The organism is Metabacillus litoralis, assembly GCF_003667825.1.
Classification (GTDB): Bacteria; Bacillota; Bacilli; order Bacillales; family Bacillaceae; genus Metabacillus; species Metabacillus litoralis_B.
This window is the reverse complement of the sequence record NZ_CP033043.1, coordinates 4,645,514-5,106,886: the sequence shown is the minus strand read 5'-3', so window position 1 is coordinate 5,106,886 and position 461,373 is coordinate 4,645,514. Positions and strand designations below refer to the sequence as shown.

At 36.2% G+C, this 461,373-nt stretch carries 436 protein-coding genes, 43 tRNA genes, 6 rRNA genes, 2 pseudogenes, 3 riboswitches and 1 other annotated feature (1 of these 491 running past the window's edge); of the genes and pseudogenes, 157 read left to right on the top strand and 330 right to left on the bottom strand.

Features of this window, described 5'->3' with window-relative positions:
* The 6 genes from D9842_RS25015 to D9842_RS24990 all read right to left on the bottom strand — a co-directional run.
* On the bottom strand, positions 1-421 hold the beginning of the coding sequence (locus tag D9842_RS25015) for a sugar ABC transporter ATP-binding protein (RefSeq protein WP_121664791.1). It extends 1,079 nt beyond the left edge of the window; 421 of the gene's 1,500 nt are visible here — the first part of the coding sequence; its start codon is at positions 419-421; its stop codon lies beyond the left edge, outside the window.
* A gap of 72 nt (positions 422-493) precedes the next feature.
* On the bottom strand, positions 494-1,660 hold the full coding sequence (locus tag D9842_RS25010) for a substrate-binding domain-containing protein (protein WP_121664790.1): 1,167 nt from the start codon (positions 1,658-1,660) through the stop codon (positions 494-496).
* Between the two features lie 284 nt (positions 1,661-1,944).
* Positions 1,945-2,958, bottom strand: a complete 1,014-nt coding sequence (locus D9842_RS25005) for a LacI family DNA-binding transcriptional regulator (RefSeq protein WP_098795781.1) — start codon at positions 2,956-2,958, stop codon at positions 1,945-1,947.
* A 261-nt stretch (positions 2,959-3,219) separates the two neighbouring features.
* Positions 3,220-4,605 (bottom strand): ABC transporter substrate-binding protein, encoded by a 1,386-nt coding sequence (locus D9842_RS25000; RefSeq protein WP_121664789.1) that lies wholly within the window; start codon positions 4,603-4,605, stop codon positions 3,220-3,222.
* Positions 4,606-4,628: 23 nt separating this feature from the next.
* The gene (locus D9842_RS24995; RefSeq protein WP_121664788.1) at positions 4,629-6,317 is read right to left on the bottom strand and encodes a cache domain-containing sensor histidine kinase; all 1,689 of its coding nucleotides are present in this window, start codon (positions 6,315-6,317) and stop codon (positions 4,629-4,631) included.
* Positions 6,314-7,864 (bottom strand): response regulator, encoded by a 1,551-nt coding sequence (locus D9842_RS24990; RefSeq protein WP_162987560.1) that lies wholly within the window; start codon positions 7,862-7,864, stop codon positions 6,314-6,316. Before D9842_RS24990 ends, D9842_RS24995 begins: the two co-directional genes overlap by 4 nt.
* Positions 7,865-8,297: 433 nt before the next feature.
* Between D9842_RS24990 and D9842_RS24985 the strand changes: the two genes are divergently transcribed.
* Positions 8,298-8,786, top strand: coding sequence for a CBO0543 family protein (locus D9842_RS24985; RefSeq protein ID WP_176550990.1), 489 nt, complete (start codon positions 8,298-8,300; stop codon positions 8,784-8,786).
* 450 nt (positions 8,787-9,236) lie between these two features.
* Here D9842_RS24985 and D9842_RS24980 read toward each other — a convergent pair whose 3' ends face one another.
* The 4 genes from D9842_RS24980 to D9842_RS24965 form a co-directional block, all read right to left on the bottom strand.
* Positions 9,237-11,054 carry a hypothetical protein gene (locus tag D9842_RS24980; RefSeq protein WP_162987559.1) on the bottom strand — a complete coding sequence of 606 codons (1,818 nt, stop codon included), beginning with the start codon at positions 11,052-11,054 and terminating at the stop codon, positions 9,237-9,239.
* Between the two features lie 22 nt (positions 11,055-11,076).
* Positions 11,077-13,050 (bottom strand): AAA family ATPase, encoded by a 1,974-nt coding sequence (locus D9842_RS24975; protein ID WP_121664785.1) that lies wholly within the window; start codon positions 13,048-13,050, stop codon positions 11,077-11,079.
* A complete protein-coding gene (locus tag D9842_RS24970; protein ID WP_121664784.1) occupies positions 13,051-13,716 on the bottom strand; it encodes a hypothetical protein in 666 nt (221 codons plus the stop codon).
* Positions 13,717-13,808: 92 nt separating this feature from the next.
* Positions 13,809-14,525, bottom strand: a complete 717-nt coding sequence (locus D9842_RS24965; RefSeq protein WP_121664783.1) for a S24 family peptidase — start codon at positions 14,523-14,525, stop codon at positions 13,809-13,811.
* Between the two features lie 338 nt (positions 14,526-14,863).
* On the opposite strand from D9842_RS24965, the gene D9842_RS24960 reads away from it, so the two are divergent.
* From D9842_RS24960 to D9842_RS24945, 4 genes are read left to right on the top strand one after another with little or no spacing between them, the layout of a single operon-like run.
* Entirely contained in the window at positions 14,864-15,931 is a 1,068-nt protein-coding gene (locus D9842_RS24960; RefSeq protein ID WP_121664782.1) for a replication initiation factor, read from the top strand.
* A 13-nt stretch (positions 15,932-15,944) separates the two neighbouring features.
* Positions 15,945-16,133, top strand: coding sequence for a helix-turn-helix domain-containing protein (locus tag D9842_RS24955; protein WP_121664781.1), 189 nt, complete (start codon positions 15,945-15,947; stop codon positions 16,131-16,133).
* 3 nt (positions 16,134-16,136) lie between these two features.
* Complete coding sequence (locus D9842_RS24950; protein WP_121664780.1) at positions 16,137-17,246, top strand: tyrosine-type recombinase/integrase; 1,110 nt, start codon at positions 16,137-16,139, stop codon at positions 17,244-17,246.
* A gap of 20 nt (positions 17,247-17,266) precedes the next feature.
* Complete coding sequence (locus tag D9842_RS24945) at positions 17,267-17,638, top strand: hypothetical protein (protein ID WP_121664779.1); 372 nt, start codon at positions 17,267-17,269, stop codon at positions 17,636-17,638.
* A gap of 132 nt (positions 17,639-17,770) precedes the next feature.
* Here D9842_RS24945 and D9842_RS24940 read toward each other — a convergent pair whose 3' ends face one another.
* The 4 genes from D9842_RS24940 to ftsZ form a co-directional block, all read right to left on the bottom strand.
* The gene (locus tag D9842_RS24940) at positions 17,771-18,040 is read right to left on the bottom strand and encodes a hypothetical protein (RefSeq protein WP_121664778.1); all 270 of its coding nucleotides are present in this window, start codon (positions 18,038-18,040) and stop codon (positions 17,771-17,773) included.
* Between the two features lie 307 nt (positions 18,041-18,347).
* A tRNA-Val gene (locus D9842_RS24935) sits at positions 18,348-18,419 on the bottom strand.
* 201 nt (positions 18,420-18,620) lie between these two features.
* Positions 18,621-19,628 (bottom strand): TAXI family TRAP transporter solute-binding subunit, encoded by a 1,008-nt coding sequence (locus D9842_RS24930; RefSeq protein ID WP_121664777.1) that lies wholly within the window; start codon positions 19,626-19,628, stop codon positions 18,621-18,623.
* A 201-nt stretch (positions 19,629-19,829) separates the two neighbouring features.
* Positions 19,830-20,987 (bottom strand): cell division protein FtsZ, encoded by a 1,158-nt coding sequence (gene ftsZ / locus D9842_RS24925; RefSeq protein ID WP_121664776.1) that lies wholly within the window; start codon positions 20,985-20,987, stop codon positions 19,830-19,832.
* 212 nt (positions 20,988-21,199) lie between these two features.
* On the opposite strand from ftsZ, the gene D9842_RS24920 reads away from it, so the two are divergent.
* The 5 genes from D9842_RS24920 to D9842_RS24900 are packed head-to-tail and all read left to right on the top strand — an operon-like array spanning position 21,200 to position 23,522.
* Complete coding sequence (locus D9842_RS24920; protein WP_121664775.1) at positions 21,200-21,445, top strand: spore gernimation protein GerQ; 246 nt, start codon at positions 21,200-21,202, stop codon at positions 21,443-21,445.
* 16 nt (positions 21,446-21,461) lie between these two features.
* Entirely contained in the window at positions 21,462-21,830 is a 369-nt protein-coding gene (locus D9842_RS24915; RefSeq protein WP_121664774.1) for a spore coat protein, read from the top strand.
* A 17-nt stretch (positions 21,831-21,847) separates the two neighbouring features.
* Entirely contained in the window at positions 21,848-22,984 is a 1,137-nt protein-coding gene (locus tag D9842_RS24910; protein WP_121664773.1) for a zinc-dependent alcohol dehydrogenase, read from the top strand.
* A 19-nt stretch (positions 22,985-23,003) separates the two neighbouring features.
* Positions 23,004-23,204, top strand: a complete 201-nt coding sequence (locus D9842_RS24905) for a hypothetical protein (RefSeq protein ID WP_121664772.1) — start codon at positions 23,004-23,006, stop codon at positions 23,202-23,204.
* A gap of 18 nt (positions 23,205-23,222) precedes the next feature.
* Positions 23,223-23,522 carry a spore coat protein gene (locus tag D9842_RS24900; RefSeq protein ID WP_121664771.1) on the top strand — a complete coding sequence of 100 codons (300 nt, stop codon included), beginning with the start codon at positions 23,223-23,225 and terminating at the stop codon, positions 23,520-23,522.
* A 24-nt stretch (positions 23,523-23,546) separates the two neighbouring features.
* On the opposite strand, the gene D9842_RS24895 is transcribed toward D9842_RS24900, so the two are convergent.
* From D9842_RS24895 to D9842_RS24860, 8 genes are all read right to left on the bottom strand, one after another.
* The gene (locus D9842_RS24895; RefSeq protein WP_121664770.1) at positions 23,547-24,527 is read right to left on the bottom strand and encodes a nuclease-related domain-containing protein; all 981 of its coding nucleotides are present in this window, start codon (positions 24,525-24,527) and stop codon (positions 23,547-23,549) included.
* A 238-nt stretch (positions 24,528-24,765) separates the two neighbouring features.
* On the bottom strand, positions 24,766-25,950 hold the full coding sequence (gene metC, locus D9842_RS24890; RefSeq protein ID WP_121664769.1) for a cystathionine beta-lyase: 1,185 nt from the start codon (positions 25,948-25,950) through the stop codon (positions 24,766-24,768).
* Positions 25,937-27,061, bottom strand: coding sequence for a methionine biosynthesis PLP-dependent protein (locus D9842_RS24885; protein ID WP_121664768.1), 1,125 nt, complete (start codon positions 27,059-27,061; stop codon positions 25,937-25,939). The genes metC and D9842_RS24885 overlap by 14 nt, the downstream gene beginning before the upstream one ends.
* A 379-nt stretch (positions 27,062-27,440) precedes the next feature.
* A riboswitch (SAM riboswitch) is annotated at positions 27,441-27,527 on the bottom strand.
* A gap of 69 nt (positions 27,528-27,596) precedes the next feature.
* Positions 27,597-28,169, bottom strand: coding sequence for an SCO family protein (locus D9842_RS24880; protein ID WP_257535944.1), 573 nt, complete (start codon positions 28,167-28,169; stop codon positions 27,597-27,599).
* A 9-nt stretch (positions 28,170-28,178) separates the two neighbouring features.
* Positions 28,179-29,183, bottom strand: a complete 1,005-nt coding sequence (locus tag D9842_RS24875) for an aliphatic sulfonate ABC transporter substrate-binding protein (protein ID WP_121664766.1) — start codon at positions 29,181-29,183, stop codon at positions 28,179-28,181.
* Between the two features lie 106 nt (positions 29,184-29,289).
* Positions 29,290-30,045, bottom strand: coding sequence for an ABC transporter permease (locus tag D9842_RS24870; protein WP_121664765.1), 756 nt, complete (start codon positions 30,043-30,045; stop codon positions 29,290-29,292).
* Positions 30,029-30,817 (bottom strand): ABC transporter ATP-binding protein, encoded by a 789-nt coding sequence (locus D9842_RS24865; RefSeq protein ID WP_121664764.1) that lies wholly within the window; start codon positions 30,815-30,817, stop codon positions 30,029-30,031. The genes D9842_RS24870 and D9842_RS24865 overlap by 17 nt, the downstream gene beginning before the upstream one ends.
* Before the next feature lie 145 nt (positions 30,818-30,962).
* A complete protein-coding gene (locus D9842_RS24860) occupies positions 30,963-31,229 on the bottom strand; it encodes a hypothetical protein (RefSeq protein WP_121664763.1) in 267 nt (88 codons plus the stop codon).
* Positions 31,230-31,401: 172 nt separating this feature from the next.
* On the opposite strand from D9842_RS24860, the gene D9842_RS24855 reads away from it, so the two are divergent.
* The 3 genes from D9842_RS24855 (at position 31,402) to D9842_RS24845 (ending at position 33,143) form a co-directional block, all read left to right on the top strand.
* The gene (locus D9842_RS24855; protein ID WP_121664762.1) at positions 31,402-32,127 is read left to right on the top strand and encodes an alpha/beta hydrolase; all 726 of its coding nucleotides are present in this window, start codon (positions 31,402-31,404) and stop codon (positions 32,125-32,127) included.
* A 71-nt stretch (positions 32,128-32,198) separates the two neighbouring features.
* The gene (locus D9842_RS24850) at positions 32,199-32,717 is read left to right on the top strand and encodes a YjcG family protein (RefSeq protein WP_121664761.1); all 519 of its coding nucleotides are present in this window, start codon (positions 32,199-32,201) and stop codon (positions 32,715-32,717) included.
* Complete coding sequence (locus D9842_RS24845; protein WP_121664760.1) at positions 32,718-33,143, top strand: GNAT family N-acetyltransferase; 426 nt, start codon at positions 32,718-32,720, stop codon at positions 33,141-33,143.
* 574 nt (positions 33,144-33,717) lie between these two features.
* On the opposite strand, the gene D9842_RS24840 is transcribed toward D9842_RS24845, so the two are convergent.
* A complete protein-coding gene (locus D9842_RS24840; RefSeq protein ID WP_306821495.1) occupies positions 33,718-34,674 on the bottom strand; it encodes a DUF3231 family protein in 957 nt (318 codons plus the stop codon).
* A 214-nt stretch (positions 34,675-34,888) separates the two neighbouring features.
* On the opposite strand from D9842_RS24840, the gene D9842_RS24835 reads away from it, so the two are divergent.
* Positions 34,889-35,563: a YetF domain-containing protein gene (locus D9842_RS24835; protein ID WP_121664759.1), complete on the top strand. Its 675-nt coding sequence runs from the start codon at positions 34,889-34,891 to the stop codon at positions 35,561-35,563.
* Positions 35,564-35,580: 17 nt separating this feature from the next.
* Here the strand turns inward: D9842_RS24835 and D9842_RS24830 are convergent, their stop codons facing one another.
* Together D9842_RS24830 and D9842_RS24825 are read right to left on the bottom strand one after the other, a co-directional pair.
* On the bottom strand, positions 35,581-36,492 hold the full coding sequence (locus tag D9842_RS24830; protein WP_121664758.1) for an MBL fold metallo-hydrolase: 912 nt from the start codon (positions 36,490-36,492) through the stop codon (positions 35,581-35,583).
* 22 nt (positions 36,493-36,514) lie between these two features.
* Positions 36,515-36,757 carry a hypothetical protein gene (locus D9842_RS24825; RefSeq protein WP_121664757.1) on the bottom strand — a complete coding sequence of 81 codons (243 nt, stop codon included), beginning with the start codon at positions 36,755-36,757 and terminating at the stop codon, positions 36,515-36,517.
* Between the two features lie 179 nt (positions 36,758-36,936).
* On the opposite strand from D9842_RS24825, the gene D9842_RS24820 reads away from it, so the two are divergent.
* Positions 36,937-39,210, top strand: a complete 2,274-nt coding sequence (locus D9842_RS24820) for a UvrD-helicase domain-containing protein (protein WP_121664756.1) — start codon at positions 36,937-36,939, stop codon at positions 39,208-39,210.
* A 646-nt stretch (positions 39,211-39,856) separates the two neighbouring features.
* Here D9842_RS24820 and D9842_RS24815 read toward each other — a convergent pair.
* From D9842_RS24815 to D9842_RS24795, 6 genes are all read right to left on the bottom strand, one after another.
* Positions 39,857-40,111 carry a sporulation-specific transcription regulator SpoVIF gene (locus D9842_RS24815; protein WP_098799451.1) on the bottom strand — a complete coding sequence of 85 codons (255 nt, stop codon included), beginning with the start codon at positions 40,109-40,111 and terminating at the stop codon, positions 39,857-39,859.
* Positions 40,112-40,306: 195 nt separating this feature from the next.
* Positions 40,307-40,426: a YjcZ family sporulation protein gene (locus D9842_RS24810; RefSeq protein WP_121664755.1), complete on the bottom strand. Its 120-nt coding sequence runs from the start codon at positions 40,424-40,426 to the stop codon at positions 40,307-40,309.
* Positions 40,427-40,516: 90 nt separating this feature from the next.
* On the bottom strand, positions 40,517-40,726 hold the full coding sequence (locus D9842_RS24805) for a hypothetical protein (RefSeq protein WP_121664754.1): 210 nt from the start codon (positions 40,724-40,726) through the stop codon (positions 40,517-40,519).
* Complete coding sequence (locus D9842_RS24800; RefSeq protein ID WP_121664753.1) at positions 40,701-41,429, bottom strand: DUF421 domain-containing protein; 729 nt, start codon at positions 41,427-41,429, stop codon at positions 40,701-40,703. Before D9842_RS24800 ends, D9842_RS24805 begins: the two co-directional genes overlap by 26 nt.
* A 139-nt stretch (positions 41,430-41,568) precedes the next feature.
* Positions 41,569-41,694 carry a hypothetical protein gene (locus D9842_RS26455; RefSeq protein ID WP_255301696.1) on the bottom strand — a complete coding sequence of 42 codons (126 nt, stop codon included), beginning with the start codon at positions 41,692-41,694 and terminating at the stop codon, positions 41,569-41,571.
* A 190-nt stretch (positions 41,695-41,884) separates the two neighbouring features.
* Positions 41,885-42,235 (bottom strand): DUF1360 domain-containing protein, encoded by a 351-nt coding sequence (locus tag D9842_RS24795; RefSeq protein WP_121664752.1) that lies wholly within the window; start codon positions 42,233-42,235, stop codon positions 41,885-41,887.
* 336 nt (positions 42,236-42,571) lie between these two features.
* On the opposite strand from D9842_RS24795, the gene D9842_RS24790 reads away from it, so the two are divergent.
* From D9842_RS24790 to D9842_RS24780, 3 genes are all read left to right on the top strand, one after another.
* A complete protein-coding gene (locus D9842_RS24790) occupies positions 42,572-42,988 on the top strand; it encodes a spore coat protein (RefSeq protein ID WP_121664751.1) in 417 nt (138 codons plus the stop codon).
* Positions 42,989-43,064: 76 nt separating this feature from the next.
* On the top strand, positions 43,065-43,346 hold the full coding sequence (locus tag D9842_RS24785; RefSeq protein WP_121664750.1) for a hypothetical protein: 282 nt from the start codon (positions 43,065-43,067) through the stop codon (positions 43,344-43,346).
* Positions 43,347-43,439: 93 nt separating this feature from the next.
* A complete protein-coding gene (locus tag D9842_RS24780) occupies positions 43,440-43,928 on the top strand; it encodes a spore coat protein (RefSeq protein ID WP_121664749.1) in 489 nt (162 codons plus the stop codon).
* A gap of 33 nt (positions 43,929-43,961) precedes the next feature.
* On the opposite strand, the gene D9842_RS26450 is transcribed toward D9842_RS24780, so the two are convergent.
* Positions 43,962-44,096 carry a hypothetical protein gene (locus D9842_RS26450; RefSeq protein WP_257535943.1) on the bottom strand — a complete coding sequence of 45 codons (135 nt, stop codon included), beginning with the start codon at positions 44,094-44,096 and terminating at the stop codon, positions 43,962-43,964.
* Positions 44,097-44,215: 119 nt separating this feature from the next.
* Here D9842_RS26450 and D9842_RS24775 point away from each other — a divergent pair, with 119 nt between their 5' ends.
* Together D9842_RS24775 and D9842_RS24770 are read left to right on the top strand one after the other, a co-directional pair.
* On the top strand, positions 44,216-44,701 hold the full coding sequence (locus tag D9842_RS24775) for a CotY/CotZ family spore coat protein (RefSeq protein WP_121664748.1): 486 nt from the start codon (positions 44,216-44,218) through the stop codon (positions 44,699-44,701).
* 140 nt (positions 44,702-44,841) lie between these two features.
* Entirely contained in the window at positions 44,842-45,243 is a 402-nt protein-coding gene (locus D9842_RS24770) for a CotY/CotZ family spore coat protein (protein ID WP_121664747.1), read from the top strand.
* Positions 45,244-46,570: 1,327 nt separating this feature from the next.
* On the opposite strand, the gene D9842_RS24760 is transcribed toward D9842_RS24770, so the two are convergent.
* Positions 46,571-47,071: a CotO family spore coat protein gene (locus D9842_RS24760; RefSeq protein WP_121664745.1), complete on the bottom strand. Its 501-nt coding sequence runs from the start codon at positions 47,069-47,071 to the stop codon at positions 46,571-46,573.
* Between the two features lie 280 nt (positions 47,072-47,351).
* Between D9842_RS24760 and D9842_RS24755 the strand changes: the two genes are divergently transcribed.
* On the top strand, positions 47,352-48,314 hold the full coding sequence (locus D9842_RS24755) for an EAL domain-containing protein (RefSeq protein WP_121664744.1): 963 nt from the start codon (positions 47,352-47,354) through the stop codon (positions 48,312-48,314).
* Positions 48,315-48,354: 40 nt separating this feature from the next.
* Here D9842_RS24755 and fabI read toward each other — a convergent pair whose 3' ends face one another.
* The 10 genes from fabI to mgtE all read right to left on the bottom strand — a co-directional run bounded on the left by fabI (position 48,355) and on the right by mgtE (position 58,154).
* Positions 48,355-49,125 carry an enoyl-ACP reductase FabI gene (fabI, locus tag D9842_RS24750; RefSeq protein ID WP_121664743.1) on the bottom strand — a complete coding sequence of 257 codons (771 nt, stop codon included), beginning with the start codon at positions 49,123-49,125 and terminating at the stop codon, positions 48,355-48,357.
* 103 nt (positions 49,126-49,228) lie between these two features.
* Positions 49,229-49,867: a thiamine phosphate synthase gene (thiE, locus tag D9842_RS24745; protein ID WP_121664742.1), complete on the bottom strand. Its 639-nt coding sequence runs from the start codon at positions 49,865-49,867 to the stop codon at positions 49,229-49,231.
* 129 nt (positions 49,868-49,996) lie between these two features.
* Complete coding sequence (gene thiD / locus D9842_RS24740) at positions 49,997-50,809, bottom strand: bifunctional hydroxymethylpyrimidine kinase/phosphomethylpyrimidine kinase (RefSeq protein WP_121664741.1); 813 nt, start codon at positions 50,807-50,809, stop codon at positions 49,997-49,999.
* 15 nt (positions 50,810-50,824) lie between these two features.
* The gene (locus D9842_RS24735) at positions 50,825-51,841 is read right to left on the bottom strand and encodes a thiazole biosynthesis adenylyltransferase ThiF (protein ID WP_121664740.1); all 1,017 of its coding nucleotides are present in this window, start codon (positions 51,839-51,841) and stop codon (positions 50,825-50,827) included.
* On the bottom strand, positions 51,841-52,608 hold the full coding sequence (locus tag D9842_RS24730; protein ID WP_121664739.1) for a thiazole synthase: 768 nt from the start codon (positions 52,606-52,608) through the stop codon (positions 51,841-51,843). The genes D9842_RS24735 and D9842_RS24730 overlap by 1 nt, the downstream gene beginning before the upstream one ends.
* Before the next feature lie 4 nt (positions 52,609-52,612).
* Entirely contained in the window at positions 52,613-52,816 is a 204-nt protein-coding gene (thiS, locus tag D9842_RS24725) for a sulfur carrier protein ThiS (RefSeq protein ID WP_121664738.1), read from the bottom strand.
* 4 nt (positions 52,817-52,820) lie between these two features.
* Positions 52,821-53,939, bottom strand: a complete 1,119-nt coding sequence (gene thiO, locus D9842_RS24720; protein WP_121664737.1) for a glycine oxidase ThiO — start codon at positions 53,937-53,939, stop codon at positions 52,821-52,823.
* Positions 53,923-54,531: a thiamine phosphate synthase gene (locus D9842_RS24715; RefSeq protein WP_121664736.1), complete on the bottom strand. Its 609-nt coding sequence runs from the start codon at positions 54,529-54,531 to the stop codon at positions 53,923-53,925. The genes thiO and D9842_RS24715 overlap by 17 nt, the downstream gene beginning before the upstream one ends.
* Positions 54,532-54,618: 87 nt before the next feature.
* Positions 54,619-54,727: riboswitch (TPP riboswitch) on the bottom strand.
* An 85-nt stretch (positions 54,728-54,812) separates the two neighbouring features.
* On the bottom strand, positions 54,813-56,660 hold the full coding sequence (locus D9842_RS24710; RefSeq protein WP_121664735.1) for a monovalent cation:proton antiporter family protein: 1,848 nt from the start codon (positions 56,658-56,660) through the stop codon (positions 54,813-54,815).
* Positions 56,661-56,786: 126 nt separating this feature from the next.
* Positions 56,787-58,154: a magnesium transporter gene (gene mgtE, locus D9842_RS24705; RefSeq protein ID WP_121664734.1), complete on the bottom strand. Its 1,368-nt coding sequence runs from the start codon at positions 58,152-58,154 to the stop codon at positions 56,787-56,789.
* Positions 58,155-58,514: 360 nt separating this feature from the next.
* Between mgtE and D9842_RS24700 the strand changes: the two genes are divergently transcribed.
* The 3 genes from D9842_RS24700 (at position 58,515) to D9842_RS24690 (ending at position 61,230) form a co-directional block, all read left to right on the top strand.
* The gene (locus D9842_RS24700; RefSeq protein WP_121664733.1) at positions 58,515-59,690 is read left to right on the top strand and encodes an FtsW/RodA/SpoVE family cell cycle protein; all 1,176 of its coding nucleotides are present in this window, start codon (positions 58,515-58,517) and stop codon (positions 59,688-59,690) included.
* A 62-nt stretch (positions 59,691-59,752) separates the two neighbouring features.
* The gene (gene prpE, locus D9842_RS24695) at positions 59,753-60,487 is read left to right on the top strand and encodes a bis(5'-nucleosyl)-tetraphosphatase PrpE (protein ID WP_121664732.1); all 735 of its coding nucleotides are present in this window, start codon (positions 59,753-59,755) and stop codon (positions 60,485-60,487) included.
* A gap of 251 nt (positions 60,488-60,738) precedes the next feature.
* Positions 60,739-61,230, top strand: coding sequence for a CBO0543 family protein (locus tag D9842_RS24690; RefSeq protein ID WP_098798682.1), 492 nt, complete (start codon positions 60,739-60,741; stop codon positions 61,228-61,230).
* A 359-nt stretch (positions 61,231-61,589) separates the two neighbouring features.
* On the opposite strand, the gene D9842_RS24685 is transcribed toward D9842_RS24690, so the two are convergent.
* The 4 genes from D9842_RS24685 to D9842_RS24670 form a co-directional block, all read right to left on the bottom strand.
* The gene (locus D9842_RS24685) at positions 61,590-62,501 is read right to left on the bottom strand and encodes an RluA family pseudouridine synthase (protein WP_121664731.1); all 912 of its coding nucleotides are present in this window, start codon (positions 62,499-62,501) and stop codon (positions 61,590-61,592) included.
* Positions 62,501-63,304 (bottom strand): NAD kinase, encoded by an 804-nt coding sequence (locus D9842_RS24680; RefSeq protein WP_098798684.1) that lies wholly within the window; start codon positions 63,302-63,304, stop codon positions 62,501-62,503. Before D9842_RS24680 ends, D9842_RS24685 begins: the two co-directional genes overlap by 1 nt.
* Positions 63,305-63,349: 45 nt before the next feature.
* Entirely contained in the window at positions 63,350-63,979 is a 630-nt protein-coding gene (locus D9842_RS24675) for a GTP diphosphokinase (RefSeq protein ID WP_098798685.1), read from the bottom strand.
* A 115-nt stretch (positions 63,980-64,094) separates the two neighbouring features.
* The gene (locus tag D9842_RS24670) at positions 64,095-64,472 is read right to left on the bottom strand and encodes a UPF0738 family protein (RefSeq protein ID WP_098798686.1); all 378 of its coding nucleotides are present in this window, start codon (positions 64,470-64,472) and stop codon (positions 64,095-64,097) included.
* Between the two features lie 150 nt (positions 64,473-64,622).
* Here D9842_RS24670 and D9842_RS24665 point away from each other — a divergent pair, with 150 nt between their 5' ends.
* The 4 genes from D9842_RS24665 (at position 64,623) to D9842_RS24650 (ending at position 67,425) form a co-directional block, all read left to right on the top strand.
* Positions 64,623-65,207, top strand: a complete 585-nt coding sequence (locus tag D9842_RS24665) for a CYTH domain-containing protein (RefSeq protein WP_121664730.1) — start codon at positions 64,623-64,625, stop codon at positions 65,205-65,207.
* Positions 65,208-65,218: 11 nt separating this feature from the next.
* Positions 65,219-65,848 (top strand): lytic transglycosylase domain-containing protein, encoded by a 630-nt coding sequence (locus D9842_RS24660; RefSeq protein WP_373995134.1) that lies wholly within the window; start codon positions 65,219-65,221, stop codon positions 65,846-65,848.
* 304 nt (positions 65,849-66,152) lie between these two features.
* Entirely contained in the window at positions 66,153-66,563 is a 411-nt protein-coding gene (locus D9842_RS24655) for a globin domain-containing protein (RefSeq protein WP_098798688.1), read from the top strand.
* The gene (locus D9842_RS24650) at positions 66,550-67,425 is read left to right on the top strand and encodes a ClpXP adapter SpxH family protein (RefSeq protein ID WP_098798689.1); all 876 of its coding nucleotides are present in this window, start codon (positions 66,550-66,552) and stop codon (positions 67,423-67,425) included. The genes D9842_RS24655 and D9842_RS24650 overlap by 14 nt, the downstream gene beginning before the upstream one ends.
* A 120-nt stretch (positions 67,426-67,545) precedes the next feature.
* Here the strand turns inward: D9842_RS24650 and D9842_RS24645 are convergent, their stop codons facing one another.
* The gene (locus D9842_RS24645; RefSeq protein WP_121664729.1) at positions 67,546-67,983 is read right to left on the bottom strand and encodes an NUDIX domain-containing protein; all 438 of its coding nucleotides are present in this window, start codon (positions 67,981-67,983) and stop codon (positions 67,546-67,548) included.
* Between the two features lie 1,047 nt (positions 67,984-69,030).
* On the opposite strand from D9842_RS24645, the gene D9842_RS26100 reads away from it, so the two are divergent.
* On the top strand, positions 69,031-69,162 hold the full coding sequence (locus D9842_RS26100; protein ID WP_232273862.1) for a hypothetical protein: 132 nt from the start codon (positions 69,031-69,033) through the stop codon (positions 69,160-69,162).
* 52 nt (positions 69,163-69,214) lie between these two features.
* Here the strand turns inward: D9842_RS26100 and pepF are convergent, their stop codons facing one another.
* From pepF to mecA, 5 genes are all read right to left on the bottom strand, one after another.
* On the bottom strand, positions 69,215-71,041 hold the full coding sequence (gene pepF / locus D9842_RS24640) for an oligoendopeptidase F (protein ID WP_121665177.1): 1,827 nt from the start codon (positions 71,039-71,041) through the stop codon (positions 69,215-69,217).
* 140 nt (positions 71,042-71,181) lie between these two features.
* Positions 71,182-71,355, bottom strand: coding sequence for a hypothetical protein (locus tag D9842_RS24635; protein ID WP_162987558.1), 174 nt, complete (start codon positions 71,353-71,355; stop codon positions 71,182-71,184).
* 62 nt (positions 71,356-71,417) lie between these two features.
* Positions 71,418-72,611, bottom strand: coding sequence for a competence protein CoiA (locus D9842_RS24630; protein ID WP_162987557.1), 1,194 nt, complete (start codon positions 72,609-72,611; stop codon positions 71,418-71,420).
* 124 nt (positions 72,612-72,735) lie between these two features.
* A complete protein-coding gene (cls, locus tag D9842_RS24625) occupies positions 72,736-74,247 on the bottom strand; it encodes a cardiolipin synthase (protein ID WP_121664727.1) in 1,512 nt (503 codons plus the stop codon).
* Positions 74,248-74,441: 194 nt separating this feature from the next.
* On the bottom strand, positions 74,442-75,113 hold the full coding sequence (mecA, locus tag D9842_RS24620) for an adaptor protein MecA (protein ID WP_098798695.1): 672 nt from the start codon (positions 75,111-75,113) through the stop codon (positions 74,442-74,444).
* Between the two features lie 551 nt (positions 75,114-75,664).
* Here mecA and D9842_RS24615 point away from each other — a divergent pair.
* Positions 75,665-76,345, top strand: a complete 681-nt coding sequence (locus tag D9842_RS24615) for a TerC family protein (protein WP_121664726.1) — start codon at positions 75,665-75,667, stop codon at positions 76,343-76,345.
* A 64-nt stretch (positions 76,346-76,409) separates the two neighbouring features.
* Here D9842_RS24615 and spxA read toward each other — a convergent pair whose 3' ends face one another.
* The 7 genes from spxA to D9842_RS24580 all read right to left on the bottom strand — a co-directional run bounded on the left by spxA (position 76,410) and on the right by D9842_RS24580 (position 83,829).
* A complete protein-coding gene (spxA, locus tag D9842_RS24610; protein WP_098798697.1) occupies positions 76,410-76,805 on the bottom strand; it encodes a transcriptional regulator SpxA in 396 nt (131 codons plus the stop codon).
* Between the two features lie 249 nt (positions 76,806-77,054).
* Positions 77,055-77,630: a GNAT family N-acetyltransferase gene (locus tag D9842_RS24605; RefSeq protein ID WP_098798698.1), complete on the bottom strand. Its 576-nt coding sequence runs from the start codon at positions 77,628-77,630 to the stop codon at positions 77,055-77,057.
* 345 nt (positions 77,631-77,975) lie between these two features.
* Positions 77,976-78,917: an ABC transporter ATP-binding protein gene (locus D9842_RS24600; protein WP_098798699.1), complete on the bottom strand. Its 942-nt coding sequence runs from the start codon at positions 78,915-78,917 to the stop codon at positions 77,976-77,978.
* On the bottom strand, positions 78,918-79,961 hold the full coding sequence (locus tag D9842_RS24595) for an ABC transporter ATP-binding protein (RefSeq protein WP_098798700.1): 1,044 nt from the start codon (positions 79,959-79,961) through the stop codon (positions 78,918-78,920).
* A gap of 18 nt (positions 79,962-79,979) precedes the next feature.
* Positions 79,980-81,011, bottom strand: coding sequence for an oligopeptide ABC transporter permease (gene opp3C / locus D9842_RS24590; protein WP_098798701.1), 1,032 nt, complete (start codon positions 81,009-81,011; stop codon positions 79,980-79,982).
* A complete protein-coding gene (gene opp3b, locus D9842_RS24585) occupies positions 81,011-81,940 on the bottom strand; it encodes an oligopeptide ABC transporter permease (RefSeq protein WP_098798702.1) in 930 nt (309 codons plus the stop codon). Before opp3b ends, opp3C begins: the two co-directional genes overlap by 1 nt.
* Before the next feature lie 200 nt (positions 81,941-82,140).
* Positions 82,141-83,829 (bottom strand): peptide ABC transporter substrate-binding protein, encoded by a 1,689-nt coding sequence (locus D9842_RS24580; protein ID WP_098798703.1) that lies wholly within the window; start codon positions 83,827-83,829, stop codon positions 82,141-82,143.
* Positions 83,830-84,231: 402 nt separating this feature from the next.
* Here D9842_RS24580 and D9842_RS24575 point away from each other — a divergent pair, with 402 nt between their 5' ends.
* Together D9842_RS24575 and trpS are read left to right on the top strand one after the other, a co-directional pair.
* On the top strand, positions 84,232-84,591 hold the full coding sequence (locus D9842_RS24575) for a DUF3899 domain-containing protein (RefSeq protein ID WP_098798704.1): 360 nt from the start codon (positions 84,232-84,234) through the stop codon (positions 84,589-84,591).
* A gap of 46 nt (positions 84,592-84,637) precedes the next feature.
* Positions 84,638-84,841: a binding site (T-box leader), on the top strand.
* 86 nt (positions 84,842-84,927) lie between these two features.
* Positions 84,928-85,917, top strand: a complete 990-nt coding sequence (trpS, locus tag D9842_RS24570; protein ID WP_121664725.1) for a tryptophan--tRNA ligase — start codon at positions 84,928-84,930, stop codon at positions 85,915-85,917.
* Positions 85,918-85,992: 75 nt separating this feature from the next.
* On the opposite strand, the gene D9842_RS24565 is transcribed toward trpS, so the two are convergent.
* From D9842_RS24565 to D9842_RS24550, 4 genes are all read right to left on the bottom strand, one after another.
* A complete protein-coding gene (locus tag D9842_RS24565; RefSeq protein ID WP_098798706.1) occupies positions 85,993-86,745 on the bottom strand; it encodes a YjbA family protein in 753 nt (250 codons plus the stop codon).
* Between the two features lie 170 nt (positions 86,746-86,915).
* The gene (locus D9842_RS24560; RefSeq protein ID WP_121664724.1) at positions 86,916-87,683 is read right to left on the bottom strand and encodes a DUF2268 domain-containing putative Zn-dependent protease; all 768 of its coding nucleotides are present in this window, start codon (positions 87,681-87,683) and stop codon (positions 86,916-86,918) included.
* Positions 87,684-87,806: 123 nt separating this feature from the next.
* Complete coding sequence (gene fabF / locus D9842_RS24555) at positions 87,807-89,048, bottom strand: beta-ketoacyl-ACP synthase II (protein ID WP_121664723.1); 1,242 nt, start codon at positions 89,046-89,048, stop codon at positions 87,807-87,809.
* Positions 89,049-89,153: 105 nt separating this feature from the next.
* On the bottom strand, positions 89,154-90,086 hold the full coding sequence (locus tag D9842_RS24550) for a beta-ketoacyl-ACP synthase III (RefSeq protein WP_121664722.1): 933 nt from the start codon (positions 90,084-90,086) through the stop codon (positions 89,154-89,156).
* Positions 90,087-90,302: 216 nt separating this feature from the next.
* Here D9842_RS24550 and D9842_RS24545 point away from each other — a divergent pair, with 216 nt between their 5' ends.
* Positions 90,303-90,614 carry a hypothetical protein gene (locus tag D9842_RS24545; protein ID WP_121664721.1) on the top strand — a complete coding sequence of 104 codons (312 nt, stop codon included), beginning with the start codon at positions 90,303-90,305 and terminating at the stop codon, positions 90,612-90,614.
* Positions 90,615-90,649: 35 nt separating this feature from the next.
* Here the strand turns inward: D9842_RS24545 and D9842_RS24540 are convergent, their stop codons facing one another.
* The 4 genes from D9842_RS24540 to D9842_RS24525 all read right to left on the bottom strand — a co-directional run bounded on the left by D9842_RS24540 (position 90,650) and on the right by D9842_RS24525 (position 93,577).
* The gene (locus tag D9842_RS24540; protein ID WP_098798711.1) at positions 90,650-90,832 is read right to left on the bottom strand and encodes a ComZ family protein; all 183 of its coding nucleotides are present in this window, start codon (positions 90,830-90,832) and stop codon (positions 90,650-90,652) included.
* A gap of 69 nt (positions 90,833-90,901) precedes the next feature.
* Positions 90,902-91,855 (bottom strand): BMP family ABC transporter substrate-binding protein, encoded by a 954-nt coding sequence (locus D9842_RS24535; protein ID WP_121664720.1) that lies wholly within the window; start codon positions 91,853-91,855, stop codon positions 90,902-90,904.
* Positions 91,856-91,927: 72 nt separating this feature from the next.
* A complete protein-coding gene (locus tag D9842_RS24530) occupies positions 91,928-92,719 on the bottom strand; it encodes an NAD(P)-dependent oxidoreductase (protein WP_121664719.1) in 792 nt (263 codons plus the stop codon).
* A gap of 123 nt (positions 92,720-92,842) precedes the next feature.
* Positions 92,843-93,577, bottom strand: a complete 735-nt coding sequence (locus D9842_RS24525; RefSeq protein ID WP_121664718.1) for a hypothetical protein — start codon at positions 93,575-93,577, stop codon at positions 92,843-92,845.
* Positions 93,578-93,835: 258 nt separating this feature from the next.
* Between D9842_RS24525 and D9842_RS24520 the strand changes: the two genes are divergently transcribed.
* Complete coding sequence (locus D9842_RS24520) at positions 93,836-94,027, top strand: DUF2929 family protein (RefSeq protein WP_121664717.1); 192 nt, start codon at positions 93,836-93,838, stop codon at positions 94,025-94,027.
* A 69-nt stretch (positions 94,028-94,096) separates the two neighbouring features.
* Here D9842_RS24520 and D9842_RS24515 read toward each other — a convergent pair whose 3' ends face one another.
* A complete protein-coding gene (locus D9842_RS24515) occupies positions 94,097-94,276 on the bottom strand; it encodes a YjzC family protein (RefSeq protein ID WP_098798716.1) in 180 nt (59 codons plus the stop codon).
* 138 nt (positions 94,277-94,414) lie between these two features.
* Here D9842_RS24515 and D9842_RS24510 point away from each other — a divergent pair, with 138 nt between their 5' ends.
* Entirely contained in the window at positions 94,415-95,224 is an 810-nt protein-coding gene (locus D9842_RS24510; protein WP_121664716.1) for an undecaprenyl-diphosphate phosphatase, read from the top strand.
* Positions 95,225-95,796: 572 nt separating this feature from the next.
* Here the strand turns inward: D9842_RS24510 and D9842_RS24500 are convergent.
* The 10 genes from D9842_RS24500 to D9842_RS24455 form a co-directional block, all read right to left on the bottom strand.
* The gene (locus tag D9842_RS24500; protein ID WP_121664714.1) at positions 95,797-96,060 is read right to left on the bottom strand and encodes a hypothetical protein; all 264 of its coding nucleotides are present in this window, start codon (positions 96,058-96,060) and stop codon (positions 95,797-95,799) included.
* Between the two features lie 611 nt (positions 96,061-96,671).
* Positions 96,672-97,610, bottom strand: coding sequence for an ornithine carbamoyltransferase (argF, locus tag D9842_RS24495; RefSeq protein WP_121664713.1), 939 nt, complete (start codon positions 97,608-97,610; stop codon positions 96,672-96,674).
* A gap of 33 nt (positions 97,611-97,643) precedes the next feature.
* Positions 97,644-100,733, bottom strand: a complete 3,090-nt coding sequence (locus D9842_RS24490; protein WP_121664712.1) for a carbamoyl-phosphate synthase (glutamine-hydrolyzing) large subunit — start codon at positions 100,731-100,733, stop codon at positions 97,644-97,646.
* Positions 100,726-101,796 (bottom strand): carbamoyl phosphate synthase small subunit, encoded by a 1,071-nt coding sequence (locus D9842_RS24485; RefSeq protein WP_121664711.1) that lies wholly within the window; start codon positions 101,794-101,796, stop codon positions 100,726-100,728. The genes D9842_RS24490 and D9842_RS24485 overlap by 8 nt, the downstream gene beginning before the upstream one ends.
* A gap of 118 nt (positions 101,797-101,914) precedes the next feature.
* The gene (locus tag D9842_RS24480) at positions 101,915-103,075 is read right to left on the bottom strand and encodes an acetylornithine transaminase (protein WP_121664710.1); all 1,161 of its coding nucleotides are present in this window, start codon (positions 103,073-103,075) and stop codon (positions 101,915-101,917) included.
* Complete coding sequence (gene argB, locus D9842_RS24475) at positions 103,072-103,854, bottom strand: acetylglutamate kinase (RefSeq protein WP_121664709.1); 783 nt, start codon at positions 103,852-103,854, stop codon at positions 103,072-103,074. The genes D9842_RS24480 and argB overlap by 4 nt, the downstream gene beginning before the upstream one ends.
* A gap of 11 nt (positions 103,855-103,865) precedes the next feature.
* A complete protein-coding gene (gene argJ / locus D9842_RS24470; protein WP_306821494.1) occupies positions 103,866-105,098 on the bottom strand; it encodes a bifunctional ornithine acetyltransferase/N-acetylglutamate synthase in 1,233 nt (410 codons plus the stop codon).
* A gap of 59 nt (positions 105,099-105,157) precedes the next feature.
* On the bottom strand, positions 105,158-106,195 hold the full coding sequence (gene argC, locus D9842_RS24465; protein ID WP_121664708.1) for an N-acetyl-gamma-glutamyl-phosphate reductase: 1,038 nt from the start codon (positions 106,193-106,195) through the stop codon (positions 105,158-105,160).
* Between the two features lie 253 nt (positions 106,196-106,448).
* Positions 106,449-106,757 carry a metal-sulfur cluster assembly factor gene (locus D9842_RS24460; protein WP_098797882.1) on the bottom strand — a complete coding sequence of 103 codons (309 nt, stop codon included), beginning with the start codon at positions 106,755-106,757 and terminating at the stop codon, positions 106,449-106,451.
* Positions 106,758-106,964: 207 nt separating this feature from the next.
* Entirely contained in the window at positions 106,965-107,732 is a 768-nt protein-coding gene (locus D9842_RS24455; protein ID WP_121664707.1) for a prolyl oligopeptidase family serine peptidase, read from the bottom strand.
* A gap of 167 nt (positions 107,733-107,899) precedes the next feature.
* On the opposite strand from D9842_RS24455, the gene D9842_RS24450 reads away from it, so the two are divergent.
* The 3 genes from D9842_RS24450 (at position 107,900) to D9842_RS24445 (ending at position 109,206) form a co-directional block, all read left to right on the top strand.
* Positions 107,900-108,712, top strand: a complete 813-nt coding sequence (locus tag D9842_RS24450; protein ID WP_121664706.1) for a Cof-type HAD-IIB family hydrolase — start codon at positions 107,900-107,902, stop codon at positions 108,710-108,712.
* Between the two features lie 149 nt (positions 108,713-108,861).
* Complete coding sequence (locus D9842_RS26095; protein WP_162987556.1) at positions 108,862-109,011, top strand: hypothetical protein; 150 nt, start codon at positions 108,862-108,864, stop codon at positions 109,009-109,011.
* Positions 109,012-109,206, top strand: a complete 195-nt coding sequence (locus D9842_RS24445; protein ID WP_121664705.1) for a DUF3813 domain-containing protein — start codon at positions 109,012-109,014, stop codon at positions 109,204-109,206. It begins immediately after the preceding gene.
* 15 nt (positions 109,207-109,221) lie between these two features.
* On the opposite strand, the gene D9842_RS24440 is transcribed toward D9842_RS24445, so the two are convergent.
* Entirely contained in the window at positions 109,222-109,704 is a 483-nt protein-coding gene (locus D9842_RS24440; RefSeq protein ID WP_162987555.1) for a BsuPI-related putative proteinase inhibitor, read from the bottom strand.
* A 4-nt stretch (positions 109,705-109,708) separates the two neighbouring features.
* Positions 109,709-110,551, bottom strand: a complete 843-nt coding sequence (locus D9842_RS24435) for a YitT family protein (RefSeq protein ID WP_121664703.1) — start codon at positions 110,549-110,551, stop codon at positions 109,709-109,711.
* A gap of 146 nt (positions 110,552-110,697) precedes the next feature.
* On the opposite strand from D9842_RS24435, the gene D9842_RS24430 reads away from it, so the two are divergent.
* Entirely contained in the window at positions 110,698-111,555 is an 858-nt protein-coding gene (locus D9842_RS24430) for a DegV family protein (protein ID WP_121664702.1), read from the top strand.
* 61 nt (positions 111,556-111,616) lie between these two features.
* Positions 111,617-111,748, top strand: a complete 132-nt coding sequence (locus D9842_RS24425; RefSeq protein ID WP_098797889.1) for a DUF3941 domain-containing protein — start codon at positions 111,617-111,619, stop codon at positions 111,746-111,748.
* Positions 111,749-112,031: 283 nt separating this feature from the next.
* Here the strand turns inward: D9842_RS24425 and D9842_RS24420 are convergent, their stop codons facing one another.
* The 3 genes from D9842_RS24420 to D9842_RS24410 all read right to left on the bottom strand — a co-directional run bounded on the left by D9842_RS24420 (position 112,032) and on the right by D9842_RS24410 (position 115,665).
* The gene (locus tag D9842_RS24420; protein ID WP_121664701.1) at positions 112,032-113,684 is read right to left on the bottom strand and encodes a methyl-accepting chemotaxis protein; all 1,653 of its coding nucleotides are present in this window, start codon (positions 113,682-113,684) and stop codon (positions 112,032-112,034) included.
* A gap of 9 nt (positions 113,685-113,693) precedes the next feature.
* A complete protein-coding gene (locus D9842_RS24415) occupies positions 113,694-114,662 on the bottom strand; it encodes a BMP family lipoprotein (protein ID WP_162987554.1) in 969 nt (322 codons plus the stop codon).
* Positions 114,663-114,804: 142 nt separating this feature from the next.
* Positions 114,805-115,665, bottom strand: a complete 861-nt coding sequence (locus D9842_RS24410; RefSeq protein ID WP_121664700.1) for a CvfB family protein — start codon at positions 115,663-115,665, stop codon at positions 114,805-114,807.
* A 181-nt stretch (positions 115,666-115,846) separates the two neighbouring features.
* On the opposite strand from D9842_RS24410, the gene D9842_RS24405 reads away from it, so the two are divergent.
* From D9842_RS24405 to D9842_RS24390, 4 genes are all read left to right on the top strand, one after another.
* Positions 115,847-116,338, top strand: coding sequence for a YajQ family cyclic di-GMP-binding protein (locus D9842_RS24405; RefSeq protein ID WP_121664699.1), 492 nt, complete (start codon positions 115,847-115,849; stop codon positions 116,336-116,338).
* Positions 116,339-117,246: 908 nt separating this feature from the next.
* Positions 117,247-119,100 (top strand): bifunctional homocysteine S-methyltransferase/methylenetetrahydrofolate reductase, encoded by a 1,854-nt coding sequence (locus tag D9842_RS24400; protein ID WP_121664698.1) that lies wholly within the window; start codon positions 117,247-117,249, stop codon positions 119,098-119,100.
* Entirely contained in the window at positions 119,093-122,515 is a 3,423-nt protein-coding gene (metH, locus tag D9842_RS24395; protein WP_121664697.1) for a methionine synthase, read from the top strand. Before D9842_RS24400 ends, metH begins: the two co-directional genes overlap by 8 nt.
* 656 nt (positions 122,516-123,171) lie before the next feature.
* Positions 123,172-123,798: an FMN-dependent NADH-azoreductase gene (locus tag D9842_RS24390; protein WP_121664696.1), complete on the top strand. Its 627-nt coding sequence runs from the start codon at positions 123,172-123,174 to the stop codon at positions 123,796-123,798.
* A 278-nt stretch (positions 123,799-124,076) separates the two neighbouring features.
* Here D9842_RS24390 and D9842_RS24385 read toward each other — a convergent pair whose 3' ends face one another.
* Positions 124,077-125,078, bottom strand: a complete 1,002-nt coding sequence (locus D9842_RS24385) for a DUF3231 family protein (RefSeq protein WP_121664695.1) — start codon at positions 125,076-125,078, stop codon at positions 124,077-124,079.
* A gap of 152 nt (positions 125,079-125,230) precedes the next feature.
* Between D9842_RS24385 and D9842_RS24380 the strand changes: the two genes are divergently transcribed.
* Both D9842_RS24380 and D9842_RS24375 read left to right on the top strand, forming a co-directional pair.
* Entirely contained in the window at positions 125,231-125,656 is a 426-nt protein-coding gene (locus D9842_RS24380; protein WP_121664694.1) for a MarR family winged helix-turn-helix transcriptional regulator, read from the top strand.
* Positions 125,657-125,796: 140 nt separating this feature from the next.
* Positions 125,797-126,669, top strand: a complete 873-nt coding sequence (locus tag D9842_RS24375) for an SDR family oxidoreductase (protein WP_121664693.1) — start codon at positions 125,797-125,799, stop codon at positions 126,667-126,669.
* A 547-nt stretch (positions 126,670-127,216) separates the two neighbouring features.
* Here D9842_RS24375 and D9842_RS24370 read toward each other — a convergent pair.
* Both D9842_RS24370 and D9842_RS24365 read right to left on the bottom strand, forming a co-directional pair.
* A complete protein-coding gene (locus D9842_RS24370; RefSeq protein WP_121661125.1) occupies positions 127,217-128,440 on the bottom strand; it encodes an IS110 family RNA-guided transposase in 1,224 nt (407 codons plus the stop codon).
* 323 nt (positions 128,441-128,763) lie between these two features.
* On the bottom strand, positions 128,764-130,104 hold the full coding sequence (locus D9842_RS24365) for an alpha-amylase family glycosyl hydrolase (protein ID WP_121664692.1): 1,341 nt from the start codon (positions 130,102-130,104) through the stop codon (positions 128,764-128,766).
* A gap of 170 nt (positions 130,105-130,274) precedes the next feature.
* Between D9842_RS24365 and D9842_RS24360 the strand changes: the two genes are divergently transcribed.
* Positions 130,275-132,026 carry an alpha-glycosidase gene (locus D9842_RS24360; protein WP_121664691.1) on the top strand — a complete coding sequence of 584 codons (1,752 nt, stop codon included), beginning with the start codon at positions 130,275-130,277 and terminating at the stop codon, positions 132,024-132,026.
* A 30-nt stretch (positions 132,027-132,056) separates the two neighbouring features.
* On the opposite strand, the gene D9842_RS24355 is transcribed toward D9842_RS24360, so the two are convergent.
* Positions 132,057-132,917, bottom strand: a complete 861-nt coding sequence (locus D9842_RS24355) for a helix-turn-helix transcriptional regulator (protein ID WP_121664690.1) — start codon at positions 132,915-132,917, stop codon at positions 132,057-132,059.
* 120 nt (positions 132,918-133,037) lie between these two features.
* On the opposite strand from D9842_RS24355, the gene D9842_RS24350 reads away from it, so the two are divergent.
* Entirely contained in the window at positions 133,038-134,396 is a 1,359-nt protein-coding gene (locus D9842_RS24350) for an MATE family efflux transporter (RefSeq protein WP_121664689.1), read from the top strand.
* An 804-nt stretch (positions 134,397-135,200) separates the two neighbouring features.
* On the opposite strand, the gene D9842_RS24345 is transcribed toward D9842_RS24350, so the two are convergent.
* Together D9842_RS24345 and asnB are read right to left on the bottom strand one after the other, a co-directional pair.
* Entirely contained in the window at positions 135,201-136,769 is a 1,569-nt protein-coding gene (locus tag D9842_RS24345; RefSeq protein ID WP_121664688.1) for a histidine kinase N-terminal 7TM domain-containing diguanylate cyclase, read from the bottom strand.
* Positions 136,770-136,975: 206 nt separating this feature from the next.
* On the bottom strand, positions 136,976-138,826 hold the full coding sequence (gene asnB / locus D9842_RS24340) for an asparagine synthase (glutamine-hydrolyzing) (RefSeq protein WP_121664687.1): 1,851 nt from the start codon (positions 138,824-138,826) through the stop codon (positions 136,976-136,978).
* A 211-nt stretch (positions 138,827-139,037) separates the two neighbouring features.
* Between asnB and D9842_RS24335 the strand changes: the two genes are divergently transcribed.
* Complete coding sequence (locus D9842_RS24335) at positions 139,038-139,598, top strand: DUF2777 family protein (protein WP_162987553.1); 561 nt, start codon at positions 139,038-139,040, stop codon at positions 139,596-139,598.
* Between the two features lie 796 nt (positions 139,599-140,394).
* Here the strand turns inward: D9842_RS24335 and D9842_RS24330 are convergent.
* The 3 genes from D9842_RS24330 to D9842_RS24320 form a co-directional block, all read right to left on the bottom strand.
* Positions 140,395-140,754 (bottom strand): YisL family protein, encoded by a 360-nt coding sequence (locus D9842_RS24330; protein WP_121664685.1) that lies wholly within the window; start codon positions 140,752-140,754, stop codon positions 140,395-140,397.
* A gap of 166 nt (positions 140,755-140,920) precedes the next feature.
* Positions 140,921-141,823, bottom strand: a complete 903-nt coding sequence (locus D9842_RS24325) for a fumarylacetoacetate hydrolase family protein (protein ID WP_121664684.1) — start codon at positions 141,821-141,823, stop codon at positions 140,921-140,923.
* A gap of 23 nt (positions 141,824-141,846) precedes the next feature.
* Positions 141,847-142,614, bottom strand: coding sequence for a TatD family hydrolase (locus D9842_RS24320; RefSeq protein ID WP_121664683.1), 768 nt, complete (start codon positions 142,612-142,614; stop codon positions 141,847-141,849).
* 227 nt (positions 142,615-142,841) lie between these two features.
* Between D9842_RS24320 and D9842_RS24315 the strand changes: the two genes are divergently transcribed.
* The 7 genes from D9842_RS24315 (at position 142,842) to D9842_RS24285 (ending at position 145,303) form a co-directional block, all read left to right on the top strand.
* A complete protein-coding gene (locus D9842_RS24315) occupies positions 142,842-143,024 on the top strand; it encodes an aspartyl-phosphate phosphatase Spo0E family protein (protein WP_121664682.1) in 183 nt (60 codons plus the stop codon).
* Between the two features lie 170 nt (positions 143,025-143,194).
* Entirely contained in the window at positions 143,195-143,416 is a 222-nt protein-coding gene (locus tag D9842_RS24310) for a spore germination protein (protein ID WP_121664681.1), read from the top strand.
* An 83-nt stretch (positions 143,417-143,499) separates the two neighbouring features.
* Entirely contained in the window at positions 143,500-143,739 is a 240-nt protein-coding gene (locus D9842_RS24305) for a spore germination protein GerPB (protein ID WP_121664680.1), read from the top strand.
* Positions 143,740-143,825: 86 nt separating this feature from the next.
* Positions 143,826-144,428, top strand: a complete 603-nt coding sequence (gene gerPC / locus D9842_RS24300) for a spore germination protein GerPC (RefSeq protein ID WP_121664679.1) — start codon at positions 143,826-143,828, stop codon at positions 144,426-144,428.
* Positions 144,429-144,442: 14 nt separating this feature from the next.
* On the top strand, positions 144,443-144,619 hold the full coding sequence (locus D9842_RS24295) for a spore gernimation protein GerPD (RefSeq protein WP_121664678.1): 177 nt from the start codon (positions 144,443-144,445) through the stop codon (positions 144,617-144,619).
* Complete coding sequence (locus D9842_RS24290; protein WP_121664677.1) at positions 144,616-144,981, top strand: spore germination protein GerPE; 366 nt, start codon at positions 144,616-144,618, stop codon at positions 144,979-144,981. Before D9842_RS24295 ends, D9842_RS24290 begins: the two co-directional genes overlap by 4 nt.
* 103 nt (positions 144,982-145,084) lie before the next feature.
* Entirely contained in the window at positions 145,085-145,303 is a 219-nt protein-coding gene (locus tag D9842_RS24285) for a spore germination protein (RefSeq protein ID WP_121664676.1), read from the top strand.
* Between the two features lie 41 nt (positions 145,304-145,344).
* On the opposite strand, the gene D9842_RS24280 is transcribed toward D9842_RS24285, so the two are convergent.
* The 6 genes from D9842_RS24280 to addB all read right to left on the bottom strand — a co-directional run bounded on the left by D9842_RS24280 (position 145,345) and on the right by addB (position 158,254).
* A complete protein-coding gene (locus tag D9842_RS24280; RefSeq protein ID WP_121664675.1) occupies positions 145,345-145,824 on the bottom strand; it encodes a hypothetical protein in 480 nt (159 codons plus the stop codon).
* Positions 145,825-145,976: 152 nt separating this feature from the next.
* The gene (locus D9842_RS24275) at positions 145,977-146,285 is read right to left on the bottom strand and encodes an HNH endonuclease (protein WP_121664674.1); all 309 of its coding nucleotides are present in this window, start codon (positions 146,283-146,285) and stop codon (positions 145,977-145,979) included.
* A 99-nt stretch (positions 146,286-146,384) separates the two neighbouring features.
* On the bottom strand, positions 146,385-149,786 hold the full coding sequence (locus tag D9842_RS24270; protein WP_121664673.1) for an AAA family ATPase: 3,402 nt from the start codon (positions 149,784-149,786) through the stop codon (positions 146,385-146,387).
* Positions 149,783-150,964, bottom strand: a complete 1,182-nt coding sequence (locus D9842_RS24265; protein WP_121664672.1) for an exonuclease SbcCD subunit D — start codon at positions 150,962-150,964, stop codon at positions 149,783-149,785. The genes D9842_RS24270 and D9842_RS24265 overlap by 4 nt, the downstream gene beginning before the upstream one ends.
* A 77-nt stretch (positions 150,965-151,041) precedes the next feature.
* Positions 151,042-154,770, bottom strand: coding sequence for a helicase-exonuclease AddAB subunit AddA (addA, locus tag D9842_RS24260; protein ID WP_121664671.1), 3,729 nt, complete (start codon positions 154,768-154,770; stop codon positions 151,042-151,044).
* Positions 154,763-158,254: a helicase-exonuclease AddAB subunit AddB gene (gene addB / locus D9842_RS24255; protein WP_121664670.1), complete on the bottom strand. Its 3,492-nt coding sequence runs from the start codon at positions 158,252-158,254 to the stop codon at positions 154,763-154,765. Before addB ends, addA begins: the two co-directional genes overlap by 8 nt.
* A gap of 243 nt (positions 158,255-158,497) precedes the next feature.
* On the opposite strand from addB, the gene D9842_RS24250 reads away from it, so the two are divergent.
* Positions 158,498-159,637: an MFS transporter gene (locus D9842_RS24250; RefSeq protein ID WP_121664669.1), complete on the top strand. Its 1,140-nt coding sequence runs from the start codon at positions 158,498-158,500 to the stop codon at positions 159,635-159,637.
* 23 nt (positions 159,638-159,660) lie between these two features.
* Here the strand turns inward: D9842_RS24250 and D9842_RS24245 are convergent, their stop codons facing one another.
* The 3 genes from D9842_RS24245 to D9842_RS24230 form a co-directional block, all read right to left on the bottom strand.
* Positions 159,661-160,833, bottom strand: a complete 1,173-nt coding sequence (locus tag D9842_RS24245) for a thiolase family protein (protein ID WP_121664668.1) — start codon at positions 160,831-160,833, stop codon at positions 159,661-159,663.
* A gap of 683 nt (positions 160,834-161,516) precedes the next feature.
* A complete protein-coding gene (gene lepB, locus D9842_RS24235) occupies positions 161,517-162,020 on the bottom strand; it encodes a signal peptidase I (RefSeq protein WP_098794852.1) in 504 nt (167 codons plus the stop codon).
* A gap of 15 nt (positions 162,021-162,035) precedes the next feature.
* Entirely contained in the window at positions 162,036-162,653 is a 618-nt protein-coding gene (locus D9842_RS24230) for a TVP38/TMEM64 family protein (RefSeq protein WP_121664666.1), read from the bottom strand.
* A 158-nt stretch (positions 162,654-162,811) separates the two neighbouring features.
* Here D9842_RS24230 and D9842_RS24225 point away from each other — a divergent pair, with 158 nt between their 5' ends.
* Positions 162,812-163,198, top strand: a complete 387-nt coding sequence (locus D9842_RS24225) for a YhjD family protein (RefSeq protein WP_121664665.1) — start codon at positions 162,812-162,814, stop codon at positions 163,196-163,198.
* Between the two features lie 383 nt (positions 163,199-163,581).
* Here D9842_RS24225 and D9842_RS24215 read toward each other — a convergent pair whose 3' ends face one another.
* Positions 163,582-164,154, bottom strand: coding sequence for a competence protein ComK (locus tag D9842_RS24215; protein ID WP_121664663.1), 573 nt, complete (start codon positions 164,152-164,154; stop codon positions 163,582-163,584).
* A gap of 130 nt (positions 164,155-164,284) precedes the next feature.
* Positions 164,285-164,410, bottom strand: a complete 126-nt coding sequence (locus tag D9842_RS26445; protein ID WP_257535942.1) for a hypothetical protein — start codon at positions 164,408-164,410, stop codon at positions 164,285-164,287.
* Positions 164,411-164,563: 153 nt separating this feature from the next.
* Between D9842_RS26445 and D9842_RS24210 the strand changes: the two genes are divergently transcribed.
* Complete coding sequence (locus D9842_RS24210; protein WP_121664662.1) at positions 164,564-164,797, top strand: IDEAL domain-containing protein; 234 nt, start codon at positions 164,564-164,566, stop codon at positions 164,795-164,797.
* 89 nt (positions 164,798-164,886) lie between these two features.
* Here the strand turns inward: D9842_RS24210 and aceA are convergent, their stop codons facing one another.
* The 6 genes from aceA to D9842_RS24180 form a co-directional block, all read right to left on the bottom strand.
* Positions 164,887-166,170, bottom strand: a complete 1,284-nt coding sequence (gene aceA, locus D9842_RS24205) for an isocitrate lyase (protein ID WP_121664661.1) — start codon at positions 166,168-166,170, stop codon at positions 164,887-164,889.
* Positions 166,171-166,234: 64 nt separating this feature from the next.
* Complete coding sequence (gene aceB / locus D9842_RS24200; RefSeq protein ID WP_121664660.1) at positions 166,235-167,824, bottom strand: malate synthase A; 1,590 nt, start codon at positions 167,822-167,824, stop codon at positions 166,235-166,237.
* 430 nt (positions 167,825-168,254) lie between these two features.
* Entirely contained in the window at positions 168,255-169,514 is a 1,260-nt protein-coding gene (locus D9842_RS24195) for a M48 family metallopeptidase (RefSeq protein ID WP_121664659.1), read from the bottom strand.
* 103 nt (positions 169,515-169,617) lie between these two features.
* The gene (locus tag D9842_RS24190; protein ID WP_098794861.1) at positions 169,618-169,926 is read right to left on the bottom strand and encodes an AzlD domain-containing protein; all 309 of its coding nucleotides are present in this window, start codon (positions 169,924-169,926) and stop codon (positions 169,618-169,620) included.
* Complete coding sequence (locus D9842_RS24185) at positions 169,919-170,644, bottom strand: AzlC family ABC transporter permease (protein WP_121664658.1); 726 nt, start codon at positions 170,642-170,644, stop codon at positions 169,919-169,921. Before D9842_RS24185 ends, D9842_RS24190 begins: the two co-directional genes overlap by 8 nt.
* Positions 170,645-170,676: 32 nt before the next feature.
* Positions 170,677-171,228: a helix-turn-helix domain-containing protein gene (locus D9842_RS24180; RefSeq protein ID WP_098794863.1), complete on the bottom strand. Its 552-nt coding sequence runs from the start codon at positions 171,226-171,228 to the stop codon at positions 170,677-170,679.
* Between the two features lie 153 nt (positions 171,229-171,381).
* On the opposite strand from D9842_RS24180, the gene D9842_RS24175 reads away from it, so the two are divergent.
* Together D9842_RS24175 and D9842_RS24170 are read left to right on the top strand one after the other, a co-directional pair.
* Positions 171,382-172,131, top strand: coding sequence for an SIS domain-containing protein (locus tag D9842_RS24175; protein ID WP_121664657.1), 750 nt, complete (start codon positions 171,382-171,384; stop codon positions 172,129-172,131).
* Between the two features lie 127 nt (positions 172,132-172,258).
* A protein-coding gene (locus tag D9842_RS24170; RefSeq protein ID WP_373995084.1) for an IS3 family transposase occupies positions 172,259-173,589 on the top strand; the annotation gives its coding sequence in 2 pieces (ribosomal slippage) (positions 172,259-172,640 and positions 172,640-173,589; 1,332 coding nt in all).
* Between the two features lie 57 nt (positions 173,590-173,646).
* Here the strand turns inward: D9842_RS24170 and D9842_RS24165 are convergent.
* Together D9842_RS24165 and nagE are read right to left on the bottom strand one after the other, a co-directional pair.
* Positions 173,647-174,372 carry a GntR family transcriptional regulator gene (locus D9842_RS24165; protein ID WP_121664656.1) on the bottom strand — a complete coding sequence of 242 codons (726 nt, stop codon included), beginning with the start codon at positions 174,370-174,372 and terminating at the stop codon, positions 173,647-173,649.
* Between the two features lie 240 nt (positions 174,373-174,612).
* Entirely contained in the window at positions 174,613-176,058 is a 1,446-nt protein-coding gene (gene nagE, locus D9842_RS24160; RefSeq protein WP_121664655.1) for an N-acetylglucosamine-specific PTS transporter subunit IIBC, read from the bottom strand.
* 266 nt (positions 176,059-176,324) lie between these two features.
* Here nagE and nagA point away from each other — a divergent pair, with 266 nt between their 5' ends.
* The 3 genes from nagA (at position 176,325) to D9842_RS24145 (ending at position 179,815) form a co-directional block, all read left to right on the top strand.
* The gene (gene nagA, locus D9842_RS24155) at positions 176,325-177,539 is read left to right on the top strand and encodes an N-acetylglucosamine-6-phosphate deacetylase (RefSeq protein ID WP_121664654.1); all 1,215 of its coding nucleotides are present in this window, start codon (positions 176,325-176,327) and stop codon (positions 177,537-177,539) included.
* A 61-nt stretch (positions 177,540-177,600) separates the two neighbouring features.
* The gene (gene nagB / locus D9842_RS24150; protein ID WP_121664653.1) at positions 177,601-178,344 is read left to right on the top strand and encodes a glucosamine-6-phosphate deaminase; all 744 of its coding nucleotides are present in this window, start codon (positions 177,601-177,603) and stop codon (positions 178,342-178,344) included.
* 140 nt (positions 178,345-178,484) lie between these two features.
* Positions 178,485-179,815 (top strand): IS3 family transposase gene (locus tag D9842_RS24145; RefSeq protein WP_373995084.1). Its coding sequence is split into 2 segments (ribosomal slippage): positions 178,485-178,866 and positions 178,866-179,815, totalling 1,332 coding nucleotides; the frame shifts between segments, so codons are not numbered across the junction.
* Between the two features lie 75 nt (positions 179,816-179,890).
* Here the strand turns inward: D9842_RS24145 and D9842_RS24140 are convergent.
* The 5 genes from D9842_RS24140 to D9842_RS24120 all read right to left on the bottom strand — a co-directional run bounded on the left by D9842_RS24140 (position 179,891) and on the right by D9842_RS24120 (position 185,554).
* Positions 179,891-180,685 carry an ABC transporter ATP-binding protein gene (locus tag D9842_RS24140; RefSeq protein ID WP_121664652.1) on the bottom strand — a complete coding sequence of 265 codons (795 nt, stop codon included), beginning with the start codon at positions 180,683-180,685 and terminating at the stop codon, positions 179,891-179,893.
* A complete protein-coding gene (locus D9842_RS24135) occupies positions 180,660-181,655 on the bottom strand; it encodes an ABC transporter permease (RefSeq protein WP_121664651.1) in 996 nt (331 codons plus the stop codon). The genes D9842_RS24140 and D9842_RS24135 overlap by 26 nt, the downstream gene beginning before the upstream one ends.
* Positions 181,656-181,667: 12 nt before the next feature.
* Complete coding sequence (locus D9842_RS24130) at positions 181,668-182,684, bottom strand: ABC transporter substrate-binding protein (RefSeq protein ID WP_121664650.1); 1,017 nt, start codon at positions 182,682-182,684, stop codon at positions 181,668-181,670.
* Between the two features lie 228 nt (positions 182,685-182,912).
* Positions 182,913-184,469 (bottom strand): fatty acid--CoA ligase family protein, encoded by a 1,557-nt coding sequence (locus D9842_RS24125; RefSeq protein ID WP_121664649.1) that lies wholly within the window; start codon positions 184,467-184,469, stop codon positions 182,913-182,915.
* A gap of 347 nt (positions 184,470-184,816) precedes the next feature.
* Entirely contained in the window at positions 184,817-185,554 is a 738-nt protein-coding gene (locus D9842_RS24120) for an MBL fold metallo-hydrolase (RefSeq protein ID WP_121664648.1), read from the bottom strand.
* A 230-nt stretch (positions 185,555-185,784) separates the two neighbouring features.
* Here D9842_RS24120 and yhfH point away from each other — a divergent pair, with 230 nt between their 5' ends.
* On the top strand, positions 185,785-185,919 hold the full coding sequence (yhfH, locus tag D9842_RS24115) for a protein YhfH (RefSeq protein WP_098794870.1): 135 nt from the start codon (positions 185,785-185,787) through the stop codon (positions 185,917-185,919).
* Positions 185,920-186,672: 753 nt separating this feature from the next.
* Here yhfH and D9842_RS24110 read toward each other — a convergent pair.
* From D9842_RS24110 to D9842_RS24070, 9 genes are all read right to left on the bottom strand, one after another.
* Positions 186,673-187,689 carry a LacI family DNA-binding transcriptional regulator gene (locus tag D9842_RS24110; protein ID WP_121664647.1) on the bottom strand — a complete coding sequence of 339 codons (1,017 nt, stop codon included), beginning with the start codon at positions 187,687-187,689 and terminating at the stop codon, positions 186,673-186,675.
* A gap of 414 nt (positions 187,690-188,103) precedes the next feature.
* A complete protein-coding gene (gene amt, locus D9842_RS24105) occupies positions 188,104-190,389 on the bottom strand; it encodes an ammonium transporter (RefSeq protein WP_121664646.1) in 2,286 nt (761 codons plus the stop codon).
* 175 nt (positions 190,390-190,564) lie between these two features.
* Positions 190,565-192,793 carry a YhgE/Pip domain-containing protein gene (locus D9842_RS24100; protein WP_162987552.1) on the bottom strand — a complete coding sequence of 743 codons (2,229 nt, stop codon included), beginning with the start codon at positions 192,791-192,793 and terminating at the stop codon, positions 190,565-190,567.
* A gap of 75 nt (positions 192,794-192,868) precedes the next feature.
* Positions 192,869-193,441 (bottom strand): TetR/AcrR family transcriptional regulator, encoded by a 573-nt coding sequence (locus tag D9842_RS24095; RefSeq protein ID WP_121664644.1) that lies wholly within the window; start codon positions 193,439-193,441, stop codon positions 192,869-192,871.
* A 92-nt stretch (positions 193,442-193,533) separates the two neighbouring features.
* On the bottom strand, positions 193,534-194,154 hold the full coding sequence (locus D9842_RS24090; protein WP_121664643.1) for a hypothetical protein: 621 nt from the start codon (positions 194,152-194,154) through the stop codon (positions 193,534-193,536).
* 788 nt (positions 194,155-194,942) lie between these two features.
* Complete coding sequence (locus D9842_RS24085) at positions 194,943-196,415, bottom strand: amidase (RefSeq protein WP_121664642.1); 1,473 nt, start codon at positions 196,413-196,415, stop codon at positions 194,943-194,945.
* 135 nt (positions 196,416-196,550) lie between these two features.
* On the bottom strand, positions 196,551-197,486 hold the full coding sequence (hemH, locus tag D9842_RS24080; RefSeq protein WP_121664641.1) for a ferrochelatase: 936 nt from the start codon (positions 197,484-197,486) through the stop codon (positions 196,551-196,553).
* Positions 197,487-197,524: 38 nt separating this feature from the next.
* A complete protein-coding gene (gene hemE / locus D9842_RS24075) occupies positions 197,525-198,577 on the bottom strand; it encodes a uroporphyrinogen decarboxylase (protein WP_121664640.1) in 1,053 nt (350 codons plus the stop codon).
* Between the two features lie 187 nt (positions 198,578-198,764).
* Positions 198,765-200,909, bottom strand: coding sequence for a transglycosylase domain-containing protein (locus D9842_RS24070; protein ID WP_121664639.1), 2,145 nt, complete (start codon positions 200,907-200,909; stop codon positions 198,765-198,767).
* A 128-nt stretch (positions 200,910-201,037) separates the two neighbouring features.
* Between D9842_RS24070 and D9842_RS24065 the strand changes: the two genes are divergently transcribed.
* Complete coding sequence (locus D9842_RS24065) at positions 201,038-201,547, top strand: antibiotic biosynthesis monooxygenase family protein (protein ID WP_121664638.1); 510 nt, start codon at positions 201,038-201,040, stop codon at positions 201,545-201,547.
* Between the two features lie 312 nt (positions 201,548-201,859).
* Positions 201,860-203,182: a hypothetical protein gene (locus tag D9842_RS24060; RefSeq protein WP_257535940.1), complete on the top strand. Its 1,323-nt coding sequence runs from the start codon at positions 201,860-201,862 to the stop codon at positions 203,180-203,182.
* A 70-nt stretch (positions 203,183-203,252) separates the two neighbouring features.
* On the opposite strand, the gene D9842_RS24055 is transcribed toward D9842_RS24060, so the two are convergent.
* Positions 203,253-204,236 carry an aldo/keto reductase gene (locus D9842_RS24055; protein ID WP_121664637.1) on the bottom strand — a complete coding sequence of 328 codons (984 nt, stop codon included), beginning with the start codon at positions 204,234-204,236 and terminating at the stop codon, positions 203,253-203,255.
* 156 nt (positions 204,237-204,392) lie between these two features.
* On the opposite strand from D9842_RS24055, the gene D9842_RS24050 reads away from it, so the two are divergent.
* Entirely contained in the window at positions 204,393-204,956 is a 564-nt protein-coding gene (locus D9842_RS24050) for a DUF3231 family protein (protein ID WP_306821493.1), read from the top strand.
* A gap of 57 nt (positions 204,957-205,013) precedes the next feature.
* On the opposite strand, the gene D9842_RS24045 is transcribed toward D9842_RS24050, so the two are convergent.
* Positions 205,014-205,658, bottom strand: coding sequence for a phosphatase PAP2 family protein (locus D9842_RS24045; RefSeq protein WP_121664635.1), 645 nt, complete (start codon positions 205,656-205,658; stop codon positions 205,014-205,016).
* A 178-nt stretch (positions 205,659-205,836) separates the two neighbouring features.
* Here D9842_RS24045 and D9842_RS24040 point away from each other — a divergent pair, with 178 nt between their 5' ends.
* On the top strand, positions 205,837-207,042 hold the full coding sequence (locus tag D9842_RS24040) for a M20 family metallopeptidase (protein ID WP_121664634.1): 1,206 nt from the start codon (positions 205,837-205,839) through the stop codon (positions 207,040-207,042).
* Positions 207,043-207,854: 812 nt separating this feature from the next.
* On the opposite strand, the gene D9842_RS24035 is transcribed toward D9842_RS24040, so the two are convergent.
* Genes D9842_RS24035 through D9842_RS24025 form a run of 3 tightly spaced genes read right to left on the bottom strand, consistent with a single transcriptional unit; the run spans position 207,855 to position 210,518 of the window.
* A complete protein-coding gene (locus tag D9842_RS24035) occupies positions 207,855-208,556 on the bottom strand; it encodes an EcsC family protein (RefSeq protein WP_121664633.1) in 702 nt (233 codons plus the stop codon).
* Between the two features lie 2 nt (positions 208,557-208,558).
* On the bottom strand, positions 208,559-209,785 hold the full coding sequence (locus tag D9842_RS24030) for an ABC transporter permease (RefSeq protein ID WP_121664632.1): 1,227 nt from the start codon (positions 209,783-209,785) through the stop codon (positions 208,559-208,561).
* Complete coding sequence (locus D9842_RS24025) at positions 209,772-210,518, bottom strand: ABC transporter ATP-binding protein (RefSeq protein ID WP_098795302.1); 747 nt, start codon at positions 210,516-210,518, stop codon at positions 209,772-209,774. The genes D9842_RS24030 and D9842_RS24025 overlap by 14 nt, the downstream gene beginning before the upstream one ends.
* A 920-nt stretch (positions 210,519-211,438) precedes the next feature.
* Between D9842_RS24025 and D9842_RS24020 the strand changes: the two genes are divergently transcribed.
* Positions 211,439-211,861 carry an HIT family protein gene (locus D9842_RS24020; protein WP_121664631.1) on the top strand — a complete coding sequence of 141 codons (423 nt, stop codon included), beginning with the start codon at positions 211,439-211,441 and terminating at the stop codon, positions 211,859-211,861.
* A 27-nt stretch (positions 211,862-211,888) separates the two neighbouring features.
* On the opposite strand, the gene D9842_RS24015 is transcribed toward D9842_RS24020, so the two are convergent.
* Entirely contained in the window at positions 211,889-213,415 is a 1,527-nt protein-coding gene (locus D9842_RS24015; protein WP_121664630.1) for a sensor domain-containing diguanylate cyclase, read from the bottom strand.
* A gap of 276 nt (positions 213,416-213,691) precedes the next feature.
* On the opposite strand from D9842_RS24015, the gene serC reads away from it, so the two are divergent.
* Both serC and D9842_RS24005 read left to right on the top strand, forming a co-directional pair.
* A complete protein-coding gene (gene serC, locus D9842_RS24010; protein WP_121664629.1) occupies positions 213,692-214,771 on the top strand; it encodes a 3-phosphoserine/phosphohydroxythreonine transaminase in 1,080 nt (359 codons plus the stop codon).
* A 181-nt stretch (positions 214,772-214,952) separates the two neighbouring features.
* The gene (locus tag D9842_RS24005; RefSeq protein WP_121664628.1) at positions 214,953-215,477 is read left to right on the top strand and encodes a tryptophan transporter; all 525 of its coding nucleotides are present in this window, start codon (positions 214,953-214,955) and stop codon (positions 215,475-215,477) included.
* 96 nt (positions 215,478-215,573) lie between these two features.
* Here D9842_RS24005 and D9842_RS24000 read toward each other — a convergent pair whose 3' ends face one another.
* The gene (locus tag D9842_RS24000) at positions 215,574-215,768 is read right to left on the bottom strand and encodes a membrane protein YhzF (RefSeq protein ID WP_121664627.1); all 195 of its coding nucleotides are present in this window, start codon (positions 215,766-215,768) and stop codon (positions 215,574-215,576) included.
* A 288-nt stretch (positions 215,769-216,056) separates the two neighbouring features.
* Here D9842_RS24000 and D9842_RS23995 point away from each other — a divergent pair, with 288 nt between their 5' ends.
* Both D9842_RS23995 and D9842_RS23990 read left to right on the top strand, forming a co-directional pair.
* Entirely contained in the window at positions 216,057-216,410 is a 354-nt protein-coding gene (locus D9842_RS23995) for a YtxH domain-containing protein (protein WP_162987551.1), read from the top strand.
* Between the two features lie 210 nt (positions 216,411-216,620).
* Positions 216,621-217,205, top strand: a complete 585-nt coding sequence (locus D9842_RS23990) for an HTH-type transcriptional regulator Hpr (RefSeq protein WP_121664625.1) — start codon at positions 216,621-216,623, stop codon at positions 217,203-217,205.
* A 10-nt stretch (positions 217,206-217,215) separates the two neighbouring features.
* On the opposite strand, the gene D9842_RS23985 is transcribed toward D9842_RS23990, so the two are convergent.
* Positions 217,216-217,545: a DUF1878 family protein gene (locus D9842_RS23985; RefSeq protein ID WP_121664624.1), complete on the bottom strand. Its 330-nt coding sequence runs from the start codon at positions 217,543-217,545 to the stop codon at positions 217,216-217,218.
* A 237-nt stretch (positions 217,546-217,782) separates the two neighbouring features.
* Between D9842_RS23985 and D9842_RS23980 the strand changes: the two genes are divergently transcribed.
* Both D9842_RS23980 and D9842_RS23975 read left to right on the top strand, forming a co-directional pair.
* The gene (locus D9842_RS23980) at positions 217,783-218,322 is read left to right on the top strand and encodes a DUF3267 domain-containing protein (RefSeq protein WP_121664623.1); all 540 of its coding nucleotides are present in this window, start codon (positions 217,783-217,785) and stop codon (positions 218,320-218,322) included.
* Between the two features lie 220 nt (positions 218,323-218,542).
* Positions 218,543-218,722, top strand: a complete 180-nt coding sequence (locus tag D9842_RS23975; RefSeq protein WP_098795292.1) for a hypothetical protein — start codon at positions 218,543-218,545, stop codon at positions 218,720-218,722.
* 206 nt (positions 218,723-218,928) lie between these two features.
* Here D9842_RS23975 and D9842_RS23970 read toward each other — a convergent pair whose 3' ends face one another.
* The 5 genes from D9842_RS23970 to D9842_RS23950 form a co-directional block, all read right to left on the bottom strand.
* A complete protein-coding gene (locus D9842_RS23970) occupies positions 218,929-219,012 on the bottom strand; it encodes a YjcZ family sporulation protein (protein ID WP_098795291.1) in 84 nt (27 codons plus the stop codon).
* A 53-nt stretch (positions 219,013-219,065) separates the two neighbouring features.
* Complete coding sequence (locus D9842_RS23965; protein WP_098795290.1) at positions 219,066-219,149, bottom strand: YjcZ family sporulation protein; 84 nt, start codon at positions 219,147-219,149, stop codon at positions 219,066-219,068.
* A 117-nt stretch (positions 219,150-219,266) separates the two neighbouring features.
* A complete protein-coding gene (locus D9842_RS23960) occupies positions 219,267-219,350 on the bottom strand; it encodes a YjcZ family sporulation protein (protein WP_121664622.1) in 84 nt (27 codons plus the stop codon).
* Between the two features lie 123 nt (positions 219,351-219,473).
* Entirely contained in the window at positions 219,474-219,557 is an 84-nt protein-coding gene (locus D9842_RS23955; protein ID WP_098795289.1) for a YjcZ family sporulation protein, read from the bottom strand.
* A 103-nt stretch (positions 219,558-219,660) separates the two neighbouring features.
* Positions 219,661-219,744 (bottom strand): YjcZ family sporulation protein, encoded by an 84-nt coding sequence (locus tag D9842_RS23950; RefSeq protein WP_098795287.1) that lies wholly within the window; start codon positions 219,742-219,744, stop codon positions 219,661-219,663.
* 350 nt (positions 219,745-220,094) lie between these two features.
* On the opposite strand from D9842_RS23950, the gene D9842_RS23945 reads away from it, so the two are divergent.
* Positions 220,095-220,976, top strand: a complete 882-nt coding sequence (locus tag D9842_RS23945; protein ID WP_121664621.1) for a peptidylprolyl isomerase — start codon at positions 220,095-220,097, stop codon at positions 220,974-220,976.
* A gap of 61 nt (positions 220,977-221,037) precedes the next feature.
* On the opposite strand, the gene D9842_RS23940 is transcribed toward D9842_RS23945, so the two are convergent.
* From D9842_RS23940 to D9842_RS23925, 4 genes are all read right to left on the bottom strand, one after another.
* On the bottom strand, positions 221,038-221,256 hold the full coding sequence (locus D9842_RS23940) for a sporulation YhaL family protein (protein ID WP_121664620.1): 219 nt from the start codon (positions 221,254-221,256) through the stop codon (positions 221,038-221,040).
* An 86-nt stretch (positions 221,257-221,342) separates the two neighbouring features.
* Positions 221,343-222,287 (bottom strand): 3'-5' exoribonuclease YhaM, encoded by a 945-nt coding sequence (gene yhaM, locus D9842_RS23935; protein WP_121664619.1) that lies wholly within the window; start codon positions 222,285-222,287, stop codon positions 221,343-221,345.
* Between the two features lie 165 nt (positions 222,288-222,452).
* Positions 222,453-225,440, bottom strand: coding sequence for an ATP-binding protein (locus D9842_RS23930; RefSeq protein WP_162987550.1), 2,988 nt, complete (start codon positions 225,438-225,440; stop codon positions 222,453-222,455).
* A gap of 10 nt (positions 225,441-225,450) precedes the next feature.
* Positions 225,451-226,689 (bottom strand): metallophosphoesterase family protein, encoded by a 1,239-nt coding sequence (locus D9842_RS23925; RefSeq protein ID WP_121664617.1) that lies wholly within the window; start codon positions 226,687-226,689, stop codon positions 225,451-225,453.
* Between the two features lie 354 nt (positions 226,690-227,043).
* On the opposite strand from D9842_RS23925, the gene D9842_RS23920 reads away from it, so the two are divergent.
* Positions 227,044-227,229 carry a YhzD family protein gene (locus D9842_RS23920; RefSeq protein WP_121664616.1) on the top strand — a complete coding sequence of 62 codons (186 nt, stop codon included), beginning with the start codon at positions 227,044-227,046 and terminating at the stop codon, positions 227,227-227,229.
* A gap of 293 nt (positions 227,230-227,522) precedes the next feature.
* On the opposite strand, the gene D9842_RS23915 is transcribed toward D9842_RS23920, so the two are convergent.
* The 3 genes from D9842_RS23915 to D9842_RS23905 form a co-directional block, all read right to left on the bottom strand.
* A complete protein-coding gene (locus D9842_RS23915; protein WP_121664615.1) occupies positions 227,523-228,299 on the bottom strand; it encodes an enoyl-CoA hydratase in 777 nt (258 codons plus the stop codon).
* Positions 228,300-228,820: 521 nt separating this feature from the next.
* Positions 228,821-230,317 carry a coproporphyrinogen III oxidase gene (locus tag D9842_RS23910; protein WP_121664614.1) on the bottom strand — a complete coding sequence of 499 codons (1,497 nt, stop codon included), beginning with the start codon at positions 230,315-230,317 and terminating at the stop codon, positions 228,821-228,823.
* A gap of 167 nt (positions 230,318-230,484) precedes the next feature.
* Positions 230,485-230,949, bottom strand: a complete 465-nt coding sequence (locus D9842_RS23905) for an STAS domain-containing protein (protein WP_121664613.1) — start codon at positions 230,947-230,949, stop codon at positions 230,485-230,487.
* 202 nt (positions 230,950-231,151) lie between these two features.
* On the opposite strand from D9842_RS23905, the gene D9842_RS23900 reads away from it, so the two are divergent.
* Positions 231,152-231,466, top strand: coding sequence for a hypothetical protein (locus tag D9842_RS23900; protein WP_121664612.1), 315 nt, complete (start codon positions 231,152-231,154; stop codon positions 231,464-231,466).
* Between the two features lie 48 nt (positions 231,467-231,514).
* Here D9842_RS23900 and D9842_RS23895 read toward each other — a convergent pair whose 3' ends face one another.
* Positions 231,515-232,357: a phosphatidate cytidylyltransferase gene (locus D9842_RS23895; protein ID WP_121665173.1), complete on the bottom strand. Its 843-nt coding sequence runs from the start codon at positions 232,355-232,357 to the stop codon at positions 231,515-231,517.
* Positions 232,358-232,508: 151 nt separating this feature from the next.
* Between D9842_RS23895 and D9842_RS23890 the strand changes: the two genes are divergently transcribed.
* On the top strand, positions 232,509-233,063 hold the full coding sequence (locus D9842_RS23890) for a C40 family peptidase (RefSeq protein ID WP_121664611.1): 555 nt from the start codon (positions 232,509-232,511) through the stop codon (positions 233,061-233,063).
* Between the two features lie 36 nt (positions 233,064-233,099).
* Here the strand turns inward: D9842_RS23890 and D9842_RS23885 are convergent, their stop codons facing one another.
* The 3 genes from D9842_RS23885 to D9842_RS23875 all read right to left on the bottom strand — a co-directional run bounded on the left by D9842_RS23885 (position 233,100) and on the right by D9842_RS23875 (position 235,739).
* Positions 233,100-233,972: a Cof-type HAD-IIB family hydrolase gene (locus D9842_RS23885; RefSeq protein WP_121664610.1), complete on the bottom strand. Its 873-nt coding sequence runs from the start codon at positions 233,970-233,972 to the stop codon at positions 233,100-233,102.
* A 192-nt stretch (positions 233,973-234,164) separates the two neighbouring features.
* Positions 234,165-234,512, bottom strand: a complete 348-nt coding sequence (locus tag D9842_RS23880; protein ID WP_098795274.1) for a YlbF/YmcA family competence regulator — start codon at positions 234,510-234,512, stop codon at positions 234,165-234,167.
* Between the two features lie 90 nt (positions 234,513-234,602).
* Positions 234,603-235,739: a DUF445 domain-containing protein gene (locus tag D9842_RS23875; RefSeq protein ID WP_162987549.1), complete on the bottom strand. Its 1,137-nt coding sequence runs from the start codon at positions 235,737-235,739 to the stop codon at positions 234,603-234,605.
* Between the two features lie 119 nt (positions 235,740-235,858).
* Between D9842_RS23875 and D9842_RS23870 the strand changes: the two genes are divergently transcribed.
* The 8 genes from D9842_RS23870 to D9842_RS23835 all read left to right on the top strand — a co-directional run bounded on the left by D9842_RS23870 (position 235,859) and on the right by D9842_RS23835 (position 243,583).
* The gene (locus D9842_RS23870) at positions 235,859-237,214 is read left to right on the top strand and encodes a YheC/YheD family endospore coat-associated protein (RefSeq protein ID WP_162987548.1); all 1,356 of its coding nucleotides are present in this window, start codon (positions 235,859-235,861) and stop codon (positions 237,212-237,214) included.
* Between the two features lie 47 nt (positions 237,215-237,261).
* On the top strand, positions 237,262-238,359 hold the full coding sequence (locus tag D9842_RS23865; protein ID WP_121664607.1) for a YheC/YheD family endospore coat-associated protein: 1,098 nt from the start codon (positions 237,262-237,264) through the stop codon (positions 238,357-238,359).
* Positions 238,352-239,725: a YheC/YheD family endospore coat-associated protein gene (locus D9842_RS23860; protein WP_121664606.1), complete on the top strand. Its 1,374-nt coding sequence runs from the start codon at positions 238,352-238,354 to the stop codon at positions 239,723-239,725. The genes D9842_RS23865 and D9842_RS23860 overlap by 8 nt, the downstream gene beginning before the upstream one ends.
* Complete coding sequence (locus D9842_RS23855) at positions 239,712-240,755, top strand: YheC/YheD family endospore coat-associated protein (RefSeq protein ID WP_121664605.1); 1,044 nt, start codon at positions 239,712-239,714, stop codon at positions 240,753-240,755. The genes D9842_RS23860 and D9842_RS23855 overlap by 14 nt, the downstream gene beginning before the upstream one ends.
* 64 nt (positions 240,756-240,819) lie before the next feature.
* Positions 240,820-241,029, top strand: a complete 210-nt coding sequence (locus tag D9842_RS23850; RefSeq protein ID WP_121664604.1) for a YheE family protein — start codon at positions 240,820-240,822, stop codon at positions 241,027-241,029.
* Between the two features lie 58 nt (positions 241,030-241,087).
* The gene (locus D9842_RS23845; RefSeq protein ID WP_098795267.1) at positions 241,088-241,279 is read left to right on the top strand and encodes a hypothetical protein; all 192 of its coding nucleotides are present in this window, start codon (positions 241,088-241,090) and stop codon (positions 241,277-241,279) included.
* A 163-nt stretch (positions 241,280-241,442) separates the two neighbouring features.
* A complete protein-coding gene (locus tag D9842_RS23840; protein WP_162987547.1) occupies positions 241,443-242,342 on the top strand; it encodes a PucR family transcriptional regulator in 900 nt (299 codons plus the stop codon).
* A 128-nt stretch (positions 242,343-242,470) separates the two neighbouring features.
* Positions 242,471-243,583: an ABC transporter ATP-binding protein gene (locus tag D9842_RS23835; protein WP_121664602.1), complete on the top strand. Its 1,113-nt coding sequence runs from the start codon at positions 242,471-242,473 to the stop codon at positions 243,581-243,583.
* A 45-nt stretch (positions 243,584-243,628) separates the two neighbouring features.
* Here the strand turns inward: D9842_RS23835 and D9842_RS23830 are convergent, their stop codons facing one another.
* Positions 243,629-243,871 carry a hypothetical protein gene (locus D9842_RS23830; protein WP_121664601.1) on the bottom strand — a complete coding sequence of 81 codons (243 nt, stop codon included), beginning with the start codon at positions 243,869-243,871 and terminating at the stop codon, positions 243,629-243,631.
* 397 nt (positions 243,872-244,268) lie between these two features.
* Here D9842_RS23830 and D9842_RS23825 point away from each other — a divergent pair, with 397 nt between their 5' ends.
* From D9842_RS23825 to D9842_RS23820, 3 genes are all read left to right on the top strand, one after another.
* Positions 244,269-244,487: an alpha/beta-type small acid-soluble spore protein gene (locus D9842_RS23825; RefSeq protein ID WP_121664600.1), complete on the top strand. Its 219-nt coding sequence runs from the start codon at positions 244,269-244,271 to the stop codon at positions 244,485-244,487.
* 166 nt (positions 244,488-244,653) lie between these two features.
* Positions 244,654-244,776: a hypothetical protein gene (locus D9842_RS26440; RefSeq protein ID WP_257535939.1), complete on the top strand. Its 123-nt coding sequence runs from the start codon at positions 244,654-244,656 to the stop codon at positions 244,774-244,776.
* A 104-nt stretch (positions 244,777-244,880) separates the two neighbouring features.
* Positions 244,881-245,501, top strand: a complete 621-nt coding sequence (locus D9842_RS23820; protein ID WP_121664599.1) for an NAD(P)-dependent oxidoreductase — start codon at positions 244,881-244,883, stop codon at positions 245,499-245,501.
* 1,775 nt (positions 245,502-247,276) lie between these two features.
* Here D9842_RS23820 and D9842_RS23815 read toward each other — a convergent pair.
* Both D9842_RS23815 and D9842_RS23810 read right to left on the bottom strand, forming a co-directional pair.
* On the bottom strand, positions 247,277-247,594 hold the full coding sequence (locus D9842_RS23815; RefSeq protein WP_098795261.1) for a YbjQ family protein: 318 nt from the start codon (positions 247,592-247,594) through the stop codon (positions 247,277-247,279).
* A complete protein-coding gene (locus D9842_RS23810) occupies positions 247,575-247,778 on the bottom strand; it encodes a hypothetical protein (protein WP_121664598.1) in 204 nt (67 codons plus the stop codon). The genes D9842_RS23815 and D9842_RS23810 overlap by 20 nt, the downstream gene beginning before the upstream one ends.
* A 219-nt stretch (positions 247,779-247,997) precedes the next feature.
* On the opposite strand from D9842_RS23810, the gene D9842_RS23805 reads away from it, so the two are divergent.
* The 7 genes from D9842_RS23805 (at position 247,998) to sda (ending at position 256,241) form a co-directional block, all read left to right on the top strand.
* Positions 247,998-248,315 carry a hypothetical protein gene (locus D9842_RS23805; RefSeq protein ID WP_121664597.1) on the top strand — a complete coding sequence of 106 codons (318 nt, stop codon included), beginning with the start codon at positions 247,998-248,000 and terminating at the stop codon, positions 248,313-248,315.
* A gap of 161 nt (positions 248,316-248,476) precedes the next feature.
* Positions 248,477-249,001 carry a universal stress protein gene (locus D9842_RS23800; protein WP_162987546.1) on the top strand — a complete coding sequence of 175 codons (525 nt, stop codon included), beginning with the start codon at positions 248,477-248,479 and terminating at the stop codon, positions 248,999-249,001.
* Positions 249,002-249,133: 132 nt separating this feature from the next.
* Positions 249,134-250,444: a globin-coupled sensor protein gene (locus D9842_RS23795; protein ID WP_162987545.1), complete on the top strand. Its 1,311-nt coding sequence runs from the start codon at positions 249,134-249,136 to the stop codon at positions 250,442-250,444.
* Between the two features lie 202 nt (positions 250,445-250,646).
* The gene (gene nhaC / locus D9842_RS23790) at positions 250,647-252,014 is read left to right on the top strand and encodes a Na+/H+ antiporter NhaC (RefSeq protein ID WP_121664594.1); all 1,368 of its coding nucleotides are present in this window, start codon (positions 250,647-250,649) and stop codon (positions 252,012-252,014) included.
* A 177-nt stretch (positions 252,015-252,191) separates the two neighbouring features.
* Positions 252,192-252,371, top strand: a riboswitch (cobalamin riboswitch).
* Between the two features lie 127 nt (positions 252,372-252,498).
* The gene (locus D9842_RS23785) at positions 252,499-254,790 is read left to right on the top strand and encodes a ribonucleoside-diphosphate reductase subunit alpha (protein ID WP_121664593.1); all 2,292 of its coding nucleotides are present in this window, start codon (positions 252,499-252,501) and stop codon (positions 254,788-254,790) included.
* A gap of 63 nt (positions 254,791-254,853) precedes the next feature.
* On the top strand, positions 254,854-255,900 hold the full coding sequence (locus D9842_RS23780) for a ribonucleotide-diphosphate reductase subunit beta (RefSeq protein ID WP_121664592.1): 1,047 nt from the start codon (positions 254,854-254,856) through the stop codon (positions 255,898-255,900).
* Positions 255,901-256,076: 176 nt separating this feature from the next.
* Entirely contained in the window at positions 256,077-256,241 is a 165-nt protein-coding gene (gene sda, locus D9842_RS23775; protein WP_121664591.1) for a sporulation histidine kinase inhibitor Sda, read from the top strand.
* A gap of 102 nt (positions 256,242-256,343) precedes the next feature.
* Here sda and D9842_RS23770 read toward each other — a convergent pair whose 3' ends face one another.
* The 5 genes and pseudogenes from D9842_RS23770 to D9842_RS23750 form a co-directional block, all read right to left on the bottom strand.
* Complete coding sequence (locus D9842_RS23770) at positions 256,344-257,012, bottom strand: HAD family hydrolase (RefSeq protein WP_121664590.1); 669 nt, start codon at positions 257,010-257,012, stop codon at positions 256,344-256,346.
* Between the two features lie 100 nt (positions 257,013-257,112).
* The gene (locus D9842_RS23765; protein WP_121664589.1) at positions 257,113-257,274 is read right to left on the bottom strand and encodes a transcriptional regulator SplA domain-containing protein; all 162 of its coding nucleotides are present in this window, start codon (positions 257,272-257,274) and stop codon (positions 257,113-257,115) included.
* An 87-nt stretch (positions 257,275-257,361) separates the two neighbouring features.
* Positions 257,362-258,990: pseudogene (locus tag D9842_RS23760) on the bottom strand (MDR family MFS transporter).
* A gap of 198 nt (positions 258,991-259,188) precedes the next feature.
* Entirely contained in the window at positions 259,189-259,785 is a 597-nt protein-coding gene (locus D9842_RS23755) for an undecaprenyl phosphate transporter UptA (protein WP_121664588.1), read from the bottom strand.
* Positions 259,786-259,916: 131 nt separating this feature from the next.
* Positions 259,917-260,813 carry a YitT family protein gene (locus D9842_RS23750; RefSeq protein WP_121664587.1) on the bottom strand — a complete coding sequence of 299 codons (897 nt, stop codon included), beginning with the start codon at positions 260,811-260,813 and terminating at the stop codon, positions 259,917-259,919.
* Positions 260,814-261,076: 263 nt separating this feature from the next.
* On the opposite strand from D9842_RS23750, the gene D9842_RS23745 reads away from it, so the two are divergent.
* Both D9842_RS23745 and D9842_RS23740 read left to right on the top strand, forming a co-directional pair.
* Entirely contained in the window at positions 261,077-261,727 is a 651-nt protein-coding gene (locus D9842_RS23745) for a cobalamin B12-binding domain-containing protein (RefSeq protein ID WP_121664586.1), read from the top strand.
* 5 nt (positions 261,728-261,732) lie between these two features.
* Positions 261,733-262,476 carry an STAS domain-containing protein gene (locus tag D9842_RS23740; protein WP_162987544.1) on the top strand — a complete coding sequence of 248 codons (744 nt, stop codon included), beginning with the start codon at positions 261,733-261,735 and terminating at the stop codon, positions 262,474-262,476.
* 130 nt (positions 262,477-262,606) lie between these two features.
* Here the strand turns inward: D9842_RS23740 and D9842_RS23735 are convergent, their stop codons facing one another.
* The 6 genes from D9842_RS23735 to D9842_RS23715 all read right to left on the bottom strand — a co-directional run bounded on the left by D9842_RS23735 (position 262,607) and on the right by D9842_RS23715 (position 267,639).
* On the bottom strand, positions 262,607-263,251 hold the full coding sequence (locus tag D9842_RS23735) for a class F sortase (RefSeq protein ID WP_121664584.1): 645 nt from the start codon (positions 263,249-263,251) through the stop codon (positions 262,607-262,609).
* Between the two features lie 66 nt (positions 263,252-263,317).
* Positions 263,318-264,676: a copper amine oxidase gene (locus tag D9842_RS23730; RefSeq protein WP_121664583.1), complete on the bottom strand. Its 1,359-nt coding sequence runs from the start codon at positions 264,674-264,676 to the stop codon at positions 263,318-263,320.
* Between the two features lie 225 nt (positions 264,677-264,901).
* A complete protein-coding gene (locus D9842_RS23725) occupies positions 264,902-265,843 on the bottom strand; it encodes a hypothetical protein (RefSeq protein ID WP_162987543.1) in 942 nt (313 codons plus the stop codon).
* 276 nt (positions 265,844-266,119) lie between these two features.
* Positions 266,120-266,248, bottom strand: a complete 129-nt coding sequence (locus tag D9842_RS26435) for a hypothetical protein (protein ID WP_257535938.1) — start codon at positions 266,246-266,248, stop codon at positions 266,120-266,122.
* A 99-nt stretch (positions 266,249-266,347) separates the two neighbouring features.
* The gene (locus tag D9842_RS23720; protein WP_121665172.1) at positions 266,348-267,082 is read right to left on the bottom strand and encodes an anti-sigma factor; all 735 of its coding nucleotides are present in this window, start codon (positions 267,080-267,082) and stop codon (positions 266,348-266,350) included.
* Entirely contained in the window at positions 267,079-267,639 is a 561-nt protein-coding gene (locus tag D9842_RS23715) for an RNA polymerase sigma factor (RefSeq protein ID WP_121664581.1), read from the bottom strand. The genes D9842_RS23720 and D9842_RS23715 overlap by 4 nt, the downstream gene beginning before the upstream one ends.
* 202 nt (positions 267,640-267,841) lie before the next feature.
* On the opposite strand from D9842_RS23715, the gene D9842_RS23710 reads away from it, so the two are divergent.
* The gene (locus D9842_RS23710) at positions 267,842-269,533 is read left to right on the top strand and encodes a catalase (RefSeq protein WP_121664580.1); all 1,692 of its coding nucleotides are present in this window, start codon (positions 267,842-267,844) and stop codon (positions 269,531-269,533) included.
* Positions 269,534-269,585: 52 nt separating this feature from the next.
* Here the strand turns inward: D9842_RS23710 and D9842_RS23705 are convergent, their stop codons facing one another.
* Complete coding sequence (locus D9842_RS23705) at positions 269,586-270,569, bottom strand: Gfo/Idh/MocA family protein (protein ID WP_121664579.1); 984 nt, start codon at positions 270,567-270,569, stop codon at positions 269,586-269,588.
* A gap of 207 nt (positions 270,570-270,776) precedes the next feature.
* Here D9842_RS23705 and D9842_RS23700 point away from each other — a divergent pair, with 207 nt between their 5' ends.
* Positions 270,777-271,634: a Cof-type HAD-IIB family hydrolase gene (locus D9842_RS23700; protein ID WP_121664578.1), complete on the top strand. Its 858-nt coding sequence runs from the start codon at positions 270,777-270,779 to the stop codon at positions 271,632-271,634.
* 54 nt (positions 271,635-271,688) lie between these two features.
* On the opposite strand, the gene D9842_RS23695 is transcribed toward D9842_RS23700, so the two are convergent.
* Both D9842_RS23695 and D9842_RS23690 read right to left on the bottom strand, forming a co-directional pair.
* Positions 271,689-272,198 carry a hypothetical protein gene (locus D9842_RS23695; RefSeq protein WP_121664577.1) on the bottom strand — a complete coding sequence of 170 codons (510 nt, stop codon included), beginning with the start codon at positions 272,196-272,198 and terminating at the stop codon, positions 271,689-271,691.
* 74 nt (positions 272,199-272,272) lie between these two features.
* Positions 272,273-272,758 (bottom strand): PCYCGC motif-containing (lipo)protein, encoded by a 486-nt coding sequence (locus D9842_RS23690; RefSeq protein WP_121664576.1) that lies wholly within the window; start codon positions 272,756-272,758, stop codon positions 272,273-272,275.
* A gap of 328 nt (positions 272,759-273,086) precedes the next feature.
* Between D9842_RS23690 and D9842_RS23685 the strand changes: the two genes are divergently transcribed.
* A complete protein-coding gene (locus D9842_RS23685; RefSeq protein ID WP_121664575.1) occupies positions 273,087-273,410 on the top strand; it encodes an ArsR/SmtB family transcription factor in 324 nt (107 codons plus the stop codon).
* 271 nt (positions 273,411-273,681) lie between these two features.
* The gene (locus tag D9842_RS23680; protein ID WP_121664574.1) at positions 273,682-274,077 is read left to right on the top strand and encodes an ArsI/CadI family heavy metal resistance metalloenzyme; all 396 of its coding nucleotides are present in this window, start codon (positions 273,682-273,684) and stop codon (positions 274,075-274,077) included.
* 48 nt (positions 274,078-274,125) lie between these two features.
* Here the strand turns inward: D9842_RS23680 and arsC are convergent, their stop codons facing one another.
* From arsC to hmpA, 14 genes are all read right to left on the bottom strand, one after another.
* Complete coding sequence (arsC, locus tag D9842_RS23675) at positions 274,126-274,545, bottom strand: arsenate reductase (thioredoxin) (protein ID WP_121664573.1); 420 nt, start codon at positions 274,543-274,545, stop codon at positions 274,126-274,128.
* Between the two features lie 24 nt (positions 274,546-274,569).
* On the bottom strand, positions 274,570-275,868 hold the full coding sequence (locus D9842_RS23670; RefSeq protein ID WP_121664572.1) for an arsenic transporter: 1,299 nt from the start codon (positions 275,866-275,868) through the stop codon (positions 274,570-274,572).
* A gap of 14 nt (positions 275,869-275,882) precedes the next feature.
* Entirely contained in the window at positions 275,883-276,227 is a 345-nt protein-coding gene (locus D9842_RS23665; protein WP_121664571.1) for an ArsR/SmtB family transcription factor, read from the bottom strand.
* Positions 276,228-276,361: 134 nt separating this feature from the next.
* A complete protein-coding gene (locus tag D9842_RS23660) occupies positions 276,362-277,138 on the bottom strand; it encodes a sulfite exporter TauE/SafE family protein (protein WP_121664570.1) in 777 nt (258 codons plus the stop codon).
* Between the two features lie 69 nt (positions 277,139-277,207).
* On the bottom strand, positions 277,208-278,335 hold the full coding sequence (locus D9842_RS23655) for an MBL fold metallo-hydrolase (RefSeq protein WP_121664569.1): 1,128 nt from the start codon (positions 278,333-278,335) through the stop codon (positions 277,208-277,210).
* A 273-nt stretch (positions 278,336-278,608) separates the two neighbouring features.
* A complete protein-coding gene (locus D9842_RS23650; RefSeq protein WP_121664568.1) occupies positions 278,609-279,184 on the bottom strand; it encodes a sulfurtransferase TusA family protein in 576 nt (191 codons plus the stop codon).
* 50 nt (positions 279,185-279,234) lie between these two features.
* Entirely contained in the window at positions 279,235-279,531 is a 297-nt protein-coding gene (locus D9842_RS23645) for a rhodanese-like domain-containing protein (protein ID WP_121664567.1), read from the bottom strand.
* A 15-nt stretch (positions 279,532-279,546) separates the two neighbouring features.
* Complete coding sequence (locus D9842_RS23640; RefSeq protein ID WP_121664566.1) at positions 279,547-279,909, bottom strand: rhodanese-like domain-containing protein; 363 nt, start codon at positions 279,907-279,909, stop codon at positions 279,547-279,549.
* A gap of 45 nt (positions 279,910-279,954) precedes the next feature.
* The gene (locus D9842_RS23635; protein WP_121664565.1) at positions 279,955-280,434 is read right to left on the bottom strand and encodes a DsrE/DsrF/DrsH-like family protein; all 480 of its coding nucleotides are present in this window, start codon (positions 280,432-280,434) and stop codon (positions 279,955-279,957) included.
* A gap of 50 nt (positions 280,435-280,484) precedes the next feature.
* Complete coding sequence (locus D9842_RS23630; protein ID WP_121664564.1) at positions 280,485-280,712, bottom strand: sulfurtransferase TusA family protein; 228 nt, start codon at positions 280,710-280,712, stop codon at positions 280,485-280,487.
* 81 nt (positions 280,713-280,793) lie between these two features.
* Positions 280,794-281,057 carry a metal-sensitive transcriptional regulator gene (locus tag D9842_RS23625; protein ID WP_121664563.1) on the bottom strand — a complete coding sequence of 88 codons (264 nt, stop codon included), beginning with the start codon at positions 281,055-281,057 and terminating at the stop codon, positions 280,794-280,796.
* A gap of 362 nt (positions 281,058-281,419) precedes the next feature.
* Positions 281,420-282,400, bottom strand: a complete 981-nt coding sequence (locus D9842_RS23620; RefSeq protein ID WP_121664562.1) for a stage II sporulation protein P — start codon at positions 282,398-282,400, stop codon at positions 281,420-281,422.
* A 169-nt stretch (positions 282,401-282,569) separates the two neighbouring features.
* The gene (locus tag D9842_RS23615; protein ID WP_121664561.1) at positions 282,570-283,988 is read right to left on the bottom strand and encodes a SpoVR family protein; all 1,419 of its coding nucleotides are present in this window, start codon (positions 283,986-283,988) and stop codon (positions 282,570-282,572) included.
* Between the two features lie 82 nt (positions 283,989-284,070).
* Positions 284,071-285,291, bottom strand: coding sequence for an NO-inducible flavohemoprotein (gene hmpA / locus D9842_RS23610; RefSeq protein WP_121664560.1), 1,221 nt, complete (start codon positions 285,289-285,291; stop codon positions 284,071-284,073).
* Positions 285,292-285,492: 201 nt separating this feature from the next.
* On the opposite strand from hmpA, the gene D9842_RS23605 reads away from it, so the two are divergent.
* A complete protein-coding gene (locus D9842_RS23605) occupies positions 285,493-285,933 on the top strand; it encodes an RrF2 family transcriptional regulator (protein ID WP_121664559.1) in 441 nt (146 codons plus the stop codon).
* A 14-nt stretch (positions 285,934-285,947) separates the two neighbouring features.
* Here the strand turns inward: D9842_RS23605 and D9842_RS23600 are convergent, their stop codons facing one another.
* Together D9842_RS23600 and D9842_RS23595 are read right to left on the bottom strand one after the other, a co-directional pair.
* On the bottom strand, positions 285,948-286,298 hold the full coding sequence (locus tag D9842_RS23600; protein WP_162987542.1) for a DUF3889 domain-containing protein: 351 nt from the start codon (positions 286,296-286,298) through the stop codon (positions 285,948-285,950).
* A 60-nt stretch (positions 286,299-286,358) separates the two neighbouring features.
* Positions 286,359-287,336, bottom strand: coding sequence for a M14 family metallopeptidase (locus tag D9842_RS23595; protein ID WP_162987541.1), 978 nt, complete (start codon positions 287,334-287,336; stop codon positions 286,359-286,361).
* Positions 287,337-287,497: 161 nt separating this feature from the next.
* Between D9842_RS23595 and D9842_RS23590 the strand changes: the two genes are divergently transcribed.
* Entirely contained in the window at positions 287,498-287,734 is a 237-nt protein-coding gene (locus D9842_RS23590; protein ID WP_121664556.1) for a YhdB family protein, read from the top strand.
* 58 nt (positions 287,735-287,792) lie between these two features.
* Here D9842_RS23590 and D9842_RS23585 read toward each other — a convergent pair whose 3' ends face one another.
* The 6 genes from D9842_RS23585 to D9842_RS23560 all read right to left on the bottom strand — a co-directional run bounded on the left by D9842_RS23585 (position 287,793) and on the right by D9842_RS23560 (position 294,404).
* Complete coding sequence (locus D9842_RS23585; RefSeq protein ID WP_121664555.1) at positions 287,793-288,314, bottom strand: NADPH-dependent FMN reductase; 522 nt, start codon at positions 288,312-288,314, stop codon at positions 287,793-287,795.
* Positions 288,315-288,320: 6 nt separating this feature from the next.
* Positions 288,321-288,968 (bottom strand): response regulator, encoded by a 648-nt coding sequence (locus tag D9842_RS23580; protein WP_121664554.1) that lies wholly within the window; start codon positions 288,966-288,968, stop codon positions 288,321-288,323.
* A 13-nt stretch (positions 288,969-288,981) separates the two neighbouring features.
* Positions 288,982-290,106, bottom strand: coding sequence for a GAF domain-containing sensor histidine kinase (locus D9842_RS23575; protein ID WP_121664553.1), 1,125 nt, complete (start codon positions 290,104-290,106; stop codon positions 288,982-288,984).
* Between the two features lie 145 nt (positions 290,107-290,251).
* A complete protein-coding gene (locus tag D9842_RS23570) occupies positions 290,252-291,997 on the bottom strand; it encodes a phospho-sugar mutase (RefSeq protein ID WP_121664552.1) in 1,746 nt (581 codons plus the stop codon).
* A 298-nt stretch (positions 291,998-292,295) separates the two neighbouring features.
* Entirely contained in the window at positions 292,296-293,834 is a 1,539-nt protein-coding gene (locus D9842_RS23565) for a bifunctional GNAT family N-acetyltransferase/carbon-nitrogen hydrolase family protein (protein ID WP_121664551.1), read from the bottom strand.
* A gap of 165 nt (positions 293,835-293,999) precedes the next feature.
* The gene (locus D9842_RS23560; protein ID WP_373995133.1) at positions 294,000-294,404 is read right to left on the bottom strand and encodes a CBS domain-containing protein; all 405 of its coding nucleotides are present in this window, start codon (positions 294,402-294,404) and stop codon (positions 294,000-294,002) included.
* 256 nt (positions 294,405-294,660) lie between these two features.
* On the opposite strand from D9842_RS23560, the gene D9842_RS23555 reads away from it, so the two are divergent.
* Entirely contained in the window at positions 294,661-295,092 is a 432-nt protein-coding gene (locus D9842_RS23555; protein ID WP_121664549.1) for a disulfide oxidoreductase, read from the top strand.
* A gap of 1 nt (position 295,093) precedes the next feature.
* Positions 295,094-295,564 carry a thioredoxin family protein gene (locus tag D9842_RS23550; protein ID WP_121664548.1) on the top strand — a complete coding sequence of 157 codons (471 nt, stop codon included), beginning with the start codon at positions 295,094-295,096 and terminating at the stop codon, positions 295,562-295,564.
* 58 nt (positions 295,565-295,622) lie between these two features.
* Here the strand turns inward: D9842_RS23550 and D9842_RS23545 are convergent, their stop codons facing one another.
* Positions 295,623-296,027 carry a DUF5365 family protein gene (locus tag D9842_RS23545; protein WP_121664547.1) on the bottom strand — a complete coding sequence of 135 codons (405 nt, stop codon included), beginning with the start codon at positions 296,025-296,027 and terminating at the stop codon, positions 295,623-295,625.
* Between the two features lie 168 nt (positions 296,028-296,195).
* Here D9842_RS23545 and D9842_RS23540 point away from each other — a divergent pair, with 168 nt between their 5' ends.
* The 4 genes from D9842_RS23540 to tatC all read left to right on the top strand — a co-directional run bounded on the left by D9842_RS23540 (position 296,196) and on the right by tatC (position 299,774).
* Positions 296,196-297,095: an RluA family pseudouridine synthase gene (locus D9842_RS23540; protein ID WP_121664546.1), complete on the top strand. Its 900-nt coding sequence runs from the start codon at positions 296,196-296,198 to the stop codon at positions 297,093-297,095.
* A gap of 178 nt (positions 297,096-297,273) precedes the next feature.
* Positions 297,274-298,707, top strand: coding sequence for an alkaline phosphatase PhoX (locus D9842_RS23535; protein WP_232273652.1), 1,434 nt, complete (start codon positions 297,274-297,276; stop codon positions 298,705-298,707).
* Between the two features lie 20 nt (positions 298,708-298,727).
* Positions 298,728-298,958, top strand: coding sequence for a twin-arginine translocase TatA/TatE family subunit (tatA, locus tag D9842_RS23530; protein WP_121664544.1), 231 nt, complete (start codon positions 298,728-298,730; stop codon positions 298,956-298,958).
* 99 nt (positions 298,959-299,057) lie between these two features.
* Positions 299,058-299,774 carry a twin-arginine translocase subunit TatC gene (tatC, locus tag D9842_RS23525; protein WP_285842869.1) on the top strand — a complete coding sequence of 239 codons (717 nt, stop codon included), beginning with the start codon at positions 299,058-299,060 and terminating at the stop codon, positions 299,772-299,774.
* Between the two features lie 60 nt (positions 299,775-299,834).
* On the opposite strand, the gene D9842_RS23520 is transcribed toward tatC, so the two are convergent.
* From D9842_RS23520 to D9842_RS23495, 6 genes are all read right to left on the bottom strand, one after another.
* Complete coding sequence (locus D9842_RS23520) at positions 299,835-300,416, bottom strand: class D sortase (RefSeq protein ID WP_373995132.1); 582 nt, start codon at positions 300,414-300,416, stop codon at positions 299,835-299,837.
* Between the two features lie 93 nt (positions 300,417-300,509).
* Positions 300,510-301,091: an NAD(P)H-dependent oxidoreductase gene (locus D9842_RS23515; RefSeq protein WP_162987540.1), complete on the bottom strand. Its 582-nt coding sequence runs from the start codon at positions 301,089-301,091 to the stop codon at positions 300,510-300,512.
* 137 nt (positions 301,092-301,228) lie between these two features.
* Complete coding sequence (locus D9842_RS23510; protein WP_121664540.1) at positions 301,229-302,275, bottom strand: siderophore ABC transporter substrate-binding protein; 1,047 nt, start codon at positions 302,273-302,275, stop codon at positions 301,229-301,231.
* 216 nt (positions 302,276-302,491) lie between these two features.
* Entirely contained in the window at positions 302,492-303,259 is a 768-nt protein-coding gene (locus tag D9842_RS23505) for an iron ABC transporter ATP-binding protein (RefSeq protein WP_121664539.1), read from the bottom strand.
* On the bottom strand, positions 303,256-304,209 hold the full coding sequence (locus tag D9842_RS23500) for an iron chelate uptake ABC transporter family permease subunit (protein WP_121664538.1): 954 nt from the start codon (positions 304,207-304,209) through the stop codon (positions 303,256-303,258). Before D9842_RS23500 ends, D9842_RS23505 begins: the two co-directional genes overlap by 4 nt.
* The gene (locus tag D9842_RS23495) at positions 304,199-305,152 is read right to left on the bottom strand and encodes an ABC transporter permease (protein ID WP_121664537.1); all 954 of its coding nucleotides are present in this window, start codon (positions 305,150-305,152) and stop codon (positions 304,199-304,201) included. The genes D9842_RS23500 and D9842_RS23495 overlap by 11 nt, the downstream gene beginning before the upstream one ends.
* Before the next feature lie 533 nt (positions 305,153-305,685).
* Here D9842_RS23495 and D9842_RS23490 point away from each other — a divergent pair.
* Positions 305,686-306,342 (top strand): cobalamin B12-binding domain-containing protein, encoded by a 657-nt coding sequence (locus tag D9842_RS23490; RefSeq protein ID WP_162987539.1) that lies wholly within the window; start codon positions 305,686-305,688, stop codon positions 306,340-306,342.
* A 24-nt stretch (positions 306,343-306,366) separates the two neighbouring features.
* Complete coding sequence (locus tag D9842_RS23485; RefSeq protein ID WP_121664535.1) at positions 306,367-306,996, top strand: hypothetical protein; 630 nt, start codon at positions 306,367-306,369, stop codon at positions 306,994-306,996.
* On the opposite strand, the gene D9842_RS23480 is transcribed toward D9842_RS23485, so the two are convergent.
* Complete coding sequence (locus D9842_RS23480) at positions 306,979-310,551, bottom strand: CheR family methyltransferase (RefSeq protein ID WP_121664534.1); 3,573 nt, start codon at positions 310,549-310,551, stop codon at positions 306,979-306,981. The genes D9842_RS23485 and D9842_RS23480 overlap by 18 nt on opposite strands.
* A 295-nt stretch (positions 310,552-310,846) precedes the next feature.
* Here D9842_RS23480 and D9842_RS23475 point away from each other — a divergent pair, with 295 nt between their 5' ends.
* Both D9842_RS23475 and D9842_RS23470 read left to right on the top strand, forming a co-directional pair.
* A complete protein-coding gene (locus D9842_RS23475; RefSeq protein WP_121664533.1) occupies positions 310,847-311,152 on the top strand; it encodes a 4a-hydroxytetrahydrobiopterin dehydratase in 306 nt (101 codons plus the stop codon).
* 84 nt (positions 311,153-311,236) lie between these two features.
* Positions 311,237-311,860 (top strand): hypothetical protein, encoded by a 624-nt coding sequence (locus tag D9842_RS23470; RefSeq protein WP_121664532.1) that lies wholly within the window; start codon positions 311,237-311,239, stop codon positions 311,858-311,860.
* A gap of 31 nt (positions 311,861-311,891) precedes the next feature.
* On the opposite strand, the gene D9842_RS23465 is transcribed toward D9842_RS23470, so the two are convergent.
* The 17 genes from D9842_RS23465 to queG all read right to left on the bottom strand — a co-directional run bounded on the left by D9842_RS23465 (position 311,892) and on the right by queG (position 334,193).
* Positions 311,892-313,916 carry an ATP-binding protein gene (locus D9842_RS23465; RefSeq protein ID WP_121664531.1) on the bottom strand — a complete coding sequence of 675 codons (2,025 nt, stop codon included), beginning with the start codon at positions 313,914-313,916 and terminating at the stop codon, positions 311,892-311,894.
* A 315-nt stretch (positions 313,917-314,231) separates the two neighbouring features.
* Positions 314,232-315,332, bottom strand: coding sequence for a hypothetical protein (locus D9842_RS23460; RefSeq protein ID WP_121664530.1), 1,101 nt, complete (start codon positions 315,330-315,332; stop codon positions 314,232-314,234).
* Positions 315,333-315,519: 187 nt separating this feature from the next.
* Entirely contained in the window at positions 315,520-315,909 is a 390-nt protein-coding gene (locus D9842_RS23455; protein ID WP_121664529.1) for a ribbon-helix-helix domain-containing protein, read from the bottom strand.
* A gap of 91 nt (positions 315,910-316,000) precedes the next feature.
* Entirely contained in the window at positions 316,001-317,209 is a 1,209-nt protein-coding gene (locus tag D9842_RS23450) for a multidrug effflux MFS transporter (protein ID WP_121664528.1), read from the bottom strand.
* Positions 317,210-317,338: 129 nt separating this feature from the next.
* A complete protein-coding gene (locus D9842_RS23445) occupies positions 317,339-318,817 on the bottom strand; it encodes a glycoside hydrolase family 32 protein (protein WP_121664527.1) in 1,479 nt (492 codons plus the stop codon).
* Between the two features lie 15 nt (positions 318,818-318,832).
* A complete protein-coding gene (gene pgmB / locus D9842_RS23440) occupies positions 318,833-319,507 on the bottom strand; it encodes a beta-phosphoglucomutase (RefSeq protein ID WP_162987585.1) in 675 nt (224 codons plus the stop codon).
* Positions 319,508-319,509: 2 nt separating this feature from the next.
* On the bottom strand, positions 319,510-321,789 hold the full coding sequence (locus tag D9842_RS23435; RefSeq protein WP_121664525.1) for a glycoside hydrolase family 65 protein: 2,280 nt from the start codon (positions 321,787-321,789) through the stop codon (positions 319,510-319,512).
* A gap of 93 nt (positions 321,790-321,882) precedes the next feature.
* A complete protein-coding gene (locus tag D9842_RS23430) occupies positions 321,883-322,965 on the bottom strand; it encodes a carbohydrate ABC transporter permease (RefSeq protein WP_121664524.1) in 1,083 nt (360 codons plus the stop codon).
* Position 322,966: 1 nt separating this feature from the next.
* Positions 322,967-324,046, bottom strand: a complete 1,080-nt coding sequence (locus D9842_RS23425) for a carbohydrate ABC transporter permease (protein ID WP_098798189.1) — start codon at positions 324,044-324,046, stop codon at positions 322,967-322,969.
* 182 nt (positions 324,047-324,228) lie between these two features.
* A complete protein-coding gene (locus D9842_RS23420; protein ID WP_251403704.1) occupies positions 324,229-325,611 on the bottom strand; it encodes an ABC transporter substrate-binding protein in 1,383 nt (460 codons plus the stop codon).
* Positions 325,612-325,866: 255 nt separating this feature from the next.
* Positions 325,867-327,195 (bottom strand): hemolysin family protein, encoded by a 1,329-nt coding sequence (locus D9842_RS23415; protein WP_121665170.1) that lies wholly within the window; start codon positions 327,193-327,195, stop codon positions 325,867-325,869.
* Between the two features lie 126 nt (positions 327,196-327,321).
* The gene (yhbH, locus tag D9842_RS23410) at positions 327,322-328,491 is read right to left on the bottom strand and encodes a sporulation protein YhbH (protein WP_121664523.1); all 1,170 of its coding nucleotides are present in this window, start codon (positions 328,489-328,491) and stop codon (positions 327,322-327,324) included.
* Positions 328,492-328,805: 314 nt separating this feature from the next.
* Positions 328,806-328,958, bottom strand: a complete 153-nt coding sequence (locus D9842_RS26090) for a hypothetical protein (RefSeq protein ID WP_162987538.1) — start codon at positions 328,956-328,958, stop codon at positions 328,806-328,808.
* Positions 328,959-329,083: 125 nt separating this feature from the next.
* Complete coding sequence (locus tag D9842_RS23405; RefSeq protein WP_121664522.1) at positions 329,084-330,979, bottom strand: PrkA family serine protein kinase; 1,896 nt, start codon at positions 330,977-330,979, stop codon at positions 329,084-329,086.
* A 423-nt stretch (positions 330,980-331,402) separates the two neighbouring features.
* Positions 331,403-331,900: a tRNA (uridine(34)/cytosine(34)/5-carboxymethylaminomethyluridine(34)-2'-O)-methyltransferase TrmL gene (trmL, locus tag D9842_RS23400; protein WP_098798201.1), complete on the bottom strand. Its 498-nt coding sequence runs from the start codon at positions 331,898-331,900 to the stop codon at positions 331,403-331,405.
* A gap of 56 nt (positions 331,901-331,956) precedes the next feature.
* Entirely contained in the window at positions 331,957-332,862 is a 906-nt protein-coding gene (locus D9842_RS23395; RefSeq protein ID WP_257535937.1) for an amidase domain-containing protein, read from the bottom strand.
* 191 nt (positions 332,863-333,053) lie between these two features.
* On the bottom strand, positions 333,054-334,193 hold the full coding sequence (queG, locus tag D9842_RS23390; protein WP_121664521.1) for a tRNA epoxyqueuosine(34) reductase QueG: 1,140 nt from the start codon (positions 334,191-334,193) through the stop codon (positions 333,054-333,056).
* A 94-nt stretch (positions 334,194-334,287) separates the two neighbouring features.
* Between queG and D9842_RS23385 the strand changes: the two genes are divergently transcribed.
* On the top strand, positions 334,288-334,953 hold the full coding sequence (locus tag D9842_RS23385) for a B3/B4 domain-containing protein (RefSeq protein WP_121664520.1): 666 nt from the start codon (positions 334,288-334,290) through the stop codon (positions 334,951-334,953).
* Between the two features lie 122 nt (positions 334,954-335,075).
* Here the strand turns inward: D9842_RS23385 and D9842_RS23380 are convergent.
* Positions 335,076-335,149: transfer RNA gene (locus tag D9842_RS23380), tRNA-Gly, on the bottom strand.
* Positions 335,150-335,466: 317 nt separating this feature from the next.
* Between D9842_RS23380 and D9842_RS23375 the strand changes: the two genes are divergently transcribed.
* Positions 335,467-335,829, top strand: a complete 363-nt coding sequence (locus tag D9842_RS23375; RefSeq protein WP_180320406.1) for a hypothetical protein — start codon at positions 335,467-335,469, stop codon at positions 335,827-335,829.
* A gap of 51 nt (positions 335,830-335,880) precedes the next feature.
* Here D9842_RS23375 and D9842_RS23370 read toward each other — a convergent pair whose 3' ends face one another.
* A complete protein-coding gene (locus D9842_RS23370) occupies positions 335,881-336,153 on the bottom strand; it encodes a hypothetical protein (RefSeq protein WP_121664519.1) in 273 nt (90 codons plus the stop codon).
* Between the two features lie 187 nt (positions 336,154-336,340).
* Between D9842_RS23370 and D9842_RS23365 the strand changes: the two genes are divergently transcribed.
* From D9842_RS23365 to D9842_RS23355, 3 genes are all read left to right on the top strand, one after another.
* A complete protein-coding gene (locus D9842_RS23365) occupies positions 336,341-337,582 on the top strand; it encodes a two-component system sensor histidine kinase NtrB (RefSeq protein WP_121664518.1) in 1,242 nt (413 codons plus the stop codon).
* A 148-nt stretch (positions 337,583-337,730) separates the two neighbouring features.
* Positions 337,731-338,639 (top strand): TetR/AcrR family transcriptional regulator, encoded by a 909-nt coding sequence (locus D9842_RS23360; RefSeq protein ID WP_162987537.1) that lies wholly within the window; start codon positions 337,731-337,733, stop codon positions 338,637-338,639.
* Positions 338,627-340,234, top strand: coding sequence for an MDR family MFS transporter (locus tag D9842_RS23355; protein WP_121664516.1), 1,608 nt, complete (start codon positions 338,627-338,629; stop codon positions 340,232-340,234). The genes D9842_RS23360 and D9842_RS23355 overlap by 13 nt, the downstream gene beginning before the upstream one ends.
* A 78-nt stretch (positions 340,235-340,312) precedes the next feature.
* Here D9842_RS23355 and D9842_RS23350 read toward each other — a convergent pair whose 3' ends face one another.
* From D9842_RS23350 to D9842_RS23290, 12 genes are all read right to left on the bottom strand, one after another.
* Entirely contained in the window at positions 340,313-341,149 is an 837-nt protein-coding gene (locus D9842_RS23350; protein WP_121664515.1) for an STAS domain-containing protein, read from the bottom strand.
* A gap of 186 nt (positions 341,150-341,335) precedes the next feature.
* Complete coding sequence (locus D9842_RS23345) at positions 341,336-342,004, bottom strand: hypothetical protein (protein WP_121664514.1); 669 nt, start codon at positions 342,002-342,004, stop codon at positions 341,336-341,338.
* 291 nt (positions 342,005-342,295) lie between these two features.
* Entirely contained in the window at positions 342,296-343,192 is an 897-nt protein-coding gene (locus D9842_RS23335; protein ID WP_121664512.1) for a carbohydrate ABC transporter permease, read from the bottom strand.
* A gap of 18 nt (positions 343,193-343,210) precedes the next feature.
* The gene (locus D9842_RS23330; protein WP_121664511.1) at positions 343,211-344,086 is read right to left on the bottom strand and encodes a carbohydrate ABC transporter permease; all 876 of its coding nucleotides are present in this window, start codon (positions 344,084-344,086) and stop codon (positions 343,211-343,213) included.
* A 126-nt stretch (positions 344,087-344,212) separates the two neighbouring features.
* The gene (locus D9842_RS23325; protein WP_121665168.1) at positions 344,213-345,508 is read right to left on the bottom strand and encodes an extracellular solute-binding protein; all 1,296 of its coding nucleotides are present in this window, start codon (positions 345,506-345,508) and stop codon (positions 344,213-344,215) included.
* A 136-nt stretch (positions 345,509-345,644) separates the two neighbouring features.
* The gene (locus D9842_RS23320; protein ID WP_121665167.1) at positions 345,645-346,430 is read right to left on the bottom strand and encodes a response regulator transcription factor; all 786 of its coding nucleotides are present in this window, start codon (positions 346,428-346,430) and stop codon (positions 345,645-345,647) included.
* Complete coding sequence (locus D9842_RS23315; RefSeq protein WP_121664510.1) at positions 346,430-348,187, bottom strand: sensor histidine kinase; 1,758 nt, start codon at positions 348,185-348,187, stop codon at positions 346,430-346,432. The genes D9842_RS23320 and D9842_RS23315 overlap by 1 nt, the downstream gene beginning before the upstream one ends.
* A gap of 219 nt (positions 348,188-348,406) precedes the next feature.
* Positions 348,407-349,009 (bottom strand): polysaccharide deacetylase family protein, encoded by a 603-nt coding sequence (locus D9842_RS23310; RefSeq protein ID WP_121665166.1) that lies wholly within the window; start codon positions 349,007-349,009, stop codon positions 348,407-348,409.
* A gap of 57 nt (positions 349,010-349,066) precedes the next feature.
* Complete coding sequence (locus D9842_RS23305; protein ID WP_121664509.1) at positions 349,067-349,723, bottom strand: SGNH/GDSL hydrolase family protein; 657 nt, start codon at positions 349,721-349,723, stop codon at positions 349,067-349,069.
* 184 nt (positions 349,724-349,907) lie between these two features.
* On the bottom strand, positions 349,908-351,407 hold the full coding sequence (gene xylB / locus D9842_RS23300; RefSeq protein ID WP_121664508.1) for a xylulokinase: 1,500 nt from the start codon (positions 351,405-351,407) through the stop codon (positions 349,908-349,910).
* Positions 351,408-351,554: 147 nt separating this feature from the next.
* On the bottom strand, positions 351,555-352,886 hold the full coding sequence (gene xylA, locus D9842_RS23295) for a xylose isomerase (RefSeq protein WP_121664507.1): 1,332 nt from the start codon (positions 352,884-352,886) through the stop codon (positions 351,555-351,557).
* Between the two features lie 234 nt (positions 352,887-353,120).
* Positions 353,121-355,271, bottom strand: coding sequence for a glycoside hydrolase family 52 protein (locus tag D9842_RS23290; RefSeq protein WP_121664506.1), 2,151 nt, complete (start codon positions 355,269-355,271; stop codon positions 353,121-353,123).
* A 209-nt stretch (positions 355,272-355,480) separates the two neighbouring features.
* Here D9842_RS23290 and D9842_RS23285 point away from each other — a divergent pair, with 209 nt between their 5' ends.
* Positions 355,481-356,632 carry an ROK family protein gene (locus D9842_RS23285; protein WP_121664505.1) on the top strand — a complete coding sequence of 384 codons (1,152 nt, stop codon included), beginning with the start codon at positions 355,481-355,483 and terminating at the stop codon, positions 356,630-356,632.
* 115 nt (positions 356,633-356,747) lie between these two features.
* The gene (locus D9842_RS23280) at positions 356,748-357,011 is read left to right on the top strand and encodes a YrhK family protein (protein WP_121664504.1); all 264 of its coding nucleotides are present in this window, start codon (positions 356,748-356,750) and stop codon (positions 357,009-357,011) included.
* A gap of 437 nt (positions 357,012-357,448) precedes the next feature.
* Here the strand turns inward: D9842_RS23280 and D9842_RS23275 are convergent, their stop codons facing one another.
* Genes D9842_RS23275 through D9842_RS23265 form a run of 3 tightly spaced genes read right to left on the bottom strand, consistent with a single transcriptional unit; the run spans position 357,449 to position 361,042 of the window.
* Positions 357,449-359,296, bottom strand: coding sequence for a DUF3732 domain-containing protein (locus D9842_RS23275; protein WP_121664503.1), 1,848 nt, complete (start codon positions 359,294-359,296; stop codon positions 357,449-357,451).
* Complete coding sequence (locus tag D9842_RS23270) at positions 359,293-359,751, bottom strand: three component ABC system middle component (protein WP_121664502.1); 459 nt, start codon at positions 359,749-359,751, stop codon at positions 359,293-359,295. Before D9842_RS23270 ends, D9842_RS23275 begins: the two co-directional genes overlap by 4 nt.
* Positions 359,744-361,042, bottom strand: coding sequence for a hypothetical protein (locus D9842_RS23265; protein WP_121664501.1), 1,299 nt, complete (start codon positions 361,040-361,042; stop codon positions 359,744-359,746). Before D9842_RS23265 ends, D9842_RS23270 begins: the two co-directional genes overlap by 8 nt.
* Positions 361,043-361,560: 518 nt before the next feature.
* On the opposite strand from D9842_RS23265, the gene D9842_RS23260 reads away from it, so the two are divergent.
* On the top strand, positions 361,561-362,202 hold the full coding sequence (locus D9842_RS23260) for a recombinase family protein (RefSeq protein ID WP_121664500.1): 642 nt from the start codon (positions 361,561-361,563) through the stop codon (positions 362,200-362,202).
* Between the two features lie 198 nt (positions 362,203-362,400).
* Here the strand turns inward: D9842_RS23260 and D9842_RS23255 are convergent, their stop codons facing one another.
* On the bottom strand, positions 362,401-363,339 hold the full coding sequence (locus D9842_RS23255) for a hypothetical protein (protein WP_121664499.1): 939 nt from the start codon (positions 363,337-363,339) through the stop codon (positions 362,401-362,403).
* A gap of 94 nt (positions 363,340-363,433) precedes the next feature.
* A complete protein-coding gene (locus D9842_RS23250) occupies positions 363,434-364,117 on the bottom strand; it encodes a hypothetical protein (protein WP_162987536.1) in 684 nt (227 codons plus the stop codon).
* A gap of 474 nt (positions 364,118-364,591) precedes the next feature.
* On the opposite strand from D9842_RS23250, the gene D9842_RS23245 reads away from it, so the two are divergent.
* A complete protein-coding gene (locus tag D9842_RS23245) occupies positions 364,592-365,191 on the top strand; it encodes a hypothetical protein (RefSeq protein WP_121664497.1) in 600 nt (199 codons plus the stop codon).
* Positions 365,192-365,257: 66 nt separating this feature from the next.
* Here the strand turns inward: D9842_RS23245 and D9842_RS23240 are convergent, their stop codons facing one another.
* The 21 genes from D9842_RS23240 to D9842_RS23140 form a co-directional block, all read right to left on the bottom strand.
* Positions 365,258-366,211, bottom strand: coding sequence for a tyrosine-type recombinase/integrase (locus D9842_RS23240; RefSeq protein ID WP_162987535.1), 954 nt, complete (start codon positions 366,209-366,211; stop codon positions 365,258-365,260).
* A gap of 162 nt (positions 366,212-366,373) precedes the next feature.
* Positions 366,374-366,455: transfer RNA gene (locus D9842_RS23235), tRNA-Leu, on the bottom strand.
* Between the two features lie 22 nt (positions 366,456-366,477).
* Positions 366,478-366,566, bottom strand: a tRNA-Leu gene (locus D9842_RS23230).
* A gap of 16 nt (positions 366,567-366,582) precedes the next feature.
* A tRNA-Cys gene (locus D9842_RS23225) sits at positions 366,583-366,656 on the bottom strand.
* Positions 366,657-366,671: 15 nt separating this feature from the next.
* Positions 366,672-366,743: transfer RNA gene (locus D9842_RS23220), tRNA-Gly, on the bottom strand.
* Positions 366,744-366,802: 59 nt separating this feature from the next.
* Positions 366,803-366,877 (bottom strand) — tRNA-Gln (locus D9842_RS23215).
* Positions 366,878-367,005: 128 nt separating this feature from the next.
* Positions 367,006-367,081: transfer RNA gene (locus D9842_RS23210), tRNA-His, on the bottom strand.
* A gap of 17 nt (positions 367,082-367,098) precedes the next feature.
* Positions 367,099-367,172, bottom strand: a tRNA-Trp gene (locus D9842_RS23205).
* A 5-nt stretch (positions 367,173-367,177) separates the two neighbouring features.
* Positions 367,178-367,261, bottom strand: a tRNA-Tyr gene (locus D9842_RS23200).
* 11 nt (positions 367,262-367,272) lie between these two features.
* Positions 367,273-367,345: transfer RNA gene (locus D9842_RS23195), tRNA-Thr, on the bottom strand.
* A 175-nt stretch (positions 367,346-367,520) separates the two neighbouring features.
* A tRNA-Phe gene (locus D9842_RS23190) sits at positions 367,521-367,593 on the bottom strand.
* Between the two features lie 171 nt (positions 367,594-367,764).
* A tRNA-Asp gene (locus D9842_RS23185) sits at positions 367,765-367,841 on the bottom strand.
* 4 nt (positions 367,842-367,845) lie between these two features.
* Positions 367,846-367,922, bottom strand: a tRNA-Met gene (locus D9842_RS23180).
* A gap of 10 nt (positions 367,923-367,932) precedes the next feature.
* Positions 367,933-368,008, bottom strand: a tRNA-Val gene (locus D9842_RS23175).
* A 63-nt stretch (positions 368,009-368,071) separates the two neighbouring features.
* Positions 368,072-368,146 (bottom strand) — tRNA-Glu (locus D9842_RS23170).
* Positions 368,147-368,164: 18 nt separating this feature from the next.
* Positions 368,165-368,256, bottom strand: a tRNA-Ser gene (locus D9842_RS23165).
* A 4-nt stretch (positions 368,257-368,260) separates the two neighbouring features.
* Positions 368,261-368,335 (bottom strand) — tRNA-Asn (locus D9842_RS23160).
* Positions 368,336-368,345: 10 nt separating this feature from the next.
* Positions 368,346-368,461: ribosomal RNA gene (gene rrf, locus D9842_RS23155) — 5S ribosomal RNA — on the bottom strand.
* Between the two features lie 119 nt (positions 368,462-368,580).
* A 23S ribosomal RNA gene (locus D9842_RS23150) occupies positions 368,581-371,509 on the bottom strand.
* Between the two features lie 236 nt (positions 371,510-371,745).
* Positions 371,746-373,295: ribosomal RNA gene (locus tag D9842_RS23145) — 16S ribosomal RNA — on the bottom strand.
* Together the 16S, 23S and 5S rRNA genes with 16 tRNA genes alongside form the textbook arrangement of a ribosomal RNA operon.
* A gap of 268 nt (positions 373,296-373,563) precedes the next feature.
* Positions 373,564-374,436, bottom strand: coding sequence for a nucleotidyltransferase-like protein (locus D9842_RS23140; protein ID WP_121664495.1), 873 nt, complete (start codon positions 374,434-374,436; stop codon positions 373,564-373,566).
* A gap of 254 nt (positions 374,437-374,690) precedes the next feature.
* Here D9842_RS23140 and D9842_RS23135 point away from each other — a divergent pair, with 254 nt between their 5' ends.
* Positions 374,691-375,047, top strand: a complete 357-nt coding sequence (locus tag D9842_RS23135; RefSeq protein WP_121664494.1) for a YgzB family protein — start codon at positions 374,691-374,693, stop codon at positions 375,045-375,047.
* 632 nt (positions 375,048-375,679) lie between these two features.
* Here D9842_RS23135 and perR read toward each other — a convergent pair.
* The 8 genes from perR to D9842_RS23095 all read right to left on the bottom strand — a co-directional run bounded on the left by perR (position 375,680) and on the right by D9842_RS23095 (position 382,241).
* Positions 375,680-376,117 carry a peroxide-responsive transcriptional repressor PerR gene (gene perR / locus D9842_RS23130; protein ID WP_098798599.1) on the bottom strand — a complete coding sequence of 146 codons (438 nt, stop codon included), beginning with the start codon at positions 376,115-376,117 and terminating at the stop codon, positions 375,680-375,682.
* 137 nt (positions 376,118-376,254) lie between these two features.
* The gene (locus tag D9842_RS23125) at positions 376,255-377,208 is read right to left on the bottom strand and encodes a D-2-hydroxyacid dehydrogenase (RefSeq protein ID WP_121664493.1); all 954 of its coding nucleotides are present in this window, start codon (positions 377,206-377,208) and stop codon (positions 376,255-376,257) included.
* Positions 377,209-377,403: 195 nt separating this feature from the next.
* Positions 377,404-378,513: an aminopeptidase gene (locus tag D9842_RS23120; RefSeq protein ID WP_121664492.1), complete on the bottom strand. Its 1,110-nt coding sequence runs from the start codon at positions 378,511-378,513 to the stop codon at positions 377,404-377,406.
* A 69-nt stretch (positions 378,514-378,582) separates the two neighbouring features.
* Complete coding sequence (gene bcp, locus D9842_RS23115; RefSeq protein WP_121664491.1) at positions 378,583-379,053, bottom strand: thioredoxin-dependent thiol peroxidase; 471 nt, start codon at positions 379,051-379,053, stop codon at positions 378,583-378,585.
* Between the two features lie 68 nt (positions 379,054-379,121).
* A complete protein-coding gene (locus tag D9842_RS23110; RefSeq protein ID WP_121664490.1) occupies positions 379,122-379,520 on the bottom strand; it encodes a potassium channel family protein in 399 nt (132 codons plus the stop codon).
* A 113-nt stretch (positions 379,521-379,633) separates the two neighbouring features.
* Positions 379,634-380,419, bottom strand: coding sequence for an ABC transporter permease (locus tag D9842_RS23105; RefSeq protein ID WP_121664489.1), 786 nt, complete (start codon positions 380,417-380,419; stop codon positions 379,634-379,636).
* A 4-nt stretch (positions 380,420-380,423) separates the two neighbouring features.
* Positions 380,424-381,215: an ABC transporter permease gene (locus D9842_RS23100; protein ID WP_121664488.1), complete on the bottom strand. Its 792-nt coding sequence runs from the start codon at positions 381,213-381,215 to the stop codon at positions 380,424-380,426.
* Between the two features lie 9 nt (positions 381,216-381,224).
* Complete coding sequence (locus tag D9842_RS23095; RefSeq protein ID WP_121664487.1) at positions 381,225-382,241, bottom strand: ABC transporter ATP-binding protein; 1,017 nt, start codon at positions 382,239-382,241, stop codon at positions 381,225-381,227.
* A gap of 165 nt (positions 382,242-382,406) precedes the next feature.
* On the opposite strand from D9842_RS23095, the gene D9842_RS23090 reads away from it, so the two are divergent.
* Together D9842_RS23090 and D9842_RS23085 are read left to right on the top strand one after the other, a co-directional pair.
* On the top strand, positions 382,407-383,696 hold the full coding sequence (locus tag D9842_RS23090) for a glutamate-1-semialdehyde 2,1-aminomutase (protein ID WP_121664486.1): 1,290 nt from the start codon (positions 382,407-382,409) through the stop codon (positions 383,694-383,696).
* A gap of 180 nt (positions 383,697-383,876) precedes the next feature.
* Entirely contained in the window at positions 383,877-384,944 is a 1,068-nt protein-coding gene (locus D9842_RS23085; RefSeq protein ID WP_121664485.1) for an aromatic acid exporter family protein, read from the top strand.
* Between the two features lie 75 nt (positions 384,945-385,019).
* On the opposite strand, the gene D9842_RS23080 is transcribed toward D9842_RS23085, so the two are convergent.
* From D9842_RS23080 to fabL, 5 genes are all read right to left on the bottom strand, one after another.
* Entirely contained in the window at positions 385,020-386,762 is a 1,743-nt protein-coding gene (locus D9842_RS23080) for an ABC transporter ATP-binding protein (protein ID WP_121664484.1), read from the bottom strand.
* A 161-nt stretch (positions 386,763-386,923) separates the two neighbouring features.
* Positions 386,924-387,454 (bottom strand): nucleoside tri-diphosphate phosphatase, encoded by a 531-nt coding sequence (gene ntdP / locus D9842_RS23075; protein WP_121664483.1) that lies wholly within the window; start codon positions 387,452-387,454, stop codon positions 386,924-386,926.
* 891 nt (positions 387,455-388,345) lie between these two features.
* Complete coding sequence (locus tag D9842_RS23070) at positions 388,346-388,600, bottom strand: YgaB family protein (protein WP_098798587.1); 255 nt, start codon at positions 388,598-388,600, stop codon at positions 388,346-388,348.
* A 213-nt stretch (positions 388,601-388,813) separates the two neighbouring features.
* A complete protein-coding gene (locus D9842_RS23065) occupies positions 388,814-389,014 on the bottom strand; it encodes a gamma-type small acid-soluble spore protein (protein WP_121664482.1) in 201 nt (66 codons plus the stop codon).
* Positions 389,015-389,135: 121 nt separating this feature from the next.
* Positions 389,136-389,891: an enoyl-[acyl-carrier-protein] reductase FabL gene (gene fabL, locus D9842_RS23060; protein WP_121664481.1), complete on the bottom strand. Its 756-nt coding sequence runs from the start codon at positions 389,889-389,891 to the stop codon at positions 389,136-389,138.
* A gap of 128 nt (positions 389,892-390,019) precedes the next feature.
* Between fabL and D9842_RS23055 the strand changes: the two genes are divergently transcribed.
* Complete coding sequence (locus D9842_RS23055) at positions 390,020-390,244, top strand: hypothetical protein (RefSeq protein ID WP_098798584.1); 225 nt, start codon at positions 390,020-390,022, stop codon at positions 390,242-390,244.
* A gap of 16 nt (positions 390,245-390,260) precedes the next feature.
* On the opposite strand, the gene mutY is transcribed toward D9842_RS23055, so the two are convergent.
* Positions 390,261-391,361: an A/G-specific adenine glycosylase gene (gene mutY / locus D9842_RS23050; RefSeq protein WP_121664480.1), complete on the bottom strand. Its 1,101-nt coding sequence runs from the start codon at positions 391,359-391,361 to the stop codon at positions 390,261-390,263.
* A 237-nt stretch (positions 391,362-391,598) separates the two neighbouring features.
* On the opposite strand from mutY, the gene D9842_RS23045 reads away from it, so the two are divergent.
* Complete coding sequence (locus D9842_RS23045; RefSeq protein WP_121664479.1) at positions 391,599-392,579, top strand: metal-dependent hydrolase; 981 nt, start codon at positions 391,599-391,601, stop codon at positions 392,577-392,579.
* 52 nt (positions 392,580-392,631) lie between these two features.
* Here the strand turns inward: D9842_RS23045 and D9842_RS23040 are convergent, their stop codons facing one another.
* Complete coding sequence (locus tag D9842_RS23040) at positions 392,632-392,901, bottom strand: YfhJ family protein (protein ID WP_121664478.1); 270 nt, start codon at positions 392,899-392,901, stop codon at positions 392,632-392,634.
* 107 nt (positions 392,902-393,008) lie between these two features.
* Between D9842_RS23040 and D9842_RS23035 the strand changes: the two genes are divergently transcribed.
* On the top strand, positions 393,009-393,173 hold the full coding sequence (locus D9842_RS23035) for a small, acid-soluble spore protein K (protein WP_121664477.1): 165 nt from the start codon (positions 393,009-393,011) through the stop codon (positions 393,171-393,173).
* 52 nt (positions 393,174-393,225) lie between these two features.
* On the opposite strand, the gene D9842_RS23030 is transcribed toward D9842_RS23035, so the two are convergent.
* Together D9842_RS23030 and recX are read right to left on the bottom strand one after the other, a co-directional pair.
* On the bottom strand, positions 393,226-393,543 hold the full coding sequence (locus D9842_RS23030) for a YfhH family protein (RefSeq protein WP_121664476.1): 318 nt from the start codon (positions 393,541-393,543) through the stop codon (positions 393,226-393,228).
* A 21-nt stretch (positions 393,544-393,564) separates the two neighbouring features.
* Positions 393,565-394,362, bottom strand: coding sequence for a recombination regulator RecX (recX, locus tag D9842_RS23025; RefSeq protein ID WP_121664475.1), 798 nt, complete (start codon positions 394,360-394,362; stop codon positions 393,565-393,567).
* Between the two features lie 116 nt (positions 394,363-394,478).
* On the opposite strand from recX, the gene D9842_RS23020 reads away from it, so the two are divergent.
* From D9842_RS23020 to D9842_RS26425, 7 genes and pseudogenes are all read left to right on the top strand, one after another.
* The gene (locus tag D9842_RS23020) at positions 394,479-395,381 is read left to right on the top strand and encodes a TIGR01777 family oxidoreductase (RefSeq protein ID WP_121664474.1); all 903 of its coding nucleotides are present in this window, start codon (positions 394,479-394,481) and stop codon (positions 395,379-395,381) included.
* A 67-nt stretch (positions 395,382-395,448) separates the two neighbouring features.
* Positions 395,449-396,576, top strand: a complete 1,128-nt coding sequence (locus tag D9842_RS23015; protein WP_121664473.1) for an amidohydrolase — start codon at positions 395,449-395,451, stop codon at positions 396,574-396,576.
* A 535-nt stretch (positions 396,577-397,111) separates the two neighbouring features.
* Positions 397,112-397,669, top strand: a complete 558-nt coding sequence (locus tag D9842_RS23010; RefSeq protein WP_121664472.1) for a GNAT family N-acetyltransferase — start codon at positions 397,112-397,114, stop codon at positions 397,667-397,669.
* 122 nt (positions 397,670-397,791) lie between these two features.
* Positions 397,792-397,920, top strand: coding sequence for a YfhE family protein (locus tag D9842_RS23005; RefSeq protein WP_098798575.1), 129 nt, complete (start codon positions 397,792-397,794; stop codon positions 397,918-397,920).
* 76 nt (positions 397,921-397,996) lie between these two features.
* Entirely contained in the window at positions 397,997-398,191 is a 195-nt protein-coding gene (locus tag D9842_RS23000; RefSeq protein WP_121664471.1) for a YfhD family protein, read from the top strand.
* Positions 398,192-398,470: 279 nt separating this feature from the next.
* Positions 398,471-398,992 (top strand): annotated as a pseudogene (locus tag D9842_RS26430) (peptidoglycan recognition protein family protein); the annotation flags it as partial.
* A gap of 78 nt (positions 398,993-399,070) precedes the next feature.
* Entirely contained in the window at positions 399,071-399,529 is a 459-nt protein-coding gene (locus D9842_RS26425; RefSeq protein ID WP_373995131.1) for a peptidoglycan-binding domain-containing protein, read from the top strand.
* A gap of 198 nt (positions 399,530-399,727) precedes the next feature.
* Here D9842_RS26425 and D9842_RS22990 read toward each other — a convergent pair whose 3' ends face one another.
* On the bottom strand, positions 399,728-400,861 hold the full coding sequence (locus tag D9842_RS22990; protein WP_121664469.1) for a DEAD/DEAH box helicase: 1,134 nt from the start codon (positions 400,859-400,861) through the stop codon (positions 399,728-399,730).
* Between the two features lie 656 nt (positions 400,862-401,517).
* Between D9842_RS22990 and D9842_RS22985 the strand changes: the two genes are divergently transcribed.
* Positions 401,518-401,715 carry a hypothetical protein gene (locus D9842_RS22985; protein WP_098798571.1) on the top strand — a complete coding sequence of 66 codons (198 nt, stop codon included), beginning with the start codon at positions 401,518-401,520 and terminating at the stop codon, positions 401,713-401,715.
* Positions 401,716-401,780: 65 nt separating this feature from the next.
* Here the strand turns inward: D9842_RS22985 and D9842_RS22980 are convergent, their stop codons facing one another.
* The 6 genes from D9842_RS22980 to D9842_RS22955 form a co-directional block, all read right to left on the bottom strand.
* Complete coding sequence (locus D9842_RS22980; protein WP_121664468.1) at positions 401,781-402,974, bottom strand: class I SAM-dependent rRNA methyltransferase; 1,194 nt, start codon at positions 402,972-402,974, stop codon at positions 401,781-401,783.
* Positions 402,975-403,081: 107 nt separating this feature from the next.
* Positions 403,082-404,050 (bottom strand): sugar phosphate isomerase/epimerase family protein, encoded by a 969-nt coding sequence (locus tag D9842_RS22975; protein WP_121664467.1) that lies wholly within the window; start codon positions 404,048-404,050, stop codon positions 403,082-403,084.
* Positions 404,051-404,126: 76 nt separating this feature from the next.
* Positions 404,127-405,140: a Gfo/Idh/MocA family protein gene (locus D9842_RS22970; RefSeq protein ID WP_373995082.1), complete on the bottom strand. Its 1,014-nt coding sequence runs from the start codon at positions 405,138-405,140 to the stop codon at positions 404,127-404,129.
* Between the two features lie 5 nt (positions 405,141-405,145).
* A complete protein-coding gene (locus D9842_RS22965) occupies positions 405,146-406,177 on the bottom strand; it encodes a Gfo/Idh/MocA family protein (RefSeq protein WP_121664465.1) in 1,032 nt (343 codons plus the stop codon).
* A gap of 49 nt (positions 406,178-406,226) precedes the next feature.
* Positions 406,227-406,949: a ThuA domain-containing protein gene (locus D9842_RS22960; protein WP_121664464.1), complete on the bottom strand. Its 723-nt coding sequence runs from the start codon at positions 406,947-406,949 to the stop codon at positions 406,227-406,229.
* Positions 406,950-407,141: 192 nt separating this feature from the next.
* Positions 407,142-408,176, bottom strand: coding sequence for a LacI family DNA-binding transcriptional regulator (locus D9842_RS22955; RefSeq protein WP_121664463.1), 1,035 nt, complete (start codon positions 408,174-408,176; stop codon positions 407,142-407,144).
* A 424-nt stretch (positions 408,177-408,600) separates the two neighbouring features.
* On the opposite strand from D9842_RS22955, the gene D9842_RS22950 reads away from it, so the two are divergent.
* Positions 408,601-408,774 carry an asparagine synthase gene (locus D9842_RS22950; protein WP_098798565.1) on the top strand — a complete coding sequence of 58 codons (174 nt, stop codon included), beginning with the start codon at positions 408,601-408,603 and terminating at the stop codon, positions 408,772-408,774.
* Between the two features lie 35 nt (positions 408,775-408,809).
* Here D9842_RS22950 and D9842_RS22945 read toward each other — a convergent pair whose 3' ends face one another.
* From D9842_RS22945 to D9842_RS22935, 3 genes are all read right to left on the bottom strand, one after another.
* Positions 408,810-409,928: an NAD(P)/FAD-dependent oxidoreductase gene (locus D9842_RS22945; protein ID WP_121664462.1), complete on the bottom strand. Its 1,119-nt coding sequence runs from the start codon at positions 409,926-409,928 to the stop codon at positions 408,810-408,812.
* A gap of 289 nt (positions 409,929-410,217) precedes the next feature.
* A complete protein-coding gene (locus D9842_RS22940) occupies positions 410,218-411,219 on the bottom strand; it encodes an NAD(P)/FAD-dependent oxidoreductase (protein WP_121664461.1) in 1,002 nt (333 codons plus the stop codon).
* A gap of 17 nt (positions 411,220-411,236) precedes the next feature.
* On the bottom strand, positions 411,237-412,559 hold the full coding sequence (locus D9842_RS22935; protein WP_121664460.1) for a cytochrome P450: 1,323 nt from the start codon (positions 412,557-412,559) through the stop codon (positions 411,237-411,239).
* A gap of 156 nt (positions 412,560-412,715) precedes the next feature.
* Here D9842_RS22935 and D9842_RS22930 point away from each other — a divergent pair, with 156 nt between their 5' ends.
* Both D9842_RS22930 and D9842_RS26700 read left to right on the top strand, forming a co-directional pair.
* Positions 412,716-413,234 (top strand): Hsp20/alpha crystallin family protein, encoded by a 519-nt coding sequence (locus D9842_RS22930; protein WP_162987534.1) that lies wholly within the window; start codon positions 412,716-412,718, stop codon positions 413,232-413,234.
* 17 nt (positions 413,235-413,251) lie between these two features.
* Positions 413,252-413,563, top strand: a complete 312-nt coding sequence (locus D9842_RS26700) for a spore germination protein (RefSeq protein WP_121664458.1) — start codon at positions 413,252-413,254, stop codon at positions 413,561-413,563.
* 125 nt (positions 413,564-413,688) lie between these two features.
* Here D9842_RS26700 and D9842_RS22920 read toward each other — a convergent pair whose 3' ends face one another.
* Complete coding sequence (locus tag D9842_RS22920; protein WP_121664457.1) at positions 413,689-413,955, bottom strand: spore germination protein; 267 nt, start codon at positions 413,953-413,955, stop codon at positions 413,689-413,691.
* A gap of 15 nt (positions 413,956-413,970) precedes the next feature.
* A complete protein-coding gene (locus D9842_RS22915) occupies positions 413,971-414,336 on the bottom strand; it encodes an Hsp20/alpha crystallin family protein (protein ID WP_162987533.1) in 366 nt (121 codons plus the stop codon).
* 77 nt (positions 414,337-414,413) lie between these two features.
* Here D9842_RS22915 and D9842_RS22910 point away from each other — a divergent pair, with 77 nt between their 5' ends.
* A complete protein-coding gene (locus D9842_RS22910; RefSeq protein WP_121664455.1) occupies positions 414,414-415,454 on the top strand; it encodes a hypothetical protein in 1,041 nt (346 codons plus the stop codon).
* 78 nt (positions 415,455-415,532) lie between these two features.
* Here D9842_RS22910 and D9842_RS22905 read toward each other — a convergent pair.
* The 29 genes from D9842_RS22905 to D9842_RS22765 all read right to left on the bottom strand — a co-directional run bounded on the left by D9842_RS22905 (position 415,533) and on the right by D9842_RS22765 (position 430,045).
* Positions 415,533-415,606 (bottom strand) — tRNA-Arg (locus tag D9842_RS22905).
* A gap of 18 nt (positions 415,607-415,624) precedes the next feature.
* Positions 415,625-415,715 (bottom strand) — tRNA-Ser (locus D9842_RS22900).
* Positions 415,716-415,727: 12 nt separating this feature from the next.
* Positions 415,728-415,802: transfer RNA gene (locus D9842_RS22895), tRNA-Asn, on the bottom strand.
* Positions 415,803-415,820: 18 nt separating this feature from the next.
* A tRNA-Ile gene (locus D9842_RS22890) sits at positions 415,821-415,897 on the bottom strand.
* Positions 415,898-415,905: 8 nt separating this feature from the next.
* Positions 415,906-415,979, bottom strand: a tRNA-Gly gene (locus D9842_RS22885).
* A 14-nt stretch (positions 415,980-415,993) separates the two neighbouring features.
* A tRNA-Cys gene (locus D9842_RS22880) sits at positions 415,994-416,067 on the bottom strand.
* Between the two features lie 12 nt (positions 416,068-416,079).
* Positions 416,080-416,154: transfer RNA gene (locus tag D9842_RS22875), tRNA-Gln, on the bottom strand.
* Positions 416,155-416,426: 272 nt separating this feature from the next.
* Positions 416,427-416,502: transfer RNA gene (locus tag D9842_RS22870), tRNA-His, on the bottom strand.
* Positions 416,503-416,516: 14 nt separating this feature from the next.
* Positions 416,517-416,600, bottom strand: a tRNA-Tyr gene (locus tag D9842_RS22865).
* Positions 416,601-416,618: 18 nt separating this feature from the next.
* A tRNA-Phe gene (locus tag D9842_RS22860) sits at positions 416,619-416,694 on the bottom strand.
* Positions 416,695-417,071: 377 nt separating this feature from the next.
* Positions 417,072-417,148, bottom strand: a tRNA-Asp gene (locus tag D9842_RS22855).
* 55 nt (positions 417,149-417,203) lie between these two features.
* Positions 417,204-417,280: transfer RNA gene (locus tag D9842_RS22850), tRNA-Met, on the bottom strand.
* A 30-nt stretch (positions 417,281-417,310) separates the two neighbouring features.
* Positions 417,311-417,403: transfer RNA gene (locus D9842_RS22845), tRNA-Ser, on the bottom strand.
* Between the two features lie 8 nt (positions 417,404-417,411).
* Positions 417,412-417,485 (bottom strand) — tRNA-Ile (locus D9842_RS22840).
* A 42-nt stretch (positions 417,486-417,527) separates the two neighbouring features.
* Positions 417,528-417,601: transfer RNA gene (locus tag D9842_RS22835), tRNA-Met, on the bottom strand.
* A gap of 149 nt (positions 417,602-417,750) precedes the next feature.
* Positions 417,751-417,823 (bottom strand) — tRNA-Ala (locus D9842_RS22830).
* Positions 417,824-417,840: 17 nt separating this feature from the next.
* Positions 417,841-417,917, bottom strand: a tRNA-Pro gene (locus D9842_RS22825).
* Between the two features lie 97 nt (positions 417,918-418,014).
* Positions 418,015-418,091: transfer RNA gene (locus tag D9842_RS22820), tRNA-Arg, on the bottom strand.
* A 62-nt stretch (positions 418,092-418,153) separates the two neighbouring features.
* Positions 418,154-418,242 (bottom strand) — tRNA-Leu (locus tag D9842_RS22815).
* 8 nt (positions 418,243-418,250) lie between these two features.
* Positions 418,251-418,325: transfer RNA gene (locus D9842_RS22810), tRNA-Gly, on the bottom strand.
* A 24-nt stretch (positions 418,326-418,349) separates the two neighbouring features.
* Positions 418,350-418,435: transfer RNA gene (locus D9842_RS22805), tRNA-Leu, on the bottom strand.
* A gap of 13 nt (positions 418,436-418,448) precedes the next feature.
* Positions 418,449-418,524 (bottom strand) — tRNA-Lys (locus tag D9842_RS22800).
* A gap of 180 nt (positions 418,525-418,704) precedes the next feature.
* Positions 418,705-418,780 (bottom strand) — tRNA-Thr (locus tag D9842_RS22795).
* Positions 418,781-418,962: 182 nt separating this feature from the next.
* A tRNA-Val gene (locus D9842_RS22790) sits at positions 418,963-419,038 on the bottom strand.
* Between the two features lie 63 nt (positions 419,039-419,101).
* Positions 419,102-419,176, bottom strand: a tRNA-Glu gene (locus D9842_RS22785).
* Between the two features lie 33 nt (positions 419,177-419,209).
* Positions 419,210-419,325 (bottom strand): 5S ribosomal RNA (gene rrf, locus D9842_RS22780).
* A gap of 207 nt (positions 419,326-419,532) precedes the next feature.
* Positions 419,533-422,461: ribosomal RNA gene (locus D9842_RS22775) — 23S ribosomal RNA — on the bottom strand.
* Positions 422,462-422,786: 325 nt separating this feature from the next.
* A 16S ribosomal RNA gene (locus tag D9842_RS22770) occupies positions 422,787-424,335 on the bottom strand.
* 526 nt (positions 424,336-424,861) lie between these two features.
* Positions 424,862-430,045: an ATP-binding sensor histidine kinase gene (locus tag D9842_RS22765; protein WP_162987532.1), complete on the bottom strand. Its 5,184-nt coding sequence runs from the start codon at positions 430,043-430,045 to the stop codon at positions 424,862-424,864.
* Between the two features lie 116 nt (positions 430,046-430,161).
* On the opposite strand from D9842_RS22765, the gene D9842_RS22760 reads away from it, so the two are divergent.
* Complete coding sequence (locus D9842_RS22760; protein ID WP_121664453.1) at positions 430,162-430,296, top strand: anti-repressor SinI family protein; 135 nt, start codon at positions 430,162-430,164, stop codon at positions 430,294-430,296.
* Position 430,297: 1 nt separating this feature from the next.
* Here D9842_RS22760 and D9842_RS22755 read toward each other — a convergent pair whose 3' ends face one another.
* The 8 genes from D9842_RS22755 to D9842_RS22720 all read right to left on the bottom strand — a co-directional run bounded on the left by D9842_RS22755 (position 430,298) and on the right by D9842_RS22720 (position 442,264).
* Positions 430,298-431,014 carry a response regulator transcription factor gene (locus D9842_RS22755; protein ID WP_121664452.1) on the bottom strand — a complete coding sequence of 239 codons (717 nt, stop codon included), beginning with the start codon at positions 431,012-431,014 and terminating at the stop codon, positions 430,298-430,300.
* A 304-nt stretch (positions 431,015-431,318) separates the two neighbouring features.
* Positions 431,319-433,394: a hypothetical protein gene (locus D9842_RS22750; protein WP_121664451.1), complete on the bottom strand. Its 2,076-nt coding sequence runs from the start codon at positions 433,392-433,394 to the stop codon at positions 431,319-431,321.
* 402 nt (positions 433,395-433,796) lie between these two features.
* Entirely contained in the window at positions 433,797-435,191 is a 1,395-nt protein-coding gene (gene rlmD / locus D9842_RS22745; protein WP_121665165.1) for a 23S rRNA (uracil(1939)-C(5))-methyltransferase RlmD, read from the bottom strand.
* A 16-nt stretch (positions 435,192-435,207) separates the two neighbouring features.
* Complete coding sequence (locus D9842_RS22740; protein WP_121664450.1) at positions 435,208-436,074, bottom strand: DNA-3-methyladenine glycosylase family protein; 867 nt, start codon at positions 436,072-436,074, stop codon at positions 435,208-435,210.
* Positions 436,075-436,161: 87 nt separating this feature from the next.
* A complete protein-coding gene (gene pdaA, locus D9842_RS22735; protein ID WP_257536077.1) occupies positions 436,162-436,911 on the bottom strand; it encodes a delta-lactam-biosynthetic de-N-acetylase in 750 nt (249 codons plus the stop codon).
* A 162-nt stretch (positions 436,912-437,073) separates the two neighbouring features.
* A complete protein-coding gene (locus D9842_RS22730; RefSeq protein ID WP_121664448.1) occupies positions 437,074-440,115 on the bottom strand; it encodes an efflux RND transporter permease subunit in 3,042 nt (1,013 codons plus the stop codon).
* A 227-nt stretch (positions 440,116-440,342) separates the two neighbouring features.
* Complete coding sequence (locus D9842_RS22725) at positions 440,343-441,881, bottom strand: fumarate hydratase (protein ID WP_121664447.1); 1,539 nt, start codon at positions 441,879-441,881, stop codon at positions 440,343-440,345.
* A 194-nt stretch (positions 441,882-442,075) separates the two neighbouring features.
* Complete coding sequence (locus tag D9842_RS22720) at positions 442,076-442,264, bottom strand: SE1561 family protein (protein ID WP_098799272.1); 189 nt, start codon at positions 442,262-442,264, stop codon at positions 442,076-442,078.
* A 153-nt stretch (positions 442,265-442,417) separates the two neighbouring features.
* On the opposite strand from D9842_RS22720, the gene yfkAB reads away from it, so the two are divergent.
* Together yfkAB and D9842_RS22710 are read left to right on the top strand one after the other, a co-directional pair.
* Positions 442,418-443,539 carry a radical SAM/CxCxxxxC motif protein YfkAB gene (gene yfkAB / locus D9842_RS22715; RefSeq protein WP_121664446.1) on the top strand — a complete coding sequence of 374 codons (1,122 nt, stop codon included), beginning with the start codon at positions 442,418-442,420 and terminating at the stop codon, positions 443,537-443,539.
* A 9-nt stretch (positions 443,540-443,548) separates the two neighbouring features.
* Entirely contained in the window at positions 443,549-444,397 is an 849-nt protein-coding gene (locus D9842_RS22710; RefSeq protein ID WP_121664445.1) for a mechanosensitive ion channel family protein, read from the top strand.
* A 27-nt stretch (positions 444,398-444,424) separates the two neighbouring features.
* On the opposite strand, the gene D9842_RS22705 is transcribed toward D9842_RS22710, so the two are convergent.
* Positions 444,425-445,219, bottom strand: a complete 795-nt coding sequence (locus tag D9842_RS22705; protein WP_121664444.1) for a YfkD famly protein — start codon at positions 445,217-445,219, stop codon at positions 444,425-444,427.
* 112 nt (positions 445,220-445,331) lie between these two features.
* Positions 445,332-445,937 (bottom strand): YczE/YyaS/YitT family protein, encoded by a 606-nt coding sequence (locus tag D9842_RS22700; protein WP_121664443.1) that lies wholly within the window; start codon positions 445,935-445,937, stop codon positions 445,332-445,334.
* A gap of 390 nt (positions 445,938-446,327) precedes the next feature.
* Between D9842_RS22700 and D9842_RS22695 the strand changes: the two genes are divergently transcribed.
* Positions 446,328-446,747 carry a pyridoxamine 5'-phosphate oxidase family protein gene (locus D9842_RS22695; protein ID WP_121664442.1) on the top strand — a complete coding sequence of 140 codons (420 nt, stop codon included), beginning with the start codon at positions 446,328-446,330 and terminating at the stop codon, positions 446,745-446,747.
* Positions 446,748-446,785: 38 nt separating this feature from the next.
* Here the strand turns inward: D9842_RS22695 and D9842_RS22690 are convergent, their stop codons facing one another.
* A complete protein-coding gene (locus tag D9842_RS22690) occupies positions 446,786-447,169 on the bottom strand; it encodes an OsmC family protein (protein WP_121664441.1) in 384 nt (127 codons plus the stop codon).
* 149 nt (positions 447,170-447,318) lie between these two features.
* Between D9842_RS22690 and D9842_RS22685 the strand changes: the two genes are divergently transcribed.
* Together D9842_RS22685 and D9842_RS22680 are read left to right on the top strand one after the other, a co-directional pair.
* Positions 447,319-448,515 (top strand): MFS transporter, encoded by a 1,197-nt coding sequence (locus D9842_RS22685; protein ID WP_121664440.1) that lies wholly within the window; start codon positions 447,319-447,321, stop codon positions 448,513-448,515.
* Positions 448,516-448,666: 151 nt separating this feature from the next.
* On the top strand, positions 448,667-448,813 hold the full coding sequence (locus tag D9842_RS22680; RefSeq protein ID WP_121665164.1) for a BH0509 family protein: 147 nt from the start codon (positions 448,667-448,669) through the stop codon (positions 448,811-448,813).
* A 409-nt stretch (positions 448,814-449,222) separates the two neighbouring features.
* On the opposite strand, the gene D9842_RS22675 is transcribed toward D9842_RS22680, so the two are convergent.
* Genes D9842_RS22675 through D9842_RS22665 form a run of 3 tightly spaced genes read right to left on the bottom strand, consistent with a single transcriptional unit; the run spans position 449,223 to position 450,878 of the window.
* The gene (locus D9842_RS22675; RefSeq protein ID WP_121664439.1) at positions 449,223-450,047 is read right to left on the bottom strand and encodes a YihY/virulence factor BrkB family protein; all 825 of its coding nucleotides are present in this window, start codon (positions 450,045-450,047) and stop codon (positions 449,223-449,225) included.
* Positions 450,048-450,056: 9 nt separating this feature from the next.
* Positions 450,057-450,389: a YtxH domain-containing protein gene (locus D9842_RS22670; protein WP_121664438.1), complete on the bottom strand. Its 333-nt coding sequence runs from the start codon at positions 450,387-450,389 to the stop codon at positions 450,057-450,059.
* Between the two features lie 18 nt (positions 450,390-450,407).
* Positions 450,408-450,878 carry a low molecular weight protein-tyrosine-phosphatase gene (locus tag D9842_RS22665; protein ID WP_121664437.1) on the bottom strand — a complete coding sequence of 157 codons (471 nt, stop codon included), beginning with the start codon at positions 450,876-450,878 and terminating at the stop codon, positions 450,408-450,410.
* A 201-nt stretch (positions 450,879-451,079) separates the two neighbouring features.
* Here D9842_RS22665 and D9842_RS22660 point away from each other — a divergent pair, with 201 nt between their 5' ends.
* Both D9842_RS22660 and D9842_RS26085 read left to right on the top strand, forming a co-directional pair.
* Positions 451,080-451,307: a DUF1128 domain-containing protein gene (locus D9842_RS22660; protein ID WP_098799261.1), complete on the top strand. Its 228-nt coding sequence runs from the start codon at positions 451,080-451,082 to the stop codon at positions 451,305-451,307.
* Between the two features lie 58 nt (positions 451,308-451,365).
* Positions 451,366-451,521 carry a hypothetical protein gene (locus D9842_RS26085; protein WP_162987531.1) on the top strand — a complete coding sequence of 52 codons (156 nt, stop codon included), beginning with the start codon at positions 451,366-451,368 and terminating at the stop codon, positions 451,519-451,521.
* Positions 451,522-451,578: 57 nt separating this feature from the next.
* On the opposite strand, the gene D9842_RS22655 is transcribed toward D9842_RS26085, so the two are convergent.
* Positions 451,579-452,094 carry a type 1 glutamine amidotransferase domain-containing protein gene (locus D9842_RS22655; RefSeq protein ID WP_121664436.1) on the bottom strand — a complete coding sequence of 172 codons (516 nt, stop codon included), beginning with the start codon at positions 452,092-452,094 and terminating at the stop codon, positions 451,579-451,581.
* Positions 452,095-452,229: 135 nt separating this feature from the next.
* On the opposite strand from D9842_RS22655, the gene D9842_RS22650 reads away from it, so the two are divergent.
* The 6 genes from D9842_RS22650 (at position 452,230) to D9842_RS22625 (ending at position 458,958) form a co-directional block, all read left to right on the top strand.
* Positions 452,230-452,724, top strand: a complete 495-nt coding sequence (locus D9842_RS22650) for a GNAT family N-acetyltransferase (protein ID WP_121664435.1) — start codon at positions 452,230-452,232, stop codon at positions 452,722-452,724.
* 685 nt (positions 452,725-453,409) lie between these two features.
* Entirely contained in the window at positions 453,410-455,209 is a 1,800-nt protein-coding gene (locus tag D9842_RS22645; RefSeq protein WP_121664434.1) for an ABC transporter substrate-binding protein, read from the top strand.
* A 95-nt stretch (positions 455,210-455,304) separates the two neighbouring features.
* Complete coding sequence (locus D9842_RS22640; protein ID WP_121664433.1) at positions 455,305-456,315, top strand: ABC transporter permease; 1,011 nt, start codon at positions 455,305-455,307, stop codon at positions 456,313-456,315.
* 1 nt (position 456,316) lies between these two features.
* Positions 456,317-457,153 carry an ABC transporter permease gene (locus tag D9842_RS22635; protein ID WP_121664432.1) on the top strand — a complete coding sequence of 279 codons (837 nt, stop codon included), beginning with the start codon at positions 456,317-456,319 and terminating at the stop codon, positions 457,151-457,153.
* A 4-nt stretch (positions 457,154-457,157) separates the two neighbouring features.
* Positions 457,158-458,165, top strand: a complete 1,008-nt coding sequence (locus D9842_RS22630) for an ABC transporter ATP-binding protein (RefSeq protein ID WP_121664431.1) — start codon at positions 457,158-457,160, stop codon at positions 458,163-458,165.
* Entirely contained in the window at positions 458,155-458,958 is an 804-nt protein-coding gene (locus D9842_RS22625; RefSeq protein ID WP_121664430.1) for an ABC transporter ATP-binding protein, read from the top strand. Before D9842_RS22630 ends, D9842_RS22625 begins: the two co-directional genes overlap by 11 nt.
* Before the next feature lie 14 nt (positions 458,959-458,972).
* Here the strand turns inward: D9842_RS22625 and D9842_RS22620 are convergent, their stop codons facing one another.
* The 3 genes from D9842_RS22620 to D9842_RS22610 form a co-directional block, all read right to left on the bottom strand.
* The gene (locus tag D9842_RS22620; RefSeq protein WP_121664429.1) at positions 458,973-459,905 is read right to left on the bottom strand and encodes an alpha/beta hydrolase; all 933 of its coding nucleotides are present in this window, start codon (positions 459,903-459,905) and stop codon (positions 458,973-458,975) included.
* A 166-nt stretch (positions 459,906-460,071) separates the two neighbouring features.
* A complete protein-coding gene (locus D9842_RS22615; RefSeq protein ID WP_121664428.1) occupies positions 460,072-460,749 on the bottom strand; it encodes a hypothetical protein in 678 nt (225 codons plus the stop codon).
* A 93-nt stretch (positions 460,750-460,842) separates the two neighbouring features.
* Positions 460,843-461,217, bottom strand: a complete 375-nt coding sequence (locus D9842_RS22610) for a DnaJ family domain-containing protein (protein WP_121664427.1) — start codon at positions 461,215-461,217, stop codon at positions 460,843-460,845.
* Positions 461,218-461,373: the final 156 nt, after the last annotated feature.

The following is a 461,373-nucleotide window of genomic DNA, read 5'->3' as shown; positions in this document are numbered from 1 at the left end:
GAACCACATCAGATGGTCTGATATCAACCCCAAGTTCCTTTAATAGAACCTCTGTTTTCTTTTCACATTCTTTATCATTTAAAAGCCCAAATGATGTCTTATCTTCTCTCGTTAAAAAGATATTTTGGGCAACTGTAAGGGTTGGTACTAAGCTAAACTCTTGGAAGATCATTGAGATCTTATTTACCTTTGCGTCATCAAAGCTTTTAATACTTACAGGTTTTCCTTCAATTAAAATGTCTCCACTATCTGCTGTATAAACGCCAGTAAGAATTTTCATTAATGTTGATTTTCCGGCACCATTCCCACCCATTAAGGCGTGTACTTCTCCTTTTTTCACCGAAAAGTTAACCTGGTCTAGAACCGTAATACCATTAAACGCTTTATTTATATTCTTCATTTCAAGAATAGGTTGATCCATTTTTTGTTCACCTTCCTTTGGTTATAGAGGCTATAAGAAATTGATAGCCTCTATAAACTTGTTACTAGTCTCTTATTTCAATGCATCTTTAACAGTTGAAGGAGCTTCAACCCCATAAATTAATTTCCAAGAATCAAGAACATTTTCTTTTGTTACTTCAATAGCAGGAGAAGCAACATAAGGAGGAGCTTCTTTACCTAATATCGCATATCCTGAAAGAATGCCCTGTGCTACACCTTGATCATAAGGTAATTGAGCACCTAGTCCTTGAACGATTCCATCAGATGCGATTGAAATCGCTACATTTGTACCTAAATCAACTGTTGTCACAACTAAGTCATCTCTTCCGGCGGTACGAGCTGCCGCCATTACACCTTCTGCCGGTACATCCCAAGGAGCGAAAATACCATCAATGTCTGGGTTTCTTGTCAGCATTGCTGAAGCAACTTCTTCTCCTTTATTCGGGTCTGTAATTCCACCTTGTGCTACGATTTCAATGTCAGGATATTTCTCTTTGATTGTTGCTTCAAATGCATCTGAGCGGTTTTTGGTTACGAAGAAGTTCACATCGTGATAAACGATACCTACTTTCCCTTTGCCACCAATTTTTTCTGCCATAATGTCCGCTGCTAGAGCACCGTTTCCATAGTTGTCACCGGAAACAATACTGATATAATCCTTACCTGCTTCAAGACCTTCTGCTGCTCCATCCATGAATACTAGCTTAACGCCTTGTTCTACTGCTTTTTTATAAGCTGGTGCAGTTGATACTGCGTCAACCGGAACCGAAATCATAATATCTGGTTTTTTTGCTAAAACCGTTTCAATGTCGTTTACCTGTTTCTCAGCCTTAAATTGTGCATCTGTAACAGCTACAACTTCAATTCCCATTTTTTTAAATGTATCTTGCATCGCTCCAACTGCCGCATTCATATAATCTGTACCTGAATAGTGCATAACAATGGCTGCTTTATAATTTCCATCCTTAATTTTTTGAAGCTCTTCTTCAGTTAACTGTAAAGACTTTGCAGAAACTGCTTGTTCTCCATTTGGTCCTTTATCTAGAACTTCTATATCTGGAATCTCAGGGTTTATTGTTAGTGGCCCTGATTCAGAGAGGTAATTTTCATTTTTTTCTGTGCTTCCTTCTGTTGTCTGTGCTTCTTCCTTATTTCCACATCCAATTATTACGCTAAAAACGAGTAGCATTAATACGGAAATTAATAGATTCTTTTTCATTTCATAACCCCCATGTTTTTCATGTAGTTTAGTCTTTTGTATGGTACAACTAACGTTTACAACCACCTCCTTTAAAGTTCAATTGGCAGGAATTTGTAATCGTTTACAAATCAACTCCAATACAAAGCTATAAATTATCGCTTTCTTAACTTTTAGAGAAAATGAATGAAAATCTAATTTCTTTATTTTGTAATCCATTACATTTTCTTTATTAAAATAAACTTTTCATCCCTGTTTACTAGGTTTAAAAGTTATGAGTGAACTGATAGTTGTAACCGATTACATTAATCTTGTAATGATTTATTGATTTTTGAGCATGATTCTCTTATGACAAGACTGTCATCTAAAATATATTGATTTTTCTCGATTCTCTTTTTATCCATTAGCATAATTAATAGTTCCATCGCTTTAGACCCTATTTCAAAAGCTGGTTGTGAGATTGTGGTCAAAGCAGGCTCGAAAATAGAAGAAAAATGAATATCATCGAATCCAATAACCGAGATGTCTTCAGGTACTCTAAGGTTCATTGTTCTTATGGCTCTAATGGCACCCAAAGCCATTTCATCATTCGCTGCAAATACTCCGGTTGGGATTCTATTGAGCGCTAAAAACTTCTTCATTAGATTAAATCCGCTTTCATAATTAAATTGGCCTTCTTGTACTAGTACTGGATCTATTGATAAGCTATACCTTGCCATCGCCTGGTAAAAACCCTTTAATCGATCCTGTCCTAATACACTATCAAGTGGCCCAGAAATAGTTCCTATTCTTCGGTGTCCTAACTGAATTAAATATTCTGTTGCTTTTCTAGCACTGCTAACATTGTCGATTGAAATGGTTGGAATAGAAGAGCCTTCAATATATTCACAGGCAAGTACTACAGGAAATTCATTTGCCATTTCTTCGACAAGCTCTGCTTTCATCTTTGCTGTTAATAAGATCATTCCGTCTGCTTTTTTTTGACGGAGCATATCTAAATACCGACTTTCCTGTTCACTATCATTCCCAGCATCACCAAGTAAAACTTGATATCCATTAGCTGATGCAAGATTTTCTATTCCTCGTAGAACCTTCGAAAAGAAAGGATTAGATATATCCGGGATCACAACAATCACTGTTTTAGTTTCTGAAGTCCTTAGCTGACGTGCTAAAACATTTGGATGATAGTTTAATTCTTTAATGGCTCTTAATACTTTGTTAATTGTTTCCTCTCTTACAGTATCAGGCTTACTTATGACTCTAGAGACTGTAGCAGTGGAAACATTTGCCTTCTTTGCAACATCTACGATTCTAACCATCTAAGACTCTCTTTTCTATGAACTTATTAATGTAAAATTGTAATCGCAATCATTTTCGTTTAGATAAAATGTATTGCTTGTTTATTTCTTAGTTTTATCTTACCGGTTATTGAAAATCGAAAAAACATGGTTAATTTAATTTTTCACCATGCATTTTTAGTGTAGATGTAGAGATGAGTGATTACGCTTTCTCTGTTGGAAATTATAGGTTTTCAACAACAAAAAAACCTCAGAAATCTGAGGATCGAGGAAAATTTTAAATTATCTCAACAAATTATTTACAGCTTCATCAGCCTTCATTAATGCTTCTTCAACTGACATTTTCCCTAGCTGGGCATCGTGTAAATAACCGGTTACAACACTTTCCCATTGTTCTTCCTGTGGGAAAAATGGACGAGCTTTTGCTGTCTTCATTGCTTCATTTACTGCTTCGTATCGGCGAAATTTGTTAACATCAGTTCCCTCAACTTTCAACTGCTTAAGAGTTGGGACTAAATAGGAAGAGAGTCGGACTGGATCTCCCCCGCCCATCTGAGCTTGTCTAACATCATTTTGTTTACTTTCTAACCAAACCATAAATTTAAACGCTTCTTCAGGATACTTTGACGTTCTAGGAATAACAATTGACCAGCCAGCAAGGTGTGGGACAGATGATTTCATTGCAGGTGTTTGGACAAATTCCCATTGACCAACAGTATTAGAATATGCCCGATCGTCTACCTTATCAGCGGCCCAAGACCAGTGTATAGCCATTGCAACATTTCCTTCTGCAGCATCAGCTGATACTTCTGAAAAGGTATAATCATTTATACCTGGAGGAGAGAATTGCAGTAGGTCAATCCACGTCTTTGTCGCCTCTATGACTTCTGGAGTTGATAATGATGATGTCATCTTATTCCAATCAATAACATCTCCGCCGTTAGAGTAGACAAATGTTAACCATGTATGCACATTGCCGAATCCTTCACTAGCTTGTCCAGCCCAGCCATAAATTTTTTTCCCGTTCACCATTTTCCCATTAAAAAATTTAGCCATATCACGAAATTGCTGCATTTTTTTGGGCGGAGATAAGTCATACCCGTATATGGCTTTAAACTCTGATTTCAGTTTTTCATGCTCAAATAAATCAGATCGGTACCAAAGGATATGAGGGTGTATCGTCTGTGGCAATCCATATATATTGCCGCCCTCACCATATCCACCGTTTTCTCCATTCCATTGTGTAAGAGCTAGTGCTCTAGGCAAAAAACCTTCGGTATCTACTTTGTTTTTTTCTATATAGGTTTCTAAGGGTAGTAAGCTATTTGTAGAGACAAGTTCAGGCACCCAGTTGTAATCAACATTAAAAAGGTCATAATTAGCATTACCAGCGATCGAAAGAGCTAATTTTTGAAAAATCATGTCACGTCCTACTAACTCAATATTGACAGATACTCCTGTTTCGTTCTCATATTCTTCCGCTAACTTTTGGGTTACCTCTCCCCATGTCGTATTAAGAAAAACACCATTTAAGGATATCTGTTCTTTCACTTCGACTTCTTTATTTTCTTCTTTAGCCTCTTCTCGCTTTCTTAATTGTTGACTGCAAGCCGTTAAAATAATAGAACTCACAATAATAAAAATCAAGAGAGTATAGTGCTTAGTCAATTATCTCCCCCCCTTTTAGCTCATTATTCTTCCTCATGAACCGGATGCCGCACGATCACTCTAAAGCCTTCATGATGATCTTCATCAACTATTATTCCATACTCAGTTCCAAAATGAAGTTGAAGTCGTTTATGAACATTTTTCAACCCAATTCCATGATGCACATGATTTGAATTTCTTTCTTTATCCACTAGGTTACTATTCAGCCCTGGACCATTATCTTCAATAATAAAGATAATATCCTGTTCAATGCGTTTAACGGTTAACAGAATTTTCCCCTTACCTTCTGGCAAGTTACTAATTCCATGCTTGATGCAATTTTCTACGATTGGTTGAAGGATTAGCTTAATGACCTCTAATTTCAAAATCGTTGGATCTACCTGAACAAATACTTTAAATAAACGATTACTTCTGAGCTTTTCTATGTCTAAATAATTCTTAGCATGCTCAATTTCTCTTTCAACCGTTGTCCACTCGTTATTATTATTTAAACTGAATCGAAGTAAGTTGGCTAATTTCGTTACCATTAAAGCGATATTTTTTTCATCTACCTTTTCTGCTCTCCACTTAATCGCATCTAATGTATTATAAAAAAAATGTGGATTTATTTGATGATTTAATGTCTGAAGCTCAAATTTTCGCTTGTCTGATTCCATCTTTTTTGTTTGTTCAATAAGTTCAGACATTCCTGTAATCATTTGGTTAAACCCACCAACTAGTTGCCCAATCTCATCTTTTTTAGACCTGTCCATATGGAAATGCTTTAATACTCCACTTCGAACTTTTTCCATATGTGTGACGAGTGCTTTAATTGGTATCGTAAAATTACGAACAATAATAGCAAGATAGATCGTAACAACCACTATACTGATTATGACAATCCACATAGTAAAATTTTTTATTTGTTCAATATTGCCTGTCACTTCTTTGTTTGGCAGAGCAGTAATTAAATTCCATCCCTGATCATTTAATTGAGTTTCAGCTGTATTCCAATCCCCTTCTGGTATAAATTTTTCATTATAAAGCAAAGAGTTTTCACTTGAAATAATGTTCTTATCTTGATCAACAATCATTGTTTTGTAGTTTTTAAAAGAAGAAGGGAAGGATAATTCCTCTCGTACAAGTGAATCAGGAATCTTAAGAACAATAACACCTAGTGGTTCGTAATAATAGGATGAACGAACCGCTCTTATATAAGTTAAAACTGGCTTCTTTGAAGTTTCATCCCAATAATGGTACCAAACCCCTTTTTCTTTCAAATTAAAGGCTTTTAACATCAATTCAGTGCTTGGCTTAAAATCACTCCCATTAATTAGCTCCAAATAATTCGGGTAATATTTCATTTGTTTTGGAAAGACATATACTCCGTACGTCCCTTTTAATTGGGCAATAAGTTGACTGATCCGATTGATAAAAGCCTTTTCTTCTTCATAAGATGTTGGCGGATGACTTTGCAAGAGCTTTTGTAACTGTATAGATGTCACCATTTTTTCTGATTCATTTTCTGCATCTTTTAATAAACGATTAACCTGCTTTTTATTCAATTCTAAATTGTCTTGAAGAAGCTGAGAGGTAACCTTTTCTAACTGAGACTTAGATCGATCATATGATAAATAACCTAATAATGCTAATGGAATAATAATGGATAAGGTAATAAAGACAAACATTTTGTTAAATAAATTATCTTCTATTCTTACCTTTCTAACTTTCATTTTCCGTACCTATACTCTTTGGGTGTTTGACTTGTTCTTTTTTTAAAAATAGTACCGAAATGCTGTAAATTTTGATAACCTACAGCTTCCGCTATCTCATACACTTTCATGCTTGTTTCTCTTAGAAGTGTTTTCGCTTTTTTAATCCGCGTCTCTGTTAAAAAATCCATATATGTTTGTCCAGTTTCTTTTTTAAACAACTGACTTAGCCAGACTGGATGTAAGGATAGCTCGTCTGCGATCATTTGTAAGCTCAAATCCTCCATGTAACTAGAATGAATTATTTGAATGGCTCTTTCAATGATTGAATTGGTAGCATGTGTTGAAACCTCATGACTAACACTCGTTAAATACTCAGATAAGACCTTTTCATATTCTTCTAATGTAGTGCATTCATCCACCTTTTCCCATACACTCATTGGAATTGCTTTAAGCTCCTTTGAGGTTTGTTCACTTATACTTGCAAGGATTTGTGACAAGTAGTTTAATGTTTTTCGCGTGATATCGTCTCTTGATTCAAGTCCATCGAGTAATATGACCTGTTGAAAGAAAATCTTTACCACCTGACGAATGCTTTCTTCATCCTTATTTATAACTAATGATGCTAAATGGTTAGCAGTGGTAAGGTCTGTAGACATCAGATGATCAGATTTTAAATAATCCTCGCGATTTGTTAGAGAACTTATTTGAAATTCTTTTAGTGTAGAGCTGTAAGCTGCATGCATTTCCTCAAATGATGATACCTTTGTGCTAATGCCTATTGCTAACTCGATTTTTTGATATTCTTTTACCTTATTGTGAATAGACCTAGCCATTTCCTCGGTATCGTCAATAGTGGTTAATAATACCCATCGATTTTTAGGATCTTTAAAAAGGAGTGAGTGCATTTGATCTCGGATCACATCCTGCATAATATTTCCTATAACAAAAGTCTTTAATTGATTTTCTTCTGTAAAAGGTTTCCCGTCAGGATAGCCCTTTACATCAAAAATAAGGAGTGAAAAGGATTTATTCGCTAACCAATCAATATCCCATAAACACAGTCTATGATAGAGATGTTCTTCAAGAGGTGTTCTTATTAAACAAAACTCGACTAAATAGTTGTCCCTCATGGAACGTGTTCCAATCTCTGCAAATGATTTCTGCTGCTCAGTATAGTGAAGTTGTTCTTTTTCCTCTTTTATCATTGAAAGAGTCCTGTTTACCTTTTCTGTAAACTCCTTTGTACTATATGGTTTCAATAAATAATCAACTGCACCGAACCGTATACTTCTCCTCGCATAATCAAAATCATCGAAACCGCTTACAACTATAACCTTTGGTTGGTACTCACTAGTTACAACTTCTTCAACTAAATCAAGACCAGATATACCAGGAAGCATAATATCAGTAATAATTAATTCAGGATAGTATTTAAAGATTACCTCTCTTGCATCTTCCGCATTATTTGAGGTATGCACTTCTACTTCAACATTATATAGAGAATCAATAGCCATTTTCATACCTATTAAGGAATCTGGCTCATCTTCAATTAATAATAACCTCAATCTTTTACCCTCCATTCAGTGGGAAATTATAATTATATTAACCAGAACAAGTTTTAGTGGTCAATTAAAATATAAATATGTTCTAGAATTGATGAATTTATGGGGAAATTTGGATGAAACAATTCATTGATTTAGATAAGAGTAACACAGGGGGTTAGTCCTTATTAGAGAAGAACCAAGGCTTATATAAAAAGCCTTGGTTTCCTACAGAATACTAGATGGTCAGGAACAGATGTAAGTATAATACCTGAGATCCACTTAAAAAACTGGCGTCACTTCAACATAAGCTCCCAATAGATTAAGTGAAACGGTTCACAATATAATTGATCAGAATAGAGCCTTGTTTATACATTACGGACTTATCTAATTTTGCAATGTCCTTTGTATAACCCCCTGCATGAAGGATAACCTATCTTTGTGGAGGTGCTAGACAATGGGTCAAAAATTTGAAATAAATCTTATAAAATTCCTTTATTTTTTTGGTATTAGCTCTTTTATATATTTAATAAAAAAACCACTTGCAAAGGACTGGCTCCTTACTTTCTTTATAAAAAGTTACTATGCATCATTGGTCGATAATCTGGTTGTAAATAAAGGCTATGTTCAATATCCGACCCGATTTCCAAAACAAGTTAAAACAAGTGTGTTGTTCGATTACTTACTTTTCCCAATTACTTGTGTCTTTTATAATCAACATACTAAAGATTCTCGCCTTATTAAGTGCCTTATAAAAGTTCTGTTTTTCAGTGTACCAATGACTATTGCCGAGCTATGGCTAGAAAAAAATACACAACTTGTTAAATATAAAAATGGATGGAACTGGAAAACCACTTTTTATTCTCTCTCATTTTCCTTTTTAATGGTTAGATTTACAATGTCTGTTATAAGAAGAATTTTCAATAATAAGTACGAGTTATCATAGATGGGCATTTGATGTTAATGTATAGTATTTATTAACTTTTTGGTGTAGGAAAGATTGCAATTGCTTAAATTTGGCGAAGATTTCATTGCTACTATTTTATTTCCCACTGATTACTCATCATTTTTCACTACACATATATTGTCTACTACTCGCGAAATAAGGTATAGCATTGAATAACATTCCTAATCTTTAATTTTCATAGGGGTTCTCTACTTAGGAAAAAAACAAAGAAGCTCCACCCTTTAAACCAAGGAACTGAAGCTCACATCTGATGATCCGAGAGGGATTCGAACCCCCGACCCCTACCCTGTCAAGGTAGTTAAGTTAATTACCTCTAGAAGTTTATTGTAATCTCTATAGATTATTTTTCTAATTTCTTAAAGAAATTATTCCAAACTGTTATTAGATGTTTCCTATGGTTATTTTTAATTAGTGACCATGTTGTGACCATTAGCGATAAGTTGACTTATCACTTGGTAATGGCTTATTTCCGGGAATAATAACAACTACAATATTATCTGGATACTTGTTTTTTAATGTATATAGAGGTTCTAAATGATCTAAATAAACTAACTCTCTAACGTCATTTACAGGTTTTGTTTTTTTATTTAAATCTAAAAGAACAAAGATACCTAATTGATCATACGAGTATATATAGGAGTTTAGTTGTTCAAGATACTTGTCTCTCACTTTTTCATCTGTTATTTTCTGTTTAGTTTTCTTTAATTCTATAGGAAAGGTAACATTATTAAGCTGAATTACTATGTCTATCCGTCCACCATCTGAGAAATTATTAATTTCTTCTAATGCACTATAAGCAATATTTGATCTCTGAAAATGATCGTAGAGACTGCTTTGTAAATCTCTTTCTGATGCATCTGCTCCCTTTCCTTTATGATCTTTTGTATAAAGGAAATTATAATTCTCGGACCTTTCAGATCTGACTGTTAATATTAAATATCTTATTAACTCTTCCATCACTCTACCAAAAGCCACTATTTTCTCTTGTGGATAATTAGGTGTATTTTTTACTACTTCTCTCATAATTTCAGTATAGATCTCTTCACCCGTGGGAAATCCAGTGACAAAATCAATATTCTTATCATAAAGTAAATTAGTATATTCTCCTATACATTCCAATATATCATCAATACTATTTATATCTCTAGACGTAGAAAATTGTTTAACTAAATCTACTACATCAACACCCTCGACAATACTGCTTATTTTAATACATGTTCTCATAATCTGGTCTTGATCTTCTTTTTTTTTATCATTTTGCATCATTAAATTTTTTACATATCTAAGAAATATTGTTAGTTCACTATCATCAATAAACTGATCTAATAATATATTTATCTTTTTCTCATAGTAGTATAAATTTTTAATATAGAATGTTTTTAAGATGTTTTCAGATATATTATCTTTAAAATTAGTTAGTAAATTATGTTGTTGATTATTAGTTGAGATTGATATGTTTATTAGCTCATTATGATATAGAGATAGTTTATTAAATTCATCAAAATAACTTATCCAATTTTCACCATCATTTATTTTGTCTATTATTAATTTTAGATTCATTAACACGCTATGAATTTTATACTCTAATACCACTAAACTTTTGTCAAAATGAAAAGCTTCTCGAATAAAAGAAATATCTAATAATTTTCTATATGATGTTTCTACTTGTTGATTTTCTTTTTTTATCAGGGATACTATAAAACTTGTAATATACTTAAAATATTCTGCATCTGTTCTATTTTCTATTAAAGATTGTGAATAAGTGAAATACTTCTGACTTTCTTCTATTAATTGCAAGTAGTCCAAAATATTATTATCAAAATTAGTTTTCAAGAATTTAATGAGACCTAGTTGAAAATAAGCTTCAGAGGAAATCTCAGCATTTGAACTATCTCTATACGTCTTAATTACATCTAAAATATCTTCATCATTATCATAAAAGACAGTTAAGTATTTTAAGGCTGTTGTATTCACAAAAGGGTTTTTTTCGCATGTTTCAATATCAAGTAGCATATCTACAGTAGAAGTCTTTCTCACTTTATTAATTAATGTTAAAAAAGATAGAGTTTCTATACATTTAATTAAAACAAAGCCATTTTGCTCTTCTTCTAATACTGATCTAAAAAAAATCTTCAATTGTTTTTCAGATGTTTTTGCAACATTCTCTTTGTCGGTAAACCAATCTTCCATAAAAGAAATCTTTTCATATTCTTCCATACCTGAAAAATCTTCATATGTTATTAACATTTTAATATCACCCTTAAAGAGGTTAAAATACAAATTCCTCATTGCCTCTTTTTAATACCTTCTGGGACGCACTCGCATCAACTAACTCTTCTAAAGCAGTACCAATTATTATTTGTAATTTGTCTGAGTAGCTCTCTTCTATTTCCTTAAATATACTAGCAAGACTTATCAAGTCTTTACTAATAACCTCTTCTTTACCAGGAGAATCAATAATTAATAATCTAGGATGCCTACCCATTCCATAATTAATATCTAATAACATTAAACCAAGGTAAAATGCTATTTTTGCACGCAGCTGCTCACCTTCTGTTAGTTCACTAAATTTATTTAATTCACCATTCTGTAAAAACTGAATATCTAAATTTTTACTAATCACTACATCAGTTACATTAGTTAATCCGAATTTATTTATTTGGCTTAGTATTAATTCCTCTAGACTTTTTAATATTTCTTTACTTAGTTCCAGTCTATGACTGTTTAAATACTTAATTGCATGTTCAAGTACTTTTATTTTTTCATCGAGATTTTGTGAATCATCTTTATTAGCAAAAGAATTCATTTTTATCTGATATTCAATCTCAACTTTTTGTTGAATTAAGTTAGACAAAGTATCTATATCATCATTTAAAAAATCTACAGTTTCTATGTTACTCTCAATTTTTTGTATTTCAATTAAATATTGCTCAGATATTTGTTGTTTATCATCAATTCTACCTATTAATAATTCTATAGCTGTTGCTAGAGTTTCAGCTTCTTTCTTAAGTTCGTTTATTTTTATATCAATGATCTCTTTTTGCTCTGGAGATGCGTCCTCTAATTCATGCTCACATAACATACATTTGTGATCTGATTTTTCAACTTCTTTTTTATTAGATTGTATTGTGTGTTCGCATCTAGGACACATTTTTATTTCTAAATTACTAAAAAAAGCTCCAAATTCCCTTTCTTCTTCAAGCCTTATAAGTCTCCTATTAGTTTGATTCAGCTGTTTTTCTAGTTCTTCTTTTTCATTTATTGCCTTCTGCAATTCGTCATTTACAGTTTTGAGGTCATTTGATAAGCTATTATACTTTTCTATATCTAAGCTTTTTCTAAAAGTTTTCTTTTTATCTTCCTGTAACTTACTAATGTCCTCTTCTATACTTTCCAACTCTTCAATAAGTTCTTCCACATTTATCTGATCGTTATTTTGCTTCATTAAATAGTCTTGTTTATTTTGAGAATTTGCTAGGTGATCTTTTTTCTGAGTTAAATAATTAATAGCATAAGTTAGCCTAAGACCTAGTAACATTTCAAGAATCTTTTTCCCTTGAGAACCAAAATCTGAATTCAAAAAAAGTACATTGTAATCTTTTGATTCCAAGTATATTGATTTATAGTATGTTTTCCAACTAGTTTGATTTTCAATTAAGTCTATTGTGTCCTTATTTCCACTTGTCCATTTAAGACTATAATATGAGAATTGATTATAAATGAATTCTTGCATAAATTCTTTAAAATCTTTATCAGTTTTTGTTTCAAAAATAATTGATATTCTTTCGATATTCTCTCCAGCTGCTAAAATCTCATTTATTGATTTTCTATATAGTACACCCTGAGTTCTTTTTCCAGATAAATCAATATAAGTTGTATATGTAGTTTCTCCAATATTAAACTCAAGAGACACTTCATTTAGCCACTTTAATACATCTTTTTTGATAGACTCCTTGTCTCCAGTTAATCCGAACTTTATTATTTTAAATAGTGAAGACTTCCCTTTTCCGTTTTCTGCAAATATGACATTTACTCCACTATAAAAGTCTTTACTAAACTCAATAATCTCTCCCGTATTTTTCTCACCTTTAATAATTAGCTTGTTTATTCTAAGTCTGTTATTCTGTGAGATTGGACTATCTTTGTCAATGTCATCTATAAATAATAAATCTTCAATTTCACTCTTTGAAAAAGTATTGTACTCTTTGTAAATATCACTTATCATATTACTAAAACTAAACACTTATATTTCCTCCCCAAAAATACTATAGTACTTATTTTTTACATTTTCTTGTACTCCCTTTATATATTCATTAATCGGGGTTAATCGATACTCCTCATGTGTGTATTGCCTAACTTTCAATTCCGTGCCTGTTAAATTCCCAAAATATTTTTTTATTAATTTACACCTTTCTCCATACCACTTAGTTTTGTCAATATGCTTTAATATTTGGTTCTCAATTTTTGCTATTCCATTTTGAGTTAAATAGTAAATTTTATCATATTCTCTTCCTGCTGCATTTTTTTTACTTTTATATACAATAAAATCTGTCGATACAAGAAATGCAATAATGTGATCTATTTCTTCATATGCTCCAAAAAAATACCTCAACATATCATCTCTTCTAATTTCTGGTTCATTATTATCAAAAATACTTTTTATTTCTTCTTTAATCTCTTCTTTATTAATTCTAGATTCATCTTCCTCTAATAATTCTAACAATTCAAATGATAAATAATCCGGATACCTTATTAAAAAGTCAATCTTTTGAATCCGAACTTCACTTCTAAATACTTTTTTATATTGATCCTCTACCTCTTCTGAATCTGCATCAATTTCTTCTGAAAAAAAATAAAGGATTAAAAGAATCCTTAATTTATCTCTATATGTTCTATCAATCCGGTTCAATCTGACCCCTCCTAAATTTATTCCCATTACTAATTTACCATAAAATACCTTTATAACAAGAAAAAACCCGCAATTAGCGAGTTCAAATATCATTAAAGTTCAATAGTTATTTTTTCAACCTTACCAATTATGTTTATTATATTATCGTTGAGAAATTCTGATTTATAAGATTTATTAATACTATACAAGAATTTATTTTCTTCAATAAAAAATATCCTTCTGACTAGAAAGTCACCATTTTTTTCAATAACAATAATATCATCATTAATAATTTCATTATCTTTTCTTATATGTAGTATTGATCCCTTGGGAATCAGTGGTTCCATAGAGGTATCATTCATCTTTAATGTAGTGTTAATTACTTGTTGATTACTCAATGCATCGACATCTGTTACTAACGTTGTGTTTCTTAACTGCTCAATAGATTGTGTTAAGATTTCATAGTTTGAGAATTGATCTAATTGCATTTGTAAAATATGAATCATTTCACTAGGAAACTGCTTTTCAAATGTGATTTTTATTGTTGTTCTAAATAAGGTTATTAATTCATTTAAAAAGTCTTTAATATATTCTGGAGCCTTTTCTAGATATGATTCAAATAAAAAAGAATCTACTTCGTCTTCATATCCACATGATTTTGCTAAAGCAATATTTACTTCGTCTGAAGCAGGTGGTTGTTTTCCACTCTTTAATTTACTTATATACGAAGGATTAACTTTAACCCCATATGTTACACATTTCTCTGCTATTTCTTTTAAGGTCAGCGTACTTTCTTCTACCATCATATTTAACATATCGTAGTAATTCAATCTATCACCCCTCTTTATAGTATTATGCTACTGATTTTTTAGTCAACGAAAAATAAAGTGACTAATCAATCATTTTTTATTGACAATAAAATCAACTTAAATTATTATTATTTTTAACAACACATTGACTTTTTATTCATCTATTAATGATTTTTTAGTAAATGAATATTGTGTAACTAAATTGATTAAGCTCGGAAGGCGAACAGGGCATTATTGACCTGTTTCGCAGAGCGGTAATTATTGCAAATTTAGTTTCAACAAATATATGAGTAATGAATACCAGCAACCATATAACATGCTGGGTTCTAATTACAAAACTCAAATAAGGAGGTAATGCTTTGATCATAAAAGGGATTGATACTGTTGAATTTGGAGTAGAGATTTTAGATTATTTTATATCTGCAAAAAACACTCTTGATATTCTTTCATCTTTAAAAGGTAAAGCACAGGAAGAAGGAAAAGAATATGAAGTTAACTTAAATGGACTTAATCTAAAAGTTCATAGAAATGGGATACCTTTTTATTCGTTTACATTATCATGTAACGATTTCCTAATTTATTTCATGGATAAAGAAGTTAAAAATACCTGCCCTATTAAGGTACGTTTTTTATCTACATATCTTTGGTCAGTTGGATTTAATACTGCCGTAAATGAATTTTTAAGTTGGGTTAAAGGGTTAGATTTTAATGTAGTAACTACTAAACTATCAAGAATTGATATTTGTGTAGATAGTGATGAACTCTTTTTCGAAGAGATTGATTTGCCTAGAATGATCACTAGAGCTAGAGGAAAAGTAAAACATTACGTTAACGATCAATTTTACAACGGAAGAGATTTTAGTGGTTTTACAATCGGTCGTGGAGATCCTATGTTGGCTAGAATTTATAACAAATCGCTTGAAATAAAGAAATCTCAAAAAAATTGGTTTTATGACCTTTGGAAAGAGAAACAATGGAATAGTTCTGATGTTTGGAGAGTTGAATTTCAAATCAGAAGGAAATGTCTAAAAGAATTTAATATTAATTCAATCGAGGAATTTTCTAAAAAGGAAAATAACATTTGGTCTTATCTAACTTCTCAATGGTTAACAATGAAGGTACCTAACAAAGATAAAAATCAGAGTAGATGGTCTTTAGATCCACGATGGAATATTATCCAAAAGGCTGACTTAAATCAAATCTACTCTCCAGCAATAAGACAGAAGATCAAAGTCGGTAACACTGATCAATTATTAGATCAAATTGCTGGATTACTCATTTCAGTTGGTACATTAAATGACCACGACAATCTTGATATTACTGCGGAAATAGCGAAAAGATGGACTGAGATGAAATTAATTAATAAAAACACAAATTTTAACGAAGAGAAAATTGAGCGAAGTAAAAGATTCATTTCAATAAAATAAAATGGAGGATATTATGAATGCTTTTGAACATTACCCACCTGTATTAGATGTTACACACATTCAAGAAATTTTAGGAATTGGTAGAAGACAAGCATACGAACTCGTTAATTCAGGTGACTTTCATATAGTACGTATTGGAAGAAGAATTAAGATTTTAAAAACAGTTTTTATTCAATGGCTTGAAGGTGAAATGGAGGAATAATAATTGGCTGGCTCTGTCAAAAAAGATGGAAACACATGGTACTACGTTTTAGAACTCGGAAAAGTTAATGGCAAGAGGAAACAAAAGAAAAAAAGAGGCTTCAAAACAAAAAAAGAAGCTCAAATTGCATTAGTGCAAGCAGAGCACGAACTATTTAACAGTGGTAGAATATTAGAACCTTCCCTAATGTTATATAAGGATTATTTACAAAGTTGGTTAGATGATAAGAAGGTTCAAATAAAAGAGTCAACTTTTTATACTTATAGTTGGTTAATAAATCGATATATTGTTCCACATCTAGGAAATATTGAAATTTCTAAAATAAAACCTATAGATATCCAAAAGTTTCCTAATGAGCTAATCAATAATAATTTAATCTCTAGGGAGAATGTGCAAAAAACTCATTCATTAATAAACACCTCACTAAAGAAAGCCATGAAATGGGACTTAATAAAGCAAAACCCCGCCACTTTAGTAGATAGACCAAAATCTTTCAAAAATGAATTAAAGGTTTGGAGTATTGAAGAGATTAAACTTTTTTTAGAAGTATCTAAGAGTAGTAGATACTATATTGCATTCTTACTAGCTATTACAACAGGTATGCGGCAAGGGGAAATATTAGGGCTAAGATGGAAAGATATTGATTTTCTGAACAATACCCTCTCCGTAAGACAAACATTAAATCATAAGGGAACTAAAATAACTCCTGGTGCAAAAACAAAGTCTGGAGTTAGAAACATATCACTACCAATAGAAACAATTAATAGCCTAAAATCCCATAAAATGCTTATAGAATCAGAGCGAGAAAACTCTAGTATTCTCTATCAAGATAATGACTTAGTTGTATGTACTAATATTGGGACTCCTTGTATTCCAAGAAATTTAATGAGAACTTTTTATAATTACATTGAGTATGCAAATATAACAAAAATAAGGTTTCATGATATTAGACATACCCATGCTACAATTCTTTTAAAGCAAGGAATTAATCCAAAAGTAGTTGCTGAAAGATTAGGACATTCAAACATTAGAATTACATTAGACACATATAGTCATGTTTTACCAACAATGCAAAGTGAGACTGCAAACAAAATTAATGAATTATTATTTTAAAAAGAAAAGGATGATATTAAGTGAGTAATATTTTAGAAGAGCTATTAGATAAAAATTTAAAAATTAATGTTATACAAGAAGACGATTTAAGGTTAATAATTCAAGATCACGAACAAGAAAATGACTGTTGGGAGTCAAACCTTAAGGTTTTAAAGACAGTACTTAATGACCTTTCATCAGGATACATTGAAAAAATTACTGATGATCCAGCTATTACAGAAAAGATTGCTTTACTATTATTAGAATTTGTAGGACAGTATATAAAAGATATTAATTATATGCATGATTTCTCCAAACAATCAAATTTTGATGTTATAAACTTATTTATGGATGTTTACAAAAATAACAGCATTCATCCTGAGTACAAGACATTTTTAAGTAAATACAAATAATGCATAATCACTCTATAAAATAATCTAGAACGTAGTTCTAGATTATTTTATAGAGTCCAGCAAGCGAAGCGCGGTAGCAAAGATTAATTTAGTCATAAAGAATTAAAATTATTAAGGTAATTCTCTTATTAATTAAAAGGTATCTCTTAAAATTACATTATCTATAAAGTCAATTGTACGTGTAATTCCTGTTGCCTTTCCTTTATGCTTCCATGTAATAGTAATTGATGCTGAAGATTGATCATCCTCTAAAGTGAAGCCCTCTACATTTGACTCTAATAACTCTTCAAGTTCGTCATTTTCCATACTCTTAAAACCTGAAAGTCCTCTATTACTTGCTAGTTTTTTCATCTCTTGTTTGACTTCGTGTAATAATTTTGTTCTCATTTTTTCGATATCCACGTTGTTCCACCTCATATATCAATATTAGGATTTAATAATATCCAATATTTTGTATAACATCAACAATAAGACTTCTCATTATTTTCAATCTCTTGATGTTCTGTTATGATCTTCTAGTTTAAATAAACTTGATAGCTTTAGCCTATATTTTGAATAAACCTTAACTCTCTTCACGATTGAGAACAATGTTAATGAAGTGACCATTATGTGCCCAAAACTCTATACTTCTCAAGTTATAGTTTATTAATTAAAATAAAAAAACGCTAGAAACAGTGTCATTACTGCATCTAGCGTTTTCTATCTTCGATGATCCGAGAGGGATTCGAACCCCCGACCCCTACCCTGTCAAGGTAGTGTTCTCCCACTGAACTATCGGATCGTTATATAGTTGTATAATAGCTCTTAAAGCTACATATTCTATTATATTCTGAAGAAGTATCTAAGTCAATACATCTTGTACCACTTCACTATTCGACTTATTTCCCAGAAAATATTTGAATGCTGTCAAATGGGGCAATATTCCCTACATTCTTGCCCCATTTAGACATCATTCTTATCTTATTTCCCTACTAAGCTTTTCTTATTGAAGGCCCTTTTCTTCAAAATACTTAGCTGCACCTGGGTGGAATTCTAAATTTCCCACACCTTCAAGTGCAGATTCCGGTGTAATGAACTCACCTTTTGCATGTGTGATTGAATCTGTATTTTCAAATAATGCTTTTGTCATTTCATAGACTAATTCTTCGTCTAGATCTTTTGTTACGACAAGCATCGCTTTTACTGCTACAGTGTTTACATCTTCTGCAATCTTATATGTTCCAGCTGAAATTGTATCCTTTGAGTAGTATGGATATTGATCCATTAGCTCTTGAACTTTATCGTCTGCAATTGGAACTATTACAATGTCTTCTTGAGCTGATAGGGCTTCAACTGCTCCAGTTGGTGTTCCAGCAGTAATAAACGCAGCATCGATTGTTCCTGCTTGGATACCGTCTGTTGACTCATCAAATGATAGATTTTGTGGTTTAATATCTTCAGTTGTTAATCCATGAACCTCTAAAACTTGCATGGCGTTAATATAAGCACCTGATCCAGGAGCACCAACGGAAACAGCTTTCCCCTTAAGGTCTTCCACTGATTGGATTCCGCTATCTTTCGTTGTGACTAGTTGAATTGTTTCTGGATACAGTGATCCAATTGCTTGAATAGTATCAATTGCATTTCCATCAAACATTTCTTTTCCTTCAAGTGCGTATGCCGCGATATCTGTTTGTGTAAATGCTAGTTCAGCCTCACCAGCTCTTAATGTTTCCATGTTTTCAGCAGATGCACCTGAAGTTTGAGGTGTGATGTTTGCGTTTGTATTGTCTGTAATGATCTTACCAATTTGCCCGCCTAGCGGATAATATGTACCACCCGTTCCGCCAGTAAGTAAGCTTAAATCTTGTTTTTCTTCTGAGGTGTTTTCTGTTGTTTCTTCATTTTCTTCACTCGAGCTTTCTGATTCAGCTCCACCGCCACATGCAGCGATTACCATCATAAAAGCAAGCATCATGACAAACAACAAGCTATTACGCATTTTTTTCATGTTTGTTCCCCCTTTTGTAAAATTGTGTAAAGCGTTAGCTCACTTTTATATATGAGGAAACATTTGGGTACATGCATGAAAAATACGAAAGGTTTATTAAGGTCCATTTTGACAATAAAAAGAGATCGGGCACTTTATATAGTTCCCAACCTCTTTCCACTTAATAAACCTACATTTAAAGTTTGTTATATCTATGTAATTTTATCTGCGTTTTTGCCTATTTCTTAAAAACGTTGGGATATCTAGTGAATCTTCTTGTTGTTCATTATGGCGGCTAAAATCTTGAACAGGTTCTTCACGGTAACTAACCTCCCTTTGTATACGCTGGTTTTCAAATTGATATGTATTTTCTACCCTTTCTCTTTTCGGCTGTGAATTCGTTTGGATTACTGGTGGTGTTTCCTCTTGCTCAATAAAACCAGTTGCAATGACCGTTACGATAATTTCATCCTTTAATTGGTCATTAATCACTGAACCAAAAATCATATTCAGATCCTCATGAGAAGCATTAGATACCATATCAGCTGCTTCTTGGACTTCAAAGAGACTTAGATTTCTCCCTCCAGTAATGTTCATAATCACACCTTGAGCACCATTAATTGAGGTTTCAAGCAACGGGCTATTGATTGCCTTCTGAGCCGCCATAGCAGCCCTGTCTTCCCCCTTCGCAATCCCAATGCCCATTAACGCTGTTCCTTTATGGGACATAACTGTTTTCACGTCAGCAAAGTCCAGATTAATTAAACCTGGTATAGCTATTAAATCAGAAATTCCCTGTACCCCCTGGCGAAGAACACTATCTGCTTCACGGAAAGCATCCATTATATTTGTTTTTTTATCCACAATCTCCAATAAGCGATCATTTGGAATGATAATTAATGTATCTACTGATTCCTTCATTGCTTCGATACCGCTTGTAGCATTTTTGGAACGCTTTGAGCCTTCAAATTTAAAAGGGCGAGTAACAACACCAATGGTTAGAGCACCAAGATTACGGGCAATTTCCGCTATCGCAGGTGCAGCACCTGTTCCGGTTCCACCACCCATACCAGCTGTAACGAAGACCATGTCTGCTCCTTGTAACACTTCTTTAAGCTGCTCTTTACTTTCTTCCACTGCTTTTCGACCGATTTCAGGATTTGCTCCTGCTCCTAAACCTCTTGTTAATGATGCACCGATTTGCATCCGAATTTCAGCCTTTGATTGATTCAGAGCCTGCGCATCTGTGTTTGCTGCAATAAATTCAACACCTTCAACTCCATCCTCTATCATTCGGTTAACCGCATTGTTACCACCGCCGCCAACACCGATCACTTTTATTTTAGCGAATTGATCTATATTCATATCAAAATCCAACATCATCTTTCCTCCTTAAACATCCATAGGTCTTACTTCAACAATGACGTACATAGTACCTCCTTATATGATTCGAAGTTTTCCAACTTTTTCTGTATGTTCCCTAATTGAGAATTCAGATAGAAGACTCAATAATAGTCATTTTTTACAAATTATTAATAACTATAATTCGGGGAAAATACTGAAGCATATCAATATGGGGAGGTTAACAAATTATGGATTCGCAAAAATTGGCAGCTCATGAATCTATAGACTTACATGAGATGATAAACTTCAAAACTCTATGCGTGGCTAAATCAAAGCTTATGCAGGGCCTCGTTTTTGATCAAGATCTTAGAGAACTAATGCAAAAAGATGTTGATCAATCGATTCAGGCATTAACTGAGTTACAAGCAATTTATCAACGTGCTCCTTTTGAAGCACCAGTACCAGAAAGCCGTCCAACACCAATAATAAATTGAAAGGAAGGTAGTAGCATTGAATAATGATCATTTAGATCCAATTAATTCGTTACATGTTCCTGAATTAGCAGATACCACGTTTGCCATGGATTTTCTCATGCGAGCAAAAGAAGCGGTACGAAATACAGCTACGGCATTAACCGAAACTGCGTCACCTGATTTAAGAAATATGCTGCGTAAGCAATTAATGCAGAGCATTGCCATGCATCAAGAAATTACAGAGCTTATGGTCGAGAAAAAATGGTTCCATCCTCATGATTTAAAAGAACAATATCAATTAGATCAGCTATCGGCAAAAAACACCATCATGGTTGGAAACATGAACCTATTCCCTGTTGAATCAAATCGAAAAGGGATGTTTGATCGTACACCTGATGAACATTAACATTGGAGGTTAGTTGAATGAAGGCCGTAACCTATCAAGGCATCAAAAACGTTGAAGTAAAAGAAGTAGAAGATCCAAAAATCCAAAAGCCAGATGACATGATTGTCAAGGTAACAAGCACAGCCATCTGTGGATCTGATTTGCATTTAATCCATGGAATGATACCAAATATGCCGGAAAACTATGTAATCGGCCATGAGCCAATGGGTATCGTAGAAGAGGTGGGCCCTGAAGTTACGAAAGTAAAAAAGGGAGATCGTGTGATCATTCCTTTTAATATTGCATGTGGTGAATGTCAATATTGTAAAAGCAATCTTGAGAGTCAGTGTGATAACTCAAATGATAATGGAGATATGGGTGCTTACTTTGGCTATTCAGGTAACACAGGTGGCTATCCAGGAGGACAAGCTGAATACTTAAGAGTTCCGTTTGCCAATTTTACTCACTTTAAAATACCTGAAAGCTGTGAAGAACCCGATGAGAAATTAAGTGTCATTTCTGATGCCATGTCAACAGGCTATTGGAGTGTTGAAAATGCGGGCGTCAAGGATGGCGATACCGTCATTGTTTTGGGCTGTGGCCCTGTTGGCCTTTTTGCACAAAAATTTTGTTGGTTAAAAGGAGCAAAGCGAGTAATTGCCGTTGACTATATTCCCTATCGCTTAGAGCATGCAAAAAGAACAAACAAAGTGGAAACTGTTAATTTTGAAGAACATGAAAATGTAGGAAGTTACCTAAAGGAAATCACAAAAGGTGGAGCAGATGTTGTCATTGACGCTGTTGGTATGGACGGAAAAATGACAGACATGGAATTCCTAGCTACAGGATTAAGACTTCAAGGTGGAGCAATGAGTGCACTTGTAATGGCTGCTCAAGCTGTTCGAAAATGCGGAACCATCCAAATTACAGGCGTTTATGGTGGACGCTACAATGGTTTTCCATTAGGAGATATTATGCAACGTAACGTAAACATCCGCTCTGGACAAGCCCCAATGATTCACTTAATGCCATACATGTTTGAACTCGTTTCCACTGGCAAAGTTGATCCCGGTGATGTTGTCAGTCATGTACTACCACTAAGTGAAGCCAAACGTGGTTATGAAATTTTTGACACAAAAACGGATAATTGTATCAAAGTTGTATTAAAACCATAACAACAGGAGGAGAGCAGTCATGGACTACGCATTACACGAAGTTCTTGAAGTTCAAGAAATGGCGGCATTCAAAACAACCTGCTTAACAAAGTCAAAAACAATGAGAGCACTAGTATCCGACAAAGAACTAAAAGACATCATGCAGCAAGATATTACAGTGTCAACCCGTCAGTTAGAGGAATATTCCTCCATCCTATCAAAAGCAAAGCCAAAGTATTAGTTAGGAGATGAACTATACATGAATACAATCATTGAAAGTATAACTGGGATGAAAGCCTTAACAGACCAAGTTGTTGCAATGGACTTATTAATTTCTGCTAAAAGTGGAGTAAGAAACTATGCAATGGCCCTCACTGAATCAGGCACTCCGGAAATAAAACATACCCTTACTCGCCATTTAGAGGAAGCACTTGATATGCATGAAAGAATCTCGAATTATATGATGGAAAAAGGCTGGTATCATGCATTCGATACCAATGAACAAATACAGTTGAATTTAAAGAATATGGAGACGGCGATGAAATTACCTACTCTTTAGTTTTTTAATAAGGAGCTGTTTTGATTAATAAAACAGTTCCTTTCTTGAGTTCAAGTGATAAACTCTCCCTTTATTTTTGCCAGTATGTGTGAGATTTAGAGAGGTGAGTAGCTTTGTGCCCACATAAATAGAGGGTACTTGTAAAAAGTCTCTTAATTGGCTATTTGTAATCTGTTGGTCAATCAATAAAGAATAGTCCTTTAAAGCTTCGATGTGAGCGTCTTTGGAAATATGTGTACATGATGGACATATCCATTTTCCCCGTTTTATGTTCATGGGTAGGCTCGTGCAGTTTGGACAAATAACGCCTTTTAACACTTCATTTTCGGATATTTTATACTGTGAGAGAATGTTGATGGAAGGCTCTGTGTGACATTCTGAGATAAGTTGACCTAATTTAGAGAGCTGTTTTTGTGTAAGAATATTTTTTTCATATGTCTTTTCGAGTTTAGACACTATTTGAGGAAGCTTCGCACTGTGGATAATCTTATGATAAATCTCATCATTTTGATGAGAAGTCTCTAAAATTGTACGAGGAGAACTAATAATGACAAGTGGAATAATGGGTATGTTTTTATATTTGTTTTGGATGAGCCACTTTTTAAGTTGGTGATACTGTCGATTTACCTGCATGATCGGATCAGGAAACGCTTCTCTTTTATCTCCTTGAGTTCTAATTAGCTGGTTGAAGTTGCGATCAAAAAATAAGGTACCAGTTATATTCTTCACTTCTAAAATGAGAAGAAATCTTCTTGAAAGAATAAGTATGTCTATTTGAAAAAAGTGATCACCGATCTTGAGCCTTACATCATGTAAAATATGATACATCCCTTCCGTAAGAAAGCTTAAAAAGTAGTCTATACTTTGTTCACCTTTAAAGCCTGCTGTTTTTTTGGCAAGCTCCTCCTTTATTTGTGGGTGTTGCGGATGGTTTTGCTTCAATCTCCTTTGTAATGCTTCTAAACTTAATATTGAGACAGGATATTTACGTGGTTTTATAATCATTTCTCCACTCCTTTCGTTTAGTATCTAATTCGCCGCTGTCCTCTACTCTTCCTTTAAGCACTTATTTGACGATTTTGGTATTTTATTTGAAGATTTCTGCCTTTTATTTGCTATTTTGAGATTTTATTTGCTAATTTCATCATTTTATTTGATGAAAAGAACAAAATAATAGATTTTCGACAAAAACCGACACGCACCCCACAAAAAAACTGACTCCACATAGAGTCAGCTCTCAAATTTACACATTCACATTCTTTTTTGCACCAGCAGGCACCTTCTCCAAAGCTGCAGCAAAGTCTTTTATCAAATCCTCAACCTTCTCAAGTCCAACACTTAATCTCAACAATCCATCTGAAATGCCACGCTTTTCACGCTCTTGTGGAGGCATTGCTGCATGTGACATTTTCGCAGGATACGATAAGATCGATTCCACTGCACCTAAGCTAACCGCAAACACTGGAAGCTCCACATTTTCAACCAATGTCTTAACCGCCGCTGCGTCAGCTAATTTAAAGGACAACACCGCTCCTGGCCCATCAGCTTGATAGTTTTGAGTTTCATGACCTGGGTGGTAGCTCAAGCCTGGGTAATACACCTCTTCTACCTTCGGATGCTCCGCTAAAAATTCAGCTATTTTCAAAGCAGATGCTTGAGACTGCTGTAAGCGTACATGCAATGTCTTTAAACCACGAAGAACTAACCACGCGTCCTGCACACCAAGAACGGCACCAAATGCATTTTGCAATTTATACAAGCGGTCTCCCAGCTCAGGATCCTTCACAACAGCAAGACCTGCAAGCACATCACTATGCCCCGCTAAAAACTTCGTTGCACTGTGTAATACCACATCCACGCCTAACTCCAAAGGTCGCTGCAACTCAGGTGTTAAAAATGTATTATCTAAGAAGGTTAAGCAGTTATTTGCCTTCGCCAGATTCACAATCCCCTTAATATCCGTTACTTTTAACAACGGATTCGAAGGTGTTTCCATATAAATCACCTTCGTATTCGGACGAATCTCAGAGGCAACTTGATGAAGATCTGTCATATCTACAAATGTATGCTCAATCCCAAATCGAGTTAAAACATCTGTAATAATTCGGAAAGTCCCACCATACACGTCCTCTGTTACAAGTACATGATCTCCTTGTGATAACAATAAGAACGCAGTTGAAATAGCTGCCATACCAGAAGAGAAAGCCAATCCACGTGATCCACCTTCTAGCTCCGCAATCGCACTTTCCAACGCCTCACGCGTAGGATTTCCTGAGCGTGCATAATCATATTTCCCAAATTCATCAATATCAAATTGATGAAAAGTAGAGGAATGATGAATCGGCACACTTACCGATCCTGTGCCGCGATCAACCTTTGACTCGTTATGAAGTAGCTTTGTTTGAAATGACCAATCATGATTGCTCAACTGCTTCCGCTCCTTTCATTGCATGAAATGCTTGTGTTAAATCTTCAATAATATCTTCTGCATGCTCAACACCTACTGAAAAACGTAGCAGCTTGTTACAGACACCATTTGCGATTCGAATCTCTTCAGGAATATCCATATGTGTTTGCGTAGCTGGATACGTAATGAAGCTTTCGATTCCACCTAGACTTTCTGCAAAAGTAATTGTTTTCAGGTTTTTCAGGAACGGATTTACCCATGCTTCATCTTGTAAACGGAATGAAAGCATTCCACCCTTACCAGGATACAGTACATCAAGTACAGCTTCATGCTCTTCTAAAAATGCCGCTACCTTTTGAGCATTTTCTTGATGCTGTCTCATACGAAGGGATAAAGTTTTCATCCCTCTCATTAATAACCAAGAATCAAATGGGGATAAAACTGCACCGATTGCGTTTTGATGTTGGAAGAATTCATCACTTAATTCCTGACCTTTCGTTACAACCAAGCCTGCAAGAACATCGTTGTGCCCTCCTAAGTATTTCGTTGCACTATGGATCACAATATCCGCTCCGTCTAAGATTGGCGTTTGAAGAAGTGGTGTATAGAAAGTGTTATCAACAATCACGAGTATGTTATGCTTTTTCGCAACTGCTACTAGCTCTTTAATGTCCGCTTCCTGCATTAATGGATTTGTTGGCGTTTCAATGAATAGCGCTTTTGTTTTTTCATTGATCAATTTCTCTGTTTCAGCTGGATTTGTGAAATCATCATATTGAAATGATAATCCATATTTTCTCCATTCTCTTTCAAAGAGGCGGTATGTTCCACCGTAAAGGTCAGAAGAAACGATCAGTTCGTCTCCGCTTTGGAAGAGGGCCATAATTGTTTGAATCGCGGCCATTCCTGAGCTGAAGGCAAAGCCACGGTCGCCATGCTCAAGGTCTGCGATTGCTTTTTCGACTAAAAGTCTTGTAGGATTTCCTGTACGGATATAATCAAATCCAGTAGATTCTCCAATTCCTGCATGACGATAGGCTGTTGATAAATAAATTGGCGGGTTAACTGTACCTGTAACATTTTCACTGCGGTTTCCGATTTGTGCTAATTTCGTTTCAATTCTTTTGCTCATGTCTGTCACTCCTAAGATTTAAATTTAACAATATGTACATGAGAGAAAGCGTACATGTTTTAAAAAAAGCAAAATAAAAAGTCTTCCTCGTTAAGAAGAAGACTGTGTCGTTAAGTGCGCTTCTTCTTATCTCTCAAGCATAAAGCTGGTGTGGCTTGCTGGATTTAGCACCTTGGCACTCGCAGAAGTCTTGGTATGGTGTTGTTAATAAGTAAACTCATAATTAGTGTTGTATAGTTTTTTCACAGCACGCAAGTGCTTGCGGCTTGCTCTGCAAACCTCGACAGAAAATGAAAAATGCCTGTTACAAACAAGAGCACTTTGTTCCATTCATTTTTCATTTCCTGTCGGTGCTGTGAAAAACTTACTTAGAGTTTATCTATCATCAATCCACCAGATCTTCACTCGTTATGAACCGGTTGCTGAGGCTTCATAGGGCCAGTCCCTCTGCCTCTCTTGATAAGAAATATATGAAATTTTTAAAATGTTTAACTTTTTATTACTGTACCTTATTCAAGTGGAGAATGCAATAGAATTATTGTAATAGTTTGATATCTTCGATTATTTTTTCAAATGGTACGTTAGATACTCCATCGTATTGTTCTAGAATTTGACTGCCTTTCATGAGAAAAATTGAAGTACTGTGTACATATTGAGTTGAGCCTTCGAGCTTTGCAGCGGGTGCTAAGAAACTTATATTAGTAAAAGATTCAATGTCCGCTTGGTCATAGCCTGTTAAAAAGTTCCAAGTTTTATAATCCGCACCAAATTGATCTCCAAACTTTTTTAATACTTCTGGTGTATCATGTTCAGGGTCAATGCTGAATGAAACTAATTCTGCTTCTATTTTTTCATCTTGTAGCTGCTCTTGAAGTGTCGCAATGTGAGCAGTCATTGGTGAGCAAACAGTATCACAATTTGTAAAAATAAATGTCGCTACCCAAACCTTCTCTTCGTAGTCAGACATCTTTACAGCTTCTCCGTTTTGATTTACGGCTTCTAGTGGCTCTATAGTTCCATTTAATGAAAAATGCTCTTCTAGGTTGATAGACTGAGAACAGCCTACCAACGCTAAAAAAGCAATAACAATTGAGAGTATATTTTTCACGATAGATTCCTACTTCGTTAAGAATGAAGTGTCAATTAGATCACCGAATTCTGGTTTTTCTTTTAGGAATTTTAATTCATATGAAGAGTTTGCAAATTCTTGAACAACATCTGCGTTTACTTCTGTTGTGTATGTTACACGCTCCCACGCGCTATCAACGATCGCTGGGTCTAATTCTTGATCTGTGATGTCTTTGATTGCTTTAATCGCGATATCACGTGCTTCTTCGGGATTTTCGTTAATAAAGTTAACGCCTTGCTCATGCGCTTTAACGATATTAGCTACAAGTTCTTTATTTTCTTCAATTAGCTTTCCACTTGTTACTAACACTGTATTAGGTAATGTTGTACCGTATGAAATTTCATCAGTATCAACAATGATTTTCGCACCATCATTTACTAATTGTGATGCCCATGGCTCTGGAACAGCAGCTAAATCTACTTTACCTGATTCGAACATGGCTCCGTATTGAGCTGGGTTTCCTGTTACATGTTTAAGAGTTCCACCGATACGCGCTGATGTAATTCCTAAATCTTTAAGAAATGTTTCCATTTGAACATCATGTGTGCACCCTACACCAGGTGTGATGAACGTTTTACCTGAAACATCCTCAACTGATTGAACGCCACTTTTTGCTGATGCAACAACGACTGTTCCACCTGAAGATGCGCCTGCAATAATTTTCACGTCTGCTCCATTTGCATAGTTGTTCATTACTGGACCTGGTCCTACTAGTCCTGCTTGTATTTCACCCGTTTTTAAAGCCGTCATAAATGCTGCTCCGTCTGGGAACGTTTTGTATGTTACTTTTACGTTTTCTCCAAGAGCTTCTTCATAATACCCTTTTTCTCTAGAAATCATAGCTGGTACGTGATCAATGTTTGGGAAATATCCAATCACAACCTCTTCTGTGCTGCCGCTACCACTTGTATTTGATGATTCACCAGTTCCACAAGCTGCAAGGACACCTACTAATAAAATCGAAATAAGTGCAAATAAAAGTCCTTTTCTCATGATGTAACCTCCAATTAAAATTATGATTATTTGTTAAAAATAATATTTTTACGCTTGAAGCTAGAATCCAATTGGCGACACACCAATTGACTTATTAAAAAGTACCTTAATTATCTAAACCCCATTTTTTCATAACGTTTTTCTCAATACGTTGGAAAAAGAGTAAATCTACAATAACACCAATGACCATTATCATGATCATAATGGCGAGAACTAAGCTCATATCACCAAAATCTGATGCGAACTTTAACTTATACCCAAGACCTGGACCTGTACTTAGTAATTCACCGGCCATTAATGCTCTCCATGCAAATGCCCAAGCAAGTCTTGTTCCTGTTACAACATAAGGGATAGATGCTGGAATCATGACCTTCCAGAACAGGCTCAAGCCTTTATAATCCATCGTTTGTGCTGCTTTTATATAAAGCGGTGGCACATTTTTAATCCCTGTTCTCATGTTAATCGTCATCACAAGTGTTGCACCTAAAACGACGATAAACGTAACAGCTGCTTCATTTAACCCGAACCACATGATCGCCAAAGGTAACCAAACAATACTTGGTACAGACTGTAAAGCGATAATTAATGAACCTAATGTTTCATCAAGTGTTTTGGATTTAGCTAAAGCTACTCCTAAAATAAGTCCTAAGATTAATGCAATTACTAATCCAATCGCAAGTCTTTTGAAGCTTGCGACTAAGTCATAGACAAGTGTTAAATCTAAAAAGCCTGTATACAATGAATTGAAAACATCTGTAGGGGCAGGGAATATTGCAACGGAAACATCAAGAAGTTTTACCGTAGCCTGCCATACAGTTAAAAGAATGACGTAAAAAAGGATTCGTTTAACGACTGGCTGCATATTTCTGCTCCTTTTCTATTACTTTATCTATTTCTGTTTTTAATAAATTCTTAATTCGTTCTTCGTAAGCTAATAGCTCCTCTCGCGCTTGTTCACGTGGACGAGGAAAGTCAAGCTCAATAATATCAACAATTCGGCCTGGCTGTGTTCCCATGACGACAATTCTGTCAGAAAGCTTTAATGCTTCATGAATGCTATGTGTAACGAAAAGAATGGTTTTTTTCGTTTCTAAAAATACATCTTCCAAGACTTCATGAAGTCTTGAGCGTGTTTGTTCATCAAGTGCACCGAATGGCTCATCCATTAATAATAGAGCTGGATCCATTGCTAATGCTCTCGCTATGGAGACACGCTGCTGCATCCCACCTGAAAGCTCATGTGGTGAATGCTTTGCATAAGGACTTAATTGTACAAGAGATAAAAATTTATGAGCCCTTTCTTGTGCTTCTTTCTTGGAAAGCTCCTTGCGAAGAGGAAACATCACATTTTCTTCTACCGTTAACCATGGAAATAATGCAGCCTGTTGGAATACCATGCCGCGTTCTTTACCAGGCCCTTTTAGTTTTTTCCCTTGCAGAACAAGCTCACCAGAAGTTGCCTGTGTTAAGCCTGCAACGATGGAAAGCAAAGTTGATTTTCCACATCCTGAAGGACCAAGGATCGAAACAAATTCTCCTTCTTTCACTTGTAAATCTATATTCGTCAAAACCGTTTCTTCTTTTTTATCACGGTTTTTGAATTGTTTATTAACATTATTTATGGATAAAAACACTGATATCACCTACTTTTTTAATTCATATCTGTTTTATCGGATTTACTTATTATAGTAGGTTTAGGAAATAAGTCAATGGAAAAATTAGTATTTCCCTGATTTTCACCAAAATAAAAGACCGACATGTAAGTCAGCCTTGTTTAAGTTATTTCTTCTTTTCATCATAATAATTAACAGCATACATAGAACCTTCAGCTACCATCGTATTATCTTCAATATCATGTGGATCCGGATGTCCAGTTTTCTCCATAACCTGTTTGTCTTTATTCATCGAATTAATGGCTTTATTTTTCATCATTTGCATGGAAGAGATGAATTTGTTCTTTCTTTTTTCTTCCTTTAATAAATAAGATGTAACCCCTATTGTAGATAGTGCAACACCGGATAAAACCACTTTGCTTGATTTTTTCATTTGTGATTCTCCTCTCACTTTTATTAATAGGTCTTACTTGGAAAATACCCTTGTCCGACATTTTTAAACATTTTTTTCTCAGGAAACATAATAATTATGCTTTTTTAAGGATGAATGAATCGTTGCGTGTTAAAATAAAAGGGGTTTCATACTTGTTTTAGGAGGGGTAATCATGAGTAAGCAAACAGGTATTATTAAGGAGCACTCCTTTTATTCAGAAGCACTTCAGGAAGAACTAACATTGCTCATTTATCTTCCAGAGAATTATTCTCCATTATATAAGTATAGTTTATTGATTGCACAAGATGGTCAGGATTACTTTAAACTCGGTCGTGTTGGTAGACAGGTCGAGGCTCTAGTTAAAGATGAAGAAATAGAAGATGTGATCGTTATTGGCATTCCTTATAAAGATGTTCATGACAGAAAAGAAAAATACCATCCGAATGGTAGTAAGTTTAGGCAGTATGTACGTTTTCTTGCGCATGAATTAGTACCATATCTCGATTCGGAATTTCCAACATACCAAATCGGCTTCGGTCGTGCGTTAATTGGTGATTCTTTAGGAGCAACCGTTTCCTTATTAACAGGCTTATCGTATCCTAACACTTTTGGAAAGCTCATTCTCCAATCACCTCTTGTAAATGAAGATGTCATGAATGCTGTTGAAGAATTTGATTCTTCCTCAAAACCTATGATTTATCATCAAATTGGCAAGAAAGAAACAGAGGTACGAACTACTGATGGTATCATTCAAGACTTTCTTACACCAAATCGACAGCTGTCCCAATTGATGTCTGAAAAGGGTTTTTCATATACGTATGAAGAGTTTGATGGGGATCATACTTGGAAGTATTGGCAGCCAGCTTTAACACCTATACTCAAACTTATGTTTGAATAACATCGTACATATGTTTATTTTTAAAAATTTGCTATACTAAAACTATAATGAACTGTTTAGGAGGGAATATCATGAAATACGGAATCGCCCTTTTTCCATCAAAAAAATTGCAGGACTTAGTGAATTCTTATCGTAAACGATACGATACTCACTACGCATTAGTGCCACCACATGTTACATTAAAAACGGCTTTCGAAGCAGAAGACGAAGAAATAAAGGTTATTGCGAAGGAACTTCGTAAAGTAGCTGACGCAAGTGAACCAATCAAAATTTCAATTAAAAAGGTTAGCTCTTTTGCACCTGTAAACAACGTGATTTATTTAAAAGTAGATCCAACTGATGAGCTTCAAGCTCTTCATGAAAATTTACATACAGGTTCATTAAGCAGTCAGCCTGAATATGCTTTTGTCCCTCATATTACACTCGGACAAAATCTTTCAGATGATGAACATTCAGATGTTCTTGGCAGCATTAAAATGCTAGATATTCACCACGAGGAAGTTATTGACCGCTTCCACCTTTTATATCAACTAGAGAACGGCTCTTGGACTGTTTATGAAACATTTTTACTTGGAAAGGAAAGCAAATAATTGGAAATAAAACAAGTAGCAACAAGAGATGAACTAGAAGATGCATTCACAGTAAGAAAAATTGTGTTCGTAGATGAACAAAACGTCCCTGAAGAAGAGGAAATTGATCAATATGAAGATGAAGCAACACATGTTGTTTTATATGATGATCAAGAAAAACCAGCAGGTGCAGGTCGAGTACGCGTACTTGATGGTATAGGTAAAATTGAAAGAATTTGTGTGCTATCAACAACTCGTGGAACTGGTGCAGGTCGTAAAATTGTATCTAAATTAGAAAAGATTGCGTCAGAGCAGGGAGTTACTAAATTCAAGCTGAACGCGCAAACACATGCGATACCTTTTTATGAAAAATTAGGCTATAAGGTTGTATCAGATGAATTTATGGATGCAGGCATTCCTCATGTAACAATGATTAAACAGCAATAAGAAGACCCACAGAGAATGTCCTCTGTGGGGACGGTTTTGAAGTACCAAATTAGAAATAACCGTACATTCGAACTTAATAGTACAAATGCTTGGAACATTGTGTCTCCAAGCACTTTTCACATTATTTTGCACCTGTAGTTGTGTTTTCACTAAACATGATAAATAAACGTAAAAATTCCGTTTAAATTGTAAAATACCAACATTCCTCACAAAATAAGGGGAGTTTTTCCGCTTATATCAGCTTTTTAAGCACCTACTATCTAACTTAACCGGAATTTCTCCGCCTATCTATTCCTATACCTCCACAAAAAATCAAACAATGAATAGCATCATCAGAGTCTTTACTTTCAGTACATCAATCTCTAATTAATTTAGCAAACAAACTCGCACACTGACACTAACTTTTATCATCCTGTTGAAAGGAATGTGAATAACGATACATTTATGCAGATAAGCAACAAAAAAGATGCAGCCCAAATCAATTGCGAATTGGGCTGCTAATTTGTTTTCTAATTAAGCTTTTGTACTCGAAAACCGAATACTTAAGAATTTCTCTGTAGGTTAAATCAGAAGTTTACATTCCTTCTTTCTTCACCAATTTCTCCCGATCCTTTAACCCAGGTGGTTGTTCCAACCAGTTATTTTTGATCATAATATCTGCTCCACTTTTCGCAAATTGAGCAACTTCAACAGAAAGTCTTTCATAATTTACAGCTAAATCTGTTCTTAGACTTGCCGCTGCGGCAGCAGCATAATTCCCTGTTCCTGCTGCACTAAGTAGAGACATATGAAACATCATAATTTTATCTGAGTATGTTTGGGTTGTGGAATAGCTTACACATACATCAGGAGAGCCAGGTGCAATCAAGTCACTTTCATCTAATGCCTCTGTAAAAAGCATCACATGCTTTTTGGAGATTTCGCTCCCTCTTAGCATAAATTCTTGTATTTCTTTGTTTTGGGAGGTTTGACCAAAGCTCAAGCATAGCTTAGCTCCAATAGAGTTCGTTTGAATATTCATATATAAATGAGATATTTCAATAGCGTTTAAAGGTCGTTTATCGGTAAATGGATTTAACCCGCCTAAATATTTTTTTGTATCCACATAGTCTGTTTCTTCCGGAACGCCAATATAAGGGGCTCTTACAAAGAATCCTTTAGAAACAGCTATTTCGAGAGTAGAGTTATATAATGTCGCTGTTTCATTTATTGCATTCGTAAAGAATTCTCTTACATCCAGTCGAACACTCATTGATAAGAAACCACCGTAAGCGAGCATCCCCACTTTGGCCATATGATTTACATATGTTAAACAAAACGTATCAGAATACAAACGAGGTGCGCTAGTATTAACATCATCCTCTGTAAAGCCATTCGGTATGGCAAATTGTTCTTGTTGAAATAGTTCCTTTAAAAAGTGGACATTTTTAACAGCCATATTATAAGCCAGCTCTACACCTGCTTTTATGTCGGGATCTTCTATGTACTGAAGCATATGTGATAACATCGTTGCCACCATTGTGTCATTCATTAATAGGATGTCCAAAGAGAAGCAATCTCTGTTGAGGTAAGCTGAGTTGAATCGTGAGACATCTGTGTACCCCCTTAAATAGAGAAAATATTATCCAATAGTGTTAACAAAAACTCACCATTTTATTTAAATCCCACACTATCTCATCGATTTTGCATAAAAACGACATGTACGATTATCCTAATCATATGGATCGTGAACGGGGGTATCTAGCATGGAGTTTGGACAAATTACAATTGAATTAGTTTTTGGCTTTATTGCACTTTTCATCATTACAAAAATATTAGGTAAAACACAAATTACCCAAATTACAACGTTTGACTTTATCTCTGCACTTGTACTTGGTGAACTTGTTGGAAATGCCATTTTTGATGATGAAGTTGGAATCTCACGAGTAATTTATGCAGTAGCTGTATGGGGATTATTAATCTTTATTTTGGAGCTAATTACGCAAAAGTGGAGTAAATCGCGTGGACTTCTTGAAGGAAAGCCGACGATTATTATTCAAGAAGGTAAAATATTAAGAGAAAGCTTAAAAAAATGTAAGCTTGATATTAACCAGCTACAACATTTGATTCGAGCAAAAGGCGTTTTCTCAATAAGAGAGCTAGAATATGCTGTTCTAGAAACAGATGGTACGGTCAGTATTCTAAAAAAAGCAGAATATGAAAACCCAACGAAACCTGATCTCCAAGTGAATCTGAAAAAAGTATATATCCCAATTACAATCATAAGTGATGGGAAAGTGATTAAACAAAATTTAGTTGAAGCAGGCTTTAATTACAACTGGCTGGAGCAACAGTTAAAGCAGCAAAATATACTTAGAACAGAAGAAGTTTTATATGCTGAGTGGCTCGAGGGTTCTGGTTTACATGTTCAATCCTTCTAAAAAAAAACTCCCATTAGTTAGTGGGAGCTTTTCTTGTTCTCTCGTATCATTAGCCGGTGAGTATTAATTAGGAGTTCAGCCGTATTTTCTTGTACAAGCATGGTAACGTAAGCTGTCACTGCTGTACGAAACAGCATCCATGAAGGAACATTTAGATCTCCTATATCCCACATTGTACAAATCTCGGCTACTAGTTCATCATGATAAATACCAGCATCATGCTCGTGTATGACACTCTTTATGGAATTCATTAACTTAAGATGATAAGAAATGTTCGCATCGACTGTTTTGACAAAATCCTCTTCAAACAAACCATGTCCAGGAACAGCCCCAACACAATCTATTTTTTTAAGTTTGTGAAGAGAGTCCAAAGTATCTTTTGCATCAATAATGAATGGAATTTTATGTTTATGCAACTGCTCTACTGCAAAATAAGCATCAGCAGCATATAGGACTTTATCAATAAGTAGGCCATGTTGATTGATGCTGTGCCCTGGCAAGGAATAGCATTGAAAAAAAGTGTCGCCAAAAGGATAGGTTGCTTGCTCAATTTCTTCATCAACCCTTATTGGTTTACCTTCTAAAAATTTATTTCTCATTTCAGGCAATGGCTTATTTCCTTGAAAAAGATAGAGTGGTTCAATAATTGGATGTCTAAGCATAGCCGCTTCGAGTTTCGGTGCGTACGTATAAACGTCTACAATGGATTGTAAATGCTCTGCCCCACCGTAGTGGTCAGCATGAGCATGTGTAACAAATAAATGAGTTACAGGTAAATTGTCACCCTGTAATTTTTTTAATACTTTTTTCATCGTTTGTTTGTCAATACCAGCATCAATTAGTAAGCCGTTTTCTCCATTACGTACATACCCAATATTCACTGCGCCTTGAAAATAGTAGCAACTATTGTTAAGTTGAATAAAATTCATTTTTTACCTCTTAAACGTTTTTTTACACATATTCGTTAAAGAGCTTACCTTTTCCTGTAAATGATGAGGAATATTTATTTTTCTTCAATTTTTCTTCTAAGATATCTGCAAATTTATGCTGCTGTTGTGAATTTTCTTCTTCATTGTTTCGATTCAACTTAATGGCAGAAATTGGTAAGATTTGCGAATAATGTTGTTGTACAGAGATTGATCGATTTGCGTATTGTGTGTATGTATCTTGCTGAATTGGTAAAATATAACCCATCTTTGTCACCTCTCCCTTACATAAATTCCCTTATTTTTGTTAAGTTAAACCATGTATTTTTACCTTTTCGTTCGGTTGTCATTCTGTTAAGATAGACTTTGTCGCTTATGAAAGTTTGTTTTTTATTATTTTATAAATACATACGCTTTAGCATCCTATTTTATGGGAGGAGGGTCACTATGAATTCTGCAAAGTTGAAAGATGTTACAATCTCCTTGCTTCAATTACCTCGAGAAGATTATCAACGAATCTATGAGTCTTGTTTAAAAGAAGAGGTCACCTGTCAATGTTGTGGGCAGCCTGTTCGATTTTATCTAGGAATAAGCAAATCTCCATATTTTTATCATTCCAATCAAACACGAAATGAAACTTGTCAGCAGCAGTTTCAAGAGTATTACCCAGATCAGCCTGTTCAGGTAAAAGAGCCTGAACTATTATATGAAGAAAAAAACGGATTCCGCATACCAAAATCCCGAAGTGTTGCAACAGTTGAAAAGCCACAGGTAATCAAGTGGCTTCAGCCTAAATACATTAAAGGAAGAACACCGTTTACATTAAAAGTGAAAACACCTTCATCAATAGTAGGTATACCTCTTGATATTGAACAAAAGGAAGCTGTGACAACAATTGAAGGACCACTGCTTATTTTAGCTGGTGCTGGTAGTGGTAAAACCCGAGTTCTTACCACAAGAGCTCTTTATATGATTGAAGAAAAAAAGATCCAACCAACTTCGATCATGCTTGTTACGTTTACAGCAAAAGCCGCACGAGAAATGCATGAGCGTCTCGCCGCTTCTTCATCACTACATGTTAGTCAGTTAAATCAGCTCGTGATTGGTACTTTTCATAGCATATTCTACAAAATCCTACTTCATCACAATCGCGATAAGTGGAACGGCCAAAATCTTTTAAAATGGGATTGGCAAAAAGAAGTTTATTTAAAAAATTCGTGTAGAGAGCTAGGTATTGATGAGAAGGATTTTCCATTCGACCAAGCCATTCAACAAATTGGTTTTTGGAAAAACACAATGAAGTCAGTGAATGATATTCACCCAGCAGATGAATGGGAACAAACAGCATTAACTCTTTATCGGGCATATGAGGATCAAAAGCTACAACGAGGTCAATTTGATTTTGATGACATGCTTGTTCATTGCTATCAACTTCTAAAGGAAAATCCCGATATTCTTAAAGCTTATCAAAATCGTTTTCAGTATTTTCTTATTGATGAGTTTCAAGATATTAATCCTATTCAATATAAGCTCATTCAACTCCTCTCAAACCACACAAGAAATTTATGTGGAGTTGGCGATGATGATCAAACGATTTATAGTTTTAGAGGAAGTCAGCCTTCTTTTATTTTAGACTTCAAGCAGGAATATCCTGATGCCAAAGTGATTCACCTATCCTCTAACTACCGATCAGATCACGAGATCGTATCAACAGCCAATGAGGTTATTTCAAAAAATAAACATCGCTTAAGTAAGAGCATGATTGCTCAGTATCAATCAGAGCACTTACCTGTTACCTTTTTTCCATATGATGAGGAAGAAGAGGCAACGATGATTCTGCAAGATATGAAGGAAAAAATTGAAGAGGGTGCAGCTCCTGATGAATTTGCTGTTTTATACCGAACTCATACCGGTGGACGAGCTGTGTTTGAACGCTTCGTGCAATCAAGCATTCCTTTTACGATGGAAAATGGACAGTCTTCTTTTTATGAAAGAAAAATGGTTCGTAGTATGCTTTCCTATTTGCGATTAAGTATGAATGCAGATGATTCAACAGCGATTGCCGAACTTATTCGAGCACTATTTTTAAAGCAATCCGTTGTGAACGATGTAAAGGCTTTGAGCATTTTACATGATTGCTCCCTTGTTGAAGCATTGTTGCACGTGAATGGTTTGCCGAACTTTCAAAAATCAAAGCTTAACAAGATCATCCCAAGAATCAGCTCTCTAAAAAATGAGAAGCCGGTGACAGCACTAACTATTATCGAAAAGGAACTGGGCTTTACTGATTATCTTAAAAAGCAAGGAAACGAAGGAAATACGATGGAAAAAGGCTCAGATGACTTGAATGACCTAAAAGTTGTCGCAAAGAAATTTTTAACCATCCCAGATTTTCTTCAACATATTGATCACATGACCGTAACTCAGCAAGCTTTGAAAGGAAATAAAGACAATTCCGGAGTTCAACTGATGACGATTCACCGCTCCAAAGGCTTGGAATTTAAATATGTGTACGTATTAGGCGTTGTGGATGGAGCACTACCACATGACTTCGCCCTTGAATCTGCCAGAAAAGAAAAATATGAATTTCTCGAAGAAGAAAGACGCTTACTATATGTCGCGATGACAAGAGCAAAAGAACACCTATACCTATCTGTTCCATCCTATCGCCGAGGACGAAAAGCCGCACCTTCGCGGTTTATTAAAGGGTTGCTAAAATAGATATATTTTTGAAATAGTGCGATGAGCGACAATTTGATCGCTTTTGACTTTGGGAATGTCGTTCATTGGCGCTATGAACGACATTTCACCTGCTTTCTTACTCTGGTTTGTCGTTCATCAACGCTATGAACGACATTTCACTCTCTTTTTCGCTTTGATTTGTCGTTCATCTACCTTATGAACGACATTCCACTTGCTTTCTCACTTTGGTTTGTCGTTCATCAGCCTTATGAACGACATTTCAATTACTTTCTCACTCTGGTTTGTCGTTCATCAGCCTTATGAACGACATTTCAATTGCTTTCTCACTCTGGAATGTCGTTCATCTACCTTATGAACGACATTTCAATTGCTTTCTCACTCTGGTTTGTCGTTCATCAGCCTTATGAACGACATTTCAATTGCTTTCTCACTCTGGTTTGTCGTTCATCAGCCTTATGAACGACATTTCAATTGCTTTCTCACTCTGGAATGTCGTTCATCTACCTTATGAACGACATTCCACTTGCTTTTTCCCTTTCGTTTGTCGTTCAAGTCTACTTATTCCCTTCAACTTGTCCTTCATACCACAAATAATAAAGAAAAGCAGTCCATAATTATTCGGACTGCTTTTCACTGTAACTATGAATCTCCAAACCTAGTTATGTTATTTTTTATTCATCATTTTGGCAATTGTGTTAAAGTCTAGCTTTTCTTTACCATTTACGATGGAATTAACAATTTTATCTTCCATTTCTTTATTTACTGGTTTATTTGCTATTCTAGATACTTGTTGGATGACACCGCGAACTGTTTTTTCGTCTTTAAAGTTTGCACCTTGTAAAGAGTTAGCTAAAGAAAAGATATCATTCATGTTTACGCCAGTTTTGCCTTCAAGGTTTTTAAAGAATTTGCTATCCATTTTCCCGCCTCCTTAATTCATGATATATACTATGGACTTAATTTAAAAATGTGATTAAATTTCAAATTTCTTTTGGGCTACTGTGATTTTTCCAACAGTGTCCTCACCATGACCCGTCACCGAAAAAAACACACCCAAAAATGACAAAAGTACGAGCAAGAGTGCTCATACTTTTATCCTTACATCTTTTTAAGATTAGTTGTAATAAGAAGCACCAACAATAATTAAAAGGATGAACAATACAACGATTAATACGAAAGTGCTACCACCACCGTAGCTGCCACCGCCGTATCCGTAACCATAGCCGTAACCCATGCGCTAAGCACCTCCTTTACCTAACTTCTCTACATCATATGTAAAGGAAGTACTTTTGGTTGGACTAATATACATAATTGAAAAGTTTAATTATTTCGCCCCTGCTTTTCCGCTCATCCATTTTTCCATCTGAGATGCAACCATTTCCATCTTTTGCTCAAATTCATCAGCTGTATTATCTAAATTAGTTAATTGCTGATCAACGTTATCATATCTATTGTCTTCATTCCTCTGAATAGAATCATGCTTTCTTAATTTTGATTCCATCCACCGTTCAAAGAGTTGTTCCATAATCTCCATTTTTCTCTCCTTCCTTCTCAAGATGGTCATCAAAATAATCAACATATAATTGACCATCTGAGCCAATTTGTCCAAGAAAAATATTTGCTACCTGACTATTTTGGGATTGTAGTTTTGATTTGAGCCAAGCAATGCTATAACCAGCAGAATAAATGGTTTCTGGTAAGAACTTTCCATCCATGATAACCGTAAGAGGTTTTACCACCTCTGGTCCCTTTCCGAAAAAATCCTCCCATTTTGTTGGTTGTTTTTCTTTTTTCAGTAGCACACTTAATTGTCCACTTGTTTCCAAAACAGCAAACTCTACATCTGAGACTTGAAAAATATCTTTTTTCCTGAGTTGTTCAAGTAAGTCATCCGTACTATATTTTTCTCTCTTCATATTTTTCTCTAAGATCTTTCCATCTTGTATAAAAGTGGTTGCCTGCCCCTCCACTATGTCTCTAAATTTCTTACTTCTAAGTGATAAAGTAGAAATAATAATAGGAAATAAAGCCCAAATTAATATTGATATAAGTCCGTTTACCACATTTAATTCAACATCCATCGTAATGGTTCCAGCAATATCACCAACTGTTATGCCAACAATGTATTCAAAAAACGATAACGCTGATAGCTGCTTTTTCCCGAGTAATTTTGTAATGAAAAATAGACCTAAAATAATGAGTATTGATCGTATAATGACCTCTGTCCAGCTTGGCATGTTGTTTTGCTCCTCGTTTAGTCTTATAAGCCTCATTATTATGCATTTAAAACTGTAAAAATATGTAATATAAAAGGAGTACTCGAAAAATCAAGTACTCCCTTGTTATAAAACTGAAAAAGAAGCTGAATCGGAACAGTTAGACGCGTTTCTTTTTCTTTCCGCAACCGCAGCCACTTTTTTTAACTTTTTTTGGTTTGGAAACAGATACAGATTGGTTGGAATTAGTTGGTCTTCCGGAAGGATTCAAGTTAGCCTTTTTCATGTTATATCCCACCTTCCTATAAAAAATTCTTTATCTTAGGAGCACACCTTCAATATTCATTAGCTGATTGAAAAATGATTACAGCTTGTTAAGGAGGATTATTCGTAAAATAGAGTATATCTTCCTGAAATTTTTCAGCTTCTATATCTCATTTTATGTGTTAATTTCTATTTGTTTCTAAGGGTATTGCCTAATCTATAATTCTACTGACAATTGATTCAATAATTCCGGCTACTCCAGCAATGGCTAAAATCATTAGGAGTGGCTCTGCCCCTTGAGGCCAAACCCACCATATTCCGTATAAAAATGCCGTACACCATACACCTGTACACCAATAACAGCTCAAAAGCTCGCCAATCCATGCCCGTATTCCTGATCCTTTTATTTCAATATAAACCTCATATTCCCCATCATCATTCATCTCTTCAACTTCTCGATGGAAAGGATTACGAATAAAAGCAGTAATTTTGTCAAACACAATTAATCTAGTTAGTCGAAAAGCTGCAAAAGCCAGGATGATGAATTGTAGCCAGGTTGTCATTTCCCCCCACCTCTCAAACAATAATCTTTATAAATTATGAAAGTATTTTTCTTTTATGTATGTGTACAAGTTACCCATCGATTTTTTTCTGACACGAGATTTGTCCGTTGATGAATTTAACGACTCAATATATTTGTCCATCAGCTTTTATCTAAAAAATGGGTTCAAACCTGTATGTTTGACTCATACAAAAGGCAGTGCATCTGCATTATATACAATTAAAAGGAAATCACGGCTTAACACACGATTTATGATCCTTCCCTCGGCGTCCTTATCGTTACGGTTAAAGGTCGTGGTTTCCTTTTAACCTCTTATTGATGAAAGGAGTGAGTTTTAATGACAACTAGATGGTCTGCATTAGATGACTGCAAATGCAAACACGAAGATGCAACACAAGATGCTGTTCAAGTGAACGAAACCATTCAAGCTTCAGAAGAATATATTTTCATTAAAGACTCTTGCAATATTGAAGTGACTTCAACTGATACTCAGGTTGCTGTTTCATTACAAGCAGCAATTCAAGTAGCTATTGCCTTGGTAATCAATTTAACAATTGCTGATAGCGACCGCGCAGAGCAAGTAACTCAGCAATTGCTTCAAAGCTCTGTTATTAAGCAAGCAAACAAACAAAAACTCATTATCGAAAACTCTCGCGATGTAAAAATCACAACAACTGATACAGATGTTGCAATTTCTCTCCAGGTTCTTATTCAAATTTTACTAGCATTGCTAGTACAAATTGACATCCTTTAATCAATCTGAATGAGGAAGAATTGTTTTGGGCATAGGGAAAGGTCCCTTAACCAATACGAAATTGGAGGTGAACACATTGTCTAACGAAAAATTAAACCTACAGGATATTTCTTCTTCTATGATGCAGCTATTTGTTCAAGATGTTTTTAATAAGAACAATATTTCAGAAGAAAACAAAAAAACGTTATCTGAAGATCAAAAAGAAAAGCTAAGAAAAGTAGTAGCAGATCTTCAAGCACAAGTAGACGAATTTGTGAAAAATTCCAAAGAAAAGAAAGAGGAAAAGCCTGCAGCAGAAGAAGCACCGAAAAACACAACACTACGTGAAATGATGAAAAATAGAAAAAAAGACAAATAAACTAAAAATGGGTAAAAACACCAAGATGTTTGTCTTATACAAAAATGAATTCTAGACATTTAATAATAGTAAATCGAAAGGAGGAATTAGAAAATGCAAGCAAAACCATATGAATGGGTAGCATTAGACCGTCATTCTTGTCATCCAACAGACTGTTATTCTAACAACGAGGTGGCTGGGGCTCAAACTGGTAACTTTTTTGATGACGATGCAACAGTTTCACAAAACGCTGCACAAGTTAGCGAAACAGAACAAATTTCTTCTGAAACAATCATTGTAAGAGATTCTTGTGATATTGATATTACTTCAACAGACACTCAAGTAGCTGTTTCTTTACAAGTTGCACTTCAAGTTGCAATCGCATTAGTTATTAACTTAACAATCGCTGACAGCGCTCGTGCAGAGCAAGTAACACAACAATTAATCCAACAAGCTGATATGAAACAATTAAACAAACAAAAATTAGTCATTGAAAATTCTAAAGATGTAAAAGTTAAAACAACTGACACAGACGTAGCAATTTCTCTACAAGTTCTATTACAAATCTTAATCGCATTAGTTGTGAACATCGACATTTTCTAATGAACTAAGAAGCAGGGGACACCCCTGCTTTTTTTATGTGACATGCCATTTCTGGTCTAATCCGTATGTCTTTTCTTTTTTCCCTTTACCTAATAGCCAGACTTTATTTTCTTCTATTATATATCTTGCTCTGTTGCCAAATGCAGACAAACCATACATACCATTCACCTAAATTCTTTCCCAATGAATTCATCTCAAACTAGACGATTACCCACACCAACTAGTCATTACCCACATAGTCTGTTAAGGACTAAAGTCAATAAATAAAATTAAGGAGATGACTATTAATGGGTTGCAAAGATAAAAGAGACAGAGATAACAATTGCGTATGTGATGCGGTAGAACAAATTTTAGCTGAACAAGAAGCAGTAGAAGAAATCACTTGCCCTACAAGCTGCTACAGCAATTTACTAGGCCCTGTCGCTGGTCCACAAAGAGATACAATTCCTTTCATCCTTTATGGAAAAAAAGGTGAACTCTTTAAAGCATTCGGTAATGTTGGTGGATTCACTGGAGACATGACTTGTTTCCAAACAATCTTCTTCCGCGTTGAAAGTGTAGAAGATTGCTGTGCAACATTATCATTACTTCGCCCAGTAGACGTTGATGGCAATACGCTTAGCGTATGTAATCCTTGTGACGAAGACTTCTTCGGTCTTGAAAAAACTGATTTCTGTATCGAAGTAGACCTTGATTGCTTCTGTGCAATTCAATGCCTATCACCAGAATTAGTTGACCGTGTTGCTGAAGACAGAAAAAAATACCACAAATAAATGTAGATAGATAGACTGCTGTTTTATCAGCAGTCTTTTCTTTTTTATGTCCCTACTACATAAATAGGCGCTTTCCCTAGAACGTTCTTGTACCTATTTTCTTATACTATCAATAAGAACGAATAACAGGAGGGAAGATAATGAAAGATCATTGTGTATGTGATGCAGTTGAAAATATCTTAAATCAACAAAAAGCCGTTGAGGACGAAAAATGCCCTACAAGCTGTTATAGCAATCTTCTAAACCCTGTCAAAACGCTTGGAGATACAATTCCTTTTCTTCTTTTAAATGAAAAGGGTCAGCCATTTCAAGCCTTTGGTAACGTCGGCGAAAATTGCTTTGAAACGAATTTCTTCCGTGTAGAAGGTATTCACGATTGCTGTGCAACACTAAGACTCTTACTTCCACTTGATTGCCATGGCCACCTTGCAAAAGAAATTTGTGACGTGAAAGAATTAGTGAAAACTAGAAACTGCGTAGAGGTCGACCTTTCTTGCTTCTGTGCGATTCAATGTTTATCACCTCGCTTAATTGCTGGATAAGACTTTTTCATTCATAAAAAGTTTGCTCTTATTGAGACATAGTTTGGCTCGAAGCCTGAAGCTATGTCTCTTTTGTTGTTGTATGAGGTAGGAGACCCTGCTCCGGTGCCTGATTCTTGTCTTGATTTACTTTGACTTTGTATTGAGACAGAAGATCTTCTCTGTACATGTTTTATGTCTCGATTCTCTTTGTATCGGGACATAAACTCTTCTCTGTACTTGTTTTATGTCCAGATTCTCCTTGTATCGGGACAGGAACTCTTCTCGGTACCTGGTTTCTGTCCCGATTCTCCTTGTATCGAGACAGTAACTCTTCTCGGTACTCGTTTTATGTCTCGATTCTCCTTGTATCGGGACATAAGCTCTTCTCGGTACTCGTTTTATGTCCCGATTCTCCTTGTATCGGGACAGAAACTCTTCTTTGTACACGTTTTATGTCTCGATTCTCCTTGTATCGGGACAGAAGATCTTCTCGGTACTCGTTTTCTGTCTCGATTCTCCTTGTATCGGGACAGGAACTCTTCTCGGTACTCGTTTTCTGTCTCGATTCTCCTTGTATCGAGACAGAAACTCTTCTCACAACTCGTTTTCTGTCTCGATTCTCCTTGTATCGGGACAGGAACTCTTCTCGGTACTCGTTTTCTGTCTCGATTCTCCTTGTATCGGGACAGAAGATCTTCTCGGTACACGTTTTATGTCTCGATTCTCCTTGTATCGGGACAGTAACTCTTCTACCAACACGTTTTCTGTCCCGATTCTCCTTGTATCCAGACATAAACCCTTCTCGGTACTCGTTTTATGTCCAGATTCTCCTTGTATCCAGACATAAACTCTTCTACCAACACGTTTTCTGTCCCGATTCTCCTTGTATCGAGACATAAACTCTTCCCTGTACACGTTTTATGTCTCGATTCTCCTTGTATCGGGACATAAGCTCTTCTCGGTACTCGTTTTATGTCCAGATTCTCCTTGTATCGGGACAGTAACTCTTCTCGGTACTCGTTTTATGTCTCAATTCTCCTTGTATCGAGACATAAACCCTTCTCTGTACTCGTTTTTATGTCCCGATTTCTCCTTGTATCCAGACATAAACTCTTCTACCAACACATTTTCTGTCCCGATTCTCCTTATCCAGACAGTAACTCTTCTACCAACACGTTTCTGTCCCAATTCTCCTCGTATCCAGACCTAAACTCTTCTCCCAACACGGTTTCTGTCTCAATTCCCCTTCGTATCCAGACCTAACACCTCTATCCTAAACCACCCTGTCCAAATTCAACCCAAAGAAAAAGCTAGACACATCAGTGCCTAACTTTTTTAAGTACAATTAAAATCCTAATAAGTTAATCGCTTTAATCTCAGCAAGCTCCAAGTCGATTGGTTTTGCATGTGTTAGTGAACGGATCGTAACAATATTGTCTTCTTCTGACATAATAACGCCGCGGTATGTTTCCTCAGCTGTTTCAATCTGACATAGTGTTCTTGGCATATTTTTTGGTAAGTTTGTGAAGAACTCTACTTTTTCAGCAATATTCATTTGTGTGATTGGCTTTCTTTGTTTTCGATATTGTTTGACCGTTGTTTCTTCCTCAGGTTGTTCTTTTTCCTCAACAACCGCAACAGCTGTTTCTGGTTGTTTTTCTTCTGTTACCTCCTCTTCTTCCTCCACTACTGTTAGCTTTTGAGCTTTTATTTCTTTTGGTTGATCTGCTTTTTGTTGTTTTGATTTTTTTACAACAAATGATTGCATATTTACATCTATATCTTGATGTTCGGGTGAAACGATATACATAAGGGGCTTCATTTTGTAATTTTGTTTATTTGACACTCATATCCCTCCTATAAAACGTATGTCTACACATTCAACATGTTATGCTTGCGAACTGGGTAATGTGCCTATTTCTTTGAGGTTGTGATAAGATGATGAAAATTTATTTAAAAGAAGCCTATTTCCATACAATTTTCATGCCAAGAAATACGTCCCTCTCCAAAATAATGTAATTTTTACAATAGATTTACATCTCCTTAACAATAAACTGTTATTGTCGAATTACGTAGGAAAAGTAGATATCAGATCGTCTTAGTACGACCTTTAAAGGAGAAGTAGTATGAACAATATCAGTCAAGAAACGCCCGATCAAGCTAAACAATTAAAGAATCACTTTCTTGAGATCCTTGATCAGCGGCAGCTTACTGTTCATTTCCAACCAATTGTTCATTTTCATAGTAATACGATTTATGGATTCGAAGCTTTATCACGTGGACCAGTTTCTAGTCCTTTTTATTGCCCGGATGCTTTATTTCCCTATGCAGAAGAAGAGGGTTTATTATATTCATTAGAAAAATTAGCAAGAGAACGTGCATTTGAGTTAAGTAAGGATGCCATTACCAATCAAAAGTTGTTTATTAACTTAAATTCGCAGGTTATTTATGATAAAGAATTCAACGCAGGTCATACGATATCGGTACTAAAGCATTATGGTATTGAACCAAAGAATGTTGTGTTTGAAATTACCGAAAGAAATGCCATTAACGATTTTAAGGCGTTTCGAAATGCTTTAAATCACTATCGTGAGCAGGGATTTAAGATTGCTATTGATGATGCGGGGGCAGGCTACTCTTCGCTTCAATCCATTTCAGAATTGATGCCAGATTATATAAAAGTAGACCGTTCTCTTATAAGCGGTGTGGACCATAATGAGGTCAAATCAAACATTCTTGAAGCATTTGTAACCTTTGCCAAGAAAATGAATAGTCAAATTATCGGAGAGGGGATTGAAACTGAGGCTGAATTACAACGAGTCATGAATCTTGGCATCCAATTTGGTCAAGGATTCTTTCTTGCAAAGCCAGATCATCCTTTTCCACAAATCAATCCTTTTGCTAAAGAATGCATTGAATTGGCTAATCCTTATAAAAATAGAAAATCTGTTATTGTTGATGTTGGAGATGAAATTATTCTTGTTAAAAACGGAAGTATTCTCAAACGTCAACCTGCACGAACCTTATTACATGAAGACAACTTTCAAGAAAAACATGCTTCAAATTCGATACAATGTTATAAAAATTAATAATAAGAAGGCGACTCAACAATTGAGCCGCCCTTTTTAATTAAGCTAAAATATGATATCCGGAATCAACGTGTAGGTTTTCACCAGTCATTCCTCTTGATAAGTCACTGAATAAGAATAGTGCTGTATCTCCCACTTCTTCTGGTGTTGTTGTACGACGAAGTGGTGAACGTTCTTCAATGTCTTTTAAAATTGAGTTGAAGTCACTAATTCCTTTTGCAGAAAGTGTACGTATTGGTCCAGCTGAGATTGAGTTAACACGAATCCCATCTTTTCCTAGGTCGCTTGCTAAATATCTAACACTTGCTTCAAGTGAAGCTTTTGCTACACCCATAACGTTATAGTTTGGTAGTACTCTTTCTCCACCTAGGTATGTTAATGTTACAATGCTTCCGCCTTCTGTTAAAAGACCTCTTGCCTCTTTAGCCACAGCTGTTAATGAATAAGAGCTGATGTTTTGCGATAGTAAGAATCCTTCGCGAGTAGTGTTTAAATACTCACCTTGAAGCTCTTCTTTGTTTGCAAATGCGATACAATGAGCAATACCGTGAATCACACCAACTTGCTCTTTAATTGTTGCAAAACAAGTTTTGATTTCTTCATCGTTTGTAATATCACAAGGTATTACAAGGGATTCGCCTTCTAATGAGTCAGCAAGGTCACGAACGGACTTCTCTAGACGTTCACCTGCATATGTAAAAATTAATCTTGCTCCAGCATTATGTAAAGAACGGGCAATTCCCCATGCAATACTACGTTTATTTGCTACTCCCATTACGACGATATTACGGCCTTTAAGTGATAAATCCATGTACATCCTCCTTAAATTAATACAAGTTATTAGTACCTGGTTATAATTATAGCATTGATATTAAATAAGTGCTATTTCATAATTTCCATTGTTAAGACTTTTTCTATTGTATCGAACAAAATGCTTGTGTGGCATCTTTTGGTGACTTCGCCTGGCTGATCGCACTGATGATAGCCACTCCATTTGCACCTGAATGGTAGACCTCACTGGCATTCTCTAATGTTATCCCACCGATTCCTACAATCGGCAAATGAATAAAGCCTGCTTCTCTTATTTGCGTAATAAGGGATGGCCCTACTACATCATGTGCATCTTGCTTTGTTTTCGTTGAGAACATTGGGCCAACTCCGATATAATCGGCTCCATCAGCTACTGCCTTTTTTGCCTCCTGAATGGAATGCGTTGAAATTCCAATCCATTTGGTAGCTCCTACTCTTTTTCTTGTATAAAAAGGATCACTATCATCTTGTCCAATATGAATTCCATCTGCGTTAAGCTCTAATGCTAAGTCAATATCATCATTCACAATAAATGGAATTCTATTCCTTTCACATAGCATTTTTAATTTTTTTCCTAAATAAACTTGTTCTTCACCTGCTAAAGCTCCTTTGCCCTTCTCTCTATATTGAAACATCGTAATGCCACCCTTTATGGCCTCAGACAATGTTTTTTCTGGATCAAAGGTAAAGCAATTCACAGATCCCATTACAAAATATATTTTTAGTGCTTGAGATACGTTCATATTGTATGCCCCTTTTTGATGGTGCCTGGCACCACCCGAATTTTGTCGAATAAACCCAAAAGGACTGACTCGAGCCATAACAGTTGCTACCTGTCATGGCTCATCTGTGAGTCAGTCCATAGTCTTCATTTATACGGTTGTTATGTTGTTTTTCTTAAAAGCCCAATGATTGGTTGGGCCGTGTCCTCCACCAATCCCTAATTGATCTTCAATTGCAGCTTGAATAAAGGCTTTTGCCGTTGAAACAGCTTCACGTACACTTTTACCTTTACTAATTTCAGCCGTGATCGCAGCAGCGAATGTACAGCCGGTACCATGTGTATGCTTTGTTTCTTTTCGTATACCTTCGAACGTATCAAAACCCTGACCATCATATAACAGGTCTATAACCACTTCACCGTTAGGGTCGTGACCACCTTTAATCGTGACAAACGTTGCACCAAGATCATAAAGCTTTTTAGCAGCATCTTTTTTTTGCTCAAACGTTTCAATTTTCATACCTGTTAACACTTCTGCTTCAGGTATATTTGGGGTAATCACTTTAGCTAACGGCAATAAAGCGGTAATTAAAGCCTCTACAGCTTCTTCTTGTAATAATGATTGCCCGCCTTTTGCGACCATAACAGGATCAACAATGATATTTTCCCAGTTATAATGCCGAATTCTCTCCGCAACAAGCTGAATCATTTCAGCATTAAAAAGCATGCCTGTTTTAATCGCATTTGGTGCTAAATCTTCTGCAACAGAATCAATTTGAGTTTTTAATGCTTCTATTGATAAAGGATAAACTCCTTGGACACCAATTGTATTTTGAGCTGTAACAGCAGTGATTGCTGTCATGCCAAACACTCCAAGCTCTTGAAATGTTTTTAAATCTGCTTGGATGCCTGCTCCTCCTCCAGAGTCCGATCCCGCAATTGTTAAAGCACGAGATACTGTCATTTTATATCCTCCTTGCTACCCGATGTAGCGGTGATAAATCTTCTTCGCTTCAGAAATATCCTTCGTTCCGTGGATAAGGGCACGACCATCCTTAAATAGGACGATTCTGTGTTCACCAAACGTAAATGACATAAGAAATGGATTTTCTAAAAAAGCATCTGCAATCGGCTTTATTCGCTCCGCAATTTGTTCAAAAGAAAATTGCTTACCTGAACTTGGTCTAATTTGCACAGTATCTCTACCGCATAGAACAGCAGCCTTTGTTTCCATTTCAGCCGTTAAGTAAGGAAAAACTGGATCAGTACCACAAGTTGGGCATGCATCATTTTTCAGTCGATCCATATTAATTGAAGAATATTGGTTTTTCCATAAATCAAATGATACAAGCTTACCTCGCATGTTTTCCATATCTCCTACGAGAATTTTAAGTGCTTCTGCTGTTTGATGTGAAGCAACCATACTTACAATTGGTGAGATCACCCCGACTGTGTCACATGTCATTCCATCAAACGGGATATGCTTTAATAAGCAATGTAAACACGGTGTTTCACTAGGAATAATGGTGAACGATAAACCATAGCTTCCCACGCAGCCACCGTAAATCCATGGAATATTATTTTTTATTGAAAGATCATTAATCAATAATCTTGTTTCAAAATTATCCGTCGCATCTATGATCACATCTACACCTTCAGCAAATTCCTCAATATTTGCAGAGGTAACATCTTCTACATACGATAAAACTTCTACTTCTGAATTTATCTTTTCAAGATGCTGCTTTGCTGCAACAGCTTTAGGAATGCGATTGATCGCATCATCTTCTATATAAAGCTGCTGTCTTTGCAAATTGCTCCATTCAACATAATCCCGGTCAACAATTGTTAATGTTCCAATGCCCGCACGTGCAATCATTTCAGCGCTAGCCGTACCTAAAGCACCTGCTCCAACAATCAATACATGTTTTTTTCGTATGTTATCTTGACCCTTTTCTCCAATTGGAGTAAATAGCATTTGTCTAGAATAGCGTTCCATTAAGTCGTAATCATTCCTTCTGTTGGACTACTTGCAATAGCATAGTCTTTTTTAGCTATTCTACCAGCTTCATACCCTAGTCTTCCAGCTTCAATCGCTAACTTCATCGCAACAGCCATTTTCACAGGATCTTTAGCAGCCGACACAGCTGTATTTAATAGAACACCATCTGCACCAAGCTCCATTGCTAATGCCGCATCCGCTGGTGAACCAATTCCCGCGTCAATAATGACGGGCACTTTAGATTGCTCAATAATAAATGATAGATTAAGAGGATTTAGAAGTCCCTGACCAGAGCCAATTGGAGATGCTCCCGGCATAATAGCATGAACACCTAACTCTTCTAATCTTCTAGCAAGCACAACATCATCTGATGTGTATGGTAAAACGATAAAGCCCTCTTCTAAAAGCATTTCACTTGCTTTTAACGTTTCAACTGGGTCTGGTAATAATGAACGATCACAGCCAATAACCTCAACCTTAATCATGTCACATAAGCCTGATGCTTTTGCTAGTTTCGCAATTCTTACTGCTTCTTCAGCTGTTTTAGCTCCTGCTGTATTTGGTAGCAGTGTATATTTTGAAACATCTAATTGCTCTAAAAAATTAGGTTGTGATTCTTCGAAAATATTCATTCGGCGCACCGCAAACGTTAAGATCTCCGCTTCTGATTGGGCAACTGCTTCCTTTTGAATGTCAAATGAAGGGTATTTTCCTGTACCTAATAATAATCTTGATTGAAATGTTTTATCTGCAATTTTTAACATAAAATCATCCTCCTCCTACAAAATGAACTAACTCAATTTCATCACCATTTGAAATGATTGTGTTTTCATATTGATCTTTTAAAACAATCTCGCGGTTATGCTCAACAATAACAAGACGATCTTCCAGCTTGTAAAACGCCAGTAGATGCTGAATTGTTTTAACTTCTTGATTTAATTCAACCTGTTCACCATTTAATTTAATGCTCATGAAATCACCTCGTTGTTTGAGTAAGCTTTCTCGTTAAAGAAAAAGCATGAATATACTCTTCGTTTTGTTTTCTTTTTAAAATAAGATCTCTGACCATTGTTCCTGTTTTAGGAGCAAGCAGAATTCCATTTCGGTAATGTCCTGTTGCAAAGTAGATGTTCTCATCCTCAGGATGCTGTCCAATATATGGCTTTCCATCATCAGATTGTGGCCTTAACCCAGCCCAAGTATCGAGCAGCTTAGCGGATGTAATACTTGGCATCATCGGCGTCACTTTTTCAATCAGTGACTGAATTCCTCCAAGTGATGGTGTTGTACTCCAATCATCCTCAATCATTGTGGCTCCTACAACAAACCTTCCATCACCCTTTGGAACGATATAACAATGGTCATAGAAAAGAGTCTTTTCGAGATCTAAATGATCCCCTTGAACGGAAAGACATTCACCCTTAACCGGCCTCATATTGACCTCAAGTCCTAATTGTTTAAAAAAGTGTCCACTCCATACTCCATTTGCGATAACTACTTTGCTACAAAGATAATCCCCTTGTGGTGTTGATAACGTATACTGATTTGTAGCTGTTTTCTTAATAGAATGAACGGGTGTATTTTCTTTAAATGTAGCTCCTAGTAAGCTAGCAGATTTCGTGAAAGCCGCACATACATGTGTAGGAGAAACGTGGCCATCTTCAGGAATATAAAGCGCTCCTACGATCGAATCAGACACATGTGGTTCACCTTGTAAAACTGTTTCTTTCGTGTGCCATTCTAAAGTTTGATAGTCTTCTACAGCTTTCTTCAAAACTCTCGCTTCATTTTCTGTCATTGCTAGCTTATACATGCCTTTATCAACTAGTTGAATATTAATCTGTGATAATTCTGACAGCTCATCACGTAAGATGTGATAGTGTCTTTGACTTTCCTTCGCAAACTGAAAAAAAGCATCATTATTTTCCAATTCGGAATTTGCCCCAAGCATTCCAGCAGCTGCACATGTTGCACCTGTACCACCTTTATGGCTATCTAATACAAGAACGGAGATTCCCTCTTTTGCAAGCTGATAGGCAATTGACTGCCCAATTATACCGCCGCCAACAATTCCAACATCATATTGTTTTTGCATGGTAACCCCCCTCTTTTAAATTGGTTAAAGCTGCAATTGGATCACTGCTCGCTATAACATAGGACATAACAGCAACACCATGAACACTTACGTTTTTAAGCAACTTAATTGTGCTAGGAGTAATGCCTCCTATCGCAATAACTGGAATTGTCATGTGCTCACAAATTTCAGCTAATTGTTCTACACCTCTTGGAGGTAATGCTGCTTTTGAATTTGTTTCAAAGATGTGACCAAATAACAAGTAATCAGCCCCCGCTTCTTCACATCGTAAAGCTTCTTCTAGCGAATGGACAGACCGTCCAATTCTTACGTGCGAATCAAAAGCTCTTACTACCTCAACAGGAAGGCCGTGACCTGGTAAATGAACATTAGGAATATTATGTAATAAAGCAACATCAAGTCGATCATTGATCACAAGTTTTTCCTTCGGTACACCCCGCTGAAGCAAATTTGACACAAGTAACATGATGTCTGAAGCCGTTTTCTGTTTTTCCCGGATATGAATATAATCCACATCTTGATGGAGCATCGTAAGTTTCACTGTTAATTCATTTACCGTTTGCTTGCCATCTGTAATGACATGAAATTCCACTTTTTTCACCTTGATTCTTAAATAGTAAAGTTTTATAGGACGCAAAAAACCACTTTCCTATAGGAAAGTGGTTTACATACACAAAAAACCATGATGTATCCACTTCCCTACGCTGGTATCATCCAGATCAGGTTATAAGGGTCTTAAAGTCACACTTTAATCTCAGCCTCTATTTAAGGCTCCCCTAGCGGTTGTTTCTCTCGTATTTACTTATTTCTATCATACCAAATGTTTGGAAACTTTCAAGAGTAAGATACCCTGATGTTTTTTAATTGATAAAATTATATTAATTCCAACTCATGTTTAAGTTCATTTACATATTCTCTAGAACCCGTCACAATTAGACGATCTCCTAATTTCAGGTCTGTATCTCCATGTGGGACAATCGAATCTTTGCCTCTGAAAATACGGACAAAAATAATGTCTCCTGTAAACGGAAAGTTTCGTAGCAGGATGTTATCGTATTTTGCATTATTTAAGTTAATTTGATATAGAGTTGTTTCCTGATTTGTTAAGATTCTCATAACACTTGGTGCTTCAATTAAAGCACGAAGCATCGTTTTTGTTGAAAGAAGTGTAGAGAAAATATCAATACCCTCATCCTTTAATTGACTTGCTAAATCAGGTGATGCCACACTAGCAATCACTCGATCAACTTGCTCTTTTTTTGCAAATAAGGCAATATCGGCATTTCGTTGTTCATCACCAGTAGCTACAACGATTAAGTCTACATCAAATGCGTTTCGATCTTTTAATGTTTCAACCTGAAAATCATCAATTTCTCTAATCTCAAACAATGATTCAGAGATTTGTTTATCAATTTTATCTTGTTGAATATGATAAACCGTTGTTTCATAAAGATCTTGGTTTAGCTCTCTTGTAACAGGCAGTGACATTTGATTGGCACCAATAAAGGCAACCTTGATTTTGGTTGATTTTCCTTCGCTTTTTGGAAAAAGCTTTTTAAAGAAAATCGGAGTTACGATACTCGTAATTACTGCAACTAAAATAAGCGCACCTGACATTTCAGCTGTGATAATCTCCATTCTTTCCCCAATCGTTGCAGCAGCAATGACAAGAGAAAGCGTAGATGTTAAGAGAAAACCAGCTGCAAGTGTTGTTTTGCCATCGTACCATCTTTTCAAATAATAAACAGGTAAAATCTTAGAAATCAGAAGTGCGATAAATAATAATGGAATAAGCAGGAAGATTTTTGGATCTTTAAACAAAGCCCAAATATCTAATTCAACTCCAACCATTACAAAGAAAATCGGAATAAGAAATCCATATCCGAAAGAATCAAGCTTTTGAACCATTTCTTTGTTAGGAGATAATAGCGAAACTAGCACACCTGCTAAAAAGGCTCCTAAAATATTTTCGGCACCAATTGTTTCGGAAATCGCCACTAATAAAATAATTAACGTAAAAACAGCTCGTGTCCCAATTTGAATCGTCCCTTTTGACATTGTTTCGATGAATGAACGATTCATAAATGTTTTTCCTAAGAAATAGAGCCCAACACCAGCTCCAAATAGAACTAATAACAACCATGTATTGTTGTCTCCACCACCATAAATGGAAGCAAAAACAGCAAGAAGCACCATTGTGACTAAGTCGGCGATAACAGCCACAAGTAAAATAATTTGACCAATATTCGACTTCATAATTCCTGCATCTTTTAATGTAGGCACTACTACTCCTAGAGAAATAGTCGAAATAATTAAGGTCATTAAAAACGCGTTGTCCATTAACCCGATCCATACAAAGATGTAGGATAATAATAAGGATAGAGCAAAAATCCCAACAAATATGATGAGTGATACGAAAAACGCATTAGGTGCATCTTTACCAGAAGGAAGCTTTTCCTTTTTCTTTCCTCCCGCAAAAGCTGTAAAGTCTATTTCAAGACCACTAAGAAACATTAAGAAAATAAATCCAAGCATTGATAATGTCTCAAGCCACATATCCTGGTGGACAACATCAAAACCACTTTTTCCAATAATTAACCCAACGATAATTTCGGCTACGACGACTGGCATAAAGTTTAGCTTTAATCGATGTAGTAAAATAGGGGTTAGAAATGCTGCGAGAATAACAATAACTAATGAAGTTACAGATGCTCCATGCATCGTATCCCTCCTTTATCTTAAATTCATTAACATTAAAAGGTAAAATATCTAGTGAAGAATGTATATCTTCTATCATATAAAACCTAGAACATAACTTGTAACAATATGCTCTAAGCTGGAATCTAGTTAAATTAAATATTGCATAAACAAAGTCGCCATACCAAAATAAATTAAAATACTAATAATATCATTTATAGTTGTAATAAAAGGACCAGATGCAACAGCCGGATCCACCTTCAATTTATGCATAATTAATGGAATAAAGGCACCAGAAATCGTCGCTACAGTTAGTGTAGCCAATATTGAGATCCCTACTAGTGCACCTAGAAATAAGTCACCTTGCCATACAAAAACAACAACAGTCACAACAACACCACAAATTGCCCCTGTTATTAAACCTGTACCTGCCTCCCGAACAATCATCTTACTAAGATTTTGATCTTCAGTATCACCGAGTGAAATTCTTCTAACAGCAACGGCTAAAGCCTGTGTTCCTGTGTTTCCTGCCATACCGGCAATTAAAGGGATAAACACGGCTAAAATGGCAACCTTCTCTAATGTTGCTTCAAATCGACCAATTAAACTTGCTGTAAACATTCCAAGAAATAATAATATAATTAACCACGGCAACCTTTTTTTGGCAGCCGAAAACGGCCCTCTATCAGTGGAGTCAACGTCAGATACCGCAGCAAGCTTCGAATAGTCATCACTTGCTTCTTCTTCAATAACATCGACGATATCATCAACAGTGATAATTCCTAGCAGATGTCCTTGAAAATCAACGACTGGGAGCGCAAGGAAGTTATAGTCTTTCATTTTTCTTGCAACTTCTTCTTGATCTTCCGCGACACTTACCGAGTAAACACGTTCATTCATAATGTCTGAAATCATCGTGTCAGGTTCACTAATAATTAAATCTCTTAACGAAATAACACCAGCAAGCTTTTCATCTTCATTCACAACAAATACATAATAAATAGTTTCAGCGTTTGGAGCTTCTTTTTTTAATATTTGCATGGCAGAATGAACCGTTTGATGAGCATGAATGGAGATATACTCCGTTGTCATGATACTTCCGGCTGTATATTCTTCGTAATGAAGCAACTCTCGTATTTCTTCAGCTGCTTCATCATCCATAATTGTTAAATAACTTGCAACCTGATCCTTATCAAGCTCATTTAAAACGTCAACGGCATCATCTGCATACATCTGTGCAAGCATTTGGGCAGCAAACGTAGGATCCATTTCTGATAAGTATGTTTGATAAAGGCCATCTTCATCTTCAATATTTTCAAAGACCGCTGCCATTTCTTCCGGAGAAAGAAAATGATAAACAGTCTGGCGATCTTCTGGGTCAAGCTTAATAAAAAAGCTGGCCTGGTCGTAAGGGTGCTGCTCTAAAAACACGGAACGAAAATCATCCATATTTTTCTGAGTAAGTGCTGAAAGCAGCGTTCCTTCTTCAAGCTCAACTTGTTCTCTTTCTTCTGACAAAGTCTGTTCCTCCTCTCTTTGTCATATATATTAAGGAAATAAATAAAATTTCGACATATACTTAAGTATTTCTACATATTGCGATTCACATTATAATAACTATAATATTCTATATGCATTTATTGAAGCAATAAGATGAACATTATTTACAAAAATAAAACATTTCCTTTTAGAGACTTTTTTTCCATTAAACGCGTTATATTCTGGAGCGGAAATCAACTTTCATCTAAAATGTAAACCTAAGAAAACAACCATTATAAAATGGATCCTTTGCAAATCGTTCACAATCCATTAAGATGGTTAATGATACAATGACTATATAGAAAATTTCAAGTTTAAAGATTTAGAAAGGGATCGACTATGACAAACGAAAAATCCCCACAACAACAAATAGATTACACATTAATTTTTATCATGTTTTTATTAGCTATCGTGAGTACATTCGCGATAAACAGTGCTGAATCCACCCTTCCAGAAACACTAAAGGGCATAAACTTTTCAATGAAACAGATTCAATGGTATATTATCGGATCATTCGCTGTTGTTGTTACGATGCTGATTGATTATGACCGATTTAAGCAGCTAGCCTGGTATTTATACGGCTTTGGTTTACTCCTTTTACTAGGTCTTGAAGTTTTACCACAGGGTATTGTTCAAACAATTAAAGGAGCAACAAGCTGGTATAGAATTGGTCCATTAGGAAATTTTCAGCCTTCGGAATTAATGAAAATTATTATTATCATTGTCTTGAGTAAGATTATTACAGATCATCGTGAAAAATACCCTAAAAATACACTAGCAGATGATTTTCTCTTAATTGGAAAGATTGCTGCGGCTGCGGCTCCGCCTGTCCTTCTTTTAATAAGACAGCCGGATATGGGGATGACCATGGTGTTCTGTGCGATTATCGGATCGCTTATTCTGATCTCAGGGATTCAATGGCGAATTATTGTTACAGCAGCTTCTACTTTTTTAATCGGTGCCGGAACATTTATTTTCATCTTTATTAAATATCCTGATTTTTTCTTAAAGTATATTTTACGCGGAGAAGAATATCAGCTAGATCGATTTTACGGCTGGCTTAATCCTTGGGAATATTCTGGTGAGCAAGGATTTCAGCTTGTTAAATCATTGTTAGCTATTGGATCGGGTGAATTACGTGGAAAAGGCTATCAAAATCTAGAAGTTTATTTACCTGAGGCACATACTGACTTTATCTTTGCGATTATTTCAGAGCAATTTGGATTTATTGGCGGTAGTATTGTTGTTTCATTGTTTTTCTTACTTATTTATCGCATGATTCATATCTCTCTAGAAAGCAATGATCCGTTTGGCAGCTTCTTATGCACAGGTGTCATTGGTATGATTACATTTCAGGTTTTCCAAAATGTAGGCATGACGATTGGGCTACTCCCAATTACAGGTCTGCCATTGCCATTTGTTAGCTATGGAGGAAGCTCTCTTGCCACTTATATGGTTGCTATCGGAATTGTTCTAAATGTCCGTTCACGAACAAGAAAATACATGTTTGACTAATCGAAGTGGTACCCTTATAAATAGGGTACTTTTTTTTACACTTTGACAAAGAGGCGATACATATGAAAATTGATGTTATTGGCGATATTCATGGATGTTTTCGTGAATTTGAGGAGCTAACAAAAAAAATGGGCTATGACTGGACAACTGGAATTCCCATTCATCCTAATGATAGAAAGCTTGCATTTGTTGGGGATTTGACCGATCGCGGGCCTGAATCTATAAAAGTAATTGAGATTGTCTACCAGCTTGTTCAAAAAGAAGGCGCACATTATTCTCCTGGCAATCACTGCAATAAGCTGTACCGCTACTTTCTTGGAAACAAAGTTCAAATTACTCACGGTCTTGAAACAACAGTAGCAGAATACGAGGAATTACCACCTAAAAAGAAAGCTGAAGTGAAAAATCAGTTTAAGTTTCTATATGAAGCAGCACCTCTTTATCAAATTCTTGATAACGGAAAGCTAATTGTTACTCACGCTGGAATTAGGGAAGATTATATCGGAAAAAGTTCAAATGCCGTTAAAACCTTTGTTTTATATGGAGATATTACTGGTAAAAAGAACCCTGATGGAACACCTGAACGTCGTGATTGGGCTCAACATTACCAAGGAAAGGCAATGATTGTTTATGGTCATACTCCTATTAAAGAGCCTAAACGAGCCAATCGAACGATTAATATTGACACTGGAGCGGTGTTTGGTAACAAGCTTACAGCATATCGTTACCCGGAAGATGAAGTGATCTCTGTTGAATCAAGCCTTCCTTATGATGAGTCACGGTTTCGGGAAAAGTAAAACGGATGAATGGCACAAAATTTTAATACCTATTTTTTATAGAAAAAAAGCTTCATCAATTAAGGGAAGTAATCCGATACTGTTGATAAAACCTAAAATATCAGTTGAATGATCATATAGCATGACAAATAACATATGTAAAACGCTTGGGTGTAATACCCAAGCGTTCTGTTTTTGATATCGTCTTGTTCAACTAAAACATATCATAAACGATTTGAAAAAGGGAAAGATGATAAATGGAGGTGTAAACATTGAGTAAAGAAAGGAATATCCCATACTATCTATTAAACAACAGCACTATAATTGGGTTAGTTCTATTACCCTTTGCCATCGTAAAACGTTCATTTAAAGATTGGGTAATTGTTTATCTAGTAAGCATTATAGGTAATTACTTTGCTGATAGTTATTTGGTATCAAAAGGGTATATAAAATACAAAAATAAGCTTTTTAAAAATGTTAAAATCCATTTACCTTTTGACTATATTCATTATCCCTTGTTGTTACTTTACTACAACCAATGGACACTTAACAGCAGACCAATTGGTATTTTTTTAAAAGCAATCATATTAATAACCCCTCAAATCATCTTAGAAACTTTAGCCGAAAGAAAAACAAAATTAATAAGATGGAAAAAAGGGTGGAGTTGGTATCACTCATTTCTAAGCATGATATTAAAACTGTTACTCTGCAGAAGTATCATTGCAATTATTAGAATAATAAACAAAGGGAAGATTTCTGTTTAATAAATAGAGAACCACTTTATTTTCTCCTTTGTTTTTTCAAACATGGACAAGGACAACCTATTCCCCTTCTCTCACTAACCTGCCGTTAGTTCAAGAACATTCCTTCATAAGCTCTAAAATTAATTTAACATAAAATCACAATGACAAAACTGATACAATAAAAATTCAACGTTGCAAATGGCAAAGCTATTAGCAAGTGACAACAGCTATTGTCGCGTTATATCGGTTGTGATTTTGTGTATGCAAATTCGAGTGTGTATATCTTATATCGTTGTTATATAGGTAAAAACGACTACAGACCAAATCTACGCGATTTGGTCTGTTAACTATTTTATGCTTCTTTCAACCGAAAAACGGACCTACTTACGCTTAAGATGAATCCTTTTCGCTAATTTCTCCATATCTTCCGGAAGTTTCGCTTGAAAACAAAGATCTTTTTCTAACAAGGGATGCCAAAATGATAGCTCTGAGCTATGTAAGGCTTGCCTATTAATATCTAGTTGATTTCCACCGTATAACGTGTCTCCACATAAGGGATGTCCTATTGATGAAAGGTGAACCCGAATTTGATGAGTTCTCCCCGTTTCTAACACTAACTTTACATGTGTTCTATCTTTGTAGGAGCGAAGCACTTGAAAATGTGTGACAGCACTCTGGCCATCGTCACATACCTCTCTCTCAATAATACTGTCTTTTTTTCGTCCAATAGGACTTGATATCGTTCCTTTTTGCTCCTCCATCACCCCATGCACAAAAGCTTCATACGAACGATGAATACTTTTACTTTTTTGCATATCTGAAAACAACGAATGAGCAAAACGATGCTTCGCAATTAACATCAACCCAGAGGTATCCTTATCCAAACGATTTACGATATGAATGGTGGAAGGAATATGATGCTCCTCATAATAATGAATTAATCCATTTGCTAATGTTCCCCTTACATGATCTCTCGATGGAATTGATGGTACAAAAGGAGGTTTATTAATAACCAAACAATGCGAATCTTCATATACGATGCTAAAGGGAACTTGATCTGCCACAAGTCCTGCCCCCTTTTCTTCCTTTGGAAAAATCACGGTTAAAAGATCATCTTTTTTTAACTGATATCGAACTGTAACATGACGATCATTCACGAGGATCTCTCCGCCATGAAATTTTATATCCGTTAAAGCTCGCTTTGATATTTTTTTCTCTTTCACAAAATCTAAAACGAGCTTCCCATCATCTTTTGATGTTATTTTCCACTCTAATTGAAATGTTGACTCCATTAACGATCTGTATCTCCAACAAAAGAATCACGAACTCTTTTCCAGAAAGGAAATGGCTTAAAGCGGGCAAAACGTACGTTTTCATTTGCCACACGACATTGAATTGATTTCACATCTTTATGTAACAGAGTAAGATGATCGATTGTAATTTGAAAGTCAACATCATTAACAGGTTTCAGCATACATGTATGATGTTCAGGCAAAATTAACGGCGAACCGATTGTACGGAAAACACGATTGTTGATAGAAGCCATTTCCGCCAACTGAATGGCACGTAAAGAAGGATGTAAAATTGCCCCACCTAATGCTTTATTGTAGGCTGTACTGCCTGATGGTGTAGAAATGCATAAGCCATCACCACGGAATGTTTCAAACATTTGCCCTTTAATCTCAACGTTCATGACAAGTGTTCCTTCAATACTTTTCACTGTACATTCATTAAGCGCTAGATACCTAGCCTCTCTTCCCCCGTCATTATGACGAATAATAACCTCTAAAATCGGGTATTCAACAATTTGATACGGCGTTTTAGCAATAGCAATCACAAGCTTTTCAATTTCTTCTGGAACCCAATCAGCATAAAACCCAAGATGCCCTGTATGCACCCCAATAAAGGCAGTTTTGTCTAATCTGCTTCGATAGCGATGAAAGGCGTATAAAAGGGTACCATCACCACCTACAGAAATAACAATATCCGGCTGATCTTCATCGTAATCCAGTTGAAAATCCAATAAGTAGGTTTTCATTTTTTGCATGATTGAATTAGAAACCGGATCTCCCTTGGATGATATGGCAAATTTCATAAAAATTACCCCTTTATCGTTTAAATTTAAAATCTCTGTTCGATTTTATTTTTTGTCCGTCTTTCGTGAGAAAATAGCTTGGGCTTCTTGGATTTCCCCTCTAATTTGGGACATCTCCTCATCAAGTGAATATGCTGCTTCTGCTGCCCTTTTTAATCTTACTTTAATATTATCAGGAATATTTCCGCTATATTTATAATTTAATGAGTGTTCAATTGTCGCCCAAAAATTCATTGATAATGTTCTAATTTGGATTTCAACAAGTAATTTCTTTTCCCCAGATATTGTTTGTACCGGGTATTTTGCAACAAGGTGATAAGAACGATATCCACTATCTTTTTGTGAGGTAATATAATCTCGTTCCTCAATGATCTCCAAATCATTTCTGCTTTTTAACATATTTACAACAAAACGAATATCATCAACAAATTGACACATCATTCGAATTCCCGCGATATCTTGTAGACCTTCCTCTATGTTCTCAAGGCTAATGTTTTTCCGCTTCGCTTTATCTAAAATACTGGCAATCGGCTTCACGCGACCAGTTACAAATTCAATTGGTGAATGTGAATGTTCAAGTTCATATTGCGAGCGTATTCCTCGTAATTTCACCTTTAATTCCTCAACTGCTTGGTTATAAGGAGCCAAAAATGACTTCCATTGTTCACCTTCCATATGCATCCCCCTAACACGACCACCTGTTGCTGTTCCAATAGACATGTTCATATCCATTAAAGAACTAAGTTATTGAAATAAAGCCTAAGAGCCTCACCAACGTGTAAACGCTAGACTATGCTAAAGCAAAAATCTCAACAACTTTGTTTTCCATTTCTTCACCATAGTTTGCATTATCTTTGATGTTCTCTAACAAATAACTTAATTCATCTATAAGGTTAACTAGCTCAATCTGCTCATTGCTTAATTTTAGTTCTATCTTTATCTCTTTATCCAATGCTTCCTTTAAGTGTGGCCAAATACTGTCAGGTAAACTAGCATAGACAAATTCATCACCAGACTCTAATATGTAAATAAACGCTAGATGATCCGAATCAACAAGCATTTGTCCTTTCGCTTCTACATCCTGTAGTGAAGTTGGAGTTTCTGTTGCTTCTAATATAAGTATGTTGTTTTCTAATGTTGCTTTATTTAATTCGATTCTAGTATTCATAACTATCTCCTTCCATTACAATCCAAGATTATTTTACCATATTAAAAAGTCACTTGATAACATTGCGGTCTATTTAAATTCAAGAGATAATAGAAAGAGATCGTTTTTTGTCTTACGCTAAACTATTTGATAAGAGAGGTCTATCCTAAAATGTCACAAGAAATTGAAATAGAATTTAAGAATCTTCTAACAAAAGATGAATATTACAAAATAAAAGAAACATTTAAAATAGAGGAACATGATTTTTTCGAGCAAGAAAATCATTATTTTGATACACCTGAATTTTCGTTAAAAGCACTCGGAGTAGCTTTGCGAATAAGAAGAAAGCAAAATAAATTTGTTATGACTTTAAAAGAACCTGCTACAGTTGGCTTACTCGAAACACATCAAACATTATCAGACGAAATGGCTGATAGCATGATGAAAACTGGTGAACTCGTAAATGGCGAAGTTGTTGATCGTCTGCTTCAATTAGACATAGATGTTAACAAAATAACTTATTTTGGTTCTTTATCAACACGCCGTGCAGAAATAAATTTTCAAAATGGTTTAATAGTTTTAGATCACAGCCGATATTTAACAGTAGAGGATTATGAGCTTGAATATGAAGCAAAAGATGAAGAAATCGGAAAAAAGGTCTTCCATCAACTTCTGCATGACCTTAACATTCCAATTAGACTAACAAAAAATAAGATTCGCCGTTTTTATGAACAAAAATATAGTGAGATGGGGTAAGAATCTTGGATATTAAAGCAAGATATTATAAAACAATGCTTGAACTACAGGCATTGCAAAATTTCAATACAACACCAACCCAAACAAAAGATTCAACCTTTGATACAACTTTTCAGGATTTATTAAAATCTTTTATTAATCCCTCAACTTCAAGTGCAACACCAAATAATTCATCTGTTTTAGCAGATTTGCCTAGAATGATCTTAAACTCACCAGTTGTAACAAAAACAACTTCTGTTAAGGAAACATCAGGGCCGATTGCATCTGGCTCTATCGACGAGATTATTCGCCAGGCTGCCACCAAGTACGGAGTAGATGAGAAATTAATTCGTGCGGTTATCAAGCAGGAATCCGGATTTAATCCTACTGCCAAAAGCTACGCTGGTGCAATGGGACTTATGCAATTAATGCCGGCTACTGCCCGCTCTCTTGGTGTAAATGATCCTTACGATGCGGCGCAAAACGTTGAAGGTGGAACAAAATATTTAAAACAGATGCTATCGAGATATAACGGAGATGTAAAACTTGCACTAGCTGCCTATAACGCAGGACCTGGGAACGTTGATAAGTATGGCGGTATACCTCCTTTTAAAGAAACACAAAATTATGTTCGTAAAATCACTTCTACTTTTCATGTATAATGTTTAAAAGAGGCTCTGTTGAGTCTCTTTTTTGTTTTTAGAACTGTTCTAGACCCCTTTAAATAAACACATACAATAACTCCAATAACATACAATAATGGTAAATATCCCATTATGAGAGCGGTTTGTTTGAGATATATAGAAGTGCTTGTTAAAATGAATTTACATAACGCAAGCTGAAATAGTCATATTATCCTAATAGCTGTGACATTCTTTACTATCTAAATATTCTTCTATTCATTTTCCAAAAACAAACTTTGCGTTTATTACAATAACATTAGCAATTTGAAAAGGAGATATCAACGTGACGAATCAAAATCTAACACCCTATGAGGCGATAGGAGCAGAAACTCTTTCGCAGCTTGTTGATGCCTTTTATGGACACGTACAAAAACATCCGTTATTGTCTCCCATTTTTCCAGATGATTTAACTGAAACAGCACGAAAGCAAAAGCAATTTCTCACACAGTACTTAGGTGGCCCTCAAGAATACACCGAGGAACATGGCCATCCGATGCTCAGAGCAAGACATCTTCCTTTTGAAATCACACCTTCAAGAGCAAAAGCATGGATTGCTTGTATGGAGAAAGCAATGAAGGAAGTTCAACTCGAGGGGGAAGTAAAGGACTTTCTATTGCATCGCTTAAAACTTACTGCTGAACATATGGTGAACTCACCGGACAGTAAAGAGGGACATCTTGATGGGACATCATGAGAATAAAAACATCTCCCTCTTTTTCTCACATTGTAGCGGTCACCCTGATAAGCCATTGGAAATTTATATGTTTGTTGACCCTTTATGCCCTGAATGCTGGGCATTGGAACCAATCATAAAAAAGTTACAAATAGAATACGGACGCCTTTTCACGCTAAAATATATTATTAGTGGCCGTCTTGCAACACTAAACGTTTCAAAAAGAAAAAAACCTGAAAAGCTTGCACAGGCTTGGGAAAAAACAGGCAGTCGTACAGGAATGTCATGTGATGGAAATGTGTGGCTGAAAAATCCATTATCAAGTCCATACACAGCTTCACTAGCGATAAAATCAGCTGAACTTCAAGGACGAAAAGCAGGTCTTAAATTTATGAGGAAGCTGCAGGAAGTACTATTTATTGAAAGTCAAAATGTCTCAGATGAAGAAATTTTAATTGGAATCGCAAAAGATGTCGGACTTGACGTCAATGAATTCAGAAAAGATCTTCATTCAGAAAGCTCAGCAAAGGCTTTGCAATGTGACTTGAAAATCACTTCTGAAATGGATGTCCAGGAAATCCCTACACTTGCTTTTTTCAGTGAAGAGGTAGAAAGAGAAGGCTTAAAAATAACAGGCATTTATACGTATGATTTATATGTTCAAGTCTTAAAAGAAATGGTGGGCGATGATATTAAGCCTTCACACACCCCTCCATTAGAAGCATTCCTAGCTCACTACCAATTTGTTGCCACTGCTGAAATAGCATCGGTATATAATATGACAATAGCTGATGTTGAAAAAACATTAAAAAAATTAGTTCTATCTCAAACTGTTGAAAAGGTACAAGCAAAACACGGTACTTTCTGGAGATATATAGGGTAATAAAAAGGAATGGTATGACGCCATTCCTTTTCTTTGCGTCTGTTGTTGATGGAGCTGAACTTTTACAGGGGCAAACAATTGGTGAAATGACGCTTCTGCGTAAGAGAATTGAGCCCGGGATTATCTAATGAATGCAGCCTCCTGTTTTTCCAGAGCATCTATTAACCAGTTAGGGTGCATATTTAGTAATCCGTTTGGCAAATTAGAAGGTGGAAAGAACTTTATTTCTAAGGATTCTGACTCGTTTACTTCAAGCTCACCACCAGATATAGCCGCTGAAAAATAGGTGGTGATAAAATGAACCACTCGCCCATCTGGATAGTGAAAAACCTGTGAAGCTGGATCAGAATAAACGCCAATGAGCTTATCAACTTCAATATGTAAGCCTGTTTCCTCAAGTACTTCGCGTTTCGCAGCAGCCTCCACCGTCTCACCAGGCTCTACATGACCCGAAGGAATTCCCCATAACCCAACATCTCGTCGTTTTTGCAAAAGCACTCGACCTTTTTCGTCAAAAATAATCACAGCAACTGCAGGATGTATACTTGTTACTTCCATTGTTACGAGCTCCCTTCTCTCTTAAAACCTGATTTGATTTGATACTACTAGAATAGCAGAGTTATATGAGAGCTGGCGAGGGTGAAATGAGGGGGAGGGTGTGCAAGGAGGCCGTTACTTTATAAGGAGAATGCTCATATTTTTATGTATTTCATGGATTTGTTTACGATATAGGGTTTATTTCTATTAAAATATAGAAGGTAAAGAGTGATTTCCCTCTAATTAGTTGATTGTTTTGGGTCTTAACCGCAATTTTAGTAGGTTTATCCGCGGGTCTTGAGGTCTTATCTTCGGTTTTGAATGGTTTATCTCCTATTTTGAGTGGTTTATCTTCGATTCTTGAACCTTTATCTTCGATTTTGGACGGTTTATCTTCGATTCTTAGACTTTTATCTTCGATTGTGAATGTTATCTCCGATTCTTGAACCTTATCTTCGATTTTGAACGGTTTATCTCCGATTTTTAGACTTTTATCTTCGATTGCGAATGTTATCTCCGATTCTTGAACCTTTATCTTCGATTTTGAACGGTTTATCTCCGATTCCTGAACCTTTATCTTCGATTTTAAACGGTTTATCTTCGATTCTTGAATTTATCTACGATTTTAAACGGTTTATCTTCGATTCCTGAACCTTTATCTTCGATTTCAAACAGTTTATCTCCGATTCTTATTTTCGAGGCAAAATAAAAAGACCCCATACAAAGTAAAGGGTCTTCTTTTTATGTCTTAACGACAACAAAGGGGATGGGAGAAATTTTTCACGGTCAAACAAAGGGGTAAATGTTTGTTTGTGATTAATTTCACATCTATAATATATCAAAATATGTCGACTATTGACAAGTGCGATACTTCTTTTTCACAAAAATGTCACAAAACCTATTATCTTAGAATAATTTCTACTTATATTGTTTTGTGCTTAAAAAGAACTCGTCTCAACTTAATGGATAATGTAGAAGATAAAAACATATACAATAATAAATAGAAAATAGACAAGGAGGATATATGTGAAGCTAAGATGGATTGTATTGCTCACAGTGCTTACGATTATGTTATTCTTCATTAATGTATTAGGGTTCATGAATCTTGTCCCTCTTTATATCACATCTCCATTATTATTGATCTCAATTTTTGTTACACTTTATTTTATTAATCATAGGAAAACGTTTAGAGGCTTTTAATGGAAAAAGGAATGTGCACATAAATGGCACATTCCTTTTTCATGTAGCTTATTTATTGTTTAACCTTAGCCAATAGCTCTTCCATTTCATTTAATTTCTCTTCAAACACTTTACATGCTTCTTCAATTGGTGCTGAAGATGTCATATCAACACCGGCTTTCTTTAAAACTTCAATTGGGTAATCTGAGCTTCCTGCTTTTAGGAATTCTAAGTAACGATCAACTGCAGGTTGACCTTCTTCTAAAATCTGGTTACTTAGAGCTGTTGCAGCACTGTAGCCTGTAGCATATTGATACACATAATAATTGTAGTAGAAATGTGGAATTCTAGCCCACTCTAAGCCGATTTCTTCATCTACAACAATGTCATCACCAAAATACTTTTTGTTCAGATCATAATAAGTTTTAGTTAGTAATTCAGGTGTTAACGACTCACCTTCTTGTGCCTTTTGATGAATAATATGCTCAAACTCAGCAAACATTGTTTGACGGAAAACAGTTCCTCTAAATCCTTCAAGGAAGTGGTTTAGTAAGTACAAACGTTTTTTCTCATCATCAATTGTATTTAGAAGGTAGTGATTTAATAAAGCTTCATTAGCCGTTGATGCAACCTCCGCTACGAAAATGGAGTAATTTCCATATGGATATGGTTGCTCTTTGCGCGTATAGTAACTGTGAACAGAGTGTCCAAACTCATGCGCAAGTGTAAATAAATTATTTACATTGTCCTGCCAATTCATGAGGATGTATGGATTTGTTCCATATGCTCCTGATGAGTAGGCACCGCTTCTTTTTCCTTTATTTTCATGAACATCAACCCAGCGGTTTTCAAAGCCTTCTTCTAAAATCGAGATATATTCATCACCAAGTGGCTGAAGTCCTTTTAGAATATAATCTTTTGCTTCATCATAGGTAACGTCCATTTTGACGTCCTTAATAAGAGGTGTATAAAGATCATACATATGAACTTCATCAAGGTTTAGTACCTCTTTACGAAGCTTCACATAGCGCTGAAGAAGATCTAAATGATCATGAATGGTACTAACTAGGTTTTCATAAACAGATTCAGGTATGTTATCACTGCTTAATGCAGCTTGTCTTGCAGATTCATAATTTCTTACCTTTGCACTGAAATTATCTTTCTTAACGGTTCCACTTAATGTACTAGCAAATGTATTCTTAAAATCACCATACGTTTTATATACGGCTTTAAATGCCTCTTCACGTACTCTACGGTCTTCGCTTTCTAAAAAGCGGATATAGCGGCCATGAGTAATTTCAACCTCTTCTCCGTTTTCATCTTTAATTGTCGGGAATGTTAAATCGGCATTGTTCAGCATTCCGAATGTATTACTTGCAGCGCCTAAGACATCTGATGCTTCTGCTAATAGCTCTTCTTTTTCAGCAGAAAGAACATGTGGACGTTGGCGATTGATTTCATCAAGAGCATGTTCATACAGCTTCAGTTCTTCTTTTTCTTCTAAAAATTGCTTTATCTTCTCTTCATCAATTGAAAGAATTTCAGGAACAATGTAAGAGCTTAAACTAGAAGCCTGTGTATATAAGCTTTTTGCACGATCATCTAGTGCCTGGTATTTGGAGTTTGTTGTGTCCTGGTCGTATCTCATATGTGCGTATGTATAAAGCTTTCCTAAACGCTCCATTACACCATCTTGATAAGAAAGTGCTTCATAGAGTGTATTGGCACTTTCACTTAGTTTTCCTTTGAATTCAGCCAACTTAGGTAAAGCTGCTTGTATTTCTTTGTACTCTTTTTCCCAAGCTTCATCTGTTTCAAAAATGTCCTCAAGTCTCCACGTGTCTTCTGTTTTTATTTCATTTCTAGAAGGTAATTTTTTCACTGCCGCTTGTTCTGACATACCATTTCCCCCTTTTAAATTAATGGCGTATGCGGAGCTTGTATTCATTGAGCTCATGAGTGTTAATGCCGTCATAATTGATAGCATTTTTTTCTTGTTCATACCCATCCCTCCCGAAGTTTTTTCTCCGCATGAGCCAATTAAAAATCTTTCCCAATATAATCGAAAGGATTTTCAGATGGATATGTTTGATTGTTACTACCTCTATCTTCACCCTGTGTAGCTTCTTTTGTCAAATAGTAAGCAGCTGCACCTACTCCAAGCATAGATGCCATAAATAAAACTGGATTACGTTTACGCTTTTTATTAAACATATGATCACCTCTTGTTGTTAATATCTCCCTTTTAATGTGTTCAAAAAAATAATTGCTATACATCATCCTCGTTTTAGCTCTTTCATTAACTCTTCATCCTGGTTTAGTAATTCATCAATAGTTGTTACCCAATTAGTTGTCTGCTGTTTTATATATATATGGTGTTCTACCTTAGTGATAAAAGATAACTCTGAGAGCTTTTCAAGGTATTCATAAATAACTTGGGAATAGTGTACATTTATTTGTGGCAGAACCCGAACCGAGAGTAATCGATCTTTTACCTTTTTTTTGGTTCTTTCATAAATATAATGAAAAGTAAAGGTAGAGTTTAAAGGTACTTCATCAATAAACGTCATCACCCATCCTTGCCATACAAAGACAGGTGATTCTATTAAGTAGTTGAATTTAAGGGGTAGAAATGCGTGTGATGGAAGATAAAGAAGAGAAGTGTGCTTTGTTTGATATAGGAATTGATTTAGAGTACTGGCTTGCTTCGTAGTAAATGGAAAAGGCTTTAAGCGAAAAGTTCTAACTTTATGAAACCAATTTTCATAAAAATTTATGGGACAAAACTGCGGTTTTATTAACTGCGTAAACGATATTGTTTCTTTAGGAATAATTGACTGGTTGGCAAAAACAACTTGAGAAGAAAATGGGATGATAGTTCTTATAATGATAAACGCTTTTATATTAGAACAATAGGCATAGATCATAAGTGAGCCATCTTCCATTTTACTTGTAAAACGCCATTGAAACTGTGAGAGTTGAAATGATCTTTCTCCTGTTCTTTTGAGTAACTTCCCACCTAGAATCCAGAGAAAAGGAATGTTTGCTTTTTTATACATAACAGATCTCTTTTGAAGTATGTTTAAGTCAATTGGTGAGCATTGATATTCTATTGCTAGGGTTTGTTGATGATCGTTGATTAAAAGGTCTGGACGCTGCTTAATATCCGTTATAAAAGGTTCTAGTTCCACATGTATAACATTTTCATCTATTTGAAGCCAATCATATAACTCAAGCTTTCCTCTCATATGATACTGACTTTCAGGTCCTCCCTTACTAGACGGACAGTCAGAGTGCTTTTTATGAGCAAAGTGTGCTGATATGATTGAACCAATTTTTAAATCTAATTCGTTCTGACATTGAGGGCAAATAAAAGTGCTGTTTTCTCTTATCTTTCTTAACCTTTCAATTGTCCACTTTTTCTCTGCTACATTAAGTTGATTACCTCTCTGATCATTCGCTACAAACAAAAGCTTCCTCTCCTTTTTCTTTTTATTATCCACATAAAGAGAAATAGGACAAATCGTGAAAATTAAATTTTAGATCATAAAAAAAAGAAAAAGCGCTGACCAATTAGGCAGCACTTCTTTCTAACTATAATAATGGCGACATAAGGCGTGCCGCTGATTCAAAAAGCTTTATAGCAAAAGACCGCTTCGCAAACTCTTCCATAATGATTTCTCTCGATTGATCAATATCATTCATATAGGCATCTACAAGTTTTTGTGTACTTCCAGTTCTATATAGAAATGCATTTACCTCGAAATTCAGGTGAAAGCTTCTCATGTCCATGTTCGCTGTTCCAATGGATGCAAGTTCATAGTCAACAATAACAATTTTACTGTGTAAAAATCCTTTTTTATACTCGTATACTTTAACACCTGCATCTAGTAGCTCTGGGAAATAAGATCTTGAAGCATGGTAAACAATCTTTTTATCGGGACGTTCAGGTACTAGCAGTCTTACGTCAATTCCGCTCAGTGCAGCCACCTTTAAAGCGGTTAGAATATCTTCATCGGGAATAAAATATGGAGATGCGATCCAGATTGACTCTTTGGCAGAAATAATCATCGAGAAGAATAAATTTTTAATAACATCCCACTTATTATCAGGACCACCGGCAATTAACTGAACTCCACCCGTTTCTTCCAAATCATCAGAGTTAGAGCTTAAGTAAGATTGAAACAACAGCTTTTTGTCTGTCATATAATACCAATCCTGCAAAAAGATCATTTGTAGAGTTCGAACAGCTTCACCCTTAATTAAAAGGTGGGTGTCACGCCAATATCCAAAGTAAGTATCCTTACCTAAGTATTCATCGCCAACATTTAAACCACCGACAAAACCCACTTCCCCATCTATAACAATAATTTTTCGATGGTTACGAAAATTAATTTTATTATTCAAAAAAGGAATCCGAACAGGCAGAAAAGGAACCATTTCAATCCCAGCTTTCCCCATACTTCTAATGTATTCCTTGGAAAGCTTCCAACTTCCAACCGCATCATATAAAAACCTAACTTCAACACCCTCTCGAGCTTTTTCAATTAAAAGGTTTTTCAATTCATTTCCGACCTGATCATGACGGACAATATAATACTCAAGATGAATATGATGCTTGGCTTTTTTCAACTCACGAAAGATATGATCAAATGTTTCAATACCATCTGTTAAAGCCTTTGTTTTTGTAGCAAATGATATAGGACTATGTCCTAAACGATGGGCTAGTTTAAACAATAATTGCTGATGATTACCCATTCGATTGATTTTATCTTGATATGAATGATGGTTACCCTCAATTTCTAAAAATGCTTTTTCATCCAACAGCGCTTTTTTATCAAATAGACGTCTTTTCCTTATATTTCTTCCAAAAAATAAATAAAAGAAAAATCCAACTAATGGAAAACCACCTAAAACAACCAACCATGTAATAGTATGAGACGGATGTCTATTTTCAAGGAAGATCACAACACATATAAAGATAATTGAGAGTGTAAAAAGAACACTTACAGAACCAACAATCCAATCTCCCCAAAGACTTTTCGTTATTAAGATAATGGAAGCAATTAATGTGACAAATAATAGTATTCTGAATGTAAACTTCATTAGCTTCACCTGACTTATTTTTAGTCTTACTTCCCTTCATTCAAAAAAACGAAACATTGAGTCATCCTTTTGTCTTCACATGTCTCACTATTTTGTTACTTCAGCCTTGTTTTTACCCAAGAAAAGAACATATTTTTTACAATGAATAAAAAAAACCGATTTACATGAAATCGGTCTCTCCCAACTTTGATCTATTATGAAAAATGTTTTCTTATCACATTTAATGCATAGTCTTTTGCAATTAAGTTACCATATTCCTCAAGTCGATGAATGGTTACTCTTGATTCTTGTCCATATTCAAGTAGAATACTTAATGTATTCTCAATTTCCTCATCACTCACTTCGTCTTCAAACTCAACAAATAAATAGTAATTTTGGTCGAGTGAGAATAAGTGATTCGTCATTCCTGAAAGAGATGAATACTTAGACAAAGAAATAATATTTTCTAAATCATTAAACTTTAAGACAAACTGAAGCTGTTGTTCCAATTCTTCAATTTGATCTTCCTGTGAATCATTCGACTTATTAAAATGATGATCTAACAATGATTCTATATTTTCATCCACCGGGATTTCTTTAAGTTTATCGTCAGAAATAGGAAGCTCTAGCTTTTGTCCGTCTTTAGACACTTGAGCTTTCGTTACGATTACCTCAAGCCCTTTATCTAGTGCTTGAACTTGGATCCAAAGTGGACCTTCAACCATAAATTCTTCTTCTTCATGAACTTCATCCATCATTTCCCAGAAAAGTTCCTCACTTCGATCACGGTTATACCAGATTTCATCGCGATCAAAACCACGCTCTTCTATATCTAAATATGAGATATAAAACTTTACAGTATTCTCGTTTATACGTTCAATCTCCATTACTCAACCTTCCCTTCTATATAAGATGTTGAAGGGACAACCCCCCTCAGGGTAGTTGTACTTTACTACACTTTACCCAAATTTTCAACTATTTAACCGTGGGTAAAAGGAAAGTGTAAATATCCTCCAAAAAAAGCTAGAAAATCTTCACACTAGTGCTTTAGAACCTTCAATTATGAAAGAATCTTGTACTCCTATTTTATGATAAAAAGTACTTAAATGAAATAAAAAAACTCCGAATTTTCAAAAACAGTTATTTTACCTATATGATTCTACAAGCATATCTTATGAATGTTTTCATATAATTGTACGAGCATTAGAAAAGCGAAAGGCGCTAAGTTTTCGGCGACAAGCATAAGGGGAATAGGAATGGAAGGTGTTCTCTGCCTTCAATTCCTATTTGACTTATGACCTCGAGGCAGTCAAAAACGCAACGTCAATCGCAATGACTGCTCTTGCACGTCCTGTGCTTCGACGATGGCGCCTGAAGCTAGACACCAAAAAAAATTACAAACTTCTATACTTTTTCTGCTGAAAAGAGGGTATTAACTATGGAACAAGATTTTCTTTTATCACTTCTCATGATCATAGGCATCGATCTAGTACTTGGTGCTGACAACGCTGTAGTCATTGCTTTAGCCTGTCGTAACTTACCCGTTTTGCAACGAAATAAAGCAATCATTTTAGGAACCATGCTCGCAATTGTATTTCGAATTTTCATTACTTTAATAGCTGTTTATTTGTTGAAAATACCTTTTTTACAACTGGTTGGCGGGGTTTTCCTACTTTATATTGCCTACAATTTGATTGCAGGTAAAGAAGATGACACAAGCAAAATCAAAAGTCATCCGTCACTATGGAGAGCCATCAAAACAATCGTTATTGCTGATTTATTAATGGGATTTGATAATGTTTTAGCAGTTGCTGGAGCAGCACAGGGTCATATGTTACTAGTAGCAATGGGGTTATTTATTTCAATACCTATTATTATTTGGGGAAGTAAAATAATCCTCGTCCTATTAACAAAGTATCCATTCCTTGTTTATATTGGTGGCGGTCTGCTTGCCTTTACTTCAGGGAAAATGATTGTAGAAGAACCGAAACTACAGGGAATCTTCTATTCACACCCAATGCTTGAAATGAGCATACCTTATATGACAGCCTCATTTATTATATTAGCAGGTGTTCTGTACCACCAAATGATCAACTTTCAGACTGCTCGCAGGGATTAACAAAGATTCACTAAATAATATAACAAACAAAGAGGCAAATGATTTGCCTCTTCAGTTTTCATATTTAATTAACTAAGCGCTGTGCTTCTTGTAGTTGATATGTGCGAACACGGCGTGGAAGAAAACGACGGATTTCATCTTCATTATATCCAACTTGTAATCTCTTCTCATCGATTATAATCGGACGGCGAAGAAGTCCTGGATTTTCTTGAATTAAATTATATAAATCTTGTAAAGGCATAGTTTCTAAGTTGATATTTAGCTTTTGAAAGATTTTAGAACGAGTAGAAATAATTTCATCCGTTCCATCCTCTGTCATTCTTAAAATTTCTTTAATTTCTTGAATGCTTAAAGGCTCAGAAAAAATATTTCTTTCAACATATGCAATTTCGTGCTCTTCTAACCATGCTTTTGCTTTTCTACATGAAGTACAACTAGGTGATGTATACAATGTAACCATGAACATTCACTCCTCTAAATATAGAATGAGTTAAAACTAAAACGTCTATATAATTAAAATTACTTTAAATAAGAATTACTAAATTGATTATACTATAAAAAAGTAAGTATGGATATAGATATTACGTTAAAAGTATGACAAAACGATTACAATCCTTAAAAAAGCTAGGAAAACTCTTGATATGTAGTGACTTAATATGGATAAGTTGTAATTATATCCATCCATATAAGTCAGAAAACCCATTCTCAATTAACTTAACTCATCGAAAATGTTATGTTTATTTTCCTCATCCATTGATAATACTTCATGAACAGGTTGATAAGATTCACCATATAATTCTTTATCTTTAAATGTATGAATAAGTTTATATGTTCTTTGCATTGCCTGAAATATTGTTTCCTCTGATTCATCATTTGGAGCCCAGTAAAGAATCTCTAATTTATTTACTTCATTTGTTGCAAGAGATCTTCTTTCATATCCGATTGTATTAGCATGTTTAAACCCTTGTCTTTGATAAAACTTAAGCCTTTTTGCTGTATCGGTATCTTCATAATTCACCGGTTCAACTTCGAGGATAATTGGTTTGTTTTTTTTCTTTAATTTATCAATTAGTTTGCTGCCTAGACCTTCTCCTCTTGCATCTTTTGATACAAATAGGTAATCAATGAAGATAAAATCATCTAGCTCAGCATACATCAAGACATGCTTTTTTCCTTCATCTTTATGGTAAATGTCACCTTTTTCTTCTAGTAAGGCCTCTATGTGATCTTTAGACTTCATCTCTTCGATGGGAAAATACTGATTTAACTTTTCATACCAGTTCATTTTTCTGCTCCTATCACCATTTAATAAATTCTCCCATAATTATCTATACCCTTCTTTTTTTTTATTAAACATATAAATAGTAGAACCTAACCTTCTGTACCCCTTTGTTAGTGTATGCATTTATGTAGATTTCGAATATAGGAAAAAATTTTTTAGCGAATGATTGGTTGATTTGTACTTATTGAAGATTAAAGGACCAGCAAATCAATTCCATGTGGTTTAATTCAAGGACAAACCTTCATATAAACAAAAAGAGACCATCAAACAGTCTACAATTTGATGGTCTTTTCATGTTACATTATTGTGCCCTAGATAACGTATCCTACCTAGGCAGTCTCTCGATTATTATTTAGTACCATTTTCTTTTTGGTATTTTTCAAATTCAGCTTTTGAACACATAACAAAGTGTCCTGGCTTTACTTCTCTGAATTCAACTTCTTCGTCAGGTTTATAATTGTGCTGACTTGGGTCATAGGTTTTTCTCACACGAGTGCGTTCATAATCTGGATCCGGTAGAGGGATTGCAGATAATAAAGACTGTGTGTAAGGATGAATTGGGTTATTATATAGCTCATCAGCTGTTGCTAGCTCAACTAGTCTACCGAAATACATAACCCCAATACGGTCGCTTATATATTTAACCATTGATAAATCATGGGCAATAAATAAGTATGTTAATCCTTTATCCTTTTGAAGCTTTTTCATTAAGTTTACAACCTGAGCTTGAATAGATACGTCCAAAGCAGAGATCGGCTCATCGGCAATGATGAAATCAGGATCAACTGCTAGAGCGCGAGCAATTCCGATACGCTGACGTTGTCCACCACTGAATTCATGTGGATAACGGTTAGCATGCTCACGGTTTAAACCAACCGTTTCTAAAAGCTCGTAAACCTTTTCCATACGCTCTTTTTTCGTTTTAGCAAGACCATGAATGTCAATTCCTTCAGCAATAACATCAGAAACTTTCATACGTGGATTTAACGATGCATATGGATCTTGGAAAATCATCTGCATTTTACGGTTAAAAGCTTTTAATTCTTCTTTTGATTTCTTTCCATGAACGTTGACGCCATCATAAAGAACCTCTCCACCAGTCGCATCGTACAATCGAATAATTGTACGACCTGTTGTAGATTTTCCACAACCGGATTCCCCTACAAGACCAAGTGTTTCTCCTTTATAAATATCAAAAGAGATATTATCAACAGCCTTTACTTCATTCGGCTTATCAACATTAAAATATTGCTTCAAATTCTTAATTTCAAGTAATTTCTTTTCTGCCATTTATTTTCCCTCCTTGTTTCCAGGGAACTGACGTCTACGGCGTTGAACAGCTATAGGTGGCTCAACTTTAGGCGCATCTGGGTGCAACAACCATGTTGCAGCATAATGTGTAGGTGATACTTGATACATCGGTGGCTGTTGTTCTAAATCAATTTGCATAGCATATTCATTACGAGCAGCAAATGCATCACCAACAGGTGGATTTAAAAGGTCAGGTGGTGTACCTGGGATTGCATATAATTCTGCGTCTTCTGAATCAAGACTTGGCATTGAACTGATAAGTCCCCATGTGTATGGATGCTGTGGATTATAAAATACTTCATCCACTGTCCCAATCTCCACAATTTTTCCTCCATACATTACAGCCACTCGGTCAGCAACATTTGCTACTACACCAAGGTCATGAGTGATGAAAACTATGGACGTATCAATTTTCTTTTGAAGATCCTTCATTAATTCAAGTATTTGTGCTTGAATTGTAACATCTAGAGCAGTTGTCGGCTCATCGGCAATCAAAACCTTTGGATTACAAGCTAGAGCAATTGCAATTACTACCCTTTGTCTCATACCACCTGAAAATTGGTGAGGATATTGGTTGAAACGCTCTTCTGGTTGCGGAATTCCTACTAAACGTAATAAATCTATTGCACGTTCTCTTGCTGCCGATTTACTTAGGTTTTGGTGCTTTGTAATCGGCTCCACAATTTGTTTTCCAACCTTCATTGTTGGATTTAACGATGTCATTGGATCTTGAAAGATCATTGAAATATCTTTACCACGAATTTTTTGCATTGCTTTATTAGGAAGCTTTGCTAAATCTTTTCCATCAAATAAAATTTCACCTTTTTTAATTTCTGAATTAGATTCAGGTAAAAGGCGCATAATTGATTTTGTTGTAACTGATTTTCCTGATCCGGATTCACCAACGATTGCAAGAGTTTCCCCTTTGAATAGGTCAAAGTTTACACCTCGAATCGCCTGAACCTCTCCTCCAAATGTGTGGAAGGAAATGTGTAGATCCTTCACTTCTAATATTTTTTCCATGAACTATTCACCTACCTTTTAGTCGCGCATTTTTGGATCTAATGCATCACGTAGTCCGTCAGCAATCATGTTGAAACATACCATAATTAAACTGATGACAATCGCTGGGAACAACATTTGATAAGGATATAAACGTAATGTTCTAAAACCAGAATCAATTAATGTTCCTAAAGATGCTAAAGGATCTTGTAATCCCAATCCAATAAAGCTTAAGAATGCTTCAAAAAAGATTGCACTTGGAATCGTAAACATTGTATTGATAATAATGACTCCCACTAAGTTAGGAAGTAAATGTTTTAAAATGATTTTTGAATGACCGGCACCTAATGTACGTGATGCTAAAACGAACTCTTGGTTCTTAAACTTAAGAACTTGACCACGAACAACCCTCGCCATACCTACCCAACCTGTAATGGTCAAGGCAATTGTAATCGATACTATACCTGGTTCGAGCACTATGATCATCAAGATAACAACAACGAGGTTCGGAATACCTACTAATATCTCAATTATACGTTGCATAACAGTATCAACTTTGCCGCCAAAGTAACCCGAAATGGCACCATAAGCGACACCAATAATCATATCAATCACTGCAGCTAATACAGCAATATATAATGATACTTGAGTACCCTTCCAAACACGCGTGAAAATATCACGCCCAAGGCTATCTGTTCCAAACCAATAATATTCTTCTGTTGCATTCTTTAATTCATATGCGTTGTATTCTTCGCCATTCTTTTTTGTAAGTGTACCATCAAAAGGAAGCCAGCTAATATCTTCTAGGCCTTGTACTCTTGGTGGTAAGTTTGCATGTGTTGCAGTTTGAGTACTGTAATCATAATCATTTAAGAAAGGTCCAACTAAAGAAAGAATAGTTAACAAGATAAGTACAACCAAGCTTATAATAGCGGCAGTATTTTTTCTTACACGTAACCATGCATCCTGCCAATAAGTCAAACTGGGCTTTGAAATTTCTTCACTAGCTGAAGCATCAATATTAGCGGGTTGAAACAATTCTTTTGAAATTTCTTTTTCATGCTGTGACATTACTTCTTACCTCCCGCTAAACGAATTCGTGGATCAATTAGACCGTACAATAAGTCAACAACTAAGATAACGACAATAAACAATGCAGCGAATAAAATGGTTGTTCCCATAATAACTGGGTAGTCATTAACGTTAACTGATTTAACAAATTGTTCCCCTAATCCAGGAATACCAAAGATTTGTTCAATTACTAATGATCCTGTCATTAAACTTACTGTTAATGGCCCTAATACTGTAATAACAGGAATTAACGCATTACGTAAACCATGTTTAAAGGCAACCTCGAAAGCGGAAGCTCCTTTTGCTTTAGCAAGGGTAATATAATCAGAACCTAAAACCTCAATCATTTCTGTTCTCATGAAACGAGCAGCAATTGAAATCGGGAACATGGATAAAGCAATCGTAGGTAGAACTGTATATTCTGGCCCACGCCAGAAAGCTACAGGAAACCACCCTAATTTAACTCCGATATAATATTGAAGTAAACCAGCAAATACGAAAGAAGGAATCGACTTACCTATAACGGCTATAAATGTAGCGCTATAATCAACCCATGTATTTTGGCGGAGCGCCCCAATTACTCCAAGAATAATACCAATAATTGTTCCAAATAGCATAGCCTGGAAACCTAATAAAGCAGATGGTCCAATACGATCCATTAAAATATCTGTTACATTGGCATTATTGAATTGGAAAGATACACCTAAATCACCTTTTGCTAAATTTGCCATATACGTTAAGTACTGTACCGGCACAGGCTCATCCAATCCATACTTGTCTTTCATGATTGTTAACTGTGCTTCTGATAACTTACCTGCATTAGTAAAGGGAGTACCAGGGATTAATTTCATGAGGAAAAAAGTAAATGTGGCAATTAAAATCAGGGTAACGAGCATATAAAATACACGCTGGGAAATATACTTAACCATCAATAAGCACCTCCTAAGAAAACTAAATTTTCAACATTTTTCGACAATTCTTATACAGGGAAAAAGAGAGTATATCACCTATACTCTCTTCAACCCGTTAAATTATACCGACTTTAGGCCTTTTCGTAAACTATAAGACACCGACTCCCCAGGTGGTATTTTCACCCATTAAGAAAGAAGTATAGTATTACTGGATAAAATTATTTAATTTTAACCCACTTATAGCTGTACTCAGGACCAATAAAGTGATATGTGAAGCCTTCTACTTTATCTGCTACAAGAACGTTTGATGAACGTTGGTAAACCGGTGCAAGTGCTGCATCTTCTTCAAGAAGAATTTTCTCTGCTTGTTGAAGTGCTTCAAAGCGCTTAGCAGGCTCAGTAGCATAAGTGTATTGAGCATCTTCTAACAATTTGTCATATTGCTCGTTAGAATACGCCATTTTGTTGTTTCCACCTTCAGTGATCCATAAATCAGAGAAAGAAATCGCATCTTGATAGTCTGGACCCCATCCAGCAAATTGTAAATCATAATCCATTTTCACGTCACGGTCTAAACGTACGCTGAATGGAACAGATTGAACATCAACAGTTAAACCTGGAAGGTTTTTCTCTAATTGATCTTTAATATAAGCATCTGTTTTCTTAGAAGTTTCAGTGTCTCCACCAAGGTATACTAATTCAACAGAGTCAGTACCAAGTTCTTTTAAACCTTGCTCCCAAAGCTTTTTAGCTTCTTCAACATTGTAAGTTAAAAGATCGCCATTTGCTTCACGGAAATCTTCACCAGTGTCAGGGTGGTTAACGAAACCAGCTGGAACTGCATAGTTTGCAGGTACAGAACCGTTATTTAAAATGCTTGTTGCTAAATCTTCTTTGTTAAACGCAGTTGCAATCGCACGACGAATGTTTTCGTTTGCTAATGCTTCATTTTGTTGATTCATTTTGATCCAGAAGATTGTTGGCTCTAACCATTTAACAAGGTTAGGGTCACCTTCATATTGTGGTACGATATCTGATGCTAATTTACCAGTGATATCTGCTTCGCCAGTTTCGTAAGCGTTAGCAGAAGCTTGTGGATCTTTTAATACGTTGTATTGAATTGTTTCTAAAGATACTGTTTCAGCATCCCAATACTCAGTATTTTTTTCCATTGTCCATTCTGTAGCAGTTGTTCCACCCCAGTTTGTCATAACAAATGGACCATTATAAACTAATGTATCTTGAGAAGTTGCATATTTATCGCCTTGCTCCTCAACAAACTTTCTGTTTTGAGGATAGAAAGTACCAAATGCCATTAAAGATTCGAAATATGGTACTGGTTTTTCTAGAGTAATTTCAAGAGTTTTTTCGTCAATAGCTTTAACACCTAAAGTGTTAAGATCTACTTCTTTACCTGCCGCAGCAGCTTCAGTAATTTCTTTTGCTCCTTTGATTTTTCCTTCCATCATGTAAGGACCATAAGGAGAAGCAGTTGCTGGGTCAATCGCACGTTGCCATGCAAATACGAAGTCATCTGCCGTAACAGCATCTCCGTTTGACCATTTAGCATCTTTTAATTTAACAGTGTAAACAAGTCCATCTTCACTTACTTCAGGCTCACCATCAGCCATACCAGGAACAGGATTTTGATCTTGGTCTAAACGGTATAACCCTTCCATAGTATTAGCTAAAGCTGTAAAACTCGCAGAGTCTTGTGCCATAACGCTATCCATAGATGGAATTTCAGATGTTTCTAAAACCTTTAGTTCTTGCGCTACTGTTTCTTCAGCCGTATCTTTGTCGCCTTCAGTCTCAGTAGTTGTGTCACCACCGCCGTTACATGCTGCTAAGAACATGCTAAGTACTAGCGATAATGCTAAAAGTAGAAAAAATTTCGACTTTTTCACAAATTTGACCTCCCTTTTTTTAATACAAGTTTGCTTTACAGAGATTATTATACAAGTATTCAAACAATTGTGCATTTACTTTTTTAATAAAATTTACAGAAATGCAATAATAGTAAAGAAAATCGAATAAAAAATAGGTACATATACCTATGTATTTCACAAGAATTTTCTTAATCTTTTTAACATTTTTTGTAACAACACTTTAACGCGTTGACTTGTAAAGGGTTACATTATCTCACACACTTTTTTGGAGAATGTGTAAATTTTTTAATTTAACTTTTAACATTTTTCATGAAAATTTCTACTAATACTTTGTCTACTATAATAATTTCTCGACTTTTTCCCTTCCCCCTTTCTTCTGATATAATAATCGTTATGAAATTGTAGAAAAGAGTGAAGAACATGCCCGATAAAAAATCGTTTACGCTTGTTATTGTGTCTTTAATTTTGTCAATCTTACTATCGTTTTTTATTTACCAGAAATTGACGTTGCTTTCATTTATTAATATTTCTTTTTTCTTTGGAGCTGGCTTGCTTTTTATTGCCTTCTTAACACTTACTGTTAAAGGGGGATTCTTTGATGGAATAACATATGGATTTAGAAGAATGTTTGTATCAAAAGGAAAAGAATTATCAAAGCAAGAGGTAGATGAAATGACTCCTGTTTCGGAGCTGCTCACATTTAACCACTCCCCGTTTTTAATTAGTGGGATTATCGTAACTGTGATTATGACCCTAGCAACAATCCTTTATTATTTATAGAAACCATTTGCAAAGAAGAAAATCTTTACTTATAATAAGAAAAAAATAATTGGCTTTGAAAAAGAGTAGTACATATTAGGAGCATTTAAAGAGAGCCTGTGGCTGGTGGAAACAGGTAATGACCGATATGGAATGGACTTTTGAGCTTCTGTACAGAAAGTTAGTACGTACAGACGTTTTCTGCGTTAAAGATTAAGTGATTTCTACTATAGAAATAAGTAGGGTGGCACCGCGGTCCATCGTCCCTATCAATGGGACGAGTGGGCCTTTTTGTATGTTCCAAAAGAAGTGTGGCCAGCTTATCAAATACATGTTCACTATTTAGGAGGAAAACAAATGAAAACAATTTTTTCAGGAATTCAGCCTAGCGGCTCAGTAACGTTAGGAAATTACATTGGGGCATTACGACAATTTGTTGATTTACAGGATGAATACAATTGTTATTTTTGTATAGTCGATCAACATGCAATTACTGTTCCTCAGGATCGATTAGCTCTTCGTAAAAACATTCGTAGTCTCGCAGCCCTTTACCTTGCTGTTGGGCTTGACCCAGAAAAAGTAACATTATTTATTCAATCAGAGGTTCCTGCCCATGCCCAAGCTGGATGGATGTTACAATGTGTTGCCTATATCGGCGAACTTGAAAGAATGACTCAATTCAAGGACAAATCTCATGGGAAAGAAGCAGTTGTTGCTGGATTGCTCACATATCCACCACTAATGGCAGGAGATATTCTTTTATATAATACAGACCTAGTCCCAGTTGGTGAGGATCAAAAGCAGCATCTGGAATTAACAAGAGATATAGCGGAGCGCTTTAATAAGAAATACAACGATATTTTCACCGTTCCGGAAGTTCGTATTCCAAAAGTAGGTGCCCGTGTAATGTCACTCGCTGATCCTACAAAAAAAATGAGTAAATCAGATCCGAATCAAAAAGCATTTATTACTTTATTAGACGACCCAAAACAAATTGAGAAAAAGATTAAAAGTGCAGTAACTGATTCAGAAGGTATCGTTAAATATGATAAAGAAAATAAACCAGGTATTTCTAACTTACTATCGATTTATTCCATCTTTACGAATGAATCAATTGAAGAAATTGAAGCTCGTTATGAAGGAAAAGGATACGGAGACTTTAAAGCGGATGTTGCAAATGTAGTAGTTAATACACTTGCACCTATTCAGGAAAAATACCATCAATTAATGGAATCAGAAGAATTAGATCAAATATTAGACAGAGGTGCGGAAAAGGCAAATGCCGTTGCAAGCAAAATGATTAAGAAAATGGAGAATGCAATGGGACTTGGTCGTAAGCGAAAATAAACATAAATGAAAAAACGATGTGTAAATGTTTTGGTGACATTCTCACATCGTTTTTTTATATGTAGCTCGTCCACTTTAATTAACTTTTGATTCATGTTCCATATCCCAGAGCTTCTCAAAGAAAGGTTGTCCTTTAATTAATCGCTCACATAACTGGATATGCTTTGGAGACCATCCATGTATCGTTTCTTCATATAATTGTCTCCATACTTCATCAAACTCTCGTTGCTGGATATCCTCATATTTAGTTGGATTCCATTCAGTATACCAATACTTTACCTCTGCGGCATTTTTAGTTGCTTGTAACTGATCAAGTGCCATAAATAATAATTGCTTTAATTGGCGCTCTTTTCTTGTTAACCCTCTCATATGTTGAGGTGCCAACGATAAAATATGATATTCTTTTTCATCTTCTTCACTTAACATTTCAATTGAATACTCTTCAGGCTCAATATCCTTTACCATTTCAAATACTAGTTGCTCCTGTCTTGGAATGATTCGGCTTTTACGAATAGGAATTGTATAACCAATTGTGTCAACTGCAAGAATACCAATTCCATCTGTAACAACAAAACAATAATCCAACTGTATTCTTTCATGATTTTTACGAATATAAGCCTTTTGGAAAATATCTTTTAGTAGACCAGGTGGTAACTCCGCTAAGTTGTTTTCTATGTAGTCAAAAAGTAAGGAATTAACCTTTAATAGGGGAACCTGATCAAGAAGTTCAACACTGTCATCCTTTCTCCATTCATGAAAATGACAGACGTTGTACCCGTTCTCTTCACCTTCAAACCAATTTACCCAAACATCATGAAGAAATAACATTTTTTGACCCCTCACTTCAGTACCATTTGTCAAACAGTATAGGCAAATTTTAGATAAATTATTCCAATCATTGAAGAATATGCTTGAATTTATTATGCAAGGTTGTCCTACTTAAAATATATGTTGTGAATTGTAAGAGAATGTTACTTTTCACAACATTAAAGGGTTTTTTATTCAATAAAATCCTCGGCTTCAATCCCTAAAAGTGCTTTTGTCGCCTTGTTCGTTTTCTCCATATAATTTTTCACTAGATGATAACCTACTGCATACCCTAGCATTTTGGGATAAAAACCAGTTCCAAACATAAGCTGTGTAAACTTTTGATCTTGCCGAGTCGTTTTTTTCTGGGGCAAAATTATTCTTTCTAAGAAACGGTCACATTGATCAGGATGATAAAGCTTCGTCCATTCTGCTACCGCCTCTTCACCGAGTTTTTCACGAACGGCATTTTCTGCTAATCCTTCCATTATCATTGTATCTATAATCGTAAAATCCTTTTCAGGTTTTGTAATAGCTGCCAAACGACAAACATGATGATATTCATGAGTTAGCAATGACTTTATATCTTCTTTTTTCACATCTTGTGATAGAAATAAAAATAACTTATCATGAAAAGCTAATCCAGATCGGCCTCTATACTCCATCTCTATTTTCCTGTTATGAACATCAACTGGAAACACAAAAATAGGGACACTAGGTCCGTTCCATTCACTTTTTAACTTCTTTTTTTCATCATTGATGTAATGTAATAGTCGTTTATCCTTTATAACATCAATCCAATCCTGGCTAGCTGGAGATCTTTTATACATACCAAAAGAATGGAGATAGTTTGAAATGTCCCGTGCATTCATTTTAGAGAAGTAAGGTGTTAGTTTCTCACAAATTTCATATTGGTTTGGGGTTGTTTCTAGCCACTCTGTAGTATTAATAACACTCATTTTGTTTCATCACTCCTTCCCTCTTTAGTTTATGAATTGAAGGAAGGACTGTTCTTACTTTTGGAGATTACGGGGATATCAATATGCAAAAAGCCAAATCAAATTTGATTTGGCTTTTTTATGTTATGCTTGATATTTTTTAAAGATAATCGTAGCATTGTGGCCACCGAAACCTAATGAGTTGCTCAATGCTGTATTGATTTCTTGTTTACGTGCTTCGTTTGGAACATAGTCCAGGTCACAATCAGGATCTGGAGTTTGTAAATTGATTGTTGGTGGTAGAATTCCTTCTTTAATAGCGAGAATACTAAAAATAGCTTCTACACCACCAGCAGCACCTAATAGGTGTCCAGTCATTGACTTAGTTGAACTGATTGCAAGCTTATTCGCGTGTTCACCGAATACTTCCTTAATAGCTAATGTTTCAAACTTATCATTATAAGGAGTACTTGTACCATGTGCATTAATATAATCAATTTCATTTGCGTTTAGGCCACTGCGTTCAATTGCCATTTTCATTGCTCTTGAACCACCTTCACCGTTTGGAGCAGGTGCTGTAATATGATAAGCATCACCCGTTGCGCCATACCCAACAATTTCAGCATAAATAGTTGCACCACGTGCTAGCGCATGCTCTAATTCTTCAAGAACAATAATCCCAGCACCTTCCCCCATAACAAAGCCATCGCGATCTTTATCAAATGGACGGCTTGCTGTTTTAGGATCTGGATTAGTAGATAATGCCTTGTTCGCAGTAAAGCCTGCAAATGACATTTCAGTTAAAGGAGCCTCTGCCCCACCAGTGATCATCACATCCGCTTCTCCACGCTCGATAACACGGTAAGCATCTCCAATAGAATTTGTTCCGGTTGCACAAGCTGTTACTGTACAAGAGTTAAATCCTTTGGCACCTAATGCGATTGAAACCTGACCTGTAGCCATATCAGGTATTAGCATCGGTACGAAAAATGGACTAACACGTCTTGGTCCCTTTTCTAATAACGTTCTATATTGCTGTTCAAATGTTTCCATTCCGCCAATACCAGAACCAATCCAAACTCCAACACGTGGAGCGATTTCGTCTGTTATTTCTAAATTCGCATCCTTTACAGCCATAAATGATGCTGCAACAGCATATTGTGTGAAACGATCCATTTTACGAGCATCTTTTTTATCCATAAATTGCTCAACATCAAAATCCTTCAATTCTGCAGCAACTTTAGCCGGATATGGTTCAGAATCAATTCTTGTTATCGGACCAACTCCTGATACTCCATTGATCGCATTTTGCCACGATGTTTGCACATCATTCCCAATTGGAGTTAAAGCTCCTAACCCAGTTACCACTACTCGCTTTTTTTCCATAATGATGACACCTCACCTTTGAGAGAATTTATTTATTTAATCGTTTCTATTGTTGTTCGACATATTTCGGGGAGTGACAGGCACTCCAACACCCGTCCCGGGCACCTACTTACCCCAACGAAGAGCAATTGCTCCCCATGTTAGTCCGCCGCCGAAGCCTACCATAACAATTAGGTCTCCGTCTTTAATCTTTCCTGCTTCTAGTTCTTCTACTAGAGAAATAGGGATAGATGCAGCAGAAGTGTTGCCATATTTGTTAACTGTTTTAGACATTTTTTCTTCAGGTAACTCAAGACGTTCACGAGCTGCTTCCATGATACGGATATTTGCTTGGTGTGGGATTAAGAAATCAACATCTTCTTTTGTTAATCCTGCTTTTTCCAAAACGTTAACACTAGACTCGCCCATTTGCCTTACAGCAAACTTAAACACTTCACGGCCATTCATGATGATATATTCATCTTGATATAAGTGCTTTCCACCTGTTCCATCAGCCCCAAGCTCAAAGGATAATATCCCTTTTCCTTCACTAACAGGTCCAATGACAGCCGCTCCAGCTCCATCCCCGAAAAGTACCGCAGTATTACGATCATCCCAATCTGTAATTTTCGAAAGCTTCTCAACACCTACAACTAACACATGCTTATAAGCTCCGGATTCAATAAACTGTTTAGCTGTAACCATTCCATACATAAAACCAGCACATGCTGCACTAATATCCATTGCCGCAGCTTTAGTTGCACCTAATGATTCCTGTAGCATACATGCTACAGATGGAAAGGGCTGATCTGGTGTTACTGTCGCAACCAAAATTAAATCTAAATCTTCAGCTGCAATACCAGCATCCTTTAATGCTTTCTCTGCAGCAAATTTAGCCATATGAGAAGTATCAACTGAATCATCAGCAATGCGACGTTCCTCGATTCCCGTTCTCGTTCTTATCCATTCATCTGATGTATCCATGATTTTCTCTAAATCAGCATTTGTAACAACTTTTTCAGGTGTGTATCGTCCGATACCAATAATCCCTGCGTTCATTTGTGCAGCCCCTTTATCTTTTAATAAATAGTAAAAAAGTGAATTTATTTTATTTAAATTTATATCAAATGTTATGACTTGGTACTAATTTTATCTCATTCAAAAATTTTTTTCAATATGAATGTTTTGGTTCACGAGTCTAGAACCCGTCTTGATCACATTCATAAAATATTACTATCTGGACCCTGACACTAAACTTTCTAAGGAGGTGTTAAGATGGAATATAATGAAACATTTTCTGAAGAAACCTCTCATGATTTAGATGATCAAATAACCAAAACCGATGAAAACAAAGAGAAGAACACCGTTTCAACAGATAAATTTACTCAACTTATGTTCGGAAATAGAGTTCCAAAAAGACTTCAACATTCCTTGCATCAAGAAGAAGAACAAGAAAACAAAAAAGAAGATGTAAACTATTTTACTTTAATGGGGCAAATCGATGATATTATGGTTTCTCTTGAGAACCTTAAACCAGTTTTAAAGGAATTATCCCCTATTATGGATTTTTTTAAAAAGAAGAAATGATTTTCTAAACAAGAAAAAGCTGCCAATGGCAGCTTTTATTGTGCATCCTTCTTTCCTAATTCGTACGCTTCTCCCATAACCTTCGTAAATAACTCAAGCATAGGTTGAATTGTTTCCATCGATAAGTCAATCCCTGAACCTTCTAATTTTTGCTTAGCTTCAGGTAAATATTTCATTGCAATCTGCATAAATTCCATCGTTTTTGGATGCTGTTCCATTCTTACTCACTCCTTCTTATTCTCTAGTATTATCATATAATGCATGATCTTGTATGTATAGAAACATGCTTACAATTGATTAGGTAAGAGCCCACTTTCCTTGTATTCCTCAATAGATTCTTGAAGATCTGTTTGAAAGTTTTTTTCCACTAAGGGGCTAAATTTCCCCAGTGAAATAACACCATCTTGGAAATCATAAAATAATTCTCCACTTTCTAGTTCTCCGCTATCAAAACTTTTTGCAACAAGCTCATATAAGACATCCACATGTTGAACTGTACTTGTGAGAACTGTTCCTTTCCCTAAATCAGATTGATCGGATACAAATCCAATTGCATACAAGCCCTCTTCCTTTAGACGCTCAATGACGGAAATATTATAACCATCTCCTGCAACATAAACAATGTCTACTCCTTCAGCAATCATTGCATCCAACAGGGTCATAGCTGTCGTGACATCATTCCAATCTTGTACATATTGAATATCAACATTTACATTTTCATTTTGGAAATATGCCCCTTCAAAAAAACCATCAATTTCAGGCTGCCATTCAAATGCGGCTAATACACCAACCTTATCATTATTCGTCATTTCACCAGCAACCATTCCTCCAAAAAAGCCCATTGCATGTGATTCAAAGTTTAAGCTTGTGACATTTTCTCCAGAAGCTTCCCCATTGAATAGAACGAAATGAATATCAGGATAATCTTTACAAATGGTATTGAAAAAAGCAGCATATTCACTACCATGACCAAAAATCAGATTAACATCCTTTTCTTGAAATTCGTCAATAGCAGAACGAATACTAAATTCATCATTCATTCCTTCTTTATAAAAAACATCCACGCCTAGTTCAGACTGAATCTTCAGCAGCCCCTTGTACCCTTTTGTTCCCCATACTTTATCATCTATTGTATCGGGTACAAGTAAACCTACTTTCTCCAGTTTTCCTGAAGCTACGGGTTGTCCACAACCAAAAAGTGAAAAAAGAAGGATAAGGACTAAACCAAACTTTATGTACATGGCAACCCCTCCCTTATTTCTAGTTTACTGCCTTTATTTTATATCTTCCATATTTAATTGTACAATAACATTCTACTTCAGTTTATAAATATCTTGAAATCTTATAATAGTATCAAGCTGTTTCTCTAGACCTTTTTCAATTGACGTAGAAGAATGTAAAACTTGTTTCTCAAATACTTCATCCACCTCTGAAAAGGTTGCATTCATTTTTAACTCAACTGAAAAGGAGTTAGTTTCATCATTCAGTTCACTTAGAAAGGAATACATCTTTCCCAATTCAAGTTCATCCATATAGGCCCAAACTGCATTTGTTGCATCTTCTATATACATAATGGGCTCCTCAATATTTAAGGACGTTTGTTTATTGTCTATATAAGCTAACAAGTGCTGATGAATTTTTTCTTCCGGAGGCTGAAAGGGACCATAAAGACTTGGAAAAAACAAAACAGAATAATGATCAAGCTGCTCAGACAGGTAGCTTAGCCCTGTTTCAATGAAAGGGTTTCTATCTTTATTAGGATGAATAACATTTGACCCTATAAGAAGAAATTGAGTTTTATGTTTCTTAGCTAATTGTATGGCTTTTTTAAATTCTTCCTCTTTAAGATCCTTTTCTTCCATGTCAAAGCAAAACATTATAACATCAGCTTGATTTTCTTCTGTTAAATGACGAGAAGAGAACTTCGCTTGAAAATAAGCGTTTCTTCCAATTAACATAAGTCGTTCGTTTAGTAAGTTTTTTTGATCATCTCTATTTGGTTCAGTGAATATTCCTGTTACTTCTACCCCTTCTTCAAGAAACTTTTCAATCAGTGAAAAACCAATATAAGAATGTGCTCCAAATACCATAACAGAATTAACCATAACATGACCTCCTTAGTAGGCGTTATAACCAAAATATGCGAGAGAACCGGTTACTAGTACTTTAAATCTGTTTAAGATGCCTTGCTAAAAAAAGCGCCTCTTAAAGACGCTTTAAATATTTCATCATAAGATCCTCTCATTTTCTTTGTAAAATCGAATAATTGATTGATTTGTTCGATAAGGATTATCACCTAAATGGTAAATTAACTGAATTGGAGAACCGGCCTCTTTCCTTAATTCTTCAAACCGTTTACTATGATGATGATGAACATAAGTACTGCTATTCATTCTTTGCCAAATCCTTACTGGAACTTGTGAATTTATAGTCGTAAGATTTGGTAAATCAAGTCTAGGAACCTTCTTCTGGTCAGTCTCATAGGCTTCAGCAATTTCTTTTATTAATCTTTTATAAAAAAACTTATGCTCTTTTTCATTTTTTAAATGGGCTTGGAGGTCAAGGCAAGGATTCATCATGGCTACAGAGCGAATCTTATCTGGTATTTCATTCATTAATTGCAATCCAGTTAACGCACCCATACCATCGACTAACAGATGGATACGTTGATTTAAAATTTCTTTCTTCATTACAAGATGATAAAGCTGTTTCGCCATAGTAACTGACCTAGGACTTCCCCAATGATTACCAAATAAATTAGAGTGAAAAAGGGTATATCCCTTGTTCATCAACTCGGATATTAATTGATTACGCCCATAATGCTGATGCCAAAAGCTCGATGTTCCATCAACAAAATCTGATCGATCACCGATGATAAATATTCCAAACCCATTCGGCTTTGTTGGTAAATGGATTACATTCCATTCCGTTTCAATTTGAAAAAAACGCTCCGTTATACTCATCACTTGCCCACCACCTTTCTCTTTTGTGACTTTTCTTCTTTATAATGTATGTCTTAACACACAAAAAGAATGGGACTGTATCACTATTCGTGTAAATATAGACGAATCCAACCTATTCAACCGTTTTATAAATAATTTGTTTTATTATTTCATGCAGGATTTGTAGAGTTTATGAACAATTAAAAAAGGTTCTTTTATTATTGAAAGATATTGTGATAATATATAGTAAGAATTCGTCTGGAAATAGAGGTGAACGATATGCGTTTCTTTTGGACATTTTTTTGGACTTTTTTATTAATACATATGGCGTCATATGTAGTTAACTCTATGACAGGTGGTCATTATGATTTTATGGTTTCAACGACACTTGCTGTGATTGCAACCGTTGTCATCTTTATCATTGCGGAATTAATTCCTAGCGAGCCAGTTCCAAACCACGACCATCATTAAATGATTCGACTAAAAGACAAAAAACCCTACTTAAAAGTAGGGTTTTTTGTTTCATTGAAAGCTAAATCATTAAGGCTTTCTTTTATATGTCCACTGACGATTATGGTTGGCTGTTTCTGGGAAACGATCTCCCGCTTTTAATTTAATTTGACCAGGGTTTTTTACGTTGTCCCCTGATTCACCTATTTCTACATACATTCCATTATTAGGTGCTTTTTGACCAGCTCTAAAACGATGTTGTTGGCCCATTTTAACTCCTCCTCCCTTGCTTACTCATAGTATCTCCACTAGGACCAATTTCATGAGTTCAGAAAAGTTCTTTACAGGATTCCAAACCTGTAGTTAAATGGTAAAGGATTGTAAATCTCATGAACGGAGGATGTTAAATTGGATCTATTTTTAATCATAAAATACTTCTTATTAGGAGTATTTCAAGGGTTTACGGAACCAATCCCCATTTCTTCAAGTGGACATTTAGTCTTTGCCCAGCATTTTCTTGGCCTTGAAATTGAAGGATTATCATTTGAATTGTTAGTTAACGCAGCTTCTTTAATAGCTGTTTTAATGATATACCGTGAAGATCTAGTAAGATTAACAGTAAATGGGTTAAAATACATATCAACAAAAGACAAGCATAGCAAAAATGACTTTCAATTTATCATTTATCTTGTTATCGCAACGATTCCAGCAGGAGTCATTGGTCTCCTATTTGATGATGTAATCTCAAAACACCTAAAACACATTCAAGTAACAGCTATTACCCTGATTATCACAGGAATTGCATTATGGACAATCCGTAACCTACGCGGGAGAAAAAATGATGGAGATCTTACTCTTAAAGATGCTCTTATTGTAGGCTTTGCTCAAGCAGTTGCGCTAATTCCTGGAATTAGTCGATCTGGCGCTACAATTGTTGCAGCCATGGCTTTGGGTATGAAGCAGGAAACAGCTCTAAAGTTTTCTTTCTTACTTTTTATCCCCGTTAGCTTTGGGGGGATGATTTTAAGTATCACGGATTTAATGGATGATCCAAATTTAGACACATTACTTATCCCTTATATTATCGCGTTTATTGCAGCGCTTGTAACTTCATATTTCTCACTGAAATGGTTCATGAATATTATGGCTAAAGGCAATTTAAAGTACTTTTCTTTTTATTGCTTTGTGGTTGGGATTGCGGTTTTGTTGTTTGCATAGAGGGATTAAAAAGCGTGAAGGGCGACCTTGCGCTTTTTTTTGTTTGTGTTTGATTATAGGAGTTAAGTTAAAGTAGTACCGAACCCGGACAAGGCGGCAGTCGGCTCATGCTGGGATAGTTTTGCTTCTGAGGCCAGATTCTTGCTGGATCGAGACTCTTTTCTTCTCCTTCTCCCTTTTTTTGTCCCGATTCTCGCAGTATCGAGACTTATTTCTCTGATCCAACCCTTTTTCTGTCCCGATTCTCGTAGTATCGAGACTTATTTCTCTGATCCAACCCTTTTTCTGTCCCGATTCTCGCAGTATCGAGACTCTTTTCTTCTCCTTCTCCCTTTTTTTGTCCCGATTCTCGTAGTATCGAGACTTATTTCTCTGATCCAACCCTTTTTCTGTCCCGATTCTCGCAGTATCGAGACTCTTTTCTTCTCCTTCTCCCTTTTTTTGTCCCGATTCTCGTAGTATCGAGACTTATTTCTCTGATCCAACCCTTTATCTGTCCCGATTCTTGCAGTATCGAGACTTATTTCTCTACTCCAACCCTTTTTCTGTCCCGATTCTCGCAGTATCGAGACTTATTTCTCTGATCCAACCCTTTTTCTGTCTCGATTCTCGTAGTATCGAGACTTATTTCTCTGATCCAACCTTTTATCTGTCCCGATTCTTGCAGTATCTAGACTTATTTCTCTAATCCAACCCATTTTCTGTCCCAATTCTCGCAGTATCGAGACTCTTTTCTTCTCCTTCTCCCTTTTTTTGTCCCGATTCTCGTAGTATCGAGACTTATTTCTCTGATCCAACCTTTTATCTGTCCCGATTCTTGCAGTATCGAGACTCACTTCTCTGCTCCATCCCTTTTTCTGTCCCGATTCTCGCAGTATCGAGACTTATTTCTCTGCTCCATCCCTTTATCTGTCCCAATTCTTGCAGTATCGAGACTTATTTCTCTGATCCAACCCTTTTTCTGTCCCGATTCACGCAGTATCGAGACTCATTTCCCCTCTCAATCCCTTTTTCTGTCCCGATTCTCACAGTATCGAGACTCACTTCTCTGCTCCATCCCTTTATCTGTCCCGATTCTCGCAGTATCGAGACTCACTTCTCTGCTCCATCCCTTTTTCTGTCCCGATTCTCACAGTATCGAGACTCATTTCTCTTCTCCATCCCTTTTTCTGTCCCGATTCCCGCACTATCGAGACTCATTTCTTCTCCTACTCCCTTCTTCTGTCCAGATTCCCACAGTATCGAGACTCATCCTTCCTCTCAATCCCTTCTCATGTCTTAATTCGCCCATTATCAAAACACCTTTCTCTGATCTCACCATCTTCCCCTACTCCTTTAAAAAGCTAACCACCAACCAAGTAGTAGTACCCCTCAACATCTACGCTCCCAAATCCCCCAAAAAAGGCGTGTTAACCAAAACCAGTTAACACGCCTTCTTATATAAGTACTATCCTAACAATTTCACTAGCAACGCCTTTTGAACATGCAGACGGTTTTCTGCTTGCTCGAATACAGCTGAATGCTCGCCGTCGATAATGGATGCTGTTACTTCTTCTTCGCGATGTGCTGGTAAGCAGTGCAGGAAGTTGTAGTCATTCTTTGCATGCTTTACTAGTTCATCGTTTACTTGGAAGTCTTTAAATGCAACAAGACGTTCTTGTTGTTCACTTTCTTGCCCCATGCTCGCCCATACATCTGTATAGATGATATCGGCATCTTTGACCGCTTCAATCGGGTCATTTGTGATTGTAATTTTTGCACCTGTCTCAGTGGCAAGCTCCTGAGCTTTTTCCACAACAGCTTGGTTTGGTTCATATCCTTTTGGACAACCTAAGGAAAAGTCCATTCCCACTTTGGCAGCAGCAATCATAAGAGAATGTGCAACATTGTTTCCATCACCTAAGTAAGCTGTTTTGACGCCAACAAATTTCTCTTTCAGGCGGTAAATTGTCTTTAAATCAGCAAGTGCCTGGCAAGGATGGAAAAGATCTGTTAAACCATTGATTACTGGAATGCTTGCGTGCTTAGCTAATTCTTCGATCTTATCATGACCAAATGTACGAATCATGATGGCATCTACATATCCAGAAAGTACTTTTGCTGTGTCTGATACAGGCTCTCCTCTTCCTAGTTGAAGGTCTTGGCTGCTTAAGAATAAAGCATGGCCTCCTAATTGAAGCATTCCTGTTTCAAATGACACACGAGTTCTAGTTGACGATTTTTCAAAAATCATCGCTAGTGTTTTACCTTGTAACACTGGCTGAAGCGGATTTTCTTCTAACTTAAAAGCATCTTCAATTAAGTCTAGAATCTCCTGCTGGCTATAATCAAGTAATGTTAAAAAGTCTCTTTTTTGTATCGTCTTTTCTTTAAGCTTTAAACTCACGCTTGCCCACTTCCTTTCATCTCTATTTAATATTTATACATTCTTTATTAACGGCTTGGTGAGTTGTTGAATAGAAGATACGTCCTCATCCAATGCTGAGAGGCTATCTATACACGCATAATACGTAGCAAGGTTTGTAAATAAGATCATGCCTTTTTCTAATGCTTGCTGACGTTCTAGCTTTGCTTCTTCACTATCAACAAGGGATACAAAAATCCCTTTTTCTCCCTCAACCCATGTTTGATAATCACTTGTTACAACGTTAAGACCTGCTTCTTTTGCGGTCTTGAGCGCCTCTTCATTCTTTATATCAAAATAAACACTTGTTACATTTTCTAGCTCTTTTTTGAAAATTTTACGGTAAATACTCTTTAATTCTTTGCCCACACACATTCCTTCACCAGTTGCCTTCATTTCCGGCCCTAATGTGATATCTACATCATGAAGAGCATGACTTGAGAAGACTGGGTACTTAACAGCTACCATATTGGATTGTTCTGATGGTTGAATTTGCAGCTCTTTTAATTTTTTCCCACACAATAAATGCGTTGCATGCTTAATTACTGGAATACCTGTTACTTTACTAATAACCGGTGCGGTTCTACTTGCACGCGGGTTTACCTCAAGCACATAAATATCTTCACCATTTACTAAAAATTGGATATTCATAATGCCACGATAGTTAAGCTTTTTCACTAGGGCATTAGCATAATCAGCAATTACCTGTTTATTTTTATCCGTTAAATTTTGAGAAGGTAAAATCGCTAAGCTGTCACCTGAATGAACACCTGCTGGCTCAACATGCTCAATATAAGTTGGAATAAAAGCTTCTTCACCATCAGAAATTAAGTCAATTTCTCCTTCTAGACCCTGAACAAATTGATCAATCAATACGGGATAAATCATATTAGTATTTTCCGAAAGAAGCTTAGCAAGGGTTGCTTCGTTATGAACCACAACCATTCCTTTTCCACCAATTACATAAGAAGGTCTTAATAAAAGTGGGAAGCCGATCTCATTAGCACCCTTTAATGCTTCTTCTGCATTGTTTGCTGTTAAACCAGCAGCATGTGGAATGGATAGGTTATCTAATATTTGATAAAACTTATCACGATCCTCTAGCCAATCAAGAGTTTCCGTGTCTGTACCTAATAACTGAACTCCTGCCGTTTCTAACTGTTCCGCAAGGTTAATCGCTGTTTGACCACCATATTGTACAATAACAGAATCGATACCTTCTGAATCCACAATGTTTAATACGTGCTCAAGAGTTATTGGTTCAAAGTACAGACGATCAGCTGTTTCAAAATCTGTACTCACTGTTTCTGGGTTATTATTGATCATGATTGCTTCATAACCTAATTGCTTTAGAGCCTTAATTCCATGTACAGCACTATAATCAAATTCGATTCCTTGACCGATACGAATTGGACCGGAGCCGATAATTAAGATTTTTTTCTTATCTGACAGTTCAGGCTGTTCGTTTTCTCCAAAATAAGTGGAGTAAAAATAGTTCGTACGTGCTTCAAATTCCGCTGCACATGTATCTACATATTTATAAGAAGCCTTCACTCCTGCGTCAAGACGAAGCTTGCGAACATTTGCTTCAGGAGCATTTAAGAGAGAGGCGATTGTACGGTCTGAGAAACCTTTTTCCTTTACTTCAGCTATTAAATCAGCTTCTAGTGTTTCAAGAGACTTTCCTCTAAGCTGATTCTCAAGCTCAACAATCTTCTTAAAGCAAGAAAGGAAATAAAGATCCATTTCCGTCATTTCATGAATTGCCTCAATTGTTATTCCTCTTCTAATTAGTTCCATTACAGCAAAGAATCTACGATCATCGGTCTTTTTCATTAACGTAATGATTTCGTCTGTCGATAACGTCACTAACTCCGGTAGATGTGTTCCAATGTTATCTAATTCTAATGAATCACACGCTTTTTGAAGAGCAGCTTCTAGATTACGTTCAATAGACATAACCTCGCCGGTTGCTTTCATCTTTGTACCAAGCTTACGGTCCGCTTTATTAAATTTATCAAACGGCCATCTTGGGAATTTTACAACAACATAATCAAGTGCTGGTTCAAAGCTTGCATATGTGCTCATTGTTAATGGATTTTTTAATTCTTCAAGTGTGTAACCAACTGCAAGCTTTGCAGCGATTTTCGCAATTGGATAACCAGTAGCCTTCGATGCTAGAGCAGATGATCTGCTGACCCGTGGATTAACTTCAATCACATAGTATTGCTTGCTTTTTGGGTCTAAAGCTAATTGAATGTTACATCCACCGACCACACCTAGTGCTGAAACGATCTTAACTGCTGCGCTTCTTAGCATATGGTAATCCTGATCTGTTAACGTTTGAGATGGCGCAACAACAATTGAGTCCCCTGTATGAACACCAACTGGGTCAATATTTTCCATATTACATACAGAAATACATGTACCTTTATGATCTCGTATCATTTCATACTCTACTTCTTTAAAGCCTGCAATGCTTTTTTCAATTAAGCATTGTGTAATAGGGCTTGCATGTAACCCGCTTTTTACAAGCTTCTTAAATTCTTCTAGATTCGAAGCAATTCCGCCACCTTTTCCTCCAAGTGTATAAGCTGGACGAATGATGATTGGGAAGCCGATTTTTTCAGAAAACTCAAGAGCTTCACCAAGAGTTGTGACAATTGAGCTCTCAGGTATTGGCTCGTTTAAATCGTACATTAACTGACGAAATTCGTTACGATCTTCACCTTTGCGGATTGATTCTATTGAAGTACCTAGTAATTGCACTCCGTATTTTTCAAGAACACCAGCTTCGTGAAGCTCCATCGCTAAGTTCAGTCCTGTTTGACCACCTAGTGAAGCTAGCAAGCCATCGGGTTTTTCTTTATTAATAATGTTTGTTAGACTTTCAACTGTTAGAGGCTCAAAGTACAGAACATCTGAGAATTCCTCATCTGTCATAATTGTTGCCGGATTGTTATTAACAAGGACAACTTGATAGCCTTCTTCCTTTAACGCTAAGCATCCTTGTGTTCCTGCATAATCAAATTCTGCCGCCTGACCGATCACAATTGGGCCAGAACCGATTACGATGATTTTCTTTATTGATTGGTTTTTAGACATAAAGTATATCTCCTTTTGCAGCAGCGACTAAATCTAAAAATTCATCAAAAATCCATTCACTATCTGAAGGTCCTGGATGTGCCTCTGGATGAAATTGTGCTGTAATAATTGGTAAGTTCTTGTGTGATAATCCTTCGATTGAATCATCATTAATATGATAAAAACGCATATCTAACTCTGTTTCTTTTAAGCTATCTTTCATCACAACATAGCTGTGATTTTGCGAGGTCATAAACACTTTGTTTGTTTTCACATCATATACTGGCTGGTTAGCTCCTCTATGTCCAAACAGAAGCTTTTTCGTTTTTGCACCAAATGACAGGGCAATTAACTGATGACCTAAGCAAATACCTAATGTTGGGTGCGCAGCAACGACTTTCTTAATTTGTGAAAAATAGTTTGCTAGTTGCTCTGGATCTCCTGGTCCATTTGATAAAAGGACTCCGTCAGGTTTAAGATCAGCAACTTTGTCGATCATTTTAAAAGGAACGGTTGTTACTTTACAACCTCTATTTAAAAGGGCTGTTAAAATTGATTTTTTAAAGCCGAAATCAACTAAAGCAATATGTTTTTCACCTTCACCATAAGTTTCAAGCTGATCGGATACAACCTCAAAAACTCCATCTTCGAAGATTGCACAAGGCTGTTCTTCTTGGTTTAAGGTTGTTGAGATCGTAGCCGCCATTGATCCATGATTTCTAATTTTCTTCACAACAGCACGTGTGTCAACGTGGTGAATGATTGGAATATTCCATTTTTCTAGATACTCCTTAAAGCTGTATTGCGCTTCATAGTGTGAATAATTTGTCGTATTTTCATAGATAACTACCGCCTTTACTTGCGGCTTTTTACTTTCATCATCACTTATGTTAATCCCGTAATTTCCAATAAGAGGATACGTAAATACAACAATTTGATTTTTATAGGAAGGATCTGTTAATACTTCCTGATAACCCGTCATTCCTGTAAAAAATACAATTTCACCGTTAATGTCCTCCGAGGAGCCATGTTCAAGTGTCCCGTTATACACTGATCCATCCTCTAAATGGAGATATCCTTTCATCTGTTTACACCTCGTTTGTCTATAGTTCTCTACTAGTGGAAACGCCCACCTATTAGCGTGTGGATAATTATTAAATATACAGTATTTTTATTCAATTACTAGCAAAAAAAATACTGTCTTATTGCGCACCTACGGATTGCTCGACTGAAGAAAACACACTTGCTATTGTTTCAATCGCTGTATCAATCTCCTCATACGACACTGTTAATGGAGGAAGTAATCGGACCACATTTGGTCCAGCTGGCAAAACAAGTAATTGCTTTTCTCTAAGCTGATTAATAATCTCTCCAACTTGTTCCTTACATTCTATTCCTAGTAATAAGCCTTTACCGCGAATTTCTTTCACTAGGGAATGAGCTCCTATTACAGTATTCAACTTGCCAAGCAGATAGTTACTTTTTTCTTCCACTTCTTTAAGAAAATTTTCTTCAAAGATTTTGGTAATTGTAGCTTTTGCAGCTGCCATGGCAATTGGATTACCACCAAAAGTAGAACCGTGGCTTCCCGCTTGAAAGGTATCAATCAAAGACTGCTTTCCGATCATTGCTCCGACCGGTAAGCCACTGCCGAGCCCTTTTGCAGAAGTGATAATATCAGGTGAAATTCCATAATGTTGATAACCAAATGGTTTTCCTGTACGACCAATACCAGTTTGAACTTCATCAATGATTAATAATGCTCCGATACGGTTGCACGTTTCCGTTACTTTTTGAAGAAATTCTTGCTGTGCTGGAACAACTCCACCTTCACCTTGAACCACTTCTAGCATAATTGCTGCTACATCGTCTTCAAGCTCATCTAACGCATTAGAATTGTTGTATGGTAAATATTGAAATGTTTCAAGCAAGGGTCCAAATCCTTGTTGAATTTTTTCCTGACCTGTTGCTGACATTGTTGCGAAAGTTCTGCCATGAAACGATTGTAAAAAGGTTACAATCTTTGTTTTCCCAGTGTGCTTGCGTGCTAGTTTGATTGCAGCTTCGTTTGCTTCTGCCCCACTGTTACAGAAAAAAACAGCATCTCCTTCAGTTGAGTTAACTAAGAGCTTGGCTACTTCCTCTTGAATTGGCTGATGAAATAAATTTGACATATGCCAATACTTTGTTAACTGCTCCTCGACCGCAGCCGTCACATCCTCATTTGCATGCCCTAAGTTACAAACAGCAATACCGGAGATAAAATCTAAGTACTTTTTATCATTCTCATCAGTAACCCATGAGCCCTTTGCTTCTTTAATCGTTACATCCCATCTTGCGTACGTAGGGAATAAATAACTCATGATTTCAAAACCTCCCCTTCACTTACAATTTTTGTTCCTTTAAATATACCGCTCTCAACAAAGGCCTCGCTTCCACTTACAATCATAACCTCCTGACAAATGTCAGATAAAGTGGCTACAGCTGACTCAACCTTTGGAATCATTCCCCCTGTAATGACCTCTTTTTCGATCAGTTCGGAGATTTCTTCAGGTGTAATGGTTTCAATCACCTGCTTGTTTTGATCCATAATTCCTGGTACATCCGTTACAAATAAAAACTTTTCAGCTCCTACACCATTTGCAATAGCTGCTGCAGCTAAATCGGCATTCACATTTAGAGTCTCGTTTGTCACAGTGCGTGCCAGTGGCGCAACAACCGGTATATATCCATGATCCATTAATAAAGATACAGCTGACGTCTGAACTGAGGTTACTTTTCCTACCAATCCCAGATTCTCTTTATCCAAATATTCCGCTTGTAAAAGTCCACCATCAGTACCTGATACTCCGATCGAGTTGAACCCTTTTTGCTGAAGAAGATTTGTCAGATGTTTATTAATTTTACCAGCTAGCACCATTTCAGCAATTTCTAATACATCCTCTGTTGTTTTTCGTTGTCCGTTATAGAACTCAGTTTCTATTTCCAGAGCCTTTAGCATCTTTGTAATATCTGGACCTCCACCATGGACAATCATGACCCGCCAGTTTGATGAAACCAAATCTTTTAAACTTTGAAAGAATGTTTCTGATAATTGATGAACGGTACTACCACCACATTTTAATACGACTGTTTTTGACATAACGATCTCCCTTATGTTCTATAGCTTGCGTTAATTTTCACGTAATCATATGTTAAATCACAGCCCCAGGCTTTACCGGCTTCAGCTCCAACTCCCAGGTTAACTGTTATTTTCACTGAATCTTGTTTTAAGTAACTTGAAGCAGCCTCTTCGGAAAACGATTGTGGACTATTGTTCGTGAACAAGCATAAATCTCCTAGGAAAATATCAATCTTTTCCGGTTCCACTTGTGCCTCACTATATCCAACTGCACAAATAATTCTTCCCCAGTTCGCATCAGCCCCGTAAACCGCTGTTTTAACTAAGCTTGAACCAACGATTTTTTTTGCAACAACATTTGCTTCTTGCTTCGTCTTAGCACCCGTTACTTCCACTTCAATCAGCTTTGTTGCTCCTTCACCATCTTTAGCGATCTGCTTTGCCAGCTCTTCACTTACTAATTGAAATGCTGCTTTAAAGTCATCCCACTGTGGATGATTTGGATTTAGCGCATTATTTTCTGCCTTGCCATTTGCCATAACTAATACCATATCGTTTGTTGATGTATCACCATCAACAGTAATTTGATTATATGTTTTATCAGTTACTTCGCTTAAAAGCGCTTGAAGAGTTGAAGAATCAATATTCGCATCAGTTGTAACGAATGAAAGCATTGTTGCCATATTTGGATGAATCATCCCTGATCCTTTAGCGGCTCCCCCAATTGTTACTGTTTTCCCATCAATTTCTACTTCGTAGCAAGAGTTTTTCATAACCAAATCTGTTGTTAAGATCGCTGTTTGAAATGCCTCTGATGCTTCTTGGTTACATTGAGGATTTAACTCCTGAATACCGGCACGAATTTTATCCATCTTCAAAAATTCACCAATAACACCTGTTGAAGCAACTGCAACATAATGAGGTTGAATAGTAAACAGGCTTGCACAGCGCTCTCTCATTTCATATGCATCTTTTAACCCTTGTTCACCAGTACATGCATTAGCGTTTGCGCTATTAACAATAATCGCTTGTAATAAGTTTTCTTTTGCTACACTTTCTTGTGTTACCTTTAACGGTGCAGCTTGGAAATGACTTTGAGTGTATACAGCCGCGCAGCTCGCCGGTACCTCACTATAAATAACACCTAAATCATTTTTCGAATAACGTAACCCGACGTGAACACCGTCAGCTGAGAAACCCTTTGCTGAAACGATTGACCCGTTTTCAATTTTTTTAATGCTAGATGTTTCTTTTGCTTGTAGCACGTTTATTTCCTCCCCGGTTGTCATGATGAACAAATTTTCTTCATCACTTACAAATAGTCTTATGGATATATAGGTGCAAAATACAAGCCCGTTGCTTCTTCATAGCCGTTCATTAGGTTGAAGTTTTGTACCGCCTGACCTGCTGCACCCTTCATTAAGTTGTCAATTACCGCAACAATCGTTACTCTTCCTGTTCGTTCATCTACTTTTAGGCCGATGTCACAAAAATTCGAGCCATAAACCTCCTTTGTTGAAGGAAACTCACCTTGTTTACGAACACGCACAAATGGTGATGCAGCATAAAAGTCTTTATATAAATCTAATAAACTTTCTGTTGTATACGACTCTTGTAAACTAGCATAAATTGTCGCCATAATTCCTCTTGTCATTGGAATGAGGTGTGTATTAAATGAGATAGCCGTTATCCCATCGTTTAATGCAAAAAGCGCTTGCTCCACCTCAGGTATATGTTGATGTTCATGAACTTTATAAATTTTTATATTTTCATTTGTTTCAGAAAAATGAGTAGCTTGTGAGATATTTCGACCCGCTCCAGAAACTCCTGTTTTCGCGTCCACAATAATCGATTGTTCATGAATAATCCTGTTCTTTACAACTGGTGCTAAGCCCAATATCGTAGCTGTTGGAAAACATCCTGGATTTGCAAGCAGTGTTGCCTTCTTAATTTCTTCTTTATTTAATTCAGATAAGCCGTAAACTGTCTTTTCAAGTACCTCATCTTCTACACAAGGTCTTTTATACCAATGTTCATACTCATTACGGTCCTTTAACCTCAAATCACCGGACAAATCAATAATCTTTACATCTGAGTCAAGAAATTGTGGAGATAAATTCCTTGAAACCCCAGGAGGTGTTGCTAAAAATAATACATGTATATTCTTTTTGATGTCTTCCACATCAATATTATTTAATATGTGATCGCTCAAATCATGTAGATGTGGAAATGTGTTACTGTATGGAACATCCATTTCTGAAGATGAATAAAGGATACATTCTTCTACATGTGGATGATTGGATAATATACGATATAATTCGACTCCACCGTATCCTGTGGCCCCGATAATTCCGACTTTCACCAAATCACACCCTCTAGTAAGTTCGTTTTCTAAATTATTTCTCAATTATAAGTTTGTATAAAAATAAAATCAAGTGTATAAATAATATTTTTTTAAATTTTAAAACTAATTCTTATGCATATTGAGATTGTGTCAGTTTATGTTGGAAATGACATCATTTATATATATACATCAATATGCATAAACGAAACGAAAAAAGTGTATAAAAAAACATCAATCTAACTCATATGAGTAAATTGATGTTTTCTTATGTTTATTGAATTCCTAGAGCAATTTTAGCAATTCTGGACATTTTATCTTTTGTCCATGGTGGATTCCAAACAATATTTACTTCTGTGCTCTTAACTTCTGGGATATCATCAAGTGCAATTTTGATTTGTTCAACAATCGTTCCTGCTAATGGGCAGCCCATTGAGGTAAGTGTCATTGTTACGATTGTTTTCCCCTCTTCATCCATTTCAATGTCATAAACAAGTCCAAGGTTGACAATATCAACACCTAGCTCTGGATCGACAACTGTTTCTAACGCGCCATAAATATTTTCTTTTAGTGATTCATCCATCTCGGTTAGCACTCCTTTTAAGATCGTGGTACTTAGAGTATAGTAAAAGCTAAAGTAGAAAGAAAGGATTCTGCTTTCTTTCTGTGTAAGTAAAATTTATATTGTAGGAAGTAATCGAATATTGGCACTTTCAAATTTGTTCGTTCCATTTCGCTCCACTATAAAGATAAACCTACTTTTAAAAAGCAACTACCTTTTCATATTCACCTATAAATACCTCTCAAACCATTCAACTAATGCTAATGTACCTTCTCGGGATACTTTGTGGTCAGCTAATGGGTCAGCAATAAACCTTAGCTTTTCTGGTTCTTTTTCATACATTGGTATGATTTCTTTGTAAAATTGATAGGTTGGTGCAAATGGAACAACATTATCTCGTTCACCATGCCAAAAGAGCAGTGGTCGATTTTGAAGCTTTTCTTTTTGTAGGCTCAAGTCAAATGGCTGTAAGTGTGTTAGTTGTTCCTCTATTTCCTCATTTGACAGTGGAACCTCTACTCCGCTTTGTTGTAAAGAATACAGCTGCCCTTTTAGAAGGGCTGTATAACATGGGCTTCCCATTAGACTAACCGCTGCTTTTATCCATTCATATTGAGTGAGAGCCCCTAAGGTTGTAATTCCCCCCATAGAGGTACCTGCAAGTCCAATACGCTCTGAATCAATTAGCTGCTTTTGTTCAAAGTATTCTTTTATCATGTTCACTTCTTTTATTTCATTCAATACAATCTTCCAAAAATTCAAGCTTAATTCTTTTGTGTCATAATTCTCGCTTCTCTCTCCATGGTATAAAGCCTCAGGTAAGATAACTCTCATGCCTTTTTCAGCTAAATAGTAAGCATAGTGGAGGTTGTTTTCTTTGGCACTTGTAAAACCATGCACAAAAATTACGAAAGGTGTTTTTGTGCCCTGTAAGGATTGCTTTACGATGTGAAGTGCTGGAATGTTTTCTATATGTAATTTTTCAACAATAATCAATGATTATGCGCCTCCTGAGTAATTTTCCCACTTTGTTAGTGTAACATGTAGACATTAAAGTTGGAAAAAAGATACACTGTTATTAAATAGGTGTACCCTATAAAGTAGCAATTGTGCCTACATAAACCGGTGATCACCTAAAAAACATATATGATAAAGGAGACTGTATGGAAACGAAACCTTTTTTAATTGCTTTAGACTTAGATGGGACTCTTTTAAAAGACGATAAAACAATATCACCTTACTCTAAGGAAATAATAAACAAAGCAAAAGCAGCAGGCCATATTGTCTGCATCGCAACAGGTAGACCATTTCGATCAAGCTCCATATATTACGAAGAATTAGATCTCGATACACCAATAGTCAATTTTAACGGTGCATATGTTCATCATCCAAAGGACGATAGCTGGGGAACCTATCATACAACTTTAGATCTCAAAGTTGTAAAGGAAATCATTGATGTTGCTGAAGAGCATCACTTACATAATGTTTTAGCTGAAATTATAGATGATGTGTATTTTCATTATCATGATGAAAAAATGATCGATGTTTTTAGCATGGGAAATCCAGATATTAAAATCGGTGATTTACGTCAAAATTTAGGGAATGATGTCACGAGTATTCTTATTCATGCAGCTGAAGAAGATGTTGAAAAAATTAGAAATTACTTATCAGATGTTCATGCTGAGGTTGTTGATCATCGCCGATGGGCAGCACCGTGGCATGTTATTGAAATTATTCGAGCAGGAATGAATAAGGCAATTGGTTTGGAAAGAATTTCTTCTTATTATAATATCCCCTCTGAACGCATTATTGCTTTCGGAGATGAAGATAATGATTTAGAAATGCTTACATACGCAGGACAAGGTGTAGCTATGGGAAATGCCATCACAAGGCTTAAAGATGTTGCCAACAAGGAAACCAAAACGAATGAAGAAGACGGAGTTGCCCATTATTTAAAGAACACACTTGGCTTATAATCCTTTAAACAGGTATTTTTTATGCATTTTGTAACAACAGTCTTATGTAATCTAGATAGTAATTGCCATTAATATAATCAACTTTTTCGCACACAATAATGATGACGCACCGAACGAGAGCGTCATCATTATAAAGGGGGGCTTTTTCAATGGGTAAACGTAACAAATCAAAACGTTTTGTTCAACAAGGCAAAGATATCGTTACTAAGCACGATGAGAGGTTCCCTTACCACTCAACACTATCTGAATCAGAAGCATATAAAAGTAAATCAGATGATACTCCACTTGGAGGGATATAAGTGACAAATCCATTATTTCAGCAAGCTCGTGAAGCAGTTGCCTATGCAAACTCTATATCCTCGGGTTCTGAGCAGGGAGATCAACAGGAAGCAGTTATGAAGGCAAAAAATGCCTTATCTTCTGCCTTTGCAAACTGTACAGATGCTGAACGAGCTCAACTTCGAGAGTTACAACAAACACTTACTAGCATGTAACAAAGCAAAGCGAACCTATTTTGGTTCGCTTTCTTCTTTACTAATTTGAAAACTCACTTCTTTTTTTAACTCTACTGTATGCGGAGCTAAAATGGTGATTTCTGCCTTATATTCTCCTGGTGAGAGTGACGAGTATTCCCATATTTCTTCCCACTCCATCCTTTCACCTGATTTAATTAAGGCCGTTTCAATTGCTTGTGTAAACATTTTACCTTTTGAATAACGATATACTTCTTCCCCCTTTTTATTTGTCAAAACGATTTCATATTTTTGACTTGTAGGAAATTCAATTTTCTTCATTTCATTGGTATTGTTTACTAGCGTAATAATAAGTTTTATTGCTTGTTTCTCTTGATATATGGAGACATTCAAATCCAGTTCTCCATTCTTCACTTCTTTTACCTCTGTTTCAGGCACAATGCTTTCTGCTTCACTTCTATCTTCTAAAGAACAACCCGTTAAGAAGAAGATCACCAAAAGGAAAAATCCTATCCTCATTTCATTACTCCTTTCTAAAAAAGCCAAAGATACCTGCCGTTTGAACAATGTTTGTAAATGCTTGTGGATCTTCTTCTTTAATAATTTTTTCGAGGTCATATAACTCATATCTTGTGATAACAATAAGTAACATATCCTTCGTTTCATTCGTAAACGCACCTTTAGCAGGAATCATTGTTATTCCCCGAACTAGCTTTGAATGTATCGCTTTTTTTAATACATCCGCTTTTTTCGTAATGACCATAGCTGTTAATTTCTCATGTCTTGTATGAATAGCATCAATAACGCGCGTGGAAACATAGAGTGAAACTAATGTGTATAATGCTTTTTCCCAACCAAAAAGTAATCCAGCCGCAAGGATGATGATGCTATTAAACAGAAAAAAATAGGTTCCAACAGGCTTGTCCTTCATTCGGGATAGTACCATCGCAATAATATCTAATCCACCTGTTGAGGCACCGTATTTCAACGTAATCCCAACTCCAATGGCCATAATAACACCACCAAAAACAGCATTTAATAATATATCCTCTGAAAAAGAATATAAGGGCACAAGCTCTAAAAAAAATGTTGTTGCAGCTACACTAAAAAAACTATATAGCGTAAAGGATTTCCCTACTTTTAACCACCCTAGAATGGCTACAGGTATGTTTAAAAGTAAAAGCAGTATTCCTGTTGAGATAAAAAATGGAGTGTAATCTTCCAATACCCTCGATATCAGCATAGCAATACCTGTAAAACCACTTGAATAAACATTTGCAGGTATTAAAAAAAAATTTAAACCGATTGCATTTAATAATGCACCGAGAATGACCACTATGATTTTCATGGTTTCTGTTTTCAACATTCAATTTTTTCCTCCTGTCGTTCAAGCTCTTTAGTCTAGTTTTTCCCATCTTCATAAGAATTGAACACAAAGATTGTATTTTAACTCCGGAGTGATAAACTAAAATTAACGTAAAGAACTTATTATAAGTTAAATGAGGTGTTAAAATGAATGTTCACATTTTAGCTGACAGTGCATCTGATTTGCCAATTGAATATTTTCAGGAAAATTCAATTACTTTTCTTCCTTTAAGTGTTGAACTAAATGGGAAGCAACTGGAGGATCAAAGAGAAATAAAACCTAAACAAATTTATGAAGAAATGCGGCAAGGTACCGTAGTTAAAACATCTCAAATTACTCCATCTTTATTTAAGGATGTTTTTACTGAGCTTGCTAAAAAGGGGACACCTAGTTTATATGTTGCGTTTTCATCCGAACTCTCAGGTACATACCAAACAGCCATGATGATGCGAAATGAAGTGTTAGAAGAGTACCCCGATTTTAAATTGACAATTATTGATTCAAAATGCGCATCTCTCGGCTGTGGTCTTGCCGTTAAGTTTGCTGTTGAGCTTGCAAAGAATGGAAAAACGTTGGAAGAAATTGAAAACGCTGTAAAAACCTATTGTCAAAAGGTTGAGCATATCTTCACCGTTGACAATCTAGAATACTTAGCCCGCGGCGGACGAATTAGCAAAGCTTCAGCATTTGTTGGCGGTTTATTAAATATTAAGCCATTACTTCATGTTGAAGATGGGAAGCTTATCCCTCTTGAGAAAATACGTGGACGTAAAAAAGTATTTAAACGAATAATTGAAATCATGAAAGAACGTGGAGTAAATCTCCAAAATCAAACAATCGCGATAAGTCACGGTGATGATGAGGAGTCCGCAAATGAAATGAAAGCACTGATTCAAGAAGAATTTCAACCTAAGGATATTTATATAAACTATGTAGGTGCTGTTATTGGTGCCCATTCAGGACCAGGGACACTAGCGATTTTCTTTTTAAATGATGAGCTTTAACACATACTCGCAATAGCATGTGGGAATGATAAGCTTACACTCGTTTGAAAGGAGCATCATCATGCCACACACTAGTGATAATGATAAAAAAGCAAAAGACAATAACGCAAAACGTCATGAAAAAAATATGATGCGTGAAAAAAACCGTCAAAAAGGCGAACGCCAATACTCTAAAAAAACAGATCATTTGTAAGTAATAAATGATTTGTAAAAGGTGTTTCGCTGTGAAATATTTGCTAAATTACAACTTGTGAATTCTTTTTAAAAAAAATAGTGAAATGGAGCGGAAGACACTTGACTCCTGCGGGAAGTGAGGAAAGGCTGAGACCCCGCAGGCAAAGCCGAGGAGGCTCAGCTTCCTCCCCGGGGAATCTTGTGTCTGGAGCGCAATGGAACGAACCTGTTCTTACCTTTCCTATATAAAAATATACTATACCAAAGCAAAATGCCCCTCACAATATGTGAGGGGCTCTTCCTTATTTCAACTTAAATTTACCAATCGTTTCATTTAAATCATCCGTTAATTCTCTCATTGTAACAACTTTACTTACAATTTTCTCAAACGCTGACAATTGTTCAGTTGTTGACGCGGAAATTTCCTCATTACCTGCTGCCGTTTCCTCAACAACTGCACTAATGCTCTCTACACTATTAAGAACTTTTTCCCCAAATTGTTTCGAAGAATTCATTCCCTCAACTAATGACGTCAAACGTATCATCATTTCATCCACTCGAACACCGATGTTATCAAAAGCCTCTGTTGTCGTATCCATTGAGCTCTTTTGTTCTTCAGCAATGGTCACACCCGCTTGAACAAATTGAGTAATTTCAGAAATGCCTTCTTTTATTTTTGTAACCATCTCAAAAATATGCTTTGTAGAGTTTGTAGATTCCTCTGCAAGCTTTCTCACCTCATCCGCCACAACAGCAAATCCTTTTCCAGCCTCACCTGCTCGTGCTGCCTCTATGGCAGCATTTAAAGCTAGTAAATTAGTTTGATCTGCGATACCTGAAACTGTTTTCGCCATATCTTCAATTTGAGCTGCATAAATCGTAAACGTTTTTGTGGCTTCATCAATTTTTTGAGTTGTATTTTGATTTTTAATCATTAATGAACGCTGAGTTTCAATGGCTTCTTGACCAGACGTAATTGCTGAAACAGCCTCGCTCCCAAAGGTAACAGATTCTTCAGATTTAGTCACGTTACCCTTAAACCCATTATCCATCTGTTCAATTAAAGAAACAGCATCTTGCAAATCATTTGAAATAGACTGAGTACCAATTGACATCTCATTTGTGGAAACTGCCACTTGATTTGTAATAGCAGCTAATCCCTTATTTTCTGTTTCTAAATCTTTAGCAAAGCCTTCAACATCCTTACTCACTGTTTCAACAGAAACTAGTAAGCTTCTTAACTGATCAACCATTTGCTCAAAAGATGTATTTAAAGCACCAAGCTCATCTTTGCCTTTGTACGTAATCGACTCTATAACAAGGTTTCCAGCTGCAATTTCCTCCGCATTCTTTGATAATGCCCTTAACGGACGGGTAATTGAATTTGTCATTCTAAGCGCAATGAACAAGCTGAGTACCACTAGAATGATACTTCCGATTACTGCTGAAACAATTACAAAGGAAATTTGTTTTTGTAGATTTTGTTGTAAAATAGCATATTGCTCATTTGCATATTCATTTAGTAGATGTATGTCATTTAAGATTCCATCTAAACGAACTGATTGACGTTTTGCTTCAGGACCAATCTTATCCTCAAGTGCCGTATTTGCTTCTACTTTCCACTGCTCATACTTAGTTATCGCCTTTTCCAATGTTTCTACACTATTACTGTGAGTGATCCCCTTTTTTAATTCAGCTAGTAATTTGTCACTTTCTGCTATACTAAGCAACACTTCTTCTTTTTGAGCGTCTGTTGCTGTAACCGAAAAATTATTTAACCCTTGCTTTGATGTGTTCAACTTACCTTGTAATTCTTCTATGTTTAATAAATTGGGTACTTCATCTTGAGTAGATGATTGAATAGACAGCATATTATAAATGATAAAAGCAATCATAAACAACGCTAATAGTAGTACACTGATTGAATTAATTAATAGCTTTTTCTTTATTGTCATGTTATCCTCCTAACTGCCACTTGTGAGCTTTTCTTTCCACTCATCAATCGTTTGTTGTTGTTCTTCACTGAATGGTACGACTCTAAGTGGAGCCAAATCGATTCCATTATCTTTAATTCCTAACTCAATATGGCCTTCAGAAATTTTCCCGTCTTTTATTAACTGCTCTGCTAATTGATACATAGCTGTATCAACCTTTTTCAGCATCGATGTGACAACAGCTTTCTCAGCATAAAAATATTGATCCGTGTCTACACCGATGGCCAATACTTTATTTGCCTGGGCCTCCTTTAACATACCAACACCAGTAAAACCAGCTGCCGCATATAAAACATCCACATCTTTTTGAATCATATCACGTGCAATCTGCGCTCCAAGCTGGTCGTTACCGAAGTCTCCTGCATATTTAACTTCCACAGTAATTGAAGGATTTACAGATTTTGCTCCCTCAATAAAGCCATCTTCAAACTTATTAATTAGTGGGACATCATCTCCACCAATAAAACCTAATTTATTTGATTTTGTAGCTAAAGCTGCAACTACACCTGTTAGAAAGCTTCCTTCATCTTCTTTAAATGTAATAGATGTTACATTTTCAAGTTCAGAAACTGCATCAATTAAAATAAAGTGTTGATCAGGATATTTTTTAGCCACCTTCTCTAGGTCGGTTTGCACCATAAAACCTAAACCAACAATAATATCGTGATCTTCTTCAACTAATTCTGTTAAACCTTTTTCATACGTTTCTGATTCTTTAAGTTCTCTATAATCAAATAAAATTCCAAGCTCGTCTCTTGCTTTTGTTAATCCATTAAATGCCGAGTCACTAAAAGATTGATCTCCTAGTCCGACGTCAGACAACATAATACCAATTTTCACCTTGTCATCAACTGAGCTCGCGGTCTCTTGCTGCGAACAACCAGCGGTGATGATCACAAAAACTAAAGCAAACAAGGCTGTTACATTCTTGATGAACATGTTAAAACCTCACTTTATCAATTTTATATCCATTACTTATATCGACAAATCCCGTCATTTTTCCACCCTATTTAGGTATTTTTCTATAAAAAAAGCTTTCACTCTTTTTCATTTAAGAGTGAAAGCTTTTTTAGCTCGATTATTAATTATTTTCTTCTTCTTTAAAGTAAGTCCAGCCATCCTTTTGATAAACTCGATTATTTTTCATTAATAATCCTAAAGCTCGTTTAAATGCTCCCTTACTAAGATTAAAACGTTCTTTTATATCATCAGGATCACTTTTATCTGTAAAAGGCATAGCACCGTTTCTATCCTGCATATATGCATAGATTCTTTCCGCATCACTGCCTTGTGCTTCATGTTTTCGTGGTAATAAAGAAACATTGATTGTTCCATCTTCTTTTACATCAATGACCCTGCCGGTGACTGTCTCGCCTAATCTTGGCTCAACTTCACGTTGGGAGGAATGAATAAACCCTTTGTATCCTTCTTCTGTAAGAATGAACGATCCGGCAACGATCATTCGGTAAACTGTTCCTGTTACTTCCTTGTTGAATAAAGCTCGATCTGCATTCTTAAAGAATGGCTCAACAATTTCTTCTGTTGCTAGTCGTACAAAAAATCGGCCGTTTTTCGAAACCTTTAACGTACAATAAAGCTTGTCCCCTACATTTGGCCACACTTCACGTAAATATGGAAGATGATCTTTAGCTACTAATGCATCCTTGCTTAGCCCAATATCCACAAAAGCGCCCATATCCTCAACGATGTCCACCACTTCAACCCAGCCATATGTATCTTGGGTAATGAACGGCTTTTTCATTGTTGCGTAAAGGCGATCTTGTGCGTCAACACCAAAGAAAACCTCCACCTTTTCTCCTTCTTCAACTTCTCCGATCACTTCATTATTATGTAAAAGAACACGGTCTTTCCCATCTGTTAAAAAGTATCCGTAATCCACCTGCTCATCTATTGTTAGTGTTGCAAAAGTTCCTGGGATCATAAATAATATGTCCTGCCTTTCATCTTATGTTTTATACATTTCCGTATATATTGTAAGTAGATCCGCGGGTAGCCCCGAAGAGTCTCCTCGACAATTGATTCACACTTTTTAGGTAAAAGTTGTGATCATTGTTTTATTTTACTATAATCAACCTATATTATATACGCAATGGAGGATAATTATGGCGAAAGATAGTTCATTTGATATTGTATCAAAAGTTGAGTTTCCAGAAGTTACAAATGCAATCAATATCGCAATGAAAGAAATTGCAACAAGATATGACTTTAAAGGTAGCAAAAGCAATATCAGTCTAGAAAAAGAAGAGCTTGTTTTAGTTTCAGACGATGAATACAAACTAGAGCAGTTAAAAGATGTTCTTCTATCTAAGCTGATTAAGAGAAACGTACCGATTAAAAACATTTCTTATAAAAAGGTTGAAAATGCTTCTGGTGGCACTGTTCGTCAAAAAGCTGAATTGGTTTCAGGAATTGATAAAGATAACGCAAAGAAAATTAATACCATTATTAAAAACACTGGTCTTAAAGTAAAATCTCAAATTCAAGACGACCAAATCCGTGTAACCGGAAAAAGCCGTGATGAGCTTCAGCAAATTATTGCAGCAATCAAAGGTGCTGATTTACCAATTGATGTTCAATTCATCAACTACCGCTAATTAACCGCATAGTTACATATTATAAGTCAGGCCACCAACAACAGCCTGACTTTTCTACTATTATACGCATATTCCCACGATCTCATCATATGCTCTAACTGTCATCGTCTGGAAACACTCACCAAAACTTCCATCTAAAAAAAGCATCACAGACTATTAATTTTAGACAAATCATCATTTTACTATTGATATTTTTCGCAATATTAGATAAATTAGTTGTAATCCTTTTAATACGTTAAAGTTATTAAGAAAAGCGCAAGCGCCTCGTTCAGCTCCGACAAGCATAAGACGATTTAGAATAGAAGGCGCTCTTTGCCTTATATTCTAAATTGGCTTATGACCTCGAGGGGCTAGGCGCTGGAGCTAGATCACTAATATACACTCTTACCTCTTAAGAAAAACGTAACACTTAAGAAAATTTCATATCTTATCAAGAGAAGCTGAGGGACTGGCCCGATGAAGCTTCAGCAACCGGTCCATAACGAGTGAAGTCTGGTTTACTTGATTGACTAAATTTAGAACATAACCCTAAGTCATTTTCTTTTAGCACAGAAAAATAAATAAAAATGACTCGAATAAAGCGCTTTTGTTTGTTCGAAGCATTTTTATTTATTTTTCCAAGGCTTGCCAAGCAAGCCGCTGCAAGCGAAAGCTTGCCGTGCTAAAAGAAAACATCCAACACAAAGTTATAGCTTCTAATCTATGATAGTCTCTATCAAAAACCGTCAATCAAATTCTAAAACCACCCACCAAGACTTCTGCGAGTGCCAAGGTGCTAATTCCAGCAAGCATATTCAACATGCTTGGAAGATAAGGGAAGCTTATTATTATACAGCCTTCTCAACAAGAAGGCTTTTTTTATTAGTATAAATATGATCAATACTCAACTAGATCGGGGGCTCTTATTTATGAATTTTTTAGAAGATTTAAAAAGTAAAATTTTAGTTGCTGACGGTGCAATGGGAACAATGCTTTACTCTCACGGAGTAGATCGCTGCTTTGAAGAATTAAACCTTTCTAAGCCTGAAGATGTGCTTGCTGTACACCAAGCCTATATTGAGGCAGGCGCTAACCTCATCCAAACGAATACATATGGGGCAAACGATATCAAATTGTCTCGTTACGGGTTAGAGGACGACATTAGACAAATCAATAAAAAAGCGATAGAAATTGCAAAAAAAGCTGCAAAAGAGTCAACCTATGTTTTTGGAACAATCGGAGGAATCCGTACCTTTAAAAAGAGTGCTCATAGTATTGAAGAAATTAAACGTAATTTTAGAGAGCAACTCTATCTTTTGCTAAATGAAGATGTGGACGGTCTACTACTCGAAACATTCTATGACTTAGAAGAAATGAAAACTGTTCTTTCAATTGCTCGAAAAGAAACAAATAAACCGATCATTGCAAATGTATCACTCCATGAAGCTGGTGTATTACAGGACGGTACTTCATTAACAGACGGATTTTCTATCTTAGAAGAACTCGGAGCAAACGTAATTGGCTTAAACTGCCGTTTAGGTCCACATCACATGATTCAATCTCTAGAAGAAGTACCTATTCCTGAGAAGGCTTTTCTATCTGTTTTTCCTAATAGCAGCTTACCTGCATTAAATGAGGGTCGTCTTGTCTATGAATCTGATGAAACTTACTTTAAGGAAAGCGCCCTAAAATTTAGAGAACAAGGTGTTAGATTAATAGGCGGGTGCTGTGGTACAACACCAAACCATATTAAAGCGATGGCTGAGGCAATAGCTAATTTAGCCCCTGTACAAACAAAGCAAGTAAAAGTCGCGAAAAAATCGGCAATTGAAGTTCAAGATCAAAAGGTAAACTCCCTCCCACCACTTGAGGAGATTGTGAGAGAAAAGCGCTCGGTTATTGTTGAGCTTGATCCTCCTAAAAAGCTTGGAATGGATAAATTTTTAGAAGGAGCACAAGCACTGCATGATGCAGGAATTGATGCATTAACACTAGCCGATAATTCATTAGCATCCCCTCGTATTAGTAATCTAGCAGCAGGGATTCTAGCAAAAGAAAAAACAGGTGCAAGAACACTAATTCATATTACTTGTCGTGACCGCAATTTAATTGGCTTACAATCTCATTTAATGGGGTTACATTCACTTGGTATGAGTGATGTATTAGCTATCACTGGAGATCCATCTAAAATTGGCGATTTCCCGGGAGCTACATCTGTTTATGATGTTTCATCATTTGATTTAATCAGCTTAATTAAACAATTTAACGAAGGTGTATCTTATTCAGGGAAGCCACTTGGTCAGAAAACAAATTTCTCTGTAGCAGCTGCTTTTAACCCTAACGTACGTCATCTTGATAAGGCTGTTTTAAGACTTGAAAAGAAGATTGCTCATGGTGCGGATTACTTTATTTCACAGCCTTTATACTCAAGTCAACAAATTATCGATGTTTATAATGAAACCAGAAATTTACAAGCTCCAATTTATATCGGCATTATGCCATTAACATCTAGCCGTAATGCAGAATTCATTCACAATGAAATTCCAGGCATTAAGCTTTCTGATTCTATTCGTGAAAAAATGGCAACTGCTGGAAATGACAAAGAAAAGGCTCGTCAAGAAGGCCTGGCCATTGCGAAGGATTTAATTGATACAGCATTTGACTTATTTAATGGAATTTATTTAATTACCCCATTTTTACAATATGACCTGACAGTGGAGTTAACAAATTACATCCATGAAAAGGAAAAACAGCGAGCTGAAAGGAAGATTACCCATGTCTAGCATAAAAAAAGAACTGGAAAAACGAATACTTGTACTCGATGGCGCTATGGGTACAATGATTCAAGCTGCAAACCTAACAGCTGAAGACTTTGGTGGCGAAGAATATGATGGATGTAATGAATACTTAACACTCACTTCGCCTAAAACAATTCAAGACATTCATGAAGCCTATTTAGAAGCAGGCTCAGACATTATCTCAACAAATACGTTCGGTGCTACAAGCCTTGTTCTAGACGAATATGACCTTGGTCATCTAGCATTAGAAGTTAACATTGAATCTGCAAAAATCGCAAAACGTGCTGCTGAGAAATTTTCAACAGCTGAAAAACCACGATATGTTGCAGGAGCAATGGGACCTACAACAAAAACTCTATCTGTTACCGGTGGAACAACGTTTGATACATTAGTAGAAAATTATGAAGAACAAGCAAGAGGGTTAATTCTAGGAGGAGCTGATTTGCTTCTTCTAGAAACAAGTCAGGATATGCTAAACGTAAAAGCAGGTTTCCTTGGCATTCAACAAGCGTTTGAAAACACTGGTAAAGAAATACCTCTTATGGTCTCGGGAACAATTGAACCTATGGGTACTACCCTAGCAGGACAGGATATCGAGGCCTTTTATGTTTCTCTTGAGCATATGAAACCAATTTCAGTTGGATTAAACTGTGCGACAGGTCCAGAATTTATGACAGACCATATCCGTACATTATCAGGCTTAGCAAACACTGCAGTTAGCTGTTATCCAAATGCAGGATTACCTGATGAAGAAGGAAACTATCATGAATCACCAGAATCATTAGCAAAGAAATTAGTTGCTTTTGCAGAGCAAGGCTGGCTTAACCTTGTTGGTGGTTGCTGTGGAACTACTCCTGATCATATTCGTGCTATTACTGAAGCTGTTTCAACAGTCTCTCCTCGTAAAATGGAAGAGATTACAAACGGTCACACCGTTTCTGGTATTGACGCCCTTATTTATGAAGAAGGAATGCGTCCCCTATTTGTTGGTGAACGGACAAACGTTATTGGTTCAAGAAAATTCAAACGCCTTATTGCTGAAGGTAAGATTGAAGAAGCATCTGAAATTGCTAGAGCACAAGTGAAAAATGGTGCACATGTAATTGATATCTGTTTAGCTGACCCTGACAGAGACGAGCTAGAAGATATGGAAGTATTCATCCCAGAGGTTGTGAAGAAGGTTAAAGCTCCTCTTGTTATTGACTCAACAGATGAAAAAGTTATTGAAATAGCATTAAAATATTCGCAAGGAAAAGCCATCATTAACTCAATTAACCTTGAAGATGGTGAAGAACGATTTGATGCAATCGTCCCTCTTGTCAAAAAGTACGGTGGTTCATTAGTTGTTGGAACAATTGATGAAGTTGGAATGGCATTAACAGCTGAAAAGAAACTCGAAGTAGCTATCCGCTCTCATGATCTTTTAGTGAAAAAGCATGGACTAAAAGCCAGTGACTTAATTTTTGATCCGCTCGTCTTCCCAGTTGGAACTGGTGATGAGCAGTACATTGGTTCTGCTAATGAAACAGTTCGCGGTATTCAGCTCATTAAAGAAAAATTACCTGAATGCTTAACAATCCTTGGAGTAAGTAACGTTTCCTTTGGTCTTCCTCCTGTCGGTCGTGAAGTATTAAATGCTGTTTATCTCTATCACTGTACACAAGCAGGCCTAGATTACGCGATCGTTAATACAGAAAAACTAGAGCGTTTCGCCTCTATTCCTAAAGAAGAAATCGAAATGGCAGAAAATCTTTTATTTAAAACAACAGATGAGTCGCTTGCGAAATTCACTGCCTTTTATCGTGGAAAGAAAAAAGAAGACAAAAAACCTGTCCAAAATCTTTCATTAGAAGAAAGATTAGCAAACTATATAGTAGAAGGAACAAAAGAAGGCCTTATTCCTGACTTAGAGTTGGCTCTTAAGAAATATCCAGAACCTCTTGATATTATTAATGGACCTTTAATGACGGGTATGGCCGAGGTTGGTGTACTTTTTAACGATAATCAGCTTATCGTTGCCGAGGTATTACAAAGCGCCGAAGTGATGAAGGCCTCTGTTTCTTACCTAGAGCAGTTCATGGAAAAACGTGATGACAGCGGAAAAGGAAAAATCCTTCTTGCCACTGTTAAGGGTGATGTTCATGATATCGGAAAAAACCTTGTTGATATTATTTTAAGTAATAACGGTTATAGAGTAGTTGATCTTGGAATTAAAGTAACACCTCAAACACTTATTCAAGCTGTGAAAGATGAAAAGCCGGATCTAATTGGTTTATCTGGTTTACTTGTTAAATCAGCTCAGCAAATGGTGATTACAGCACAAGATCTGCATAAAGCAAACTGTGACCTTCCGATTTTAGTTGGTGGAGCAGCTCTTTCTAGAAAGTTTACAAGAATGAAGATAGCTCCTGAATACAACGGTCCTGTTGTTTATGCAAAAGACGCAATGGATGGTTTATCGCTTGCTAATCAATTACGAACTTCACCTGAATTATTTGCTCAAAAAGAAGCAGCAGTTGCAGAAGAAACAAAAACGAAAGCTGCTCCGTCTCAGGCTGTGACTGATTTATTAATCAAACGCGGAAATCTAAGTGAAGCACCAATTTTCACTCCTAATGATACGAAACGACATATTATTAGAGACATTGACTTATCGCAAATCATCCCTTATGTGAATATGCAAATGCTCATTGGTCATCACCTTGGCTTAAAAGGAAAAATTAAAGAATTAGTGAAGAAAAAAGATCCAAAAGCACTTGAGCTTGTTGAGCTCATCCAGGAGCTCCTTAAGGATGGTGCAAAGCAAAAATGGTTTAAGCCAGCTGCTGTGTATCAGTTCTTCCCTTCCTATAGTGAAGGAAACAAGCTACACATTTTGAATCCGGACAATACCGATTCTATTTTACAAACGTATGATTTTCCAAGACAGGAAAAGGTGCCACATCGTTGTATTTCTGACTATGTGCGTCCTAAGCAGGATAATGGGTTTGATTATGTAGCCATGTTTGCTGTAACAGCAGGCAGTCAAATTCGTGAACTAGCACAAGGCTTTAAAGAACAAGGCGACTATTTAAAGAGCCATGCTGTTCAAGCCCTTGCTCTTGAGCTTGCAGAAGGATTAGCTGAACGAACTCACCAATTAATTCGTGACCGTTGGGGCTTCCCTGATGCACCTGACTTTACAATGGATCAACGTTTTTCAGCTAAATATCAAGGTCAACGCTTTTCATTTGGATATCCAGCTTGCCCAGACCTTGAAGACCAAGAAAAGCTATTCAAAGCGCTCCGACCAGAAGATATCGGAATTCAATTAACAGACGGCTTCATGATGGAACCAGAGGCTTCTGTTACCGCAATAGTCGTGTCTCATCCGGAAGCGAAATATTTTAATGTTATGTAGTTTGATATTTAAAGCCCTGAAACTAATTTGTTTCAGGGCTTTAAACTTTATTTAGCCGCAGCTTGAGGTAAATCTATTAACTTTCATTAAAAATCTATCAACTTCTTCTTAGAATCTATCAACTATTATCGAAAATCTATCAACTTTATTTAAAAATCGATCATCTAACAAATTCCGAGAAATTTCCGGAGTTTATTTCGTACAAATTTTGACCATCTTTAACTGATCACACTACTTTCTTGCAACTTCACACGCTATTTTTGCTATTACAACTATCTATTTCGCAGCCATTATTATCTTATATGAAACTTTCCCCATATTTTTGCAACTTCTATTGATTTAAGACTTTTTTGCTAGAAAAACTCATCCTTTTGACCGACCACAATTAAATACTAAAAAGATATACTTGGTCTATACAAAAAATTACTCCCCATTGAAGGGGTAACTAGCAAGCTTCTTAACCCTAATACAATTAAGATATTTTTATAAAAACTTATTATTTGACACATCTTTCTTAATTGATTAGAATCAACTATGTTATTTAGTATGCACAACAACTATTCTTATATTAATAAATACCTAAGTAATGGTTGATATTTATCACAAAACAGTTGCTATAGCAACATCTTTACGTAAATATATTAGGAGGAATTATTATGTCAAACGTATTATTTATTAAAGCAAATTCACGCCCTACTGAACAGGCTGTAAGTGTTCAATTATATGAGGCTTTTTTACAAAGCTATAAAGAATCTCATCCTGAAGATACAGTTACAGAGCTTGATCTTTTCCAAGAAAACTTACCTTACTATGGAGTAGACATGATTAACGGAATGTTCAAACGTGGTAAAGGAATGGAATTAACATCTGAAGAAGAACTTGCAGCAAATACAGTTCAAAAATATTTGGATCAATTCCTTGCAGCAGATAAAGTTGTTTTCGCCTTCCCACTTTGGAACTTCTCAGTTCCTGCTGTTCTTCACACGTACATGGATTACTTATGTCAAGCAGGAACAACATTCAAATATACAGCAGAAGGTCCAGTGGGATTATTAGCTGATAAAAAAGTTGTCCTTTTAAATGCACGTGGTGGCGTTTATTCTGAAGGTCCTGCTGCGTCAAAAGAAATGTCGGTCAACTATGTAAAAACACTTTTAGATTTCTTTGGTATTAAAGAAACAACAGACGTAATAGTTGAAGGTCATAACCAATTCCCTGACCGTACGAGCGAAATTATTGAAGCTGGTATTCAAAAAGCTGCATCTGTTGCTACTCAATTCTAATCAAGCCATTTTTGATCTGGAATATAACACTTGAAAAAGATAAATACTAAGTAAGTGTTAGATAAGTAACACAAAACTGCGGTGCGGAGGGATTTCTTTGACGATTCTTAGCATGATCATAAACTTATTGATTAGGTTTTATAGAGGACTATTCACGATTAGTAGAGAAGTTTCAAAACTAACATACAGAATGAATGTTCCTTCTTTCATTTAAGAATAAAAAAGAAAAACCCATGCATATGCAAAAAAAGCGAGCACATTACTGCTCGCTTTTTCATTTACTTTTTCCTAGCTAAAGCAGCTCGGTCATCTATAGATGGAGGTTGTTCAAACCAACCGTTTTTTATTAATATATTCGCCCCATCTTCAGCATAAATCCCTATCTCTGCAAGTAATCTCATGTATTTTAAAATAACGTCTTTTCTTTGGCAAGTTGATAAGGCGGTACCATAATAGCCTACTGTTACTGAAACTAATGACACGATATGGAACAGCATAAGTTTGTCAGAAAATGGAGAGACAGTGGTATTAGATACTTCAGACGTCCAATTTCTTGGTGATGGCAAATTATCTTCTGTTAAAATTTGCGTGAAAACATCAATATGCTTTTTACATATATTTGCCCCTCTTTGAAAATATTCTCTTACTTCTTTTGAGTGACAAACTTGGCTAAAACCAATTTCTAAATCAATTTTCACAATCGTTTTTTGCATATTGTAATAAATATTTCCTACTTCAATTCCGTTTAAAGGTCTCTTTTTTGTAAACCAGCCACCCAAATAATTTTGCTTATCCACAACATCTGTTTCATGCGGAGCATTAATGTATGGTGGTCGACTAAATACACCTTTATGTAGCATTAATTCAATTATTTTATCATATAAAGTTGTAGCCTCTTGATTACATTTTATGAAATATTCTCTTTGGTCAGCTCTCACCGATGTTCCAACCGCTAGTGAATAGCTATTCATTCCATGGAGGGTCATCACGTAGAGATACTGCATCATGAAGTTATTTGAAAACAATGGTGGTGCATTAAGGTTAATATCTTCCTCTGTAAATCCTTTTGGTATAGGATACTCTTCCTTTTTTAATAATTCCTTCACTTTTTCCACATGTGTTTTGGATAAGTTCAATGCAAATTCTAGGATTGATTTTACTTCGTCGTCCTTTACCGTCTTAATAAAATAAGTTAAAACACAAACCGACATACTATCATTCATATATTGACCCCAAAGTGCAGTAATCTCAGGCCCAGTTAATCGAACATTTTGAGTCATAATAACCTCCTTTCCTCAGATTATTTGTTAAGTGATTATTTTTCATTCATTATCCTCAGTACTTGATCATTTTCCTCATCAAATTGACAAGATCGTGCTATAACTCTAAACTTATGAATAGACATATTTAGTAAATTATAGGAGCCGTATAAATGACACTTTCTTTAAACGACTATATTAGTATTTTCATTCACCAAACTGACTTGGAATTAACCAGTTATGTTAAAAATAAATTATCACCCTTTAATATTGCTCCCGAGCAAAACTTAATTATGATGCTACTTTGGGAACATGACGGACGTAGTCAAAATGAAATTGCAACCAAGTTGAATAAAGATAAAACCAACATTGCAAGAATGTCATACGGCCTTGAACAAAAAGGCTTTATAAAAAGAAGAATGTGTCCAAATGACCGCCGAGTTCAACGGTTATATTTAACTGATAGTGGACTCAAGCTTAAAAAGCATATTATTCCAATTGCTGAACAGTTTAACACTCTTGTATGTCAAAATATCACCACCGAAGAGCTCGATCAGCTTAGAAAAATCCTCCTAAAAATGCGCGCAAATTTAATATGATGCTTTAGAAACCTGATGAAGGTTTCTTTTTATTTTGTTTACCTTCTTTTCTAATCGGGAATATCAATACCACTTCAACAACATACTTTTCAGCTTTCTTCACATAATATGACAGGATAAAAGATGAGGAGGTAATTTATTTGAGCAATAATCAAAATCAACAAAAGCAAACAATGCCACCACAGCATCAGGATGTGCAACCTGGTCATGAGGATATGATGAATCCACAACCAAAATTTGATGATACTTCTTATACAGGAAGTGGCAAACTGAAAAATAAAGTAGCGATCATCACTGGTGGAGATAGCGGGATTGGACGAGCTGTTGCCGTGTTTTTTGCAAAAGAAGGTGCAAATGTTGTGATTTCTTACTTAAATGAACAAAAAGATGCAGAAGAAACGCAAAAGCATGTTGAAGCACAAGGTCAAAAATGCTTACTTGTAGCAGGTGATATCGGAGATGAGTCTGTTTGTCAGCAAATTGTTTCAAAAACAATGGATACATTTGGACAACTCGACATTGTGGTTAATAATGCAGCTGAACAACATCCACAAAAAAGCATTGAAGATATAACAAGCGAACAATTAGAAAGAACATTTAAAACAAATATTTTCTCGTTTTTCTATTTAACAAAAGCTGCACTTCCTCATTTAAAGAAAGGCAGTGCAATTGTTAACACCTCTTCTGTAACGGCATACGCAGGAAATGAACAGCTTCTTGATTATTCTGCCACAAAAGGTGCAATTACGACCTTTACAAGATCACTTGCACTTTCACTTGCAGGAAAAGGAATTAGAGTAAATGGTGTTGCACCAGGTCCTATTTGGACGCCACTCATTCCTTCAACCTTCCCTGCTGATCAGGTTGCAACATTTGGCTCAAACGTACCAATGAAGCGACCAGGCCAACCTGAGGAACTTGCTCCTGCTTATGTATTTTTAGCAAGTGACGATTCTTCCTACATGTCTGGTCAAATGATCCATGTTAATGGTGGGAAAATTGTTAATGGGTAATTAATTAAAAAGGCTGAAGTACAAATTACGAATTAACATTGCCTTTCGTATAGTAATTCGCACGCAATTTGGCAAGTAAATAAGCAAATAAAAATGCTTGGAGACATATATATTCTCCAAGCATTTTTATACCAAAATAACCCAATTAAGCGATTTGCAAATTTTAAAAATCGCCAGGAAATAGCTACTAAAATAAGCGGAGAAACTCCTCTTATTGAGGAAATAGCACAAAAAAAAGATGAAATAGATGGAAAGATTCCGCCTATTTAATCAAAAAAGATGAAATTGGACCATTTTCCTTTACTTAACCGGAAAAACTTCGCTTAAATCCCCCAAACCGATCTCCATACTTCAGTCTAAACGGAAAAACTCCGCTTATTTCTTACGATTAGTCAAGCGTATTTCAGTTAATTCGTTTATATTTTTTTATTAGATGTATTTGGGAGGGGTACCCCTCCCAAATACATCTAAATTTTCCCATGACAAAAAGACCTCACGATATTCTTTTTTTCGAAAGGTCAGTGTGCTATAGTGAATATAAACTTGGCTACGATTTCTGAGCTGGTAGTGCGGACTCATAATCGTAAAGTATGCCGTGTGTCAGTAACTGAAACGTCACTTTCAGAAACTTATTGATACACGCCACAATCGCGACCTTATGAGGCTTTCTCTGAGGTTGCGTTTTTAATTTGTAATAATAGTCTACTAAATGATTAGGTTTTCCTTTTGCCATAAGCATCGTACAAATCATAAAAAATAAAATCTTCCGTAGCTTCTTATTTCCTCGTTTATTAATACGATCACGGTATTGTGTATTACCAGATTGATAGCGCATAATATCGATGCCAACGTAAGCGTTCAGTTGTTTCGCGTTTTTAAATCGGCGAATATCACCTAGTTCGCCAATAAGTCTGCACGCTGTTGTATCACCAATCCCCGGAAAAGAGCGTAATACGGTATATTCCATTCTTCCTTCAGACATCATAACCATTTGTTTCACAAGCTGGTCTTTCTTTTCCATTAAATCCGCAATACGTCGGGCGTAATCGCGTACTTGATTACAACGAATATCCGTTGGTTCAATGGCAGGATATGAATTTTTCGCAGCTTCTAATAACACGATGGCTTTTTTCTCTGCACGTTCTAGTGAAAGTTTTTTACGTGTATTGCTTTTTAAACGATTTTTAATAATTGTCTTTGAATGAGCTAATAATAGTGCTGGGTGTGGATACAATTGCACAAAATTTAAAAATAGTGCTGAACTCGGTGAAATAAGTCGTTCCAACTCTGGAAATGAAACATGTAAAATGGCATGCATACGATTGCGTAAAAGAATAAGTTCTTCTTCAATTTCGTCATAATAACGAGTAATCGCCCGCATCTGTTCATAATAATCATTCTGCACATACGTCGTTTCACGTTCCAATTTAATGTGGGTTTTCGCTAACTCATGGGCATCGCTAATATCGGTTTTGTGTCGACGCATTGAAGCCATTTGTAGGTTCGCTTCAAGAGGGTTCATGCGACAGTAAGTATGTCCGTGATCCCGTAGAAACTTCTCAACTGATTTTGAATAGACACCCGTCGCCTCAAATACGATTTCAGGAGCTTGTCCATCAAGAGCTGTTATTTCCTTAATACGAAGGTGTAGCTGCTCAAAATCAATGCGTGTATGATACAATTCCCCTTCAAATTCACATTGTCTATAGCCATCATAAATGGCAATGGTACTTTTCCCTTTACTTACATCAAGAGCGATGACATGTTTCATATAAATATTCTCCTTTTATAACCAATCATAGAAGCCTTCACAGTACCTTAACGATTCCATTTTCTTATACACGATCTCTAGGACCCAACATACTAAACTGATTCAAACAAGGGTGTGAAGTTGGCCGGTTTAAAATACGGACTCTAACATGGTCCCATAAGCGGATCGACCTTCCTTCACTTCTACTATAAAAAAATAGTAGCACAAACCATGGCCTTGGTTTGTGCTACTAATGTTAGTATGTTTAAACTATCGTTGACTGCTAATTATATGCTAATTTAGCTATGTATTTGGAAACCGAACCTCTTACGATTCCTTACCTTTTACTTCTTCTTCCCACGCTTTTTAGCCAAAACTAAAAAGATGATAAATAGTGTTGGTACAATAATAAACACACTAATAAACGGAATATTTAAACCGGTTTTTTCTTTTATTTCGTATATTTCGGCAATCTCTCTATCAATGATAAACTCGTATTCATTGTTTTCCTCTTCAAACGTATCTCCAGTTAGAAGCCCTTGAAGCTTTTTATCCTCTGCTATTTGATCATCAGAAATTTTTACTTTCTGTGATTCTGTTGAATTATTAATAGCAACTACGACTGTTTCTTCTTCATACATTCGCTTAAAAATAATCATTCCATCTTTTTCATACAGCAACTCATAGTCACCTTTTGTTAAAGAAGGTAGAGTTTTTCTGACAATCGCAAGCTTTTCAAGATAATCAATTAATTCTTCATCTGATTGAAAGTTCATTAACGGTCGGTTCGTAGGCGGTTCTCCTCCGTCAACAGCAATCTCAGAGCCATAGTACACAATTGGTGTTCCAGGAGTGGAATACATATAAGCAAAGGCCATCTTCAACCTTACACCAGGATGTTGGTTATTTTGAATGGCATGTCTTGTAAAACGAACGGTTTCATCGCTATCAACATATGTGCTAAGTAGAGGTGATGATTGTTCTGTAACTTCTGTAACAGGTTTTAATGATTGATCAACATTAGCAAATGCTTGGGTAGCTGCTTCATAAAAGGGAATATTCAGCAACGAATCAAAACCGGATTCCATATAAGCAGAGATAACATCTGAATTATGCTCTTTTACAGTTCCTACCAAATAATACTCTTCATTAATTTCTTTTAGTTTTTGATGAAATTCCTGCCAAACTTCCTGATTCACTTCATCAGCTTGTTTGATGTAGTACCCATCTATCCCTGTTTCTTGCATCCATGAAGTTGCAGTTGAGATCATATCTTCATTTTTCTGTCCATAATCTAGCATAATTTTCATGTTAAGTTTATGAGCTTCATCAACGAGTTTCTTTACATCTTCAACTGTTCCAGCATGCTCATCAATCTGCTTTACTTCTGAGTTCTCATTTTCTTTAAACACTGGTGATAAAATCAGGGTGGTAAATCCCATGTCATGAAGATAATCTATTTTTTTTAGAATTCCTTCAATATCGCCACCATGGTATGCTGCAGGATCCTCAAAATTCAGGTCATCTCCATCATTATTCGGGTCTGCATTATTAAAGCGATCAACAACTACATAATAGGCAATCTCTTCCTGCCATGCCTTTTCTTCTTTTTCAGCTGCGCTCACAGGGAAGGCATAAAAAAGAAGAAACGGAATGAGGAAAAGTTTTAAAGCTTGTCTACGCATTTTGTTCCGTTCCTCCTACTTTCTTATATCACTACGTTCTTAAGAATATCGCTTCAGGCAACCGACCGTCAAATGTAAATGATCTTCTTCTTCAAAATGATTCTTCAGTGAATATCGTTTATGTGTTTTGAAGAAGCTTAGTAATACAAAAAGCTACTAAGGAGGTATCCATGCAAAAAGAAGCCATTTATCATCGTTCAAGAGATCAATTTGCTTATCCTAATTCTGATGGAACTTTTCATATTCAGCTCCGAACAAAAGCTCAAGATATAAGCTCTGTAACTGTTGTATATGGTGATCCCTTTGAGTTTCATGAAAACCATTGGGTTCACACAACTATGGAGATGAGTATTAGTGGAAGTGATGGCCTTTTTGATTATTGGTTCATTGCTATCTCTCCTCCACAACAGCGATTACGATATGCGTTTCATATTAAAAGCGGTGACGAAGAGCTATTTTTTACAGAGAAAGGAATTTACGATACAGTTCATGAAGACTTTTCAGCCTATTTTTGCCTTCCTTATTATCATCAATCCGACGTGTTTGCAGCACCTGATTGGGTAAAAAATACAGTTTGGTATCAAATTTTTCCTGACCGGTTTGCAAACGGAAATGTTCATAATGATCCAAAAGGTACGCTCCCATGGAATAGCACTGAACCTACACCAACTACTCTATTCGGCGGAGATTTAGAAGGAGTCATAGAACATTTAGATTACCTAGTTGAGTTAGGCATAACAGGAATCTACTTTACGCCAATTTTCAAAGCACATTCTAATCATAAATATGACACAATTGATTATTTTGAAATTGATCCACAATTCGGAGATAAAAAAACGCTTAAAAAGCTTGTTACTTCTTGTCATGATAAAGGCATAAAGGTCATGCTTGATGCTGTGTTTAATCATTGCGGAAAAAACTTTCCACCGTTTCAGGATGTGCTTCAAAATGGTCAAAATTCTTCATACAAGGACTGGTTTCATGTATCTATTAAAGAATCTGGAGAGATTCTTTATGAAACCTTCTCTTTTGAAAGGTCGATGCCAAAATTAAACACACAGCACCCGGATGTGAAAAAATATCTAATAGAAGTTGGTCAGTATTGGATAAAAGAATGTCATATTGACGGATGGAGATTAGATGTTGCAAACGAAATTGATCATCAGTTTTGGAGAGAGTTTCGCCAGGCGATAAAGTCAATCAATAAAGACGTTTATCTTGTTGGAGAGGTTTGGCATGATGCGATGCCATGGCTTGAAGGAGATATGTTTGATGCTGTAATGAACTATCCGCTCTCAAATTTATTGCATCGTTTTTTTGCCTTTGATGATCTAAATGCAAAGCAATTTTCAGACGAACTACAAAGGTATTTACATCAATATCCACAACCTGTTTATCCATTCTCCTTTAATATGGTCGGAAGTCATGATACTCCGCGAATTTTAAATCTTGCTAGAATGAACAAACAACGAGTCAAATTATTAAGCGTTTTTCAATTTAGCTTTTATGGTTCTCCGTCTATTTACTACGGTGATGAAATCGGCCTATCTGGTGAACAAGATCCCGGATGCAGAGGCTGTATGGTATGGCATGATGATCAGCAAGACAGTGATATGCTTTCATTTATGAAGAAACTCATCAAGCTCCGTAACTCTTATCCTGTCCTTGCAAATGACGGAGCATTCTCGATATTAATGGCTGACGAATCAACTAATGTCCTTTGTTATCAAAGAGAAAATAATAAGCAGTTAGTTTTGATCATCATAAATCTTTCATCACAAATACAAACCCTTCCATTGCCCGTTAAATTGAAGGATCGCACCATTCATGATCTTTGGAACGAAGAAGAATATGCCGCTCATTCAAACGAGTTATCAATAACACTCAATGCTAATGAGTTTGCCCTATTGCTAATTGAGTAGAAAAGGGAAATCAGGTTTCCCTTTTCCTCTTTACCTTCTAAGAATCATTTTTCGATACTCAATTGGACTGGTTCCCTCCATCCTTTTGAAAAGCTTTGAAAAATAAGTGGAGTCCTCAATTCCTACTTCTTTTGCTATGTTGGCAATTTTATCATCAGTTGTTGCTAATAGTTTTTTTGCTTGATTCATTCGGTATTTGTTTAAATACATATTCGGAGTTTCACCGACGATTTTTTGCATACAACGCGTTACATAATCCGGGTGAAAGTGAAGAGCAGCTGCGATGTCCTCCATTTTCACCTCTTCTTTATAATGCTCTTGTATATAATTAACAGCTCCGTCCACAACCTTCTCAGCTGCTGTTGGAATTTTGCATGCTTCCTTTTGTAAATATAATAAAAATTCATGGAAGTGCAGCTGCTGTCTTAGCTGATAATCCGGTGTTTGATGATCCACATTTAAAATATTAAGAAAAATCGTTTCTAAAAAATTTGTATTCTCAATTTCCCCTAAGCAAGGTATAGAGAATTTATAAGTTGGTGGTGTCTCATGATCTCCCTTTGAAATGTGAATATCCGCCCAATTCGTAATCCCCTCGTCCACAAGCTCATAATGCGTTGGAATGGCAAAATGTAGCCAATAGTACTCTGTCCTCATTGAGCTGCCTTTATGACCATAATGTTCAAAACCAGGAACTAAAAGAATATATTGTCCTTTTCTTACTATGTAAGGAATTTCATCTTCTGTTATAAATAATTCACCAGATTTTACATAAATCAAATCAAATACAGTAAAAACTCTTCGAAAATGCTTTTTGCCTTCTTCAAAAATAGCAATTCCCCCCTGAATAAAAGTGGGAGAAGGCGGTGCAAAAAACTCAATATGAGACATCACAAATTCTCCTTTAGGTCGTATTTATCCAAAATATATCGCTATTCTCTCTTTCTATTATACTGCAATGTTTGTAAACTTATTAAGTATTATCAAAGCAATGTAAAGGAGTTGAACAAAATGGCATTTGAAAGACAAGGTCGTAAAATCACATTATTTGCACTAACATGGCCAATTTTCATTGAGACTCTTCTGCATATGTTAATGGGAAATGCTGATACATTGATGCTTAGTCAATACTCTGATAACTCAGTAGCTGCTGTTGGAGTTTCCAACCAAATTTTATTTCTATTAATCGTCATGTTTGGATTTATTGCAACAGGTACAACTATACTTGTTGCTCAATATATAGGTGGTACTAATTATAAAGATGCCAAAGAGGTATCAACGGTTTCTCTTTCTGCCAATCTATTATTTAGTATTCTGATTAGTGTTGTCATTGTCATCGCAAGTGAAGACATCCTACAATTGATGAACTTACCACCAGAACTAATGCCGGATGCTACGATTTATTTACAGCTTGTTGGAGGCTTTTCCTTTGTGCAAGCATTAATCATGACATCAGGAGCTATTCTTAAAAGCTATGGCTATACAAAAGACACTATGTATTTAACAATCGGCATGAACCTGCTTAACATTATCGGGAACTATTTCTTTATTTTTGGTCCATTCGGATTTCCGGTACTAGGTGTTCAAGGGGTTGCTATATCCACAGTTGTTTCAAGGATCATCGGCCTTTTTGTCATCCTCTATATTTTAAAGAAGCGTGTTCACTTTACCCTTAACTTAAAAGAGCTCTTTAAGCTTCCGGTACACCATCTTAAAAATCTGCTTCATATTGGGGTTCCTACAGCTGGTGAGCAACTTTCTTACAATACGTCGCAAATGGTTATTACAGTCTTCATTACAATGATTGGGACCGAAGCTTTAACCACAAAGGTCTATGCTCAAAATCTGATGATGCTTATTCTATTATTCAGCTTAGCCGTTAGCCAAGGTACACAAATTCTAGTTGGGTACATGATTGGGGCAAAAGATTATGAAGCTGCATATAAAAGATGCTTACAAAGCCTATATTCTGGAATCATTATCTCTACGCTTATGGCCGTAATCTTCTCGCTCTTCTCTGATCGTTTACTAGGTATTTTCTCCTCCAATGAACGTATACTTGAAGTCGGTGGGATCCTGATCCTCCTAACCATCATTCTTGAACCAGGCAGAGCCTTTAATATGATTATCATCAGCTCATTACGGGCTACGGGTGATATCCGCTTTCCAACCTACGTAGGAATACTGTCGATGTGGGGAGTCGCCGTACCAATTGCTTATATCCTCGGCATTCATTTTGATCTAGGGCTCGTCGGTGTCTGGATTGCCTTTATCGCTGACGAATGGGTACGAGGTATTATTATGCTCTATCGCTGGAAATCCAGAGCATGGATGACGAAACGCTTTTCTCAACATGCTGCGGTTTCATGAGGAAAGTCAATAATATGGGAATGGCAGTCCAATTTGGGCTGCTTTTTTTGTCTTGTTTGGATTTGGATGATCATGAACGACATTTTGAGTACTTTCAAGTAATGCTTTGTCGTTTATCAGGTTTATGAAGAATGTTGTGGCATGTTTTCGTCTGGGTTTTGGTCTTCATTCGCCTGATGATGACCATTTGGAACGGTTTCCTTCTGGGTTTTGGTCTTCATCCGTCTTATGATGACCATTTGCGCAGGGTTATGTCTGGATTTTGGTCTTCATCCGTCATATGATGACCATTTGGAACGGTTTCCTTCTTGATTTTGGTCTCCATCCGTCTTATGATGACCATTTGGAACGGTTTCCTTCTGGATTTTGGTCTTCATCCACCTTATGAAGACCATTTGCGCAGGTTTCCTCCTTGATTTTGTTCTTCATCCACCTTATGAAGACCATTTGCGCAGGTTTCCTTCTTGATTTTGTTCTTCATCCACCTTATGAAGACATTTGCGCAGGTTTCCAATCACCCTTTTGTCATTCATCCCTCTTATGAACGACACCGCCCGCTCTTTCCACCAACCTTTTGTCGTTCATCACCCTTATGAAAGACACCGTCCGATCTTTCCACCAACCTTTTGTCGTTCATCCCTCTTATGAACGACACCGCCCGCTCTTTCCACCAACCTTTTGTCGTTCATCCCCTTACGAACGACACTACCCGCTCTTCCCACCAACCGTTTGTCGTTCATCCAATCAGCAAACAAAAAATACCCAGGCTAAAATAGCACTGAGCATTTCGAAAATAGTTTTCAATTAAACATACTGCCCTTCCATCTCATACACCTGCACACAATTTCTACCGTGCCTTTTTGCCGCATATAAAGCTTGGTCAGCTTGTCTCATGAGCTCTTGAATAGTAAGATTTCCCTTCTCCGAATTTAAAAGAATAGTTGATATTCCATAACTAGATGTTATATGAATCTTATTATTACTAGCTGTTGTAAAAGACTCCGACACTTTCTTTCGTAAGTTATCTACTAACTCATATGCTTCCAAGCCGGTTGTATCCGGCATGCAGATGATAAACTCTTCCCCACCGTAGCGTGCAAACAAATCCTGATTCCTTAAATACTCCTTTGTTAATGCTGCGACGTCGATTAAAACATGGTCTCCAGCATCATGTCCATATAGATCATTTATCATTTTAAAATGATCTATATCAAACATAATAATAGATAGGTAGCCACCGCTCACAGACAAGTCCTTTATCATAGCACTTGCTTTATCCAGAAAATAGGTTCGATTATAAATCTTTGTTAATCCATCTATACTTGCTAGCTCTTTTAACTTTTTCTCCATATTTACTCGTTCTGTTACATTTACTAAGGTGATAATTTTCCCGATTAATGCACTTTGCTTCGTTTTGACAGGAGAAAACTTAATATAAAAATAGTTCGTTACATCACCAATTTTTAACTGATAATCTCCTTCCTGTTTTTCAAAAATGAGATCCAAAAGCAGTGGGTGATCGTTCAGAACATCTCTAACAGCTTTTCCAATAGCATGTGGACCAAACGATGGAAGAACCGGAACAATAGCTGAGTTGTAATCAACAATCACATCATGTTGATTTAAGACAATCACCCCTTCTTCTATGCTTTCAAACACGGTTTCTCTCGCAATTGGTACTAGGTTAAACATCTGGAAGGATAACAATGCAAAACCATGGAGAATAAAGGTAATACTCATTGAAACTGGTCCAAGATCAATATTACTTGGACTCGTATCAGTTATATAAAAAACACTTCCCATTACAGGAACTAATAACCCAGCAATCATCAAGCTCGTTTGCAAACGAAATTTATGTGTTACTTTCCGAAACTGCATTAGAAGTATCCCAACACTAATAACAATACAAACGTATAAAAAGATAGAGTGAATATAGAACCAGGGGCCACCCTCAAGTTGTAGTACAGGAAAAGGAGTATCTGTTCTTACATCCATAGATGTGTAATAAATATGATGAAATTCATTTGTGTAATGCATTGTAATCGTCAAAATCGGAATGCCAAATAAAAGAATGTAAGCCCATTGCTTAAGCTTCTTTCCTACATAGTCAAAACACATAAGCAAAATAAATACTGGAATAAACGGCAAAGCCAAATATTCCACTCTTAACCAAATCTTCATTTGCTCCAAAGTAGTACTCGCGAGCTCAAATGCATAGCCAAACGCAAATACAGCGCACATAAATGTTGCCAAAACATAATATCTGCCACCTGGAGCATCTTTTATTTTCACTAAACCATAACCACATAAAAAAATACTTATTGAGCCACCCAAAACACTAATCAGGATGTACATGACCAATTCCTGGTTCATTGACTTCTACCTCGTCTGTTCATCATTGTATTTTTTCATTATATACAGTATCTTCCTACTAAACTAGCTAAAAAATAAGTAAATGCTTAGGAGAGCTCCCTTTTTCAACAATGTATAACTAAAATATGAAACTCAGAATAAAATGCTCTGCCATTTTAAAGTAAATAAAAAGGAACTGCCCCTACCGGACAGTTCCTCTAACACTTCTATCTTTCATCAATATCGATTGAATAGCTATCAAACCAAACATGAATTTGTGCTAAATGAGCAAGGAGCTGTGGACCTGACATTAATTGACCGAACCAAGGAACCTGGAATGCTTTGCCCTCTGTTTCGATAATATCATTAAGCTTTTGCTTATTTAACAACTCATGTAAAATCGAATCTTTTTGGCTTACTAAAGATTTCAACCAGTTTGTTACTAATCTTGTATACTCTGGATTATGTGTTTTCGGGTAAGGACTTTTCTTGCGGTAAAGAACCTCATTAGGAAGAAGTCCCTCTAACGCTTTTCGTAAAATTCCTTTTTCGCGATCGCCATGCATTTTTACTTCCCAAGGAATGTTCCATACATATTCAACAAGACGATGATCAGCAAACGGAACACGAACCTCTAAGCTGGCGCCCATACTCATGCGATCTTTTCGATCTAAGAGATTTGTCATGAACCAATGCATATTTAAGTAGAATAGTTGACGTCTTTGCGCTTCAACCTCTGATTCACCTTCAAGCAGCGGTGTTTCGTTAACTGTTTCTTGATAGCGAGCTTGAACATATTCATTAAGATTTAATTTATCTTGCCACTCAGGCTTTAATAACGACACTCGCTCATCTGTTGAACGCATCCATGGAAATGCTGAATTTGCTAAATCCTCAGGGCGATGGAACCAAGGATACCCTCCAAAAATTTCATCTGCACATTCACCTGACAATCCAACAACAAAGTCTTTTTTAATTTCGCGACAGAACCACAATAAGGATGAATCCACATCTGCCATACCAGGCAAGTCACGAACAGAAGTTGCTTCAATTAGATGATCGACTAATTCCTGTTGGGAAATTACGCAGCGATGATGATTGGTATTAAATGCCTCACTCATTTTCTTTATCCACGGACCATCTGAGTTTGGTTGAAACTCATTGGCTTTAAAGAATTTTTCATTATCTTCATAATCGATAGAATAAGTATGAAGTTGCCCTTTTCCTTCTTTTTTATAATGTTCTGCAGCAACAGCTGTAATCGCACTTGAGTCAACTCCGCCAGAAAGGAACGTACATAATGGCACATCTGATACTAATTGACGTTTTACAGCATCTGTGAATAAAAATCTTACCTTATCAGCTGTTTCTTCAACAGAATCTTCATGTGGTTTGCTTTCTACATCCCAATAACGCCACTTCTTTAAGCCATTTTTTGTATAAACTAAGGCATGAGCTGGACGCAGCTCATCAATTCCTTTAAAAACTCCAACACCAGGAGTTCTAGAAGGTCCAACACCAAATATTTCAGAAAGACCTGATTTATCAAGTTTAGCCGAAACAGAAGGATGAGCTAGAATTGCTTTCAGCTCTGACGCAAATAAGATAGATCCGTTCTCTTCTTTATAAAATAAAGGTTTTACTCCTAAGCGATCTCTACCGATAAATAATTTTTCTTTCTTTGAATCCCAAACCGCAAAAGCAAATATTCCGTTTAAACGATGTACACATTCTTCTTCCCATTCAATATAGGATTGAAGCAAAACCTCTGTATCAGAATGCCCTTTAAATGTGTATCCTCTTGAAAGAAGTTCTTTTCTAATATCCTCAGTATTGTAAAGCTCACCGTTATAGCAAATCGTATAAGAGTTTCCTTCTTTTGTCCGCGTCATTGGTTGAATACCACCGGCAGGGTCAACGACAACTAGTCGTTTATGACCAAATTGTACATGATCTTCTCCCCAAATGTTCGTGTCATCTGGCCCTCTTTTTGCTAATGTTTCTGCCATTTTCTTAACCGTTTCTTGCTCAGTGCGTATATTTCCTTTAAAATTTACCCAACCTGTTATTCCGCACATGAAAGCTTCATCTCCCTCATCTATATTATGATCTCATACACACCAACGTCTGTGACCTTAATAGGTGTAGACATTGTATGCCCACTTTTTCAAATGTTGAATTGTCCCAAGCAAAATGCAGAAATGCATAAACTTCCTCATTTTTGTCAAAAACGATGATATCAACGTTTTTCAAAACAACAAGTGTAACAACGATTTGGAGGTAAAATGTATGTTTCCAATTAAACGAACAGACTTACTATTAAATCAAAAACGTTCGTATTTAACTGGACTGATCGAAATTACAAATGATCAGTATGTCATTTATGATGATATGAGTGATGAGCTTCATTTATTAGATGAGATTCAAAATTCTCATCTAGAAATTTTAAATCCATCCGGGTGGACAAAGGGGAGATGGATAGGCTTAGGTAAGATCAAGACTGACATGGGAACGCTATCATTAAATCATGGTGATACAGTGCGGATAAGAAAAAAATTACCTTTAGCTTTAGATGAAATGTTAAAGGAACTTCAAGATGAAACATTTGTCAGATTGATCAAACAATTAAACTCTCTTGGCTTTTCGCCTTACGACTGTATTTATTCGTATAATCAATTATTATTTATGGAAAATCGCGTCAATAAAAAAGGTGTTTCTTTCTTTCAATTTGATAATGAAGATTCCATCTGCGCCATTCAACACCACTTTGAAAGAGGCATCCATTCAGGAGATCGGTTTGAAATAACAACAAGTTTGGGTGAAAGACGACTTGTTTGTAGTAAGTTTTAGATGAAGTTGGTCACTTTTGTTGGAGTAGGCTCCTTTTGCAGCAGCAATGAAGACCACTTCTTCTGATTTTTGACCTTGCATTGGTCTTCATCTCTTGTATGAAGACCATTTCTTCTGATTTTTGCACTTGCAATGGTCTTCATCTCCTGTATGAAGACTATTTCTTCTAAATTTTGACCTTGCTTTGTTCTTCATCTCCTGTATGAAGACCATTTCTTCTGATTTTTGCACTTGCATTGGTCTTCATCTCTTGTATGAAGACCATTTCTTCTAAATTTTGACCTTGCTTTGGTCTTCATTCATCTCCTGTATGAAGACCATTTCTTCTGATTTTTGACCTTGCATTGGTCTTCATCTCTTGTACGAAGACCATTTCTTCTGATTTTCGCACTTGCATTAGTCTTCATCTCTTGCATGAAGACCATTTCTTCTGATTTTCCCCCTTGCATTAGTCTTCATCTCTTGCATGAAGACCATTTCTTCTAAATTTCGCCCTTGCATTAGTCTTCATCTCTTGCATGAAGACCATTTCTTCTGATTTTCGCACTTGCATTGGTCTTCATCTCCTGTATGAAGACCATTTCTTCTGATTTTCGCACTTGCATTGGTCTTCATCTCTTGTATGAAGACCATTTCTTCTAAATTTCCCCCTTGCTTTGGTCTTCACCTCTTGCATGAAGACCATGTCTTTGTACTCCTGCCCTTGTATTGGTCTTCATCTCTTACCAAACAAAAAAAACTGCAGACAGCTCGATGGTCAGTCGAGTCTATCTACAGCCTTCTATCCCGCTACTCTTTAAGAAAAACTCCAAATTCCTAAAGGTAGACGCATTCCTAATACAATTGTTAAAAGTAGAACAATTACAAATTGAATCCAGAAAACTCTTGTTGGTTTTCCCTTTTTCAATCTAACCAGAACCATCTCCATTGCACCGATCGTCCAGATTCCTAAAACAATTTTAGCTATGTATTCCCCATCTAACTGATACACACCAGTAACAAGAATAACACCTGTAATCACAATTAAAATGTAAAACAAGCGTAAAACCATATGAACAATTTTTGATGGCTTTTCTTTTCCAGACTTAAATAAAGAATGTGCAACAAAGAAAAGAATAATCGCTACAACCCATGTAGTAATGTGTGCATGTGTCATCATTTTTCCTCCTTAGTTAAAGACAACCTTATTTTAGCATGATTTAAGACGAATATTAAAGAAAGAGCTGTAAACATTCATTATCTTGTGTCTTTTTTTTGAAAACGCTGTTGTTCATAAAAATCTACTAAAAAAGAAGCCTTATGATCGGCTCCCTTTCCATGTATTATCCCATGATTTTATTTCTCAAGATCCCAATATCTTCAACTTCAATTTCAACTACATCTCCTGGCTTCAGAAACTTCGGAGGGGTAAATCCTTTTCCAACACCAGCTGGGGTTCCTGTTGCAATGATATCCCCTGGCTCAAGTGTTGTTCCTTGAGAAAGAGTTGAGATAATATTCTCGATTGTAAAAATCATATCTTTTGTATGTCCATCTTGTCTCACTTCATTATTCACTTTTGTTTTAATGCTTAAGTCATAAGGATCTTTTATAGCTGACTTATGAACTAAATAAGGCCCCATTGGACAAGAGGTGTCTAAACTTTTGCCAATTAAAAATTGTTTGTGCTGTGATTGAAGATTTCGAGCAGTAATGTCGTTTAAAATTGTATAGCCAAACACATAATTCATTGCTTCTTCTTCTTTGATTTGTTTTCCTTTTTTACCAATGACCACCGCAAGCTCACCTTCATAATCGAGCTCACTTGTAATATGTAGATGAGGATCAATTTCATCTTCATGACCAATTACAGATGTTGGAGCTTTTGAAAACATCATAAGATGCTTTGGTATGTCCTCTTCACTTCCCATTTCAATTGCGTGTTCTCGATAGTTCTTTCCTACACAAAATATATTTTTTGTTGGTCTTGGAATAGGTGCTTGTATTTTAACATCCGAAAATGAATATACATACCCTTCATGTCCATCAGCATTCTTTATTTTATCAACAATTTGGATTACGTCTTGAACAAACTTTTCTCCTAAAGTTACACATTCCAATAGTGATCTTGGGAATGAAGTAATTTCAAATATTTCCTGTTCCGCTTTGTTTAAATCAATAATTTTTTCTCCATGTAATAATCCAATAAATGGTTCGCTATGTATTGTAGCTAAAACAAATTTCATAAAAATCCTCCACTACTATAGAATCACTTATAAAGCCTTTTAGTATTTGCCAATAGTATTTCATTTATGTTTACAGTTGATATTGAAAGTATATTCGATAAGGAGTCCACGATATCCTTTAAAAAGAGAGGAGTTGTGTCTTGGTGCTGAAAGAGGTCACCATGCTTCCAAGGTCCATCCGTTTCAATTAATAATTGATCAATTGGGATCATTTTGACAAGACGCTGGTCCCGTTCCCGATAGCAAACCTCTGGTGTAACAGAAATATAATACCCACAGGAGATTATATCTTGAACAATTTTATTCGAGGCTTTTAACCAATGAAAATGTGCCTGCTTTATTTTATGCTTTTTCAATAGTAAAAGCACCCTCTCTGACTCGTTATGAACAGCATGTAAAGCAACAGGAAGATCTACTGATTTTGCTATTTCTAAACACGCTTCTAATTGTTCGCAAAATGGTTCTTGACCATACACTTCATATAAAGACCCCTTTTGATAGGTTGGAAGACCAATCTCACCAATACCTGACAAGTGGTTTTTCTCCTTTTTTATTAAGTTCAGAAGTTCAGCTAGGTCTTTACTAGTTGATGGAGGGGCTTCTGGATGATGGCCAATCGCAGCACGTACAAATGTAGGGTACTTAAGCTTTATCTCTAATGTTTTATAGCTTGATTGTAAATTTGTAGCAACCGCTACAACGCCTTCAATCCCATGGCTTTGCCACATATCAATATGAAATTCCAGCTTATTTAAATCATATTGATCAAGATGGAGATGGGCATCAATCATAATGTTCCCTTCCTTTCAGCATAATACTACTTTTATTGTACAACCTTCTATTAAAAGAAACAAAATTCAGAAGGAAGTCTGTTGTTTCTTGTAGAATTTTGTATTCTTTTTTGTTATTTTAGCGAATCTAAGTTTTATAAGATAATCCGTTGTATAATAAGCTTGTCCTAAACGACACTTGGTTACATTTTGATCGACAAAATCTTAAATCTAGGATGGAGAAAAATATGTTCACGAATGAAATTGAACTAAAAAGAAAGCACTTGATTAAAACAGCCAAAAAATATGGGATTAATTCTGACCAAACGATTCAATGCAGCCAAGAGCTTGATATGCTTTTATTACAAGAAATCCTCGGGTATAATAAACACCTAATTAAAGATGATAAACAAGTGAAAGAATACTTATAAATATAACAATAGATCTCCTCACTTACTCTACTTATCGCTTACCTCAATACTACTTTAAATCCTAGCTTTGTTTTTCCGCGTTTATCACACTTTTTCGCATTTCTAACATAATGTATAGAAAAGCCAATTGTCGTGCTTTGTTTTATAACACTAACAAAGGATGTTTGACTATGCCAGCTATTGTAGGTGCCTTTAAAGTAAATAGTGTAGGAACAAGCAGCATTGTTCATGTTGGAGATGTTATTACTATTTCTCCTTACAGCGAGGTTAAAACATTTGCTGGTGCCGGTTCCTTTAACACAGGTGATGGTCTTAACATTTACAATCAAAATTCTGTTACCAATACGTATGATAATGATGTTGTTGACCAGCCAATGGCAGGAAACTTATAAATTGGGAGGTAGGGGTGTTCTATCCACTCACTGTACTCCTGCCTTTTTTCTTTTTATGAACTTACAAAAGGGGGATGTGAAAGGTGAATTTCTATATCAACCAAACCATCTGCATAAATTACCTGCGGGTGGGCTCTGTAAACAATTCTTCTGTTCTGCAAATCGGGAGTGCTGGAATGATAAAGCCCCTATCAAATCTTTATAATACTGGTGGATTTTTTCAAGAAGCACCTCAAATTTTGACCGAGACTCCTACAGGTGTTGCAGCAGAGGCTTCTGAGGGACCTCTTGTTCCTCTTTCTTCTCCAACAGCAACAACTTAATTTTAAGTAGGCTATCACCCATTTTATTTTATTGCATAGATTATTAGTAACAACTTTTGAGCGAACCAAAAGGTGGGTGAATAGCTTTGTACTATCATGAGATGACTAAATACCTCCAACAGCTTCATCACTATGTTCAGCAGCAGGATAAAAAAATCCAACAACTTACTAAACTAGCAAATGATTTACGGACCGACGTGGACTACTTAAAAAAACAACCTTACACAAATATTGAAAGAATTGAGTATAAATTTGATCAACTAAAGGTTGAACAGTTAGATGGGACCCTTAATATTGGTCTCAATCCGACCGACCCTGAGCAGATAGATAACTTTGAGGTTCAACAAAAAGGAATGAACGTAAATGGTGTTCAACAGCAGCTTCGAGATCAACTAATGAAGCAATGCAGCCAAGATATTAACCATTTTCTAAATCAAGACTGTATTCATTATATACAGCAAGCAGAAAAACAATATGAATTAACTCTCGATGACCCTCATCGCAGACATATTATTGAAGACATTAGGAAACAAATTGATAGCAGAATTCAATACTACATTAATGCTCAGCCTCTTACTGAACAAGATTCATTACTTAATAAAAAACAGGAAATTTTTGAATTGGTGAAGAAGGATGTTGAGAATTCCATTATGCATTTCCTACAACATTTGCCAAAAGATTCTCCATAAAGGAGTGAAGAACGATGAATTTTACAGTAGTAAATAAAGATATCCAGGTGGGAGCTATTAAAGTTGTTGGGGTATCTAGCTCATCTGTTTTTTTAATCGGTGATACACAAACCATTGCTCTTTCTTCTGTCTTTGATACGCCACCTGAATCTCTTATTATTGGTCCATTAGTGCCGTTGGCGCCAAAATGATTAGCCGTATTTCTAAGGTAGGAAGTACCTATGTTAACTCAATCGGGATCAGCTCTGTTTTTCACATCGGTGATTCTGTTCAAATAACACCTAGTGTAAAGGCACTTGCTGTTCAGCGGGAGGAAGAACGTTTTTTCGGATCAGAAGGAGATTTAACAGCTTATCCAATCTTTGAGGAAGAAATCCCTCAGCCAGTTTTTTATGAACCTGTTATTTCAAACTTTTTTCATGAAAAGCCCGTAATATCCGTTCAACATGTGGATGTTACAGCCCTGTCGAGTTCGGCAGTATTTCAGATTGGCTCTACAAGGGATATTCGGGCAGTGTCCCGCACAAAGCATATTCGCCAATTAAAGGATTAACATGCCCGATAACTCCTACTCACTAACTTTGATAAACGATTAACACCTCAGTATTCAGGTGCATAAACTAAAGTACTAGGAAACTATAAAAAGGATGTTTTATATGCCAGCTATTGTCGGTCCAATTAAGATTAATGAAGTAGGCGGCGGAGTCGTTAACTTTGGGGATACGTTTTATCTTGCCCCAAAAAGCCAGTCAAAGAGTGCCTCAGGCTCTGGCGGAGGAAGCACAGGAGATTTCCACATTATTAATAATGGAATAAGTGGTACCAATTTAATTGATCCTGATGTAACAGATCAAAACATGGTGGCGAATAATTAATAATAAGGCGGAAAAATGAAATCACTTTTTCCGCCTTTTCATTATTCTGTACTTTCCATAAGATATAATTTCAATCCTGTTAATAACGCAAGATAAAGAATACAAACCTTCCAATCAAACCTTAGTCGGTCGTTTTTCTGCTTAACAACACCCAAGCCAACAACCCACCAAAACCATTTAGACTTCATAATGGATGTTCGATTATTATCATTTTCTCCTTGCTCCCGCTTTTTATTTTCATGGTTCACCCAGAGCATCACTATAACAAAATCAATTATAGAAGCTATAAAAATAGCAATCCAATAGTAGGCTGGATATTCAACTTTTGATGATTCTGTACTTTCCGACTTCTTTTCATTAAACTCTTGCTTAAATTTCTCAAGGCTATTTTCTCCCTCTGTTGTTGAGATAAGACTTTCAGTTATTGGAGAAATAGTTGATTTCGGCATATTTACTGCCATAAATATTAGTCCAACCATCAGTAAAGCATATACAATAAAAAATAGTGCTGTTTTGTTCAAAGGTTTCACCGCCTTTTCTGTAAGCGATTACAAATTATTTTCAATTACAATTATAAATGGAAAAATCCCCAAAATCTGTATCCAAATTGTTACAATTTATTATAAGTTCTTATAAACAAAAGACTGCCGATATCATCGACAGTCTTCCTTTTCTAACGCCCCTTCTGCTTTCGTTCATTGGATTTTCTCGTTTGAACTAACTTACTAGAAGGTTGCTTTTTAATCCATTTAATAAAGCTTTTGATTTTCTCATCTTGTTGTAGGTCTTCAATAGTTGAAAGCCTTGCAGCTAATTCTTCGTTTGTATATAATGCATGAATTTGCTTGTGACAAGCCACACAGAGCTTTGCTGTAGGCAAGAAGGTCCCACCCATTTCCTTAGGTGTTAGGTGATGAATGGTTGTTTCAACTTCTTCTCTTTCACACAATTCACATGTCCCAATTTCTTTTTTCTTTCCCATCGCGACATCCCTTTATCATCAAATTGGTTCTGTGGAATGTTGATTTCTTATGTGTTCATAAGCTAAAGGAGACATATTCAACACTTCACAACCAAACTATTAAAGTGATTCTAAGTAAACAGACGTTCCTTTACCAGAAGGTTCAGCTGGCTCCACAATTAGTTTCCGTGGCAATCTTGCTCTCAGCTCCTGCACGTGACTAATAACACCGACTGATAAATTTTGTGATTGCAATTTTTCTAGAGCCGTTATGACTGTATCGAGTAGCTCAATGTCTAACGTTCCGAACCCTTCATCTAAGAAGAAAAATTGAAGCGGGTATTCACCACGAAGTTGAATTTGTGTTGATAGCGATAAGGCAAGTGCAAGTGAGGTTAAGAACGTTTCCCCTCCTGATAAGGTGGAAACAGGTCTTCTTACTCCACCGTTTGCATCATCTCTCATAATAAATCCACCTTGTGAATCAACCTCAATCGCATAGCGACCACGAGTTAACATTGAAAGCCTGTCAGATGCATCACGGCTTACTTGCTGCAGCTGCTCCTCTGCAACATATTCAACAAAGCTGTTTCCTTTAAAAACAGATTGAAGTTTTTCCAGTTTTCCCAACAGATCATCAAGTTCTTTTTGTTGGTTTTCTATGACTACGAAGCGCTCGTGCTTCTCTAAAAGCACTTGCAGGCCATTTGTAGCTGCCCCCTTGCTGGCAACAGCATCCTCAACCTGCTGCTTCATCTCCACTTTGATTTGTTGAATAGTATCCCATTCTTCTTGAGAAACCTGCTGATTCCCCAGTTTTTCTTCAATTCGATTTAAGTCTGTGTTAAGCTGCTTCATTTTATCCAAGAAAGCTTCAATTTCAGACTTTAGTTGTTGCCTTTTTTCTGCACCTAGTAGAGATGCTAGTGTTTCTTCAATGGTTTTAAACGATGTATTTTCTTTTACTTGTGACCATTTTTGTTCCGATTCTTGAACTTGGTGCTTTGCTTGCTCATATGATCTTTCATGTGCAGCAAGCTCACTTTGCAATTGATGAAGCATGTTAGATTCTTTTTGCCAACCTTGATACAGCTCATTTTCTTTTTCAGCTAATTGTTTAATCGTCGCATTTGTTTCCGCGATTACAGTAGAAATTGGCTTCTCCAACCCAACTTCTTTTAGCTTTTCTTGTTTTTCTTTTATTGAAAAATCACGACTCTTTAATGAGGCTTGAAGCTCAATCTGTTGTTCTTTTATGTGACGATTGAATTCTTCCTGTTTTTTCACGATTTCTTCCTGTTCTTCTATGAAAGAAAAACTCTTTTGAATTCGTTCATTTAACTGCTCGAGTGCTTCATCTTTTTCTGAGATTTCTTTTTGTAACTTCTCAACATTCTCAATTGGAATTTGTGTGAATGTCTCAGAGTAATAGGTTAAGCTTTTCTGTAACTTTTCCTTGTATTCATTGAGTTTATCTGTCCATTCCTGAACATCATTATTTGCAGAAGAAATACCATCTTTACTTCTTACTTCCTCCTGCTGCAAATCACGTAGCTGTTTCACGTTCTTTTCAAGAGATTGACGTAATTGTATAAAATCTTGATTTAGATTTTTAAACGATAATTGAAACGTTTGAAAACCTTGTTCTAATGACATATTCGTATTTGGTGCAATCAGTTGCTCTACTTGAACTTCTTCTAGTAGCTTTTTATCTTGTAAAAATAAGAAATCAGCAGTAAGCTGCTCGGATAAACCCTCTGCTTTTATTTTAAGTGAATGTGGCTCCTGACTTAATGACTGAAGCTGTTCAAACTGTTGCTTCATCACATGTAATTGCTTTTCGATTTCTTCATCATGATCGAAATCAGCATGTACAGGGCTCGGGTGGCTACATGAACCACAAACAGGACAAGGTGCTCCCTCTTTCAGCTCCTTGACGAGCCTTAAAGCCAACTTCTGGTTTTTTGCCTTTTCCTCTTCTGCTATTTTTTCTTCTAAGTTGTGTTTAGCGATAGAAAGAAAGTGCTTATATTCCGTTTCCCTTTCCGAAATAAGAAAATATAGAGAGGTTAGTTCGTTAAATTTATTTTCAAGATGTTTTTTATTTACGGATAATTGATCTATGAGAGAATCGTATTTTTTCTTTTCATTATTTAATGCGTTTGTTTTTTTCTCTAGCAATTCATGCGTTTCTTCGAACTGCTGTTTACTTTGTTGAACAAGTTGTTTTGCTTCTAAAGCGGCACGAACCTGATCTCTTTCTTTAGCAGAAACGGTTTTTGTTTTCTGCTCTTCTTGTAAAGTTTGCTGCTTTACTGCTGCTTTTTCAACTAATTGATGTGCTTTTGTTAATAGTGACTGATGGTGCTCCTGCTGCTTTTGTAGCTCTTCTTTTTTCTGTTGAAGCTCGTGAAGGATTGTTTGATCTTGTTTAAGCTCTTCTTCAACCTTTTGCAATTGTAATAGCTTTTCTCGCTTTGCTACTAAAGCTGGTTCTTGTTCAGATTTTTCCTTTCGAATTGCCTCGTATGCTCGGCTGCTAGCTTCATATTGCAGCTTCATTCTCTCTACATTTTTCTTCGCAGCCTCAAGATTACCTTCTGCCTGAATTTTTTCTTGTTTACGAGCTTGTAAAGCTTCTGCATACGGTCTTAAGGCTTCTGCTTCCTCAGCCGTTTTCAACTGTTGTTGTAAAGATTGAATCTGTTCTTCATCTTTTTGGACTGCCGCTTTTTCCTTTTCTAGTTCTAGCCTTTGCTGTTGTAATTGCCAAGTTGCTTGTTTTTGTTCATAGTCCTTTGTTACACTTTCAAGCTCTTTTTGACGCTTTTCAAGTAAAACTTCTGCTTCTTTTACTTGCTTTTTCGCCTCTTTAACAGCCTCACTTGATGCATCGCCTAAACCCGTTTTCTCTGCTTCTAATTCATTACGGGTAATTCTTGCAGTTGCTAAACGTCGCTTGAGCTTCTTTAGGAGCTGATCACCGTATTGCTCTAAGTGAAATAAACGTTGTAGCATTTGTCTTCTTTCTGCACCTTTTAAAGAAAGAAATTCTGCAAATTTTCCTTGTGGAAGAACAACAGCACGGGTAAAGTCATCAATTGTCAGACCTAATAATCCATAGATCTCGTCGTTCACATCAACTGCTTTATCCGCTAAGACAACATGCTCTTCTCCTTCCTCAATTAAACGGCAAATTGCTGTTTTTACCCTAATATCATCTGTTCGTTTAAACACCCGTTCCACAACATATCTTTTCTTTGAAGAGGCATTTTCAAGTTCAAAGGTAAACGAAACAGAGAGTTGATCCTCAGCATGATTTAAAATTCCATGTGTGTTGTTCATCGCACGTTCTACTTTTCCATATAAAGCAAGAGTCATAGCATCCAGAATCGATGACTTTCCGCTTCCAGTTGGCCCAAAGATTCCAAAGATCCCCCCATCACAAAGGGCATCAAAGTTAATCGTCTGTTTTTCTCTGAAACTATGCAATCCAGAAACAGTTAAAGTAATAGGCTTCATGCTTCATCACCCTCCTCTTGCTCTTCATCCTGCTGAACGAGTTCTAAAAATAAGCGAACAAGCTCCTCCTCCGGTTTTGCTCCCCCTGTTTGTTTTTCGTAAAACTGCGAAAACAATTGGTCAATTGGGAGGTTTGATTGTCTTGTTGCTGCAACCTCCAGCTCAGCTTGAAACACAGGTCGGATATGAATGAAGCCTGGATGCCATTTACGAAGGCGGTGGATTTCCTCAATTGAGAGAGTACTAGTTAAATGAATTTCTAAATCTATCCATGCATTATGGTCTTTTCCTTCATCAAGCCAGCTATGAACCTGACTAATCCCCTCTGTTGCTTTCCATTTCACCAAAGGCTTGCCAGATGATAATGGTATCTCCTTCATCACAACAGGCTGATTTGGTTCAGCATCTAAAATCGTGACCGATTTTGCATAACCGATTTCTGAAAAGCTATACGCAAGCGGTGAGCCTGAGTACCTGGTTAATGTGCTCGCACGCTTAATGTTTTGTGGGCGGTGTAAATGACCTAATGCAACATACTGAGCAGCCTCAGGCATACTTGTCGCTGCAACGGTATAAGCTCCACCAACTTCAATTGGACGTTCCGAATCTGTTGAGCTTCCTCCAGCAACATGAATATGACTCATCGCAATATTCACTGTGTCCTTTTGAAATTGTTTACTCATCATCGAAAAAAGATCACGTATACGTTCATCATACTTATTACGAAGCAGCACTTCATCATGCTCCTGTGATAATACTTGTTCAAGTCTTGCTTCTGAAGGATATGCAAGTGCAGCAACCAGCATTTGCTCTCCTGCACTCGGGATATCTAATTTAATCAATTCAGTTGTTGGATAACCAATTAAATGAATGGAATGGTTCCCAGCTAAAGGTGATGCTGCAGATAAGCGGTCAGGGTTGTCATGATTTCCTGCAATCACAACGATTGGACGTTTACCATGATCTGATAATCTAGAAAGGCCTTCATAAAACAGTTGCTCCGCTGCAGCCGGTGGGTTGACCGTATCAAATGCATCACCAGCCATTAATATGGCGTCTACTTTTTCTTCTTCTACAATTCGTACAAGCTCATCAATAAAATCAGCCTGTTCAGCTAATCGACTACGACCTTCTAGAGCTCGTCCAAGGTGCCAATCTGCCGTATGCAAAATACGCATCTTTTCATCATCCTTTCTTAGCCACTTACACATGGACAATAGAATGCAATCGATGGATATTCACCGATTGCATCTTTTTACATTTTTATGAGATGTCCTCCGTCGAAGAAAAATAAATATTTTTCTTGTAAAGGACGGTGGATAATATCTTCGATTGCTTTTGTATACAAATCAATTTGAACTCGATAGCGATCACTTAATATGTTTTCAAGCTCATCTTTTTCTGCTGTTATTCTACCTTGTATCGTATCAGTTTTGTAATCTAACAAAACAGTACCATGTTCATCTTCAAATAAACAGTCGATTACTCCTTGAACTAAAATCGGTTCATCCTTCACATTTTCATAAAGAGTATTTGCCTCTAACGCATAACTAAATGGAATTTCTCGATAAACATTGTGTGCATTTTGCAATCTTAGGCCGATATCTGAAGAGAAAAAGGCAACAATTTGCCCGATATTGATCACTTTAGCCAAATCTTCTGTAAGAATTTCCTTTGTAACAAGCTCTTCCACTTTCTTTTCAATTTCAGCTTTTGTTACTTTTTCAGTTAAAGGAATGTGCTGCATGACAGCATGCATGGCTGTTCCTCTCTCAGCCGGTGATATTGACTTGCTTTGCATAAAGCTTGGTCGATTATATAACAATGATTGAGAGGCTTGTTTCTTAATGAGCTGCTGATCACTATACTCATCTGTAATCTCCCGTTGTCTTTTCATCTCTGTCACAGATTGCTTAGAGCGACTTTTTGTTGCTTGCTGGAATGGGTACGACCAAGAAAGCTGATCTATGACTACTTGCTTCTGCTCACTTTCAAGCATCACAGCTTCACCTTTTTGAATAGAACTAAGCAATTCATCATTTCGTTCTTGATCATCCTTGAATGCTTCAACAAGCTCTTCTCCTTTTACTTGTTGAATTGTCCATCGCGATGGGTGACTTGATATTTCTTCTGTTAAACAAATTTGTCCATCACCTAACACAACACAATCTTTATGGCGAATTAACGCAGGGCCAACCCAATCAAGGTAACTTTTCGCTTTAGCCCGTTCAAAATCAGGTAATAGCCAATCTTGATGTGCTATGTGATTTCTCCAGTTCGTTATCGTTTTATCCGGGTCCTTTAATGTTCCTACTAAATACAGCTTTTCTTTTGCACGAGTAAGCGCAACATAAAGCACTCGCATTTCCTCAGCAAGAAGTTCCATTCTCATTTTTTTCTTCAGAGCAATATAAGGCAGTGTTGGGTAGCTTACTCGAAGTTTAGGGTTAATAAGCTTTGTCCCAAATCCAAGCTCTTTATCTAGCAAATACTTTTTATTTAAATCCATCATATTAAATTGCTTGGAAAGCCCTGCAACAAACACGATTGGAAACTCTAACCCTTTACTGCTGTGAATTGTCATAAGCCTTACGACATCCTCTTGCTCTCCAAGCGCACGTGCTGCCCCTAAATCATCGCCGCGGTCCTGCATACGTTCAATAAAACGTAAAAAGCGGAATAGCCCTCTAAATGACGTTGCTTCATATTGACGGGCGCGATCATATAGAGCACGAAGATTTGCTTGTCGTTGTTTTCCACCAGGCATTCCGCCAACAAAATCAAAAAACTTTGTATCACGGTAAAGCTGCCATATTAAATCGGAAACTGATCCTTGTCTCGCTATGTCTCTCCAGCCCTGCAAAAGATCAATAAAAGGATGTAACTTTTCATAAAGCTTTTCATACCTTGCATCGTTAGAAGCCAAAAAGGCTTTAACTGCATCATAAAACATTCCTTTATGATCGAATGTACGAATAATGGCCAATTCATTTTCCGATAAACCAACGACTGGTGAACGAAGTGCTGCAGCTAACGGGATATCTTGATATGGATTGTCAATGATCTTCAGAAGGGATAGCATGATCGCTACTTCAGTTGCTTCAAAATAGCCATCTGATAAATTCGCATAAACCGGAATTCCAGCTTGCTTAAATTCTTCCATTATTTGTGGCGCCCATGGCATAGAGCGCAGAAGAATGACAACATCTCGATACGTAACAGGACGCGTTCCACCAATTCCACGATCGTATACAGGAAATTGTTCGTCTATTAATGTCTTAATCTTACGAGCCATTAATCTCGCTTCAAGCTGAACAGTTTCTAGCTCTTGTTCATCAAAAACGCCCTCGGTTTCTGTGTCACCATCTTTTTCTTGTTCGTCTCCACTACCACGTTCAATGAGTAAAAGCTCCGTTTTCATCAGATCATTTTCTGGATACGTGGCACCAAGCTTTAATTCTGCGTCATTATCGTACACAATTTCTCCAACTGTTTCGCCCATAATTTGTTTAAATAAATAGTTCGTTCCATCTAGCACTTCTGAGCGGCTTCGGAAGTTTTTCGATAAATCAATGCGCATTCCTGTTTGCTCAGCAGATTGTGTAAATCGTTTATATTTGCTTAAAAATAGAAAAGGCTCTGCAAGACGGAAGCGGTATATGGATTGCTTTACATCTCCTACCATGAAGAGATTTCCTGTTGCTTCTTCGTCTTTTGTCACAAGCTTTAAAATCGATTCTTGAACGAGATTCGTATCTTGATACTCATCAACAAGAACCTCTACAAACTGCTGTTTATAATAAAGAGACGCTTCACTTGGTTTATTTTCATCTGTTTGCAGAATTTGTAAACAATAATGCTCTAGATCAGCAAAATCGACGATTCCTTTTTCTTTTTTCATGCCTTCATAACGATGGGCAAACTGCTGAACAAGATCAACAAGCTTTTTGACAACAGGCTTTAAATGAACAAAATCCTGCCTATAATGCTGAAGGGAACGAGAAAACAATTCATCACGTAATTGCTCGATTTGCTTTTTAACCGCATTACGCAAAGCTGTCACTTGATCTGTTAAACTCTTATCATATTGATCACCCTTGACGATCTTAGCACGTGACATTTTAAACTTTTTTAGTTGTTCACCCATTTCATCCCAAGAATGCTTATGCGCCAGTATATCTGACAGCAGCTTTAAGTCATCGTCAAGGTTTTCCGCACGTGGAGCAGGTCCGGCTGGTTTTTTCGTAAGCTCCATTGCTTGAAGAAGCTGCTCCCGAGCACCTGATAACTGCATCTCAATATCCTGCATTAGGTAGTTCATAAACGGTAACGAATTCATATCAAAGTCATCGTCTAGGTCATACATGGCAGCAAGCTGATTCAGCCAAACACTTGGCATTGGATGTGATCTTGAAAAAAAGTACAGCTCTCGAATTAAAGATTGAAGCTCAAGATCACTTCGGTCAGATGTATAACGATCAACTAAATCAAAAAATTCTTCGTTATCTTCCTGACTGTATTCCTCTTCAAATAATTCATCAAGAACTTCATCAATTAAAAGCTGACCTTCTGTTGAATCAGCAATACGGAAGCTAGGATCAATATTAATCAAGTAATAATACTTTCGGACAACCTGTAAACAGAACGAGTGTAGAGTTGAAATTGATGCTTTATTGAGTAATGTAAGCTGTCTGCGTAAGTGTAGTGAAGATGGATTTTCCTTTAGTGCTTTTTCAAGTGCCTCACCAATACGGTGCCTCATCTCAGCTGCAGAAGCATTTGTAAACGTAACAACTAATAAAGAATCAACATCAACAGGATTTTCTTTTGAAAGAATTTTACGAATGATTCGTTCAACTAAAACGGCTGTTTTTCCCGATCCGGCAGCAGCGGCTACTAATATGTCTTGTCCACTTGCAGCAATTGCCTTCCATTGATCATCCGTCCATTGGCTGTTCTCAGGCTTAGCTATGATTTCACTCATCAACTCCAGCCTCCTCTCTCATTCGTTTTAATACTTCATCATTTTTTTCACTTTTTAAGATACGGTAGTTATTTTCCTCTAACGATTCATCAAATTGACATACAGATTTATATTCACAATACGTACAAGGCATTTTATCCTTAAGCTTGTAAGGGCTAATATCGATTATTCCATCTGTAATATTCGTTCCAATCTTCTTGAAAGTGGATCGCACGTGTTGACGCAATAACTCGAATTCAGCTTCACTCGCTATAGAGGATGTGGAGCGAAATCCTCCATCCTTTTTCAAGCCGGCAGCAATGATATTTGAACTGGTTCCTTCCGTAAGAGACTGATCCATCAATTTCACTGCTTCCTCATCACCGAGTAAAAGTCCTTTCATTTTAAACTTCTTAAAAATTTCATCATCAAGCTTTTCTTCCGGTAAAAGAGAAGAAGCCTGAATCATTGGATCATGAACATGGAAATATAATACCCCGGCAGGAGTAGCTTCAATTCCTAACCACAGCTTTGAGTTCGAAATAATAACATCTAAATAGGTTAGCATTTGAAGCGCTAAACCATAATAGACCTCAGAAAGCTGGACATTTTTTTCACTTGATTTATAATCAACAATTCTTAACAGTACACCATTTGAACCTGTTGCTTTATCAACTCTATCAATTCTTCCCGCAACCTCCATCGTACAGCCATTTGGCAATGTAAAACGAATGGGTGGTAGTTCTCCACCTTTACCAAAACCAAGCTCTAGGCCAACTGGTGCAAAGCCACTCGCCTTTGCGTGTTCACTAAGAATAGATGAAGCACGGGCAAGAATTTTCTGTAGCTTTCGCTTGATATAATGATAACGATTTGAGCTTAATAAGATTTCTTTTTGTAATCTTGGTGCAAGCTGCTCAACCGCATCATTAGAAAGTCGCTCACATTGATCCTTCGTTAACTCTTTCCAATCCAATTTTAAATGATGTAAGCGATCAGAAATCAGTTTCAAGGCAGAGTGGAACATTTGCCCTATATCAGGTGCCTCAAGCTTGAAAAACTGTCTTTCTCTTAGCTTTAAACCATGTGAAGCAAAATGAGAGAATGGGCAGCTGTTGAATTTCTCCATTCGCGACACACTTCCTTGAATATGTTCACCATATAGTTCACGACTAACAGATGTTTCTAGCTGTTCTGGTCTATTTTCATACGTTAAACTGCTTAACACCTTCTGAGTGAGTTGTTGATTATCAGATGAGACAAAGTAGTTATAAGCATCCCACCATAATGAGTGAATCGGATATCCTCTTTTCCACGATTGCAATTGAGATGTAACATAAGAAAGTGTTACATGATGGTTTACGATAAACGATAATTGCTCTTTTGGTGAAAGCTGCTCCGGCTCATTCAATAAGCGCTGCTGCTTTATTGTTGGAAACATTTCTTCCATTCGCTTAATAATGACAGAAGGCAACAATGCCTTTCCTTCTTCATCCGCCATCGCATAGGAGAGATATAATTTTTCAGATGAACTTGATAATGCCATATAAATGATAAAGTTTTCATCAAGCAGCTGCTGTCTTGCGGTTGGTGCAAGATTGACCCCCTGATAATGAAGAGCCTCTCGATCATCCTCTGTTAAAATGCCTTCTTCCTTTGGTCGAGCAGGAATAACCCCATCATTTACTCCAACAATAAATGAGCACTTCACGTTGAAAAACCTGGATTTTTCAAGATCTGCAATTAGCACCTGGTCAATTGCTGGTGGCACTAACGAGAATTTCATTGACTCCAAACCTGTTTCAAGCATCTCTGAGAAAAGCTTTAAAGACACAGGTTCTTCCGCCATCATTTCAACGAACTCGTCTAATAAGTTTATGACTGCCTGCCAAACCTGATCATGCTCTCTCGCTTCTAATAACAACCCTTTTTCTTCTGCTGCAATCCGAAGTCCTTCAAGCTTTTCAGGAATGTGCAATTCTTCTAAATAAAGAAACAAAGCTTCTGCCATCTCTTGACCATTTTGACTTCGCTTTAACCTTTTATGCAAAGTTTGAATTGGTTGAACAATAAGCTCTCGTAACTGATTTAGCTTGTCCTCCATTTCTTTTTCGTCATCTGTGACAACAAATTCATCATCAAGTGAATAGAAACGGCGGTAACGAAAACGATCCCCATTTGTCCACTTCGATCCCTGAATGCCATAAGAAAGAACATAGTTTTCTAACAAGTCCATATCTTCGCGCATAGCATATTTGTCTTTTTTAATCGGAAACAGCAGCTCTGTTTTCACAGCACGAAATACTGCTTCATAACGCCAAAATCCATTGATAATTTCGATTGTAGAACGAATTAACTCCACTAAAGGATGATTGAGCATGGAACGCTTTTGATCAATAAAAAACGGTACTTCATAATCACGGAATACCTGTTCAATCACATCTCGATAATCATTGGAATTTCGTATAAGTAGAGCAAGATCACGATAACGATAATGACCATTTCTAATAAGTGATTGAATTTCCCTTGCAATTCCTTCAACCTCAGAGCGGCGATTGGTAGCCTGAAAAATCGTAACATCAGGATCTTGATCAAAAACAGTTGTTGGTCTTATATCATAAAATGCTTCTAAATGTTGTAACGACTGACTTCCAGCATAGCGATGCTGTTCTTTAAGAACTATTGGCTCGTCCACTTGCTTACCTGCCTCAGTAGCCAGCTCGAGAATGGTATTGTACGTTTTTCCCGTCATTTGAAATAAGTGCAATTCATGAGGCAGGAATTCTTTATATGCTTTATCTGCAGTAAGAGCAATCTTTACATTTTGTGCATGCTTCATTAAGGCAGCAACCACTTCATATTCTTGTGGCGTAAAGCTATGAAAGCCATCAATATAAATATCAGCAGATTGTAAATAACTTGAGTTTTCTACCTTTTCAGCTAATAGCTTCAAATAATCCTCAGAATCTACGTATTTATGGCTTAATTGAATTTCCAGTTGTTTATAAAGAATGGCCATGTCATGAAGTTTATCGGTTAATGATTTACGATCATGCTCGGTTTGAGCATTTGCTACAAACTCTTCCAACTCTTGAGGTGATAAGCAATATCGTTTAAACTCTGTTAACATAACTTCTAGCTGTTCAATAAAGCCATTTTTATCACTTGCTTTGGCAAATACTTTAAAATCTTGTTTATACTCCTCAACGAGTTTCCGGAGAAGCATTTGAATTCCAGTACCAGATAAATGATGACGAGTCATTCCCCCTGTTTCCTGTAAAACTCTCCAAGCTAAACGGCTAAAGCTAAATGTTTGTGCACGTATCATCCCACCTAAATTTGGTGTACGTATTAACTCATATTCTGCCCCAAACGTCATTTGGTCTGGTACGAGATAAATAATCGGACGGCCAATTGGTTCTTGAAAGAGCCTGTCTCTTATTTCATTTAACATCGTCTCTGTTTTCCCGGTTCCAGAGCGCCCCAAGATAAATTGAATACTCATGTTTATTCCCCACTTACGTTTTAGAGTGTTATTAAACGGTCATTTTCTTTGTTCTTATATGAAAAAACAACTACCACAACTAAAGTAGCGTGGTAGTTTTTTAGTATTAATTTTCGATCTAGCTATCTCTTACTATTTTACTTTACTTTACAGGCAAATTCCATTTTTCATCTCTACCAACTTTTGTATAAGGAATACACCTCTATTACTCTTGAAACATACGTTATCATTAGGAGGTATCTGATGATGAAGGATCGTATCGTGGAACTGTTTTTCTGGTTTGCGGCTGTTTGTGTGGCTAGTAATATTTATTTACTTATCCCGATTTATACCGAACTTGCAGAAGGGCTGTCGATTACATATGGTGAAGCCGTTTTTTCAAGTACAATCTTTACGTTTTGTTACGCAACAGGACTACTATGCTTTGGTCCAATATCAGCTTCACTTTCAAAAAGAAATGTATTGTTTTTCGGCATGGTTGCCTCCTTTTGCTTAACGCTGATAATCACCTTTTCCACTTCACTCACAAGTTTTTACCTTTCTAGAGGACTTCAAGGATTTGTGTTAGGAAGCTTTGCCCCTGTTGCCTATGCCTATTGCTTTGATGCGTTTACAGTAAACAGGAGAACATTCATTATTGCGATCATTAATACAGGGTTTTTAATGGCTGGTATTATCGGACAACTGATTAGTTCGCTAACGGTGAATGTGCTAGATTGGCGGGCTGTTTTTTATTTCTTCGGGGTAAGTTATTTATGTTTGTCTCTATGTGCCTTCTATCTTCTTCCTAATGTGTCCGTTCAAAAGAAAAGGAAACCTGCCGACACCTTCACAACAGGTAGACTAATTCAAACCCCAATCATTTTAGGACTTAGCATAACCTTTATTACTTTGATGTCATTTGTTTCTATTTATGAAGAATTTGCTCAATACTATGTTGAACTAGAAAAAGAACTTTTTTACAGTAGATGTATCGCCTTAATTGGTACGCCTCTTTCCTTATTCAGCAGCTTTTGGATAAAAAAATATTCACTCATTAACATCTTGCTTACTTGCATAGCGATGATCATCTCTTCCCTCGCACTCATGTTATTAACAAAACAGCTCATACTAATCACCATCTTATCCTTATTCTTTGTCTCTGCTGTCGCTATTTTTATTCCATCACTCATTACATTTATCGGTGAATCGGCCGGGGATAAGCGAGCAACAGCCATTTCTTTGTATTCATTTACATTATTAACAGGTGCTAGTATAGGTCCACTCGTAGCAAACCTTTTATCTTTTCAGTATGTACTTCTATTATTTATTGTTTTGTTTGGAGTTGCATTCACTTTTCTACTAAGCTATAACAGATTGACTCAAAACAAAATTAGAGACTGAGAATCTCAGCCTCTTGCTATTTCTTAGTCTCTTTCAATAAACAAGGCTACCCCTATGCCACCACCTACACATAATGCAGCAAGACCTTTTTGCGCCTCTCTTCGTTGCATTTCATGCAAAAGACTAACCACAATACGAGAACCTGTACAGCCAATTGGATGTCCTAAGCTAATTCCACTTCCATTAACATTTACTTTTTCTCTATCCAGCTCCAGCTGTTTCTCAACAGCAAGATATTGAGCAGCAAAGGCCTCATTTATTTCAACAACATCTAGATCTTGAACAGACCAATTTAATGATGCTAATCCCTTTTGAATAGCTGGAACAGGACCGATTCCCATTACTTTTGGATCTACCCCAGCAACAGTATAGTGTGATATTTTCGCTAAAATCGGCAATCCTCTTTTTTCCGCTTCTTCTCTTGACATTAAAACAAGTGCAGCCGCCCCATCATTCAAGGAAGAAGCATTCCCGGCTGTTACTGTTCCATTCTCTCTAAAAATCGGTGCTAAAGCCGTGAGTTTATCACTTGAAACCTGTCGTGGTCCTTCATCTTGAGAAACAACATTTTCCCCTTTACGCGTTTTCACACTTATCGGCAAGATTTCTTGTGCAAACTTCCCACCTTCAATTGCCGCTAAAGCACGATTATGACTTGATAATGCAAGTTCATCCTGCTCTTTTCTTGTGATACCATATTCCTCTGCCACATTTTCAGCTGTTTCCCCCATCATTATATGGTGAATTGGATCCTCTAATATTTCCCACACACTGTCTGTTACCTGGCCATGCTGAAGACGTGATCCCCATCGATGCTGCTTAAGTAAGTATGGACTTGAGCTCATTACCTCCACTCCGCCTGCTATCACAATATTTGAATGTCCTGTTTGAATTTGCATAGCTGCAGATAAAATAGCCTGTAACCCTGATGCACACTGTCGCTGGATTGTATAACCTGTTGTTGTATCAGGAAATTCAGCTAATAGAGCCGCTGTCCTCGCTGTATTAGGCTCATCTGTCCTTTGAATACAATGTCCTAAAATCACTTCTTCCACATCTTGCTTTTGAAGCTTACTTCTTTTTACAACCTCGTCTAGAACAGGTACAGCTAATTGTGTAGGTGAAAGGTCTTTGAAAGCGCCTCCAAAAGAACCAATAGGTGTTCGCACTGCTGCAGTAATCACAACCTCTCGCATTTCTCCATCCCCCTTAATTCATGTTTCTGAGCCATTGCTCATTACTTTCATTATAATATAGTTTAATAGAAATATTAGGGAATTTTTTCTTCTTTGTGTATGTTTGATTTTTTATATTTTGATTGATTGGGGGTTCTGAAGAACGTTTGTGGGGATTCTATTGGGCTGGGCTTCATCATCCGGGCTTTTGAAGACCATCTGTGACTGATTCTATCTAGGGTTTGTCGTTCATCCACCTTATGAACGACACCACTCTCTCTTACCTCAACACTTTTGTCGTTCATCACCCCTATGAACGACACCACTCTCTCTCCTCTCCAACACTTTTGTCGTTCATCTCCCCTATGAACGACACCACTCGCTCTTCCACCAACACTTTTGTCGTTCATCACCCCTATGAACGACACCACTCGCTCTTACCTCAACACTTTTGTCGTTCATCACCCCTATGAACGACACCACTCTCTCTTACCTCAACACTTTTGTCGTTCATCGCCCCTATGAACGACACCACTCTCTCTTACCTCAACACTTTTGTCGTTCATCGCCCCTATGAACGACACCACTCTCTCTTCTACACCGCCACTTTTGTCATTCATCCACCTAATGAACAACAGCACACGCCCTCCCTTTATCAACAAAAAAATGCTAACTCCACAAGTTATAAACAAGTTGAGTTAGCATTATTCTTCATTACCTACAATTCCTATGACATCATCCATTTTCACTAAACCAAAATGACGACTGTCCCGGCTTTGGATACGGTTGTCACCTATAACAAATATATAACCTTTTGGTATTGTTCCTTTATCTATAATATCCTCGAGCGTAAAGTTTCCTGTCTGCTTCGTAACATCTAGATCTTCAGGAGAAAGAAAAGGTTCATTTACAGCCTTTCCATTTACATAAAGCTGATCATCCTTATAATGAAGTTCATCACCCGGAAGACCAATCACTCTTTTCACATAAATGTCGTCACTATTTGGGAGTTGGAATACGACCACATCAAATCTCTTTAACGAGGAAAAATATAAGCTTAACTTGTTAATAGAAAGCAATCTTCCTTCCTCATATGTTGGCTGCATGGAAACTCCCTCTACCTTATATTCAACAAAAATCAAATTTTTCACAATAATAGCTGTTAAACATACTCCTACTGCCGTAAAAGCAATTTTACGCTTTTTCATATAACCTCCTAAAGGTTAGTGTTCTTTTTTCTCAACCGTTATGGTAGTATTCAGTCTTTTTTCGACTCTTTTTCCAATAAACCATAGTAAAAAGATTACAACCCCTGCTATAACAGATCGAATTGGCTTTGTTATAAGAGCGTGCAGATCCTGCCCAATAAAACTTACCAAGAAAATCATAACTAGTTTCCCCGACAGAACTGCTAATATAAACTGCCAGTAACTAATTCTGGACAAACCTGCAACAACATTAATCGCTGCCGACGGAGTAAACGGAAAACAAAGAATTAGAAAAAGCGGGCTAAATCCTCTTCGTTCAATCCAGGTTAACAGCTTTTTAATTCCCTTTTTTTCTTTCAGGCTCTTAAAAACTCTCCATTCGCCAAGTTTCCTCATTATAACGAATACAATAATAGCACCTAAACAAGCCCCAATCCAAGATAAAAAAAATCCCATCCATAGTCCAAATGAATTTACATTGGCAACAATAAAGATAACTAGTGGTAAAAATGGAAAAAAGGCTTCTAACATTGGTAATAATATAGCGAAAAATGGACCAAATGAACGATAGGTCTCAAATAGTTCCATTAAATATTCTAATGTAAAAATGTCCTGCAACGTCTCAAAGTTCATCTTATACTCCTTGTAAAATCCTTTGTATCTATTGTACACACTTATGTTAAAACTTAAAAGATACAGGTACTTACTAAGTTTGTCATACTTGCGAATTTATTAGGATTCGATTATAATTAAATACGAACAAATGTTCTGTATCGATAGGGGGCATTTCTGTGACAAGAATACCAAGTGACGTTCGAGACATGATCGAACAAGCAATTTATTTACCGATGGCTGTTTCAATTTTTAATAGAGATTTAGCAGTTATTCAACAAAGTCCATTTAAATTACATCGTCCATATTTATCTATTGTTGAAGAGTCGTTAAAACTCGCACAAAAGGATTTGGCTGACGTTAAGCGAGAGCTTCAAAAACGAAACATTAAAGTTCATCAGGTTGAACGAGACGAAGCATTCACTCTTTATTCCTTTATTTACAACGGATATGAAGAAAAACACAATTATTTTAATCCTAGAATTCGAAACAAAGTATCTGAAATTATGGAATTATATTTATTTAAACCAGAAAAGACAAATTTTGGAAAAAGTACACAAACATAAATATTAGTGCTCACTTAATAAAGAAAAATAAGTTCAACTAGGTCCAATCAAAAAATCTAAAAATGACTCTTATTCCATACCATACTATTCGGAACGGTAGAAAAATAAGTTCAGGAAAATAAAAGACAACATCCGCAAAGAAATCGAATATGGAATAAGTATCATGCTTTCTTTTGGCTCTTCGTTTTCTTAAATGTTTCTCTCTTCTCTTTTTAAATGACATCATATTCTCCTTTGTAATCAAACTGTCTTAGCAGTAATACGAATAAACATGCCTAAATGTTGCATTATTAGTTAATCCTTATGTGTTAGGTAGACCCTGAAAAAGCTACCCACAAATCGGATAGCTTCGTCTCGTTCTATCTTATTCACAATGAAGTTAATTATTGAAATCGATTCATTTCTCTTATCATTTGTTCATAAAATGAACTAACTTCCTTCTCACCTTTCGGAAAAAGAAGCATATTTATTTTTCTTTGTTCCTGTTCAATTCTTGAAGAAATAATCGTTCTTAACTGTGCTGTGCGGAAAAGTTGATTTTCAAAGGACCCTACTGACATTGGTAACGTTATTACTTTACCATTTGTAAATGTAATGCAAGTATTGTCTTCATTCGTTCCTACATATTCTTTCACAAAACTATGTGAAAGCCATGCACAATGTGGCCGTGTGGAGGATGTTGTTGGGAAGAAGTAAATTGAGTTTGCCGGGTCAATTACAATTGGTGGTTTATGTGTAACACCCATTAAGTCTTTAGTCCCTTCCTTCCTGCCATTATAACTGCTCCCAAAATATCTGCAACTTTGGTCAATAACATCCATTGGGCGTTTTCCAACAGTAAGATCTTGCTCAAGCTCTAGTACCTCAGTGATGTACCTATTTTCACCAGGGAGAATGGCCATAGTAAATCGGTTAATAAGATAATCTTCCACTACCATTTTGTTCGTATCAATCACCGTTTTGCACCTCTTACTAAATTATTAGGTAAAATATCCCATAAATAATCTAGCATGTCTTTTTTAAAAATTCTATAAATTTACAAAAACTCCATAAAAAAATGACTTCTTTTACATATTTGTAAAGAAGTCATTCATTATTCTGAGCTGCTGAATCCTCAAATGGGCTTCTCAAACGATCTCTATCTTCCATTTCAATTCCAACCAGTGGATTTAAAGCTGTTGGTGATAATTCTGTTTCTTCTTCCTTATACATGACATCACATCCTTTGGAATATCTTTTCCTATTGTAAGATTTTCATACATTCCAAAAATATTCCTGTTAAATTTTTTAAAAATTTTAACAATTTGGTTGATTTTCTCCTAAAAATTCCATACAATATAAAAAAGGCATCAGGGGTGATCTTTCATGAAAAATAAAAAGTCGTCGTACACTGAAATCATGAAGTCCCGTAACACGAAAAACGTTCCATCCGAGCAACCTGTATTAGACATGTATATTCAAATGATTTTGGATGAAGCGTTGTTTAACAGGAAAAAAGAATTGCTAGAAGAACGTATCAATGATGCACTTGACACAAAGAACAAGACAGTATTTATGAAACTATCAAAAGAATACAAAGGATTGCGTAAGCTAGGATAAGGCTGCCATGTGCAGTCTTTATTTCTGTGATTATCCAATGTAATATAAAAGAACGGTCAAGGATGTAGTCCTTGGCCGTTCTCCTTTTATTATGCTTTTGTAAACTGCTCCGCTTCTGTTGATCCCTTCAACGCTGTTGTTGAAGACGTTCCACCAGAAATCGTTTGAGCTACTTCATCAAAATAACCTGTTCCAACCTCTCGCTGATGTCTAGTAGCTGTATATCCATGTACTTCACTAGAAAATTCATTTTGTTGAAGCTCAGAATAAGCAGCCATGCCACGATCACGATAGCCTCGTGCTAACTCAAACATGCTATGATTTAGAGCATGGAAACCAGCAAGTGTAACAAATTGGAATTTATAACCCATTTTAGCAATTTCTTTTTGGAAGTTTGCAATTGTCTCATCATCAAGCTTTTTCTTCCAGTTAAATGAAGGTGAACAGTTGTAAGCTAATAGTTTTCCAGGAAACTTCTCATGAATAGCATCAGCAAATTTTTGTGCCTGCTCTAAATTAGGCTCAGATGTTTCACACCAGATTAAATCTGCATATGGTGCATATGAAAGTCCTCGACTAATTGCCTGATCAATTCCGGAACGAGTACGGAAAAATCCTTCTACTGTGCGCTCACCTGTAATAAACTCATGATCAGCAGGATCAACATCACTTGTAATAAGATCTGCTGCGTCTGCATCTGTTCGAGCAATAATAATCGTTGGTGTTCCCATAACATCAGCTGCTAAGCGAGCTGAAATAAGATTTTTTACAGCAGTCTGAGTTGGTAATAATACCTTTCCACCTAAATGACCACACTTTTTCTCCGAAGATAATTGATCTTCAAAATGAACCCCTGCAGCACCTGATTCAATCATTGATTTCATTAATTCAAAAACATTTAATTGACCGCCAAAGCCAGCCTCAGCATCCGCAACGATCGGTGCAAACCAGTCAATATTCCCTTCTCCTTCAAGATGCTGTATTTGATCAGCACGTTGCAAGGCTTGATTGATACGCTTTACAACATGTGGAACACTGTTTGCAGGATATAAGCTTTGATCTGGATACATATTCCCTGAAAGATTCGCATCTGCTGCTACCTGCCAACCACTTAAGTAAATTGCTTTTAAGCCAGCTTTTACTTGCTGTACAGCTTGATTTCCTGTAAGTGCACCAAGTGCATGAATGTAGTCCTCATTGTGAAGGTAATTCCAAAGTTTTTCTGCCCCTCGTCTTGCCAGTGTATGCTCGATATCAATTGAACCCCTTAAACGAATAACCTCTTCCGCGCTGTAAGGACGTGTAATGCCTTCCCAACGTTTATCTAACTCCCAGCTTTCTTGTAATGCTTCTACTCTTGTTTGACCGTTCATTTTTATTCCCCCATTTATAAAAATTTTTTCTTACTTCCCCTTTGTTGTCCTTAATACATTCTGTTTAAAGCTTTTCATAGCTCGGTATCGTTAAGAAATCAATAAACTCATCGCGTTTTACCAGTTCATCGAAAACCAAAACACCTTCTTCAAAATGCCCTTTCTGAAAAGCTATTTCCCCCACTGATTCTCTTATCTTTTGAACCTCTTCATCTCTTAATAAATCATAAAGCTCGAATGTTAATTTACGACCATCTTCAAGAATTCCACGTGGATGGCGAATCCATTGCCATACTTGAGCTCTTGATATCTCTGCTGTTGCTGCATCTTCCATTAAATTATGAATTGGCGCAGCGCCCCTTCCGCTAAGCCATGAAGCGATATAACGGATCCCAACATCAATATTTGTTCTTACCCCTTCTTCTGTAATGATTCCATCCGGAACCTCTAACAAATCTTCTGCGGTTACGTTTACATCTTCTCGTTTACGGTGAATCTGATTAGGTGTTTTCATATGTTTATCAAAAACATCCTTCGCCACTTGAACAAGTGCAGGATGGGCAACCCATGTACCATCATGGCCGTATGTTGCTTCTCTTTCTTTATCTGCACGAACCTTCTCAAACGCTCGCTCATTGGCTACTGGATTGTTTTTCACTGGAATTTGTGCCGCCATTCCTCCCATTGCATGGGCATTGCGCTTATGACAAGTTTGGATAGCGAGCAAAGAGTATGATCTCATAAAGTGAACAGTCATTGTTACTTGCGCACGATCTGGTAGAATAACAGACCTACAATTTCTAAGCTTCTTAAGATAACTAAAAATATAATCCCATCTGCCACAATTTAATCCCGCTGAGTGCTCCTTCAGCTCATAAAGAATTTCATCCATTTCAAAGGCTGCCATGATTGTTTCGATTAATACAGTTGCTTTAATGGTTCCGCGTGAAATATTTAATTCATCTTGTGCAAAACAAAATACATCATTCCATAATCTTGCTTCAAGATGACTTTCCATTTTAGGTAAATAAAAATAAGGGCCACTTCCGCGTTCAATTAACTCCTTTGCATTATGAAAACAGAATAACCCAAAATCTACTAAGCTAGCAGACATTCTTTTACCATCAAGCTCTATATGTTTTTCCTCAAGATGCCATCCTCTTGGTCTTACTTTTAAAGTTGCTGTTTCCTCATTCAACTGATAGGTCTTACCGCCTTCATTTTCAAAGGAGATTGTTCGGCGGACAGCATCTTTGAGATTGATTTGGCCGTTCATCACATTTTCCCAGCTTGGTGATGTTGCATCCTCAAAATCGGCCATAAATACTTTTGCACCTGAATTCAAAGCGTTAATGACCATCTTTCGATCAACAGGTCCTGTTATTTCTACTCGTCGATCTTGAAGATCCTGTGGAATTGGAGCTACCGTCCAATCTCCGTTACGAATATGCTCTGTTTCCTCTAAGAAACCTGGCAGTTTACCATTATCAATTTCTCTTTGTCTATCCTCTCTTCGTTGTAACAGCTCTCGTCTTCGATCTCCAAAATTTCGTTCAAGCTTTTCAACAAACCTCAACGCCTCAGGTGTTAATACTTGCTGAAATTCTGGGCTCATGTTTCCAACAATTTTACAACCAGTCATTTGTGTTGCCATTTTTGAAAAAACACCCCTCATTAAATTGTTATAATACAGTTTTCTGTAACTAAAACTAATATATAACAGATTAATTAAAAATGGAACAATTTTCTTGAAAAAAATTCAAAAAAGTTTTTGACAAGTCTAGGAATCGTATTCACACTTGATATAACTACGAAAAAGGGATTTGATGTTTTCTACACCAAATCCCTTTTTAAATATGTTTTATTAAGAGTTATTACTCTCGAATTTTTATAACCATAGTGCAATGGAGCGGAAGACACTTGACTCCTGCGGGAGGAGTGGGACAGCTGAGACCCCGCAGGCTGCAAGCCGAGGAGGCTCAGCGTCCACCCCGCGGAAAGCAAGTGTCTGGAGCGCAATGGAACGAGCCCATTCTTGTGATTAAACTATATAAAAATAGTCTTGTTATAAAACAGATTCATCTTCATTCTGTTTTTTTATGTTCTTCTAAATATAGAATTCTTTCCAACATCGTAGGATGCGTATACCGGAAAATCTTAACCAATGTTGGAGGATTAACTTGACTTAGCCCTGCCCTAGATAACTCTTGGAAAGATTGTATAGCAGCCTCATGGTTACCTGTCATCTCAATCGCATACATATCTGCTGACTTTTCCTGATACCTTGCTACCGTATTTGAAAGTGGACTTGAAGCAAAGGTTAGCACGCCTAAAAGCAATAAAAATAACGGAAAGGAAGGTAACTCTTTCATTGACCTGATCTTTAAAAACTTACCGTTGCGCTTAATAAACAATCTCATTAACTTATCAATTAAAAATAAGCCAACTAAGCTTAATAATAAATAACCTGCAATACCTACATAAATATGATTCATCACGTAATGACCCATTTCATGAGCCATAATAAACAAGATTTCTTCTTCACTTAAACGAGTTAACGTAGTATCCCATAATACAATTCTGGAGTTAGACCCAATTCCTGTTACATACGCATTCAGTGCATTTGTTTTTTCTGACATATTTACTTCATATACATGCTCAGCAGGAATATTAGCTTGATCAGCCAACTCTAATATCTTTTCCTCTAGTTCTTTGTTTTGTAACGGATAGAAATCATTATAAAGTGGATCAATAACTACCGGTTGAAAAAACATAAGAAATAACGAGAAAGGAATCGATAAAAACCATGCGTAAAGCCACCATCTTTTTTCAAAACGTTTGATAAGCCAGTAAAGAACAATGATGATAACTGTCATCAGCAAGTAATTAACCCAAAAATCAATGAGCTGATCCTTCATCCAAGCTGAAAAGGATTGCGTTGTAATATGATACATTTTTGATAATTGATAACCAATCATGTCTACAGGAAAGGAAAGAATACTAATAAATAATGATAACCAAAAAAAGTATATAGCTGATTGAAAGCTGAAAATTTTCGAGGTCGCATTTGACCAGTCCTGCATTTTACGAGAAAAACCTGTTATCATGAACACAAATAATAAAAACCATTCAAACGGAATCGTTACAAAATACAAGAAGTTTCGAATGGTCGAATATTCCTGTGACAAGACCAATTCTCTCCCTGTCATAAAGGTTGCAGGATCAGCTGATGTTCCCTCATAAGGGGCCGGTACGCTTGATCCGGAAAAGATAAATAAATACCAGTACACTGCTAATCCATATACAAAATAAAGTAAAATTGATCGCGTTAACCATTTCCTCATCCGCACATTCCCCCTTGAACAAGCTCTTATTTCTAGTTTAGTGTTTAGCTCGTTTCATTAGAACTGAAAAGGGAAGGCTTTTAAGTCTTTGTTCCCTCTCAACCTACGAAAAAAACATGCTATATAAAACAAGGGTACCAATTGATCCCATAACAACAACAATTACATTTGCGCCAGTAAAAGCTATTAGAGTTGCTGCAGCCGCACCTACTAATCCGAAAACGATATCATCACTAATCAGAAAAATTCCTGGAACAATTAAAGCACCTAATGTTGCATATGGTACATTCTTTAATACATTTTGGACAAATACCGGCAATTTTAACTGACCTAATGCAACTAAAGGAATCATTCTTGGTAAATATGTAACTAATCCCATCCCAATAATCATCAATAAAATTGTTTTATCCACGTTGTTCCACCTCATTTGTTTGTTTAGAATAGAAAAATTCCACGATTATTGCTGAAAGCAAGGTTGATAAAACAATTGCCCAGCCTGTTGAAATCATTTGAGATGCATAACAAAGTGAATTCAAAATCGCAGCAACCACTGCCAAATACATCACTTTTCGATGCTTCTTAAGTGATGGGATTAATAACCCAATAAACATGGCATACAACGCAATACCCATGCTTTCTTGAACAGTTGTCGGCAAGCTTGCCCCAATAACATATCCTATTCCTGAGTTAATAACCCAACTTGCATAAGAAATAAGCATAAGTCCAAATAAATATCCTGCATTGACGTTACCATCCCTCGTTGATGCCACCGTAAACGTTTCATCCGTTAATCCAAAGGAATACAGAGCCTTTTTCCACAATGAGTCATTTTCAACCTTCTCACTTAGTGAAGCAGACATTAAAAAATGGCGAATATTAACGATGAATGTTGTGAAAATAATTTCGATAATTCCCGTACCAACAGCTAGTAAACTTAAACATATATATTGTGAAGCACCGGCAAACACAATTAAACTCATTAACACTGTCTCAGAAAGTGAGAGTCCAGTAGATTTTGATAGTAAGCCAAATGTTAAAGCAACAGGTAAATACCCAATCGCAATGCTAATCCCACCTTGTGTTCCTTGAAGAAAATCAGATTGCTTTTTCGCTAAAGTGGTTGTAGACATAATAATACCTCCTTTTTATTGCTCATCATGATTTATGAATAATACATTAGTAGATAAAAACTCGTTTTTTGATCCGTAAGATTTGCATACGTATGGGACTGACTTGCCTGAAAACGCATAGAATCCCCTTTTTTCAGAACATATTTAACATCTTGAATGGAGATTGTTGCTTCTCCATCACAAACTAAAATATATTCCTCAACACTTCCATGATGTCTTTCTGATTCATGAACACAACCTGGCATTAATTCAAGAAAATACACCTCAAACTTTTTAGATGAATCAAATGGAAAATAAGGATATACTTGTAATTGTTCGTCATTTTCTGTTACTGCTGTTTTTTCGTGTAGTCTCACAACTGTAACAGTAGGTTCTTTCTCCTCCACTAATGAAGAAAATGACACTTGAAGACCGTTTGCAATCTTCCAAAGAGTGTTTACCGTTGGACTTGATTCTCCTTTTTCGATTTGTGAAAGCATCCCCTTGCTTACACCAGTTAATTGAGCAAGCTGATCATAACTATACCCTCTAAGCTTACGTATATTTTTTAGATTCTCCGCAATTTGAGTTTGAATTGAATTCATATATTTCTCCCATTTTTTGTTATTGTATAATATATTATACAATCGTACTTTTTAACATACAATACTTTTATCTTTTCTCACGTTATCTCCTTCCATTTCTTCACACCATAAGGTACATTAAAAGTAACTTTTATTTCTTAAAGGTGGGATAACTTGCTTGATGCCTATTTTGAAAAAATACAAGAAAAATTGAGTTTAGTCATGGAAAGCGAACAAGAAGGAATGGAGAAGGTTGCAGCAAAAGTGGCTGAAACAATAATGAGTAATGGTATTATCCAATTATTTGGATGTGGACACTCTCATATCCTAACAGAGGAAGTGTTTTATCGAGCAGGTGGACTAGCACCTATAAAACCCATATTCATCGAATCTTTAATGCTTCACGAAGATGCTGTAAGATCTTCTCAACTTGAAAGACAAAACCACTATGCAGAAGAGTTTTTAAAGCATCAGGATATACAACCTCATGACCTTGTAATAGTAATTTCAACTTCAGGACTTAATCCAGTACCTATTGACGTTGCCCTTCATGCTAAAGATAAAGGTGCAGATGTTGTTGGAATTAGTTCATTTCAATATATTCATTCTCAACCTTCTAGACATAGAACTGGAAAGTATCTATCACAAGTTGTTGATTTTGCTTTAAATAATCATGCGAATACAGGTGATGCAACCATTACATATGGAAATTTCGGTGTTCCATTCGGACCTACCTCTACTGTTGTTGGAGCATCTATGCTAAATGGGATTTTTGCTGAGGCCATAAAGATTATGATAAATAATGATTTTGAACCTCCAATTTTTCGGAGCGGAAATATTGAAGGAGCAGATTTTCATAATCAACAGCTAATTCATAAATACCGTGGAAGAATCCCATTATTAACCCAAATTGAAAATAAATAAGCTTTACCTACATTTAAAATGTACCCTATAGAGTAGACACATAAAAAAAGTCTACCTATAGGGTACTTTTTTGTATAATAAAAAAACATCTAGAGAAAATTACAACAGGGACTGGAGAAATATTTTTATGAGTAAAAAGACTTTTACAGAAAAAGAGATTATGCAGTTATCTACTAATAAATATGTTAAATCTGTTAGCTCTAAAGGAATCACTTATACTGATGAATTTAAACATATCTTCATTTCGGAGAAAGAAAAAGGAAAGTTTGCTAGAGAGATATTTGAAGAATATGGTTTTGATATAAATGTGTTAGGAAAACAACGGATCAGGTCAGCGAGAAGAAGATGGAAAGATGCTTTTGATGAGAGTGGGATAGACGGTTTACGTGATACCAGAGCTGATAACTCCGGGCGTCCTAGAGAAAAAGAACTTTCTTTAGAGGAGAAAAATGCTCGCTTAGAAGCACAAATCAACTTGCTAAAGGCTGAAAACGAACTTTTAAAAAAGATACGATTCGCGGAAAGGGGGATGAAGAAATAATCCTTCCTCCCTTTCAAAAGTATCTTTTAATTCGTTCAGTAATTGAAAAATATCAATTGAAAAATATGGTGAGCTATCTTTGTGAGCTAGCTGGCGTCTCAAGAAGTGGTTATTATAATTATTTCACTGAGAAATCACAGGAACGAAGAATACAAAATGATAAAAAAGATGAAGTAGTAAAGGAAATTATCTTAAAAGCTTTCAATTTTAAAAATCGCAAGAAAGGGGCACGTCAAATCAAAATGACATTGGCGGGTCAATTTAATGTTGTCTACAATTTGAAACGTATCCGACGAATCATGAAAAAATACAGTATAATTTGCCCCATTCGAAAAGCAAATCCTTATAGAAGAATGATGAAAGCCACACAGGAGCATCGGGTTGTACCAAACCTTTTAAATAGACATTTTAAACAAGGAATACCTTGGAAAGTACTCTTAACTGATATCACTTATCTTCATTTTGGAAAAGGAATGAGGGCTTATTTATCAGCAATTAAGGATGGTTCAACTGGTGAAATCCTAGCCTACCATGTATCAGATCGAATGACCTTAAATTTAGCTACAGATACTCTCAAAAAGTTAAAGACAAATAGAAATTTCAAGAAAGCAAAAGATGCACTAATCCATTCAGATCAAGGAGTCCATTATACACATCCTGACTTTCAGAAGGCAGTAAAGAAATTAGGATTACACCAATCTATGTCAAGACGAGGAAATTGTTGGGATAACGCCCCTCAAGAATCTTTCTTTGGTCATCTTAAAGATGAAGCATCAATTAAAGAGTGTACAACTCTAGATGAATTAAGAAGAGAAATTAAGCAATATATGAATTACTACAATTACTATAGATATCAATGGAATTTAAAAAAGATGACCCCTGTTCAATACAGAGATCATCTTCTTAACGCAGCCTAGGCTTTTTTTAAACTGTCCTTTACAAAGGGTACATTTTAATTTGCAGGTAAAGCTTATTTATTTTCGTTCTATATTAATCTTAAATTTATATCGGTCCGCACGATAGGAAGACTTAACAATCTCAAGTGGTGTACCATCTTCTAAATAAGTTTCTCGTTGGATGAGCAACACAGGAACATTTTTGTTAACATTCAAATGTTTTATATCTTCATCTCTAACAATAGCGGCTTCAACCGTTTGAGCTGCATGACCAATACTCAGCTGTAGATCATCCTCAATATACTTGTATAAGGAATTTCCCAAAATATCTGGTGTTAGCCCCGGAATTAACTTTACTGGAAGATAACTAGTTTCAACTGCAATCGGTTCATCATTTGCTAAACGTAATCTTTTTATTTTATAAATAAGTTCTTCTTCTTCAAGGGAAAGCCACTCTTTTATTTCTTCTATAGCAGGGGAGATCTCGAAGTGTAACAGCTTACTCCCTGGAACTAGGTTTCGAGCCTTCATATCTTCTGTAAAACTTGTGAGTCCTTGTAAATTTTGTTCAAACTTTTGACTCGATACAAAAGTTCCCTTCCCTTTTTCTCTATAAAGATATCCCTTATTAACTAAATTCGTTATGGCTTGTCGAACCGTCATTCGACTTATTTGATAGTTTTCTGAGAGTTCTCTCTCTGACGGCAATACATCACCAGGCTGTAGCTCTTCAGAAATTATTGATTTTTTAATTTGCTCTTCTAACTGATAATACAAAGGAAGAGGAGAATGTTTGTCAATCACATAAAGATCTCCTTTCGATATCACTACTTATTCATTATATTAAATAATGCTAGGTTTTTACAATTATTTAAAGAAATTCATCGTATGACCGACATACGTTTGGAAAGGCATGGCTTGTCGCCAAGCCCTAATGGTGAAAGCCTTAGCTTTCCCTATATATACCATCCATAAAATTTTATGCTTTCTGATCGTACAAAATAGAAAACTACCTGTTTCAGCGATCAGGTAGTCTTCTTCTTTTTATTTTCTAATTTTTTCAATTTCATCAGCCACAAATTGAACTTGTGTCCCTATGATGACTTGTATGCTTTGTGGACCAACAATATTTATCCCTGGAATGTTTGTTGATTTAATTTTTTCTTGATCAACGGCATTCATATCTTTTACTTCAACCCTCAATCTAGTCACACAGTTATCTACAGATGTAACATTTTCATCTCCACCTAAACCTTCATATATCTTCTTCGCCATAATAGCGAACTTATTATCAGCTGAGTCCGTGCCCTCTTCTTGTACATTTGCATCTGTATCAGCTTCTCTACCTGGAGTAGCTAGGTTGAATTTAGTTATTAAGAAACGGAACAATACATAATAGATCATCGCAAAAACTAACCCTTGAATTAACAACATATACGGCTGATTAGCTAACGGTAATCTTGAACTTAAGATGAAGTCGACTAATCCTGCACTAAACCCAAAGCCTGCTGTCCAGTGAAATAATGAAGCAATGGCTAAAGATATACCTGTTAATGCTGCATGAACAACATATAGTGCAGGTGCTAAAAACATGAATGAAAATTCAAGTGGTTCTGTTACACCAGTAAAGAATGACGCAAAGCCTGCTGCTAACATTAAAGATGCTGCTTGTTTCTTTCTTTTTGTCTTAGCTGTATGATACATCGCTAAAGCTGCTGCTGGTAAACCGAACATCATAATCGGGAAGAAACCAGCTTGGTACATTCCAGTAATACCCTTCGTACCAGTACCTGCCCAGAAATTACCGATATCATTAATTCCTGCAACGTCAAACCAAAATACTGAGTTTAATGCATGATGTAAACCAGTTGGAATGAGTAATCGGTTAAAAAATCCATATAAACCAGCGCCTATAAACTCTAATTTACTAATAGCAGTTCCGAATGAAACTAATCCTGTAAAAATAACTGGCCATGCAAAGAATAAAACAACTGAGACAACTAGCATAGAAACAGCTGTCATAATTGGTACTAGACGCTTACCACTAAAGAAGGCTAAAGCTGCAGGTAATTGCACCTCACTAAAGCGGTTGTACATCATAGAAGCAACAATACCTGAAAGGATTCCGACAAACTGGTTTTCAATCTTAGCAAATGCCGGGTTAACTCCTTCTGGATCTACACCTTGCAGCAAAGCAACGGAGTTAGTTGATAATAGGGTTGTTACAACAAGAAATGCAACTAAGCCACTAAGTGCTGCGGAACCATCTTTGGTTTTAGACATTCCTAAAGCCACACCAACTGCAAAAAGAATGGACATGTTGTCGATAATAGAAGATCCAGCTTTAATTAAGAATGCCGCAATTGGATTACCTGCTCCCCAGCCAGATGGATCAATCCAATATCCTATGCCCATTAAAATTGCAGCGGCTGGTAATACTGCTACTGGAAGCATTAAAGAGCGGCCAATATTTTGTAAGTATTTCATCATATGACTTCCCCCTTATCCAAAGTTGAATAACAATAAATATAAAATGGCATTACAATATGTTGTTTCTTGTTACTTGGAAGCGTTTTTACACAAATATCTTATCACCATTAGATATAGATGTCTATACCAATTTTATAAATCAAAATCGACAGTTTGTCATAATTCCTGTTATATTTTCATACATGGTTTTTTCAACCGGTATAGACAACTATATATTGAGATGCTATGCTTTAAATATGAATTCTTATAAAAGGAGTACATTTAAAATGAGCTCATTTTCAAATAAGCTGATCATTCAGAATGGAACGATTTACTCTGAAAACCAAGTCATTAAGAGTGGCTTTCTAAAGATAGATGAGGGAAAAGTTAGTGATATTAGTTTGTCTCATTTCACAACAAATCACTCTGATTACAAAATCATCAAGATACCAGATACTTTTACTGTTATACCTGGCATGATCGACCTTCATATCCATGGTGCAAATGGGGCAGATACTATGGATGCAACAAAAGAGGCATTGGATGTGATGGCTTCTACTCTTCCAATGGAAGGGACAACAAGTTTCTTAGCAACCACAATAACAGAAGATATAAAAGTGATAGAAAAATGTCTAGTAAATGGAAGTGAGTATATTCACTCCTTACAATCAGAAGGTAATTCAGAGGTATTAGGGATTCATTTAGAAGGTCCCTTTATTCATAAAGATAAAGCTGGCGCACAACCAATTCAACACATTTTAACCCCTGACTTGGAACTCTTTAAAACATGGCAATCAATAGCTAATAACAATATTAAGCTAGTTACCCTTGCCCCAGAGCTTCCAGGGGGGACCGAATTTCTACAATATTTAAAAGATCAAGGAATTATTTCTTCCATTGCTCATTCTCAAGCAACATATAAGCAGGTATTGGTTGCAATTGAAAATGGTCTTTCACATGTTACACACTTATTCAACCAAATGACAGGCTTGCACCATCGTGACCCTGGAATTGTTGGAGCAGCATTTCTAAAAAATGAACTAAAGGTAGAGCTGATTGCCGACGGTATTCATGTTTGTCCTGAAGTTGTGAAACTAGCCTATGATCAAATAACAGATGAGAGATTAATCTTAATCTCTGACGCTATGAGAGCAAAATGGCTTGTTGACGGAAAATATGATTTAGGTGGACAAATGGTTACTGTGAAGGAAGGGAAAGCCCTACTAGAAAAAAACACTTTGGCTGGTAGTGTCCTTAAAATGATTGATGCATTTAAAAACATCCAGCGCTTTACTGGTTGTTCCATTAAAAGTGCTATTAAGATGGCTTCGGAAAATCCAGCAAAACAATTAAATGTGTTTGATCGTAAGGGTAGCATATCAATCGGAAAAGATGCAGATCTTGTCATACTTGATGAAGAGATGAACATTTTTATGACTATTTGTAATGGGAAAATCGCTTATACAAATCAAGAACATGGTCATAAAATAGTAGAGGAGTAGTTTTGAAAGCAGCTATTGCAAGATCTATTTTATGCTTGTTCTGTTAAGGAGATGACATCACTTGAAAATCATTGAAGTAAAAAATTATGATGAAATGAGTTTAAAAGCTGCTGAATATATTATTAATAGGGTTAAAAATAATCTAAACTTGAATCTAGGTTTAGCAACAGGCGGAACTCCTAAAGGTGTCTATAACAAACTAATTGAAGATCATCAACAAAATCACACATCATATAAGCAAGTAAAAACATTTAATTTAGATGAGTATATTGGACTTTCAAAAGAAGATTCTAACAGTTATCATCACTATATGAATGAAAACTTATTTCAACATTTAAATATTCTAAACGAAAATACTCATATTCCTTCAGGTTTGAATGATGACAATGAAGCTGAATGTAGAAAGTATGAAAGCTTGATTATCGAAGCTGGAGGAATTGATCTACAGATTCTGGGTATAGGAGCAAATGGGCACATCGGCTTCAATGAGCCTGGCACCTCCTTTCATTCAAAAACACATGTTGTTGATCTTGCCCAGTCCACAAGAAAAGCGAATGCCCGCTTCTTTCATAGTCTAGATGAAGTCCCAACCCAAGCCATTACAATGGGTATTCAGACAATTTATCAAAGTAAGGAAATTTTATTATTAGCTTCTGGAAAATCAAAACAAGATGCGATGGTGAAACTACTAAGTGGTGAAATTACAGAAGAGTTTCCTGCTTCCATTTTAAACAATCATCCTAAAGCACTAATAATTGCAGATGAAGAAGCCTTGTTTCGTGTTAAAGAAATAAGTATATTCTAGTAATAGAAAAAGGTACATGCTCCGCACTAAAATGTACCCTATAGAGTAGACACATAAAAAAAGTCTACCTATAGGGTACTTTTTTGTATAATAAAAAAACATCTAGAGAAAATTACAACAGGGACTGGAGAAATATTTTTATGAGTAAAAAGACTTTTACAGAAAAAGAGATTATGCAGTTATCTACTAATAAATATGTTAAATCTGTTAGCTCTAAAGGAATCACTTATACTGATGAATTTAAACATATCTTCATTTCGGAGAAAGAAAAAGGAAAGTTTGCTAGAGAGATATTTGAAGAATATGGTTTTGATATAAATGTGTTAGGAAAACAACGGATCAGGTCAGCGAGAAGAAGATGGAAAGATGCTTTTGATGAGAGTGGGATAGACGGTTTACGTGATACCAGAGCTGATAACTCCGGGCGTCCTAGAGAAAAAGAACTTTCTTTAGAGGAGAAAAATGCTCGCTTAGAAGCACAAATCAACTTGCTAAAGGCTGAAAACGAACTTTTAAAAAAGATACGATTCGCGGAAAGGGGGATGAAGAAATAATCCTTCCTCCCTTTCAAAAGTATCTTTTAATTCGTTCAGTAATTGAAAAATATCAATTGAAAAATATGGTGAGCTATCTTTGTGAGCTAGCTGGCGTCTCAAGAAGTGGTTATTATAATTATTTCACTGAGAAATCACAGGAACGAAGAATACAAAATGATAAAAAAGATGAAGTAGTAAAGGAAATTATCTTAAAAGCTTTCAATTTTAAAAATCGCAAGAAAGGGGCACGTCAAATCAAAATGACATTGGCGGGTCAATTTAATGTTGTCTACAATTTGAAACGTATCCGACGAATCATGAAAAAATACAGTATAATTTGCCCCATTCGAAAAGCAAATCCTTATAGAAGAATGATGAAAGCCACACAGGAGCATCGGGTTGTACCAAACCTTTTAAATAGACATTTTAAACAAGGAATACCTTGGAAAGTACTCTTAACTGATATCACTTATCTTCATTTTGGAAAAGGAATGAGGGCTTATTTATCAGCAATTAAGGATGGTTCAACTGGTGAAATCCTAGCCTACCATGTATCAGATCGAATGACCTTAAATTTAGCTACAGATACTCTCAAAAAGTTAAAGACAAATAGAAATTTCAAGAAAGCAAAAGATGCACTAATCCATTCAGATCAAGGAGTCCATTATACACATCCTGACTTTCAGAAGGCAGTAAAGAAATTAGGATTACACCAATCTATGTCAAGACGAGGAAATTGTTGGGATAACGCCCCTCAAGAATCTTTCTTTGGTCATCTTAAAGATGAAGCATCAATTAAAGAGTGTACAACTCTAGATGAATTAAGAAGAGAAATTAAGCAATATATGAATTACTACAATTACTATAGATATCAATGGAATTTAAAAAAGATGACCCCTGTTCAATACAGAGATCATCTTCTTAACGCAGCCTAGGCTTTTTTTAAACTGTCCTTTACAAAGGGTACATTTTACACTGGAACATGTACCTTTTCTATTACTAGCTCATCCTTAAATAAGTAGTGCTTTATCAGATAATGAGCTATCTGACTTAATTTTTGAGAACTCTTCTAATAATGAATTTACCGTTAATCCCTGTTTTTGGTCTCCCTCAGCCTGAAAAACAATTTGCCCCTTATCCATCATGATCAGTCGATTTCCGAGATCTACCGCCTGCTGCATATTATGGGTAATCATTAACGTCGTTAAATTCCCCTTTTCAACAAGCTTCTTCGTTAAGTTCGTAATCAACTCTGCTCTTGAAGGGTCAAGTGCAGCCGTATGCTCATCAAGCAACAGAATATCAGGCTTTGTAAATGTGGCCATTAATAGAGATAAAGCCTGTCGTTCTCCACCAGAAAGTAATCCAACTTTAGCAGACAAACGATTTTCAAGACCAAGACCTAACATTTCAAGCTGCTCTTTGAAAAACACACGTCGTTTCGCTGTTACACCAGGCTTCAGGCTTCGTTTATGAACTCTGGAATAAGCAATTGCTAGGTTTTCTTCAATCGTTAAAGTTGGCGCCGTTCCTGCCATCGGATCTTGGAAAACCCGCCCAATGTATCGTGAGCGTTTGTACTCTCTTACATCAAGCATGGATTGGTCCTTAATTTGAACATCACCATCATCTGGAGTGATTCTTCCAGCAATAACATTTAACAGCGTAGACTTTCCTGCACCATTACTTCCAATAACGGTAACAAAGTCTCCTTCTTCTAAAGACAATGATAAGTGGTTTAAGGCGATTTTCTCATCAAGGGATCCTTCATTGAAAACTTTATATATTTGCTTTAGTTGTAGCAATGTTCGCACCCCGCTTTCTTCGTAAGCTTTTCTTCCGTTTATCTTTTTGCTTATCAATGATTTGCGGAATAACAAGTGCTCCTATAACAATACATGCTGTAATCAGCTTCATATCTCCTGTTTCGAAAAAGTTTACTCGAAGTGCCATCGCAACAATAATTCGATATACAATTGCCCCGATAATAACAGCTATCGTTGCGCGCACAATTGTTTTTGTACCGACTAATGCCTCACCAATAATAACAGATGCTAAACCAATGATAATCATCCCGATACCCATTCCAACATCACTAAAGCCGTTGTATTGAGCTATAAATGCACCAGAAAATGCAACAAGTGCATTTGATAAACCAAGTCCTACAATTTTTAACATATCTGTATTTGCAGAAAAACTTGTTATCATATTTTGATTATCACCAACAGCTCTAATCGCTAGACCAAGCTCTGTTTTCAAGAAATAGTCTAAAAGATATTTAATTACTAAAATCATGATTAACATCGTAATAACGACTGACCATGTTTTCGGGACAAACCCTTCCAGGCCAAGTGAAATAAAGAGACTCTGAAGGCCAGCATCAATCCCAAGCTTGTTCCAGCCTTCTAATAATTGTGTGAAAACTGTTTCTTCCTGTAATAACGGAACATTTGATTTCCCCATAATTCTAAGATTAATAGAATACAGGGCGATCATCATTAATATCCCCGAAAGCAGAGGGTTAATATTCCCTTTAGTATGCAGCACCCCTGTGATACAGCCAGCCAGAAAGCCTACAATCAATGCGACTAATGTGGCCATGAAAGGATTCACACCGTTAACAATTAATACGGCACTCACTGCTGCGCCAGTTACAAAGCTGCCGTCTACTGTTAAATCAGGGAAGTCTAATATTCTAAATGATAGGTATACTCCTAGAGCCATAATCGCATAAATTAAGCCTGACTCTACTGATCCAAATAGGGCTGTAAACATAATTTCTCACCTTTATTCAAGAATTTCTGCTTCTTCTTTCCATTCTTCTTTTATTTCAATTCCCATATCCTCAGCTGATTTTGCGTTGATTTGTAGTTTAAGTTTTTGTGGATATTGTACTGGAATTTCACTTGCTTTTTTCTCACCATTTAATATGCTAACTGCCATTTCTCCAGCTTCAAAGCCAATATCATAGTAATCAAAACCATAAGCTGCGAAGCCACCACGTTCTACAGAATCTAATTCACCAACAAATAATGGTAGGTCATTATCACTAGCAACACCAATTACACTTTCTAATGCAGAAACTACTGTGTTATCTGTGATAACGTATAAGGAATCAACTTTACCAACTAAAGATTCTGCTGCTTGTTTTACTTCTGCTGATGTTGACACAGATGCTTCAACAACCTCTAAATCTGTTCCTTCCATTGCTTTCTTAACAAGATCAATTTGAGCAACAGAGTTCTGTTCTCCAGAGTTATAGATCATCCCAACTTTAGTTCCATCGATGTTTTCATCAATAAACTTCACTGTATTAGGAATTGCATCCGGATGAGTATCGGTTGTTCCTGTTATGTTTGCACCAGGTTCTTCAAAGCTTTTTACTAAGCCGCCTCCAACTGGATCTGTTACAGAAGTAAAGATAATTGGAATATCTGTTGTTGCATTTAAAGCACTCTGAGCGCTTGGTGTTGAGTTAGCGAAAATTAAGTCAACTCCATCACCAACAAAGTTATTAGCAATCGTTTGGCTATTATTTTGATCTCCTTGTGCAATTTGAACATCATATTCAACTTCCAAGCCTTTTTCTTTTAATGCTGCTTTAAATCCTTCTAATGCTGCATCAAGTGATGGATGCTCAACGATTTGGTTTACACCAATTGTATAGGTCTTTTCTCCGCTACCAGCATCTGAACCAGAGTCTCCGCTGCTACTTTCAGACGTTCCTTCACTGCCTCCACAACCCGATAATGCTAGAAAGCTAGCAAGCATTAAACCTGTACCAATTTTCCAACCTTTTTTCATACAAAAGTCCCCCTTTAATGATTGTTCCCTTTTATGCTTTTATGCTTTTATTGATTAAATTATACAGGAGAAATCAAATAGTTCAATATTTTTCGAAAATTTAATAATGTTTTTTTCTATATTTCAGCCTATACTTCCTTACTTTAAAGCGAAAAAACACAGATATCATAAGGATATCTGTGTTTTTGTTCATGAAAAAAATACCATTCATTTCATTCTAGCAAAATACTATTTTTGTAAAACTTGATCTTTAAGAGCTCTCCTTAATATTTTTCCAGTAGTATTCTTTGGTAGCTCTTCTAAGAATTCAATTGAACTAGGTACTTTGTACTTAGCAAGGTGCTGTTTACAGTACTCCAAAAGGTCATCCTCTGTCATTTTGTCATCCTTGACGACGACAAAGCATTTGACTGCTTCGCCAAAATTTGGGTCAGGAACGCCTAAAACAGCAACCTCTACAACTTCTTCATGATTATAAAGTACCTCCTCCACTTCACGTGGATATACATTATAACCACCTACAATAATCATATCTTTCTTTCGATCAACAATATAGAAATACCCTTCTTCATCCTGTCTTGCCAAATCACCTGTATAAAGCCAGCCGTCTCGTAATGTATGTGCCGTTTCTTCTGGCATTTTATAATAGCCCTTCATAACATTAGGACCTCTTACGATAAGCTCTCCTACATGATTTGGTGGTAATTCCTCTCCAAGCTCATTTACAACCTTATTTTCAACGTTCACAATATTTGTCCCAATTGAACCAGCCTTTCTTGGGCGGTCAAGTGGATTAAAACAAGTAACCGGAGATGCTTCGGATAAACCATAGCCCTCTGAAACAATAACCTTGAATTTTTGTTCAAATCCTTTTAATAATGCTACAGGCATCGATGCCCCACCTGAAATACAAATGCGCAATGACTTTAAATCATCAGGCAGTGCTTTGTCATACTGAAGTAAGAAGTTATACATAGTTGGAACTCCAGCAAAAACTGTTGCCTGATAGCTCTTAACCAATTGAAAAATAACTTCAGGACTGAATCTCGGAACAATAAGTAATGTGGCTCCATTCATTAAAGGTGCATTTAAAGAAACTGTTAAGCAAAATACATGAAACATCGGCAATGTTGTCACAACAATATCATCACTTGTCATCTTTAAATAGTTTGCCGTATCAATTGCATTGCTATATAAGTTTTTATGCGTCAACATCGCACCCTTTGGTTTACCAGTTGTACCAGACGTATAGAGAATAACAGCAACATCATCATCTGATAACTCCGGACCAACAAACCTCGGGCTACCTGTTGAAAGCATCTTTGTAAACCCTTTCATTTTTGTGTAAATAGATAGCTTCGTTACATCTACATCTGTTTTGCTATCAGTAGGTGGTGTTTCACACGTAATAATGTGTTCAAGCTTAGGCAGCTTTTCATTCATTTTTTCAAATAACGGTATTAACAAATCTAACGTAATGACCGACTTAACATCTCCGTTATTAATAATATAAGCAATTTCATCAGGTGTGTAGATAGGATTGATCGGAATAACGGTTGCTCCAGCTCTTAAAGCTCCGTATAAAGAGATAACAAAATAAGGTGAATTTCCTAAAACAACTGCGACATGATCCCCTTTGTTTATTCCCATGTCTGTTAAGCTGCTTGCAAATTGATTAATTGCTCCCTCTAACTGCAAATAAGAAGTTTCATTACCTTCAAAAATAAATGCCGGCTTTGTTCCATGTTCTTTTACAGTTTCTGAAAACCGTAAAGATAAATTCATTCTCCCACCCCTTTAAAAATGAATGAATAACCATTCATTTTATGTTTTTGAAAATACTCCCTTGCTTTCCATGAGACAACGGCTACAATAGAATATTCGATTTTTCATATAGGCTGTATAAATTACTTATATCGCCAACTTTTAAAATATTCTATCTTTATTATATTGAAAGTAGAAAAATTATACAATCACATGGAATGGATTTCATCTTATATTTTATAGTTTTATAGGAACTTCTCTGAAGTTATTACAGGATTTAAATGAACTTAAGCCTAATTTTATTACTGTATTAATTTTGAGGGCAAAATATTTTTACAGATAAAGGGTCACTAGTATGTAGTAACCCTTTACGAACAATTAATCTTCAGACCACTCTTGGCAAGAAGTACTTTACCTGAGAAGATATTCTCCGCATCTCTTTTTAAATCATTATGATCCCCAAAATGAGGCAAATGAGTAATAAGCAGTTGGTTCACTCCTGCCTTTTGAGCTATTTCTCCAACTTCCCGACTATTCATATGTCCCATCTTCGCACCATCTTGATGTGAATAAAGACTGCACTCAGCGATAAGGAGATCTGCTTTATTTGAAAAAGGTATAAACTCATGCTTATAGCTAGAATCAGCCGTATAAATGACAGTTGATTTATGATCTGTTATTTTCATTGCAAAGCATGGTGCCGGATGAGATGTTTCTAAAAAAGAGATGGTAAAGGGGCCAACAGAAACCACCTGTTCTGATGTATACTCGATGCCTATTGTTGCATCTTTATATGTTAGTTTCTGGAAGCCTCCCTTATCTAATTTATGACCATAAATTGGCAGCGTCTTCCCTTTTCCATTAATGATCGTTGTAACATAGCGAGCATATTGCAGGGGACCAACATCAGCTATATGATCGTGATGATAGTGGGATAAAATGACGGCATCCAATTCATCAATCGTTAAGTACTCTTGTAGTTTTGATAGCACAGCACTACCACAATCCACTAGTAGTTTAAATCCATCTGATTCCACTAAATACCCTGATGTTGCTTCATTTACTTTTGGAAAGCCACCCCAAAAGCCAATAACGGTTACTTCCATCTCTAATTCCCCCTCCTTTTAGACCTTTCCATTATAAACCAATATTAGGATTCATAAAATTGAAATTCTTTATACCAAAAATTGGCTAATACCTATTTTTAGTTGGTAAAACTCCTACAAATCAACAACTTTTACCTTTCTACTCGAAAATTGTTACAAAACAGTTGTTGACACTTTTTAATCTGTTATAATACAATAAGTGTAATAAAATCAAACGGAGGGGATTCCAAATGATAATGAAAATAACTGAATTTTTCAGAAACTTACCTAAAAAACAATGTAAAGAGTGTGGAAACGAAATTGAAGAGCAACATGAATGCTATGGCAACACTTGCAATGAATGCTTGCATGTTACTGAAATCTAAGTCGTTTACTTGCGCCCAATCTGTACAATAACAGTTTTATGTTTTGATACCTGATACAGAACAAAAATAGGAGCTTTACTAAGTAGTTTGGTTTTCGAGTACAAAACTTAATTAGCAGTCCAATTCGCAATTGAATTGGACTGCATTTTTTGTTGCTTATCAAGAATCTTCATAAGTGTAAGGGTATTTTAGCACCCTAATTCTCATTCCTTTCAACAGGATGAGTTTGTTTGCTAAATTAATTGGGGATTGATGGACTGAAAGTGGTAGGTTTTTGGATATTCCAGTTAGAAAATAGTGTAGAAAGAAAAGACTCTGATGTTATTTAGTATAGAACTGATAGGCGGAGAAATTCCGGTTAACGTATATAGTAGGTGCTTAAGAAGCCGATATAAGCGGATATATTCCGGTTAACTTCCATATTTTTAACTAAATCTAAAGAATAGGTTCGTATAAGCAGAAAAACTCCCCTTATTTTGTAGGAAATGTTGGTATTTCCCAATTTAAAAGGAATTTTTCCGTTTATTTTTTAATTAACACAACTATAGAGTGCAAAAAATGCTTGGAGACAGTAAAATGTTCCAAGCATTTTTGCTAATCAAATTATCTGTTCATTTAAGCGAGAATGACCGTTCAAATAGTACGGATATTTCTAATTTTGTACTTCAAAACCGAACCCGTTAGGAACTTTACCTCTAGTTTCTTTTTCATTCACTAAAATAAAAAAGAAGAAGATTAGTATCTCCTTCTTCTTTAAGATGTCGCAACTAGATTTCTATTGTTCAAAGATTCACGAAATACCAGTTTTGAAGAGAATTCATGGTTCTCAAAAACACGGAATTGTTTTTTATGTATTTTTTCACAAATGACTTCAATTGATTTTTTAGCCATGATTTCTACTGGTTGTAAGACGGTTGCAATCATTGGATCGATTAATTTTGTCATTGCCATATTGTCGTATCCAACAACCGTCAAATCTCCAGGAATATTCCAGCCTAACTTCTTAGCCTCAGAGATAACGCCCGCTGCCACAGCATCTTCACCAGCAATTAGTGCAGTTGGTGCAGCCTTCATATTTTCAAGCTTTCGAAAAATTTGCTGACCATCGTCCACTGTGGAAACCCTTTCAAAAAAGTACTGATCATAATCATGTATATTTGCTTCTTGTAAAGCAGACATAAATCCTTCCAGTCTCGACTGTGTTCCGTTTTTACTCATCCCACTAGAACAGTACGCAATACGTGTATGACCCCTTTCAAGCAGATACTTTGCAACCATGTAGCCACTTTCTGCCTGATTTATATACACCTTTGGTACTTGAGCACAATCTACATTTTCATTACAAAGAATGACCGGACCGAAGTTCAAATAAGTGTCAATAACTGACCAATCATTTTCAACTGATGTCATAATGACCCCATCTACCTGCTTGGTTTTCAAGAGATTTAAATAACGGCATTCTTTTTGTTTTGAAAATTGTGTCTGGCAAATAATTAATTGATACCCTTTAGAAGAAGCTTCCATCTCTAAGATTTCAATCAATTGACTAAAAAATGGATTTGATATTCTAGGTATCAAAACAGCAATAATCCCGGTTTTTTGATTTCTTAAGCTTCTTGCTGCAGAATTAGGAACATACCCCAATTGTTCCATTGCTTTCTGTACAAGCTTCTTTTTCTCATCAGAAACATACGGATGATCATTTAAGACTCGAGATACAGTTGTTCTAGATAAACCCGCTAGTTTCGCGACATCTTCAATGGTAGACAAATTTCTCCCTCCCCATAGGCTCTATGTTGCCCACCTTGTTTGACCTTTGGAAACGTTTTCAGGTATAATTATATGAAAATATCTTTTGTAATTCAATCTTTTTTTCAAAATTGTTCCTATTTTCATAGAGAATAGGATGTTACTTTATAAAGGGGGCTATCGAATTAGGCTGTTCCATTGCGCTGCAGACACTTTCTTTCCGTGGGGCGTGCGCTGAGCCTCCTGGGCTTTTGCCTGCGGTTCTCACCTGTCCCGCTGCTCCCACAGGAGTCAAGTGTCTTCCGCTCCATTTCACTATCGCTTTAATAAAATCACTTTAATTCTACAATCTTAACGAAAAATAACCCTAAAACAAAAAACAAGAATAAAGCCCACTGACCTTATTCTTGTTGATTAAATTAGATAGATACAGAGTTACTTAGCCGTGACAAATTGACTGACTGAGTGTTGTAGTTCTTCATTTTGTTCTTTCATATTTTTTATTTTTTCTACCATGTCAAAGGTAAGATCTAGATTGGCTTTCATATTTTGATAGACTTGCTCCATTCTGCCTGTCATTTTCTTAAAGCTGTCTTGTTGTTCATATCTTCTTCCTTGGATTGTTACGGTATCTTGATTAACTCGTTCTAACGTAACAAGAAAGCTGTTCATAAAATGACTTACTTGAAAAACTTTTTCATCAATTGTACTGAATCGTTTAGGCATTTTTGATAATTCCGTGCTAAGTAGGTCTATTTTTTTAGAAAGCTCTATTACCTCTGAAAAACCGGCAGTGGTTTCTTGTGTTGTTTGCTGAATCATCTTTCGAATATCTTCAGTAGAACTTTTAGATTTTAGAGCAAGCTTTTTAATCTCATTCGCTACTATTGTAAAGCCTCGTCCTGATTCCCCAGCTCTTGCTGCCTCAATGCTAGCGTTGAGGGATAATAAGTTTATTTGTTCAGAAACGTCCGTAATAATGTCAATCATCTGTCCACTTTCATTTGCATAGTTGGTAATCTTAGAGATATTCTCGTTAAACAATGTCATCTTTTGATGAACATCATCGTTGAGCTCTCCTACATTATGAACAAAGCTTGATATGTCCGATATTTCCTTTTGAATCCAATTTAATTGATTTCCAATTTGTTCAATCGATGAGAATGCCTGCTGAATCTCAGCAATGACTTGATTTTCGACTTCTATTTCTTTCTCCAACCACTTTTCTGATTGTGTTACGTATGAATAAGTTTCCTCTATTTCAGTCATTTGAAGACTGGCACTCTGTTTTGAATCCTCACTTAGGGATAATACATTGCCTGTTGTGGAAAGCACATTAGCTGTTTGTGTTTTTACTTGATGCACAAGATCATTTAACGTTGATAGCACCGTATTAAATGCTTCATTAAGCTCGGCCATGTCCTCCCCAGCCTCATATCGGATTTTTTTCGTTAAATCACCCTTTGCGGCAGCAATCTCATTCATCGCGACAATTGTGTCTAATACAGATATTGAAGCACCATGCTCACTAACATTTAAGCCTGCTTCTTCCTCTTCTTTTTCTACTCTTATTTTCATTGTAAATTTCATAGTTCCATAAATGATCAATCCCATCCCAAAAGCCCAGACAAAAGCCGCTCCAATTCCTAAAAGTTGAACACCAATTTGTTCTATTCTAGTTTCACGCACAAGACTTTCAAGTGGTGCAAATAAAGCTAAAGCTAACGTTCCCCATGCTCCACATACACCATGAACAGCAATCGCTCCAATGGCATCATCAATCTTAAAGACAGAGTCTATTAATCTTAAAGAGAAAATAACTAGAACTCCACCAATTGCCCCGCTTATCAAAGCAAACTCCGGAGTTAATATATTAGCACCTGCTGTTACAGAAACAAGACCTGCGAGAATTCCGTTTAATATATCTTCTACTCTCGGTCTTTTATCAAGCATCCAACTAATGATTAATGCAGCTGTTCCACCACTTACCGCACCAAAATGAGTGTTTAAAGATATTAATGCAATGCTTACATCTGCTACTCCAGTAGATCCTGCATTAAACCCAAACCAACCAAGCCATAAAATAAATACACCAGTTACAGCTAAAACTGCATTCGACATAGTGAATTTTCTACTTTCACCTGTAGAAGTATATTTTCCAATTCGAGGTCCTACTATAATCGCAGCCGCCAAGGCAACCCATCCCCCAATGGAATGAACAACAGTGGAACCAGCAAAATCTATAAAACCTAGAGACTCAAGCCATCCTTGACTATCTCCATTCCATAAGCTTCCCCAAGCCCAATGTCCAAAGATTGGATAAATGATTGCACTTATCATGATCGTTCCGATAATATACGCTCCAAATTTCACACGTTCAGCAATAGCACCGGAAACGATCGTTGCAGCTGTTCCGGCAAAAACAATTTGAAATAATAAAAATGCCCAATTATAAGGATCTTCCCCAAGGCCTCGTAAAAAAAATCCATCTAGCCCTATCCACCCAGAAGCTGAACTGCCAAACATTAAGGCAAAACCAACCAGAGCAAACACAATTGTTGTAATGAGTAAATCAATAACATTTTTCATTGCTACATTAATTGAATTTTTTGCTCTTACTACCCCAGCCTCAAGCAAAGTGAAACCAGCCTGCATAAAAAAGACTAGAAAGGTGGCAATAACAATCCATAAAACATTCATATTTAGTTCGATCGTCTCCATTTCCTACCTCCAAATGATATTAATAGTTACATATAATGTTATATTTTATAACATATTAGGTAAAAAGGGGGAATTTTCTGAAAAAAATATATAAATTTGTTTTATTTTGTCATTTTTATAAGGTCAATCCTACTGCAAAACAAAAGGTCTGACCCGAACTCGGATCAGACCTTTCTTATCCTTCTATTTGACCTACGTCTTCTTGCACACTGGACTTTTTCACCTTTAATGAAAAATAGATGATCGTCCCGATAATAAACATTGCAAAAAAGCCAATCAATACATATGCTTGATTCCACATTTCAGTAAAATCTCCAGTGGAAATAATCGCTCTTAACCCTGCCACTGAGTATGTCATCGGTAACCAATGATTAATCACTTGAAAAACATCAGGAAGTAATTCAAGCGGGAAGGTTCCTGCACTTGTGGTTAACTGCAGAATTAATATAATGATTGCGATAAACCGCCCTGGATCAGCCATTGTTGTTACAAAAAATTGCACAATAGCCATAAAGGTTAAACTCGTTAAAATACTAAACAAGAAAAACAAACCAATATTTTTTACTTCCAGGCCCAATCCATATAAAAGGAGTATATCAGCTAAAACTGCTTGGAAAATTGAAACAACGAATAAAATACTAAATTTACTAATAAACCATGTCATTCCAGAGCTTGGTTCTCCAGCTGGTTTCCGTAATGGAAAAACAACCGTAAATAAAAGTGTTCCTACAAATAATGCTAAGGAAAGAAAGTATGGAGCAAGTCCTGTGCCATAATTTGATACTTTATTTATTTCTTCTTTAGACAGTTGAACTGGCTCAGCTATCATGTCATATTGATCTTCTGTTCCTTTAACATCTTTTGTATCTTCTGTTGCCTCCTCTAGTTTTGATGAGAGCTCGTTTGTACCATCGGATAACTCTGTTAATCCATTGTCTATTTTAGTGGAACCATCTGCAAGTTGAACAGATCCATCTTGTAAGGCCACCGCCCCATTCGCTAATTCATGTATACCACTTTCAAGCTTCACTCCACCATTTGTTAACCTAGACACTCCTGTTTTCATTTGATTGATTCTTTCGCCAAAAGTAGCTAAGCCAGACGTTATTTGTGATTGACCACCACTAACTTGAAGAGCACCGCTATAAAGTTTCTCTTGTCCAGTCCCAATCTGATCGATTGCCTCTTGAACAGCAACGGTACCTTCATAAAGCTGAGTACTTTTTTCCGGTAAGTCCACTACTTTTTCATGTAATTTTTCAGCACCTGCTGTTAATTCAGTTAAATTAGTTGCAAGTTCTTGCTGCCCTTTATTAATACTGTTTAATGCTTCAGCTAAAGCCATTAATTCTGCCTTTTGCTCCTCAGGTATAGATGCTCCTTCAAGCTTTGTCACCATTTCATTCACTTTGTTGGTTACACCAGCGAGATTTTCGGATAAATAAGCAGCTCCCTCACTAGCTGTGAGACTTCCTTCTGCCAATTGCTCCGTTCCTGTAGCCAACTCAGGAGCTGATGTGTTTAATTGTTGGGTTCCAGTTGTTAGATCTGGTAAGGATTTCACAAGTTCTTGAATTCCTTCCAAGGAGCTTTTTAAACCTGCTACCAGTTGAGTTGATCCACTTTCCGTTTCAACAGAGCCATTGTAAAGATCGTTTTGCCCTTGAAGCATGGCAGTTAAGCCATTTTCTACTTCACTCATACCATCTGATAATTTCACTGTACCTTTTTCAGCTTCATTAAGCCCCTCTTTAAAGGTAATTGATTTGGTAACTAATTGCTTAAGGTTATCATTTAGTGTGCTTGAGCCTTCCTTCAGTTCATTTACACCATCATTGATTTTTTGAGAACCATCATTTGCCTCACTGATCCCATCAGCCATAAGCTTGATATTTTCAAATAACCCTTCTGCATATGTTTTTGTTAATGAATGAGAAACCTCTTCTTTTATTTTCTCAACGGCACTCTCACCTATTTGACCTGAAATAAAGTTATATCCTTTATTTGTTTTAAAAGATAACTCAAGATTTTGCGGACGATCATCTAATAATGTTGTAGCATTTTCTGAAAAGTTTTTAGGAATTTCGATAATCATGTAATAATCATGATTTTTTAAACCTTTTTCAGCTTCATCTTTTTCTACGTAATGCCAATTAAATGTAGAGTCTTCCTTAAGTGTTTCGATTAACTCGCTCCCAACATCTAAAGGTTCACCTTCAAATATTGCCCCTTCATCTTGATTAACAACTGCAACAGGTAATTGATCGAGCTGTCCATAGGGATCCCAAAATGCGCTAAGATATCCACCGCTGTACATTAACGGTATAAACAATACCCCAATAACAGCGATCAATACTTTTCTATTTTTTAAGAGTGCTTTCCATTCTGCTTTTATTAAAGACACTTTTATATCTCCTCCAACAATAACTATTTGACCAAAATGTTCATTTAGTCATTTTCTATCAAAAAGAGAGGATTATCATAGTGACAATCCTTTAAGTAAATAGCCCTCAAAGATTTCAGCAATCTTTTCTTTCCCTAGGGGTTGATGATGTTTTTCCCAATCAAAAATAAGTGCAACATACAATTTTAAAATAATAAACGCAGTAAGCTCAGGATCACATTTTTTGATATCTTGGTTTTCTATTGCATCAATCATTTTTTGTTTTATATAAAGTAAGACCATTTCTTCTACCTTATGAACACCTTCATTTACGGTTGGTGTGCCTAGTTCTTGACTCTCTTGAAAGATTTTTATTGTTAATTGATGAGTTTTTCTGAATTCAAGAATACTATATAAGGCTAAGTGAACACGATCAACAAAAGGATGGCTTGTATCAAATGCCGCATCTGCAGCAGTCCTCATATCTGCCAATAATCGATCAATAATTTCTGAAAACAATTCTTCTTTATTTGTATAAAAAGTATAAATTGTTCCTTTACCAACATTCGCTAGCTTTGATACCAAATCCATTGTTGTTCCCTTATAGCCAAATTGCGTGAATGCTTTTGTGGCAGCCTCTACTATTTGCTGCTTCCTATCTATGCTCATTATATTCACTCCTGCATCAAAAATGACCAAATGAATAATTTGGTCATTTAGTGTGTAAGTAATATATCATGTTTAGATTTCTTTTACAAGTTCTATGTAGTTTGTTCTTTATGGTTTCCCACTATTCCATGTTGATCTAAGAAGGAAGTTATCTTTTTAAGATGTTCCTCATTTTCAACAACCACATAGCTTGATGGGCTCAACCATGATTTCTTACGGAATAATGTTAGCTTATATCCATTATCAACTCTCGTACTATAACCATAAAGCTCATGCCAACGTATGATCTTTTCTGTTTGATAAGAGGAAATTTGACTTGGATGATAGAACTTCCCATTTATGATAACACCTTTTGATAGGATAAAAAGACATCCCTTGTGTTGTACAGATTTAATTAATATAAAAAACAAATAAGCAGAACTAAATAAAGAGGATTCTAACCAATCCGTTGTTAGTACAACAACTAGTAAAATAAATAATAAAATAAGTGCAGCTAATGTGGCCCATTTTACATATTGATAAGACCTTGAATGTTTTGATATAGGCTGCATTTCTTTCCACTCAGCAGGTATAAGGATACTATTAAACTCTCGCTCTGTTCTAGGAAATAGAGCCTGCGTTGACATTTCAGCTGCTTTCTTAATATTCATTCTGTATTGAATGATGTAAGCAATACAAGTAATAAAGATGATCATAAAAATGATATCAACCATCTTACTTCCTCCTTTCTCCTTTTATTCCACTAGGTACTCTCCTTAAATAAATAATACGAATAAGCTACCATTAAGTTTCATAAATAGGGGAAAATTCCCACTTACCTCTACATATAACTGATCGAATGAATTTTCGAGTACAAAAACTTAATTAACAAACAAATTAGCAGCCCAATTCGCAAATCATTTAGACTGCTAATTGTTTGTTGCTTATCAAAGCTTTTCATAAATGTAATGCGATTCGCAATCCTTTCAACAGGATGACAAAAGTTAAGGTCAATATGCGAGTTTGTTTGCTAAATTAATTGGGGATTGATGCACTAAAAATGGTAAGGTTTTGGATATTCAAGTTGGGAAAATATTAGACTCTGATTTTTCAATATTGATTTTTTCGTGGAGGTATAGGAATTGATAGGCGGAGAAATTCCGCTTAAGGTAGATAGTAGGTGCTTAAAAAGCTGATATAAACGGAAATATTCCGGTTAATATCTATATATATAACTAAATCTAAAGATTAGGTTCATATAAGCGGAAAAACTCCCCTTATTTTATGGGGAATGTTGGTATTTTCCAATTTAAACGGAATTTTTACGCTTATTTTTCAAATCTAGTGAAAACACAACTATAGAGTGCAAGATAATGTAAAAAATGCTTGGAGACACAATGTTCCAAGCATTTTCGCTAATCAAATTATCTGTTTCATTTAAAGGCAAATTACCGTTCGAATTGTACGGTTATTTCTAATTTTGTACTCCGAAACCGAAACTGAACGAATGAGCCGACCAGTATTATTTCGCTTGAAATGGAGCAACTCGGTGTTTTGTTGCTTGCTCATATGAATAAGCAATTTCCAATAAAGTTGGTTCCATATACGCTTTGGCTGTAAAGGTAATTCCTACAGGTTCACCTTCATTTGTGTAACCAGCTGGTACAGTAATGGATGGATATCCTGCCTTCGCTGGAATCATTGCCCCAAAGTTGTTCGGGAAAACAATCGCATCTAATCCTTGCTCCTGCATGACATGATCAATTCCCTTTGTTTTGGATAAAGTATCATCTTTTTCTAAGCTTTCTAGATATTCTGGTTCAATTAGATTGCCACTTGTTGCATTTGCATCAAGGAATAGTTTTTGACCAAACTTTAATGCCTTCTCACCAATTTGTTCATTTGCTTTAATCACATCAGCTAGAGTTCGTACTCCGATACTAGAGTCAATTGTTTTTAGGTAAGCATTAAGATCGGTTTTAAATTCATATAAAAGGACATTTATATCCCATTCTTCATTTGTTGATGGGATGGTAATTGGATCAACGACTTCCGCACCAAGCTCCTTCAACTTATTAATCGCGTTGTTCATAACTGTTAAGTGTGATTCATTTAACTCATCAAAATATGTTTCTCGGGCAATCCCAATTTTCTTCCCCTTTAACCCCTCTTTTATAAGATGGTTGGTGAAATCTAAATCGGCAAGATCATTCGTTAAAGTGATAGGGTCTTGCGAGTCTTTTCCTGTTAGTACATTTAACAATATCGCAGCATCCTTAACAGATCTCGCCATTGGACCTGCTGTATCTTGGGTATGTGAAATTGGAATAATTCCTTTTCTGCTAATAAGACCAACAGTCGGCTTGATCCCAACAAGTGAATTTTGACTGGCAGGACTTAAAATAGAGCCTGATGTTTCTGTTCCAACTGCTACTACCGCTAGATTTGCAGCAATTGCCGCTCCTGACCCTGCACTTGATCCTCCTACAATAAAGTCCGTTCCGTAAGGATTTAATACCTGGCCGCCTCTAGAGCTATACCCTGTTGGCATATCCTCAGCGATAAAATTAGCCCATTCTGTTAAATTGGTTTTTCCCAGAATGATAGCCCCAGCTTCACGTAGCTGTTTAACAAGTGTTGCATCTTCTTTTGCATAAGATTCCGCCAGCACAAGAGATCCTGCACTTGTATGCATTTTATCAGCTGTATCGATATTATCTTTAATGACAACAGGAATTCCGTGTAATGGTCCGCGACTTCCTTTAGTTTTGCGTTCATAATCTAATGTGTCGGCGATATGTAATGCTTCGGGATTCACTTCAATAATGGAATTTATTTTTGGACCTGCTTGGTCGATCTCCGCTATTCTTGATAAGTACATCAGCACTAATTCTCTTGATGTTATTTCATGATTATTTAGCTTCTCTTGAATATCATCAATTGTTACTTCAACAAGCCATTCATTTTTTAGTTGTTCAAGCTTTTCATTCTGCATCTTAAATTCCTTCCTTGTCCATTTTTCACTTTATATATAGTTTACTTTTATTTTCTTTTTATTACCATTATTAAGGAGTTAGCCAACAAAAAAGCAGTAAACTCAAATTGAATTCACTGCTTTAAAAAATAATCTTTAGTTTGATTCGTTTAAATGCTTTAGTACAACTGTTGATAAACAGTCGATAAATTCTGGTTTTGCGTTTGGCATTTCAGGGCGGTAGTAACCTGCACCGAGTTCATCTGTAATGACCTTACATTCATAGTCATTATCATAAAGAACTTCGAGATGGTCAGCTACAAACCCTACTGGTACATAAACAAACGTTCTGTAGCCTTCTTCGTATAAATCTCTAGTAAGATCTTGAACATCTGGCCCTAACCAAGGCTCTGGAGTGTTACCAGCACTTTGCCAGCCTGTTACATATTTCTTAATACCAGCAGCTTCCGCAATTAAATCAGCTGTTTCTTGAAGCTGCTGTGGATATGGATCTCCATTTGCAATAATCTTTTCTGGAAGACTGTGTGCAGAAACGACAAGAACAGAAGAGTTTCTTTCTTCTTCAGTCATGCTGCTGTATGTTTCCTTGAGTTGATCTGCCCAATAGCTGATAAATTTAGGCTCTTTATACCAGCTTTCGACTGATGTAATGGTTAATCCACCAAGCTTTTCAGCCTCTTCCTTCGCTCGTCCATTGTAGGACTTTACACTAAATGTTGAGAAGTGAGGTGCTAATACAATACTCACAGCTTCTGTGATTCCATCCTCATGCATCTGTTTTACAGCGTCCTCAACGAATGGCTCGATATGTTTTAAGCCAAGGTACATTTTAAATTCTATTTCATCTTGTATGCTATTTAGATGTTGTTCAAGCTTTTCTGCTTGCTCTAATGTAATTTTAGCTAATGGAGAAATTCCACCGATTGCTTCATAACGATCCTTTAAATCCTGTAGCATCTCAGGAGCTGGTTTACGACCATGACGGATATGAGTATAGTAGCGCTCAATGTCTTCCTCTTTATAAGGCGTACCATACGCCATTACTAGTAATCCCATTTTTTTCTTACTCATATTTTTCACCTCAATAAAGTACTATCTTTTATTCTGCCTTAGTTGCTTACCTTTGCCTTTTTGGAATAATCATGCACAAAAGAAGTTAATTTTTTTAGTGACTCTGGATTTACCTGTGGAAAAACACCATGTCCTAGATTGAAAATATATCCGTCCTGCTGCATTCCCTGATCTAATATAGCTTTTGCTCTTTCTTCAATCACTTCCCACGGAGAAAGTAAGATTGCTGGATCAAGGTTCCCTTGCAGCGTTTTTGTCAATCCCATGGAACGTGCCTCAGAAACAGGTAATCTCCAGTCAAGGCCAACTACATCAAGTGGCAGATCATGCCATTCTTTAGCTAGGTGGCTAGCTCCAACACCGAACATGATAAGAGGTACGTTTTCTTCTTTAAGCTCACTGAAAATTCTCTCCATCGTAGGCTTAATAAATGTACGATAATCTGCAACATTTAAAGCTCCTACCCATGAATCAAAAACTTGAATGGCTTTAGCACCCGCGCGAATTTGTGCTTTCACATATGTAATACTCATTTCAGCCAGCTTATCCATCAATGCGAACCATGCATGCGGCTCTGAGTACATAAATGCTTTTGTTTTATTGTAATTTCGTGAGGGGCCTCCTTCGATCATATAACTAGCAAGTGTGAAAGGAGCTCCGGTAAATCCAATAAGCGGAACAGATAATTGCTCTTCAGTAAGCAGTTTGATTGTATCCAATACATAAGGAACATCACTTTCCGGGTCTATTTCTCCCAATTTCTCGATATCTCTCATTGATCGGATCGGGTCATCAATAACAGGACCAATTCCTGATTTAATTTCAACATTTACTCCTATAGCTGGAAGTGGAGTCATGATGTCTTTATATAGAATGGCAGCATCAACATCGTACTGTTCTACCGGTAATCTCGTTACGTATGCACAAAGTTCGGGTTGATGCGTAATCTCAAACAGGCTGTATTTTTCCTTAATTGCCCGGTATTCAGGTTGTGATCTCCCTGCCTGCCTCATATACCAAACTGGAACATAGTCCGTTTTTTCTCCACGACACGCTTTTAAAAACGTATCATTGATCTTTTTTTCAGCCATCCAAAAAAGTCCACCTTTCTATGTAGAAGGGGCTAACCCCTTTATTAAATAATATTAATTATAAAGTAATATTTATTCTATATTAAACTCTCTGCCCTTTCAACTATAACGGTTTCATTTCCTGTTGTATAGCTTAGATATGCAAATGTCAAAAAAAAGACGAAAACATCCTAGCTTTCCTTTCAAATCAATGATTTGAACTAAATAAAGTAGGTTTCCGTGATTTCGTTTGAATTCCTTCCTCATTCGTTTGCGTGTTATAAGGAGCAACAGAATAAGAGGTACCTGAAAACACATTAGCAAATGGAATCTCATAGACTCCAGTTCCCTTCACCGTGCCTATTAACTCTGTTGAGTTTCCTTCTGAATGCTCATAGATGCGGTATTCCACCCGTTCGTCTTTTAAAGGTTCCCATTCAAGTGTTAATGTAATTAACCCAAGCGGTTTGAACGTATATCTCGCTTCAACTTGGTCGATCTCTTTTATTCTTATAGGGCTTTCTAGGTCCTGTACACCTTCAGGCATAGCAAAGGCTACATCTTGATCCCATTTAGCATCATTTAGAATGTCTTTAAAAAGCTTCGTCGGATAAGAGCTTCCATGTGTTAAATAATGTTCTTTATCTGTTTGATCATAGCCAATCCAAAGAGCTCCAACTACATTTTCCGTGTATCCTACAAACCAGGCATCCTTCGAGGCTCCAGGGACATTAGGATATGAAGTGGTTCCCGTTTTACCTGCTAACTCTCCTTTAAAATGACCATTTTGTGCTGTTCCTTCTGTAACAACATGCTGCAGCATACGTGTCATATCCCAAGCTGTTTGAGGTGAAAACACATCTTTCGTTTTTGAATGATGCTCTGCTATCACCTTGCCATCTCTATTTTTTATTTCTTGTATAAAGTGATGTTCACTGTAGCTTCCATTTGTAGCAAAGGTCCGATATGCATTCGCCATTTGAATAGGTGTTACCCCTTCAGACAGTCCACCAAGAGCAATTGCAAGACCATCATCCTTAATTCCCATTCCGAGAGACTTTAAGTATTCTTTACTAGTTTTTATCCCTAATTCTGATAACGTCCAAACAGCAGCAGCATTTTTTGATGAAATAAGGGCATCAAACATAGATACCTCTCCTGCATACTGATTATCATAGTTTTTAGGGGAATAATCACCATATGTTAACTGCTCATCTTTTAGCAACGAGTATGGTTTAAATAATTTTGTTTCTATTGACGGGGCATAAACAGCAACTGGTTTAAAGGTTGATCCAGGCTGTCGTTTCGCATTAAGTCGATTTAATCCTTTTGGTACATAATCACGGCCACCTATTGCTGCTATCACTCCACCTGTTTTGTTATCAAGTAAAATAAAAGCTCCTTGTGCAAAATCATCTGTTCCAGGAAAATATTCCTTTTTCTGAAATAAATCATACGCAGATTTTTGCAAGCTAAGTTGTAGTGGAACTTTGATGGTATATCCACCTCTTAATAATTCTTCATTCGATATGGCATACGTTTCTCTTGCTTCATCAAAAACCATATCAATGTAAGTAGTAAGCCATGGACTTTCTTGTTTTTTATTCACATTAAGCTTAACTGTTTTCCCTTGTGTACTAACAACTTCATCATATGTGATGTAGTGTTGATCTCCCATTAAACTTAAAATAACATTCCGCCTTTGCTTACTTTTTTCTGGATTTGCAATCGGTGAGTATGTTGAGGGAGCTTTTGGAATTCCTGCGAGCAACGCCCCTTCTTCAAGGCTCAATTCCGAAACATCTTTATCAAAATAAAGCTTTGCTGCAGCCTTTATCCCGTATGCTCCATGTCCAAAATATACTTGATTTAAATACATTTCTAGTAATTTGGCTTTGCTATACCGTTTTTCTAAGTTAACTGCAATGATCGCTTCCTTTGTTTTTCTTAGGAGTGTTTTGTCATTTGTTAAAAAAATATTTTTGGCTAGCTGTTGAGTAATTGTACTACCGCCTTCTACTTTTCCCCCGGCCAAAATATCTTTATAGAGGGCACGTGTTATTGCTCTAGCATCAATTCCATGATGCTCATAAAACCTCTGATCCTCAACTGAAATGAAAGCTTTTTGAACATATTCAGGAACTTCAGAAATATCGACAAGCTCTCTATTTTCTATGTAAAGCTTTGTAATTTCTTTTCCTTCAAAATCGACAAGCTTTGACGCTGTATTCATTACTAATTTTTCTTCATCGATGACATAATTCCCCATAAAGATAATAAAAAGATAACCTAAAAAAGCAAAGATTACGATACTAACCAATGCAATGCTTGATAAAAGAAGTTTCTTTTTCATTTCATCACCCCTTTTAGCTTAGTATTGTTAATAATAGGAAGGTATATGTGTTGAAAACACTAAAAATGGAAATATATAAAAAACAGTTGATATAATATAACCAAATAAATTATTTGAGGTGAAACGAATTGAAGCTATACATCACATATGGAACAGTGGATTATTTAGCCAAATTAGAAAAGAGCCATACTGGCGAAACCCTTTTACTCATGGCTAACCAGGACACTGGTGTGCTTTTTCACGAATCAAATGGCGAAACGATTTTTAAGGAACCAAAAACATACGAGGTATTAGATTCAACTGGTAACATCAAAAATGGATCTTTTGCTGTTTTGAACAATATCCCTGTATCAGATGAAGGAAGGCCACTATTCGAAAAACGGTTCAGTGAAAGAGCTCGGATGATCGAAAATGAGCCAGGCTTCTCAGCTATTCGTGTGCTGCGACCAAAAAGCAGTGATACTTATATTATCTTAACATTATGGGAAAGTGAGAAACACTTTAAGGATTGGCAGAACTCCAAAGCATACGAGCACGCACATAAAAAAAGAGGTTCAGAAGAAGGTATTGACCGAAAATCCATTTTCCCTCGCCCGTCATATGTAACGACTTATTCCATTGTTAAAAACGACGAATAACTATTCAAGGAGGCTGACCAATAGTAACAGGTCAGCCTCCTGTCTTATTACCTATTCAGTTTCTCTGTCATTTAGACAATATTTCCTTGGAAATGACATCTTATTTCTACACAGTATGATGCTAAATTTCTACATCTACTAACAATTACATATAGTATTCTTCCCTTCATTCCTTCCTCACATCTTATCCTCATTCCTCATAAGGTGTAAAGAAAACCATTTAGGCTTTTGCTGAGGAGTGATCATAATGGGATAGAAATAACACTCATTCACTGGGTTTACCTACTGTTTATAGTTGGAATCATCGGTTTTATGCTTTTCCGACGTGATACAACGATTGTTTGTATAGTAGGAATACTTTCATTAGCTGCTTTTTCAACACTCTCTGTTAGTGATTCTATAACAAGTCTTTTTAATAGCTTTACCTTTGCAATTACACAGCTTTTACCAACAATACTCGTTATTTCAATTATTGTCGCAATGAGTAAGATTTTGACCATATCAGGCATTAATGAAGTAATGATTTTACCATTCTCAAAAATCATTAAAAATCCAACAACTGCCTTTTGGACGATTGGAATTTTAATGATGATAATTTCCTTCTTCTTTTGGCCTTCACCAGCAGTTGCACTAATAGGTGCTGTATTGTTACCCGTTGCCATTCGGGCCGGATTGCCTGCACTTGGTGTAGCAATAGCTATTAATTTGTTCGGGCATGGTATTGCTCTTTCCGGGGACTTCATTATTCAGGCAGCTCCTAAACTTACTGCTGATGCAGCGGGAATTCCAGTTGGGGATGTGATTGAAGCAAGTATTCCCCTTGTCATTACAATGGGACTTGTAACGACAATCTCTGCTTTTTTTCTTTTAAAAAGAGATATAAAACTAGGTAAAGATTTTCCAACTGTTTCAACATCATCTCCTATTGAAGACACAGACCACAGCTTGTTATCAGCAGCCACAAAAAAATGGCTTGCTATTATCATTCCAGTCATTTTTGTAATTGATGTTATTTTAATGATTACATTAAATCTACAAGGTGGAGATGCCACGGCATTAATTGGTGGAACATCCTTACTTATTTTAATTCTCACAACCTGTTTAGCTCATAAGAAAAAGGGACTTGAGGAGTCAACAAATTATTTAATTGAGGGCTTTCAATTTGGTTTTAAAGTGTTCGGGCCAGTCATTCCTATCGCTGCATTTTTTTATTTAGGTGATGCGGGATATTACGACATTGTCGGTCATTATCTTCCTGAAACCTCTGAAGGAATCGTAAATGATTTAGGTATTGCTCTTGCACATATTGTTCCTTTAACACCGGAAGTTGGAGCTGTCACACTAACAGGTGTAGGGATATTAACAGGACTAGATGGTTCAGGCTTTTCGGGTATATCTCTCGCTGGATCAATTGCACAACTGTTTTCAACAGCTATTGGAGTCAGTACTGCTACATTAACAGCATTGGGTCAAGTAACAGCTATCTGGGTTGGAGGCGGAACGATTATTCCATGGGCACTTATTCCAGCAGCTGCGATTTGTGGAGTCGATCCGTTTGAATTAGCTCGCCGAAATCTTCTTCCAGTCTCAATTGGTTTAGTCATAACAACTATTGTAGCTATGTTTTTATTGTAGACTCAAACCTCAAAAGTAAACGACAAAAAAGATCCTGTAAACAGAACTGTTTAACAGGATCTTTATGTGATTATCTTTGGAATTTCTCAAGAAATCTTGTCGGATATTCGCTAGGAAGCTTACTTATCTCATCAAGTTGATTCCATTGTTCAGCTGTTAACTCCCAATCAACACTTCCCATATTTTCATTAAATTGCTCCAGGCTGCTGGCACCAAAGATTGGTGATGTAATCTCTTCTTTTTGTAGAAGCCACCTTAGAGAAACCTGTGCAGGTGTTTTATCAACTGCTTGAGCGATCTTCTCGATTGTTTGTAAAATCTTAAAGTTCTTTTCATTATTTCGGTTCTCCCAGCTAGACTCACCCACACCTTTAGAGAGCCGTCCTGTTGTAGGAGATTCACCTTGTTTATATTTTCCTGTTAAAAATCCTCCACCAATCGGTGCCCACGGAATTACCCCAACATTTTCTTCTTTACAAAGAGGTAAAATTTCACGATCCATTTCACGGTTGATTAAACTATACTGAGGTTGAATGGAAATGAACCTAGCCATATTATGAAAATCACTATATGACAAAGCTTTCATCATCTGCCACGCAAGGAAGTTTGAACATCCTATGTATCTTACCTTACCTGAACTAATAAGATCATCAAGTGTTCTTATTGTTTCCTCAATAGGTGTTATATTATCCCAAACATGAAGTTGATAAAGGTCAATATAATCCGTATCTAACCTTTTTAAACTTTGCTCTACCCCTTCTAGAATTCTCCGTCTAGAATATCCAAAGTCATTAGGATGTGGACCTACTCGCATTCTAACTTTTGTAGCTAAAACAACCTCGGAACGGCGATCTTTGATGGCTTTACCAACAATTTTTTCTGATTCTCCACCAACATAAACATCTGCTGTATCAACAAAGTTACCACCCTGATCAAGAAAGTTGTGAATCATACGAATAGAATCCGCTTCTGTTACTTCTTTTCCAAATGTCATGGCGCCTAAGCATAGCTCTGAAACTAATAAGCCACTTTTCCCTAGTGTTTTATACTTCATTGTCTTTCTCCCCTCGTTTTTAGTTCTGTCTATCTAATATTCTAGATGCAATAAGTTTATTCCTTTAAATAACTACCGTAGAAAAGAAGCTACTAAAACATCAATTTCTTTTACATCTTTTGTAAAAAATAAAGTCATACTAAGAAACAATAGGAGGTGAAGAAGTTGCCTAATCCATTTGAAGCTGTATGGAATACATTAAAAACAACAATAGATAAAGTAGATGAACCGCACTCTCCTCTCCATGTTATTGAGGTTGGTGACCTTTGGAAGTATGTAACGATGGTGGAAGAGTTCATAAGATATGAAGAAGTTGGATTAAACACAACCTCAGATGATGAGGTAAGAGAAATGCTCGTTGATGCGGTCAAATTGTGTGAATCTCAGGTAAAAAGGTTAAGTGACTTTATGAAAAAAGAGGGTGTGCCTTTACCAGATGTTACGTCTGCGAAACCAGAGTCAAACCCTAAGGAAGTTCCTTTAGGTGTAAAACTAACAGATGATGAGATTTCAAATGGGATTTCATTTAAATTAGTCCTGTGTATGCAAGCATGTGCGAAAGGCCAAGCTGATGCTATCCGTAACGATATTGGTTTACTTTGGTTAAACTTCTATACAGAATGGGTAGCTTTTGGAACAACATTAAAAACGTTAATGCGTAAGCGTGGTTGGATTAAAATTCCGCCTTATTATTACCCACCAGGTTCTCCTGTTCAATAAATAAAAAAACCAACTCAATGAAGCGCAGGAGTTGGTTTCTTATTTATTAACTTACTTTTAAATAGAAAGGTCACTTTTTACTTTTCTTCGGCTGATTATTTTATGTAAATAAACATCTAAATGTATAATCCCAATTAGCAAAAGGGAACCAGCAATCATTCCGCCAATTACATCTGTTAAAAAATGCTCTCCTTCCAACAGTCGGCTCATCCCAATAACAACGACTATTAAACTTGTACAAACTAAAATGGTTTGTTTCATTTTTTGATCATTTGTTTTTTTCAATAGTTTATAAGCGATTGTTCCAAACAGAAGAAGTCCAACCATAACATGACCACTAGGAAAGCTATATCCATCTTCAATATGTTGGGGAAATGTTGGACGCTCTCTCCCAATAACAGCCTTTAATGCTTTATTTAAAAAATTTCCAAATAGAACAGCAACAAATAGAAGCGAAGAAGTTATAAAACCTTTTTCCACAATGGCAAATACGATCATAAAAATGAATAATGTCACAATAATTCCGATAGTTGACCCAAGCATTCCTATAGCTTCAAATATTGTTGCTAGACGATGATCATGAAAAGAATATAACGTTTCTCCAATTATCGTTTCGAATTTATTTGTAGCATTCAACATCACTAAAGCAATTAATCCTATAAATAACACCGTTAATAAAATAACTATATTTTTTGTTTTCACTATTATCCCTCCTCTCCAAATTATTTTCTTGAAATTTTCAAAATTTTTCAATACAATCTATCTAATATTAATACGAATCTATTTTAATACATTTCACATTGTAAACATATGATTTTACATGGCTTTTTATATGTAGAAACTCGTAGATACTTAAAATCAATATGATAGGGGGAATACGATGCTTGATCATCTCTGGTCTACTCTAGACAGTTATTTTTCGGAAATGGTTACCATTCGCAGATATTTACATATGCATCCAGAGCTTTCTTTTAAAGAAGAAAAAACAGCTGCATATATTTTAAATTATTATAAAAAACTTGGTGTTAACGTACGTGGGAATGTTGGTGGTAACGGTGTTGTTGCAACAATTAAAGGTGACCTCCCTGGTCCTACTGTTGCACTAAGAGCCGATTTTGACGCCCTGCCAATTCAAGATGAAAAAGATGTTGAATACAAATCAACTGTTCCTGGTGTGATGCACGCATGTGGACATGATGGGCACACAGCAACATTACTTGTGTTAGCAAAAACTCTTCATGAAAATCGACATCAGCTTAACGGAAACATTGTCCTTATTCACCAACATGCAGAAGAATACGCACCAGGTGGAGCAAAATCAATGATTCAAGACGGTTGCTTAGACGATGTTGATGTAATCTTTGGTACACATTTATGGGCTACTGAACCTGTCGGTAAAATTCAGTATCGTGTAGGTCCATTAATGGCCGCTGCAGACCGCTTTGAAATTACTATTCGTGGAAAAGGCGGACACGGTGCACAACCTCATAAAACAAAAGATGCCATATTAATAGGGTCTCAAGTGGTAACCAGTTTACAACAGATTGTAAGTCGTAAAGTGGACCCTATTCAATCAGCCGTTGTAACGGTTGGTTCATTTGTAGCGGAAAACGCCTTTAACATTATTGCAAATTCAGCCATGCTTATTGGCACAGCACGGACCTTTGATGAAGAAGTTCGTACACAAATTGAACATGAGATTGAACGGGTTGTGAAAGGAACCTGTCTCATGAGCGATGCAGATTATGAATATGAATTTTTCAGAGGATACCCTGCTGTTGTTAATCATGAGAACGAAACAGAGTTTTTAAAACAAATTGCACCTAGCGTACCTGGTGTTTATGAAGTTGAGGAAAGCCCACTTCAAATGGGTGGAGAGGATTTTGCCTACTATCTACAAAATGTGAAAGGGACTTTTTTCTTCACTGGAGCAAAGCCCGTGACTGCAGATGAAGCTTACCCTCATCACCATCCTAAATTTGATATTGATGAAAAAGCTTTACTTATTGCTGCTAAAACACTATGTAAAGCTGCTATTCAATACCAAATCGATCACGTCAAACATTCATCAGCCATAAAGCAATGAAAGTAATAAACAAAAGGCAGAAGCTATGATTATAACGGGTTCGGTTTCCGAATACAAAAACTAAATTAGCAAACTAATAAGCAGTCCCATTCTCTACTGAATATGACTGCTTATTTTTATTGATATATATGGGGTTTAATTAAATGGAAGGTAACTAGGCCCAGAATTCCGAACCACTTTTAACATGGTGACATAAGTATTTGTCAGCAATAAAATTCGCAAGCTCATTGCTATTCCAAATGGTGTGCTAAAAATGATTTTAACTACCAGGGGGGGATGAAGGTCTGAGAGGTGGATAAATAAAGCAGATTATCCTTAATTGAGTAACCAATAGTTTATAAATAAGCGGAGTTTTTCCGGTTAGAATGAAGAGTGGAAATCAATTTGGAGATATAAGCGGAATTTTTCCGGTTAAGTAATGTAAAATGGACCATTTTCGTCTTTTTCGATTAAATAGGCGGAATCTTTCCGTCTATTTAATCTATTTTTCATGTTATTTCCTCAATAAGGGGAATTTCTCCGCTTATTAGTAGCTTATTTCCTTGCGATTCTTGAAGAGTTGGAAACGGGTACTTATCTTGGTATAAAAAATGCTTAGAGCATATATGTTTCCAAGCATTTTTCTTTACTGATTTACTTGTCAAAATGCTTTTTAAGCATAGTCCGAATGACTATACGAAAAGCAATGTTAATTTGTATTTTGTACTTCAAAACAGAACCTGTTACTATGATTAGCCCTGCCTTTTTACTGTTTCAATTCATGTCCTGTGCTATGAAAGTCATTCGACAAACTTCGGGAAGTGACAGGCACTTCAAAACACCCTCAACCGATAACTATTCATCGCACATTCCCCAAGCTGTTGTACAAGGTGATAATTTGCTACACCACCTACAACAGCGCCGATTCCTGGAATGATTTGCATTAGTTTTACAAGGTCTATATAGTCACGATATTCTTGTTGAAAGATACGCCAATCTAAGTCTTTGATTTCTAGTTTTTTTGTTTCCCAATTTTCAATGATTGTAAGAGTTTCTTCTTTATGTGTTTCACTAGAGAAGGCTAGTTGAAACACATAAAGCAAAAATAATCTTTCCTCATATTCCTTCGTACTGTATCCATAATGGTTTGCAACTTCAAAAAGGAACTTCATTTTAATACTAAGAAATAACGGAAAATCTGCTAAGCCTAAAAGAAGACCACCTGCTCCGGTTGAAGCCCCTTCAATTGCAGCTGTTTTTTTGTACATTCCAATTGATTTTCTCACCAAATTTTCTCGTTGCTCAAATGTTAGGTCCTCAACATTTTTAGGAAATGTTGTGATATTAGATCCTAGTAATGTTGCCTCGATCATCTTTTTAATACTCTCGGTAACAGTATGGTGTACTTTTTCTGGTATCATTCCGTTCATTTTGTTTTGTGCTTTTTTAGATGAACGTTCCCAAAACGATGCTTTTCTCAATAGCTTCTGTTTCCACATTCTTGCTTCTTCAGCAGCTCGTAATTCATAGCTCATACCTATACATCCTTTTCACTCTTCTTTATTCTATTTTTCATATAAATAAAAACAAAAAGATAGGAAAATAAAGCTGTTACAATAAAGGTTCCACCAAAAATAGATACATTTGCAAATAGTAATGTGATGAGTGAATAAATCACCGTTTGTACCAAAAAGACTGTAAACATTATTTTCAAGAAGCTTGTTAATCTTTTCTTTTCAGCATTTGGATATAAGTTAGTCAACTCTAATAATTCAAAATGTTTATATAAACTCATGATCTGAATGCCGGTTAAAAAAATAAATAAAATGGATACAACGATGTAGCCTGTTAACTGTTCATTTAAGAATGACAAGATTATGCTTCCGATGATAGTTAGCCGAACAATAATGCCCAAATAGTCGCCTGATCGAATTAATGCACGCACATACAAATACTCATATACATTTTCCTGATGATACTTTACTTGCTTGACCATCCAATCGAGATACGCACGACGCTTTGCCTGTTTCTTAAGCTTAGGCACATCTGTAAATAAGTTTGCAAGCTTATAAAAAGATTGCTTCTTTCCTTCTTCTCTTTTAATAAGTTGCTCCCATTTTAATGCCTTCTGTTTTACATTGTTTGAAAAATACAAAACATAACCTGTCATAATAACAAACAGAACAATTAAGAAAAGGAAATCTTGTGAGAAAATAAAATAAATCACAGATACATTTAAAACAAATCGAACAATCAGATCACTCCATTTTGCTGAAGCTTCTGTATAAAAGCTCATCGCCCAACTTACCCTTAAGTTCCAAAACTTTACCAGTAGTAAAAGCCCCAAACAAATAAGAAGAGTCCTTCCGTTTGCATCTGTTACTTTAAAATACAAGGGTGTAAATAAAATTAAAGGAACAATAATGAAAAAGCTTTGTGTAATAAAACTGTATCTAAAAGCTTTTTGAAAATAACCTCTTAGTTTAAATTCCATCGGTAGTAAAAAAACAATGTCAGCTTCTTTCAACAATGTTCGAACACTTGACGTTATGACGATAAACGCAAAGGTGAATGTCATAATTACGATAGCCGGAAAATCAGGAGATAATGTTTCAAGCCATCTTTGATAAGTTAAAGCTCCACCTGCTCCTAAAAAAATAAAAACAAAAAGAAGGTGGTCATTTAACATATACTTCAAGTACATTCTAGTTTCATTTATATGTTGATTTACTCGTGTTTGCCATATCTCATTAACGCTCTTCATCTTGATCTTCCTTTGTTAACTGAATATAAAGATCATCTAAAGTCGCGTCTCTCATCCCAAACTGTTCCCTTAATTGAAGTAATGTTCCTTTTGCGCGAACTTCTCCGTTATGTAAAATAATAAAAGAATCACAATATCTTTCCGCTGTTGCTAGTATGTGTGTTGACATAAGAATACCTGAGCCTTGTTTTTTCGCTTGATCCATCATTTCCAATAATGAATTTATAGCTAATGGGTCTAAACCAACAAAAGGCTCATCAATAATATAAAGCTCAGGTTCAACTAAGAAGGCACACATTATCATGACCTTTTGCTTCATACCCTTTGAGAAGTGAGCTGGAAACCACTTCAACCTCTTCTCCATCCGAAATTCCTTTAATAACGGCTGAAGTCGTTTTTCGAAAGTGTCCTTATCAATTCCATATGCCATCGCTGTTAGCTCTAAATGTTCATATAGTGTTAACTCATCATATAAAATCGGTGTTTCTGGTATAAAGCTAAATTGTGAACGATAGGCTGCAGAATCTAAAGCAAAGGTATTCCCATTAATGGAGACTTGTCCTTTATGAGCTTCCATTGTTCCAATAATATGCTTGATTGTTGTACTTTTACCTGCACCATTTAGACCGATTAGACCAACAATATTGCCTTTTTCCACCTCAAATGAAATATCCTTTAAGACAGGTTTTCGAGTATACCCGCCTGTTAAATGTTCAACCTTTAGAAGCGTCATGATCACGTTTCTCCTTTTACTTTTTAATTTGTCCATTTAGTTTTGCAGGAAAAAATTAAAGACTTTTTTCGCTACCTTCTTTTTATAGTATCAAAATTTAAATCACTTGCCTAAACTTAGAAAACTTTTTCGCATAATCCTGTAATTACGGGACATCATAATTAGTGAGGAAGGGTTAATTGTTCAAACAAAAACCTTTAAATGAGGTGTTTGTCCCAGACAATTTCTTTTAACTCAAGGGATCATTGCTTAACCATTGAAAAAACACTCGCGAAATGAGGTGTTTACGGGCCGCTATTCTGTTGAATTAGATGCCTGAATGTAACATCATTTTGTAAATGAGGTGTTTGTCAAAGACAATTCCACTTTTTGTTATGTTATATAAACAACTAACAAGGGGATGATTGTATTGAACAATGGTCACTACACATCAAATAGCATTTAAATAAATGTTAAATGAGGTGTTTGTCAAAGACAATTATATTGTTTTTACCCATTGATGATTGAACACTCACGAAATGAGGTGTCTACGGGCCGCTATTTTCTGAAATAAACGCTCTGTATAGCATCATTTTATAAATGAGGTGTTTGTCAAAATACAGTTTCCGAAATGTTAGAACGTTTATTTAGTAACAAGGGGATGATTGCATTGAACAATGGTCTTCACACATCAGATAGCATTTAAATCTAAATGTTAAATGAGGTGTTTATCAAAGACATTTTCCCATAATATGAGTTTTTTTCCTTCCTCGGGAACAGGGTGAACATTCGTTTCACTCTGTTCTTTTTCTTTTCTCTTATGGTAAAATATAGTTGTTTCGAAAATGAGATGGATTTCTAGTAGTTAAACATAACATACTTGCTTTACAAATAATGTTGAAAGCTGTTGAATAAGAATTTTTTTGAAGGAAGTGAAAAAAATGAGTGACTGTATTTTTTGTAAAATTGTTAAGGGAGAAATTCCAAGTGCAAAAGTATTTGAAAATGAACATGTGATTGCCTTTCTAGACATTAGCCAGGTAACGAAAGGACATACGCTGGTTGTTCCAAAAGTACATAGAGAAAACATTTATGAATTAACACCTGAAATTGCGAGTAAATTATTTGAGGTTGTTCCTCAAATTGCCAACTCCATAAAAGAGCAATTTCAGCCTGTTGGCCTAAATTTACTTAACAATAATGGAGAAAAGGCCGGACAATCTGTTTTTCATTATCATATGCATATTCTGCCAAGATACGGCAAGGGAGACGGATTTGGTGCTGTATGGAAGTCACATGCAGATCAGTATACACCAGAAGATCTCCAAGAAATTGCAAACACAATTAAAGAAGGAATTAAATAAAAGGGCCATGACGGCCCTTTTGTTTTTTCAAGACAATAAATGAAAATTGTTTTTTCCTGCCTTCTTTGCTATATACATGGCTTCATCTGCCATCTTAATAAGGGAATGATAATCTGTCCCATGTTTAGGCGATTGTGCTATCCCAATACTTGCCGATACAGTGATCACAATCTTATTGATTTTATAAGGTTCATTCAGTTTCTTGATCACTCTGTCAGCTAATATTCTTAATTGATCTTCGTCCCTCTTCATATTTACAAGCAAAACGAATTCATCTCCACCAAGCCTTGATACTGTGTCACCCTCACGAACGATATGTTTAAGCCGTTCAGCTACAAGCTGTAATAAACTATCACCTGTTTCATGACCATAAGAATCATTCACTTCCTTAAAACCATCTAAATCCATAAAAAATACAGCAAATTCTTCTTCAGCTGAAATTAAATCATTCATTTTTTTTGTTAGATATCCTCTGTTAGGGAGATTAGTAAGGGAATCAAAATTTGCTCTTTTCTTCCATTTGTTATTATATTTTTCAAGTGTTGTAAGCATATCGTTTATTTGCATTGCTAAGTGGCCAATCTCATCATCACCGTGACTACCAACGCTATTTCCATTATTGTTGTAGGAACGAATGTTGGCAATACTTTGCTTTAACGATAAGATTCGCGAAACGAATATCTTATCAAAAGTAAAATAAAGTACAGTACAAATAATTGTTACAAGGGCTAGAAATGAAAGTAGATTTAATAGAATTAACATCCTACCATTTTTATAAATGGTTCTTTCACTTTTCACTTCAATATAAGAAAGTGGATCACCTTTCAGATCCGTTAGAACACTGTAGCCTGCTATTGTAGTATCACTTACCTCGTCAATATATAAATTTTCATTTTCTAATTGCTCCATCTCTTGTTTAGACAATTTCTTAGGTGCGTCTTGAAAAAAAGAAAGATCAAGCTCAATGATATTGCCTAATTCACTAACAAGTTCTTGATCTAACTTTCTAGTAAAAATAAGTGTTCCATTTGAAGGTCCTTCATATTGACTGTTTAAGATCGGGCGAGCGGATAATAGCATGATTCCTTCAGGAGTTTTAATTAAACCGTTTATCTTTTCATTTGTATGAAGAACTTTTTTAAGTTTATATCTATCTAGCCAATTGCTATCAATATAATCTTTAACAAGTTTTCCTTCAGAATCAATTTGTCTAACAAGAACAATCTGTCCCCTTTTATTTAAGAAGATCATATGATCAATTTTGTTTTGTAGAAATGTCTCAGAGGTAAGATTCGACTGAATATAAAGATCATTTTTGTTTTCAACAAAAGAAGAGGTATCATCCCATGCAGCATAATCTAAATTAAAACGATCCAAAGATTTTAGTTCATTATTTAATAAGTTACGTGTTTGGTTAACTTGCGTTATAACCTGCTCTTGCTCGTATATTTGATGAATTCGACTCGTGATTATTCCAACCAATAGAACGATCATTAACATAAATATAGAAATAATACTGATTGAAGCAATTAGTAGCTTTTTTCTTAGAGTCATGAAAACCTCCTTTTTGTGTGCAGTTACTCATTGTATCATTTTAGTATTTGAAATGTTTATACAAATATAAACTTCCATGAAAGAATAGAATGTGATTTTTTTTACTATTTTAGTAGTTTATCAAACACTAAGTCATTAAGAAATGTTTTTCGAAGGAAATGTAAACGTTTTCTGCACCAACATTCACAAAGATGAAAATTTTCAGTCTACATTTCCTTCTCTATTCATGATAGGATATGAGTATTATTTTACGTTCATATCAAGGAGGGCAATACATTGAGAGCATATAATTTTAATGCTGGACCAGCGGCAATTCCGTTACCCGTGCTAGAGCGCGCACAAAAAGAATTAGTGAATTTTAATAACACAGGTATGTCTGTTATGGAGCTTAGTCACCGTAGTAAAGACTATGAAGAAGTGCATAATCGTGCAAATTCATTATTAAGAGAGCTTCTAGGAATTCCTGACAATTACGAAGTCCTTTTCCTACAAGGTGGAGCAAGCCTACAGTTCACTATGATTCCAATGAACTTCCTAAAATCAGGTCAAACAGCTCATTTTATTACAACTGGCTCATGGTCAGAAAAAGCACTAAAAGAAGCAAAAACATTTGGAGAAACTCGTATTTTAGCTTCAAGTAAAGATGAGAATTACACACACATCCCAACCAATTATTCATTAAATGACGTTGAAAATGGTGCTTATCTTCACATCACATCAAACAATACGATTTTTGGTACTCAGTGGAAGGAATATCCTGAGAGCCCTATTCCTTTAATCGCTGATATGTCTAGCGATATTCTTTGCACTGAAATTGATGTAGAGAAATTTGATCTTATTTATGCAGGAGCTCAGAAAAACCTTGGACCGTCTGGGGTAACTGTTGTTATTGTGAAGAAAGAGTTTCTAGAAACAGCAAACGAAGACGTTCCAACGATCTTAAAATATTCAACTCATTCTAAAAATAATTCATTATATAACACACCTCCTACCTTTGCTATTTACATGCTTTCTTTAGTACTCGAGTGGGTAAAAGAACAAGGTGGAGTAAAACAGATTCAACAAATCAATGAAGAAAAAGCTGGCTACATCTACTCTGCGATTGATGAAAGTAATGGATTTTATAAAGGACATGCTGAAAAAGACAGCCGTTCTTTAATGAATATTACCTTCACACTTCAAAATGAGGAACTTACAAAAAAATTCCTTCAGGAAGCAAAAGAGCGTCAATTTATAGGCCTTGCAGGTCATCGCTCTGTAGGTGGATGCCGTGCTTCAACTTACAATGCTGTTCCTAAGGAAGCATGTGAAGCATTAGCAAAATTCATGACAGAATTTAAAAATCAAAACAGTTAATAAGATGTAAGGGGCTGTTCCTAATTAGGGTGACAGCCCCTTTTTTTGGTAGTAACACTCAAAGAAAAAATCTGTACGGAATAAGTAATTGTTGCTATAATAACGATAAGCTCTCGCAATAGGAAATGAGTTCACTATTGGGGAGATTAGTTTATGAGATTAGAAGAGGAGAGATGAGAAAATGAACACGAGAGTATTAGTTATTTTATCTTTATTTGCGGCAATTGGGGCTGTTTTGCATATGGTGATGCCTCCATTCTACAATGGAATGAAGCCTGACATGATTCTATTGATGATGTTTATTGGAATCATTATGTTTCCTAGTATGAAAAATGTTACTTTACTCGGTATCGTAACTGGATTTTTATCTGCGTTAACATCAACATTCCCTGGTGGGTTTCTACCAAACATCATTGACAAAATCATTACAGCATTTGTATTTTACGGCTTATTCTTAGTTGTAAAGAAAATTGCCCATAAAGTTGCCACAGCTACTGTACTCGCTGTTATTGGTACAATTGTTTCAGGAACAATCTTTTTAACTGCTGCCTTATTAATTGTTGGATTACCAGGTGGTGTCGCATTTACAACATTATTTCTAACTGTTGTTCTTCCTGCCACTTTATTTAATGGAGCAGCCATGATTATTATCCTGCCAATTGTTCAAAGTATTTTCAAACGCTCAAAAAACTTAACAGTTGCTTAAGAACGTATAAAGAAAAACCCCGATCACATTTGATCGGGGTTTTTCTTTCATTATTTTAAGTACGCAGATCTAAGTCACCTTTCACCCGGATCTCCATTACTGATTAAAAAACATTAAAATAACACCAATTACCAGCATGATGACTCCTCCAGTAGCAAGTACAGACACCTTTTGTTTGACTACTTTTTTAGGTGGATAAGATGTTGATTGTTGTAGAAGTTTAAAATAATGAAAAGCACCAATAAATAGTAATAAGCTTATGACAAAAAATAAAAAGATAACACCTGACATGCTCATCCTCCCTTCAATCTTGATGCATTTTTGAAATTGGTTTGGTGACATCTTATGTTGGTTTTGCCTCCTTGAAGCAAAATCTCAAAAGAACCTAAATTTACGAAAACCTGTCCATCGAAGCACGAACCGAAGTGGACAATAGTAGGAAGTAATGAAGGACTTTCTAAATATTTATGCTAACTTTTCTGTATCTATGTATAATGTTTAATGAAGACACCTTTGGGTATGTTGATAAGAGGTTGTACGAGTGTTTTAATGATCTACATAAAATATGGAGGGATAAGAATGGCAAATAAAAATTCTTTACTATTTGGTCTCGTTGTTGGAGGAGTGATCGGCAGCATTGCCACATTACTTTCAACTCCTTCTTCAGGAAAAGAATTACGCGGACAATTAAACTTAAATCGAAAGCAACTCGAAGATCTTTTACACCAACTTAAAAATGAAAGCAAAGCATTGAAAGAACAACTCATCAAAACGGTAAAGGATGGCTCAGTAGTCATGAAAGAGGTATCCTCTGACTTTAAAAAAACAGTCGAACAATTTCAGCAAGAAATTGAACCACATAAAAATGACTTGATGAAAGAAATTGAAGAAATTGACATGAAAATTAAAAATCTCGAACAAACCTTGAAGTAAAATAAATCCTCTTAGGATATGAATTATTTTTCTATTTCATCAAAAAGTGTGATGGACAAGCATTGTCTTCACACTTTTTTTTATTCCTAAACCATTGATATTAAAGGGTTTACAAAAATTTTTAAAAATTTCGTAAATTTATATCTTTATTAATCTTTATTTTATTGGCATAATAGAGAATAATAATAGGGAGATCAGGGGTGACGGCTGATGAAACATAATGAAAGGGAATTTACAGTAAAAGAAGCCTTGTTATTTAGTCAACGCGTTGCACAGCTTAGTAAAGCACTTTGGAAAACAATTGAAAAGGATTGGCAACAATGGATAAAGCCATACGATTTAAATATTAACGAGCACCATATTTTATGGATTGCCGATCATTTAAACGGAGCTTCAATTTCAGAGATTGCTAAATTCGGAGTTATGCATGTATCTACTGCCTTTAACTTCTCAAAGAAACTTGAGGAAAGAGGTTACTTAGAGTTTTCCAAAAAAGCCAATGACAAGCGCAACACGTATATTAAACTAACAAAACAAGGTGAGGAAATACTTTCAAAGCTTTTAGAAGACTTTAGTCCAGACAGAAACTCTGTATTAAAAGGTGCTTTACCACTTCAAAATTTATATGGGAAGTTTCCAGAAATGATGGAAATGATGTGTATTATTCGTAACATCTACGGCGAAGACTTTATGGAGATCTTTGAACAGTCATTCCACAGCATAGAGGATGCATTCAATGATACCCCAGGAAAAGAAAAAGAGTCTAAGTCTGAACAATTAATTTCATCAACTTAATGAACGATCACTACATTAATTCCAAAAAATCATCCATAAGAGGTCTGTATAATTTTTGCTTATGCAAAGCACGGATTGTTTCATATAAATCCAGCTTTGCATTTAATTGGCCGGCAAATTGCGTAAGGAGGTCTGTAAAGATCACTAACCCTTGCGCTTTTTGTTCATTATGGTTCGCACTAAGCTCATGGCATATTGCATGAATTTCTTCAATTTCTTCCTTAGATAATCCTTTACTCATCACCATATGATAAAAAGGAAATTTTTCCGGCTCCAGCATTTTAATGAATAACGTTTGATAATATTCCAATGTCTCCAAACGCTTCTCTATAGAATCCATTTGTTACCCTCTTTCTCGTACATACATTATTGTCCTTTATTTTATAGTATTAGCGAATTTTAAGAAAGTTTTAACGAATACTTTTGTTATTGAAATTAAACAGAAAGTATGAACCAACATCTAAATTGATACTTTTTATCTAAAAGCTATCCAATTCCAAATTCCATATTGATTTTTTCTTTGCACCGTCGTACAGTATTGTAGTAATTAGATTTAGCAAATGTGGACGGTGAGACGATGAGCTGCTGGAAAACCATCAATCTTACAAAAGATATTGGACTATACAGAATCATATTAATATCTTTGTTAACGATGATTCTTTCGTTTATTTTAACCTACTTACCTATCAATCTTCTTTATTCAAAAGTGCATCTCAAAGACGGACATTTCCTTATGTTTGTCTTGTTATTAATTAGCATGCCTCCTTTTCATAAACTGCTCCACATGATTCCATTAGTTCTTTGTGGCTGCAGAGTTTCAGCGAGGATTAAGCTTTTCTATTTATTCCCAACAATTCAATTAAAAGCATGTCAGGGAATGAAAAAAAATGAAATGATTGCTTCACTCCTAACACCTTTTGTCACATTCTCCATTCTCTTTGTACTTGGGAGTATATATTTGCCTACCTACATGCATTATTTTAGCATTGCAATGGCATTTCATATTGGACTTTGTGTTCCGGATTTTCTCCTTTTAAAACATCTACTCTTTGCTCCTAAGCTATGTTTTATCGAAGAATTTGAGGATGGTTATGAAGTTCTTGTTCAAAATAAATAGAAAAAGTGATAAGCTCTGGCTTGTCACTTTTTTATATGTTATAAAGCTTGCACTTAGGGCTATAAAAATAAGAGCAACTATGGGCCTGTCTTTTCTACTAGGGCTTTCCTGTGCAGTGTGATCTTTACATATATTTGAAATGTAATAGTTGTCAAATGCTATCTTTTTCTTCAATAGTCTGGTAATCTAATATGTATAATGAGGGAAGGGGGATCTCAAAATGATAATCTTCTTTATCTTGTTTGCAGTCTTTATCTTGTTTTATATAAACAAGCTTACAAATGCTTTATGCTTAGTTCGTGAGATTCCTGAAGACCGCCAAACAAAAGTTTTTAGAACAATAAATGTTCTTATTACCATTTTGTTAATCTCTTCATATATTGAAATTCTGTATACCTAATTCATATGTTTTATCTTCTTAGTAGCCTCGGTTAAAATGATCTCATGCTCCATTCCTGCAACGGTTATGTATGAGTGTTTTAAAAACGCATGTCTTTATTTTCCTCGAGGCTCAAAATTCCATTATGGAAATATACAAAAATCATACATATCTAAAAGTTAAAAAGCTAACAGGGACGCCCTGTTAGCTTTTCTTAATGATTTATCTTATAACCATGCTGCACCAACAATGATTAACAAGATGAACAATACAACGATTAACGCGAATCCACCTGTATATGCACCGCTCATTATTACACCCCCTTTTCAAGGTGATACAAATAATCTTTATTTATATGACTTTATTAAAGGTAAGAAGCTCCAATAATAATTAATAGGATGAACAATACTACAATCAAAGCAAAGTTTCCTGTAAAACCGTGGCTCATAATTAATTACCTCCTTTATCTCTTCCCTATATCATATGGTCATTTGTACTCATGTGATTGGACTGTTGCCCAATTCCTTCAAATTTTATCTTAATGTCTTATAATGACATTGTAGATTTAAAGATAAGAAGCTCCAATGATGATTAACAGAATGAACAGTACTACAATCAAAGCAAAGTTATTTGAATAACCAAAGCTCATAATGAAATCCTCCCTTATCTTTTATACTTTATTCTATGGTCATTTGACTTGAGTTGATTGGACGTTTGCCCAATTTCCTCATTTTTTATCTTAGTGTCTATTAAGACATCTCATTAGTGTCAATTAAAGATAAGAAGCTCCAATGATGATTAACAGAATGAACAGTACTACAATCAAAGCAAAATTATTTGAAAAACCAAAGCTCATAACAAGTACCTCCCTTATCTTTTTCTTTATCATAAAGGTCATATTTGTTCATAATGGTTGGATCGTTGCCTGTGATTATGTCTTTCAGGCCATCTCATTTTAATTAAAGGTAAGAAGCTCCAACGATAATTAACAGAATGAACAGCACAACGATTAAAGCAAAGCTATTTGAATAACCAAAGCTCATAACTAATTACCTCCTTTTCTCTTTACACTTATATCCTATATAAATTCAGGCTTTTTGTTTGGACGTTTGCCCAGATTTGAGGAATTAGCTTATTTTTTCTTTAGGCATGCTTAGGTTATGTTTTAGTGCTTAACATTTTCATTTAAGCAGAATGAGTTTTCTTTATTACATGATTTTAGCTTTCTTCTTATTTGGAGAAGCTACATAAGGGTAACCATTCTCCCATGGATTTCCCAATCTGAAAAAACTTTTTGAACTTGTCACATTATGGTATAGTATTTCTTGTACTATCTAAAATACATAGCAAGCTAGATACTGTTTAAATTTCATAACTAGGAGTTGTAGTAAAGATGAAAAAGATCGCAATTGTATTAGCAGCAGCAACTAGCATACTTGCACTAAGTGCTTGCAACAATAATGCTGACTCTGAAGTTGTTGTAGAAACAAAAGCTGGTAATATTACGAAGGACGAATTTTACGATGCAATGAAGGCTCGTTTCGGTGCAGATGTGTTAACAGAGCTCGTTCATGAAAAAGTATTAAGTGAAAAATATGAAGTAACAGATGAAGAAGTTCAAACTGAATTTGATAACTTAAAAACACAATACGGTGCTCAATTTGAAAGTGTTGTCCAAACTCAAGGTGAAGATGTTGTAAAACAAATGGTCAAAGTGGATCTGCTTAGAAAGAAAGCAGCCGAAGCTGAAGCTGAGGTAACAGATGAAGATATTAAGGCTTACTACGATACACTGGAAGGTCAAATTAGAGCAAGCCATATTTTAGTCGCAGATGAAGCAACGGCAAAAGAAGTGAAGGAAAAATTAGATGCGGGTGAATCATTTGAAGATCTTGCAAAAGAATATTCTACAGATCCTGGTTCAGCTCAAAACGGTGGAGATCTTGGATGGTTTGGTGAAGGTGCAATGGTTCAAGAATTCCAGGATGCAGCCTTTAAATTAAAAGAAGGTGAAGTAAGTGCACCTGTAAAGTCAGATTATGGTTTCCACATCATCAAAGTAACAGAAACAGTGAAACCACTTGAAGAAATGAAAGAATCCTTAAAAGAAGAAGTTCGCAACCAAAAGATCCAACAACCTGATACAATCCAAAATGCGTTAGACAAAGCAATTAAAGAATCAAATGTAGAAGTGAAGGATGAAGACTTAAAGGATACTTTTAAAGCAGCAGAAACGGAAGAACCAGCAGAAAAAGAAGAAGAAACAAAAGAATAATTCCACTAATTAAAGGCTCTCGTCGTTTTGACGAGAGCCTTTGTTTGTAGCAAGCAATATCTTAGCTTGCTGTTTGATCGTCTTGTAGCTCCTGTTGCTGTGTTAACAGATCTCTTTTTTTCTGACGTTCCTGTTCAATACGGTCAAGATATACTTGACCCTCCTGTTCAATGAACGTATCATCAATTTGTTTATCTTGTCGTGCTGTTTTAAATGCCATATATCCACTTACAAGAATCCCTATAATACATAAATAAATCCACCAAGGCATAACGAACATTATACTTCCTCCCCTTTTAAAGACTTGTACACTTGAACAAGCTCTTTTGTAGGAGCATATGAACGAAATAGCGTTTTTATGCCTATTTATTTATGAAATGTCGGCTTATAAAAGGAACGGTTATCAAGAGCAAATACTCTTTCTGTGTATTCCCCTGGCTTAACTCGTTCAAGGGCACGATCCATCATATTCATTTTTGCATCAAGATTATCAATATAATGTAAAATTTCTGCTTCTTTAATCATAGGTGGTTTTGGACTACCCCATTCAGCCTTTCCATGATGACTTAAAACGAGGTGCTGTAGGACTACTACTTCTTCCCCTTCGATTTGAAGGTGTTCAGCCGCTTTAGCAATTTCATTTACCATAATGGATATATGACCTAGAAGATTTCCTTCAACTGTATAAGTTGTGCTAATTGGTCCAGACAATTCAGTCACCTTTCCTAAATCATGTAGAATAACTCCTGCATAAAGAAGATCCGTATCAAGACTAGGATATAAAGTAGCAATTGATTTTGCCAAATCAAGCATTGAAACAACATGATAGGCAAGACCAGATACAAACTCGTGGTGGTTTTTTGTCGCTGCTGGATATTCAATAAAAGCAGCACCGTGCTTTTTCAATAAATACCTAGTAATACGCTGGATATTTGAGTTTTTCATTTCAAAAATGTATTGTGTAATCTTCTCATTCATCACTTCTTTTGCTATAGGAGCAGTTTCGAGAAGATCTGAAATTTCAATCTGCTCTTCGTCATGCTTCGGACGGATCTTGCGAATTTTCAACTGATTTCGTCCACGATAATGATGAATATCTCCTAATACTTTGACAATGCTTTGCGGGGAATAGAGGACTTCATCATCCTGTGATGCATCCCAAAGCTTTGCTTCTATTTCCCCTGATGTGTCTTGTAAAATTAACGTTAAAAAAGCTTTACCATTGCTTGCAATTCCTTTAGTGGAAGTTTTGATTAGTAGGTGTACTTCAACTTGTTCTCCAACGTCATAATGCAAAATCCCTTTTCCCATTTATAAAGCTCCTCTCGGTTGGATCATCTTTTTTTACTTCTTACGTTTTAGGCATTGTTGTAATCGCCATGCTTCTTTTTAAACATCAACATTTTATATACGTATCGCTAGTATAGCATAGTTCCTTTATTCTTTCGGCTGCCATACACTTTCATTTAAACCAAACTAACTAACATTTATTTGTGATAGGTTAACCATATTCTGAGACTGATAGGAATTTGCCATATGCTCGTGGCATGTAAAATAAATCACTTGATTCTCTTCTTTAAGTTCATTTAATAAAGAAATGGTGTTTGATGTTCTGCGATGATCAAAATGAACAAAGCTATCATCCATAATAATTGGCAAATTCACTTGCTTGTTTATATTTTTTATAATCGCTAGTCGTATCGATAAATACAGTTGTTCCGAGGTTGCTTGACTTAGCTCTTCTGCAAAAAACTTTGTTCCATCATGTCGCTCCACGATAAACGACTGCTTATCATTTGGTAAATAGACATTGTGATACATGCTAGATGTAAGTCTTGTAAAAAAGTAAGCTATTGATGTCATTAACTCAGGTAATTTTTCTTCTCTGTGCCTCTGAACTGTTTTGTGTAGCAAATCTTTAGCAAGTGCTCTAACAATCCATTTTTCTGCTTCCTCTTTAACAATAGCCTTTTTATTTTCAAAAGAATGTCTTAGTTTTGAGTACGTTCCACTCTGTTCCATCTCTTCTAATTTAATGAGAGTGCTGGATTGTTCTTGTTGGAGTTTCCTTTCACTTGCTTCAAGTACGTTTATTTCCTCCTCTACCTCTTGTAACCTTACCTCAATATCGTCAATTTTTGTGTTGGAAAGTGTGTCAATATCAATGTCTTTTTCTGTAGCTAACTGTTTATCAATCCATTGCTTTTGCTTTCGTACTGCCTCTCGTTGTTCATGCAGTTTTGCTTGTTTGCGGAACTCATCTTCTGTTTCACATCCACTACGTTCGATAAAATCTTCTTTTTGCTGTTTTAAAAATGTAGTGCTTTGAACATATTCACGAAGTTCTTCATCTAACTCTCTTCTTTTCTCTAATAACTGTTTTTGTTTTTCCTTCTTTGTGCCTTCTATGCTCAACTGCTTAGACAACTCATAAACTGCTTGTTCAATGGAGTTTCCATCAATATCACAAGCCTTTATGATCTCGTCAACCATTTGTTCATACTTTAACAATTCCTGTTTTATTAAATTTTCTTCAGCGATAAGTTTGTTCTTTTCAAGGATAATATGCTGAAGTTGTTGCAACAACTCAAACGCTTCTAAAAGTGCTTCTGATGATGCATGCTCATCAATCTTCAACAACTTAGCTAAATGAGCTTGCTTTTGTTTTAATTGAAACTGAGTTTTTTCCCACTCCTCATATTGCTTTACAATTCTTTCGTAGTTTCTCTCTTGTTGTTGAAAAAGTAGTTGCTCATGGTGGAGCGTTTGTTTTATCTTTTGATCATAATCAAGAAGGTGGATTAATTCTGGTAATGATTGAGAAGAGGATGACTCATATGCCATTCCCTTTTTTAAATCCTCTTCAATTTTCTCAAGCTCCATTGTTAAATGTAGAAGAAGTGGATCTTTTTTCGTTTTTTTATTTTTTACTTGAAGAATGAAACTAACACCTATTGCTATACAAACAATTAGAATTATCCAATGCTGCTGGATGAAGGACCATACCATACCAATTAGGGAGAGCATCACTAAGAAAAAAATTAACATCGTTCCTACCTTTTTCTCCTGTTTATGCTCCTTCCTACGCCTTGTTAATTCATTTAAAAGTCTCTCTCGTTCTTGTTGAAGATGCTTCGTGTTAACATTCTTTGATTCTTCGACCTTCTGTTCCATGTTCTTTCTTTCATCATCAGGTAGCTCTTCTTTACGCAGTTCATTTATTTTCCATTCAGTTTCTTCAATTGAATTTCTTGATTGTTCAAACTGCTCATCCAACATTTGCTTTCGTTGCTTGACCTGCTGATCCTCAAGTATGATCTTCTTTATTGCTTCCTTCATTGGAATGGTTGCATTTATTTCAAATATTTCTTCATCACTAAAATGAGGATAGAGTCTTTGTTTAAGAAGTTCAACTTCATACTGTAGTTGTTCAATTCTCTTTATTAAATGAGATTGTTTCTTTTGCTTTTCATCAAAAAGAGCAAATTGTTCACGTGCTTCTTGAATAGCTTTTTTATTTTGAATATATGCTTCATTTATTAGTAAATCTTCTAGCTCTTTGTTCACTTGCTCATAGTTACTTTTTGAAGAATGTAATTTGACCTCAAGTGGCTGAAGAGACATATTAAAGTGATCTAGCTGCTGAATGGCATCCTCCGGAAAAAGCTCTGTGTCAGGCAAGGACTTTAATTGTTCTAAACACCAGTTTCTTTCCTTAATGAGGGGAATAACAGATTTTATTCTTTCTAACTCTCTTTGTAAAGACATGTTTTCTTTTTTCGCAACTACTACTTGAGATAACTTTTCCTTAAGGGATTCTTTTGCTTTTAATAATTGCTCGTAGTCACTATTTTTTCTTTTAGCTTCTAACATCTTAGCAGCGCTATCCTTTAATCCCACTAGCTCTTCATTTAATGTTGGCTTCTTACCATTCGGCTTATAAATGAGTTCCTGTTGCTTTGTTAATTTATCCTCAATAGTAAATAATGCATCAGCACCATAAATGCTTGATAAAAATAAGAATTTCCCAACTTGATCTGAGCTCATTTTATGAATTTGCTGTAGGCCATGAACATCAAACGAGAAGATAGAACGATACGTTTCTTTATCTAATCCAGATAATAACTCACCTAAATATTCTTCATCTCTTGTTGTTCCATCCTCCATCTCAATTGTGACCTGCCCACCAAATTTCCCTGGTACTCTTTCTATTTTTAGTCGCCTGTTCTCTTCACCTCTTAAAATTAAATAACCCCCATAGCTTGTTGCTCGTTTAGGCTCATAACGATTTTCTGCTTGTTGTTTAGTGGGAAAACCGAATAAAATGCTATGTATAAATGACATAATTGTAGATTTGCCGGCTTCATTTTCCCCATAAAATACAAATAGGTTGGACTTACCTAAATAAAAATGCTGATTTTCAAATTTACCGTAACCATAAATATGTAATTCTTCAATTTTCAAAGTGTTCACCTCACTTTATTTCACCTTGTTGTAAAAGTTCGTTTTGTAATAATTTCTCCGCTTCCTTCAGTAGCTGCTTTTGTTCTTCTAAGGTGTAATCTTGAAAATATTTCCGATATACTGGGTGCTTAATAAGTGGGTTAATCACTTCTTCAAATGAATGATAATCGTCTACTGTTTTTTGCAAATCAGTATAGAAAGTGGAAAGCTTAGAAGTATCAATCCTCTTTTTATATGTTTTATTAGTAAGTTTCACAATCCAAACAAAGTTTTCCTGCTCCTCCGCACGTTCATTAAAAATATCTATAATATCATGGGCAATGTCCTGTTGCTGCAGAGTATCAGCTAAAAAACCTGCCCCTGTTAAAGTGATTGTTAAACATGTTGGCTGAGCTTTCTTTTGAATGGATTCAATGGCTGTCTCACATTTAATCAGTAATTCAGAAAAGTGAAGAAGTCCATCAATTGATATTTCAACGTCTTCCCACAAGATTTCTTCAGTAGAAACAAACGTACTCTTCGTTACTCCTTCTTCCAATTCAACTACATAACAGCCCTTTTCTCCAGTTTCCTTACGATGTCGTCCTTGAATGTTCCCTGAATAAGCAATCACTTGATGATTTTCATATAAAATCTGACGCTTATGAATGTGCCCTAGAGCCCAATAGTTAAATTCTTTCTCAATTAGCTCATGAAGCTTAAACGGACAATACACATCATGCTCTTGACTTCCCTCTATCGACCCATGCAGCATACCTATATGATACACAGAAGGATTTTCCTTTTTTATATATTGAGAGGTTATATTTTCCTGTAGAGATCGGGTTGGATAACTATAACCATAAATATAGGCGAGCGGTATGTCGTTTTTACGATATTCCTTCATTTCAACCGAATGACTTGAAAAAACATGAACATTTTCAGGCCACTTCAGATCAATCCACTTTCCACTCATATGATCATGATTTCCATGTATAATGTAAACTTGGATTCCCGCTTGTTCTAATCGTTCAAATTCTCTTTTTAGCTTTAACTGCGCCTTTAAACTTCTCTCATCTTCATCGTACAAATCACCTGAAAGTAATAGAAAATCCACTTCTCTTTCAATCGCAAGTGATATCATTCTAGAAAAAGCTAAGAATGTACTTTCTCTCACTCTTTCAAAAAGATTTGAAGGCATATGCTTTAATCCGATAAACGGGCTGTCCAAATGGAGATCAGCAGCATGTATAAACTTGATTGAACTCATATTTGTCCCATCCTTTATAAACCACGTAAACAATTAATATTCCCTACTTATATAGTATCATCTCCAAAATACGAATGCACGTTCTGTGATGATTAATTTTACGTATGTGTAACTTATCGTTCTCCTATGTATGAGAAAAACAGAAGCATTTTTAAGAATCACAAGATCCTTATCTTAAAAAAGGTAAAAAGAACACTACTAGCATTATAGACTCTAGCCCCGAAAGTAAACTCGTACCAGCATCCTCCAACCTTCCATCTTGGTAAAAGAATGTTTCATATTCCTGCAGGAAAAGTATAATAGAAGTAAGAATCATATAATTATAATGTTTACAACAAGGGGAGGAAATGAAGGATGGGGACTTACTATTTAACGGTTTTTGAAAAAAATGGGGAAAAACTTTTAGATGAGAGCTTTGAAGCACAATCTGAAAATGAGGCAAAAGAAATTGGACAACGTAAATTAGAAGAACAAAATTATACAGATAAAACACACCGCTGTACATCTGCAGCCGGGAAGCTCGTGTTATTTGGAAGATAAATTAAGGAACTGCCATAGTGAGGCAGTTCCTTTTTAATGTGATAGTTTGTCGTTTTTTGTCTAATCGAAGATAAACCATCAGGAATCGTTGATAAATTCTTATAATCGAAGATAAACCTCCAGGAATCGCGGATAAATTCTTATAATCGAAGATAAACCTCCAGGAATCGCAGATAAATTCTTATAATCGAAGATAAACCTCCAGGAATCGCGGATAAATTCTTATAATCGCAGATAAACCTCCAGGAATCGCGGATAAATTCTTATAATCGAAGATAAAGCCTCCAATTCAATTAATTCCCGATAAAATGAGCCGGACGTTTTTCTAAAAACGCTGCAACTCCTTCACGATGATCTTGTGTTCGCCTCATTTCTAATTGTTTTTCAGTTTCAGAATCTAATGTTTCGAGCAAGAGCTGTTTTTCTTGTTCACTATATATCAGTTTTGAAGCAATCATCGCCTTTAATGGACGCGCTTCCAATTCCCTTTTTATCAACTCAAGCTGTTCTTCTGTATCTCCTTCATAAGCCATGTCAACAATCCCTACCTTTAATGCTTCATCGGAGGTCATTGATTTACCTTCCCAGATTACTTGCTTAGCCTTGTGCTCTCCTAATCTTTTCTTTAAAAAGAAATGCCCTCCACCATCTGGAATAAGACCAATATTAATAAAATTCATAGCAATCTTCGCATTTTTTTCCGCAAATACCTGATCACATGCTAAAGCAAAACTTAGTCCTAAGCCAGCTGCAGCCCCGTTAAGAAAGCTTACTGTTACCGCAGGCATCGTGTATAAGCTGACAATAATGTTTTTTATATTGTTCATCACGGTTTGAAAGCCAGATTCATCTGCATTAGATAGCATCGTTTTTAAATCACCGCCAGCTGAAAAGGCACGACCTCTTCCAGTAACAAACAAAAGCTTTACATTAGAAGCAGCAACATCAGCTAAGCACTCAGCTAATTCCTGAAGCATTTCTACGTCCATTGCGTTTAATGAGTTCACTCTGTTTAGATATAATGTAGCAAAATTCCCCTCTTTGACTAGCTCAATCGTTTGATATGTCATTCTCATCCACCCCTAAAATGTATTTCAATATATTAATTCAAGAAAGCTGGTTGATATCCTGCTTGTTAGCAAATTAAGTATCTTGATACAACAGGGCATATACAAATAAAGGGTTCTGTTTTGAAGTACAACATACAAATTTACTTGCTTTCATATAGTAATCCTCACTAGGATGAAAAAGCAGTTTGGCAAGTAAATAAGCTACTAAAATAAGGGGAAAAATTCCTCTAAATGAGGAATTATCACATAAAATAGATTAAATAGACGGAAACATTCCGCCTATTTAATCAAAAAAGATGAAAATGGACCATTTTACTTTGCTTAACCGGAAAAAATCCACTTATATCCCCAAAACGAGTTCCATTCTTCAGTCTAACCGGAAAAAATCCGCTTATTTAAGTTAACCGTCCATTTAATTAGCCCCCAGATCAACAAAAAAGAAGCAGTCTTATTCTGTTACAAATAGGACTGCTAATTGATGTACTAATTTAGTATTTGTATTTGGGAACCGAACCTGTTCTTTATTTTGAAAACAACTCTTCTAAAATAGCTATTTTTTCATTTGTATAATGTTCAAAACCATCATTATAGGATTTTGGATCCTTTGGGTTGGCGAAGTGAGTAATTTTTCTTGTCACAGGATGAACAAACTTACTTGCAGCCCCGCACCCAATACCAATAATCGTTTGCTGTTCTTCCATAATCATAATGTTATATAGACTATCCTGCCCTTTTAAGGCATAACCAACATTCTCTAAATTTCCGAGGATGTTTTTTTGACGGTATAAATAATATGGAGTATATCCATGATCCTTTGTCCAAGAGACTGCATGATCCATCATTGTTGTAATTTCTTCACGGCTTGCCACTTTATACTTATGTTTGTTTTGCGTCATTTCTGATGCACGCTTAAAAGAAAGTGTGTGAACCGTTAATGACTCCGGCATCAACTTTGCTGATTCTGCAAGAGAATAATCAAATTCGTCAACACCTTCACCTGGTAAGCCGATAATTAAATCCATATTAATATTATTCATCCCCATACTTCTAGCTAAATGAAACTTCTCTATTGTTTCTTCAACAGTATGGTGGCGTCCAATTGCCTTTAATGTTGCCTGTGTATAAGATTGAGGATTAATACTAATGCGATCGATTTTCCACTTATTTAAAATCTCAAGCTTTTCCTTTGTTATCGTGTCCGGTCTGCCTGCTTCTACTGTAATTTCTCTAATATTTTCTAAATGTGGGAACGATTCAGCCATTTCTTCATACAACATATCCATCTCTTCTGCTGTAATACTTGTCGGTGTTCCGCCACCATAATAAACAGTTGTAATTTTGATGTTCTTTTCCTTTAACCAACGACCGATTTCTCTCATTTCATAATGAAGGCCACCTAGGAAAGAAGTAACTGACCCTTGTCTACCATTGATTGCATACGCTGGAAACGTACAGTAAGCACACTTTGTTGGACAAAAAGGAATTCCAACATAGATACTAACCTCATTAGACAGGGAATCTAAATCAGGAATGACTTCTAGCTGTCTTTCAACGATCTGCTGCATAAGATGAATTTTTTCGTCGGACAGCAAATATTCCTCTTTAAACATTTTATGGATGTTTTCTGATGACATTCCTTCCTGCCGCTTTTTATGATAAAGCTTTGTAGGACGTATTCCAGTTAAAATTCCCCACTTTTGAATCATACCTGTGTAATCCTGTAGGAGGGTTAAATAAACAAATGAAAGAGTGTTTTTCACTAGTCTTAAGCGTTCTTTCCCTTCTACATTAACAGGAATTTGCTTTTCCTTGTTTGCCTCATATCGCTTGCCATCCTCTGATAGTAAATATCCTTTAATTGAAACACGTTCATCATCTTCTTGAATAAAAAACTCCGCTTCTAGAGTATGATCATCTTCTATAAAGCAGAGCTCTGTTTCCTCAAAAAATAAATTACCAATCAATGTAAGTGGGCGATGGAATCGCTCATCTTGTATACCTTTTATATAAATTTTCATTTCATTATCACCCTATTTTTTTCAAGACTTCTTTTTAGTTTATTAGAAAAACTTGCTTATCCCCAAGTCCTCATGTCGAAAGCCTTATTTTTTCTACTATCATTCATAAAAAATTGACCGTATCTTTCTGATAGTACAAAAAACAAGTGTCTCGGTCAATGTTATCTTTATACAGAAGCCTTTTGTAGGACAATACCTTTCTTTTTCATTAAATGTTTTAATGCTGATTGAAATGTAGAAAAAGACTCTGCTTTTATTTGCACTCCCGTTGAAACAATCTCTTTAATAAGCTGTGGAGAAAGACCAACATAATAAGGCTCCACCCCCATTAAAAAGATTGCATCTGTTAATTGATGTATTTCGTTTCCTAATTCTCGCATACCAATTTGTTCAATTTTATCTAATGTAATATCTGTCATATCAATAATAGCCGTCTCAATATCATGTGTTTGGATATACGATAAAATCTTAATTCGAATTTTTTCAAATCTTTCTTCAAGGAGAATTCCCGTAATTGGTACTAAGATTGTATCTGGAACAATCGATGGAATAATTGGTGCTGACATATCTAATATGGCTTCTTCATATTCTTTAACTTTTGTTTCTAGTTTCTCTACATATTCTTTGTTCATATTCTGCCCCTTCATTTAAACGTTTTTATTATATCGACTTGCTATTTAATATAAGTTAACAAATTCCTTCCACTTGTTATAGTAACAATTACTTATATACAGTCACAAGCGATAATCGTAAAAGTAATAAATATTAATAATAATATCCACCAGTAAAGTCATAGAATAATAGTAAGATTACAAAAATAGGAGGCAACCGCAGTTGAAAAAAATTGCTCCAGTTATCATTGTTGCAGTAGTTGCTATGATAGGTTATCTAGATTCTCCACAATTTTTTGAGAAGGAACAAGCCATAGTCAGTATTCCAGTACCAGCTGATGATGCTGAAACTGCTACAACAGAAACAGAAGAGTCTGCTGCTTTACCTGAGTTTGAAAACAGACTAGTCGATTTGAAAGAAGAGGATGGATATGCTGTTGAAGTATATCAAGAGTATGAGGTGTATAAGGACGAGCAAGGAAATGTAATAGAACGAATTCCGACGGAGAATTACCACTACTTACGATATAAGGAGTAGGTTCTAAACAAATTAAAATGGGACTGTCCATCTAGACAGCCCCTTTGTTTACATAAACTCATAAAAATAACGGATAACATGGAAAAACACAGGTGAGGTATAGGTTAAACTATCAACACGTGTTAAATAGCTTTTTTGTACGTTCTTTAGTTTTTCACGGTCCCCTATAAGCAAATCACGCTTTAAAACTGAAATGGTCAAACTTCCAAAAAATCCACTTAAGCTAATCAATATACCTGATATGATACCAAATTTTAAGTCGAGTGGTGTTAAATAAGGATAAATAAAGTATGCAATTGTAGTTGTAACAATGGTTGCACCTATATACCCTTCCCATGTAATGGTAGGATTCGCTGAGGGTACTACCTTTCTTTTCCCTATATAAATCGAAATCAAATAATGAACAACATCATTCACTTGTGTTAATACAACGAGAAAAAGAACTAAATTTGCTCCATGTTCTGGTGTTGCAAATTGATAATAAGCTAAATGACTTAACCCAAACACCATTAACATTAGTCCCCACTGTGTTGAGCTTACTGAACGCAAAAAACCACTTGTACCTTTACCTAGAAGCCTTGGTAGAGGTAAAAACAAGAAAACATAGACAGGAATGAACACGATAAACATTCCATACCATCCGATATAAATCCAATAAAACTGTACAGGAATTGCTAAATACGACCAAAGAAATAAGCGCCGATCAGCTTTTCTCGTTTTCATCATAGAAAAATACTCTTTCAGAGCAAAAAAACATAAAATCATTAGTGACAACAACGAAACAACTGGATTAAATAAAGTAGCCATACAAAATACGGCAAACATTCCCCACCAAGTTTTTACTCTTAAAAATATAGCGGTAAAATCCTTCTCGGGCTCCCTTTTGCTCATGAATATAAAAACTATGCTCACACTACTTAATACAATTAAAAAGATCGATAAGGTCCAAAGTGTTGTAATCAAGTTTTCACCCACCAAAAAAATGAAATATTGTATAATTAAGGATAGAGTATTTCAGGAAGATATAAAAGAGGGAAGTAATATGACAGCCAAAACATATGTTTATATTTTGCTCACTGATACTGGGACATTGTTTACAAAGTCTATTAAAAAATATACAAAGGCTCCATATAATCATGCCTCCATTGCCTTTGATCCAACTTTAAATGAAATGTACAGCTTTGGTAGGAAAAACCCCAGTAATCCAATTAACGGTGGTTTTGTAAAAGAAGATGTTTACACAGGAACTTACAGTAAGTACCCTGACACAACCTGTGTCATATATAAGCTTGAAGTATCAAATCGTGATGTAGAAAAGATGAGACGTGTTTTAAATGTTTTTATCAAAAATCAAAAAAAGTTTCTATATAATCTATTCGGTGTTTTAGGGGTATCCCTTAATGAACCAGTTGAATTTAGTAACTCCTATTTTTGCTCACAGTTTGTGGCTGAAATTCTTCAACGCTCTGGAATCAAATTATGGGATAAACTCCCTGCTTTAATTACTCCTGATGATTTCCGTAAAAGTGATAAGTTGCAGCTTGTTTATGAGGGAAAGTTAACAGAATACCCTGCTATTAAAAGAAACCAATCTTAAATAACAAAAAGGGAGAGTCCACTCTCTCCCTTTTTGTTATTTATCAATTTTAATTTTTCGTAAAAAATCTTGTCTTTGCTGCTTGCGAAAATGCTCTTTTACCATATAGGCAACGCCTTGCTGATTATTTGAACGTGTTACCCAGTCAGCTGCATGCTTCACTTCAAATGGTGCATTCCACATTGCTACCCCCAAGCCTGCAGACTTAATCATTTCAATATCATCGTCTGAATCACCAATAGCCACCGTTTCATGCAATGGTATCTTCAAATGGCTAGCAAGGGCACGCAAGCCGTTTTCCTTTGAAACCCCTTTTCTAACAATCTCAAAACTCTTAGATTTACTGCTGGTTTTTAGATCAACTTCATCAAAAGCCTCTTGAATTAATTTTTCCGCCTCTTCTTTTTCTTCATCATATTTGAAATGAACATCGATTTTCGTGGCAGAAACCGGCTCATCTCTAAGTGTGTCTCCTAATGAATCCACAAATTGAACCGGATAAAACATTGAATCTGATGTATTAAGGATTGACTTACTAAGTAAATTTGAAGCAATTTTTTTTCGATTTCCAATTGAAAAGCGTTCATGTGTAAGACGGATATTGCAATTAAAATTCTCCAACACTTGAACAAGATTAAACGTTAAATCTTCAGATAGTCGCTTCTCATAAAAAGGCTCATCTAGATTTTCGGAAATAAATGCTCCACCATGTGTGACTAAAAATGAATCTAGTTTTAATGCTTTAGCAAGCTTTTTGGCAGATTGAAAATGCCTATTTGTTACAAGCGTCACGTAGACCTCTTTTTCTTTCACAAAATCAATTGCTTCCTTCGTTGACGCTTGGAGACGACCATTTGAACGAAGCAAAGTTCCATCGATATTCAATGCAAGTAATCGGTAAAAAGTCACAGCGAGTCCCCCTTCTACAGATGTCTAAAACCTATTATGAGGTTATGTCCTTCTTTCGAAAAATAGAACAAGAGTGGTGGTGTTGTGATGAAATGTTTGGAATTTGTATGTTTTTTTCAATCATACCTAAACATAAAAAAGCAGAATGGTTTTCCCATTCTGCTAAAGAGCTAGTACATATTTATGTATGTCTTATAAGCTTCCGTACATTTCCTCAAGTGGTTTCATAATAATTTTATTTAGTTCTGTAACAACCATACTTAAGCGTTGCTCTGCCGCCATAAGTTGGGCAATTTTTTCGTGTTGTTGAACAAGTTGAACAGATTTTTGTGCCTGTTCAATTTCTTCTTGTGTAATTTCTTGTCCAGACATTTGCTTTTGTTGAAGATTTAGTTGGATGTTACGGAAGTTTTCGAACATCTTACTTGCTGATTCATCTGCGTTCACTTCATCGTAAAGATTTTTTAACGCTTTGAAATCATCACTTTCACGTAGAGCTTTTTCTAAATTGTATGCAACATCATATAAGTTTTCAGGCATATGATGAGCCTCCTTTCTAGTATTAACCTATGTAGGCTCTTTCTCCACTATAACAAACTATTTTCATCTCTGCATAGAAAACCAGCTATTTTATTGAATGAGCATGACAATTATCGCTTGTAATCCCCCAATGATCCCTCCAAGTAGCGCTCCAAGATAGGTAATCATTTTAAATTCTTTCCTTGATATTGAAAGAATAATGTCCTCTAGTCTTTCTACTGCGAAAGACTCTACTTGTTCCCGTACAACATCTTCAAGCTTCAGCTGTTTTAAAATTTCATCTAAATGAGAAATAAGGTATTTAGTTGAAACATCAACTACCATTGGAAGCCATTCTTTTATGATTTTCTCTTCATTTGGTTTTAAGTAAGTGGAAATTGGCTTGGATAGAAGCTTATCAACCTTCAATGTATCGATAACAGTATCAAGAATGCGAGATCCTTTTTCAACAAAACCCCATTTTTGATCAAGCTCATTAAAGGTCATGTCTTGAATAGAATTCCATTCGCGCCCAATTAACGTCGTAACTAACACTTTCGTTTCGTCGTTTTTCAAAAACTTAATCACTTCTGGCTGTACCTTATCAACCAGGCTTTCATTTCCTAAAAACATTCCAATCATATTACCTAGCATTCCTCTAGTTGCAAGAAAATCTTCAATCATTTTACCAAGCTTTTGCTTACCTTCCTTGCTTTCAAAATATGAAATGCCTTTATCAACAATAAATTGAGTCACCTTTGGAATAGCAACATAAACATCATCTAAAACATTTTTAGAAAGAACCTCATTTAACGGCTTTTGCGAATTTTCCTTTACCACTTGTTCGAATTTTCTATGAAGGAAATTTCTTAAGGTATCATTTACTACTTTCTCAGGCTCATGAATATTTAATGAATTCATAAGTTGTGATGGAGTTTTTTCAGAAATCACAAGCTTTCTAATCTGTGCTTCTCCCCAAGTAATAACCTGGTCTCTAAATTGTGATTGTAAAAATTTGCGTTTCATCCCTTCTGCTGTTAACAAATGCTGAACAACCATTTTTCCTAACTGTTCAGCAAGCTCCTCTCTCCGCTTCGGAATCAGTCCCGGTGTAAAAGGAACTCTTTTCCCTAAAAAATAGAGAGGTTTATAAGGACGAAAGAGCATTTTAATTGCCAATGAGTTCGTAACTCCCCCAATGGCTGCACCAATTACAATCATTATCACTGCCATAATTACATCTTTCATTACCATCTACCTTCCACAACATCACCTTTTTTTTTCAAAAACATACGATGTTATATCAACATCTGCCTAAGAACATTATAGAGCTTGTCTGTTAGGCGAGCAAATAAGGGGTTTCTATGATGCAAAGTATGATTGAAATAAAACAGTTACCATCAACTTTTAGACCAAATATATGTGAAATGAGTGAAGGACTCCGTGTTCATTTAGGTCTCCCTAAATTCGTTCATTCCCTGAAAATTAGTTGCGGAATGCATACTGTGTCCTGTCCAATCGTATTTATAGATGAGGAGAACTTTAGTTTGTCCGTTTCAAAGGAAACGTATGAAACGCTCAATCTACCTGACAAAACCTTATTTCTTCAAGGAGAACTTAAAAACCGTAATCAACTAAAGCTAGGGCCGGTAATTGGCCTGATAACAGAGATAAAGAAAAAGGATCAGGGTGTTCATTTTGGCTCCATTCATGATTTTTGCAAAGAACTTGCCTTGTTTTCCGAAAAAAATGGCTGCTTTTTCTATGTGTTTTCGTTTTCAACTTACAATAAGGAAAAAATGAGTGGCTACTATTTACATGACAATCAGTGGGTAAAAGCTACATTGCCATACCCTGATGTTGTTCATAACCGTATTCATTCTAGAAAACTGGAAAAATCAAAAAATTTCTTAGATATCACAACTGACTTTATTGAAAATAAAATACCATATTTTAATGATCGTTTTCTAAATAAATGGGAAATTCATCAAATTCTATCTGCAAGTGAACATCTTATTCCTTATTTACCTGAAAGCATGCTCTTAGAGTCTAAATCTAATTTAGAAGATATGCTTAACGAGAAAAAGGATCTTTTCATTAAACCAATTAACGGAAGCCAGGGGAAAAGAATTTTTAGAGTAATAGAACATGAAGACAGCTCCTACTCTCTTGATTTTACTACTTTTTCCGGTGAGATCAAAAAAGAATATGATAGCTTTGATCAATTATTCACCGCTCTTTACCCTCGCTTAAAAAAAGAAGGTTTTCTCCTGCAAGAAACGATCAAATTAAAACAATATCAAAATCGAACATTAGATTTTCGGTTTTTATGTCATAAGAAAGACCTGCATCATTGGAAGGTTTCTTCAGCTGTTGCCAGAGTGTCAGGAGATCAACAATTTGTTGCTAATTTAGCAAGAGGCGGAGAAATCTTTAAAATAAAAAGCTTGCTTAATGAATTATTTGGAGAAAAAGAAGGTCTTCATTTAAAGAAGCTATTATCAGAGCTTTCTTTAGAAATTGTTGATGTTGTATGTATTCAAGCAGGTGGAGAATTCGGAGAGTTCGGCATTGATTTAGCACTTGACGATGATGGCCACCCTTGGATCATCGAAGTGAATACAAAGCCCTCTAAATCAGAGGATGATCCCAAAAAAGGCAAAGTTCGTCCATCTGCTAAATCAGTTATAAACTATTGTCAGTTTTTATATGATCAAAAATAAATCTAACTGCTTCACAATGAAAGGAAACGAAAAGGAAGTGACTTAACATGCACAAAGTTACATTAGGTTTTTTAGCTGTACATCTAAATCATGAAAATGGATATGCAACAGAAATTGCCAAACGAAGTGCTTCATTTAATATCGAGTGCGTTCGTTTTGAACCTACCTCCATTGATCCTTCTACTTTAACCATTAACGGTGAAAAATATGATTCAATAACCCAAACATGGAAGATTGCTTCCTTTTCAATTCCTACTTTTATTTATGACCGCTGCTTTTATAACAATCAACAAGCATCAAAAAAAAGCAAGCCAATTGTTGACTGGTTAAAGAAAAACCCTTCAACAACATTTTTAGGGTTTGGATTGCCTGATAAATGGCAAATTTATTCAAACTTAATAGATAGTGAGCCCATCAATTCCTACCTACCTGAAACCGAAAAACTAACAACATCTGCACAAATTATAAAACATATTAGAACTAATTCTAGTTGCATGTTAAAACCTATATCTGGATCTAGAGGAAACGGAATCATTGCTGTTAGGCAAACTTCAAATGATGTAAACATCACTTATCATAAAGGTCACGATAAAAAGACAAAATCATTTCAGTCATTACAGCTATTTTCAGATTGGTGTGACAGGCTTATAAAGCAGCAAAGCTATCTGCTTCAACCCTTTCTTTCCCTTACAGATCAGGAAGGTTATCCGTTCGATATTCGCTTACTTCTTCAAAAGGATCGAAATGGAGAGTGGATTCTAGTAGAAAAAGGGGTACGTAAAGGGTATCATGGATCGTTTTTATCAAACTTAAACAGCGGTGGAGCTCCGATCTCATATGAAGAATGGTCAAAGTCTTTAACAATGAAGCAAAAGTTTTTACTTGAAGATGAGCTTTCTACAATCATTACCCATTTGCCAAAGTTGCTTGATATGAAGTTTAATAGATTGTTCGAAGTAGGAATCGATATAGGTTTTGCACAGGATGGATCCACATGGATACTTGATATTAATTCAAAACCGGGTCGAAAAACCTTTGTTGAAACAAAGCCACATTTAAAAGATGTTCTTTATGAATCTCCATTAGCATATTGTCATTATTTAATGAAGCAAAGAGATAACAAAGGAGCTGAAGTCAATGAATAAAATCTATTCCATTCAAATAAAAGATACAGAGCAATTAACCATTTCTTTACCAATAACTGCTCAACATTTCGGTAAGATTGGATTCGTTTCTTTCGGTACGATTACCCTACCATGTGATGTTTTGTATGATGAAACACTCATAGATAACATTGTAATACCGAGAGAATTATCAGAACAACTGCTGCTTCCTGCCTTAGGAAAGACTCACCTTATCATTCATGACTATACATTACATCTAGGTCCGTTGGTTGGCATCTTTACGGCAGGCTTTACAGAGTCCTCATTACGCCCAATTGGTGAGCGCTCTCTTTTCTTTGCTAAGTTTTTATCCATTGATCAGTCACTTGGCATCTATTCCTTTGTGTTTGGCGCTCATCATATTAACTGGGAAGAAGGCACAATTGAAGGTTACACATATGGAAAAAACGGTTGGAAAAGAGGGACCTTTCCTTTTCCTAATGCTGTTTATGACCGACTACCAAATAGAAGAATTGAAAACCACCAAGCACTTAAACTTGTTAAAAAACGGTTAACAGAAGAATATACAATTCCATGGTACAATCCAGGTTTTTTTAATAAATGGTCCATGCATCAGCTTCTTATCCAAGATAATGAGGTTGCACATTACTTACCTGAAACCATTCACAACCCTTCTATAAGTCAGATGGAGGAAATGCTTTCATCGTATAAAAGCATTTATTTAAAGCCTGCAAATGGGAGCTTAGGATTAGGAGTGTTTCAGCTCATGTATTCACGTGAAGAGAATACATATTATTCACGTTACCGAGATGATAAGGAAATTAATAGACTTAGAAGATATCCATCTCTTGAAAGCTTCTTAAAAGCTTCTTTTAAAGACAGACTTCTATCAAGTTATCTTGCACAACAGGGAATTAAGCTTATTCGGTTTGATGGTAAAGCAATTGATTTTCGAATTCATACAAATAAGGATGAGTACGGAAGCTGGAAGGTTACCGCACTAGCTGCAAAGGTTGCTGGTCGTGGCAGTGTAACCACCCATTTAAATAATGGTGGAGTTGTTAAAACACTTGAAGAAATTTATGATGACCCTCAGGAGAGAATGAAAACATTCCATAACTTAACCGAGGCAGCTATTACACTAAGTAAAAAAATTGATCAGCATATTAAAGGCTTTATCGGAGAAATAGGTTTTGATTTTGGGGTAGATCAAGACGGTCGAGTATGGATGTTTGAAGCTAATTCAAAGCCAGGAAGATCTATCTTTTCACATCCTGAGCTGAAGGATGCGGACCTTACAACAAGAAAAGCATCCCTTCAATATGGTGTTTATTTATCGAAAAAAGCAATATTTCATCCAGAGGAATTAGTTCATGAAGAAAACTGATTATGTCCCTCTTGTAGGAATTCTAGCAAGCAAAGGTGGCAAAAACCATATTTTTCGTGGTAATGCTACAGTTTTCAAAAATATCCAAAGTGAACTTTCTAAATTCGGCGGGTTATCCTTTGTTTTTACAACAGATGGTGTTGAAGAAAATGGTGTTAATGGCTATGTTTATTTTTTTGAATGGAAGAAATGGGGAAAGATTTCTTTCCCTTTTCCTGATATCATTTATAATAAAATTTCGTCTCGAAGTGAAGAAATTTCAAAAGAGGTTTTAGCGCTAAAAGCATTATATGAACAGCAAAGAAAACCATTTTTCAACTATGGCTTTTTTAACAAATGGGAAACGTACTCCGCTCTGTCTCAGGATAGTGAAATGCAATCTTATTTACCAAAAACATGGCTACTTACTGATATAGTACATATATCCGACCTTCTTCATTCTCATAACTCTCTTTATGCTAAACCCAAAAATGGTCACAAAGGATCTGGCATTTATAAGCTTTCACGAAAAGAAGCTCATTACACGATCCAATCAAATACAACCACTATTTACTACAATGAAGAAAACTTTAGGACATGGGTTAACAGTCATTTAAATAGAGAAAAATACCTTCTTCAAGAAGAAATTATAACGGATAAGATCGAAGACTGTAAGTATGATTTACGCGTTATTTGTTTATATCGAGACAATGAATACAAACCTGTTGGAATCGGTGTAAGGAAGGCATCAAAAAGCTCGATTATAACACATGTCCCAAATGGTGGCGAAATCATTTCGTTTGAACAGGTTAAGGAGCGATGCTCAACTAAACAAATCAACTGGCTCGCAAACAAAGTAGGGACACTTTTAACAAAAGCATTTGGCTTTGTTGGTGAATTTTCGTTGGACATTGGTCTAACTCCAGAAGGCTGGCCCTTTCTTTTTGAGGTAAATTCAAAACCAATGATTTTTGATGAGCAAGAGATTCAGAAACAACGGATCACTGAGCTTGTACAATTATTTATTGAATTAGAAAAATACCATAAATAGGTAGAAGGAATTCTCCCATTTTCGCCGTATTATTTCTATAATGGTTAGGAAGGGAGCGATTAGCTTGATTACACATTTTCAATACAAACCATTGTTCAAACAAGCAAAGTTACCTGGCTGGCGTATTTCATTTTATTTTAGAGGTTCACATTATGATGGGATTTACCATAAAAATGGACAAATTGAATGGGGATCTGTCACACCACTCAAAGAAGATGAAACAAAGTTACAAACGCAAATTCATGAATTAATGCTATTTCACGTTTATGAGTAAACATGAATGATCATTTCCTCTTGGACACAAAATAGTGTTCAAGGAGGTTGGTACTTGTATGAAAGATAGAGATGAAGCAGTTAAACAGGATATTAATTATGAAGGAAAAGATAAAGCCTATCTCGATATTGATCGAATGATCAATGAAGGCTTATCAGGTGGATCTGTTCATATGAGAGAGGATTCAACAAATATTGAAGAAGCAAGAAAACTTGTTGAAGAAGAGCCACCAAATACCATTGATGATTAAAAGCTGCTACTTGCAGCTTTTTTTATTTGCTCTAAAACAGTATGATATATTTCAAATCCTTTTACTTGTTTATAAAGGTGTAATCTTTTACCATTTAATTTATATAAAATCGATTTTTCAGAAAAAAAATCAACACAGATCTAGACCAAGAAGGAGCCCTTGTATGTTAGAAAATTTAAAGAAGCACTATGGAGAGGCGCTAACAACAAACTATAATCGTCATGATACAAATTTCGAATGGTTTCAGACAGATCTTGGAAAACCTTTTGGAATTTTAAAATCCGTATTAAGTTCTGAAGAAAGAAATTTATTATCATTGCTCTTTCAATCAACAAATAGTATTGATGAAACTCAATACACATTGAATCAGCGGAAATGGTATGATTTTTTATTCAGTGATAATCATGAAAAACTACCTCCGCTTCCAAATGATCATACCTCTTTACGCTTTTATTATTTTTTCCTTAAACAGCCAATTGATGACAAACAAAATTTCGAAGAAGCCGTTAAAGGAATTATGAACACAGAGCTTGTCATCTGGTTAAGTCTGTCACATGGCATTATGATCGAGGAAAAGCCTAACTACATTTTAGAAGTTGATTTATTAAAAGACTTAAGTGATACACTGACAACGGATTTTTATGTCGAACCGTTTATTTACATAGGACAATTACAAAAAAACGATACCTCACTCAAAGAGAAATTTTCGCTAGAACATGCCTGCTTTCAAAACATTCATCGTTCCAGCAATAAAGACAAGGTTCTTAGCTTTTATGATGTCTTACCAACCCTTATCATGAGAGCCCCTTCTATGTTAAGAAAGGAAATATTATCAAATCATTTCTTAGAAATAATAGAAGATAAAGAGCTTCTCCACACGATTGAGGCATTTTTCCAATCAAATTTAAATGCTTCCTCAACTGCCAAAAGGCTCTTTATTCACCGTAACAGTCTGCAATATCGCTTGGAAAAACTACTTGAAAAAACCGGGTTGGACATTCGCATTTTTTCAAATGCAGCCTTTATTTTTCTTGCCATTATTCTAGCTCAACAAGAAAAATAAGATAACGTTTACAAGTTGCACAAAATCATCTTCCTATTTTCGTGCAACTTGTACGTTTACTTCTTAAACTGAAATCCCTTACAATGAAACCAAGTTAAAACGCTTTCAAATCAAGGGAGGAATTAGTAATGGCTGAATTACAATTAAACAATATTTATAAAATTTATGATAATAAAGTAACTGCTGTAGAAGATTTCAATCTTCACATTCAAGATAAAGAGTTTATCGTATTCGTTGGTCCATCTGGTTGTGGTAAATCTACTACACTTCGTATGGTTGCAGGATTAGAAGAGATTTCAAAAGGTGATTTCTTCATTGATGGAAAACGTATGAATGATGTTGCACCAAAAGACCGTGACATCGCAATGGTATTCCAAAACTACGCTCTATATCCACATATGAACGTATATGATAACATGGCATTCGGCTTAAAGCTTCGTAAATTACCTAAAGATGAAATCGAGCGTCGTGTAACTGAAGCTGCGAAAATCTTAGGTCTTGAGCAATACCTACAACGTAAACCAAAAGCTTTATCTGGTGGTCAACGTCAGCGTGTTGCTTTAGGTCGTGCGATCGTTCGTGATGCAAAGGTATTCTTAATGGATGAGCCTTTATCAAACCTTGATGCTAAGCTTCGTGTAGCAATGCGTGCTGAAATCACAAAATTACACCAACGCTTACAAACAACAACAATCTACGTAACACATGACCAAACTGAAGCGATGACAATGGCTACTCGTCTTGTTGTATTAAAAGATGGTATCATCCAACAAGTAGGTTCACCTAAAGAAGTTTATGACAAGCCTGAAAATGCATTCGTTGGTGGATTCATCGGATCACCTGCAATGAACTTCTTTAAAGGAACTCTTACAGATGGTAAATTCTCTTTCGGTACTACTTCTGTAGCTGTACCAGAAGGTAAAATGAAGTACCTACGTGAGCAAGGCTATGTAAACAAAGAAATTCTAATGGGTGTACGTCCAGAAGAAATCCATGATGAGCCTGTATTCATCGAATCATCTCAAGGAACTAAAATCACAGCTAAAATCGAAGTAGCTGAGTTAATGGGTGCTGAAACAATGCTTTATTCTGAAATCGATGGTCAATCTTTTGTAGCACGTGTTGACTCTCGTACAGATGTAAAGCCAGGTCAATCACTTGATTTAGCATTAGACATGAACAAAGCTCACTTCTTTGATACAGAATCAGAAATTCGTATTCGTCCTGCTGGCGAAAAATAATATCTAACAGAAAAACGAGAGGGACCGTTGGTTCCCTCTCGTTTTCTATTCCTGAATACTATTTGTTTCTTGATGCTGACAACTAGGACAATAAAAATAATGCAAACACAAATGATCTTCTAGGGATGTTAATTGCCCGTCATACATCTTCATCATATCAATATCCATATATGCGCTATAATCATCAAAATAATCTGTTACCTTCCCCTTATCTTCCATAACTGTTTTACAATTTGGACATTGAATGATCCTTTCCTCAAGTCCATTACATAAAGGACACAAATGCATCATTTCAGCCCCTTTATCAATCTCATATGTCTAGAATCTCTCAACAAAGAAGCTTTTATGTAGGTTCTTTCGGGTAAAGTTTATAACTTTTTAAAATTCTTTTTATTTTTTTGCATACTTTCAAAGAAAGCCGCTCATAATACTAAACAATCAACCAAGAATTTTTCAGTTCAAATCATTTAGCAAAAAAGCAACTGAAAATTTCTCAAAAAAAAATGTATATAAACAAAAAAAAGATCCATAATACTTAGTAACAACAAACAAACAAACACAAACAACACATCAACTTAAATCAATGGGTTACGCCGAGCAAGGCTATGAAGGACAAGCTTTCTTCATACGTTGGTGCAACTCCAACTAACCCAACCATAAAACTATTATGAGGAGATGAATAGAAATGTCACAAAGTTCAAACAACAGCAATTCGTCTAATCAACTAGTAGTACCAGGAGCAGCTCAAGCTATCGATCAAATGAAATATGAGATCGCTTCTGAATTCGGTGTTAACCTTGGTGGAGAAACTACTTCACGTGCAAACGGTTCTGTAGGTGGAGAAATCACTAAGCGTTTAGTATCAATGGCTCAACAATCTATGAGCGGTTATACTCAACAATAACAATTTCATATAATTGGCTAAGAGGTCGGCACAATCGTGTCGGCCTCTTTCTTTTTTATGTATCAAACAAGTCATTAACACCATATAGTATATAAACATCATACTTTAAACGTAGATTTTCACACATTTAACTCTCCTGAAACATAAGAAAAGGAGTTGAAGATCCATGTTTGATGCGATCGATTGGAAACAAGTGGGATTTGTTGGATACACTTTATTTCATGAATATTTTGTTCATATACGATTTCCCCAAATTCATTATTGGGAACAAGCAAAAAAGAGGCTTTAATCGGGCTGACATTTAGTATGTCAGCTTTTTTTAATGTATGCAGCATATTTTCCTAAATATAAAAAGTTCGGTATAGTAATAACAAATGGAAAGAGGTGAAAATATTGAAGAAGATTACCTTATTTGGAGCAACTGGCCGTGTTGGAAAGGAAATATTAAATTTTCTTTTATCAGATGGTTATTCTGTAACAGTTCTTGTCCGATCTCCTGAAAAAATAATCACCTCCCCTAATTTAAGGATCATAAAAGGTGATGCAACTAACTTTAAAGATGTAGAGCTAGCTATAAGTGACAGTGACGCAGTTGTGAGCGCATTGAACACGGATGGTCAACACACTCTTTCTCTTGCCACTCCAAATATGATTGAAGCAATGGTAGCTAAAAACATTACACGAATCATCACAATTGGCACTGCAGGAATCTTGCAATCACGTATACAGCCGGAGCTTTTTCGTTTTCAATCAACTGAATCACGCCGTAGAACTACAAGAGCCGCAGAAGAGCATTTGGCAGCATTTAACATGTTAAAAAGCAGCCCTTTAAAATGGACAATCATCTGTCCAACTTATCTTCCTGATGGAAAATTAACAAAACAATATCGTTACTCCGCTGATTTTTTACCACTAGACGGAAAAGAAATATCTGTTGAAGATACTGCTCATTTTACATATGATCAACTGTTTAAAGAGGAGTTCGCTTATAAACGGGTAGGTATCTGCTATTAGTGATTAAGATAGGCTTTTTCGAAAGGATTGTGTCGATTCTCTCACTATCGGGACACAACAGCTTTGCTCACTCCTTCATCTGTCCCGATTTTCTCACTATCGGGACACATTTGCTTTGCTCACACCTTTCTCTGTCCCGATTTTCTCACTATTGGGACACATTCGCTTTGCTCATACCTTCATTTGTCTCGATTCTCTCACTATCGGGACACAACCGCTTTGCTCACACACTCATTTGTCCCGATTCCCCCACTATCGGGACACATTCGCTTTGCTCACTCCTTCATTTGTCTCGATTCTCTCACTATCGGGACACAACCGCTTTGCTCACCCCTTCATCTGTCCCAATTCTCTCACTATCGGGACACAACCGCTTTGCTCACTCCTTCATTTGTCCCGATTCCCCCACTATCGGGACACGAACGCTTTGCTCACTCCTTCATTTGTCTCGATTCTCTCACTATCGGGACACAACAGCTTTGCTCACATCTTCATCTGTCCCGATTCTCTCACTATCGGGACATAACCGCTTTGCTCATACCTTCATTTGTCTCGATTCTCTCACTATCGGGACACATTCGCTTTGCTCACTCCTTCATTTGTCTCGATTCTCTCACTATCGGGACACATTCGCTTTACTCACACACTCATTTGTCCCGATTCCCCCACTATCGGGACACAACAGCTTTGCTCACTCCTTCATTTGTCTCGATTCTCTCACTATCGGGACACAACAGCTTTGCTCACACCTTCATCTGTCCCAATTCTCTCACTATCGGGACACATTCGCTTTGCTCACTCCTTCATCTGTCCCGATTCTCCCACTATCGGGACACAAACGCTATCCACGTACCTTCATCTTTCCCGATTCTCTCACTATCGGGACACATTCGCTTAGCTCACACACTCATTTGTCCCGATTCCCCCACTATCGGGACACATTCGCTTTGCTCACTCCTTCATCTGTCCCGATTCCCCCACTATCGAGACATAACCGCTTTGCTCATACCTTCATTTTTCTCTATTCTCTCACTATCGGGACACAACAGCTTTGCTCACTCCTTCATCTGTCCCGATCCTCCCACTATCGGGACACAACAGCTTTGCTCACTCCTTCATCTGTCCCGATTCCCCCACTATCGGGACACAACAGCTTTGCTCACTCCTTCATCTGTCCCGATTCTCTCTCTATCGGGACACAACCGCTATCCCCGTACCTTCATCTGTCCCGATTCTCCCACTATCGGGACACAACAGCTTTGCTCACTCCTTCATCTGTCCCGATTCTCCCACTATCGAGACACAACAGCTACCCTCACACCTTCATCTGTCCCGATTCTCTCACTATCGGGACACAACCGCTATCCACGTACCTTCATCTGTCCCGATTCTCCCACTATCGGCACACATTCGCTTTGCTCACACCTCCATCTGTCCCGATTCTCTCACTATCGGGACACAACCGCTATCCACGTACCTTCATCTGTCCCGATTCTCTCACTATCGGGACACAACCGCTACCCTCACACCTTCATCTGTCCCGATTCTCCACTATCGGCACACAACCGCTACCCACACACCTCCCTCTGTCCATATTCTCCCACTATCGGCACACAACCGCTATCCACGTACCTTCATCTATCCCGATTCTCCCACTATCAGAACACTCTACACAACTTACTACCAGGAAGTTGACATAAATACGCTATATTCCTAAACAAATATAAATAACCCCAGTCACTATGCAACTGGGGTTATTAGTTATGATCATCGATCTACTCTTCAACTGTTACAGCTGTACCGTATGCAATAATTTCTGAAGCATTTTGCATAACAGCTGAGGATTCCAACCTCATACAAACAATCGCGTTAGCGCCTTTTGCTTTTGCATCATCAACCATACGCCCGATTGCTTTTTGTCGTGCTTCTTCCATCATTTCTGTGTATTCCTTGAGTTCTCCACCGACAATGGTTTTTAGTCCCGCCATTAAATCTTTTCCAATGTGCTTAGATTGGACAGTACTTCCCCTTACAAAGCCCTTATATTCCTTTGTTTCCTTACCTGGTACAGTTTCAGTAGTCACGATAATCATTTTTGTCATCCTCCTTTTTTTCATCTAGTCTTATTTTTATAAACGCAACGACTAAAACAAGTAATGAAAGAAAATAAGCTAAAAATAGTCCAACTGCGATCGTTATGTTTATAAATAAAAAAATAATACCTGCGATCTGTGTGAAGACTGCAGAAAGCATGCTTATGTATTTTACTTTTTCCATCCCCAACTTCCTTTCTCTTCCACTACCTATAATATACATTTTTTCCTAATAAAGATGAATGATTTCCAAGGCTTTTTTAATTGTTTTTTTTACCATCTAGCAACAGCATATTCCTATAAGGACTATAGTAGGATTTTTATGCCGTTAGGTTTCTAAATTTAATTATGGAGGTATGTATCCGTAAAATAACCAACACATTCTTTCTATGGAGGAATTCATATGAATAAATTAATTACTTTTAGCTTAAAAGTCGAAGAACAAGTTCGTATTGATCAGGTTATGAAGATCACTCAACTGGCAAAATCATATGAAGGAAAAATCTACTTAGTTACTAAAAACAAACATGTAATCAATACAGCAAATTTTCCTGCTTTACTCACTTATTTATTAATGATTAAAAATGGACAAGAAATAAATATAGCGATTGATGGACCATATCCTCATTTAAAAGTGAACGACTTTAAAGAAATATGTTCTATAAATACAGCACAGAAAAGTCAGCGTATCATTCAACCAGCGATGAAAGTGAAAATTTAATTTTACGGAATGGAGGATATCACTATGATCAGAACATTGTTTATGATTGTTGGAGCCATTGTCGTTATTGGCTTTTTACTTAATTTAATTTTTTAACAGATAGAGTTTGATTAGATATATACAAATAGGGTAAAGAACAAAAAAAAGAAAGGATGATTGAGTTGAATTCATTAAAACATGTAGTTGTTGCTTTTGATGGAACAAACGATAGTAAAGAAGCACTGGAATTAGGAATTAGTATGTGTAAGAAAATGGACTCCAACCTTTCTGTTATTTATATTCATAAAGAGAACTTGTTTACAGAAGGTATTGATCAAGCTAGCACTCCATTATTATCGCCTGTACACTCGTACCCTGTTGGCGGAGTAGGGAATATTCCTGTTGTCCCAATTCCTCAGGAAAACAGCAGCGATAGAGAAACGGTTATAAATGAAAAAAATAGTAAGCAAATAATGGCATTAGAAAATGAAGCCAAGCAAATTTTAGATCGTCATCATGTACAAGCAGACGTTGCCGTTTCATATGGTGAACCTTCTGAAGGAATTGTTACTTATGCAAAAGAAAACAATGGAGATTTAATTGTTGTTGGTAGTCGAGACATGAGCGGCCTAAAAAAATTAATCTTTGGAAGCGTTAGTGAAAAAGTATCACAACGTGCTTCCATCCCAGTATTAATAGCTAAATAATCATACACATTGGTGGAAGGGATCACTCTTCCACTTTTTTAATTTTAAAATTTCTGTTAAATCACTTCATATTTATTATTACCATGCCGATATACCTAATAAGTATATATTTTTGAAATGGGGAATGGTTTGATGGGAATTTTGTTTAAAAAAGAGAAAAAAACTACAACATCGGCACTAAGTGACAACCTTAAGAATCAACACGTTTCTGCAGTTGTTTTAAATATATCAGAAGTTGAATTAAAAAAGCAGATTGGAATGATCGATCTAACAAAAGATGATTTGGTAACCGCTTTATCAATACAACCATATATTGAAAAAAATATTGAGGAAATTGTTCGCGCATTTTACTCTTCATTTGAAGCAGATAGTGGTCTTATGGGCATTATTAATGAACACAGCTCAGTAGATCGTTTACAGCAAACCTTAAAAACACATATTATGAAAATGTTTAACGGTAATCTTGATGATGAAGATGTAAAACGAATGAGAAGAATTGCTCATATTCATGTAAAGATCGGTCTTGAAGCAAAATGGTATATGGCTGCTTTCCAGCAACTACTTAATTCAATCATTGATACAGTGGAGCCGCATCTTAATACAAAGAAAGAAATCATTACCGTTGTTCAAAGTATTAGCAAACTCTTTAATTTGGAACAGCAAATTGTTTTAGAAGCATATGATAATGAATATGCCAAAGTTCGCGATGAAGCAGAAGCTGCCAAGGAGCAAATACGTGCCGAAGTAAATCAACTTGCAACTCAGCTTGCTGAGGCAAGTGAAAATACAAATGCATTTATTCAGGAAATTCTTGCTCAATCACAAGAAATTGCTTCTTATTCAGCAGACCGCTATGAAGCAGCTTCAACTGCAGAAGGACAAGCACACAACGGAAAAAATGATCTAGAAAAACAAAATGACCTTATGTCTTCTATTGAGAAAAGTACGGTTGAAATTCTACAACAAATGAAGTCACTAGAAACAACTTCTGAAAAAATTAATCAAGTTGTTTCTATCGTAACCGCTATTGCAGAACAAACGAATTTACTGGCTCTAAATGCTGCTATTGAATCAGCACGTGCAGGTGAATATGGTAAAGGTTTCGCCGTTGTTGCGAGTGAAGTTCGTAAGCTTGCTGAAGAAACAAAAAATTCAGTTCAAGGTGTTTCAAGCTTAATCACAAATATTCATAACCAAATTGATAGTATTTCCGGTTCTATTAATCATGTTGCCGAGCTTACAACTAAAGGAACTGATCAAATGAATGACATGAACTCATTCTTTGATAACATTCTTGAAATCATGAATAAAAACAAACAGCAAAGCGAACAATCTAAAACAGATTTAATGAACTTTACAAATGTTATTAACGATGTTTCTAACAACATTAATTCAATTGCAGAAACATCCGAAAATCTAAAAGTAATGGCTAGAACAATATAGAGTGATGTTTAAGACCAATGGTAATCCATTGGTCTATTTTGATGCACTTCAATTCCAAAGAATAGTATATCAATAAAACAAAACACAAAATATCTTTATCTATTTAATCATTTTCTTAATTTGATTGACAGAAAAAACTAGATTGGTATAATACTTTTGTACGAAAAAGCACAAAAGCGTTCAAGCTATAAAGGAGTATATCATGAATGATCAAATAAAAACCTTTACCTTTCAACAATCGTTACTAGTTTTGTTACTAGTATTAGCAACGATATTTGCCAGTTTATTTGTATTAAAAACAGAACCACATATTGCCTTACTTGTTTGTTTAGTTCTAATCTCAATCATTGGCTTACTTCATAAATTCAAATGGAAAGAATTAGAGACAGGTATTGTCCAAGGAATACAAAATGGAATTCAACCTATTATTATATTGGCACTTATAGGTGTATTAATTGGTGCTTGGATGAGTAGTGGGACAATTCCAACAGTTATGGTTTATGCTTTAACTGTTATTAATCCAGAATACTTATTAATGACCTCCCTTTTTTCATGTATGGTCATTTCAAGTTTAGTAGGAAGCTCCTTTACAACAGTTAGTACAATTGGTGTTGCTTTAATGGGAGCAGGTATGGCAGCAGGCTTACCAATTGAATGGGTTGCTGGAGCTATCATTTCAGGCGCATGCTTTGGTGACAAAATGTCTCCAATGTCCGATACAACAAACTTCGCTTCTGGTGTTTCATCTGTAGATTTGTTTACTCATATAAGACATATGACATTCACTACTTTACCTAGCATTCTAATTGCAGCCGTGATCTTTTTTATTTTAGGTCGGGTCACACCTATTGACTTTACGTCAATAGATGACATGAAAAACATGATAACTATTATAGAATCTCAAGTTAACATTAGCATCATCACATTGTTTTCACCTCTTATAGTCATTATTCTCGCTATAAAAAGAGTTGCAGTTATCCCATCTTTAGTGATTGGTATTATAACAGCAGGAATAACAGCCATCGTTTTTCAAGGATTAATGCTGAATGAATTTCTAACAGTTTTACAAAATGGAACTTCTTATTCTATAGAAAATGAACAGGTTAGTAATATGCTAAACCGGGGTGGCCTACAATCAATGATGTGGTCCATCTCACTTATCTTAATTGCCTTTGCCTTCGGTGGATTACTTAATGCATTACGCATTATCCCTACACTATTAAATGGATTAATTGACCGTATACAATCAAAGGGACAGCTTATTTTATCAACTGCCGCTTCATCGTTTGGCGTAAACCTATTAACCGGTGAACAATACTTATCAATTCTTATCCCAGGTCAATCATTTAAAGGTCTTTACGATAAAATCAAGCTTGACCGCAAATATTTATCACGAACACTTGAAGATGCCGGAACATTACTTAATCCCTTAATTCCATGGGGAGTTAGTGGAGCTTTCTTCGCTCAAACACTTGGTGTACCCGTTTTAGCATTTTTACCATTTGCGTTCTTTTTATATCTCTCACCAATATTAACAGTTATATATGGATTTTTTAGTAAACGTGTATAAAGAAAGGGGCTGTCATTATTTTGACAGCCCCCTTTCCTTTACAAGTTTCTATCAAACTAGATAATTTTCGACAAACGAAAACAATTGGTTGATTATTTTGTATATGTGCTATATCATGGAAATATATCTAATTATAACTATATATTGATTTATCAACCAAAACATAAAACTATATATTGTATTTTACAAGATTCAGGTGCCAATTAAGGCTGAAAAGGGAATCTGGTGCAATTCCAGAACTGTCCCCGCAACTGTAAATGTGACGAATTGAGAAATCCACTGTACATATTAGGTATGGGAAGGACTCATAGTAGGACGAGCATAAGTCAGGAGACCTACCTATATCTTGTGGAAGTTTCAATTTCTTCGGGGACTGAGAAGGTGAGACGATAGCTGATCATTGAGGCTCTTTTTGCCTTGAACTCTCCTCTGTCGTTTTATCTCTCTCCCTGTGTTACTAATTCAACAGATGGAGGAATATTTTATGAGCATCGCAACATCAACATCCCCTATTATTTATAACAACAAAAACGACCAGGAAGCATTTGACATATCCAAATTAACTTCATACATTGAAAGCATTCATCAAAACTTCCCTTCTTTACATATAGATGACTACTTAACACGAATCCAAAACACGATCGTACAAAGAGAGTCTTATACTACAGATCAACTTACTAATTTACTCATTCTAGAAGGCTTGTCAAATATAAATGAACAAGAGCCAGAATGGACATACTTTTGTGCGCAAATCTACTTATCAAAACTGTATAAAGAAGCTGCAGAAAACAGAGGTTATGATAAAAAGCAAAAATATGGAGATTTTTATGATTTAGTGAACACTCTCGTTTCAAAAGGACTCTATAGCTCTAAGCTTCTTGAACAATATTCTCAAAGTGAACTTTCACAAATTGGTTCCTTTATTAAGCCGGAAAATGATAACCTCTTTACATATATTGGCCTAAGAACATTAGCAGATCGTTATTTAACACGTGATTTTAGTAAACAAACATATGAACTGCCTCAAGAGCGTTTTATTATTATTGCAATGACATTAATGGCAAATGAAAACAAAGATCATCGTCTTGAGCTTATAAAACAGGCGTATTGGGCAATGAGCAACCTTTATATGACCGTTGCAACACCTACTTTATCAAATGCAGGAAAACCTGTTGGTCAATTATCGAGTTGTTTTATTGATACAATCGATGATAGTTTACAAGGAATTTTTGATAGTAACACTGATATTGCCAATCTTTCAAAATCTGGTGGAGGTGTTGGTGCATATCTAGGAAAAATTCGAAGCCGTGGTAGTGATATCCGCGGGTTCAAAGGCGTGTCTTCTGGTGTTATTCCATGGATGAAGCAGCTTAACAACACTGCTGTTAGCGTTGATCAATTAGGTCAGCGTAAGGGAGCCATCGCTGTTTACTTGGATGTGTGGCATAAAGATATCTTTTCATTTCTTGATTCTAAGCTGAACAATGGTGATGAAAGAATGCGGACACATGACTTATTTACTGGTGTGTGTATTCCTGATGTATTTATGGAGCAGGTTGAAGCACGTGGTGATTGGTACCTATTTGATCCCCATGAAGTTCGTAAAGTAATGGGCTTTAGCATCGAAGATTATTATGATGAACAAAAAGGACAAGGAAGCTTCAGAGAACGCTATTGGGAATGTGTTCAAAATGAACAGTTATCTAAGGAAAAGGTCCCTGCGATTGATATTATGAAGCGAATTATGATCAGTCAGTTAGAGGCTGGTACGCCATATATGTTCTATCGAGATGAGGTAAACCGCAAGAATGCCAACTCACACCAAGGAATGATTTATTGCAGCAATTTGTGCACAGAAATCACACAGAATCAAAGTCCTACAACAGTTGAAGAGCAATTCACTGAGGATGGAAAAATCATTACAGTAAAAACACCAGGTGATTTTGTTGTATGTAACCTTTCCTCTATTAACCTTGCAAAAGCTGTTACAAATGATGTTTTAGAAAAACTTATTCCTATCCAAGTAAGAATGCTGGACAATGTTATTGATCTTAATACCATTCCTGTTCTTCAAGCTAGATTAACAAATGAAAAATATAGAGCAATTGGTTTAGGAACATTCGGCTGGCATCATCTTCTTGCCCTAAAGCAATTAAAATGGGAAAACGAGGAAGCTGTTTCCTACGCGGACAAGCTATATGAAAGAATTTCTTATCTAACGATTCAAGCTAGCATGGAGCTTTCAAAAGACAAAGGCGCTTATCCTGTATATAAAGGCTCCGACTGGGAAACAGGCTCCTACTTCGATAAAAGAGGCTATTCCTCAAATAATAGTGATTTAGATTGGGATACTCTAAAGGAAGATGTTCAAAGTCATGGAATACGTAACAGCTATTTAATGGCAGTTGCGCCAAATGCATCAACTTCAATTATTGCAGGCAGTACAGCGAGTATTGATCCAATATTCCAAAAGGTTTACTCAGAAGAGAAGAAAGATTATAAGATTCCAGTTACTGTTCCAGATTTGAATTCTGAAACAACTTGGTATTATAAATCGGCCTATTTTATTGATCAAAAATGGAGCATCAAACAAAATGCTGCAAGACAGCAACATATTGATCAATCCATTTCCTTTAACATATATGTGCAAAACACAATAAAAGCTAAGGATTTACTTGATTTACACATTACAGCATGGAGAGAAGGATTAAAAACTACGTATTACTTACGTTCAACTTCTAGCACAATTGAAGAATGTGACTCATGCGCAAGTTAATAAGAGGAGCGTCTTTAGTTTTGAGACGCTCTATAAACTTTTTTCAAATAAAGGAGTAATTCTATGCAAAACACCACATTATCGAAGCGCAAAATTATGGATGCAAATGCTCCCAATCGCTCAACAGCTATTATTAATGGAGAAAGCTCAAACGTTTTAAACTGGGATGACGTTGCGTTTCCTTGGGCATATCCTCGTTATAAAAAAATGCTTGCCAACTTCTGGACACCATTTGAGATCAATATGGCTCAAGATATTAAACAATATCCAAACTTAACAAATGATGAGCAGGATGCATTTTTAAAAATTATTGGTCTTCTTGCCCTTTTAGATAGTATTCAAACTGATTATGCGGGAAAAGTATCAGACTACATTACTGATTCAAGTATAAATGCATTAATGATCATGCTGGCACAACAGGAAGTTATTCATAATCACTCGTATTCTTATGTATTATCTAGCTTAGTATCAAAACAAAAGCAAGATGAAGTCTTTGAATATTGGCGAAATGAACCTATATTAAGAAAGCGTAATGAGTTTGTCACAAACGGATATCAATCATTTGCTGAACAGCCAACTGTTGAGCATCTTCTAAAATCAATTGTATATGATGTGATATTAGAAGGTCTTTTCTTCTACTCGGGATTTGCCTTCTTCTATAATCTAGCACGCAATCAAAAAATGGTAGCAACTAGCACGATGATTAACTACATAAACCGGGATGAGCAAATTCATGTTGATTTATTTGTTCAAATTTTTAAAGAAGTATTAAAACAATATCCTGAGTATGATACCGAAGAGCTTGCATCGTTTGTCAAAGAAACGTTCATTACTGCTGCTGAGCTAGAAATTGAATGGGGACGTTTTATTATAGGCAACAAAATGGATGGAATTAATATTCAAGATGTTGAGGACTATATTAAATTTTATGCAAATGTCCGTTGCAATCAGCTGGGATATGAACGCCCATTTGAGGGATATCGCTCCAATCCGTTGAAGTGGATCAAAGCATATGAAGAAGTAGATCTTGGCAAATCAGATTTCTTCGAACAAAAATCAAGACAATATACGAAGGTCAATCATGTAGATAACGGCTTCGATGACCTGTAATGACAAAGGTATAAAAGTTTAAACAAACGTTTATTTAATTGTTTTTATCTCATATATCGTTACTCTTATCTTATAAAAAACTTAAACAAAATTTCTACATCTTTTTACATAAAGTCGTTTAACAGTGTACTCTATGTGGTAAATAAATAGAGAGCGATAAAGTAAAGGATGATAATATGAGGTTTTCAAAACTATCAGATACAACTTTATTAAATAGTTTTCATGAAGCTAGTAAATTACATTTAAGTCCAGATTTTATTAAGTTGCTAGAAAAAGAGATTAACGAAAGAGGACTTAACAAACCAAATTTCCTAAAAAAACAATTAAAGAAAATTAATTAATATTTATAGGCTGCCCCACCAATTGGGACAGCCTTTTTTGTCGGATACTTTATTTATGATGGGACTTGAGGAAGGCTTGCAACAAACTTTATACGCCTTTACCTACTCCACCTTTCTCTCTCTCTCAATAATATCAATGATCTCAATTAAATCTGTCACACAATAATCAGCAGCAGGAGCATGGCTAAAATGAGTATTTTGCTTCCAGATGGTTTTCATCCCCACTTTTTTTGCAGCTTCGATATCATTTACTGGATGGTCCCCTACAAACATACTTTCATCTGAAGAGACTCCCAATTTAGATAACGCTCTAATAAATATCTCTCGATCAGGTTTTTTAATTCCCTCATTTTCAGAAATCAGCATAACATCAAAATAATTATCTATCTCCAACGCTTTGATATTGTCCATCTGAAATTGACCAAATCCATTTGAAATCATCCCAAGTTGAATATTTTGTTGCTTTATTGTGTCTAACATTTTTTTCAGATGATCAAATGGGGTACAATGTCTTGGGAAAAACGCAAGGTAATCCTGTAGTAATTGAGAGGCTGTTAGATCCTTTATTTTCAACTCTTCAATTAATTGAGCATACACTTTATCTTTCCATACATATCCATGTTGATCTAGTTCTATAAAACGATTAATGTATTGGTCATTTGGTATATGCTTTATATTTAGGCGTATGTACTGATCCTCAATAAATTTTCGAAGCGATAAATCACGATTCAACAATGTACCATCTAAGTCAAACAATATTGCTCTTATCATACGATCCTCTCCTAAATTGAATTCTCTCTATAGTGTAAAATTATACCACTTATACTAAAATAAAGGCTCAAATGATCATCTCATTTGAGCCTTTGGTTTTTTATTCATTCACCGTATCGTCAGATGTTAAATCACTACCCGACAACAGGTGAAATGATTGATCTAGAACTAAAGCCGTATGATTTTTTTCCTTAGGATGCTGAACAACCTGAGCTTGAGCAAATACTTCATTATCATAAAATTCTTGATCTTTTTGATCCATTCATATTCACCTCCATTCTTTCAATCACTACCATTCTTCCACTAATACTTTTCTTTATGTAATTAAAAAAGAGAGGAAATCCTCTCTTTATACAGGTTGCTTTGTAAATGATTGTTTTGCTTGAACTTCTTTCTGCTGCTCTGTATTCTGTGCACTTGAGCTTCTTAAAGGAATTTCTTTTAAGAAGAAAGTAAGAGCAACAGCAGCAATCATGACTATTGTTGCCGTCATGAATACGCCTGATAGTGCAAAGCTTAATGAGTCTTGAAGCATAGTAACGAACTTCTCAAATAAACTTACCATTTCAGCCGGCATGCTTTGCTGAATTTGTGATAGCTTTTCATGATCTAATAGTAACTGTGGATTTTGCAATGCTTGTATGTTTTCCTGCATTTCAGGAGGAACAGAAGCAGCTTGCTGTTGAACATCTTTTAACGATTCAGCCATATTATCACTCATACGTTGATTTAAAACCGTTCCCATTAAAGCAACCCCAACAGTACCACCAATTGAACGGAATAATTGTGATGTTGCTGTTGCAACTCCTAAAAACTTCTGTTCTACAGCATTTTGAACAGTTAAAGTAAATACTGTCATACCTACTCCAATGCCTATCCCAACTAAAACAAGATAAGCAATTAACGTCCATTGTGATGTTTCAGCGTCCATTGTTGTGAACAAGAACATCCCTATCGTTGTTACAATTAAGCCAATAATTGCTTGAAGCTTGTATTTCCCTGTTTTGGAAATGATTTGTCCGCCAATACTACTTGCAAACACTAAACCTAACGTCATGGTCATTGTAATAAAGCTTGAATGAGTTGCAGTAAATCCTAACACCCCCTGCACAAAGTATGGGATATACATAACTCCTCCAAACATCGCAACACCAATTGCAAATCCAATCACATTTGAAATCGTAAAAATACTGTTTTTAAACAAATATAAAGGTAAAATTGGACTTTTTGCTTTTTTCTCCACTAAAACAAAGATAATGAAAGACACAATTGCTCCTGTGAATAGACCGATAATTTGTGAGGAATTCCATTCATATTTTGTTCCTGCCCAAGAGAAAGCCAATAAGGCGGGAACAATTGTCCCAGTGAGAAAAATCGAACCTAGATAATCAACAGATTCCCCTGCCTTCTTCTCCATTTTAGGGAACAATTTCCAAATAAGAATAGCAGCTACAATCCCTAATGGTAGGAACACCCAGAAAACCCATTTCCATTCAAGATTATCAACAATGTATCCACCCAGAGTCGGACCGAATACACTTGAAATTCCAAATACAGCACCCATTGCTCCCTGCCAACGACCCCTTTCACGGGGGGCAAACAAGTCTCCTACAGCTGTAAAGGCTGTTGACATAATCATACCTGCACCAAATCCTTGGATTCCTCGATAAATAATCAACTGAATGATATCCTTAGATAATCCTGATAAGAAGGCACCAATCATAAAAATAAAAATTCCTGTTAAAATAAACGGCTTACGTCCCTATATATCGGATAATTTCCCAACTAAAATCGTCGTAATCGCTGAAGTTAGCATATAAATGGTAAATACCCAGCTATAGTAGTCCAGCCCACCTAAATCAGCAATAATCTTCGGCAACGCATTTCCCACTATCGTTTGGTTAACTGCCGCAAAGAACATTGCACCAATAATGGCGATCATAATTGTAACTTTTTCCTTATGACTTAAGTGCTCCATATTTACACCTCATTTTATTATATTGATTAATATTTAACTAAGTTAAGTATTTAAAGAAATAAAAAGCAGTGATTACTCTTATCACTACTAAATACTTAACTTTAATAATATTTAACTTATAGCATTAATTATTATATTCCGCTATTGTCTAAAAAGCAATACTTTAACAACTAAAAAAGCTATCCAGTTGGATAACTTTTAATTGCTATGAGGATTTTTAAACTTTTTTACAAGGTAATATACAACCGCCAATAATATAGCGGAGCAGGTAAGCGGAAGAAAATATGGTTGTGCTGTTTCTTTGATATACATCCAGTTATTTCCTAACTCCATACCTAAATACAGAAAGAAAATTGTCCAAGGAATCATAGCCGCTACTGTGTAAAATGTGAATTTCCATAATGACATCTTTGATATTCCAGCTGGAATACTAATTGCATGTCTCACAACTGGAATAAATCTAGCTCCAAAAATAACACCTGAACCGTATTTTTCAAACCATGCTTCTGATAATTCTAAATGGTGTTTATTAATCAACAAGTATTTCCCATACTTTTCAAGAAAAGGTCTCCCACCTATGCTACCAAGCCAATATAAAAAAAGTTGAGCCATTGTTCCACCTATCACTCCAGCTACAATAGCTCCAATGAAGCCAATTTTCCCAAGCACGATCATATACCCACCATAACCAAGTACAATCTCACTAGGAATAACCTCAAGCATAAGACCAATTGCAATTCCTAAATATCCAAAACTTGTAAGCCAATCCAAAACATTAAGAATTAAATCCTCCATTCTCTCCCACCCTTACCTATTCTTGTCCATTATTTATGGGTATGAAGGGAAGTAATGAAATAGTCTAATTTGAATTGAAAATTTTGCTCAAAGCAAAAACTCTATAGTCAGCAACTATAGAGTTTCTATATTTAATGAATATCTTTCTTTTTAAATCGGCCACCTCTTACTTCAGCAATATTTGCCACAGCCAAAAAGGCGGACTCGTCTAAATCTTCAACGATCGATTTTAATTTGGCTTCCTCTAACCGCGTAATCACACAGAAAATCACTTTTTTGTTATCACCAGTGTATGCACCTTCACCGTTTAAAAATGTAACTCCACGACCCAAACGAGCTAGGATTGCATCACCTATTTCTTGATAATTCTCACTAATAATCCATGCTGATTTTGATTCATCCAAACCTTCAAGTACGATATCAATCGTTTTAAATGCTATAAAATAGGCGATTAAAGAATACATAGCTCTGTTCCATCCGAACACAAATCCTGCACTACCAAGAATGAAAATATTGAAGAACATAATAATTTCTCCAACGGAAAAAGGTAACTTTTTATTAAAAAGAACCGCCAGTATTTCAGTACCATCCAGAGATCCACCGTATCTTAGAACAATTCCTACTCCAATACCAAGAATGATTCCACCAAATACTGTTGCTAGAAGAACATCCTCTGTAAAAGCTGGAACAGGGTGTAATAAAGCCGTTGCTACTGATAAAACAGATATGCCAAATACCGTAGAAAGGGCAAAGGTTTTCCCAATTTGTTTATATCCTATAAAGAAAAAAGGTATATTTAAAAGAAAGATAAATAGTCCAAGTTTCATACCAAGCAAATGCGATAATATAATCGAAATCCCTACTATACCACCATCAATAACCTGATTAGGCACTAGAAAGATTTCCAAGCCGACTGCCATTAAAACAGCACCTATAAAAATAAAAAGTGTTCTTTTAATAATTTTCGATTTAGACAAACCTTGATGCTTTTTCATTTGTTTCTGAACTTCCATCGGTATTTCTGTCATCAAATTCCCCCTTTATTACTTGTACATTGCAATTTTATATAAATGTTTTTGACTTCTTATCATATCTCTATATTATACCCTAGAATAGGGTATAAGTGGATTAATACGCTTCTCTTCTAACCTACTGTTCATGTCCTAATAGCCAAGAGTCTTAGATTAATAAACATCATGAGTGAACAGCTATAGGAAAAATATGATAAGATAATAACGAAGCAAAATTTACCTATCTAAATATCAAACCCTTTCAAAAATGAGGTGAGATCATGGCATGGAGGGTTCATGAATTTGCCCGTTTCCTTCTTGATGGAGATCAAGATGCAGCATGGGAAATCTTGATTCACGAAGTTAATGAGGAAATCACTCGTAAAGAAGTCTTTGAGGAACTCATTACAAAAGCTATGCAATATATTGGTGATCTTTGGGAATCAAATCAAATAACTGTCGCTGATGAGCATCTTGCTACATCGACTTGTGAATACATAATCGCTAGGTTTAATTACTACACAAAAAACAATCAATTCTTGCAAATGAAACCAAACAAAGCAATGTTTTTATGCCTTGAAAACGAACAACATGATATAGGACTCAAAATGGTTGCACAACTGTTTGAAGAATTTGGTTGGAAAACAAAATTACTTGGTGCAAATTTACCATTAGAGTATGCCTTAAAGGCAGCTGACAAATGGCAACCAAGTGTGATTGGACTTTCTTTTTCGATTTGGTATCATGCAGAAATTCTTAAAACTTATATTAAAGCTTTAGAGGATCTTCCACATCAACCTACTGTTATCGTAGGAGGTCGTCTTTTATCAACATATGACTTTACCTCGCACTGCTCTAGCAAAACAAAATTATTTCCATCTCTAACAGAACTTCAAGGATGGCTCGGGCAACATTCAATACAAGGAGTGTAACTTTCATGCTTACAATCAAACACATCCCGCTTCCTTATTTCACAATTGATCAAGAGTTTAATATATTAGAAGCTTCTGACTTAGCTTCCAAAATCTTTGGTGAAGCATCGAACTTCTTAGATTTAGTTGATATTGAAAGCAAGAGAAAAGCTCAATCTTTACTTTCAGAAAAGCTCATCACAACAGAGATTGTCATGACAACTCAAGAATCACCTTATGCTCTTTATCAAATTAAGGTGAACTGGGAGTACAATCAAGGTCATTTAATATGTATAGAACAAGACAACCGAATTCAAACACTCGTGGACACTGTGGAGCTACATCGAAGACGACTTTCTGAAACGAACTTCGAACTGTTAGAAAAAAAAGAGCAGCTTGAACAATCTCTTACAAAAATCATCGAATTATCAGCACCTTTTATATGTTTAACAAAAGGGCTTGTCCTTGTTCCGTTGTTTGGTGAACTAAATGAGAATATGATCAGATTAAATCATAACCGTTTGTTATCCGAGGTTTCCCAAAATCAAGTAGAACTTGTTTTATTCGATTTTCATGGAATTGGGGAAATAAAAAAAGAGGGTATTCAAACATTTAAAACACTCGTATCTGAGTTAAAATTAATGGGAACAGATTCTTACATGATTGGTTTATCTCCTTCTCACGCAAGATTAATTAATCAATTAGGTATTAAAGCAGGTACTTCGTATATGAAAGACTTACATGAAGCTATTAAAACGTTTATTGTGTAAACTACAACAGGCACTTATTAAAAATCATAGCTTTATTAAATAGATTATATGACAATTGATATTAATGTAATTTAGAATTCTTATAAATGGAGCTCTAACCACTTATGGTTAGAGCTTTATTTATAAGAAATTATTGCTGCTCTACTTTAGCTAATTCTGTATAGACTACTAACCTTTCCTCATGTGTTCCTTTTTCCCTATTAAAATCACCTGTACATGTAATAAGATTTAAATTACTTCTGTAAGAAAAACCAAATATTTTTTCTACAGGTGCAGATTCAGTGTCAAAGCTCTTCTTATCGTAAACAATAAAAGTAAGTTTTTCTCCATCTTCATTCATGACATGAACCTCATCTCCAACCTCTAGTTTATGAAGATGATAAAAAATGGCCGGACCTGTTTTACTATCCACATGACCAGCTAACACAGCATTCCCTTGCTCACCTGGTAATATGCCTTCTTTATACCATCCAACCTGTTCAAATTTTTCTGGAACACCCATTTGGCCATTATCAAGTAACCCTACCTTTTCAATGTCGGCACTCACATTAATAGAAGGTATACTAACTTTGAGTGGTATGATTCCTTCTCTATTGTCTTTAATAATCGGACTATCAATCTCGTCACTTTGGTCCTGATCGGTTGTTTTCTGTTCTGATTCTGCAGTTGTCTGTATTGTTTCAATGTGTGTTCCCATTTCTTCTTTAACACTCTGAGCCCCTTGGCAGCCAACAATGAATATACTGAGAAAGGCAAATAGGTAAATGCATTTCATTGCATACACCTCAATTTTTTTAAAAAATCACGGTTTCGCAAATTGTGAAACCGTGTAAATTTCCTTTTAATTCTGCGCAAATCTTTTTCTAATAACAAGGCCAAGACTAACAATAACAGCAAGCACTAGGCCATATGCAACAAAGTCTGCGGTGTTCATGCTGTTTGCTGTTCCACCCATACCTGTTTTAGGCATTTCTTCAGGCATCATTGACTTAAATTTATCAGGGAATTGATCAACAAAAGCAGCTGATAAACCTTTTGCAGGATTTAGCATATGCGCATATGCCCCACGAACATCTTCATATGCTTTCTCATAATCTCCAGCTACATATGAATCAAATGCAGCAATAAGCTGGTCAACATGCATTTGTAATCCATCTGCAAGAGCGTCAGATTGTAAACGTCCTTCGGTAGCTGTTTCTAAGAATTTTGAAAATTCCCCTCTATAACCATCTAGTTTTTCTAAAGCCTGTGCTTTCGCTTCCTCATCACCAGCACCAGTTGCTTTTACATATTCAACAAAGAAGCCGATATGATCTGACCACATTTTCTTGAACTGTTCTCCTGCTTCAGCTCCATAAACAGATGAGATAGCTGCGGTTAAATCTTCTGTATTTGCATTTAAGGCATTTGCAGCTGCTTCAAAATCATCAGCACCGTCTGCTCCTTGTTGCATAGCGACGACAGCCAATCCTGCATGCTCCGTTAATAAATGATTTAAAGATGCTCTAAGATCTGCTGCAGGTGTTACTGCCTTTGTTTCCTCAAATTTATCTGGATATTGATCTGCTATGGCATTTGATAAACCTTTTGCAACCATATGCATATGATTAATTGCTTCTCTTTCATATTCATAAGCTTTCTCATAATCTTTTGCTAAGTAACGATCAAATGCACCTACAAGCTGATTAACATGCATTTGTAATCCATCTGCCAAACTACCTGCCTCTAGTCGTTCACCGGTTGCTGTTTCAAGAAATTGAGAGAATTTTTCACGGTAAGTATCTAAATTCTTTAAAGCTTCTTCTTTTTTCGCTTCATCATTTTCTCCAGTTGCTGTTACATAATCAACAAAGAAGCCGATATGTTCTTCCCACATTTGTTTAAACTGCTGACCTGCTTTATCTCCATACACAGATGTAATTGCTTTGGATAAGTCCTCAGTATTTGCGTTCAATGCTCCGACTGATGCTTCAAAGTCCTTTGTTGCTAAGGCACCATTTCTCATTACCTCTACAGCGAGATATGCGTGTTCACTAAGCAAGTGGCCTAACGTTGTTCTTAGTTCCACTGCTGGGGTTTCTACTGATGGAGCTGTCATCATTGCGGAATGACTAGTATGATCCTGCGCAAAAGCTCCTTGTACTGGTACTAATAATGATAAACTTAATGGTACTGCTAGAAGTGATTTTTTTAGATTCATTTTTTAATTTCCCCTTTCTGGTTTTCTATTAAGCTAACGAAAGGGAAATTTAAATGGATCACTTTTTTTAAAAAAAGTTTTAAGTTTTTGGGTAAAGCGCAGAATTTAGGCGAATTTATAGATCATTTAGGGTTTTGATTCTAAATTAGGACATGGGTATGATGAGGTTCGTTGAGGTTTTTCTAGTGGAGATCTTTTCTCTGGCCTGATTTAGCTTGTATCGGGTCACATTTTTCTGCTGGGGGGGATTTGTGTCTCGATTACCTCTGTATCGGGATGCATCTTTCTTCTGGAGGGCCTTTTCTGTACCGATTCTACTTGTATCGAGACACATCTTTCGGCTGGAGGATCTTTTCTGTCCCGATTCTCTCTGTATCGAGACACATCTTTCGGCTGGAGGACCTTTTCTGTACCGATTTCCCCTTGTATCGAGACACAAATTCCTGCTGGAAAACCTTTTCTGTACCGATACTGCCTGTATCGAGACACATCTTTCCTCTGCTTGTCCTTTTCTGTCCCGATTCTCCCTGTATCGGGACACATCTTACTGATGGAGGACCTTTTCTGTCTCGATTCTCTCTGTATCGAGACACATCTTTCGGCTTGAAGACCTTTTCTGTCCCGATTCCCCCTGTATCGGGACACATCTTTCGGCTTGAAGACCTTTTCTGTCCCGATTCCCTCTGTATCGGGACATATCTTTCGGCTTGAAGACCTTTTCTGTCCCGATTCCCTCTGTATCGAGACACAAATTCCTGCTGGAGGATCTTTTCTGTCCCGATTCCCCTTGTATCGAGACACAAATTCCTGATGGTGCACCTTTTCTGTCCCGATCCCCCCTGTATCGAGACACATCTTTCTGCTAGAGGACCTTTTCTGTCCCGATTCCCTCTGTATCGGGACACATCTTCCTGCTGGAGGATCTTTTCTGTCCCAATACTGCCTGTATCGAGACACATCTTTCCTCTGAGTATCATTTTCTGTCCCGATTCCTCCTGTATCGAGACACATCTTTCGGCTGGAGGATCTTTTCTGTCCCGATTCCCCCTGTATCGGGACACATCTTTCGGCTTGAAGACCTTTTCTGTCCCGATTCCCCTTGTATCGAGACACAAATTCCTGATGGTGCACCTTTTCTGTCCCGATCCCCTTTGTATCGAGACACATCTTCCTGCTGGAGGACCTTTTCTGTCCCGATTCCCCCTGTATCGAGACACATCTTCCTGCTGAAGAACCTTTTCTATCCCAATCCCCCATATATCGAGACACAACTCCCCTCTCCAAAACCTTTTCTATCCCAATCCCCCATATATCGAGACACAACTTCCCTCTCCAATCCCTTTTCTGTCCCGATCCCCCCTGTATCGAGACAGCATCTTCTTCAAAGACACCTCTTTATATAAAAAGACTGTCCCCTATATCCGGGACAGCCCATTTCTTTAATTATTTAGATCTTTTTTCGTTGTGATTTCTTTCAGCAGGATCATTTCCAAAATCTTTATCGGTGTTAATCGCATCACTTGCTTTTTTCATTTTCTCTTGCTGATTTTTATGACTGTCTCTTTTAGCCATTCTAAAATCCCCCTTTACATAGCATTTTTCAACACTTATTGTTTGCTAAAAGTGAGAAAAGATACCTTTAGTAAAAGAGAATTCATCAATCTTATCAACCTAAATACCGCCAGCCAAAACAATGTCTCCTTTTGGAGTTGGTAAATCTGGCTCTTGTTCCACTGTAATGGCTATTGTGTCCCAGTCTCCTTCAAGTCCATCTAATGAATATGTTAATGTACCTTGACCGGAATCATTCGTTTGAAAGGCACCAGCAGGATAAGGCTGTCCTCCCTCAAGAACCCATAGTTGATAAACTTCATCATCCTGGAGCTTTGGTAAGTTAGATGCTTGTAGGAGAATCGACTTCTGCCCAGCTGCTGATAAAAGAGAGGCAATTGCGATGCCATCTCCCTGACCATCTGGAGGTAGTAATGTTACCTGAGATGTTGGCATGAGCTCCTCGCTTTTTGAATTTTGGGTCACTTCTCTATATAAATAAACATTTGTGGCCAGTGACAATAATAATGCAGCAGCAATTGTTGGAATTAAGAATCTCGATCTTCCGCTTTTCTTTTTCAGTTCTACTACTTTCTGTTCTGAAACCTTTTCATGACTTTCTTCTATTACCGTACTCCCGTCATATATATTCTCAAGCACTCTTGCTTTCATTCCTTTTGGAACATCAATTTGCTCCGAAAGGTAAGGTAATTCTTCCGTTAAACTCATTAGCTCTTCCAACTCTTGCTTACAGGCCGAACAACCTTCTAAATGTGATTCAAATTCCTCTATTTCCTCATTTGATAATGTTCGATTGTAATAATCAATTAAAGAGATACATTGTTCATTTGTCATGTGATGTCCCTCCCTTCCTTACCTAGCATGTTTTTTAAGTGTTTTAATGCAATCCGAATCCTGCCCTTAACAGTTCCCAGCGGAATCTCACACTGATCTGCTATCTTTTGCTGACTTAATCCTTTAAAGTAAAATAATTCAATTATTTGCTGCTGTTCTATTTTTAGATTTGACATGGCCTGTTGAATTTTTTCTCGTTGTTCTTTCTGTTCTAGCTTTTGCTCAGTAGAAGCTTCATCAACAACTAATGAGTCTTTCTCAATTACTTCTTCATGCGTATATCTCTGGCGTTTTCTAATTTCGTCAATTGCTTTATTTCTTGTGATCGTTAGAAGCCATGAAGAGAATTTCCCTTTTTTCTCATCATAAAGATTTGTTCCATTCCACAGCTTCATAAAAACATCTTGGATAATCTCCTCTGACAAGGTCGTATCCTTCGTTATTCGATAAGCGAAAGAATAAACAAGTTTTTCATAACGATCATATAACTGTTCAAAAGCAATGCGATCTTTATTGGCAGCTTTAGCATATAACGATGCATCATCCTTCTCGATCATATGAATCTCCTTTATGTTGTTTTTCTAAGAATAGCATATTATCAGATTAGCTTAATAGATATTGTGCTTTTATGATCTTAATAAGAGTACGATTACTCTATTGATTTAGATCATACAAATTTTATGTATCTCTTGTATATTTTTGGTTCCTTTAGCAAATAAATGATTATGTTGATTTATTTACTATATAGGAGGCTGACCATTGAAAAAGGATAATTCATATAATGAAGAATTTGGTGCTTCTAATGATGACTCATTAGATCATAGTAAATCTGGAAATGAGCAAGATGATACATTAACAACCCGCCAAGGGCATCCTGTTATGGATAATCAAAATATCCGTACGATCGGTGACCGTGGTCCTGCCACTCTTGAGAATTATCATTTCATTGAAAAAATTTCACATTTTGATCGTGAAGAGGTACCAGAGCGTGTTGTACATGCACGAGGATCGGGTGCATTTGGATATTTTGAAACATATGGAAAAGTTGGCGATGAGCCTGTAGAAAAGTATACGCGCGCAAAAGTATTTTCTGGTGCTGGAAAGAAAACACCATTAATGGTTCGTTTCTCTACAGTAGCAGGAGCTAAGGATTCGCCTGAAACAGCACGTGATCCACGCGGCTTTGCGGTTAAAATGTATACTGAAGAAGGAAACTGGGATCTTGTTGGGAACAACCTTAAAATTTTCTTTATTCGTGATGCAATGAAGTTCCCTGATATGATTCATGCTTTTAAAGCAGATCCTGCTTCAAATGTACCGAATCCAGAGCGTATGTTTGATTTCGTTTCCCGTACACCAGAGGCAACACATATGATCACTTTCCTATTCTCACCATGGGGCATTCCAGCTACATACCGTCATATGCAGGGATCTGGTGTTAATACATATAAATGGGTTAATGCTGAGGGTAAGGCTGTTTTGGTCAAATATCACTGGGAGCCAAAGCAAGGCATCCGTAATTTAACCCAAGAAGAAGCTGACTCTATTCAAGCGAAAAACGTTGGGCATGCAACACAAGATTTATATGAAGCGATCGAGCGCGGGGATTATCCAGAATGGGAGCTTTTTGTTCAAATCATGGAGGATGATTACCATCCTGAACTCGATTTCGATCCTCTTGATGATACAAAGCTTTGGCCAGAGGATAAATTCCCATGGCTACCTGTTGGACGTATGGTGCTAGATCGTAATCCAGTGGACTTTCATGCTGAGATTGAACAAGCTGCCTTCGGTACAGGGGTTCTTGTTGATGGCATGGACTTTTCAGATGATAAAATGCTACAAGGTCGTACGTTCTCCTACTCCGATACACAGCGCTATCGTGTTGGAGCAAACTATCTGAAATTACCTGTGAATGCACCTAAAGCGCCTGTTCGCACAAATCAGCAACGCGGACAAATGGATGTGCGTGATCCAAAAGAGTCTGGAGATAATCCTCATATTAACTATGAGCCATCCATGCTAGGAGGATTTAAGGAAGCAAGTAAAGAAGGACGTGCGCCTCACCAACCAACTTATAATGCAGCGGCAATGAGCGCACCAATTGATCGACCTAACAACTACGGTCAAGCTGGTGACACATACCGTAGCTTTGAAGATTGGGAGCGCGATGAATTAATTAAAAACCTTTCGGAAGCACTTGCAGCATGTAATAAGAAAATTCAAGATGCGATGATTGAACACTTTACACAAGCTGATGAAGATTATGGCCGTCGTGTAAAGGAAGGTATTGAAATGAAAGTGAAAGAAATGAAGGAAATGAGCAGGGGTGAGGTTCCAGGCCGTGAAGCAGGAAAGTCAAAATATGGTCAAGGTGGACTAGGTTCATTAGCTGCAAATGAAGCAACAAAAGACGCTGTAAAGAAAAGCCACGAAGCCGATCCTTATTAAGGAAGAATGAAAAATGGGTCAGTTCCCTCTAGTGGGAACCGACCCATTTTTATTATTTATCAGCTGGATAAACTAAGCCAAGTTGCTTACGAGCAGCTTCAATTACTGTAGCTGTTATTAAAGAATTTTGATGAGAATTCATTTCAGATTGATGCTTACTTTGAGTAACAAGTTCAATAAATTCTTTCGCTTCATAATACATGCTTTCAGTATCCTGAGGTTGTGTCAGATCCTCAATAGTTCCATCCTTATAATGAATCTTTACACTCTCAGGGGTATGAATTTTATCGATAATAATACTTCCATTTTCTCCTTGGATTTCGGAAGGAACATATGAATTTGTAATTTTTGAATACATAATGACCGCATCCATTTCATCATATGTGAGCAGGATACTTCCTTCTCCATCAACACCTGACTCAAGCATATAACCTGAAGATTTGATTTCATTTGGTTCTCCAAATAATGTGATTGCAGGGTACACGCAATATATTCCTATATCCATTAGAGAACCGTTGGAGAACTCCGGCTTAAAGGCATTTAAAACAGTACCTTCTTTATATTTGTCATAGCGTGAAGAATATTGGCAGTAGCTTGCAAAATAACGTCTTACTTTTCCAATCTTATGTAAGTTTTCTTTTATAGCTAGGAAATTTGGTAATAAAGTTGTTTTTAATGCCTCCATTAAGACAACGTTATTCTCATTAGCAGCCTTAATCATAGCATTCACTTCATTCCTATTAGAAGCCATAGGCTTTTCACATAAAACATGCTTACCTTTTTCCATACAAAGAATGGCTTGAGAAGCATGAAGTGAGTTTGGACTAGCAATGTACACCGCATCAAATGTGTCACTGCCTGCGAATTCCTCTAAATCTGTAAAAATATGCTCAGCATGGTGTTTGTCTGCAAAATCCTTTGCTTTCTCAGCTGTTCTTGAGTATACAGCTGTTAAAGAAAATCCTTCTACTTTGCTTGCAGCTTGGATAAAACTTTCTGTAATCCAATTTGTTCCGATAATACCGAATCGAACCATACGAATCCCTCCAACATGTACTTTCTTCTATGTGCAAGTATATCTTTTTTTCAATAAAAGAAAAAGAATTCATTAGATATTTTAAATTTTATTATCTTTTCAAACGTTTTTCTCATGATTTCAATGAAAATATGTCATAATAAATAATTGAGTTAATATTACTAGATCCTACATACATAATTGAAGATATAGCAAAGGAGAAACAATATGAAAAAATTAATTGCAATTGATCTTGATGGAACATTATTGTCATCTAATATTGATATTTCAGCAGAAAACATTCAAGCCATTCAAGCTGCTCAACAAGCAGGTCATGTTGTCATGATTTGTTCAGGTCGTGCACCGGAAGATATTAAAACAGTAATTGATAAAACTCCACTACAATGTCCTGTTGCTGGAAGTAACGGCACAATGGTTATTGCTGATGGAAAACTATTAAGTCAAATATCAATAAACAAAGATATTGTCAAAAATGTAACAGAAGTCCTTAATCAAAAGGAATATCCATTTAAAATTTATAGTAATAAAGGAATCTTTGTTGCTTCTACTTGGTCTGAAAGAATGCTCTCATTCCTTGATAAAAATCAGGAAGTTTTAAACCATTTAACTCCTAAAGAATATAAGCTTATGACGGAGCAACCAAAGGAAACGGATAGCATTAAAATATTTGAAGAGCTTGATGCAGTGCTAGCAATTGAGGATCTTACTGTTCAAAAATTCTTTATCCCAACCATCTCTGGGAAAGAAGAGCTCATTTCCTCATTAGAAAAGTTTGAAGGAATTTCAATTACAACGTCTGGTCCGTTTAACATTGAGATTATGGATACAAACGGACATAAAGGTAACGGAATCCGAGTAATGGCTGAATATTTTAACATCTCAATTGAAAATACAGTGGCAATCGGAGATAACTTCAACGATGTTCCTATGCTTGAAACAGCTGGCTTATCAATTGCCATGGGGAACGGTGACCCTGCTGTTAAAGAAATGGCTGATGTTGTCACACTTACGAACAATGAAAATGGTGTTGCCCATGCTATTAATAAATATATTTTAGAAGCTTAAATAACATAAAAGAGCTAACAAGATCAAAGCCTTGTTAGCTCTTTTACGTAACGTTTACTCATTCAATACATGTAAATAGTTCTGCACAGTTAGAAGCTGCTCCTTGCTTGTCGCTTTCGGAGTAAACTCTCCACCTGCTTGTTGAATAATTGAATCGTACATCCCTTGTAGCTTTGATTGCTGAAGAGCCATCTCTATATGTGTTTGTCTTGCATTTGCTTTTTTCATCATAAGGGCAGAACTAAAATTATTATTAGCCATAGATTTAGAAGTTGATCTAGCCTTTAGAGCAATTTTCTTTTCCTCTTCCGTTAATGTTACCGGCCCAAAACTCATCTGCTGCTCATGAAGATCTGGAAGATGCATCGGCCCCGGTTGATTAGGGTCAATAAGAGCAAGCATGGCACGAACATGACTTCTCATAACAGTAATAGATGTATGGAGCACCTTTTTTAGTGATGGATTTTGTACAATCATATAATCCTGTTTGAATTGATGGATAACACCCTCGTGTGTAGCTAAATGTTGGGCCATCAAGCCCAGATCAGCCGCAGGTATTCTCATATTACTCCCTCCTCACCTTCTTAGAGTATATGAGAGAAAGGAAGAGAAACATTCCTTTGTAGCCAAAAATTCAATCATACTTCAGGTGTTGGAGTCGGCTTAGCGTATCCTTCTTTATACATGTTATCAATTTTTGATCGTATCTCTTTCACTGTTTTTCCATTTTGATAATCAACAATGGATTGAGCCGCTATTTCTAGACACACACCACACTTTGTTCCATGATCGTCCCAAACGATAGTGCCATCTTCCCTATTTTCAAACACAAAACAATCATAGTTATTTTTATGATTTGCTGTTTCGCCACATCCACAGTAACAAGGAATGTTTTCCAATAATTCTCGATGTGCTGCTGAAGCTTTGTAGATCGTTTGCATATCCTCTGGTTTATCAGCTAAAAATGCTGGTAAAACATCTATACTTGCTGTTTCCTCGCGAATATCAGAAATTGTGCTATGTTGTTCATGATCTTCATGATTCTCTTCTTGGTCAGTGTCTGAACATCCTGTTATAAGGCTTCCTATTAAAAACATCATGATTAATTTGTTATATCTTTTCATATTATTTGCCTCCATTTAGTCTACGTTCCATGCTAATTTTAACATGTTCATAATAAACAGAGACAGGCAGATAAAAAAATTGTAGGTAACTTGAGGAAATCATTTTATATTCTCTATGTATCTAGCGAAACAACTCCTAATGCAAATTGATCCCATAACATCTTTTTCACTTTATCAACTTATTCGTCCTGACAATGAACCATTACAAAAACCACTAAAATGGGTAGAATATAAATATCAATTTTTTTTGATTAATATGATTGACAAATGTAAATTTTGGATATATAGTTGAAATATCAAAAAAAATTGATGAAGAAAAGGTGTTTCCATGAAAGAAGAAATCAACATACAAGATGTTTCTTTAGAAAAAACCTTTGAAATGTACGAGGGAAAATTTAAAGCAATTGCTGATAAAAAGAGACTACAAATCATGAACCTTCTTACACAAAAAGGTGAAATTAACGTTAATGATCTCGCACCAATGGTAGATATGACACAATCAAAGCTGTCGTATCATTTAAAAATACTTTTAGATGCTAACCTCATCTTAAAAGATACAAGAGGTACATTTAATTTTTACAAGCTCAATCTCGATGAAGTGAACCACCTTTTATCAGCAGAGCTATGTTGTCTATTCAGACCCACATGCTGATAAAAATTTTTGTCATATAAATCAATTTTTTTTGATAAATAGATCAAATTATTTTGTTTAAGGAGGAGTAATATGTTTAATGATTATGAAATTTATATGCTTTCAAAATTCAAACAAAACGAAATGAACCTAAATAAGGATAATATCCCCAAGAGGCGTAAAAGAAAAACAAATAATGACCTTTTAAAGACTAAATCATTTGAAATGCCTACTTGTTGTCCATCAGCTTGTTGCTAACCTTTTTATAAAATACAGCCTTAGGAGGATTTAAATGAACATTCATATTGGTTTAAATGTAACAAAATTAGATGCTTCCCTTAGCTTTTATTCGAAGCTATTTGGTACAAAACCTGTAAAGGTAAAACAAGATTATGTGAAGTTTTTATTGGAAGATCCTGGGTTAAACTTTACGTTACGACCAGTAGAACATGTTGAGGGTAACCATATAAATCATTTTGGGTTTCAAATATTCAGTAAAGATGAGTTAAATAAGCATAAAGAAAGGCTAGAAAAGGAGGGGTTTTTCTCGCGGAGTGAGAGCGATACAACATGCTGTTATGCAAGGCAAGATAAATTTTGGATTACTGATCCTGATGGACACGAATGGGAGTTTTTCTTAACGAAAGAAGATACTGAAGTAGACACTATTCAAACTTGTTGTGGTTAATAAGCTATAAGAAAAAGCCGAGAATATCTCACGGCTTTTTCTTTGTTATTATTCTCCAGTTTTTGAAAATCTCTCAATTCTTTCATCTATTTCATCACGAACACGCTGGAAGAATGCCCATTTCTCCTCCTCTGTTCCCTCGGCCTTTGCTGGGTCATCAAATCCCCAATGTACACGTTTAATGTGCGAGGGAGTTACAGGACAATTATCTGCTGCATGACCACATAATGTAACAACTAAATCAGCATTGTTTAAAATTTCAGGATCGATCACATCAGATGTTTGATTTGAAATATCAATGCCAACCTCACTCATTGCTTTCACAGCATTTGGATTTAAACCATGTGCTTCTAAACCTGCACTTTTTACTTCCCATTCATCACCTAAGTGTTTTTTTGCCCAGCCTTCTGCCATTTGGCTTCTGCAAGAATTTCCAGTACATAAGAAGTAGATTGTTTTTTTAGACATAATAGTTGCTCCTTTTTAACTATATTAATGGATGATAAGTAACCAGATATATAAACCAACAAGTGTAATAAACAATGTTGGAATGGTTAAGAGTATTCCTGTTTTAAAATACGTTCCCCAAGAGATTTTTACACCCTTTAAAGATAAAACATGCAACCATAACAAAGTAGCAAGTGATCCAATCGGTGTAATCTTAGGGCCTAAGTCAGAACCAATGACATTAGCATAGATAAGTGCTTCCCTTATGACACCTGATGTATTTGTATCTGAGATGGCTAAGGCATCAATCATAACCGTAGGCATGTTGTTCATAATAGAGGATAATACCGCAGCAATAAAGCCCATTCCTATTGTTGCAGCAAATAAGCCCTGGTCAGCTGTTGCTTGAATTAAATTTGCTAGAACATCGGTTAATCCAACATTTCGCAAACTATAAACCACTACATACATGCCGATTGAGAAAAACACAATTGCCCAAGGGGCACCTTTTATTACAGTTTTTGTGTTAACCGCAGAACTTCTTTTGGCCATAAGTAAAAAGAAAATTGCTATTATACCTGCAATAATAGATACAGGAATTCCAATAAATTCACTTGCGAAATATCCAACAAGTAATATACCCAACACAATCCAAGATAACTTGAACATTTTTTCATCTCGAATGGCATCTGCAGGTTTTTTTAATTGTGATAAGTCATAGTGTCTCGGAATACTTTTCCGGAAAAAAAGAAATAGAACTAAAATACTTGCACCTAATGAAAAAAAGTTAGGAATAATCATTCGCGATGCAAACTCAACAAACCCAATTCCAAAAAAGTCAGCAGAAACAATGTTTACTAAGTTACTAACGACTAATGGAAGCGATGTTGTATCTGCAATAAAGCCACTTGCGATGATAAATGGAAAGACCATTTTTTCACTAAAGTTTAAATTTCTAACCATTGCAAGAACAATTGGTGTCAAAATTAAGGCAGCACCATCATTTGCAAAAAATGCTGCAACAATCGCACCTAATATACTTACATAAATAAACATCTTTATCCCGTTTCCACGAGCTGCTCTTGCCATATGTAAAGCTGACCACTCAAAGAAACCAATTTCATCTAATATTAGCGAAATAATGATGATTGCAATAAACGCTAATGTTGCATTCCAGACAATAGACGTTACATCCAACACATCTTTAAAATCCACAACACCCACTAGCAAAGCTAAAATAGCACCACCACATGCAGACCACCCAATAGATAGTCCTTTCGGCTGCCATATAACTAGAGTAAGTGTAATTAAAAAGATAATGGATGCGAGAAATACTGATGTCATTCGTTACCCTCCATTCATTCACATGTGATCCGTAGTCCTTGATCTTCTAATTCTTTAATACGATAATCTTGATTTGGAAGGTGTTGAAGTAGGCTTTGAATGACTGGATAATAGTCACTATCTTTATTCAAAGAATAAATAATCCACTGACCTCTTCTCGACTCTTTCACAATGTTAGCATCTTTTAATTTTCGTAGATGTTGACTAATAGCCGGCTGACTAGTATTAAAAATAGCAACAAACTCACAAACACAGCAATCATTTGAATCTAACATTTTCACCATTGTTAATCGTGTTTTATCACCAAGTAGTTTCAGAATTGATGCTGTTTTCTCAAGTTCTATTGTAGTTTCCAACACACATTCCCCCCCTAAACCTCATCCGCATATTAATATATAATAATTCGCTTATATATTCAATATAAAACTTTGTTGTACTTTTAAATACGGTCCAATATACCTTGAACCGTATACCTACATAAGCTAATTAACTTTTAAATAATATCCATCCAAATTTTAATAGCAGTTGCAAAGATTAATAATGCTAAAATCACTTGTAGAACTTTTGTATTTACCTTTTTCCCTACCATTGCCCCTAAAGGTGATGCAATTAAACTTGCAACAACCATAATAGCGGCTGAACCATACTCTACTTGCCCAGTTGTCATTTTTCCTACAGTTGCTCCAATCGAAGAAATAAAAGTAATGGCAAGAGAGGAAGCAATCGTCATTCGAGTTGGAATTTTTAGGACTACTAGCATAATTGGCACTAATAAAAATGCTCCTGCAGCCCCCACAATTCCCGCTCCAACACCAACGATTAAAGCTAGGATAGCTGCAAGCCACTTGTTAAATTTCACTTGATCCAATGGAATTTCGTCAATTCCCTTTTTAGGTATAAACATCATCACGGCTGCGATTAAAGCTAATATACCGTATATAAGATTAATGCCATCATCTGACATTAATTTTGATCCATAACCACCTATAAAACTACCTACTAGAATACTTACTCCCATATAGATAATGAGTGCTTTGTTTAAATACCCACCTTTACGGTATGCCCACACACCACCAATTGTTGCAAAAAATACTTGAACAGCACTAATACCTGAAACTTCATGAGCACTAAATGCAGCTAAACCGAATAAAGGTGGAATATATAATAGCATTGGATATTTAATAATAGAACCACCAATTCCTAGCATACCTGAAATATATGAGCCTACAAATCCAATAATAAAGACCGTTATAATAAAAGCCATATCCATGTTTGTTTCCTCCCATTTAGAAAAGGGAACCTTACAATAGGTTCCCTCTATATATTCATACCGTTTAAATTATCTAACCGCACAGCGATTAGGTCCGATTTCCATTTCTCGTTGCGTTTCTTCATCTGGAGTGATTTTCCCCATATTTGTTTCACGAATTTCTTGATATGCATTTGGTTGTGGTGGTAAGTTTTCTGTAACAAGTTCTCTAAATTCATTTTCATCTTTAATGTTTAAACCATAATTTTCTGCAAACAAAGTTCCTAATCTTTTTGCTACACTTCCATCATCATTCAACTCATCAATAATCATAAAGTGAGCTGGTAATACAATTAGGTCCTCTGAAAGTTCACGATAACGTGAATATAAACTTTCTCTTAAATCAGCTACCCAATCTTCAGCCATTCCCGCTAAATCTGGTCTTCCAATCGAATCGATAAAGAGAATATCTCCTGATAATAGGTATGATGAGTCAACAACAAATGATGTTGAGCCAATTGTATGGCCTGGTGAATATATTGCATGAATATCAATAGCTGTGTTTCCAATTTGGACTGTATTACCACCTTCTAGTGGACTATAATCGAATGTTACCTCAGTTGCATCCTTTGGTGGTAACCAATATGTTGCACCAGTGTTCTCAGCAATCACTCTACCACCTGAAATATGATCAGCATGAAGGTGTGTCTCAAATACATGAGTAATAGATGCGCCAATCTTGTGTGCAAAGCTTAGATAAGTAGAAGTCATTCTAGTTGAATCAATTATTGCTGCTTCTCCATTTGAAATAATCATATAAGATAAGCAACCTTTTCCAATGCGAACAAATTGATAAATCTCCCCACCATCTCTTAGATCGCCAATTTTCACTGGCTCTAAGTGTTCACTCCAAGCCTTCATACCGCCTGCTAAGTAAGAAACATCTAAACCTTGTTCTGAAAGCATTTCTGCCACCATAATAGAAGAGCCTTCTTTCGCACACACCACTAATACTTCTTTATCAGAAGGAAAGCTATCTAAAATTTCTTCAACACCATCTAGTAACTCAAAATATGGGATGTTTAGGTAAACAAAGTTTTCTCCTTCTATTTTCCAATCTTGAAAATCTCCTTCATTACGAACATCGAAAATAAATAATTCTTCTTTGTTAAAAATCTTTTTTGTTACTTCTTTTGAATTCATCGCTTTTACTGTCATATCTTACTACCCCCTATGGTATATTAAAATTCAAAAAAATATATCAAATATAGTCAAGCGTAGAACCTGTTCGTTCCATTGCGCTCCAGACACAAGATTCGCCGGGGAGGAAGTCGAGCCTCCTCGGCTTTGCCTGCGGGGTCTCGCCCTTTCCTCTACCTCCCGCAGGAGTCAAGTGTCTTCTGCTCCATTTTACTAATTAATATAAAATTTGTAATCAAAGCTCAATTTTTTGCGAAATCAAGTAATTATCCAACTATTTAACCAGATACATTACCTAGTTAAATTGGATGTTATCCCAGACCACTCATTCATACCTGGTACAACATTGTTAACCTTTTCGAAACCTTTTTCAGTTAATTTTTGAGACGCGAGATCACTTCGGCTACCAGTTCGGCACACTACATAAATTTCATCCTCTTTATCTAATTCACTTACACGCTCATCTAATTCACCTAACGGAATAGAGATTGCGTTTGGAATATGGCTAAATGCATATTCAGCAGATTCTCTTACATCTAACACAACAATGTTTTTTCTTGCTTCCAGCTTTTGCTCTAGTTCTTCATTACTTGTTACATGTGGATGTTTTTTTTCGATCGTTTCATCATTTGAAGCTTTACGCAGATAATGCATTAACACATCTGCTTCTTCTAGTGTACCAAGATATTGATGTCCCGAGCTTTTTGCCCATGCTTGGATATCAGCCTTTGATCCTTTATCCGTGGCTTGAACCTCTAAAACCTGTCCTGCTTCGAGTTCATTCATTGCTTTCTTTGTTCTTACTATTGGCATTGGACATGCTAATCCTTTTGCATCTACCATTAAATCGGTTTTTAATGAGTTCATATATAAACTTCCTCCTCGTACCCACCAGGGTATGTTTTCCGATAAAAAAATTAGTTTGTTTCGCCTTCCCAATCAAGCATTCCACCGGTCATATTAATCACATTAAAACCTTGGTTTTCTAAGAACTGATAGGCACGACCACTTCTTCCACCTGAGCGACAAACCAATATATACTCTTTTGACTTATCAAGCTCATTCATACGAAATTCTAATAAGCCTAGTGGAATATGAAATGCGCACGGGATTTTCCCTGCTTGTACTTCTTCTACTTCTCTCACATCAACAATGTTTACACTCCTACCTTGAGTTAGCATGTTTTCTACTTCTTTTGCAGTAAATTGTTTCATATTAATAGCCTCCTTTTATCTCCAAGCGCTCAAACCGCCTTTTACATTTGTTACATTAGTGAATCCTAATTTTTTCAACGTTTTACTAGCCTTTTGACCTCTCATACCACTTTGACAAATCACAATAACTTCTTTGTCTTTTGATAATTCCTTCTCAGCTTTCTGACTCAGTTCATGAATTGGAATATTTTTAAATTCTTTAATACGATTCCCTTTAAACTCACCAGGAGTTCTAACATCAACAAACTGCTTATTTTTATCTTTTAATTCATTCTTAAGTTCCGTTGTTGAGATATGTTTTACTCCTTTAGCAGGAATGATCCTGTTCAGGATAAAAAATACGAAAAGAGCAATGACGATATAGTTAATGTATTCCAATGTATTTCCTCCCTACATACTTAGGGGAGTATCCCCCTACTAACTTTAAATGAATAAATTCACGTTTCCATCCTCTGCATCTGCAAGATATGCTGCAACACCTGCATAATCAATTTTATCTAATAGTTCTTCTTCTTTAAGGCCTAATAAATCCATTGTCATCGTACAAGCTACTAGTTTCACATCTTGTTCTTGTGCCATCTCAATTAAATTTGAAAGAGGCAGTGCATTATGCTTTTTCATGACATCTTTGATCATTTTAGGACCAAAACCAGCAAAGTTCATTTTGGATAATCCCATTTTTTCTGCGCCTCTTGGCATCATTTTGCCAAACATCTTTTCCATAAAACCTTTCTTCACTTGAATAGCTTCATCTTTACGAAGAGCATTTAATCCCCAAAATGTGTGAAAAATTGTTACTTCATGATCATAAGCAGCTGCACCATTTGCTATAATGTAAGCCGCCATTGCTTTATCATAATCACCACTGAATAGTACAATTGTTGTTTTTTTCATTTCTGTCACAGTAGTTCCTCCTCCTTTACCCCCAATGGTATAACTATCTTTAAAATTTTTTATCCTTTTCTAATCCAGAACTTTAGAATTTGACCTTCTTCCTCATGCTTTAAAAATTCATGGCCACCAGAGTTTGCCCAAGCAGTTAAATCATTTTTTGCACCTTTGTCTGTTGCATGAATTTCTAATACTTGACCAGAATCTAATTCATTCATTGCCTTCTTTGTTTTTACAATTGGCATTGGACATGCTAATCCTTTTGCATCTAACACTTTATCTATATTCATTGTGAAATCCTCCTAATTTTAATTACCTTTACCCCTACGGGTATATATTAGTATAAATAAAAAAGAGTGTCAACCTATTACTCACCGACTTTTAACTAGTAGATTAACTGCTTCTTTCACTAATTCCTCTGTACTGTGTTCTCCAGTTTCTTCAGCATGACGAACACATTCTACTAAGTTTGAACTGACAACTACGCCTATAGTTCGATCAATTGCCGTTCTTGCTGCAGACAACTGCATAATAACTTCCTTACAATCTTTTCCTTCTTCCATCATACGTAAAATACCTCTAAGTTGTCCCTCAATTCGCTTTACTCTATTTTTCATTTGATCGTTAAAATCCATCTAAATACCTCCTTTACTTATAACTATTGTTTATCTTTTAGCAGGTATATCTTTTAGAAAAATGATTATTTATATAAATTTCAGTATTAATAAAAGAAAACTATCTGGTTAGCCACTGTGCAGTAAGAATAACTTACAGGATCAACAATATACCTATATGGGTATATTGTCAACCTGTATCATTTCATTTTTAAACAGATGTATTTCTACAATCCACTTATAAGGTAGATACATTATAAGTAACAGTACAATATTTTGGTTGATTTGCTGACCTTGTCTTTATAGGAAACCCCCTTTCTCCTCCATATGAAGGGAAAGGGGGTGGATGGCTAAAAAATTATTAAAAAATATTACAGATCCATTTACTCATGCACTTTATCCCAATAGTACTGACTTATAGCGTTTCCTAAAATATCGGCACTACGATAAAGTTCTTCCAGATTATTTTCTACTCCACCTATTTCAACAATAACACTATTTGGTAGTAAATCTTGATTATAGACACCATTACCTTGGGACTTATCTTTAATGATGACTCCTCTAGAAAGACCAGGATATTTCTTCTCAATAACTTCATGAATACCATTCGTAAAATCTAAATTTTTCTTATAATTTTCATGTCCACTCCCAATTACAAACGAAACTTTGGCAAGTGATTCTCCACCAATGTCAATTGTTGAATGTTCTCTTGGCAATGAATCACGATGAATATCGAATGCCATTTCTAAATCTCTATTTTCACGCAATTCATTTACAACAACCTCCCTGGACATTTGATAAGAACGACCAAATGTTAAGTTGCGGTTATTTAACATATTTACTATATCTACTTGACTAACATCATTCCAAATACCATTGCTTCTCAAGGAATCTCCTAATCTGTTTCCAACCAGTGATATATTTACTTTGGAATGGTAAGCACTCTCTGGGGCAGTTTCTTTTTTAAAGTAAGGTAAAAAAGATTCTCTAGTATGAGAAAAATAGATAAAGACTATTCTTCTTCCAAATGTACTGTGAAACTCTTTCTGTTTGATTTCTGGCCTTTTTATTTCCATTTCGTCCAATGAATCAATCTTTTCTTGAATCAGCTCTGCGTCCTGTTTAAGTGAATCAGCATTCGGTACTAGTTCAGTTGATACCTCTGAAGAACTATTACTCATAAATTTTGAGCTATTTAAAGAGTTGGAATTCACCTTTGTACTTAACTCCCCACTTTTACTTCCTTTTTTTATTCGGGGTTCCTCCTTTTCGTAAAGGAAGAAAATTACTGTTAACAACCCTAAAAACAGTGTTACTACGGTAAATAATAATAACTTTAATGTTTTGGTACTTAGTTCATTCATATTTTTCCCTCTATCAAAGTAATATATTACTTTATATATCGGTTAGATTTGAAGATTACTTTATCTTTGTTCCTCTTGTTAATAAATAATAAATCGAGATTATCTATTGGCCGTGTATAAAAGAATACAATAAGAAAAGTCACTGGTACTTTTCCAGTGACTTTTCACTCTATAGATACTTCCTCGACACACTCTTCCCATCATAAGAAAACAATACAGCTTTTCCTTCTAAAACACTTTCCATATGCACTGGTCTACCCCAAAGCTGGTATACATATGGAAGAACTTTCTCTAGATATTTTAAATCAAGCTCAATATCCTCAAACCAATGCTTTAGGTAAAGTTCGTTGTTTTTTAAGTAATCTCCATCGTTAACTGTAATATAAGGGAATCCGCCGTTCACCCGCATACTAACTAGTTGATCACGGACTCCTTCCCACTCTTTATCAACAATTTTATAATCGCGTCCTTGCTTTTGGAAAAGATACATATCTTCTCTTAACACGAGATCCTTTGTTAAGTAATTGCGGATAAAGGAGATATCTGATTCTACTTCACGAACCTCAAACATTTTTTCTCGACCTGAGCCTGGCTTTGCACCAAACATTTTCATTTCTTCTGTTGGATTATTATAGCGTTCTTCTATATCTTCAAAGATTTTTAAACCAAGATAATATGGATTAATACTCGTTTTTGATGGCTGTACAACACCAGCATTTAGCTTAGCGAACTCAACTGCTTCATCTGAAGTAAGATCCATCTCTCGGATAATACGCTGATGCCAATACGAAGCCCAGCCTTCGTTCATGATTTTCGTTTCTAATTGAGGCCAAAAATAAAGCATTTCTTCACGCATCATTGTTAAAATATCACGCTGCCAATCTTCTAACTCCCGGCTATATTCTTCAATGAATAAAAGAATGTCTTTTTCGGGAGATGGCGGAAGCTTCTTTCTTTTCTTTTTAGAGACAATCTTTTTCTCTTGCTTTTTATCAAGATTCCATAGGTCATCATAAGGTGTTGCTGCTTTATCCTCTTCCGTCTCATCAAATTCAATATCATCAATTGTCCACGAGAGTTTCGGCCGAACAAGTGAAGGATCAATATGCTCCTGGATGGAAAGAACGGCATCTAAAAATGTCTCAACCTCATGTCTACCGTATAAAATTTCGTATTGTTTAATTCGTTCTGCAGTGGCTGACATACTCTCAACCATTTCCCTTTTTGTATTGCTAAATCGAGAATTATTTTTAAAGAAGTCACAATGAGCTAAAACGTGGGCAACAATTAACTTATTCTGAATAAGGGAGTTCGTATCTAATAGGAAGGCATAGCATGGGTCTGAGTTTATGACAAGCTCATAGATTTTACTTAATCCTAAGTCATATTGAAGCTTCATTTTATGAAATTGCTTACCAAAGCTCCAGTGTGAAAATCTCGTTGGCATACCGTAAGCACCAAATGTATAAATAATATCAGCAGGACAAATTTCATATCTCATTGGATAAAAATCAAGTCCAAAGCCTTTAGCAATCTCGGTAATTTCTGAAATTGCATATTCCAGGGCCTTTTGATCAGTTTCTTTCATAGTCTCCCCCCTAAGCTTTTGTTATCTTAAATGTATGTACTTAAGAGGGAAAACATGAAAGGGTTTGTTTTATTTCATATTCTTAAGCATTCTGATAATCCTTTAAACTAACAGAAGGACCAAAGAATTCATAATGGATATTTTCTGTTTTTACACCAAGATCTTCAAGATATCCAATCACATTTTTCATGAAGGCTACCGGCCCACAGATATAAAAAGCTCCATTTTTATCGATAAGTTTATTCAGCAGTTCTGCATTAAGATAGCCTTCTGCTATAAAGTTTTGATTCTTACGGTCTAGCTCATTCGGTGTTTCGTAAATAATACATTCCTTCGCATTGGCTAGAGATTGAATACTTTTTTGTGTTTCTTCAGCAAATGCATGCACTTCCCCATTTTTTGCTGCATGTATAAATGTTATTTCTCTTTCAGCCTGAGAATCAGCTAGATAGTTTAGCATACTCATCATTGGAGTAATCCCGACGCCACCACTAATGAAATGAACATGCTGATGCTTTTGATTTTCCAGCACAAAATCACCTGCTGGGGCTGTTAATTCAATTTCATCATTCACATTTACGAAATCATGCAGATAATTGGATACCATGCCATCTTCTTTAACATGATCTCTTTCTCTTTTAACAGAAATTCTAAAAGTATTTTTACCAGGTGCATCGGATAAGCTGTATTGTCTGTTAAATAGATATTTCTCACCTGGGATAGAAAGGCGGACTGTCACATATTGCCCTGGAATAAAATTCGGAACCTTTGAACCATCAACTGGCTCTAAGTAAAAAGAGGTAATAAGTGAGCTTTCCTTCACTTTATTTACAACACGGAATGGTTTGAATTCATCCCATGCTTCTTCTTTTGCTTGATCATACATTTCCTGCTCTACATCAATAAATACTTGAGCTATCACTTGATAAGCTTCTCCCCATGCCTCAATTATATCTGGGGTAGCAGCATCTCCTAACACCTCTTTGATTGCCTTTAATAAATATTCTCCTACGATTGGATAATGTTCCTTCTTTACATTTAAGCTTCTATGTTTATGAGCAATTTGCTTTACAGCTGGTAAAAGTACTTCTAATTGATCGATATATGTAGCTGCTGCGTATACTGTATTTGCTAGAGCGGCTTGCTGTCTTCCTTGCTTTTGATTTGCATGGTTAAAAATATTTAATAGCTCAGGATAATCTTTAAATAAACTCTTATAAAAATGTGTAGTAATTTCTGTTCCTCGTTCAGCTAGAACAGGTGCTGTTGATTTAACGATTTCTATCGTTTTATTGGATAACATTTTATCCACCCCTAAAGTAGTATTTTAAATACATCTTTATCATAGTTCACCCTTAACTCTTAAAGCAATATCTAAAATACATCTTTTAAAAAGCTGTCACATTTTCGAACATATTTCGTGCACAGAAATAAAGTTGTGATAATATAGCAATATAATCAAGTTACACTCAGTTCTACATTAAAAAGATGTGAGGTTATATACATGCGCTTAACTCTTTACACAGATTACTCATTAAGAGTCCTAGTATATTTAGCAACAAAACCGAAGGAAGAACTCTCTAACATAAAAGAAATTGCAGAGATTTATAATATTTCTAAAAACCATTTAATGAAGGTAACATATGAGCTCGGAAAAATGAATGTGATTGAAACGATTCGCGGCAGAAATGGTGGAATTCGGTTAGCAAAGGCTCCTGAGGAAATAAACATAGGTGAAATTGTCCGCAAAACGGAGGAAGATTTTCATCTTGTTGAATGCTTTGATAAAGAAAATAATCAATGTGTTATTTCACCAGCCTGCGGACTTAAACATGTTTTAAATAAAGCACTTCAAGCATACTTGGAAGTATTGGATCAATATACTTTGGCAGATGTTGCCAAAAATCAGTCAGCTCTGTTACATTACTTTTCATTAAATAAATAAGAAGAAGGTGACAATTAAAGTCCACCTTCTCTAAGTTCTTCTATATTAACAGTAATAAGCTTTCCAGTTGTTGGATTGAACACAACATCAGCCTTTACAATAAATGATCTATTTTGTTGAGTACATTTAATATGAAATGTATCCCTTGTTTCTTTTTCGTTAACTTCCTTCCGGCCTACATACTTATAATCCGTTAGTTCAGCATCAGGGTATTTTTCTTTGACCGAGGAAACCGCAATTCGACTCCATTTTTTATAGTCAGTCTCATCTGGATTTGGTTCACCATATGCTTTCATTCCTGCTGATAGTACAATGAATAGCGCTACAAATGTAATTAAAAGTTTAGATAGAGAATTTTTTTTCATTTTTTCCTCCACAGAACATTTTTTATTAATGTCCCCTTTTTCACCTTTCATATTCACAGGTTATTCTTTTTCCAACAGTTCTTCTTTGGCAAATTTACATATGATGAATCCTACTTCTTTGTTCCGTTTCCATTCCTCAGGCAACACTGATAATGGAGGATTTGTTTCTTCAACTGGGTAACTAAGTTCAATCGTTAGTGCAGGTCTTTGGTATGATTGAATAAACCAATCTGTATATCCACCACCAATTGCATTATAAGGTGGATAAGAAACTTTATAGCCTGTTTTTTCGGCAATTATATCGACTAATTGATAATCTCTTTGAAGATGGCTTAACTCATTATAATAGTACCAATAAAGTTCACGTCCAGAAGTATGGTAAGCAGCCGATGTAAGCGGCTGAATTTTTTCGGTAAAATCCACTAGTGCCCTAGTCTCTTTTGCTTCTAAAGGTTTTTCTCCTTTGTAATGAGAATATGATGCATAAGCTGTATCACCTTTAATCTTCTCCCATCCAGCAGGATATTGTCTATTTAAGTCTACTCCAAGGGCATTGGCTTTCCACCTTAAAAAGTTATTTTCCCCCTCATTCATATCTACGTATATTTCCTGAAGAAGAAATGGAAAGTGATCAATTCCCTGCTGCTGTATGGTCACTCCATCTGGGTTAACCATCGGGACAAACCATATTGATACATCATCCAATATATTCAGGTTATGCCCAAATAATGTTTGCTTATGTTGATAAGCACTTGCATATTCCTTAATCATTTTCATGATGATATGTGTTGACATCCACTCACGACCGTGGTGACTTCCTGTTATTAAGATTGACCTCTTTCCTTTACCTACTTTTATGGCAAGGAGGTCTCGTCCAAACTCCGATTGTCCAAATTCTTTCACTTCTAACTCATATCGTTTAGAAAGCTCTAACATGTTCGTTTTCATTGTTTTATATGTATACATTTCAGGCTCTTCGGCTTTTACATCCTGTACGATAAGGAAAACAACCAAAAAGATGATTACTTTCTTCGTCATTTTCACCCCCTTTTTCGCCTTAGGTTTCCACATTGATTTCATTTTATAAGGGTAATCACTTCCATAGGCTCTATGGCAACAACACCAAGTTTTTCTCAGTAAAAAAAAGTACTTTTCACATACAATAATCTTATCTCCTTAAGAAGGAGGGATTATAAAAAATGAACAATGTAGATTATGACAAAGCATTGTATTACACACATCGTTCACAATGGGATAACTTGCTTATTCTTATGGTCCGTACAAAAGATGATTTTTTATCAAAAAAAATTGAGCATTTTCTACATGCCTATAATTTTGAACATGATTATACAGAAGTTGAAAAACAGCTTTATTCATTGTTAAGATATATTGATCACGCTGTAGAGGAAGAACCTGAATTAGAATTTTTACAATAAAAAAAGACTGACTAGGATCGTATTGGCTATACAATCCTTAGTCAGTCTTTTCTATTACCTATTTTTTATGAAATGCCTTTGTGTATAACGTTAATTCTTCAATTAATGAATGAACAAGTGCAGCTGATTCATTAACCAATCCTTTTTGATCATAGTCAAAACAATCAGGGTCAAGGACCACTTGTTTTGGAATAACATGAGCATAGACACCTCTCATCACTGTTCTCATGTTATTTAGAGCGTTGATTCCACCTTTTCCCCCACCGGCAACTGATATGATCGCAACAGGCTTATGTGCAAACTGTTCACTACTTAAAAAATCCAGAGCATTTTTCAAAGCCCCGCTCATTCCATTATGATACTCTGGTGATAATAGTACAACAGCATCTGCGTCAGTAACAGATTTCTTTAATTCCTGAATCACTTGAAGGTGAGCCCGAGTTTCATCTCCATTGAATAGAGGCAGTTCTCGTTCACTTAAGTCAAAATGATTGGCATTGTATGTTCTATCTATAAAGGCTGCAGCCATTTTCGTTCTTCCAGTTTTTCTAGGCCCGCCATTTAAAACTAAGATATTCATGTAAATCTACTCCTTTAAGTATCCATTTTTCACAGCATAAATCGCTGCTTGAGTCCGATCAGAAAGCTGTAACTTTGAGAGAATATTTGATATATGCGTTTTAACTGTTTTTTCGGTAATATACAAAGCACTGGCTATTTCTTTATTGCTTTTCCCTTTAGCAAGCTCGTTTAAAACTTCCTTCTCTCTTCTTGTTAATTCATCGAGCTTTGTTTGTTGATTTGAATTTTGCCCGGAGAGATGTGTCATAACATGTGACGTTACCTTTGGGTGCAACTTGCTTTCACCTTTTAATACATCTCGTATTGTTTGAACAAGTTCATCTGGCTCAATGTCTTTTAATTGATAACCAGATGCTCCAGCGCGAATAGCAGGAATAACATGATCTTGATCTGCATAGCTAGTCAGAATAATAATTTTAACTTCATTTTCGGCCTCTCTAATTGCTTTCGTTGCCATGACTCCATCCATAATCGGCATGGATAGGTCCATTAAAACAACATCAGGATTTAACTTTGACACCATGTCCACCGCTTCCTGACCATTTTTCGCCTCACCTATTACCTCTATATCTTGTTGCGTTTTAAGAAAAAAGAGCAATCCTCTTCGAACCACATGATGATCATCTGCAATAACAACTTTTATTTTCGTCATTTTTCTATCCCTCTCATTTTAACGGAATAATTATTTCAATTTTCGTGCCAACGCCTAGTATACTTTGTAATGAAAAATTCCCTTTTAACCGTATGACTCGCTCTCTCATTCCTTTTAGCCCTAATGAGGGAATTGAATGGTTCTCATCGTAATGAAAACCTCTTCCGTTATCCTCAAATACCATCATGACACTAGATTCTGTTTTACTTAATTCAAAGCGGATTTCATTGGTTTCAGCATGCTTTTTACAGTTATTTAAAGCCTCCTGTCCGACTCTCCATAGCTCTTCTTCTATATGATTTGGTAGTGTACAAACACCTTCTATATTACATTCCATTTTTAGCCCAAGTACATTTGCATAATTGAATAATGCAGCTGTTATGCCATTCTCTAATCCCTGAGGTCTAAGTTGCCAGATGAGGCCTTTCATCTCTGTTAAAGCTTCTTGAGAAAGCTCCTGCATATAGGTCAGCATTTCCTTTACATCTTCTTGCTCCGTCATCTCTTTTGTTCCACGTGCTGTTAACATAATTGAAAATAACAGCTGATTTACTGAATCATGTAAATCTTGAGCAAGTCTATTTCTCTCTTTAGTTAATGCATGAGATCTTTCTTTTTCAACAAGCTGTATTCGTTTCATTGCTGTACCAATTTGAAACGCAACTGACTCCAACAATGCCAGCTCTTCATCTGTAAACTTCTTTTTATGAGGAGAGGCTACATTTAGAACACCAAATTTTTCGTTTCCTGCCCGTAAAGGAACGGTTGCATGATGTGTAATTTCCATCGTATCTCCCCATTTTTGTTCTATCGCTTCCTCAATTCGCTTACATGTGATGATATTAACAGCTTTCTTCAGCCGCCCATCCTGATACTGATCAAGACACCAGCAGCCTCCCTGACACATCGGTTTCTTTTGCTCCCATGTCAATCCGGCAGGCAACGCATAATCAGCTGCTAATTCGTATTGGCCTTTTTCATCTATTAAAAAGATCCACCCGGTCGGTAGCTCTGTCACATGGAGTAACTCTCTTAACACGTCGCTCAACATTTCCCCAACATCTGTTGCTTCGTTTAGTTTCTCTGCAATTGTTTTTAATGTATTTAACTCATGGATTCGATTATCTTTTCCCCTCATGTCTCTTCTCCCATATTCCTTTTCTTGAGTTTATTATAGCAATATCTAAGCGATTACGACCTTCTCTATCTGTATGAATTTTTCTACGACCATTGGAGTATTACTAACGTAAAAAAGCGGGCAACATATGTTGACCGCTTCAAGACTACTTACTAAGAGTAGCAATTAAATCATTTACTTTTTCCATAACACCAGCTTCTAGAGCCGCTAATTGCTGTTCACTTTGCTCAAGTGTTTCACACTTAACCCCGAAGTAGAATTTTGCTTTTGGCTCAGTACCAGATGGACGAACACAGAACCAAGAGTTATCCTCAAGAATGTACTTTAATACGTTTGATCCTGGTAAGTTAATTTTTTCTGTTGTACCAGCAGTTACTTTTTGACGTTCACTTGATTTATAATCCTCAATAGTAACAATCTTCTTACCAGCAACTTCAGTTGGAGGATTGGTTCTAAACGATTGAAGGATACTTTGAATCTGCTCTGCTCCTTCTTTTCCTTTTAATGTAAGTGATTGTAAGCCTTCTTTGTAATAGCCATATTCTTTGAAAATTTCTAATAGCCCTTGATACAAAGTTAGACCCTTTTTCTTATAGAAAGCAGCAACCTCAACAGATAATAACGCTGCCTGCACTGCATCTTTATCACGTGCAAAATCACCAATTAAATAGCCATAGCTTTCTTCATAGCCAAATTGAAATTCATATTGACCTGTTCGCTCATATTCATTTATTTTTTCTCCAATGAATTTAAAGCCTGTCAAAGTATCAATTGTATCAAGCCCGAAAGAACTCGCAATATCGCGACCAATTTCCGAAGTAACAATTGTTTTCAACACAACCCCGTTACTTGGAAGTATTCCCTTGTCTTTTTTCTGAGAAAGTAAATAATGTAAAAGCAATGCACCCGTTTGATTTCCGGTAAGCACAACATATTGTCCTTCATTATTTTTCACAGCAACCCCAAGGCGATCTGCATCTGGGTCTGTCCCAATTAACACATCAGCATCGATGGATTCACCGTCTCTAATAGCTAAAGTAAAGGCATCATGCTCCTCTGGATTTGGAGATTTAACAGTCGAAAAGTTTGGATCTGGTAATTCCTGCTCCTTAACAACTGTCACATTTTGATATCCTAGTGCCTTCAAACCGCTTCTAACCGGCTTATTAGCCGTTCCATGTAATGGTGTGAACACAACCTTCACATCTACTTCTTTAGAAAGCTCTGGATTGACAGAGATAGTCGTTAATTTTTCTGTATAAGCTTGGTCTATTTCTTCACCAAGCATTTTGATTAGACCTTGTGCTTTTAACTCGTCTTCATCTTTTACATTTATGAGTAATTCATCTTCCACTTTATTTACATATGAAATAACTGTATCTGCTGCAGCCGGTGGTAATTGGCCTCCATCTTCTCCATACACTTTATATCCGTTATATTCTGGAGGATTGTGACTGGCTGTAACAACGATTCCTGAAAAAGCATGTAAATGGCGAACCGCAAATGAAAGCTCAGGAGTTGGACGCAATTCTTCAAATACATATGTTTGAATACCATGAGAAGCTAATGTTTTTGCAGCCTCCATTGCAAATTCTGGTGACTTATGACGAGAGTCGTAAGCAATCGCTACACCTCGTTTTTTTGCCTCCTCACCAAATGTTTCTATGTAAGTTGCTAAACCTTCAGATGCTTTACGCACTGTATATATGTTCATACGGTTTGTACCTGGTCCAATTTCACCACGCATACCGCCTGTACCAAATTCTAAATCTTTATAAAAGCAGTCTTCTAAAGCCTTTTCATTACCTTCCATACTAATTAAAAGATTTTTCAGTTCTGAATCTAAGTCTTGTTTATTATTCCAACGTTGATAGTTTTGTTCCCAGCTCATTTTTACCTCCTAGGAGTTTTTTTCAAAAATTAGTAAAAATCATTTATATTTTAGCATATAAAAATATCTTAGATATAATTGAATTTCTACAAATTCCGAGTATTTCCTTTAAACATTCCTTTAGAGTTATATTAAAACAACTTTCGTTAGAGTCAAAAATTAACTAGCTTAAGGTTTTTTATTCTTTTTATTTTGTTACGATATTTCTGTTGTGACAGATTCTGTCTAATTATATTTTATTAGACACACACAACTCACATGCCAAAAAAGCCAACCCAAGTGAGTTGGCTTTTTTCAATTACTTCTTATAAGTAATCGAATAAATATCTTTTCTTCTATCTTTTAATTGATTAACTGTTCCTGATTGGCGTTGACGTCTTAATATTTCAAGGTCAACATCACCGATAATGACCATTTCAATATTTGGGTTACATTCACCAACAATTCCGTCACGAGCAAATTCAAAGTCAGAAGGTGCAAAGATAGCAGATTGTGCATATTGAATGTCCATGTTTTCAGTTTGGGGAAGATTTCCTACTGTTCCTGCAATAACTGTGTAAATTTGATTTTCCACCGCACGTGCTTGGGCACAGTAACGTACTCGCAAGTATCCTTGACGATCTTCTGTACAGAACGGGGTAAAGATGATTTTTGCCCCTTTGTCTGTGGCAATTCTTGCTAACTCAGGGAATTCAATATCATAGCAGATTTGTATGGCAATTTTCCCACAATCTGTGTTAAAGACTTTAACCTGATCTCCACGACTAATTCCCCACCATTTCCTTTCGTTTGGGGTAATGTGAAGCTTATATTGCTTTTCAATGGTTCCATCACGTCTAAAAAGATAAGCAATATTATAAATTCGCCCTTCTTCTTCAACTACATGTGATCCGCCGATAATGTTTATATTGTACCTGACAGCCAGTTCAGTAAATAATTCAATATACTCTTCTGTAAACTCTGTTAACCGTTGAATCGCTTTACTAGGTGATCGTTCATTTAGGAAAGACATAAGTTGAGTGGTGAATATTTCAGGGAACACAGCAAAATCTGAGCCGGCATCTGATGCTACATCTGTGTAATATTCCACTTGCTTAGCAAATTCTTCAAAAGAATCTATCTGCTTCATCATATATTGGACAACACAAATCCGGACAGGGTTTGACGTTTTATAAAAACGTTTTGTATTCGGTTGATAATCAACATTATTCCATTCCATTAAAGTTGCGTATTGGTATGAAGCCAAATCATCTGATAAGTAATTTGGGTTAATCCTCATAAGTGTAAATTCGTTTAATAACTGAAAAGACAAAACAGGGTCGTAAATTTTATGTAAGGAAACTTGCTGAACATATTCTCTTGGTGAAAGCTCATCAGCATATTTATAATAATTAGGAATTCTACCACCAATAATAATACTTTTTAAATTTAATCGTCTTGCAAGATCTTTTCTTGCCTCATATAAGCGGTGACCAATTTTCATACGTCTGTAATCGGGATGTACCATGACTTCAATTCCATACATATTATAGCCGTCAGGATCATGGTTCGTGATATAACCATTGTCAGTTATGTCATCCCATGTATGTCGGTCATCATATTCATCAAAATTCAATAATAAACTTGAGCATGATCCGATGATTTTCCCTTCGAATTCAGCACAGAATTGACCCTCTGGAAAATGGTCAAGGTGACTTTCTAAATGTTCTCTCTTCCAAGGCTCCATCCCAGGAAAGCACTTCGATTGAAGCTTGATGATCGCATCTATGTCACTTTCCTCAATATTTCGGATAATCATCTTCTTTTCGAATTTGGATAAATCTAGCTTTTCGGACATATTGTTACTCCTTTATCTTATTTGCTGAACATACCTAATAGTGACTATTACCCTTTATTTTCTTTCTAAAAACATAATTCATTCCTTTAGCTTATGTTATTTATTTTATACATAATTAGAAGATATAATGACCAAAAAGAGGCCAACAGTGTCGGCCTCTTCATCCTAATTTGTTTTATTCGGTACAGAGATATTCGTTAAAGCATGTCCAGCTGCTTCGTCGGACATTTGATTTGTTGCCAAATCACCTAATGCTACAATCCCAACTAATTGATTGTTTTCAACGATTGGAAGTCGACGAATTTGATGTTGAGCCATCACCTTTGCCGCTTCTTCAGTTGACATGTTTGTGTGACCAGATACAAGGTTTGTTGACATGACTTGAGAAACTAATGTATTGCTATCAAGTCCCTCAGCAGTTGAGCGAAGAGTAATATCACGGTCGGTAATAATTCCTCTTAATTGTCCATTATCAACAACAGGAATAGAACCAACATTATTTTGACTCATCAACTCTGCTGCTTCTTTAATCGTTTGATTAGAAGAAACAGTTGCAACACTTGTTGTCATACACTCTTGAATTGTATTCAAGACTCATCCCTCCCTTTCAAAGTTAGTATGGATTAGATAAAAGGAATTATAATTAGAAGTTTTTATAAAGAATATCCATCTTAAAATAATCAAAAAATAGGACATAAATACCTCGAATTCAAGGAAAATTCAAAAAATACCCTGATAATTCCATTTTTTCTATTGAATTCTTTTACAGTCTATTACCTAAGCATTTATACTTTAATGGTACATAAATTAGTGAATGAGGGATGATATGTCGAGCTCTACTAAAAAGCAAGTAGAAAATTTATTATCAATAGCATGGATGGCATCGTTTATTGCTACATTAGGAAGTCTTTACTTCTCTGAAATATTAAAATACACTCCATGTGAGCTTTGTTGGTATCAACGAATTTTTATGTATCCTTTAGTTATTATTTTAGGAATTGGTGTTTATAAAAAGGATGCAGGTATCGCACTTTATACACTTATATTATCTGCAGTTGGAGGATGTATCTCTCTTTATCATTATGGAGTCCAAAAGGTTTCATTTTTAGGAGAAAATTCTGTCTCATGCGGAATTGTTCCTTGTACAGGTGAGTATATAAATTGGCTAGGTTTTATAACCATTCCTTTTTTAGCACTAATTGGGTTTACAATTGTTTTTATTACAAGTTTATTAATTCTAAAGAAAGCAGGTAAATAAGATGAAAAAAATTCTTATTTTTGGTGCAGTTATTTTAATCCTTTTTGGTGGACTAGCATTTGTGACAACGTATCAAAACAATCAAAAAGCGGAAGGAAATGTGTACGGAAAGAGTGATCTTGATCCCGCAACAATTGATCAACTCGATGACCCTAATTATCAAAACATTATTCTTCCAGATGAATTGGAAAAGAAATTAGAAAACAAAGAAGATACTGTTGTCTACTTTTTCAGCCCATTATGTGAGCATTGTAAAGCAACTACCCCTGTATTAATGCCAATTGCAGATGAAGTTGGTGTCGAGATCAACCAACTGAATTTATTAGAATTTGAAGATGCATGGCAACAATACAATATAACTGGAACACCTACTCTTGTTCATTATCAAGATGGTAAAGAAGTAGCACGTTCAGAAGGATCAAATACAGAAGAAGCATTTCGTTCATTATTAAATGAATGGAATGCTGAGTAATGAAAAAAGCACGGATTCACACATCAAGTGTGATTCCGTGCTTTTTCAATAAACCTACCTAGATCATGAAGTGATTAGCCGGCTTAATGAATTGACTAAATTTCCCTTCCCTACTCTCAGCATGTTTAAATTGAGAAAAGGACAAAGGAAAGAAATAACCATATTCATTTAAGTTCTGGCTATTCCGCTCAAACATTTCTTCATATTCTTTTTCATCTTTACAATCATTAATTAAGTCAAGAACGGCAATCAATGCTTGAAGGCTTGAAATAATTTGAAATGCATCTTTTAATGTCCCATTGTATACCTGATCAGATGCTTGCGGCTGAAGCACTTTTAGTTGTTTTAATTCCAAAATTTCATCATCTGGAAAAAACCTCGGAAATATTTCGGTATACAGTTGTTCAATTAACTCCGCTATGTGGTTTTCTTGTTCGTCCGTTGACGCCACAACAACCTTCACTTATATCACCCTTTTTCTCCTATTAACCTTTTATTAGCTGTAATAAGCATACCATAGTCTATAACAACATTTTAGAGGTAAGTGTTACCGGAACTAGATTGTACATCCATTCATTGTTCTGTATACTTTTCTTTACACAAAACATGCAATAAAGGAAAGGTGACCCTCATGAAACGTGTCGGTGAATGGCTCGAAATAAACATCCCAGTAGACTGGGCAAACAATACTGTTTTCTACATATTATCGCACAAGCTTGGCGCTTCAAAGGCTCTTATTCAAAAGTGGAACAGCACATCAGCAATCATGAAAAACAATCATAAAGCAGACGTGAATCATCAACTTCTCCAAGATGATCAATTATGCCTACATATATTCAAGGAAGAAGATTATGGAGTCATACCAGAGGATCATGCAATACAGGTCCTTTATGAAGATGATCACCTACTGATTGTAAATAAACCAGCTGGGATTGATACACATCCCAATGAGGCAAATCAGAGGGGCACTCTGGCAAATAGCGTAGCTTACTATTACCAAACATGTGGACTTAAAATAAGAGTAAGACATATTCATCGTCTTGACAGAGATACCTCTGGTGCCGTTGTTTTTGCAAAGAATGACTTAGCCCATTCTCTATTAGATCAAGAGCTTCAGACAAAAAAGATTAAACGTACATATATCTCAATTGTAAATGGGAGATTGTCTCCACCAAATGGTGTGATCAAAAAGCCTATTGGTAAGGATCGCCATCATCCTACACGAAGAAGAGTTTCACCAAAGGGACAAAGTGCGGTAACACACTATCACACAGAACATTATGACCAAAAGAAAAACTTGTCCGTTGTATCACTACAACTTGAAACAGGAAGAACTCATCAAATCCGCGTTCATTTAAGTTCAATAGGTCATCCAATCATTGGAGATACCCTTTATGGTGGAGACAAAAAACTCTTACAGCGACAGGCTTTGCATGCTGCAAAGATTTCTCTAACTCATCCTATCTCGCACAAATCTATTAAAGTAGAAGCTACGTTTCCACAAGATATCCTCTCTTTATTACCTGAATAAATGGTCCACCGTATCTATGACAATTAACACACTTGTATAGATACGGTTCTTTTGTACCATTTTTCAGAATTCATCAATTATTTACATAATTTTCACATTCCGTTTACGTAAGACTGATAGTTTGTACATAGACACACAACAATGAACTGACTCCAAAATTATGGGGAGGGAATCTCAGGTGACCGAAAACAAAGAATTTAAAAGTATGAATCGTCGTGATTTTCTAAAGGTTGGAGGAATGAGTACAGTTGCATTGTCTTTAGGAACTACTGGGTTACTATCAGTAGGAAATGCTACACCGAGCCAGGCTAAAGGTAAACCTACATCTGGATTTGGTGGTTATGGAGAATTATTAAAAGATCCAAATGGAATTCTCGATTTACCTAGAGGTTTTCATTACAAAATTATTTCCAGACAAGGCGAGTTAATGACAGACGGAACAGTTATTCCTGGAAAGTTCGATGGAATGGCTGCATTTGAAGGTCCGAACAATACAACAATTCTTGTACGAAATCATGAGTTATCTACAGGTCCAGCATTTGGAAAAAACCCTTATGACCCTAATGCTCAAGGTGGTACATCAGCTTTAGTTGTAGGTCCAAATCGCGAGGTGAAAAAGGAATATGTTACATCTTCAGGAACAATCAGAAACTGTGCCGGAGGAGCAACACCTTGGGGCACTTGGTTAACTTGTGAAGAAAACCGTTCAGAAGGCCACGGATATGTTTTCGAGGTAGACCCACTTCAACCAGAAAACGACTTGTCCAAAACGCCAATCAAGGAAATGGGACGCTTTTCTCACGAGGCTTGTGCAATCGACCCTTCAACAGGATATGTTTACCTAACCGAAGATGCAAGCCCAAGCTACCTCTATCGTTTTATACCTAATGACTTAAGCCAAAAACCAGGATCATTACAAAAAGGCGGTACCCTATATGCAGCAGCAATTGAAGCTGTAACTGATCCATCAGCAAGCACCTTTAAAACAGGGCAAACATTTAAGCTTGTATGGAAGGAAGTAGATCCTCATTGGTGCCGTGAGGAAGCTAAAGAAAAAAAATGTATTGAATTCAGTAGACTTGAGGGTGCGTTCTTCCAAGAGGGTGTTTTCTGGTTTGATGACACATCTGCTGGTGACAAAAAACTTGGACGCGTTTATCGATACGTTCCTCATACGAATACATTAGAGCTTTTCTATGAAGGAAATGATGCGCAGAACATGGAATATCCAGATAATATCTGCTGTACGCCATGGGGTGACCTTTGGTTTGTAGAAGATGGGAATGGACAAGACCGCATTATGGGAATTACTCCAGAAGGAAAAGTTTATCCTTTTGCGGCGAACAGTTTCAATGATGCTGAATTTGCAGGACCAATCTTCTCACCAGATGGAAACACACTTTTTGTTAATATCCAAGACCCTGGTATGACCTTTGCCATTTGGGGACCGTTCCAACGCAGAAACGCTGCACGCGCTAGAGAAATGTCCTATGCTGCTCCTGCAAATCTTGCACCAAAACTCTCAGAAAGAACCGCTGAGGCTGCAAAGGCGCAAGGTATGTCTGTTCTAGAAGCAGCAGCATTTGAGCGTCATGGAGTAAATTTGGATTAATGATAATTGGAGGAAGATAGATGCTACAAAATATTGGAATTCCCGGATTAATCATTATTTTAGTTATTGCACTAATTATTTTCGGACCTTCAAAACTTCCTGAGATTGGACGAGCTTTTGGTTCAACGCTTAAGGAATTTAAAAAAGCCACAAATGATCTAGTTAATGGTGATAACAAAGAAGACGATAAAGCAGAAGAAAACTCAAAGCTACAAGCTATTGAGAGACCTAATAGTAAAACAGGTAGTTAATAAACAGTAAAAGTAGGCAGGTCCCATACCTGCTTACTTCTTTATCATTCGAGAAATACGGGCTTCTGAAAGGGGTTGTAAAAGGTGGATCTTACTGAAATGAACGTTGTTGATCATTTAAGTGAATTAAGAAAAAGGGTAATTATTACGTTAGCTTCATTTCTTCTTTTTCTCATCATCTCTTTTCTATACGTTCAAGATATTCATCATTTCTTAGTAAAAGATCTAAATGATAAACTAGCAATCTTAGGTCCTGGTGATATTCTATGGATCTACATGGCTATTGCAGGAATCAGCGCGATTACATTTACAATTCCTGTTGCTGCATTTCAAATTTGGCTTTTTGTTAAGCCTGGTCTCAGAAAAGAAGAGCAAAAAGTAACGTTAGCTTTTATTCCCGGTATCTTCATTTTGTTTATTTCAGGAATCGCATTTGGGTATTTTCTACTGTTTCCAATTGTCCTATCCTTTCTCCAATCACTTGCAGGTGATCAGTTCGAAACATTTTTCACAGTGGATAAATACTTTAGATTCATGATTAATCTAACCGTACCCTTTGGCTTTTTATTTGAGATGCCTGCTATTATTATGTTTTTAACGAGACTTGGGATTATTAATCCACAGAGGCTTGCAAAATCAAGAAAAATTTCTTATTTCTTCTTAATCGTTATATCGGTACTTATTACACCCCCAGACTTCATATCAGATATTCTGGTTATTGTACCGTTAGTTCTTTTATATGAATTTAGTGTTACATTATCAAAAATAGTTTATCGAAAAAAGCTAATTCATGAATCAGAGCAAGTGGCACAATAAAACACCTACAATATAAAAAACGATTTAGCACAGTCGCATGACATACTAAATCGTTTCTTATTATACTTCTTTCTTTTTTGCATAAATAATATAACGTTGTGGAGCATTTCCTACATAGCTAAATGGATAGCAAGTCGTCACTAAAAGCTCTTCATACTCATTTTGAAGAGTAATAATACTTAAATCGTCGGCTTCAACGATTTTCGTTCCGGTAATTTCGTACTCAAAATTTCCATACGGTAATATAACTTCAAATGTATCACCAACTTCTAACTCACCCGCTTTACGAAAAACGGTATCTCTATGTCCAGACAAAACAATTTGTCCATTTTCATTAGGATAATAGCTTCCCTTATAATGGCCAACGCCTTTTTCAAGATCATCAGGGTCTGTTCCTTCTACAATTGGCAAGTCCGCATTTAATCTTGGAATATGTAGGATTCCAATTGCCTCACCTATCGGCGGTTTAAACGTACCATCTTCCTCTTTGTATATTTCTTTATCAGGGGCAGATTCTACAATCGACTTCGCTTCAGCTAACGAATTCGATGTTTGCATTTTAGTATCAAAAATCTCCCATCCTGCATAGCCTACGATTCCTAATCCAATAACAATTAATAAATATGATAGCTTTTTCACGATCACTACCACGCTTTCCTTTAATGTTATATAAATTATAACATAGTTAGGTACTGCTATAATAAGCGACTTAGTAGATTGGATAAGAATAATAAATTATAAAATATCTACAATACTTTTTACTTCCTTAAGCATTTTTTCTCTTGCATCCTTGTCTACATTCGGTACAGAATAAAAAAATTTGTGTGTGATAACATTTAATCCACAATAATCTAGAATGCCAACATCCATAGAAGTTTCCATTGATGCGATAAGCTGATTTGGCTTCATAAAGTCCTCCGTTTGACTTGTTGTTTGAAACACAACACATTTTTTCCCTTTGAGTAAACCTTCAGCACCCTTTAAATGCTCATACCTGAAGGCAAATCCATTTGTGAACACCCGATCGAAGTATCCCTTTAAGATTGCAGGCATACCACACCACCATGTTGGAAAGATAAACACAAGGTTTTCTGCCCACAAAATTTTCTTTTGTTCTTCTATGATTTCTTCCGATATTTTATTTTGGGAAAAATTAGTATGATTATCTTCCTCCAAAACAGGATTAAACTTTAATGCATATAGATCACGAACTCTTACCTCATGACCTTTATTGGTTAAGTGCATTTCCACCTCATAAGAAATGGAAGCATTAAAACTATTCTTACTAGGGTGTGCTAAAATAATAAGTGTTTTCATTGAAGCCTCCATAGCATTTTCTACTAGTATGATATTACCAAGGATATATTAAACAAACGTTTAATTAATTTAGCAAAAACAAAAAAGGACTGTCTAAAGATAGCTTTCACTACCATTTTAAACAGTCCTTTTCATTATTATTTTAATTCAGCTAACACTTCTTCAATTTTGGCAAGCTCGGATTGTAAACCCCCACCACTTAAGTACCATAGTGGGCCATCTAGATAAACAATTTTTCCATTTTTATAAGCATCTGTTTTCTTAATAATATCATTTTCCATATCAGCATCAATATTAGATTCGCCGCCAATTGCCGCTGTACGATCAATGACAAATAATACCTGTGGATTGAATTCTAAAATTGCTTCGAAGCCGAAATTAGAACCGTGTGATGAAGATTCGATATCTTCTGTTACTGGTTTGAAGCCATAAATGTTATAAATGTAACCAAAATTAGAGTTTGATGCGAAGCCCGATAATTTACCTTCATTGTACATTGTTACTAATGAAGTTTCATAGGTTCCAGCTAATGCTTTAACTTCTTCTAAAGCTGAATCGAACTTTGCTGTGTATTCTTCAGCTTCAGCTTCTTTACCAAACATTTTTGCTGCTAAATCTACTGAAGATAAGAATGTGTTCCAGTAGTCATCTTGTGAAGTACCCACAAACACAACAGGAGCGATTTCTTTTAGTTCCTCATAGAATGCTGACTGACGACCAGAGATAAAAATTACATCAGGAGCCATTTCAGCGATATCTTCTAGTAAAGGCTCCTTCAAGCTACCAATACTTTTATACTCATCAGAAGCATATTTTTCAAGGTGAGCTGGCAGGCTAGTATCTTTTGCAACCCCTACAATTCCTTCAACACCTAGTGCATCTAGTGTATCTAAGAAACCATAATCGAACACAACAATTTTTTCAGGCATACTTTCAAATTCCACATCTTCAAAACTAGTTGAACTTCCATCTCTACCTTCACTTACAGCAACTGTTGGAGATACAGTCATTGGGTATGCTGGACCTTCTTCTCCTGCTGCTGCTTCTTCTTGACCTTCTGCTTCAGCAGTTTCTGTTGATTCTTTTTTTGTAGGTTCTGTTGAAGCTTCATCGTTAGAACCACAAGCAGCAAGCATTAATACCATAGCTGCTAACAATGCAATTAATAAATTTGTTTTTCTCATGTCTTTTCTCTCCCTTTTATAGTCTTTATCGTTAATGATAATCATTATCAGTGATAACGATTATCATTATGATCTATTAATACTTTTTAGTCAATAACTTTTTAAGAGTTTATTAGTTTTTTTTTCTAAATTATCAAAAATATGACAATAATTTATGAACAATACCTAAAGAAATCTAATTGATTTCTCTAGGTTAACCTTGTTTATCTAATTTTCTTACGTATGTGAATTAAAATAGACACAAATTCTGCATCCATTCTGCTCCTGTACAGGAATATCCATATCATAAATTTCACGTAAGGCATCAGAATTTATGATTTCATGAGTTGGCCCGTTTTTCATCAGCCTTCCATTTTTCAATGCAACGATACGATCTGAATAAACGGATGCAAAGTTAATGTCATGTAAAACGATAACAACTGTTTTTCCAAGTTCATCAACTAATCTGCGTAAAATTTTCATAATTTGAACTGAATGCTTCATATCTAAATTATTTAAAGGCTCATCTAATAAGACATAATCAGTATCCTGGGCAATGACCATTGCAATAAATGCCCTTTGCTTCTGACCGCCTGATAATTCATCTAAAAATTTGTCTTGCATATCTGCTAAATTCATATAATCAATCGCTTGATCAACAAATTTATCATCTTCAGCTGTTAAACGTCCTTTCGAATACGGATAGCGACCAAACGCAACCAGCTCACGAACTGTTAATCGAACGTTTAGGTGGTTTGCTTGCCTTAAAATAGATACTCTCTTCGCAAATTCTGAGGACTTCCACTTCTTCACATTGTTTTGGTCGAGTAGTACTTCACCTGTATCTGCTTCTAATAAGCGGCTCACCATAGAAAGAAGTGTTGACTTACCAGCTCCATTCGGCCCTATAAACGATGTAATGGTTCCCGGCTCGATCGTAACTGAAACATCCTCTACAACAGGCTTTTTACCAAATTGTTTTGTTAATCCTTTGATTTCAATCATCCTGCTGCCCTACTTTCCTTAAGTAATAGATAAATAAAGTAAATTCCACCGATAAAGTTAATAATGACACTTAACGTTGTGCGTAATTCAAAGATATGCTCCACAAGGAATTGCCCACCAACAAGTGCAATAATACTAATTAAACTCGCACCTATTATGTGAATAGAGTGTTTATATGTGACCAAATATTGATAGGAAAGATTTGCAACAATTAGTCCAAAAAATGTAATTGGTCCAACAAGCGCTGTTGATGTTGCGATTAAAACAGAAGATAAAATTAAAATTCTCATAACCATACTGTCATAGTTTATACCAAGGTTCATAGCATTTTCCCGGCCAAGTGACATAACATCCAGTTTCCCCATAATAAGGTAGCCATAAAGAAACGCAAAGAATAGAATACCAATTGAGATAAACAACAACTCAGCCTTTACGTTTGTAAAGGTTGCAAACAAACGGCTTTGAAGACTTAAATATTCAACTGGATCAATCAATACTTGTAGAAATGTTACCAAACTTCCAAGAAGTGTACCTATGATCATCCCTATTAATAGTAGAAAATAGATTGGATGCTTATCAGCCCTAAACAAAAAGCGATATAAAAGCATTGCAAACACTACCATTGCAAGAATTGCTGCACCAAAGTTTAAGTATTTATTTAACACCCAAACTGACATTGAACCCGCAAAGAAGTAAATTAATGTTTGTACGACTTGATACATCGAATCAAGTCCCATAACAGAAGGTGTTAAAATCCGATTATGTGTGATTGTCTGGAATACAACAGTTGAATAAGAGATGGCAATACCAGTTACAATCATTGCTGAAACTCGGAGCATACGCTTTGGAAAGGCATAGTCAAAGCCGCCCTTTATATCGTAAAAGCCATAAAACAAGATACATACAATAGCAATAGCTACTAATAAAATCAGTTTTGTTCTATTTCGCATATGCTCTCCCCCTAAGTAGCATCGTTAAGAAGATCGCACTGCCTATCACTGCCACTGTTACATTAACTGGAATCTCATAAGGGTGAATAATGATCCGCCCTAAAATATCACATATTAATAAGAAAACAACCCCCAATACCGCGGTATGTGGTATTGTTTTGCGTAAATTATCACCTAAATAAAGAGAAACAATATTTGGTACAATTAGTCCCAAAAATGGAATAACCCCAACAGTGAGAACAACTGTTGTTGAAATAATTGCAACAAGAATAAGACCAATATTTAGAATCAGCTTATAACTTAAGCCTAGATTCTTCGCAAAATCTTCTCCCATTCCGGCTACTGTAAATTTATTTGCATAAATATAAGCTAAAATAACGGCTGGAATACTAACATATAAAAGTTCATAGCGACCAGAAATAATCAAAGTAAAGCTCCCCATGAGCCAGGAAGAGAGGTTTTGAAGTAGATCAGCTTCATACCCTAAAAAAGTGGTAATGGAAGATAAAATATTCCCATACATAATTCCAATTAATGGAACAAAAATAACATCTTTAAATTTTATACGATCCAAAATCTGCATAAATACGAATGTTCCAGCCAATGCAAAAGCAAAACTAAAAATAACTTGCTGGGTATATGTTACATTCGTAAAAAATAGCATTGAAATTAAAATACCTAGCCTTGCTGCGTCTAATGTCCCAGCAGTTGTTGGTGATACAAATTTATTTCGGCTTAAAGACTGCATAATTAAGCCGGCAATACTCATCCCTGCCCCCGCTAATATAATCGCAATTAAACGTGGAATTCGGCTTATTAGGAAAATATGTGTTTCGTCTGAATCCCAATTAAGCAAGTCCATTGGTGTAATATCAATTGCTCCGATGAAAAGCGAAATAAAAGACAGGACGATAGCTGCAATTCCTAGCATCCATAATCTCATTTGAAACCCTCATAACCTATTTATTCTTAGTACAACAATTGAACCAATTATTATTCCAAGTTGAATCTATCAAGTATGTAAATAAAAGTATGACAAACCAAGAGCCCTCTCACACTTAATTAACATATGATAATCATTATCATTAAATGATAAAAAAAAGAACGTGTATTTATCTACGATTCACACCTGTTGAGATTGATTATCAACTACATTAATTAATGTATCACAAAAAACAAATTGAGAAAAGATGTATATTTCAAATTATGGAATTTATCTAAATACGTCCACATTTTCGCCACAAATTAAACTCGATAAGTTTTAATTAAAGTATTAGGAGGAGAATCTGACATGCTCTTTTTTATAAAAACTAGTTTAAGAGATTCGAAAATAGGGAAAGTATAAATGATTTCTGTAACCTAATTCGTCTTATAACTTTACGAAACTCACCATTATTTTCTTCTTATTAAAAGATGAAGAACAATGAAGGAAAGAGTATAATAGGAGGTAGTTTAAATCAGAAAGGACTGACATACATGACTGATTTAACTAAGAAGTTTGCTCAATTTCTTTTACTTGGTGACACCGTAAGTTCATTTAAAATAATTGAGAAGCTCTTACATGAAGGATTTACCTCCCTCTACATCTATGAAAATGTTATAAAGGAAGCATTATATTATATAGGTTACTTATGGGAAATTGATGAAATCAGTGTTGCTGATGAGCATTTAGCTACAGGAACAGCTGATTATGTTTTAACAAAGCTCGATTTTCACTTAGACCAGAATGATGAGCAAGTGATAGGAAGTCAAAAGCAGGTTATGCTATTCTGTATTGAAGGTGAAGAGCACTATGTTGGAATAAAGATGGCAGCATCAATTTTCAAGCAAAACTCTTGGAATGTAAAATATTTAGGTCCTAATTTACCGTTACAACATGCCATTTACTATGCAAATAAATCTAAGCCTGATGTGATTTGTTTATCAGTAACAGTTTCACATCATCTAAAAAATCTACCAGAATACATTCAAACACTTGAGATGCTAGATCATAAGCCGACGATTATACTCGGAAGTAGACTAGCAGAAAAGTATGATTTATCAAAGTTCATATCTAATCAAACACTCATAGTTCCTAATCTGGAAAACTTAACGGCATTTATTAATGGCAAACTTATTGGGATTGAAGCTTAACTTTTAAGAAGGTGTGGTGTGCAAATGTACGCACTTGAAAACGTACCTGTACCTGTTTTTGTTTTAAATTCACAGCTTGATGTGATAGATTCATCTTCAATGTCACATCAAATTTTCTCTAAATCTAAAAACTTCCTTGACCTTGTTGATCAAGAAAGCCGAAACAAAGTCCAATATTTCCTATCCACAAAGGAAAAAGATAAATTTGAAGCAAATATGATTACAATTGAAAATTCATTAGAATTATTTGAACTATATATTAAACAAAATCATGAAGGTTTATTATATGTGGTAAGTATTCCTTTAAGAGAAAATCTAAAAAAAGTCAGCCACCAGGTTAATATGCTTCGAGAACAATTAACAGTGACTGACCAAGATCAATTTGAACAGCATCATCGAAAAGAAATTATTTCATTATTTCAGCCGTTTCTAACAGACTCAGATATATATAATTTAATAAGTTCGTCTGATAATATGAAGGACCTTCCAAGGAAGCTTGAGAAAATACAGGATTTACTCAGCCTCCTTCGCCCCGATATCATTGAAAGTGGAAAAAGTGCTCACTTTGAAGTCATTATTGATGAATTAAATGAGCTGCGCTCTTCAATCGATTTCTATTTAACTTTGATGCCTCTTTTAGACCGCTTCGACTGAGTTAGATAAAGGTAACGTAATTTCAACTGTTGTGCCTTTATCTAATTCACTTGAAAAGACTATTTTCCCATTATGACTCTCAATAATCTTAAAGCTAACCATTAAACCTAAACCTGTTCCCTTTTCCTTGGTTGTGTAGAAAGGCTGTCCCATTTTTTCAAGCTGTTCCTTTGGAATTCCTTTTCCTTTATCTTCAAAGCGGATAAGTACCTCTCCACTATCCAGTTTACGTGTTTCAATCTTTAAATTTCCTGGGCGGCCTTCCATCGACTCGATTCCATTTTTTACAATATTAATAAAAACCTGCTTTAACTCATTCTCAATTCCTTGGATAGTAAAAATAAATGGGTCATTATATGTTTCGATTGTAACGTCATTAAGAATGGCTTGTGTTTCCCAAATTTTCGAAACATCTTGAATGATTTTATTAATATTAACATCCTGAAAAGCCGCTGCCTTTGGTCGAGATAGTACTAAAAATTCGTTAATGATCTCTTCCAGCCTGATAAACTCAGTCATCATTACTTCAGCGTATTCCTTACGATATGTGTTGGTTTGGATCATTAGCTGTAAGAAGCCTCTTAATGAAGTTAGAGGATTTCTTATTTCATGTGCAATGCCAGCTGCCAACTGTCCAATTGCTGAGAGCATTTCAGACTTTATCAACATTTGCTCAGAGCTTTTTCTATTGGTTATATCTTCTCCTACCCTTAAAATTTGAACAACATCATGATCTTCATTTTCAACCGGTATTAATGCAAGATTTTCCCAATATTGTTTTCCATCGCGAGCTGTATAGGATATTTCACCAGACCATTTTTCACCAGCACGCACCTTTTTCCAATGAGAATCAAAATCACTATCAATATAGTATTCTGCATAGATATCTTTTAACTTACGTCCGATTAAATCCTTAACCTCTAACCCAAGTTGTTCTGCAAATTTACTATTCGCATACTCTATTTTCCCTTGGAAGTCTGTAAATACTGTATTTGCCGGGCTAAGTTCAATAGCCTGCATACTCAATTGAAGCTCTCGATTTACCTTCTTAATTTTAGTGATATCAATAAATGTCATCACAATTCCGTCAACAATATTGTCACTAGTACGGTAAGGCATGATTTTGACACTATACCATTTTCCATCTTTTGCAGGTAGATCTTTTATAATTGATTTCGTTGTCATTAACACATCTTGGATATCTTCTATCAATGTTTCATACTCTAATCGATGTGATATATGAAAAATCGGACGTCCAATATCACGATTAATAACATGAAAGAGCTTCATAACCTCAGGAGTATAAAGTTTAATATTTAATTTCTTATCCAAGAAAATGGTTGCGATATTGGTATTAATCAACAAATTGTCCATATCATTGTTAAGATCCGTAAGTTCAATAATTTTCTTTTCATACTGTGAATTAACTGTAATTAATTCTTCATTAACAGATTGCATTTCCTCATTTGTACTTTGAAGCTCTTCATTCGCAGCAATTAATTCTTCATTTGTTGACTGAAGCTCTTCATTTGATGTTTCTAATTCTTCAATCGTTGTTTGAAGACTTTGCTTTGTATAGTAAAGCTCCTGCTCTAAGTCAAAGATTCTTTGATTATAGGCAGAATCCTGATCAAATGTCATAGAATCAGCTTTGATTATAGTTGTCGAGTCAGGCATATGATCTTTTATAAATAATGCAACATAGCCCTTTCTTACATTTTCTAAAGGCTTAACAACTAGTTTTACCTGTTTACTTTCATTTTTGTTGATTAAAAGATTCTTATATTTAATCTCTCTTAATTCCTCACGAACTTTTTTTATTGCTGTTCCAATGGCAACAGATAGGTTTGTTGGAACCATATTAAAAATATTATAGTTAACCTTTCCCTTTGGTAGGTTTAAATACTCACCTGCATTACCGGAAGAAAGAATTACCTCATTATGCTCATTGATTACGATGCACGGAGGTAACAGATCGTCCATGAGTGAATAATACAGTTCATCTGGGTGCTGATACCTGTTTGTGTCGCGTAAGTGTTCAGTACCTCTTCTCTCACTATCTCCGGAGATTTCCTTAGGAGCTAACAATGCTTGGGAAAAATGTTGGTTATCAGAAACCTGGTTACTAAAAACTTTCCACTTGCTATTAACAGAGGAGAAAAGATTTGAGAGTTTACCGATCGTTTCACTTGGCCCTAAAAATAAATAGCCTTTCTCCTTTAGTGCAAAGTGAAACAATGACAATACTCGTTGCTGAAGCTCTGTTTGAAAGTAGATCATGACATTTCTACAACTTATCATGTCTAAATTAACAAATGGAGAATCCTTCGTCATATTATGAGGGGCAAATACAATTTTTTGTCTGATTTCTCTTTTTACCTGATAATCACTGCCTTGTTTATCAAAATATTTAATTAGCAGATGTTTTGGGATCATTGAGACGATTTGCTCTGAGTAGCAGCCCTGACTTGCGAACTTAACAGCATCACGGTCAATGTCTGTGGCGAACACTTGCAAATCCATATCACTTTCTCTTTTTTCCAGCTCTTCATTAAATAAAATAGCTAAAGAATATGCCTCCTGACCTGATGAGCATCCGGCTACCCATATCCTCATCTTATTTCGGCCTCGCTGCAAGTTCTCACTAATCATTGATGGAATGAGAGTATTCTGCATATAGTAAAATGCATCAGTATCCCTAAAAAAGTGAGTCACACCAATAAGTAAATCTTCTTGAAGATAACGAATTTCCCTAGGGTTTTCCAGCAAATAGTTTTTATAGTCCTCAAGATTAAGGAATGATTCTTCCAATAAACTCATTCTACGTTCAATTCTTCGGATAACAGTGTTTTTCTTATACATGGTAAAATCAATACCACTTTTTTTATGAATCATCATTAACACTTGGTTTAATGTTTTTTCTTTAAAATCCACGGGTTCTGTTTCGATATAATTTTGAATATGCTCAGACATCACTGAAGGATTAATGACGTAATCTCCAACCCCTGACTTGATTGCGCTTTCGGGCATATCCATATACTTTGCTGTCTCATTCTGAACAAGACAAAGTCCGCCTCTTTCGTGAATATCATTTAAGCCCTTTGTTCCATCTGTCCCTTTACCAGACAAGATCACACCGATTGCTTTCTTTTGTGCGTAGTAAGCAATAGATGTTAAGAACGTATCTATTGGATAATTCACTACTTGACTCTCATGATATTTCTCTAGATGTAACTGCCCTTTATTATTTATAGTAATATAGTGATTGGGTGGGCATAAATAGACGGTTTTAGGCTTAACCTCCAACCCTTGCTTTGCCTCAAAAACCTGCATATTTGTATATTTTCTGAGTAGTTCCGGCATAAAGCTTTTATATTTAGAAGATAAATGTTGGACAACAACAAATGCTGCATCTATGTCAGATTTCATACTTTGGAAAAATTGCTCTATGGCTTCAAGACCTCCAGCTGAGGCTCCAATTCCTACAACATATGGTGTATCAAGTTCACCCTTTTCATGTTCCTGTTCTAATTGCCCGTTTGGTGCATTTGACATCTAGTATCCTCCTTAAACAATTCCCCATAACCAATTCGACAACAATAAATTGATATCCTGTTGATTAACAAAGAAAAATACTTAATTAAGTTAAATTAATTAAGTAATCTATTGCTTTACCACTTTATCATTCTACTATCATAACAGTTATTACAGATAGGATATACCATAATGTATTTCTTTTGCTCTGTTCTATTTATATTTTACTACGACTAAATTTCTAGTTTTATCTACAAGAAGGAATTGCCATATGTTTAGAGAAAATAGTAAGACATTACGGAAAGGAGGTATAGAATTGAAGCGATTAGAAGACCAGGAGATTGAAGAACTACTTTCTTCTTTACAACAATGGAAATTAAAAGAGCAGCGTTCTATCGTTAGAAAATACATATTTAAGGACTATCTTGCCGGAATAGATTTTGTTTCAAAGGTAGGATATCTTGCTGAGCAAGCAGATCATCACCCTTTTATTGAGATTCAGTATAAAGCCGTTTTTATTACCTACACATCATGGGCTGCAAAAGGTTTAACAAAATTAGATTTCGAATTAGCGCATAAGATTGATCAGTTATTTATTGATCCCTCTTCAATTAGCTTTTAGTATCTCTCCTCATCTTTCCTTGTAGCGAAATCTAGTTAACAGCATAGGTTAGTTAAGGAATTCCTATAGAGGAGGAAAAAACACATGAATTTTTACCCTAGAAGAAACCATTATGCTCCTTATCAACCAGGATTTATGCAGAACTACGGTGCATCTCCTGCAACTGGAACAATGTATGGTAACGGATTTTATCCAACACCGGGTACCCCTTATCAGGGAGTAACATCACCAATAGGGAATAGCTATAATCCAAACTATGGAGGAGCATTCCCAAACCCTGTCGGAAATACTTATCCTAATTTTGAAGGATCTCTTCCTGGGCCTTATGGTAACTCTTATCCAGGCTACCCTAATTTCGAAGGACCTCTTCCTGGGCCTTACGGCAACTCGTATCCTGGATATCCTAATTTCGAAGGACCTCTTCCGGGACCTGATGGCAACTCGTATCCAGAGTATCCTAATTTTGAGGGGCCTCTTCCGGGACCTGATGGCAGCTCTTATCCGGGGTATCCTAATTTCGAAGGACCTCTTCCGGGACCTGATGGCAGCCCTTATCCGGGGTATCCTAATTTTGAAGGGCCTCTTCCGGGACCTGATGGCAGCTCTTATCCGGGGTATCCTAATTTTGAGGGGCCTCTTCCGGGACCAACAGGAAATATGTTTCCACAATCGCCTACTTATGAAAGAACTCCGCAAAGAAAAAAATAAACTAAAAGGAGCGTATTATCGCTCCTTTTAGTTATTCTAAAGGTAATAGGATTTTAACTGTTGTTCCTTTCCCAAGCTCGCTAGTAAAGAAGATTTTCCCCTTATGATTTTGGATGATTCTATAGCTTATCATCAGCCCAAGTCCACTACCCTTTTCCTTATTAGAATAAAAAGGTTCTCCAAGCGTAGGAATTCGTTCTGGTGAAATGCCTACACCTTCATCAGCCACCGCAATATACAAATATCGTTCATCCTCTATCCCAATCTCAATATGAATCATGCCACCTTTTGGCATTGATTCAATTGCATTACTAATCAAATTTTGAAAAACAAGCTTAACTTGATTTAAATCACATGGTATAGATAGGCTAGCATGACACTTGATACAAAAAGTAATATTAAGCATTCTGCTTAACTCCTCATTTGTACGTAAAACCTCTTGAAGGAGGTCTATGATGTTATTTTGTTCACGCTTAGTACCAAGATGAGAGTTTGCAAGAACAAGAATTTCATTTACAAAATCTTCCATCTGTAAAAGCTCACTTAGAATTAATTCCTTGTATGGATAGGAATAGCCATCTTTCAGCTGCATAAATCCTTTTATACTTGTTAAAGGGTTTCGTATTTCATGTGCAATACTTGCCGCTAATTGACCTACAGCTGTTAGCTTATCTGATTTCCTCACTAAAGCCTGATTTTGTTTCTTCTCCGTAATATCTTCAGCTACACCCGCAATTCGATAAGGATGACCGTTTGGATTATACACTGGTACAATTCGGTTTCTCACCCAACGTATTGTACCGTCTGTGTAAATTATTCTATAGTCAAATTCAACTCTTTCATGCACATTCCCAAATCTCTCCAATGCATACTCACGATCATCAGGATGAATGGATCTTTCCCAGAGTGTCTGATCTAAATTATATTCTTCACCTGTTCTGCCTGAGATTTCTTTCCATGCAGAACTCATATATAGTAGCTTTTTCTCTTGAATATCAACTATCCAAAAGGCTTCTTTAATGTTATTAGCAATTTGCTCGAATCTCTCTTGAGTTTCCTTTAGCTTTTTCTCAGCAATTCTTCGTTCCAGCTCATTGCCAACCCACTGTGTCATCAATTGTAGGAATTCAATGTCTGAGTTGGATATTGTACGAAATCCCTGATGAATATCATAAAAGCAAAAAGTACCGTAAAATTGTTCATGAACAAATATTGGTGCACCCACATACTCTCTTATCATCGATTGATTATGAATTGGTGCAGACTGACTTATATGTACTGGTGTTAAACGTTCCCTAACCATCCCAGCACACGTTTCATCTAGAGAAATGACTTCACCAACATTTATCGTTTCTGTTAAATCTGTTGTTTGGATAACCTCATAATGGTTCCCAGTTATTTTCGAAATATTTCCATCTGACAATTGGAAGCGCTCACAACCTATACTTAATAACTTTTTTAATTTATGCTCAAAGCTTAAGTCATTATTGCTCGTTATTTCATATAAGCTTCGAATTGACTGTTCACTCAGCGTTCTCTCGATTATGTCTGATCTTAACTCAATTTCTGTCTTTACCCAATAACTTAAATCGATCAAGTTATTTAGTTCATCTTCACTAAGCGTTCTTGGTTTCACATCAATAATACACAAAGACCCTAGTATATTGTTTTGCTTCGTAATAATTGGTACACCAGCATAGAAACGGATTTGATGTTCTTTCACTAATCGATTATGTTTAAAGCGATGGTCTTCCAGTGTATCTTCAATCACTAATGGGTTTCCATCTAAAACAACATACTGACAGAAGGCTGCCTCTCTTTCTGTTGACCTCTCTTCTAAAATTGAACCTGTGAGACCTACGCATGATTTAAACCATTGTTTGTCCTCAGTTAATAACGTTATTAATGAAATAGGAACTTGAAAGATCCTACTAGCTAACCTTGTAATGCGATCAAACGACTCTTCATTTGGAGTATTGATGAGGTCCAGTTTATATAATTCTGTTAATCTCCTCTTTTCTCTTTCTAAATAAGAGGAGCTACCGCTATCAAACATTTCCTCCAGCTTAAAAATAGAAATCACTCCAAGCGTTTTTTTCAATTATATCATATGGGATTATTTGGCGGAACAATAGTTCGTAGGTTTTAATAGTAGAGTTTATTATAATTTGAACCAATGTGTGTTTTCGAGATACCTAGTGTTAGAGTACCTGTAGGGTGTGATATTCAGAAGTTCATGCGTTTTTCGATAGGTGATTCGAGTATTAACACCAGCTCCATCTGGATTCCCTTATATCGAGGCTCTTTGCTGATCATTTCTCACGGATTTGTCCCGATTATCTTAGTATCGAGACTCTTTACAACTCTTTTCTCATGGATTTGTCCCGATTCTCTCTGTATCGAGACACTTCTTTCTGACCGAGGACCCTTTCTGTCCCGATTCCCCCTGTATCGAGACACATCTTTCTGCTGGAGGATCTTTTCTGTCCCGATTCTCCCTGTATCGAGACACATCTTCCTGCTGGAGGACCTTTTCTGTCCCGATTCTCTCTGTATCGAGACACATCTTTCCGAGGGAAGGCCTTTTCTGTCCCGATTCCCCCTGTATCGAGACACATCTTCCTGACGGAGGACCTTTTCTGTCCCGATTCCCCCTGTATCGGGACACATCTTCCTGCTGGAGGACCTTTTCTGTCCCGATTCCCCCTGTATCGGGACACATCTTTCTGACGGAAGACCTTTTCTGTCCCGATTCCCCCTGTATCGAGACACATCTTCCTGACGGAAGACCTTTTCTGTCCCGATTCCCCCTGTATCGGGACACATCTTCCTGCTGGAGGACCTTTTCTGTCCCGATTCCCCCTGTATCGAGACACATCTTCCTACTGAAAGACCTTTTCTGTCCCGATTCTGCCTGTATCGGGACACATCTTTCTGACGGAGGACCTTTTCTGTCCCGATTCCCCCTGTATCGGGACACATCTTTCTGCTGGAGGACCTTTTCTGTCCCGATTCCCCCTGTATCGGGACACATCTTTCTGACGGAGGACCTTTTCTGTCCCGATTCCCCCTGTATCGAGACACATCTTCCTGCTGGAGGACCTTTTCTGTCCCGATTCCCCCTGTATCGGGACACATCTTTCTGCTGGAGGACCTTTTCTGTCCCGATTCCCCCTGTATCGAGACACATCTTCCTGCTGGAGGACCTTTTCTGTCCCGATTCCCCCTGTATCGAGACACATCTTTCTGCTGGAGGATCTTTTCTGTCCCGATTCTCTCTGTATCGAGAAACATCTTTCTGCCGGAAGACCTTTTCTGTCCCGATTCCCCCTGTATCGGGACACATCTTCCTGCTGGAGGACCTTTTCTGTCCCGATTCTCTCTGTATCGAGACACATCTTTCTCCCGGAAGACCTTCCTGTCCCAATTCCCTTAGTACCAAGACACCAATCTCCTCAAACCGATCTGCCACTAACCTCCTATTATACAAACCATGAAAAGTCCCTGCAGATGCGATATCAAGTTAAGATCTTATCCCCCTATACCTTCCAATCTACCTCTTCCCTACCCTAGCAATGAGATACTTTTGTATCAAAAAACAGTGATCTCAATCAGACCACTGCTTTTTTGATACAAAATATTATTGTAACTCCAGAATTCTAAAGTGATTTTATTAACTTCCTTATTGTTTCTGACACATCTATGTTGTTGTCTTCACAGTATTGATTGAGCTTACGGTATGCCTCTTCATCTAAACGTACATGAATGGAATGAAGGTACTTCTCGGAATCGAGTTTCTTCGGTCTTCCCCTCGACATTTTCCGTTTGCCTACACCGTCTTTCCATACATTTATTACAACATAACCGTGCTTTTCAACCCAATGATCACACTCGTTGTCTTTCCACATTTTTTCAGCTCTTTGTAGAAACTCTACTTTAAATGTTTCTAATTCTTCGCCATGAAGACCTTTCATAATCGCTTTTTCCATCGCTTTGTGTTCAATAAATTGCTGAAACTGATTATAAGATGTAAACGTTAATTCCTTCATTTATTCTCTCCCATACTCATTTGCAATTTTCTATCCAAAGAAAATGATAACCTTTTCTCTCGTTTCTTGTAAATTGGTTTTTTTAATAGACCTAAGCTAGTTTTTTTGATCTAACGAGAAAGAAATATGAGAGAACTGCTCCTAAACTGGATATAAATATAACAATTCCCATAGGCACCGCCGTATCTTCACCAGCAACTCCTACAAGAGGTGCTACAATAGCACCCACTAACAATGACATAACACCTAATAGTGCAGAGGCACTGCCTGCTATGTTTCTATTATTCTGTAAAGCTAAAGAGAAGCTAGTTGTATTAACCACACCTACACTAGATACTGTTAAAAAGAGCGATGGAAGAATGAACATTAATTCTACCTTTAATAAAATAAGAAGTAATAAACTAAGTCCACCAGTAAATGACATGATCACTCCTGCTAAGAGAAGCTTCTTTTCTTCGATCCATTCTGAAAGCTTTCCTGTTACTTGGCTGGCAATGACAATCCCGATTCCATTAATGGCAAAGACGATACTGAATGTATCTGCGGAAGCTCCGTATACGTACTGAATGACAAAGGATGAACCTGAGATGTAAGCAAACATTGCTGCAGCAACAAATCCGAATGAAAGAACATATCCCATAAAATGAAGATTTGTAAGCAGTTGGCGAAACGTCTTAAGTGTTTGCAAAAAGCCGCCTTCGTTTCGTTCTTCAACAGGCAAGGTTTCCTTTAATCCCCAAAGAACAAAGGCAAAAATCACTACACCTATGATTGTTAGGGCTATGAATACTGCCTGCCATGGAAACAGCTTGAGAAGTTGTGCTCCAATAACTGGAGCAAGAATAGGTGCCATTCCATTTACTAAAGCTAATAATGAAAAGAACTTTGTCATTTCTTTACCAGAATAAAGATCCCTAACAATGGCTCTTGAAATAACCATTCCTGCAGATCCCGCTAATCCTTGTATCAATCTCAAAAGAATGAAAAGTTCAATAGAATCAGTAAAAACACATAAAAGAGAGGTGACTGTATAGATAGATAAGCCGATTAACAACGGCTTCCTTCTTCCAAACACATCACTTAAAGGCCCAGTAAAGAGTTGACCTAAAGAAGCTCCCAGCAGAAAGAACGTTAAACTTAACTGAATCATCGATGCACTAGTATGAAATTCATTTGTTAAGATTGGAAACGCTGGTAAATACATATCAATCGACAAAGGAGCAAATGCCGCAAGTGTTCCTAAAATAAACACAATAAGTGCTTTGTTTTGTTGTTGAACTTTTTGTTGTTCAAGTTCCATTGTATATTTCTCCTCAACATTTTATTTTTTGTTCTACAAAAATAATAAATGTTTATGTTGAGATTGACAAATTATACTTCTTTCTAAAAATAAAAAACCTTTCAACTAATGTCGAAAGGTTTTTTACTATCATATAGATCGCTTTAAATCCCACTTTTTTAATTGAGCAATTTCAATTTCTTCATTTGAAAATAAGCGAATGCTTGTACTATTTTCACCTGGGTATATTCTAGCAGTTAATACTTGCTCACCATTATTCACAAAAATTTCTACGGAGGATTTATCAATGAAAATTCTTAAGTGTAGCATTTGATCTTGTAATTGTAGATGCGTTTTTCTAACTCCACCTGGCCCCTTCCCTGATTCATTGCGGTCAAGTTCAAGAATTCCTTTGTCACCATAATAGGTGATGACTGTTTCTTCACCAGCATCCTCATCTACACGAAGTCGAATTCCGCATGCTGATGAATGGTGAACTCGAAGTGAAAGGTCTAGCTCTATGCAATCGCCTGCAATGCCTTCAAGTGAGGTTTCTCCAGAAAACGTAATTTGTTCGTGTACGACTTCAGCTTGTCTGAGCTTTTCAATTTCCTTTACTGGATGACAATAAATTTTATCACCTCTTAGTTCCAACTCACGAGGTAATGTCATAGCACCTGTGTATCCGTGTGATTGTGTCGGCATCTCACTTTCCCACATATCCATCCATGCAATAGCAATTCTTCTGCCTTCTGGGTCAACCATTGTTTGAGGGGCATAATAATCAAAGCCATAATCTAATAATTGAAAGTCACCATAAGAAAGAATTCCTTTTTCATAGTCCAGCTCACCAATCACATAGCCAGCTTGATGTAAATTATGATATAAATTCCCTTCAGGTTTTACTCCCTGTGGAGACATCACGAGAACTTCTTTATTGTTTAAAGTAAATAAATCAGGACATTCCCACATGTACCCGAAGTTCCCCTCACCTTTAGCCAAAATATTGACGAATTCCCAATGTATCAAATCTTTTGAACGATACATTAATACTTGTCCGGTATTTTGCATCGTTTTTGAACCTAACACAACATAATAAAGATCATCGTGCTTCCATACCTTTGGATCACGAAAATGAAATGGATGGATGTCACCATTTGGAGCCTCTGTTATAACAGGGTTTTCTGGAAGCTTTTCGAAATGAATTCCATCCTCACTTACAGCTAGGGCTTGAACTTGCTTTAGCTCTTCATCATAATTTTCACCTGTCCACACATTACCTGTGTACATTAAATAGAGCTTACCATCCTTTTCAATTGCACTGCCAGAAAAGCATCCATCTTTATCATAAGTTTCACCTGGAGCCAAGGCTGGAGGAAGATGCTCCCAATTGACGAGATCTTTGCTTTTGACATGTCCCCAATACATGGAGTCCCATTTTGGAGCAAAAGGATGATGCTGATAAAACAGATGATATTCACCTTTAAAATAGCAAAACCCGTTAGGATCATTCATCCAATTGGCTACTGGAGCAATATGATAGTGCAATCGCCATTCATGTTGATAAACCTCTTCCTGCAACTTACTTAATGCTGTTTCCGCTTCCTTAATTCTTTGGTTTTCAATCATTGATTTCTCCTTTTTTCACCCTTCAAACCTTTCTCTTATCTCTTTAAATGAAAGATCATCCGTTTTTTCATAAACAAGATCAGCTTTTGGGAAGGAATGTTCCGGTCCAACTGCAACCGCATACATACCGGCACCTTTTATGGCTTCAACACCAGCAATGGCATCCTCTACTCCTATGCATGTTGAAGGGTTAACCTTTAGTAATTCTGCTGCCTTTAGAAAGATTTCTGGATCAGGCTTTCCTTTTTTAATTTTTGTTACATCAACAATATAATCAAATTGATCCTTGAGCTTCAATGCTTCTAATACCATATTGGCATTTTTACTTGCTGATGCTAGCGCGATTCCTAAGTTAGCTTGTTTAATATCACTCAGTAACGTTTCAATTCCTGGTAATATATCTGAAGGAGTGATCTTATTTATTAACTCAACATAATGTTCATTTTTCTTTGTTGCCAACTCCAGCTTTTCTTGCTCTGAAAATTCTTGCTCTTTTCCACCAAATTGAAGGATTTTCTCAAGGGAATCCATTCTCGAAATTCCTTTTAACTCTTCATTTAATTCTCTAGTAAAAGAAATGTTTAGATCTTCAGCCAAAGCCTTCCAAGCAAGAAAATGATATTCAGCTGTATCAGTTATAATACCATCTAAGTCGAAAATAAAAGCCTTTAATTTACTCAACTGTATCACTCCTATTCGGAAATTTCCCAAGTATATTGCTTTCCTTCCTCTAATGTTATGTTTTTTCTATAAACAGTAAGGTCAAGACGATCGCCCTTTTCAAGGGAAACAGTCATTTGCTCACGTTCAACTTTGACACGAAGTTGGCGGTGCAAATAATGTAACGTAAATTCATATTGTGTCCATTGCTTTGGTAAAACAGGATGTAAGGAAAGCCCACTTTCTTTCACACGAACTCCTCCAAAACCATGAATAATTGACATCCATGTACCACCCATATTGGCCATATGTAAGCCATCTTTTGTGTTACCGTGAGTATTATCAAGATCTAGACGCGCAGATTCCATAAAATAGTCGTAGGCCTTTTCGCGATAACCAACTTTCGCTGCCATAATACTAAAGATAGCAGAGGATAGAGATGAATCATGGGTCGTAATTTTTTCATAATAATCGTAGGATGCTTTTATTGTTTCAAGCGACTGCTCGTCCTCTAATAAAAAGTGAGCAAGTACAGTGTCAGCTTGCTTACACACTTGATAGCGATATAGTGTTAGTGGGTGATAATGTAAAAGCAATGGATACTTTTCTTTTGGTGTATGTTCAAAATCCCAAACAGCTTTTTTTAAGAATGTATCATCCTGAGGATTAATCCCTAATTCTTCATCATAAGGTAAATACATTTTTTCAGCTGCTTGATTCCAGTCTCGTGCTTCTTCTTCAGTGAGATCTAAGCGTTGCGATAACTCTTTAAAAGAAGGTGGATCCTCTTTCCTCACCTGATTGTAAATGGAGTAGGCCCATTTTAAATTATGCTTTGCCATAACGTTTGTATAATAATTATTGTTCACAAGACATGTATATTCGTCAGGACCGGTTACATCGTCAATTCTAAATTCATCTTGATAAAAATGACCTGTATCCATCCATAATCTTGCTGTTTCACTTAAAACTTCAGCTCCATATTCCACCATAAAATTGATATCTTTTGTTGCTAAATAATATTGGATAAAGCTATAGGCAATATCAGCGCTTATGTGATACTGTGCTGTTCCAGCTGGGAAATACGCCGAGCACTCTGATCCTGAGATGGTCCTCCATGGGAATAAAGCTCCTTTAGAATGCCCCATCTCTTTGGCCCTTTGTCTTGCTCCATTCAAGATTGAATATCGATAGATTAGTAATTGTTTTGCTAACTCAGGCTTTGTTAGTAAGAAAACAGGAATCATATAAATTTCGGTATCCCAGAAATAATGTCCCTCATATCCTTCACCTGAAAGACCCTTTGCAGCTATATTACTGTACTTATCTCTTCCTGCAGATTGTAAAAGTTGAAAAAGGTTAAAGCGAATACCCTCCTGAAGCTTTTCCTCACCTTCAATTTTTATATCTGCCACATTCCAGAATTCATCAAGATAGTTCTTTTGAGATTGAATGAGCTGTTCAAAGGATTGATTTGAAAGATTGCCATGAATCTCGATACCCTTTTCAACCAAATCCTGTTCGTGCCTGAGTGTATCTGTATAAACATTATATTTTACAAATTCAACAGGTTCGTTTAGATCAAAAGTGTAGGTAACTTCTGCTCTTTTATCTAGAATTTTTGTAGTCTTATTTCCTTGAACATTTAAGATATGTTTTGTCGTGCAAGCAGCCTTAAGATCCGAATTTGTCGTTTTGTCTTCAACAAAAACGATGTCATCCTTTTCCCCAATGTTCTCTACTGAAAGTAATTTTGCATGTCCCGCAGCTACACGCGGATCATTTCTATTAACATAGTTCGAAACATCTCCATCTACTTTTGATACAATCCTTACTTCTCCGTTAAAATTTACCGGCTCAATTTTTACTTCGATTGCAAAAAGTTCTTTTACAGAGAACGATACTACCCTGCGAAACTGCAATTTTACTTCCTTTCCACCAGGAGTTCTGTAATGAATGAATCGTTCTGTATACCCTTGATCTAAGTGCAACACCCGCTTATATGAAAGTACTTCACCTTCAAATAGCGAGAATTGCTCTTTGTCTATAAAGATATCAATTGATTGAGCATCAATGTTATTCACCAGCTTTTGCTGTGTTTCTGGAAAAGCATAAAGCTTTTCACCATATGTAATCTCTGTTATATCATGAAAGGCATTCAAGTATGTTCCACGTATTGAAACGAACTCTTCCGAATACCCTTCCTCAAAATTCCCGCGGACACCAATGTAGCCATTTGCCAAAGAGAATAAGCTTTCTAGGTTTAATAGTTCCTGCTGTGATAGATCATTTCGTTCGATTTTCCACGTCACGCATTTTCAACTCCATTTCACCGATTAAAAATAAACAGGCTTAAAGCCAGTATGAACACCTCATCATGACTGGCTTTATCCCTGCACTTAGTTTTATCCTTTTACAGATCCACCTAATAAACCTCTTACAAAGAAACGTTGTAATAAGAAGAAAACAGTAAGCGGCATGATCATTGAAACAAAGGCTGCTGCTGTTAGTAAGTGCCAATCATCTCCACGTGACCCGACCATGTCTGCAATTCTCATTGAGAGCACCTGAACATCTGGCTGACTTCCTAAAAACACCAATGCAACTAAATAATCATTCCATACCCACAAGAACTGAAAGATTCCAATCGATGCTAAAGCAGGAACAGATAATGGAAGAATCAATTTTGTGAAGATCGTAAAATTACTCGCGCCATCTATAAAGGCTGACTCAAAAATATCCCGTGGCAACTGGCTAATATAGTTATAAAGAAAGTAGGTTGTTAACGGTAATCCAAATGTGGTATGTGCAAGCCATATTCCTAAATAACTACCATTTAAGCCGATGTTTGTATAATCCTTCAATATAGGGATGAGCGCAACCTGCAATGGAACAACAAGCAACGCGATGACAACAACAAACATCGCTCTGCTGCCTCTAAATTTTAGCCATGCAAAGGAATAAGCAGCAAAGGTAGCTATTAACAGCGGGATAATGGTAGCTGGAATGGAAACCGTAAATGTATTAATAAATGACTGTGTTAAATTACTTCCTTTTTCTGTTTTTGTTCCACCACCGGGAAGGGTGATCACATACTGCTTACCACCAAGAACCGTTTGATAATTCTCTAACGTAAAATCTGCATTCATTGTCCATTGTTTCGTTTGAACATTAAGAAGTCTTTTTCGTTTGTTTTCCCAAATAAGCCTTTTACCATCTAAAACAACACCACTAGCTAGTTCATCATTTGTATAGGTTTTACCTTCTACCGCAATCGGCTCGCTCAAATCTGTATCAGGATCGAGTGTGAGTTGATCCTCTGTTACCCAGTCTCTATGAGGAAATACGGTCCACCATCCTGAATCTAATATATCGGCCGCTGGTCTAAAGGAGGAAATAAATAGTCCCGCTGTTGGAATCAGCCAAATCAGACAAATGACAGCTAACACTAGATTGACGAGCCACTTTGACCCTTTGTTTGATTTCACCCTAAAATCCCCCCTGCCTGCGAAATTGTTTTAGATTGATGATGATAACAGGAATGACTGTAATTAATAAAACAATCGCTAATGTTGAGCCATATCCAAAGTTTCTGTACATAAAGAATTGGCGGTAAAACTGTGTGGCAACTACATCTGTTTCATATTGACCACCTGTCATTACCATGATGATATCGAAGATTTTTAATGTAAAAACAATAATGGTTGTTGAAACAGTTAAGATCGTACCTGAAATGTATGGAATAATAATTTTGAAAAAGATTGTAACCTCTGTTGCTCCGTCCACACGTGCAGCCTCAAGTAACTCATTTGGAATTCCCTTCAATGCTGCTGAAAATAGGACCATCGCAAAGCCGGTTTGCATCCAAATTAATATCACAATTAAAAACATATTGTTCCAGGGCTGATTCATACTTGTCCAAGCTTGAGGTTCTCCACCAATCGCAACAACAATTGCGTTTAACAAACCTATTTGTTGATCTCCAGGTTGGTAATAGTAAATGAACTTCCAAATAACCCCAGCAGCTACCATCGAAATAGCCATTGGCATGAAAATAATAGCCTTCGCAATTTTTTCATAGCTGCTTCTATCAGCTAAAACAGCAATCAATAGCCCTAACACGATACATAATGTTGCTCCAAATAGGACCCACAACAAATTATTACGCAAGGCTGTTAACAAAAGACGGTCCGTAAACACCGCTAAATAATTTGATAAGCCTACGAAACTGTCTGAATTTGGGCCAAAAAAACTTAAATATAATGTACGAAGAGTTGGTATAAACATCAGCCATCCTAACAAAAGAACAGCAGGCCCAACGAATACATACGGCTGTACAATACGCCTTTGTTTCACAGGGTATTGTTCAACTACCCAGTTAAGTGTGTAGTAAATGGTATAAACTCCGAATACTCCCCAAATGATAGCCAAGATTGCATAAAGCAGGGCTGGCATCTCTGTATCACGTAGAAAAAGAAATATACCGTAATGAATGAGTAAGTTCCCTGCAAATACAGCAATTGTTAATAAAACAAGCTTTGCGACTGAAGGTGATGTTTGTTTTTCCATATCACTCGGGTTACCTCCTTATGGTAAAAATCCTTACCTCATTTTCAATTGAAACTTTATTAATAATGAAGGACCAGACATTATGTCCAGTCCTTAGGATGCACAATTTATTTTGAACACTTGGCTTATTTCTATAAAACTTATGCTTGCCGATAGTGCTTAAAGCATTTGTAAAAAATACTTTATTTCGGCCAACCTGCATCTATTTCTTTAAGCGCTTGATCAAGTTCCACCGTACCACTAATGTAATCTGTCATACCTTTCCAGAAGCTTCCTGCGCCAACTGCTCCTGGCATTAAATCTGATCCATCAAAGCGAAGAGTATCTGCTTCTTGAATTAATTCTGCCATTCGACGCTCAACATCAGTTGTATACCATTCAGGATCGGCATCATTCATAGGTGCTACAACTCCACCTGATTGAATCCATGATTTAATTGACTCACCTGTTGTAAAGAATTCCATAACTGCACGAACTTCATCACGATCATTAAACATCGCATAAATATCACCTGCAACAAGAACTGGCTTACCATATTGCTCATCAATAGGAGGTAAGTAGAACCAATCATAATCCTCACCAGCTACAGTACCTTCTGGGAAGAAGCTTGTGATAAAGCTTCCTTGTCTGTGTAACCATGTTTTAGGTGGCTCATCAAACATTGGCTTTGGAGCATCCCCAAAGTTTGTTGTCACAATTGACTTTCTTCCACCATAAACAAAATCATCATTTAACCAAATCTCAGACATTTTTTCAGCCGCGTTCTTAACCTCAGGAGAAGAGAATGGAAGCTCACCATTTACCCATTTGTCATAGTTTTCAGGTGATGTTGTACGAAGCATAATATCTTCCATCCAATCAGTTGCTACCCAACCTGTTGCCGCTCCACTTTCAATCCCGATTGCCCAAGGATTATCGCCGTCTTTCACAATTTGCTCTGACAACGCGATCATTTCATCCCAAGTCTCAGGCACCTCATATCCTGCTGCTTCAAACTCAGCCTTTGGATACCATACTAAGCTTTTCACATTACTACGATTCCAAATTCCAGCCATAACCTCGCCATCTGGACCTTCCATTGTTGCCATATCCAGCCAGCTCTGATTGTATTTTTCTTTTAATTTTTCTTGATCCATAAATGTTGAAACATCAATTACATTACCTTGCTTAGCAAATGTAGATAATAGTCCAGGCTGAGGGAAGTCGGCAATATCTGGAGGATTTCCCCCTTCTACACGAATTGAGATTGTAGCTTCAAACTCTTTTGATCCTTCATATTGGATATCGATTCCTGTTTTTTCTTCAAATTCTTTTATACTATCTTCAAACTTTACTTGGTCAGCATCTGTGAAAGGACCAAACATCGTAACCTTAGTTCCATCAAATTCACCTGCATAAGCTCTTTCTAAATAAGTACCTTCACCTTCCGTTGCGGCGCCACCGCCACCGTTTTCTGCATTATCTTCCGGTGCTTCTTCAGCTGTATTACAACCAGATAATATAGATGCAAAAACAACAAATACGCTGGTTAAAGTAAACAGCTTTTTCTTCATTGACGTTATCAATTGAATTGCCCCCTTCTCTGTGTTATTTCACATAGTAAGAATCTACTATATGTAAATTAATCCTATTGACATATGTAGTTTGCGAAAACTTCTTGCGATTATACAAAAAAATAGAACGTTTCTTAAAACACAATTTATATTAGTTAAAATCCTTTAAACAACTTTAAACAAACGTTTGATTAATTAATGAGTTATGTATGAAGATCCCCTTGTTCTAATGAAAAAAGCCAATTTCATCATAGAAATTGGCTAACATTACTCCTCTTCCAGTTCTTGATTTTCTAAAGGAGTGACCCTTACTTTTTGAATGCGCTTATCATGCATTTCTTCGACTGCAAACAATATATTGTTATATTCGACTTGAGGCTTTTCATTTTCATCAGGTATATACCCAAGCTGACCTATGACAAACCCACTTAATGTGTCAAAATCTTCATTTGAAATTTCAATGTCAAGAAGATCTTCAACAACATAGAGGTTTGTCGTTCCTGGAATTAAGTAAACATTATCTTCAAGCTCAATAATTTCTTCATAATCCAGTCCTATTTCATCATATTCATCAAAAATATTTCCTACAATTTCCTCAATCACATCTTCTATTGTGACAACCCCATCTGTTCCACCATATTCATCAATTGCAATAGCCATATGAATATTATTCATTTGCATTTCTTTAAACAAATCATCGATTGGCTTAGATTCCAATATAAAGTAAGGAGCACGTAGTAATTCTTTCATATTGAATGAATTTTCATCACAATTTTCAACAAATTGAATGAGATCCTTTGAATGTAGTATTCCAACAATACGATCAATGTTTTCTTCAAACACTGGAAATCGAGTGTACTTTTCTTCATTTACTAATCGAACCGTTTCTTTAAGTGTAAAATGAAGAGGGATCGCAACAATATTTGTTCGATGTGTCATAATTTCTGAGACAGATTTGTTATCAAATTCAAAGATATTGTTTATCATAATTTTTTCAGCTTCTTGAATGGTTCCTCTTTCCTTGCCAACATCAACCATCATTCGGATTTCCTCTTCCGTTACATTTTCATCATCCGCATCTGGATCGACACCAAATAGTCGGACAATGAAATTAGTTGAGGCAGTTAGCAACTTTACAAAAGGTGATGAGACCTTTGATAAAATGGTTAAAGGGAAAACGGCGAACATGGAAATAGCTTCAGCCTTTTGGAGGGCAAGTCGTTTAGGAACCAGTTCACCTAAAACTAAAGTAAAGTATGATAATAAAAGCGTAATAACAATCACAGATATAGTTCCCAATAGTCTTTCTGACACTGGCACTCCCATATCATGTAATGCTTTTGCAAGTCTTCCTGCAAAGCTTTCCGCAGCAAAGGCACTTGCTAAAAATCCAGCGAGTGTTATTCCAATTTGAATCGTAGCTAAAAACCTGCTAGGTTCAGACAATAAGTTATCCAACATTATCGCTTTTTTATTACCACTCTCTGCCATTAGCTTTACTTTATTATCATTTAGTGAAATTAAGGCAATCTCACTAGCTGCAAAAAAGGCGTTCAAAATAATAAGAACTGCTAAAATGAATATCTCCAAAGAAATCAACCTCCGGGACGAAGATCTATAATTTTTAGCTTGTCCAAAAAAAATAAATGTTTGTAAGGAAGATATTGTTTGTAAACCTATCTTCACATAAGGAAGCCCCAATAAACTATTGGGGCAAGGTTGTTATGCATACTTTTTATCTTCATCTTTTCTGAAGAAACTCTTCATTGCTTGGAAAACATCTGCTTTTTGTTTGAGGATATAATAGCGGAACTTCTCATCATTGACATTCTTATATGCGGACATTAGGGTTGAATGACGGTTATACTGATTGACTTCTCCATAGCCAAAGATGTTGGAAACCTTCATAAGCTCTCCTACTAACTTAACGCATCTGGCATTGTCTGATGTTAAATTATCACCATCTGAAAAGTGGAAAGGATAGATATTATATCTTGCTGGTTGGTATTTTTCTTCGATAATCTCAAGAGCCTTACGGTATGCAGATGAACAAATTGTCCCTCCGCTTTCTCCTTTTGAGAAGAAATCTTCCTCTGAAACAACCTTTGCTTCGGTATGATGGGCAATAAATTCGATATCTACTTTCTCATACTTTGTTCTAAGAAATCTTGTCATCCAAAAGAAAAAGCTACGAGCCATATATTTTTCCCAAAGGCCCATTGAACCACTCGTATCCATCATCGCAATGACAACAGCTTTTGATTCAGGCTTTACAACTTCATTCCAAGTTTTAAACTTTAAATCTTCTGGATAAATTGGGTGAAACTTTGATTTTCCCGCCATGGCATTACGTTTATATGCCGATAACATTGTTCTTTTCTTATCAACATTTCCCATTAAGCCTGTTCTTCTTATATCATTAAACTCAATGTTTTCAATTACAATATCATCACGTTCTTTTTGTTTTAAATTAGGAAGCTCTAATTCTTTAAATAATGCTGCTTCTAACTCTAAAATAGATACTTCAGCCTCATAATAATCTTCTCCTGCTTGATCTCCGGCTCCCTGACCCTTGCCGGGACCCTTAGCATCTGCTTGTGATCCATCTCTTGCTACGACATCACCGACCTGACTCTCTCCATCGCCTTGGCCAACATGCTTATTCTTATCATAGTTATAACGAATTTTGTATTCGTCCAGTGAACGAATTGGAATTTTTACTACATCTTTCCCATTGGACATTACAATGCTTTCTTCTGTGATAAGATCTGGAAGATTGTTGCGAATAGCTTCCTGTACTTTCTCTTGGTGGCGTGTTTGATCATCATGGCCTTTGCGATGGAGGGTCCAATCTTCTTGAGAAATAACGAAATTCTGATCTTGATTAGACATTTTTACAGTTCCCCCTCCGATATTTTTTTAGTTTCTTTCATCATCTGTCATACATTTCATTAAAAATTTCAAAATTAGTTGTAAAAAAAGTGTCACACATTTTTAATCCTCAGCATACATTAACGTGGATGAATACTTTCGTTTTTCAAATCCGTTTTGAATTCTGTGGATTACTCTATCCTATGCGAAAGAATTGATTTATTGACAAATAATTTAGAAAATTACCGTGTAATCATTAAAAATAAGACAAGTTCCCATTTCAATTTTTACTTTGTGTTTTCCATTCAAAAAAGACACCCTAAGTTGGATGCCCTCTAATTCTTAGTATTCTTTTTAACATATTGTATGGGATCTGGACTTTTCCCCTCTTGCTTGACCTCTTTATTCGTTTTCATATTCTCCATATCCTTTGATTGCTTCTTCAAATCATCCATGTTTCGAATCATTGTGTTAACCGTTTTTTTCAATGGATTCACCTCTTTTGGTATAGGGTATTATTACCCGTCGATCTTTTGAGTGAAACCACATAAGTTTAATACCTAATAAAAAAAGCTGACAAGATAGATGTCAGCCAGCCGTAAGCATTTCAGATTTATCTGTTTAATAAGCTTCCTACATAACGCAATAATTCATTCGCAGAAGTTGAGTTATAGCCATGTTCATCAATAAGACGTGCCACCACTTCATTAATTTTCTTAAGCTGCTGCTCATCAGGTGTTTTGGATGAAGTCGTAATTTTCACCACATCTTTTAAGTCAGCAAAAAGTTTCTTTTGAATCGCTTCACGTAAACGTTCGTGAGAATTATAATCAAAACGTTTTCCTTTACGTGCATAAGCTGAAATGCGGATAAGAATCTCTTCACGGAAGGCTTTTTTCGCGTTTTCTGAAATACCAATCTGCTCTTCAATTGAGCGCATTAGTTTTTCGTCAGGGTTCATTTCTTCACCTGTCAATGGATCACGAAGCTTGTTTTTATTACAGTATGCCTCCACATTGTCTAAATAGTTATCCATAAGAGTTTTAGCTGATTCCTCATAAGAATAAACAAATGCTTTTTGAACTTCTTTTTTCGCCATGTCGTCATATAGCTGGCGAGCAACAGAGATGAAGTTTAAATATTTTTCACGATCTTCGTTTGAAATAGAAGCGTGTTGATCAAGACCTTCTTTTAACGCTCTTAATACATCTAAAGCATTAATGGATGGCACTTCTTTACGAATAATCGTAGATGAAATTCTATTGATCACATAACGCGGGTCAATACCGGACATGCCCTCATCGTTATATTCCTTTCTTAGCTCATTAACATCAACAGAGTTAAAGCCTTCAACACTTTCTCCATCATATAATCTCATCTTTTTAACCAGATCAATATCTCCGCGTTTCGGTTCTTTTAGGCGAGTTAAAATGGTAAACATAGCCGCAACCTTTAATGTATGTGGGGCAATATGAACATCAGATACATCACTTTCAGAGATCATTTTCTCATAAATTCTCTCTTCTTCTGTAACCTTTAGGTTATACGGAACAGGCATAACAATAATACGTGAGTGAAGGGCTTCATTCTTTTTGTTAGAAATAAAGGAGCGGTATTCTGTTTCGTTTGTGTGGGCAACAATTAACTCATCTGCAGAAATTAGCGCAAAACGACCAGCCTTAAAATTACCTTCTTGTGTTAATGATAGCAAATGCCATAAAAATTTCTCATCACATTTTAGCATCTCTTGGAACTCCATCATACCACGGTTTGCTTTGTTCAATTCTCCATCAAAGCGGTAGGCACGTGGATCTGATTCAGAACCATATTCAGCAATTGTAGAGAAGTCAATGCTACCTGTTAGATCTGCAATATCCTGTGATTTTGGATCGGATGGACTAAATGTACCAATACCAGTACGTTTATCTTCAGATAAGAAGACACGTTCAACTCGTACGTCCTCAATACGACCACCATACTCTTGCTCTAGTCTCATCACATTTAATGGAGATAAGTTCCCTTCAATACGAATTCCATATTCATCATAAAAATCATCTCTTAGATGGTGTGGAATCAGGTGAAGAGGGTCCTCATGCATCGGACAGCCTTTAATCGCGTAAACTGCACCACGATCTGTTAAAGAATAGGCTTCTAACCCTCTTTTCAGCATCGTTACAAGAGTTGATTTACCTCCACTAACAGGTCCCATTAATAATAATATCCGTTTTCTAACATCTAAGCGCTTAGCAGCAGGATGGAAATACTCCTCAACAAGACGTTCAAGCGCGTCTTCTAATCCATATAGTTGGTGATCAAAAAACTTATACGTTCTTTTTCCATCAACTTCTTCAATCCCAGCATCTTTAATCATATTGTAAACCCTGGAATGTGCTGATTGGGCAACCCATGGTTTCTCTTTGACAATCTCCAAATATTCTACGAAGGTTCCTTCCCACTTTAAGCGCTGCTCATCTTCCCTGTACTTTTCAATCTTTTTTAAGATATCCATAAGGACCTCCTTCATCATTGGTCGTACTTATTTCTAACTCGTGCAGTTTAATACACTTTATGCGAGGATGTCCTTTAACATTCGTTCTTGTTAAGAAAAAGCTAGAATCTTTTTCTTTGTTCCTCATTCACATCACTTCTTAATTGAGTTATAATAATACTAGCTATAAGAGGGAAACTATACATAGATCCTTCATTCTCTGTTGATTAAGTAGAGGAGGTAAAACGATGGGTTTTATTTTAATTCTCGGTGTTAGCTTAGCATTCTTAACAGCTATTTTTACAGCTGGATATGAAGGCAAGCCAGGCGTAAAAAAGTAAGTTGGATAAAAAAAAGGGTGACCCAAATGATATAGACCTTTTGATAAGATCTATACCGTTTGAGTCACCCTTTTTATTTGTGTTTAGCTCCTGCGCTTAGCCTTTAGTTATGAAAGTCCAGCATTAGACCAGGATAGTTCTGCTGTCTTAATGCTTCATAAATAAGAATAGCTGCAGTGTTAGATAAATTTAATGAACGCACATGCTCTGTCATTGGAAGACGTAAGCATTTATCCATATTGGATTGAATTAAATCCTTTGGCAAGCCCGTTGTTTCACGACCAAAAACAAAGAAATAATCTTTATTAAGATCGCTGTAATCAAACGTAGTATGCGGCTGTTGGCCAAATTTAGTTAAAAAGAAAAATTCTCCTGATTTATATTTTTCAAATAATTCATCAAGAGAGTCATGATAGACAACATTTACAAACTCCCAATAATCCAGACCCGCTCTTTTCAGCATTTTATCATCTGTCGAAAATCCTAATGGACGAATTAAATGTAGAGTTGTGTTAGTCGCTGCACATGAACGTGCAATATTCCCTGTATTTGCAGGAATCTCTGGTTGATAAAGTACAACATGTAAAGCCAATTTTTTCACCTCGTCTGTTTCTATGAAAAATACTAACATTTATTTCAATAGCCATTATACCATTGTTACTTTGAACTGGTATCATCAAGTATTCGAAAAAAAGCATACTTTATATTTGGTGTGTAGGCAGTCGAGTCTTCGTATGCCCAATAGCGCATACGGCTATTATAAGTTTGTGCATTTACTAATGGCATATTCTCATCGTCTTTTGCTACGACAAACGTTGTATGATCAAAGCGGCCATCTCCTTGAAAATCATAGCAAATAACATCCCCAGGCATTAATTTATCCGGTGATTCTACTCGCTCGGCTCTTAAACCAGTTTGGGATTGAGCTAAGAAATTCTTCATTGCATTTGCAACAGACCAGCTGTAACTCCAGTTATTATTTTGCATCCACCATCCTGAAGAACGGTTAGGATATCCTCTCATCTGGGCCCCACCTGCATGCAAGCATTGTGAAATAAAGTTTGTGCAATTCACATCAAAGTTTTTATATTTAGGATTCGTACTATTCCACCAACGCTCAGCATATTGAACAGCCGCCATTCGGTCGTAACGATACGAAGAATCTTTATTCCTTTCATCATCATCCATGATTTGAATACTAGATCTGTCATTGTCTCCTTCGTGATTCAATAATAGATCTTCAACAATTTCATTTTTATAAATACTAGCCTTTCTGTTTTCAATTCTTTCTTCAAGATAAAAAAAGTCATTTTGCTTATTAAGCCACTTCGAATGACATGTATACCTTGCCTCCTTCAGGTCTTTTGTTCTTGTGTCAATATTCGTAATATTTATTTTTGTACTACCTTTAACGATTTCTGTATTTCGTTTTCTAGAAAATTCAAGTTTCCGTTGTATTGCCTGTAGTTCAGCATCATTTCTTTCGTTTTTTATATATTTAGCATTGATCAGCATTTGAAGTTTCGCTTCATTTAACTCAGAAATTAGCTGCTTCACGATCATCACCACCATAACGTATTTATTAAAACGTATGTAGAAGGTGTTGAGATTTAGTCATGTTATTTCGCTTTTATCTATGATTTTATGTAAAGTCAATTAGATTCGTTTCATTGACTATGATCCCTTTCAATAAAACATAGCGAGGATCAAAACATAAAAAGGCGGAGAATAGAACGCCGCCTTTTAACATCCTTTTATTTTTCTGTAAGAAGAAAGGACAAACCTTTCGTGATTTCTTCTTTAACTTGTGAATCTTTTTCTTTTTCATATGCTTTTTGTAGCTCGTGTGCTGCTGAAGCTTCCCCTATTTTTCCTATCGCCCATGCTGCAGTACCTCTAATCACAGGTCTTGGGTCTTCGTGCATCACTTTTATTAAATCATCTAACGCAGTTGTATCTTTAAAATGCGCAAGTGCCAGGATCGCATTTCTTTGAAGAGGCTTTTTGCCTCTCCATGAACCAGATATATGTCCAAATTTTTCTTTGAAATCACGATTACTTATTGTTAATAACGGTTTTAATTTTGGCTTTGCAATTTCAGGATCCGGCTCCATTTCTGGATGAAAGTGAAAATCTTTTCCTTTATTAACAGGACAAACTGTTTGACAAGTATCACAACCATAGATGCGATTTCCAATTTTCGTACGGTATTCTTCAGGCAGAAAACCTTTTGTTTGTGTTAAAAAAGCAATACATTTCGATGAATCAAGCTGACCACCTTGTACTAAAGCACCTGTTGGACAAACATCGAGGCATTTTGTACATGAGCCACATTGATCTTCCATTGGAGTATCTGGCGGAAAAGGAAAGTTTGTAATCATTTCACCTAAATAAACATAAGAGCCAAATTCAGGCGTGATAATTGAGCAGTTTTTTCCACTCCATCCAATACCTGCCCGTTCCGCAACTGCACGATCGGAAAGCTCACCTGTATCAACCATCGATTTCACTTGAATATCAGGTACTTTTTCTTTTAAAAACACTTCTAATTTATTTAACCTGTCACGCAACACATCATGGTAATCCTGCCCCCAAGAGGCACGACAAAATATACCACGTCTTTCTTCTTTTGTACTTTTTGGAGCGTTTTTCATTTTTGAAGGATAAGCAAGAGCAATGGATATGATTGAACTTGCCTTAGGTAAAAGTTTAATAGGTGCAACACGTTTCTCAATATCTGACTCCTCAAAGCCTGATTGATAGCCAAGCTCCTGTTGTGTAATCAACCTTTGCTTTAGCTCTTCAAACATATTCGCGCTTGTAAATCCAATTTTATCGATGCCTATTGTTTTACTATATTCAATAACTTCCCTTTTAAATTCTTCAATATTCATTGCTCTTCCCTCCTTTAAAGGTCACATATTCTAAGTTTTTTCTTCTACTATGGTAAAATAACACCACATTCAATGTTTGTGGAGGTATGAATTAATGGAAATGACCGTTCAAGATCAACTCAACCAACTTAACAAAGACTTTAAAATTGGCATTGTGGAATATCGGGGTATTCACGTTGGAGATTCTCCTCAAATGCTCAAAGGAAGATTACAGCTATTCCAAGAATCTCTTTATTTTGATTATGTTGATAAGAAAGTAACGGATATCCCAGCCATCCTAGAATGGCGACAACTATTTAAAGCAATAGGAACAGACCCTAACCGATACCGCCCTTCAAGTGAAGCATTATATCGACGGGTTCAGAAACAGCAATATCTCCAACCGTTCAACTCTGCAGTAGACTTAAATAACTTTTTATCTCTTCAATACCAAATTCCCCTAGGGATTTATGATAAAGATAAGCTTATTGGGGATGTTAAAATCAAGATAGGTAGTGAAGAGGATACCTATCTTGCCATCAATGAACGTGAAGTTTCTTTTCATAACAAATTAGTTTCAGAGGATCATCAGGGTCCATTTGGAAGTCCTTATGTGGATTCAAAAAGAACCGCTGTAACATCTAACACAACAGAAGCTTTACATATTGTTTATTTAAACCCTTCTCTTTCTGAAGAGAGGTCTTTAGAACTATTACAAGCATTATCTAGTATGTTTACACAAATACACGGCGGAGACGCAACATATAAGATCATCAAGTAACTCGAAGGATTTATCCTTCGAGTTACTTCATTATTTGATAGCAAAATCAATGACATAATAAAAAACGCAATGCATCGTTTATCTAAGAAACGAGACACTGCGTTGTAACCAATTATTATGTATGGAGCGGGTGAAGGGAATCGAACCCTCATCATCAGCTTGGAAGGCTGAGGTTTTACCACTAAACTACACCCGCGAATAGGTACATTATATCAAGTATATTTATGTGATGCAATACCTTTTTGAAAATAATGTCGAAGAATGTCGAACATTCTTCATAATTTACTTTAACATTATATAATCTTTCAATATGATAATCAAGTCTTTTTATATTTTTTTCAGATGTTTCAGTAAATCTTACGTGTGTGCCGCAATAAACCTTTCATAAGACCGTACATCCATACTTCACTTCATTAGACGGTCGCCCATTCTTGCTAAACATATTCCCAAGTGGCTAGGTAAACACATATAGTACAGAGAAACTGAAATAACATTTGGGAAGGATGAAATGAAATGAGACATAGAGATGCAAGATTATCAGATGGACGCTTTGGTTATCCAGGTGGATTTGGTGGTTTCACAGGCGGATATGGTGCAGGTCCTGGTTACGGCGGTTATCCTGGTGCTGGATATGGTGGTTATGGCGCTGGATTCGGCGGTTATCCTGGTGCTGGATATGGTGGTTATGGCACTGGATTCGGCGGTTACCCTGGCGCTGGATACGGATACGGTGCAGGATATGGTCCTGGATTCGGAGGATATGGCGCTGGTGGTGTAGGACCACTTACTACTGGACTTCTAGGTCTTGGTGCAGGGCTTCTAGGTGGAGCTGTACTAGATGACGGTCCTTTCGGCAGAGGATATTATCATTACTGAAATAGATAGTAAAGGGGCAACTAAGATGTTGCCCTTTTTTCAATCCATCTATCACAAAAACCGAACGATACTTACAACTAACGCTCCGATACTTACTCCGGTACCAAGAATCCATTTAATTAATGATAAATGACTTTTGTTGAGTTGTCGTTCAATTTCTTCTTGTGTCGCAATATTTTTTTCAGCTAATAGACCATCAACAACAGCTCTTACATCATTCTCATCCAAAGAATTCGAATGAAATTCTTCTATATGCTCTATTTGTTGTTCTAGCTCTTGAATTTTCATCTCAAGTTCATGCACCTTCTCCTCAACTTCTCCCATTTGTATGACCACCTTTAGAAAGTTTCTTATTATTCTATTCAGCAAACAGCCAATTCGAATGGGTGTTGGTGCAATTGTTTAATGCATGACATGGTATTCGGTATGGGCAATAGCTAGCAATTGAAAAAAAGAATAGGATATACTAACCTTATAATGATTGCAAATGTGTCTTACAAGGAGCAAAAAAATGGTAGATGAGCTTAAGCATGACCTCGAAATTGAAAAATTAAAAAACGAAAATGCTTTACTAAAAGAACTCCTAAGTGAACTTCCTTTTTCGTTTACATATGTAAATAAACAACATAGCAAGTTAGTTGCTAAAGAAGGTAACTCCAAACAAATACTTATTCAAAAAGCAAACACTAATTCACATACCCGTGATGAATTTATTATTTCAACCACTTACGATCAGTTTGCAGAAACTGAACTCTTCCTTTCCTCTATCTTTGATTTTGTTCCTCACCATATTGTTTTTGTTGATGGTGATGGACTCATAACGTTATGTAATCTCCAAACTGCTAAAGATCTAGGTGTAGACCGGGATAAAATAATTGGTAAACATATAAGAGAGCTCTTACAACTTCCAGACGATCAAATCGAACTACTTGAAACGATACGAACAGGTATTGAAATGAAAGATAAAGAAGTACTAGATGTAAATTACGGGCTTATTAATACTCGTATTTTATGGAATACAGATGGATCGATTAAACGAGTATTAGGTACTTTTTATTTTCTTAACGTCATAAAAGAAGCTGAGAAGCAAGCGCTCGCCGGAAGAATTGCTGCTGGCATCGCACATGAAATTAGAAATCCTCTTACAACAGTCAGAGGGTATTTACAATTACTAAAAGATAAAACCAACACTGAAGTGTCACAACTTTTCACTGATATTCTCATTCCTGAGATAGATCGAGCAAATAAAATTATTAGTGACTTTTTGAGTATTGCAAAGCCTTCATCTAGCTCTAGACAAATGATCAACCTGCATAAGTTTCTCAAAGAATATTTGGGGAAATTTCTAGAAAGTGAGGCATTACTATATAACACAAAGCTGGAATATATCCTTGATTCATCAACAACAAAAGCAATGATAAAAGGAGATCAGGAGGAATTGCTACAGGTGTTTATGAACTTATTCATAAATGCTATCCAAGCTAGATCTGATCAACCTTTGGTTATAACAATTGAGACAATTGTTGTTGATCATCATCTTGAGATTTTGTTTCGTGATAATGGGAAAGGTATTCCACCTTCTCTTTTACCTCATATATTTGATCCATTTTTCTCAACAAAAGATGATGGTACTGGATTAGGCCTATCTGTTTCAAAGAAAATCATTGAAAATCACGGTGGGCTAATGAAGGTAACAAGTGACAAAGTAGGAACAACATTTATCATCAGTTTTCCTTTTTCATTGGCAACATAACAGCGAGAAATCGCTGTTTTTTTATTAGTAATTCTTTCATTAACTATTTATTCTTGACTTAAGCTTGTCTCTACTCTAAAATTCACCATGAACTCATTAGTTTTCTATGTAAACCACTTAGTTTTCTTCAAAAGGATGTGAGTAGATATTGGACGAAAAGAGGAAGCTATTAATCGATGCTGCAACTAAAATTTTTTCTAAAAAAGGATATTTCTCAACATCAGTTCAAGAAATTGCGGAACAATGCTCAATGTCAAAAGCTTCTTTATATAAAGTGTTCTCATCTAAAGAAGAATTATTTATAGAGGTGTTTGAGTATCACCAAAATATGATGTTTCAAAAAGCATTTCGTTATTCCACTGATGAATCATTATCACCAAGAGAACTTTTACTCAAGCAATTAAGTACACAAATTGAAGACTTTATTGAGCGAAAAGATTTTATCCTCATGCAGTTAAAGGATGTGCCGCTTTCTGAAAACAGTGACTTTAGATTATTAATGCAAAGGATGAGATTCAGAATTACACAGTGGCAAAAGGAGTGCCTTCTGCAGGCATATGGAAATCATATTAATCTATATTGCTGGGACCTAACCATAACTCTACAAGGATTAATAAAGGAATTCCTCTCCATCCTTGCTAATAAAAATGAAAAAGTTAATGTTCAAGCTATATCAACCTATATAGTTGATCGTTTAGATTCAATAGTAAATGATTTGTTAACCACTAGACCAAATCCACTTTTAACAGAGGAAAGAATTTTACACTTTTTAAACCTTACTAATAGTTCTTCTATCTCTAAAACGGATGAAATTGACAATCAATTTTTAATTATCGAAGATTACATAAGTAGCTATCACAATGAAGAAACAAAAAATAATCTTACTTCATCTCTTAATCTGTTAAAAGATGAAGTAAAGGCCCAAAAGCCTCGAAGTTTTTTAATTGATGTTCTTTTACATTACTTTGAAAAGGAAGAAGGGCTAACACAAATCACAACAAAGCTTCGCTCTCTTATCACTGAGTTGTATACAGGAGGTAACGAATGGAACACTTAGAAAACAGACAAAAAGTTATGATTATGATTGCCATTATGTCAGCCATGTTTTTTGCTGCAGTTAACATGACAATCGTAGGTACTGCTTTACCAAAAATCGTCTCTCAAATAGGTGGAATGGAATACTTTGACTGGGTATTTACCGTTTATATGTTAACATCCACAATTACTGCTATGTTAGTTGGTAAATTGTCTGATATATACGGTAGAAAAATATTTATCCTAATTGGTATCACCATCTTTATGATTGGTGCCTTTTTATGTGGAACCGCAGATGATATTCTTCAATTAATCCTATACCGAGGGCTTCAAGGCTTTGGTGGTGGGATGATTATGTCTTGTGCGTTCACAACTGTTGGAGATTTGTTTGCCCCTCGTGAACGCGGGAGATGGCAAGGACTTCTTGGTGGTGTATTCGGACTTTCAAGTTTATTCGGTCCAACACTTGGTGGATATATTGTTGATAATTTTGACTGGCACTGGATTTTCTGGGTATTCCTTCCGATCGGATTTTTTGCCTTTGCTTTAATATTTAAATTATATCCATCTCAAAAGGCAAAAGAGAGAGAATCAATTGACTTTCTTGGTTCGATTACATTAACAATTACAATCGTTTCATTATTATTAGGGTTTACATGGGCAGGAGATAAGTATGAATGGGCTTCATTTGAAATTATTGGCTTATTTTCACTTACAATCATATCTTTAATTGCCTTTATCATAATTGAACTAAAAGTGAAAAGCCCTGTTCTTCCCCTTTACTTGTTTAAAAATAGTGTTTTCTCTGTATCTAATATAGCGGGAATGCTCATGGGAATGGGAATGTTCGGTACAATTATGTATGTTCCGTTCTACGTTCAAGGGGTTCAAGGGGAATCAGCGACAGTCTCCGGATTAGTTGAAATGGTCATGACCATTTCAATGGTTACCTCGAGTATTATTGTAGGTAACTTAATTACGAAGACAGGGAAATATAAAATTTTTGCCCTTCTTGGATTAATAATTATGGCAGTAGGACTTGTGTTAAATTCTACACTGGAAGTTGAATCAACTCTCACACGATTAATTCTTCAATTAATTGTTGTAGGAATTGGACTTGGCGTCAATATGCCTGTGTTTAATATCACTGTACAAAATGCTGTGAGTCATAAGTACCTTGGTGTTGCAACATCAGCGATGCAAACATTTAGACAAATAGGAGGTACAATTGGGGTTGCTTTATTAGGATCTGTTATGGGAAACAAAATGACAGATGAGTTAGCAAGCACTCAAGGAGAAAATATTCCTGCGCCACCTCCAGAAATGGCTGAAAACATGGCACAACTACAAAATCCACAAGTATTAATGGATACAGAACAATTAGAAGCCATTCGCTCAGAATTACCTGTAGAAATGACTCCTTTCTTTGATCAGTTTATCCAGCTATTAAAAGAAGCTTTAAATACTTCTTTAACAACTGTATTTATCGTATCTGCTGGTATTGTTTCACTCGCCTTCATTGTCACTCTTTTCCTTAAAGAGATTCCATTGAGAACAACAAATAACGATGATGAAGAAACAGAAGATCAAAACAAAGAATTTGTGGCTAATCATTAATGCAAATTGAGGTACGGCCTAATCCTTATAGATAAATAAGAGGATGAGCTTAATTGCTCATCCTCTTTCTTAATTAATTCAGGATTTTTTAATGCCAAGTTCATGTAAGGCCTGCATCATTGTAGCCTTTGTCTTAATATCTCCAAAATGAATTCCTAGCTTTACAACAGTTTGAGCAATTTCCGGGCGAATTCCTGTTATGATCACTTCTACACCTGTTAATTGTAATGCTTTTACAACTTGAAATAATTGATTGGCCACCATTGTATCAATAATTGGAACACCAGACACATCTAAAATGAGATTGAATACACCTAATCTAACAGATTCATGTAATGAGATATCCATAATTAATTTTGCACGATGTGTATCTACTGCCCCAACTATAGGAAGCACTACAATACCTTTTACAATAGGAACTACAGGTACAGAGAGTTCCTCAAGTGCTGTATAAGCTACATCCATTAATTTCTGATTATGCTTTTCAAATTCCTCACCAATAATTCCGCAGACTAAATCTAATAACGGATCAATAATTTTAGAAACATCAAGCATCGTAATAGGAGCGAATTCCCTTTTATTTAACTCTTTAGTAAAAGCATCCCAGATAACAGTTCGATATAAATAGATCCCTCTTAATGTGCTGCTTAAAGAAATATTATCCCTTATCGCAATTTGTGCAGCCTCTCTTCCCCAACAGATCACCTTTTCTCTTATCTCATCAAGGTTACCATAAAGAGCCTCACCAAAATAACGAATGAGAGTGGCTCTATACTTGATACGTTCTGCTATTGGCATCTTCGATAATTCAATCTGCTTCATAAGAACGGTATCTTTTTGAAAAACTACTTTTTTTGCAAGTTCTAAGTCATTCTCAACAATTTTTTGCCCTATGTACTTTAATTCTTCCTTCATGACTTTAGATCTCCTTAAAACTTAGTTTTTTCGAACATATCTATAATGAATGTCATACTTTTAAATACAGAGTATATGATTAAATCCCTTACAAAAGAAGAGAAAAAAATAAAGCTTCATTCCCAACCAAGAAGCTTTATTTTCGTTATTAGCTGTTGTTTGTTTATAAGAGTCGTTTAATGCGTATCACTCTGTAGTTTGTTCATCCTCATGCTCAGCCTCTAATGCTGATTCGATTTCCACCTGTAATTCTGCTTCACTTTTTACTTCCTGCTGCTCTTCTTCCACTTCGCTAAATACCTGTGACCAATCATTTTCTGGATCAAACATACCTTCTTCGAGTTCATAATCATTTAATTCACTATTTAACTCATATAAAATCCTATAAACATGGTATATATTTTTCTGACTTTCAGATTGACTATATGCCTGATTTATTCGAATTAATACTTGCAGCAAATCTTGAGCAACAGAATTACTGGAATCTAATTGTTCAGGTAATAGTTCATCAATTTCTGAAACTCGTTCTTGTAGTTCATTCTTAACACTCTCTGTGACCCAATCTTCCGGATACTGATCTTGAGGGCCATTTTGTCTGGACTGAACAAAAAACTGACCATTAACAATGGATTGAAAATAAGAAAATTGATTTTCAACTAATTCTCCAGCCTTTTGATCAAATTCACTATTTTCTTCAGTTTCTTCTGTATCAGTTGATTTTTCATCCTTAACTGAACTGCTTGAAAAAGAACCATTGACACGATCATTTCTATTAGATTCAATATAATTTAAAAGGAAAATACTTATTCCAATAATGAAAATACCAATTAAAATATATAACCTTTTCTTATTCAATTTAAACTTCCTTTCTATGACTCTTCGTATATCGTAATATATTTATAGGGAAAATAATACATAATTTTGTAGCAGTCTAATATTTTCCAATAATACAATAAACCTATATGTATAATACATCATGTCCATAATAGTTCTCCATAGCTTTTAAATGACCTTCCCCAAGATTGTAGATTTCCTTTAACTTCATGAAAAAAGGCCCCAACATTTCTGCTGAAGCCTTAACGATATCTTTAAATACCTTTTTTATTTCGGCAAAAAGGCCAACTCCTATTCGAGTTAGCCCCACTATTACCCTTTTACTGAACCTGCTGCAATTCCTTCAACAATTCGATCACTTAAAATGAAATAAGCAATTAATACTGGGATAATACTAATCATTAATGTTGCACCAATTGCTCCCCAATCTGTTAAATATTGCCCAACAAAGTTGTTTACCCCAACTGTAATGGTTTTCCATTTATCAGAGCTTAAGAAGGTATTTACGAATACAAATTCGTTCCAGTTGTAAATCATGTTAATAATGACAGTTGTTGAAAGAACAGGCACCGTCATTGGAAGTGTGATTTGGAAGAAGATTCTATGAATAGAGCATCCATCCATAACAGCTGCTTCTTCAATCTCCCTTGGAATTGATCTATAAAAACCTGTTAAGATCATGATTGTAATTGGTAAATTAAACGCTACATACGACAAAATAATTGCAATTGGATTATCAATTAGATTAACTGATTTAAAGATATTAAATAATGGAATTAATGTTGAATGTAGCGGAATCATATATCCCGCCATAAACAAACCAAGCACTAATCCACTTAGTTTCCAATACATTCTTGTAATAGCAAATGTTACAAAACTAGCAAGAATAACTGTGATAATAACGGCTAATATTGTGTATAGTACACTATTAAAAAAGTAGACATCGATATTACCTGTTGTCCAAGCCTTAACATAGTTTCCCCATTGTGGATCTTGTGGTAGTGCAAAAGGGGACATGCCAAATACCTCTTGATTGGTTTTTAGTGAAAACATAAATAACCAGACTAACGGATACACTTGGACTATTGCAATGATCCCTAGAATTAAGTAAAGAACTCCATATCCAATTCTTCTTCCAAGTGATTTATTTGTTTTATAATTAGCAGATAGGGTCGTATTTTTTTGTGTTTCATTTAAAACATTTGACATTGTTGTTACTCCCCTTTCCTAGTATATATCTTCTTTTGAAGAAAGTAATTTTTGAATCAACCATGTCATCACAAGACAGATAATTAATAATCCAAATCCAATTGCACTTCCGTAACCAAAGTTATATTTACTAAATGCTTCCTTATACATATAAGATGCCATAACCTCACTGGCACCGTTTGGTCCACCGCCAGTTAAAACAAAGATTAAATCAAAGTATTTTAAAGAACCAACGATTGCTAAAATGACCATTACCTTAATAACACCTGAAATTAAAGGCACCTTGATTTTATAAGCAATTTGAATTGGTGTAGCTCCATCAATTTTAGCCGCTTCTATAAGTTCTTCTGGTACGTTTTTCAATGCTGCATAGAAGATAATGATATAAAACCCAGCATATTGCCAAACTATTGGAATAAAGAGTGCATATAAAACAATGTTCGCATCCGCTAACCAAACTGGTGGATTATCTACACCTAGCATGACTAATAATCTGTTAATCATTCCATTTGTTGGATCAAACATTTTTGCCCATAATTGACCAATTGCAACAGAAGATAATAACATTGGAATAAGGTAGATCTTTCTTAAAAAGTTAGCTCCTTTAATTTTACTTGCTAAAATAAGCGATAAAATTAAATACCCAACAAGACTAATAGTCGAGAAGATTCCTAGTAAAATAGAATGCCATGTACTTTGCCAGAACATTTTATCTTTTACTAATTCAATATAGTTTTCTAAACCAATAAAAGTCATATCACCTATGCCGTTCCAGTCCATAAGACCATAATAGCCAGTTAAAACAATTGGGATATAAATTAATAGAAGAATAAGCAGCAAAGCAGGAAGTACATAAAGGCTGATTACTAGTTTGTTCGACATTACATTTTTCATTTCTTATACTCCCTTCTTAATCAAATGTAGACTAAGTATTTTCAATAGGTTCGAGGGTTTGTAAAGATACTTTCAAAACAGTAGAGGGCAATTCACATGCCCTCTACTTCAATTCAATGATTCGTATTATTTTTGCTCTTTTGCAAGCTCATCTGCATGTTGTTTAACAAATTCTTCCGGAGTTACTTGTTTTCCAAATAGAGCAGTTACTAAATCATGGTGTAGTTCAGATACAGCTGGGCTTGATTGAGTATCAAAATAAGTTGTAACATTTGATGCTTCACTTAAATCTTTTAAGATGTCAATATACATTGGAGCAAGATCTAAACTAGATGTATCAACTTTTGTTGCAGGAATAACACCAGCATCTGTTACAGCTTTTTCTCCCCATTTTTCAACTAAGAATGCAGTGAAATCTTTAGCTTCTTCTTGAACCTTTGAATCTTTCGCTACGAATAATCCAACACCAGGACCACCTACATAGCTATTAATCTCAGTTCCTTTACCACCTTCATAAGTTGGGAACTTAAAGTAACCGATTTTATCCTTAAACTCTTGTGTGACATCTGGACTAGTTGTATAGTTTGGTAATTCCCAAGTAGCTGTTAAGAACATTGCTGCTTGTTCGTTCATGAAATAACCTTTTGCATCATCATTTGATAACGCACTAGCACCTTTTACGAATCCACCCATATCTACAAGATTTTGAATTTCTTCTGCTGCTTTAACAATTGAAGGATCATCAAATTTCGCTTTTCCATCAATAACATCAGTTAAGATTGTAGAACCACCAATGCGGTCTGCCATGTACATAAACCAGAATGATGCTGGCCAACCATCTTTTGCACCTACAGTAGCAGGAGTAACTCCATTATCAGCTAATGTTTTTACAACATTCTTGTATTCTTCGAAAGTTTTTGGAACTTCTAGGTTGTACTTTTCAAAGATTTCCTTGTTATAGAAAACATATGAAATATTTAATTCTAAAGGAAGACCATAAGTTTTTCCGTCAACTGCGTATGATTCCTTTACACCTGGGATAAAAGCATCTTTAAGATTGCTGCTTTCAACGATATCGTCTAGTGGAGCTAACATATCACCTTCAACATAAGGTTGAATGAATCCATCAGACCAAGTCATACCGATATCTGGTAACTCATTTGATGAAGCAAGAACTTTAAGCTTTTCTCTGTATTGATCAGGGTTTAAAATTTCTGTTTCAATTTTAACGTCATGTTCACTTTCATATTCAGTAATAATATCTTTTACAATTGAAAACTGAGCATTTGAACTTCCTTCAGGCCATAAATGCATAAATTTAATTACTTTCTTTTCATCTGCACTACCACTACCACCTTCTTCTGAAGAACTTGAGGAAGAACAACCTGCAAGTGCTAAAGAAACAAGCATAAGAACAGACATAACAACTGCAACCGCTTTCTTTTTAAACAAACTAATTACCCCCTATGACTTTAGTTTTATTTAACTTACATTTATAGTGTACAGTCAGATCATTCTGAAAAATAGGTCACAACGATTAGGAAAAATACCACTATTTTTAGAAAGCCCTTTCATTGTTGTTTTTTCGGTATGCACTGGGTGTCATACCTTCTATTTCCTTGAATATCTTAATAAAGTATTTTGGGGTTTTATAACCAGATTCTTCCGCAATATCATAGATAGGTAAATGGGTAGAAATCAACAGTTCCTTTGCTCGTTGAATTCTTCTTCTCGTGACATATTCACTAAATGTGAGCTTAACATGCTCTTTAAACAAAACACTCAAATAGCTTGGATTTAAATGAACATGATCCGCTACTTCCTTTTGAGATAATTCATTTTTCAAGTTTTGATTGATATACTCAATTGCCTCCCTGATTGCTTCAGGATTTGTTGAGTTTTGAGTATCTGCAGTAACAAGCTTTTTATCCACTACCTTTTCAATCATTCCTGCTCGCTCCTGCTTATCAACTGTCTGTACAGCATCCTCAACAGCCTCAATTAAAGCTTTTTTACTAATTGGTTTTAGCAGATAATTAATAACCCCTAAACGAAGAGCTTCCTGGGCATATTTAAATTCAGAATACGCTGAAATCACAATGATAACAGGATGGATATCCTGTTCTTTTGCGATTTTAAGTAATTCTAAGCCCGTTATCTCTGGCATTTGGATATCGGTAATAAGAATATGAACCCGTTGATTTGTCATAATCCCAATTGCCTCTTCCCCGTTAGAAGCTGTTAACACATCATAGTTTCCATTTGCCCAAGCATTTAAATTTTTCTGTAGCCCAAGACGTGTTCTAGGTTCGTCATCCACAATTAGAATTGTCTTTAAATGAATCATCGTACTTCCTCCCCGCTAACAGGTATGATAAATGAAACCCTTGTCCCACTATCTTCCTCACTCGTTATGGTAAGTCCACTTTTTAAACGATCTTGATAATATAATTCAAGACGCTTGTGTACATTGGAAATAGCAATTCCAGTCCCCTTTTTAATTGAAGAAACCCCTCCTGATTGCATGGTACGTCTAATGACAGCCAGGTTTTCTTCGTTTATTCCCGGCCCATCATCTTCTACAAGTATTTGAAGATATTCTTTGTCCTCCATTGACTTTACAGAAATCGATATCGTACATGGATCTACCTTATTTCCAGCTCCATGTAAAACAGCATTTTCAACTAAGGGTTGAATTAATAGCTTTGGTATTTTCACCTGCTCAAGCTCTTTTGGGATTGTCATAATCCAATTTACATGGTCTCCAAAGCGCATCTTCATAATCTCCATGTAGTTTTCAATATGCTGAAGTTCTTCTTTCATTGTTACCCAATCTCCGTCTGTTTGTTTTGTAATGGTATATCGAAACAATTCAGACATAGCAACAACAAACTCAGCCAAATCTTCCTGTTCTTTATCCTCAAGCTCCCACTTCAGAGCATCCAAGGTATTGAAAAGGAAATGTGGATTTATTTGGGCTTGTAATGCCTTTAATTCACTTCGACTTCGGGTAATTTCTTTTTGATAAACCATTTTTATAAGATGATTTGTTTCTTTAACGAGTTGATTATACGTACTATTTAGTTCATTAATTTCATTTACGGTCGTTACACTAGGATTCATCGTCAAAGACCCTGAGCTTGCCTGCTGCATCGTTTTTGTTAGTTTAATAATAGGACTTGTAATAAACGTTGATAGAAATAAGGAGCTTATAAAAAAGATAATAAATCCAATAACCCCAGAAATGATAATACCTGTGCGCAACACACTAATACCCTCAGTTAAAGCTTTAATAGGTGTTAAAATAACTAGTGTCCAGCCAGTTTCATTAGATGTCTGCTTTGTTACCATATATTCCTGGTTTTCTAAAGTGATCGTTGGATCATTATTCTTTATAATTGGATCAATAGAATGTTGGTAGTTTGAAAGAATAGGCTTTAAGGCTTGATCTAATAGAATTGAATATTGATTGGATTGATTTGACTTATCTTGATTAGCAAATTCAAAATAATCCCGATAAATACTAATAAGTAAATAACCACCATTTGCATAGTCTTTTCCCATAAGATTCACTCTTCTTAGGGCGAGAATATTATCAGAATTACTTGGGTCATCACCTATCCATACTAATCCCCCATTAGCATCATTTGCTTGATTTATCCACCTTGCATCGATTCTAGAAAATAAAGTTGCATTATCTTTTGGTATTGGTAATAAACTTTTTAAATCACTTGTATATAGTTCAAAAGAAAATATCCCATCTGTATTTGCTTGAATCGTGTTAACAATCCCCTCTACTTGCTGCCGCTCAGTAAAAGAAATTTCTTCCCCTTCAAAACTCTTCGTCAAAATCCTCTGTATATTATAATTTGTCATAACAAATTTAGAGGCTGTACTTATCTGTTTATATAAAGATTCTAATCTCCCATTTGCCTCAGATACTGTTTGGTGAATTTGTTTATCAGCATTATTTTTTAATAAAGTAGAAACCTGATTAAATGTTAAGAGACTAACAATCAATAGCACCACAGCCATAACCACTAAAAAGACAACTAATATTTGATTTCGTAACGTATTCCATTTTTTTAACTTTGTGAGCATAATTGATTCGTCCTTTGTTTTAGATCATTTTAATAACTATAACTCATTTTAATGAAAACGTTAACATATACTTAAAATACTAAAATTTTAGATTAGTTTTATTCAATTAACTGAATTACTTATTGTTTTTTCTATACTTTAGTAGGTAAATTTGTTCTGTAACAGTTGCTATGTTCACTATATTACAAAAATGGATACTAGCCGAAATTTTCACCCTGCCTATGAGTGGTTTAATAACTCACTAACCGTAACAAGCTTATACCCCTGAGACGTTAATTCAGAAACAAGTATGCGGACAGCTTCTACCGTTTGTGAGCGATCTCCGTAGCCATCATGAAAAATAAGAATGCTACCATTTTTCACACAATACCTTGTTTTCTCTAAAATAAAGTCTACACCGGGCATCTCCCAATCTTTCGCTTCCATATTTAAAGCTCCAATCATTGGATATCCCATCTGTTTTAAAACAGATAGAGTTTCATAATTGAAATCAAGGTAAGGAGGCCGAAAAATAACAGGCTTATGCCCAACTAATTCCGCTATTAATTTCTCGGTTCGTTCGATCTCTCCAAAGCAATCCTCACGATTTAATTGTGATAATTTAGGATGTGTGTATGTATGGTTTCCTATTTCATGTCCAAGTTCAAAAGCCGTCTTCACAAGCTCTGGGCACTTCTCTATTTGCCCACCAATCATAAAGAAGGTTGCTTTCCCATCTACTTCTGAAAAAATATCTAGTACTTGTGGAGTAAAGAATGGGTTTGGTCCATCGTCAAATGTAATAGCTATTAGCTTTTCCGATGTGGACACCTCGTTAATCATTAATTTTTCAGCCAATTACGTCCCCTCCTTCATATTTGTAAGCTATAAATGCAACTACTATGGTCGATTCCAGTCAAAATCTATTGCTTTTAAAAATGCACGGGTAAGAACCATATGACCTGCAGCAGAAGGATGAACTCGGTCCCAAGCTAGTGCTGCTGGATAAAGTTCTTTTAATACAACCTGAAAAGCTTCCTGGGTATTAACGTATAGACAGTTTGTTTCCTCAGCAATTGTCTTTACAACAAGACCATATTGATCCATCATGTGCCTCATTTGATCTTGCTCATTATTTTCTATATAAAAAGGTGTCATAAGGACAATGTCCTTTATGTGAGCCTTGGTTTCAGTTACAAGCCTCCTAAGCGTATCTCTATATTCATCAAGATACACATGACCTTCCTTAATAAAAGGTGTATCAAACTGACGCCATACATCATTAATCCCAATCATGATAACTAACCAATCAGGCTTTTGTTCAAGTACATCCTCCTGCCATCTGTTTTTCAGATCTCTTACTGTATTTCCGCTAATTCCTTTGTTAACGACTCGAATACCCAACTCAGGATAAACAGCCTGAAGTAGCCCATCAATATACGATACATAGCCTTTGCCAAGGGCATTAAACAATCCCTCCCCTTCAGGCTTCACACGTTCACAATCTGTTATGGAATCGCCAATAAATAGAAGTTTTTGATTTTGCTTAAGTTTCAATGTTTACCCTCCTTATATTTTTCATGAATGTAAAATAAGAAAAGCCTTCAAGTGAAAACTTGAGTGGCTTTTCATCTATTATTCTTTAGGAAACCATATTTTGTAATGACCACTTGAGGCTAATATCCTAAAAGAAGAAAGTTATCGTGACTGTTTCTTCAATAGTACAAACCGGTGTATTTGATCACTTTCTAAACTCTCTTAACTGCTCATTCATTTCCTTAGTTTGAGTATAGACTTGTTGATACACTTTAAATAATTTCTGATAGACTTCTACATTTTCAGGAATAGGCTCATATGTTTTTGATGGTTGAATAAACTCTTCAGCACATTCTTTCAAAGAAGAATACCAACCACAACCATATGCTGCAAGCATGGCTGCTCCCATCCCTGGGCCTTGTTCACTTGTTAATTTTTCAATTTTCGAATTGAAAATATCAGCCTGCATTTGTAGCCATGTATCATTTTTCGCTCCACCACCGATGGAAATGATCGAATCAATATTTTTTCCACTGTTTCTAAAAATTTCAATAGATTCATTTAATGAAAATGTGATACCCTCAAGCACAGCACGAACAAAATGTTTACGTTCATGAGCAGCATCGGCTCCAATAAAGCTCCCACGAATCGTTGAGTCAGCATGAGGAGTTCTTTCACCAACGATATATGGAGTAAACAACAAGCCATTGCTTCCTGCTGGTACTTCATCAATTCCTTCTAAAAATTGTTCAAATGCTTCATTCTTTGCGAATGTATCTTTAAACCAGCTTAAACTATACCCCGCTGCAAGGGTTACTCCCATTGTATAATAGGCGTTTTCCTCACCATGATTAAAGTAATGAACCTTACCTTCAAAATCCAAATCATTTCTCTCTTCGTAAGAAAGCACTACACCAGATGTTCCGATGCTACACAAAGTTTTTCCTTCTGATAAAATCCCAGAGCCAATTGCGCCACATGCATTATCTGCACCGCCAGCAAAAACCTTTGTTGTATCAGCTAGTCCTGTTTGTTGTGCATATTCTGCTGTTACAGTACCAACAAGAGCATGAGATTCCACTAACGGAGGACAGAAGTCTGAAGGAAGATTGAATTTATCTACTATTTCGTTACTCCATCTGCGTTCTGCTACATTTAACAATAACGTCCCTGCAGCATCAGAGTATTCCATATGTAAAGCCCCTGTCATACGGAAACGTAGATAATCTTTCGGTAACAAAAATACACTAGAACGTTCAAAATTCTCTGGCTCTTTCTCTTTTACCCAAAGAATCTTCGGTAAAGTAAAGCCCTCTAATGCAGGGTTTTTTGTTACTTCTAATAAACGTTCTGTCCCAACAGCTTCATAAATCTCTTGGCATTGTTTCGTTGTTCGTGTATCGTTCCATAAAATAGCATTACGAACCACTTGATTTTCACTATCAAGTAAAACAAGACCATGCATTTGCCCTGAAAAGCTGATTCCCTCGATATCCTTTACATCCCCATCAAATTGATTGATCAGTTCAGCTAAACCAGCTCTTGTTTTATCCACCCATTCCTCTGGATCTTGTTCACTGTAACCCGATTTTTCAATAATAAGTGGATATGACTTTGATACCTCTTGGCAAACGTCGCCATTCTGATTTACTAGTAAGATTTTAACTGCACTTGTTCCAAGATCAACACCAATAACGTATTTCATCTAGTATCATCCTTTTCTATAAAAATGAGGATGGCTCATAAGTACCTGACCACCCACATAAAAGACTATATATTAAGCCTTTTATGTGTTTGTAGGGTCTTATACTGTTAGTGAGACATCCTCATTTTTTCATCATTAAATTACTTATTAAACAGTTACTCCAGAAAGAGTTTCAAGAATATATTGATTTACTAATGCTTTAAGACGCTCTGTTCTACCAGATGTGTTCTTAATGTCTGTTAATTGAAGAGCATATTTTTCTAACTCATGGAAGTTTGTTTTTCCTTCAACAATATCTAATCCGATTCCTTTAGTGAAGCTGCTATAACGTTCTTCAACAAAGCTATCAAGTACTTTGTCTTCGATTAATTTGTTTGCAACTTTTAATCCGATTGCAAATGCATCCATACCTGCAATGTGAGCGTGGAATAGATCTTCAGCTTCGAATGATCCACGTCTTACCTTCGCATCGAAGTTTAATCCACCTTTACCTAGGCCACCATTTTTCAGGATTTCATACATAGCTAATGTGTTTGTATATAGATCAGTTGGGAATTCATCAGTATCCCATCCAAGAAGTGTATCACCTTGGTTTGCATCAACTGAACCAAGCATACCGTTAATACGAGCTGTTCTTAATTCATGCTCAAATGTATGTCCAGCTAATGTAGCATGGTTAGCTTCAATATTAAATTTGAAATGATCTGTTAAATCATATTTCTGTAAGAATGCTAATCCAGTCGCAACATCAAAATCATACTGATGTTTTGTTGGCTCTTTTGGTTTTGGTTCAATTAAGAAAGGAACTTCTAAACCAATTTCTTTTGCATAGTCTACTGCCATGTGGAAGAAGCGTGCTAAGTTATCTTGCTCAAGCTTCATATTTGTATTTAGTAGTGTTTCATATCCTTCACGGCCACCCCAGAATACATAGTTTTCTGCACCAAGCTCTTTCGCAACTTCTAGACCTTTTTTAACTTTTGCTGCAGAGTAAGCAAACACATCTGCATTTGGAGAAGTTGCTGCACCATGTACGTATCTTGCATTCGTGAACATGTTAGCTGTATTCCAAAGCAATTTGGCTTTACTTGTTTTCATATAATCTTTAATCATTGCAACGATAACATCTTGGTTTTCATTTGTTTCCTTTAACGTACTACCTTCTGGAGCAATATCAACATCATGAAAAGCAAAGAATGGAACATCTAATTTTTCAAAAAGCTCGAAAGCTGCTTCAACACGTGCTTTCGCTAAATCCAAACCTGTTAAATGATTCCAAGGGCGAATTGCTGTACCTACACCAAATGGATCAGATCCATCTGCAGTAAATGTATGCCAGTATGCAACTGAGAAACGAAGGATTTCCTCCATTGTTTTACCGTTAATTTTTTCTTCAGGATTATAATACTTAAATGCAAAAGGATTTGTAGATCTTGCACCTTCATATTGAATTTTGTTAACTGTTTCGAAATAAGCCATTGGGTTATTCCTCCTAGTAGTTGGTTTAGTAATAGGTTACAAGCACATATGTAAATGCTTACAATAGATTTTTTATCATCTATTAATCTGTAACCTTTCTTTAATCAGATTATATCACCCTAAACTTAGTTTGTCTATTCGATAAACTAAGATATTAGTAAAAAAATTTTATTTCTTAGTAAAACCATGTACCGGTCCCTCTTTTAGAATAAAAAGAGACCCGGCACAAATCTATTAAACTTCTTGAGTATTTGACACTAGTTCAGCCGTTTTTTTGGATTCTTCAAGCCATAAGATACTAGTGACTCCACGTGGATAGTACTTACTGCCAGCAATTTCACCGGAGATAATTTGATCACTCCAGCTCCAAACTGATAATGTTGGGTGTGTTAGCCATGCTACATGAGCTGCGTCTGCCTTCGCCCCTGATTCATCCCATTCCCAACCAAGAATCTCACGAGTAATAAACTGAGATAGATAAATTTTACTTAGCCAAGAATTGTTGCTAGTAGACGAGATTTTCCATCCTCCGTCTTCAAACAAGCAAACTCCCTCTGTTAATACTGTTTTCAGATGAGTTTGTAACGCTTGAATATATGCTCCAAATCGTCCATTAGGATCCAGTGCATCATGGTTATTTGTGTAATATGGGAAAATTAACCCTTCAATAGCAGGAATGATTTTAGAATCATTACCTTCTTTTATTACAGCTGGAATATATCCATTAGGTGTAACCTGAGAAACAATCGTAGCTGCACATTTTTCGGCTTGACCACCAGCTTCTTTTGAGAGTTCTGTTAGATCATTTTCTCTAAACAGTTTCTCAAGTGCTACATAAGATGCCCATGTTTTCCCTGCTAGATAAATATTATTTCTAGCCTGACCAAGTGAAACATCCAAACTATCATAAGTAGTAATCTCTGCTCCTCCCATAACACGTGTGGAATCTAATCCCATTATTCCATCTCGTTTATCAGCTTCAGGATGATCACGATTCAACATACTTTCAAAGCAGCGAACGAAAATATCTAAATGATCCTCTAACCACTTTTTGTCTCCTGTTTGCTCCACATAAACTGATGCACAAAGAACCCAGTTAACCAGTTGTTCATATGTCATGTGAGAAAAACATCCATCTAATCCATATAACTCATAGGAAGAATAATGTGGTCTTGAAATTGTATTGGCTACTCCCATGTCATGGGTAAAACTGATTCCGCCTGGATATTCAGTTGCAACACCTGGAAAACGAACTTTATCTTCATAACTGAAGCGTTTGATAAACATATCTAACTCATTTTTAACTGTCCAAGGATTCATTTTCAATTCAAAAAAGATTTGGTCAACCGTTAAGTCAAAGGTATTCATCATTCGATATTCGCCCTCGTTCACAACCCAGAATGCTTCACCGTCAGCATCCAATAATTGAGTTGAGCCATAATAGCTTCGAATGGAGTGAATCATCATGAATTTTTGGTCTTCCGATAATTCTGTATTACTTACCAATCTATTAGCCTCTTTTGCGCGGCTTGCAAATTCATCAAAGTTCTCTAAGGCAAAAGCTGCTACAGATTCGATATTCGAAAAATATCGTGTGTAGTAGTAAGAAGCATCCATCCCAGCTGTTACATAACCTGAACGATGAAAGCAAATGGCAAATTTATACGTTCTTTTTTGACCAGCAGGAACATCCATGACTAGTGCACCAACAGGTCCTAAACCAAAAGTCCAGTTCTCTTTAAATGGAGTTGTTAAAATATTTTCTATACTAAAGTGAAGAGCAGACTTTACCTCTGGGTTATCTGATGTTATTGCTGTTAAACGCCCCTGACCAATCCCCGCAATCCCCTCACATGTATCATCTAATCGACGCATGGAGCTATAGGGGTCACTTCCTTGATACCCAAAGAAAGCTCGGCGACTCTTGGTTCCTTTTGTATTATCGACTGTTAATTCAGCCCATACAGCTGGAATGATAGTCTTCTTCAACTCATCATCTGTTTCAGAAGATGGTTCCGGTACAGTTTGAGCTTGGGTATAGATTGTAAAGGATAAGTCCCCAGCTCTCCAAGTGTCTGTTCCTAATTGAAAGTCACGTTGAATTTCATCTTTTGAATAAGGAATAATGATGCGTGGTTTATCTGGATCTGGATCCATATTTTCAATATCATAGCGCTTACTTTCGTCATCTTCTACTTCAAAAAAAGGAAGCGCCTGATACATCCCTTCCTGATCGATCGTCTCAACGCCTACATAAACATTTTTCTTCGGTGAACGGCCAAGTTCTAAATCCAAACCTCCCCCATTTCCATAGAATCCAAGTGTGAAACTTGAAAAGGCTCCGATAGGTGAATGATGTGCATTAAAAAACATGTTTTTTGGCATTTTGTTCCCCACTCCCAAAATTTAAATAGAGTAAATGCTAGTTACTTTAAACTTATGGCTTATGCGTCATTATTTAAGCGATTTCATTTCTCTGTTTCATAAGCTCCTTCATACTGTGGTTCATTATAACACCGAATTTTAAGTTTGTATATCCAACAAACTAAGTTTAGTGTTAAAATAAATGAAGATCAGATAAGGAGTTTTTAAAAGTGGAAACGATTACATGGAATCAGCATCTTGTGAAAAAAAATAATAAAGCTCTCGTACTACAACTTATTATGCACAGAGAACCCATTTCAAGAGCCGATATTGCCCAAATATCCGGTCTACACAAAGCAACCGTTTCATCTTTAGTGAATGAATTACTAGAAGAAGAACTTATCTACGAATCTGGACCAGGAGAATCCAGTGGTGGACGACGTCCTGTTATTCTACATTTTAATAAAGTTGCAGGTTATGCGATTGGAATTGATATCGGTGCAAATTATGTATTATCTGTATTAACTGACTTAAAAGGCAACATAGTTCTTGAAAAAAATCACGCAGTCACCCTAACTCCTTACCCTACTATTATGAATCTTGTAAAAAGTATGATTCAGTCCCTAATGACTGAAATGCCTCAAAGTCGATATGGTGTTGTAGGCATAGGTGTAGGTGTACCAGGAATTGTTAACAAAGAAGGAACAGTCCTTCTGGCACCTAACTTAGGCTGGAAAAACACTAACTTAAAACTAGACTTAGAAGAGTTATTCGAAGTGCCTGTAATAGTCGAAAATGAAGCCAACGCTGGAGCATTCTGTGAGCAAAAATTCGGAGCAGGAAAAGACTACGAAAATATGGTCTATATAAGTGCAGGTATCGGTATTGGTGTAGGTATCTTTTTAAATAGAGAGCTATATCAAGGTAAAAATGGATTCTCTGGTGAAATGGGCCATATGATTATAGACATGAACGGTAAGCCATGCAACTGCGGCAGCAAAGGTTGTTGGGAAGCATACGCATCAGAACATGCACTACTAGAACAAGCTGGAAGCAGCATCGAAGCAGTCTTAGAACTAGCCAAAAATCATGATCAAACTGCCCAAGGCCTTTTCAAGGAAGTCGGTAAATACCTTGGAATTGGAATTAACAATATCATCAATACCTTCAACCCGGATCAGGTTATTATCGGAAACAGATTAGCTTTAGCTAGAGAATGGATTGAAGAGCCAATCAAGACTACTATTGAAAACCATACACTTACCCATCATCAAAATGAGCTACAATTAGACTTTTCAAAGCTTGAGCAGTACTCTACTGTACTAGGAGTCTCTGCATTTGCAGTTGAAAGCTTTATTAAAGAGGATAGCAAAGTTTTATAGGATAGTAGAATAATCTCCTTGTTTTCTTTAGGAATGGGGAGGTTTTTTATTTGTTGTCGGCGCAAGTGTTTTATGAACTTCACATCGGGAATATTACTAGGAGGGAGATGAAAAAATGAAAGTAAATAATAAGTCTAATTACATCGATATACAAATTGGCCATCATGAAATTATTATTAACGAACGCTATGAATTTTTCTATAACCTTAATGATGTGTTTATCGCCCTATGCTTTCTGGTTGGTAGTGTGCTCTTTCTTTGGGATTCATTTGAAACATATGCTATTTGGATGTTTATCGTGGGCAGTGGACTATTCTTAATTAGACCTATGATTAAATTCATCAAACGATTTCACTTGAAAAAGGTTCATAATAACTGAGTATTAGTTATAAGACTAGATCATTATATCTTGTAATGATCATTAACATATTTGGATGGAATCAGCTATGTTTGGTTATTGTTTTTTGACAATCTTGTTTCCTCTTTAACAGCAAAAAAAAGACAAGACGTTATTCATTGTCTTGTCTTTTACTGTTGTATTAAGTAATGATTGTGTTTTGATACCAGTGGTCGGGGTCGAACCGACACTCCCGAAGGAACACGATTTTGAGTCGTGCGCGTCTGCCAATTCCGCCCTAACCCCGATACTAAAGGTTTTTAGCCATTGATTTCAATGCTTTTTGTGTTGTTGTCCATACGATTATTAAAGTACCCTTAAATATAATATAACATTATTTAATAAATGAATCATGTATTTTTAAAACTATCTCTATACGTTTATGCGGTTAAATCATTGTAAACAATTTTAATATAAAATTAATCTTCATTAATTAAAGCATTTCCATATCTAAACTCTTCAACTAAATGGAAGTTCTCCATACCATCCCACACACTTGTAGGAATGTGCTCTAAAACAATAAATTGAAATTCCTCATTATACATTTTATTTACATGACTAATAAAATCATTTAACAACTTCATCGCAGTGGTGATTTTTCCTTTATCACTTACTTCGACTTTACTCCAATTGTCCTCTTCCTCACCATAATAGGGTCTGCTAGGTTGGTCTAAAATCATAAATTGAGGAATATAAGGAGATTTCTGTATGATACTAGCCTCATGTAACCCTAAAAATAAACACAAATGCATAAATAGATGATTAGAACTACTTCCAACATAAGAAGCATAAATTGAATTTCCTGGTCTTAATGACAATGACTTATCCTTGAAGTTAAATAAAGCTCTATACCCTTCATAATTACCTAATGCACTACCGACCTTATCTAAGTAATTTTGTATCAAAGACTCTAACATACTTTTAAAGGCTTCTCTGTCGATTTTTTCATCCCGCACTAAATTATTTAGTCTCTTTAGCTCTTTTTCCTTCTCCTCAAGTTCTTCACTAAAGTCCTCATTTTCACCCCTTTTCTGATATAATGACAATTTATACTTTAGTTCCCCGAGGAATAAGAGTTTTTCTGTTTCACTACCTAATGAAAGATAATTTTCTTTTTGAGGATATTGTTCAAGTTTATTATTAATATGTGACAGTTTTTGTTCTAGTTCATTTAATTCATCACTGATGTTTAAGTTAAAAGGTTTCTTATTTTTCAACTGTTTTTTTATTGAATTAAACTCATCTTCTAATTGTTCTACCAGTGAGGACGTTTCTGGTAGTAACAATAGTTCACTAAAATTTTCTTTTACATATTGAATTGGCTTTAAGCTATCATAGTTATTTTTTTCAATTTCAAGGTAGGATTTATATTGATTTTCTAGTTTTTTGAAGTTCCTAATTTTCCTTACGATTAAATTTTTCTCTTTAGTTAATTCATCAATTTCAGAAAAAGAATTAGATATATCATACACCTTTTGTTCATTACATAATTCTTGTAAGGTATTAAGGTAGTTTTCAGGTCCGATAAATTTATCATCGATTAAGTTTAATATTCTTGCTTGTTTTATGTCTTTTTTAATGTAAGACTCAAATAAATTTTCTTCTTTCTCGAATAAAGTTTGTTTCTTTTTTATTCTATTGATTTCTTTTTCAATTGAAACTATTTTTTCTTTTAGTAATATATTTTCAATATCTTCAATTTTTAGGGCAATATCAAATATTCTTTCTAAAGCTTCTCTGTATCTAGTAATATTTTGCTTATCAAAATAAACTTCATTATTTGAAATAGTATTTCCAGATTGAGTATTAAATAATAAAAAATATCTAAATGATATCTTGTTTCCAGCCTTTATACTTTTACCACTATATGGTATTACCAATTTGCTACTTATTGAAAATTCTGCTTGAATTATTTCCTTAAGTTCTTCTTCAGACATATTAGTATGCGGCTTTTCTGGTACCTTTCCTGATGAAGAGTAATAATAGTTAGAAGAGCCACGTCTGTTTATTATTTTTTCCCTAGCTATAGTAAAACACTTATCATTAATGAAAAAAGTTAATCCATACCATTCTACATTTTCATTAATTTTCTCTTCAGAAATTGCAGCATTACTTGAAAAAAAGCAATAATCAATAATTGACATAATCTCAGATTTGCCAGTGCCACTAGCACCCGTAATAACATTAACTTTATTTGGTTTAAATTTAATTTCTCTAATCTTATTGTTCTTCAACCATAATGTGACCGCTTCTATATAAAATTTCATAGTTCCACCCTTAATTGAAGATATAAATTTTTAGTATCTTCCATTAGTATTTGAGATAAGTTTTCAGCTCCAAGAATTATTTCTTTCGCTCTGTTTCCAAGACTTTTATTTCCTATTTCGAATACATTATCCTCTTTAAGTAATATTTCCCCATCTTTAATACTAATTAATTTCATTCTATTCAAAAGAATAATTGAGTTTATTGATACAGGAAGAAGAGAGTAGAACCTTTCATTATAATTGGAAAAGTTTGATGGATACTTAATGATAAATTCTTCTAAACTTCTAACTTTTATATTCTTTCTTTTTAATACTTTTAAAGTATTATTATGTGAAAAAAACGGTAAAATCAGCATTGATTTTCCTATACTCATTTTTTTATGGTAATTAAGTACGGACAATATTGAAATAAGACCAATTAATTCGTTATTGTAGATTGTTAGATTTTTATTCATTTTTATACCTCTTACCCCAATCGTATCTCCAACCAATCAAAGGCTTATCTGAAAGTAAATAAAATTGACCATTACTCATCTCTAAATCTAATTGTGTTTCATCAATGTTCAATTTCTTGCTTAAAATCTCATCTAAACATAGGTTTGCTAAATCAATTAATTCATTCTCATCGACATGTGTACCTTTTAATCTTAGTTTTCTTTTTAACTTTGAATAGGTACTATTAAATATAACTTCCCATTCATATATCGATTCTTCATCGAACCTATCTTTCTCTAGGCTCATTATTTCTCCTTCTTGCTTCCACTGTTCTAGGTTATTGAAAGTAAGCAGTTTTGCTATCGTTCTCTTTATAACCTGGTCTTTGTAGTCATCATCTTCTTCGGAGATAACTCCAATATCTTCTAGCTGTTTGATAAATAATTGCTCTTCGGGGTTCCCCTCAATTATAGGCTTATCTCTTCTTACTACCTTTTTATTTGTCTTTCCTAATAAAAAACACCTTGTATATTTCTCATATAAATCATCAAAACTGTATTCAATTCTTCCTCTTTGTTTAATAGTAATATAATTATCCCTTCTTATATTACTATCAAGACTGTTAAAAACATCGTCTATATTATCTTCTGGAACAAATTTTGCTTTAATTCTTAATCTAATTCTTCCAAATAAATCATCTTCATTAAGACTAAAACTAAGCTTTTCCAAGAAAACACTTAGCCATTCATCATTTTGATTTAATAATTCCTTTATATAAAGTAAGACTTTATTTTCTCCCTTTTCATCATCCTTCTTATCCTCTTGTTTTTTTATTCCAGCACTATACTTTTCTTTTAGGTACTCTTTAAACTCTTCAATACTAAAGACACCATCTTTAAACTTTCTATGATTAACTAAGAAATTATTTATTGTATTATCAGCTTTATTAGAAATCAAAATAAAATTAGTCTTTTTTATAAATTCAAGTTGAGAATTTAAATCTTTTCTTTTTTCAGCAGTATCATTTATAACTTTTATCCAGTTATAAATAGTCTTCCATAGGTCAACATCACTTTCTCTAAGGTTTATTATTTCATCCTGTGCATTAGTTTGTATGGAATGTTTTAATTGCATTAAGGTCTGGGTTCCATCTTGGTAGTCTATATGAATGTCATCCTTAATTTCCAATCCAATTGACTCGCCTGATTCTAAGCCCAGAATCAAATAAAGAAAATAGTAATATTGATATTCAAATCCAATAGACTTATCTTCCGCTGCTGTAATATCTTGATGTGACTTAACCTTTGTCATTTACTTATCCCCTTTTAGATTTGTATAAGAATATTGTAGGAGCATAATACAAACAGCAAGCACTATACACTTAATTTTTAAAATTAGCAAACAGTAAAATTATACCATAATCCATCTAAATTCTACAAAAATTTCAATAATTCCAAGAATAACAACATTGGTTCCCTTATTCTTAATTAGATTAGTAATATAGGTTCGTAGAATTTTTGAATAGAATTTATGTATAGATGTACTACCTACTATAATAAAGGTAGGTAATATTTTTAAACCTGTATATTATCCCCCGTTTATTTTCCATTTCTTATTCTTATAACACAATATTCTATTAAATTAAATTCTTAATTTTCTATGGTTGTAAATGTACACCTTTATAAACATGTAAAATTCTTTTAAAACTACCCTAAATTACGTTTGCAAACGTATAAAATTACTATATAAACGTTTATTAAATATAATACACCTTTACAAACGTTGATGCTATAATTTAAGTATCAACTAACGAAGGAGATACTAACATCATGAGTAAAAAAACATTTGGCTACATTCGTGTATCAAGTAAAGACCAAAACATAGACCGTCAGCTAACAGAACTGATTGAATTAGGTGTTAATGAGCGTGATATATTTATTGATAAACAGAGCCGTAAGAACTTTGATAGACCACAATATCAAGCATTAAAAATACAATTACGTGAAGGTGACCTTCTTTATATCAAATCAATAGACCGTTTTGGTAGAAATTCAAAAGAAATAAAAAAAGAGTGGGAATACATCACTCATGAAATAAAAGCGGATATAAAAGTAATTGATATGCCTTTATTAGATACAACACAACATAAAGACACTTTGGGAACGTTTGTAAGTGATTTAGTGTTGCAAGTATTATCATTTATGGCAGAAACAGAGCGTGAAAATATTCGTAAGCGACAAGCCGAAGGAATAGCGGTAGCAAGAGCGAAAGGTAAACAATTAGGTAGACCTACCATGTCACTAGAAACACTCAGTGACCAGCAAGTAGACACGTTAAAAGCGAATTATGATAATTGGAAACAAAAAGAAATTACAGCGGTAGCGTTTATGGATATGTTGGAACTGAAAAAGAACACATTTTATAAAATCATTAAAAAATATGAAGAAATGTTAACTTTTAACGGTAAATAAAATTATTTAATGTTGTTTTCTTCATAGTTACTTTTTGACGGTAATTAAAATAAAATTATGATTTTCTTCATAGTTAAGTTTTGACGGTAATTATAATACTAGCAAACTAGGTATTTTTTTATAAAACCCGCTTTATTTTTCTTATTTTAATTACCGTCATTTCTTAACCATCGTAAAAAAAGTATTGATTACATATTCCTATTCTTGGCTGCCATGTTCAATGCTTGAAATATCACCGTCTGGATAGAATGTTACATTTCTTATCCTAACCTCATTATAAGGTTCATTATAAATATCTTTATAACTATTTGCTGTATAGGTATTCGGTGGATTCCGCTCTCCCACTGGTGCATTTACTATAAAATCTTGGTGGATAACCTCAATGTAATTGTAAGCTTCTAACTTTTTTAAATATCTATCTAATGTTCTCCCTATTATTCCCGTTCTTTTCTCTAAATTTTCTAAGGTAATCTGTATAGAGTGGTTTTCATGACGATTAATGAATTGATATAAATAAAAGCCTACAGTTCCTATATCATCATGCCTCATAGCATGAAGAAACACTCTCATATCAAATGGATGAGTATAAAAAATATCAAAAAATGTACCATCAGAGTCTACCTCTTCACAATCCATTATTATTACTCGCTCAAATGCTTTAACTGGATATTTTATTTTAAATTTAGGTTTCTCAAATTCATTTAAAAATCTAAATTCCATTTCAAATACCTCTTCAAAATCGAACGGTCGACTATCAATGCCAAAATTAAGTGCATTTCCAAAAGCATCAATATAAATTACACTAATTGGAATTTCAGTCACTGTACGAGTGTAGCCAATCGCATCCAACACACCATTTCGTTTCATAATATAATCAATCTCCTTGTTTATAACTGAATAGCCTAATATCTTTTTTAAATTAGGCTGGTTTAAGTAATCAGCCAGTATATTGCCGTATATGCAATACCGATATAAATAAGAGATTAAACAGTAATAACAATAAGCAAGGGCAATGTGCATACCATTTCTTATTTCATTAACATTTAATAAATCATCAAAAATTTCATTTGGAATAAATATTAGATATTTACTCTTTTTAGCTGGTTCTAACTCCTTTAAAATTTCAAATCTATCCATAATGCAACACCCTTAATAACATGATTAAATGCAATCGTTTCGTAGAAATAAAACAGATTATTTTAAATGAGTGTTTTTTAGTCTTTTCTCATTCTTAATAACGAGAATTGTTAATAAAACCAATTTTTGCATTTGGAATAATAACCTGACCATGCACTTTTTCTCGTACTATTATTCCTGTACATAGGTCATATTTTTGGGTTTTAAATTCCAATACACATTTTAAAAATGGATTATCAGATAGCTGAAATTGTTTTGTTTTTTTTCGTAGTCGTACGTAAATTTGTAAACCATTACCTATGATATTAAATTGTTCTGCTTTAATATTTAGCGTATTGATTGGAATGTTGGACTCTGATAGCTTTCTGCCTAGTTGACTAATACTTCTAAAATCATCATGATAGACGAGTATGTTATTTTGGGTTAGTACAACCACACCAGGATTCGAGTTTTTATTAATAAACATAGGCTGACATTCAATATTGTTATGATAGTACCCCTTAGAATGGTCAATTCGACCGATACTTGGTCTATCGTAATCGTTCTTTGTTCTTTCATAGATGGAGGTTTGTTCCCGCCATTTCTTAATAAAGTTGTTGTCATTCTTTAAATCTTCAAACATTCTTTTACGAGTTGACCAACCACAGTCCACATTTTCATATGGTTTTTTCTTATAGTGTGGTTGTCCTCTTTCAAACGCTTTATCGACAGACCTTTCTAGTAGATATAGCGCATAATCGCTATCTTTTTTCTTCTTTATTAACTCTTTTTGGTACAAACTTTTACAGCTCTTGCAGTATTGCTGTAATTTATCTTTAGATTTCTTATCTTTATGAAATTCTCTATTCGATTTCTTAATTTTGCATCGAATACATACCTTCAATTTGAAATCACCTTCTCAACTGTAAAATTTGTACTGAGTCGACAACAGCAATAATATGATTTGTATTTCCCTAACAAAATTATTCAAAAAGATGAATAGTTAGCGTGTACTTTGAACAAATTAAAAAGTTATCAAATAACTAAATATTGCTCAGTTCAATATTTTTCAAAAGATAATTAGCCACATATAAATGAATATCTAATACTCGAACATTGTCCGTTCCAAAATAGAATTTGGTAATAATTTCTACTTACTCGGTTCTTTCTAAAAAAATCTAAATTATCATTAAAAAATCTAAATTATCATTGACGACAATTAAATATTATTGTATGATTAATATAGATTAAAACAAAAGGATGGTGTTTTAAGTTGGATAATTTAGATTCTTTAGTTTTAGAATTGTACTCTCGTATAAAAAATCTCGAAAATAAAGTTGAAATGTTAGAAGTGAGACTTTCTGACAATCAAAGAAGTTTTGAAAACGAGGAAGTAAATGAAATTAATAATGAGGAACAACCAAAAAGGATTACTCGTTCTGTAGCACGTAAACAAGCTATTGATAAGATTGAGAACTTGAATCCGTCTATTAATGTCAAAATCGCCAAGAGAAGTGATTCGGGAGACTTAATTATCCAAAAAAATAAAATTACTTTAGATGCTAAATTTTACTACAGTAAAAGCCATATTAAAGAACATGTTTCATCATGGCATACTGTGAAAGAAGAAGACATTTTTAATGATGATATAGACATACACATTTTTTCTGTTTCTTATGAAGGTGAGTTTCATACCTTTTTGTTTACTGCCCAGGAGTTACAAAATTTCGTAAAGAATAAGGAAAGTGGGAGTGCAGAGCTATACCATTTTTATTTTCACAAACACGGTGACCAAACCACTGAGGTTCGGGATGGCGAGAAAGATGTAAATAAGTTTTATGAAAGATGGAGTGTCGTAGCTGATTTATTATAAATTAAGAAAAGCACTGGTTAATTGAGCCAGTGCTTTTTCCTATGTTTTTCTTGAAACATTCAGGTACTATCCTCTTTTCCCTCTCTTCATTCTTGGACTTTCGTTATAATTTGCTAATATACTGTGCTTATCAAATCCATCCTTTAAATCTTTTGAATACAAGTTAACATAGTTCAATGTTACGTCTAACGTAGAGTGACCTAGTAAGCGTTGTAGCTTAAAGGAATCACCGCCACTTGTTATATAGTGTTTTGCAAAAGTATGTCTAAAAGCATGGATAGATGTTCTAGCTACCCCTCTTTTCTTATTATATCTTGCTATTGCATGTTGCATTGAATTTCTAGTCATTTGCTCTCCCAACTCATTGATAAATAAATAATCTAATTCCTCAAAGTCGTAAATTTTAATATATTCATTCAAGATTTTAACAAGATGCTCACTTATAGGATTAAATTGAGCCTTTCTATTTTTTGTTGTTGATAATACAACCATTCCGTTTTCTAAATCAATATCTTTTACTTTTAAATGGAGAATTGTGTTTAGCCTATTACCAGTTTCTAATAAATAATTGACCATAACCCAATTTCTATGTTCCACGAAGCCACATTCTCTTATATTAGGTTTCTTGATTAATTTTTTTACTTCCTCTTCTGTATATGGTTCTTTTTGTTTTTTGTCGGCTTTAATAAGGTTAATGTCAAATTTGTTTAAATAGCCTTCTCGCATCGCGAAATAAAGAAAAGCTCTTGTTGCTCTCATATATGTGTTAATAGTTGTATCGGCTAAATTTCGTTCTTTTAACTGCATGATAAACTTATCAATTGTTTTCTTTTCTATCTCACTGATTTGTTCTATTCCTATTTCTTCTGAAAAACTGATAAAGTGTACTAAATTTTGTCCATAAAAGCGGATAGTCATTTCAGATAAATTTTTCACCTTATTTTCTAATTGAAAGTCTTCGTATGATTCGTGTACTGATTTTTCCAATACATTTTTTTGTATTAATTTTTTTCTTACCATTTTAAGCATCTCCCTTTAAGGTTTTTTGTCTCAAAGGTACTTAATAACCGTAAATTGTTGTCCACACGATTAGCAGATTGCTTTACCAAAGTAAAGCACAAAAAAACCAATGCTCTGAATTGCTCAAAGCATTGGTTTATAAGGCTTTTTAAAGAAATTAGATACCAGTGGTCGGGGTCGAACCGACACTCCCGAAGGAACACGATTTTGAGTCGTGCGCGTCTGCCAATTCCGCCACACTGGCAAAGGATTAAGTACACAATAAATGGTGCCGAGGACCGGAATCGAACCGGTACGGTAGTCACCTACCGCAGGATTTTAAGTCCTGTGCGTCTGCCAGTTCCGCCACCCCGGCAAGGGTGTTAAATGAATGGAGGCGGCAACCGGATTTGAACCGGTGATAAAGGTTTTGCAGACCTCTGCCTTACCACTTGGCTATGCCGCCATCACTAAAACTAAAAGCGGAAGACGGGATTCGAACCCGCGACCCCCACCTTGGCAAGGTGGTGTTCTACCACTGAACTACTTCCGCATCTTACTTTATCTATATGGTTTAGCCTATGCAATAGAACTAAAAAGTGTTAATAAAAATGGCTGGGCTAGCTGGATTCGAACCAACGCATGTCGCAGTCAAAGTGCGATGCCTTACCGCTTGGCTATAGCCCATTGAATTAGCTTCAAGAATAGGCTTCCTTGAATATGCTACATAAATCCTAATCGCGAAATATCGTCGACATCCAAGTGCTTTTCTGCATTTATAATTACTAAGCAATCATGTCTGATATATATATAAATGGGGCGACTGATGGGAATCGAACCCACGAATGTCGGAACCACAATCCGATGCGTTAACCACTTCGCCACAATCGCCATCAAGTTTTTATAATTGGCAGGGGCAGTAGGAATCGAACCCACACCAAAGGTTTTGGAGACCTCTATTCTACCGTTAAACTATGCCCCTATAAATGGTGGAGGGGGGCAGATTCGAACTGCCGAACCCTAAGGAGCGGATTTACAGTCCGCCGCGTTTAGCCACTTCGCTACCCCTCCATATATGAGAGTGCCGGCGAGAGGACTTGAACCCCCAACCTACTGATTACAAGTCAGTTGCTCTACCAATTGAGCTACACCGGCGTCATTATAGATGTATATTAAGTTCTATCTTACTTACCAGTCACCCAAATCTCAGAGAGATTATTCAAGTAGCAGCTCGATTTGTGTGCTGAAGCAAAAGCTTCGAAGCATATTCGATCGTGCTCTACCAATTGAGCTACACCGGCGTTAAATTTAATTTAAAATAAATAAAAGGTGGCTCGGGACGGAATCGAACCGCCGACACATGGATTTTCAGTCCATTGCTCTACCAACTGAGCTACCGAGCCAAATTAATTAGTTTACTGCTTCCACTAAGCTTCAAATCTCTGCGTCAGCTCGTTCATTCACATCCTCACGTATGGTTATACGCTCCGGTGTTCATTCACTCGCTACCTTGATCTTTTCGCTTATTGAAACCCTCTTACTCTATAATTAGGGTAGAATAAGAATGAATAATATGGCGGTCCGGACGGGACTCGAACCCGCGACCTCCTGCGTGACAGGCAGGCATTCTAACCAACTGAACTACCGGACCATTTTGGTTGCGGGGACAGGATTTGAACCTGCGACCTTCGGGTTATGAGCCCGACGAGCTACCAGACTGCTCCACCCCGCGATAATAAATATGGTGGAGGATGACGGGATCGAACCGCCGACCCCCTGCTTGTAAGGCAGGTGCTCTCCCAGCTGAGCTAATCCTCCATAATAACACGAAATTTTTGACTTTCATTAAGGTAAGTTATTTTCGCTGGCGCGAAAAAACTATGGTGACCCATACGGGATTCGAACCCGTGTTACCGCCGTGAAAGGGCGGTGTCTTAACCGCTTGACCAATGGGCCATATTATATTTTAAATAGTGGCGGAGAGCAAGGGATTTGAACCCTTGAGACAGCTTACACCGCCTACACGATTTCCAATCGTGCTCCTTCGGCCACTCGGACAGCTCTCCAAAATGGCTCCGCAGGTAGGACTCGAACCTACGACCGATCGGTTAACAGCCGATAGCTCTACCACTGAGCTACTGCGGAATAATACAAAGCCTGGCAACGTCCTACTCTCACAGGGGGAACCCCCCAACTACCATCGGCGCTGAAGAGCTTAACTTCCGTGTTCGGCATGGGAACGGGTGTGACCTCTTCGCCATCATTACCAGACAATGTGACAAAACCTATTATACTAAATTAGAAGAAGATTTCAAGTGTTTTTTTACTTTCATATTCCTTCAAAACTAGATAACGATTCACAATTCAATTCACTAAGCTTACGCTTTTATTAGGTTAAGTCCTCGATCGATTAGTATCAGTCAGCTCCACACGTCACCGCGCTTCCACCTCTGACCTATCAACCTGATCATCTTTCAGGGATCTTACTAGCTAATGCTATGGGAAATCTCATCTTGAGGGGGGCTTCATGCTTAGATGCTTTCAGCACTTATCCCTTCCGCACATAGCTACCCAGCTATGCCTTTGGCAAGACAACTGGTACACCAGCGGTGCGTCCATCCCGGTCCTCTCGTACTAAGGACAGCTCCTCTCAAATTTCCTACGCCCACGACGGATAGGGACCGAACTGTCTCACGACGTTCTGAACCCAGCTCGCGTACCGCTTTAATGGGCGAACAGCCCAACCCTTGGGACCGACTACAGCCCCAGGATGCGATGAGCCGACATCGAGGTGCCAAACCTCCCCGTCGATGTGGACTCTTGGGGGAGATAAGCCTGTTATCCCCGGGGTAGCTTTTATCCGTTGAGCGATGGCCCTTCCATGCGGAACCACCGGATCACTAAGCCCGACTTTCGTCCCTGCTCGACTTGTAGGTCTCGCAGTCAAGCTCCCTTGTGCCTTTACACTCTACGAATGATTTCCAACCATTCTGAGGGAACCTTTGGGCGCCTCCGTTACATTTTAGGAGGCGACCGCCCCAGTCAAACTGCCCACCTGACACTGTCTCCCAGCCCGATCAGGGCTGTGGGTTAGAATTTCAATACAGCCAGGGTAGTATCCCACCGACGCCTCCACCGAAGCTAGCGCTCCGGCTTCTCAGGCTCCTACCTATCCTGTACAAGCTGTACCAAAATTCAATATCAGGCTACAGTAAAGCTCCACGGGGTCTTTCCGTCCTGTCGCGGGTAACCTGCATCTTCACAGGTACTATAATTTCACCGAGTCTCTCGTTGAGACAGTGCCCAGATCGTTACGCCTTTCGTGCGGGTCGGAACTTACCCGACAAGGAATTTCGCTACCTTAGGACCGTTATAGTTACGGCCGCCGTTTACTGGGGCTTCGGTTCAAAGCTTCGCTTGCGCTAACCTCTCCCCTTAACCTTCCAGCACCGGGCAGGCGTCAGCCCCTATACTTCGCCTTGCGGCTTCGCAGAGACCTGTGTTTTTGCTAAACAGTCGCCTGGGCCTATTCACTGCGGCTTTTCCGGGCTATTCACCCTAAAAAGCACCCCTTCTCCCGAAGTTACGGGGTCATTTTGCCGAGTTCCTTAACGAGAGTTCTCTCGCTCACCTTAGGATTCTCTCCTCGCCTACCTGTGTCGGTTTGCGGTACGGGCACCTCTCACCTCGCTAGAGGCTTTTCTTGGCAGTGTGGAATCAGGAACTTCGGTACTATAATTCCCTCGCCATCACAGCTCAGCCTTCACGACAACGGGATTTGCCTCGTTGTCAGCCTAACTGCTTGGACGCGCATATCCAACAGCGCGCTTACCCTATCCTTCTGCGTCCCCCCATTGCTCAAACGGTGAGGAGGTGGTACAGGAATTTCAACCTGTTGTCCATCGCCTACGCCTTTCGGCCTCGGCTTAGGTCCCGACTTACCCTGAGCGGACGAGCCTTCCTCAGGAAACCTTAGGCATTCGGTGGAGGGGATTCTCACCCCTCTTTCGCTACTCATACCGGCATTCTCACTTCTAAGCGCTCCACCAGTCCTTACGGTCTGGCTTCACAGCCCTTAGAACGCTCTCCTACCACTGTTCGTAAGAACAGTCCACAGCTTCGGTGATACGTTTAGCCCCGGTACATTTTCGGCGCAGAGTCACTCGACCAGTGAGCTATTACGCACTCTTTAAATGGTGGCTGCTTCTAAGCCAACATCCTGGTTGTCTAAGCAACTCCACATCCTTTTCCACTTAACGTATACTTTGGGACCTTAGCTGGTGGTCTGGGCTGTTTCCCTCTTGACTACGGATCTTATCACTCGCAGTCTGACTCCTGAACATAAGTCTTTGGCATTCGGAGTTTGACTGAATTCGGTAACCCGATGGGGGCCCCTAGTCCAATCAGTGCTCTACCTCCAAGACTCTCATTTCAAGGCTAGCCCTAAAGCTATTTCGGAGAGAACCAGCTATCTCCAAGTTCGATTGGAATTTCTCCGCTACCCACACCTCATCCCCGCACTTTTCAACGTGCGTGGGTTCGGGCCTCCATTCAGTGTTACCTGAACTTCACCCTGGACATGGGTAGATCACCTGGTTTCGGGTCTACGACCACGTACTTTTTCGCCCTATTCAGACTCGCTTTCGCTGCGGCTCCGTCTTATCAACTTAACCTTGCACGGGATCGTAACTCGCCGGTTCATTCTACAAAAGGCACGCCATTACCCATTAACGGGCTTTGACTACTTGTAGGCACACGGTTTCAGGATCTCTTTCACTCCCCTTCCGGGGTGCTTTTCACCTTTCCCTCACGGTACTGGTTCACTATCGGTCACTAGGGAGTATTTAGCCTTGGGAGATGGTCCTCCCTGCTTCCGACGGGATTTCACGTGTCCCGCCGTACTCAGGATCCACTCTGGAGGGAACGAAGTTTCAACTACAGGGTTGTTACCTTCTTTGACGGGCCTTTCCAGACCTCTTCATTTACTCCGTTCCTTTGTAACTCCGTATAGAGTGTCCTACAACCCCAAGAGGCAAGCCTCTTGGTTTGGGCTTCTTCCGTTTCGCTCGCCGCTACTCAGGAAATCGCGTTTGCTTTCTCTTCCTCCGGGTACTTAGATGTTTCAGTTCCCCGGGTCTGCCATCATCACCCTATGAATTCAGGTGAAGATACTACTCCATTACGAGCAGTGGGTTTCCCCATTCGGAAATCTCCGGATCAAAGCTTACTTACAGCTCCCCGAAGCATATCGGTGTTAGTACCGTCCTTCATCGGCTCCTAGTGCCAAGGCATCCACCGTGCGCCCTTAACAACTTAACCTTTGACATCGAAGATGTCGTTTAAATCAATTATTAAGAGAATCACTAAACTAAGCGTTTAAACTCAGTGAATTACTTGAATTGTTTTCGTTATCTAGTTTTCAAGGAACATAAAACACAGGATGTTCAAATGCACTCTGCATTTAGACTCCTATGTATTGAGTCTTACTTATATAGAAAGATCATAATGAACTCTCAAAACTAAACAAAATACCAAGCGTGCCTCATTTTCCTTAGAAAGGAGGTGATCCAGCCGCACCTTCCGATACGGCTACCTTGTTACGACTTCACCCCAATCATCTGTCCCACCTTAGGCGGCTGGCTCCTTACGGTTACCCCACCGACTTCGGGTGTTACAAACTCTCGTGGTGTGACGGGCGGTGTGTACAAGGCCCGGGAACGTATTCACCGCGGCATGCTGATCCGCGATTACTAGCGATTCCGGCTTCATGCAGGCGAGTTGCAGCCTGCAATCCGAACTGAGAATGGTTTTATGGGATTGGCTTGACCTCGCGGTCTTGCAGCCCTTTGTACCATCCATTGTAGCACGTGTGTAGCCCAGGTCATAAGGGGCATGATGATTTGACGTCATCCCCACCTTCCTCCGGTTTGTCACCGGCAGTCACCTTAGAGTGCCCAACTGAATGCTGGCAACTAAGATCAAGGGTTGCGCTCGTTGCGGGACTTAACCCAACATCTCACGACACGAGCTGACGACAACCATGCACCACCTGTCACTTCGTCCCCCGAAGGGGAACCTTCTATCTCTAGAAGTAGCGAAGGATGTCAAGACCTGGTAAGGTTCTTCGCGTTGCTTCGAATTAAACCACATGCTCCACCGCTTGTGCGGGCCCCCGTCAATTCCTTTGAGTTTCAGTCTTGCGACCGTACTCCCCAGGCGGAGTGCTTAATGCGTTTGCTGCAGCACTAAAGGGCGGAAACCCTCTAACACTTAGCACTCATCGTTTACGGCGTGGACTACCAGGGTATCTAATCCTGTTCGCTCCCCACGCTTTCGCGCCTCAGCGTCAGTTACAGACCAGAGAGTCGCCTTCGCCACTGGTGTTCCTCCACATCTCTACGCATTTCACCGCTACACGTGGAATTCCACTCTCCTCTTCTGCACTCAAGTTTCCCAGTTTCCAATGACCCTCCACGGTTGAGCCGTGGGCTTTCACATCAGACTTAAGAAACCGCCTGCGCGCGCTTTACGCCCAATAATTCCGGACAACGCTTGCCACCTACGTATTACCGCGGCTGCTGGCACGTAGTTAGCCGTGGCTTTCTGGTTAGGTACCGTCAAGGTACCAGCAGTTACTCTGGTACTTGTTCTTCCCTAACAACAGAACTTTACGACCCGAAGGCCTTCATCGTTCACGCGGCGTTGCTCCGTCAGACTTTCGTCCATTGCGGAAGATTCCCTACTGCTGCCTCCCGTAGGAGTCTGGGCCGTGTCTCAGTCCCAGTGTGGCCGATCACCCTCTCAGGTCGGCTACGCATCGTCGCCTTGGTGAGCCGTTACCTCACCAACTAGCTAATGCGCCGCGGGTCCATCTGTAAGTGACAGCCGAAGCCGTCTTTCAACTTTGAACCATGCGGTTCAAAATGTTATCCGGTATTAGCTCCGGTTTCCCGGAGTTATCCCAATCTTACAGGCAGGTTACCCACGTGTTACTCACCCGTCCGCCGCTAACCTCAGGGAGCAAGCTCCCATTGGTTCGCTCGACTTGCATGTATTAGGCACGCCGCCAGCGTTCGTCCTGAGCCAGGATCAAACTCTCCAATAAAGAGTTGATATAGCTCATAAAAGTTTGTACTATATAGTACGTTGTTTTTGTTAATCGAAATTAACGTTGGCACGCTTGGTTTTGTTTAGTTTTCAAAGATCATTTCATGTCGTTCTCTCAGAAGCGACTTTATTAATATAACATCTTCAAACCGGACCGTCAACTCTTTTTTAGAAAAAGTTTTTTTACCGTTAAGAAGAAAATAAGGACGCTGCTAACACTTAAGTAACAGCGACGTTTAATAATATATCACCTATAAAAATTAAAGTCAATATTTTTTCTCAAGAAAATATATACGATGATAAATCCCCTTACCTTTTGTTTGTTTTCTTTCTATAGATATGTATTGCTTCTCAACCAAAAATTCTAAAAGAACACTTAAGTCTACAGAGTAATACTTCAATTCTGGATGTTGATATAGCTCATCGAAGTACCATGAATCTTTTTCAGACATAACAGTTAAAATATGTGCTGCACCAATTTCTATCTTAGAATGAATCAGGAAATCACTTGCTAAGAATAGTAATTCTAATCTTTTCTCTAGTGATTCTTCACTTTCCACTAATTCCTTATACAATTTATAAATTTGCGGTTCTATTTGTTTTACCTGGTTCCATACCGTTACCTCAGGATAGTATCCCCTATCAATCACTTCAAGTCTTGCTAGATGATGTAACGCGTGAACAACATGATTATAAGTATCTAACAGTTGCATTGATTCGAAGAACTCCTTACCCTCCAGATATCTTCGAACCAACTTAGCAAATTCAATACCGATTTTCATTTTCCTTTCACTAAAAGGAAATGTTTTTAGTCGGTCTATTAGTTCTATTATGTATTCATTACGATCAAAAAGAATTTTTCCGTTCAGGATCCAATCTACAATCCTTCTATTTGTACCTAACAGGATGGACTCGTTCAGGTCATCTTTCGTCATCACCGTTAAAGATGCTTTTTTTTCTTCATATTCATAATGTTTAACAAATAAAGCCTGTTCAGCTTCATTTACGATAACCAGGAGAGCTACATCTAAATTATCAGTTAAAGGGGAGGTTTGATTCCGCTTTTCAATCATGATAATGGCTAAAGTATTGGTATGACTTGCTCGTTCTTGATAAATAGGACGGAGAATATTTTCCATCAATCTTCCTCCCTTATATGGGCTTTACTAAATGTTTCTACATCTCATTGTCAAAACCCTTTACTTTCAGAGTCACTTTAAAAAAACAAGTTTTTATGTAAATTTAGTAAACAATTTATCTATTATATAACCTGTGCTATATTTAAAAAAGCGCAAGTATCTTATGACCAAAAGAGGCTTGTTACTTATATCTTTCACTTTAAAGGTGACATTTGCAAACGAACTTAAAAATTTATCTATTCTAGGAGGTCAAAATGGCTCGTAAATATACTAGTAAAATAAATAAAATAAGAACCTTTGCTTTAAGCTTAATATTTATAGGGTTTATTATTATGTATTTTGGGGTATTTTTCCGAACAAACATGTGGGTTATGACGATCTTTATGATGTTAGGAATGCTTTCGATTATTGCAAGCACCGTTGTTTACTTCTGGATCGGTATGCTCTCGACAAAAGCCGTACAGGTCACATGTCCATCATGTGGGAAACCGACAAAGATACTTGGTCGGGTAGACATGTGTATGTATTGTAAGGAACCTTTAACATTGGACAAGGATCTTGAAGGAAAAGAGTTTGATGAAAGCTATAATAAAAAGAGTTTAAACAAATAAAGAAGAACGGCTTAAATATTAATGAATTAAAAGACAAGAAATGACCATCAAATTGCACACACTGCATTGATGGTCATTTTTATTTATATAAAGAGTTTCCTCTTCAAAAAATATGCGTATGATTTCATTCTGCTTATCTATGTAAAAGCATGCACATTCCTTTTTTGCGTATGCTTTTTACCCCTTTTCACTTTTAAACAATACACAAATGGATAATTCTTGCATTTTTGATCACTTTTAATATCATTTTTCCCTTTTTTTGTATTATGCGTATGGTTTCATACCACCTATCCTATATAAAAGCATTCACATTCATCTTTTGCGTATGCTTTTTACCCCTTTTTACTTCAAAACAATACGCAAATGGATAATTATCGCATTCCTACCACTTTTTTATCATTTTCCCCTTTTTCTGTATTTTACGTATGATTTCATTCACCTATCTATACAAAAACATTCACATTCCTTGTTTGCGTATGCTTTTCATCCCTTTTTACTTAAATACAATACAAATGTGGCCCCCTTTCCTTTAATAGGGTTATTTCATATCGCGCGAACGTAAGCAAAGCCCATTTCTCCAATACGACTGACTGTTACAACAAAAAAACAAGCTGTCCAAAAGACCAGCTTGTTTAATGTGTTTCTTTCTTTTCACAACTACTGCACACACCGTAAATCTCCATTCGATGGTGACTTACATTAAATCCCGTTACATGTGCAGCTAACGCCTCAACTTCATCAAGTCCTGGGTAAGAGAAATCAACAATCTTTCCACATTTCTCACAAATAACGTGATAGTGGTCTGACGTTACAAAATCAAAACGACTTGATGCATCGCCATACGTTAATTCCTTTACAAGTCCAACTTCACGAAATACCCTTAAGTTGTTATAAACTGTGGCAACACTCATATTAGGGAATTTTCCTTCTAACGCTTTATATATATCATCGGCTGTAGGGTGTGTCATGGAATCGACTAAGAATTCAAGTATAGCATGACGTTGAGGTGTAATACGTACTCCTGTTTGTTTTAAGGCATCCAACGCATCTTTTAATTGATGTTCAGACATTCGCCATGCACCTCACTTCTAAAAACATTCTTACTTTATAATCTTTATAATTAGTGTACATTGTGAGAATCTCTTTTGTCAAACTTTCTTTATATAAGAGTATTATTTACCAACAGCTTTCATTCATTCTCTTTGTCCTAATATCTTTTCTCTAATGCTATGATATTTTCCATGCTTGTTAATTGATGATGACAATAGTACTGAAGGTTTCTATGAAAGATCACCATTACTCTAGGCAGATAATTCTTTGTAATCCCTGAGAGATGAGGCGTAACCGTAACATTTCCCATCTCCCAAAATGGGTGGTCCTCAGCTAAAGGTTCTTTTTCAAATACATCTAGCACCGCATGTTTAATTCTATTTTCGTTAAGTAATGGAATGAGGTCATTCTCAACAACTACATCTCCTCTTCCAATATTAATAAAAACAGAATCTTGCTTCATCTTATAGAAAAAGTCTTTATTTAAAAGCCCCTTTGTTTTCACAGTGCTCGGAAGAACAGAAATCACAAAATCTGCTTCTGCTAGAGGAATTGAAATTTCATCCATACTATAAGCACTGTCAAAATGCTCTACTTTTCTTCCATCACTGTTGACGCCTATAACTTTCATTCCGAACGCTTCACATAGTTTAGCCGTTTGAGTCCCAATTGCACCGGTACCTATAATTAAAACAGTTTTTCCGTATAGCTCTTCCATCCTAACTCGTCTATTCCAGTTATGTTGCTTTTGATTTTCAATTAACACCTCAGCTTGCCTTGAAACCTGTAGCATCATGGATATACAATATTCGGCCATCGGTATAGCATGTACCCCTTTAGAGTTTGTTACAGTAATATTTCGCTCCTCAAGAATAGCGAACGGAAGTCGGTCAATCCCAGCGGAAGCAACCATAATCCATTTAAGATTATCAGCAGCTTTAATATGCTCCTCAGTCAAATCCTCTCCATAGGTTAAGATCACTTCAGCTTCTGGTATAAGACCCTTTGCTTCATCTATCTTTTTATCATGATGAAACGTGATATCCGGAAAGCTCTGAGAAAGTTCGTCTTTTAAATGATCTGGTAATTTCACAGTTGATAGTATTTGCACACTGAAATCCCCCTTTATGTATTAAAACTGTTATGGTTCGTGTTTCCTAATAACATAAAAAGAGTGCGGAACACGGGTCCGCACTTCAATCCGGCGCTAACATTTGAGGAGGTAATGCCTTCCCTAATACATTACGCTCTAATTCCTATTTTGGCTGGACGTTTGCCTTACCTTTTAAAAATAGGCTCATACTTTTCACTTAAGATTCTCCTGGTTCAATCCCTCGAGTTCAGGTAACACAAATTGTCCATCTTTACGGATTAACACATCGTCAAAATAAATCTCTCCTCCACCGTATTCAGGTCTTTGTATTAAGACCATATCCCAATGAATGGCTGATTTATTTCCATTATCCGCTTCTTCATATGCTTCACCCGGTGTAAAATGCAGGCTTCCACATATCTTCTCATCAAATAAAATATCTCCCATCGGCTCCTCAATAATAGGATGAAATCCAATTGCAAATTCTCCTATATATCTTGACCCTTCGTCTGTATCTAATATTTCATTAAGCTTTTCTGTTTGATCTGCAACAGCTTCAATGATTTTTCCATTTTCAAAGGTCAGCTTCACATCTCGGAACGTTGTACCATGATATGGACATGGTGTATTAAAGGAGATTGTTCCATTTACTGAGTCCCTAATTGGAGCTGTGAAGATCTCTCCATCTGGAACATTCGCTTCACCTGTACAAGGTACAACCGGAATTCCTTTAATGGAGAAGCTTAAATCAGTTCCAGGACCCGTTAGGCGTACACGGTCAGTTTTTTCCATTAACTTCTTCAACGGTGCAACGGCACTTGCCATTTTCTCATAGTCTACTGTACAAACCTCAAATAAGTAGTCCTCAAACGCTCTTGTACTCATTCCCGCCTTTTGCGCCAACCCTTTAGTAGGGTAGTTTAATAGAACCCATTTACGGTTATTCACATAGAATTCTGATACTGGCTTCATGATTTCACCGCGTAACCGGTGTTTTTCCATTGGAATATCAGCCATTTCAGCATCATTTTCCTCGCCAATAATAATAATGACTGCATCAACATCTTTGTAAACTTGCATTTGCCAGCTAGCTTGCGTTTCTAATTGCTCTCTTTGATAATTTTTAGCTAAATGTAATGAAATTTCATCATCAAAAAGATCAACATAAGGGTATGCTCCTAATGAATACGCTTGATCAATTAACTCTGTTATTAAAGGCTTTGTGTTTAGATGACCACGTATTAATACCTTTTCACCTTTCTTCACTTTTACCGAGTGATTCAGGAGCACAGAAGCCAGGTTTGTTATTCTTTCATCTCTCATATGGACACCTTCTACTTTAAATTTTCGTTATGTATTTTCAGCTCTGATCGATATCCATGTTTACCAATCTTAAGCTTTAACTTCCTGTATGTAATTCAAGGCTTCTTGAACATGATCCTTCACTTTAACTTTTCTCCATTCTTTTATGATTTTCCCTTCAGGATCTATAATAAAAGTGGAGCGTTCAATTCCCATATATTCTTTGCCAAAGTTCTTCTTTAGCTTCCAAACTCCAAAAGCTTCAGCTAGTTTATTTTCATCGTCTACTAATAGTTGAAAAGGAAGATCATGTTTTTCTTTAAACTTTAGATGTCTTTCCTGTGGATCTGGACTTACTCCCAAGATGACAGCATTCAAATCTGAAAAGCTTTGATGTTGATCTCTAAAATCACAAGCCTCCGTTGTACAACCTGGTGTCATGTCCTTTGGATAAAAGTATAATACAACGTACTTACCTTGATAATCAGATAACTTAACCTTTTCTCCGTTATCAGCTACTAACTCAATATCTGGTGCAGTGTTTCCAACCTCTATAGTCATATTTATCCCTCCAAGAAGTGTTTGTTACATTAAGCGTAACCAACTTTAGCCTTTCGTACAACTATTAACTATTTTTCGTTCCCAATAACTGTACGAGCTAAAAAAACAGCTGGAAGGATATAACCTATTAACGCCTCTAGGACAGCTAGAAAACGTCCCACTCCTACAGGAACAACATCACCATAACCAACGGAAAATAACGTAACCGCACTAAAGTACAAAGAGGTTAAAAGATTATCAAAGTAACCATCAGAGATTGGCATTCCAGCTTCGTGAAGAACCGGAATATTGCTTTGAATACAAATCAAATAAATCATGCCAAATCCAATCAGTAAAGAAAGATAAAGATATGTAATCATAATAATTGTTTCAAAAGAGAGGAAATTTCTTTGAAAGCAAATAATAACAACACTTTTAAAGCTCATAAATATACAAACAGCAATACATATACAAAATATAAGTCCCACATTGCTCCCACCCTACTCAAGAACACACTTTGTACAATATATACAAGCTTCACGAACGTTATGAGAGAAAACTAAAAGGGCCAGACAAACAATGTCTGACCCTTCTAATATATTTAGTTTCCAGCACCTCTATATCTTTTAACTCCTGCGTTCCAAAGAAAAACAGAAAGACAAAAAAAGACAATCCCCATGACAGGAGTAAGAAATGAATACACATACCACTCATCTTTTCCAAGGAAAAAGGCTGCAGGATAAACCCCCACAAAGGCAAAAGGTAAAATCCACGTTAACACAAACCGAATAACGGCATTATAAATATCAACAGGGTAACGACCATAGTTCCCGATATTGTACATCATCGGCATAAGAGATGTTCGTGCATCTGACCAAAAGCCAATACTCGCTAATGAAACAAAAATACCTGCATAAACGAGTGCACCACTAATCACAAATAGAATAAACAAGATAAAATCATACCACTCAAAGCTTAATCCGAGCTGTACAGACGCATATCCCATAATAATAATTCCTGTGATTGCTCCAAAAAGTGACTCAAGCTCCATTCTCTCAAGAATAACCTGAAAAAGACTATGAATTGGTCTAGTTAAAATTCTATCCATCTCACCTTTTACAATATATCTTTCGTTAAAGTCCCAAATATTAAAAAATGCACCAAACACCGCAAAAGGAACTAAGAAAAACCCATATATAAAGATAATTTCATCCCTGGTCCATCCACTTAAAAATTGAGTATGACCAAATACAACGAGGATAAAGACCAAGTTTGTTACTTGAAAAAGCATATCAGATAATAGCTCAACAACCATGTCCGCTCGGTATTGCAACCTTGTTTTCATATATTGTCCAATATATTGTGTGAACATTGTAAAGTAAAACATTCCCTCAACCTCCCTGTATGATCATTCGTTTTTTTGCTAATAACCAGAGAATTTGAATTGGAAGAAGTAACACAAGTGCCCAAAATCCTTGTAACAATATCGATTGCCATACTTCATTTCCTGTAATACCTTCCGTAAAGATCATGCTCGGAATATAACTAATTGCTTGAAACGGAAAATACACCATAATGTCCTGAGCCCACATTGGATAAAAGCTTATAGGTAGTAAAAGTCCCGAAAACAGATCAATAATAACCCGCTTCGCTCTCATTAATCCATCATTATTAAAAAGGAAAAAAGTTAGCATACCTGTTATTAAGTTAATTTGGGTATTCACAATAAAACTAAAAATTAGTGAGCTCGCAAACAAAAGCCATGTTGTTCCATTTGATGAAAGCTCCAACGGGAAAACAAGTGCAACAATGACCATTCCTGGTACTGAGAAGAAAAATAACCGAAAGACACCCTCACCAAATGCCTGCATTGTTTTCATGCCAAGATAATTGTACGGCCTAATAAGCTCCACTGCCACCTTACCTTCCTTTATCTCAAGCGCAATCTCACGGTCAATATTATTAAAATAAAAAGCTCTTGCCATCCAAGAAACCGCGACATAAGTAGTCATTTGAATAGCAGATAAACCCTCAATTGACTCTTTTCCACCGTAAATCGCTGTCCATAAAAAATAGTAGGCACCAATATTAATGCTATAAATTAAAATTCCACTGTAATAATTTGTGCGATAAGCAAGCATCATTAAAAAGCGAATTCTGATCATTTCAATATATTTATCCATTATGTCACCTCAGCTTGAAAGAGCCTCTCCCTTTTCATAAATGTTTCGAATAACCTCTTCTGTTGAGATTTCATTTACACTTAAATCTTTAATCTGATGTGTACCAACAACTCGACCAATTAATTCTGACATTTGTGCTTCTTTATCGCTTACAAGTGCTGTCCAAACATTTAGTTTATCTCCTTTTTGCCATTGAACATCAAGGTCCTGCGTTATAAAGGTTAGCTGATCCTGAACGATTTCTTCTGCAAACTGGAATTCTATTTGTTTTCCTTCTCCCCAGTGAGACCTTAATTTAGCTAAAGCTCCATCATATATGACACTACCTTCATCAAGCATGATGACACGTTCACATAACGCCTCGATGTCTGATAAATCATGTGTAGTTAGAAGAATGGTTGTTTTATATTTTTCATTCATTTCTTTTAAGAATTGACGGATTTTCAATTTAACTAGAACATCTAGACCGATTGTTGGTTCATCTAAAAATAAAAGTGGTGGATTATGAATAAGTGCAGCTGCTAATTCACATCGCATTCTTTGACCTAGTGATAGTTTCCGTACAGGTTTATCTAGCAATGGCCCTATATCTAAGGTACTGATAACATGCTCCATATGCTCGTTATAATCTTTGTCTGATACTTTGTACACTTTCTTCAACAGGCGAAATGACTCCTGAACCGCAATATCCCACCAAAGCTGTGATCGTTGTCCAAACACAACCCCAATCGACTGTACAAACTGTTCACGTTCTTTATGTGGATTCATGCCGTTTACAAGCACCTGACCAGAAGTTGGCGTTAAAATGCCCGTTAACATCTTAATAGATGTTGATTTACCTGCCCCATTTTCACCGATATAACCAACCATCTCACCCTGACCAACAGTAAATGTCACATCATTCACTGCAGGGATGGTTTTATATTGTCTATTTAACAAATCACGAAACGCACCCTTTAAGCCTTGACGGCTGGAGTACGATTTAAATTCTTTACGTAATTGGTTTACCTCAATAATATTTGTCATTTTCGTCCCCTCCAAATTTGACCACAACTTATTAGTCTATCTAAAAACAACCATTTCAACAAATGGTATGCATTGGAATCTATTATAATCTGACGTTTTTTATATAGACAGATTTCATGATAGAATAAACAATGTTCCAAGTTTGATACATACTAGGAGGATAAAATGGAATTTACGAAATCACATGAATTACATGAAGAAGCACTTGAACATATTGTTGGCGGAGTGAACTCTCCATCACGTTCTTATAAAGCAGTTGGTGGCGGCTCTCCAGTTGTCATGGAAAAAGCAAACGGAGCCTACTTTTGGGATGTTGACGGAAACAAGTATATAGATTATTTAGCTGCATACGGGCCAATTATTACAGGACATGCTCACCCACATATAACAAAAGCCATTTCAAAAGCGGCAGAAAACGGGGTCTTATACGGTACACCAACTCCACATGAGATTACATTTGCTAAGATGCTTAAAGAAGCTATGCCAGCTATGGATAAAGTTCGATTTGTAAACTCAGGCACTGAGGCTGTTATGACGACAATTCGTGTTGCTCGCGCTTATACTGGTCGAGATAAAATTATTAAATTTGCCGGATGTTACCACGGACACTCTGATCTTGTACTTGTTGCCGCAGGCTCAGGTCCTTCAACATTAGGAACTCCTGACTCTGCAGGTGTTCCTAAAAGTATTGCTTCAGAAGTTATTACAGTTCCATTTAATGAAATTGAACCTTTAAAAGAAGCATTGGACAAATGGGGAGATCAAGTTGCTGCAATTTTAGTTGAGCCAATTGTAGGGAACTTCGGAATTGTTGAACCTAAACCTGGATTCTTAAAAGAAGTGAATGAGCTAGTTCACAACGCAGGTGCGCTTGTTATATATGATGAAGTGATCACCGCTTTTCGTTTTATGTATGGTGGTGCACAAGACTTTTTAGGTGTATATCCTGACTTAACCGCTCTAGGTAAAATCATCGGTGGTGGGCTTCCAATCGGCGCTTATGGTGGAAAGAAGGAAATCATGGAACAAGTCGCTCCGTTAGGGCCAGCCTATCAAGCCGGCACAATGGCTGGTAACCCAGCATCAATCCTATCTGGTATTGCTTGTTTAGAAGTACTTAAGCAAGAAAATGTTTATGAAAACCTTGATGAATTAGGTGCCATTCTTGAAAAAGGTATATTAGCTCATGCTCGTACATATAATATTCCGATAACAATAAATCGTTTAAAAGGTGCATTAACGATTTATTTCACAGAGGAAAAGGTCACGAATTATGAGCAGGCAGAAAATACAGATGGTGAAATGTTTGCCAGGTTCTTCAAACTTATGCTTCAGCAGGGAATTAACCTTGCACCTTCGAAATATGAAGCATGGTTCTTAACAACTGCACATACAAAAGAAGATATAGAAGCAACTTTAAAAGCGGTAGAGGTTGCGTTCAGCAAGCTATCATAAAGTAAACGTGAAAGACAGAGTACATGAGTACCCTGTCTTCACTTTTCTTTTACCATTTTTCAGAATAGATGAACGTTTTAAATTTATGTAAAAAAGGGAAAGTGCATCTTGTAAATAGCACTAAATCGCTGTATATTACGATATTGATTAAGTTCAAGAAAGGAATGTCATTAAACATACATGAAACTAGGTGCCCGTATCCTAAAAACAGGGATCGCTATTACACTTGCTTTATTTTTAGCAACTGTCCTACAGTTACCATCTCCGGCCTTTGCCGGTATTTCGGCTATATTCGCGATACAGCCGACAATTTACCGTTCTTATTTATCTATTATTGAGCAAGTTCAAGCAAATGTTATCGGCGCAGCGTTAGCAATTGGGTTCGGTCTAATTTTTGGTTCCCATCCGTTTGTTATCGGACTAACAGCGATCATTGTGATTGCAATAAATTTAAGACTAAAGATTGAAAGCACAATACCTGTCTCTCTTGTTACTGTTATCGCGATTTTAGAAAGTCCTGGTGAAAATTTCATTGAAATAGCATCCATTCGCTTTTTCACAGTAATGCTCGGAGTATTGGCTGCTTTTATTGTCAATCTGGTATTTATTCCGCCTAAATATGAAACAAAGCTTTACAACCTTGTCACATCTAATACAGAGGACATTATTAAATGGATTCGAGTGAATTTACGTCATGCTTCAGAACATACTGTATTAAAAGATGATATTGAAAAATTTAAAGAGCAAATGATAAAGCTTGACCAGCTTTATTTAAATTATAAAGAAGAGCGAAACTATTTCAAGAGAGAAACCTACTCTAAATCAAGAAAACTAGTGCTATTCCGCCAGATGATCGTCACAACAAATCGAGCTTTAGATACCTTGAAGAAACTACACCGTCTTGAAAATGATCTCCATCATATGCCCGAGCACTTTCAAAAGGTCCTTGTTAAAGAATTGGATCATTTGTTGTATGTTCACGAAGAAGCATTACTTCGATTTATAGGTAAAACAAAAACAATTCAATCAACTGAGTTGTTAGAAGAAGATAAATTTAATAAACAACATTTAATGGATGCTTATATGGAGCTTCAACAAAATCAAAATTCTACTTACTTTTTTCATCTATTACCACTCGTTTCGACGATTATTGATTATAGTGAACAGCTTGAACACTTAGATACGCTTATCTACAGCTTCCACAGCTATCATAAGCAAGATAATGAAATAAAATTATCAGAAGAGTAGGGTTAGCAGATGCTGACCCTATTTTTTATTTAGAAAGTATAAAAGCACAACCTCCATAAGAAGATTGTGCTTCCACTAATCTAACTGTTGTATTTGAAATAATTTATAGTAGTGACTTTGCTTATCCATCAACTCTTGATGTGTTCCTTCTTCTAACACGTTACCATCCTCAATCACGACAATTTTGTCAGAATGAGTAATTGTTGACAGGCGATGCGCAACAATAAAGGTTGTGCGTTCTTTCGCAAGGTTCTCAAGTGCTTCTTGAATAAGGTGCTCACTTTCTAAATCAAGCGCTGAGGTAGCTTCATCTAAAATAAGAATTGGTGGATTTTTCAAAAACACCCTCGCAATGGATACCCTCTGCTTTTGTCCACCGGATAATTTAACTCCTCTTTCACCAACTTTAGTATCATACCCGTTCGGCAACTTTGTAATAAAGTCATGAGCATTGGCTGCTTTTGCTGCTGCAATAATCTCCTCTTCAGATGCCCCAGGCTTACCGATCAGAATATTCTCTCTCACAGTATTGCTAAACAAGAATGTATCCTGAAGCACCATCCCAATTTGTTCTCTGAGACTTTGCGCTTCATAATCTCTAATATCAATTCCATCAAGTAAAATACTTCCTCCTGTTACATCATAAAAACGTGGAAGTAAGCTAACAAGAGTTGATTTACCTCCTCCACTCATCCCAACAAGTGCAAGCGTTTCACCTTTTTTCACCTTCAAAGATAACCCTTCAATAATAAGCGCTTCATCTTCCTGATAGCGGAAGGAAATATTCTGAAATTCAATTTCACCTTTAACTCCATCTGCTTTTTTAGCATTTGGTTTATCCACCACTTCATACGGCACATCAATAAATTCAAACACGCGATCCATAGAGGCAAAGGCCTGGGTTAAAGTGGTTGAAGAATTAATTAGCCTGCGCAACGGATTATATAGTTGTTCAATATAAGCGATAAACGCAACCATTGTTCCTATTGTTAATTGCCCTTGAATAACTTGATATCCAGCAAAAGTGATAACAATTAACGGTGCAATATCAGTTAACGTGTTAACTATGGAAAAGGTTTTGGCATTCCAGCTAGTATGGGTAAGAGCTTTTTCAAGAAAATTGGCATTTTCCTTCGCGAACTGCTTCTGCTCAAAGTCCTCCGTTGCAAAGCTACGTATAACAGGCATACCCTGAACACGTTCATGTAAATGCCCCTGAACTTCTGCAAGAGCCTGTGAGCGAACTCTTGTTAAGTGTCGTAATCTTCCGTAAAAGTATTTAACAGACAAACCATAAAGCGGAAAAAGAACAATAGAAACCAATGTTAGCTTAACATTCATTGAAAACATAATACCAACAGCAATAATGATCGTCACAACATCAAGCCAAACATTCATCAAGCCTGTTATGACGAAATTCTTTGTTTGTTCTACATCATTTATAACCCGTGAAATAATTTCTCCAGCCCTTGTATTGGCATAATATCGCAAGCTTAACTTTTGAAGATGGGTGAAAAGCTGATCTCTTATATCATATAAAATTTTACTTGCCGTCCATTGTGCATAGTATTGCCGATAGTACTCGACTGGTGGACGAATGACAACAAATAAAATAAACATAAAGCCCATAATCGTTAATAATTCTTTTGTTTTTTCTGCTTCTGTGCCGTTCCCGCCAATGATATTATCCACAACATGCCTAATTAACAGCGGCAATAATAACGGAATAGAAAACTTAATAACTCCAATAATAATCGTCCCTATAATTTGTAGACGATAAGGCTTTACAAAAGCCAAGTATCGTTTAACTACCCCCAAAAAAATCCCCCGTTTCTACTCTAAAGCCAAACATTCGGTTCACGACTAAAGCTGGTCACAGTTATGTCTTACTTGCATTGATACTCTTTCATCCAGCTCAATATGAATCGTTTTACAATAATTAAAAAGGCTGACCCTATGAGTCACCCTTATTACATTTACTATTTTACGTATGTTAAATATCGTTCATACCACTCGTCAATAAATTCAGGTGCAAACGGACCTTTTTTCTGTCGAATCCAACGAAGTAATGTTTCGAGGTTTTTTCTTAAGATGAGATCAATAACTTCTGGATAATTCATTAGCTTACTATGCTGTTCATATTCATCTTCATCCAAAATCGTATATGTCATATCTGGATAAACCTTCACATCAAGATCATAGTCAATATACTTCAAAGCTTCATCATCCCATACAAAAGGCGAACTAATATTACAGTAATAATATACTCCATCTTCTCTAAGCATACCTATAATATTAAACCAATGTCTGGCATGAAAGTAGCAGATCGCCGGCTCTCTTGTCACCCATGTTCTACCGTCTGATTCCGTAACAATTGTTCTGTCATTCCCACCAATGATACAGTGCTGAGAACCCTTTAATACAGTTGATTCTTCCCAGACTCTATGAATGTAGCCATTATGTTTATAACTATGAATTTGAATTTTGTCTCCTTCCCTGGGAAAGCCCACTTTTCTCCCCTTCTTTCGATTGGTTGCTTCGTGAAATCTATTTCACAACGTCTTTACCTTATATAGTTCCTTTCATTATAACGTTTGTCAGGGAAAAAGGAAAATAAAAGAGTTATAACTGTAAGGTTATATACTGCTTTGCAGGCTCGTATTAGTATGCTAAGGGGTAGCTGGAAAGCTTTATTTTTCTAATAAGACTTGTTCATTTTCGGGTTTTTGTCGTTCATACACCCGATGAACGACACTCTTCTTCCTTTCGCCTTCGTTTTGTCGTTCATACACCCGTTGAACGACACTCCTCTCCCTTTTCGCCTTCGTTTTGTCGTTCATACACCCGATGAACGACACTCCTCTCCCTTTTCGCCTTCGTTTTGTCGTTCATACACACGATGAACGACACTCCTCTCCCTTTTCGCCTTCGTTTTGTCGTTCATACACCCGATGAACGACACTCCTCTCCCTTTTCGCCTTCGTTTTGTCGTTCATACACCCGATGAACGACACTCCTCTCCCTTTTCGCAGTCGTTTTGTCGTTCATACACACGATGAACGACACTCCTCTCCCTTTTCGCCTTTGTTTTGTCGTTCATACACACGATGAACGACACTCCTCTCCCTTTTCGCAGTCGTTTTGTCGTTCATACACCCGATGAACGACACTCCTCTCCCTTTTCGCAGTCGTTTTGTCGTTCATACACCCGATGAACGACACTCCTCTCCCTTTTCGCCTTTGTTTTGTCGTTCATACACACGATGAACGACACTCCTCTCCCTTTTCGCCTTCGTTTTGTCGTTCATACACCCGATGAACGACACTTCTCTCCCCTCCAGAAGCAATAAAAAATCCAGCATAAATAAATGCCGGAATCGGAGTTAATTATTTTATTAAGATCATGAAACAGTCTCAAACTTTTGATCTTCGTAAGATTGAATAACCTCTTCTGTTTGTCTTTCAAAGACTTGTTGAATTTTATTTAATTCTTCTTTCATTTGTGCGATTTCATCATGAATGGATTGGAGTTTAGCTTCGTCTTGTAGGGCAGCTAGTTGGGTTTTTATATCCTGACATCTTTCAATTTCTGACTGTAGATATAATAATTTATCCATGGTTTTTAATTGCTCACCTACTAGTTGATCAAAATTCATGTTTATTCTCCTTTCAATAGAGACTCATAATCACTTGTGTATATTAAATTCTTCATAAATTTTTTTGATCCTTTGACTAGTTATGTAGAGGAACCGAAACTTTTGTCGTTTTAGAAAAAATCATCCCCGATGATCTGAAGCCTTCCTAGCTTAAGCACAAAAGAAAAGACACCTCTCCACACTGTGGGAAAGGTGTCTTAGAGCCTTAGCTAATTAAGAGTTTTGGTTTTTGTTAGCTTCAGCTTGTTGGTTTTGTTGTTTTACTTGTTGTACGTTAGTTTCGCTCGCAAATTCAGTACCAAATTGACCTGCACCAGCTTGGCCACCTTGTGCACTTTGAGCGTTTTGTTGTTTTACATGTTGGATGTTAGTCCCTGATGCTGTTTTACCAGCTTGGAAATTGTTTTGTGCCATTCGATATCACCTCCACGAAATATAGATTGTCCTAGAGGTGAATTTAATATCCAACATATTTCAAAAAAAATTAAAATTAAATTTTTACTTAAAATCTCGCTTTTAGGGCACACGTTTCAGCCTAAACGAGTAAAGAGCGCCCCCCATCAACAATAAGAGTTTGACCTCTGATCATCGACGCTTTGTCCGTTAATAAAAACTCAATAGCATTAACCATATCTTCTATTTCAACCATTCTTCCTGCTGGAGTATTCTCCCTAGCATCCTCCAATAGCTCATTACGATTCGGGAAATGCTTTAAAGCATCTGTGTCAACAGCTCCACCTGAAACGGCATTAACAATAATGTTTTTCGGAGATAATTCAACAGCTAAATATCTTGTAAGAGCTTCTAATGCTGCTTTCGAAACACCAACTGTTGTGTAGTTTTCCAAATATCTAATCGAGCCAAGTGAGCTTGTACTAACAATGAAGCCCCCACCATTTCTCTCCATTAGCTTAGCCGCTTCTTGTGCACAGAAAAGAAGAGCTTTACTATTAATGTTCATTGTCCAATCCCAATGACTTTCTTCTAATTCCATTGCAGGCTTTTGAACACCAGATGCTGCATTATTTACAAACACATCAAGTCTGCCAAATTCCTCATCAATTTGTGAAAATAACTCTTTTATTTTTTCCGGCTTTCCTACATTAGCCTTAACCGCAATAGCTTTTACACCCAATTTTTCAATTTGTTCAACTACCTCTAATGCAGCTGTTTTGCTTCGTGCATAGTTCACAACAATGTTATAACCTTTTTCTGCCAAACGAATGGCTACTGCTTTTCCAATCCCTCTACTACTACCTGTAATAAGTGCTACTTTATTTTCTTGGGTCATTTTGTCAACTCCTTAAAATTAAACAATCGAATAGATGTTATTATTGTATCAGATAATATAATGAAACTTCTATGAGATAGAAGTCTTGCTTCAATCGAACACATCTCGTCAATTAGAGGAGGATGTTTATGTATGTTGGTCGTGATATGACTGAATTATCGATGATGTCAAAGAAAGAGTGGAAAAAAGAAGAACTTGCCCACTTCCACCATTCTCTTCAACAAATGGTTCCTTATCTTAATGTTGAAGGACAAACCATTCACCGCGAAATTATTGAAGAAATTGAAGCTCGTGGTGGCTTAAAAAGAAATGAAGCGGATTATACTCATGGAACAAGAGTTCAATATGATTAAAACCTTTCGGGTCTGACTAAGATTTGTCAGACCCAAGGTATATCTTATAAATTTTTTGATGTGATACAGGAAAGGCATACTTTTCTAGCTCTTTTTCTGTTACAGCAATAAGTTGGTCATTTGGAATGTTGTTCACTTTCCCAATATAAATAGATATATTCCAAATTAAATGCGAAAAAACATGCTCTACAGTACCAGATAACTCTGAAAGTTCAACATCTGCACCATAAGTTGAAAGTAAAAACTCTTGGAGTTGCTTCCTATAAGTATTACCTGCTTCTTGTTGAACTTCCATATTTGGATATTCCCAAAGGTTAGCTAACAAGCCTGTAGATGACCTTTTATGAATATATAATCTTCCATCATGATCATATAAAACAGCTGCCGCCATTTGAAGCGGTTTTGGTTTCTTTTTCTTACTTTTAATCGGCAGTTCTGCTTGAACCCCTTCTTCAAAAGCAGAGCAATGTTCCCTAACAGGACATAAAAGACATGAAGGGGAAGTTGGTGTGCAGATTAGTGCACCTAGCTCCATCACTGCTTGGTTGAATGATGAGGGATCTTCCTTTGATATTATCTGATAAGTTGCCTCATCAAAAATCTTCCTTGTTTTCGGTTTTGCAATATCTTCCCAAATCGATAAAATTCTCGAGAAAACTCTCATCACATTACCGTCGACAGCTGGTTCTGGAATATTATAGGCAATACTAAGAATTGCTCCTTTTGTATAAGGACCTACTCCTTTTAGCTTAGAAATTTCTTCAGGAGTATTTGGGACAATACCCGAATAAGATTCATTCACTTCTTTAACAGCTGCATGAAGGTTTCTAACCCTCGAGTAATACCCAAGTCCTTCCCAGGCCTTTAATACTTCTTCCTCATTTGCAGCAGCCAATGCTTCTATTGTAGGAAATTTATCGATAAATGCATTAAAATATGGAATAACAGTATCTACTCTTGTTTGCTGAAGCATAATCTCTGACACCCAAATTTTATATGGATCTTGGTCTTTACGCCAAGGTAAATCCCTTTTTTCAGCTAAATACCAGGTGATCAAATCTTGTTGAAATTCTTGAATCGAAAAATCTTTTAATTTATTTTGTAGTTCATTTACCATTAGATTTTTCCTCCAGATGTTAAATTACAGGTTATTCGGGAAAAGATAATAATAAGACTATTTATTAGAGGCTCTCTTCCTAAATGTAGGACAAGACTTATTATTATATAACGAATTTAAAAATCAAGAGAATTATTCACATTGGACAATTTTGTCACATATAAATTCAAGGAATCTTTAAGGATTTTTCTCTCAAAGAGATCTTCCTCTTGAGCCATTACAAGGAGGTACATGATTTTGGATACAGGAACTCATGTGGTTATGGGAATAGCCTTAGGTGGCTTAGCCACTCTCGATCCCGCAGTTGGAATAGATAACCCAACTGCACAAGCTGTTATGTTCGGAACAATTATCGGATCACAAGCTCCTGATCTTGATACAATATTAAAGCTTAGAAACAATGCAAAATATATAAGAAACCATAGAGGGATTACCCACTCCATTCCTGCTATCTTACTATGGTCATTTTTAATTACTGGATTGTTAACAATTTTTATTCCTGAGAGTAATTTACTCCATTTGTATCTTTGGACCTTACTCGCTATTGTTCTGCACGTTTTTGTGGATATATTTAATGCGTACGGAACACAGGCACTCCGTCCATTTTCAAAAAAGTGGATTGCCCTTGGAATTATCAATACATTTGATCCGTTTATCTTTTTTACACATGTAGTAGGAATCATTATTTGGGTGTTAGGTGGTCATCCAGGCTTCACCTTTCTAACTGTTTATGCCATATTGATTGCCTATTATATCATTCGTTTTAGCATGCAAAGAAATATTATCCACCGATTGCATAAGCTCATCCCAAATATAGAACAAATCATTATTTCACCTACAATGAGGTTCAGACAATGGCATATTGCCATTATGACGGATAAAAACTTTCACGTTGCCAGATCTGTTAATGAAGAAATCATTATTTTAGATGAATTTGAACGTGTACCTGTACCGCAGACTGATGTGATAAAGGCTGCTGAAGAAGATGATAATATTTCTGCCTTTTTATCTTTTTCTCCTGTGTATCGTTGGGAGGTTGATGAATTTACTGATCATTATGAGGTAAGGTTTATTGATTTACGATATCGAAGTAAAGGGTATTATCCCTTTGTAGCAATTGTTCAGCTTGATCAAGACTTAAATATCGTCAGCTCCTATACTGGCTGGATTTTTAGTGAAGAAAAATTACGAAAAAAATTGGAGCTTATACCTGAATAACGATTGAAAGGCTGACATCATGTCAGCCTTTCTTATTTAAACAAACGTTTAATTAATGCTTTAGATAATCATCATTGTTCAATAAGTGACTATATTTAGGGTTTGTTGCTATGAAATCGTGAAGTTTGTCGCCATAATGGGTAATTAACTGTCTAACAACCTGTTCGGTCATTTCTTTTCCTTTGTAAGTTCTACCTGCCTTTGCTTGGGTAGATTCGAAATCTTCCCATAACAGCTCCACCCATGTTCTTGCTTGTGCATACGAAAGGCTATTGTTTTTACTTAATAACTCATTTGTTAACCGCTCAAAGTATTCTTCCATTATTATCACCTCTAGGTAGGATTCGTTACTAATATTTAGGCTCTATAGGACCCATACTATAAATACGCTTCAATGATTGAAGCAAATGATGAATGGAGGGGATTGTGTTGCGTAACAAAGAATCAGGATTCCCAAATATGAATAACAACAAATTTGAAGGCGAACCAAGAGCGAAGGATGAGTTTGCATCTAAGCGAGCAAACGGCACGATCAATACTCATCCACAAGAACGAATGAGAGCATCTGGTCGACGTGAAAATCCTTATTCTTAATAAACACAATCATATTTTTTAATCAAACAGTGAATGGGGCTGACAAGTATTGTCAGCCCTTTAATAACATTGATATTGGCAGAGCTTCTTCATGTTCTGGTGAAGCCAACCGATACCCCCATGCAAAGATTCCATTCATATAATTTACTTTAAAGAATTCACCAGGTGCACCATCAATTTCATAAACTTCTTCAGACTTAAATTCATTTGGATCTAGAAGATATGATTTTGCCATAGTAATTTTCCGTTCTAAAACAGCAAACTCATTAACAATCCCTAACTGCTCTGCTTTCCTTGCTTTTTCCTTTAATGTTGCAATTTCACTTTTTAATTCATATTCAGTCATTTCACTATAACGCTTAGTATTCACAACCATTTCCCCTTGCTCTAATTATTCACTTAAAAACTTTTCAATTAATTCTATCGCAAAACCTTTTCTATATAAAAACTGCTTCATTTTCATTTTGTAGTGATAAGGATCTTCATTTTGATATTTTTTCTGAGCCTTTTCCGCATGCTTAACTAACGCTAACCACTCTTCAGATTCATCTTGCTCATAGTCGACTTCCTCTAACGCAGTTGAAATGATATTATAGGAAAACCCTTTTCTTAGTAGATGCTGCTCGATTTTTTGCTTAAGCTGAATCGTTGAAAGTTTATTATTTTTTTTCAAAAGTTTTTCAGCATGAGCAACGGCCTCTTCAATCTGCTCATCTTGATTATATTCCTCCAAGACCTGTTCTACTATAGATTGTCCAATTCCTTTCATAGCCAATTCACGAGTTAATACAGTAGGACCTTTCCCATTTGTTTGCTTCTGGGTCCGCACATAGGCTAGTGCAAATTCAAAATCATCTACATAGTTAAATTCTTTTAATTTAGCGATGACTTCCTTTATTACCGATTCATGATATTCCTTTTTCGCCAAATGATCCTCTACTTCTTTAACTGAGCGCATACGATAACTTAGGAACTCTAACGCCTTATTATAAGCCTTCTTTCTATCATCACCATATTTTATCTCAACGATATCAAATTCATCTAGTTCTTTGCCTTTTTGAAGATTATGTTTTATTAAAATGTCTTGATCAACGCTAAAAGCATACTTTTCCCCCGTACCATCATCGAGGAAAATATTGTATCTTTCATCAGATTGCTTTTGTGTAGTAATTTTTGTAATAATTGCCATGCTAATCACCTACTCATAACTTGTTATAACACATTCAAATGAGGTTATTTTTAAAAGAAAGGGTATAAATGAAAGAGATACGTTACTTTAACATATTTATAAAAGGAGTTGATTTTATGAAAATTGCCATTTCAGGTGGAACCGGCTTTGTCGGGAAGCATCTAGCCCAACATTTTTTAAGCAAAGGATACTCTGTTTATATTTTAACACGAAGTAAAAGAACTTCTTCAGAAAAAAACCTGCATTATGTTCAGTGGTTATCAGAAAGCTCAAATCCAGCTTCCGCTTTGGAAGGTGTTGATGTAGTAATTAATTTAGCTGGTAAAACAATTAATACGAGGTGGACAGAAAAAGCAAAAAAAGAGATCGTAGATAGTCGCGTCGAGTCTACTAAAGCCATATATTCTATAATAAATAGCCTTAAACAAAGACCGTCTGTTTTTATAAATGCAAGTGCAATTGGAATATACGGTACCTCTGTAGAACAAACTTTCACAGAGACATCTACCACCAAAGGAACAGATTTCCTAGCAAAGACTGTTGAGGTTTGGGAAAAGGAAGCGAACAAAATGAACGAGCTTGGTGTAAGAACCGTATTAACAAGATTTGGAATTGTTCTTGGAGAGGAAGGAGCACTACCAAAGATGGTTCTGCCTTATAAAATATTTGCAGGAGGTCCTCTTGGCTCCGGTGGGCAGTGGGTGTCTTGGATTCATATCGGTGACCTGGTTCATCTTATCCACCATATTATCCACACACCAAAGATTACAGGACCCGTAAATGCAGTGGCTCCAAATCCAGTTCAAATGAATCAGCTCGGAAAAACAATTGCAAAAAAACTACAACGTCCACATTGGTTACCAGCTCCTTCATTTGCATTAAAAGCTGTATTAGGTGAAATGAGTCTCTTACTATTAAAGGGGCAACGGGTGTTGCCTGAAAAGGCCTTAACAAGTCATTATCAATTCATATATCCCTCTCTTGATAAAGCGTTGAGCGACATATTAAAATCTCAATAATGCAGCCTTGTCTGAAGGCTGCACAAGATAAAAACTTATTTTTAAAAGAAAGAGAATGAAGCCACCTATGAAATCTACACTTTTTAAACAAGCAACAGTTTATCCTGTTGTTTCACCAGTTTTGTATGAGGCAGATGTTTTAGTTGAAGATGGTAAGATAGCCGCGATTGGCAAAAATATAGAAACAAATGGAGAAGCAGAGATTATTGTATGTAAAGACAAATTTCTTTTCCCTGGATTTATTGATGTGCATACACACCTAGGTCTTTATGATGAAGGTACTGGCTGGGCAGGAAATGATGCGAATGAAACAATTGAGCCTCTCACGCCACATATCAGAGCGTTAGATGGAGTACATCCATTAGACCCAGCCTTCAAGGATGCAATAAAGTATGGCATCACAACAGCTCATGTTATGCCTGGCAGTGCTAACGTTATAGGTGGTACAACCTCTGTTATTAAGACATTTGGGATTAATATTTCTAAAATGGTTATTCAAGAAACAGCTGGCTTAAAAATTGCTCTGGGAGAAAATCCGAAGCGTATGCATAGCCACGGGAATAAAGAATCCATTACCCGAATGGGAATTATGGGGATGCTTCGTGAAGCATTCTACAAGGCAAAGTATTGTGATGAAAAAGAGGACTTTCGCTCTATCTCAATAAAAAAGGCCTTGCGACGTGAAATACCAGTTCGTATTCACGCTCATCGTGCAGACGACATTATGAGTGCGATTAGATTCGCAGAAGAATTTAATCTAGATTATCGGATTGAACATTGTACAGAAGGACATTTAATTGCTGAAGAATTAGTAGGCAAAGGAGTCAAAGTCTGTGTTGGACCTACTTTAACTAGAAAGTCTAAGATTGAATTAAAAAACAAAAGTTGGTCAACCTACCAAGAGCTTTCCAAAAGAGGTGTAGAAGTTTCCATAACAACCGATCATCCTTATACCCCGATTCAATACCTTAATCTTTGTGCAGCATTAGCTGTTAGAGAAGGGTTTAATGAGCAAAAGGCATTAGAAGGAATTACTATCACAGCTGCACGTAATTTAAGAGTTGCAGATAGGGTTGGTAGTATTGAAATTGGTAAGGATGCAGATTTGGTGGTTTGGAATACTCATCCTTTTCATTACTTAGCGAAACCTGAACTCACCATGATTGATGGGAATATTGTCTATAAAGAAAGCTAGTAAGCTTGACTTGCGTGCAATAGCAAAAACAGGACAATGATATTTTCACATTTAACAGATAAAAAATGACAAAGAAATATTATACTGATATCATTTTCCCCTCATTCTCTTTATGATAACACAGTTATTTTCACTGCTCTTTAGTAAAGGGTTAAACCGTGTTATTTACTATGCATTGTTGTCAGAATATTTTACCAGAACTCAAAAAAGGTACGTATATCAACAACTATTTTAAGATACAAAAATTTTTTTTTGAATTCGACAAAAAAGGAGTATCTTTTTCATATAAAATGCCGTATTATACTCCATGGAAGTAACATTAAAAGTGATTTCACCATTGTCTTCACTTAACGAAATGCAAATATGAACAACTAAATCTAGTAGTGGGAAGGCAAATGGTGCGCCACCAGCAATACTGGTTCTAGTGGGTTCGATTCCCACCCCGAAATTTTTTGAATGTAAGGCAACATAAAAAATTTCGAGGGTGGAGACGACCATATCACGTGGAGTCTGCCCTCAGGTTGGAGGGGTCCAGATGCTAAAAAAACGTGATATTTATGATAGTCAAGCACTTTATGAACACATGATTCACCCAGAAGTCTTCCCTTTTGTGCGTCATAAAGCAAATTCTTTTGAAGAATATTTATTTCTAACTAAACAAACGATTGAGGCTGAAGAACGAGGTGAATTGATTTCACGTACCATTTTAGATGAATGGGGATCTCCAATCGGCACAATTAGCTTGTTTGATATTCAAGATAAAGCTGGTTTCTTAGGAACCTGGATTGGAAAGCCATATCATGGCAAGGGCTACAACAAACTTGCAAAAGATGCGTTTTTCAATGAACTTTTTTATGAACTAGATATTGAAACGATTTTCTTAAGAATTCGCAAACAAAATATTCGCTCAACAAAGGCTGCAGAGAAGCTTCCTTACGTAGTAAATGCGAATGAAACAAGAGCACATTTGCTTGAACAAATAAATAACGGCGAAGATATTTTTAACCTTTTTGAAATTTCAAGAGACCAGTATACAATTTACACATATCACAATGCTTCTGAGGCTGAAGAACAACAACTTAAGGAAGCTTAATTATCCACAGGTGAAATTCAAATGAATTTCACCTGTTTTGTATTTTTTTCCTACTTCTGTATGAATAAACTTGATGATGTCAAAACTAATCATGAATACTACATTTTGGAAGGATGATTATGATGGCATCAGAAAAAAAGAAAAGAGATAAATCAAAAAGTACTCTTTCAAGCATGCAAGAAGTAACATATTCTCGTGAGTTCAAAAATGCTGATCGAGCTGGTGGATACATAAGTAAACAAAGACACTAACTTCCAACATGAAATGATGAAAAAAAGCCATCCTAAGTTTGAACAAGTTGTTCAATATCTTTAGGGGGGCTTTTTTATGGGCAGAGGTCATAAACATAATCATAAAGCACGAGATAAAAACTCTTCATCACTTCCACAAACACCTAAAAACTTAAAAAGAGATGGGATTGACGAGGAATTTTCAAGAGAATTAGCTGACCAAGACGATATTGAAGCTCAAGCAAGAGCAAAAGCAGCTGATCAAAGACAACGCGCTAATAGAAATTTATAATACGTATGCTGAAAAGGAAGTGGGAATCTCCACTTCCTTTTCTTTTCGTGGATAATTTGTGGATATTCCAACACAAAGACTGTGGATAATGTGGATAAAACTGTTAGTATCTTTATTTACAATACTCTTTTATCCACATATAACTGTTTATATTCTAAAAATAACTAATACTCACTATGTGGATAATGTGAATAAATTAATTCAGTTAACAATCATATGCCTATTAACATATACTGCAATGTAGTCGTTTGTATAAAAATAAGACAGGGGTGTTAATAGTTGGCATACGAGATTACACAGGATTATATTCGTACTGGAAACTCCCGCTCTGGACAACGTATTGGTACAGTTCGCTTTATTGTTAGCCATGATACAGGCAATCCAGGCTCTACTGCTTATGGAAACCGCAACTACTTTGATACTCAGCAACCATCTGCTTCTGCCCATACCTTTATTGATGATAAATATATTTTAGAAATCATTCCTTTAACTGAAATTGCTTATCATGTTCGTTCAAATGTAACAACTGATAACAGGCTATATGGTGCAAATGCCAATAGTGCTGCAATTGGAGTGGAGTTATGTCATGGAGGTACAATCAATTTTCAAGAAGCATATAATCGCTATATATGGTACCACGCTTATCTTTGTGACAGATTTAATTTAGATCCTAATTCAGATATTGTTGCACATGCTACGCTTGACCCAACAAGAAGAACTGACCCAATTGGGATATTACGTAGTAACGGTATTTCTTGGTCCATGTTTATTGAAGATGTATCCGAAGCACTTAGTAACTTTAATGGTGCAGCACCACCAAATGAACAAACTGAAACACCTCCTACTCCAGTAGTAAAAGGAACATCTGTTACCTTACCAATTGGTGAAGGGAAATCTGGCTCATTTGTTAGAGATATTCAACAACAACTAATCAGAGCGGGTTACCGTTTACCACGTTTCGGCGCAGATGGAATTTATGGTGATGAAACAGAAAAGGCAGTCATGAGATTTCAAAGAGATTTCAATTTAGCTGTTGATGGATTAGTCGGACCAAATACACTATCTAAATTACAACAAGTAAATCAACAAAGAATTTCTGCACCCGATTTCCCTCTACCATCAGGGATTCTCAGACGTGGAAGTGAAGGAGAAGGGGTTAGGCAGGTTCAACGTGCATTGAAGGAAATCAACTTTGATCCAGGTCCAATTGATGGTATATATGGCCCTAGAACAGAAGATGCAGTAAGAAGATTTCAATTAATGTACGCAGCTCTTGCAGATGATGGAATATATGGCCCAAACACAAGAAAATATATACGAATGGAATTAGAGGATTAGTTCATTAAAAAATGAATAACAAACCAGATTAGAACATAAAGTATTACTACATCACAGAATAAACAACAGGCTAAGAAAGCACGTTGCTCATATAGAGTGGCGTGTTTTCATTTTTTATAAACAAGGTTCTGAATAACTTATTTCTTCCGTAACATCAAAAAAGATCTAACAACCAAGTGTTAGACCTTTTTCTTACTCTTATACCTCAGCCAATTCTCCTCGATATAGCTCATTCTTTCTTACAGTAATGTTTAACTCCTTTGCCAGCTTCCTTAACTCCCTTTCTTCCCGTTCTGTCACGATTGAAACAACAGTTCCTGAAGCCCCTTGTCTTCCTGTTCTTCCAGATCTATGCACATATTGAGAGCTTGTAGATGGTAAGTCATAATGAATAACATGAGTAAGTTCTGCTATATCCAAACCTCTTGCAGCAACATCTGTTGCAAGTAAAAGGCCTTGCTTTTCAGTACGAAGACTTTTTAACGCTGCTTCTCTCTCCTCTTTTTTAGTGTCACTATGCAAGAGGTGAACATCCACTCCTTTATAGTCGAGTTTCTCACCTAATACACTTAAATTACCAATATCCTTTACAAATCCTAATGCTTTCATAGGAATATTCTTCACGAGCTTTTCCAGTATGAGTGCTTTTTCTCTTTGTTCACAAACAAGGTAAACATGATCAACTTTTCCAGTTGGTACTTCTTCCTTTCCAACCTTTATAATCTCAGGATCCTTTTTCATTAGATCTCTTGCTTTCGATTCTGTACTTTCATTTAAAGTGGCTGAAAAAAGTACTACTTGTCTTTCATTAAGAGTTGTTTTCACAATATCTTGTATTGTTTTTTTGTGTTCAGGAATTAAAAGCTGATCTCCTTCATCAAGAACAATTGTCTTTACTTCATGCATTTTCAATTTTTTCATTTTAATTAATTCATAAATTCTTCCTGGGGTCCCAAGAATGATTTGTGGGCTCTTTTTTAGTTTATCTACCTGTCTTTTTATATTAGCTCCACCAATAAAGGAAGCACTAGTTATTTCACTGCCTTCTGACCATTTCTTTACTTCGTCGAAAATTTGCATAACAAGTTCTCTCGAAGGAGCCAGTATCACAACTTGTGCCGCTTTTCTGTTCACATCAATTTTGTTTAATAATGGTAGTACATATGCTAACGTTTTCCCTGTTCCAGTTGGGGATTCGGCAACCACGTCTTTTCCTTCAAGTATTTGTGGAACAGCTTTAAGTTGAATCGCCGTAGGATTCTCAAATTCTGCTTTTGACCAATTAGATTGAATAAATGGCTCAAGCTCTTGTAAAAAATTCTCTAGTGTCATAAGTGTAACTCTCCTTTACATTTACCGCTTTATGTAACTATTATGATTAGACTGTTTGTGCACACACATTCAGTTGATCTCATTATTTAAAAAGTAATAATAATCGTATTATTCCCTTTTTAGCTATCATTTAAAAAGTCAGTATTATAAGTATAGCCTTTTTTCCCTGAAGAGAAATAACCATTCGTCATATTTCCCCAGAAATAATTTTATTTCTACAAGATTTGCTTTTTATCATACTCATACATTATCTTTCTAACTTTTTCTTATCTTTTTATGTATAGAAATCTCTTAATAAGGGAATAGTAATATTACATCCCCCCCCTTTACTATATATTGAAAAAACCTCCTTATGGGGGTTTTTTCGTTTTGCTCCTGAACATCTCTTTTTATTTAATTCTTATAAATTTTATACTAGATTTTAAGTCTACATGAAATGATGAGAAGTCCTTCCTAACAAATGTCGATTTGCGGACATCCCTATCCATATTTCTTTCCAAAATGACAACTTCTTTATTTTTTTCCTATTTTATGTTTACATCACATCAATATAGGGTAATACCCCACTAGCATCAATAAAAAACTCCATACTAACAGTGTTCGATTGAGCATTTATATAGGAAATGATTATGACTTAAGAAAAGGTGGGTTATCCAATGGTTAAGGAAATTCAAATTAAAAAAATGAATGAAATTAACGACGAATTAGCAGCCATTTCAAGTGAATGTGAACGTGCTTTCTCGGAATGGTTTCATGATCGAGGTAATTCAAAACTATTAAAAGAATATCGCTCACTTCTCGGTAAACGTGAAGACATCATAAAAGAATACAAATCATATCTTATTATTAACTAAACATAATAAATTCATTTATTACTTACTATACTTGGCTAACAAGAAAAGGTTCTTGTTAGCCAAGATTAATTTTTACTTAATATAACTACTTTTAAATAATTTCCTTCTTTAAACTCTCGAGAAGTTCTAAAATCAGCTGGTAAACTAAATTCCTCAAGAATGGTGTAAGCTTCTCTACTTTCTTTAAAAGCTTTATCAATAAACCCTTTAAATTTCTTCATACTAAATGTACTACAGTTGGATGAAGCCACAATAATTCCTTTTTTAGCGGTAATTTGAATTGCTTGCTTTAATAAATCAGGATAATCCTTTCCAGCGCTAAATGTATGTTTTTTAGAGCGGGCAAAGCTAGGAGGATCTAGTATGACCATATCGTAATTCAGCTTCTTTCTAACAGCATATTTAAAGAAGTTAAATACATCCTCTACTATAATATCTTGTGCCTCATAATCAATTTCATTTACACTGAATTGTTCTATTGTTTTTGCTTTGCTTCGGTTAGCAAGGTCAACACTGGTTGTTTTAACAGCGCCTCCGAGTGCAGCAGCAACAGAAAAAGCCCCTGTATAAGAAAAGGTATTTAATACATGCTTTCCTTTTGCATACTTATCACGTATGGCTTTTCTGACATCCTTTTGATCCAAAAATACGCCGACCATTGCGCCTTCATTCAAATAAACGGCAAATTTAATACCATTTTCTTTCACAATAAGAGGGAAATTGGCTCTTTCTCCAATAACAAAGTCATCATCCTCAATATATGTTCCCTTAACATCAAATCTCTTCTTTTCATAAACACCTTTGAAATCCACAAATTTTTTCATGGCTTCCATTATGTCTTTTTTAAAGTGATAAATTCCTTCACTATACCAGGTGATTACGTAATAACCATCATAATGATCAATCGTTAATCCACCAATTCCATCACCTTCTCCATTAAAAACCCGAAAAGCTGTTGTATGTTCATCTTGATAAAATGACGAACGAGCATTTATAGCTATATTTAATTTATTCTCAAAAAAGGATTGATCAATCGCTTCTTGTTGGTTATTGGTTAAAATCCATCCTCTACCTTTGTTTTGTATACCATAGTATCCTTTAGCTAGGAAATGATTGTTTTCATCAAACAAATCGAGAATGGCTCCCTCTTCTTTTAAAGCATTTATATTTTTGATGGCTTCTTTATTGATTAATGGATATCCTGATCGAAATTGATTAACAAAATTAGATTTTATTTGGAGTTTTACTGTTTTATTCATCTACTCACACCTATTTTAAAATTTCCGTCAAACGAATCTATTCCATCATACCGATCTTTTTACAAAAAAGAAAACCCCTCTTAAAAAGAGGGGGCAAGAAACTATCTTTATACCCACCACATTTGTGATGGCTGCTCATTAATTAAGACAGATTTTAAGTTTGTAACAGCACGCTCAAAGCCTTCGTCGATAGACATGATTGGATCTTCATGTTCAATACTTACAACATAGTCATATCCATAAGTACGTAGAGCACTCATTATGTCATTCCACTCTGTTAGACTGTGACCACAACCAACGGATCTGAACGTCCAAGCTCTTGTCTGAACTTCACCATATGGCTGCATATCTGTTAATCCATACATATTAACATTATCTTGGTCAATATAAGTATCTTTTGCATGGAAATGATGAATAGCATTTTCTTTCCCTAAAATTTTAATTGCTGCAACCGGATCAATTCCTTGCCACCAAAGATGACTTGGATCCAGGTTTGCACCAATTGCATCACATGTAGCTTCACGAAGCTTTAGCATTGTATATGGTGTATGTACTAAAAATCCACCATGTAACTCTAAGCCAATTTTCACATTGTGCTCTTTCGCATACTGTCCTACTTCTTTCCAATATGGAATTAACTTCTCTTCCCATTGCCACTTTAGCACATCGCCATATTCATTTGGCCAAGGAGTAACAGGCCAGTTCGGATGTTTTGCTCCCTCATGGTCACCAGCAGTCCCTGAAAATGTATTAACAACAGGTACATTCATTAACGATGCAAGTTTGATTGTTTTCTTTAGTGTTTCTTGAGAATCTAGAGCAAATTCCTTATCAGGTGAAATTGGATTACCATGACAACTGAATGCACTAATAACTAAATCACGTTCTTGTAGTTTCCCTAAGTACTCATTACGTTTTTCTTCACTCTCAAGTAATGCATCCAAGTCACAATGAGCTCCACCTGGATAACCACCAGTTCCAATTTCAACTGCCTGCAAACCGGAAGCTTTTACTCGATCTAACATATCCTCAAAAGATTTATCATTAAAAAGAACTGTAAAAACACCTAATTTCATCGAAAGTCCTCCTTTATTATTCTCTTTACTCATGAATATCCAGAGGCATCTAGACATTCATGAGTTTACCTCTTCATTATTTTGACTCTGCTGATTGATAGATTCCATCAATAATTTGAGAAACCTGCAGAGCTTCTTCTGGTTTTACAACAAGCTCAGCTCTTCCTAGACAAGCATCAAGAAAGTTCCTAGCCTGAGATAGACCAGGATCATCCTCACCAGAAATCCAAGCAGCCTGACTGTTTATAAGCATGTCATCTTTCGCCGCATAAAACTCCAGAGGAAAAACACTTAATCCACCATCAACGCCTGATATACTTACGTGCTCTTCATCATCCAATATATTTGCAGCCCATGACGTTTCTAGTAATAAAGACGCCCCATTTTCAAACTTAATGTATGCTGTGACATGGTCATCTACATTAAATGTTTCATGGTCAAAGCTACCCCATTGATTAACCGAATTGGGTTGTTTGCTTAATGCATTGTACGTACTGCCATTTACCTCAACGTACTTTGGACTTCCCATTAACCAAATAGCCAAATCTAGTAGGTGACATCCATAGTCAATTAAGCTACCTCCACCTTGGAGTGACTTATTTGTAAAAACACCCCAGCCAGGCACCTTTCTTCGTCTCAAAGCTCTTACTCTTGTTACAAGTGGAGTACCGACATCTCCCATCATTTTCTTTGCTGCCTGTGAATTTTTCATAAAACGATAATGATAAGCAATCGCTAACACTTTATTTGTTCGTTTTGAAGCTTCAAGCATCGCTTCACATTCTTCTGCTGTAAGTGCCATTGGCTTTTCACATAGAACATGAACTCCTGCTTCAAATGCTGCAATTGTCATTTCAGCGTGAAATTTATTCGGCGTACAAATAACGACAGCATCAACATGTTGAAACATATCCTTATAGTTTTCAAATACCAGCTCAATTTTAAATTTATCTGCTGCTTCTTGTGCTCTTTCTTTGTTAACATCACTTACAGCTGTAATTACACAATCCTCAAAGCTTTGAAAAGCTGGGATATGTCGGCCTTGTGCAATACCACCGACTCCGATTATTCCAATCTTTAGTTCACTCATTTTCATCACTCAAATACTTTTGCAATTGTTTTTGTTTCGTTTGATTTGAGTGCAGCAATAATAACCGCTAACGATTTCATACCTTCTTCTCCAGTGATTAGAGGCTCTTTGTTTTCAACAACACTTGAAATAAAATGATCAATAACATGTGAAGAGTTTTGACCACCTTCATCGTTTGATTGAATTTTTCCAAGCTCATACTTTACTACTTCACCATTTGTATATTGAACGACTAATGAATAAGTTGGATTATCCTCTAAACGAATAATTGCCTTTTCACCATAAATAATTGTTGAGTTATCTTCTTTTGCTGTGTAAGACCAGCTTGCTGCAAGTGTTCCAATAATGCCACTTTCCGTTTTAAGGGCACAAACAGCCGTGTCATCAACATCTGCAAATTCTTTAGCTGATGTCTCAATGAATGCTCCAACCTCAACAATTTCTTCACCTAGTAAATAGCGCATTAAGTCCGTTTTATGAACACCTAAATCACCCATTGCCCCGATATAAGCTTTTTCCTTTTCAAAGAACCAGCTATCTCTTCCATCTTGGCTCCAGCCCTCTGGACCAGGATGTCCAAATGCAGTTCTAAAGCTGTAAATTTTCCCAATAGAACCGCTTTCAATTAATTCTCGAGCAATTTGATGTGAACGTACAAAACGCTGATTATGAGCAATCATTAGTTTTTTATCATTTTTCTTAGCCGCTTCAATCATTGCATCTGCTTCCTCTTGAGAAGTTGCCATTGGCTTTTCACATAATACATGAAGTCCATTATTTAGAGCTTCAATCGTTACAGGCGCGTGTAAATAGTTAGGTGTACATACACTAACAACATCTACCTCTCCACTATGGATAAGCTCTTTATAATCAGTAAATGCTTTTGCACCATATTTATTAGCAATTTCTTTTACACGATCTTCTACAATATCACACACAGCCACTAGCTCTACATGTTGATTTGAAGCATATTCAGGTAAGTGACGATACTGAGCAATACTACCACAACCAATTACACCAACTCTTAATTTTCCCATTAATAATTCCTCCTAATATGTGTAATGAATTTTTCTTATTTTTTATAAATTACTTAGCTGAGATTGTTTCTAATGGCTTAGCATTTCCATAAACAGGACGTTTACGGTTAACAGGCTTTACATATTTAACAGCATTTTTAATTACAGTTTGTATTTGCTCGTTATGGTATGTTGGGTATGTTTCATGACCTGGACGGAAGTAGAATATCTGACCATTACCACGTTTAAAAGTACATCCACTTCTAAAGATCTCTCCACCCTCAAACCAGCTTGTAAAGATCAACTCGTCCGGTGCAGGAATATCGAAGTGCTCACCATACATTTCTTCTTTTTCGAGTTCAATATACTCTCCAATTCCTTCTGCAATTGGATGACTAGGATCTACAACCCAAAGTCGTTCTTTATCATCAGCTTCACGCCATTTTAAATCACAGCTTGTTCCCATTAATTTTTTGAAAATCTTAGAAAAATGTCCTGAATGCAACACAATAAGTCCCATTCCATCTAGCACTCTTTGCGCAACCTTTTCGACGATTGAGTCCTCTACTTCATCATGTGCAAGATGCCCCCACCAAACGAGTACATCAGTATTTTCTAAAACCTCATCTGTTAGTCCGTGCTGCGGCTCATCTAATGTAGCCGTTTTCACTTCATTGTTGTCTTGTTGTAGAAAATCAGCAATTGCACCGTGGATTCCCTTTGGATAAATCTCGCTAACTACGGGATTTTTCTTTTCATGTCTGTTTTCATTCCATACTGTAACTTTAGTCATTGTATTCATCCTAATCTAATCGTATTTTTTATCATGATTTTATTGTATATCATTTATCATATTCAAATTTTTACTAGTTATCTGTTAAACTTATCTCTTGAATACAGCTTCATTTGTTACATCTAAAACAATGAAGTTAGTGAACCGGTTAACAAACCATATCTATTTCTCCGATTAGATGAGCTCACCTCCTTAAATGTCTGACTTTCCTTTAGTCGAATCCCTGACAACGAGTTCAACAGGGAGCATAATCTGCTCAGGGTGTACATCCTCACTTTCAATCACAGTGATACATGTTTCTGCTGCAATTGATCCTTTTCGAAAAACATCCTGACGTATTGTCGTTAAGCTCGGTGAAGAAAATTTACTAATCATCAAGTCATCGAATCCAACAATTGCATAGTCTTCAGGAATTCTTTTTTTATGATCGTTAAGTGATTTAATGATTCCTAATGCAGTAATATCAGAAGAGGTAAAAATAGCTGTTATATCTTGTTTTTTCATTAATTCCATTCCAATGGAATATCCATTTTCAAAGGTATTTAACTTTCCTTCAACAACCATTTCTTTATTAAAAGGAATACTAGCTTCCTTAAGAGCCCGCTTAAAACCTAAAAAACGTTGGCCGTCTACCGCACTATCTATCTTTCCATTTGGTATAAAGCAGATTTGAGTGTGACCATTATCGATTAAATGCTTTGTGCCCAAATATCCACCTAGCTCGTCATTGATGCGAATATTATGGTATGCATCAGCATACTCCTCAAACGAATCGACAAACACTAGCGGAATAGATAGCGGTTTCATTTTTTCGAATACATTAAGAGGAAACTTGCCTAAAACCAAAAGGGCATCTAAGTTTCGCTTCATGATCCAGTTTTTGCATTCCTCCGCTTTAGAGATACCGGAGATAACAAAATCATATCCATTTTTTCGACAAGTATATTCAACACCACTTAACAATTCGCTAACATAAGGATTTTCCTTTAAAATCGGTGCTAATGTATCTTCAACTAATGGCATAATCACACCAATCATCTTAGACTTTCTTTTCGATAAACTGATCGCGGTAAAATCTGGTTGATAGTTTAATTGTTCAATAGCCTGTAATACACGATCTTTCGTTTCCTCTGATACCTTGTTTACTCCATTGAGTACGTAGGACACCGTAGCAGCCGAAACTCCAGCGTGTTTAGCTACATCACGTATTGTCATTTTTTGATTCATATTGCCTCCCGGTTAAACGGTTAACTTATGATGTCATTATATAATGTTGGGTAAAAAAAGATCAAGGGTTATATAAAAAATTTTATTCTTATTGCTAAAAATTAAGTACTGCTTCAATATAAATTATTCCATTAAAAATCTTAAATCTACTATGTATAAAAATAGTAAAAATGGCAAAGATGATACTATTAACTTAGTAGATTGAGAGGAAATAAAAATGATAAAAAGTTTTATACCAGCTATCTTATTAATCTTTTTTACCTTTGTAGGCTTTAGTGTTTACTTTTTGTATCAATTAAGTCTTTTCACTTTGAAGGTAATGGTCTATACGATTTAAAATGTACTCTACATATATTCCTAGGAAGATGCACATGCTAATCATGGTGTTTATTACACCAATAACAACGATGTGGGGGAAAATGACATGAATATTCGTGAAGGATTAATACCAACTGCATTAGGTTCAGCTGTTACTGCTACTGGATATGCATTAAAACAAAGACGCGGTTCTAATAAAATGGTCGCAAATACTGTTTTTGGTTTTGGTCTTGCCCACGTAGTATTAGGTGCCATTGACCTTGTCCAACATCGACGTTAACAATAAAGGTGAGCTAATTACGGCTCACCTTTTTCCTATTCTATTGCATTTTCTGGGCTATACAATTGAAGCTCTAATTCAGTTTCTTTTCCCATAGCAAGATTAGCAAGCTCTAAACCAAGAAATGGACCACTCGTTAATCCCGAGGCTCCCAACCCATTTGCTACTAATAAACCATCATACCCTTGTATTGGACCAATAACTGGGAGAAATCCAGGTGTAAATGGACGGAATCCCACTCTTGTTTCTACCATAGAGCTTTCAACTAAACCTGGTGCTACCTCAAGAGCTTTACTTAATATTTCATGAACTCCACCTGCTGTTACACGAAGGTCAAAACCAACATCATCCTCATGTGTTGCACCTACTACAACCCTACCTTCTTCAAAAGAAAGAATATATTGATTGTTAGGTGGCATCACGACTGGCCAAGAGCTTGTTTCTACGTTCTCGATATGAAGATGAATAATTTGTGCTTTTTGTGGCTTAACGATGAAGTTTATCCCTAATGGACTTAATAACTCCTCTGACCAAGCACCACCAGTTATAATCACTTGATTAGCCTCAATAACTTGTTTATTAACACGAACCCCGGTAATATGCTTTTTATCTTGAACTAATGAAACAGCATTTTCTTCAATAAAAGTAGCACCGTTCTTTTTTGCTGCCCTGACTAATGCTGAACGAAGTGCTCTTCCATTGACCCGTGCTCCCCCACTTACATGAACAGAACCGTATTCTGATGATAGGGGTGGAAATAAAGACTGTGTGTCTTCAGGTGATAATATGTTAATTTCACCGATTTCCGGTGCATCTTCTCTTCGTTTAGCAGCTCGTTCTGCCATTTTTTCAAGCTTTGCTGGATCTTTATGCAAACTAATTGCTCCGACTTTGCTATAACCTGTTTCTGTTTCACCATCATCTTCTAATTTCTTTATTAATTCCGGATAATAGCGAGCTCCACCTTTGACCATTTGATACCATGCTTTGTTCCGTCGTTGAGACAACCATGGACAAACAATACCAGCAGCCGCATCTGTAGCCTGTCCCTTATCTTTTCTATCTATAACAGTAACTTGAGCACCAGCTTTAGCTAAATGATAAGCAGCTGATGCACCGAGAATTCCCGCTCCAACCACGATATAGTTCTTCAATTAATACACCTTTTTCTGCATCCTTTTTTAATTATTTTACCCTAAGTTTGGTGTAGGACTCAATTCGAGTAATTATAAAGGGCAATTTAAAAGGTGTGTATTAGATACACACCTACTTTGTCTCTTCAATATCAATAAGTTAAAACAGTCCTTACAGTTAAAATAATGAAAGTGAAAAAGCCTACTTGATTTTTGATCATTTCGCCAGCTCCTTTACCTTTTGTTTTTGTTAATTTCAATATACAGAAGGTAAAAGATGTATTCCACATTCATGTTATAAAATGTAACATTAATTTTCAGAAAATTTTAAATTTAATTTATTCACCATTCTTCTCGCCATCTCTTCCCCTGCGGCAACCCCTGATAGAAATGCACTCTCAACCCGTGTTCGCCCACTACGATCATCTTTATGTAAAAACACATCACCAGCCAAAAATAAGGGGAATGTTTGTTCAAGATCTAAGAAAGGATGTTTTATTGTTGAAGTCGCTTCTGAGTATCTCCACCTCTTTAGCTGTAGCTCTATGATTTTTTCTTTCTGTAAAACAGGCTTTAAGCTCTCTAGAAGAAGTGCCTTAATTTCATGATCTTCTAAATGATAATGATTTTTTGCCCATTGCCCTGTTGTGTATATACTAAGGGTTGTAAGACTTGAAATTCCCTTTTTCTTATGATCAACAATGCGGTCGAGTCCATCAGGCAAGTTTTCATTAAGAATTCCTACCTCTGGGAGAGTAGATGAAGTAGGTAAAGATGCTAATAATACAAAGCAAGGATGATACGTAACATTTTTTAGCATCTTATTAAACCTATGATCTATTTCTAAATTATGAAGCAATTCTACTGATTGTGGTACTGGCGCAGTTATGATCACCGCTTTTGCAGCAATTTTTGTGTGACAATCAGTTAGTAATAAGTAATGATCCTCGGCATTTTGAATGTTAATAACTTTTGTATTAAATATCACTTCCAGGTTTTCACCAAGTTTTTTTACGAGACTGTTCATTCCATTATTACTTTTATAACGTGAGTAGGTTTTGCCGAACCATTTGCTTACGAAATCATTTTTCTCCCACTCTTCCACAAAGGATTGGAAATGCTTTGTTCGTACTGTAAAGAATTGAGCACCATGATCAACCCTGCCTTCTCCAATACGTCTTGTTGCCATTCTTCCTCCAAGACTTTTTCCTTTTTCAATGACTAACACATCATCTACACCATTTTCTTTTAAAGTTCTAGCAGCCATTACACCTGTTAGACCACCACCAATAATGACAACATCCCTTAACACCCTATCTCCCCCTTTAGCTAACGTTCAATTATCTCCATTCTAAGACCATCCTTTATTCGAAGGGAAACAAGTGGATCAGGTATAGCCTGTTCACCTTCAATATGTCGAAATTTATACTTTCTTCCTATAATCGCTAATATTAAGACAGTTTCCATAACGGCAAACTTATATCCAATGCAGCTTCGGGAGCCCCCTCCAAAGGGAAAATAAGCAAATGGAGGAATGTTCTCATTAGATCCACTCGCAAACCGATCAGGCTGAAACTCCTCTGGATTTGGGAACATCTCATGATTACGATGAATGGCATAAGAACAAATCATAAAAGTGCTTCCTTCTTTAAACGTCTCCCCTAATAACTCCACATCTTTATCTGCCTCTCTGTATATAAGCCAAGCAGGTGGAAACAGGCGAAGTGCTTCTTTCATCATTTGCTGAGTATATGCTAGCTTACTATAAACCTCAAATGGTGATTCTTCCAATAAAGAAATAGCATCAATCTCTTCATGAAATTTACGTTCTACCTCAGGGTTTTGACTTAGAGCATAAAAAATCCACGTTAATAAATTGGCTGAGGTTTCATGACCTGCAAGGAGCATTGTCATCATTTGATTCCGTATTTCTTCATCAGATATTCTTTCACCTGTAGCAAGTGTTGTATCCAACATCATCCCAACCATTGTCTTTTGGTAGTTTTCCGGATTCTCCTTCGCTTGCTTGATAATTTCATAAATCATGTTTTCAAGCTTACAAATCGCCTTTTTATGTATTTTATGTCTTTTTGTTGGAACATTTAACGGTAAAATAACAGGAGACAATAAGGTGTGGGCAGTTTGCTCAATCGTTTCACTAACCGCTTTTGCAAGCAGCTCTTTGTTTTTCTCTAAATCTGTTGCAAACATAACTTTTGAAATAATTACTAATGTTAACTGCATCATTTCATCACTTAGGTTGCAATTCTTTCTATGATGAAGCGTTTCAACAAGCTTCTTCGTTTCCTCAACCATTGTCATCGCATAATGATTTAAACGTTCTTTATAGAAAATCGGCTGGTAATAGTTTTTTTGTCTTCGATGCTCTTCCTTTTCAGTAGTCAGAAGTCCATCACCAATCGTTCTCCTTAATACTTTTGTTGTCCGTCCCTTTCGAAAAAAAGAATCCTTTGTCACTAAGATCTCCTTAACAAACTCAGGTGAATTAACAATAAAAGAGGGTTTAAATCCTGTTCGTAAAGAAACAATATCCCCCTTATCCAACATGTTTAAAAAGAAAAAAAGGGGGTCTTTCTGAAATTCAATAAAGTTTTGAAGTCGTGGGGTTGTAACGTCCTTTAATCTACTCATATGAGAATCTCCTTAAATAAGTGATTTCTTTTTATTGTATCTAACTTATGAAAAAAAAATAAAAGACAATGTGCTACATATTGTCTTAAACTTCCAGAACATATAGGCCTTTATCGAATAGACTATAATAACTATTCAGTCGAAAGGATGGCTACTATGCAGAATCCTATGGGTTTTTTCAATCAAAAAAATGGCTTTCCCTTTCAGGCAATGCGCCAGTCACAGTTTAGTCCGGAGAATTTGCTTGAATTAAAAAAGATGGTTAAGCAATATCACTCCATTTTAAATGATGATTTTTGGAGTAACATCCATGGATTAGGTACGAGTAAACGAAAGGAAATTCAGTTAATACCAATTGAAATTTGGGAAAGTGAACATAACATTTACCTATCAATCATTTGCCCCGGGTTAAAAGAGTTGAATCATGCGAAAGTCTTTTTTCAAAATGATCAGGTGTTAACATTAAAAATAAAGCATCAATCAGTAAAGCCTGCGGGTGCAGATACTTTACTCTCAAGTGATCTTCCACAAACAACATATGAAAGAGAAATCTTTCTCCCTAAATCAGTAATGACATCAAATTATTCTTCTAGCTATGAAGACGGGATCCTCACCTATGTATTGAAAAAAGCTGAAGATCATGAGTCAGATTTAGAAATTCCATTTGATTTTTAACAAGGGAGGGACTAAGTATTCCAAAAATTGAAATCAATATCGGAAACTTCAAAGTATATAGTATTGCTGGAACGTCTTCTTTAGTTGTTGGTAAGGGATATTATCATGAATTAACAAGTCAAACAAAAACGACAAATGGTGTTGGAAGTGCATATGGAGATGGTTCTTACATTAATATGAGTCCATATCAATCACAAGTTAACGACCCTGATATGAAGGTGAAAAATAACCAAAGTCATTATCCTTATTACGCTCCCTCTTATGTGATGAATCCATATTATTTGCCACCTTATCCCCCCTACCTATGTGTATATCCCGTATATAAATAATTCACTTGCTCAGGTTAGGACTGCAGGTGAATTATTTATTTTCAGTTAATAATTACAAAAGACTATAACCATCAAAAGACTATAAAAAAAGTACACCTTGTTTTAAGTGTACTAAGAACTCTGTATCAATCTTCTAATCCCAAAGATGATTGCGCTATAGGCATCATTGTATCAACACCATCTGGATCAAAAACATTAGAAGCAATTGGCTGAAAGTTATTAAAATCAAAATCTCCAAATGTTTGACCGGCAATTAAGTTATTTTTAACCTGACTTTCTAATGATTGATAAAAAGATTCCCCAACTGAAAATGCTGCGTTTGTTTCCATTTGGTTTATTTTTACCCCACCAAAAAAGATTATACCTACTGGTTCATTATCACCAAATACCATACTCCCACCACCTTTTTAAAAAGTTAGATAAACTTCTAGAATTCCGTTGTTATAAGTAAAATTGACATTTTTCTTATTCACCTTTTTAGGAATCTTAATTCTACGGTGAAACGGACCTTGATAAATTTCCTGCAAGATAATATTCTTATTGTTTTCAGGAACTACTGTTACAACTTTCCCTTTTATCTCAAGATCATCATGCTCACTAAAGGATACCTGTAAATTTTCCTTTTTTACCCCAGGAAGGCTAAGACGAATATAATACCCATCACTCGTTTCAAACAAATCAACCCTTGGAGAGCGAATTTCCTTTTGACTATTATTCTTTATTCTTGAGTTTCTTCTCATTCCGTACGGTTTCTTATTGCCTTCGTAATACATAATGATCCCTCCAGTCGAATAAGAATTATATAGTATATTCAGTGACATCAAGAAATGTGAAATAAGGAGTGTTCTTGATGCATTCCAACTCTTCTAATCAAGATCTTATCCATCAGATGCAACAACAGATTCATTATATGCATAAATATATTCAACACTTAAATCAATATATTAATCAACAGAATGTATATGAATATTACATTCAAGGCTTAAATGTCGGAAAAGTCACAGGAACTCTTCAGTTAGGACAGCTCATCAAGAATGAGCTAAAGGATCGTGATGGACTCCATCGCTTTATAATCGGTGAAATTAACATCAGAGAAATAGAGGGTACGGGAACAGTTGGCCTTGGAGTAATGGAAAAAGAAGATGCAAAACAGCCACCAAGTGAAAATGATGAGGAGCTTAATAAGCTTTATGAAGAATTAAAAATACAATTACATATTGAAGAAGTTCCTGCTTTTTTAAAAAGTATTGAGATAGGCACATTAACAAAGATTCAAACTTGGATGGGGAGCAACTTGGAGTTAAATGAAACATTAACAGCTTTTTATGAAAATATTTTATTTATCTTAAATGAAAGAATTAATCCTGTTATTAACATAGCTACTCCATCACTATCTGAAGATACATATATTGAACTTGCTGATGAAATTGAAATTCAAGCAAAGTCCTTATTTGTGATTTCAACTTTATTACAAATCATATCACCAGGATATATAGAGAAATATAAAAATAAATCCCATTTTAATACTTTTGAACAAGCGGAATTAGATCAAACGGAAAAACCAGTCACATCTCAGCAGATTATAGAAAAAATCAAAAAAGGTTTTAGGTTGAAAAATCTCCCCTTTGTCATTGAAGAGGAATTAGATGAGTCCCCCGAAACCTTGAGATATTTTTTTCATCATATTGTCCAGCCAATCGTTGAATCTGGGGATGCTGCACTTTACATTGGTAACATTTTAGCCCTAATTATCAAGAGTACTGGGGAATTTTCAGAAGAGGAAATTGATTTAAACATTGAAGAACAAAGCAATCTTTTTTCACAACTAATCAATTTTTTAGATGAGTATATCAAACATATCTTGCTTGAATACTTATTGTTACAGATTTAAGAATTCATTAGTAAATAAAACTTCTTTCAATATTTAAACACAAAAAAACTAACCTGTTTACGGTTAGTTCTGACTTTACGCGCCTTAGAGGATTCGAACCTCTGACCGACGGCTTAGAAGGCCGTTGCTCTATCCTGCTGAGCTAAAGGCGCATTATATATATGTATTTCTGGCGGAGAAAGAGGGATTTGAACCCTCGCGCCGCTTACACGACCTACACCCTTAGCAGGGGCGCCTCTTCAGCCTCTTGAGTATTTCCCCACATAATAAAAATGGCTCCGCAGGTAGGACTCGAACCTACGACCGATCGGTTAACAGCCGATTGCTCTACCACTGAGCTACTGCGGAACAACTATATTGTACTTATGGTGGGCCTAAATGGACTCGAACCATCGACCTCACGCTTATCAGGCGTGCGCTCTAACCAGCTGAGCTATAGGCCCATAATATTTGGAGCGGGTGAAGGGAATCGAACCCTCATCATCAGCTTGGAAGGCTGAGGTTTTACCACTAAACTACACCCGCATAAAAAAGTGTCCTGGAGGCACCACCCGGATTTGAACCGGGGATAGAGGTTTTGCAGACCTCGGCCTTACCACTTGGCTATGATGCCTTAAAAAGTAAATGGCTGGGCTAGCTGGATTCGAACCAACGCATGTCGCAGTCAAAGTGCGATGCCTTACCGCTTGGCTATAGCCCATTGAATTAGCTTCAGGAATAGGCTTCCTTGAATATGCTACATGTATCCTCATCGCAAGAGGATATTTTGGGTTATTTCTGACAGGAAATAACACGAAATATCGTCGACTACTAGGTATACTTTCAACCTTAATCAGTCTCGTTCACTTCATATTCCACACTTTTTACACATAAATTAATGTCTTGTGCTCAAACCAACAAGAGGATATTTCTTTTCTGCATCTATAATTACTAAGTAACAAGTTACTGAGCAACGATGTCTGAATATAAAATTGGGGCGGCTGATGGGAATCGAACCCACGAATGTCGGAACCACAATCCGATGCGTTAACCACTTCGCCACAACCGCCACTAAAAGGGAAATGGTGGAGGGGGGCAGATTCGAACTGCCGAACCCTAAGGAGCGGATTTACAGTCCGCCGCGTTTAGCCACTTCGCTACCCCTCCATACTATTCAATTACAAGTGGTGGCTCGGGACGGAATCGAACCGCCGACACATGGATTTTCAGTCCATTGCTCTACCAACTGAGCTACCGAGCCATAAAATTAGTTAGTATTAATAAATAAGATACAAGATTGCTCTTCACGTATCATTTATTTATTCCTTTAACTTGTTAGTATTTTAAGGTTTTCAATTAGTGAATCGTCCTCATCTCAGAGGGATTATTCAAGATGCAGCTCGATGAGTACGCTGAAGTTTATTCAGAGAAGCATATTCGAACGTGCTCTACCAACTGAGCTACCGAGCCAACATAGTTTACGGCTTCCACTAAGCTTCAAATCTCTGCGTCAGCTCGTTCATTCACATCCTCACGTATGGTTATACGCTCCGGTGTTCATTCACTCGCTTCCTTGATCTTTTCGCTTATTGAAACCCTCTTACTCTATAATTAGACTAGAATAAGTATAAATAATAATGGCGGTCCGGACGGGACTCGAACCCGCGACCTCCTGCGTGACAGGCAGGCATTCTAACCAACTGAACTACCGGACCAAAGTTTTTTCACGTAGTGAAATTAACTAACCTTAACATATATTTCTAATATGTTTGGTTGCGGGGACAGGATTTGAACCTGCGACCTTCGGGTTATGAGCCCGACGAGCTACCAGACTGCTCCACCCCGCGATGATAAAAATATAAAAAGTTTTAAGAATATGGAGGAGGAAAGGGGATTCGAACCCCTGCGGGCTTTGACACCCCTGTCGGTTTTCAAGACCGATCCCTTCAGCCGGACTTGGGTATTCCTCCGTAATAAATGGACCCTGTAGGACTCGAACCTACGACCGGACGGTTATGAGCCGTCTGCTCTAACCAGCTGAGCTAAGGGTCCAATAAATGATTTTACTCATTTATTATCATCGTTGTTCTTTAATAGCGGCGGAGGGAATCGAACCCACGACCTCACGGGTATGAACCGTACGCTCTAGCCAGCTGAGCTACACCGCCATAATAACAAAACGCTCACTGTTTAAAAACCATGCTCGTCATGTCTCTTATCAGACACATTCCTCGCAAGCCTACAATGAAGCTAATTCAGGATGTTTACGGCTCGCTCTAACCAGCTGAGCTATACCGCCAAAAATCAAAATTTCAAGTGGAGCCTAGCGGGATCGAACCGCTGACCTCCTGCGTGCAAAGCAGGCGCTCTCCCAGCTGAGCTAAGGCCCCATAATCATAATAATGAATGGTCGGGAAGACAGGATTCGAACCTGCGACCCCTTGGTCCCAAACCAAGTGCTCTACCAAGCTGAGCTACTTCCCGTTCAAAATATCACATGTGGGATGTAAGAGGGTCAAGATTTCTAATATTGCTACGAAGCATATCAAAAAATCTCACTTCTGACTTCCAATTTTTAAATTGGCGCGCCCGAGAGGAGTCGAACCCCTAACCTTTTGATCCGTAGTCAAACGCTCTATCCAATTGAGCTACGGGCGCTAATAATCTAAATTAATCTATAGAAATTAAGGTAAGTTATTTTCGCTAGCGCGAAAAAACTATGGTGCCGAGGACCGGAATCGAACCGGTACGGTAGTCACCTACCGCAGGATTTTAAGTCCTGTGCGTCTGCCAGTTCCGCCACCCCGGCACTTTTTTTGGAGCGGAAGACGGGATTCGAACCCGCGACCCCCACCTTGGCAAGGTGGTGTTCTACCACTGAACTACTTCCGCATTATGCATATTCTAAAAAATCTTTGGTGCGGGTGAAGGGACTTGAACCCCCACGTCATAAAGACACTAGATCCTAAGTCTAGCGCGTCTGCCAATTCCGCCACACCCGCAAGGTGTGTTAAATGGTGAGCCATGAAGGACTCGAACCTTCGACCCTCTGATTAAAAGTCAGATGCTCTACCAACTGAGCTAATGGCTCATTTTATAATGAGTAATAATATTTAGTTCATTTCTTGTTATTGACACCCAAATTTCAGTAAGCTTATTCAAGAAGCAACTCAATTTGTGTGCTGATGTATTGCTACGAAGCATACTCGTTCGTGCTCTACCAACTGAGCTAATGGCTCATCTTATAATGAGATATGATTACTAAAATGAGTGGTGCCGGCGAGAGGACTTGAACCCCCAACCTACTGATTACAAGTCAGTTGCTCTACCAGTTGAGCTACACCGGCATTATTATAGATGTAAATTAGGTTTCATCTTACTTACCAGTCACCCAAATCTCAGAAAGATTATTCAAGTAGCAGCTCGATTTGTGTGCTGAAGCAGGAGCTTCGAAGCATATTCGATCGTGCTCTACCAGTTGAGCTACACCGGCATATGGTAAGATATTTTCGCTAGTGCGAAAAATCTATGGTGGAGGATGACGGGATCGAACCGCCGACCCCCTGCTTGTAAGGCAGGTGCTCTCCCAGCTGAGCTAATCCTCCAAAATAACATGAAATTTATGAATTTCATTAAGTAAGCTATCTTCGCTAGCGCGAAAAAAACTATGGTGACCCATACGGGATTCGAACCCGTGTTACCGCCGTGAAAGGGCGGTGTCTTAACCGCTTGACCAATGGGCCATATTTTTAATAATATCAAACCTATAAAGGTTTGCCTGGCAACGTCCTACTCTCACAGGGGGAATCCCCCAACTACCATCGGCGCTGAAGAGCTTAACTTCCGTGTTCGGCATGGGAACGGGTGTGACCTCTTCGCCATCATTACCAGACAAAATTAAGTTTGAAGGATGTTCCTTCAAAACTAGATAACGATTCACAATTCAACTTCACTCTACTGAGTTTACGCTCTTACTTTGTCCAGCTCCAGAAGCCAAATCCTACGGTAATTTCACTCTCTCGAAGAAGTCAAAGAACGACTTCATCTCGATCGCACCAATTCCCTATGGATAAAAGCTAAGCTTCTTCCGCTTTTCTATTAGGTTAAGTCCTCGATCGATTAGTATCAGTCAGCTCCACACGTCACCGCGCTTCCACCTCTGACCTATCAACCTGATCATCTTTCAGGGATCTTACTCACTAATGTGATGGGAAATCTCATCTTGAGGGGGGCTTCATGCTTAGATGCTTTCAGCACTTATCCCTTCCGCACATAGCTACCCAGCTATGCCTTTGGCAAGACAACTGGTACACCAGCGGTGCGTCCATCCCGGTCCTCTCGTACTAAGGACAGCTCCTCTCAAATTTCCTACGCCCACGACGGATAGGGACCGAACTGTCTCACGACGTTCTGAACCCAGCTCGCGTACCGCTTTAATGGGCGAACAGCCCAACCCTTGGGACCGACTACAGCCCCAGGATGCGATGAGCCGACATCGAGGTGCCAAACCTCCCCGTCGATGTGGACTCTTGGGGGAGATAAGCCTGTTATCCCCGGGGTAGCTTTTATCCGTTGAGCGATGGCCCTTCCATGCGGAACCACCGGATCACTAAGCCCGACTTTCGTCCCTGCTCGACTTGTAGGTCTCGCAGTCAAGCTCCCTTGTGCCTTTACACTCTACGAATGATTTCCAACCATTCTGAGGGAACCTTTGGGCGCCTCCGTTACATTTTAGGAGGCGACCGCCCCAGTCAAACTGCCCACCTGACACTGTCTCCCAGCCCGGTCAGGGCTGTGGGTTAGAATTTCAATACAGCCAGGGTAGTATCCCACCGACGCCTCCACCGAAGCTAGCGCTCCGGCTTCTCAGGCTCCTACCTATCCTGTACAAGCTGTACCAAAATTCAATATCAGGCTACAGTAAAGCTCCACGGGGTCTTTCCGTCCTGTCGCGGGTAACCTGCATCTTCACAGGTACTATAATTTCACCGAGTCTCTCGTTGAGACAGTGCCCAGATCGTTACGCCTTTCGTGCGGGTCGGAACTTACCCGACAAGGAATTTCGCTACCTTAGGACCGTTATAGTTACGGCCGCCGTTTACTGGGGCTTCGGTTCAAAGCTTCGCTTGCGCTAACCTCTCCCCTTAACCTTCCAGCACCGGGCAGGCGTCAGCCCCTATACTTCGCCTTGCGGCTTCGCAGAGACCTGTGTTTTTGCTAAACAGTCGCCTGGGCCTATTCACTGCGGCTTTTCCGGGCTATTCACCCTAAAAAGCACCCCTTCTCCCGAAGTTACGGGGTCATTTTGCCGAGTTCCTTAACGAGAGTTCTCTCGCTCACCTTAGGATTCTCTCCTCGCCTACCTGTGTCGGTTTGCGGTACGGGCACCTCTCACCTCGCTAGAAGCTTTTCTTGGCAGTGTGGAATCAGGAACTTCGGTACTATAATTCCCTCGCCATCACAGCTCAGCCTTCACGACAACGGGATTTGCCTCGTTGTCAGCCTAACTGCTTGGACGCGCATATCCAACAGCGCGCTTACCCTATCCTTCTGCGTCCCCCCATTGCTCAAACGGTGAGGAGGTGGTACAGGAATTTCAACCTGTTGTCCATCGCCTACGCCTTTCGGCCTCGGCTTAGGTCCCGACTTACCCTGAGCGGACGAGCCTTCCTCAGGAAACCTTAGGCATTCGGTGGAGGGGATTCTCACCCCTCTTTCGCTACTCATACCGGCATTCTCACTTCTAAGCGCTCCACCAGTCCTTACGGTCTGGCTTCACAGCCCTTAGAACGCTCTCCTACCACTGTTCGTAAGAACAGTCCACAGCTTCGGTGATACGTTTAGCCCCGGTACATTTTCGGCGCAGAGTCACTCGACCAGTGAGCTATTACGCACTCTTTAAATGGTGGCTGCTTCTAAGCCAACATCCTGGTTGTCTAAGCAACTCCACATCCTTTTCCACTTAACGTATACTTTGGGACCTTAGCTGGTGGTCTGGGCTGTTTCCCTCTTGACTACGGATCTTATCACTCGCAGTCTGACTCCTGAACATAAGTCTTTGGCATTCGGAGTTTGACTGAATTCGGTAACCCGATGGGGGCCCCTAGTCCAATCAGTGCTCTACCTCCAAGACTCTCATTTCAAGGCTAGCCCTAAAGCTATTTCGGAGAGAACCAGCTATCTCCAAGTTCGATTGGAATTTCTCCGCTACCCACACCTCATCCCCGCACTTTTCAACGTGCGTGGGTTCGGGCCTCCATTCAGTGTTACCTGAACTTCACCCTGGACATGGGTAGATCACCTGGTTTCGGGTCTACGACCACGTACTCTTTCGCCCTATTCAGACTCGCTTTCGCTGCGGCTCCGTCTTATCAACTTAACCTTGCACGGGATCGTAACTCGCCGGTTCATTCTACAAAAGGCACGCCATTACCCATTAACGGGCTTTGACTACTTGTAGGCACACGGTTTCAGGATCTCTTTCACTCCCCTTCCGGGGTGCTTTTCACCTTTCCCTCACGGTACTGGTTCACTATCGGTCACTAGGGAGTATTTAGCCTTGGGAGATGGTCCTCCCTGCTTCCGACGGGATTTCACGTGTCCCGCCGTACTCAGGATCCACTCTGGAGGGAACGAAGTTTCAACTACAGGGTTGTTACCTTCTTTGACGGGCCTTTCCAGACCTCTTCATTTACTCCGTTCCTTTGTAACTCCGTATAGAGTGTCCTACAACCCCAAGAGGCAAGCCTCTTGGTTTGGGCTTCTTCCGTTTCGCTCGCCGCTACTTGGGAAATCGCGTTTGCTTTCTCTTCCTCCGGGTACTTAGATGTTTCAGTTCCCCGGGTCTGCCATCATCACCCTATGAATTCAGGTGAAGATACTACTCCATTACGAGCAGTGGGTTTCCCCATTCGGAAATCTCCGGATCAAAGCTTACTTACAGCTCCCCGAAGCATATCGGTGTTAGTACCGTCCTTCATCGGCTCCTAGTGCCAAGGCATCCACCGTGCGCCCTTAACAACTTAACCTCCGGCAAAAGATGAGCTTCAGATTACTTCGCCCGCTTCATGTTCTGCGGTGCTCATGGACCAATTACGTCCATTCCGCTCCTCAAACATTTCGTCGCCTCGTACTCTTCGCTCCTCTTCCGCCTCAAGACATCAATACTTACTTAATGTCTGTTTATTAACTATTAAGAGAATCACTAAACTAAGCGTTTAAACTCAGTGAATTACTTGAATTGTTTTCGTTATCTAGTTTTCAAGGAACATATATTGAGAGATAATTCTCTCAAAACTAAACAAAATCAGAAACGTCTTTTTATGAAAGAGCTTGTCCTTCATTTTTCCTTAGAAAGGAGGTGATCCAGCCGCACCTTCCGATACGGCTACCTTGTTACGACTTCACCCCAATCATCTGTCCCACCTTAGGCGGCTGGCTCCTTACGGTTACCCCACCGACTTCGGGTGTTACAAACTCTCGTGGTGTGACGGGCGGTGTGTACAAGGCCCGGGAACGTATTCACCGCGGCATGCTGATCCGCGATTACTAGCGATTCCGGCTTCATGCAGGCGAGTTGCAGCCTGCAATCCGAACTGAGAATGGTTTTATGGGATTGGCTTGACCTCGCGGTCTTGCAGCCCTTTGTACCATCCATTGTAGCACGTGTGTAGCCCAGGTCATAAGGGGCATGATGATTTGACGTCATCCCCACCTTCCTCCGGTTTGTCACCGGCAGTCACCTTAGAGTGCCCAACTGAATGCTGGCAACTAAGATCAAGGGTTGCGCTCGTTGCGGGACTTAACCCAACATCTCACGACACGAGCTGACGACAACCATGCACCACCTGTCACTTCGTCCCCGAAGGGGAACCTTCTATCTCTAGAAGTAGCGAAGGATGTCAAGACCTGGTAAGGTTCTTCGCGTTGCTTCGAATTAAACCACATGCTCCACCGCTTGTGCGGGCCCCCGTCAATTCCTTTGAGTTTCAGTCTTGCGACCGTACTCCCCAGGCGGAGTGCTTAATGCGTTTGCTGCAGCACTAAAGGGCGGAAACCCTCTAACACTTAGCACTCATCGTTTACGGCGTGGACTACCAGGGTATCTAATCCTGTTCGCTCCCCACGCTTTCGCTCCTCAGCGTCAGTTACAGACCAGAGAGTCGCCTTCGCCACTGGTGTTCCTCCACATCTCTACGCATTTCACCGCTACACGTGGAATTCCACTCTCCTCTTCTGCACTCAAGTTCCCCAGTTTCCAATGACCCTCCACGGTTGAGCCGTGGGCTTTCACATCAGACTTAAGAAACCGCCTGCGAGCGCTTTACGCCCAATAATTCCGGACAACGCTTGCCACCTACGTATTACCGCGGCTGCTGGCACGTAGTTAGCCGTGGCTTTCTGGTTAGGTACCGTCAAGGTACCAGCAGTTACTCTGGTACTTGTTCTTCCCTAACAACAGAACTTTACGACCCGAAGGCCTTCATCGTTCACGCGGCGTTGCTCCGTCAGACTTTCGTCCATTGCGGAAGATTCCCTACTGCTGCCTCCCGTAGGAGTCTGGGCCGTGTCTCAGTCCCAGTGTGGCCGATCACCCTCTCAGGTCGGCTACGCATCGTTGCCTTGGTGAGCCGTTACCTCACCAACTAGCTAATGCGCCGCGGGTCCATCTGTAAGTGACAGCCGAAGCCGTCTTTCAATTTCAAACCATGCGGTTCAAAATATTATCCGGTATTAGCTCCGGTTTCCCGGAGTTATCCCAATCTTACAGGCAGGTTACCCACGTGTTACTCACCCGTCCGCCGCTAATCTCAGGGAGCAAGCTCCCATTGATTCGCTCGACTTGCATGTATTAGGCACGCCGCCAGCGTTCGTCCTGAGCCAGGATCAAACTCTCCAATAAAGAGTTGATAAAGCTCATAATTAAATCTTTTTAAAACGTTGACGTTTCTGTTTTGTTTAGTTTTCAAAGAACTAATGTTTTAACGACAAGGAGTATCTTATCACACGTCTTCTCACTTGTCAACTTCTAAGAAGAAGTTTTAGTCAACAATATATTTTTCGTCTTCAACACATCTCGACTACTTAGAATAGTTTATCACTAAGTTTCATAGAAGTCAATAACTAATGGAGTTTTTTCGGACAATATATTGCATCAACTATATCTGGTATAAAATCAAGCTCTTATCGCCTCTAATTAGCGACAAGTGATATCTTATCACCACGATTCGTAGAAGTCAAGTGTCTTAGATCATTTTTTTCTATTCGTAAAATATGTAAAGAAGTTCTATTATTAAACCCATTCTCAAACGTCTCTACACTTTATAATTTCTCTAATAGTTATTCATAAAGAAAACTCCCGGAGTAGCAAGTTGAAAACTGACCACACAGCCCTAATACTACACTTCCAGGTGGTCAGTATTTTCTATTTACCTTATTAGTTGATCTACCTGAAATACCGGTAATTGAATACAAAAAATTGAACCTTTACCGTGTATACTTTCTGCCCATATTCGCCCCTTGTGCAAAAGAATAATCTCTCTACAAATTGCTAATCCTAGTCCATTACCTTTTCTTGATCTCGTAAAGTTCCGATCAAATATATAAGGAAGATCTTCCTCCAAAATACCTTTCCCGCTATCTTCTATTGTAATAAAGGCATCACCAAGGTCTTTATCAAATCTTAAAGAAATTGATATCCCCCCTGTTTCTGTATGATTCATAGCATTTATAAGTATATTTGAAAAAACTTGATTAAATCTTTTTACATCCACCGAAACCATTGGATATGTTTCTTCATTGATTTCTTCAATTATTACATTAAAGAAAAAGCCCTTACTTTTTACATCGTATTCATATTGGCCACATAAATGTTTAATTAATTGATCAATTGGGACAATGTCAAACGTAAAATTGATTTGTCCAGACTCTAATTGGGCAAGTTCAAATAAGTCATTAATCATCACATTCAACCCATCTATTCTTTCAATACATCTCCTCAAATACGCATCCCTTTGTTCTTCTGTTTCTACTAATCCATCCAATATCGCCTCAACATACCCCTTTACCGTTGTAATAGGGGCTCGTAAATCATGTGATATATTCGATAACAAATGCCTACGTTCTTGTTCTGCTCTAGCAAGTTCACTATTTGCTCGTTCAAGGTATTTGTTGACTTTTTCAAACTCTTTTGTACGCTCTTTTACTTTTCCTTCAAGATTTCCGTAAAGTTCTGCATTTTCTATAGAAATTGCAGCTTGTGTAGAAAGAAAAGTTAAAAATCTTATTCTTTCTTGAGTAAACGCGTATGTTGTTTGATTATTCTCAAGGTATAAGACACTATTTACATTTCCTTTATAAATTGTTGGTAGACATAAAATAGACTTTGGCTTTTTGGCAATCACATATGGATCACCTGTAAACATACCTTCTACTGTTGCATCATTTAATACAACAGCCTCCCTACTATTAACTACATATTTAATAATCATTTCAGGGACCACTTTGTTTTCTTCTAGTATATGAAAGGATAACTCTTCATCTATTTCGCTATCAACATTTGCTGCAGCCGCCACAGTTAATTGTTTTTCCCTATTAAGCAGAAGCATTCCGCGCTCTGCACCAGCATTTCGCATTGTAATATCCATTAACTTTTTCACCAAATTTTCCTGGATAATCTCACTCGATATCGTTTGGGAGGCTTTTAATGAAGCATCAAAATCTAAATGAGAAATCTGAAAATCAGGACTGCTTTTTTCTACATTAATAATGAAGCTATCGAATTCCTTTTGTAATTTAAGGGCTTTTGCATACGCACCCCACTTAATGTACGTACGGTATGCTTCTGTCAAATAAGCACCAGCTAAGCTTTCAAGACCTCTTGAAAAATAATAATAACCTGCAGCTTCATTACTAATAGCAACATCTTGAACAAAGTTGTTTTCCTTTGCCAACTGAATAGCTGCGTCATATTCATCCCTGGCAACAGAATGATTGTGATCTATTCTTGCTAATTCAGCTTTTAATAGTTTCCATTTATGAAGGTAATTTTCCGGACAAAGCTTTGCCCATTTTCCTAGTTTCTTGATATTTTTTTTGAGTCTTTTATAAAGTAACTTTTTATTTGATGAGTTCGCCTTATCAAATAATCGTGAAGCCCAAAGAGAATCATAAAAATAATACTCAGATATAATAACCAGAGTTAATCGATTACTTACTAATTTATCTAAATGATTGATTAAAGCCCTCGCAAAATTCTCTTCATTAAACAAATAAGACAACTGTAGCCTTAACGTATAATGAATGATCTTGGCCGAATCATCATCTAAAACTTGTTCAAAATCCCAATTTGATTTAGCTTTTTCGTTCATTAAGATGTCGACCCATTGAATCAGTTCATTTAAAAATCCTTTCGAAATGACATAACCGATTCTATCTATAAATATGCGTTGATTCTTAATACCAGCAAGTACATCCTTTAAATGATCTCCCATCATAAACAGTGTAATCGCGATAAAAGAACTATTTGCTCCAGCAAGGTGAATATTTCCTGCCTCTATGCAAAAGTTCTGCGACCATTTCAAGTATTGTAAATTATCTTTAATGTGGTGCTTCCAATGATTAATAAAGCTACCATAAACAAAATACACTCTTCCTTTTAACCCTGGATCCCCGGAACCTTCAGCAAGTTCAATAGCAAGCTTACCAAACTCATAGCTATGATCATAGTCACTAAAACCAGCACTTAAAATAAGTGCGTAATTATTAACTACTAAAGACGTGATATCAGTGATTCCGTTTTTTAGAGAAAAACGTAATGCTCTTAGCATTAAAATAGTTGCTAAATTTTGATCCACGTGAAAAGAAGGTGCATTCATCGTTATCATTGTATTTAATAATAATCTTTTTTCTTGATCTATTAATTCGGGAAGCTTCATTAAATCTTCTGCACTTTTCCCCCATAGAGCTGCTTTAACGAAAAGAAACTCTTTTGCAACAAATCTCTTATTTGGATTACGATTAATATTCCAGCCAAATAGTCTTAATCCTGCAATTCCAGATTCTACAGCCTCTTGTACCCGATGAACATGTGTATAAAGAACAACTTTAAGGTTATAAATTTTTAACTTTTCATGTTTTGTTTTTACACGTTCCAACACTTTGTTAAATGTAGATTCTGATTCATCAAATTGACTGTTTAAATATTGACATTCACCAAAACCTGTCATTAACCGTGTTGTTAAATCATAATTTGTTTCCCATGCTTCACCAAGTAATTCGTGTGCTATTTTATAATATTCCAGTGACTCCTTAAAAGCAGCTGATGCTTTTGCTTGTTCACCGGCTTTTACATTCCTTTCAACTAAAGATATCGATTCATTCTTATTTAGATACATTCTTCCAATATTTAAATGATTAACAATTTCAAATAAAGATTCATTACCTGCTCCAAACCTGATTAAAAGTCTTCCGATTTTAAGATGTGTCTTTTCTCGCTCTTCTTTAATCATCATAGAATGAATAGCTTGCTGAACCCTATCATGTAAGAATCGATATGCGGGTGGTTGATTATCTATGAAATGATTATGACCTTCCGGATATATCCATTTATAAGTTAAATCTTCTGGTAAAATTAACCCTACTTCAAGAGCCGACCATAGTTGTTTTCCGATCCTATCATATTCATCTTCACAAATAATTGATAATGTTTTTAAATCGAATTCATTACCTATGCACGAAGCTAGTTTTAGTATAGCCTGGGTTTCCATTGGAAGTTGCTCTATCCTTTTAACCATTAAGTCAACTATCGTTTCTTTTTCTAAGGCTTTCATTACCATATCAAACTGAATCGTCCATTTACCTAAATTTGCATTAAAGAAGATTGTTTCATCTTCATAAAAAGATTGAAAAAGCTGTTTAATAAAAAACGGATTTCCTTGGGTGATTCTGAACATTAGTTCAGCTAGTTTTCCAGCCTCTTTTTCATCATTCATAATTGTTTCTTCCACCCACTGACAAACAACACTTTCCTTTAGTGGAGTTAAAGGAATTGTTGAGATCGCAACTTTCTTCTTTTCGAGATTATGAATGGTTTCCGTAAATGGGTGTTCAATTCCAACCTCATTATCGCGATAAGCCCCAATTAATAAAAAGTAACGACAATCTATGTGTGTTAGTAAATATTCAATCAATGCCAATGATGCTGTATCTGCCCACTGAAGATCGTCAAGGAATAGAACTAACGGGTGGTCCTTTGTAGCGAATACATTCACAAATTTTTGGAAGACCAAATGAAATCGTAGATGCGTATCCTTAACAGAAAACTCCTCTTCCTGAGAATTATCGCTCCCTACTATCCATTTTAATTCCGGGATCAGTGATGTAATAATAGAAGCACTCCCTAATAGTTCACGTTCAATGGCTGTTTTCCAGTTCTGAATCCTTGCATCTCCTTCAGTCAATAATTTTCTTATTAATGATTTGAATGCAGAAAGTATTGGTGAGTATGGCTTCTGTCTTTGGAGTAAATCAAACTTACCTGATATAAAGTAGCCTTTTTCTCTAACAAGTGGAATTTGAATTTCATTTACAAGCGCAGTTTTCCCTATTCCCGAATGTCCTTGAATTAATACTAACTCAGAATGTCCTGTACTCACCTTATTAAATGCCAATTTTAATTTTTCAATTTCTACGCTTCTTCCATATAGCTTTCCATCTATCTCAAAGACATTAAGTGGATCATCCTGTCCAAGCTGAAATACTTCTATCTCACCGAATAGCCGAAGTTGATCCATACACTTCTTTAAGTCTTCCCGTAGCCCAAATGCACTCTTATATCTTTCTTCTGGAATTTTCGCTAAAAGCTTCATAATAATATTAGAAAGACTTTCTGGAATATTATCGTTTAGTGAAATTGGATTTTGAGGAGTTTTTGCCAAGTGCGCGTGCACCAACTCAATTGACTCTTTACTAGTAAAAGGCAGAGTTCCTGTGAACATTTCATAAAATAAAACACCAAGAGAATATAAATCTGCTTTATAATCTACAGATCGATTCATTCTACCAGTTTGCTCCGGAGAAATATAAGCAAGATGACCTTCAAGTTCATATGGAGTTAAACTATTATTTTGGTTTTCCTTTTTTAGTTTTGTTGCATGATTAAATCCCGTAATCTTTAATTTCCCATTTGATGTATTAAGTATTATATTTTCAGGATTTATATTTTTGTGGATGATCTGATGCTGATGTACATTTATTAAAGCAGATGCTAGTTTAACTGCAATAGAAAGAAATTCTAAAATATCCTTCCTTTGAGTTTTAAGAAAGTCTCTCATGGTAACACCAGAGAAATATTCCAAAACTAAGATTGGTTCATTTAAATAACTTTCTATTTTGACTGGGCGGATAATTTCATTCATATTCATTTCTTTTGTTATGTAAAATTCATGTATGCTGGATGCAGTTTCGTGCGGGGTAGGGGTTGGTTGTTTCATGGTCTTTAATAGAACAAGCTTTTTTTCTTCTAATGAATATGCTTTGTAGATAATTGATTTACTATTTTCAACTTCAATATTAATTAATTTGTAGTCATTTAATATCGGCATTCTGTTCATTATTGTCATCCTTTTAGGAATTTCCAATTCTTTAACAAAACTTTAAGTAATCTTAAACAGACCTTATAGTTTTAACATTATTATATTTATGTAGGAATGTTCATGGAGGTTTGGAGATGGAAAATACGAATCTATTGAATGGCAGTAATTCTAATCAAGAAATAGACCAGGAATGGGTACAGCTCATCTTGGAAGCAAAAAACCTTGGCATGACTCCCGAAGAAATACACGACTTTTTTAAAAATAAATAACTCACTCCTGAGAAGCAATGAATTTATACCCCATCCCTCTAACTGTGACAATATACATAGGATCGGCTGGTATAGGTTCAATTTTTTTGCGTAAATTACTTATATGAACCATAACTGTACGGTGGTCGCCCAGGCTTTCTTCCCCCCAGATTAGTTCAAATAAATCTTCAACACTATAAACACGATTAGGATGTTCTGCTAACAAACAAAGGAGTTGATATTCCTTTGTAGACAAGGGGACAGTTGCACCCTTCACTTTTACAACACAGCTTACTTTATCTATAATTAATCCTGGATATTCTATTTTTTGCAAAACCTGCTCCTTCACAGGCCTTAATTGGTGATCAATATTATGATGACGACGTAGATGGGCTTGAATTTTCACTGTTACAAGAGCTGGGCTAAAAGGTTTAGTAATGTAATCGTCCCCACCAATTTTGTGACCCAATATCTTATCAAATTCTTCTTCCTTTGAGCTTAAAAACAAGATAGGAATATTCGTCTTTTGACGAAGTAAACGACATACCTCAAACCCATCCATTCGCGGAAGTACTACGTCCAAAACGATGATGTCAGGCTTTTCCGTTTCTACTAATTGTAATGCTGTTGGGCCATCTTCAGCATGAATGACAGAATACCCTTCCTTTAGAAGGTATAATTGCAAAACCTCACGAATATCACGATCATCTTCTACCAGCATTACTTTTTCCTTGAACATCTAACTCACCTACCATTATCTATCATAATACGACTATACAGTTATTTCATAATATACCATCAACTACCTATATTATCCAATCTTTTAGGTATGGAGGATCATACCTACGCATTCTAAAATCCTACAACCATATTAATTACTTTATAAACGAATAAAAAACCAGGTAGGAACTCTTTGAGTTCTACCTGGTCAAATCGACCAAAAGATATTAGTTGCCGTTCTTTAATACTAGTTGTGAAACACACTCAACATGTGTTGAGTAGTGGTTGCAGACAGGGTCATGATAGTATTTACTCAACATAAATTATCTATTAACCCTACTTAATTTATTAATATTTTCAAGGAGTACTCCTTGACCAAATTCTCCGCTTCTATCTAATATTGGGTCAATTACTCCTCTGATATCTCTTCTATCATATTCTCTCATAAGACTGTCAAATTCTTCATCCGTTGAAAGAATATTTAATTCATATTCCTTTAAGTCAAGTCCAGCCTTCTCCCAATTATTAATATAATTCTTTAGAGTCATTGGGTCACTTACAAATACTAAACGTTCATTTATTGTAAGTAATTCCTCAGTTTCTAAAAGAGTAATAGTCATCAGAGGAGCATAGTAATTTTTATTTGTCCTATATTGTATCCCAATATGGTTATTGTATTTTTCAACTTCCGCTGAAATACATTCTAAAATATCTTCATTATCATTTTTGTGAGTTATTAAGTATGAGTAAGTTCCATAAATATAATTTATAGATGTATAACCATAAGGGTCTCTATTTTTATTTTTCTCAAAATTTTCATTAAAAAGTTTTGCTGTTTTTTTTGCTTCACTTTTATTAAATCTATCAACCTTACCCCTATCCAATATATACCTAAAATCTCCATTAGATAAATTTATCTTTATACAATTATTAAAATGATTATTGGTTCCCCCATATGGGTCCCAAATCATGGTGACTAGTGGTGGCATTTGGGACCCTTTCAAATTATTTAACATTGCTTGAGAGTCCTTGATACTGCTTAACCATAAATTATAATCAAATTTTTTCAAGAAATCATGTTTATCAAAAAAATCACTTGTAATTAAACCTATAACTCTATCAGTTGGTCTTAAACAATCTTGATGAACTACTCCAAGAATTGAATGTTCATATAAATCATCAATCTCAATGGCATAAGATTTTTCTGAAATACCTTTTCCACAATGTAAACAATTCATAAACTCTTTTTTATTTTCTTTTATATATCTTTGACACCATTCTTTATGCAATTTCACAGGTAGTTCCTGCTCGACATTCTCAATATCGTTAGCAGGGGCAATAATCAATTCATCATACGGAAGGATTTTTTCATTTTCTTTTAGATACCTTTCCATCCCTATGTTTGTTGCTGTTCTATGTAAAACTTTCATTTTAATCCCATTCTTAAAGACCACATAATTATTATCTACATACTGTAACCTTTTCGTACCGTCATCATCAAAACGATATAATTCCATAAGAAGCATTTTATTTGAAAAACCTTCTCCCAATTCTTCGTTTCCCTCAACCAGAACTACATCCTTACCTATTGAAAAATCATCTTCTTTTAGTACTAGGTCAAAAAATCCCTTAACAACTTCTTCACTATTTACATTCTCTTTAGGTTTATCTATATAGCCTTTCCACTTACCTTTTAGCTCATTACATAAAACTGACATTCTACTAGAAGCAAAACTAAGAGATGTAGAGATTAGAAAAGACCAAAAGAATTGAGGAGATACTGAATTTATTTTACCACTAATTGCCGTTAGTACACTTTTTTCGAAAGCCATCCCATCTTCAATATCAAGAACAGAAATTACCATCTTGGAAGAAAACTCTAAAAATTGTTGTTCACTCATGTCTTTACTTGTAACGTTCTTATAAATTTCTCTTATTAAACTCTTAAACCTATCAAACGCAGATTTTTCACTTTTGTTAAGGGGGTTCTCTATAAAGGTTAAGGGATTGAGCCTAATACTTTCTAATATTTTTTTTAGTTCATTCTTAATAGGATTTGATGTATTAGAGGTAGTTATTAAAATATAATTATTCACCGATTTACCTTCTTGAACATATTGTCTTACAAATTGATTTATAGCTTTATAAAAATCGCTATCTTCACTTTTTGATAAAGATACTGTTCTCTTCATTTGAAAAAATAATTTTTCATTATCTTTAGTTGTTACTACAAGGTCATCAATTATATCTCTTGTTTCAAATGCTACTTTTTCAATATATGTATTTTCTTTAATATCAATAGAATTTGCTAAATCAATGTCGGTTACCATATTAAATAAAATCCAGCCTGAAACTCTTTGTTGAAAATCTATTCCTGCATTAGTAGGTTGAGTACCCATATAATTACCTCCAACATTTTGTATATTGGTAATTATAACCTAAATATCCTTATAAATTAATAAATACATAACAATTGTAGACAACTAGATTAGCTTTATTCTTATGCAAAAAAGAAGATAATTAGCCTAGGCAGCTATTATATCTTCCTTTTTTAAGTCTAATATTTGATGGATATCAGAGATAATGACGTTATCAATGATTTTAAATGAAATGGTAAACTTCTTAACTAAAGAATTGAGGATTTCTCTTTGACTTTTTGAAAGACTACTCTTTTTTCATGTTTGTTGATTTGACGGGCTTTTCGGTCTTTTTTTCACGTTTTTTTGGAACATTTTTATTTTCACTGGTTAAGGAAAATGAAAATGTTTATTTTGATAAGGTAGGGTTTCTATTTTTTTAGGTCATCTCAAAACTATCTGCGACACACACTCAACATGCGCCGTATGCGGAAACATATCCACAGGCTGAATATACTCAACTTTATAGTCCTTACTCAAATAATCAATATCCTTCGCAAGTGTGGATGGATTGCATGAAACATAAACAAATTTCTTCGGCTTCACTTTTCTAATCGCATCTAATAATTTCCGGTCACAGCCAGTACGTGGGGGATCAACCACAACAACGTCTGGTCGCCAGCCTTCCTCTACCCATTTTGGCAGCCAGTGCTCTGCAGTGCCTGTTACATAGGTTGCATTTTCTATACCGTGTCTACGAGCATTTTCTTGTGCATCAATAACAGCTGCATCAATTGTATCCATTCCGCGTACTTCACTTGCATCCTTCGCTAACCACAAGCCAATCGTTCCTACTCCGCAGTATGCATCAGCGATTTTTTCATTACCGGTAAGGTTTGCTGCTTTCTTTACTTCATCATACAGCTTGACAGTTTGAACAGGATTCAGTTGAAAGAATGCTCTTGCTGAAAGTTCGAAGCTCAAGTCTCCTAACGTTTCCTGGATAACTTCTTCTCCACTTAGATGTAATGTTTTTTCACCAAAAATAAGGGATGTTTTGTTTCCATTTATATTCTGAACAAGAGATTTTACTTCAGGAAACCTTTTTTGTATTTCAGCCATAATTAACTTTTTACGCGGTACTTCTTTTTGAGTTGTAATTAAAACGACCTGTACTTCTCCTGTTTGAAAACCGGCACGTGTCACAATAGTTCTTACAATCCCTTTTCTCTTTCGTTCATCATAAATTGGCACTTGGAAGTCTTCGAGAATTTGCTTTACCCCTTCAGATACCTTATTTGTTATTGGATGCTGAACCATACAATTTTGAATAGGAATAAGGCGGTGTGAATCCAACCCGTATAGCCCTGCAATTACTTTGCCCTTTTGCTGCCCAACTTGAAATTGACTTTTGTTTCGGTAGTTCCACGGGTCTTCCATACCGATAGTCTGACGAATATCCAAAGAGGAGATTTTTAATTTTGTATGTCTCTCCATAGATTGAACAACAATATCACGCTTTTCCTTTAGTTGCTGATCATAGGCTAAATGTTGAAGCTGACAGCCACCACATTCCTCGTAAATTGGACAAGGCGGCTTAACACGGAATGGGGATTTCTTTCGTATTGTTTTTACTTTTCCCTCCGCAAACTTTGGTTGAATCTTAGTCGCTTCTACTAATACTTCTTCACCAGGCAGTGCTCCAGGGACAAAGACAACTTGTCGTTTAAAGTAGCCTACACCTTCACCATTAATCCCTAAACGCTTTATTGTTAGCGGGAAAGTTTGTCCCTTTGAAATTTTAATTTGGCTGGCTTGCGCCTGTTTCTTTTCTTTCATATTTAACGCTCCGTTTCTACTCAATGCTTCTCCATAAATATAACGTGGCATAACTTAAATAAGGAGACCACTCTTTGCTATATTCGTCCATTTCATCACTAGTTGGTTTTTTCTCAAGGTTAAAATGCTTTTGAATTGCTTTTTGTATACCAATATCGGCTTTTGGAAATAGGTTAGGACGTCCAAGACCAGAAAGCATGAAGTTTTGCACGGTCCATGGACCAATACCACGTATTTTCACTAGATCCTTCATCAATTCTTCCTCAGGGAGCAAGTCCAACTCCATTAGATCGAGCTTTCCGTCTGCAATAAGTCTTGAGGTATCAATTACATACTCTGCTTTTCTACCGCTAAATTGTAATGCCCTTAAGTCATCATATTCCAACCCGGCTACTGTCTCTGGTGTAGGGTAAAACCAAACACCCTCTATTTGATATCCAAACTCTTTCACAAATCTAGAAGTTAATGTATGAGCAAAAGCTACATTTAACTGTTGATGGATAATACACTTCATTAAACAGCTATAAAAATCAAATTCTAACACAATTGGTGTCCCTTCATGTTGCTGAAAGATTCTAGAAAGATTTGTTTGATGAAAATGACTCATTACCTCATTCAAAGAAAAGTCAAACTGAAATATCCTTCTAATTCGCCTTATAGCCTCTTCCTTAATCGTTTTATCAGTACCACATAGTTCAAAAGCAGGTTCTTTTACTGTTCCAATTGCTCTTACATTAAGTACATATGACTTTCCTTCTATAACGGAAGGGACTCTGACCAATTGTTCATCCTTATTAATATGTATGATAGGATCCAATGATAGACGATCTAGAACTGAATCAAAATGATATGGACCTTTACATGTTATGATTTCCATCCACATGCTTTTTCTTCCTCATCTTCTTTTATTTTTATTATATCATTTTAAAATAAGGAACCTACGGAAAAGGAAAAAAACCCTTTGATTGCATCAAAGGGAAAGTAAATATGGATGATCCATCATTTTATTTATCATCAAATCATCTAGGCTTTTGAAGGTATAGCCTTGTTTCCTTAATTCTTCAATTGCATGATCCAATGCCTCAGCATTATCTTTTGATACAGTATGAAGCAAAATAATAGAACCGGGATGAATTTGCTTCATAATATTATCATATGAGTACTTCCAGCCTTTTTGAGAGTCTACTTTCCAGTCAACAAACGCAAGTGACCAAAAAACGGAAGTATAACCAAGCTCTTCAGCTTTGGCAAGCACCTTTTCGCTAAAAATCCCTCTTGGAGGTCTAAGATAGCTCATGCCTTTTTGACTTGTCAGTTCTTCTACTTTGATACGAACAGATTCTAATTCTTTCTTAAATTCTTCATCACTTTGAGTTGTTAGGTCCGGATGATACCATGAGTGATTTCCGACAATATGACCTTCATTAACCATTCGCTTTACTAGTTCAGGCTCTGAATCAAGATAATGTCCTGTAACAAAAAATGTTGCAGGCACCTTTTGCTTTTTAAGAACATCAAGAACTTTAGGTGTATACCCATTTTCATAACCATTGTCAAATGTTAGGTAGATATCTTTTTTCGTTGTATCACCTATATAAAAGCCACCATATTTTGAAAGCAATTCATCTAATTCCTTACCAGCAGTTGCAGGTTCATGATTTCGACTCTTTTTAAATCCCCAATGAATAGGCTTATTTGGAACGGCAGAAACAGAATTCATCGAAATAAAACATAAGCAAAAAAGCGTCAAAACAACGATCAATTTTTTCATAAACTCTCTCCTCATTCTTGTTATTATTTATAGTGTTGTTAAAGAGAGAATTTCAATACTGAAAAAAACTACCATAAAGAAACCCTTCAAATAAATGAAGGGTTTCAATCATCAGCTAGCGATTTCCTCAACAATCTTTTCTTTTTTATTCTTTTTCTTAGAAAAACGATTAAAACCATTGCCTATACTGTTAAAAATACGGTAAACAGCTGGAATAAGTACTAATGTAATCAATGTTGCAAATAATAACCCAGAAATAATCGCTGTAGCCATTGGAGCCTGATAGTTTCCAGATGTACCTGATGCTAATGCAAGTGGAAGCATTCCTCCTGCTGTTGTTAAAGTTGTCATAAAAATCGGTCGGATTCGATCTTTTCCTGCTGCCACGATAGCTTCAGTCACACTATATCCTTCTTTACGTAATTGATTTGTACGATCAATAAGCAGGATTGCATTGTTTAGAACGATTCCTATTAACATGACAATCCCCATTCCTGACATAATGCTTAACTCACGTTGTGTAATGAATAGCCCTGCTATAACGCCCACAATAGTCATAGGTATAATGGACATCACAACTAGAGGATGAGCCAAATTATTAAATTGGACAGCCATAACAAGGTAAACCAGGAATATTGAAATAGCTAGGATTAGAATCATATCTTGGATAAGTTCTTGTTGCTGCTCCAAATCACCCGCAACCGATACATTGTAACCAGTCGGCGTTTCAAAATCTTTTATTAAAGATTGAACTTCTCGATTGATTGTTCCTAGATCTGTATCCTTAATATCTGCCGAAACCGTGATGAAACGATCTCCTTCATCATGAGAAATTTCATTTGGAGTATCAACACTTACTAGTTCAATAAAGCTCGAAAGACTCTTTTCTCCATCATTTGTAGGAATTTTTAATTTTAACAGAGCATCCTTATTATTTGTACTTTCATTCCACTTCATTATAAGGGGAACATTTTCTTCCTCGACCGTAACCTCACCCAGTGGCACATTTAAAAAGGCCTGCTCAATAAATTGTCTAACCTGTGATGAGGATAATCCCGCATCTTCAATTGCACCCTCTTTTAACTGCACAACTTCTTCAACAGAAGTTCGCTCAATAGAGTTTTTCACAGCCACAATACCTTCGATTTGCTCTAATTCACTAGAGAATTTATCTACAATTTCTTTTAGCTCATCAAAGCTTTCACCTTTAATTAACACTTGAACAGGGTAACCTCCACCTGTTGAAGTAGCTGTTTGAATACCTTCAATAGGGTAATCCTCTTGGATTGTTCGTAAGGAGCTTAATATTTCCTCATTGACTTCTTTTTGTCCTTTTACGATGTCATCACCTTTGGTCATATTAATAATGGTATAAAGCATAGAGCCATTATCCATCACATAATTTTGTTCAACGTCCTCAATCTTAGAGAGACTTTCGTTAATTTGTTCAACGATTTTTTCTTTTTCCTCGACAGACACACCTGTTTCCAAATCAACCATCAGCTCTGAATAGCGGTTATAAACATCAGGCATAATGGTCATCGGAATTTTAGACACTAAGAAAAAAGAACCAACAAACATCAAAAAGAAAATTCCGACCATGATAAAGCTGTTTCTTTTTTTCGTAACAACCCAAGATACAAATTTGCTATAACCTTTTAACAATCGTCCTGCCTTTTTCACCTGTTTTTTCCCTAGCTTTAAAAAGTTCTCAGATAAACTCGGGATAAGGGTAAAAGAGACAATAACAGAACTAATCAATGTAGCAGAGACAACCACTGATAGAAGGATCATAAATTGCCCCATTTCTCCGCCTAACAAACCAATAGGTAGGAAAACAACAATTGTTGTTAGCATCGACGCAATTACAGCTGAGGCAACTTCTTTTGTCCCCTCCACAACAGACTCTAATGGTTTCAGTCCTTGTTCTTTTTTCCTATAAATAGATTCGAGAATAACAATAGACGAATCAACCATCATTCCAATCCCTAAACCTAAGCCAATTAGCGTTAACATATTTAAACTATAATCTAATGCCCACATCGCTAAAAACGTGAGTAAGATCGATGTTGGAATAGAGAGTCCGACAATGATCGTGGCTCTCACGTTGCGTAAAAATAGTAATAGAATAATAACTGCGATAACACCACCGATAACGATATTACTTGAAACTCCATCAATCGATTCCTTAACATAGTCAGCTTGTGCAACCATTTCATTTAATTCAAAATCTTTTACTAAACCTTCATCTTTTATTTCTTTGATTTCTGCCCTTATTGCTTCAGCCATTTCAATTTGAGTAACATCCGCCACTCGTCCGATTTGTACAAAGACAAAATCTTTTGTACCGTTTTTCCAAACAAATGATGAGTTTTCCTTAGGGTCTATTGATACATCAGCTACCTCTTTCAATTCAACAGCACCTGTTTGGGTCATAATTTGAATGTTTTCTACATCCTCTACAGATTCTAACTTTGTATTCCAACGTAATGAAGGCGCGTTTTGATCTTCACTTAATTCTCCTAATGTTGCCTCATTATTAGCCTGCCCTATAACCGTACTAATTTGTGAGATATCCAAACCTTTTTCCTGAACTTTTTCGCGATCAAACTCAATAACCATTTCATGTTCTTGAATTCCAGCCAAAGAAACATCCCTTACTTCCGGAAGTTCTTCTAGTCGTGGCTCTAAAATTTCTTCAGCGAAAGCCGTCATCTCTTCCATTTCATCATTTGACACATCCATATAGAACTCATAAGTAGAACTTGTTCCTATTTGATCTGTGACAACTTCATCAATGCCGCTAATATTTGCTGTTGTTGATTGGACGACAGATTCAATTTCCTTTGAAACTTCATCACCCCGACCTGTTTCAATTGTAATATTAAGACCACTTCTTCCAATTGAAGTTGTGGAGCTAACCTCTTCAACTCCATCAATACCTTGGATGCTTTGTTCCAGTGGATTCGTGATGGTCCTCTCCACCTCAATTGCAGACATTTCACCAGCACTCACATCCACATACGCACCATCAAAATTAATGGATGGCATTAATTCTTTGTCCAGCTTTAATAACGAATAGCTTCCTACGATTAACACTAAAACTGTTACTAAACTTACTAAAATCTTTCGCTTTACAATAAACTTAAGCAAAGCTTTCCCCCCGTTCACCAAACCTATTTTCCTATGGAATAGTGTGCCTATAGTAACGTAAGCACCCAAGGATTGATTATAAATGAATGTTACGGAAAAATCTTCCTATTTTACAGATAATTTACAATGAAATACTTCTTTAATGTTCATAATATTTCTTCTATTGACCTCACAATAATCAAAAAGAAGACCCTGGCAACATACCAAGGTCTCCTCTAATCAAACGTTTATTTAAATACAGGCTCTTTAAATTGAGCTAGTTTTTCAAGTGAGCTTTTATCAATATCTGCATGTAGGCTATTACCATGAGAATCCATTGTAACAACAGCAGTAAAGCCTTCTACTTTCAAATGCCACATAGCCTCAGGTATTCCGAATTGCATAAGATCTACACCTTCAACTGATTTGATACAATCAGCATAGTATTGTGCTGCACCACCAATTGCGTTTAAGTAAACACCACCATGCTCCCCAAGTGCTTTTAATGTTTTCGGTCCCATTCCGCCTTTTCCGATAACAGCACGAATACCAAAGCGCTTCATAATATCACCTTGATAAGGCTCTTCACGAATACTAGTTGTAGGACCAGCAGCTTTCACATGATAGTTTCCATCTTCATCTTTTAACATAACAGGACCACAATGATAAATAATTTGACCATTTAAATCAACAGGTGAATCATTTTCGGATAAGTATTTATGAATCGCATCACGACCTGTATACATCATTCCGTTAATACGAACAACATCCCCGACCTTTAGCTCTCTTATTTTTTCTTCTGTAATAGGCGCTTCAAGGACTACTTCTCTTGATTGTTCACTTTGCTCATGAGTTGCCGCAACCTCATCTTGAGAAAAATCTACTTCTTCTCCGTCTTGATATAACCACTCATTGATTGAACCTGTTTTTGGATCAATGTATACACCTAAACGGCGATATGCCCAACAATTATAGGCAACCGAAACAAAGAAACTAGCTGGAATACGGTTAATAACCCCAACCTTACAACCTAGTAATGTTGTTTCACCACCAAAGCCCATTGTTCCAATTCCTAACTCATTGGCATTATCCATAACATATTCTTCAAGTTGACGTAACTCCTCACGTTCATTCACATCATCAACTCTTCTAAACAGCTGTTCCTTCGCCAACTCATAACCACTTGTACGATCTCCACCAATTCCAACACCGATGAAGCCGGCACTACAACCTTGTCCTTGTGCTTGATATACAGAATACATAATACACTTACGAATTCCGTCTAAGTCACGGCCTGCTTTTCCTAATCCTTCAAGCTCACAAGGAAGACTATACTGGATATTTTTATTTTCACAACCTCCTCCTTTTAGAATGAGGCGGGCATCAATATAATCGTTTTCCCATTGTTCAAATTTAATAACAGGGGTTCCTTCTCCAAGGTTGTCCCCACTATTATCACCAGAAATAGAGTCAACAGAATTTGGTCTTAACTTTCCATCTTTTGTAGCTTGTTCGATTGCGCGTTTAATTTGCTTTTTCATATCAATCTGATTAGCCGATACCGGCACTTTTATTTTAAAGGTAGGTAAGCCTGTATCCTGGCAAATTGGAGAAACATTATCATCAGCCATTTTAATATTATTTGTAATCGTTGCAAGAGACATCGCTGAGCGTGTTCCAGCATTTTCTTTTAATTTTGCTGCTGCAATTGCTCTTCTTACGTCTTTTGGTAAGTTAGTCGAAGTTTCTACTATTAATTGATACATGCTTTCATAAAAGTTCTCCATCTCGATTCTCCCCCTCGTGTGAAAGCTCAGCAATCAAGGATGTGCCTACACTAATCACTACTAATTTAGTAAACTTTCGGTCTTTTCCCACAATTTTTATTATACTCCTCAAGCGATTTATTGAAAAGAAGCGTTTTCAGGATTTCTTTTGGTATGCAATGCCATTAAAAAAAGCCGACACAATTAGTGCCAGCTCATTCTTTCCAATCTTTTTTAAACTGATTATGCTTTAGTTCAAGATCATCAAGCATTTGAATTAAACGATCAACATCGTCTACATCTGTCGATTCGGGATCCATCGAGTCAATGACTTCTAAAAACATATTTAGGCGATTTTTCAAATAGGATAGTTGAGAATCCTTATCGTGTACTGCGTTACCCATTGTTTCTCTCCTTTCAGATACATGTATCGTAGATGATTTACAATTCTTTGACAAGTATAACTATCAGAATTAATGGATGTTCTCCCTTTAGGTTTCTGTTAAAATAAGCGAATGTATAGATCATTTTCACCCTTTTAAGAAGGAGCAAACATTATGAATGCACTAAAACCATTAAAAGCAATAACAACCTCATATGATCCATGGGAAGCTTATTTAGATATAGAGCAGTATGGCGAAATGATGTTAACGAATATTGAATTTACCACAACAACTCTTTGTAATATGAGATGCGAGCATTGTGCAGTTGGTTATACCTTACAACCTAAAGATCCAAAAGCACTTCCTATTGATCTGCTGCTAAAAAGATTAGATGAAGTACCAACATTACGTTCTTTAAGTATTACAGGTGGAGAGCCGATGCTTTCATTAAAATCTGTTGAACAGTATGTGGTGCCTCTCCTTAAGTATGCCCATGAACGCGGTATACGTACACAAATTAATTCAAATTTAACCTTGGATTTAAAGCGTTACGAAAAAATTATTCCTTACCTTGATGTTTTACATATATCTCATAACTGGGGAACAATTGATGAATTCGTCGAGGTCGGGTTTGCTGTTATGGACCGAAAGCCAACTTACCAACAAAGAGCTGCTTTATTTGATCGAATGATTGAGAATAGCCGAGCTTTAGTAAAGGCTGGTGTAATTGTATCTGCTGAAACGATGCTTAATAAACGAACACTTCCTTACATGGAGAAAATACATAAGCAGATTGTTGAAGACATGCTTTGTCAGCGTCATGAAATTCACCCAATGTATCCAAGTGATTTTGCAAGTGCCTTAGAAACTCTTTCTCTTCCAGAAATGAGAAAAGCAATTCATCAGTTATTAAATTTTCGGGATGAAAGTGTATGGATGTTGTTTGGAACCTTACCATTTTATGCTTGCAGTCAAAATGAAGAGGACTTAGAACTCATCCAACGTTTACGTGAAAGCAAAAATGTTACGGTACGAAATGATCCTGATGGCCGTTCAAGACTTAATGTAAATATCTTTAATGGAGATATTATCGTGACTGACTTTGGCGATACTCCGCCACTCGGGAATATTCAGCATAACACTCTACAATCTGCCTATTCAAACTGGATGAATACAAACCTTGCTAAATCATTAAATTGTCACTGTCCAGCTGTTCAATGTCTAGGACCTAATGTACTTGTTAAAAATAGTTATTACCAAGATATAGATTTTACAAAAAGAAAATCGAATATATAGGGTGAGAAGATGGAACAGGTAGTAGCATTTTTAAAAGAATATGAGTTACTAAAAGTAATTATTGTTGCTATTCTCTTAGCAGTGAGTGTTTTTATTATCAATTTCTTTATAAGAAAGTTCTTTCAGCGAACAGATTTTATAGAAGAACGAAAAGAAAAAACAATTGAAAGTTTGATTAGATCTGTTACAAGATATGCCGCAACTATAGGTTTCATCTTATACATTATTTCTTTATTTGTTGAAAATTTCGGATCCATCCTAGCAGGTGCCGGTGTGGCAGGTATTGTCATCGGGTTTGGAGCACAAAGCTTAATAAAGGACATTTTAGCAGGAATGTTTTTAATTTATGAAAAACAGCTTCATCAAGGTGATTTTATTACAATCAACAACACATTTAATGGTACTGTTGAAGAAATCGGCCTCCGTTCTTTAAAGGTACGAGAATGGAGTGGAAAATTACTAACTATTAGTAACGGTGAAATAAAGCAAATTCATAACTATAATATAGATCGGATGCGAGTTATTGAGCGTGTTGTTACAAGCTTTAGGGAGGATCCAGAGAAAGTGTGGACAGTCCTAGAACACACCTGTGAAAAACTAAATCAAGAATTGGGAGACTACTTAAAAAGAGATGTTTCTAACACAATTATTGAGCCCTTTCACTTATTCGGAATCACCTCTTTAAATGCTAATTACCGGGGATACGAATATGCAGTAATCGGTTTAGTTGATGACCTGCATTATTGGAATGCGGCAAAGGAAGCAAGAAAAATCATTGCTAATGCTCTTTTTGATGAAGGAATTCAGTTAGCAGAAGAAAGAATTACATTAAACCAAAATGAAAAAATCAGTACCTAAAAGATGGTACTGATTTTTTTAAAACGCTTATCTAGGTTGATCAGACGTAACAAATCCAAAGGAAGCATGATCTTGTAGCGGAATCCAAGCACCAATTCCTTGTGATGTTACATTTTTCACAACAATGCTTTTCTTATTACCTTTTAACACTAAATAAACTTCACCGTACGTTACTTTTCCTTTTTCATTTACTGCAGGCGCATAGGCATATAAATAGCCTAATTTTTTTGGAGGTACATTATACACTTGATCTTTCTTTGTTCCTGCCCCAATGATCGTTTCAAACGCTAAAGGTAAATTGGTTTTCCTCATTGCCTCTAACAACATCATTTTTTTAACATGCTCTGCTTCAGGGACTTTGGCGGTTAAGCCACCTTTAACAGATTTTTGTGCCTCCTGGCGATAATGCATTTGGATTTGTGATTTTCCACCACGGTTATCTTGATAATTTGTGTTTATTTTTTGATACTCCCAATTTGTTGCTGTTTCAGTTGATTCATAATTAAGTGCCCACTGACCTAAATAAATAGTGGCACGATACCCAAAGGCAAGTGGTGCATCAGAAATACTGGATTCATTTAAAATACGAATCAAATCAGGATTCTCAATTGGAACTTCTGCAGTGTCAATCAGTTGCTGAGTTAGCTCACTTGGCTGTAAATAAGGTAAATCCTGAGTGGGGTTTGGATATGTGTTTTCCTTTGAAATATCCATTACCGAACCAGGCATCTTCGGCTTTTGTGTTTTCCCTTCTGCTAATACAGCACTTGAAAAACTAAATGATAAAAGCAAAACTAAAGAAATGAGCAATCTTCTTTTCATGGTTTTTACTCCTTTCAACATGCTTATCATTATTGTTTTCAATCGGGAAATGGTTTATCCAAAATTTTTAAATCAGTACTTCTAAAAAGTTCTGAACATGGTGATTTCTCTATTATCTCCTTAGCAATAACTCATACCTCTTCGTCATAGGCTTATTTATCCATTGAATCATTGGACCAATTAAAAAGGTAATAATAATTGTCCCTACCCCAATGGGTCCTTGTAAAATAAAGGCTAAAATTAGTGCGGTAACCTCTCCAATTGTTTTAGCAATCATAAAGTTCAAATGAAACCTTTCATGCAACGAGATCATCAGTTGATCAATTGGATTAGCAGGGAATTTTGTTTGCAAATACATGGCTACGCCAATGGAAATAAGTATTATCCCTGCGATAAGAGATATTACCTGTAATAATAATGTACTTAAATGAACGTTGCTCATAACTACTATCAGCCAAAAATCTACTGAAAAACCTATTAATAAAATTGTAACCACAGCTAGGAATTTAGGTTTTCCTCTAACGATTAAGGCGTTAATAAATATTAAGATTACCCCAATGATAATAACCCAACTTCCTACTGTTAACCCAATCACATTTGACAGACCAACGTTTAAGGCATCCCAAGCCCCAGCTCCTAAGTCAGCTTTTATTGTCAGTGTGACACCAAAACCCATTAAGAAGAGCCCAATTAAATAAAATAAAATTCTAATCTTCATTCTTTTAGTTCCTTTCTAAGTAGATGCTAATAAATATGAGGACAAACATTACTTTAAAACAAATAGTAAAATTAATAAACAGAATATTTACAAAGCTTGAAGAATATAGTATCATATAGGTACACGATAGAGTGTCCCTAGAAAATTAACGCTTTTTTTGCAAGCGTTACCAATTTCTCTAGTTATCTGTTTCGTCCTACACAAACTATAAGACTCTGTGTATTATACACAGAGTCTCTTTTTATTTAAAAATAAACACCAATTCTCAACTCTTTACCTTCCTTTACATTAAAGATGAATGAAATCCATCGTTTTATTGCACATTAATATAGTGCGAAGCTATTTACATACGCAACTATATTGTATGAGGAAAAGAAAGGAGCTTATCCAATGAGTGAGGATTTGAAGAATAAATTACTTGAAGTCGTACAAAATCATAAAGTAGGTACATTAGCAACTATCAGTCAAAACAAGCCTTTCTCTCGATTCATGCTGTTTTTTAACGAGGATTTAGTTTTATATACAGCTACCAATAAAGATACCCACAAGGTTGAGGATATTAACACAAACCCTAATGTTCATATTTTATTAGGAAATGATTGTAATGGATGGGACGATCCATACGTGGAAGTGGAAGGAACAGTTATGGTAGAGGAATCTAAAGAGCTTAAAGAAAAGTTCTGGAATGAGCACTTAAAAAATTGGATACCAAGTGCGGATGATCCTAACTATATGCTTTTAAAAATTTCACCTTCTTCTTATCGTTATTTCGAAAAGTCTTCAAGTGAACCGGAAATTCTATCATTATAAAAAATATAGCCAGGTGATCACTCACCTGGCTTTTCACTTTAAATCAACTCAAATGTTTCCTCAATCTCAATACTCCCTTTAACAGACTGAGCCATTGGACAATTTTTACTAGCTAATAAAATTGATTGATGAATTTTATTTTCGTTTAAATTTTGACCTTTAATTTTATAGTGAATATGTATCTTTTCAATCTTATTTGCTTCAGCCTCATTACGTTCTACATCAGTAGATATCGTTATATCCTCTATCTCTATTCTTTTCTTAGCTAAAATCTTCCGCAATACACCACCACTACAAACAGCAATTGATGCGACCATTAGTTGATATGGTCTATATCCATAGGCTTCATCTCCCGCTACATGCAATTCTCCATATTCTGTTGTTGTTGTAAAGCCAACTTCTTTCTTCATTTTAAATTCCATTATCTTCACCTCAGTTTTTAAGTTATTGTATCTAAAAAACGACGATTACAAAAGTAATGTTATCTTATTTTTCTTGTATAATTTTGTTATTCGGTTTAAAGTATTACTGGCATTTAAGAATTATTTTCTAAATCATGAGAGGTGCTTACATGAATACTCAACGAGTTCGTTTTTGGATATTAGTTTCTATTGTCGGGATATCAGGGTTTAGCCAAGGAATGCTTCTACCACTAATTGCTATTATTTTTGAAAATAGTGGGTTATCTTCAGACTTAAATGGCTTAAACGCAACAGCTCTATACATTGGGATTCTTTTAGTATCTCCCTTTATGGAATACCCATTAAAACGGTTTGGCTATAAACCAATTATTATCCTCGGCGGTTTAGTCGTTGCTTCCTCTCTTGCATTATTTCCATTATGGAAATCCTTTTGGTTTTGGTTTTGCCTACGACTTTTGATTGGAATTGGTGACCATGCCCTGCATTTTGGTACACAAACTTGGATTACCTCATTTTCGTCTGAGGAGAAAAGAGGAAGAAACATTTCACTGTATGGTCTATTTTTTGGTGTTGGTTTTGCAGCAGGTCCATTACTCGCATCACTCGTTAACATAAACGAAGCATTGCCTTTTATTATTTCATCTGTTCTTTGCTTTATAGGCTGGGCTCTATTGTTTCTTTTAAAAAACGACTATCCTGAGCAAACCATTGAGGTTAATTCGATGAAAGAAACAATGAAACGATTTAAAAGTGCATGGAAATACGGATGGGTTGCATTTTTACCTCCTTTAGGTTATGGATTTTTAGAATCCTCATTAAACGGTAGCTTTCCTGTTTACGCACTCCGAATTGGTCTTGATGTAACGAATATTTCTGTTTTACTGTTTTCTTTTGCAATAGGAGCAATCACATTTCAACTTCCGCTTGGAATTTTAAGTGACAAATTTGGAAGAAGAACTGTGTTAATGTTTATCTTATTCACTGGTTTTTTGAGCTTTACGACAGCCAGTTTTGTTGAAAATTTTCCTACTGCTCTTATTATTTGCTTATTCATATCTGGAATGGTTGTTGGCTCTACCTTCTCACTAGGAATTAGCTACATGACTGACCTAATGCCAAAAAACCTGCTCCCAACCGGAAATCTCCTATGTGGAGTTGCCTTTAGTGTAGGCAGCCTAGCTGGCCCTTATTTAGGTGGTATTTTTATTAAATACACTAACGATATTAGCTATTTCTTTATCATAAGCAGTATGTTGTTACTCATATTTATAGCCGTTACTATCTATAAACCAATTTTAACAACAGAAAAATCTACTAAGCCCTCCGTGGATCATTTTTCAAGCTGACATCTTGTCAGCTTTTTTATTTTCAAAGCCTGCTAGTGCCTTTTTTGAAAATTTTTAAAAAAGGTTTGAACATTTTTAATAATCTGTTATATAATACAACTAACAACAATAAACTGTACCATAACAATAACCAAAGGGAGATGGGGAAATGATGAACAGACAGGAACGTAAGAATATGATTGAATTTATTGAAAGAATGAAGGAAATTGACAAAGACTCTTTACTTTATATGACTGATGCTGATATTGAACATATCTACAGCACCGTTTATAACAGCTGTCTTGAGCATGCTGAGTAAATGAACAAAAGCGCAAGCGCCTCGTTCAGACCCGACAAGCGTAAGACGATTTAGAATAGAAGGCGTTCTTTGCCTTATATTCTAAATTGGCTTATGACCTCGAAGGGCTAGGTGCTGGAGCTGGATGTCGTAACCACAATAATGCAGTTTCTGTAATAAACCAAGAAAAAGGCTGACTAGGTTTTAATCCTAGCCAGCCTTTTTTTTAATGATAACCGTTTTGTCCGTTAGCACTACCGCTTGTTTTATGTTTTGGACTTTGTTTAGAGTTTTGCTTGTTATGACTTCCGCCTTTTTTTGTATGTTTTGCCATTGTTGAATCCCCCACTTTCATAAAAATAAAGACTTTTGTCTTCTTACTTACTATTTCACTTTTAGGGAAGCAATATGAACTAAAACATTTGGTAATTTATTTTAAAGCATGTTTTCTTTTATATAACAGTGCATTGAATTCACCACCAAGAATAATGATCATCCCTGATAAATAAAGCCATACCATTAAGACAATAATTCCTCCGATACTTCCATACGTTGCACTATAGTTTGCAAAATTACCAACATAATAAGAAAATGCAAGTGATACAGCAATCCAGCCAATTGTTGCAGCAATTGCACCTGGAACTCCATCCTTAAGATGCAAACGCTTATTAGGTGCAACAAAATATAAAGCTGTAAACACAATGAACAGTATAATTCCACTAACAAGCCAGCGCATAGTATTCCAAATCGTTAAAAACTGTGCCGAAACACCAAAATGAGAAAAAATAAAAAGGCCTATTTCTTTTCCAAACACAGGTAATAAAAGGGCTACAATAATGACAAAAACCATTGCCATTGTAAGTAAAATTGCCATCCCTCTTGCAACAAAGAATGAGCGGCTTTCCTCTACATCATATGCCTTATTAAAAGCTCGAACGATAGCATTAATTCCATTGGATGCAGACCAAAGAGTTGCAATAATACCAAATGATAAAAGCTTACCATTTTTATCATTTAAAATTTGATTTAGCGTATCATTTATTAATTGCATTGATTCCCCAGGAGCAAACTGTTTAATTGTGTTTAATACATCTTCTTGAGAAATCGGTAAATAACCAAGCAATGTGATTAAAAAGATGAGAAAAGGAAATAACGACAATAAAAAGAAATAAGAAAGCTGAGCAGAAAGGCCTGGTACCTCATCATTTGTAAATCTTTTCACTAATTCTTTTAGGAATGAACCTTCTTTAAACATGCATTCACCTCACGATTGATCTCGTTTCGGAATGAACCTTTCTTTTGTTTCTTGTACTAATCCTACAACTTGTGGTGTTGTTTCTCTAAGCTCTTTCACTTTTTCATTTAAAAAAGAAAGATCTTCTGACACTTCTTGTACTTTATCCTTTACATTATCTATCTTTTGCTTAACCTCGCTAGTTAATGTAGTTGGTTCATCAACATAGCCTTTAATTTTCGAGGATACATTTTTACCAGCTTGAATAACATCTTCACGAGTGTGTTTGTCCAATAATGAAACAGCTGCTCCAACAAGGGCGCCGATAACCATACCTTTAATTAACTTATTTTCATTTGCCACCTAACATACCTCCTATCGTTAAAGTTTATGTAAAGTTTTCACTTCGTTTAATAAATTTCTACAGCTTTTATGGACCATTTCGAATACTTCATCAAAGTTACCTGTATAATATGGGTCAGGAACATCTAATATGTCCGACTCTTCCACATAATCTAATAATCGTTGAATTTTCCCTGTTGAATGATATCCAGCTAGACGTCTAATATTCCCAATATTTTCATTATCCATCCCAATCAAATAATCATATTGAGATAGATCTTCTTTCGTAAGCTGTCTTGCCTTTTGTCCTTCATAAGAGATGTTATGATGCTCTAAAATACGACGAGTCCCTTCATGTGGTGGTTTCCCTGTATGCCAGTTTCCTGTACCAGCTGAATCAATTTGAATGGCCTCCTCGAGCCCCTCCTTCTTAACTAAATCTCTCATAACAGCTTCAGCCATTGGTGAGCGGCATATATTCCCCAAACAAACAAATAAAATATTAACCATTATATCCTCCTTACCTTTTTCCCAATAGTTTTCTTTTAAAAACAATTATTTCTACTTATTATGATAATATTTTTCCTTAATCAAATACAATTCGGCATTATATACTTAATTAGGACTAAGTAACAAGTTTTTGAATGTGTACTAGTATTTCATGTTACAATAACTATAACGATTACCGATTCCGAGAAAGGACTGAAGGGAATGAACCTTACTGAAAAGTCAGTTGAAAATGTTGAGTATATGATTGAGCAAATCAAGGAAAAACTCAGAGTTCTAAATCTAGGTGCTATTAAACCTTCTCATTTTGATGAAGAAATGTACGAAGAATTGAAAGATATTTACGAACATGTTATGAAGAGAAATTCCTTCAGCCCTAATGAAATGCAAGCCATTGCAGAAGAATTAGGAAATCTTCGCAAAGGACAATAATCTGATTCTGACTCCTTCCCTACTTACATATGAATGTAACAAGGAGGGGGATTTTTTTATGTTAAATTGGTGGTTAGCAACAATCAGTTTATGTGGATTCCTCATTACCTCAATTATCCTTGTTCTATATGGCTTAAAAGCTGCTGTTAACTCTGAAGATTCGTATCGTGTTGATCCTTTGCCAACTGAAGATAGTACGAAGAATAAAAAATAAGTAAACCCCCTTTTGGTTAAGGGGGTTTTTACAATTGCATATTAAACAAACGTTTATTTAAGAAAGTAATTTTAATGATTCTCTAGTAAAAGCAGGTAAATCATCAGGTTTTCTGCTTGTTACAAGTTGGTTGCCGCAAACTACAACTTCTTTATCATGTACATTTGCACCAGCATTTTTCAAATCAATCATAATGGATTGATAACCAGTAACATCACGATTATTTAATGATTCGGCAGAGATAAGCAATTGTGGCCCATGACATATCGCAAAAACAGGTTTTTGATCTTCCATGAACTCTTTAGCAAAACGGATATAGCTCTCGTCCGCTCTTAGTTGATCTGGAGAAAATCCACCCGGTATAAACAAGGCATCAAATTGGCTTGAATCTACCTCATTAATTGAAGCATCAATTTCCACTCTTGCTTTACCTTGTTTTCCTGTCACTGTTTTCCCTTTAACATCTTCGATTGTCGTCAAAGAATGACCTTGTTCTTTAAACGCTCTAGCTGGGTCAGTATATTCGATATCCTCAAAGTAATCAGTTAATACAACAGCAATATTCTTAGACATATTGTTAATGATAACCTCCTCTTTTTGAATACATTTCTGTATTACCCGTGCTTGTCCCACTATAAACTTTTTTGCATAAAAAGGAGTTTTTCAAAAAGTAGCGAATATTAACTGAAAAAAAGCGAGTTGATCTAAATGACAATTAATGTGATAGAAGCAACAAAAGACGATGTTCATTTTCTTTGGGATATGCTATACGAAGCAGTTTATGTGGATGAACATTCAGAAAAACCCCCACGCAGTATTATTGAAACACCGAAGATGGCTAGTTACGTCAAAGACTGGGGAAGACACGGAGATCTAGCACTACTTGCTGTTGATTCAAACGGAAAGAAACTCGGAGCTGTTTGGATCCGCCTCTTCGACGATTTGACTAAAACATATGGTTACGTTGATGAGGAAACCCCCATCCTCAGCATGGCCATTCTCCCACAATTCAGAGGAAAAGGCATTGGATCAGAATTGTTAAGAGAAATCAAGCTACAAGCAGCTTCAAAAGGATATGTGAGAATATCACTTAGTGTGGACCCCTCCAATCCTGCTCTACGTTTATACGAGAGATTTGGATTTAAGAAAATTGGAATCGACGGAACTTCTTGGGATATGGTTGCTAAGTTAGGAGAACAGTAAATGTATAAAGTAGCTTGGTGATGAAAAACATCTTTCTTCCTGCTGAGTTTTGTTTTGTCGTTCATTTTCTTGGTGAACGACAGTGTGGTTACGATTGATACCCGTTTTGTCGTTCATTACACATATGAACAACAGTCCGGTTACGAACAATACTTCTTTTGTCGTTCATCACCCTTATGAACGACAGTGCGGCTACGAACAATACTCGTTTTGTCGTTCATCACACTTATGAACGACAGTCCGGTTACGAACAATACTTCTTTTGTCGTTCATCACACTTATGAATGACATTGCGGCTACGAACAATTCCCTTTTTGTCGTTCATCCACCTTATGAACGACAGTCCGGTTACGAACAATACTTCTTTTGTCGTTCATCACCCCTATGAACGACATTGCGGCTACGAACAATTCCCTTTTTGTCGTTCATCACCCTTATGAACGACAGTCCGGTTACGAACAATACACGTTTTGTCGTTCATCCCCTCCCTTCTACGAACAGCCCATAGCCCATCCCTTTCTAATCCCAAATCCAATCTCTAGACCCCCCTAAAAATAGTCCTCCATGCCTAAATTCCAAAAAATAATCTAAAAATTCTAAAATTACTAGTTCTTGTTTTCAAAACAAATAATATATTTTACTTGAAAGCGTTTACTTTATTGGAATCAGAGGGGGGAACTGGTTAATGAGGTTAAAAAGCGTTTTAAGTTTATTTTTCAGTCTAATCATGGTAATTGGACTACTAGCTGCTTGTAACAATGAGGTAAAACCACCAACAACAAATGAACCAACTCCAAGTGAAGAAGGAAATGACTCTGAACAAAATTCATCAGGGACAACACCAAGGAATGAAACATTGTATGTTAATGGTCTACAATGGGGACCGCCTTCAACCTTTAGTCCATTAGGGGGAAATCCATCTTTTCCAATTGCATATGCGAACTCGAGATCATTAATCTATGAAAATCTTTTCATGATTAATATGCTTGATGGTGCGTTAGAGCCATTACTTGGTACAAGTTATGAATGGACTGATGACACGACACTTCACATTGAATTAAATCCTGATGCAAAGTGGAATGACGGAGAAGCATTCACATCAGAAGACGTTGTGTATTCTTATGAACTAGGAAACAAATACTCAATATCTTGGAGCAACTTCTGGGAAGCAATTGATGCGGTAGAAGCAGACGGTGATAACGCCGTTAATATCCGCTTAAAACAAGATAATCCTAACCGACTCACAGTTTTAGATAGTCTTCAATTAGTTCCGATGATGCCTAAGCATGTTTGGGAAGAAATTGAAGAGAAAAGTGGGAACGATATTGCCAAGATTCGTGAAGAAGTGAATCCAGATCCTGTTGGTACTGGCCCGTACAAAATGCACACATTTGATAACCAAAAGATCACCTTAATTAGAGATGATAACTATTGGGGACAATCTCTATTTGGCGGCTTACCAGCTCCGAAGTATGTAAGTCATGTTATTTATAAGGATAATGCTGCAGGTTCTCTAGCATTTAAAAAAGGGGAAGTTGACGTTTCACAACAATTCATCCCTCAAGTTTGGAAAATGTGGGAAGACGGTGCTCCAATCAAAACATATGTGAAAGACAAACCATATTACTTACCTGGTTCAATGCCTTCTATTTTCTTCAATATGACAAAAGATGGCTTAAATAATCCAGATGTTAGAAGAGCGATTGCAATGGCAATTGATTATGACAAAATTTCAGAATTAGCAATGAGCGGATATTCTGGTGAAATGAAACCGTCTATTACATTAGATACACCTTCTGAAACAAAGTATGTAGATCAAGATGCCATTAAATCACTTCAATGGACAACAGATATTGATGCAGCCAACGAGTTGCTTGATAGTATTGGAGCGAAAAAAGGAGCAGATGGTATTCGTGTTCTCAATGGTGTAAGACTTGGACCATGGGAAATCGAATGTCCATATGGTTGGTCTGATTGGAATGCTGCCCTAGAAATTGTCGCACAAAACGCTAAGGCCATTGGAATTGAAATTAGAACGAACTTCCCTGAAGCTCCTGTATGGACAAATGATTTACAAACAGGGAAATTTGACATCATTATGAATACGCCTGCTGGTGCAGTTAGTCCGAGTCAGCCTTGGGATAGAGCAAGAACAATCATGTATTCAGAAGGTGTAGCTCCAGTTGGTGAAATGGCGTTCTGGAACTGGGGAAGATATAAAAATGAAAGAGCCGATGAGTTAATTAAGGAAATTCCAACAATTACAGATGAAGCGAAATTAAAAGAAATGTACACAGAACTTACAAAAATTTATTTAGAAGACATTCCATCAATCCCACTTATGTATAGACCTTGGGTATTCCATACAGTGAACGAATCGGTTTGGAAAGGCTTTGCAGTTGAAGGAGACGGCAATAACATTCCACCACAAATTTCAATTGACGGTGCAGGTGTAAAAGACTTGTATCAAATCACAAATAAATAGACTGAAAGATAGATAGATCTAGTTGGGATAATTCATATAAGGTTATCCCAGCTACTCCTTTTAAAACTACCTAATAACGGGGGTGCTGTGAAGTCATGAATGCCTATCGGAAGTTTTTCTTAAAAAAATCCCTCTGGTATCTTGTGACCTTGTTTGTAGCAGTCGCGCTTAACTTCCTACTACCAAGGTTAATAGAGGGAAATCCAGTAAGTGTGATTGCCAACCAAATGACTCAAGGAATGACAGACAGTGATTCAATTAAGAAGGTATACGATACATTTGCTGCAGAGTTTGGTATTGATAAGCCGTTATGGCAACAATTTTTTATTTATGTAGGGAATTTATTGAAGGGTGATTTAGGAACGTCGTTCGGACTCTATCCAATGTCTGTTACTTCTATTCTTGCCTCAGCTGTTCCTTGGACATTAGCTCTTCAACTGCCTGCTATCCTTGTTGGTTGGATCGTCGGAAATGCCCTTGGAGCTATTGCTGCTTATAAAAAAGGTGTATTTGATAAAGTGCTTTTTCCTACATTTTTATTTATCAACTCCATCCCATTTTTTATTTTGGCGATCATTATGCTCTATATCTTTGGGCTCACTCTTAATTGGTTCCCAACATCCGGCGGCTACAATTATCAAATGACACCAAATTTAAGTTTTGAGTTTATTGGATCTGTGATTAGTCACCACTTCCTCCCTTTTATTTCAATTGTCTTGGTTACAATTGGTGGTCAAGCTATCGGAATGAGAGAAATGTCGATCTACGAATTAAACACAGATTACGTTTTATATAGCAAATTACTTGGTATTAAAGATTCAACAATTTCTAGATATGTATTTAAAAATGCGATGTTACCACAGATTACAGGTTTGGCTCTGTCAATCGGTACGATGATCGGCGGGTCATTAATTACTGAAATTGTTTTTAGCTATCCTGGTATTGGAACATGGCTATTTACTGCCATACGTCAACTAGATTATCCACTCATATCCGGCGCTACTCTACTTATTGCCATATCCGTTCTATTAGCTAACTTCACCATTGAAATTATTTATGGGTTGGTTGACCCTAGAATCAAAGCTTCGCAAATGGAGGAAGAATAATATGAATAGTTCACTACAAATATTAATTCGCTCCCCAAAATTCCTTATCGGTGCCATTTCATTTTTGTTGATGCTTGCATTTGTAACGATCTACCCCTTAATTAATACTGCTGATCCAACCGAAATGGTTGCACTCGCCTTTCAGCCACCGAGTGCTGAATTATGGTTAGGCTCCGATAACTTTGGAAGAGACTTGTTTCTTGAACTTATTTATGGAATCAAAACCTCCATTTTTGTAGGATTAGTTGCCGGCTTAAGTGCAACGATTATTGGGTTAATCATCGGATTATCCGCCGGTTATATCGGAGGAATATTTGATGAAATTTTATCTGCCATCACAAATATCTTTATCGTTATTCCGTCTTTCATTGTCTTAATTCTGATTTCAGTCAGTATCGATTCAAGAAGTTCGTTAATTACAGCAATTGTAATTGGCATCACTAGTTGGCCATGGACAGCACGTGCCGTCCGCGCTCAAACATCCTCTCTACGAAACAGAGATCATGTTAATATCGCAAAAATATCTGGTCATAGCACACCAAGAATTATTATTTTTGAAATTTTACCTTACATCATGTCTTATGTTGTAATGGCATTTGTTCTGCAAACAGCATCAGGTATTCTTTCAGAGGCATCGATCTCTATGCTGGGGCTTGGACCATATAACACAATTTCTCTTGGTATTATTATGAACTGGGCTTTAATCTTTGAAGCTCCTGTATCCGGTGCGTGGTGGGCATTTATACCTGCAGCAATCGCTATTGCGATCATTACATTTTCTCTCTATTTAATGAATACTGGGATGGATGAAATTTTTAACCCTAAGATAAGGAGTTAATGATATGAGTAAACATATTCTTGATGTTAAAGAATTAAAAACCTACTATAAAACCAGATTAAAAGAAAAGGTCTATGCTGTTGATGGTGTGGATTTTCACCTTGAAGATGGAAAAACAATTGGAATTGCTGGGGAATCAGGATGCGGAAAATCAACCTTAGCCTTAAGCTTAATGGGTTTTTACTTTCCTCCACTCCATTTTGGTAGCGGTTCGATCAACATCAATGGTGTAGATATTATGAAGCTCGAAAAAGAAAAGCTTAGAAAACAAGTCCTAGGCAGAGAAATTGCCTACATTCCACAAGCGGCAATGAACGCCCTAAATCCAACGATTAAGATTATTAAATTTATTGAAGACATTATGAAAGAACATCAACCTGAACTGTCGAAAAAACAAGTCTATGAAATGGCTGCTGAAAGATTTGAAACATTAAATCTTTCACCTAAAGTCTTAAATTCTTATCCGAATGAACTTTCTGGCGGGATGAAACAAAGAACAGTTATTGCTATTTCAACCATTTTAAATCCAAAAGTATTAATCGCTGATGAACCAACCTCTGCACTCGATGTAACATCCCAAAAAGTTGTCATTAAATTATTAAAAGATTTATTAGATAAAAAATTCATCCGTTCATTAGTATTCATTACACATGAACTCCCTCTTCTCTATCATGTAACAGACGAAATTATGGTGATGTACGCAGGAGAAATCGTCGAGAGAGGAAAAGCCGAAGACGTTATTTTTAATCCCATTCACCCTTATACCAAAAAGCTAATGGGTTCAATTATTGTCCCTGAATCTGGCATGAAGGAACATAAACTAGCTGCGATTCCTGGAGCACCTCCTAATTTAAAAAAGAAAATAGATGGCTGCCGATTTGCTGAACGATGTTCATATGCAACTGATGAATGCCGTACTGGAAAAATTACGACTCAACATCTAGGTGAACGTCTGTATCGTTGTCGAATTGACAATGAGACGTTAAAGGAGTGGTATGCAAATGAAGCCTAATCAAGAGGTTTTAATTAGCGGGAAAAACATAACAAAGGTTTTCGGTTATGGGAAAAATAAAAACACAGCCGTTGACCAAGTAAACTTTGCGTTCCATCGTGGAGAAATTATTTCAATTGTTGGTGAAAGTGGGAGTGGAAAAACCACACTTGCTAAAATGGTCATGGGACTACTAAAGGAAACAAGTGGAGATATCGAGTATAAAGGAAAGCCGCGCAAACTAAAAAGTCATCGAGATCGAAAATCATATTGGCAAGATATTCAAGCCATTTTTCAGGACCCCTTCTCTTCTTTTAACTTGTTTCATAAAGTCGAAAAACTATTAAATGACTGTATTGAACTGCAAGGTTTAAAGCTTTCTAAAGAAGAACGCTTTGAGAAAATGAAAGAAGCATGTACGTTTGTTAACCTGAAATTTGAAGAGCTTTATAATAAATATCCTTTTGAGCTATCAGGTGGACAAATGCAGCGTTTGATGATTGCTAGAATTTTTCTTCTGCATCCAAAGGTATTGCTAGCAGATGAACCAACTTCAATGGTTGATGCCTGCTCTCGCTCTACTATTTTGGATATGTTATTAAAGCTAAGAAAAGAAAACAACATGACGATTATCTTCATTACTCATGACGTAGGTCTTGCCTATTATGTAAGTGATACTCTTTACATCATGGAAAAAGGAAAAATTGTTGAACAAGGAAGCGCCGATAGTGTGTTAATGAATCCACAGCATCCATACACACAACAGCTCATTTCTGACGTACCTAAGCTGCATGAAGCCTGGGATTTGGGATAATCAAAGAAGGCCAACTAACATAAGTTGGCCTCTTCTCTTAACCCACACTCAATTTCCTTTATAAAATCACTTACTTTCTTTTCATAGCCCTTCGGATCTGTATTATAGGCTTCTGCATGACCTGCCTTAGGGACTAAATAGAGCTTTTTATTTCCCTTTTTTCGTTTAAACATATCTAACGTCATTTGCAACGGAATAAACGTATCTTCTTTCCCATGAATAAATAAAATGGGGGTTTTTGTTTTTTCTAACCCTTTTATTGGGGAAATTTCAGGAAAACTCCATCCATGACGTAACTTAATGAGAAGACTTATAACATCGATTAGAGGATAAAAACGCAGCCTTAAATCAAGCCTCAATCTTAATTTTAGTAAGCTTGAAAAATCACTAAATGAGCAGTCAGCAATACAAAACTTCACTCTGTTGTCCCGTTTGCTTACTTCTAATGCTGTAGCAGCTCCAAGTGATTCACCTAACAAGCCTATAAAAGCACGATCTCCCATTCGCACTGATAAATAGTCAATCCACGCTCTTATATCATCTTTTTCATAGTAACCAAAAGAGGTATAATTCCCTCCACTTAATCCATGAAATCGATGGTCACATAACAAAACGTGAAATCCCCTTTTCTGAAACATTTCTACATATTTAAAACTTCCAAACAAAGACCAACGAATTCCATGAGCAATAATGATTACTTTTTTACTGTTTTTCACTGGAAAAAGCATTCCATGAAGCTTATATCCATGGTAAGACGGAATATATAATTCTTCTTTATCTAACGTGTGAAAGATGTTGGCATCAATTTCCCCCTTTTGAATACCAAGCTTATACGTTTTGTCATAAGGAACCCTGTTCGGCGAAAGAAGAAGACGGCTTAACAAATATATACCTATTGAACAGACAATCATCGAAGCAAGAACTAACCCTATGATCCATTGCCACATTCACTTCTCTTCCCTTCTAGGCTTTTTTATATTTTATTGAAATGCACAAGAAGGTGTGACAAGAAAACGAAGCAATATGAAAAACTGCATGCTTTGGATGATGAAACAAACAAAAAATCCTGTACACCCTTAAACTCTTACTCACAGGTGTACAGGATTAATCACGTTATATCGTCCACTGATCATGGACGATTGCAACAAGCTTCCACTCATCCTTTGAATTTTTTTCAAAAACAAGATTTAAGGCCTTCCAATCCATATTCCCATTTTCCTCAGTTCCCTTTACGTAATACTCAACAACTTGAGACTCAGGAAATGTGTCTTTAATATTTTTTATCGTATTTCCTCTTGCTTGTTCTGGGTTATAAACAACCTCATCAGCCTGATGGTAGCTTGCATCATAAATAAATTCACTATAGTATTTGCTTGGAATTAACTTAATTGGCTCACCACTTCCATCTCTTACACCCCATGTATACTCTTCTTCGGAATGAAAGAAATGCAAGAGATCCTCCTGCTTGAATGTAACAGCATCGTCCTCTATATGAGCATAGGGGGAAAACAACACACCTTTTTCTGAAGAAACATAGGTAGAAAGCTCTTCAAAGTTTTGATCTTGTAAGGAGCCTATTACTTTTTCAGCATTTTCTAAGACGAGCTCTTTATCACCTTTTGGAGGCTCAGCTTCTTCTTCCTCATTTGTTTCGATGTCTGTAGTTTCGTCTGTTGTTTCTTCTTCCGTTACATGATCTTCTTCTATAGGTTTATCTCCTTGCTCTTCTGTACCTTGTACACAACCCGTTAAAAGCAAAATAATAAGAAATAGAAGATAAGATTTTTTCACTCTAGCCCTCCTCGAATGAATGTTTCGTTTATTCCATTTTGTACAACTTCCTTTTAAATTATGAATTCCCTAATTATGAACGAGAAAACAACATTATTTTTTAAAACGATTCAGTACTTTATCTTTATAAAAAGACGATGCCGGTGATTGAAAAGCATTCCGTTTTTTCATTAAACGTTCTATTCTTAACATTCTTTCCTGTTTTTTCTGTTTAAGCGTTTCTTTTTCTTGAAGATCTTCAGTAGCATCTATTAGATCCTCGATTGAACTAATTTCCTTTTTAAGTTTTTCTACATCATTTAGCATATTTGAATTTTTTAAAACTTTATAAGCCACACGAAGCTCTTCAGGTATATGGGATAGGTCTTCTAGATTCAATGGCTTACCTTGACCAGGTAAGTTGTCGAACTCACCCTCTTCTATTGCCTTTTTTATTTTATCTTCAGCAATGATTGAAAATAAATCCATACAAATCTTTCTCCTTTCGTTGATAAGTATTATAGCTATTATTCACCTCTTCTAACAGTAGATCCTTTAATCATGAAACCAGCCTTCATTTCTCATTCAAATTAGGCTTTTACTACCAACCTGATCTACATTAAGTTTAAGTTAAATTTTTCAAAT

What these genes read in the sequence shown, in the direction of transcription:
- D9842_RS23375 (WP_180320406.1), top strand. Translation starts at nt 335,467, where the DNA reads ATGAGACATAGAGATGCAAGATTATCAGATGGACGCTTTGGTTATCCA.
- D9842_RS24905 (WP_121664772.1), top strand. Translation starts at nt 23,004, where the DNA reads ATGGACTACGCATTACACGAAGTTCTTGAAGTTCAAGAAATGGCGGCA.
- D9842_RS23540 (WP_121664546.1), top strand. Translation starts at nt 296,196, where the DNA reads ATGAAACGTGTCGGTGAATGGCTCGAAATAAACATCCCAGTAGACTGG.
- D9842_RS23945 (WP_121664621.1), top strand. Translation starts at nt 220,095, where the DNA reads ATGAAAAAGATCGCAATTGTATTAGCAGCAGCAACTAGCATACTTGCA.
- D9842_RS24675 (WP_098798685.1), bottom strand. Translation starts at nt 63,979, where the DNA reads ATGGAAGGTGAACAATGGAAGTCATTTTTGGCTCCTTATAACCAAGCA.
- D9842_RS22750 (WP_121664451.1), bottom strand. Translation starts at nt 433,394, where the DNA reads ATGGGTACTCAACCTACTAATGCAGGAATAGATTTTCAACAAAGAGTT.
- D9842_RS24525 (WP_121664718.1), bottom strand. Translation starts at nt 93,577, where the DNA reads ATGAGTATAACGGAGCGTTTTTTTCAAATTGAAACGGAATGGAATGTA.
- D9842_RS24835 (WP_121664759.1), top strand. Translation starts at nt 34,889, where the DNA reads ATGGAGTTTGGACAAATTACAATTGAATTAGTTTTTGGCTTTATTGCA.
- D9842_RS24315 (WP_121664682.1), top strand. Translation starts at nt 142,842, where the DNA reads ATGTTCACGAATGAAATTGAACTAAAAAGAAAGCACTTGATTAAAACA.
- D9842_RS23835 (WP_121664602.1), top strand. Translation starts at nt 242,471, where the DNA reads ATGGCTGAATTACAATTAAACAATATTTATAAAATTTATGATAATAAA.
- D9842_RS24290 (WP_121664677.1), top strand. Translation starts at nt 144,616, where the DNA reads ATGATTAGCCGTATTTCTAAGGTAGGAAGTACCTATGTTAACTCAATC.
- D9842_RS24900 (WP_121664771.1), top strand. Translation starts at nt 23,223, where the DNA reads ATGAATACAATCATTGAAAGTATAACTGGGATGAAAGCCTTAACAGAC.
- D9842_RS24680 (WP_098798684.1), bottom strand. Translation starts at nt 63,304, where the DNA reads ATGAAATTTGCCATATCATCCAAGGGAGATCCGGTTTCTAATTCAATC.
- D9842_RS23265 (WP_121664501.1), bottom strand. Translation starts at nt 361,042, where the DNA reads ATGACAAAGGTTAAGTCACATCAAGATATTACAGCAGCGGAAGATAAG.
- D9842_RS24265 (WP_121664672.1), bottom strand. Translation starts at nt 150,964, where the DNA reads ATGCGTATTTTGCATACGGCAGATTGGCACCTTGGACGAGCTCTAGAA.
- D9842_RS24030 (WP_121664632.1), bottom strand. Translation starts at nt 209,785, where the DNA reads ATGAAGAGCGTTAATGAGATATGGCAAACACGAGTAAATCAACATATA.
- D9842_RS23785 (WP_121664593.1), top strand. Translation starts at nt 252,499, where the DNA reads ATGAGCATCGCAACATCAACATCCCCTATTATTTATAACAACAAAAAC.
- D9842_RS23995 (WP_162987551.1), top strand. Translation starts at nt 216,057, where the DNA reads ATGGCAAATAAAAATTCTTTACTATTTGGTCTCGTTGTTGGAGGAGTG.
- D9842_RS23055 (WP_098798584.1), top strand. Translation starts at nt 390,020, where the DNA reads ATGTATGTTGGTCGTGATATGACTGAATTATCGATGATGTCAAAGAAA.
- D9842_RS24070 (WP_121664639.1), bottom strand. Translation starts at nt 200,909, where the DNA reads ATGAAAAAGAAACTTCTTTTATCAAGCATTGCATTGGTTAGTATCGTA.
- D9842_RS23445 (WP_121664527.1), bottom strand. Translation starts at nt 318,817, where the DNA reads ATGATTGAAAACCAAAGAATTAAGGAAGCGGAAACAGCATTAAGTAAG.
- D9842_RS23815 (WP_098795261.1), bottom strand. Translation starts at nt 247,594, where the DNA reads ATGATTATCGTGACTACTGAAACTGTACCAGGTAAGGAAACAAAGGAA.
- D9842_RS24355 (WP_121664690.1), bottom strand. Translation starts at nt 132,917, where the DNA reads ATGTCTCATATTGAGTTTTTTGCACCGCCTTCTCCCACTTTTATTCAG.
- D9842_RS24550 (WP_121664722.1), bottom strand. Translation starts at nt 90,086, where the DNA reads ATGAACGCAGGGATTATTGGTATCGGACGATACACACCTGAAAAAGTT.
- D9842_RS23890 (WP_121664611.1), top strand. Translation starts at nt 232,509, where the DNA reads ATGACAGCCAAAACATATGTTTATATTTTGCTCACTGATACTGGGACA.
- D9842_RS24330 (WP_121664685.1), bottom strand. Translation starts at nt 140,754, where the DNA reads ATGACACATGCACACATTACTACATGGGTTGTAGCGATTATTCTTTTC.
- D9842_RS22675 (WP_121664439.1), bottom strand. Translation starts at nt 450,047, where the DNA reads ATGTTTAAAGAAGGTTCATTCCTAAAAGAATTAGTGAAAAGATTTACA.
- D9842_RS23750 (WP_121664587.1), bottom strand. Translation starts at nt 260,813, where the DNA reads ATGACAGAAATACCGATGGAAGTTCAGAAACAAATGAAAAAGCATCAA.
- D9842_RS23685 (WP_121664575.1), top strand. Translation starts at nt 273,087, where the DNA reads ATGAAAGAAGAAATCAACATACAAGATGTTTCTTTAGAAAAAACCTTT.
- sda (WP_121664591.1), top strand. Translation starts at nt 256,077, where the DNA reads ATGAGGTTTTCAAAACTATCAGATACAACTTTATTAAATAGTTTTCAT.
- D9842_RS24565 (WP_098798706.1), bottom strand. Translation starts at nt 86,745, where the DNA reads ATGTTATTTCTTCATGATGTTTGGGTAAATTGGTTTGAAGGTGAAGAG.
- D9842_RS24895 (WP_121664770.1), bottom strand. Translation starts at nt 24,527, where the DNA reads ATGATTATAAAACCACGTAAATATCCTGTCTCAATATTAAGTTTAGAA.
- D9842_RS24490 (WP_121664712.1), bottom strand. Translation starts at nt 100,733, where the DNA reads ATGTCTAAAAACCAATCAATAAAGAAAATCATCGTAATCGGTTCTGGC.
- D9842_RS24560 (WP_121664724.1), bottom strand. Translation starts at nt 87,683, where the DNA reads ATGAGTGTTATTAATACTACAGAGTGGCTAGAAACAACCCCAAACCAA.
- D9842_RS23480 (WP_121664534.1), bottom strand. Translation starts at nt 310,551, where the DNA reads ATGTCAAATGCACCAAACGGGCAATTAGAACAGGAACATGAAAAGGGT.
- D9842_RS23910 (WP_121664614.1), bottom strand. Translation starts at nt 230,317, where the DNA reads ATGAAAATTTATATAAAAGGTATACAAGATGAGCGATTCCATCGCCCA.
- D9842_RS24195 (WP_121664659.1), bottom strand. Translation starts at nt 169,514, where the DNA reads ATGAGGAAATGGTTAACGCGATCAATTTTACTTTATTTTGTATATGGA.
- D9842_RS23555 (WP_121664549.1), top strand. Translation starts at nt 294,661, where the DNA reads ATGTCGAGCTCTACTAAAAAGCAAGTAGAAAATTTATTATCAATAGCA.
- D9842_RS24670 (WP_098798686.1), bottom strand. Translation starts at nt 64,472, where the DNA reads ATGAATACTAGAATCGAATTAAATAAAGCAACATTAGAAAACAACATA.
- D9842_RS24985 (WP_176550990.1), top strand. Translation starts at nt 8,298, where the DNA reads ATGGGTCAAAAATTTGAAATAAATCTTATAAAATTCCTTTATTTTTTT.
- D9842_RS23040 (WP_121664478.1), bottom strand. Translation starts at nt 392,901, where the DNA reads ATGGAAGAATACTTTGAGCGGTTAACAAATGAGTTATTAAGTAAAAAC.
- D9842_RS24545 (WP_121664721.1), top strand. Translation starts at nt 90,303, where the DNA reads ATGGAATATAATGAAACATTTTCTGAAGAAACCTCTCATGATTTAGAT.
- D9842_RS23825 (WP_121664600.1), top strand. Translation starts at nt 244,269, where the DNA reads ATGTCACAAAGTTCAAACAACAGCAATTCGTCTAATCAACTAGTAGTA.
- D9842_RS25005 (WP_098795781.1), bottom strand. Translation starts at nt 2,958, where the DNA reads ATGGTTAGAATCGTAGATGTTGCAAAGAAGGCAAATGTTTCCACTGCT.
- hemE (WP_121664640.1), bottom strand. Translation starts at nt 198,577, where the DNA reads ATGGCTGAAAAAAAGATCAATGATACGTTTTTAAAAGCGTGTCGTGGA.
- D9842_RS23810 (WP_121664598.1), bottom strand. Translation starts at nt 247,778, where the DNA reads ATGGAAAAAGTAAAATACATAAGCATGCTTTCTGCAGTCTTCACACAG.
- addA (WP_121664671.1), bottom strand. Translation starts at nt 154,770, where the DNA reads ATGAGTGAAATCATAGCTAAGCCTGAGAACAGCCAATGGACGGATGAT.
- D9842_RS24310 (WP_121664681.1), top strand. Translation starts at nt 143,195, where the DNA reads ATGCCAGCTATTGTAGGTGCCTTTAAAGTAAATAGTGTAGGAACAAGC.
- D9842_RS22955 (WP_121664463.1), bottom strand. Translation starts at nt 408,176, where the DNA reads ATGAATCAAAAAATGACAATACGTGATGTAGCTAAACACGCTGGAGTT.
- D9842_RS23465 (WP_121664531.1), bottom strand. Translation starts at nt 313,916, where the DNA reads ATGTTTGATAGCGGTAGCTCCTCTTATTTAGAAAGAGAAAAGAGGAGA.
- D9842_RS24245 (WP_121664668.1), bottom strand. Translation starts at nt 160,833, where the DNA reads ATGCGAGAGGTTGTGATTACTGCAGCAGTGCGAACACCTATTGGTTCT.
- D9842_RS22720 (WP_098799272.1), bottom strand. Translation starts at nt 442,264, where the DNA reads ATGGGTAACGCAGTACACGATAAGGATTCTCAACTATCCTATTTGAAA.
- D9842_RS24125 (WP_121664649.1), bottom strand. Translation starts at nt 184,469, where the DNA reads ATGAATTTATCTTTACGGTTTTCAGAAACTGTAAAAGAACATGGAACA.
- D9842_RS23570 (WP_121664552.1), bottom strand. Translation starts at nt 291,997, where the DNA reads ATGAGCTGGGAACAAAACTATCAACGTTGGAATAATAAACAAGACTTA.
- D9842_RS24210 (WP_121664662.1), top strand. Translation starts at nt 164,564, where the DNA reads ATGAAAAATAAAAAGTCGTCGTACACTGAAATCATGAAGTCCCGTAAC.
- D9842_RS24790 (WP_121664751.1), top strand. Translation starts at nt 42,572, where the DNA reads ATGACAACTAGATGGTCTGCATTAGATGACTGCAAATGCAAACACGAA.
- D9842_RS23135 (WP_121664494.1), top strand. Translation starts at nt 374,691, where the DNA reads ATGGCTCGTAAATATACTAGTAAAATAAATAAAATAAGAACCTTTGCT.
- D9842_RS24385 (WP_121664695.1), bottom strand. Translation starts at nt 125,078, where the DNA reads ATGACTCAAAATGTTCGATTAACTGGGCCTGAGATTACTGCACTTTGG.
- D9842_RS22920 (WP_121664457.1), bottom strand. Translation starts at nt 413,955, where the DNA reads ATGGTATTTGGTGATAATGAACCAGTAGGTATAATCTTTTTTGGTGGG.
- D9842_RS23950 (WP_098795287.1), bottom strand. Translation starts at nt 219,744, where the DNA reads ATGAGCTTTGGTTATTCAAATAGCTTTGCTTTAATCGTTGTGCTGTTC.
- D9842_RS24875 (WP_121664766.1), bottom strand. Translation starts at nt 29,183, where the DNA reads ATGAGAAAAGGACTTTTATTTGCACTTATTTCGATTTTATTAGTAGGT.
- D9842_RS23595 (WP_162987541.1), bottom strand. Translation starts at nt 287,336, where the DNA reads ATGACGAAGAAAGTAATCATCTTTTTGGTTGTTTTCCTTATCGTACAG.
- D9842_RS24135 (WP_121664651.1), bottom strand. Translation starts at nt 181,655, where the DNA reads ATGTTTACAGCCCTATTTGGATCAGTAGAGTCAGGCTTAATTTATGCG.
- thiS (WP_121664738.1), bottom strand. Translation starts at nt 52,816, where the DNA reads ATGAGCATTAAATTAAATGGTGAACAGGTTGAATTAAATCAAGAAGTT.
- D9842_RS23970 (WP_098795291.1), bottom strand. Translation starts at nt 219,012, where the DNA reads ATGAGCGGTGCATATACAGGTGGATTCGCGTTAATCGTTGTATTGTTC.
- D9842_RS24440 (WP_162987555.1), bottom strand. Translation starts at nt 109,704, where the DNA reads ATGAGGATAGGATTTTTCCTTTTGGTGATCTTCTTCTTAACGGGTTGT.
- D9842_RS24730 (WP_121664739.1), bottom strand. Translation starts at nt 52,608, where the DNA reads ATGTTAAAAATTGCAGATAAAACATTTCAATCAAGATTATTATTAGGT.
- D9842_RS24595 (WP_098798700.1), bottom strand. Translation starts at nt 79,961, where the DNA reads ATGGAAAAAATATTAGAAGTGAAGGATCTACACATTTCCTTCCACACA.
- D9842_RS22635 (WP_121664432.1), top strand. Translation starts at nt 456,317, where the DNA reads ATGAATAGTTCACTACAAATATTAATTCGCTCCCCAAAATTCCTTATC.
- D9842_RS22725 (WP_121664447.1), bottom strand. Translation starts at nt 441,881, where the DNA reads ATGGAGAACTTTTATGAAAGCATGTATCAATTAATAGTAGAAACTTCG.
- D9842_RS22650 (WP_121664435.1), top strand. Translation starts at nt 452,230, where the DNA reads ATGACAATTAATGTGATAGAAGCAACAAAAGACGATGTTCATTTTCTT.
- D9842_RS24855 (WP_121664762.1), top strand. Translation starts at nt 31,402, where the DNA reads ATGAGTAAGCAAACAGGTATTATTAAGGAGCACTCCTTTTATTCAGAA.
- D9842_RS24780 (WP_121664749.1), top strand. Translation starts at nt 43,440, where the DNA reads ATGCAAGCAAAACCATATGAATGGGTAGCATTAGACCGTCATTCTTGT.
- D9842_RS22910 (WP_121664455.1), top strand. Translation starts at nt 414,414, where the DNA reads ATGCATTCCAACTCTTCTAATCAAGATCTTATCCATCAGATGCAACAA.
- D9842_RS24120 (WP_121664648.1), bottom strand. Translation starts at nt 185,554, where the DNA reads ATGGAAGTAACCGTTATTGGCTTTTGGGGTGGCTTTCCAAAAGTAAAT.
- D9842_RS23100 (WP_121664488.1), bottom strand. Translation starts at nt 381,215, where the DNA reads ATGGATAAATATATTGAAATGATCAGAATTCGCTTTTTAATGATGCTT.
- D9842_RS24480 (WP_121664710.1), bottom strand. Translation starts at nt 103,075, where the DNA reads ATGAGTTATTTATTCCCTACGTACGCAAGATGGGATGTAACGATTAAA.
- D9842_RS23600 (WP_162987542.1), bottom strand. Translation starts at nt 286,298, where the DNA reads ATGAAAAAAAATTCTCTATCTAAACTTTTAATTACATTTGTAGCGCTA.
- D9842_RS24700 (WP_121664733.1), top strand. Translation starts at nt 58,515, where the DNA reads ATGACAAACGAAAAATCCCCACAACAACAAATAGATTACACATTAATT.
- D9842_RS23925 (WP_121664617.1), bottom strand. Translation starts at nt 226,689, where the DNA reads ATGAGTTCAATCAAGTTTATACATGCTGCTGATCTCCATTTGGACAGC.
- D9842_RS24095 (WP_121664644.1), bottom strand. Translation starts at nt 193,441, where the DNA reads ATGAGCATAGATAGGAAGCAGCAAATAGTAGAGGCTGCCACAAAAGCA.
- D9842_RS23980 (WP_121664623.1), top strand. Translation starts at nt 217,783, where the DNA reads ATGAGCTGCTGGAAAACCATCAATCTTACAAAAGATATTGGACTATAC.
- D9842_RS23425 (WP_098798189.1), bottom strand. Translation starts at nt 324,046, where the DNA reads ATGGAAAAACAAACATCACCTTCAGTCGCAAAGCTTGTTTTATTAACA.
- D9842_RS23965 (WP_098795290.1), bottom strand. Translation starts at nt 219,149, where the DNA reads ATGAGCCACGGTTTTACAGGAAACTTTGCTTTGATTGTAGTATTGTTC.
- D9842_RS24775 (WP_121664748.1), top strand. Translation starts at nt 44,216, where the DNA reads ATGGGTTGCAAAGATAAAAGAGACAGAGATAACAATTGCGTATGTGAT.
- D9842_RS23895 (WP_121665173.1), bottom strand. Translation starts at nt 232,357, where the DNA reads ATGAGCAAAAGGGAGCCCGAGAAGGATTTTACCGCTATATTTTTAAGA.
- D9842_RS24795 (WP_121664752.1), bottom strand. Translation starts at nt 42,235, where the DNA reads ATGACAACCTGGCTACAATTCATCATCCTGGCTTTTGCAGCTTTTCGA.
- D9842_RS24810 (WP_121664755.1), bottom strand. Translation starts at nt 40,426, where the DNA reads ATGGGTTACGGCTATGGTTACGGATACGGCGGTGGCAGCTACGGTGGT.
- D9842_RS24870 (WP_121664765.1), bottom strand. Translation starts at nt 30,045, where the DNA reads ATGCAGCCAGTCGTTAAACGAATCCTTTTTTACGTCATTCTTTTAACT.
- D9842_RS23680 (WP_121664574.1), top strand. Translation starts at nt 273,682, where the DNA reads ATGAACATTCATATTGGTTTAAATGTAACAAAATTAGATGCTTCCCTT.
- D9842_RS24850 (WP_121664761.1), top strand. Translation starts at nt 32,199, where the DNA reads ATGAAATACGGAATCGCCCTTTTTCCATCAAAAAAATTGCAGGACTTA.
- D9842_RS23070 (WP_098798587.1), bottom strand. Translation starts at nt 388,600, where the DNA reads ATGAATTTTGATCAACTAGTAGGTGAGCAATTAAAAACCATGGATAAA.
- D9842_RS23730 (WP_121664583.1), bottom strand. Translation starts at nt 264,676, where the DNA reads ATGAATCTAAAAAAATCACTTCTAGCAGTACCATTAAGTTTATCATTA.
- D9842_RS23120 (WP_121664492.1), bottom strand. Translation starts at nt 378,513, where the DNA reads ATGAGAGATGAAAGAATAACAAACCTGGCTTCTGTGCTCCTGAATCAC.
- D9842_RS23385 (WP_121664520.1), top strand. Translation starts at nt 334,288, where the DNA reads ATGGAAATGACCGTTCAAGATCAACTCAACCAACTTAACAAAGACTTT.
- D9842_RS24390 (WP_121664696.1), top strand. Translation starts at nt 123,172, where the DNA reads ATGTCAAACGTATTATTTATTAAAGCAAATTCACGCCCTACTGAACAG.
- D9842_RS24295 (WP_121664678.1), top strand. Translation starts at nt 144,443, where the DNA reads ATGAATTTTACAGTAGTAAATAAAGATATCCAGGTGGGAGCTATTAAA.
- D9842_RS23560 (WP_373995133.1), bottom strand. Translation starts at nt 294,404, where the DNA reads ATGACAACAAGTGTTGCAACTGTTTCTTCTAATCAAACGATTAAAGAA.
- D9842_RS23955 (WP_098795289.1), bottom strand. Translation starts at nt 219,557, where the DNA reads ATGAGCTTTGGTTTTTCAAATAATTTTGCTTTGATTGTAGTACTGTTC.
- D9842_RS23705 (WP_121664579.1), bottom strand. Translation starts at nt 270,569, where the DNA reads ATGGTTCGATTCGGTATTATCGGAACAAATTGGATTACAGAAAGTTTT.
- D9842_RS23985 (WP_121664624.1), bottom strand. Translation starts at nt 217,545, where the DNA reads ATGGATTCTATAGAGAAGCGTTTGGAGACATTGGAATATTATCAAACG.
- D9842_RS24605 (WP_098798698.1), bottom strand. Translation starts at nt 77,630, where the DNA reads ATGAACTGGTATGAAAAGTTAAATCAGTATTTTCCCATCGAAGAGATG.
- argB (WP_121664709.1), bottom strand. Translation starts at nt 103,854, where the DNA reads ATGTCAAAAACAGTCGTATTAAAATGTGGTGGTAGTACCGTTCATCAA.
- D9842_RS24665 (WP_121664730.1), top strand. Translation starts at nt 64,623, where the DNA reads ATGTCACAAGAAATTGAAATAGAATTTAAGAATCTTCTAACAAAAGAT.
- D9842_RS23290 (WP_121664506.1), bottom strand. Translation starts at nt 355,271, where the DNA reads ATGCCAAAAAACATGTTTTTTAATGCACATCATTCACCTATCGGAGCC.
- D9842_RS23550 (WP_121664548.1), top strand. Translation starts at nt 295,094, where the DNA reads ATGAAAAAAATTCTTATTTTTGGTGCAGTTATTTTAATCCTTTTTGGT.
- D9842_RS24360 (WP_121664691.1), top strand. Translation starts at nt 130,275, where the DNA reads ATGCAAAAAGAAGCCATTTATCATCGTTCAAGAGATCAATTTGCTTAT.
- D9842_RS23010 (WP_121664472.1), top strand. Translation starts at nt 397,112, where the DNA reads ATGCTAAAAAAACGTGATATTTATGATAGTCAAGCACTTTATGAACAC.
- D9842_RS24380 (WP_121664694.1), top strand. Translation starts at nt 125,231, where the DNA reads ATGACACTTTCTTTAAACGACTATATTAGTATTTTCATTCACCAAACT.
- D9842_RS24830 (WP_121664758.1), bottom strand. Translation starts at nt 36,492, where the DNA reads ATGAATTTTATTCAACTTAACAATAGTTGCTACTATTTTCAAGGCGCA.
- D9842_RS22960 (WP_121664464.1), bottom strand. Translation starts at nt 406,949, where the DNA reads ATGACTAAAGTTACAGTATGGAATGAAAACAGACATGAAAAGAAAAAT.
- D9842_RS23875 (WP_162987549.1), bottom strand. Translation starts at nt 235,739, where the DNA reads ATGAAAGATGTAATTATGGCAGTGATAATGATTGTAATTGGTGCAGCC.
- amt (WP_121664646.1), bottom strand. Translation starts at nt 190,389, where the DNA reads ATGGAGACGATCGAACTAAATATGAATGTTTTATGGATTGTTATTGCC.
- D9842_RS24320 (WP_121664683.1), bottom strand. Translation starts at nt 142,614, where the DNA reads ATGATTGATGCCCATCTCCATCTTGATCAATATGATTTAAATAAGCTG.
- D9842_RS24405 (WP_121664699.1), top strand. Translation starts at nt 115,847, where the DNA reads ATGGCGAAAGATAGTTCATTTGATATTGTATCAAAAGTTGAGTTTCCA.
- D9842_RS22985 (WP_098798571.1), top strand. Translation starts at nt 401,518, where the DNA reads ATGGTTAAGGAAATTCAAATTAAAAAAATGAATGAAATTAACGACGAA.
- D9842_RS23000 (WP_121664471.1), top strand. Translation starts at nt 397,997, where the DNA reads ATGGGCAGAGGTCATAAACATAATCATAAAGCACGAGATAAAAACTCT.
- yhbH (WP_121664523.1), bottom strand. Translation starts at nt 328,491, where the DNA reads ATGTCTAATCAAGATCAGAATTTCGTTATTTCTCAAGAAGATTGGACC.
- D9842_RS23615 (WP_121664561.1), bottom strand. Translation starts at nt 283,988, where the DNA reads ATGAAAGAAACTGATCAAAAGGCCCTGGAATATGCAATTTCAGAAATT.
- D9842_RS24635 (WP_162987558.1), bottom strand. Translation starts at nt 71,355, where the DNA reads ATGTTTAATAAAAAGCGTAAACGTAATCCAGTTTTATTTATGGCATCT.
- arsC (WP_121664573.1), bottom strand. Translation starts at nt 274,545, where the DNA reads ATGTCTAAAAAAACAATCTACTTCTTATGTACTGGAAATTCTTGCAGA.
- D9842_RS23255 (WP_121664499.1), bottom strand. Translation starts at nt 363,339, where the DNA reads ATGGATAGATTTGAAATTTTAAAGGAGTTAGAACCAGCTAAAAAGAGT.
- D9842_RS24435 (WP_121664703.1), bottom strand. Translation starts at nt 110,551, where the DNA reads ATGTTGAAAACAGAAACCATGAAAATCATAGTGGTCATTCTCGGTGCA.
- D9842_RS23015 (WP_121664473.1), top strand. Translation starts at nt 395,449, where the DNA reads ATGAAATCTACACTTTTTAAACAAGCAACAGTTTATCCTGTTGTTTCA.
- D9842_RS24275 (WP_121664674.1), bottom strand. Translation starts at nt 146,285, where the DNA reads ATGGGAAAGAAAAAAGAAATTGGGACATGTGAATTGTGTGAAAGAGAA.
- D9842_RS22655 (WP_121664436.1), bottom strand. Translation starts at nt 452,094, where the DNA reads ATGTCTAAGAATATTGCTGTTGTATTAACTGATTACTTTGAGGATATC.
- D9842_RS24800 (WP_121664753.1), bottom strand. Translation starts at nt 41,429, where the DNA reads ATGCCAAGCTGGACAGAGGTCATTATACGATCAATACTCATTATTTTA.
- D9842_RS23735 (WP_121664584.1), bottom strand. Translation starts at nt 263,251, where the DNA reads ATGAAATGCATTTACCTATTTGCCTTTCTCAGTATATTCATTGTTGGC.
- D9842_RS23310 (WP_121665166.1), bottom strand. Translation starts at nt 349,009, where the DNA reads ATGATTAACGAGGTGTCCACATCGGAAAAGCTAATAGCTATTACATTT.
- D9842_RS24055 (WP_121664637.1), bottom strand. Translation starts at nt 204,236, where the DNA reads ATGAAGTATAAAACACTAGGGAAAAGTGGCTTATTAGTTTCAGAGCTA.
- hemH (WP_121664641.1), bottom strand. Translation starts at nt 197,486, where the DNA reads ATGAGTAAGAAAAAAATGGGATTACTAGTAATGGCGTATGGTACGCCT.
- D9842_RS24020 (WP_121664631.1), top strand. Translation starts at nt 211,439, where the DNA reads ATGAGTGACTGTATTTTTTGTAAAATTGTTAAGGGAGAAATTCCAAGT.
- D9842_RS24460 (WP_098797882.1), bottom strand. Translation starts at nt 106,757, where the DNA reads ATGGATGAATCACTAAAAGAAAATATTTATGGCGCGTTAGAAACAGTT.
- D9842_RS23495 (WP_121664537.1), bottom strand. Translation starts at nt 305,152, where the DNA reads ATGAGATTATGGATGCTAGGAATTGCAGCTATCGTCCTGTCTTTTATT.
- D9842_RS24060 (WP_257535940.1), top strand. Translation starts at nt 201,860, where the DNA reads ATGCTTTTCCGACGTGATACAACGATTGTTTGTATAGTAGGAATACTT.
- recX (WP_121664475.1), bottom strand. Translation starts at nt 394,362, where the DNA reads ATGGCAATTATTACAAAAATTACTACACAAAAGCAATCTGATGAAAGA.
- D9842_RS23485 (WP_121664535.1), top strand. Translation starts at nt 306,367, where the DNA reads ATGTACGCACTTGAAAACGTACCTGTACCTGTTTTTGTTTTAAATTCA.
- D9842_RS23795 (WP_162987545.1), top strand. Translation starts at nt 249,134, where the DNA reads ATGGGAATTTTGTTTAAAAAAGAGAAAAAAACTACAACATCGGCACTA.
- D9842_RS23500 (WP_121664538.1), bottom strand. Translation starts at nt 304,209, where the DNA reads ATGCGAAATAGAACAAAACTGATTTTATTAGTAGCTATTGCTATTGTA.
- D9842_RS23350 (WP_121664515.1), bottom strand. Translation starts at nt 341,149, where the DNA reads ATGAAGGAAGAATTAAAGTACATAGGGCAAAAAATTGTTGAGAATGAC.
- D9842_RS24250 (WP_121664669.1), top strand. Translation starts at nt 158,498, where the DNA reads ATGATGAAGGATCGTATCGTGGAACTGTTTTTCTGGTTTGCGGCTGTT.
- nagE (WP_121664655.1), bottom strand. Translation starts at nt 176,058, where the DNA reads ATGATGAAATACTTACAAAATATTGGCCGCTCTTTAATGCTTCCAGTA.
- perR (WP_098798599.1), bottom strand. Translation starts at nt 376,117, where the DNA reads ATGTCTGAACATCAATTAAAAGATGCGTTGGATGCCTTAAAACAAACA.
- D9842_RS23240 (WP_162987535.1), bottom strand. Translation starts at nt 366,211, where the DNA reads ATGGTAAGAAAAAAATTAATACAAAAAAATGTATTGGAAAAATCAGTA.
- D9842_RS24420 (WP_121664701.1), bottom strand. Translation starts at nt 113,684, where the DNA reads ATGACAATAAAGAAAAAGCTATTAATTAATTCAATCAGTGTACTACTA.
- thiD (WP_121664741.1), bottom strand. Translation starts at nt 50,809, where the DNA reads ATGACAGTATCTCGTGCTTTAACAATTGCGGGATCGGACTCTGGAGGA.
- D9842_RS23740 (WP_162987544.1), top strand. Translation starts at nt 261,733, where the DNA reads ATGCTTACAATCAAACACATCCCGCTTCCTTATTTCACAATTGATCAA.
- D9842_RS24535 (WP_121664720.1), bottom strand. Translation starts at nt 91,855, where the DNA reads ATGTACATAAAGTTTGGTTTAGTCCTTATCCTTCTTTTTTCACTTTTT.
- D9842_RS24400 (WP_121664698.1), top strand. Translation starts at nt 117,247, where the DNA reads ATGAATTTTTTAGAAGATTTAAAAAGTAAAATTTTAGTTGCTGACGGT.
- thiO (WP_121664737.1), bottom strand. Translation starts at nt 53,939, where the DNA reads ATGCAAAAACAATATGATGTTGGAATTGTTGGCGGCGGTATAATTGGG.
- D9842_RS24995 (WP_121664788.1), bottom strand. Translation starts at nt 6,317, where the DNA reads ATGAAAGTTAGAAAGGTAAGAATAGAAGATAATTTATTTAACAAAATG.
- queG (WP_121664521.1), bottom strand. Translation starts at nt 334,193, where the DNA reads ATGAATATTGAAGAATTTAAAAGGGAAGTTATTGAATATAGTAAAACA.
- D9842_RS24735 (WP_121664740.1), bottom strand. Translation starts at nt 51,841, where the DNA reads ATGGAACGCTATTCTAGACAAATGCTATTTACTCCAATTGGAGAAAAG.
- D9842_RS22990 (WP_121664469.1), bottom strand. Translation starts at nt 400,861, where the DNA reads ATGACACTAGAGAATTTTTTACAAGAGCTTGAGCCATTTATTCAATCT.
- D9842_RS24270 (WP_121664673.1), bottom strand. Translation starts at nt 149,786, where the DNA reads ATGAAGCCTATTACTTTAACTGTTTCTGGATTGCATAGTTTCAGAGAA.
- rlmD (WP_121665165.1), bottom strand. Translation starts at nt 435,191, where the DNA reads ATGAAAGAAAAGAAACAGGCGCAAGCCAGCCAAATTAAAATTTCAAAG.
- D9842_RS22765 (WP_162987532.1), bottom strand. Translation starts at nt 430,045, where the DNA reads ATGAACAGAATGCCGATATTAAATGACTACAAATTAATTAATATTGAA.
- D9842_RS24825 (WP_121664757.1), bottom strand. Translation starts at nt 36,757, where the DNA reads ATGGGTTATATTTTACCAATTCAGCAAGATACATACACACAATACGCA.
- D9842_RS24370 (WP_121661125.1), bottom strand. Translation starts at nt 128,440, where the DNA reads ATGAAACATGTCATCGCTCTTGATGTAAGTAAAGGGAAAAGTACCATT.
- D9842_RS22665 (WP_121664437.1), bottom strand. Translation starts at nt 450,878, where the DNA reads ATGGTTAATATTTTATTTGTTTGTTTGGGGAATATATGCCGCTCACCA.
- D9842_RS24410 (WP_121664700.1), bottom strand. Translation starts at nt 115,665, where the DNA reads ATGATCCCAGGAACTTTTGCAACACTAACAATAGATGAGCAGGTGGAT.
- D9842_RS22695 (WP_121664442.1), top strand. Translation starts at nt 446,328, where the DNA reads ATGAGTGAGGATTTGAAGAATAAATTACTTGAAGTCGTACAAAATCAT.
- xylA (WP_121664507.1), bottom strand. Translation starts at nt 352,886, where the DNA reads ATGGCTTATTTCGAAACAGTTAACAAAATTCAATATGAAGGTGCAAGA.
- D9842_RS23670 (WP_121664572.1), bottom strand. Translation starts at nt 275,868, where the DNA reads ATGACATCAGTATTTCTCGCATCCATTATCTTTTTAATTACACTTACT.
- D9842_RS23855 (WP_121664605.1), top strand. Translation starts at nt 239,712, where the DNA reads ATGAAGAAAACTGATTATGTCCCTCTTGTAGGAATTCTAGCAAGCAAA.
- D9842_RS23915 (WP_121664615.1), bottom strand. Translation starts at nt 228,299, where the DNA reads ATGACATATCAAACGATTGAGCTAGTCAAAGAGGGGAATTTTGCTACA.
- aceB (WP_121664660.1), bottom strand. Translation starts at nt 167,824, where the DNA reads ATGGCAACACAAATGACTGGTTGTAAAATTGTTGGAAACATGAGCCCA.
- D9842_RS24710 (WP_121664735.1), bottom strand. Translation starts at nt 56,660, where the DNA reads ATGCATGGAGCATCTGTAACTTCATTAGTTATTGTTATTCTCGCAGCA.
- D9842_RS23580 (WP_121664554.1), bottom strand. Translation starts at nt 288,968, where the DNA reads ATGACGAAAATAAAAGTTGTTATTGCAGATGATCATCATGTGGTTCGA.
- D9842_RS23105 (WP_121664489.1), bottom strand. Translation starts at nt 380,419, where the DNA reads ATGTTTTACTTTACAATGTTCACACAATATATTGGACAATATATGAAA.
- D9842_RS23630 (WP_121664564.1), bottom strand. Translation starts at nt 280,712, where the DNA reads ATGAATATAGATAAAGTGTTAGATGCAAAAGGATTAGCATGTCCAATG.
- fabI (WP_121664743.1), bottom strand. Translation starts at nt 49,125, where the DNA reads ATGGATTTATCACTTAAAGGCCGTAATATCGTCGTAATGGGAGTAGCA.
- cls (WP_121664727.1), bottom strand. Translation starts at nt 74,247, where the DNA reads ATGAAGTTTACATTCAGAATACTATTATTTGTCACATTAATTGCTTCC.
- pdaA (WP_257536077.1), bottom strand. Translation starts at nt 436,911, where the DNA reads ATGAATTCTGTTTCTGCCGTTCCAAATAAGCCTATTCATTGGGGATTT.
- D9842_RS24815 (WP_098799451.1), bottom strand. Translation starts at nt 40,111, where the DNA reads ATGGATAGCAAATTCTTTAAAAACCTTGAAGGCAAAACTGGCGTAAAC.
- D9842_RS23830 (WP_121664601.1), bottom strand. Translation starts at nt 243,871, where the DNA reads ATGCATTTGTGTCCTTTATGTAATGGACTTGAGGAAAGGATCATTCAA.
- prpE (WP_121664732.1), top strand. Translation starts at nt 59,753, where the DNA reads ATGAAAATTGATGTTATTGGCGATATTCATGGATGTTTTCGTGAATTT.
- D9842_RS24285 (WP_121664676.1), top strand. Translation starts at nt 145,085, where the DNA reads ATGCCAGCTATTGTCGGTCCAATTAAGATTAATGAAGTAGGCGGCGGA.
- lepB (WP_098794852.1), bottom strand. Translation starts at nt 162,020, where the DNA reads ATGAAAAAGCGTAAAATTGCTTTTACGGCAGTAGGAGTATGTTTAACA.
- D9842_RS23090 (WP_121664486.1), top strand. Translation starts at nt 382,407, where the DNA reads ATGGAATTTACGAAATCACATGAATTACATGAAGAAGCACTTGAACAT.
- D9842_RS23770 (WP_121664590.1), bottom strand. Translation starts at nt 257,012, where the DNA reads ATGATAAGAGCAATATTGTTTGACTTAGATGGTACATTGTTGAATCGT.
- D9842_RS24450 (WP_121664706.1), top strand. Translation starts at nt 107,900, where the DNA reads ATGGAAACGAAACCTTTTTTAATTGCTTTAGACTTAGATGGGACTCTT.
- D9842_RS23585 (WP_121664555.1), bottom strand. Translation starts at nt 288,314, where the DNA reads ATGAATATCTTAGTTTTAAATGGCGGGCCTAGAAAAACTGGAAGAACG.
- D9842_RS24910 (WP_121664773.1), top strand. Translation starts at nt 21,848, where the DNA reads ATGAAGGCCGTAACCTATCAAGGCATCAAAAACGTTGAAGTAAAAGAA.
- nagA (WP_121664654.1), top strand. Translation starts at nt 176,325, where the DNA reads ATGAGCTCATTTTCAAATAAGCTGATCATTCAGAATGGAACGATTTAC.
- D9842_RS24540 (WP_098798711.1), bottom strand. Translation starts at nt 90,832, where the DNA reads ATGGAACAGCATCCAAAAACGATGGAATTTATGCAGATTGCAATGAAA.
- D9842_RS23590 (WP_121664556.1), top strand. Translation starts at nt 287,498, where the DNA reads ATGAACAATGTAGATTATGACAAAGCATTGTATTACACACATCGTTCA.
- D9842_RS24520 (WP_121664717.1), top strand. Translation starts at nt 93,836, where the DNA reads ATGCGTTTCTTTTGGACATTTTTTTGGACTTTTTTATTAATACATATG.
- D9842_RS23720 (WP_121665172.1), bottom strand. Translation starts at nt 267,082, where the DNA reads ATGACAAATGAACAATGTATCTCTTTAATTGATTATTACAATCGAACA.
- D9842_RS24335 (WP_162987553.1), top strand. Translation starts at nt 139,038, where the DNA reads ATGTTTCCAATTAAACGAACAGACTTACTATTAAATCAAAAACGTTCG.
- addB (WP_121664670.1), bottom strand. Translation starts at nt 158,254, where the DNA reads ATGAGTATTCAATTTATCTTGGGGCGCTCTGGAACCGGGAAAACAGAG.
- D9842_RS22685 (WP_121664440.1), top strand. Translation starts at nt 447,319, where the DNA reads ATGAATACTCAACGAGTTCGTTTTTGGATATTAGTTTCTATTGTCGGG.
- D9842_RS22700 (WP_121664443.1), bottom strand. Translation starts at nt 445,937, where the DNA reads ATGAAGATTAGAATTTTATTTTATTTAATTGGGCTCTTCTTAATGGGT.
- D9842_RS23625 (WP_121664563.1), bottom strand. Translation starts at nt 281,057, where the DNA reads ATGGATTTTAACGATCAAATGAAAAATAGAGTAAAGCGAATTGAGGGA.
- D9842_RS22740 (WP_121664450.1), bottom strand. Translation starts at nt 436,074, where the DNA reads ATGTGGATGGAAATCATAACATGTAAAGGTCCATATCATTTTGATTCA.
- D9842_RS23335 (WP_121664512.1), bottom strand. Translation starts at nt 343,192, where the DNA reads ATGTCAAATGTTTTAAATGAAACACAAAAAAATACGACCCTATCTGCT.
- D9842_RS23450 (WP_121664528.1), bottom strand. Translation starts at nt 317,209, where the DNA reads ATGGAACTTGAACAACAAAAAGTTCAACAACAAAACAAAGCACTTATT.
- D9842_RS24575 (WP_098798704.1), top strand. Translation starts at nt 84,232, where the DNA reads ATGCCCGATAAAAAATCGTTTACGCTTGTTATTGTGTCTTTAATTTTG.
- D9842_RS24485 (WP_121664711.1), bottom strand. Translation starts at nt 101,796, where the DNA reads ATGAAAGGATATCTCCATTTAGAGGATGGATCAGTGTATAACGGGACA.
- D9842_RS23330 (WP_121664511.1), bottom strand. Translation starts at nt 344,086, where the DNA reads ATGAAAAATGTAATGTCGAACAAACTAGTAATCAGCCTTTATGTACTT.
- D9842_RS24860 (WP_121664763.1), bottom strand. Translation starts at nt 31,229, where the DNA reads ATGAAAAAATCAAGCAAAGTGGTTTTATCCGGTGTTGCACTATCTACA.
- D9842_RS23715 (WP_121664581.1), bottom strand. Translation starts at nt 267,639, where the DNA reads ATGATCGAGAAGGATGATGCATCGTTATATGCTAAAGCTGCCAATAAA.
- hmpA (WP_121664560.1), bottom strand. Translation starts at nt 285,291, where the DNA reads ATGTTATCCAATAAAACGATAGAAATCGTTAAATCAACAGCACCTGTT.
- yhaM (WP_121664619.1), bottom strand. Translation starts at nt 222,287, where the DNA reads ATGGGAAAAGGGATTTTGCATTATGACGTTGGAGAACAAGTTGAAGTA.
- D9842_RS26445 (WP_257535942.1), bottom strand. Translation starts at nt 164,410, where the DNA reads ATGTATAAGGAAGAAGAAACAGAATTATCACCAACAGCTTTAAATCCA.
- D9842_RS22620 (WP_121664429.1), bottom strand. Translation starts at nt 459,905, where the DNA reads ATGTGGCAATGGATCATAGGGTTAGTTCTTGCTTCGATGATTGTCTGT.
- D9842_RS23840 (WP_162987547.1), top strand. Translation starts at nt 241,443, where the DNA reads ATGTTAGAAAATTTAAAGAAGCACTATGGAGAGGCGCTAACAACAAAC.
- D9842_RS22760 (WP_121664453.1), top strand. Translation starts at nt 430,162, where the DNA reads ATGGAAAATACGAATCTATTGAATGGCAGTAATTCTAATCAAGAAATA.
- D9842_RS24980 (WP_162987559.1), bottom strand. Translation starts at nt 11,054, where the DNA reads ATGTTAATAACATATGAAGATTTTTCAGGTATGGAAGAATATGAAAAG.
- D9842_RS26440 (WP_257535939.1), top strand. Translation starts at nt 244,654, where the DNA reads ATGTTTGATGCGATCGATTGGAAACAAGTGGGATTTGTTGGATACACT.
- D9842_RS24365 (WP_121664692.1), bottom strand. Translation starts at nt 130,104, where the DNA reads ATGCGTAGACAAGCTTTAAAACTTTTCCTCATTCCGTTTCTTCTTTTT.
- tatC (WP_285842869.1), top strand. Translation starts at nt 299,058, where the DNA reads ATGAACGTTGTTGATCATTTAAGTGAATTAAGAAAAAGGGTAATTATT.
- D9842_RS23780 (WP_121664592.1), top strand. Translation starts at nt 254,854, where the DNA reads ATGCAAAACACCACATTATCGAAGCGCAAAATTATGGATGCAAATGCT.
- D9842_RS23940 (WP_121664620.1), bottom strand. Translation starts at nt 221,256, where the DNA reads ATGTTCGTTATGCCTTGGTGGATTTATTTATGTATTATAGGGATTCTT.
- D9842_RS23065 (WP_121664482.1), bottom strand. Translation starts at nt 389,014, where the DNA reads ATGGCACAAAACAATTTCCAAGCTGGTAAAACAGCATCAGGGACTAAC.
- fabL (WP_121664481.1), bottom strand. Translation starts at nt 389,891, where the DNA reads ATGACCCAAGAAAATAAAGTAGCACTTATTACAGGTAGTAGTAGAGGG.
- D9842_RS22660 (WP_098799261.1), top strand. Translation starts at nt 451,080, where the DNA reads ATGAACCTTACTGAAAAGTCAGTTGAAAATGTTGAGTATATGATTGAG.
- D9842_RS23315 (WP_121664510.1), bottom strand. Translation starts at nt 348,187, where the DNA reads ATGCTCACAAAGTTAAAAAAATGGAATACGTTACGAAATCAAATATTA.
- D9842_RS22680 (WP_121665164.1), top strand. Translation starts at nt 448,667, where the DNA reads ATGAACAGACAGGAACGTAAGAATATGATTGAATTTATTGAAAGAATG.
- D9842_RS23880 (WP_098795274.1), bottom strand. Translation starts at nt 234,512, where the DNA reads ATGCCTGAAAACTTATATGATGTTGCATACAATTTAGAAAAAGCTCTA.
- D9842_RS23140 (WP_121664495.1), bottom strand. Translation starts at nt 374,436, where the DNA reads ATGGAAAATATTCTCCGTCCTATTTATCAAGAACGAGCAAGTCATACC.
- fabF (WP_121664723.1), bottom strand. Translation starts at nt 89,048, where the DNA reads ATGGAAAAAAAGCGAGTAGTGGTAACTGGGTTAGGAGCTTTAACTCCA.
- D9842_RS23695 (WP_121664577.1), bottom strand. Translation starts at nt 272,198, where the DNA reads ATGAGAATACCTGCGGCTGATCTGGGCTTGATGGCCCAACATTTAGCT.
- D9842_RS24430 (WP_121664702.1), top strand. Translation starts at nt 110,698, where the DNA reads ATGAATGTTCACATTTTAGCTGACAGTGCATCTGATTTGCCAATTGAA.
- D9842_RS23805 (WP_121664597.1), top strand. Translation starts at nt 247,998, where the DNA reads ATGAATAAATTAATTACTTTTAGCTTAAAAGTCGAAGAACAAGTTCGT.
- D9842_RS22950 (WP_098798565.1), top strand. Translation starts at nt 408,601, where the DNA reads ATGAATATTCGTGAAGGATTAATACCAACTGCATTAGGTTCAGCTGTT.
- xylB (WP_121664508.1), bottom strand. Translation starts at nt 351,407, where the DNA reads ATGAAATACGTTATTGGTGTTGATCTTGGAACAAGTGCAGTTAAAATC.
- pepF (WP_121665177.1), bottom strand. Translation starts at nt 71,041, where the DNA reads ATGTCAGAACAAGCGGCAGTGAAAAAATTACCTTCTAGAAATGAAATA.
- D9842_RS23975 (WP_098795292.1), top strand. Translation starts at nt 218,543, where the DNA reads ATGATAATCTTCTTTATCTTGTTTGCAGTCTTTATCTTGTTTTATATA.
- opp3C (WP_098798701.1), bottom strand. Translation starts at nt 81,011, where the DNA reads ATGTCACAGCATGAAAAAGAAATTTCAAAAGAATTGTTTCAACCCGCT.
- D9842_RS24930 (WP_121664777.1), bottom strand. Translation starts at nt 19,628, where the DNA reads ATGAAAAAAATGCGTAATAGCTTGTTGTTTGTCATGATGCTTGCTTTT.
- D9842_RS24025 (WP_098795302.1), bottom strand. Translation starts at nt 210,518, where the DNA reads ATGACGCTTCTAAAGGTTGAACATTTAACAGGCGGGTATACTCGAAAA.
- D9842_RS22705 (WP_121664444.1), bottom strand. Translation starts at nt 445,219, where the DNA reads ATGAAAAGAAGATTGCTCATTTCTTTAGTTTTGCTTTTATCATTTAGT.
- D9842_RS23515 (WP_162987540.1), bottom strand. Translation starts at nt 301,091, where the DNA reads ATGAAAACACTTATTATTTTAGCACACCCTAGTAAGAATAGTTTTAAT.
- D9842_RS24840 (WP_306821495.1), bottom strand. Translation starts at nt 34,674, where the DNA reads ATGAATGACACAATGGTGGCAACGATGTTATCACATATGCTTCAGTAC.
- D9842_RS24350 (WP_121664689.1), top strand. Translation starts at nt 133,038, where the DNA reads ATGGCATTTGAAAGACAAGGTCGTAAAATCACATTATTTGCACTAACA.
- D9842_RS24035 (WP_121664633.1), bottom strand. Translation starts at nt 208,556, where the DNA reads ATGAGCTATGAATTACGAGCTGCTGAAGAAGCAAGAATGTGGAAACAG.
- D9842_RS23405 (WP_121664522.1), bottom strand. Translation starts at nt 330,979, where the DNA reads ATGGATATCTTAAAAAAGATTGAAAAGTACAGGGAAGATGAGCAGCGC.
- D9842_RS22645 (WP_121664434.1), top strand. Translation starts at nt 453,410, where the DNA reads ATGAGGTTAAAAAGCGTTTTAAGTTTATTTTTCAGTCTAATCATGGTA.
- D9842_RS24885 (WP_121664768.1), bottom strand. Translation starts at nt 27,061, where the DNA reads ATGAGCAAAAGAATTGAAACGAAATTAGCACAAATCGGAAACCGCAGT.
- tatA (WP_121664544.1), top strand. Translation starts at nt 298,728, where the DNA reads ATGCTACAAAATATTGGAATTCCCGGATTAATCATTATTTTAGTTATT.
- D9842_RS23455 (WP_121664529.1), bottom strand. Translation starts at nt 315,909, where the DNA reads ATGAAGGAATTAACGTTTACATCTTATAATCAGTTTCAGCAATTTATT.
- D9842_RS22755 (WP_121664452.1), bottom strand. Translation starts at nt 431,014, where the DNA reads ATGTTCAAGGAAAAAGTAATGCTGGTAGAAGATGATCGTGATATTCGT.
- D9842_RS24005 (WP_121664628.1), top strand. Translation starts at nt 214,953, where the DNA reads ATGAACACGAGAGTATTAGTTATTTTATCTTTATTTGCGGCAATTGGG.
- D9842_RS23660 (WP_121664570.1), bottom strand. Translation starts at nt 277,138, where the DNA reads ATGGATATGGCTTTTATTATAACGGTCTTTATTATTGGATTTGTAGGC.
- D9842_RS26085 (WP_162987531.1), top strand. Translation starts at nt 451,366, where the DNA reads ATGTTAAATTGGTGGTTAGCAACAATCAGTTTATGTGGATTCCTCATT.
- D9842_RS22970 (WP_373995082.1), bottom strand. Translation starts at nt 405,140, where the DNA reads ATGAGTGAACTAAAGATTGGAATAATCGGAGTCGGTGGTATTGCACAA.
- metH (WP_121664697.1), top strand. Translation starts at nt 119,093, where the DNA reads ATGTCTAGCATAAAAAAAGAACTGGAAAAACGAATACTTGTACTCGAT.
- D9842_RS24040 (WP_121664634.1), top strand. Translation starts at nt 205,837, where the DNA reads ATGCTTGATCATCTCTGGTCTACTCTAGACAGTTATTTTTCGGAAATG.
- D9842_RS23865 (WP_121664607.1), top strand. Translation starts at nt 237,262, where the DNA reads ATGCACAAAGTTACATTAGGTTTTTTAGCTGTACATCTAAATCATGAA.
- bcp (WP_121664491.1), bottom strand. Translation starts at nt 379,053, where the DNA reads ATGACTATAGAGGTTGGAAACACTGCACCAGATATTGAGTTAGTAGCT.
- trpS (WP_121664725.1), top strand. Translation starts at nt 84,928, where the DNA reads ATGAAAACAATTTTTTCAGGAATTCAGCCTAGCGGCTCAGTAACGTTA.
- D9842_RS22640 (WP_121664433.1), top strand. Translation starts at nt 455,305, where the DNA reads ATGAATGCCTATCGGAAGTTTTTCTTAAAAAAATCCCTCTGGTATCTT.
- D9842_RS24650 (WP_098798689.1), top strand. Translation starts at nt 66,550, where the DNA reads ATGGGACATCATGAGAATAAAAACATCTCCCTCTTTTTCTCACATTGT.
- ftsZ (WP_121664776.1), bottom strand. Translation starts at nt 20,987, where the DNA reads ATGTTGGATTTTGATATGAATATAGATCAATTCGCTAAAATAAAAGTG.
- D9842_RS25010 (WP_121664790.1), bottom strand. Translation starts at nt 1,660, where the DNA reads ATGAAAAAGAATCTATTAATTTCCGTATTAATGCTACTCGTTTTTAGC.
- D9842_RS26435 (WP_257535938.1), bottom strand. Translation starts at nt 266,248, where the DNA reads ATGGCTAAAAGAGACAGTCATAAAAATCAGCAAGAGAAAATGAAAAAA.
- D9842_RS24530 (WP_121664719.1), bottom strand. Translation starts at nt 92,719, where the DNA reads ATGGTTAATTCTGTTATGGTATTTGGAGCACATTCTTATATTGGTTTT.
- D9842_RS24085 (WP_121664642.1), bottom strand. Translation starts at nt 196,415, where the DNA reads ATGCAGAATGAAAAGCTTGAACAACTAAAAAATGAATGGCTTGTTGAA.
- D9842_RS23355 (WP_121664516.1), top strand. Translation starts at nt 338,627, where the DNA reads ATGGAACACTTAGAAAACAGACAAAAAGTTATGATTATGATTGCCATT.
- D9842_RS23565 (WP_121664551.1), bottom strand. Translation starts at nt 293,834, where the DNA reads ATGTCCGAAAAGCTAGATTTATCCAAATTCGAAAAGAAGATGATTATC.
- spxA (WP_098798697.1), bottom strand. Translation starts at nt 76,805, where the DNA reads ATGGTTACATTGTATACATCACCTAGTTGTACTTCATGTAGAAAAGCA.
- asnB (WP_121664687.1), bottom strand. Translation starts at nt 138,826, where the DNA reads ATGTGCGGAATAACAGGTTGGGTAAATTTTAAAGGAAATATACGCACT.
- D9842_RS23085 (WP_121664485.1), top strand. Translation starts at nt 383,877, where the DNA reads ATGAAACTAGGTGCCCGTATCCTAAAAACAGGGATCGCTATTACACTT.
- D9842_RS24000 (WP_121664627.1), bottom strand. Translation starts at nt 215,768, where the DNA reads ATGTCAGGTGTTATCTTTTTATTTTTTGTCATAAGCTTATTACTATTT.
- D9842_RS24515 (WP_098798716.1), bottom strand. Translation starts at nt 94,276, where the DNA reads ATGGGCCAACAACATCGTTTTAGAGCTGGTCAAAAAGCACCTAATAAT.
- D9842_RS22690 (WP_121664441.1), bottom strand. Translation starts at nt 447,169, where the DNA reads ATGGAATTTAAAATGAAGAAAGAAGTTGGCTTTACAACAACAACAGAA.
- D9842_RS24600 (WP_098798699.1), bottom strand. Translation starts at nt 78,917, where the DNA reads ATGGCAGAAAAGAAATTACTTGAAATTAAGAATTTGAAGCAATATTTT.
- D9842_RS23700 (WP_121664578.1), top strand. Translation starts at nt 270,777, where the DNA reads ATGAAAAAATTAATTGCAATTGATCTTGATGGAACATTATTGTCATCT.
- D9842_RS23620 (WP_121664562.1), bottom strand. Translation starts at nt 282,400, where the DNA reads ATGAATGAACTAAGTACCAAAACATTAAAGTTATTATTATTTACCGTA.
- D9842_RS22935 (WP_121664460.1), bottom strand. Translation starts at nt 412,559, where the DNA reads ATGAGTAGATTAAAGGACGTTACAACCCCACGACTTCAAAACTTTATT.
- D9842_RS23470 (WP_121664532.1), top strand. Translation starts at nt 311,237, where the DNA reads ATGAATTTTTACCCTAGAAGAAACCATTATGCTCCTTATCAACCAGGA.
- D9842_RS23990 (WP_121664625.1), top strand. Translation starts at nt 216,621, where the DNA reads ATGAAACATAATGAAAGGGAATTTACAGTAAAAGAAGCCTTGTTATTT.
- D9842_RS22610 (WP_121664427.1), bottom strand. Translation starts at nt 461,217, where the DNA reads ATGGATTTATTTTCAATCATTGCTGAAGATAAAATAAAAAAGGCAATA.
- D9842_RS24645 (WP_121664729.1), bottom strand. Translation starts at nt 67,983, where the DNA reads ATGGAAGTAACAAGTATACATCCTGCAGTTGCTGTGATTATTTTTGAC.
- D9842_RS23395 (WP_257535937.1), bottom strand. Translation starts at nt 332,862, where the DNA reads ATGATCGTGAAGCAGCTAATTTCTGAGTTAAATGAAGCGAAACTTCAA.
- D9842_RS26455 (WP_255301696.1), bottom strand. Translation starts at nt 41,694, where the DNA reads ATGAAAAAGGCTAACTTGAATCCTTCCGGAAGACCAACTAATTCCAAC.
- nhaC (WP_121664594.1), top strand. Translation starts at nt 250,647, where the DNA reads ATGAATGATCAAATAAAAACCTTTACCTTTCAACAATCGTTACTAGTT.
- D9842_RS24015 (WP_121664630.1), bottom strand. Translation starts at nt 213,415, where the DNA reads ATGACTCTAAGAAAAAAGCTACTAATTGCTTCAATCAGTATTATTTCT.
- D9842_RS23510 (WP_121664540.1), bottom strand. Translation starts at nt 302,275, where the DNA reads ATGAGAAAAACAAATTTATTAATTGCATTGTTAGCAGCTATGGTATTA.
- D9842_RS24180 (WP_098794863.1), bottom strand. Translation starts at nt 171,228, where the DNA reads ATGAATTCAATTCAAACTCAAATTGCGGAGAATCTAAAAAATATACGT.
- D9842_RS23765 (WP_121664589.1), bottom strand. Translation starts at nt 257,274, where the DNA reads ATGGATCAAAAAGATCAAGAATTTTATGATAATGAAGTATTTGCTCAA.
- D9842_RS23655 (WP_121664569.1), bottom strand. Translation starts at nt 278,335, where the DNA reads ATGACAGTAAAAGCGATGAATTCAAAAGAAGTAACAAAAAAGATTTTT.
- D9842_RS23905 (WP_121664613.1), bottom strand. Translation starts at nt 230,949, where the DNA reads ATGAACAAAGAATATGTAGAGAAACTAGAAACAAAAGTTAAAGAATAT.
- D9842_RS23095 (WP_121664487.1), bottom strand. Translation starts at nt 382,241, where the DNA reads ATGACAAATATTATTGAGGTAAACCAATTACGTAAAGAATTTAAATCG.
- mecA (WP_098798695.1), bottom strand. Translation starts at nt 75,113, where the DNA reads ATGGAGATTGAACGTATAAACGAGAATACTGTAAAGTTTTATATCTCA.
- D9842_RS23020 (WP_121664474.1), top strand. Translation starts at nt 394,479, where the DNA reads ATGAAAATTGCCATTTCAGGTGGAACCGGCTTTGTCGGGAAGCATCTA.
- D9842_RS24425 (WP_098797889.1), top strand. Translation starts at nt 111,617, where the DNA reads ATGCCACACACTAGTGATAATGATAAAAAAGCAAAAGACAATAACGCA.
- D9842_RS23870 (WP_162987548.1), top strand. Translation starts at nt 235,859, where the DNA reads ATGCAAAGTATGATTGAAATAAAACAGTTACCATCAACTTTTAGACCA.
- D9842_RS24685 (WP_121664731.1), bottom strand. Translation starts at nt 62,501, where the DNA reads ATGGAGTCAACATTTCAATTAGAGTGGAAAATAACATCAAAAGATGAT.
- D9842_RS24415 (WP_162987554.1), bottom strand. Translation starts at nt 114,662, where the DNA reads ATGTTCATCAAGAATGTAACAGCCTTGTTTGCTTTAGTTTTTGTGATC.
- D9842_RS22930 (WP_162987534.1), top strand. Translation starts at nt 412,716, where the DNA reads ATGCAGAATCCTATGGGTTTTTTCAATCAAAAAAATGGCTTTCCCTTT.
- D9842_RS24955 (WP_121664781.1), top strand. Translation starts at nt 15,945, where the DNA reads ATGAATGCTTTTGAACATTACCCACCTGTATTAGATGTTACACACATT.
- D9842_RS23755 (WP_121664588.1), bottom strand. Translation starts at nt 259,785, where the DNA reads ATGGAGGATTTAATTCTTAATGTTTTGGATTGGCTTACAAGTTTTGGA.
- D9842_RS23920 (WP_121664616.1), top strand. Translation starts at nt 227,044, where the DNA reads ATGGGGACTTACTATTTAACGGTTTTTGAAAAAAATGGGGAAAAACTT.
- opp3b (WP_098798702.1), bottom strand. Translation starts at nt 81,940, where the DNA reads ATGGTTAAGTATATTTCCCAGCGTGTATTTTATATGCTCGTTACCCTG.
- aceA (WP_121664661.1), bottom strand. Translation starts at nt 166,170, where the DNA reads ATGAACGGTCAAACAAGAGTAGAAGCATTACAAGAAAGCTGGGAGTTA.
- D9842_RS23270 (WP_121664502.1), bottom strand. Translation starts at nt 359,751, where the DNA reads ATGAATAAAAATCTAACAATCTACAATAACGAATTAATTGGTCTTATT.
- D9842_RS23370 (WP_121664519.1), bottom strand. Translation starts at nt 336,153, where the DNA reads ATGGGAGAAGTTGAGGAGAAGGTGCATGAACTTGAGATGAAAATTCAA.
- D9842_RS26100 (WP_232273862.1), top strand. Translation starts at nt 69,031, where the DNA reads ATGTTATTCTTCATTAATGTATTAGGGTTCATGAATCTTGTCCCTCTT.
- D9842_RS23280 (WP_121664504.1), top strand. Translation starts at nt 356,748, where the DNA reads ATGAAAGTAAATAATAAGTCTAATTACATCGATATACAAATTGGCCAT.
- thiE (WP_121664742.1), bottom strand. Translation starts at nt 49,867, where the DNA reads ATGAACGTATCTCAAGCACTAAAAATATATTTTGTAATGGGATCTGTG.
- D9842_RS23725 (WP_162987543.1), bottom strand. Translation starts at nt 265,843, where the DNA reads ATGTGTCTCGATACAAAGGGGATCGGGACAGAAAAGGTGCACCATCAG.
- D9842_RS23505 (WP_121664539.1), bottom strand. Translation starts at nt 303,259, where the DNA reads ATGATTGAAATCAAAGGATTAACAAAACAATTTGGTAAAAAGCCTGTT.
- D9842_RS26095 (WP_162987556.1), top strand. Translation starts at nt 108,862, where the DNA reads ATGGGTAAACGTAACAAATCAAAACGTTTTGTTCAACAAGGCAAAGAT.
- D9842_RS24230 (WP_121664666.1), bottom strand. Translation starts at nt 162,653, where the DNA reads ATGAACTTTGAGACGTTGCAGGACATTTTTACATTAGAATATTTAATG.
- D9842_RS22630 (WP_121664431.1), top strand. Translation starts at nt 457,158, where the DNA reads ATGAGTAAACATATTCTTGATGTTAAAGAATTAAAAACCTACTATAAA.
- D9842_RS24325 (WP_121664684.1), bottom strand. Translation starts at nt 141,823, where the DNA reads ATGAAATTTGTTTTAGCTACAATACATAGCGAACCATTTATTGGATTA.
- D9842_RS22625 (WP_121664430.1), top strand. Translation starts at nt 458,155, where the DNA reads ATGAAGCCTAATCAAGAGGTTTTAATTAGCGGGAAAAACATAACAAAG.
- D9842_RS24345 (WP_121664688.1), bottom strand. Translation starts at nt 136,769, where the DNA reads ATGAACCAGGAATTGGTCATGTACATCCTGATTAGTGTTTTGGGTGGC.
- D9842_RS23845 (WP_098795267.1), top strand. Translation starts at nt 241,088, where the DNA reads ATGAAAGATAGAGATGAAGCAGTTAAACAGGATATTAATTATGAAGGA.
- D9842_RS23275 (WP_121664503.1), bottom strand. Translation starts at nt 359,296, where the DNA reads ATGAAATTTTATATAGAAGCGGTCACATTATGGTTGAAGAACAATAAG.
- D9842_RS22965 (WP_121664465.1), bottom strand. Translation starts at nt 406,177, where the DNA reads ATGGGAAAATTAAGAGTTGGTGTAATTGGTTGTGGTAGTATTGCTCAG.
- D9842_RS24615 (WP_121664726.1), top strand. Translation starts at nt 75,665, where the DNA reads ATGGAACAAGATTTTCTTTTATCACTTCTCATGATCATAGGCATCGAT.
- D9842_RS24805 (WP_121664754.1), bottom strand. Translation starts at nt 40,726, where the DNA reads ATGGAGATTATGGAACAACTCTTTGAACGGTGGATGGAATCAAAATTA.
- yfkAB (WP_121664446.1), top strand. Translation starts at nt 442,418, where the DNA reads ATGAATGCACTAAAACCATTAAAAGCAATAACAACCTCATATGATCCA.
- D9842_RS24130 (WP_121664650.1), bottom strand. Translation starts at nt 182,684, where the DNA reads ATGAAAAAAGGTTGGAAAATTGGTACAGGTTTAATGCTTGCTAGCTTT.
- D9842_RS23575 (WP_121664553.1), bottom strand. Translation starts at nt 290,106, where the DNA reads ATGAGGGGAAAAGATAATCGAATCCATGAGTTAAATACATTAAAAACA.
- D9842_RS24090 (WP_121664643.1), bottom strand. Translation starts at nt 194,154, where the DNA reads ATGGTTGATATCATTTTTATGATCATCTTTATTACTTGTATTGCTTAC.
- yhfH (WP_098794870.1), top strand. Translation starts at nt 185,785, where the DNA reads ATGATAATGAAAATAACTGAATTTTTCAGAAACTTACCTAAAAAACAA.
- D9842_RS23860 (WP_121664606.1), top strand. Translation starts at nt 238,352, where the DNA reads ATGAATAAAATCTATTCCATTCAAATAAAAGATACAGAGCAATTAACC.
- D9842_RS24755 (WP_121664744.1), top strand. Translation starts at nt 47,352, where the DNA reads ATGAACAATATCAGTCAAGAAACGCCCGATCAAGCTAAACAATTAAAG.
- D9842_RS23645 (WP_121664567.1), bottom strand. Translation starts at nt 279,531, where the DNA reads ATGAAACAATTTACTGCAAAAGAAGTAGAAAACATGCTAACTCAAGGT.
- D9842_RS23605 (WP_121664559.1), top strand. Translation starts at nt 285,493, where the DNA reads ATGCGCTTAACTCTTTACACAGATTACTCATTAAGAGTCCTAGTATAT.
- D9842_RS23650 (WP_121664568.1), bottom strand. Translation starts at nt 279,184, where the DNA reads ATGAACTCATTAAAAACCGATTTAATGGTAGATGCAAAAGGATTAGCA.
- D9842_RS22710 (WP_121664445.1), top strand. Translation starts at nt 443,549, where the DNA reads ATGGAACAGGTAGTAGCATTTTTAAAAGAATATGAGTTACTAAAAGTA.
- D9842_RS24920 (WP_121664775.1), top strand. Translation starts at nt 21,200, where the DNA reads ATGGATTCGCAAAAATTGGCAGCTCATGAATCTATAGACTTACATGAG.
- D9842_RS23005 (WP_098798575.1), top strand. Translation starts at nt 397,792, where the DNA reads ATGGCATCAGAAAAAAAGAAAAGAGATAAATCAAAAAGTACTCTTTCA.
- D9842_RS23745 (WP_121664586.1), top strand. Translation starts at nt 261,077, where the DNA reads ATGGCATGGAGGGTTCATGAATTTGCCCGTTTCCTTCTTGATGGAGAT.
- D9842_RS23490 (WP_162987539.1), top strand. Translation starts at nt 305,686, where the DNA reads ATGACTGATTTAACTAAGAAGTTTGCTCAATTTCTTTTACTTGGTGAC.
- D9842_RS23960 (WP_121664622.1), bottom strand. Translation starts at nt 219,350, where the DNA reads ATGAGCTTTGGTTATTCAAATAACTTTGCTTTGATTGTAGTACTGTTC.
- D9842_RS23325 (WP_121665168.1), bottom strand. Translation starts at nt 345,508, where the DNA reads ATGTCTGTTCTTATGCTTGTTTCTTTAGCACTTGCAGGTTGTTCTTCC.
- D9842_RS23365 (WP_121664518.1), top strand. Translation starts at nt 336,341, where the DNA reads ATGGTAGATGAGCTTAAGCATGACCTCGAAATTGAAAAATTAAAAAAC.
- D9842_RS22980 (WP_121664468.1), bottom strand. Translation starts at nt 402,974, where the DNA reads ATGAATAAAACAGTAAAACTCCAAATAAAATCTAATTTTGTTAATCAA.
- D9842_RS24820 (WP_121664756.1), top strand. Translation starts at nt 36,937, where the DNA reads ATGAATTCTGCAAAGTTGAAAGATGTTACAATCTCCTTGCTTCAATTA.
- D9842_RS22975 (WP_121664467.1), bottom strand. Translation starts at nt 404,050, where the DNA reads ATGAAATTAGGTGTTTTTACAGTTCTTTTTAATGATAAATCTTTTGAG.
- D9842_RS23260 (WP_121664500.1), top strand. Translation starts at nt 361,561, where the DNA reads ATGAGTAAAAAAACATTTGGCTACATTCGTGTATCAAGTAAAGACCAA.
- D9842_RS23690 (WP_121664576.1), bottom strand. Translation starts at nt 272,758, where the DNA reads ATGAAAAGATATAACAAATTAATCATGATGTTTTTAATAGGAAGCCTT.
- D9842_RS22915 (WP_162987533.1), bottom strand. Translation starts at nt 414,336, where the DNA reads ATGTATTACGAAGGCAATAAGAAACCGTACGGAATGAGAAGAAACTCA.
- D9842_RS24185 (WP_121664658.1), bottom strand. Translation starts at nt 170,644, where the DNA reads ATGTCTACAACCACTTTAGCGAAAAAGCAATCTGATTTTCTTCAAGGA.
- D9842_RS24770 (WP_121664747.1), top strand. Translation starts at nt 44,842, where the DNA reads ATGAAAGATCATTGTGTATGTGATGCAGTTGAAAATATCTTAAATCAA.
- mutY (WP_121664480.1), bottom strand. Translation starts at nt 391,361, where the DNA reads ATGGTAAATGAACTACAAAATAAATTAAAAGATTTTTCGATTCAAGAA.